This is a genomic window from Paenalcaligenes sp. DL 463, from assembly GCF_057475185.1.
Genome location: NZ_JBYBKX010000001.1, coordinates 630,859 through 1,088,078 on the forward strand (window position 1 = coordinate 630,859; position 457,220 = coordinate 1,088,078).

Below are 457,220 nucleotides of genomic sequence, written 5' to 3' on the forward strand. Positions count from 1 at the left end.
CAGCCAAGCTACAAGCTGATGGTCCTGTCGCGTGCGATATTTTGGTTACTGGAAACAATCCAGAAGCACGGCAAACGGTGATTGGCTTGATTGAAGCCATGGGTTTGTTTGGTGTTGATGCGGGTCCGATCGCTAACTCGGTTGCGGCCGAGGCGCTGACCTCGCTGCTAATTGGCATTAACAAACGCTACAAAGTGGATTGCGCTGGTATCCAGATTACTGGGCTTTCACGAGCGTAGTACGGTATGCAGAAACCACCCGTGCCCCCTCTGTCTTTGCAAGCATTGCATGATTTTCCTATGGTCACGTCCGACGACGATCTGGCGAGTTTATTGATCGCCAGCTTGGAAAAAAATGACATTGTTTTGCAGACAAATGACGTCTTGGTGATGGCGCAGAAGATTGTGTCTAAAGCCGAAGGCCGGCTCGTGCGTTTATGCGACGTCACCCCGTCGCCTCGAGCGCATGAAGTGGCCCAGGTTACGGGCAAAGATCCGCGCATGATCGAGCTGATCTTATCTGAAAGTCAGGATGTGATTGCTCTACGCCCTGATCTGATCATTGTCGAGCATCGGCTGGGCTACATCATGGCCAATGCCGGTGTGGATCAATCAAACATCGAGCATCCTGATGGTGAAGAGTGTGCGTTGCTGTTGCCCTTGGATCCTGATGGCACCTGTGCGCAGCTGAAAGCCGCTTTGGATGCGCACTTTAATGCTGATGTTGCTGTGTTGATCAATGACAGTTTTGGGCGACCTTGGCGTCAGGGGATTACGGGTGTGGCATTGGGGGCGGCGGGTCTACCGAGTCTTGTCAGCTTAATTGATAAGCCTGATTTGTATGGTCGGGCCATGCGGGTCTCAGAAATTGCTTTTGCCGACGAGCTAGCCGCTGCCGCGTCCCTATTAATGGGGCAAACCGATGCCGCCAAGCCGGTGGTGCACGTACGGGGGTTAACGTGGGATGCGGCAAACAATAATCCGGCGCGCACGTTACTCAGACCGAAAAAGCAAGATCTATTCCGTTAGCGATCGAGGTGCAAGATGGACATCACAAAAGAACCCACGCTTTATTGGCCCAAAGGAAGAGTGCTGGCACTGTGTGGTGGTGTAGGTGGCGCCAAGCTAGCCGCTGGCTTAAATGCATTGATAACGCAGCCCGGACAACTGCAAGTTGTCGTGAATACTGGCGATGATTTTAGCCATTTGGGCTTACAAATATGTCCTGATCTCGATTCGGTGCTGTACGCCTTAAGCGGTAAAAATGACACGGTCAGAGGCTGGGGGCGGGCGGACGAAACATGGCATTGCATGCAAGCGTTGGCCGAATTGGGTGCCGCCAACTGGTTTGCATTGGGTGATAAAGATTTAGCCGTGCATATTGAACGCACGAGACGGCTGCACGAGGGCCAAACGCTTAGTGAAATCACGGCTCAGTTTTGTCGGCAGTTTGGCATTGCAGCGCAGGTGTTGCCCATGACTGATGACACGGTCCGCTCCATGGTTCACACCGATGAAGGGGTTTTGGCCTTTCAGGATTATTTTGTTCGACGTGCCACGGAACCTTGTGTGGAAGGGGTGTCTTTTGTTGGTGCTGAAAATGCACGCCCTAATCCTGAGCTGATGAACGCATTAAATGATGATTCGCTTGAGGCGATTATTATTTGCCCGTCTAACCCTCAGTTAAGCATCGACCCTATCTTGTCGTTGCCTGGGGTGCGAGACGCATTGATAAACAGCACGGTGCCCATCGTTGCGGTGTCACCCCTAATTGGTGGTTCGGCGGTCAAGGGGCCGGCGGCAAAAATCATGAAAGAGCTGGGTTTGGCAACGAACTCTCAGGCCATCGCCGAGGTGTATCAGCCCTTCCTTAACGGGTTGGTGATTGATCATGCCGATGATCACGATTTACCGCAGCTACGTCTGCCCGCTTTAGCCACCTCTACGTTAATGCGCAATGCCACTGACGCGTTGCGCTTGGCCAGTGAAACATTGCGCTTCGCGCATGCCTTAGGTCAAAGCGCGCCAGCAACGTTGACGGAGGAATCCTTATGAGCCGTGAAAAAATAGCCGCTGTGGTGCCTGTCAAAGGTTTTGCTGCGGCCAAGCAGCGTTTGTGCTCGGTGCTAAGTCAGCGTGAGCGCGAGCAGTTAGCACGCGTCATGCTTGAAGATGTCGTTACGGTATTACGCCAGAGCGAGTCATTGTCGGCTGTTTATATTGTCACAGACGATGTAACAGTGGCTCGACTAGGACGCTCATTGGGGGCTGGAATTATCATCGATCCCATCGCGCGTGGCTTATCCGAAGCCTTAGCGCATGCGGCACAAACCTTAAGCGTATGGGGTTACGAGGGCATGATGATTGTGCCGGCAGACATTCCTGGGATCGACGTGAATGGGGTGGAGCATTTGCTTAGCGTGCACGCGGCAAGTCCTGCCGTCACGTTGGTGGCAGCCCCTTCGGATGGGGGCACGAACGTATTGCTGTGCTCTCCACCCGATGTCATTCCCAACTGTTTTGGCCTGCAAAGCTTTGCAGCACATTGCAGCGTGGCCGAATCCAAAGGGATTACGCCTAACGCCATCGTGCTACCGGGGGTGCAGTGTGATATTGATCGCCCCTCCGATTTGCTGACCTTTTTGGCAAGCCCCACCCAAACAAAGACCTATCACTATTTACGTGGAAAGCGCATCGCACAACGGTTGAGCTCTCCGCCTGCTGTGGATCGCTTGATGGCACCCGGTTACATGACGGCGTCGGTGCCACTGTCTGCAACCTCAAGTTTACAGAAAGGATGATTGCTCATGCCTAATAACGATAAAACGGTGAATTACGAACGGTTGGATGATAGTCAGGCTTATGCGTTAACCAGCCTTCCTGCGGCTCAATTATTGCCACGAGCGAGTGCGTTGCGCGATGCAGGGCATGGTGAGACGGTGTCCTTTTCTCGTAAAGTGTTTATTCCGCTGACGCAGTTATGTCGTGACGTGTGTCATTACTGTACCTTTGCTCAAGCCCCAAAAAAGGTGTCTTCACCGTATCTTTCTATCGAGCAGGTGCTTGAGATTGCACGGGCTGGTGCCAAGGCGAATTGTCAGGAAGCGCTGTTTACCTTAGGCGATAAGCCAGAGTTGCGCTATCACGCGGCACGAGAAGCCTTAGAAGCCATGGGGTTCGACAGCACCATCAGTTATCTCATTGAAGTGTGCCGCGTGGTTTATGAAGAAACAGGCTTAATGCCCCACGTGAATCCCGGCCTATTAACGCGTGAGGATCTTGAGCAGCTTCGTGCTGTGTCAATATCGCAGGGAATTATGCTGGAAAGCGTTTCTGAACGCCTTTGTGAGCCCGGCGGTGCGCATTATGGTTCTCCCGATAAGGTACCCCAAGCGCGACTTGAGACATTAAGGCTCGCCGGCGAAGCGCAGGTCCCCTTTACCACGGGTATTTTGATCGGTATAGGCGAAACGCGTCATGAGCGTATCGAGTCGTTGTTAGCGATTCGCCAGTTACACGAGCAGTACGGCCATATTCAAGAAATTATCGTTCAGAACTTCCGTCCTAAGCCGGGAACGTTAATGGCGAAAGTCGAAGCGCCATCGCTAGAAGAGCATATTTGGACAGTTGCGGCGGCTCGTCTTATTTTTGGGCCAGAAATGGCCATTCAGGCACCGCCGAACTTACAACCCGACGCCTTACAACAGTTGGTGGATGCGGGCATTAACGACTGGGGCGGTGTGTCACCTGTTACCCCTGATCATGTGAACCCTGAAGCGCCCTGGCCACATTTGGAAGCGTTGGCAAAAGCGACGCAAGCGACCGGTAAGGTGTTGGTCGAGCGCCTAGCTATTTACCCACCTTATGTTCGAGACATGAAACGATGGGTGGATCCTGTCTTCCACACTCGTGTGTTACGCAGTGTTGATGGCATGGGCTTGGTTCAAAACGAAGCGTGGTCAGCCGGTGGTCAACAGCTCCCCCCTGAAAATACTTTGGCATGGATGAATCAAAGCGGCGCAGCGCGACACACTGCTGCCTTTGCGGAAGTCGAGGCCATTATTGAACGAGCTAAGCAAGGTGAGCAACTTGCCGAGCAAGATATCGTGCGACTGTTTCGTGCTCACGGTTCAGAGTTTGAGGCGATTTGTAGAGCCGCCGACCAGCTTCGTCAGAAGGTGAATGGTGACAGCGTTAGCTTCGTTGTGAATCGCAATATTAATTACACGAATATTTGCAGCTACAGTTGTCAGTTTTGTGCCTTTGCGAAAGGGAAAACAACCGAAGATTTGCGGGGTAAGCCTTATGACTTGCCCTTGGATGAGATACAGCGTCGCGTGCGTGAGGCCTGGCAGCGCGGAGCCACCGAAGTGTGCATGCAGGGCGGTATTCACCCCATGTATACCGGTGATACCTACACAGAAATTTGCCAAGCGGTGAAAGCTGCTGCACCCGATATCCATATTCACGCTTTTTCACCGCTTGAGATCTGGCAAGGGGCAGAAACGCTGGGCTTGTCGTTGACCGATTATTTGCAGCAGCTTAAAGATAATGGCCTGTCGTCACTGCCAGGTACCGCCGCCGAAATACTGGATGATGAAATACGGCAAGTTCTTTGTGCGGATAAAGTCACCACAGAGCAATGGTTCGAGGTGATGCGTACGGCTCACAGTATCGGCTTGCGCAGTACAGCGACGATCATGTTCGGCCACGTAGAGGGCTACCAGCATTGGGCAAGACATTTGCTGCGTTTACGTGCTCTACAACAGGAAACGGGTGGGTTCACTGAGTTTGTACCTCTACCTTTTGTGCACATGGAGGCCCCCATCTATCGTAAGGGTCGTTCGAGGCGTGGTCCAACCTTTAGAGAAACCGTATTGATGCATGCTGTGGGTCGCTTGGTGTTGTACCCGTACATTAACAACGTACAAGCGTCCTGGGTCAAGATGGGTATTACCGGCGTAAAGGCCTGTTTGAATGCAGGCGTCAATGACCTAGGTGGCACCTTAATGAATGAGACCATTTCTCGATCGGCGGGGGCGTCGCATGGACAGGAAATCACGGCGCCCAAAATGAGAGATATTTTGGTATCTATGGGCAGAGAGCCGCGTCAGCGTAACACCTTATATGGCACGGTTTCGGACGAGGTTAAAGCACGGGCCGAGCATATCACCACGCCTGCATCACCGGTGCAGCTTTTAATGCGAAAGCACCCTAAACCTGAAGCGCAGGTGGCCTAGGTAGTTTGGTGAATGAATGCTTCATTCTGCTTTTTAAGGAGAGCGATGTGTTGGCAGTTTCGCCTTCAAACGTTAGTGACATAGCGCTGCAGGGGATGGCTGAGCGACGTTCGGTGCGGCGCTATACCTCAGAGCCTGTACCCAAAACGCTGATAGCGCAGCTATTGGAAGTCGCCGTGAGTGCGCCTTCCGCCCATAATCGACAGCCATGGCGGTTTGTTGTGATGCAAGATTACGCGGTTAAGGCCCGACTGGCCAAGCGCATGGGTGATAAGTTACGACGGGATCGCTTGGCAGACCACGATAATGTGGCGGATATTGAGGCCGATGTGCAGCGATCATTTGCTCGCATTACGGGTGCGCCAGCGATTGTCTTGCTGTGCCTCAGTATGGAAGACATGGACGTGTATCGCGACGATATCCGAAACCAACACGAGTACAGCATGGCCATGCAAAGCACCGCGATGGCGGGACAGAACTTGATGGTAGCGGCCCATGTTGTTGGTCTGTCGTCTTGCTGGATGTGCGCGCCGATGTTTTGTCCTGACTTGGTGCGTAATGAGTTGGATCTGCCCGATCACTGGATTGCACAAGGGATGATCACCTTGGGTTATCCGGCCAACGCTGGCAAACCTTTCCAACGTAAGCCCACATCTGAGCTTACGTACTACATCGATGAAGTTTTAGCGCAAGAGCCTAGCGCTGCATGCGCTCAGTAAGTAGCGAAGCTTCGTATCTAAGAACAGAGTTAACGGTATGCATAGGGGAAAATATGTTTGTTAAAAGTCAGTTTGCAACACGCAGCGCTTATCCAGACGAACTACGTCAAATTATGAGTTTGGAGCAGGCCAGAGAGTCTCGAGAGTGGCTGTCGCACTGGAAAGTGTTAAGCCCTACGCCTACGCCGTTAGTGCCTTTGGCAGGTTTTGCTAAAGCGCATAACTTGGCAGAAGTGTCGGTAAAAGACGAGGCCAAGCGTGCATTGTTACGCAGCTTTAAAGCCTTGGGTGCCTCCATCGCGTTGGTACGTTTGGTTCTGCGCAAACACCCTGAGGCAGGATTCACTGCGAAATCACTTTTTTCGGGTAAACATTCCGACGCCTTAAAAGATTTCACAGTGATCAGCGCGACCGCAGGCAATCATGGGACGTCGCTTGCGGCGGCGGCGCGCGATATCGGATGCCGTTGCGTGATTGTGCTCAGTAAGCATGTCAGTATGGAACGTGAAAACACCATAGCCTCGTATGGCGCTGAAATCATACGCGTTGAGGGTGATTATGACGATTCCGTTGAGCACGCCGAAGCCTTATCCCAGTCAAAAGGCTGGTTGGTTGTGTCAGATACTTCTTACGATGGCTACGAAGAAATCCCCCGCGATGTGATGCAAGGCTATGCCACCATTGTGGCAGAGGTCACCGAGCAGACAGGTCAAGAAGACAGCCCCACACTGCCTTATACCCATGTCATTGTGCAAGGTGGCGTGGGTGGTTTTGCGGCAGGGGTAGCGGCTTATTTATGGGAACGTTACGGCGCTCAGCGGCCGGTTTTCATTGTTGCTGAGCCAGAGCAAGCCGATTGTTTATTCCAAAGTGCTTTGGTGGGGCGTGCTGCAAGTGCGACGGGGTCGGTCGATTCGTTGATGGGCGGCTTAGCATGCGGTGAGGCCTCGCCTTTAGCATGGCGATTCTTGCAGCCCACCACCGATTTCTTTATTACCCTAACCGATGATCAAGCCGTTATGGCCATGAAAGAGTTGGCGGCCAGTCAGTACGGTGACCGGCCTATCGTCAGTGGCGGTTCAGGCGCGGCGGGTTTTGCAGCACTACAGAAAATGCTGGATGATCCGAAGCTGCGTGCAGAGGTGGGATTGAACGAACAATCGAAGGTATTGTTATTCAATACGGAAGGGGCGACAGCGCCTTCAGAGTATTTGGCTCAGGTGGGTAGAACAGCCGCTGAAGTCGAGGTTGGCACCGCCTAAGTAAGCGTTAGATTTCGTTTTAAGTTCGCTGTAGCAACTGGCTACAGCGAACTTTTTTTGCTTAGGCTTGAGTTGTCGTGCTGGCGGCAGGTTTTTGTTGCCAACGTACAGGTGAGGGAATGAGCTCGCCACGGTCCACGGCGTCGGTCAATTCGCGTTTTAGAATTTTTCCACTGGAAGTCAGGGGAAGCTGCTCTAAAAACACGACATACTCAGGCATATCGTATTTCGATAAGCCGTTTTCATATAAATAGTCCAACAAGTTTAAAGGGTCCAGAGACTCGTTGGCTTCTAAAGTCATCGCCAGACAGGCCTTTTCTCCAAGCCGGGTGTCAGAAACCGGAAAGACGGCGGCTTGACGTATGTAGGGATGCGCATGGGCTAAATCTTCAATAACGCTAGGATAAATATTGCGTCCACCACGGATAATGATTTCTTTTTTACGACCTACGATACGCAAGTAGCCATTTTCATCAATACTGCCTAAATCGCCGGTTAAAAACCAACCCTGTCGATTAAACGAGTCTTCAGTGGCTTGCTGGTTATCGTAATAGCCCAGCATTAATAAGCCCCCACGTCCGCCTAGCTCTCCGATTTCTCCGGGCTCAGCTTCGGTGTCGGGATCGTCTTGCTTCCAGATACGCGTCTCGTAGCCGTTGCAGCTACGTCCGCAGGTGCTCACAATAAGTGCTTCTGAGTCATTCGGTAAGGTGTAGTGATGTGAGCTGTTTTCGCTCATACCAAAGGCATTCTGTGGCGTGATGCCCATATTAAACAAGGCTTGGGCAAGTGCTGGTGGTATCACGGCGCCAGAAAGGTAGAACACCTCAACGTGTCCCATTTTATGTAGTTGACGTTGCCCCATCTCATTAAGCAGGTCAATGCCATGGGTTGGCACGCCAAGCACATAGGTGGCTTCAGATGTAATAATCCAGTCTAGCCACTGGCTAGGGCTGGAGGAGTCGCTCAACACCAGCTCGGCGCCTGCAATCAAGGCTTGTCCCAAAGCAACCGTGCCGATGTGATGGCTCATCGAGCTTAGGCTCAAAATAATGGACGATGCGTTTAGTCCCCAATCAGCAACTAGACTTCGGGCGTTGGCCAGTAAGGTGTTATCGCTATGCATAACGCCTTTGGGCATGCCTGTCGTGCCGGAAGTAAAAGCTAAGTACAGTACCGTATCCGGATCATCTTCAGGTGGCGGTTGAGTGAAAGCCATGTTCTGATGTGTAGGATAGGGCTTCACACAGACGGGTAGCGTATCGGTAGAAATCAACGGGTCAAAAAGACTATAGACCTGTTCAAGTGTGGGTATGTCACCGTTTACATGGTTAAGAATCGTCTTTCCATGCGGATCAAAGCCATAGCCTAATTGTGTGAACAACACTTTGCAGCGCACGCGGTTTAATAAGGTAACGACGTCTTGCACTGTGTGGTTTTTGTGTAGCGATGGGCAGCAGACATAGCCATTGCGAGAGCAGGCTAAATAAATGATGACACTTTCTACGCAGCTGGGTAGCCAAATGGCAACACGGTCACCTGCGCGCAAACCAATGCTGTGCAGGTGCTCGGCTACAAGGTCTACCTCCTGAATAAGCTCGCCACGGGTTAAACGACGGCGTACGTCACGAACGGCGAAAGCGTCAGCGTCTTGTTCAGTGTGCTGTTTTAGCAGTGAGTAGAACGTATCGTTTGCCCATATACCCTGCGCATAATATTGCTGCGCACGTCGGGGATTATGTAGGCTTAGCAAAGCGCTCATGTAAGGGATATTCCTTCTAACTTATAATGATAGATAGTGACATAAAGTCAGGTATTACTTTGGGTTTCGGAGTTTACTTAAAAAACAACCACTGATAAGATACTATTTATAGGAGGATAGTACGTCCCATTCTACACTTTACTAACAATCTCCTCAAATAAATAAGGGGGACTGATATGCGCATTAGCGATATTCTGAAAAATAAGTCAGGGATTCTGTACACAACAGCGCCGGATACGCCTTTGTCACAATGTATTATTACCATGGCGTATCACAATGCGGGTTCATTATTGGTGATAGAAAATAGCCGATTAGTTGGCTTGCTATCGTTCCGTGAAGTCATTAACACCCTTGCCCAATACCAGGTTCAAAGTCCTAATCAGCCGCTGGTAGGTTGGGAAGCACTTTTAGCCAAAGATGTCATGAAGCCCGACCCCATTGTGATCGGTCCAGAAATGACTTTTGAAGAACTGCGGGAATTGATGGTCGATGTACGTCAGCGATATATGCCTGTCGTCACCGACGGGGTGGTCCATGGCGTGGTGTCGTTCTATGACGTCGCTAAGGCCATACACGAGAGTCAAGAGTTTGAGAATCGATCCCTTAAAGCGTATATCCACGATTATCACGAACCCACGTCCTAATCGTGACGTACTACTAAGAGGGGAATCCTTGTGCTGCCTTAGTTCAAGCGCTTTAACGATACTAGGGCAGCACGGATAGCGAGTTTGATTGTTAAATCTGTCTCGTTACCCAAGCTGTTATTACAAGCCGATTTCAAATTTTTCCGGATTGAACACACTTTCGCTGTCGCGAAACAGTTTATAGGTAAGTTCACGTAGCCAGCGGTTGCCAGCGTCATTGTGATATCGCGCGTGCCAGTACTGGGCGATGGTGTATTCAGGAAAAGCGATGGGTGGCTGCAGTATTTTAATATTGCTTGTCGTAGCATACGATTCAGCCAGCATCGTAGGGATCGTCACGATCAAATCGGTACTTGAAATAATCAAGGGAATGGCCAAGAAATGAGACAGGTGTAGCGCGACTCGGCGCTGATAACCCTTCTTGCTCAATACGCTTTCGATCACGCCATGGCCTGAACCCGTCGCGGTTACCACCGCGTGTGGCATGGTCAAGTACTCGTCTAAACTGATGTGACTGCCAACAGTGGGGTGATCTCGACGAACCAAACAAACATAAGAACGTGAGAATAAATCTTGTTGGTAACTGTCTGCGAAAAGTCCTCGTATAAAACCAAAGGCCAGATCCATTTCACCAGATTCTAAGGCGTCTTTAAGCCCCTTAACCGGAAGCTGAACGGTATTGAGGTTGATGTTTGGGGCCTGCTTACTAAGTTCGATGAGTAACGGGGGCAGAAAGACACGTGAACCAATATCCGTCATCGCAATATTAAAGGTGCGTGTGGATGTTTTAGGGTCGAAGTCTTGTGTGCGGTTTAGGGCCTCCCGAAGCTGGCCTAAAGCCTCCAGAATCGGTGTTTTTAGCTCTAGCGCACGCGGGGTAGGCTCCATTCCTGACGAGGTACGAACAAAAAGCGCATCGTTAAACAGTTCACGTAATCGGCGCAGAGACACGCTCAGAGCAGGCTGGGTTAGTCCAATTGAATCGGCAGCCAATGTCACATTACGGTGTGTCAGTAGGGCTTCAAACGCGAGTAAAAGCTTAATGTTTAGGTCTGTAATATTCATTTTTCAACATAGTAGAGATTAACCGTTTGACATGGACACCTATAGGGCCCCTGACTACATTTAAAACAATACTAACTAGCGTTGATCTGTGTTAACGCCTAGGCGGAGCGAGGTGAGTAGATGATGTCAACTGTAATAATAGGTAGTGGCTTAGCGGGTTACACGGCTGCCCGAGAGATACGTAAACATCATAAAACTGATGACATTACGCTGGTGACACAAGACGACGGGCACTTTTATTCTAAGCCTATATTATCTGAAGCGTTACGCTCAGGCCTGAATGCCTCTGATCTTGTTGTACGTACGTCTGAGAAAATGGCTCAGCAAATTCGGGGTCAGGTTTTAACTCATCAACGCGTTATGGCTATCGACAAGGTGGCGCAGATCGTGTCCTTGCAAGGCCGAACCCTTGCCTACGATAACTTGGTATTGGCCACGGGTGCCGAGCCGGTACCCTTGCCACTTGATTCTGACTCGCTTTCGAATGTTCTGGCTGTGAATAGCTTGTCTGACTACCAACGTTTTCGTAGTGCGTTGGAAGGAAAAAGAACAATTGCCATTATTGGTGCCGGCCTTGTTGGCTGTGAGTTTGCCAATGATTTGGCGGATGCAGGGTATCAGGTCACTCTTATTGACATCGCGGCTCAACCCTTGGCTAGACTGCTTCCCGCACACAATGCCACCTTCACGGTTAGCGCACTGCAAAACATCGGTGTGAACTGTCGTTTGAATACCGGTGTGAATCGCATTGTACGTATGGCGTCTTCTTATGTGCTGAGTTTGTCAGACCAGTCCGTATTGGAGGTGGATGTGGTCTTAGCAGCCACCGGCTTGCGCCCAAACATAGCGTTGGCCCAGCAGGCTGGGCTTGAGGTGGCGCATGGGATTGTTGTCAATGCGCAGTTGCGCACCAGCGCGAGCAATATTTATGCGATAGGGGATTGTGCCGAAGTTGAAGGCCTGTGGTTGCCTTACATTGCGCCCATTGCTCCGGCAGCCCGTATTTTGGCCAAAACCATAGGCGGTGCAGGCGACGATCTGCAATACGCCGCGATGCCCGTCACCATTAAAACCCCTGCTTGCCCAACCGTCGTGTGCCTTCCTCCTGCCCAGTCTGACGGGCAATGGGAGAGTAAGTGCGCTGAGGCGGGCGTGAAATCGTCTTTCTTTGATCCGCAGGGTCAGCTTCTGGGTTTTGCATTAAGCGGTTCGTTCGTGGATGAGGCGAGAGAGTTAGCGACTTCCTTGCCCGCCTTATTGGAAACGCGTGCCGCGATGGATTCATAGATTAATTTTTATACGGTATGAGGAGACAGAATATGAACGATCCACGTCAGTTGGGGCTTACGCCGATGCGGGTTTGGGAACGAGAGGGCTCAGCACGTATGCCTTATTGGCTATACACCGATGAAGACATTTATCAGCGTGAGCTCGAACGCATTTTTAACGGTCCTCATTGGAATTATGTAGGGTTAGCATGCGAAGTTCCCAATGAGGGCGACTTTAAGCGAACCTGGATTGGTGAACGAAATGTGCTGGTGGTGCGTGACGAGAATGGCGACATCAATGTAGTAGAGAACCGATGTGCCCATCGTGGCGTGCAATTTTGCAAAGAAGCCAAAGGTAATCGTAAAGACTTTGTATGTCCGTATCACCAGTGGAATTACGATCTGCAAGGTAATTTGCTTGGTGTGCCGTTCATGAGAGGAATTAAGGGCAAAGGAGGGATGCCCCGCGACTTCAAGCGCGAAGAGCATGGCCTAACAAAACTAAAAGTCGTGAACTATAACGGCGTGATTTTTGCGAGTTTTGATCCCAATGTGCCAGATTTTAAGACCTTTCTTGGCCCGACGATGCTGAAATATTTTGAGCGAGTCTTTGACGGTCGCGAATTAGTCGTGTTGGGTTACAACCGCCAGCGTGTGCCAGGTAACTGGAAGTTGATTCATGAGAATTTAAAAGACTGTTATCACCCAGGTCTTTTACACACGTGGTTTGTTAATTTCGGTTTATGGCGTGCGGATAACGAGTCTGAAAACGTGATGGACGAACAGTTCCGTCACTCGGCGATGGTCACGGTTCGTAATGAAGGGGGTAAAGGGGAAGCCACCGAAGGCATTGCGAGCTTTAGAGAAAACTTAGAACTCAATGATGGCCGCTTCCTTGATATTGCAGAAGAGTCATGGTGGGGAGGGCCCACTGCCGTCATCCATAGCATTTTTCCAAGCCTGATTGTTCAGCAACAAATCAACTCGGTTGCTATGCGTCAAGTGATTCCACGAGGCCCGCGAAATTTTGATTATATCTGGACGCATTTAGGCTTTGCGGACGACACCGAAGAGATGACAGAGCGTCGACTACGTCAGGCCAATCTGTTTGGTCCGGCGGGGTTCGTGTCAGCAGATGACAGCGAAATTATTGGGATGGTAGAGGATGGAATGATGGCCAACCCTGATGGTGAGACCTTATGCGAGTTAGGTGGCCGAGAGGTTGCCGATACGGATACCCACATATCTGAAACCTTGATTCGCGGCATGTATCAGTATTACCGAAAAGTGATGGGGATATAAGAATGGATATGACGCTTTACTTAGCCGTACAGAATTTGTACGCCGATTACGCAGCGTGTGTTGATAACACTCGCTTTGAAGCGTGGCCTGATTTTTTCCTAGACGAGTGTTGTTATCGCATTGTGTCGCGTGAGAACTTCGACTCAGGCTCGCGCATGTCCACCTTAAAGCTGGAGAGCAAGGCCATGCTGTGGGATCGCGTGAATGGTATGAACGACACCATTATGCATGTGCCTTACTTTCAACGTCACATCATCAACCCCCCTCGCATTCATCGCGTGGAAGGAAACGACATTCATGTGGAGGCGAATTATGTGGTGATGCGCACCATGCCCGAGTCGTTTTCATCGGTTTTTAATACGGGCCGCTACCTTGATGTGATTGAAAAGCAGGGCGATCAATTGAGGTTCAAAGAAAAGGTCTGTGTGTTCGACGGTGACTTGGTGCCGAATTCAATTATCTACCCCTTATGAGGTGAGTTATGGCTGAAACGCAAGCAAGTTTAGGGCCCGAATGGGAGCGTGTGGCAGATGCTAACGACTTAAGCGACGGTGATGTGTTGAGCGTGCAAAGCACCGCAGGCGCTGTTGCTTTGTATAAGGTGGATGGCGAGTTTTACGCTACCCATGGGATTTGTAGCCACGAGCACGCCTACCTTGCAGATGGCTATTTGGAAGGCTGTGAGATCGAGTGCCCGTTGCATCAAGCACGTTTTGACATACGCACAGGAGCGGCCCTGTGTAAGCCCGCATCGGATGCGATCGCGGTTTATCAAACAAAAGTCATTGATGATGGAGTTTTCGTAAAGATGTAAGTCATTCTAATAACGGTTGTTGGAGGAGATAGTGGTATGCGTAGACAATTATTAAAAACCATCTGTGTTGTCGCAGCCCTTGGCTTTGGCAGCATTGCAGCAGCTCAGAAACCAGTACCGATTAAGATAGGCATTATTCAACCATTAAGTGGTCCCGTTGCAGCATCGGGCACCTACATATTGAATGGGGCACGAATCGCAGTCGATTACATCAACGACAGTGGGGGCGTACTTGGCAGGCCTCTGCAGTTAGTCGTTGAAGATAATAAAAGTAATCCCACAGAGTCGGCGAATGCGGCTGAAAAACTGATTGTCCGGGATAAGGTCTCGGCGATTATCGGTGCGTGGGGCTCTACCTTTACCTTAGCCGTGCTACCCAAAATGATGGAGTACAAGGTCCCGTTATTAGTCGAGAATGCGGGAGCCGATACGATCACTACCGCCGGTAACCCCTATGTATTCCGTATCTGTCCAACCAACGAGATGGAAGCACGCAGTTTCGCACATAACCTAGCAACGTTGGGGGTTAAAAAGGCCGACTTTCTTGTCGTGAATAATGACTGGGGCTTAGGCACGATGGCATCCATGAAGCGAATCTTTGCAGAACAAGGCATCGAGACGGGTCTGTCGCTAGTCATGGATCAGCATGCTCAAGATATTTCCGCGCAGCTAGCCGAGGTAAGAGCCTCAGGTTCAGATACCTTGTTTGTTGTCACCGCCGTAGAACAACTGACACTGGTGCTGAAACAGGCTCAGGCGCTAGCGTTGGATCGACAGCTTATCTCCATGGGAGGGTCTTCAAGCCCCGATCAATTGATTGCTCACGCTGGAAGCGCGGCCGAAGGAACCATGCACAACGTCATGTTTCCACCGTGGGACTTAACAGCCTCGTCTAACCCAGAGCTGGCCACGCAATTTGTGGACGAATGGAATAAGCGTAAACTCGACAAGGCTGGTCTTACCACTAGTTTCCGTGGTTTTGATGCTGTTCGCACATTGGCGGCTGCCATTGAGAATGCGGGCGAGGCAGAGCCCAGCAAAATCCAAGAGGCCCTATGGAATGTCGAGCTTCTAGGCTTAAGTGGCCAAATTAAATTCAATCAGGCCGGGCCAGAAGGGCGTGCTAGTGGTCAAAGCGTGCCGAATACCTTCTTGGTCAAAGTAAAGGAAGGAGCGGTCAACTTAGTCAGTGTGAATCAGGGGGTTCTACACTAAATCGATTGGATGGCGCTGTACGTTTTATTAAACTCTGTGCTAATAGCGACGTTAAAAAGGCACGCACACGGCTTTGTTCTGGGTGCGTGCCTTTGTTTTTTATGTCCTACTGACGATAAAAATTACCTATGTTTTCGTCCACTCGTTCTAATGGGTGAGACTTTCGACTAACGTAGCACTGATTTTTCGAGCAGAATGTCTTATCATCTGTAGGATAAGTAACCCTTTAACCTAAGTGTCGACATCCTGAGTGCTAACTGTCACTCTTTATGCATCCCTCTTTACCCTAGAGATGCTGCAGATAGCAGTTGACGCCAAAAATAACATGAGAGCCATCTATGCGGAAACGACATGTGGAAAGCCAAAGTGGAAATATCCCTGCATACATTCAAGTAGCGTCAGCACTTAGAAGGCGTATCGAAACCGGAGAATGGCTGCCCGGTGAGAAAATCTCAACGCTCGAAGAGCTCGAGGATGAGTTTAAGCGCGCGCGCGTCACGGTACGTCAGGCTGTTGGCTTACTCGTACGTGAAGGCTTGCTGACCAGCCAACAAGGGCGGGGCACCTTTGTTGCCGAGAAGGTTAACGATACACGTTGGCTAACCTTAGAAACCTCCTGGGATGGCATGATCCGTTCCATTAAAGATAACGTACCGTATTTTATTAGCGTAGACGACCCGCCCGCTTTCCCTCGGTTGGCAGTCGGTGAAGGGAAGATGGCTGAAGAATACGGTTTTTTGCGCAGCTATCAAATGCGTAATGGGGTGCCGTATTCGGTGGTAAGCGTTCATTTAGAGCGTAGCCTGTTTGATCGTTATCGAGAAGAATTCAGCAAGCGCACCTCGTTGTCAGTTATTAACGAGATGAAAGATGAGCTTGTAGGAAATGCCGATCTCACCATGACCATTGGCACAGCAGAACCTGAAATCGCCCAATTGCTTGGGGTTTCGCTCAGTGCGCCAACGGCAGAGTGCCATTTTGTCGTCACCTCCAAAGAGAACGAAGCCATCTATGTGGCTGAAATCGTCTATCGAAGTGACTGCATTCGTTTACACATGGACTTACTCGAGTCCGCCTCCACATCTAAATAAAGTAGGAAATTACCGTTAGGTAGGTTGTTAGGTCATCTTGAGGAGGGTGGAACTGACAATGTTTACTAACGTTTACCCCAATTGTTTGCTTAAGGTACTATTGTCAGAATGACCGTAAGTTGGTAGTGCGTCTAGCAGCGTTCCTTTTACCGTTTTACGCCATAATTTTTTGTGGGAGACGATAATGTCGAGTCAGGGTATTGGGCAACGAGTCCTTCGTAAAGAAGATGACCGTTATTTACGTGGTAAGGGCAAGTTTGTAGCCGATCTTAGGATGGCTGGGATGCGAGATGTCGCATTCGTTCGTAGCCCCTTAGCTCATGCCAAAATACTCGGCATCGAGGTGCCAGACGCGCATCAAAATGATGTGTACACGGTGCAGCACTTAACAGCGGGTGGCGTAAAGCCCATTGTGGCGGACACGGCGCTTAAGGGGTTTAAATCTTCAGCCCAGCCCATTCTTGCTGAAGACAAAGTCAGGCACGTGGGTGAGCTTGTGGCGATGTGTGTTGCCGATACGCGAGCCAAAGCCGAAGACATTGCTGCCGCTGTTCGACTCGATTTAGAAGAGTTAGACGTGGTGTATGACATGTTGCAAGGTCGTGAGCCCGATGCGCCCCGTTTGCACGAAGCCTGGTCTGATAATTTATTTTTGAGCACTGACTATAGCGTCAATCTTGAGGCTGCGCAAAGCGCGCCCATCAAAGTGACGCGCGATATTCGCTTAGCGCGTCAGGTCATGGCTCCCATGGAAGGCAGAGGGGTCGTCGCGTTTTGGGATACACGGTTAGAGCAATTAATCGTGTACACCTCTACGCAAATTCCACACATTGTGCGATCCGGTTTGGCAGAGTGTCTGGGTTTGCCTGAAGGGCAAGTCCGCGTCATCGCACCCGATGTGGGGGGCGGCTTTGGCTACAAGGGCATATTGCTTACCGAAGAAGTGGCCGTTTGTTGGTTGGCTATGCATCGTGGTCACCCAGTGCGTTGGATTGAAGATCGACGCGAGCACTTGACGGCAAGTGCGAACTGCAGAGAGCACCATTATCACATTACGGGTTATGCCTCGAGCGATGGTCAATTGCTGGGTATAGAGTGTGATGCTACCGTTGATTCCGGTGCTTATTCCGCCTATCCGTTTTCCGCTTGTTTAGAGGCAGGGCAGGTGGGCAGTATTCTTCCTGGTCCTTATGATTTTCCTTCCTATCAATGTGCAACCTCGTCTGTTGCCACCAACAAATGTCCGATTCTTCCATACCGTGGCGTAGGTCGAACCGGCGTGTGCTTTGCTTTAGAGCTGGTTTTGGATCAGTTGGCGTATGAAACGGGTATCGAGCCTTACGAGCTTCGCATGAAGACATTGGTGCGCCCAGAGCAAATGCCTTTCGATAACATCACGAATAAACACTTTGATAGCGGCGACTACCCAGAAGCCTTAAGGCAAGCGGTTGAGGCCATTGATATTCCAGCCATTCGCGAGCGACAAGCCCGTGGTGAAGAAGATGGTCGACTGATCGGTGTGGGAGTGGCGGTTTATTGTGAGCAAGCGGCTCATGGCACATCGGTTTACGCTGGCTGGGGAATTCCCATGGTGCCCGGACACGAACAAGCAACACTGCGTATTACACCCGATGGCGGATTAGAAGTCCGTATCGGTGCTCACTCTCATGGACAAAGCCTTGAGACGACCTTAGCCCAAGTTGCCCACACTAAGTTAGGCATTGATATCGAGCAAATTAAAGTGGTGCACGGTGATACCCAGTACACGCCTTACTCGACTGGAACATGGGGTTCGAGATGCATGGTGATGTCCGGTGGTGCCGTGTCCCGAGGTTGCGATGAGCTTGTTCGTCGTTTAACGCAAATTGGTGCCTTTGTTTTAGGTACGACGATAGACAAAGTGTCCGTATCCAACGGGCAGGTTCATGGCCCAGATAGCAGTGTGTCGATTGGTCATGTGGCCAATATTTGGTATCGCAAACCGCAAGAGCTTCCCGCAGAGGCTAACGCCGGTGGGCTAGAAGTCACCGAGGGCTATAAGCCAGAACGCGACTCAGGCACCTTTGGCTATGGCGCCCATGCAGCACTGGTGGCAGTAGACCCTGAAACCGGTGATGTGGAAATTCTGGATTATGTGATCGTTGAGGATGGCGGCAAACTCGTCAATCCGATGGTGGTCGATGGTCAAGTGTACGGTGGTGCAGCGCAAGGTATAGGTACGGCGCTTTATGAAGAAATGGTGTTTGATGCGGCTGGGCAGCCTCAGGCTTCTACCTTTGCGGACTATTTGCTCCCGGGGCCCACAGAAGTGCCTGAAATTCGCTTGTTCCACATGGAGACGCTTTCACCTTACACCGAGTTTGGTGTGAAAGGGATCGGCGAAAGTGGTGCGATTGCACCACCGGCTACGATTGTGAACGCAGTCAATGATGCCTTAAGACCATTGAAGGCCGCACTGTATGTCACTCCCGTTACGCCTCATCGGGTCTTAGAGGCCATTGCTCAAGCGGAAGAGCGTGACTCGAAAGCTGACACAACAACAAATTCGCAGATGGCTATGGAGGATGTATGAAACCTGCACCGTTCGCCTATGAGCGTGTCTCTGACGTGCAGTCAGCAATCAATCTAACGAAGCGTGAAGACATTATGGTGAAAGTGTTGGCGGGAAGCCAATCGCTGGGACCGATGTTGAATCTACGTTTGGTGCAGCCCGACCTGCTTGTGGATATCACCCATATCCCAGAACTAAAGCGTGCCGAAGAAACCGCTGATGGGGTTGTGTTAGGTGCCTGTGTTACCCACGCTGATATTGAAGATGGACGTGTTCCAGATGTGACGCAAGGTGCGCTACCTCGCGTAGCCCGAGGCATTGCTTATCGAGCGGTGCGTAATCGGGGCACCGTCGGGGGCAGCTTGGTACACGCGGACCCAGCAGCAGACTGGGTCAGTACGCTTGCGGGAGCTGGGGCGAAAGTCAATATTGTAGGGCCCTCTGGTAGTCGTACGATTGCCGTCGAAGACTTAATGACCAGTGTTTTTGAGGTGGATTTAGCACCCGGCGACTTGCTTGAGTCTGTGTTTATCCCCACATTTTCGAATTCTGCCCGCTGGGGACATTACAAAATCAATCGTAAAACGGGTGAATTTGCTCACGCGATGGCTATCGTTTTGCATGATCCAGATCGGGATGTGTGCCGTTTGGTCATTGGGGCCACTGAAGCCAAGCCTATTGTCGTGGCCGACGCACGAGCCTACTTTGATGCCCAAGGAGGCTTGCTACTGGATAAGGCAACACAATTATTTGCTGATGCAGGTCTGACAGACCCATTAGCTAACAAGATTCATATGGCCGCATTAAAGCGTGCAGCACAACGAGCACAATTATGAAAGCGATTAATCTATCTGTAAACGGCCAACGCCATAGCGATATTTATATAGAGCCGCGCACTCACTTAGCTGACTTTCTTCGAGATAATTTGAACCTCACCGCAACCCATTTAGGCTGCGAACATGGGGTTTGTGGGGCGTGCACGGTACTGGTTGATGGCGTTCCGGCGCGTTCTTGCATTGCACTGGCTGTCGCTTGTGACAATGCAGAAGTGGTCACCATTGAAGGAATGGATGACAACGAAATCATGCATCAGTTGCGTGAAGCGTTTACGCAAGAGCACGCTTTGCAATGCGGTTTTTGTACGCCGGGCATGTTGGCCTCCGCCTATGACTTGGTGACGCGTACTCCGGATGCATCTGAGCAAGAAATACGCTTTGCCATGAGTGGAAACTTATGTCGCTGTACTGGCTATATGGGTATTACCAAGGCCATTAAGCGGGTCATGGATCAACGCTCGGCAGAAGCGGTTAGTCTACGCACTACGCTGGGGCCAGTGGGTTCCGGCCATGCCTCAACCCAGAATAACGCCGCACTGACGGGTATTGAGATCCCCGCGGCGACACCCACAAAAAAAGCGCCCACTCCCAAGGCGGAAAGGGTGGCTATCAAGCGTGGTGCCGATGACCGTAAGTCCATGACCACCATTAATCAACAGTTCGATGTGGCGTTTCCTCGCGACGAGGTATGGGCTTTCTTTGGGCGTTTAGATCAGGTGACCACGTGCTTACCGGGTGCGACCTTACTTTCAGAACCCACAGAAGATTATGTGGAGCCTAAATTACGCGTCAAAGTTGGCCCCATCGTGGCCGATTTTGAAGGAGCTGCCGACGTGGAGCGCAATGACGCGACGTATACGGGGGTTATCTACGGTAGTGCGCGAGACACCAAATCAAGTTCGGCTACGCGTGGTGAGATTGAGTATATGTTGACCGAATTAAACGAGGCGAATACCCGAGTTGATGTTGAGGTGGCTTTTGCACTGACAGGACCTTTAGCTCAGTTCAGTCGTTCAGGCATCGTGATGGATATTGCGAAACGCATGACAGATGCCTTTGCCCAGAACTTGCATAGCCGAATGGCTAACCAGCACTTGGGTGAGGGGCAAGAGGCGAGTCGTAGTGAAGAAATTACAGAGCTTAATGCGGGAGCGTTAGTGTTTTCTGTGATTCGTGATCGAATTACAGGATTCTTTAAGCGTCTGTTTGGTAGGCGTGGTTAGTAGTGGACGAAGCGTACGGAGTAAACGAGTAAAAGCCTGATTTTCAACCGAGCTGGTTTTTGATGTGTTGCAAAAAAATAGGCTTATTGAGTTCAACGAGCATTACAGAAACATTATTAATACCAAAGGAGCAGGTGTGATGAATAAAGGAAAATTCAGCATAACAAAGGTACTGGCGGCAACGGCAGCGTCTTTTGCTATGTGTTCCTCGCTGGCGGCGGAGACAGTTAAAATTGGTGTGAATCAGCCCTTAACAGGCATGATCGCAGCGTCTGGTAATTACATATTACAAGGAGCCAGAATTGCAGCCGATGAAATTAATGCCAATGGTGGTGTGCTTGGTAAACAAATTGAGTTGGTGGTAGAAGATAACAAAGGCAACCCAACGGAAGCGGCTAACGTTACGGAAAAACTAATTGTTCGTAACAAAGTACCAGTGCTACTTGGTGCATGGGGCTCGACATTAACCTTAGCCAGTATGCCTAAGTTAATGGAGTACAAGGTTCCCATGGTGGTTGAGACATCCAGCTCAGTCAAAATTACGAAATCAGGTAACCCTTATGTGTTTCGTATTGCACCCACCAGTGCAATTGAAGCCGATAACTTTGTTGAGTACATCGAACCACTCAATATTAAGAAAGTAGACCTTTTGGTCGTTAATAACGACTGGGGTCGCGGTGCGGCTGACGAGTTCACACGTGTATTTAAGGCCAATGGCGTTGAGGTTGGTGAAACACTCATTATGGATGCGGCGGCTCAAGATATGACCGCGCAGTTATCCACTGTGCGTAGCAGTGATGCCGATACGCTTATTGTGACCACGGCCGTTGAGCAATTGACGTTGCTATTGAAGCAAGCGCAAGCGCTTGGTTTAAAACGCCAATTTATTACTACGGGTGGTTCGCAAAACCCAGATCAATTGATTGATCAAGCCGGTAGCGCGACCGAAGGTTCGATGCACTTATTGTTCTTCACACCTTGGACGCCTGAAAGCACGGTTAACGTGGAAACTTCCAAGCGTTTCATCGATGAGTGGAATAAGCGCGGTCACGATAAGGCTGGCATGACAGAAAGCTTCCGTGGTTACGATGGCATCTATACGATTGCTGCGGCTATTGAAAAAGCCGGCGAAGCCACGCCAGAGAAAATCCGTGAAGCGCTTTGGGAAACCGAAGTGAAAGGACTAAATGGCAACATCTCTTTTGAAAAAGATGGCGAGGGAGATAAGGCAAGCGGTCAATACCACGCCAATACCTACTTAGTACGTATTGAAAACGGCGAGGTCGTTAGCGTCGATTAAGGCTGATTACGGTCTGAGTGGCTTGCCACTCAGACCATTTTTTACGTCTTTTTTGATAGGTACTGTTTGTCTACTCATTAGCAGACTTATTACATCAAGAGCCATCAAGGATAACGCGTCGTCCTTGTAGCAGTCTCTGTTGACGCGTAAGAGAGGAACATTGTGGATCAATTCCTTCAGCATATCGCAAATGCGCTGATTCTCGGAGGAACCTATGCGTTGCTCGGAATCGGACTAACGCTGATTCTTGGCGTTATGAAAGTCGTGAACTTTACCCATGGAGAGCTTTATGCCTTCGGCGGCTTCATGGCGTATTACTTCGTTTCGGGTTTAGGGTGGAATTTCTTCATGGCATTGGTCGCAGCCATCATGCTGGGCTTGATGCTGGGGGCATTAATTGAACGTGTGGTTTTGCGAAGTATGCGATCGGCCGACATCGACTCAACGATGGTTGCCATGATTGGTTGTTGGATCGCGATGCAAAATATTGCGTTGTTTGTATGGGGTGGTGTAGCGCGTTCTGTACACACACCTTTTCCTACAGAGCCGTTAATGCTCGGCCCTGTCGCCATATCCTGGTTGCGTATTTTTGTGCTTTTCGCAGCCCTTGGATTGATTGTTTTAGCCTATCTGGTTTTACAGAGAACCACTTTGGGTAAGGCGATGCGTGCCACGTTCCAAGATAGAGATACCGCGTCATTGATGGGTATTAATATCAACCTCATTTACACCGCTACCTTTGCGCTGGGTTCTGGCTTGGCCGCTGCTGCAGGCGCCTTGTTGGGGCCGGTTTTCGTGGTGACAACCACCATGGGTAACCTCGCCGCGTTAAAAGCGTTCTCTATTGTCATTTTGGGTGGTTTAGGAAGCGTACAAGGGGCGATGATCGGTGGCTTTATATTGGCCTTCGCTGAAGAGTTAGGTTCGGGATACATATCGTCCGGTTATCGAGATGCGGTCGGTTTCATATTGATCATTCTGGTCTTAATGTTTAGGCCCACCGGATTATTCCATGCTCGTGGGGAGAGAATCGGATGAAGAAGATCAGCACATTTATCATTCTGGCGTTATTGCTAACGCTACCTTATTGGCTACAAGACCCTTATTACCAACATATCGTTATTACGACGGGCTTGTTTATTATTGGTGCAATGGCTCTGAACTTGCTGCTGGGTTACACCGGACAGCTTAATCTAGGTCATATTGCGTTCTTTGGGGTGGGGGCGTATGTCAGTGCGCTCACGTCGTTAGGCTTTGATATACCGGCCTTTTTCGGCGATGGTCGCATTGTGGTTGAACCTAGCTCACCCCTTTTAGGGTTTGTGCTGGCCATTGCGGTTTCCGGTCTGTTCGGCTTTTTGATTGGGAAGCTGTCCTTTAAGATTCGCGGTGCCTATTTCGTTATCGTGACGATTAGTTTTGCCGAAGTGACTCGATTGGTGGCCTTGAACTGGGTGGATCTTACCCAAGGCCCATTGGCCCTAAACAACATTCCGCCAATGGGTTACAACATCCCGTTTCTTGGTTCGGGTGAGTTCTGGTCTAAAACACCTAACTACTACTTAGTGTTGGGGCTGGGCATTGTTTGTTATGTGATCATTCGTCGCATTGTGCAGTCGCGCATTGGTCGTGCCATGATTGCTCTACGCGAAAACGAGCCGCTGGCCGTCTCCACGGGTATTCACGTCACTCGCTATCTGAACTTAGCTGCTGTGACCTCCGCCGCTATGGCTGGGGCAGCAGGTAGCTTGTACGCGCACTACATCCGTATTATTGACCCCGACGTCTTCCTCTTTATCTACACCATCACCATGGTCATTATGGTCATCACGGGTGGTAAAGGTACGTTGATTGGACCGCTTGTGGGTGGGTTGATTTTCGGCATATTGCCTGTGGGTTTACGCGAAGTCGCCGGTCCAGAGATTCAGTGGATTGTGTACGGTATCGCTATGGTGCTGATTGTTCGGTTTTTACCTCAAGGTATTGCCCCAGGGCTGGTTGGTTGGTGGAATCGTAAGTTTGGTATTACCAACGAAGATAAATACCATAAAGATCGTCCCCCTGCGTCCGGTAGTGAGTCTTCTGGGTTGGGAGCGAGTGGTAAATACAAACTAAAAAAGGTGGAGTCATGAGTGCCAATAATTCATTCTTGAGTGTCAATAATGTAGCCGTGCACTTTGGTGGGTTGGTAGCGATCTCTGACATGACGTTTTCACTCGAAAAGGGCGAGCTGCTAAGTTTGATCGGACCGAACGGTGCCGGAAAAACAACGGCCTTTAACGTGGTTACCGGTTTTATGCGTCCAACCAAGGGGTCGGTGCACTTCAACGGTGTGCCGTTGGCGGATCAAAGCCCGCATGAAATTGCGTCAATGGGGTTGGTGCGAACTTTTCAGCGCACCAGTCTGTTTATGACCGAAACGGTGTTTGATAATGTGCTAATTGGCCTGCACCTACAAGGCAAAGCCTCGTTTCTTCAAACTATCTTGAGTCTTCCCAGCTTTCGTAAAGAAGAGCGCAAGTTGCGTGAAGCGGTTTGGGAAGAGCTTGAGTTCGTGGGTTTGGCGCATCGAGCCCACGAGCTAAGTGCATCATTGCCTTATGGTGAGCAGCGCCTGCTGGGCGTGGCAATTGCTTTAGCGGCCAAAGCCAAGCTGCTTTTACTAGATGAGCCAGCGGCGGGTATGAACGAGTCGGAAACCAGCCGTTTTATGGAGATCCTTCAGCGTATCCGTGAGCGTGGTATTTCCATTCTTTTAGTTGAGCACGATATGCCGTTGGTTATGGGAGTCTCTGACCGGATCATCGTTCTCAACTACGGGAAAATCATTGCTAATGGTACGCCTGCTGAAATTCGCAGCAATCCAGAAGTTATTGAGGCATATCTAGGGCAGGAGGTGGCGCAACATGCTTGAGTTAAAAAACGTAGTTTGCCGCTACGGTAACGTTGATGCCGTCACGGATGTGTCCTTGCACGTAGAGCAAGGCGAGTTTGTGACCATTATCGGTGCTAACGGAGCGGGTAAATCAACGACCCTCAAAGCCATTTCGGGGCTGTTAAGCCCAGTTAGCGGAAGCATACGCTTTCTGGGTGAAGACATCTCCAAAGCCTCGGCGCAGAGCATTTTATCGATGGGGGTTTCGCATTGTCCTGAAGGGCGGCGTGTTTTCCCATCGATGACGGTTCACGAGAATTTGGAGATCGGTGCTTACACGCGCAAAGATAAAGCGGGTGTTAACAGCGATATCGAAAAAATGTATGGCTTGTTTCCGCGTTTGAAAGAGCGGTGGCATCAGGCCTCTGGCACCCTTTCGGGTGGAGAGCAGCAGATGCTGGCCATTGCAAGAGCCATGATGTCACGACCTAAGCTGATTATGTTCGACGAGCCCTCTTTAGGGCTTGCGCCTAATATTGTGGCAAAAACCTTTGAAATTATTCAACAGGTCAGAGAGGCAGGAACAACCGTTCTGATGGTAGAGCAGAATGCCTTTGCTGCGTTGGGGATGTGTGACAGAGCCTACTTGTACGAGTCAGGTCGTATGACCTTGACCGGTACAGGTCAGGAAATGATCAGTGATCCGCACGTACGTCAGGCGTATCTAGGAGGGTAGTACCACAGCAAGCTCTATGGATTTAGAGCTTGCATAAATCTTTCTCGCATACTATCATCCTATTATTAGGATGACTATATTACGAGATTAAAGTGTCGGGCGGCAGGCCTCCTTAATGAGGCAGCCCTGTTCAGAAGGCACAATTTGAATTAACGCGTGACGTTCACATGTCGCGTTATAGGAGAGGATGGATATGTCGCCGTATTTGGAATTGCGCGAACGTCTTTCAGCACGAGACCGTAGCCTAAGAGAAAAAGTCATGACCTTAGAGCAGGCTTCTGCTCTCGTTAAAGATGGAAGCAAAGTCGGCATTGGGGGCAGTACCTTGTCTCGCACTCCCATGGCTATGATCTGGCAGCTAATCCGAGATCAAAAAAAGGGCCTGTCAGTTTCTCGAAGTATTGTTTCAAGCGAAGGTGATTGGCTGTTCGCCTCTGGTATTTGCGATGAAATTGAAACCAGTTGGTTCAGTCAGGGCATCGTGTGGGGCATTTCTAAGGTCATGCGCCATTATGTGGAAACCAAACAGACGCGGTTTTTAGAGTGGAGCCACATGGGCATAGGGATGCGGTTTAAGGCCGGTGCCATGGGCGTACCCTTTTTGCCAATGCGATCTATGATCGGATCCGATGTTTTGGCTTTACGACCCGAAGCAAAACTCATCGATTGCCCCTTTACCAACGAGCCTATTTTATTGGTGCCCGCGTTGAATCCAAATGTGGCATTAATCCACGTACAGCGATGTGATGCCTACGGTAATGCCCAGATGGACGGTCTGTCGTTTATGGATATTGATCTGGCGATGGCGGCAGATAGTGTGATCCTTACTACAGAGCGTATTGTGTCTAACGACCAAATTCGTCGGGCACCGGATCAAACCAAAATCCCATTCTTTAATGTTGACGCCGTAGTAGAGGTTCCCTTCGGGTGTGCTCCTCATGAGTGTACCAATGTGTATGAGCCTTTCCTTTCGCACATGGATTATTACACCGGCTTGGTGAATAAAGATCCAGAAAAGGCCATGCAAGACTACATCGAGCGTTATATACACGCCCCCAAATCTTGGAATGAGTATTTGGGATTGATCGGCTTAGAAGAGCTACTTGACGCCGCAAAGCGCGGAAGGAGTCTTTTAAATGACTAACATTACGACTGAAGATGTGACGCTAGACCAAGCGTCTCAAGCAGCAGAGAGAAACTATACCGATGCTGAAATACTCACGGTGATGAGCTCACGCATTCTCTCGGATGGCAAGGTGGTGTTTGCGGGTGTGGGTATTCCGTTACTCGCGGCCACGTTAGCACAAATCTTGCGCTGCCCAGGCCTAACGATTTTGTTTGAAGGCGGTGTGATTGGCCCCTTTATTGAGCCAGGTAAATTACCCCCTTCCACCAACGAACAACGTTGTACTAAACGCGCCAACATGGTGTTGAGTAGTACCGATGTATTGCTGCTTCTGCAGCGAGGCCACGTGGACGTGGGGTTCATGGGTGGGGCGCAGATCGATAAGTACGGCAACCTAAACTCATCCTTCTTGGGTGATGACCCTCATAACCCGAAAGTGCGTTTGCCGGGCACGGGTGGCGGTAATGATATTTCCAGCTTAACTAACATGATTGTGGCCATGCGCCATGAGTCGCGTCGTTTTGTGGAGAAGGTCGACTTCATCACCAGCCCTGGTTTCTTAAGTGGCGGTAACTCCCGCTACGAGAGCGGTTTACGCGCAGGGGGCATGTTCCGCGTCATTACAAACCTTGGCATTTTTGGTTTTGATGAGCAAACGCGAGCCATGAAAGTGCTGGCGCTTCACGACGGCGTCACGCTGGAAGAGGTAAAAGACAACACTGGTTTTGATTTGTTGCACGACGAGCATTTGCAAGTTACTCAGGCGCCGACTGAACAAGAATTGCAGGCGTTGCGAGAGCTCGATCCCGACCGACGTTACATCGCTTAATAAACGTTAAAGCAAATTTTAGACAGATAATAATCAGGAGATAATGATATGACGACTTTACACGGCACTTTCGGTATCGCAGCGCGTAACTTCACGGCTTTCCCAAAAATTCCCGACGTACAAGAATTGGTCGAGTATGGCGTGCGGATGGAAGAGCTAGGCTTTGATTCACTCTGGGTATGGGATCATATCTTGTTGGGTGTAGATCCTCATTTCCCCATCGCCGACTCCTTAACCTTGCTGACTGCCATTGCGGCACGCACGAAAAAAATCAAACTTTCAACCGGTATTCTTGTGCTTCCGTTACGTAATCCGGTGGCCTTGGCTAAGCAGTTATCCACCATGGATCAGTTGTCAGGTGGACGTCTCTTGATGGCGATGGCAGCGGGATGGTATAAGCGCGAGTTTGACGCGATTGGTGTGCCTTTTGAGCAGCGTGGTCGCATTATGGACGATAACCTCGACATCATGCGACGCTTCTTTACCGAAGACTTAGTAGAAGGCGAATGGCCTAATCACAAGATCCCTGCAGGGGTGATGTTCCCTAAACCTGCTCAAGACCCTTTCCCAATCCTGATTGGTGGTTATGCTGACCGTGTTCTTAAGCGTGCTGCCACTAACGGCGACGGCTGGTTGACCTATTTCTACGAGCCTGACGCGTTTGTTGAATCTTGGGCCAAGGTGTGCAATTACGCCGAAGAGGCCGGACGCGATCCAGCGACCTTACTCAACGGTAATCAGCTTCCCATCATGGTGGGTGAGTCACGCGCGGCGATTGAAGACAAAATGCTAGAGTGGCTAAACGTAGACTTCGATATCGCGCAGGGCAGTAAGTCCACGATGTCTAGTGCCATTATGGGTAACGTTGATGAGTGTGTAGAACAACTTAAAGCCCATATTGATGTCGGCGTTCAAAAACTGATCTTCGTGCCCTACAAGTATGAAATGGATCAAATTGAAGTCATCGCTAACGAAATCGTTCCTCGTTTGCGTGAATACGCGGCACAGAAAGCGCCTAAAGCGACAGCGTAATTTCAGCATCTTAGGCTTTTAGCTGTGGTCTTGTGTGGCAGTAAACATAAGAGTTGCTGCCACACACTCTTCTAATATAACGGTAATCCCCTCTTATCGAAGACCGAGTACGGTTCGTGACGGATGCCGTGTGCCTACAGGGTTCTACTCATGATTGTCAGCAATTCTGCTCAGGCTGTGCAGGCCGATAGCTCGTTTATCCAGAGCACGCTCTCAGCCGTAGACGATGTGACTGCACCACGCAGTTTGACAGCGCTTGAGCGAGTCGAATTAGCACTGGATGCGGAGTCTTACGAAGGGTTCGATGGTTCTTCCTCCGGGGAACTGATAGACGGTTTAGTGACGGCTACGGGTCGTATCAGCGGCACGCCCGTGTGCGTGTTTAGCCAAGAGCACAGTGCGGCAAGTGGGGGCTTGAGCAGCGCACACCTACGTCAGATCGTGCAACTACAACAACTTGCCGCCCAACGTAGCGCCGCGTTTTTAGCCGTATTTGATGGCCAAGCCATGGCATTAGCGGGCGGGCTAGAGTCAATGAAACTGATCACCGAGATGGCACGTAATACAAGCCAATCTGCTGCCTTAAGTGTAGCGTTGGTGGTGGGTGAGAACACCGGATTTAATGCCTTGTTGGCTAGCGTATTTGATGTGGTGGTGATGACACGTGCCAATACCTCGCTAACCATGACCGATGCGGCGATCACTGGGCGCTTGACAGGTGCACAGTGGCAAGAGTCAGAGCTAGGGGGGTGGGACATACACGCCCAACGCAGCGGCTTAGCCGACATCGTTTGTGATAACGAGGTTTTGGCAATTCGTGCGATCAGGCAGCTTTTTAGAATGTTTACCAAGGGCAAGCATCGCCTTCAGGACCCCGCTTATTGTCCTGCCTTTGACACACTAATTCCTAAGAGCGAAGCGCAATCTTACGACGTTTCAGAGCTGTTGAGCGAACTTAGCGACGAACGCGCTATGTACGAACTACAGAAGGACTATGCCCCAAATCTGGTGACGGGTATCACCCGCATTCAGAATATTCCGGTGGGTATCGTGGCCTCTCGTAATGCGGAGCTGGCTGGCGTGTTGGATAGCAAGGCTTGTCGTAAAGCGCTGCGTCTATTACGTCTCTGCGAAAAGGCAGGCCTACCTGTGATTACCTTTGTGGATGTGCCAGGGTTTCTGCCCGGCGAGGACCAAGAGCACGGTGGTATTGCGGGTGACGTTGCAGAGCTGATGCGTGCTTATTCGGGCTCTACGGTGCCGACGATCAGGCTCGTAATCGGAAAAGCCTTAGGGGCTGCTGGCGTTGCGTTGGGTTCACGGGGCGTAGGCCCGCACGTAGCGGCCAGTTGGACCGACGCTCAAATGGGTTTGTTGGGAAGCAAGGGTGCCGAGTCATTAGTGACGGCTTCCGATCCGCTTCTCCAACTTCACCAAAGCAGCTTGCAGGCAGAACATGCTTTGCAACACGGTTACGTCGATGAACTGATAGCGCCCGGTCAAACCCGGCAGTGGCTTGCGCAAACCTTGTCTTCATTGAAAAAAACAACAAGATGAGAAAAGTGCAGCCTAGTGTTTGTTTCTTTTTCAAACGGCCACATTTGAATTGCTGAGGAACCATGTTTTCTAAAATACTCATTGCTAACCGGGGCGAGATTGCGTGCAGAATCATGAAAACCGCGCGCCGTATGGGCATTAAAACTGTTGCGGTCTATTCGGATGCTGATAAGCATGCATTGCACGTACAAATGGCCGATGAAGCGGTCTATATTGGCGCCGCACCGGCGACAGAATCTTATTTGGTAATTGACAAAATCATTGCTGCTTGCGTCGAGACGGGTGCCGAAGCCGTGCATCCGGGCTATGGCTTTCTTTCCGAGCAGTTGGCCTTTGTGCAGGCGCTAGAGAAAGCGGGTATTGCTTTTATCGGCCCGAATCCGCGAGCCATTGAGGTGATGGGCGATAAGATCGAGTCCAAAAAATTCGCCAGTCTGGCTAAGGTGTCTACTATTCCTGGTTACATGGGTGAGATCGCTGACATTGAGCAGGCCAAATCGGTTGCCAAGGACATCGGCTTTCCTGTCATGATCAAAGCCTCGGCGGGTGGGGGCGGTAAAGGGATGCGAATTGCCCATGCTCTGGAAGAGGTGGCAGAGAACTTTACGCGTGCTCGATCTGAAGCGAAGGCTTCCTTTGGCGACGATCGAATTTTTATTGAGAAATTTATTGAGAACCCACGCCACATCGAAATTCAGGTTTTGGGTGATAAACACGGCAACATTGTTTATCTGGCTGAGCGAGAGTGTTCCATTCAGCGACGTAATCAGAAAGTGCTGGAAGAAGCCCCTTCTTGCCTGTTGGATGAAGAAACACGGAAACTTATGGGTGAGCAGGCAGTGTCCTTGGCCCGCGCGGTGGGTTACGAGTCGGCGGGTACGGTTGAGTTTGTGTGCGGGCAAGATAAGTCATTCTATTTCTTGGAGATGAATACTCGGTTACAGGTTGAACACCCCATTACCGAGCTCATTACCGGTGTCGATCTGGTTGAGCAGATGATACGGGTGGCGGCGGGGGAGAAGCTAGAGCTACGCCAAGACGACATCAAGATCAATGGTTGGGCGGTAGAAAGTCGTATTTACGCCGAAGACCCTAGCAATAACTTTATGCCGGCAGCGGGTCGCCTGCGCATGTATCGCCCACCCCTTGAGGAAAGCAGGGCTGATGGGGTTACCGTGCGTAATGACACCGGTGTCTTTGAAGGGGGGGAGATTTCTCGCCACTATGACCCGATGATTGCTAAATTGGTGACCCACGCACCGACTCGAGCCCAAGCCATCGAAGCGCAATGCGAGGCGTTGGATGCCTTTGCCATCGAGGGTATCGCCAATAACGTCTTGTTTTTATCCGAGCTGATGCACCATCCCCGTTGGCGCTCAGGAGCACTCGCGACGTCATTCATTGCTGATGAGTACCCGCAGGGCTATAAGCCTGCTGCACCGACTGGCGACTGCGCCCGTCGAATGGCTATCGTCGCGGCGGTTATTGATGATGCTTTGCACCCGTCTAGCCAGCGATGCTCTGAGAACGGAAGCGATGTGATTGTGCGCTTAGGTGAAATCGATTACGCGCTTAATTTGCGTGTGGTGGAAGGCAAACGATTACTTTGCTTCGCCGATCAGCGGTTGGGCTATGTGGTTGAGTCTGACTGGAGTCCTGAGCAGGTCATTTGGACAGGTCAAATCAACGGCGAGCGCGTAACGACGCGTGTGGACATTCGTTCCGAACCGTATTCATTGACGCACGCAGGTACGCAGACCCAAGCGTGGGTGTTGACACCGCAAGAGGCAAATTTATTAGCGCTAATGCCTTCTGTGGTAACGGTAGAAGAAACCTTAAATTTGCTGTCACCGATGCAAGCTTTAGTGGTGTCCTTGGCTGTGAAGGAAGGGGATCGTGTTGCCAAAGGCAGTCCGTTATGCGTGCTAGAGGCCATGAAAATGGAAGTTAGCTTAGATGCGCAGGAAGACGTTGTAATATCGAAAGTTGGAGTCGTGCCAGGTGATCAGCTGACGCCGGGCGATGTCATCATGGAGTTCGTCTGAGGTCATTATGCAAATTGGAGTCGCTCGTGAAACGGTGCAAGGTGAAATGCGCGTTGCCGCTACGCCGGAAACCGTTAAAAAATACGTAAAAGCCGGTCATCACGTTCTGATCGAAAGAGGGGCAGGCATCAATGCCAGTTGTTCCGACGAGGCATATGAAGAAGCTGGGGCTGCGCTGGTTACGGCTAAAGAAGCGTACGAAGCCGATATTATTCTAAAAGTTAGGGCGCCTTCTACCGAAGAGCTGGCACTCATTCCTAGTGGCAAGGTGCTAGTGGGCATGCTGGACCCGTACAACGCTGAATACCTTGCTCAACTGGCTCAGGCCGGCGTGAAAGCCTTTGCGATCGAAGCTGCCCCCCGCATCACACGTGCTCAAAGTCTGGACGTTTTATCGTCGCAGGCCAACTTGGCAGGCTATAAAGCGGTACTTTTGGCTGCCCACCATTATGGGCGTTTATTTCCCATGATGATGACGGCAGCGGGTACGTTGAAAGCCGCCCAAGTTGTGGTCTTGGGGGCGGGTGTTGCGGGTTTACAAGCCATTGCAACGGCGCGACGTTTAGGGGCAGTGGTTTGGGCCTCCGATGTTAGGCCGTCAGCGAAAGAGCAGGTGGAATCTCTCGGAGCGCGGTTTATTGATGTTCCGTTTGAAAGCGACGAAGAGCGCGAGATTGCTGAAGGGGTTGGGGGTTATGCCAGACCGATGCCACCGGCATGGATGGAGCGTCAGGCTACGCTAACGGCCGAGCGATGCGCAAAAGCCAATATCGTGATTACCACGGCATTGATTCCCGGCCGTCCTGCCCCGACGTTAATTAGCGAAGAAACAGTGCGTTCAATGGCTCCCGGCTCTGTGATTGTCGATCTGGCTGTCGAACGAGGCGGGAATTGTGAGCTTTCTGAAGCAGGAGAAGTGGTTCAAAAACACGGTGTGACCTTAGTGGGTTTAACGAATTTGCCCTCGATGGTCGCCAGTGATGCTTCGGCCCTTTATGCGCGTAATCTACAAGATTTTCTAAAGTTAATTACGAATGAGGAAGGTCAACTGGCGATTCAAGAAGACGATGAAATCGTTAAAGCCTGCCTTGTCAGCGCCGGCGGTCAAATTCTGTGGGGGACAAAATAATGGATACGATTAATCCAACAATTATTAATTTAGTTATTTTTGTACTGGCTATTTATGTTGGCTATCACGTGGTTTGGAATGTGACGCCTGCACTGCATACACCCTTAATGGCCGTCACCAACGCGATCTCTGCCATTGTGATTGTGGGTGCCATGTTAGCCAGCGCCTTAACGGTTGATCCTTTAGCAAAGGGGATGGGAGTCTTTGCTGTGGCATTAGCCGCTGTGAATGTTTTTGGTGGTTTCCTCGTCACTCGGCGCATGCTTGAGATGTTTAAAAAGAAAGAGCGTAAGCCTAAGGGAGAGGAGTAATGATTTCAAACGATGTCGTTGTTTTACTGTATTTGATCGCGTCGGTTTGTTTCATTCAGGCGTTAAAAGGGCTTTCTCACCCTACCACTTCTCGTTTAGGGAACACCTTCGGAATGGTGGGTATGGCCATTGCGATGCTCACTACGTGCGCGCTAATTTGGTCTAAATCCCAAGATTTGCAAGGTTTGGCGTGGGTGCTGGTGGGTGTAGCGGTTGGGGGCATCATTGGTGCGATCATGGCCAAGCGTGTGGAAATGACCAAAATGCCCGAGCTTGTTGCCTTTATGCACAGCATGATTGGTTTAGCGGCAGTGGCCATTGCGGTGGCAATTGTGGCCGAACCGATTGCTTTCAACATTGTTGATACGGTGGGGGCCATTCCTGCTGGTAACCGCATAGAGTTGTTTTTAGGTGCCGCCATTGGGGCTATTACTTTTTCTGGCTCTGTTATTGCTTTTGGAAAATTGGCAGGGCGCTACAAGTTCCGTCTGTTCCAAGGTGCCCCGGTTTCCTTTACTGGACAGCACTATTTCAACTTACTAATGGCCCTGATTGTGGTGGGTTGCGGTGTTTGGTTTGTGATGACTGAGGCTTGGACGCCTTTTGTTCTGCTCATCATCTTGTCCTTCATTTTGGGTGTGCTTATTATTATCCCGATTGGTGGCGCAGACATGCCTGTGGTGGTGTCCATGCTAAACAGTTATTCGGGCTGGGCAGCGGCCGGAATTGGGTTTTCGCTAGGCAACTCAATGCTGATTGTGGCCGGCTCACTGGTGGGGTCTTCGGGTGCGATTCTGTCTTACATTATGTGTAAAGCCATGAACCGCTCATTCTTCAACGTGATATTAGGCGGTTTTGGTGCTACAGCCGCTGACACGGGGGCCGATGGGGGTGGGGAGCAGCGTCCCGTTAAGTCTGGAAGTGCAGATGACGCGGCTTTCTTACTCAGTAACGCCGATTCCGTCATTATTGTTCCGGGTTATGGTTTAGCGGTAGCTCGTGCTCAGCACGCGTTAAAAGAGCTATCAGAAAAACTAACGGATAAGGGAATCAGCGTTAAGTATGCTATCCACCCTGTGGCGGGCCGTATGCCTGGGCACATGAACGTCTTACTGGCTGAGGCCGAGGTGTCATACGAGCAAGTGTTTGAGATGGATGACATTAATAGCGAATTTAGCCAAACGGATGTGGTCTTAGTGTTGGGGGCTAATGATGTGGTGAACCCGGCAGCGAATGATCCGAAATCGCCGATTGCAGGTATGCCGATTTTAGAAGCGTATAAAGCGCGAACAGTGATCGTCAATAAGCGCTCGATGGCTTCAGGCTATGCAGGTTTAGATAACGAGCTGTTCTACCTTGATAAAACCATGATGGCTTTTGGTGACGCGAAAAAGGTAATCGAAGATATGCTTAAAGCGGTGTAAACGGTAGGCGCAGTCAAGCGGTAACCCAATTGTTAATAAGGTGATTAACATGGAAAGTGTAGATGGAATTGTTTTACGAAGCCTCGCAAGTTGGCGTAAACAAGGCTTAGCCGCCCTACTGGTTACCGTTGTTCGGACGTGGGGGTCCTCACCACGTCCTGTGGGCTCGACTATGGCGATGTGTGAAGACGGTACGGTGGTCGGGTCTGTGTCGGGCGGGTGTATTGAAGACGATCTTATTTTGCAGCACCAGCCTACCGAAGATAGTGCTTGGCACCAACGTACTGGCACACAGCATTTAACGTACGGGATCAGTGCTGATGAGGCTCACCGCTTTGGGTTACCTTGCGGGGGCACCATCGAGCTCATACTGGAATATAACCCTGCGTATGAGCCTTTAGCCCAACTTTGTGAACAGTTAGCCCAAGGGAAACTTGTGCGTAGAACGGTTACGCTGCGCAATGGCAAGGCAACTTTGACGCCTTGTGAGGCGCCCTCTCAGTTAGTGCTGAACGAAAACAGCCTTAGCGTTACCTTTGGTCCCGGCTACAGAATGCTATTAATTGGGGCAGGGCAACTGGCTGAGTATCTCAGTACAATGGCTATTTTTTCTGGTTTTTCAGTCACGGTATGCGACCCTCGAGACGAATACACCCGTGCTTGGTCCGTGCCCGAAGCCACACTGGTAAAAAGCATGCCCGACGATGCGGTATTAGCGTTTAAGCCGGATTCGCGTTCGTGCATTGTGGCCTTAAGTCATGATCCTAAGTTGGACGACATGGCACTACTCGAAGCGCTATCGTCTGAAGCCTTTTATGTTGGGGCTATTGGTTCTCGTCGTAACCAAGACGCACGTCGCGCACGCATGATTGAATACTTAGAGCAAACAGAAGAAACCATGCAAAAACTGCGTGGCCCTGTTGGCGTGTATATCGGTAGTAAAACACCTTCTGAAATTGCGGTCAGTATTATGGCTGAGATTATTGCGGTAAAAAATAATGTGCCATTGGTACCTGCCTTTGATGTGCGCACGGCGAAGAATAATTTAGTAGGGGCTTAAAGCTTCAGTCTCTGTTAACGCTGAGTGTTTGCTATAGGGCAGACACTCAGCGTATTCGTTGCTCTGCTACCTTAGGCCTTCTCGCGTACAGGCGCCCATGAAAACTTCTCAGGATCAATCGCCTCTACCGCGCCGCTTGCCAATAAGGCTTGGCAGGTTTCAGCATCTAGACCACTGCGCTGTAGTAATTCAAGGGTATGTTCGCCCAGCTCTGGAGGCGGTAGGGTAACGCTGTCGTCTACCGATGAGTCAAAGCGAGGAAACTCTGGAATGTTAAATTCCAAACCACGAAGATTCACTGTGCGCAGTTTACCGGGGTGTTGGGCTTGTTCTGTGTCTAACACGCGTTCGATAGGAAGCACTTCAGTGCAGCCTACGCCTGCTGCATTCAGCAAGGCCACAACCTCATCATAAGAATGGGCGCGAATCGCATCCTTAACGAGGTTGTCCACATGGCCATGGGCTTTTTTGCGGTTTCTAAGCGTTGACAAGGTCTCGTCATTGGCTTCAGGAAGGCTCATGGCTTCGCAAAACTTCTTCCAATGCCCATCGGTTAGCATCAGTAAATAAAGCCATCGATCATCAGCGGTCAAATACGCACCGTAGCCCGGCATGCTGAACTCGCCATTGGGCTCGCGCTCAGGGCGTCCCAGTAATTGCGTTTTAAGTTGAACCCCAACTAAATCTCGTGCGGCAACATGCAGACCGGTTTCATAAAGACCAATCTCTACAGGCGTGGGGGCCTTGTTTTCTTTCTTCTTCAGTAGTTCGGCCAGAATGCCTACAACGCCATATACACCAGCAAATTGATCATGATATGACGGTCCCAAGCGGCTTGGACGGCCGTCTACGATATTGGCTTCCATCACGCCGGTGGCCGCTTCAGCAACAGGGTTAGAGGCGAGATCATCTTCTTGAGGGCCCGCCGCGAAGCCACGGATATGGCAATACACCAAATTAGGATTGATGTGCTTGCAGTCATCGGCGGTTAAACGAAGCTTGCGAGCGGCGCCTGGAGCCAGATTGTGAACGAGAATGTCTGCGGTTTTTAATAATGCACAAAATGCGGCGTAACCCTCTTCGTTTTTTAAGTCGATACAAACACTTTTTTTGCCATGGCTATAGGCAATGAACGTCCCGCTGGGCCCGCCGCGCACCAAACTGCGGGTGGGGTCTCCGCGGGGAGGTTCAACCTTAATAACCTCTGCTCCCATCTGCGACAAAATGTGGGTCGCGAAAGGGGCAGCCAGCATGGTCCCCAATTCGATAACGCGGAACCCGTTCAGAGAGTGATTTAACATGCTTTGCCTCGTTTACCGTGTATTAGTGAATGTACAATGCATTATATATAGTATGAGTGGCTATGTTTATTAGAAAATGAAAGGGAAATCCCTTATATAAGCCTTGTTTTAAGAATATATAATGCATTGTCAGGCGGTAGGAAAAAATAAAATCACCCTAGGAGACAATCGTGGACAGACGTGAATTTTTAGCCGTTAGCTGCGCTGGCGCAGCATCGTTGGCTTTTCCGAAGTTGGTAGGCGCACAGGGACAAGTCGTTCCCGGCATTGATATGGCAAGCAAAACCGTCACTATTGGTGCGTTCACTCCCGTTACGGGCCCGGTTCCGTTTTATGCGATTTTGACGCATGCAGCCGAGTCATGTTTTAGGTACGTTAACGAAAATAATCTACTCGATGGTTGGAAGATTAACTATGTAACGTATGACGATGGCTACGAGCCTGCTCGCAGTGTTGCCGTCACTCGTCGTCTAGTTGAAGAAAATAAAATTTTTGCACTCGCCGCACCTGTAGGTACGGCACAGTCCGTTGCGGTGATCCCGTATGCCAAAGAAGTTGGGCTGCCGGTTATTGGCCCCATTGGCGGCGCGACCGCGTTGTTTTCCGAGCGTTTGGTTTTCCCCTTGTTGCCCGACTACGGGTGGTCCGCCGCGTCCAATCTGGATTATGCCTTTAATGATTTGAAAGCAGAGCGTATCGCGCTACTTTGGGAAAATGACGAGTTAGGTCGTTCTGCCAAGCGAGGTTTTGATTTGCAGATGGAGGTTATGGGTCGTAAGCCTGTCGAGTCCATCCCCTTTGAAGTTCGCAATACTGACTTTACCCCTCACCTTCGTCGTCTGGCGAATGCCAAAACCGAAGTGGTGATCTTATTTGGCTCTAACGCTAACTTAGCAGCCGGATTACGGGCTGCGGACCGTCTCGGCTTTGATGCCGATTGGATGGCACCTTTCTTTACCGCTGATCCGACCACGTACAAATTGGCTGGGCCATTATTAGACGGTGTCTATTTCTCTTCATGGTTGGGTCCAGTTACATCAGATGCGCCCGAAATTAAAGCGTATCGTGACAGTGTCACTAAATACTATCCTAACGATCCTATTGGCGTATTTGGTCTAAACGGTTGGAGTAATGCGTCGCTATTTGTTCAAGGTTTCAAAGGCTTGCTTGAAAGTGGTCTTCCATTAACACGTGAAAACCTTGTGGATGTGATGGAGACCTTGACCAATGTCACCGTGGGTGGGGCTCAAGGGGTGAGCTTTACGGCAGGTGATCACCGTGGTGCACGTCAAGAAGGCATTATTCAAGCGACTGAGGGTGGCGATTTCGCCCTAGTTCGTGATTTCAAACCGTATCCATCTGAAGTTTTTGACGCAAAAATGTCGTAGGAAGGTAAAGCATGAGTGACGCATACGAAAGTTGGGTTGGGCGTGAAGAAGTCGGCACGGAAGTGATTAACGTCTCGTCGGTGCAAGCCATGGCCGCAACATTGGACCTTGATCAGGCCCCTACCGCCGGTGAAGCGCTGCCTCCAGGCTGGCAATGGATGTTTTTTAATCCCGTCGTACCACGCAGTGGTTTGGGTGTGGATGGTCATCCGAAACGGGGTGGCTTTCTGCCCCCCATTGACCTACCTCGACGGATGTGGGCTGGAAGCCGAATTCATTATCATGCCGATTTACCGATAGGAGTAGAAGCCACACGAACTAGTCGTATCACCAGTGTGGTGAACAAGGTCGGTAAGCAAGGACCGTTGTGGTTTGTGACGGTCGAGCACACAACTGGCTATGGTGACACACGCTGCATTGTTGAAGAACAAGACATTGTGTATCGCACGGCGCCTCCTGCTAACGTTGCGGCACCCGCCCCTAAGCCCTACGAAGAACAAGGGCAGTGGGGGCGCGACATTAATCCCGATACCACGTTGCTTTTCAGGTATTCGGCGTTGACGTTCAATGGCCATCGTATTCATTACGATCAGGCCTATGCACAGCAAGAAGAGGGCTATCCCGATTTGGTGGTTCACGGCCCCTTGGTTGCTACCTTTCTACAGCAGTTTGCCCTACAGCAAGGGGGCGGGAAGTCGCTCGCCTATTTCGAATTCCGTGGCATGGCGCCCTTGTTTGTTAGCCGCGGTTTTCGTGTAGAAGGCCGCTTCGACGACGAGGGCGGGTTACGGCTGTGGGCTCGCGGTCCCGATCAAGAGTTAGCGGTGCTTGCTCGCGCTACCTTTAAGTAATGAATAATCGATAACACTAATTTTTAGCTAGATCAGTCATAAAACGCATTGGTTGCAAAGGAGACAAAAGATGGCACAGCATTTAAGTGGACCACCGGATTTGAATGGACAAGTCGCTTTCATTACAGGCGGCGCCGGTGATATCGGCAAGGCGATTGCCAATACGTTTCGCGAAGCGGGCGCTACCGTTATTGTGACCGACGTTGCCGAGCAGGCGGAGGTTGGCCCGAGTGTTCAATATAAGCAATACGACGTGACCTCACGCGAACAAACGGATTCTGTAATTGACGCGGTGCTTGCCGAGCATGGGAAAATTGATGTTTTAGTGTTGTGCGCTGGAAATATTGCCCGGACCCATCTGGCTGACAGCACGGATGAAGAGTGGGATTCACTGATGGCCGTGAACGTGCGAGGCGTGGTCAATCCAACACGCAAGCTCTTTCCAATGATGTGTGATCGTGGTTTCGGAAAAATTCTTGCCTTTGGCTCCATTGCTGCCAAAAACGGTGGTGTTGCATCCGGTCCTGCTTATGTAGCGGCAAAGTCTGCTGTGCACGGCATGATGCGTTGGATGGCTAAAGCCGGCGCTCCACATGGCGTATATGCCAACACGTTGTCCCCTGGGCCAGTTGAAACGGCAATGTGGGCTTCAGTGACACAAGGCAAGCCTCCTGCAGCCAACGGTAGTGTTCCGCTGGGTCGATATGGCAATCCTGACGATATCGCGCAGGCCGCGTTATTTTTATGCTCTCCCGCCTCGAACTGGATGACGGGTACGTCGCTGGATATCTGCGGCGGGATGTGGATGGACTAAAAGGAGTCGCAGCATGAAACAAGACGCCGATGTAGTCATTGGTTTTGTTGGTCTGGGTGTGATGGGTGGGCCCATGTGTCGCAACATGGCGCAGAAACATCCGGGGCCAGTGCTCGCATTTGATATGAACCCAAATGCATTTGAAATACTCGAAGGCACGAAAGCGAGTCGAGTGGACTCACTGCTGGAAATAGCGGCTCAGACCGATGTGGTTTTTCTATCGTTACCGGGTGGCGTGCAGGTGGAGCAAGCCACACTCGGACAAAATGGGCTAACCAGCGGAGAGCGCCGACCTTCGATTCTGGTCGACTTAAGTACCACAACGGTGGCCTTGGCCCGTGATGTACACCAGCGACTTAACGACTTAGGCGTTGAGTTCGCTGATGCTCCAGTTGCCCGCACACGTGAGGCGGCCCAACGGGGTGAGCTTAGCATTATGGTTGGGGCTGACGATGCGTTATTCGAACGTATTGCTCCTTTCCTACACTATATCGGTTCAGACGTTACGCAATGCGGAGAAGTAGGTTGTGGACAGGTCGTAAAGCTGATCAATAACGCATTGGTTTTCGAGCATACCGTTGCCCTTGCAGAAATGATGGTGCTTGGCGAGCGTGCCGGGGTACAACCGGCGCTGTTATTGGATGCGCTTTCAAAGGGTTCCGGCGACAGCTTTGTGCTTCGTAACCACGGGCGTAAGTCGATGGTGCCACGTGATTTTCCTGCTAAATCTTTTCCGCCCGAGTACGTGTTGAAAGACCTCAGTTATGTGCTCGAGTTAGCCTCTGCCGAAGGGGTGTCTGCACACGTTGCTGAGCTGGCGCAACGTTATTACACAGCGTCGGTAAACAGCGACCTTGGAGGCCGCTATTACCCTGCGGTTATCGAGATCGTCGATCGCAATATCGGTCCAGTACCCGATAAATCATAAGGAGTGCTGCCATGACAGACCTTATTGGACTTGTTTGGGCGGGAATGATTAGTGGATGCCTTTACGCCTTGGGGGCGCTGGGTTTGGTGTTGATTTATAAAAGTTCACACGTTGTGAACTTTGCGCACGGAAACTTAGCTGGATTGGCCGCCTTTCTGGTGTTTGGTTTCACCGGAGGGGTCTTCGCCAATATGGCGTGGGGGCCAGCGGTTGTCCTGACGATGATCATTATGATTATTGTGATGGCGATCAGTTATTTCTTTATCGCCCCATTGGTGTTTAAGTCGGACTTGACTAGCACAATCGCCACGCTCGGTGTGGGGCTTATTGCCCAAGGCGTTACGCAACTGATGTTTGGTTCCAACATTGTGTCACTGGATCTGCCGCTACCTGATTGGCGAGCCCAGATTGGATCGCTACATATCCATTCTTACGATCTTACCGTCTTGCTCGTCACCGCTGCGTGTGTGGGTGTGCTGTATCTACTCATTGAGCGCACACGGGTGGGTATCGCTTTTCGTGCCGTATCAGAGAACCCCTTTGCTAGTCGGGTGTGTGGCTTAAACCTTAGACAAATTCACATGTTGTCTTGGGTTGCTGCTGGGATACTCGGTCTGATTGGCGCCTTACTCATCGTACCCACGACGTTCTTATCGTCGACCAGTGTGGCTTCCTTTATGCTTCAAGCGTTTGCCGCGGCTGTGGTGGGTGGATTCAGTAGTTTGCCCGGTGCGATTATCGGCGGAATCTTCATTGGCGTGATGATGAACTTGCTCTCGTTCTACGTGGCGGCTGAGTTTTCAAATACCTATTTACTGCTGACGATCCTGATCGTGCTTAACTTATTCCCTCAGGGCGTATTGGCAATACGAGGAGGCGCACGTGTCTGATCTCACCATGTCGTCGAAAAACCTATCCAAGCAACCTGAGCCATCAGCGGCGCCTAATGCGCCGGCAACAAATTGGCGCAAGCTTGGCCTTAAAGCCATAGGGCTGCTCGGTTTAGCGCTGATTCCTGCCGTAGCAGGCGGCTACTGGACCTTCATATTGGGCTTGTGCTTCGCCAGCGCCATTACCATTGTGTCCGTGAGCTTTTTGCTGCGATACGGCGGGGAAGTGTCCATTGGTCATGGGGTCTTTGTGGCTTCAGGCGCTTACACCGTTGCGTTAGTCGAAAAATACTTTGCCTTATCACTGCTTTTTAGCTTACCTATCGCGGTGCTGGTGGGCGCTGTTTTAGGTTTGATCTTTGCCTTTCCCTCTCGAAATTTAACAGGCATCTATATGGCTGTTGCCACCATGGCGCTCGCACTTGCCTTACCTGAGGTGCTCTTGCATTACTCCACGGTAACAGGTGGCTACGGTGGGCTGTACGTCAATTTAGATGCGGTGCCGGGTGTGTCCAAAGGCATGCAGCGTTATTACTTGCCATTGATTGGGCTGGTGGCAGTGGTGGCACTGTTAGGGCATTTCCGTCGTTCACGTCAGGCTACTGCCTTGTTATTGATTCGTACGTCGAGTCACGCTGCCGAGTCTTTTGGTATTAGTCGAAGTTGGGCGCGTCTTTCATGTATGGCAATGAGTGCTGCCATTGCGGCATTCGGCGGTGCCATGCTGTCGTTTAGCTCGTCAACCGTATCGCCGAACAGCTTCACACTGTGGACCTCCATTTTCATGCTGGTGGGTTCGGTGGTCAGTTTGTATTCCTTATCCGTGCTGGGTAGCTTGATTGGTGGTTTATTTCTTGCCGTGGTGCCTTTGGTTTTAGCGGGTGCTGGCGATTGGGTTCCTATTTTGTACGGTGGTGCGTTGTTGGCAGTGATCCTCGGCGTGAATGCCTTGCCCGAATCAGTACGAACACGACTTGAAGGGGGTAAAGCATGACCTTAGCACTTCAACGGGCGGATGACTTAGTGGTCGAAGATTTGAAGCTCTCCTTTGGGGGTATTCAGGTTCTGCACGACATTAACTTGCGCTTCGCAGCAGGGGAAATCACCGGCTTGATTGGTCCCAACGGTGCGGGCAAAACCAGTTTCTTTAATTGCTTAACGGGTTTGTATCGGCCCCAGCAAGGCAGTGTGCGTTTAGGAGAAAAGCACATTGAGCATTTGGCTCCCACGCAGCGGGCTGCCTTGGGTTTCTCACGTAGTTTCCAGCATGTGGCGCTTTGCCCAGAGCTAAGTGTGGTGGAAAACGTAATGATCGGTTTGCATCGCCAATCTAAAGCTGGGTGGTTGGATGCTTTTCTTCCCTTGGCGGGCGGACGGGCCGAGCGAACCTACAACCGTCAGCGGGCGATGGAAGCGCTTGAGCGTTTAGGTATTGCTGAAGTGGCTGACGAATCGCCCACGCAATTACCCCCAGGGTTGTTACGTTTAGCAGAAATCGCCAGAGCCACCGTCGGGGATCCCAGCGTATTGTTGTTGGATGAACCTGCAGCGGGTCTTAACTCGGTAGAAACTCAAGACTTATCCGCCGCGCTGAAATCGCTTCGCGCACCTAATTTAATGTTGGTTGTGGTCGAGCACGATATGGAACTCATCATGGATATTTGTGATTCCATTCACGTGCTTAACGTAGGGCGTGTGTTGGCATCGGGCAGTCCTGAAGCGGTTCGGGCAAATGCCGATGTGGTGCGCGTATACCTAGGAGATGACGATGACTAAGGCAGACTCTATGTTGCTATCGGTACAGAACTTAAGTGTCAGTTACGGTGCTGGGCCTGTCGTGAATCAGGTGTCCTTAGACGTAGAGCACGGGGCCGTGGTCGCTTTGCTTGGGGCTAATGGCGCTGGTAAATCCAGTACCTTGCGAGCGATTGCGGGATTAGAGGCCCTGCAAGGCAGCCTTTACTTTGACGGGCAAGATATCTCTAAAACCTCGTACCGAGAGCGCTTTAAGCTGGGCATTGCCTATGTTCCAGAAGGGCGAGCCATTGTCAGCGACTTGACCGTGGCTGAGAACTTAATACTGGGTTCATATTTTGTGAGTCGTCAGGTTCGAGCGCAGCGTCAAACGATGGTGTTGGACTTTTTTCCTGAAATTGCGAATCGTTTGAAAGCGCCTGCGGGTTTGCTCAGTGGCGGTGAGCAACAAATGTTAGCGATTGGGCGAGGGCTAATGTCTGGGCCTCGACTGCTGCTTCTGGATGAGCCTTCTTTAGGTTTGGCGCCTAAGCTGGTCGCCCGTGTTTACGAGCGTCTGGCGCTAATTCAGCAAGAGCAAAATCTAACGGCCGTGCTGGTTGAGCAAAGTTTCCACGTGGCGGCTAAGCTTGCCATGCGAGCGCATGTGATGCGTCATGGAGAAATTGTTGGTGATCTGGATAAAGAAACGCTAAACAGTCGTGAAGGGCGTCAGCAAGCCATTGATGCCTATCTGGGTGCGCAGCAAGAGGCGGCGTAAGCAACCACCGTGTTATCTGAAGAGGTAGTACAGCATGAAGAATTTGAAACTCGAAGGTCAGGTGGTGGCGACAGGGCTGGCCTTTCCTGAAGGGCCAATCGCTATGCCGGATGGCAGCGTTCTGGTGGTCGAGATTGCGGCAGGGCGGCTTAGTCGGATCACCCAAGATGGGCAACGCCACACCGTAGCGGAGGTGGGCGGAGGCCCCAATGGTGCCGCCATGGGCCCTGACGGTCACTGCTACGTCTGCAATAACGGCGGGTTTAGCTGGCGTACCGATGATGGCTTTAGCCGTCCCACGGGGCCGGCTGCCGATTATCAGGGGGGCTCTATACAACGAGTCAATATTGAAACTGGCACCGTCGAGACGCTATATACACATTGTGATGGCAAGCCGCTTCACGGTCCTAATGACATTGTCATGGATCAAGCAGGCGGCTTTTGGTTTACCGATTTTGGCAAAACCTTCGAAGACCGCATCATGCGAGGCGGTATTTATTATGCTCGTCTGGATGGAAGTTTTATTCGGCGAGCAGCCTATCCGGTGTTAACACCGAATGGCATTGGTTTATCGCCAGATGGGACGACCTTATACATGTCTGAAACTGAAACTAGCCAATTGTGGTCGTTTCCGATTATTGAACCTGGGCATCTTGCGTTACAGCCTTGGCCATCGCCCAATGGCGGACAGTTGTTACACGGTTCGCCGGGCTACCAGCGCTTTGATTCCTTAGCGGTGGAAGAGAATGGCAACATCTGTGTGGCAACGCTGGTACGAGGGGGGATCAGCGTTTTCTCACCCGCAGGCGAATTATTAGAATTTCATGAAGCGCCAGAACCCTATTGCACCAACATTTGCTTTGGAGGCGAGGATCGGCGCACGGCATTTATTACTTTATCTGGCTATGGTCAGCTATTAGCTGTGCCTTGGGCGAGGGCAGGACTGCCTTTAGAAATGCTTGCTGTTAATGGATAATGCATTATTTGTGGGTTTTGATCATTGTTCTTTTAGTCCTTATATCACCTAGAAACAATCTTTCATTCGATAAGAAAAGAGCATTGCCTAATAGCTACAAGGCTTTTAAACCGAGGATTTAGCTATAAACAGCAGGTTACTTAGGGTTTTAGTACCGGTATTATTTATGTAGCACTATCAGTGCAAATGGGTTTGACTCAAATAGAAATATAATGCATTATGCATTTAAGTAGCGTAGCAGAATTAAAATTTACGGGTTTACACAGGAGATGAAGATGAGTGTTATTGCATCGGAAGTACAAAATGACGTAGGAAATGCACCGGCCGAGGGCCGCATCACGGATGAGGCCGTTGCTGCAGCACGGGCGATGATTGGTTTGCAGCTAAGACCTGAAGGCCCTTATTTGCAAGACGCCACAGCAGACACCTTGCGCAACTGGTGCAATGGTATTGGTGACCTAAACCCCCTTTACCGTGATATTGGTTATGGCGCGGGCACACGTTACGGCACGCTGCTTGGCCACCCGATGTACCCCATGGCTTTTGGTTGGTTGGGACGTACTCGTTGGGGCTTGGCTGGCGTGCATGGTTTTTACGCCGGTAACGACTGGGAAATTTTCCGTCACGTTCGTCCCGGCGACCGCATTACCGCTATTGAGCGCGTGGTGGGTGTGGAAGAGAAAGAAAGTAAGTTCTCTGGCCGCCTCGTACTGCAGTATGTTGAAGCCAGCTATTACAACCAGCGTAGTGAGCTAGTCGCACGAGCGCTTGGAACTTGCACACGTCACGAACGTAAAGCCGCACGGGATACTGGAAAATACAAAGAGATCGTGCAGCACGATTACACCGACGAAGAGCGTGATCGTATTGATGAAATGGTCTTGTCCGAGCCTGACAATATTCGTGGCGCAAACGTACGTTATTGGGAAGAGGTTGAAGTCGGGGAAGAGCTTCCAACCATTGCACGCGGGCCATTGTCTCTGATGGATACCATGGGCTTTTTAGTCGGTTGCGGACGTGGACACACACACGGTGTGATTCTGCAGGCTGCCGTTAAACACCCAGGCCACTTCTTCCGCAACCCTGAAGCAGGTGGCGGTGTTGAGTACACCGGTATTGGTCACCACCGTGAATCGGTTGCCAAAGAAGTCGGCGTACCCGGAACGTATGATTACGGTCCACAACGTTCATCGTGGTTGGCCACACTCGTGACTAACTGGATGGGTGATGCAGGGGTATTAAAACGCGTACGTACTGAAATGCGTCGTTTCAATATCATGGGTGACACCACATTCTGCAAAGGGAAAGTTATCCGTAAGTACGTTAAAGATGGCGTCGGTCTGGTTGATATCGAGTTGGCGGCTGAAAACCAACGTGGTGAAGTAACCACCCCAGGGTTGGCCACCGTGGCATTGCCTTCGCGTGATGTTCAGCGTCCTGCGTTTATTGACGGCTCAGCGGTTGATCTCGAGTTGCCGGTTGTTCGTTAAACGTTGATTATCCCTTACTTGCGAGACAGCTTAAATGCAAACAGTAGAATCGACAAAAGACGTAGCGCTACCTTTGGCAGGATGCCGCGTTCTGGAGCGTTCGAGTACAGTCGCTGCGGCGTATGCAGGACGGCTGCTCGCAGTAATGGGAGCTGAAGTCATCATGCTAGAGCCGGAAGGGGGCTCCACGTTACGCTCAGCGGCACCGCTTATCAACGGAAGTTCTGAAAGCGCGCTTTTTGCTTACCTGTCAGTGGGAAAGCGCAGTCTAGAGTGTGACTTACGTACTTCTTCCGGACAGAACTTGCTCGAGCGTCAGCTTGAGCAAGTTGATATCTTGATTGAAGATGTGCCGGTCCGTGACCGCGCTGCTTTGGGGCTTGAGCCACAAGCCCTTAGCGAGCGCTTTCCGAAATTGGTGCATGTCAGTGTGCTTCCCTTCGGGGCCAGTGGGCCAAAAGCGAATTGGGATGGCGTAGAAGTCAATCTTCTGCATTCCGGTGGCGAAGGTTTTCTTCTGCCAAACGGCTTTTCACAAGAGCTTTTTCCTGATCGAGCGCCTTTAAAAATTTACGGCCATTTTGGAAGTTATCAGGGAGGCGTGTCCGCTGCACTTTGTGCGCTATCTGCTTGGTGGGCAGTGCCCAATGCGGGCGGGCAATATATTGATGTATCGGTACAAGATGCCGTGCTGTCAGTCGGGGCTTTTGCCCTTCAACGTTTAGGCGATGGTTCGTTAGAGCATCGTGCGACGCGAAGCTTCCGATACGGCGGCGTATTCGAAGCACAAGATGGCTTTATCGAGCTACTGACGCTAGAAGACCGCCAATGGCACGCGTTGACGCAACTGTTAGGTAATCCGGCTTGGGCTCAAGATGAGGCCTTATCCGACTCATTAGAGCGTAGTCGTCGGGGCGCAGAAATTAATGATCACATTCGGGTATGGATGAAACAGCACGCGGTAGAAGATATTGTGCAGCGAGCCCAAGAGCTGGGCGTTCCCGCTGCCAAGTATCGAACGCCTGAAGAGGTTATCAACGGCGATCAAGAGCGTGCTCGAGGTTTGTTTGCACCAGCGGTACTGGAGAGTGGAGCAGAAGTCGAGATGATGGTGGCACCGTTTCAGTTTCGGAGCTCACCCTTATCGGGTGGCGGCTTTGTGCCCGCGTTGAATGAAATGGCAGAGGAGCAGTTTCAATGAGCACAGTATCATCCCCTTTTTCGGGTGTGCGCATCGCTGATTTTACAATCCATGCGGCAGGTCCTTACTGTACGCACATGCTGTCTCAGTTAGGGGCAGAGTGCATCAAAATCGAAAGTCAGTCTCGATTGGATGCCTTTCGTAAGCCGCATGCTGTATACGGACGCATGTCGGCTGCCACCTTTGATCAAGTCTCGTCAAATAAGCTTTCAGTGCGCTTGAACTTAAAAAAGCCAGAAGCGGTAGCAATAGCGAAGCGTTTGGTTTCCATTTCAGACATTGCCGCCGAAAGCTTTCGTCCGAGCGTGATGCAACGTCTGGGTTTGGATTTCGACAGTCTTCGTGAAATTAAAGAAGACATTGTGTATTTATCGTTGTCCTCGTGCGGGCAAAGTGGACCGGACTCGCATTTTGCCGGCTATGCGCCATTGTTTGGTGCGTGGGGCGGCTTGGGCTGGATGACCGGCTACAGCGATGGCCCTCCGGTAGAAATGCGACATGTGATGGATCATGCAGCAGGCTTACATGCTGCGTTGGCCACCACGGCCGCCTTGAATCAGCGTCGGCGTACTGGCCAAGCACAGCATGTGGATTTGGCTGCTCGTGAAGTGGCCTCGGCCATGATCGGTGACGCGCTGATCTTAGCCAGTTTGGGTTTAAACCCACCTCGAACGGGAAATGCAGACTTAGGGATGGCGCCGCATGGCATATACCCTACCGCGCAACCGGATCGCTGGTTAACCATTGCGGTACGCAACGATACAGAATGGCACGCCCTGGCGGCGGTGTTGGGTCAAGGCGACGTGCCTGAGCATTATGGCTCCACAGAAGCCAGGCTTGCAGAGAGCGAGCAACTGGATGCCTTGTTGTGTCGTTGGCTTGAAAAATGCAACGCGGATGAAACGGCGCAGCGCCTGCAGCAAGCGGGCGTGTGCGCCCATGTGTCCTGGAACATGCAAGACATCGCCACGGATCCGCATCTTCGTGCTCGTAACGCCATTGTTAATGTAAGCGGGCCAAACATTCCAGAGCGCGCGGCGGTTGGGGCACCGGGACGGTTCTCTAAAACCAGCGACATTGGTGTCAAGCGACCGACTCCGGCCTTAGGTCAGGATGAAGATTACGTGTTTGGCGAATTATTAGGCTTAAGTTCATCTGACCGTGCCCACCTTGAGGCGCGAGAAGTTATTCTTTAAGCAGAGTAATTGACGGGGCGGTGGTGGCATATCTACGCCTTAACCACCGCATTAAAAAGAATTCAGAAGACGGGGATAGCAATGACAACAACGAACTCAATTTATTTGGTACTGGATATGGAAAACGATCTGGTACACGAAGACGGCCCTAATGGTAAAGGCGGTTATCGAGACCAGGTACAAGGGCGACGTATTGTTGAGAAAACGCGTCGCGCTATCGACAACGCCCGTGCGGCAGGGGTGCCTATAGGCTTCGTGCGCGTTGGTTTCTCGCCGGATTATCGCGAATGCCCGCCTAACTCTCCGATTTTTTCAGGGGCACGCAAGAATGGAATCTTTAAGCTAGGCGAGTGGGGCACTGAAACGCATCCCGATCTCGGTCAAGTCGACACGGATTACGATATCGTTAAGCACCGCGTCAGCCCTTTTTACAGTACAAATCTGGAGGCCATCTTACGAGCAAATAACATCAGTCGAATTTACTGCTCAGGCGTGTCGACCAATGCGGTGGTTCAGGCATTGGTGCGCGAAGGTCACGACCGAGACTACGAAATGGTGGTGCTTGAAGATTGTTGTGCAGGGCTAACACAAGAAGAGCACGATTATGCCGTCGCTGGTTTGCAGCGTTTTTGCCGCATGACCACCTCTGAGGAGGTGAGCTTTGAATAAGCAAAGCGTGTCGCCCGTGGATCGTAGTCTTTTATTCGTACCAGGCCATCGTCCAGAACGTTTTGATAAGGCTGCAGCCAGCGGGGCGCATAATGTGGTTCTGGATTTAGAAGACGCCGTTTCGCCTGAAGCAAAAGATGACGCTAGACAAAAAATAGCGGCATGGCTCAGTGCCGGTGGGACGGCGATGGTTCGAATCAATGCGGCGGACACCCCGTGGTATGCCGACGATATACGAATGCTACAGGCCTTCCCCAGCACGGGTGTCATGTTGCCCAAGGCGTGTAAAGAATCTTTAGTCTGCGCGATCAACGAACTATCGAGACGCTCGGTAATCGCTTTGCTTGAAACGGTGCGCGGCTATATGCACTTGCGCGAACTTTGCGCGGTTTCAGGTCTAGAGCGCATCGCCTTTGGTAGCTTAGATTTTAGTGCAGAAAGCGGTATTGCTGATGAGGGCGACACCTTAACCGTCGTTCGCTCTACTATTGTTCTGGAGTCCGTTTACGCAGGTCTTAAAGCTCCTATCGATGGAATAAGTACCGAGTTTACTGACTTGGATCGTATGCATTCCGATGCGCTACGCGCGAAGCAATTGGGGTTTGGCGGTAAGCTCTGCATCCATCCCCGACAAGTTTCAGTGGTGAATGAGGCCTTTGTACCCGCGCCAGCGGAATATGAATGGGCACAGCGCGTGATAACCGCATTTCAGCAAAGTAAAGGAGCAGTAACGACGGTTGATGGTAAAATGATTGATAAGCCTGTTGTGGATCATGCACAACGCATCATCGATGAATTCAAAATGAGGGGTTCTCAAAACTGATAAGGCCTTATACCTCCCCTGTGCCGCGTACTGTAATTTTGGCACCGTCGTAACTCACGTCGAGCTAAAGCATGGAATACCGAACTAAAGAAGAACAAGTGGCAGATTTTTTGCGCGAGGGAATTATATCTGGCGTGTATCCACGTGGCTCTAGGCTCAAACAGGCCGAAATCGCCGAGCAACTTCAGCTAAGTATTACGCCGGTACGCGAAGCCTTAAAAATTCTTGAAGCCGAAGGCTACGTTAGCGCGGGATCGTATCGCGGTGCCCGAGTGGTTCCGTTTGATGCCAGTGCGTCAAACGAGATTTTGCAATTACGGCTGCTGCTTGAGTCTCAACTGGTCCGTGGTGCTATTGATAACATCACGCTTGAAGACATCGCCGAGCTACGTGCGTTGGCCAACGAGTTCGAGCAAGCCTTTGAGCGCGGCGAACGTGCGACCGCACGTGGTATTAACTATCGCTTCCACCGCCGACTTTATGACATTGCGCAAATGCCGCAAACACTGCACTTTGTGCAAATACTTTGGGCGCGCTATCCTTTTGATCTTATTAATTCCGTGGGTGGACGCGGGCAAGACGCTGTAGACGAGCACGAAGAAATTCTCGACGCGTTTGCATCTGGCGATACGTCGGCGGCAATGCTTGCGATGCGTAAGCATATCGAGTCTGGCTGGACTGTGCTTAAAGCCATCAGTGAAGAAGAGGCTGAGTCGTAACGCTGTTCGCTTGACGTAATAAAACGAAAAGGCCTAATCCGCAGATTAGGCCTTTTTTGTTTTTGGTGCCAAAAACAAAAAAAGCCCAATCCAAAGATTGAGCTTTAACTGTTTGAGCTTTTTGGTGGCCTTGGGCGGAATCGAACCACCGACACAAGGATTTTCAATCCTCTGCTCTACCGACTGAGCTACAAGGCCAACGAAAGAAAGAACTATAACACAGAAAAAACGTTTGTGGACGTCCCGCAACAAATAATTTTAACTTTTACCGTTTTGTCCTCTAAGAACTCATGCGGTGGGCGTTGCGATTTCAGTTATTAGCGAGCGGCGATTATAATCACATCTGTCCAAATTATCTATAGGTGGTATTTTTGGGCATAATGCCTAATGTAGTGTGGCGTGTGCTGTTCTTAGCGAACACGAAATTCTACAGTTGTGCTCTTGAGGGGCTAGTCAGCTAATTATGTCAGTCGATGTTTTAACGTTTGGTCTTAATCATCTCTCCGCACCCGTGGCGGTGCGAGAGCGTGTGTCGTTTCCAATGGATGTGGTGCGTCCTGCCTTAGAGGGCTTGCGCTCGGCGTTTGGAAGCAACGTTCGCGAGGCCGCTATTCTTTCTACTTGTAATCGAACTGAGATTTATTGCGCCGCCGAGCCCCACGTTATCGAGCGCTTGCCTGAGTGGTTGGCTGATTTTAATAGTTTGAAATCAGGTGACTTAACACCGCATTTGTACCGTTATCAACAGAACGAAGCCGTGCGTCATGCATTTCGGGTTGCTAGTGGTCTGGACTCAATGGTGTTGGGTGAGCCGCAAATCCTTGGGCAAATGAAGGATGCGATGCGAGCGGCCGAACAAGCGGGCGCCTTAGGCACGTTGCTACACCAGTTATTTCAGCGCACCTTCTCGGTGGCGAAAGAAGTGCGCTCCCACACGGCCATTGGCGCACACTCTGTTTCTATGGCTGCGGCAGCAGTACGTTTAGCAGAGCGTGTGTTTGGTGATTTGTCTGATGCTAACGTGCTGTTTATTGGTGCGGGCGAAATGATAGAGCTCTGTGCCACGCACTTTGCCGCCGTGAACCCCAAACACCTCTGTGTGGCCAATCGCAGTATCGAGCGAGCCGACCTGCTGGCGAATCGTTATTCTGCTCAAACCATGCGTCTTTCCGATTTGCCTGACCGGATCGCCGAGTTTGATGTCATCGTTTCCTGTACGGCCAGCTCCTTGCCCATATTGGGCTTAGGTATGGTCGAGCGTGCGGTGTTGGCGCGTCGTCACCGTCCGGTGGTCATGGTCGATTTAGCCGTGCCCCGCGATATCGAGCCAGAAATTGCGCGCCTCTCGGACGTCTATCTGTATTCGGTCGATGATCTTGGGCGTATGGTCCAGCGTGGTACTGATGCACGCAAAGCCGCGGTGGTGCAAGCAGAAGCCATTATCGATTCGCAAGTTCAAAATTTTATGCACTGGCTGTACACACGCGAGATCGTGCCAGCACTTGTGGATGTTCAGCAAAATGCCGAGCAAGTCAGTCAGGTAGAGCTTGAGCGTGCTAAGCGGTTATTGGCCCGGGGTGAGTCTCCAGATGACGTCCTGCAGTGGTTAGCCAATAGCCTGACACAGAAGTACCTGCACGGCCCCATGACCGAACTGAATCACAGTGAAGGTTCTGAGCGAGAAAACTTGCTCGAATTGCTTCCTCGCTTATTGCCCACAACGTCTCGTCGACGTTAGCGGCTTATCTTGCCTCCGTTTCCTGCGCTGACTACACACGCGCAGCGACCTTTTTATTCTCCGTCCGTTTACCGAACCTTTTATGAAAGACTCTATGCGCAATCGGTTAGAGCGTTTAGCTCACCGACTCATCGAATTGGATGCATTACTCTCCGAGCCGGAAATTGCTACGGACATGGATAGTTTTAGAAAGCTATCGCGTGAACGCGCAGAGCTAGATCCTGTGGTCGAGGTGTTTAACGCTTACACCTCCACAGAAGGCGATCTGGAAACGGCGCAAGAGATGATGAAAGAAGCCGAAATGCGTGAGATGGGTGAAGAAGAGTATCGCCTCGCTAAAGACCGGCTTGTTGAGCTTGAAGATGAACTTCAGCTTTTGTTGTTGCCTAAAGACCCCGACGATGGACGTAGTGTTTATCTGGAAATCAGGGCGGGGGCCGGTGGAGATGAAAGTGCGATCTTCACGGGTGACTTATTGCGTATGTACTCCCGCTACGCTGAGCAACGCGGCTGGCGGGTCGAGCTGATCTCCACCAGCGACTCTGAAATGGGTGGGTATAAAGAGGTCATTGCACGTATTGAAGGCGATGGCGTTTACGGGCAATTAAAGTTTGAGTCAGGCACTCACCGTGTCCAACGCGTTCCAGAAACCGAAGCGCAAGGGCGGGTGCATACCTCAACGTCAACGGTGGCCATCATGCCCGAGGCCGATGAGGCCAGTGAAATCGTTATCAATAGCGCCGACCTACGTATCGATACTTTCCGCGCCAGTGGGGCGGGTGGCCAGCACGTAAACAAAACCGATTCTGCTGTGCGTATTACTCATTTACCCACAGGGTTGGTTGTCGAGTGTCAGGACGATCGCTCGCAGCACCGTAACCGCGACAAGGCGATGCAGGTTTTGGCTGCACGACTCAAAGATCAACAGTTGCGAGCCATGCAAGAACAAGAGGCGGATCAGCGTCGTAGCTTAGTCGGTACGGGGGATCGTTCCGAGCGTATTCGTACGTATAATTATCCTCAAGGACGTATGACTGACCACCGTATTAACTTGACGCTGTATAAGTTGGGTTACATCATGGAAGGTGATCTTGATGAACTGATTAACGCATTGCTCTCCGAGCATCAGGCAGAGCAATTAGCGGCTTTAGCAGAGGGGTAATGGTAAATTTGCAGCAACTGCAGCGCGAGTCGAGATTACCACGGCTTGAGCAGTCTATGCTCTGGGAACATGTGCTGGGTGTTAGCCGAGTTTGGCTTATCACGCACGACACTGATCCATTACCGAGCGAGGCGGTAGCGCAGTATAAGCAGCTAGAGCGTCGTCGTACTATGGGCGAGCCGATGGCTTATCTCATTGGTTGGCGCGAGTTCATGGGCCATCGCTTTACGGTGGAGCCCTCTGTGCTGATACCGCGTCCTGACACAGAAACCCTGGTAGAGCAGGCGTTATTGGCTCTACGTGGCGTAGATAGGCCTCGGGTTTTAGATTTAGGAACCGGTAGCGGGGCCATTGCTATTTCCATTGCCTTGGCCCGTCCAGATGCCGTTGTGATTGCCAGTGACTACAGTGAAAAGGCCATTCAAGTGGCTCAGAAAAACGCCCACGATTTATGTGGGAAAGTCGAGTTTTTGACGGGTAGTTGGTACGATGCACTGAATGGACACAACGCCTTTGATCTTATTGTCTCAAACCCCCCTTATATTTCGTCAGACGATCCCCATCTATTACAAGGTGACATTCGTTTTGAGCCCAGACAGGCCTTAACAGATGGTGCAAGTGGTTTACGCGACTTACAAACTATTATTTGTGGCGGTCGCGATCATTTGCGTCCACAGGGACAGCTTTGGGTTGAGCATGGTTGGGATCAAGCAGAGCAGGTAAGACTAATGCTGCATCACGCTGGGTATTCCTCCGTTAGCAGTAAGCAGGATCTGGCCGGTATCGAACGTGTGTCGGGCGGAACACATTAATTTTTTATATAGTTGGAACAATCATGAGTGATGTACAAAACTTTATCCGTGAGACAGTAACCGAGAACCCTGTCGTATTGTTTATGAAAGGTACAGCGCAAGCGCCACAGTGTGGCTTCTCGGCGCGTTCTATTCAAATTTTACGTGCAGTGGGTTTAACGCAGGTTGTGACGGTTAACGTACTCGACGACGAAGAAGTTCGCCAAGGTATTAAAGAGTTTTCTTCCTGGCCTACGATCCCACAACTTTATATCGGTGGTGAGTTTGTGGGTGGCTCTGACATTGTGTCCGAGATGTTCGAAAACGGAGAGCTCGAAACCATGCTTCGCGAGGTTGGCGCAGTCGAGTGAGTCTAATTCCACAACAACGTATTGTGATCGGCATGACGGGCGCTACAGGCGCCCTGTATGCCGTACGAATGCTGCGAATGCTGCAACAGCATAAAAACGTAGAAACGCATTTGATCGTATCGCCAGCGGCGTTGTTAAACCTTGACCACGAGTTAGGTTTAACGAAGCAAGATCTACTGTCTCTGGCCGCGCAGGTGCATAATTTCCGAGACGTCGGGGCTTGTGTGGCAAGCGGTAGTTTCAAAACAGCAGGCATGGTGATTGTGCCGTGTTCAATGCGCACGTTGGCTGCGGTTGCTCACGGTTTTGCTGACAATCTTATTACTCGTGCCGCAGATGTCACACTTAAAGAGCGACGTCGTTTAGTCATGATGGTGCGAGAAACGCCGTTTAATTTGGCGCATTTACGCAATATGACGTCCGTGACGGAAATGGGTGGCATTATATTTCCACCGCTGCCGGCGTTTTACTTTAAGCCCAATAATATTGAAGAGCTTGTTGATCACTCTGTTGTACGGGTGCTTGAGCTGTTGGGCATAGAGCAAGATGGCCCTACCTGGGAAGGTCTAGATAGTCAGTAGTCCTGTATGAGGGTGGACCGTCTAGTATCTTTTGCTTAGGGTAGAAGTTCGCGCGTAACAACTGTGGGTCGGCGAGTTGATGCGTTCTGGCTTTCACTATCGCTTTCGTCTTCGTCAAAATTACCAAAACCGGTTTGCGCAGGTGCGCTGAAATCATCGCTGTCAAAAGCGGTGTCACCTTCTGCGTCAGGTACACCGCTGGCCGCTAATCCTGCAAAATCAAACAACTCCTTATCCATTAAGTGCGAAGGCACCACTTTGTTTAAGGCGCCAAACACATTCCATGTGCGTCCAGGGAATTTTTTATCCCATTCAACAATCATGCGATTGGCTTCTTGACGCTTAAGATTAATTTGCGACCCACACAGATTACAGGGAATAATTGGAAAGGCTTTGAGTTTGGCGTAAGCAATAAGGTCTTGCTCATTGACGTAGGCCAGGGGGCGTATCACGATGTGTTTGCCGTTATCCGACATCAGTTTCGGAGGCATGGCCTTTAGGCGACCACCGTAAAACAGGTTCAAAAAGAAGGTGGCTAGAATATCGTCGCGATGATGGCCTAGCGCGATTTTTGTGGCGCCCAGTTCTTCCGCTACTCGGTACAAAATACCGCGTCGTAGACGTGAGCACAGTGAGCAAGTGGTTTTGCCCTCGGCAATGACACGCTTGACGATTGAGTACGTGTCTTGCGTTTCGATGTGAAAATCGACGCCAAGTTCACGTAGGTAGTCAGGCAAGACATGGTCTGGAAAGCCCGGCTGCTTTTGATCAAGGTTGACCGCCACAATATCGAATTTGATGGGCGCACGCGCCTGTAGCTTCAACAGGATGTCCAGCAGGGCGTACGAGTCTTTGCCGCCCGATAAGCACACCATCACCTTATCGCCGTTCTCGATCATGTTGAAGTCGCCAATGGCTTTGCCCGCCTCGCGCATCAGCCGCTTTTCTAGCTTATTGTTTTCGTGACGTTGTTTCTGCTCCGCTCGGGTTAGCGGTGCATGGGTTAACGAGGCGTTAGAGAGGGTGGCGTTTGACATGACAGCAAAATAAAAAGGCAGGCTTGATCAATGTCAGGCGAGCCGATAACAAAATTGGCGTAAGGTTGCGTTACGCGGATTGGCGGAACTGCTCAAGCTCAATGCCCACTGCGTCGCAGTCAGAGAAGGCTTGGGGTTTGCTTAGGCGTAAGTGTACGCGAGTAATTGTGGGGAACTCGGTAAAAATCCGAGCTGCAACCTGTTCAATTAGCGTTTCCAGTAAGTTTACGTGTGCCTGCGTACACTCTTCAATCATGGCGTTGCGTAATTGGCGGTAATCCAACACTGTGGCGATGTCGCTGTCATTAACCTGATGGGCGGCGATCGCATCGAATTCAGCGTCGATGTGCAGTGGTTGTGTAGCGCGAAGCTCGTGCTCCAAGATGCCAATTCGCGCACCCAGTTCTAGGTTCTTAAAAAAAATACGACGAGTAGCGGGGGCAAGAGAGGCCGAGGCTGAGGTGGGGGTCATAAAATATCCGAAAGAGGCTTAAAGTAAGCTGAAGTCTCGTTGTAAGCCCATTAAGTGCTGTCCGCTATCAACGATGATGGTGGATCCAGTAAGGCTACGATTTTGCGCGACAAAAAATACGGTGTGTGCAATGTCTTCAGGCGTGCTGGATTTCCCCAAAGGGGCCATGCCGTGTGTACGCTGAAAGTCATCTCGCGTTTGCATATGGCTAGGTAATGTTAGACCCGGAGCTACCCCTACCACACGAATGGTTGGAGCTAAGCCTTGGGCGAGCATGGTGGTTGCGGCCTGAAGCGCTGCCTTGCTTAAGGTGTAAGAAAAGAAATCAGGATTGTAGCCCCATAATTTCTGATCCAGTAGATTGATGACTACGCCTTGTGCGGCAGGTCGCGTGGCAATATGTTCAGCTAAGCCCTGTGCAAGGGCAATGGGTGCGACGAGGTTTGGTCCCATGTGCTGGTGCAGTAAGGCTTCAGAAAACTCTGCTGCGCTGTCGTATTCAAATAGGGCAGCATTGTTAACGACCGCATCCAGTTGACCAAGCTCGGAAATGGCCTTTTGTAAAAGGCGATTACGGTCATCTGCTATGCCCAGATCGCCTTGCAATAAGACGCACTTACGGTTTAAGGCCTGAACTTCCGAGGCTGTGCTAAGCGCCTCTTGCTCAGAGCGATGGTAATGTAAGCCGATATCCCAGCCTTGTTGGGCAAAGTGCAAAACAATAGCCTTGCCTAAGCGTTGAGAGCCGCCTGTGACAAGAACTGCACGGTTGGGTAGGGATGAGCTCATGCTTGACTCGCTGTGGTGCTAAATGAGCAAGTGTCTTTAGGGGGCGAGCTCAGAACGAGGGTGAAACGTCGTAACTCATCCCGTCTAAATACGTGGACGGTAATCGAGTCTTCTGCGCAATACGACAATAAAATCTGATTCAGATCTTGTTGGTTTTGAACCCGTAGGCCATCGATGGCAATTAATAAGTCGCCTGCTGAAAGCCCTGCTTTATGCGCAGCACCCTGTTCTTGCACAGAGGCAATCTCTACGCCCTCGTTACCCCTGGCTTTAAAGCGTACACCCATCGCTGGTAAGGCACTACTGGATTTCCACTGCAAGTGAGTGCCTTGCGTTTGAAGAAGATCGCCCAGCGGAACGTCATCTCGCCCATAAGCGTATTGTTGAATAAATGCGCTGGCGTCTATGCCGGTTGCTTCGCGCACCAATGACGGCATTTCGTCTTCTGCAACACCCTTTGGCGCTTTCTGATAGAAGTCTCGTCCGTAGCGCGCCCACATCAAGCGTAATACATCGTCCAGACTTTTTTGATTTTGGCTTTGTTGGCGGATGTATAGGTCGAGGCCTAAGGCCACGAGTGCGCCTTTACTGTAATAACTAACCAGTGCATTGGGCGAGTTTTCGTCTTGCTTATAGAAACGGGTCCATGTGTCAAAGGAGCTTTCCGCTACCGACTGTTTAAATCGACCTACGCTACGATGTACAGCGTTCACGTTCTTCGCAAGTAAGGTGTAATACGTGTCCTGATCGATAACGCCCGAGCGAAGCAGCATTAAGTCGTCGTAGTACGAGGTGAAGCCCTCGAATACCCATAGCAATTGGGTGTGGTTCTCTTCTAAGTAGCGATAAGGCGCAAACGCTGCAGGTTTAATTCGCTTTACATTCCAGGTGTGGAAATACTCGTGACTCACTAAGCCCAAAAACGTCAGGTAGCCCTCGCTTTTGGGGGCGTCCTTTTGATTAAGGGTGGGAAGGTCACGACGAGAGGCGACAAGCGCTGTCGAGCTACGATGCTCAAGGCCCCCATAGTCATTCCCCGTCACCATAGTCATAAATACATAGCGATCTGAGCTATCTAAGAAAGGAACCGCTTTGGTTTTGGGTTCAAACAGCTCAATTTGAGCTTCACAGATTTTCTGGGTGTCGTTGGCGATTCGTTCAAGGTCTAGATTGGGAATGACCCCAGTGAAGACCATTTCATGCAGTGCGCCATGCGCTTCAAACTGAATGTATTGAGGGGTGCCAAGCTCAAAAGGGTGATCAATTAGCGCATCGTAATTAGGGGCTTCATACATCCCAAACCCATGCCGTTTAGCGGCCTTTGGATGCTGGCGCGCCTCAGGCAGACTGGTGTGCACTTTCCAGTTCGCTGTGTTTTGGGGCTCAACGAGCTCGACATGGCAAGGCAAATGCTCTTGACCAGTCACGCCCAGAAAAACGCTGGTGCCATTGAAGAATGCATGAGTTTCATCCACGTGGGCACTACGTACCGATAAGTCCCATGCATAAACAATGTAGGATACGATGAGCGGGCCAGATGTGGGCTCGCATTGCCAAATATGGTTGCTTTGCTTGGTGACGGCGATTGCTTTGCCATCGCCTTGGGCTTGTATGCTTTCAATTTGCCGTGAAAAATCACGAATTAGGTAGCTGCCGGGTATCCAGGCGGGTAAAAATAATGTCTGACCGTCTGGGTTCGGGTTCGTAATGTGTAGCGACACATGAATACGATGGCCAGCAAGATCATTACAGTTGACGCGGTAAAGTGTGAAGGTAGATTTCATACTTCTAATATAAAGTAAATATTTAGCGGAGGTAACGTGAGTCAGCCACTTATTAAGATCGAAACTCAGGGACGGGTCGGTGTTTTACGCTTGAATCGGCCTGAAGCGTTAAATGCCTTGAATAATGAGTTGATTGCCAAGTTAGCGCAAGCCATGCGCGATTTCGACAGCAACGACGATATTGCATGCATTGTACTAACCGGAAGCGAAAAAGCCTTCGCTGCAGGCGCGGACATTAGTGCCATGAAGGATTGGAGTTTCAGCGATGTCTATGCAGCGGACTATCTAGGCGGCGATTGGGAGTCACTTCGTCGTATTCGCAAGCCTGTGATTGCCGCGGTGGCGGGCTATGCCTTAGGCGGTGGATGCGAATTGGCCATGCAGTGTGACATCATTATTGCTGCGGATACCGCTAAATTTGGGCAGCCAGAAATAAAACTGGGCGTGATGCCCGGCTATGGTGGAACGCAACGCTTGCCTCGTGCTATCGGTAAGGCTAAGGCCATGGACATGATTCTTACGGCAAAAATGATGAATGCTGCGGAGGCAGAGCAAATCGGACTGGTGTCGCGTGTTGTGCCGGCCGAGCAGTTGCTAACCGAAGCGTTAGACGTCGCCCAGCAGATCGCTTCACAATCGCTTTTGTCTCTCATCATGGCTAAAGAAGCCATTAATCGAGCGTACGAATTGCCCTTAGCTGAGGGGTTGTTATTCGAACGCCGAAATTTCCATGCATTATTCGCAACGGAAGACCAAAAGGAAGGGATGAGGGCTTTTGTGGATAAACGACCACCAAATTTCAAACATCGTTAAAAAAATCAGTGTTTACCCTATCAGCAAAGCCTGCTGCGGCTTTGCGTCTTTTTGTGTCCCGCGAAGCACGGTTTTTTCCCGCTTCCTGTTACATAAAAATCATTTGGCATTTGCTTGCAACAAAAAAATAACGCTATACTCTACGGGTTTGGCACCAACGGCTTAGTTTTAGCAATTCGGGTTTAACACAATATATCGGTAACTTATATGCGCGTGTTGACATGAATGGCGACGGATTATTTAAGGAAGACTAAGTTTATGCATCGGGCCAACAACACCAGTGAAGAGCAAGTAAATGTCACTGGGCAACAAGCCTCAGGTAGTGATGACGAAAGGCTAGTATTAACACCAGAGCAGCGGGCCAGATTGGCGCGTAACTCAGGGTTAGGCATTGTGCGAGTTATTTTGGCACAAGCCGCTATGGCTTTTATTGTGGTCGTTGTTTCTTGGGGTGTGGCGGGTGCAAACGCTGCGCTATCAGCCTTAATCGGGGCTGGCGTTTATTTTGTACCTAACACGCTATTTGCATTGCGGCTTTTACTTGGCCTATTCGGTGGAAAGAACGCTACGCCAACATCGTTTTTTATTGGCGAGTTTTTTAAACTGGGCTCGGCGCTTTGTATTTTAGCTTTGGTTGTCTGGAGCGACACAGGGTGGTTAGTTTGGCCAGCCTTGTTATTTGGTCTGCTCGGTGTTTTAAAGGGATATGTATTGCTACTTGCCTTGGGCAAGTTGCCATAAAACGATCAACGGGCCTTGGCTCATAACGTACACGTCACAGGGTAATTCAGATGGCTGCTGCTAGTGGTAATTCGCCTCAGTCTGAGTACATTCAGCATCACCTTGTTCATTTGAACAATTTGGGTGAAAAACAGAGTGCACTCGCCAATTTTGGCGTCATCAACTACGACTCAATCTTTTGGTCGCTGTTGATGGGTTTAATCACCATCTTCTTTCTCTACCGTGCGGCCCGTTCGGCCACTGCCGGGGTTCCAGGTCGCTATCAAGCATTTGTTGAAATGCTTGTTGACTGGGTCGAGGATCAAGCGAAATCCATCATTAATAATGCCGAGTCGCGCCGTTTTGTTGCGCCATTAGCATTAACGGTGTTTTTATGGATTCTCTTGATGAACGTGCTTGACTTGGTACCTGTGGATCTATTGGGTTGGGTATTCATCCAGCTTGGTCTCGCTACCGAGGTAGGCGACCCACTTTATTACCACCGTATCTTGCCAACCGCTGACTTGAACGTACCGATGGGTATGTCGTTAGGTGTGTTGCTACTTACGCTTTACTACGCGATCAAGATTAAGAATCCGGGTGGCTTCGTCAAAGAATTGTTCACAGCACCATTCACGTTTGGTGGTATTGCCGGCATCTTGTTAATGCCGTTCAACATACTTTTGAACCTCATCGAGTACGGCGCAAAAACCGTTTCGCTCGGTATGCGGTTGTTCGGCAATATGTTTGCCGGTGAATTGGTTTTCATGCTGATCGCCTTATTGGGCGGAGCATGGACAGGGTTTAATGGCGCAAGCATAGGCTTGGGTATTGGCCATGTTTTAGCAGGTTCAGTCTGGGCTATTTTCCACGTACTGATCGTGTTACTACAGGCATTTATCTTCATGATGTTGACTCTAGTTTATGTAGGTCAAGCTCACGAAGGCCATTAATCGATTTCCGAGCCCGGTCATCCCCGAGCTCGGGAGGCAGATCAGATTCTCTGCTACGCCGTTTCTTAGTAATTTTGAATATACAAGTTTTTTAACCAAGGAGTTGTCATGACCAACGTTGCTTTCGTTGCCCTTGCTTGCGGTATTATCGTCGGTCTGGGTGCGTTCGGTGCCAGTATCGGTATCGCGCTAATGGGCGGTAAATACCTAGAGGCTTCCGCTCGCCAGCCTGAGTTAATGAACGCTTTGCAAACCAAAATGTTCTTGTTGGCAGGTCTAATCGACGCAGCCTTCTTGATCGGCGTTGGTATCGCGATGTTGTTCGCATTTGCTAACCCATTTGTTGGCTAATAGCGGCGCGAGTCCGCTGACCCTAAGGCGGACAGGCAGTTGAGATTTAGCGGTGCGAGTAATGATTTTGTACCGCTCTCGACTTGAATATATGGTGTCAGGTACTGAAATGCCCGACACAAGTGGTATTTAAGGGATACGACCGTGAATTTAAACGCGACTCTCTTTTTTCAGATGATCGTGTTTTTCGTCTTGGCGTGGTTTACGATGAAATTCGTATGGCCCCCACTGACGAGAGCAATCGATGATCGTCGCCAGAAAATTGCCGATGGGCTAGCTGCTGCCGATAAAGGTAAAGCAGATCTAGCGCAGGCTCAGGCACGAATCAGTCTGATGGAAGCATCCGCCAAGTCTGATAACCATTCGCGCTTGGCCGAGGCTGAGAAACAAGCCGCTGCTCTTATCGAGCAAGCTCGTAGCGAAGCCGAGAAAGAAAAGGCACGTATTATCGCGCAAGCTCAGCAAGACGCTGTACAAGAAGTACAACGTTTACGTGATGGCTTACGTGGTGATGTGGCCGTATTGGCCGTTAAAGGCGCTGAGCAAATTTTGCGACGCGAAGTAGACGCTAATGCACACGCCGAGCTGCTCGAGCAGCTTAAGGCAGAACTTTAATCTGAAGGTAGGCCATGGCTGAACTATCGACTATTGCCAGACCTTATGCTGAGGCTCTGTTCGCGGCGATAAGCAACGAACAAGGCGCTCTAGAGCAGTGGTCGGCCCTGTTGTCCGAAATGGCTCAGGTGGCCGATCTCTCTGATGTTAGCGAAGCATTAACTACACCCGCTCTCACTAATCAACAGCGTCTTGAGCTTTTCTCGGGTCTGATTAAAACGCCAGTCAACACAATGGCGCAAAACTTTCTCGAATTGCTTATTGATAACGAGCGTTTGCTGCTATTGCCGCAAATTGCCGAGCAATTTGAGATTTTGAAGCACAAACATGAAGGTACAGCACTTGCACGTATTACCAGCGCTTTTCCCCTCGAGGATGCGGTGGTCAACGAACTTGTTGCATCCCTTGAAAAGAAATTCGGCTTGAAGCTAAAGCCCGAGGTTACCGTTGACGCTGATCTAATTGGTGGCGTCCGCGTGATGGTTGGTGACCAGGTGCTTGACACTTCCGTGCAGGCCCGGTTGGCCCGCATGCGCGACACACTGGCAGCCTGATGGCGGGCCAGAATACAGGATTCCAGGAGTCTGAACATGCAACTTAACCCGTCTGAGATTAGCGAATTGCTCAAAAGCCGTATTGAAGGCCTGAGCTCGTCGACAGACATTCGCACGCAGGGCACGGTCGTTTCCGTGACCGACGGTATTACACGCATTCACGGTTTGTCCGATGTGATGCAGGGCGAAATGCTCGAGTTCCCCAACAACGTTTACGGTTTAGCGCTTAACTTAGAGCGTGACTCCGTAGGTGCGGTGATTTTGGGTGAATACACCGGTGTTTCTGAAGGTGACCCCGTTAAAACAACAGGTCGCATTTTGGAAGTACCAGTAGGTCCAGAGCTACGCGGTCGCGTAGTGGATACCTTAGGTAATCCTATCGACGGTAAAGGTCCTATCAACGCTAAAGAAACCGACGTTATTGAAAAGGTTGCTCCTGGCGTTATTGCTCGTCAGTCGGTAGATCAGCCTTTGCAAACCGGTATTAAAGCGATTGACTCCATGGTGCCAATTGGCCGTGGTCAACGTGAGCTAATTATTGGTGACCGTCAAACAGGTAAAACGGCTGTTGCTGTTGACACGATCATCAACCAAAAAGGCAAAAACGTAACATGTATTTATGTTGCGGTTGGCCAGAAAGCATCAACGATCAGTAACGTTGTGCGTAAGCTCGAAGAGCACGGTGCTCTTGAGTACACCATTATTGTTGCCGCTGCGGCTTCTGAGTCTGCTGCGATGCAATACTTGGCACCCTACTCGGGTTGCACAATGGGCGAGTACTTCCGTGATCGCGGTGAAGACGCTCTGATCGTATACGATGACTTAACCAAACAAGCGTGGGCTTACCGTCAGGTTTCGCTATTGCTGCGTCGTCCTCCAGGTCGTGAAGCTTACCCAGGTGATGTGTTTTACTTGCACTCGCGTTTGCTCGAGCGTGCTGCTCGCGTTAATGCTGATTACGTCGAGAAATTCACAAACGGTGCAGTGAAAGGTAAAACCGGTTCTTTGACCGCGTTGCCTATCATTGAAACCCAAGCGGGTGACGTTTCAGCTTTCGTACCGACGAACGTAATTTCCATTACCGACGGTCAGATCTTCTTGGAAACTGACTTGTTCCACGCTGGTGTACGTCCTGCTATTAACGCGGGTATTTCCGTATCCCGAGTGGGTGGTTCTGCACAGACTAAAGTGATCAAGAAAATGTCTGGCGGTATTCGTACTGACTTGGCTCAGTACCGTGAATTGGCAGCGTTTGCGCAGTTTGCATCTGATCTTGATGATGCGACTCGTCGTCAGCTAGAGCGTGGACGTCGTGTGGTTGAGCTGTTGAAACAGCCTCAGTACGTTACCTTGCCCGTCTGGGAAATGGCCGTCAGCTTGTTTGCTATTAACAATGGCTACTTTGACGACCTAGACGTTGAGCAGGTGCTTGCGTTTGAAAAAGCGTTGAAAGACGCGCTGCGCAACAAAAATGCTGAACTGGTTAACCGTATCGAAGATACCAAAAACCTCAGCAAAGAAGATGAGGCTGAATTGGTAGCCGCCATTGAAGACTTTAAAAAGCACGGCGCTTTCTAAGTCTGCAAGCTAAGGCATGGGCGCTTGCCTCTGCTTGGGTATCGCCCTAATTAGAGGGGCAGGTTTTTCCTGTCCCGATAACGCCTTTACAGGAAAGTGTGATGGCCGGAATTAAAGAAATTCGTACAAAGATCAAGAGCGTGCAAAACACGAGCAAGATCACTAAAGCCATGGAAATGGTTGCTGCATCCAAAATGCGTAAAGCGCAAGAGCGGATGCGTGCTAACCGTCCTTATGCGACGAAAGTGCGTGAAATTGCAGCGCACCTTATGCAGGCACACCCCGATTACACTCACCCTTACATGGTTGAGCGTGAAGAACTTAAAGCGGTTGGTGTGGTTGTAGTAAGTACTGACAAAGGGCTTTGTGGTGGACTTAATACCAACATTTTAAGATTGGTATTGGCTCGTCTGCGCGAATTTGAACAACAAGGTGTCCGTGTGCAGGCAACTGCGCTGGGCAGTAAGGCTGCTTCAACCTTGGCTCGTATTCGTACCAATCTGGTTTCTCAGGAAGTACAGCTTGGCGACGAACCAAACCTTGAGCGTTTGATTGGTGCTATCAAAGTTCAAATCGATGATTTTGTCGACGGCAAAATCGATGCGGTTTATTTGGCGACAAGTCGTTTCGTCAACACAATGAAGCAAGATCCAACATTCATTCGTTTGTTGCCATTGCCAAGTGGCCTGAATGATCCTTTCCAAACCGGTCTTGACGATGCTGCGTCTGAGGATGCTGGCGTACTGAAGTCCGAATACGGTTGGGATTATATTTACGAACCCGATTCGAAAACAGTGATCGATGAACTGTTGTTGCGCTACGTTGAAGGTCTAGTCTTTCAAGCGGTAGCCGAAAACATGGCATCGGAGCAATCGGCGCGTATGGTTGCAATGAAATCTGCATCAGATAACGCCAAAAAAGTAATTGACGAGCTGCAACTGGTTTACAACAAAACCCGTCAAGCCGTTATTACTAAAGAAATTTCAGAAATCGTGGGGGGTGCTGCTGCTGTGTAATACAGTGAGGCAGCTAACCATATAAGTTATTAAGCAAGGACTAAACATGAGCAACGGTACCATCGTTCAGTGCATCGGCGCCGTGGTGGATATTCAGTTCCCCCGCGACAGCATTCCTAAGGTCTATGACGCGCTTTTGCTTGCAGACGCAAGCTCCAAGTTCGCTGAAGAAGGCCTTACTTTTGAAGTGCAACAGCAATTAGGTGACGGTGTGGTTCGCACCATTGCTATGGGCTCCAGCGACGGTCTACGTCGTGGAATGGAAGTCAGCAACACAGGCGCTGGTATTTCAGTGCCAGTGGGTGAAGCTACTTTAGGTCGCATTATGGACGTTTTAGGACGTCCTATTGATGAGGCTGGCCCCATCCCAACTGAAGAGCGTCGTGAGATTCACCAAGATGCTCCTACATTTGATGAGCTATCCCCTTCGGTAGAGCTACTCGAAACGGGTATTAAAGTGATTGACTTGGTTTGCCCCTTTGCTAAAGGCGGTAAAGTGGGTCTATTCGGTGGTGCCGGGGTTGGTAAAACCGTTAACATGCTTGAGCTCATTAACAACATCGCTAAACAGCACAGTGGTTTGTCGGTGTTTGCTGGTGTGGGTGAGCGTACACGTGAAGGTAATGACTTCTACCACGAGATGGCTGAAGCCGGCGTTATTCAATTGGATAACATCTCCGAGTCTAAAGTGGCGATGGTGTTCGGTCAGATGAACGAACCACCGGGTAACCGTCTTCGTGTTGCGCTTTCAGGCCTGACGATGGCTGAGAAGTTCCGTGACGAAGGTCGTGATATTCTGTTCTTCGTTGATAACATCTACCGCTACACGCTAGCCGGTACAGAGGTTTCAGCGTTGCTAGGCCGTATGCCTTCAGCCGTGGGTTATCAGCCTACACTGGCGGAAGAGATGGGTAAGCTTCAAGAGCGTATTACGTCAACTAAAACAGGTTCTATTACGTCTATTCAGGCCGTTTACGTTCCCGCGGATGACTTAACTGACCCATCACCTGCTACCACGTTCTTGCACTTAGACTCTACCGTTGTATTGTCTCGTGATATTGCCGCGTTGGGTATTTACCCAGCCGTTGATCCACTCGACTCAACCAGTCGTCAGCTCGATCCACAAATTGTGGGTGAAGAGCATTACCAAGTGGCTCGTGGCGTTCAACAAACACTACAGCGTTATAAAGAGTTGCGTGACATTATTGCTATTTTGGGTATGGACGAATTGTCGCCAGAAGATAAGCAAATCGTGGCACGTGCACGTAAGATTCAGCGTTTCTTGTCTCAGCCTTTCCATGTGGCGGAAGTGTTTACCGGCGCTCCTGGTAAGTTCGTTTCATTGGCAGAGACCCTACGCGGCTTTAAGATGATCGTTGAGGGTGAGTGCGATGCGCTACCCGAGCAGGCCTTCTACATGGTCGGCGGAATCGACGAGGCTTTCGAAAAAGCGAAGACTCTTCAGTAAGGAAAACTCATGGCTACTCTTCATATTGACGTGGTCAGTGCCGAAAGATCAATGTTTACCGGTGAAGCTACCTTTGTGGTACTTCCCGGTGAGTCGGGTGAATTAGGTATTTTGCCAGGTCACACTCCTTTGATCTCACGTATTCGCCCCGGCACACTGAAGATCGTGAAGGCTGACGGCAACGAAGAGCATATCTTCGTTGCAGGTGGCATTCTCGAGATTCAGCCGGGTAAGGTTACGGTTTTATCCGATACAGCCATTCGCGCTGACGATTTGGATGAATCCAAGGCCTTAGAGGCTCGTGCTCGTGCAGAGGAAGCACTGCGAAACACGAAAGAGGAAGCCGATATAGCGGTAGTAGAGGCAGAGCTAGCGATGCTAGCTGCGCAAGCTGCTGCAGCTCGTCGCTTTAAGCAGTCGCCACGTCATTAATTATTAACGTAGCGTACTGTTATACCTCTGCAAAAGCAGGTGCCGTGAGGTACCTGCTTTTGTTTTTTCTGCTCCCTTCGTTCTTGGTGTTGCTGTTTTAGTCAATACGTAGTTTCCGAGTTGTATAAGTACGAATTGCGGGAAGTCACCACCTCACCTACATTACGGCTTCAGTGTTTTTTAAACCTATATTTATATGGAAGCCGTAAATCGTGTTAAATGAAAAAATGGATTGTGCGTTATTGGTGTTGGATGGCGAGTCAGAGTGGGCAGAAGGGTACGAGGGTAGTTATGCGCTTGGTAGGCTTAATTTAGAGGTCTTAGATACAGCACATTTGCCATTGCCCTCTATAGACTCCACAGAGGAAACGTTACGTGCGATGGAGATGCATCTGATGCGATTTGATGCCTGCATTCTCCCAGTGTCCCATGATAATCTAGTGTGGGTACGCAAAAGCTTACAGATGGCGCAGTCGTTCTTTCACACGCCGATTTTCTGTTTGCTTACCTCCGATATCAAGGCGGCCGCTTTAGATGATTTGCTGTCCTTAGGCGTGGTGGATTTCTTACGTACGCCTATTTGTATCGAAGAGATCCGTATCCGCATCCAGATGCACAGACGCGATCGTAAGGCAGCCATTGCCCTAGAGGACCCCATTCGTGGGCAGTATCGTCCGTTGAGTCCATTGAAGGTAGGGGCGGGGATCGATCTGGAAGAAGACCGCTTATGTGCGGCTATTTTGTATCAAGGCGGTGCAACGTTAGAGGCGTTCGCAGCGGCGGTTGCTATCCGTTTTGCGACCTCGAAAGAGTCGTTTAAGCAGGTTAAAGAAATTGTTGTATCACGATTCGAGTGCGCGTATATCTCTGCCGCACTAGCGCGCAGTTCAGGTAATATCGCCATGGCCGCTCGATCCGTGCAAAAACACAGACGTGCTTTTTGGGCGTTAATGAAAAAGCACAATATAGACGCTGACGCATTTAAATCTGCGGCAGTATTCAATACACAAACTGATGGTTAAAATCATTAGGCATTTTTCACATAGGGATTGCCGTGTCTTTACCAGAACTTAAAAATGATGTTTTGATTCGTTCTTTATTGCGAGAGCCCGTGCCTTACACGCCGGTTTGGTTGATGCGCCAAGCAGGGCGCTATTTGCCAGAGTATCGTGCCACCCGTGCCGAAGCGGGTTCGTTCATGGGCTTAGCGCAAAATAAAGAATACGCGTGCGAGGTAACCTTGCAGCCATTACGTCGCTTTGACCTTGATGCGGCCATCTTGTTCTCCGATATTTTGACCATCCCACATGCCATGGGCTTGGGGTTGGATTTTGTAGAGGGCGAGGGCCCCCGTTTTGCTCATCCATTACGCGATGAGGCTGACGTAGCAAAATTAGAAATTCCTGATATGGCGAAGCTGCAGTACGTTTTTGATGCAGTTGCCCTTATCCGTAAAGAACTCGATGGCAAAGTACCGCTCATTGGTTTTGCGGGTAGCCCATGGACAATCGGCTGTTATATGGTTGAAGGTCAGGGTTCGCAAGATTACCGATTAATCAAAAGCATGATGTACAGTCGTCCTGACCTTGTACATCGTATGTTGGAAATCAATGCAGATACGACGATCCAGTATTTAAATCATCAAATTCAAGCCGGTGCGCAAGTAGCTATGATTTTTGATAGCTGGGGAGGGGTCTTATCCGATAGTTTGTTCCAAGAGTTCTCGCTGCGTTACACCAAACGGGTGGTAGACGGATTGATTCGCGAGCACGATGGGAAACGTATCCCGGTTATTGTGTTCACGAAAGGCGGCGGTCAATGGCTTGAAGACATCGCTCAGTGTGGCAGTGATGCAGTGGGGGTAGATTGGACAGTCAACCTTACGCAAGCTCGTAAGCGCGTCAACGACTCTGTCGCGTTTCAGGGTAATTTAGATCCTATGACGATGTTTGGCGGAGAAGAGGCGATCCGACGTGAAGTGCGTCGTGTTATCGACGACTTCGGTGTAGTGGGCTCCGGAGGACATGTGTTTAACTTCGGTCACGGTATCTCTCGGTTTACGCCACCAGAAGCCGTTAGCGTGCTGGTAGACGAGGTTCATCAGTACAGCGCTCAAATGCATAAGTAAACAAGTGGTTAGAAAAAGGGGCGTAACGCCCCTTTTTCTATGTCTCAGTGTAGGTTGTGCACACCTTGGTGGATAACTTGTTTAGAGTTGTCAAGCTCAAGTCGATATTTAAGTGTTCGTCATAAGGCATTGAATATAAACGTTATATTCGACTTATACACAAAGACTGTTATTATTTACAGTGAATGAAACGTTATTATCCACTGTTTGTCCCTCGAATTCTCCCCAAAGTTATCCACAGGCTCGGTTAAGCGTATCATTTACGACATTGGCGTTTTAATCTCTTTATCTATGCATCGTACGTATTCATGAATGTATCTGGCATTGTCGACTCAAACTCGCAGATCGAAGGTGGAGGTGGCCGGTATTGGTTAGGAGTGGTACTTGATGTGCCGCTGGATGCTGTCTTTGATTATTTTCATGATCAAGCGGTAGCAATTGGTAGCCGAGTGATTGTCAATTTCGGTCGACGTAAGGTTATCGGTGTCGTGGTTAGCACTCCCTTACACCCTGCGTTTTCAGCAGAGAAAGTGAAGGCGATTGATGCGGTGCTAAGCGATACTCCACCTTTATCCGAGGCTTTTTTGACGATGGCGCGTTTCGCTGCCAGTTATTACCAGCGTCCGCTCGGAGAGGTGATCTTGCCGGTGTTACCAGCAAGTCTTCGAAAGTTGTCTGCCTATACGGGAAAACAGTCTGCTGGTGGGCCGGTTGAGCGCTTGGCTAAGCGTAAAGTACAAGCGCCGGCGAAAGTACCTAGGGATACGCCTCCAGAGCTTAACGACGAGCAAAAAGAGGCCGTGGCATTCATCACGGCGAAGCAGGCAGTCAGTACATTTTTGCTGTTTGGTGTTACCGGTAGTGGCAAGACAGAGGTTTATTTAAATGCGGCACTGCAAGTGCTTAAACAGGGTAAGCAAGTTCTGTTTATGGTGCCCGAAATTAATCTGACGCCGCAGTTTGAGCTGGCGTTAAGGCGGCGCTTACAACACGATGATGGCGAGTACGAGCTTGCGGTATTACACAGCGGCCTTTCAGAAGGACAGCGTTTAAAAGCGTGGTTGGCGTGTACGTCGGCTACGGCAAAAGTATTACTAGGGACACGGCTTTCTATTTTCACGCCGTTACCCGATTTGGGCTTAATCATTGTTGATGAAGAACATGACACCTCGTATAAGCAGCAAGAGGGCTTGCGGTACTCTGCCCGCGACCTCGCCATATGGCGTGCGTATCAACTTGATGTGCCAGTGGTATTAGGGTCGGCGACACCATCCTTAGAAAGTTGGGCGCATGCTAAGGCAGGACGTTATCACTTATGCCATTTACGTCAGCGTGCGCGGGCCGTTGCCATGCCCGATGTAACGCTTGTTGATACGCGTCGGGCGCAGTTAAAAGACGGTTTTGCTCCGCAGTCGTTAAAAGCATTGCAAACCAGTCTTTCGCTAAAGCAGCAAGTTTTGGTGTTCATTAATCGTCGTGGGTATTCACCGGTACTGAACTGCAGCTCATGCGGTTGGATAAGTCAATGCACACGGTGCAGTGCTTACACGGTTTTGCATCGTTTGCCTTCAGGCCGCTCTTGCTTGCAGTGCCATCACTGTGGCTTTCAAACGCCTACTCCTAAATATTGCCCCGATTGTCGTGATCAAGATTTAAAGCCCATGGGGCGCGGGACGCAACGTATCGAAGAAGCGCTTAGCGAGCACTTTCCTCAGGCTCGCGTTCTTCGTATTGATGCAGATAGTACGCGACGTAAGGGTGCGGCAGAGGCGTTATTTGCGCAAGTGCATAATGGCGAAGTCGACATCTTGGTCGGGACGCAAATGGTAGCTAAAGGGCACGACTTTGCGAATTTAGGGTTAGTGCTTGTCTTGAATGCGGACACCATGTTGTTCGCTCAAGATTTTAGAGCCCCTGAGCGTTTGTTTGCTCAGCTTATGCAGGTGGCTGGAAGAGCAGGGCGTCATAGCGGTGGCGCCAACGTTATTATTCAAACGGAATACCCTGAACAAAATGTTTATCAGGCTTTACTCCAGTATGATTATGCGGGGTTTGCGCAGAGTGCGTTAAGCGAGAGGGAGGCCATCGGATTGCCGCCTTACGCTTTTCAAGCCTTATTAACGGCTGAAGCAAAAGAGCTGGCTACGGCCCTACGATTTTTAACAGCCGCTCGTCAATTAGCGGACACGGCTGATAGAAAACTGCCGGGGGTTGAACAGCTTCGGCTTTATGACCCAGTTCCTTTACGTATTGTCCGGGTAGCGAATGTTGAGCGAGCCCAGTTATTGGTTGAAAGTGACCATCGACCCTCATTACAAGCTTTCTTACGTGCCTGGTGCTTTGAGTTGCAAGCCTTAGGACGTAGCCATAAAGTGAAGTGGGTGTTAGAGGTCGACCCTTTAGAAATCTAATGCAGAACCTATATGCTTGAATCCACGCAGCCTGCCACAAATAGTGTCCCTCATGATATGAACGCGATGCAACGCCAAGCGGTGCTGCATTTGGACGGACCTGCATTGGTCTTAGCTGGCGCAGGCAGTGGTAAAACGCGTGTTATAACGCAGAAAATAGCCTATTTACTGCGCGACTGCGGCTATAAGGCGAGAAATGTCGTGGCCTTAACCTTTACGAACAAGGCCGCTCGCGAGATGAACGAGCGCCTCATGCAGCTTGTGGACCCTAAGCTGGCTAGAGGCATTACGGTTAGTACATTTCATTCATTAGGCTTACGATTCTTGCGCGAAGAGTCTACGCACGTAGGCTTAAAAAACACCTTTTCCATCATGGATGCGAATGACAGTTTGGGCATTATCCAAGAGCTATTAGCCACGACCGACAAATCACGGCTGCGCAGTGTGCAGCAAGAAATTTCGTTATGGAAAAATGCGCTGCTTAATCCTGATGAGGCCGAGCGCACAGCCAATACGCCCAGTCAAATCGAGGCCGCTAAAGTCTATCGTAATTACTGTGCAACGCTAGAGGCCTATCAGGCTGTTGATTTCGATGATCTGGTTCGCCTTCCTGCCCAGATACTTGAAAAGCATGACGACGTTCGAGAGCGTTGGCAGAAACGGGTACATTATTTGTTGGTGGATGAGTACCAAGATACAAACTTATGCCAATACCGGTTTTTGATGGGATTGGTCGGCGCTAGAGGTATGTTTACGGCGGTAGGCGATGATGATCAAGCGATATACGCGTGGCGTGGTGCAACGGTCGAGAACTTAGAGCGCTTACAAGATGATTTTGATCAGCTAAAACTGATTAAGCTTGAGCAAAACTATAGATCGGTGCAGCGTATCTTGGCAGCGGCCAATAATGTAATTACCCATAATCCGGTCATTTTTGGCAAGAAGCTGTGGTCTGACTTAGGGATCGGAGAAGCCATACAGGTGAAGGCCGCCGATAATGAACAAGCCGAGGCCGAATGGGTGGGGGTAACGTTGTCTGCCGAGCGCTTTGACCGTAAAGCAATGTGGCGAGATTTTGCCGTGTTGTACCGCAGTAATCATCAAGCACGTATTATCGAGCAAAGCTTACGTGATATGCGCATTCCTTATGTGATTTCTGGTGGGCAAAGCTTTTTCGACAAAGCTGAAATTCGCGATATTTTGGCTTACTTACGCTTGATCGCTAATGATCAAGATGACCCCGCTTTTATTCGAGCGGCGACCACGCCTAAGCGCGGTATCGGTCAAGTCACACTACAAAAACTGGGCGAGTTTGCGTCTCAACGTGGGTGCTCATTATTAGAGGCGGTGCATGAGATTTCACTAAGTGACGACCTACTCGAGCGACAGTTGCAGCCTTTGCAGACGTTTGTGGGTTTTATCACCCGCATCCGTGATAAAGCAGATCAGCCGCAGGCACAGGCCGACGAGTTGCTGGATGAATTACTGAATGCCATTGATTATGAACGCTATCTTTATGACGTTTTTGATGAGCGTCCGGCACAAATCCGCTGGACCAACGTTTTAGAGTTAATTGGTTGGTTAAAACGTAAGGCTTCTGAAGATGGGATGGGGTTACGCGAGCTTGTGCAACACGTCGCTTTAGTGACGATGCTCGAACGAAATGAGGATGAAGAAGAGCCTGATGCCGTCCGTCTTTCTACCTTGCATGCCTCCAAGGGTTTAGAGTATCCCCATGTGCTTTTAGTCGGCGTTGAGGAGGGACTTTTGCCTCATTTAGGACGAGAGGATGAAGATTTTGGCGATGATGAAGACGTGATTATGGCAGGGCGTATACAAGAAGAGCGTCGTCTGATGTATGTGGGGATCACCCGCGCTCAGCGCAGCTTACGCTTAAGTTGGTGTAAACGTCGACGTCGAGCACGTGAATATGTTGTGCGTGAGAAGTCTCGTTTTATTGAAGAAATGGCCTTAGAGGCGATGTCGGTGACGGAAAGTCCCGAAGATCAGGCTCTTAGTCCTAAAGAGCGCTTAGGACGATTAAAAGCCTTGTTGAACACGAAAAGCGCTCAAACTTGATAATGATAAAAAAAGCCTGCAACAACAATGCAGGCTTTTTTGTGAACGTTTTCAATAGTGATTACGTTCGTATTCGATTCGTACTTTCTACCACAATGCAGAGCTAAAGCGTGGATCGCGTACGCGCGCTTCACAGTAGGCTTTGGCTACTTTTGCGCACACATGTTTTACACGTAGTGCAGCACGTTTAGTAGCGTTAGCCGTTGTTTCAGAGGTAGAAGTGGTATCTTCTGATGCCCCGTTGTCTGGGGTTATTTGCACTACATCGCGCTCGGATGAATTGTTCCAACGTATGTACTGCGAATAGGAAGTCATAGTCGACATTTTTGATGCCTTATAAGGTAAATGACTGATAGAACTTCCATTATAGGGTTAACCCTACACCTTAGTCAAGGGTTAACCCTAGTCCGTCTGGAGGGGGCGATGATTCCTTTCGTGATTCCGTTCAAGGTTCTTTAGAAGAGAGAAGAGCTTGAATGGCTTCTAGCGTGTCAGCGTTACGCAAGCGCTGTTTGAAAATCTCGATTTCGTCGTCCACAGCCTTTAGTTGGTTTTCTCGCTGGTGGGTTGCCATTAAACGCTTACTGTCACGCAGGGAGCCTTGCGGTTTCTGTGCCAACGACGTAGCGCGTCGACGGGCCTGTTCTAAGGGTGTAGTAAATGGATCACTGATAGCTGTTATGAGGCCGGCCTCTAGCGCTTGTTCTGCGTTAAAGGGCTCCGCATCTAAGAGCCAGCGAGCCGCTTTCTTATGACCAACAATTTGTGCAAACAACAGGCTTGAAGCCCCTTCGGGGCAGACGCCGAGTTTGGTAAAAGGCAGTGAGAACTGCGTATCAGACTTGGCATAAACAAAATCACAATGTTGCAGCAGGGTGACGCCTACACCGACCACATTGCCTTGTATCGCTGCAATGATGGGTAGGTCTGCCGTAATCAGGCTTTTTAGAAAATCAGCGGCGGCGATGGGGGTATCGGCGGTAGCGTTCACAAGCTCTGAAAGGTCATTTCCCGCACAAAAATGGGGGCCCGCCCCGTGGATAATAAGCGCCGTGACAGACGGATCGTTATGGGCCGCCCGAAGTTGTGCGCTTAAGTCACGGTACATCTCGATGTTAATGGCGTTCATGCATGAGGGGCGGTTTAACTGCAGTTCAACCCAATGAGTATGGCGTTCGATTTCAATCATGACGACCCCTTAGCGGTTAGCAAGGTAATTGGCTTGTAGTTCGAGATAGGCGTTGTGATACTGCAAGATCAATTCCTCACAAATACGTTCTGCCGTTTGTATGTTGTGTATGCTGCTGACCCCTTGTCCTGCTCCCCATATGTCTCGCCACGCTTTAGCGTCTGAGCTTGCTGAACCGAATGCGGTTTCTTGTGCATCGGGTAAATGGTCGGGGTCTAATCCCGCGTCAACAATGCTTTGCCTTAAGTAGTTACCGGGGATGCCCGTAAAGTAGGGGGTGTAAACAATATCGGCCGCTGAGGCGTTAACGAGCGCTTTTTTATACTCGGTGGAAGCATTGGCTTCGATGCTCGCGATGAATCGAGTGCCAATATAGGCAAAATCGGCGCCCATGGCTTGGGCTGCTAAGATGTCCGCTCCTCGGCTAATGGCCCCCGCTAAAACAATAGGCCCATCGAAAATGGCTCGTACTTCGGCGAGAAGTGGGAAGGGGCTTAACACGCCCGCATGCCCTCCTGCACCAGCAGCAACCACAATCAGGCCATCGACCCCTGCTTGAATGGCACGTTGAGCGTGACGTAAGGTGGTCACATCATGGAAAACCTTGCCGCCCCAGTTATGAACTTGGGGCACAATTGTGTCGGGGGCTCTAAGGCTGGTGATAATCAGAGGAACCTTATGTTCCGCACAAACGGCCATGTCGTCGGCCAGCCTGTCGTTTGACTGGTGAATAATATGATTGATGGCATAGGGTGCGGGCGGCGCTTCAGGGTGTGCTTTACCATGGGCGGCTAAGTGCTGATTGATTTGTGTTAACCAGTCGCTGAGCTTGCGTTGAGGCCTAGCATTGAGGGCTGGCATCGAACCGATAATGCCATGTTTGCATTGAGCAATAACGAGTTCTGGCGTGGAAACAATAAACATCGGCGCCGCAAAAGCAGGAAGGCGTAATTGGGCTTTAAGCGTCTGCGTTAATGGTGAAGTCATCGTCTTTAACTCCAGATAAAAGAGGCGTTATCTAACGGCTAGTTGGCTACGCCGTATGGTGCAGTTCCTTTAAACAATAACGTTAAGCTCCTCGTGGCTAACGTAAAGCAGAAACGTCGTTTTGCCTAGTCTTGTTAATCCTTCTATGTAGACGAATAAAACTGTGGGCGTGTGGGCGGTCGATACCTCCTTCTAAATAAAAAAGCTCCTGACACATCAGAGGTGATGTGTCAGGAGCTTTTTAGAAGCTACAGAGTGACTGTGAGTAGAAAAGGTTTCTACGTTATAAGCACACGGTCATTATTGAGCGTCTTGGATCATGTATTCAATGGCAGCACGCAGTTCATCGTCGGATGCCTGTGATCCACCACGAGGAGGCATGGCGCCCGAGCCGTGAATGGCTTTTTGAAGCATGGTGTCCATACCTGTTTCAACAAAAGGGGCCCAAGCGGCTTTGTCACCCGTTTTAGGAGCACCAGCGATGCCTGTTGTGTGGCAAGTAAAGCAAACGGTTTCGTAAAGCTGCTTACCGGCTGGGTCGATGGTAGCGGCTGTTTCGACTGGGGCCTCGGCTTCTTCTTGGGCTGGAGCTGCCTCAGTTGTGTCGGCTTCAGTCGCCGGCTCTTCTGCAGGAGCTGCGGGGGCCGCCGCCTCTGCAGGAGCAGCGGCTTCGCCGTCTTCAGCACCTTCTGGGGCGGCTGGTTCGTCGAATGAGCCACCGCCTTCGTTAGCCATATAGGCAACGGCGCGGGCCACTTCAATATCGCTTAACGAGGCATTGCCGCCTTTAGCTGGCATAGCACCCTTACCTTCGAGCGCGATTTTAAGCATAGCGTCAAAGCCGGTTTGAATGAGAGGGCCCCAAGCCGCGCTATCGCCAAGCTTAGGAGCGCCGGCTACGCCTGCGGCGTGACAGGTTGCACAGGTTTGCTCGTAGACCTCTATACCGGTTTTAAGCGTTTGGTTTCCGTCGCCGGTATCCGTCGCTAAAGCAAAACTGGCAACAGGCTGAAGACGTGTGGCAATCGCTTCGTCGGTTAACGCATCGGAACCAGCGCCGGTTTTCATGCTTGTCGACACTAAGTTCACGAGCATCACAATAATAGCGATGGGCACAATAAAGGCGAGAATGACAGCCAGCAACAATTGTTGTGGCGATTTAATAGCACCTTGTTGACCGTCGCTATTTTGATCTACTTGGTTTTCCGTATTGCTCATAGTCGGATCCTGCAAATTCGTACTGAGAAAGGCTGGTAACCCGGCTAGAGGGCTAAGCCAAAAATAGGTATTGTTGTGTATTATTAACCGCTTACCTTCTGATTGAGGTAACTAAATACAAGTTTCAACGCATAATTATAGCGGACTGTACACGACTTGTAAGACGCATCGTTATTTCTGTCTGCCTTGTTGTTCAAAAACATTTCGGCAAAATATTTTAAAACAGTTAAAATGGCGATCTTCGCGCCCGTAGTTCAATGGATAGAATAAGAGTCTCCGAAGCTCTCGATACAGGTTCGATTCCTGTCGGGCGCGCCAAAAATTCAATGGTTTACCGGTCTGCCCTTATTGGTTAGACCGCTTTACTTCATATATTCAGGGTTCGTCTGCACCTAACTTAGAGGCGCTCCATGCGTCGCCACGTGACGTTTCTCCTTGCATGATGTCATCTTTCACGTGCCCTGTGTACTCGATTCCATCGGCTTCAAAGTTAATGGCGCTGCCTCGTAATTGCGCCTGATTAAGTGCCGTGGTTTGTCCGTCCAGATCAAGGCTACCCTCAAGCATCTGAAAGTGTTGGGTTAGGGCTAGGGTGGCACCACTGTCTAGCTTCCAAGTGCCTTCGGCTTTGGCGGGCACAATCCACTTATAACCGCGACAATAGCTACTACAGTCGGGGTCTTCGATGTATATCGTCTCGTCGGCTTTCCAGTCGTCCATGTCAAAGGTGTTGGACATGACACGTGTGCCGGGTTGCATTTCTAATAAGGTGGGGCGTAGCTTGAGATTGAGGTGAGGAAGCAAGAATAACGAAACCACGGTGGCATCGGAAAAGTCAGACTCAAAAATATCGCCCTCAACAAAAGTAGCTTCATCGGCTAAGCCTTCTGCTTTCGCGGCTTGTTGAGAAATGACCACCATATCGGGGTTGTACTCAATGCCGTGAGCCTTAGCGCCGCGCTTAGCTGCTGCAATAACCGTACGACCATCGCCCGAGCCTAAGTCAACGAGGTAATCCTTTTTGTTAAGCTCTACCATGTCTAGCATGGCATCGACCAGCGATTGCGACGTGGGCACCCACACCACATCTTTACCTGATTGCCCAACCTCTGGCACAAAGTTAAGTGTCGTGGAGGCGTACGACTGGCCACTGACGAGCAGCGCTGTTGCGGCCATTGCGGTAAATAACGTGTTACGTATAGTGCGCATGCAGTGATCTCCCCGTGGTAATAAATTAACGTTGGTTATCGCTAACGCCTAGCCCCTTTGTCTTGAGTTTCCTCAAGTACGTGGGCTGGCGTATTTGTACGGCAAGGTACGACTTAAACTACTATAAAATTGACTCAAAATGCTTCAGAAACGCTTCGAAGCTAGTGTGATCGTTCGCCTCAAGCGCGGCTTGCGCGGCGATAGATTCAGATGCTGCACGACTATAGCGTTCGAATTGGTCTGGGTTAAAAGGAAAGGTCTTGAGTTTTAGCGTATTTTCTTGGCTTTGGCGTAAGCTAAATTCATTGAAGCTTAAACCCGATGACTGTAGATCGTTTAATAAGCGTGCCGAAGGGGTAAGCTCAGGGTCTTTAACCTTGGCAACTTGTGCTGCCAATGCGTCAGAGTGCAGCGAGTGACCATAGTGCTGATCAAAGAGTTCGGCATAGGTTTGCATACAGCCAAGGCTATCCATGGCCCAATCGTGCAAGCTAACCTCGTCTTTATTTGGGTTGCGCAACAGTAAGCCCGGTTTGCGGCCTTCGGTAACGACCTTAGCGAAGTTATGTTTACTGTCTTGGCAAAAGCCGTTATCAGGAAAGAAAGCACTGTGCTCTACGGCGCAAAACAACAGAAAGGTATCGAGAAACCTACAGGTCTCGGCGCTAATGCCTACGGGTGCATAGGGGTCGATATCCATGCAACGCACTTCTACGTACTCGACTCCTCGGTTTTCAAGTGCTGAAGCAGGGCGTTCGCCTTCGATGGTGGTTCGTTTAGGACGAATATTAGAGTAGTACTCGTTCTCGATTTGCAGGATATTGTTGTTGAGTTGTATCCATTCACCATTGCGATGCGTCCCAATTTTCTCGTAATCGGGCCAAGGCGTGGTGGCCGCGTGACGCATGCGCATCAGTAGGGTGTCGAGGTCGTTGTAGCAAAGTTGCAGCTCGGCCTGCGCTTCTTTGTTTTGATAGCCTAGGTCACTCATGCGTAAACTGGTAGCCCATGGCATGGCATAGGTATCTTCAGCGATTTTTTCTAGCGTTAACGTATGGCCGTTTAAAAAGCCGCCTGAAACCGCTGGTGAGGCACCAAATAAATACATCAACAGCCAAGAGTATCGGGTGAAGTTACGGATCAGTGCTAAGTACCCTTCGGACCGTTGTTCTTGAATATCGCGTCCACCGATGGCCAGCAAAGGCCAAATATCATCAGGCAGTGAAAAATTATAATGAACACCTGCAATACATTGCATGCGCTTACCATAACGTTCTGCGAGGCCACGTCGATAAATGTGCTTTAGCATTCCCGTGTTCGATGTGCCGTACCAACCAATTTCGATGTCTGCCTCGTCCGGTAAATGGGCTGGCATGGATTGGTTCCAAATAATTTCGCCATTCATCGCACGCGAGGTAAAACAGTGCAGGTCGCACAATTCGGCCATCAGGTCGTCAACACTGCTATGGGGGTCGGTAATCAGCTCAAGTAGCGCTTCAGCATAATCCGTTGTGATATGACTGTTAGTTAAGGCCGAGCCGAGAGAGATAGGGTGGGCAGTTTTCACGAGGTGCCCTTGGGCGTCGACACGTAGGCCTTCTTTTTCGATTCCACGTTGTAGGGAACCAAGTAGGGCCACATTATCGCGTAGTGCACTAATGCGGTTATGGCTGGATATCATTATCGAGGTTTCACTTTCTTTTTAATGTGGCGAGATCTTGAGATTCGTCTAGTTTAGTGCTCTGATAATCTTAAAGCTAATGAATATAGAACGAGAGTCCACTTAGTTGTTGTATGCAAGAACGAAAACCTGAGGACGAGACATGCGTAGATTGGGAATTGTGATTGGCTTGGCGCTTGTATTAACAGGCTGCTCGCCTGACTATAACTGGCGTACCGTAAGCATGGCTGATGGTGCCATAGAGCAGATTTTTCCAGCCTCACCACAACAAGAGCGTGTCCCGGTGGGGGGAGCTGAAGACTCGCTTGAATACCATGTGGCGACAGCGAAGGTTGATGATGCGTTGTTTATGGCAACGTGGATTCCTGCGCTTTCAGGACAGACGATGCAAGCGTTGTATGAAAAAACGGTAGATGGAATATTGGCGCGGGCGGGAGAGTCAGCGTCGTCGCTACCGACAGAAGGTGAGCAATTTACCGTACAAACTCAAGGTGCTCGTCAGTTTGTGCGCACCGATTTAAGGGTCGTGACTTATGGAACGGGGCTGTTGCAGCTAAGTGTCAGTGCCCCCTCAGGGACTGAATTTCCTGAAGGGGCCGCTAACGAGTTTTTAAGTTACCCGAAATAAGTCACGTTTTCGTCAATGTTTGGTGGGATACTCTAGATGTGCCTTATAGGCGAAAAAAAAGGCCGCCTGACGATTAGTCACCTTGTATTTGCGTGAAACACTCGCAAGGTAATAGTTAACGGTATGGGTGGAAATGTTCAAAATGCTCGCAATCTGCTTAGTGGACTTGCCCGCTCCCACCCAGTAAATGCAATCAAATTCGCGTCGAGTTAGTTTTATCATATAAATGCCTCGTTTTTAATGAAGTGAAACTATAGCCGCGATTTCGGTGGTTTAAGACACATGTAGACATATTTAGTAATATATAGACTGATATGGGTCATCACGATTTAGGCATTGGTAGCACCGCGAAATTACGTTAAATGGAGGCTTCACAATACGAAGCAATAGAAAGCCATGGGTGATGTAGCGTTCGCTTTGAGCTGACAAGGAAGGTGGGGTGTGCAAGGCAGATTCAAATGCTAAACTAGCTTATTCGATTTGCGCCGATTTGCCTGATCCGCTTGCGGGCGCCCCATAAATCCAGCTAAAGAGGTCCCTATGGGTACTAATTCTCTAGACGCCGTTAATTCGGCTGCTTCTTCAGTTAACACCACAATTCCCGAAGATTCGGTTGGGCTGGTTACGCCAGAACTTATCGCTTTCGACGAACCTTTGCATCTGTCCAGCGGGCAAGTTTTACCTCATTACGAACTGTGTGTTGAGACCTACGGAAGCTTAAACCCCGAGCGTACCAACGCCATTCTGGTGTGCCATGCGCTAAATGCTTCGCACCACGTTGCGGGCATCAACGCTAACAATCCCAAAGATATTGGTTGGTGGGACAACATGGTCGGCCCCGGTAAGCCGGTGGATACTGATCGCTTCTTTGTGATTGGCGTGAACAATCTTGGTTCCTGTTTTGGTTCTACAGGGCCAGCAAGCATTAACCGTGAAACAGGAAAGCCGTGGGGCGCCGATTTCCCCATGCTGACTGTTGAAGACTGGGTGAATGCCCAAGCTAGGCTGGCAGATTATTTTGGTATAGCCAAGTTTGCGGCAGTGATGGGCGGTTCGCTTGGGGGGATGCAGGCCTTAAGTTGGGCGATTACGCTGCCTGATCGTGTTGAGAACTGTGTCGTCATTGCCAGTACGCCTAAACTCAGTGCGCAAAATATCGCCTTTAACGAGGTGGCGCGTAGAGCCATCATTAGCGACCCCGAGTTCCATAACGGTGATTACTACGCCTTCAATACGGTGCCTCGTAGTGGTCTGGGTGTGGCGCGTATGGTTGGGCATATTACTTACCTTTCTGATACGGTGATGGCTGAGAAGTTTGGACGGGCACAACGTGCCCCTGAGAACGGGGCCGACTATCGCTACGGTTATGACGTAGAGTTCGAGGTTGAGTCGTATCTGCGCTATCAAGGCGAGAAATTTTCCACGTATTTTGACGCAAACACCTATTTATTGATTACCCGCACGCTCGATTATTTTGATCCGTCCCGCGGTCACGATGGTGATCTGGCTAAAGCGCTTGAGCATGTTACGGCTAAATTTTTAGTGGTTTCTTTCTCCACCGATTGGCGTTTTTCGCCGGCCCAATCCCGTGAAATGGTCAAAGCCATCTTAAAGAATGGGGGGGCGGTAACGTATGCCGAGGTTGATGCCCCACATGGCCATGACGCTTTCTTGCTTGATGACGAGCGTTATCATGCCGTCGTGCAAGGTTATTACGATCAAATTGCCATGTCCAAGGGGCTGGGTGCCCGAGGCCAAGAGAGCGGGGTGCTAGCATGATGAATAAGGCTTTTGAAGCACAAGTGACACTGCGTAATCGTCCCGACTTAGAGCGTATTGCACACTGGATTAGCCCCGAGTCACGAGTGCTCGATTTAGGCTGCGCCGATGGAAAGTTGCTATCGTATCTGCGTGAGACGAAAAAGGTGTCTGGCGTAGGCGTTGAGTTGAATTCAGCGGCTGTGGTAGAGAGCGTCAAGCGAGGGGTGCAAGTCATACAGCAAGACTTGGAAGAAGGGCTTGCCTTGTTCAGTGATCAGCAGTTTGAGACGGTTGTGTTGTCAAAAACCTTGCAGTCTATGTTGAATACCGAGCATATTCTGCGTGAAATGGCGCGTGTAGCGCGTTTTGGTATTGTGTCATTTCCTAACTTTGGACATTGGTCTCATGGTCTGTCTATTTTGGCGGGCCGTATGCCGGTGTCACGGGAAATGCCTTATCAATGGTACGACACACCCAATATCCACTTATGCACGTTTAAAGATTTTGAAGATTTAGCGCGCTCTTTAGGCTTACGCATTACGGATCGAGCCGGTTTCGCCGGTTCAACCGAGGTCAAGATACTCCCCAGTTTACGTAGCACTCTAGCGCTCTACCGCTTCGAGTCGTCTCATTTTTCTTAATTTTTAAGCGGCCCATTCCATCGTGTCATTTGTTTATGCAAGCCCACGAGTGTTTCCTTTGTTGGTATTGGGCTTTGCCAGTGGGCTTCCCTTAGCGTTGACCAGTGGCACGCTTCAAGCTTGGGCAACCGTAGAACAAGTTAGCTTAGAGCAAATTGGTTTTTTAACCTTAGTGGGTTCTGCTTATACCCTTAAGTTTTTATGGGCTCCCTTTCTTGACCGTTATGCCTTCCCCTTTTTAGGGAGGCGGCGTGGGTGGATGTTTGTCTCGCAGGTGTTGCTGGCGATGATGATTGCAGGAATGGGGTTGTTCTCTCCGGGTGGCAACTTAGGCTTAATTGCTGGCTTGGCCGTGTTGGTCGCCTTCATGTCGGCCACACAAGATATTGCGTTTGATGCCTACAGCACGGACGTGTTGCGTAGTGACGAACGCGCTGCGGGGGCGGCCCTCAAGGTGTTGGGCTATCGGCTAGCCATGATCGTATCCGGAGGCTTGTCGTTGGTGATCGCCGATCAGTGGTTAGGTTGGAACAATACCTACATGCTGATGGGGGCTTTTATGGGGGTCTGCGCGTTTGCCACGCTATTAGCCCCAGAACCTGAGGTCGTCAGTGCGGCGCCGCGTAGCCTGAAAGAAGCGGTGGTTGAGCCGCTGCGCGAGTTCTTCCTACGGCCCGAGGCCATCACCATCTTATTATTGATCGTACTGTATAAGTTAGGCGATGCTTTTGCGGGGGCGCTGTCTACTACGTTTCTAATTCGTGGGGCAGGCTTCAGCGTAAGTGAGGTGGGTTCGGTCAATAAAATCTTCGGATTGGCCGCCACCATTGTCGGAGCGCTGGTGGGCGGCTCGTTAATGACGAAGCTGGGCTTATACCGATCCTTAATGCTTTTTGGCATTATGCAGGCCATTTCTAATTTTGGTTATTGGCTCTTAGCGATTAGCGCTTCTAATATTTGGTTAATGACCAGTGTGGTAGCCGTAGAGAATTTATGCGGTGGATTGGGCACGGCTGCATTCGTTGCCTTATTGATGGCGCTGTGTAAACAGCAGTTCTCGGCAACGCAATTCGCCTTACTCTCGGCATTGTCAGCGGTAGGTCGCACCTATTTGGCAGGCCCATTGACGCCATTGCTGGTGAATGCCTACGGATGGCCGACATTTTTTATTCTGACGGTATTGATAGCGATACCAGGTATAGTCTTGCTTTGGTGGCGACGCCGTGATGTTATTGCTTTAGATCAACAATAATAAGGCTTCTTCTATGTTGCTATTGGTTTTGTATCTCATTGCCATTACAGCTGAAGCAATGACGGCGGCGTTAGCCGCAGGTCGTCGAGATATGGACTGGGTCGGGGTCTGTATTATTGCTTGCGTCACTGCCCTAGGTGGGGGTTCAGTGCGCGATGTGCTGTTGGGCCATTATCCCCTGACTTGGGTGAAGCATCCTGAATACCTTTGGATGACCGTAGGCGCCGCCATTATCACCGCCATCGCGGCACCCATGATGCGCAAACTGCATGCCTTATTTCTAACGTTGGACGCGTTAGGGTTGGTGGTGTTTACGGTGATCGGTTGTCAGATCGCGTTAGAAATGGAGTTGCCGCTTACCATCGTCTTATTAAGCGGAATGATTACCGGCTGCGCAGGTGGGGTATTACGCGATATTTTATGTAATGACATCCCACTACTTCTGCGCAAAGAAATGTATGCCAGTGTATCGCTGGCGACCGGTGGCTTATATTTAATTGCAGAGAGTTATCAGCTCAGCCCCATGGTGTCGATGTTGGTGCCCATGGGGCTGGGCTTAACGTTTAGGCTTTTAGCCTTACGCTTTAATTGGCAGATGCCGCGCTTTGTGTACCGCGACGATTGGCACTAGTTTTAGCCTAAGCTCAGGGGGATCACAGTATGTTCATGGCCCGTAATGTGGCCATGGTGATAGGCATGAGAATAGCGGTGGTAACGCCGGTTAAGCCCATTCCCAGTGCGGCGAAGGCCCCGGCCGTTTCATGAATATGTAGCGATCGAGCGGTGCCAATGGCGTGTGCGGATAGGCCCATGGAAAAACCACGAGCAATCGGGTGGTTCACGCCTAGCAGACGTAAAATTGGCCCTGCCATAATGGTTCCTACGATACCTGTGATCGCTACGGAAACAGCAGAAAGTGACGGCTGTCCGCCAAAGTGATCCACCAACGCCATAGCGATAGGCATGGTCGCGGTTTTGGGTATAAGCGAAATAATCATCTCGCTAGAACCCCCAAGCGCCCAGGCGATCAACGCCGTCGAGAACATGGCAACGACGGTACCAATCAGCAACGCAGCAAGTATGGGCTTCCAGTGCTCTTTAAGCTTACGAGTTTGGCTGTATAAGGGAATGGCCAACGCTACCGTCGCAGGCCCCACTAAGAAGTGAATAAACTGTGCCCCTTCGAAGTAGGTTTCGTAGGGCGTATCGGTCGCTAATAAAATCAGGACGATGACGGATACCGCTGTTAACACAGGCAGTAGAAACGGGTTAGAGCCCGCCGCACGGTAAACGTGTAGGGCAAGGGCGTACACGCACAACGTGACACTTAGCCAAAGCAGGGGTGATTCTGACAAAAACACCCAAATTCTGAAGAAGTTCTCGCTCATTCTTGTTCCTCAGAGTCAGCATGGCGTAATAGCCATTTTAGAGCGAGCGCCGTAGCAATTAACGTAATAGCCGTTGCCACCACACTGGTGATCACAAACGCCTCCCATTCGTCGGCAACACGATCAAAATACAGCATCACACCTGCGACGGCAGGGATGAACAATAGCATTAAATGTTGAAGCAAACCGTTAGCGGTACGTTCAAGGTTTTCTGGTACCCCACCGCGCAACAATAAGGCGACGAATAAGAGCAACATGCCGGCAAGAGGCCCAGGTAACGGTACATTAAGAGCTTGAACCGTGATTTCTCCCAGTAGCTGGAAGACAAACAAGGTAGAAATGGCGATGATCATTGTGAATGAGGGGTGTTAAACACGATGAGAGAAACAATAAAAAAACGCTCCGCCACGATGAGTTATCGGGGCGGAGAGTCGATAAGATAACGGGTGTTATGAGGGTTGAGCGTTGATTACAGGCGTGGCGACCCACGTGCGCCAACGTAGTTCTACGCCATCAGGTAAGTACACTACGACCGGCATGCGACTGTTGTAATGCAGTAAAGAGCCTAAACTAATGACGGGTACAAACTGTTTGCGTTTACTGTCGTCGGGGCAAGCCATTAACGTAGAAACTGGGCCGTTGATTTCTGGAAGTAAGTAATAGTTATACCCCCAGCCATCTAGGGTTTTTTCTTCAAGTTGACCGCTAAAATGAGTGCTGTTGCAATCGACATCAATGACTTTCCCTGGTAACAACTCGATGCGCAAATCGTTTTCGAAGTTGCCAATAGGAAGACGAATAACGTGACGTGTGAAACCCGACTCGGCCGCAGGGAAAGCGTCTAAAGGGTCACTAATACTGGAAACGGTTTCTACGGGTGTGGTGGGGGCATTGGGTGTGGCTTCTTCAGATTGGGCCGTTACACTTAAACCAAGCATTAGTAGCGTAAAAGAGCCCAACACAATGCCACGCCTTAGTCCGTTTTTTATACCACCTATTTGGTCGTTGGCACTGGCCGTCCCATGGGGGTAGCGTGAAAAGAGACTAGGCATATGCAATTCCTTGGGTGCTTTAAGAGGTTCGATATGGTTTTTGCTTATGTTCGACATGCAGTCTATTCCATAGCGGCGTAAAAAGTAAGCACTACAATAGGCTCATCAATAACCAAAGCAACGATGGAGACTAAACATGGCATCAGCTTGGCTACGTACTGTTAGTGCTAAACGCGAAGAAGCGCTAGCACAGAATGAGATTCAACTCATCCACACAGAACAAGTTGTCATCATGCAAGGCGACCTACCTTTTGTTGTTCGGTGGTTGGCATCCGAGCAACCTGAGTATAAAGCGTTGTTTTCAGGTACGCCGGCACTTGCTGCGACGAACCCTTTCTTACCGCCATCCTCCGAGTTATTAGTCGGTAAAATAGGCGATTATCATCATTTGGTGCTAAATAAATACCCCGTTTGTGAAAACCATTTGGTGCTGGCGCGTACCGAGGCCGCTCAGCAACTTGAGCCCCTAGAGTATCAAGACTTTTTTGCGCTCGCTGTCATTATTAGTGAAGAGGGTGGACTGGGCTTTTACAATGGCGGTCCGTTGGCTGGGGCAAGCCAAAGTCATAAGCATCTGCAATGGATACCTCAGGCGGAAGGCAATGCGTCATTACTTTATGTGAATCATTGTCTAACACTAGAGTCCGACGAACATAGCTTTCATCGCATCCCTCATTTTACGATGCCACACCTTGCCGTCAGATTATCGCCTAGCGATGATGCAGATGAGTATGCACGTAGCCTATTTGTGGCCTACCAACTGGCGTGTGCAAAGCTGAAACAGCAACTTGATGAAAAAGGCTTAATGCCTGCCGTTAATATTTTGATGGATAAAAATTGGTTGCTGATGGTGCCACGAAGTGTGCAGCATTTTGAAAAAGTGGCGATTAATGCGTTGTCATTTGGTGGGGTTTTGTATGTGAATGATAAGCAGCATGTCGAAACGATTCGTAAGCATGGACCTTTGGCCGTGTTGGCGGCAGTTTGCTTATCAGGAAGTTAAACCACCATCTACGTTTTTGCGGGGGCGGGGTCTTGTTCAGGAGTGGGGTAAAAGCGATAGGCGTTCTTACCCGATTGCTTGGCACAATACATAGCCCTGTCAGAAAGCTGCAGCAGTAGCTCAGGTGAGTCAGCGTGAATGGGATAAAAACTGACACCAATGCTGGCAGAGATGTTGATTACGTGCCCATCGTGGCTAACCATGGGCATGGCGATGCAGTGCAATAAACGCTCAAGCATGGGCTTACATTCGTCAGGCTCGCTTAATTCATTTAATAGTAGAACGAGCTCATCGCCGCCCAATCTGGCGATGGTGTCTGTTTTTCGAAGCTCGTTTATTAACCGAGCGGCAACGCTTTGCAATACCTGATCGCCGACATCGTGGCCGTAAAGGTCGTTAACGGCTTTAAAGCCGTCCAGATCAATGTAGCAGACGGCTAAGGTGTTTAATTTGCGATCAGCATTCGACATGGCTTGACGTAGGCGGTCGGCAAAGAGGTGTCGGTTAGGAAGCTGGGTCAGGGGGTCAAAGTGGGCCAGTTTTTCTAAATGGGCTTCTCGATTTTTAAAATCACTCACATCGGTGCCCACCACAATGTAGCGTAGTGTGACGGCCTTACTGTTTTGTATGGCGATAATGGAAAGCTGCAAGGGATAAAGGGTTTGATTCTGAGCCAGCATATTAACTTCGCCCTGCCACACTCCTTCCGTTTGGATTTTTTGCCACAGCGCCTGTCGCTGTAAAGTGGTAGCGATGTCTTCTGGCACCAACTGTGCAATGGGACGTCCCAGTAACTGCGGACGTTGATATCCGCTTAATCGCATGGCCGCTGGGTTAGCATCAATAATGGTATGGCGCGTGTCGAGAATAAAAATGCTGTCGTAACTGTGCTGGAACACACTTGCTGCCATGCTTAATTCCAGCTCGGTTTGTTTGAGTTGTGTGATGTCAGTTTGTATGCCATCGTAAAGCGTATCGCCATTGGGTAGACGTATCGGGTTGGCGTCAATGCGTATCCATCGCTCTTCATTATTGATGGTTAGCCGCGTGTCCACATGCATCGGTTGTAGCCAGGCACGAGCTACCGCTGCTATCCGTGTAATTTCTGCTCGGTCATCGGGGTGCCATTTATCGCTAAGGCAATTGGCGTCTTGATATACGTGTGATGCGTCCAGATCATAAATTTCACAAAGCCGGGGGCTAACGTACTCATAACTCAGGACGCCTTTTGCGGTATGGCGCAAGGTGAATACCCCTGCAGGGATCCGGCGAACCAAGTCGTCATAGCGCTCTTTAGCACGACGAATTTGGTTCTTGGTGCGAATGCTACGTTGTTGTGTGCCGACAATGAGGGTTGAAACACTCAGGCTTAAAACCAGACAGCTGTACAGGATGCTTTGCTGCGGCGACGAGGGCGACCGGTTAAATAGCCAGACGGCGGTTAATGCACTAAAGCACAGTAATAGTAAGCTAAGGCAGCTGAGCGCTAGGCTGTGCCTAAGCGCAATAAAGCTTAATAATGGAAAAAATATAAATAGTGCGGGATGCACGCCTTGCAGGGGGTAAGCAAAGGCAAAGAATGCACTGATCAGTAATAAACTGGTGCACAGTAAATATTCGCCCCCATATTCGGCAGGCTGGATAGGGTAATGCACTAGGGACAGAATCAATGGGATAAGTAGAAGTTTCTCTACGCTTCCCGTGGTCCATAGGCTTAGCCAAATCACCGGCAAATGAACGAGGCTTTGGGTGTCTATCGCCAGCATCATCAGGGTCTGATAAGTGGCGGATAGGGGCTGGATGATCACAAGCAAGGTGAACAGTAAGGCGGCTAGGTCATGAAGCCGCAACAGTTTTGGGTTAAAGCGTAAGTATTGCAGTATCCAATAGCTTGCCGCGACTTCTAGTACAAGGCCACCGCTAAGCCCGGCGACTAACGCTAAGCTTAAACCTGTAACGGAGGACAGTAGAATTTGTGCAAGCAGGGCGGACATCCATAAAGCAGGACGAAAACCTATCATGCTTGCGATGATTAGCCCCGATGGTAGCGCCAAGGTTAAGCCCGAAAAATAACCGTAACCTTGATTAACCAGTTTCCACCATGCCCAACCCAATATGGCTTGGATAATCGCGAAGCCAACCAGCAGCAGTACGTTGGATAATGCTGACGCTAAGAGACCAGAAGCGTTGTTCCCTTGTGTGTTGGGCAAAGGCATGACGGTACCTTTCAGTGATCAAAGAGTGTTGGTAAGTGCTTCCGTGTAAGTTGAGGGTGAAAGAAGAGGACGTTTGTCTAATTAGGGTTGGTTACGATAGCAACCCCAAAGGACAATCAACCAGAATGCGTAAACCATCGAACCACTATTATGGGTGAAAAACGCTTGCGATAACCCAAAGTCAATGTATGACACCGCTAATAATGTGCCTGCAGTGGCTAACGAGCGCTTGGATAAAGAGCGAGCCGTTAAGCTAGAAGCAAAAAGCCGAATGGGTACTAGGTACAACGCCAACAAGGCCAGTAGGCCAATTGTGCCGTACTTTGCAGCGGAGTTGAGCACTTCATTATGGGGGTGGGTGAACGAGCCCGTGACAGGATGAGCTTTGCCTTGCTCGACCAGTTTTACCATACTGTCTTGATATTGGTGGTGTCCCCAACCGACGATCGGTTTCTCGGCATAGAGTCTGGCGGCACCTTTCCACATTTCAAATCGGGCACCGACGGAAGTGTTGCTGTTGCCGTTGAAGTAATGCTCTACATCACTAAATGCCGCTTTGACGCGTTGTTGTACTCCGGTTTGCGGTAAGTTGAACACGCCTGCTAAGGCTACGCCGATGCAAAGGGCGGCAATGATTTTCGTGCGTAATGAAAGAAAGTCGTGATAGCTTCTGTACAAAACCAAAATCACGAGGGGTAGGCCTACCCAACCACCGCGACTACCCGAAAATACAGAGCCCGCAATGCCGGATAGGGCGCCGATGGCCAATAATAAGACCCATCTTTTACGATTCTTTTGAGCGCATGCCCAGCCGATGCCCGCTAAACATAAGAAGCCCATCAGCATGGAAATGTTACCGAACTGAATCACATGAGTATGACCTTCAGCCCTAGCAACGGATAAGAAGAGCTTTTGGTATCCGGCCCAGGTGCCCGCAAACAAAGACCCCAGCGCTAAACCCGTCCAGAGCCAGCTTAGGCGCGCTGGATAGCGAAGAATAAGCGGTAAAGCAAAACAGGCAAGAATAAAACGAATGGGTTTATCGTAAGCACTGCTGCTGACGCCCCGAAAGAAGGCGTCTGCGATGCCGACAGCACCAAAAAAAACCAAGGTGCCAATAACAAGCCAATCTTGCTTGCTGAGGCATAGGGGGCGTGCAGTGATGACGGTGTAAAGACCACCGATAAGAAGTAGTGCTGCGCCGACCGAATATCCGGAAGTTACGATAAGTGCTATCGAGCCTAGCAAAAACACCGCTATGCTTGTGTAAAGTGAGTGCTCTTGGTTTTCGGAAAAAAGGGAAGGCGGGGTGGTGCGCATGCTCAACCTATAACAATACAAATAAAATAGATGGCTAGACAGTACAACGCGACAAGGTAGACGACAGCGTTTCTGTTAGAAATTGAATGTAATTTTATATGACATTTGGTTTCTAAAGTAGATCCTGTTTTTACGCGTGTTTAAGGGCTTGGCGTTTCTCGAACGACAGTGTGATGTGTTTTAAAAGATACAACTTTGGCTATGCTTTTTATTTAATAACGTTATTTAAAATGAAGTTGTTCCGTTTTATGACGAGCTAACGTGTTTTAACGCTGTTTTTATTATTGATTAATTCAATAAAAACAAGGGCTGTAGCTATTGTTCCTTAATTTCGCTACAATAGCGTTCAGGTTTGAGCAAGGCTTTTGTTTAAACCTGTGCATTTCTCTGTGGTTGTAGGTCGTTTATTAACGATATATACAGCTTGCAGTGCCTTTCGGCTACTGATCAGTAGCCCGACTTTAAGTAGTCGACACACCCATGCCCGTCCTGAAAAGGTTGGGAACAACTTAGCTACCTGTTAGGTAGTCAGCATTTAGGCCTGTTGCGGCCAACTTACGCTAACCGCTTCAGTGCTACAGGCATCATTGTTCATGTCTCTGGCATTGCTCTTTATTGGGCTGGTCTTCGCATATGTTAATTTCGCGGTTATGGGTGTTGCGGCATGCAATGGGGTTACTGCCGCCCATCACTTTTTGTGGAAACGGCCAGATTCAATAGGCTTAACAATGAATAATGCCAGCCTATAGAGTAAACAAGGAATTAACAAAGCATGCAAGAAACAGCGTTTTTTCAGCTTTCTACGTCGTCCGCGATCCTGTTGTTATTAGGGTTTTACGTGGCGACGTTTCTGTTGTCACTTTTGATCAGCAGAAAAAATGAAAACGTAGACGGGTACATGGTGTCTAACAGTGCCGTGGGTTTTGGTTTATCAGCGGCCAGTATGATTGCCACCTGGATTTGGGCGGCCTCCTTTTACGCTAGCGCAACCTCTGGTTATACCTATGGTTTGTCGGGACCCATACATTACGGGTTCTGGGGGGCATTGATGATTTTGTTCATCTATCCTTTCGGGCGTCGTTTTAGAGCTCTGGCACCTGAAGCCCATACGCTTGCCGAAGTCATGCACGCTCGTCACGGCAGTTCAAGTCAAATGATTATGGCGGTATCCAACATTGTGGGTAGCTGCATTAGTTTGATGGTTAACTTTACCGCGGCGGGGGCATTGGTATCGGTATTGAGCCCCTTAACGTTTATTCAAGGGGTTCTCATTGCCGGCCTCGGCGTTCTTTCTTATACGTTATGGTCGGGTTTTAGAGCTTCTGTACTGACTGACTTTGCACAGTTAGTCGCTATGATTTTATCGGCTGTGGTCATTATTCCGCTCATTTTCTTTAATGCAGGCGGGCCAGATTTAATTGCTGATAATATGTGGCGCCTTTCAGATGAGCAGGCGAACTTCTTCTCGACTACCGCGATTCTTCACCAAGGTGCTCCTTATTTTGTAGCGGTACTTGCGTATGCGATTGGTAATCAAACCATCGCTCAGCGTTTGTTTGCCGTACGCGAAGATTTAATTAAATCTACGTTCTTAACGGCGACTATCGGTTATGGCGCCGTCGTGATTGGTTTAGGGATGCTGGGTTTATTAGCACTATTTGCTGGTATACAGCCAGCCGGTGGTGATATGAATAATATCATTCCCCAAATGGCTTCGGCCTATTTACCCCCCTTGGGTATTGCCTTATTCTTTATATTAGTCGTGGGTTCGTTATCTTCTACAGCTGACGCAGACTTATGTGCGTTGTCCGCTATTGTGATGACTGACGTGTATGGTAAGAATATTGCAAAGGGTAGACCTAATCCTAAGCGTATGTTGTGGTGGGGGCGCTGCACGATGATCGTGGCCACAATGATAGGGGTTATTTTTGCCAGCTTGCGCTTAGATATTCTTGTGATGCTCGTTTTTGTAGGGGCACTATGGGGTGCCATCGTGTTCCCTGTGATTGTAAGCTGCTACTGGGACCGAGTATCTAATACGGCATTTACCAGCGCAGTGGTTGCAGCCGTTACGTTGTTTACCATTGTTCGTTTTGAACTAATACCGATGGTTGGTTTGATTGCTAACTTCTTCGAATTGATGTCTGGTATTGGTGGTGGCGTGGTTGCCGGCTTGATGATGTTTGCGTTTTTTGGTCGAAACTTTGCATTACTTGTGGGTACCGCCGTGGCGATCGTGTTGTCGTACTACTTTGTTGGTTTCTTACGCGATTACACCGTATTACTCGGTTCGTTAACCGCTTATGGCACAAGTGCTGTGGTTTGCACATTGTTAACGTTGCGTAGCACAGAGCGTTTTGATTTCAGCCTTATTGCTAAGCGCGTTACTGCATTCCATTACGAGCAAGAAGTGATGTTGCAGGCACAGAGTGAGCCTAAAGCCTAAGCGACTAGGCAACAACACAAAGGAACAACTATGAATTGGTTAGTGTTTTATATATTGGTTTGGCCTGTTATCTCGGCCGGTATTTTAGCGGTGTTAATCGTGGCATTAATACGCGATTTTCGAGCTGCCAAAAAAGGTGGTCATGAAATGATCTAAATCATTTCCGGATAACACCGCCATTATTTTTTGATGGTTAATAGAAAGCCACGCAATATATTATTGCGTGGCTTTTTCGTTTTTTAAGTACGAAAGTTTTTTATTACGTTTCCATGATTGGTGTTAGTGTGATGGCATTGTTTGGTTGCGTCTCTAAGTGGTTGATTTTCAATGCGTATTAGCAATAACCCTTTTGTGGGGAAAACACTGATCTAAATAACGGCCTTCGATGGCTAAACTGAGTGAGCTCTTAATTCGTTCCATCGTAAGCCGCTATTAGGTCTTTCTGTATTTTGAATCGAAGCGTATCGGAGATATCCCTATGATAAAAAGCCTTAAGGGTAAGTTTTTGTTGAGCGCTGTAGCGTTAAGTGTGCTAAGTAGTGTGGGGCTAGTGCAAGCGCAGGATCTCGTGATTGCCTTACGTGCGGAACCGTCAGCGATGGACCCGCAATTTCATTCGTTAACGCCTAATACTCAGATATCAGAGACCATTTTTGATCCTTTGGTACGCACCGATAAAATGGCACAGCCTGTGCCTTCCTTGGCCGAGTCATGGGAAGTGGATGGCGATGTTTGGACGTTCCATTTGCGTAAAGGCATTAGCTTTACAGACGGAAGCCCTTTTACGGCTCATGATGTGGTGTTCACTTACGAGCGCGTGCCGAAGGTACCTAATAGCCCTTCCTCGTATGCGCTGTATCTCAGCACCATTGATAAGTTGGAAGTGGTGGATGATCACACCTTAAAAATACACACGAAGGGGCCATCCCCTGTGTTGCTACCTAACTTGTCCATGGTTCCTATTATGTCGAGCAAAGCCGCGGCCGGTGATGCTCCTGAGGGAAAGACCACCGTTGAGTTAAATCGTGGTGAAGGTCTCATCGGAACGGGGCCCTATAAATTTGTGTCTTGGCGTCGAGGCGCTGAGATCGTGCTCGAACGCAACGACGATTATTGGGGAGAAAAGCCCGCGTGGGAACGTGTGGTGTATCGTCCCATTAGTAATCCTGCCGCACGCGTAGCGGCATTGCTAGCAGGCGATGTGGACGTTATCGAGGACCCACCCACTGACGACTTAGAGCGCTTAAAAGGCGATGACAAGCTGTATGTTCAAGAGACTCCTTCTTTGCGGGTGATTTATATCGCGTTAAATCAGGGGGAAGAGCCGCCTGCTGGGATGACGGGTACGGAGGGAAAAAATCCACTGACGGATATACGCGTGCGAGAGGCGCTGTCGCTGGCTATTGACCGTGAAGCCATTGTTGAGCGGATTATGGGTGGCTCAGCGGCTGCGGCGGCTAACTTACTGGCGTATCCCGGCTTTGGGGCATCAGAAAAACTCAAAGACCCAGCCAAACCTGATCCCGAGCGGGCTAAAGAACTCTTAGCAGAGGCAGGCTACCCTAACGGCTTCTCTTTGACATTGGGATCTCCGGCGGGCCGTTACACCAATGACCAACGTATTGCCCAAACTGTAGCAGCCATGTGGGCGAGAGTGGGGGTGAAGGCTGAAGTGGAAACATCGGCACCACCCGTGTTTTTCAAACAGCGCGACCAGTATGCCTTTAGTTCGTATTTGGCTGGGTGGGCGGTAAGTTCAGGCGAAATGATCAATCCGTTAAAGTCATTGGTCATGAGTAAATCGGCTGCAGATGGCTATGGAACAACGAACTGGAGCCATTACTCAAATAAAGCACTGGATGACATGATCATCGAGGCGTCCTCTACGCTGGATGAGCAGAAGCGCGCACAGATACTCGAGAAAGCCGGTGAAACCGTGATTAACGACTACGGAATTTTGCCGCTGCAGTTCGAGCTTTCGGTCTGGGCAATGAAGAAAGGCATTCATTACGAAGGCCGTGCTGATCAATTTACCTTAGCCCAAGACTTTAAACCTGCTCCTTAAGTAGCGGAGGTGTCCTATTGTGTTAGCCACAATAATTAGACGCCTCATTCAGACCGCCGTTGCTGTGCTGGTGATGTCAGCACTGGTTTTCTGCGGTCTTTATATGATTGGCGACCCCATTTCCATGTTGGCCAGCCCAGAGGCATCTGAGCTTGAGCGTGAGGCCATACGTCGTAATTTAGGGCTAGATTTACCGCTATGGACGCAATATGGCATTTTCCTTAGTAAGGCCATACAGCTGGATTTTGGCAACAGCTTTCTAAATGGTGAGTCGGCCATGCGTTTAATTCTTGAACGCATGCCGGCCACCTTAGAGTTGGCAACGCTTGCCATGTTGATGTCGCTGTTGATAGGCATCCCGCTTGGGATTTACGCAGGTCTTTATCCCAATGGGTGGGGGGCGAAATCGGTTATGGCCGGCTCGGTGTTGGGCTTTTCTTTGCCCAACTTTTGGGTAGGTCTAATGCTGATTATGGTGTTTGCGGTCATGTTGGGTTGGCTGCCAGCAGGAGGTCGTGGCCCAACTATTGATGTCGGACCTATAGAGCTTAGTGTTTTTAGTTGGCAAGGTCTTCAGCATTTATGGCTGCCCGCTGCCACCATCGCGACAGCTAAGTGCGCGTTGATTATTCGAGTCACACGGGCCGCTACACGCGAATGTTTGCCACAAGACTACATTAAGTTTGCTCGTGCAAAGGGACTACGGGAAAAAAGGGTGTTGGGCGTGCACCTACTGAAAAACATCTTGATTCCTATCGTCACGATCGGTGGTCTCGAATATGGGCAGGTTATCGCCTTTGCTGTGGTGACGGAAACCGTTTTTTCATGGCCGGGAATGGGGAAGCTGCTCATTGATTCCATCATTACCTTAGATCGACCGGTGGTTGTGGCTTATCTCATGCTAACGGTGGTGTTTTTAGCGTTGTTGAATCTGGTAGTCGACATTCTGTACACGGTGCTTGATCCGCGTGTGCGTTTAGAGGGGGCCGCATGAGCAAACCTGACTCAACGGTATGGCAACCGGAAGAAAAACACTCGCTTATACAACAACAAAGCTTATGGGGGCAGTTTGTTAGCCAGTTCACGTCAAACAAACTGGCCGTATTTGGATTGTTGCTATTGATCGTTTTTGTCTCAATGGCTGTGCTTGCACCGTGGATTGCGCCACAGAACCCCTTTGATATTGCGACCTTGGATATTTTTGACACCAAACTGCCACCGGGAACACAAAGCAGTGATGGCAGTATCACCTATTGGCTAGGCACTGATGGACAAGCGCGTGATGTGTTTTCTGCCATTTTATATGGCATGCGCATCAGTTTAGTCGTGGGTTTTGTTTCAGTAACAGCGGCTTTTTTAATCGGCACGATGGCGGGCTTGGTGTCGGCTTACTTCGGCGGAAAAATCGATGCGTTGATCATGCGTATCGTTGACATACAGTTGTCGTTCCCCGCTATTCTTGTCGCACTTATTTTGCTGGCTGTGCTGGGTAAGGGGGTGGATAAGGTCATCATTGCCTTGATTGTGGTGCAATGGGCGTACTTTGCTCGAGCCGCGCGAGGGGCTGCCATCGTCGAACGCAATAAGGAATACATTGAGGCGGCGCGTAGTTTGGGCTTGCCTTGGCAGCGTATTTTGCGTCGCCACGTGTTTCCGAACTGTATCCCACCACTTATGGTCATTGCCACCATCGATTTGGCACATGCTATTGCCTTAGAGGCGACCCTTTCGTTTCTTGGTGTGGGGGTTCCTGTCACTGAACCGTCGCTGGGCATGTTGATTTCAAACGGTTTTGAGTTCTTATTATCGGGCTACTACTGGATCTCATTCTTTCCAGGTTTGGCCTTAGCCATCATTGTGATTGCCATTAATTTGGTGGGCGATCACTTGCGCGATATTTTAAATCCTCGAAACGAGATTTAGGAGCCTTCATGTCAATAGCTGAACCCTTATTGAAGGTGGAAGAATTAAAAACATGGTTTCACACGCGCGCTGGTGTCGTTAAGGCGGTCAATGATGTGTCACTACAGCTGCACGCTGGCGAAGTGTTGGGGTTGGTGGGTGAGTCAGGTTCAGGGAAAAGCATTACCGGCTTTTCGTTAATGAGGCTGATTGATCATCCCGGTAAGATTCAAGCCTCGGCGATCACCTTTGATGGACATGACTTGCTGACACTCGATAACGAGTCTTATCGACAATTGCGTGGCAACGAGATAGCGATGATCTTTCAAGATCCGATGATGACGCTTAATCCCGCGCTGCGTATCGACACACAAATGATCGAAACCATTCAAGCGCATCAATCTTGTACTGTGGAGCAAGCCCGGACTCGGTCTTTGGAGGTGCTTAATCAGGTGGGTATTCCAGCCCCCGCCGAGCGTTTGCGTTCTTATCCACATCAGCTTTCAGGGGGAATGCGGCAACGAGTGGCCATTGCCATCGCTTTATTGAATCGGCCCAAGCTGATTATTGCCGATGAACCCACCACGGCCTTGGATGTCACGATACAAGGGCAAATACTCTACGAGGTGCAACGACTGTGTAGTGAGACGGGCACGGCATTAATTTGGATCACGCATGATTTAGCTGTGGTGTCAGGTTTGGCACATCGATTGGCGGTGATGTATGCAGGGCGTATCGTAGAAAGTGGCCCTACGGCAGAGCTGATTAGTGCTTCCTTACATCCTTACACTCAAGGCTTGATGGCGTCTATTCCGTCTGCATCAACGCGTGGTCGTGAGCTTTTTCAAATACCGGGTGCTACCCCTTCCTTGTTGAATCTTGCGCAAGGGTGTGCCTTTCGTTTTCGCTGTGCTCGTGCAACGTCGCAATGTGAAAGTGATCCACCAGAAGAAAGGGTCAGTGCCACGCACACTGTGCGTTGCTGGCATAAGGGGGTAGCCGCGTGAGCCATATACTTGAAATCAGTAATTTGCGCCGTGAGTTCACGCCACCCACTGACGCGATTAGCCGTTTTAGCGATTGGGTACAACGACGTCCTACCTTGGGTTCAGTGCAGGCCGTGGCGGGAATCAATTTGCAAGTTAAAGCCGGTGAAGTCGTAGGGATTGTTGGCGAGTCTGGATGCGGGAAATCGACCTTAGGCCGCATGCTGGCAGGCATCTTATCGCCCAGTTCAGGGGAAATCCGTTTTAAAGGACAATCGGTACAGCAGCTTAGCGCTCAAGCAAGACGAGAGTACGAGCTGGCAGTGCAAATGATCTTTCAAGATCCGTTCTCGTCGCTGAATCCGCGCATGCGTGTGATTGATATTATTGGCGAGGCCCCCGTCGTACATGGCCTGATTCGTCGTGCAGAGCAAGAAAGTTACGTAGTGGGGTTGATGGAGCGCGTTGGTTTGGATACGTCTACACGCTTTCGTTACCCGCATCAGTTCTCTGGCGGGCAACGTCAACGCATCGGTGTCGCACGCGCTCTTGCCCTGAATCCGACGATACTGGTGTGCGATGAAGCGGTAGCTGCACTGGATGTGTCCATACAAGCTCAAGTGCTTAATTTGTTCATCCGCTTACAGAAAGAGCTGGGCTTAACCTATTTATTTATCAGTCATAATTTGGGGGTAGTGAGCCATCTCGCTGATCGAGTGATGATCATGTATTTGGGTAAAATGGTGGAAATCGGTGATACCACCACCATCTTTGAGCGCGCGTCACACCCCTACACCCAGGCGCTTATCCAAGAGCTGCCTGAGTTACGCCTGAGCCAGCGAGATTTTGTTCCCATCAAGGGCGAGCTTCCTTCACCATTAAACCCGCCCTCTGGGTGTGCCTTTCACCCGCGCTGTCCACATGCCTTTGAGCGATGCGTACATGAAGAACCCTTGTTAAAAGAGTTAGGTCGCACTCAAGATGGTATTGCGCATGCGAGTGCATGCCATTTGAATGATAGGTCTGTAACGCGTTGATTTAACCGAGTCTACGCTCTTCGATTTACATCGTATTCCTTTTCAGGAGGTCTCATGCAGTTTGTAGATCACGATTTTCCGCCTTATGTTTTACGTCACCCTGCGGGTGAAGTGTTACCGCTGTTATGTGACTCCCCGCACAGTGGCGTGATGTACCCTAGCGATTTTGATAGTTGCTTACCGGCCTCGGTATTACGGTCTGGGGAAGATACTCATGTTGATGAGTTGTGGTCAACGTTACCCAGTGTCGGGGCCACATTGTTGACGGCTAATTTCCCGCGTACATACATTGATCCAAATCGTGACGAGAGTGATATTGACCCTGATATTTTGTTAGAGCCCTGGCCGACACGACTAGCGCCTACCGAGAAATCGGCATTAGGGCATGGCTTGATTTGGCGTCAAACTCGCGGCCAAGACATTTATGACCGAAAAATGTTTGTGGCTGAGATAGAAAGCCGTATTCGAAAATTTCACCGTCCTTACCATGCGGCGTTGGCCGAACAAGCGGAGGCGCTTTACGAGCGGTTTGGCTCGTTATGGCACTTAAACTTGCATTCCATGCCTTCTGACGCTTACGAAGCCTTGGGCTTAAGCAACGATAACGTGCTTGCGGACTTTGTGTTGGGGGACCGCGATGGTACAACGTGTGAGCCTGAGTTTATTGAAGTCATGCAAGAGTTTTTGCTTGGGCGCGGTTATAGCGTGGCGTGTAATGACCCCTACAAAGGGGTGGCGTTAATTGCGCGGATGGGTCAGCCTAGTGCTGGGAAGCACAGTTTGCAGGTTGAAATTAATAGGGCGATTTACATGGATGAGTTGAGCTATGAAAAGACGTCAAACTTTAAGGTCTTGCAAAAAGATCTGGTCGACTTAAGTCAACACATGGCCTCCTACGTCAGAGATAGCCTATGAAGCACAGCAAGCCGCCCCAATGGCAGGGCGGCTTGCTGCTTAGGACATTTAGCGATGGCCCTCGTCGTCACTATGGACCTCTAAAGCCTCGAGAAAACGAGACACCATATTGTAAGTCGCGATGGTGGCGGTGATTTCCACCACTTCTTGCTGAGAAAACTGCTGTTTTACCTGCTCAAAAACGGGGTCTGGCACCTGCACGTTAATGCTCATCTCATCGGTGTAGGCCAATACGGCCTGTTCGCGCTCGTTAAACAAGTCTGATTCTGACCAGTCCGCTAAGGCATCAAGCTGAGCTTGGCTAAGACCTTCTTTGAGGGCAATAGGGGCATGCTGATCGGCCTCATACGGAGCGCGATTCAAGATGGCTACACGCATAATAATAAGTTCGCGTATATCGCCTGAGATACTGCTGTGTAAACGTATTCCACTGAGGTGATTCAACCAACCCGACGCGATAGGTGGGCTATTCAATAGCATTTGATATAACAGCAAAACACTGCCACGTTCTTGCGTAATTTTTTCAACTAAGGGACTAACGTCGGGTGAGTGTAAATCGGCATAAGGAATACGTGCCATGAAAACTCCATCGTTTAGGCTGCAATAGCGGTGGTGGAAACAGGTAGCACCTCGTGAATGGTGGCGCTTAACAACTCAACAATACGACTGATATCCGCAGCGGTGCAAATAAAGGGCGGCGCTAACAGTATATGATCACCCATGACACCGTCCACGGTACCCCCTCCTGGGTAGATCAGTAGGCCATGCTCTTTCGCCACGGCTTTGATTTTTACATGGGTTTTGAGTGCTGGGTCTAAGGGCATTTTTGTGTTTCGATCGGCGACGAGTTCTATGCCTACAAATAAACCACGGCCTCGAATATCGCCAACGTTGGGGTGGGCGCCGAGTTGGGTATGCAGCGCTGAGCGCAATTGCTCACCCCGTTCGCGTACGTTTTCAAGCAGATTGTCCCGTTCAATAATGCGTTGTACTTCGAGGGCAGCCGCGCAGGCAGTGGCGTGACCCATGTAGGTGTGCCCATGCTGGAAAAAGCCTGAGCCGTTAACAATGCGCTGATAAATACGATCGCTGGCAAGCATGGCTCCGATGGGCTGATAACCAGCACCTAAGCCTTTGGCAATCGTTAGAATATCAGGGGTGACGCCGTCTTCTGCGCATGCAAATAAATGTCCAGTGCGGCCCATGCCAGCCATGACTTCATCAAAAATCAACAACACACCGTAGCGGTCGCAGACCTCTCGAATTTTCTGTAGGTAACCCTCTACCGGAGGTAATACACCGGCAGTTGCTCCCACGACGGGCTCGGCCACAAAGGCGGCGACCTTTTCAGGACCGATCTCGAGTATCTTGTTTTCGAGTTCATCGGCGAGACGCTGCGCGTAGTCGAGCTCGCTTTCGTCGGCGGCTTGATCTCGGTATGCATAGCAAGCCGAGACATGGTGAGTTTCAGTGAGTAGGGGTAAAAAAGGCTCACGGCGCCATGCATTACCGCCAATCGCTAAGGCGCCCAGCGTATTGCCGTGATAGCTTTGGCGTCTGGCGATGTAAACACTGCGACTGGTTTCGTTGTTTTCAACAAAATATTGTCGAGCCAGTTTTAACGCGGCTTCGACGGCTTCTGAGCCCCCCGAGACGAAGTAAACGTGATTCAAATCGCCAGGTGCTCGCTCGGCCAGAAAGTCAGCAAGGTCTTCAGCGGCTTGCGTCGTGAAAAATGACGTGTGCGCATAGGCAATGGCATCAACCTGACGCTTAATGGCCGCAATGACTTCAGCGTGTCCATGGCCTAAGCAGGACACCGCAGCGCCACCGGAAGCATCAATGTAGCGTTTGCCGGTTTGATCAATAAGTTCAATTCCCATGGCGCTAACCGCTTTGGGCAATTCAACGTTAGGGTTGCGATGAAAGACATGTGACATAAGAAAGCTCGCTGATGAAATGAATGTAGTAGTGCAGCGCATAAATGAAACGTTTGTTGAATTTATAGTATCGCATGAAACAGATAAATCAAAACTCAAGGCCGGCAGCGTTGTTATTTATCGTGTTTATGTGGTCTATTCGCGTCATTCCTACGCGTTATACTCACACCATGACTACGGAAAATACTTCAGCTCCCACGACGGTCGACGCCTTAACGCAGCGATTGCAAAATGAGTTCGCCAGCATGTCGCCTCAATTTCAGGTGGGGGCGCGCTATGTCTTACGTCATCCCGAAGACATTCCTTTGTTATCAATGCGCGAGATCGCAACACGGGCTGAAGTTCAGCCAGCAACGCTTGTGCGTTTAGCGCAATCCTTAGGGTATGAAGGGTGGGCTGGCGTTAAGGCCGTTTTTACACGAGCGTTACAGCAAGGGCCCAAGCGGTACGCCGAACAAGCTAAGGCCGTGGTGAAAAGTCGTAATCCCAAAGGCATGGCTGAAAAAACACTGGCGGCGCAGTCGCTGAATATTCAGTCGCTTATGGATTTAAATGCCGAGCGGTTTGTGCCCGCCATCGAGTTAATCGTTAAGGCAAAACGAGTGTACGTGGCGGGTTTTAGGGCTTCTTATGCGGCAGCCTTTAGTTTTCATTATCTGTATCGCTTATTTCGGCCGTCAGTAACAATGCTACGAAGCGACGCAGGGACTTTAGAGGTCGAGCTGCGTACGTTAAGGCCTGATGATGTGGTGGTGCTAATTGCTTTTGCCCCGTATTCGCACGAGGTAGTGCGTGTCTACGAGGCCGCGTTGGCTTCAAAAAGTAAGGTCTTAGCCATTTGCGACAGTTTGGTTGCACCCATCGCTTTAGAGGCCGAGCACACGTTGTTGTTTAACACCGATGTGCCCTCGTTTTTCCCTTCGTCCAGTGCGTCGGTAGCCTTGGTCGAGCTCTTGGTTGAGCAGTTGTTAGCGAAAACAGGGAAGCGAGCCGTAAGTGGTATTGAGCAGGCCGAAGATCAATTGCATCGTAGTGGGGCTTACTGGGTTCAGAAGTAAAGCTCAAACTCCTCAGCATTGTGACGACAGCCTTAGCTGCTGCGTGTTCGATCCCACAACACATCGGGTTGACCCGCTTCTTTATTGAGGACGCGGGCTAAGACAAAGCAAAGGTCGGATAGGCGATTCAGATACTGCTGTACGGGGGCTTCTATTTCTTCGTCTTGCATCAACGCAACGACCGCGCGTTCGGTTCGTCGGGCGACGGTACGCGCTAAATGTGCGAGTCCTGCTGCGTTACACCCTCCAGGTAAAATGAACTCCTCGAGCTTTCCAAGGTCTTTATTGTGGTGCGACACAGCCTCTTCTAGATTTTTTACATGGTGTTCGGTCATTACCACGTGACCCGGAATGCACAGTTCGGCACCCATCTCAAAAAGGTCATGTTGTATGGTTGAAAGTAAGGCATCAACGGCGGTGGGCAGCGGTGCGCTGCGCCATAAACCGATAATACTGTTCAGCTCGTCCACCTCACCAAGAGCGTGAATGCGTTTGCTACTTTTGCTCAGTCGCGACCCATCGCCTAAGCAGGTTTGACCGTCGTCCCCGGTGCGAGTGGTGATAATTGATAAGCGTGTGGTCATAGTAATGAATGATGAAGAGGTGGGCGGTGCGATATTTGTGTGAGAAAAATCGTGTTATGTTTGTTCACGGTTTTTCCAGAGAATCGCGTTATGCTGTGTGTAGTCATCTGGTTTTTTTGGAGTGTAGTGTATGACATTTAATACAAGCCGCTTAGCTTCTGCCGCCTTATTAGGCGCAGCGCTTAGCACATCTGCTTATATCAGTGTAGCTCAAGCCCAAGAGGCAACAGCCAGTGGGGAAGTGCGTCGTGTTGACGCTGCGGCAGGAAAAATCACGCTTAAACACGGTAGTATCGATGCGCTACAGCTTCCAGGGATGACACTGGTTTATATCATTAATCCTGCGTTGCTTGAGGGGATCCAGCCCGGCGATAAGGTGCGATTCACGGCTAAACGTGAGAACGAGCAGTACGTGGTTATTAAAATTCAAAAGTAACGAGAACACCTACGCTGGATCACAACAAAAATCCCGTCCGCATGAATGGATCACGCGGACGGGATTTTTATCAGTCTAGCAATGCAACGATTGCCTATAGCACGTAACGGGCAAGATCTTGGCTTGCAGCGGTTTCTTGCAGTTGTTCATTGACGTAATCGGCATCAATTACCACCGTTTCGGCGGATTTACTACTCGCATCGTAAGATAAGTCTTCGAGCAGTTTCTCCATCACGGTGTATAGGCGGCGAGCACCGATATTTTCAGTACGCTCGTTAACCTCGAAAGCCAGTTCGGCTAGACGACGGATGCCTTCAGGGCGGAAGTCTAACGTCACATCTTCAGTGCCTAGCAATGCCGTGTATTGCTTCGTAAGCGATGAGTCTGTGTCAGATAAGATCTGAACAAAATCGTCAGCAGTTAATGAGTCAAGCTCAACACGAATTGGAAAACGACCTTGGAGTTCAGGAATTAAGTCCGAAGGACGTGATAGATGGAAAGCACCTGAAGCGATAAATAAAATGTGGTCAGTGCGTACGACACCGTATTTGGTGTTAACGGTTGTGCCTTCTACTAAAGGCAGAAGGTCGCGCTGTACACCTTGTCGTGAGACCTCACCGCTGGTGTTGCCTTCACGGGCTGTAATCTTATCGATTTCATCTAAGAACACAATGCCGTTTTGTTCGGCGTTATGTACGGCGGCAGCACGTAGCTCTTCTTCGTTGACACGCTTAGCGGCTTCCTCTTCGGTCAACAATTTAAAGGCTTCTTTAACCTTAAGCTTACGCTTCTTGGTTTTATCACGGCCTAGGCCTGCAAACATACCACGCAACTGTTCGGTCATTTCCTCCATACCGGGAGGGGCCATGATTTCCATTTGTGGCATGGTTTGGGCGATATCGATTTCAATTTCAGTGTCATCGATTTTGCCTTCACGTAAACGCTTGCGGAAAACTTGGCGTGTGGTGTTTTCTTCGCGCTCTGGCTGGCCGTAGCTATCACGAGCAGGTGGGACAAGGGCGTCCAAAATACGATCTTCAGCGGCCTCTTCGGCATGACTGCGTACGCGACGCATCTCTAGTTCGCGAGTTTGTTTCACCGACGCATCCACAAGGTCACGAATGATCGTTTCGACGTCGCGACCCACATAGCCGACTTCTGTAAACTTTGTGGCTTCAATTTTAATGAAAGGTGCATTGGCCAGTTTGGCCAGACGGCGAGCAATTTCGGTCTTACCGACACCGGTAGGGCCAATCATTAAGATGTTTTTGGGTACGATTTCGTGACGCAGCGGCTCGTCAACTTGTTGTCGACGCCAGCGGTTACGCAGGGCCACAGCAACCGAGCGCTTAGCCCGGTTTTGGCCAATGATGTTTTTATCAAGTTCGGAGACGATTTCTCCGGGAGTCATAGACGATGCAGACATAAAGTGGGAAACCTTTACAGTAGTCAAAGCGTTTCAACAACGTGATTATTATTAGTATAAATACAAAGATCACCAGCAATTTCTAGTGACTTTTTCACAATATCGGCCGGTGCAAGATCGGTATTATGCAAAAGGGCCAAACCCGCTGATTGTGCGTAGGAGCCGCCTGAACCGATAGCCGCTAAGCCATGTTCAGGTTCCAGCACATCGCCATTACCGGTCAGGACTAAGGTGTGCTCTTTGTCGGCAACAATGAGCATGGCTTCTAATCGGCGTAAGGCGCGGTCTGTACGCCAGTCGCGTGTTAATTCGACAGCAGCGCGTAGCAAGTGACCTTGATGCTTTTCCAGTTTGGCTTCAAAAAGCTCGAGCAGCGTAAAGGCATCGGCTGTAGCACCTGCGAAGCCTGCCAATACGGAATCTTTATAAAGACGGCGAATTTTCCGAGCAGTGGCTTTCACCACGACATTGCCCAGCGTAACTTGCCCATCGCCACCAATGGCGACATCTTCGCCGCGACGAACGGCAATAATAGTTGTGGCGTGAAATTGTTCCATGTAATCCTTCCTTAGTTGATTAGCAGATGGGGCTAGGTCAGTAAAACTTCAAGGGCGATTGATCAAACCAGACGTATAAAAGAGCAAAAAGCCACGATACTGGCACAGTACGTGGCTTTTAAATGGCGTGCAATGGTTAGCGTGGCGGCATACTGTGCCGCTACGTTAACGGACTACGACGAGTGATGGTTAGTCACCATACATCTTCTGACGTTTTTCGCGTCGTTCTTGCGCTTCGAGAGATAAGTTCGCTGTAGGGCGGGCGAGTAAGCGTTTTAAGCCTATGGGCTCGCCTGTCTCTTCGCACCAACCGTATTCGCCTGAGTCAATGATATGTATGGACTGCTGAACTTTTTTCAACAGTTTGCGCTCACGGTCGCGGGTGCGAAGTTCAAGAGCGTGCTCTTCTTCGATTGTGGCACGGTCAGCTGGATCAGGAACAAACTGTGTTTCGCGCAGGTTCTCGGTGGTTGCACCGGCGTTAGCGAGAATTTCCTGTTCGAGTTCGCGTAGGCGATTTTTAAAGAATGCCAATTGAGCGGCATTCATGTAGCTGCTCTCTGGCATGGCTAGTAGCTCTTCGACTGTTAATAGCGGAGCTTGCGTATCGTTTTCATTTATATTGCTTGCCATGATGTTTCCTTTTTTATCGTAATAGAACGTGATGGATGTTTGGTCTGCAACGGGTTAAACCAAACAGTGCTCAAGTCCTTGCGTAAAAATCTCCTGAGGTAGTTCGCGGCCTATAAATACCATTTTGGTCTCAGGCTTTTCATTGGCTAACCACGGTTTTCCGGGTTCAGCCCCCATCATCATGTGCACGCCCTGAAAGAGCATGCGGCGATTCACGCCTTTTATGTAGAGAATACCTTTGTAGCGTAGCAGGTCGGGACCAAAAACTTGCGTTACACCACCAAGGAAGTCCTCAAGTCGTTCGGGATCGAATGCGCGCTTAGAGCGAAATACAAACGCCCCGATTTCATCATTGTGAGCAGCGTGATGATGGTGATCGTGGTGTGTGCACCCGGTACCACACGATTCATCATGCTCATGCTCGTGGTCACTGTGGTCGTGTTTCTGCTCGGGGGTTTCGTTTAGAAACTCGGGATCAATATCTAATACGGCGTTGAGATTGAAACCACTGATATCCAGTAATTCGCTGATGTCAGCCTCGCCGAAGTGTACAGGACTTATTGTGACACGAGGATTAATACGCATTATACGAGCGCGAAGAGCCTCATAATCAGCCTCGTTGACGAGGTCTTTCTTAGAAATCAGTATTTTGTCGGCAAAGCCAATTTGGCGCTGTGACTCTTCCTGCTTATCCAGCGTGACCATCCCGTGCTTAGCATCGACCACGGTAATCACAGCGTCAAGGCGGTAGTACTCGGCGATGTCGTCATCCATGAAGAAGGTTTGACATACTGGGCCGGGGTTTGCCATGCCGGTGGTTTCGATGATGACGCGTTCGAACTGTAGTTCACCTGCTTCGCGGCGGGTACGCAAGTCGTTTAAGGTGCGCATTAAATCGCCCCGAACGGTACAGCATACACAGCCGTTACTGAGTTCGATAATCTCTTCATCGCTGTCTTGAATAAGCAGCTCGTTATCGATGTTTTCAGGCCCGAACTCGTTTTCGATCACGGCAATACGTCGGCCGTGGAACTCAGAGAGTATACGTTTTAGCAGGGTGGTTTTTCCTGCCCCAAGAAAGCCGGTCAAAATGGTGACAGGCATCATATTCTTTTTGGTAGCAGTATTCATAGTGGCCTCGTGGTACCTGTGCTCGGATTACGTCTGTATAAAAGGTAATTCAACGGTTTAATGTGCAAATTTCAACGTGCGATTACATCACAGCCTTGGATTACGGGCAAATGCTTAACCCAAATCGTTTGCTACTGTAGCGGTAAGCAAAGAAGAAATATATACGGTTTGGCCCTTAGTCGCTATGTTTTCGAGTGCAGGCTTGGGTCGGAACTGTATCTGAAATACAGTTTTTGCATAAGGCCTGCAGTTCGGTCTCTACGTTAGAAAGTGTAAAGCCAGCTTGTTCAACGCAGGCCGCAAGTTGCGCGCTAAGGCTGGGTGCACTTAATTCAGCGACGGCTCCGCAATGCGTGCAAACGATCAGTAAATCGTGTGGGTGTCCGTCGGCATCGTGGCAGGCGGTCCAGGCATTCACGGCATCAAGCCGATGTATCAGGCCTTCTTCGGTCAAAAACTCTAACGCACGGTAGACCGTAGGGGGCGCCGCGCCAGGCTGGTCTTGCCTGAATAACTCCAATAACTCGTAGGCCTTGAGGCTACGTTGCTCTCTGAGTAATAGCTCTAGTACTTCACGTCGGATGGGCGTGAGACGCTTGCCACGCTTTTGGCACAACTGCTCTGCAGTATGAAGTTGTGCCTCAATGGCTTGTGGAGTCAGTACGTGTACAGGCATAGTCGGAACAAGACAAAATAGATAGTTATGTTATAACATAACGAGTTGTAGCCAGTGAATTAATCGATCTTAACAGTAAGCCATGCACAAAAGCATAAATGTACCGCCTTCACAGCAACACGTTTTTCGCCGTCCCTATAAAGGAACCGTTTTGCTCGCCTCCGCGCCAGTGCGCGTGTTGAGGGTGCTTGGGGTGGTGGTATTCCTGTGGTGTTTAAGCGCCTTGGCTCTAGGATGGATTTAACACCTTCCATGCATTCAGCAGCCATACAGTTAGATCAGCTCTCCTTAGGTTGGCGCGATAAGGTCGCCGTTCGCGATGTGTCGGGCGAGTTCACACGTGCCGGCTTGTATGCCATTGTGGGCCCGAACGGTGCAGGGAAATCAACCTTACTTAAAGGCATCACTGGGCAACTGAATCCGTTGCGGGGAAAAATACGTCTCGCCGGAAAAGGGCTGCAAGACATCGCTTTTCTTCCACAATTAGGCGAATTAGATCGCAGCTTTCCCATTTCCACCTACGATTTAGTGGCCATGGGTGCTTGGCGACGAGTGGGCATTTGGAAAGGTTTTGCTCGTGAAGAAAGGCAACGGGTTGAGCAAGCTCTGATGCAAGTGGGATTAAGCGATTTTGCGGCTCGGCCTATTGCCACGTTGTCGGGTGGGCAGTTGCAGCGTGCGCTGTTTGCACGGCTGATGATGCGGGACTCTCCTATTATTCTGCTCGACGAGCCTTTTGCCGCTGTCGATAAAGCCACGACGGATGACCTGATGAAGCTGTTGCTTCAGTGGAACCAGCAAGGGCGTACGGTGATTGCCGTTCTACATGACTTAGACATGGTGCGCGAGTTTTTTCCACAAACGCTATTGCTGGCAGGGCAAGCGGTGGCTTGGTGTGATACGGCGGCGGCGTTAAGCGCAGAGAATTTACATATGGCGCGACATCTTTGCGCAGGGGACTATCTGTGATGTGGCTCTACGAGTTATTGCTAGGCCCGTTTGTCGAGTACGGATTTATGCGACGAGCCTTGGCAGGGTCTTTTGCGTTGGCGGCGGCGGCGGGGCCTTTGGGTGTGTTTTTGGTCTTACGGCGCATGAGCTTAATGGGCGATGCGATGGCGCACGCTATTTTGCCTGGCGTGGCGGTAGGGTTTTTAACCGCTGGCTTATCGCTGGGGGCTATGGCCATCGGAGGCATGATTACAGGGCTAGTCGTGGCCCTACTCGCTGGATTTGTGGCGCGGGTGACCCCTTTGCGTGAGGACGCAAGTTTTGCCGCCTTTTATTTGGTTTCGTTGGGGATGGGGGTCTTACTTGTCTCATTACGGGGCTCGAATATGGACCTCATACACGTGTTGTTCGGCACGGTATTAGGTTTGGATGATGCCTCTCTGATTTTGGTCACTAGCACGTCTAGCATTGCCCTGATTGTTTTAGCGATTATTTATCGCCCTTTGGTTTTAGAGTGTTTAGATCCCATTTTCTTGCGCAGTGAAGGCCGAGTCGGGCCATGGGTGCATATGGTCTTCTTGATCTTGCTGGTCATGACTTTGGTGGCAGGCTTTCAGGTGTTAGGTACGTTGATGGTCGTGGGCATTATGATGCTTCCTGCTACAGCCGCGCGTTTTTGGGTGCATTCGGCAAGCTCACAAATGACGCTAGCGGCGGTGATTGGTATGAGTACCTCGTACGCGGGCCTTTTGGCGTCTTATCACTACAACGTGCCTGCTTCACCCGCCATTATCTTGGCTGCAGGAGCGGTTTACTTCTTTTCGATCTGTGTGGGCCCCTACGGCGGGTTAGTGCGTACCGCATGGAAAGCACGAACCCGTCGTCAACGTGTATCTCAATTAGGCGAGTAAATTATGGTGAATCTCTTTTTAACGGGGCAGGCTCGGCGTGCGCTTAGCGTTCAACGTGTGGTCGCGGCGATACTGGCGTTAATGTGTTCTTGCATGAATGTAGCGTGGGCGAAGGCAGACGAGCCTCTGCAAGTGGTCGCTAGCTTTTCTATTTTGGGGGATATGGTTGAGCGAGTCGGGGGGGAAGGCGTTAACGTGAGCGTTATTGTTGACGCTGAAAGTGATGCGCATACTTTTGAGCCCCGTCCCAGCGACACCAAAGCCCTAGCGGCGGCGCAGTTATTGTTTATGAATGGTTTGGACTTTGAGGCTTGGATTCCTCGTTTGGTGCAGTCTGCCGGCTATGCTGGACCACAGGTCGTAGTCTCGAAAGGCATTCAAGCCATACGGTATCAAGACGACGCGCACGGCCATGGCGACTCTGATGGGCATGATCACGATCATCACCATAGCCACGATCACGATCACGATCACGGTCACGATCAAGAGCACACTGGGCATGCGGAGCACCATCATCATGGCGAGTACGATCCACATGCGTGGCAAAGCCTAAGCCATGCGGCGGTGTATGTAAAAAATATTCGAGACGCATTAATACAGCATCGCCCTGCGTCTGCGGAGCTATTTAATAGTAATGCCGCTGCTTATTTGCATGAGTTGGATCAGCTAGACATTGAATTAAAAGCAGGGTTCTCAGCCCTGCCTGCGAAGCAGCGCAAAGTGATCTCATCGCACGATGCCTTTGCTTATTTGGGGGCGCAGTACGGCATCGAATTTATCTCGTTGCTGGGCGTGTCGAACCAAGCCGAGCCTTCAGCGCATGACATTGCCAAGGTCATTAATCAAGCCAAGGCTGAGTCGATTACGGCTATTTTTGTAGAGAACGTGGTTAGCCCCAAATTGGTGGAGCAGGTTGCGCGAGAAACCGGAGCTAAAGTCGGGGGTGTGCTGTATTCGGATGCGCTAGCCAAGGCGCCGCATGAGGCCGATAGTTATCTTGGAATGATGCGCTGGAACGGCACTAAAATTCTCAACGCGGTTAGCCCCTAATGCGCTGTTCAAACTGGTTTTATTTTTCTTTGCGTTTAGCGCGTGGGTGCGCTTGATCATACACTTGCGCTAAATGTTGAAAATCGAGCCGAGTGTAGATTTGTGTGGTGCTGATATTGGCATGACCAAGCAGTTCTTGAACCGCTCTGAGGTCTTGGCTGGACTGCAGTAAATGACTGGCCACGCTATGGCGCAAGGCATGTGGGCTTACGCCTTGAGCCAATCCGGCAGCCATCGCCCGTTGCTGTAATTGCTGTTGTATTACTCGGGGGCTAATACGTTTTCCTCGTACCCCCAGAAATAAGGCGGCGTGGTTGGCAGGGTCGCTTTCAGGACTACGCAAAAGCGTTGAGCGTACCGCTAACCACGACCGAATCGCCGTGATGGCTTTAGAACCGATAGGGACTTGGCGACGTTTTTGCCCCTTACCCAAAACAAAGGCTTCGGCGTCGTCAAGCTGTAGCCAGCTTTGCGATCGGTATTGACCCTGTTCGGTATAACGTACATCTAAGCTGACTAATTCGGCTAAGCGTAAGCCGCTGGAGTAAAAAAGCTCGAACATGGCTTGATTACGACGGCATTCAGCACTGCTTAGGCTAAGACTTGTGTTGGGCTGGTGGTCCAGCAATTGCTGAGTTTGGTCCACAGAAAGCGATTGCGGCAGAGGGCGCGGGCTTTTGGGGGCTTTTAGCCCTATGCAAGGATCATTGCGCTGCTCGTCAAAGGCACACCACCAACTAAAAAAATTACGCCAAGCAGACAGGGTACGTTGCAGGCTACGAGGGTGCGCACCGTTTTGGTGCAATTGGGCTAAGGTTTGACGCAGTAGATGACTGTTGATGGACGCAATAGATTCGACTGGCAGGGCACGAATAGCCGCGATGTCTCGCGTATAGGCGGCGATGCTGTGTGTGGATAATCGCCGTTCGTGTTGCAAGTAGGCGAGCCACTTGTCGAGAGTTTTCCCAACGTTGGACGACACCTTAAGCCTGTAAATGAGGGGTTAAAGGAAGACGGCTTAGCGCAGCAGCACAAAGCTCCCCGATCATAATCAGAAAATCCCGCTCCATGTCATCGGTAAAACGTGTTTTTTCTTGTGCACCCAGTACCACGGCTCCGACACATTCAGAAGCGGGCTGAAGGTACAAGGGAATGATCGCAACCGAGTTTACGGTTTCGCTTAACCAGCTTAGTACGGGTTGTGAGGATGCTTCCCCACAATAGGGTTGCTCAAGTGCGGTGGTAAATTGAATATCGGCTTCGGTGATGTCATCGTGCCCGCTTTCCATGGGGCCCCATGTACGAAGGGCAATGCTATCGAGATCGAACACTTCGGTTAACGAACGAATAATATGACCGGGCAGTTGCTCTGCATGCGGTTCGGCCAGCATGCGACACGACCACTGGTGAAGTTGCTCACCGATGTGCTGATTGCTTTTGGCATTCCCGACGAGCAGCCTCAGTTGGCGTTCAAGCTCTTTATTTCGAGCCCGCAGGTTAAGGATTTGCCTTTCACCTAACGATATGGCTCGCTTCTCGTTAGGGTGTGGAACGCGAAGCTCGGAAAAAATATCGGCATGTTGCTGAAAAAAATCGGTGTTTTCAGCAAGAAAATCCGCAATATCCTTGGCATTAAAATGGCGCGATGTCATCGTGAAATCCTTAGTGGCAATCAGGCCAAAGTTAGGTTATGTGCACGTAAACGGGTACAAAAGCAGAGGTAAATCAAGGCGAGTTGAGGTGCTCAGGAATAGGAGGCGCTTCGGGTGGAATTTTGTAGCGATTGTAGCTCCACAAGTATTGCTCGGGGAAACGCATGATTAAACGCTCCATCCCTTCATTGATCAGCTCGACCATCTCGTCGATGCTCTCAGGAAATGGCTCTTCTAAGCGTACATAATGAATTTTCCAACCTTTTCCGCGAGCAAGGCGCTCACCCGCAGTGAGAACCACGGGCACTTTGGTTTGTAGCGCCAGTTTTGCGGCAAGCGTCATGGTGTAAGCGGGCCTGCCAAAAAAGGGCTGCCACACGCCGTCTCCGCTACTGGGGACTTGGTCGGGCAGCATGCCCACGGCTTCTCCGCGGCGTAAGGCGCGAACGAATTCGCGTATCCCTTTAAGATTGGCAGGTACGGCATTCATTCCGGGTTGGCTTCTGGATTCCTGCATGGCGGGCTCTAGAAACGTTTGTCGAGGAGGCCGGAACATAACGGTAATCGGCCCGTACTGAACCAAGCGCTTGGCAGTGATTTCGAAGCAGCCCAGATGGGGAGTTAAATAAAGAATGCCTCGGTTCTCGGCCAGCGTTTCTTCGACGATATGGGCATCGGGGTTGAGACATTTTGCGAGGCACTCGTCCGTACGAAGCCACACTTTAGGGGTTTCGAAGATCATGGCTCCGATTTCACCCGCACTTTTACGCGCGAAACCTTTGCTGTGGTAACCGGCTTGGGCCGCGTTTTCTTGAAGACGCTCGCGGTACCGACCAGGCAGGCTGTATACCACTTTGCCTGCGAACCGACCGCATCCGTGCAACACGCGCAGGGGCAAGTAAGAGAGGACCCGCAACAAAAACAAAAGCATAAACCGAGAGTAATAAACCTTTATAAATAGCTTGATAGATGCAAAGATGCGCTATTTTCGCTTAAAATAGAAATTATCGCTGAGTTAACCGACAACTTGCGGAGCGATAAGCCAATTACTGGCTAAAAATCCCGCTAAAGCGTCGCGCCCGATACGCATTGCTTCTGTGCTCTAGCATCCGTGGTGCAACGCAGTTCGTTCACCTATTTACATGCTTTTTTAGCATCACAACAGGACGCATGCGCCGTGGCCAATAACGATTTTTTATTCACTTCCGAATCCGTATCCGAAGGTCATCCTGATAAAGTTGCCGATCAAATCTCTGATGCGGTATTGGATGCCATTTTTACGCAAGACCCGCAAGCCCGTGTCGCAGCCGAAACGCTTTGCAATACCGGCTTAGTGGTCATGGCAGGCGAGGTTACCACCACCGCCAACGTTGATTATATTCAAGTTGCACGTGATACGTTGCAGCGCATCGGTTATGACAACTCTGATTACGGCATCGACTATAAGGGTTGTGCTGTTTTAGTCGCCTACGACAAGCAGTCCCCTGATATCGCGCAGGGTGTTGACCGTAGTCCAGAAGAGCTGTTGAATCAAGGCGCTGGAGACCAAGGCCTGATGTTTGGCTATGCGTGCGACGAAACGCCTGACTTAATGCCAGCTCCGATTTGGTACGCTCATCGTTTAATGCAGCGACAAAGTGAGTTGCGCAAAGATGGCCGCCTACCTTGGTTGCGCCCCGATGCGAAGTCTCAGGTGACGTTCCGCTATCTTGATGGCAAACCAAGCGAAGTGGATACCGTTGTGTTGTCTACACAGCATGCTCCCGATATCTCGCAAGACGATATTCATGAGGCCGTGATCGAACACATTATTCGTCCTTGCTTCCCTGAAGAGCTTATCACGTCTAACACTCGCTTTTTGGTTAACCCCACCGGTAAGTTTGTGATTGGTGGACCTCAGGGTGATTGCGGTTTAACCGGACGTAAGATCATTGTTGATACCTACGGTGGTGCATGCGCTCATGGGGGCGGGGCCTTCTCAGGTAAAGACCCTTCAAAGGTCGATCGTTCAGCCGCTTATGCAGCCCGCTATGTTGCAAAAAATATTGTCGCGGCTGGTTTGGCTCGCCAGTGCGAGGTGCAGTTAAGCTACGCTATTGGTGTGGCCGAACCCATTAACATCACGGTTTACACTGAAGGCACGGGTGTGATTTCGGATGATGCTATCGCCAAACTGGTGCGAGAGCATTTCGATCTACGTCCTAAAGGCATTATTACGATGCTTGATTTGTTGCGTCCTATCTACAGTAAAACGGCAGCGTATGGTCACTTTGGTCGTAGCGAACCCGAATTCACATGGGAAGCAACCGATAAGGCAGCCGCCTTGCGTGCCAGCGTAGGCGCCTAGTTACGCCGATTGTGAATACGACGATATCAAGGCGCTTTTAGCGCCTTGATTACTTTGATTAAATGCTGAACTGGGCTAAGGGCATTAGGCAAAACCGCAAGGGCTTAATGCTAAAGTACCGCTATGTCTACTTATACTCCTTCTCCATCCGCTGAAGACGAAAGCTCCAGCTTGCGTCCTACCGACTCCCCATGTGTTGCCGTATGCTCTACGCTCTATGATGACATTTGTCGTGGGTGTGGTCGTACCGCCATGGAAGTGGCCAACTGGGTGTTCTTTTCTGATGGCGAAAAACGAGCGATCTGGGAGCGAATCAGCTCACAAGGCTATCCCCGACGCAACAACCCTTTCCGTTAAGTTTTTCTGTCCCGCTGGCGAAAAACAATTAAACGGGTACAATTCTGCTATTAAATTCTTAGATCCCTAAGGAGCGTTGCGACAAACTGTTTACAGTTTTGCCAGGCTTAGGGGTTTTTACGTTGAACTACGTTTACGTTTCTCAACGACGCTCACCATATTCCTGTGCAAGGGCCGTGGTGACTGCTAATTGTGTGTCCCGGCTTATGCCCAGTTAACCGGAGCACTTTATGAACGCAGTGACTGACACCGCTTTTTCTGATTACGTTATCGCCGATATTGGCTTGGCTAGTTGGGGGCGTCGCGAGATCGCGATTGCCGAAACCGAAATGCCAGGCTTGATGGCTACCCGCGAAGAGTTCGCAGCAGCGCAACCCCTAAAAGGGGCGCGTATTGCAGGTAGTCTGCACATGACCATCCAAACCGCTGTACTGATCGAAACCCTCGTGGCGTTGGGTGCCGAGGTGCGTTGGGCGTCGTGCAATATTTTCTCGACCCAAGACCATGCTGCCGCCGCGATTGCTGCCGGTGGTACGCCCGTGTTTGCTGTTAAGGGCGAGACGCTTGAAGAGTATTGGCAGTATGCGCACGATATTTTTGATTGGCCCGGCGAGCAACAAGCCAACATGATTTTGGATGACGGCGGCGATGCAACGGTATTGTTGCATCTAGGCGCCCGTGCTGAAAAAGACCTCTCTGTTCTTGACAACCCCGGCAGCGAAGAAGAACGCGTGCTGTTTGCTTCCATTCGCGCACGTTTACAAACGGATGCGACATGGTATTCAACCCGTTTAGCGCAGATTAAAGGGGTAACTGAAGAAACTACCACAGGTGTGCACCGCTTGTATCAAATGGCTCAAAAAGGCGAGTTAGCCTTTCCTGCTATTAACGTGAACGACTCCGTGACCAAATCCAAGTTCGATAACTTGTACGGGTGCCGTGAGTCATTGGTCGATGGCATTAAGCGTGCAACCGACGTCATGGTCGCTGGTAAAACAGCGGTGGTGGTGGGCTTTGGTGATGTGGGTAAAGGTTGTGCTCAGGCATTGGCGGCATTGCGTGCTCAAGTTTGGGTGACTGAGGTTGATCCCATTTGTGCGTTACAAGCATCAATGGAGGGCTACCGTGTTGTCACCATGGAAGAGGCCGCCGACAAAGCAGATATCTTCGTAACGGCTACAGGTAACTATCATGTGATCACGCGTGATCACATGGAGCGCATGAAAGATCAGGCCATCGTTTGCAATATCGGTCACTTTGATAACGAGATCGATGTGGCCTCTATTGAAGACTTGCAGTGGGAAGAAATTAAGCCCCAGGTTGATCACGTTATTTTCCCAGATGGTAAGCGCATCATTTTGCTGGCCAAAGGGCGTTTAGTGAATTTGGGTTGTGCGACAGGGCACCCTTCGTTTGTGATGTCTGCTTCGTTTACGAATCAAACCATTGCTCAAATCGAGTTGTTCACTCGTGGCGACAATTACGAAACCGGTAAGGTGTATGTCCTACCTAAACACCTAGATGAAAAAGTGGCACGTTTGCATTTGGCCAGATTAGGGGTTCAGTTAAGCACCCTTAGCCAAAAGCAGGCCGATTATATTAATGTGTCGGTAGATGGCCCTTATAAAGCAGATCATTACCGTTACTAAACGACTGGGCGTCTTTTGGCGCCCCACAGGAGCCTCATCATGACCTTGTTATTAGTATGGATCTTGAATGCTGTTGCATTGCTAGTGGTTGCTTATATTTTGCCGGGCATTTCAGTAGCGTCATTCGGTTCGGCCTTAATTGCGGCCTTAGTTTTAGGCTTGTTGAACGCAATCGTTAAGCCGATTCTGACGATTTTGACGCTTCCTATCACCATCGTGACCTTAGGTTTGTTTCTACTGGTCTTAAACGCTTTGGTGTTTTGGTTTGCGGGTTCGGTGCTTAAGGGTTTTAGCGTAAATGGCTTCTGGTGGGCCATGATCGGGGCAATTATTTACAGCCTAGTCTCTGGGCTATTGTCGAGGTTATTGGTTTCATGACTCAACCGCAGTCTTTTAGCTTAGAGTTTTTCCCGCCCCGTGATATTGCTGCCCAAGAAAAGCTAGTTCGTTCTGCTAAAACCTTGCAGGGCCTTAACCCTGCTTATGTTAGCGTTACCTTTGGTGCAGGCGGTACCACCCGTGCGGGAACAGTAGGCGCGGTCGCGCTACTTCAAAAATTAGGTTTTGATGTGGCGCCCCATCTGTCGTGCATCGGAGCAAGTCGCGAACAGTTAGCAAAGGTGCTTGACGATTATCAAGCGCAAGGCATTCGTCGCATTGTGGCGTTGCGGGGCGATTTACCTTCGGGGATGGGGGGCGACGCTGGCGAACTGCGTTATGCCAGCGATCTGGTTAGTTTTATTCGCGAGCACAGTGGGGACGCTTTTACGGTTGAGGTCGCAGCCTACCCAGAAATGCATCCACAGGCCACCACCTTTGCTTCAGACATGACGCATTTTGTGAACAAGGTGAATCAAGGTGCGAATGGAGCGATCACGCAGTATTTCTTTAACCCTCATGCGTACTTTGACTTTGTTGAGCGCGTGCAGGCTAAAGGAGTAAACATTCCTATTGTTCCGGGCATTATGCCCATCACGAATTCATCGCAATTACTGCGCTTCTCTGAGATGTGTGGTGCGGAGATCCCTCGCTGGATACGCCTACGCTTGGCAGATTTTGGTGATGACCGTGCTTCGATTCGTGCTTTTGGGGTTGATGTGGTGCGCGAGCTTTGTCAGGACTTACTCGACGGGGGTGCTCCGGGCTTGCACTTCTATACCTTAAACGGTTCAGAGGCAGCGATGGCTGTGATTCCTACCTTACAGTTTCAGTCTTAAGCAAGTTCAGTTGCCCCTTGGGTGCGATAACGCGTTTTAATGACAATGGCTACCTTTTTAGGTAGCCATTGTCATTAGCGGGACGCATTCCTAGGGTACCGTTATAGCGTAACGGGTTTTGCCCAACCCTTATCAGTCAATATGCCGTCTAGCTGCACGTCGTGTGCCTGTGGAGTGTAATTTTCAGCACTGAGATCGCCCACGGCCCATGCGATACCGATAGCGGTAAAAGGGTGATTTTTCTCTTTAAGCGCAGCTAAAGTGCGATCATAATACCCTTTACCGTAGCCCAGTCTGTCACCTTGTCGTGTGTAACCCAATGTCGGAACCAACACGATGTCGGGATGATCGGCAATCTCGTCCGTATCAGGTTCTTGGATATGGTAGCGGCCTACACGCATGGGTGAATCTGGATGCCAGGGTTTAAAGACAAGTGGGCCTTCAGGGTCTTGAATGCAAGGAAGTGAAATTTCAATGCCTTCTTCGTCCACGAGTTGGTAAAGTAGGGGGTGTAATTCGGGTTCACCGTCTAAAGGCCAGAAGGCAGCGATTCGTTTAGGTATGGGTTTACCTTCTTCTTTCAGGCGGGTACGTGTAGTGGCTAGCCACGTAAAGAGACGACCACGAATCAGCAGACCGCCTCGGTTGGTATCCATACGATCTTGCTGCTTTCGTTTTTCTAGCAGTCGTGCGCGTAGGGTGGCTGCGTTATGCTCTACGTTTGAATTCATGGTTTTGTAATAATTTAAAGGCAATTGAAGATGACGTTGAAGTCGCTACGGTACCAGAAAAGTACCCCCCGTTCTAAAACCTTGTTCAACCTGCCACAGATAACGGCTTTAGCCTTAACGACGGTAGCGATGGCAGGATGTGTGGGGGCAGAGTCTCCCCCAAAGCTTAGCGAGAAAACGGATAAAGTCCAAGCTTCGACTACCGACAACGACATTCAGCGTCTGGCTGCAGCCAATCCAGCGCCGTCGGCTACACGGTGGAACACCAAGCCCAATGTCGAGCCGCAAGCGCGCAAAGCGGTGGTCAGTGCTCGAGAGGCATTGCAGGCTAAACGCTGGAATGCCCTACCTTCTTTGTCCGAGCAAGCAACGGGCGATCCCATTTTAGGGGCCTACCCGCGTTATTGGAATTTGCGTCATCAATTGCAAAACACCACCGCTGTGCCACCGGCCGATTCGTTGCAGCATTTTTTGAAGCATCATTCTGATCACTATTTAGCGCAACGCTTAAAAGGCGACTGGGCTATCGCGGCGGCCCGACGTGGTGATTATGCGCTTATTAACGATTTGAACCCTGCTGATCTCGGTAACTCGCAGACCCGTTGCGCGCAGCACTATGCAAAGCACATGACGGGGCAAGCGGTTGATCTTTCGGCGGCCTTAGGCCACTTTCGGCCCGGAGCGGTTTGCTGGACGATGCTTGATCAGTTTTATACCGATCAGGTGGCGGGGTGGGGCGATATCCGTGACTTGATGCGAGCGGCGCTTGAAAGCGCAAAGCCCGTGGAAGCCCGTCGCTTAGCTGCCATTATTTTTGATGGCAGTGAGATGAAAGATTATTCCGACTTGATGAAGTCTCCTAAAGCCTGGTTGAATCGTCAGTCTCACGCTAACGGTGTGGCTAAACAAGAGTTGGTGGCTTTAGCCCTTTCTCGCTTAGGACGTGAGAATAATCGTCAGGCGCAGGCAAACTATATCCAAACCACATGGGCCTCGACGTTACCGGCCGAAAACTTGGAGTGGGTGTGGGGGCAGTTTGGCTTGGTCGCTGCCTTACGCGTTGAGGATGATGCGGCACAGTGGTACCGCTTATCGGGCCTTACCCCGATGACGGATTACAACCATGCATGGCAAGTACGGGCCGAGCTACGTGAACCGACTATCCAATGGCAACGGGTGCAAGCCAGTATAGAAAAAATGTCAAAGCGACAGGCTTCCGAGCCCGTATGGGTGTATTGGCACGCTCGTGCACTGCAAGCACAGGGAAATCTGGCTCAAGCCAAAGCCGAGTTTGAATCGATCACCGATGACTTGAATTTTTACGGTCAATTGGCGAACGAGGAATTGGGCAATTTGCCATCACTGCCGCCCACCCCCACCGCTATTACGCAAGCTGAAATCGCCGAGATACGCTCTCGCCCGGGTATCGTGCGCGCCATTGAGCTGTTTGATTTAGGTTGGCGACCTGAGGCCGTGTCTGAGTGGGCTTTTGCTATTCGTGGTATGAACGATAGGCAGCTACGTGCCGCAGCTGAAGTAGCTCGCAGCGAGCACATTTATGACCGAGTGGTAAACACCTCGCTATTAACACGTAACGAAATTGATTTTAGTCAGCGCTTTGTTGCCCCTTTTGAAGGCCGAGTTGCCGAAAAAGCCAATCAGATTAATCTGGACCCTGCTTGGGTATACGGCTTGATTCGACAAGAGTCTCGCTTTATTACGGATGCGCGATCTGGGGTGGGGGCTTCAGGTTTGATGCAGCTAATGCCGGGCACCGCGAAATGGGTCGCTAATCGTATTGGTATGCAAGACTTCACGCCATCCAGTGTGAATGACTTTGATACGAACACCATTTTGGGGACCCAATACCTGAACATGGTATTGCAGCAACTTGATCGCTCTGAGGTCTTGGCGTCAGCGGGTTATAACGCAGGGCCTAAACGTCCCATACGTTGGCGCTCACGCTTAGCGGCTCCGGTGGAAGGCGCTATTTTTGCTGAAACCATCCCTTTCACTGAAACCCGTTTGTATGTCAAAAATGTGTTGTCCAACGCGACGTATTATTCGATGGTGTTTACGGGGCAGCCGCAATCACTGAAAGCGCGTTTAGGGGTGATTTCTCCTCGTGTTGAAGCCTCAGTCGCACTTCCTTAATGGTGAATACAGAACTACACCTTAGCCAGCAGCGCCGTTTACACGAATTGACACCAACCCCTGATAAGTACCTGCAAGGTTTGCAGGCTTATGTGGTTGGTGGGGCGGTACGAGACGCCTTGCTGGGTCAGCCTGCAGGCGACCGAGACTGGGTGGTCGTAGGGACCACGCCAGAAGAGTTAGCCCGTAGAGGGTTCATTCCTGTGGGCGGTGACTTCCCTGTTTTCCTGCATCCTGAAACGAAGGAAGAGTTCGCGCTAGCACGCACTGAGCGTAAGTCGGGTCGAGGCTATCGTGGGTTCACCTTCTACACCGGAACCGACGTGAGTCTGGCCGACGATTTAAAGCGCCGAGACCTCAGCGTCAATGCTATGGCCTTAGGAGTGGATGGTGTCTTGGTTGATCCCTTGAAGGGGTTGCAAGACCTGCAAACTCAAACCTTGCGTCATGTGGGCGATGCATTTGTTGAAGACCCAGTACGCTTGTTAAGGTTAGCCCGTTTCGCGGCACGATTTTCCGGGTTTGAGATCGCGGAAGAAACCTGGGTCTTAGCCAAGAAGCTTGTTGAGGCCGGTGAGGTGGATGCCCTTGTTCCAGAACGAGTTTGGCAAGAGCTGCACAAGGCTTTGGGCTACGAGGCCCCATGGCGTTTTTTTGAGGTCATGGCTGGCGTTGGGGCATTAGAGAAGGTGCTGCCGCAGATCACGCTAAACGATGAGGTGAAAGCCGCGTTGCAGCAGGCCATTCATGATGAGTTGGGCGTTATGGGGCGCTATGCGGTGCTGCTAGGGCATACCGACCAAGCCGTCGAGCTTTCCGAGTATATTCGTGCACCGTCTGATTATCGTGACGTAGCCCGACTGACGGTTAATAGCTTGAATCATGTGGCTTTAGCGAACTCTGCCACAGCCACTGATCGTTTAGATTGGTTAGGGTATTGCGATGCGTTTCGACGCCCTGTACGGTTTGCGCAATTATTACGGTGTATAGCCTGCTATCGCCCTATTGATCAGAAGCAGTGGCTACAGTGGTGCCATGATGCCAAGCAGGTTGATGCTGCGGCGATTGCCAAAGCGCACTCTGGTGATGGGGCAGCCATTAAAGCTGCCGTACAGCAGGCACGCCTTCAGGTGCTGTCTTAAAGCCTATCGCGTCTATCCCCGCTGTAAAAGCCCAGTAATGGTTGCTCTAGTGCTTTGCCCACAGCAAGCACCTTGAACAGCTCGCCCATTTCGGCTTCTGATAGCAGTTTTTGGATGGCGCCGATGGTTTGTGCCCATTTTGCACTGTCATCGTTATGGGTTGATGTGGGGGCTAACCGTTCAAGTTGCTGTGGCAATCCGCAATTCATTAAGAAGCGTGCCTGCGAGGTATAGCCCATAACATCTAGTTCGGCTTCAAGCGCGGCATCGGCCATTGCGGTGAAATCCACATGGGCGGTCACATCTTGTAAGCCCGGTAATAGCAGGGCTTCGCTGTGAGCATGGTGACGAAAGTGACACATGATGGTGCCCTCGTTACGTTGCTCGTGATAATACTCGCGCTGAGGAAAGCCGTAATCAAAGATCAGAACGGCTCCTTTTTCAAGCCATGAACCAATGGCTTTTATCCACGCTTCGCCCTGTAGGTTGAGCTCGCTTCGGTAGCCATTCACCTTTGGAAAGCGGCGTGTGGCAATGTCTTGTAGTGCCTGTGAAGCGGGCTTTGCAGCCCAGCAAAATGGACTGGTTTGCGGCGAGGCGGCGAGGCTGACTCCTAATTCGATAAAGGCGCCATTCTCGTCTTGCTCAACGAGATGTACGGGCATGGCGTCAAGCACCTCGTTAGCGATCACACAGCCGGTGAAAGCGTTTGGCAAACTATCTAACCATTGCACCCTGTCCAGATGTTCGCTAAGGGCTATCTTTTGCCGATGCTGAAGACTGGGTGACACCTCTAAGATCGAATACTTAACCTCGACTCCCATGTCGATTAAGGCGGGGATGAGCACTTTAGCTAAGGCACCACTTCCGGCACCAAACTCTAATACTTCCACGCTCTGGCTTAGCTGCAAAACCTGATGAATTTGGTGCGCTACACTTTGCCCGAATAAAGGGCTTAGCTCTGGGGCGGTGGTAAAGTCGCCCACAGGAAGGCCGCTACCAAACTTTGTACTTCCGCCGCTGTAATAGCCAATGTCAGGCGCATAAAGCACGTGATGCATCCACTGGTCAAAGGGCAGGAATTGATCTTCTTGCTGTGCGACGGTGTCGTATAGGTATTGATGATTACGATCAAGCTGTTGCAATAAATCGTGCTCAAGCTGAGGAAGACCGGAAGGAAGAACCGGAGAGTGCAAAAGTTTCATGGGAAATCGAGCAATACGTTAAGAGCGGGGAGGGCGAGAATCAGCCGATTTTTTTTGCTGCTGAATGCGAAAAATTTCCAGTAGCATGCCAATTAAAAAACTCAGCAAAATAGCGGAAATGGCGGCAAGCAAAAAGTTGCTAAATATAATCCATAGCGGAATACAAAGAATAAAAGCACGCCAAATGGGGCGCGAAAGCAAACTTTTCATACTCGTTAGTCAATGAAGGCCCCGACGCCACGGAGCGAAGCCTTCATTTTACGCATCCTTTTACGATATTGCGCCCACATCTGTTTTTGAAACGGCGTTAGCCTGAGTTTCGTAACCCCGCAGCGATGCCGTTAATAGTGATATGCATGGCCTCTTGCGAGTAGCCGTCCGGGCGTTCAGCTTCGTTTTTACGTTGGCGTCGCAGCAATTCAACTTGTAAATGATTTAAGGGGTCGATGTAGGCGAACCGTTCGGTTAGGGCCGCGCGTAAGGCCGGATCATGATCCAGTAGTTCATAACCATTGAGTTGCTTAAACAACGAGCAGCATAAGTGGAACTCGTCTTTGATACGTTTAAAGATGGCTTGGGCACTGACTTGATCATCCACAAGTTGCGCATAACGAGCACCAATATCTAAATCGGTTTTTGCGAGAACCTGTTCCATATTGGATAACAAGGTGTTGAAGAAAGGCCATTCTTTAGCCATGTGTTGCAGTTGTTTTAAGCGTTCTTCCTTTGTAGCAGGGCCGTTGGCAATCCCTTCGTCTAAATAGTGCTGGATACCGCTACCTACCCCGTACCATCCCGGTAAAGGAAGACGGCACTGAGCCCACGAGAAGCTCCAAGGAATGGCTCGTAAATCTTCAATGCGTTGCATTGCCTTACGAGAAGCAGGACGTGATCCAATATTCAAGCCGGCAATTTCGCGCACCGGTGTGGCATTGAAGAAGTAATTAGCAAAGTCAGGTGTGTCATAAATTAATGAGCGGTAATGGGACTGCGCGGCATCTGACATGCAACGCATGGCGTCCCCAAACTGCTCGATATACGTGTCCTCACTGCGCGCGTGCGCACTTAGGCTAGCTTCAAGGGTAGCGGCGACAAACATTTCAAGATGCCAACGCCCTACATCGGCATTTTTATACCGTCCCTGAATGATTTCGCCTTGCTCGGTAAGCCGGATTTGACCATTGACGGTACCCGGAGGTTGGGCTTGGATGGCATCAAAGCTTGAACCGCCACCTCGACCCACCGAGCCTCCGCGACCGTGAAAGAGGCGCAGGCGTATATTTCGCTGATTAAAAACAGAGACTAGCTCGCGCTCGGCTTGATAGAGCGACCAGTTTGAGCAGAGGTAGCCGCCGTCTTTATTACTGTCAGAGTAGCCTAGCATGACCTCTTGGACGCCGTTTTGTGCATGCTTTACGCGGGCATTGACCTCGGGTAAGTCGAGGTAAGCCGCCATAATTTCTGCACCACGCTGTAAGTCAGGAATGGTCTCGAAAAGTGGAACGACCATGACGCCGGCGTTGTCATCGTGTACACCAGGAACGATAAGCCCCGTTTCTTGCTGTAAAACCAAGACCTCAAGTAAGTCACTTAGGCTTTCAGTATGAGAAACAATGCTTTGTTCTATTGTGCGAGGGCCAAACCGTTTACGAGCTTCTGCAGCATAACGAAGTATGGCGAGCTCTTTGGTGGTCTCTTCCGAGTAATTTAACCAAGGCGATACGAGTGGGCGGGTTTGTGCCAACTCGGCACGTAATACGGCAATTCTGTCGTCTTCGGCTAAGGTGGCGTATTGAATAAGTTGGCCGTTGTGCTCTACACCCGCTGCTTCAAAGAGCTCAGCAATCACCCGCTCGTGTACATCCGAGCTTTGTCGTAGGTCAATAGTGGCCAGATGGAAGCCAAATACGGCGACGGTTTGCAATAGGTCGCGTAATCGTAAGTCGGCAATCAGTGTTGCCTTGCTAGCGGCTAATGAGTCCGCGATGATTTGTAGGTCTTGTTGAAATTCAGCAGCTGTCGCATAAGGCGCGGCTGCGTAAGATGCGCGCTGAGCAAGGTTGCGTCCCGTCAATTCTAGACTGGTCGCGGCCAGACGAGCATAAATGTGGATGCAAGCGCGACGGTAGTGTTCGTCAATACGATGCGGAGAGGTATCGTGGCTGTCAGCCGAAAGTTTTGCGAGGGCTGGGCTAGCCGGTGCCAACACGCTAGATAGCGAAAGTTCTGTGCCTAGCGATCTGAGCTCTTCTAGGTAGTGCGTCATCGCCGTGCTGCATTGTCTCAATACGGCTTGCTGCAAGGTAGAGGAGTCAACGTTAGGGTTGCCGTCGCGATCCCCACCAATCCAACTGCCCATGCGTAAAAACGTCGGTAACGGTTTTAGTGGTGCGACGTGATCTGAGGTATTGGGTTCATGCAATAACTGTCCTAGATCATGATAAAGCTGGGGAATGGCCTTAAGAAACGTGTGCGGATAATAAGCCAAGGCGTTATCAATTTCATCCCCTACTGTTAGGGTGTGTTTACGCAGTATTCTGGTTTTCCACAGTGTGGTGATCAGCGCGGCTAAGCGAAGTTCTTGAGACCGTTTTTTGGATTCGTGTTGCTGATGCTCAAGAGTGGGTAGCAGCGCGGCGATGTCACGGTGTAGGGCCAGTGTGCTTTGACGCTGTACCTCAGTCGGGTGGGCTGTCAGTACGGGGACGACGTTAGCGTTGGCAAAAAACGCTAACAGTTCTTCTCGGCTATGTTGAGGTGACAGCACTGCTAGGGCACGCTCTAAAGAGCCGGCTTGTGTTGCTGGGTCGGAGGCATTGTGCTGCCGATTTTGCTCTCGGTCTTCTGCAATATTGGACAAATGCAGGAAATAAGCGAAGGCTCTGGCTACCGTAAGCGCTTGTTCTTTACTGAGTTTTGGAATGTTCAGTTCTAGTGCAACAAGTTCGTTCTGCTCACCTTCACGTCGGTAACGAACGGCATAGCGCCTTAGGCTCTCGATGATACTGAACATCTCTTGCCCATCGGCTTCATGAATGACATCACCAAGCGTTTTACCAAGCAAACGTATGTCTTGGCGTAGTAATGACGCCGGATTGGTGCTGCTGCATTGCATGGTTTCTTCTCCTAATTTGTGTTTTTCTACATAGAGCATATATGGTGCGATGCAGCAAACGCAAGAAATGACGTTATTTTTTTACGGTTTATTCGCTTTAAGTTGCTGGCGCGTATATCATAAACTTCTTTATCACGCTTTTTTAGCTAGAGATTCCATGCCGCAATATCGTTCTCGTACTTCTACGCATGGTCGCAATATGGCTGGTGCGCGCGCATTGTGGCGCGCGACAGGCATGAAAGATGGCGACTTTAACAAACCCATTATCGCTGTGGTGAACTCGTTCACGCAGTTTGTACCGGGTCACGTTCATTTAAAAGACTTAGGTCAACTTGTAGCACGCCAAATCGAGGCGGCAGGTGGTGTGGCTAAAGAGTTCAACACCATCGCTGTCGACGATGGTATTGCCATGGGGCACGATGGCATGTTGTATTCGTTGCCATCACGCGAACTGATTGCTGACTCTGTCGAGTATATGGTGAATGCCCACTGTGCAGATGCCATGGTTTGTATTTCAAACTGCGACAAAATCACGCCCGGAATGTTGATGGCCGCCATGCGCGTTAATGTGCCCACCATCTTTGTGTCGGGTGGCCCAATGGAGGCCGGAAAAGTTACGTCCAAAGACGGCAAAACCGTCATTCGTAAGTTGGACCTCGTTGATGCCATGATTCAGGCAGCCGATGACAGCGTTTCCGATGCGGATCTCGCCGAAATCGAGAGCAACGCCTGTCCTACCTGCGGCTCATGTTCCGGCATGTTTACGGCTAACTCTATGAACTGTTTGACCGAAGCGCTAGGCTTGGCGTTACCGGGCAACGGCACCATTATGGCTACGCATGCTCGCCGTAAGGGCCTGTTCGAAATGGCAGGTGGCCTTATCGTCGAGTTGTGTAAACGTTATTACGAACAGAACGATGAATCGGTCTTGCCTCGTAATGTAGCGACCTTCGAAGCCTTCGAAAATGCGATGACACTGGATGTCGCGATGGGTGGTTCGACGAACACCGTTTTGCACTTACTGGCAGCAGCCCAAGAGGCGGGTGTTGAATTCACCATGGCTGATATCGATCGCATTTCGCGTCGTGTGCCTTGCTTGTGTAAGGTGGCTCCTGCTACCGAGCTTTATCACATGGAAGACGTGCACCGTGCCGGCGGTATTTTAGGTATTCTTGCTGAATTGGCTCGTGGCGATTTACTGCATCTTGATGTTCCAAACGTACACAGCGGCACCTTGGGTGAAGCCATTAAGCGTTGGGACGTGCGTGGCGACAACCTAAAGGCGGTAGAGAAGTTCTACCTCGCGTCACCCGGTGGTATTCCGACTCAAACCGCTTTCAGCCAAGACCGTTACTACCAAAGCTTAGACACTGACCGTGAAAGCGGTTGTATACGTGATGTCGAACATGCTTACTCTGCCGATGGCGGTTTAGCTGTACTGTATGGAAACCTTGCGGTGAATGGCTGTATTGTGAAAACAGCGGGCGTAGATGAAAGTATTCTAACGTTTACCGGCAAAGCACGTGTTTTCGAGAGCCAAGAAACGTCAGTGGAAGGCATTCTTAATGGCAGTGTGACCGAAGGCGATGTGGTTATTATTCGCTACGAAGGTCCTAAAGGTGGTCCGGGCATGCAAGAAATGCTTTATCCCACTTCTTACTTGAAATCCAAAGGGCTAGGAGCCAAAGCGGCGTTGTTAACCGACGGTCGTTTTTCAGGTGGCTCATCGGGCTTAGTTATTGGTCACGCGTCTCCTGAAGCGGCTGAGGGCGGCGCTATTGCACTTGTGGAAGAGGGCGATACGATCGAAATTGATATTCCGAATCGCCGTATTCATTTGGCCATTAGCGATGAAGAGCTAGCGCAACGAAGTGCTCAGATGGAAGCTCGCGGAGCACAAGCTTGGAAGCCTCAGGAAGATCGCCCTCGGGTGGTGTCCCAGGCCTTACGTGCTTACGCGGCGTTAGCTACATCAGCTGATCGCGGTGCAGTTCGTGACGTAGATCAGTTGTATCGTAAGTAGGTTAAGCGTTCGTTAGTTGTTGGTAAGAAGGCTGTCGTGATGGCAGCCTTTTTTACATTGAGGCAGTAAACTATCTCATACCTTAAGATATCAATGACACGAGACCGCTCGTCGGTCTATCCCTTAGAGACAACCACATGCTTAATTCTGAACAGCAACGCCAGCAGCAGTGCATTATTAACGAATTACAGGTTCAGCCTGCGATCGATGTCCAGTACGAAGTACAGCGTCGAACGCGCTATTTGGTTGACTATGTAAAACGTAGTGGTATGAAAGCAATGGTGTTGGGCATTAGCGGCGGTGTTGATTCTTTGGTGGTTGGCGCTTTAGCGCAGCGTGCTGCAGAACAGTTACGAGCCGAATCGTACGAGGCACGCTTTATCGCTATGCGCCTGCCCTACGGAGAGCAAGCGGATGCTGCCGATGCTGATGCGGTCTTGCGGTATATTGCTCCCGATGAGCAACTAACGGTGGACATTCAACCCGCCACCGACGCGTTACTTCAACAGCTGTTGAACGCTGGGCAGCGCTTTGATAACGAATCACAGCAAGATTTTATTGTGGGAAACATAAAGGCACGTCAACGTATGATTGCGCAGTATGCCTCTGCTGCAGCGGCTCGGGGTATTGTCTTAGGGAGTGATCATGCGGCTGAAGCCCTGATGGGGTTCTTTACAAAGTTCGGTGACGGTGCTGCTGATGTGATGCCCTTAGTGGGCTTGAATAAGCGGCAAGTTCGAGCGCTGGGCGTAGCCATGAACGCGCCCGATCATTTAGTGAATAAAATCCCAACCGCTGATTTAGAAAGCTTGACTCCCATGCGCGCAGATGAAGTAGCCTTTGGGGTTAGCTATGAACAAATTGATGACTTTCTTGAGGGCAAAGATGTCGATGCGACAGCATTCGAGATCATCATTAGGCATTTTAAGGCCTCAAGTCATAAGCGTCAGTTGCCGGCTCATCCATCGAATCCGGCCTAATAAACTCGAATGAACTTTCTGTCTTTTTTAGCGCTTTTTAGTAACTAAATGCTGTTACAAAGTGGCTTTATGTTATTGTCGTCTAAAACCTTTTAACGTGCTTATTAAAGGTCACGACAGAAACTTTTTATGCATCCAGTAATTCCTGCCTTTCTTATCGCGCGCTGGCTGCTTTTGTTGGTAGTGTTAGCGGGTTTATATTTTCTAAAAGATTTCTTAGTCCCAGTGTTGGGGGCTTTGATCATCGGTTTAGCAAGTTGGCCCCTTTACCAAAGGTTGCTGGTGAGATGTCATTACCGGCGTACCCTTGCTGCCACGTTGGCGTTGCTCGTTGTTATTCTTGTGCTAATTGTTCCGCTATCCATGGCGTTGTCTTTCGCTATCCAAGAGGCGAGTAGCTTCATTGGTTGGGCGTTGGCCGCAAACCGCTACGGTATGCCTGTGCCCGAATGGATCAGCGCTTTGCCTTTAGTGGGACAACGTTTGTCGGAAGTCTGGGAAACCTATTTAGGTGAACCTCACGCGCTGGGCACGTTTGTAGAGCTCGTCAGCGGCGAGCATTTGGGCAATATCTACAGAATGGTGCTGTCTGCCACCGGTAACGTATTTCATTTATTGTTATCCCTGCTTTTTCTATTGATTACTTTATTCTTTGTTTATAAAGATGGTGATCGTATTCTTGCGCAGTTAGATATCGTGGGTGAGCGAATCCTTCCACAACGATGGAGACGTTTTTCTCGGGTTGTGCCGGCTACGGTTAACTCTACCGTTACGGGGATGAGCCTGATCGCTTTAGGCGAAGGTGTGGTGCTGGGTATTGCCTATTGGGTGGTTGGCGTTCCATCCCCAGTCTTGTTGGGGGTAATCACCGGTTTTATGGCACTTATACCTGGCGGGGCCCCTTTATCTTTTACGTTGGTTTCGCTGTATTTGGTGGGTTCTGGCGAAATGGTTGCTGGTATCGGACTGTTTCTTTGGGGTTCGATCGAGCTGTTTATTGTTGATAAAACCTTACGTCCGCGCTTAGTGGGTGGGCCCGTTAAATTACCGTTTTTACCGACGTTTTTTGGTTTGGTAGGGGGCGTTAAAACCATGGGGTTTGTTGGGCTGTTTATTGGCCCTGTGTTGATGGCGCTATTAGTAGCGATTTGGCGAGAATGGATTTACGAAGCCCCTAGCCATACGGGATTGTTGGAAACCGACGTGACAAAACTGAAGGGCCCAGCTACACCAGAAGCCGAACCCTAGTCGTTGTCTTGTTCATAACGTCGTTGCTGAATGCGACGGCGTTAATCGAAGCCTTTGGCGAAACCTAAGGCTTGTTCTACTTTTGAAGCAATAATAAATAATAATTCGTCTTTGCCGGGTAATACGTCAATTTCCATACCGATCGCTAAATTATCACTGCCGATAGCAACCGGTAAGCTGATACCAGCCAAGCCGACACAGCTTCCGGGGTTAACATTGGCAGCCAGTCGGCTGAAGTGTTCCGCGTTGCTGCTTTCTTGACTGGCCTCGGGGGCCAACACGCCGACAGTTGGGAAAATGAAGCCATGTAATTCATGTTGTGCACTCACGGTTTGGTACTCGTGCAACATGGCTGGAACCCATTGTGTAATGGCTTGTTGGTAGATGGGGTAGAGCTCATCCAGTTCGCCTGCAGCATTCGGAAACACCTGCGGAGCAATGAGTTTGCTGAGTAGTTTCTTGATATCCGGGCTTGCCACTTTCTCTTGTATGTCGGCGTACGATAAATTGATGTCGTAGGCTCGTAAATACTGACTTAGTGCGGTGAGCTGTTCGTGCAACACGATTGGGGTGCCGCATTTGGGCGCAAGTTGTGCGACTTGTTCGAGTGAGACATCCACGAGCTGTATGCCCGCTTTCTCTATACGCACCAGTGCAGCTTGGCAAGCCGCCATGACCTCTGAAGAGCTAGAAGCCCAAAACTCATTGACCACGCCTAGCCGTATTGGGCCCTTAAAACTCGTCGGCGTGTCGTTATGAGGCCTAAGTAAGCTGTCGACCTTAACGATATCCACCACATTTGAAGCCAGAGGGCCGACGGTATCGCGAGAAGGGGATGCCGGAGTGATGCCTTCGGTGGTATAGCGTCCGACAGAGGGGCGGTAGCCTACGCAACCATTTAGCGCCGCAGGTAGGCGAATAGAGCCCGCTGTGTCTGTTCCTAAAGCCATTGGTACCATCATGCTGGCAACGGCGACAGCGCTCCCCGACGACGAGCCTCCTGCAATATGCAGCACATTGCGAGCATTTCGAGTACCTGTTAACTCGCCGGAGTTTAACGCGCTGTTGTAGCCGGACACCCCTAACGCTAACTCATGCATATGAGTCTTACCGACAATAATGGCCCCAGCTTCGCGTAAAGCAGCAATGCACGGCGCATCGTATTGTGGAATAAAGTGTTTCAGGGCGGGTGTGCCCGCGGTATTCGGTAGACCTGCTACATGAATATTATCTTTAACCGCAATGGGGATTCCGCCCAAAGGAAGTGCGCTTTTTTGCTCTGCACTTTTTGAATCATAAAGCTGGGCCTGCTTTAGAGCGCCCGCTTCGTCGACGTGAATGAACACGTTCGACGACGCACTTTTACGAATGCGCTCAATGCTAAGGGCACAGAGTTCGGCAGCGGAAATATCACCTACTAGTAAAGCGGTGGAAGCATTACGCAGGTTAAGAAGATAGTCGTAGCGATCCATAATGCAGGTCCAAGTCATATAGGGGTAATGTCCATTATGTATGTATAGGACACCCCGCCTTAAAACAAGTGGGAAATTGATGTGTATATGACACACCACGCAACCTAATGGGTTTTAACTAGTCTATAAGACCTTTGCTAATCATAGTGCTACATTGCTAACGGTTTTAGTTTGTCTATTTTATAGGAAGTAATAATGTTGTCTTCTACGTTGAACGCGCCAATTACGGCCCAACGATACGATGGGGTGGCCCGGACCTTGCATTGGGCGATGGCGGTGGGTCTATTCTGCATGATGATTACGGCCCTTGTGCGTTTCTTTGCCGATGACACCCCACTGGCAGATGCCGTATGGCCTTGGCATCGCCCCGTAGGTTTTAGCTTATTTTTGTTGCTGTGGGTGCGTATGGGGTGGGCTTGGAAGCAGCGTAATGCTCACGCTCCATTAAGTTCAGCGGCAAAATGGGGGCATCGTTTTCTCTACCTGTTAATGTTGGCTGTACCCAGTATTGCTTTGTTAAGACAGTACGGTTCAGGCCGAGCTTTTGAGTATTTGGGTGTGACCGTGATGCAAGCCACGGACACCAAAATCGAATGGATGACCGCGCTGGGCGGGTTATTGCACGGCGAACTGGGTTGGCTGTTATTTGCCACGATTATCGGGCACATCGCCATGGTTATTTGGCACAAGCGAGATCCCAATACCAATGTTTTACCCAGAATGTGGGGGAAGTAGACGGTAGCGGCTAGGGGGCGTTAAAGCTTCAGTATCAACTTACGAACGTAAATTAATATTGTTCTAACAAATGCAGTTTGTCTTTGGTGTTTGCCCATGTTTCGTGATCACTAAGAGGCTCTTTGGTGGACGTGATTCGCGTCCACCTTGGGTCACGTGAAAGCTGACGATTAAGTTCTACGAAATGAGCTTGATCCGGCGCAATATCACTGGCCTCTACGATCGCGTTCACTGGGCACTCTCCGACGCAAATCGAACAGTCAATGCATTCATCTGGATCAATGACTAAAAAATTTGGGCCTTCGTAAAAACATTCCATCGGACACACGCTGACGCAGTCTGTGTACTTACAGGCAATACAACTCTCAGTGACGACAAAAGCCATGGTTCTCGTTTTCCATCTCTATTAGTAAGACAAATTAGGTGCTGGGGTTGGACGGTCAGTCGCCGCTTTAGTTCATATCGGTAAATGCATAGGACGCGGCAAGGGGCTGTGCACCATGAGCTTAAGCAATAAGGAAAACAGCAATGCTTGCGTTGAGCAAGGTGTGGCAGCCAAGAGGCTTAAGGTGAAGGGCAGACGACATAAGCGTTGACTGTAACGCTATTTTCTTGACTCAAATAGGGCTGAATTAGCGCATCACTGTTTTGATAAATGCAACAATGTGCTGAGCAACGGGTTTTGAGTCGTTGCAAGCTGCTGTATTACACCTAAAAGCATCTATAATGCGAATCTTTATCATTAACAATAAATAGAGGCTCTTGTGAAACACCACACCCGTTTAGTTAGTCTATGCGCCGCTCTGATGCTGGCATTGCCAGCAACGGCGCTTGAGCTTGTTCACAGTGAAGGGGTGGTTGACCTCCAGACTGTGCCGAATACCATCGCTACCTTTGATCTGGGCGTGCTGGACACGTTGCACAGCCTTGAGGTTGATGTAATAGGGGTGCCTAGATCAAACTATAAAGGGCGCTTGGCTGAGTTTAAAGACTCAACAGTGGTTGGAACATTGTTCGAGCCGGACTATGACGTACTTAATGAACTACAGCCAGAGCTAATTATTGCAGGGAGACGGTCTCAGCCCGCCATACCTCAGTTGCAAGATATTGCTCCTACCGTTGTATTTTTGACCGAACCTTTCGATTTTTTTGAAGGCTTTAAACGGGATAACTTAGCATTGGCTCGTGTTTTTTCGAAAGAAGAGCAAGCGGAACAGGCACTTAACGATATTGAAGATGATTTGCAAACGCTGCACGAGCAAAATCAGGACAAATCAGGGGCTTTCTTATTTGTCGTCAAAGACAACGTTATTGCGCATGTCCCAGGTGATCGTTTTGGTTACGCCTATGAATTAGCGGGCCTACGTTCTGTATTGCCCGCCCGGGATCTGAGTATTCCAGAGGCTCCTCGCCCTGAGGCGGGAACACCTGAAGCGCAAGTCGCAGCGCAAGCACGAGCAGCTGCGATTACGAGCGTCGCTCAAGCAGAACCTGATTGGTTTATTGTTCTCGATCGAGGTGCAGTGAATGGTGCTGAAAAAACAGCAGAGGCGACGTTAGCCGCACACCCTGAGCTTAGCCAAACTCAAGCATTTAAAGAAGGGCGGGTGGTGTATGTGGATCCCGACGCTTGGTACATTGTAGGAAGTGGGCTTCGAAATATGAAAGATATTACTGAGGCGTTGCTAGCGCAGATGTAAGTCCACCTGCACCAACATACACTTAAAAGTGTTAAAGCCTGTCATTTAACGTTAATACGTTACAAAATGACAGGCTTTTTTGTTTTATAAAAAATAGTTATATAACAACCATTTAAGATTTAAATCAAAATCAGAAACGTCTTGTTTGAGACATAATTGTATCTAGCTGGCTTGATAACGCGTTAGAAGGCGATGGTTTGCGCTCATTTGCTGACGTCTACGGAGAAGACAGGCCATGAGAATCGCTCATTTTGCGTTTCGGGCTCTAACGTTGATGTGGTGCGTTGCGGCGCCATCCAGCTCCGGCCCTGATTCCCATACGGTTGTGACGCGTCAAACAGCGGCTTGTGGCGTGGCCGACCCTGAATTGCAAGAGGCTTACCACGGGGGGTGTTTAGCCGGCTTGGCGCATGGGCAGGGTATAGCGCGAGGTAGGGATGGGGCCTTTTATCAAGGCAATTTTGTTAAGGGTACGAAGTCGGGGTATGGCGTCAAGCTTTACGCAAACGGCGATGCCTATGCCGGACATTGGCAAGCGGATTACCGTCACGGCCATGGTGTGTACGAGTTCGGTGAGCGCTCGGCGTGGCGTGGTGATAAATACATAGGTTTGTGGGAACGAGATCAGCGTCATGGCCGTGGAGCTTATTTGTTTTATCCCACAGGTGAATCCTTTATGGCCGACTGGGTAGAAGGGCAAACCGAGGCCTTTGCTTCGCCTATGTTGATCCGGCGCAAACGTACCTATGAGGCATTGCTACCTGTATTGGGGCAGGTTGGTCTACAGGTGTGTTCGACCCTAACTGATGGGGCGTCTGCTCAGCGCGTGGCTCATGGCCGAGTCGTAGCAGTAGAAGGAGAGCGAATCCACGTGCATGTTGAAACTCAAGCCGTTCTAGAAAATAGCAAAAAACTGGTTTTGAATCCGCGTTGGGACTTAATGACTGAATGGATGAGGTGTGCGCCATGACGATACAAACAACGAATATAGAACCTCTTTTGATGGTGGTTTGCACGGGGAACATTTGTCGTAGCCCTATGGCAGAGGCTGTACTACGACATCAGCTCGCCGAGCGAGACGTGGAAGCAGAAGTGGCGTCATGTGGGTTAGCGGCACCGATTGGCCGGACCCCCCACCCTTTTGCACTTCAAGTTAACGAGAGCCAAGGTATTCCTATTGCTTCTGATAAACGATCGATAGCGAGTGCATCGGCCGATTTGAAACGAGCCACCTTATTGTTGGTGATGGATCACCAGCACCGTTACGAAATCATGCAGCGCTACTCCTTTGCCAGTGGCAAAACGTTTCTGCTGGGGCACTGGGAAAACGAAGAAATTCCCGACCCTTTACACAGTCCTTTACACGCTTTTGAGCAGGTCTACAGACATTGCAGGCAGGGATGCTGTCTGCTTCATCTAACAGTCTTGTTAACTAGAGCTACGTAACTATGGCAGTGAATGTAAATACGATAATGGGGCGCTTAACGCTACTACTCGCCGCTCTGGCTATGTCAGGTTGTACGGGTATGTATTTAGGTGCGGTGGTCGATGACAATAAAAAGTTGCCCGAGCTAAGCGAAGCCGATGTGCAGGCGCGAGCTGACATCCACGCTATTACTCCAGAGACCGTGCATCAGTTGTACAGTGCCCAGCAAGCGCAGGCCGATATCAATCAGGCAAGGTTAGATGCTGCGCACCTCGCATCGGATCAAGAGCCTTATGTCTACAAGGTCGCCCCTCGAGATGTGTTGCTGGTTACGGTTTGGAACCATCCCGAACTTAACAATCCGTCAGGCCAACTCAGCACCGACTTAGCAGGGCGCACGGTAAGCGGTGACGGCTATTTCTTTTTTCCTTACGTCGGGCGGGTATTGGCGGCAGGGCGTACTACCACTGAGATACGCGCCGAGTTAGCGTCTGGCTTGTCGGTGTATTTAACCGAACCACAAGTGGACGTGTCAGTGTTGCAGTATCGGGGTAATAAGGCGTTTGTTGTGGGCAAGGTCGACAGCCCTGGGCCGGTCGCCATTACCGACGAACCTCTGTATGTCACCACGTTGATCACTAACGTAGGGGGACTAAAAACAGATGCTGATTTGTCAGGGGCCGTATTAAATCGTCAAGGGGTGCTACGTAACATTGACTTATATGCATTGTATTACAAAGGGGATCTTAGTCAGAATGTATTGCTGCAAGATGGCGATATTTTGAATATTCCCGAACGCAATCAAGACAAAGTCTTTGTGTTGGGCGAGGTGTTGCGACCTCATTCACGCCTGTTGCCTTGGGGGCGTTATACCTTGGCTGATGCCTTGGGTGATGCAGGGGGCTTAAATCAAGTTACCTCTCGGGCCAATCAAGTGTATGTGCTGCGCGAGGTCGATGTGGGCAGGCCGCAAATTTGGCACCTGAATGCCAGCAGCCCTGACTCGCTGATGCTAGCCGATAACTTCGTGCTTCAAGCGCGCGACGTGGTGTTTGTGGATGCAGCCGCGGTTACACGCTGGTCACGAGTCATTAATCAAATCTTGCCGACGGCGACCTCGTTATTGCAGGGCGCAAGTGTAAGCCACGACCTACGTAACTAACCAAGCTTTCGGCTTTTAGAACGAGTCGCCTTCGTGCGGCTCGACATCACGAACTACTGATAGTGAAAACGCTATGACGTCTGTCGATAAGACTATGCCTGCAAACGATGAACACGAAATTAGTTTGTCGGATTTGTTCAATACCCTGCTGCAAAATGTAGGAATTATTGCTACGACTTTTGTGGTGATCCTAACGCTTGGGCTAGCTTACGCTGTGTTGACACCTCCGGTTTACCAAACCGATGCTTTGATTCAGGTTGAGGACCAAGGAGGAGGTGTAGGCCTTGCGGGGCTTTCGCAGCTTTCTGAAGCCTTTGGTATGCAGCAGAGTTCAATAGCGGGCGAGATTGAAATCTTACGTTCCCGAGAAGTATTGCTAAAGGCGATAGAAAAAACGCGTGCAACCGAACATCTTGCCGTTGATAACCATTTCCCGCTAATTGGTGAGTGGGTAGCGCGTCGTTACGAGTCGAAGAATGTCGATCTGGCGAAACCGTTTTGGGGCTTAAGTGGTTTTGCGTGGGGCGGTGAACGGCTTGAACTGGGCGAGTTAAACGTACCGCGTGGGACATACTATCTTGAGCTTAAGGATCAGGGTTTCGTCTTTAAAAATGATGATGGAAAAACGTTAATTGAAAGCGATCAAATTGGACAGCGACTACGATTCAACGTGTTGGGTCAAGAGGCATCATTAGCCATTCAGTCGGTGGTGGGGCGGCAAGGAACACGTTTTAAAATAGAACGGCGTTCGATGATTGAAACCTTTGAAAGCTTAAGGCAAAACTTACAGGTGGCCGAGGCGGGTGCACAAAGTCGCGTTATACGATTGAAGCTAGATAGCCAAGACAGACAGTTTGCAGTCGAGTTTGTGAATGCTGTGGCCAGCGCCTATCTACAGCAGAACGTTGAACGTCGCAGTGCCGAGGCGCGTAGTAGTCTCGCCTTCCTTGAAGAGCAACTGCCTCAGTTGCGAGACAACGTAGAGCAAAAAGAGGAAGAGCTAAGTCAGTTTCGGTCTTCTAGCGGTACGATTAGCATTCCCGAAGAAACTCAGGGGCTGTTACGGCAATCGGTTGAGTTAGAGAATAAGCGCTTAGAACTGCAATTAAAGCGTGACGAACTTCGCCAACGCTATAAGCCAGAGCACCCGACATTACGGGCCCTTAGCCAGCAATTATCGGCAATTAGCAATGCAAGCACTCAACTGGGAGGCGACATTGATAAGTTACCTCAAGCGCAGCGCGATTTGTTACGTCTAGAGCGTGATACGCAAGTCAATACGCAGCTTTATATCTCCTTGTTAAATAGTGCGCAAGAGTTGCGTGTGGCAGAGGCCGGCACCATCGGTACGGTGCGCATCATTGACTTTGCTGTGCTTCCTGAAAGGCCAATCAAACCGAAGCGCTCATTAATTGTGGCGGTGGCAGCTTTACTTGGCCTGATGCTGGGTGTAATGGCGGCGCTATTGCGTAGCTTCTTGCGGCCAGCTGTACAACGTGCAGAGCAAATTGAACAGCAAACGGGGTTAAGCACGTATGTCAGCGTACCCGAGTCCGAAGTACAAAAAAGTTTTCGTATTGCACAGCTGGGGCGTAAGCGTAAAGATATTCGTCAGTTATTGGCGTTTGAAAACTCGGATGATCCGTCTATCGAAAGCTTGCGTTCGTTACGTACGGGCTTGAAGTTTGCCATGATGGGCACCGAAGGAAAAACACTAGCGATAACGGGGGCGACATCCGGCGTTGGGAAAAGCTTCATTTCCTCAAATTTAGCGGCGGTTTTAGCCTCAAACGAGCAGAAAGTGGTTCTGATCGATACGGATTTACGCCGTAGTCGTCTAAATGAATATTTTGGCTACGATCGCAAACGTGCAGGGTTGTCCGATGTGCTGTTAGGACAAAAAGCCTTATCTGAGGTGCTGGTTGCGATTAACGAACACTTATACGTGCTGCCAGCAGGGACAACGTCGCCGAACCCGGGTGAATTGATGTTAAGCCCGGCATTGGCGCAAACGCTTGAGCAGTTAAAAGCCGATTTTGATTTGGTGATTGCGGATACCGCTCCGCTGTTGCCTGTTGCGGATACGCTGGCTTTGATGCAGCACATGTCTGTCAGCTTGATGGTGGCGAGGGCAGAGCACAGTACCGTTGCGGAAGTACGTGATTCCTTAGCCAAGCTTCGTACCGCTGGGGTCGATGGTGCTATGAAAGGGGTGATCTTTAATGGTGTACGTCGTTACCGCTTAGGTCATGGCTCGTCGTATCGTTATTATTACTCATATAAGTGATGACACGACGTATAACGATTGTTAACGGTTAACGCGAATGCATACCTACACCCCTAAATAGGGTGTAGGTATGTTTGCACTTACAGTTGTACTGACTGCATGTATTGGTCAAAACGAGCTTCGGCAAAGCGGAACCACAATACGGAGTCTTTTTGGAAGGCGCGATAATCGCTAAAGATTTTGCGCCATGTGGGGTTGCTCTCATTTAGTTCAGCATACAGCTCTTGGCTGGCTTTAAACGAAGCATCCAACACTTCTTTAGAGAATGGCAGTATTTTGGCCCCATGCCCCACTAACTCTTTTAGGGCGGCAGGGTTACCGGCATCGTACTTGGCTTGCATGTCTAAATGTGCATAGGTACTGGCGGCAGAAACAATGTCTTTGTAATGCTGCGAGAGCGAGTCGTAGGCTTTCTTGTTTACCAACAAATCTAAGCCTACAGAACCTTCCCACCAGCCTGGGTAGTAGTAGTACGGGGCGACCTTGTAAAAACCTAAACGTAGGTCGTCGTAAGGTCCGACCCACTCGGCGGCGTCAATGACGCCGCGCTCAAGGGCTTGGTACACCTCGCCACCGGCAATGTTTTGTGGAATACCGCCTAGTTTTTCAACCACGCGACCTGGCAGGCCGCCGATACGGATTTTTAGGCCGCGAATGTCGTCAACGGTATTGATTTCTTTACGGAACCAACCACCCATTTGCACACCGCTGTTTCCACAGGGGAAGTTAACGATGTTGTGTCCGGCGTAGAACTCGCGGGTTAGCTCCAGGCCATTACCGTGGTACATCCAAGCGGTAAGTTGGCGAGAGTTCATGCCAAAGGGGATGGCACAGCTTAATGCAAAGGTGGGATCTTTACCATAAAAGTAATAGGGAGCGGTGTGTGCGGCTTCCACTGAGTTTTGTTCTAGGGCATCGACTACGCCCATAGCAGGCATTAGCTCACCTCCGGCGTGAACGGAAATATTGAATTTTCCATCACTGAGCTCGCGGACCTTCTCGGCAAAAACTTCACCGCCACCATAGATAGTGTCTAAGTTGCGGGGGAAGCTCGAAGCCAAGCGCCAACGTATATTTTCTTGGGCATTGACAATAGCGGGGGCTGCCCCAGCAGCCAAAATGCCAGCAAGTCCTGTTAGTTTTAATACTGAACGACGTTCCACGGTGATGTCTCCTGTTTTTTTACTATTTCATAATAATTCAGCGATCTGGAGTCGTATAAAACCAGATCGCTTCACTACCTACCGAGGTTAATCAAACATATCAGGCTGGGTTTTTACTAGGTTTTCCCAAATAGCCTGGAAATGCAACCAACCGATGTATTCGCTCCCTACGTGTTCACGGCTGTAGCGGGCGCGTTCAGGCGTGACGAGCGTAGGTGTAATGCCCGTTGCCGAAATCATAAGTTGTTGCTGACAGCAGCGCTCAAGCGCAATAAACCAGAATGCAGCGGCTTCAATGCTGTGGCGACTTGCGGTTAATAAACCATGGTTCTGATGAATCGCCGCTTTAACACCAGCGAAAGCATCGGCGACTTTATGGCCTGCTTTGGCTTCTACCGCGACTTGACCGGCTTCTTCACGAATGACGACGTGGTCTTCGAAGAATGCAGCCGCATCTTGCGTAATGGGCAGAATTTCTTGGCCTAATGAGGCAAATGCTGTGCCATACACGGTATGAGCGTGACACATCGCAACGATGTCTGGATGGGCTTCGTGCACGGCGGCGTGTAGCACAAAACCAGCGCGGTTAATGGCGTAGTCGCCTTCTACTACCGTACCTTCGTGGTCGGCAAGAATCAGGTTTGATACTTTGACATCCGCAAAGTGGACGGCCATTGGGTTTGTCCAATATAGACCGGGGTGCTCTGGGTCACGAATTGTTAGGTGACCTGCAAAACCATAATCTAAACCATGTAGAGCAAACGCACGGCAAGCTGCAACTAGGCGCTCTTTAAGATGCTGGCGTTCTGCCTCAACCGAGTCAAAAGTGGGTTCTTGGGGGTAAATCAAGCCTTCTTGTTCAGGCTGATATATTGATTTGCGGCCAGTTAAGGCAAGCATTTCGTTGATATCGATGTTGGCATTCATGGGACATTTCCTATGAGTATGAGTAATATGGGCTGTACTGCTTAGCTAGGTTGTACAGAGGACAATGACGAGCTTAAGTGGCAGGTACACAAAATAATGGTAGGCAAGTTAAATGGTGAATGACAAACGATTGTTTTTCATCTATAAGTTAAAAATATTCATCTATGTGTAAAAGTCATGCGATCACTACCCAACTTCGCCTGGTTAAAAGCCTTTGAGGCCGCGGCAAGATTAGAGAGTTTTAGCCTTGCTGCTGACGAGCTTCATCTCACGCCGTCTGCCATTAGCCATCAAGTTAAAAATCTCGAACAGCATTTCGGGAAGGTCTTATTCGAGCGTCATAATCGTCGAGTGAGTTTGAATACGACAGGTCAGGCTTTTTATCGTGAGTTGTTGCCCATGCTAGAAGGCTTAGCGCAACTGTGTAGCGAAACACAGGGCGCACCGGTACAAACGAATTCACTCACCTTGCAGTGTGCGCCAAGCCTTGCTGTCAAATGGCTGGGTCCACGTTTAAGCCAATTTATGCACGCCAACCCTTCATTGGCGATCCATTTACGCACTGATGCCGTAGCGCCTGATCTACGGCAAGCCACGGATGTGGACTGTGTGATTAGTTATGGCTACGCACCGACCGACGATCCTTATGTGGTCGTCGAGGCCTTAGAATCCGAACCTTTGGTGCCGTTGTGCTCCCCCCAACTCTATTCGCGTCTGGCATTGAATCAGGCCTGGTATATGCATTTACCGCTGATCGACTCCACAGTTAGTCCGGTTACATGGGCGCATTGGTTTGGTAGCAAAGGTATGGCGGCACCATTAGGGCCTCGTTTATCGTTTGACCGCGGAGCAATGGCGGTTGCCGCGGCCGTTGATGAGTTGGGCGTTGCGTTAGAGACGGTGCGCTTTGCTGAGAAAGAAATTGAGTCTCAGCGGCTGATTGTGCTTCCTGCACCGGATCAACAGGTGATGAGACGAGAAATGCATTTCTTCTATTATCGTAATAATCTCGATACGATCCGACGCATAGAAAAGCTTCGCGCTTGGCTGCTGCGCGAGGCAAAATTCTCGTTGTCGGTCTAACCATTTCCTTGTCCTTTTTTGCATTCTAGGGGTTTCCCCGAAATCTGGGATTTCTCCTTGACTTTGCCTTTACACAAGCCTGATACTGAACTCTGTATACAGAACACGGAATTCTATTTGGGAGTGGTCGATGCAAGTTTTTTATGACAAAGATGGTGACGCGGGGTTAATCAAGCAACGTAAAGTCGCCATTATTGGTTATGGCTCTCAGGGGCATGCTCATGCGCTTAACCTGCGAGATTCAGGCGTAGATGTGGTGGTGGGTTTGCGTGCGCAGAGTGCATCGCGTCAAAAAGCAGCCGCTGCCGGTCTACGTGTACAGGACATTGAAACAGCGGTAGCGCAGGCTGACATCATCATGCTTTTACTGCCGGATGAGGACATAGCCGCTGTGTACAACGAATACGTGGAAACGCATGCTCGCCAAGGTGCAACGCTTGGTTTTGCGCATGGCTTCAATATTCATTACGGACAAATTGTGCCTCGCGCTGACTTAGACGTCGTGATGGTGGCGCCAAAGGCTCCTGGTCATACCGTTCGCTCTACGTACGCTGAAGGCGGTGGTGTCCCCCATTTGATCGCGATCCACGCTGATCACTCGGGTCAGGCTCGCGACATTGCTTTGTCTTACGCTATTGCAAATGGCGGTGGACGCTCGGGCATTATTGAGACTGACTTCCGCGAAGAAACCGAAACGGACTTGTTCGGTGAGCAAGCGGTGTTATGCGGCGGCATGGTTGAGTTAGTGAAATGTGGCTTCGACACCCTTGTTGAAAACGGCTATTCAGAAGAGATGGCTTATTTCGAATGCCTGCACGAGCTCAAGCTGATTGTGGACCTCATGTATGAGGGCGGTATTTCGAATTTGAACTACAGCATTTCCAATAATGCTGAGTTTGGTGAATACGTTGCGGGCCCACGCATCGTTACGAAGGAAACACGCAAAGTGATGCAAGACATCTTGCAGGATATTCAAGATGGCACCTACGCAAAGCAATTCATTCTGGAGAGTCAGGCCAAGCAGCCAGCTTTGCAGGCGAATCGCCGTTTAACAGCACGACACGGCATTGAAACGGTGGGCGAGAAGTTACGGGCAATGATGCCTTGGATTAACGAAAAAGCACTGGTTGATCGCAAAGTGGCTTAAGCCCACGGCGACGCTTGAACTTACTATCTGAGAAGAGAGGATATGATGGTTGGAATCGAAAAGAAAATGAAGCCTTACGGCGGTTATCACAGCAACAACGTACCGTCGCACGACGCCGAGTTAACGGAAGTGGGGCCAGGTACCCCATTGGGTGAGTACATGCGCCGTTTCTGGCATCCTGTGTGCATGTCGTTAGAGTTAACTGACACCCCCCGTTTTCTAAAGATTTTGGGTGAAGAGCTCGTTGCTTTCCGCGATAAAAGCGGTCGAGTTGGTGTGCTACATGCGCATTGTGTGCACCGCGGCGCTTCTCTGGAATACGGTGCCATTCAAGAGCGCGGCATTATGTGTTGCTATCACGGCATGGTGTTTGATGTAGACGGTACCTGTCTACACGTGCCTTATCCTAAAGGTGAAGAGGCGGAAGGTGAGAAGTATGCAGCGTCCATTCAACAGGGTGCTTACAAAGCGTTCGAGCGCCATGGTTTGATATTTGCCTACATGGGCCCCCCCGAGGACGAGCCGCCGTTTCCTGAGTGGGAAGAAAACTTTACTGTGCTTCCTACCGACGAGCTGGTGCCCTTCAGTAACTTCCAGCATTGCAACTGGTTGCAAGTACAAGATAACGCTGCCGATAACTTCCACCCTACAGCGCTGCATGCAGCAAAGAACGTTGTCGATGGTAACTATCAGGGTACAACCTTCGATGAAGTGGGTGCTGCCTCGATGGAAGTGGCTCCTGATATGCAGTTTATTCCTGTTCATGGTGGCCGAAGCTTGGCGTGTGCGGGCGCACGTCGTGCAAGTAAAGATAATTTGTTTATCCGTGTGCAGCATCAGGTATTACCAAACCTGAGTTTGCATGCGTACACCTCTGAAGATGGTTCTAACGCTAAGCACTTTAGCCGTTTCCATATTATTCGCTGGACTGTACCGGTGGATGATGTGAACAGCAAAATGATTGGCTGGAGAGTGATGGGCCCCGGTATTGATACACGAGGTGTGGGCAACAAAGAAATGGTGGGCTACGAAACGATCGACTTCTTGGAAGGCCAAGTTGCAATGCGTCGTCCAGAGCGTTTCGGTGATTACAAACTTGAAGACTTGCCACCGATTCCTGACGATCACCGTGCACGCCACAACTACAAAGAGTGTCAGTACGCACCGGGTGATTACGAAGCTATTATTAGCCAGCGTCCGATCGCCGTTCATGCCTTAGAGAACCCCACAAAGTTTGATGCGGGTGTTTACATGTTCCGTAAATTGCTGCGTGACGCCGTACGCGGTACGAATAAAGCGGCAACACCTGAAGGCTTTGCTGAGTGGTTAAAAGAGCATGGTGGTGCACCCAATAGTTACTGCTCCGGTAACGTGCTTTCCATACCAGTGGCTGATGATGTCGAGCTAGAAGTTAGCCGTCGACGCCACGCAACACGTGAAATTGTGCGAATTCTTACGGCCGCCGATGCGTTGCGGGGTAAAGAGCGTGAAGATTTCGTGAAGGAAAGTATGCAAGAGCTGCAGCAGTCCTTAAGTGAAGTGGTAGCAGCGTCCTGATAAAGACAGGGAAGGGAGCGGATCGGCCTTCGGGCGATTCGCTTCCATATATAGCTAGACAGGAGAGCAGTAAATGAATGCGATTGCAGAGCAGGTTCGCCCTACGGAAGTAATTGACAATACTTCTGGCTTATTACACCTTGTGTTGCGCCAGATTCGATATGAGGCAAAGGGCATTAACTCGTACGAGTTTGTGAGCCCCGATGGACGTGATTTACCGGCTTTTACTGCAGGTGCGCATATTGATGTACATATTGAGCCTGGCTTAATACGTCAATACTCGTTATGCAATGACCCACGTGAACGTCATCGTTACGTGATTGCGGTATTGAATGACCCACAGGGCCGTGGTGGCTCGAAGCGCTTACATGAGCTTTTCAGAGTCCAAGAAACCATTACGCTAAGCGTGCCTCGTAATCACTTTGAGCTGGGCGCCGATGCCAAGCGCGCCATCCTCATCGCAGGCGGTATTGGTATCACGCCATTAAAGGCAATGGCTCATACCTTAGAGCAAGCAGGCACTTCTTTTGAATTGCATTACTGTACCCGTACGCCCGAAACGGCAGCATTTCAGGAGGATATGCAGGCGTGGCGCGACAGTGGAAAGCTTAGACTGCATTTGGACCACGGAAATCCAGAGAATGGTTTGTGCTTAAAAACATTGCTCGCCGAGGTGGGTGAGCAAACACACGTGTATTACTGCGGACCGCAAGGCTTCATGCAAGCCTGTGGGCAGGCGGCCGAGCATTGGCCTGATGGCACTGTGCGATGTGAGCACTTTAAAGCTCCGGTTCCTGCGGATTCTGCCGAGACAGGGTTAGAAAATGGTGCCTTTGTGGCTCAAATTGCCAGCACGGGTCAAAAGGTACGTGTTGAAGCCCATCAGGCTCTAACCGATGCATTGGCCGAGGCCGGCGTCGTGATACCCACATCATGTGTCTCCGGTTTATGTGGAACTTGCCAAGTTGGCTATCTTTCAGGTGAGGTGGATCACCAAGACTATATTTTAAGTCCTGATGAGCAAAGCCGATGCCTGACCGCGTGCGTATCTAGAGCAAAAAGCGAATTACTTGTTTTGGATTTGTAATGTAAAAAAGATAGGCTGATCAGTGCAGTCCATACCCACAATAATAGAGATGGAGACAAAAAATGATTGCCCTAAAACTTATGGTGGGAGGGGTTGATCGCCTGAACCGCTACATTGGGTTTGTGATCAAGTGGCTGCTGTTGGTGGCCACGTTGCTAAGCGCAGGAAACGCAATAACGCGTAAAGCCTTTGATATCAGTTCAAATGGCATGTTAGAAGCACAGTGGTATTTGTATTCGGCTGTGTTTCTACTCGGTGGAGCCTACTGCTTCCAAAAAAACGGTCACGTTCGTATTGACTTCATCTCGAGTCGGCTAGGCCCTAAAGGTCGTAATATCGTCGACCTTTTTGGCATTGGCTTTATCTTAATTCCCTTCTGTATTTTCATGATCTCGCTGAGCTGGGGCTTTTTTGCCAGCGCGTGGGCGACCAATGAAATGTCCAGCAATGCTGGCGGCTTAATCCGCTGGCCCGCCTATTTTCTGATACCTGCCGGCTTCTTCTTGTTGTTAATACAAGGAACCGCTGAATTGATTAAAAGAATGTTGTTTTTAGCCGGGAAGTTAGAGGATTCGATTTCGGATGAGGACGAAGGGGGGACGCCGATTCAGGTACCTCAGTTAGCCGAGCAGCTACTGACCGCCCACCACCATGGGAGAGATAAATAATGCTGACGGGTCTACTTGTGGACAACTTTGTCCCAATTATGTTTTGCTGTCTTATTGTCATTCTGTTGACAGGGTTCCCTGTCGCTTTTGGCCTTGCAGCAACGGGTTTGATTTTCGGTGTATTAGGAATTTCCTTAGACCTATTCCCCACTAACCTATTCCAAATTCTGCCCCTTAGAATTTTCGGAATCATGCAGAATGAAACCTTACTGGCCATTCCATTCTTTACCCTGATGGGTATTGTTCTGGAACGTTCTGGTATGGCTGAGGACCTGCTCGACACCATGGGGCAGTTGTTTGGCACCTTGAACGGTGGTTTGGCGATTTCTGTGATTTTGGTAGGGGCGTTGCTTGCCGCATCGACGGGGGTTACCTCAGCCGTTGTGATTTCGATGGGTCTCATCTCATTGCCCGTCATGTTGCGTTACGGCTATAGCCGAGAAGTGGCTTCGGGTGTAATTACCGCTTCGGGTGCGATGGTGCAGGCTTTGCCGCCGTCATTGGTGTTAATTATCATGGCGGATCAGTTAGGGCGTTCGGTAGGCGATATGTATGCAGCGGCAATCCGTCCGGGCTTACTGCTTATTTTGATCTATGTCGTGTTTATCGTGATTTTGGCGATTGTAAGCCCGTCTAAGGTACCTGCGCTGCCAGAGCATGCACGTATTAAAAGCACCCCCCAAGGAAATAGTGGACGTCGTTCGCTCGGCATGTTGGTGCTTTTGTGCACAATGATTGGCTTGTTATGGGCAGGGTTGCATAACGAAGTTATGGCTCAAATGTTTAGCAAGCCGTCCAGTGCACCGACAGACCAAATCGCTATCACATCGTTGGTGGTGGCATCGCTAAGTGCCTTAAGTTTTGCCTGTATTAATCGCATAACGGGGTGGGGGCTTTTGTCCCAGCTGGCTGAGCGTTTTGTTTTTGCGCTGATTCCGCCGGTGATTCTCATTTTCTTGGTGTTAGGAACCATTTTCATGGGGATCGCGACGCCTACAGAAGGGGGGGCGATGGGCGCGGTAGGGGCATTGGTGCTCGCGATGATACGACGACGCTTATCGTGGTCGTTGTTGAGTCAAGCCTTAGAGAACACTGCAAAACTTGCTATTTTTGTGATGTTTATCTTGATAGGGTCCACCGTATTTAGCTTCACATTCAGTGCGGCCGATGGGCATATTTGGGTAGAAAGCTTGTTTGATGCCATCCCAGGTGGTGAGTTGGGCTTTATAATTGTGGTGTGTCTAATCATCTTCGTGTTAGGCATGTTCCTCGATTTCTTTGAAATTGCCTTTATTGTCATACCGCTGCTAATACCGGTAGCGAACAGTTTGGGTATTGATCTGATCTGGTTTGGAATAGTCATTGCACTTGTACTGCAGACGTCATTCCTAACACCGCCCTTTGGTTTTGCGCTGCTGTATCTACGTAGTGTCGCGCCAAGGAATGATTACGTTGATCCTGTTAGCAAAGAAACCATATCAGGGGTTAAGACGAAACAAATCTGGAAGGGTTCAGCCTACTTTGTGGCTTTGCAGTTAATTGTCGTCGCCATTGTTGTGGCTTATCCTCAGCTTGTTACAGGAGGATTAACCAAAGGTACTGTACTCAGCGACGAAGAGATTATGATGCAGTTAGAAGGTCTTGGTGGATCAAGCCCATCGTTTGATGACGGCTTACAGAATCCTTTTGAACAAGAGGCCGCTAATGCTAACGATCCCATGGCCGCGTTAATGAACAGTTTTTAATGTTGTGTTTTTGTTAAGTTGTCTCGGGCCTGCAAGCCATGCGGTTTGCAGGCCATAGAGCTTTTTTGTTGTGGAGTATGTTGCTCATGCGTCCCAAACTTGCGGGTAAATTGCAAGCTCGTCCCAATTATGTGGATGAGGTTTATCGTATTTTATTAGATGCGATCAGTGATGGCTCGTTAGCCCCCGGTAGTCGAGTAACTCAAGAAGACATCGCGGAACAATTGAATGTGTCGCGCTCTCCTGTGCTTCAAGCGATACAGCTACTAAAAAAAGATGGTCTATTACAAGACGCCGAGGGTAGGGGGGTGATGGTCGCGGCTTTAGACATCGCTCAAATTGGGCATTTGTACGAAGTGCGCGGAGCGCTTGAGGCCTTAGCGACGCGTCTTGCCGCCGAGCGTCAAGCGGTTATTGATCCCATGCTAATTAGTATGGGCCGTAAAGTCGCCCGCTCAAGCGATGTTCGTGCCATGATTGAAGCGGACGAAGCCTTTCATAAAGCGATTTACGAGGCCTCGGGCAACCCCTTAATCACGGTGTCATCGGAAGTGCACTGGGCGCACCTCCGGCGTGTGATGGGGGCTGTGCTGCAATCAGCAGAGCAGCGCTTATTTATCTGGGACGAGCATGAAAGGCTGGCGGCGGCGATTGCGTCGGGAGACGTACGGGCGGCAGTGGATATTTCCGATGAGCACATGCGTAACGCACGCCAAAAGCTTTTGGCTCGGTTGGAAGAAATTTTAGAATGTTAAGTTCGATTTAGTGTTGAGCCGCTAACGTTAAAGACCTCGTTCGAGGTCTTTTTTCATTATGCGGTAGTATGTGGAGAAGCGTAATACCGCACTCACACTTATTTCCCGTAAATCTAAAGCATGGTTCCCAGCCCTATCGACTACAGTAACTTAGATGCGGCTCGATGGATGGCTGCTTTAGCTGTGGTGGTGCTGCATTGCGCCGCTGTGCCAATAACTGGTGGTATTGATTATGGTTCGGGCGATTGGCAATGGGCCAATTTATACGATGCGGCTACCCGTTGGTGCGTACCCGTATTTGTCATGATCAGTGGCGCATTACTACTCGACCCAGATAAAACGCAACGTCTTAGTCATTTCTACCGACGACGTGCGGGACGTATTGTGCCTGCCACGTTGTTTTGGTCGTTGTTCTATTTGTTGTGGAGTGCGCTCACGGCCTATTTTCAAGGCGTGCCCTTAGCTTCGATCGATTGGGTTGCTAACGCCATCAGTGGCGAGCCTTATTACCATTTATGGTACTTGTACATGTTAATAGGGCTTTATGTAATCACCCCTTTTTTACGCTGGATTTACCGTAAAATCACACCCCGGCAACGAGTTATTACGCTATGCGTGCTGTTTGCCTTGGCCATGCTGCAAAGCGTGTACCGCGAGTATCAGGGCAATGGTTACGGTTTTTTCTTATTGTGGTGCTTGCCTTATATCAGCTATTTTTGGGCGGGACGTATGTTGGTAGAGCGACAATTTCGATTGCCGCAAGCGGGTTTACTTCTGGGTATCAGCATTTTTGGAACGGCACTGGGCACGCAGGTATTATCCAGCTCTACAACGTTGAATCTTTACTTTTATGACAATTTCAGCGTTACTGTGCCGTTTATGTCTTTAGCCGTGTTTCAGCTTATTCTAAGTACTCGTTGGCTGCCTCGGTTTGAAAATGTAGCTCCCTACACTTTTGGTATTTATTTGCTGCATCCTTTCTTTTTAGATTTGGTGACCTACAGTGGTTTATACGGTTCAGGGGCGATGGTTTGGCAAATACCGACGTTTGCGCTGGGCATTTTCTCTCTCTCGTTGGGAGCGAGCTGGTTGCTTCGTCGCATGCCGGGCGGTACAACCTTAAGTTAATGCGCTAACAACGGGTACGGTTATGACAATCCCTTCGCCATCCTCTTCGACGGTCAAACCAGCCAAAATAAAAGCGGTGCGGATGTTATGGCTGTTGGTGGCCGTGTTGAGCATGGTTTTAGCCTTTATTGGCGCGATTTTGCCAGGCTTACCGACCACCGTATTTGTGTTGATTTCAGCCTGGGCAGCGTCACGCAGTTCCCCTCGTTTTCATCAATGGTTATATCGCCACCCATGGTTTGGGCCGTCGTTGCAGCGCTGGGAGCAAGGGCGACTGGTTAGCCGTCGAGGTAAATGGGCTGCTTTATTTAGCATGAGTCTAAGCGCCGCCTTACTGCTTTGGCTGGATACGCCGCGTTGGCTAGCGGCGTTTGCAATCATCTGTATGTTGTGTGTGCTGCTTTGGCTATGGTCGCGCCCTGAGCCGACCGACTAACGGTTTCTGTCCCTTACTAACGCTTTCTTTCTAGCATGATTTTTCTCGTTGAGAAAAGGTAGCATGACTCTTGAAGCTTAGGCGCTTCATTGGCTATTTGGTTTTTCTGAGCCATTACGTTTGATGTTTTAACCTCAACGCGAAAAGGAACCCATCATGGCAACACGAAAGAGTCAGCAGGAGTCAACGCCAAAACAGACCGCTGTGGATACGGCTTATTTCAATAGTGATAGCGGCCCAGCGACGCCGCCCGATAGTCATGCCACCCACCCCGCATTAAAGAAAGCTCGCGCGGTAGCGGACATGGTGACGAGTTTGCCTGAAAATACGAATAAGCCGGCCGAGTACGGACCTTCATCAGCAAGCCCACCGGCTGGTTTGAGTGCGGCGCCCAGCGACGAAGCCGCTACAGGAAGCACCTTGTCTGAGCAGAATGCGACACCGAAGACGGGAGCGAAGGCGACGACGGGAGTGAACGCTGTGGGCGGAGAGCTTGACCGTGTGCGAGCAGACAGTGCAGATCAGCAAATGACGACGAATCAGGGCGTACCTGTCGCCGATAATCAGAATTCGTTGAAAGCGGGTCTACGCGGACCCGCGTTATTAAAAGATTTTATTCTGCGAGAAAAGCTGACGCATTTTGATCATGAGCGTATTCCAGAGCGAGTTGTTCATGCTCGGGGTTCTGCCGCTCATGGCTATTTTGAGAGTTACGAGGCGTTGCCAGATTTGACCTGTGCAACCTTATTTGCAGAAGCGGGTAAACGCACCCCTGTTTTTGTACGTTTTTCTACCGTTGCGGGTGAACGAGGCTCTAAAGACACCGCTCGGGATGTACGTGGCTTCGCCGTGAAATTCTATACTGATCAAGGTAACTGGGATCTGGTTGGTAACAACATCCCTGTTTTCTTTATTCAGGATGCCATGAAGTTTCCTGATCTTGTGCATGCTGTTAAGCCAGAACCCCACCATGGTATGCCACAGGCCGCATCGGCTCATGACACTTTTTGGGACTTCATCTCGTTAATGCCCGAATCCATCCATACGGTGATGTGGCAGATGTCTGGGCGAGCCATACCTCGAAGTTATCGCATGATGCAAGGTTTTGGTGTGCATACTTTTAGATTCGTGAACGCCGAAGGGGCATCCAAGTTTGTTAAATTTCATTGGACGCCTAAATTGGGTACGCACGCACACGTTTGGGATGAGGCAGTAAAAATTTCAGGTGCTGACCCCGACTACCATCGCAGGGACTTATGGGAAGCCATTGATGCTGGGGAATACCCAGAGTGGGAACTGGGCGTACAAATCTTTGATGAAACGCAGGCTGAAGGTTTCAGCTTTGATATTTTAGACTCCACAAAAATCATCCCTGAAGAGTTGGTGCCAGTAACACCAATAGGGCGTATGGTGCTGAATCGTAATCCGGACAACTTTTTTGCCGAAACCGAGCAAGTGGCGTTTTGTACGGCGCATGTGGTGCCAGGTATCGACTTCACGAACGATCCTTTACTGGCTGGACGTATACATTCGTATGTGGATACGCAGCTTTCTCGATTGGGTGGTCCTAACTTTCATGAGATCCCCATTAATGCCCCCTTGGCCGCTGTGCACAATAATCAGCGTGATGGGATGCATCGACAAACGATTCATCGTGGGGGCGTGTCGTACGAGCCTAACTCCTTAGCCGGAGGGTGTCCTTTTCAAGCGGGGGGTAGCGGTTATCTTCCTTTCCCTGAACCCGTATCAGACGTTGAGTTACGAGGAAAACCTGAGAAATTTGCTGAACATTACAATCAAGCTACGCTTTTTTTTGAAAGTCAGGCCGAGCACGAAAAGCGCCATATTACTGACGCGTTCTCGTTTGAGCTGAGTAAAGTAACAGTGGCAGCCATCCGGCAACGTATGGTCGCGATGTTACGTAACGTATCGGAAGACTTAGCCCAAGATGTTGCCAAGAATCTGGGAATGCCCTCCTTGCCCGAGCCCTTGGCTAAAGCGAACCCTAGCGACGTTAAGCCTGAGCTGACTCAATCTAAGTTTTTGTCGTTGTTAGCCCATCCGAGTGAGGAAGGTATACGCACGCGTAAGGTTGCTGTGCTGGTTGAAGAAGGGGTGAATGCGGAAACGGTGAGCGCTGTGGCGAAGGCATTGATGACACAAGGGGCAGTGGTAAGGCTTGTGGGCCCACGTGTGGGTTTGTTTTCGACAGCAGCTGGCGAAGCGCTTGATGCGGATGCATCGTTTGAGAACAGTCCTTCGGTCTTGTTTGATGCCGTGGTCGTGCCCGATGGCGACACCGCTGTGGACGCGTTTTGCGGTAATGGATTGGCCTTGGAGTACGTGCGCGATGCCTTTCGCCACAGCAAACCGTTACTGACGATCGGCGCAGGTGTTCGCTTAATTCAGCAAGCAGACATACCAGAGAACGCAGACGATAAAGGCTTGTTATTAGCGAAACAAGCAGGCGATGGCGACATGGCAGCCTTTATTAAGGCGATAGCCCAACATCGTCATTTTGAGCGCGAGACAAAACCGCCTGTGGTTTGATCCTGAAAAGCGGAACGAAGAGGGCGGTATTTAGAAGCCTAAACTAAAGCAGCCCAGTCGCTTGTGTAGACTGGGCTGGTTTGTGTGTTCAGGTTAACGGTTAAACCCTAGACCCCGACGATTGAGACTGATTTTGTGTTCAGGTAATTTTCCAAAGCCTCCGGGCCGCCTTCTGAGCCATAACCAGAGTCTTTCACGCCGCCAAAGGGCAGCTCGGCAGAAGGGGTTGCGGGCTGATTGACCCATAGCATTCCCACCTCAAGACGGCGTGATAACTCGTGTACCGTTTTGATAGAGCTGGTGAAGGCGTAAGCAGACAGGCCAAAGGGTAAGCGATTGGATTCTTGAATGGCTTCATCAAGGTTCTCAAAGCTGCGAATCGCCGCAACAGGGCCAAAAGGTTCGTCATTAAACACGTTGGCTTCAAGTGGTACGTCGGTGAAAACCGTGGGTGAAAAGAAATTACCCTCAGAGCCGACTCGTTCACCACCGATGACTAAGCGTGCTCCTTTTGCTTTGGCATCGTTGACGATGCTTTCCATGGCCGTTATGCGCCTATCGTTAGCCATAGGGCCCAATGTGGTGCCGTCTGCCAAACCATCACCCAGTTTCAGGCTCTCAGCGTGGGCAACAAAAGCCTGTTCAAAGGCGCTTTTAACGTCTTTATGAACTAAGAAACGTGTGGGCGATATACACACTTGTCCGGCATTACGGAATTTAGCGCCAGCAGAGGCTTTGACGGCAAGCTCGACGTCGGCATCGTGCGCAACGATGACGGGTGCATGGCCACCAAGTTCCATGGTGACTCGCTTCATGTGACGTCCTGCTAAAGACGCTAGTTCTTTACCCACAGGGGTAGAGCCCGTAAAGGTGATTTTGCGGATAATAGGGTGTGGAATAAGGTAGTTGGAAATGTCGGCCGGCACTCCAAACACAAGCCCAATAACGCCCTTGGGTACACCAGCATCCACAAAGCAGTTTAGTAAGGCGGCGGGTGAAGCCGGTGTTTCTTCAGGGGCTTTAAGCAGAAAAGAGCAGCCTGTGGCTAAAGCGGCACCCAGTTTACGCACCACCTGATTGACGGGGAAGTTCCACGGTGTGAAGGCTGCCACTGGGCCTACGGGCTCTTTCAATACGAGCTGTTGCGCCGCAGGGTTACGGGAAGGCACGATGCGCCCGTAAACCCGTAGGGCTTCATTAGCAAACCAGTCTAAGGTGTCAGCGCCGCCGCGTACTTCAATCAGGGCTTCGGGCAACGGTTTCCCTTGCTCCTGGGTCATCACCCGTGCAATCGAGTCGGCACGCTCGCGCACCAGAGCGGCAGCTTTACGTATAAGGGCGCAGCGTTCGTGAGCAGACGTCTCTCGCCACAACTCAAACCCCCGTTGGGCTGCGGCTAACGCTGCGTCAAGGTCTGTCGTGCTAGCGCTAGCGACTCGACCAATAGGACTGCCTGTCGCCGGGTTCAACACATCAATGTACTGGCGCGTGCTCGCTTCACGCCATTCGTTATCGATTAGTAGAAGGGTGTCTGGGTAATTGCTCATGCGCACTCCGTAATAGGAAAGGGTTTGAGCTATTCTAACGATTCGCACCCAATGCGGATACGGGTGCGGCAGTGGTAGAGTGGTTAAATTGATTAATGCAATGTAATGAAATGAATGCGATGTCAGAAAATAAAACGGAACACGTCAGACTTTCAGAGGCTGAGATAGCTAAGCTCGTCACCGAGTTTCTTTTAGCACAACAGCTTAGTCGGGCGCAGGCCGAATCGTTGGCAACCCTGTTAACGGCAGCTCAGCGCGATGGTAGCTTATCGCACGGGCTTCAACGATTGCCCGGCACACTAGACACCATGGCTCACTCTCGCTTTAATAAGCAGGCAGATCCTGTGGTGCAAAAGCTAACGCCAGTGGTCACTCAGGTTGACGCACAGTATGGTTTCTCGTGCTTAGCGGCCGAGCGAGGCTTGCCCGATCTGATCTCAGCAGCGCGTGATTTTGGCGTGAGTGCATTGAGGGTCAATCATGGCTTTCATTCCACTGCGCTTTGGCCGTTGGTCGAGCGGGCCGCGACTTCCGGTGTTGTCGCCATGTCGATGAACCCAAGCTACGGTTGGGTGGTGCCCAGCGGCGGAACAAAACCGCTGTTAGGCACGAACCCGATGGCCTTTGCGTGGCCTCGCCCGGATAAGCGTCCTTATGTGTTTGATTTTGCGACGTCGGCGGCAGCGCGAGCGGATATCGCGATGTGCAGAAATGAGGGGCGGGCCATACCTCTGGGCTGGGGCGTCGATAGCGATGGGCAGGCAACAACGGACCCTGCTGCAGTATTGGCTGGAGCCATGCTGCCTTTTGGGGGACACAAGGGCTCGGCCATCGCCACCATGATTGAGTTGTTGGCCGGGCCGATGATAGGCGACCAAAGTAGTCGTCAGTCGCAAGCGTTTGATGCAAACGCTGATGCTGCCCCTTGCCATGGCGAGTTATTTATAGCCTTTTCACCCGAGCTAATGGGTGGGGCAGACGCCTTGCAGAAAGCAGAAGCGATCTTTGACGGTTTTGACGAACAAGAGGCTCGTTTGCCCGGCAATCGCCGTTATGCGATTCGGGATGAGAACGACGGCTTAGGAATTCCCGTTTCGGCGGCATTGTTGGAGCGTATCCATACATTAATGCCTGGAAACCGGGGCTAGGGCTTAGGGTAGGTTTTCATTTAATACTACGCTAATAGGCATCGATTCCACGCCGGTCATCGCCTCTCGTCCATCGCGTAGGTTCGCGAAAATTCGCACGCTATTCATGATGGTGGAGTGTAGGTTCTGGTTAATTAAGGCATCCATCGAACCATCCACTAAAAGTGAACGAGTGTCAGGCGTAAGGCCGTGACCAATGAACACCGTTTTTTCAGCACGGTCAGCTTCTTTTAGCGCTTGTGCCACGCCATCCGACGCACCGCCGATGTTGTAGATGCCGACCAAATCGGGGTGTTGTTTCAGTAATTGCTTGGATTGCTGATAGTTAATTTGTGCCTCGTCATGGCCTTCGCGCAAACCCACTAATTCCAGATAAGGAAACTTTTCTTCCAGAATATGTTTAAAGCCCATTTCTCGCTCTTCGTGGCCACGATAGTGACGACTGCCAGCAATCATGGCGACTTTACCGACTCGGGGGCCAATGAAGCGCCCTAATAAAAGACCTGCTGTGCGGCCGGCCGCGCGGTTGTCTAAGCCGACGTAGGCCGCCCTAGGCGAATTCGAGAGATCTGAAATTAAGGTCAGAGTGGGTATCTTTTTCTCGGCTAGGATGTGTACAGCTTCACGTACTAGGGGATGCTCTAGGGCCATAAACGCGATACCGTCTGCGCGACGACTCTCGCGTAGCAAGCTTTTGACGAGCACATGAGGGTTGAAGCCCTCAATGAAGCGACACCGACATTGCACATTGAAAGGTTCGAACTGTTCGTGCGCAATGCTGACGATATCCCCCAGCATATTTAAAAACCGGTTACTGCCTGCAGGCAGCACAAAAACCAGCCGCATGGGCTGTGGGCGCAGGGCTCTGTACAGATCGTCTTGAGGTAAATAACCCAGATCAGCCGCCGCTTTTAATACGGCTTGAACGGTAGCAGGCCTTACACCGGGACGGTGGTTTAGCACGCGGTCCACGGTTGCGGTCGAGACGCCAGCATGGCTAGCGACTTCGGCGATCCCAATTCGATTGTGGGCTTTACGTTTTGAAGTAGTGGGACGGATGGTCACGGCGCCTTCAAGCTGAGTCAGAATGAGGTTTTTATATTATTACATCATATCTAATCATTACAATAAGGTCATCTTACGTAGGAATCCATTTTTTATCAGTAATAACAATATGATGTCTTATGTAAAGACATCAAAAGCCATCATTATTTGATGTGGACACTGACAAGAAGCTGCGTATACCATTCGTACTGACAAGCCGTTAATAACGTTGCGCTACACCAGCAATAAGAATCACATTATTCATTCGTGTGTAGGCAATCAAAACAGAGACACAATCTGCCCTAAGTATGAGTTACGAATTCGACTTTTCAAGTGTGTTGGCCGCATGGCCTCAGTTTTTAGATGGCGCATGGCTAACGGTTCAGTTGTCGGTGCCCGCGACGATACTGGGGCTGATGCTGGGTATTCTTTGCGCCATTGGTCGCCGTAGTCCCCGTCGTCTACTGTCGCGAATTTGTGGCTTCTATGTCGAGATTGTTCGCAATACCCCTTTTCTGGTGCAAATCTTCTTGGTCTTTTTCGGCCTTGCCAGTTTGGGCTGGAAAGTGACGGCTTTTGCGGCAGCCTTAGTGGCATTAATTATTAATGTTGCGGCCTACTCGTGTGAAATCATGCGCGCGGGCATGGACTCCATACACGAAGGGCAAATTGAAGCGGCTGAGTGCCTGGGCCTAAGCAAAAGACAGGTGTATTGGCATGTGATTTTATTGCCAGCGATGGAAAACGTTTATGCAGCGCTAACAAGTCAGTTCGTGTTGTTAATGCTCGCAACGTCGATTACGTCACAAATTTCGGTGGAAGAACTCACGGCCGCAGCCAGTCGAGTGCAGTCCGAGACGTTTAGGCCGTTTGAGGCGTATATCTTGGTCGCCGTAGCTTACTTGGCGCTATCGCTGTTGATGCGTATAGGCTTGTGGGCATTTGGACAGCTTGTTTTTGCGCGTCGTCGCATGAAGGTTACAGGGTAAGCATCATGGTTTCAGGCGGTTTTACGATTGATCATTTGCAGTTTCTGCTAAATGGAGCACTTTGGACCATTTGTCTTTCGCTGATTGCTTTTGTGGGCGGTGGCGTGGCAGGTGGTGTGGTGGCATTGTTGCGCGTCAGTACGAACAGACCCGTAAGGTGGTTGGCCTATCTTTATGTGCAAGTGGTGCAGGGCACACCGTTGTTGGTGCTGTTGTTCGTGTCTTATTTTGGCTTAAGTATTGCAGGGCTGACCTTAACAGGCTTAGCGGCAGCAAGCATTTCCATGATTATTTACGTCAGTGCCTACATGGGTGAAATATGGCGTGGCTGTATTGAGTCCGTAGCAAAAACGCAGTGGGAGGCGGCAGAGTGCTTGGCGCTAACACGAGCACAGCGTCTACGTTTGGTTATTTTGCCGCAGGCCGTACGTATCGCTACGCCACCCACTGTTGGTTTCATGGTTCAGGTTGTTAAGAATACCTCGCTGGCTTCGATTGTTGGTTTTGTTGAGCTGGTACGTGCAGGTCAGTTGATTAACAACTCTATTTTTCAACCGTTTTTAGTCTATTGCTTGATCGCACTGTTCTATTTGGCCATGTGCTACCCGCTGTCTGCGTGGAGTCGAAAACTTGAGCGCAAGCTTCAATATGGATCGCGTCCCACACTAAGCGCATAAAGGAAAATAATGTCGATTGTTGTTGAATTGAAAGATGTCCATAAAAGCTTTGGTGCCAATGCGGTGCTGAAAGGGGTGTCATTTGCGGTTTCAAAAGGGCAAGTGGTGGCAATTATTGGTCAAAGCGGATCTGGCAAAAGTACAGCGTTGCGCTGCATTGATCGCCTAGAAACGATTGATCAGGGGCAAATCGAAGTCTACGGACACCACGTTCATGACGCGAGCATCAATTTGCGTAATTTGCGTACGGATGTGGGCATTGTTTTTCAAAGCTATAACTTGTTCCCGCACCTTACGGTTGAGCAAAACATCATGCTCGCACCTCGCGCTGTGAAAAAGAAAAGCAAAGCCGAAGCGTTTGAGTTAAGCAATCGTACCTTGCGCCAAGTGGGTCTGCTGGATAAAGCGGGGGCCTTTCCCGAGCAACTTTCAGGTGGACAGCAGCAGCGCGTTGCAATCGCCCGCTCGTTGGCGATGGAGCCTAAAGTCATGCTGTTTGATGAGGTGACCTCCGCTCTTGATCCGCAGCTAACCGGTGAAGTGTTGCGTGTTATCGAACAGTTGGCCGCCGACGGCATGACGATGATTCTTGTGACACATGAAATGGAATTCGCCGCACGAGTGGCTGACACCATCATATTTATGCATCAAGGCAAAGTTTGGGAAACGGGAAGCGGTGACATTTTACGCAACCCTCAAACGCTTGAGCTACAGGAGTTTCTGGCGCACGGTTTGTAATAGCCAGACATCACGTTAATAAAAACCATGATTATTTGCTATCCATTTTGGAGACAGACATGACATTACGAAAAATACTACGTTTCACCTCTTTCGCAGCGTGTTTAGCTGTGTTTTCCGGAGCCGCAAGCGCCGATGCGTTGGCTGATATCAAGGCAGCAAATAAAATTCGAGTGGGCATTGATCTGGGCGCCCCTTTTTATGGCTACATTGATGAAAAAATGCAGGCCGTGGGCTCAGACGTCGAGGCCGCACAACTTTTAGCGCAAGACCTTGGTGTTGAGCTTGAGATTGTTCAGACCACGAATTCTGGACGTATACCGAATCTACTTTCCAACAAAGCCGATCTTATTATCTCGTCGTTATCCATTACGCCTGAGCGAGCAAAAGCGGTTGATTTCTCCGTTCCCTACGGTGCGATTCAAGCAGCAGTCGGCGCCGCTAGCAGTTTGGATATCAAGAACATGGATGACTTGGCTGGCAAGTCAGTCGCTGTAACCCGAGGCGGACCACAGGACAAACTCGTTTCAGAGGGTGCACCATTAGCCAAAGTCATTCGCTTTGATGATGAGGCGGCGTCCATTACGGCAGCGGCTACCGGTCAGGCTGAAATTGTCGCGATCACCCCCCCCATTATTCATGCCATTGGCAAACGTAATCCTTCACTTGATTTCGAGACGAAATTCATCATTCAGTCTTACGAGCTAGGAATTGCGATGCGTAAGAATGAGCCGGAATTGAAAGAATGGGTCAATAACTGGATTGGCACCAATTTGAAGAACGGCAAACTGAATGAGATCCATATGAAGTATGCCGGTGTGCCGATTCCCGATGAAATCGTAATGGCTCAGTAATCTATAGGAACAGGAATGAGTAAGTTTTTTGGTGAAATTCGTCAGTTGGGTTATGTCGTTAACGATATTGAGGCCGCGATGGAGTATTGGAGCCGCACGCTAGGCGTGGGGCCTTGGTACTACAACCCCAAAGTTCCTATTGAAAACTATCGCTATAACGGTGAGGTTTACGAGCCGCATAACTCCGTAGCCTTGGCGAACTCTGGCTTTGTTCAGGTTGAGCTTATCCAGTGTCGTAACGATGTGCCCTCGATGTACAGGGACTTTCTTCAGGCAGGGCGCACAGGGTTGCAACACGTCGCTTACTGGACAGAGAACTATGACGAAGATTTGGCTCGGTTGACTCAACAGGGCTTTAAAGCGGTCATGAGTGGCGAAGTCGGCGAGCGCGGTCGTTTTGTTTATTTTGACACCGAGTATCACCCAGGCTCTGTGATTGAGCTGTCTGAGGTGGCGGGGCCTAAAGGAAAACTATTCGACTTGATACGCACTGAGTCCGAGAACTGGGATGGCCGCGATCCTGTGCGAAGCTTTCCAGACCTAAGCGCGCTTTAAGTTGTTGCCACCTTCTTCAGTCAACCTTTCTTTATTATTGTTTGTATTGCTATGAACTCAGAACGCTTTCACGCAACGTACACCATCGAAACGCCTTTGGACCCTAACAAGGTCGCAGAGATCATGGCAGGAGAACAGTCCTGCGGAACGTTTACCCGAGTACAAGGGGAGACCGATGAGTTGCGTGAGCGGGCTCGAGCAATCGTAGAGCAGGTTGAAGTGGTGGAGCAGGCAGCTCAACCTTCATTGCCGAATGCGTGGTTAGAACGTCGCGGGGCGAAAGGGCCCTGGTCTCGTGCGAAAGTACGCCTTTCGTTTCCGGTTGGCAACATCGGTGCTAACCTGCCAACCTTAGCGGCGACAGTGGCCGGAAACTTATACGATTTGGGTGAAACCACGGCGTTACGCTTGGAAACCCTGCGCTTGCCAACAGCCTACCGAGAGCGCTTTGACCGTCCTCAGCATGGCGTGGTTGGTACACGTCGTTTATCGGGGGTAGAGCAAGGCCCTTTGCTGGGAACGATTATCAAACCGAATGTGGGGTTATCTCCGGCACAAACCGCTGAACTAGTGGATCAGTTATGCCGTGCTGGAGTGGATTTCATTAAAGATGACGAGGTGTGCGCAAACCCCGAGCACGCGCCTCTTGAAGAACGCGTTAAAGCGGTGATGGCGGTGGTGCGCGAGCATCAACAACGCACTGGGAAACGAGTGATGGTGGCATTTAACATTAGTGACGAAACCGATGCCATGCGTCAACACGCCGACTTGATTGAACAAGAAGGTGGAAACTGCGCCATGGTTAGCCTTAACTATTGTGGGTATTCGGCGATTCAAACCTTGCGTCGTAGTACGTCGATCGTCCTGCATGGGCATCGTAACGGTTATGGGGCAATGTCTCGTCACCCGTTATTAGGGATTTCGTTTCAAGCCTATCAAGTGCTTTGGCGCTTAGCCGGCGTTGATCATATGCATGTACATGGTCTGCAAGGAAAATTTGCACAAAGTGATGAAGAGGTGGTGACGTCAGCACTGGATTGTCTCGCGCCGTTGTCCAACGAGTTTGATGATCGCGTAATGCCCGCCTTCTCGTCAGGGCAGTGGGCAGGGACGGTTCCCGCCACGTTTGAGGCAGTGGGCAGTGATGATTTGTTATTCATGTCAGGCGGTGGCATCTTGGCCCACCCCAATGGCCCAGAAGCGGGTGTTATCAGTTTGCGCCAAGCGTGGAATGCGGCACAAAGCGGGGTGAGCTTAGCAGAACACGCCAAGCAAGCACCCGAGCTGCGTCAGGCGTTGGAATTTTTTGGCCGTAGTTGATCTCACGATGTCCGAACAAACCAAATTCGCTTTTTATGGCGATGACTTCACTGGCGCCACCGATACCTTATCGACCATGGCGTGTGCGGGTTATCGCGCCATCCTTTTTCTGCGTCTTCCCACGCCACAGCAATTGGCTGATGTGGGCCCGTTGGATTGTCTGGGTATCGCCGGCGCTGCACGCTCTATGTCTGCAGCACAGCAAAAAACGGAGCTACTTGCCGTAGGGCATTTTCTTAAGCAGGTGGGCGCTGTGGTGACTCACTATAAGTCCTGCTCTACCTTTGATAGCTCTCCCACGACGGGCAGTATCGGAAATGCGGTTAAATTACTCAGCGAACAGTTGGGTGCGTTGTCATTTGTGCCCATTGTTGGCGGGCAACCGAATCTGGGGCGTTATTGCGTATTTGGTAACCTTTTCGCGGCCTTTAGTACGGGTGGCGCGGCGTACCGTCTTGATCGACACCCCACAATGAGTCAACACCCCGTAACACCGATGTTTGAGGCCGACTTGCGACGGCATTTAGCCGAGCAGGGGCTGACACAGCTAGGTTTAGTCGAATACCCCCGCTACACGATGGCCGACGCTGAATTCGATGACATGCTTGATCAAACCATCGTTGAGCATGCTGATGGGGTGTTGTTTGATGTCAGCCGCTCTGAAGATTTGGCGGTGGTAGGTAGGGCGATTTGGCAACGGGCGTGCCAGCAGCCTTTGCTGGCGGTGGGGCCTAGCAGTGTGGCTCAAGCATTGATTGCACATTGGCAAGCCTCGGGCACGGAAGTGTCGCAACTTAAGCCCCCCGTGTTAGGTCCAGCCGAAGGGCCTGTTCTGGTGCTGTCAGGCAGTCGCTCTCCTGTGACCGCACGACAGATTGAAATGGCTACGTCCTATCACGCGATTCCACTGGATGCGGCGGTGTTGTGCGACGAGGGCTCAGTCGAACGTCATGCCTTATTGTCGCAGGTATCTGAAGGTTTGGCGCAGGGTAGGAATGTACTTGCCTACGTTTGCAGTGGCTCAAGCCAGCGCCCCGTAGCAGCCTCTGCGCTGGCCGAGGCATGTGGTCGATTCTTGTCGCAGGTACTTAAGCACAGCAGCCCTAGGCGGATCGGCGTTGCTGGCGGAGACACCTCAAGCCTTGCCCTGAAAGCACTGGACGTGTGGGGGCTGTCTTACCTTGGGCAGATAGACTCTGGCGCAGCGCTATGTCGCATGCATTCTGATGTGGCGCATTTATCGGGCGTAGAGATCATGCTTAAGGGCGGACAAATGGGTTCTGAGACCCTGTTCGAGAAGCTCATAGCTCCCATTTAAGGCTGGTGGTTAGCGCTGTCCATCAGAGGCTTAAGAATTAACGGCCGTGATGCCAAGGCAAGCCCAGCACCTCGCAAGCCGTTAAACACGATGAATGATAGCCACAGCCCGTGATTACCGAAGGCGGGCAGCAGCACCGCCGAAAGCGCTAAAAAGCTTAACGAGCTACCCAACATAATGAACATCAGCGGTTGGGTACGTGTGGCTCCGATGAAGACACCATCGTATAAATAGGCGGGCATGGACACGAGCGAGGCCAGTACAACCCACATCAAGTAGTGATCAGCCAGCTCGGCGATAGCTACCTGATCGGTAAGAAGGCGAATCAGACTGCTTCCGGTCAAGGCAAATACCGCCATATAGAGCAATGAGCCAACAAGACCCCAGATCAGACAAATGCGAATAACGCGAGCGAGTTGCTTGGGTTTGCGTCGTCCAACGGCAGCCCCACTTAGGGTTTCGGCCACGTGTGCAAAGCCATCCAAGCCGTAAGAAGTAAAACTAAGCAAGTTCAGCAGAATAGCGTTGGTCGCCAGTAATACATCGCCTTGTTTGGCGCCAAGGTGCGTGAACCAGGTCATGGTGGTGAGCAAGCACGCCGTGCGAATAAAAATATGACTGTTAATCTGCACCAGACGACGCAAGGCCTTAGTTTCAAACAGCTCGATCCAATGTAAGTTTAGGATCTGTGTTCGGTAACTGCGCCATAGCAGAAATGCACCCGCTACAGTGCCGCTAAAGTCAGCAACCGCCGTGGCCCTACCAATGCCGCTTACGCCCCAGTCTAAGCCGTAAACAAAGCCCATCACCGCAATAAAGTTGACCGCGTTAATCAGCAGTTGAATCAGTAGCGCAACACGTACCCGCTGGCAACCCAGTAGCCAGCCTAAAATAACGTAATTGATCAATGCCAGAGGGGCCGCCCAGACGCGTCCATGCGCATACAACTGAGCTTGCGTCGCCGCCTCGTTTGAGGCCCCTAATAACGAGAGCCCGGCGTTAATCAACGGCCCTTGCATCAACAAAATAAGGGTGCCAATCAAGACGGCAAGCAGCACGCCTCTGCCGACGGTTAACACTACAGAGCTAGGTTGGTTTGCTCCGAAGTGTTGCGCGACGACGCCGGTGGTACCCATGCGTAAAAAGCCGAAAACCCAAAAAATAAGGTTAAACAGCAAACTGCCTAACGCCACACCGGCTAGATGATGGGCGCCCGGCAGATGACCAGCCACAGCCGTGTCCACCGCAGACATCAGCGGTTGTGTTAAGTTGGCTAAAATGATTGGAATCGCTAGATAAAGAACTCGTCTATAGCTAAGGGGCGGGGGATTCATGTGGACTTACTTCTCTGAGCCTTTATCGCATAAGGTTAATCGTTGGTTATGTTATCAGCACCATGACAGTCAAAAAAAACGCAACGCGCCCTCGTTGTGATCATTGCCTTCGCCCATTGTCGCATTGTCTGTGCGACGTTATTAGCGTTGCACCTAACCGCACGCGGGTATTAATACTGCAACACCCTGATGAGGAAAAACACCCGTTAAACACAGGGCGATTAGCCGTATTGGGTCTGACGCATGCGCAGCTATGGGTAGGTGAACATTTCTCGTCATTGCAAGCGTTCATTTCCACATTTGAATCCGCTTTCTTGTTGTTCCCCGCTCAGGAACAACACCTAACGCAACCTTTGGCTGCAACTCCCGAAGACGTGTCCTCACTTTTGATTGTGCCAGACGGAACGTGGCGTAAAGCGCGAAAGATCATCGCCGCTAACCCAGTATTAACGACGCTGCCTCACCTAAGCTTGCCCGTCGGAGAACCGTCGCAATATCGGGTGCGCAAGGCAAGCGAAGCCGCCGCCGTGTCGACCATCGAGGCCATTGTACGCACCTTGACAGTGCTTGAGCCAGAGCATCGCTTTGAGTCAGTGCTAAAACCCTTTGACAGGCTTATTGAACAACAGATTCAAGCCATGGGGGTGGAGGTGTATGAGCGGAACTATGGGCGTAAAAGACAGCCATAAAAAACCCGCAAAGCCTGTTAGGGTGATGATCTGCGGCTTGGGTGCTTTGCTGGTCAATATATTGATGCTCAGAGCGGCCTCGTAGGCTCGATACGACTATTCGGATTCATGAAAACTCTTGCCTTGGGCTGGCAAAGGTTCGGGGGAGGTCACTATAAATCCAATAAATTAGTGTTTAACTCAATTATATTGGCTTAAATCCTATATTTCGTGGATTAGAAGATTTGGTATAAATTTAATCTAACTCTATAATATTGGGTATTAGGACGAGAGATTTAGATAAATGCCCAATATGCTGGATTTAAGCTTTAGTAAGCCCGATGAAATCGTCAAGCGTCTGTGTGAACGCTTGCGTACGGAACGCTTGGCCTTGCAGATGACGCAAGCCGACGTAGCGGGTCGCGCCGGTATCGGTACGAATACCGTGTCCAATCTGGAAGCGGGGCGTAATGTCGGGTTTGAGAATGTGGTTCGAGTGGCCATGGTGCTGGGCCGAACTAAAGAGCTCGAAGGTCTTTTTCTGCCTAGAATTGATAGCCTTGATGACATTCGGCAGTACGAACGCATCGCTAAACGTCAGCGAGCCCCAAGGAAGTCCGGCAATGGTTGAGCAAGTGAAGGTGTACTACGAGGGCTGGGGCGAGCGGTGGTTATGGGGCACACTGAGGTCAACGACTGCGCTGACAGGTCGCCCCAAGATCGTACTTGAATATAGTAATGAAGCTAAGCAGAAAGGTCTGGAGCTATCTGCCTATATGCTGCCGCTAAAAGGTCCTCAACTGCGCCAAGATTTTCCGTCTCATCAGTTGGGGTTGCCGGGGCCGGTCTATGACTCATTGCCCGATGGATGGGGCATGTTGTTGATGGATCGCTTATTCAGAAGTCGTGGGCTGACTACTGCGCGAATTGGCCCTTTAGAAAGATTAGCCTTCATCGGTAACAATGCTATGGGGGCGATGTCGTTCGAGCCTGTGGCACCAGAAGGGGCTACATCGCAAGGGCATATTTCACTCGACCAGCTTGCCGCTGACGTGCAAGAAGTGCTCGAGGGTAACGATGGGGCATTCCTGCAAAGATTGTTGCAGGTGGGGGGCTCGCCTCAAGGGGCCAGACCGAAAGCGCTGGTTTATCGTGACCTTCAAACCGGCACCTTTACAACCGCAGTCACACCGGGTTTTGAAGCCTGGTTGCTTAAATTTCCAGCCAAGGATGAACACGCTGAGGTATGCGCCATTGAAATGGTTTATGCCGCGTGTTTGCGTCGCTGCGGCATTCAGACGCCAGATACACAGTATTTCAGCCTGCCCAACGGGCTGGCGGCGTTCGCAAGCAAACGTTTTGATCGTAAAGGCGGCCAGCGCATACCCATGCAAAGCCTTGCTGCTTTTACCGGTGCCGACTACAGGGTTCCCGGAGCGTTGGATTACGTTAATTTTTTGCGCGCGACTCAACTGTGCACCAACGATATGCGAGAAAAATCAGTCGCCTTTGAGCGTGCTGTCTTTAATGTTGCGTTCAATAACCGGGATGATCACCCTAAGAACTTCGCCTACTTGATGACACCATCGGGTGAGTGGAACCTGGCACCCGCTTACGATGTGACTTTCTGCGAGGGGCCGAGCGGATACCATCAAATGGATGTCATGGGCGAAGCGTTGACGATTGATCGCGTAGCAATACTACGACTGGCTGAAGAGGCCGAGGTTTCAGCAGAGATCGCCGGTCGCATTATTGACAGTATTTGCGATGTGGCCAGCCAGTTTGCAGCTATTGCTGAGGAGTTGCATCCGCAGCGTATCACTCGCGACACCTTACACTTGATTCAAGGCCGCATCGATCAAAATATTGAACTGCTGCGCTAGGAAGGTATGGGTGGTAGGGAAGCAAGGGGTTAGGAAGCGTGAATTGGCAGGAAGGGAAATCTATGCCGCCGCAAAGAATCTGGTGAAAGAAAGTCACCTGCTCTCTAAGGAGGCGAGTCGAGCGAGACAGCCGATACACTCGAGATACAAGAGGCTCAACAAGAATTTTATTCATCAGACAATATCGACGATGAACTTTCACAGAAAATTGCTATTGCTCGTGAAGACGGAGAAAAGAGCTTGCTCGCTTTTTTGCACCGGAAAGACATCCATCGCTAGCCAATCAGTTCACTAGGGCTATTCAGATTGGCGTCTATTACTATTGTTCAAAGGCGACTGCATTTTTAATTAATATGAATGACTTGGATGAACTTTACGCCGGTATCCACAGCGTACTGATAGACGTGCTGGACGGCCTCGCGGACACGCTGCGCCGTTTCTAGGTTGCCGCGATCCTTGTTGGCACTTTCGAGCCAGGCGCGCGCCATCAGCTCGAAAGTATTGATCTTGGCGATTTTGGCTTGCTCTTGCTGCTCCCGTCAAGCGTCCTGCGGGTCAATGCCTTGAGCGCGCAGTGTGTTCGCCTCTCTGGTGAGTTCACGTGCCATTGCAAGGGTGATCGCTGGGTAGGCGCCTAAGCCGATCTTGATTTGCTTCGTACCGGATTTGTACCGATAGAGTCAACTTTTTCTGGATGCGCGCACGCGCAGGTAGAGGCCATCGCCGTCATTCAGCGTCTGTTCTTTGGTACTGGGCGAGAGGGTGCGGATCTTAAACCTGTCTGGAACAAGCTGTTGGTGCGGGGCCGGAATCGAACAAAGCCCGCAACGCTAATGTTTATAAGAGTGTCAGAGTTTTCTTATTCTCCGGGGTACACCTTGGGGGACTCTAGGTGTAAATGTCGCATAAAGGCGACGCTTTGGAATGTCTTCAACATAGTGAGGGCATTACAGATAACTCATGTGTCCGCGCGTGGATGAGGTTGGCTTCGCTGTTCCTTCCGGTGTGCAGAAACCTCTTTCAAGGGTAGTTTATCTCATGCCTTACAAGCCACTCACATGGCGCGCGTATTCAAGCGGTACTCCAGGTCAGCGACAACTTTTAGTACCTCATCGATAGCAGGATACGGTCCGAAGATCATGCCGCTCATCGCTTCGTAATCTCGAGTCAGTGCGTCGTGCATGGCATCCGATGGCGACAGGGTAAAGGAGCCATGTACTGCCATGTCCAGTCGAAGGTCCGCGCTGCCAAAGAACAGCCGGGCGTGTTGCGCGCAGTCCTGTGCCAAGAGGCGATCTGCCTTCCATGTGTCGGCATCGGGGTGCTGAAGGAGTCGGTGTATATCGTAATAGTGTCGAGATACTCGTTGGCCGCCTTGGCGTAATAGGCCTCTGCGATCATGCCATTGGCGCAGACCATGCAGGATGATGATCTTGTCCCAGAAGGTGCGTTCGGGCTTGACGGTCGTCACGTTGTGTACGGCGATGTCCAGATCGGGCAGATCGTCGGCAACGTAGGGAGTCACCACAACCGTTTCATGTGGGTCCAAGGCCGACTTGGCCCCGGCCTCGATCTTCACGGCCGCCCGAATGTAATCACCAGGCGTGGCTGTTACGGTGGGATACCAGAACAGCAGCGTCTGCTGGTCGGGATCGTCCGAATCCAGTTCCAGGCGGAAGCGGTCAGTAGGGATGGCTTCAGCCGCGATTGCATGGAGCTGCGCCATCATGTCTTTAGCAATGTAGTGCTGGCAGGCGTTGCGGATGCGTTCCAGACGGATGCGCCGTTGCTTACCGCTCAAGGCTTCCAATTCCGTAGTCTCAGCAGGCTCGCCAATGTCTGCGCGGAATACGGTGATGTCGATATCTTCGGAAAACCGGGAGATCAAGCCATAGGCTTTGGACAATGATGTACCGCCTTTGAACAGTAGGCGAGGGCCGTCTGATGGCATGCCGTTGAATAGAGCGTCCAGCGTCCAGCATACCCAGAAGTCCTTTTCGACGTTCTGGACAGCAGTGCCCAGACGGGGGGCAGCGGTCAGGAACAGGCCGCGCCGGTCATCGTCAGCGGCCTGGATGATGGTATTGAAATTCAGGTTCATGCAAAAGTCTCGGTATGCGCTCGGTAGTCGGTACCGGGTCGTGACATAGCTGCTTCGGCGGTTGGTGCAGCGCAGCCCGGTAGTTCGCGCACGATTGCCTGCATCCATGCAGGCAATGTGTGGAAACCTGCCAGTAAGTCCTGGCGCATGGCTTCGCCTTGCACGGAGTCGTTCAGCAGCTTGGACAGCCGCTTGACGATGCGGGGCTTGTCTGCGGGCAGAGTGTCCTTGAGCCAGTACAGTGCCTGGACAACCCGCATGGCGGGCCGTCCGGCCCAATACAGGCGGCTGGGTGCCGTGAGCTTGAACGTGATGGTCAGGTTGTCGAGCTGAATGGCGCGTCGGCGTGCATCGGTATGGATGATTACGTTCGCTGGCACGGCATCCGTCAGGCCCAGATCATTGGCGGCGGTCATGCCATCTACGAGTAGGCGCAGTTGGTCGCGTCGTGCAATGGCATCCACGACGGCGCGGTAATCGGGCGGTGTTGCCTGTTTGGTCAGGCTGTTTATTTTGGGTCGGTCATACAGCCCACGGTGGATACGGCGCAACTGGCTGGCTGTGACCAAGCGTTGAAGCGCCTTGTCCACGGCGTCTCTGCTGCCAAGTTGAGAAAAATCAGATGGCACCCATACTTGGCCAGGCGCTGCTGCATCGATGTGAGCTGTGATCTGAGTCTTGAGATCGTTCATGGTTTTACCTCTGTCCGATATTTGTAGTCTTATTTCGGACAAAAGGCAAGTTCGTCCGAAATTTGTGGTTGTTTTTCGGACGAGGTAATTAAAATTAAGGCAAACAATAGCGCCTTGGCCTAACTGGCAAATGCTTTGTTTCGCTCAATGAGCGCATGTAGACTGGCTGCGGTGATGCCGCTGGACCTCTTGCCTATCTTGATGAGTACCAGTTCGCCTTCGTTGACCAACCGATAGATGGTTGATCGGGACACCCCAAGTTTCGCCTCTGCTGTGTGTATGCGATACAGAAGTGCCTGGTCAGATTGCTGCAGGGTATGGTGTCCAGTTGACGGGTAGCCAAAGATGTTTGGCAGGGTCTGTTCCTTCATGGTTTCCTCCATAAAACCTTGGGAAGCACCCTGGGGCAGTATGCCGCAAGATGCTTTCCAAAGCAGGCGCGGTCAGCGCCTTCGTGGCTGGTTCGTCAAGATGCCGCGATGGGAACCAGTTGCTTTGATCATTTCCAGTAGAGCCCGCCGCTGGTCCACTGTCGTGGGTCGTCGAGGTGCTGAAAACTGCGGTCTTTCCCGCTGTCATCGATGAATTACGCGCCATCTATCGAATGTGGTCTGCCTTTGGCAGCACCGGCGTCCGTGGTTACGGATCGTCATCTACTTCCCCCGGTTTATGCCAGTCGCTACCAGCCCAAGAGAGAAATGATTTTTCACCTGCTTTACTCCTACCCAGGTGCGTGTCGCCCCGCATGATGCTGGCGACACGGGTAGCCGCGCACTCGCACCGCCCTTTGCAGGGCAGGGCGCGGTATTTATCGGTGTTGTGTTGTTAAAGAGCGGGGTTGCTGTAATCATTACGTAACTACCAATTGGAGTCAACACATAAGTACTAAGAAATCGTGATATAGAAGAGTAAAGCACTTAGAAATACAAAAAATACGCCTTGGACTGACACAAAATGAAGCGCCCTGGTTCGCAGAGGAACGCAGGGCGCTTCGGATATTTTTTTATTGTTTGTTTTTGTATCTTGGGTGATGGCTGAGGACTTAATCCAACAGATTGGCTGGTTGATGCTTAATCGTGATCTTTGGCGTGTTTGGCTTGTTGGCCGATCTTCATCTTTATGTAGTCACCGATATCTTCCAAAACTGGGGCAGGCAGTTCCTCCAATGTATACCTAGCAGTTTCCGGCCATGGCCATTCCATCTCAAACATCTCGCCCTTACCCGTGACAAGCCATTCAGCGCGGATGTGAAGGGCTGCAGCAATCCAAACGATGTGACGCGAGGACTCATTGCGACCGTTTTCGATATGGGCGATAGCGCTTTGGCTTATAGGGGGGTCGAGGAGGTTGGCCAATGCTTCTTGCGATAGGCCGCGCTTTTTACGTGCGGCAAGTAAGCGCTCGCCAATGCTGCTTACAGGATTCGGATTCATGGGATTCTTCAATTGGTGGGTTCATTGTTGAGGAGTTGTAAGTATATATGTAATTTAAAAACATGGCTTGTCTAATGAGTATTGAGCAGTGAACTATTAGGCAAGTAATCAATTTGGGCTATTGTGGCATTTAATGATACGGCGTGAGAGGAAAGAATTGTCAAGAGTATGACCGTTCAATTGCCAGGGGTGTATCTTTTAGTAGGGGACGCAATTTTATAGCCTGAAACAGCTCAGGTATACACATGGCGCAGGTCTGAAGGACCCCCTGGAATGCTTCTTGGTCGCGTTTTGCGTTCTTGCGCCGCGTGTCTCTTTCAAGGCAATCATGGCCCTCAACAAAAGATTGCAGCCACTCTCTTGACAGTCGACAGCATCAGCACTAATACAAACACAGAGATTCGTGATGCAACGTAGGAGATTATCGGAACTTTCTTCTACGATTCTTTTACGTCAACGTCGGAACAGCATCGTCATAGCAATGCTCTTCTAGAATGCATCAAGCATGTGGGCGACAACTGCATACGCAGACATGTCGGTAGAGCGTCTGTTTGAGGAGCATTTGGCTGCGCCAACTTGGGCAAATCCAAAATTTGATTAGCCGCCGTTGTTCAGAACGCAAATAAGAATTGAGCCGACTGAAAGCACGTAAGCTGAAGTTTTCGTTCTTATCTCACAGAACAACGTGATGAAGATAAGGGAATCTATATTAGTTAGGTAAGCTATATCGTATGGCCCCAGTTGCCTATCGGAATACGTAACGGGCGCTTAGAGCGCAGCCTTTACTTGAAAAATGGGAATCAACTTTTGGATTAAGCACACCAGAAGCTGCGGCTGCGCAGGATAGGACATGGCTGGCTGTGATGGGGAGGTGATCGGTAGTTACTTTAAGCTGTCGAGCCAGGAATTGTTCACTGAAGATGGTTTGCATCTGAAAACCATTAATAGTGTTTATTTGTTTCTGAATTTCCGACTGTGAAAGTACGTCCTAAAAGAATCATAATTTTATATAACGTCGGTGATTTTGCCTCAACTGGTTATGATTCTTGCTTTTGCTCAGATCGAGTCATCTCCTTATGCGGCAATATGTGTCTGGAAACACATATTTACGAGTGTTAATAAAACAAAACTTTGACACACATAGGCTATTCAGCCTAGTACACAGTGCCTATACTCCGGAGGCAATTGACAACCATTGAAGCGTTGAGAAACGATTGGTGTTATTGCAGTGGTTGGTCGAAATATCTAAAAATAGTGAGTATATAGTCGGTCTTAGAAGCAGATGGCTGCAGGATACTGAAAAGTATCTGGCTTAAGCTGCAGCGACCTGCGTGATATCGCCGGTCAAGAACGGCTTTTGATGAATCTAAAGGGGAGAGGAAACATGCGGGAGAACACCGACGTTAACGCTGGATTTGGCTTTAAATCGCTAAGCAAATCGAAGACAAACTGGCATGATGCCTTGCTTGGCTCGCGCATATTGCGCGGCGGTCGCATGACTAAGTGGAAAGGTATTGTCGTCAGTTGCGCCCCGCATGTGGCTGGCGTTGTACCTCTTGTTACACGCGCGCTGGGCAGTCGAATACTGGCGCGTGTGCTTCTGCTGGGATTGGTGGCAGGGCCAGCGGCGGCTGCGGATGTGTACTGGGATGTGAATGGCGGCAATCCCGGGCAAGGTGGTAGCGGAGCCTGGGACCTGAGTGGCGTTACCTGGAATCAAAGCAGCGACGGTGTGGCCGGACCCTTCCGGGAATGGGATAACGTTGCGCTAGATACTGCCGTCTTTGGTGGCACTGCGGGAACGGTAACGGTGGGCAGCGCCATCAACGCGGGCGGGCTCTCCTTCACAACCGCCAACTATACGCTGAATGGTGGCACGGTCACGCTGGGCGGGGCTTCGCCTACGATTAGCGTCGGCGGAAACACCACAATCAACTCAACCCTTGCGGGAAGCGCCCCGATAGCCAAGTCGGGCGCGGGTGTGCTGACCCTGAATGGTGCGAATACCTTTACAGGTGGTTTGCGTGTCGAGGCCGGTGGCCTAGCGGTTAATTCGGATGCAGCGCTTGGCAGTGGCGGTGTGTCAATGGCTGGAGGAACTACTCTCAACAGTTCGGGAGTGCTGAATGCAAGCCGTGCCGTTACGCTTGAAAACGGGGCGGTCACGGTTAGTGGGGCCGGTGTCGGTTCTGCGAAGTTTACGGGGGCGGGCGGGTTAATCGCGGGTGACGGCGTTACGCTGAGCAATGACACCAGTGACTTTACGGGGGGCATGACTTTCAACCTCGACGGCACCGCTTCTTTTACCTCCGTCCGCAATACGGGCGAAGCGAGCTCGCTCGGTGCAGCGGGAACCATCACCTTCACGGCCATGTACCAGTATTCCGACAAGCTGCATTATATCGGTGACGGGGATACCTCCAATCGCGATTGGGTGATGAACACTAGTGGGGGAACATCGGGCGCCGTATTCCTGAACAGTGGTACGGGTGGGCTGACGTTGAGCGGTAACATCGCGGTCGACATGGCTTCCACCAGAAACATGGTTTTTTCTGCCCAAAATGCCGATCTGGCACTTTTAGGTGTGTTAAGTCACACCAGCGACGGTGCGATGGATTTTCGCGGCGGCGGCGCGCAACACACCATCACCCTGGGCGACGCCAATACCTATGGCGGAGCAACCGTGATCGGTATAGCCAACGCTGGCGTTTCAACACCTACAGGTACCGTGACGGTCAAGGCTTCCTCGCTTTCGGACACTGGTGCTGTCAGTTCGTTTGGCACTGGCACCGCGGGAGGTATCTCGCTTACGAATGACAGCGTGGTCAGCTATGTCGGCGCGGGAGCCAGCAGCAATCGCGCATGGACCATAGGCCTAGCGGGGAATGGGGCGGGCGGAAAAATTCTGAACGACGGCACGGGAACGTTGTCGCTAAGTGGCGATGTAGTTCTGAGCGACGTGGCGAATAACAAATTGACACTTGGAGGTGGCTTCGCGGGCACCAACGCGCTTTCGGGCACCATTTCCGGCCCTGGCGATCTTATCCTGGATGGGGCAGCGGGCAACGTCTGGGCACTGAGCGGCGTTAATACGCGCAGCGGCGCCGTTACTGTGCAAGGCGGAACCTTGCGCGCAGACAATGCGGCGGCCTTTGGCACTACGACCAACGTGACGGTCAATGGTGGCACGCTGGATCTGAACAACTTTAACCTTAATGCGCAAGCTCTGGCTGGTGCAGGTGGCTCGGTGGCGCTTGGTAGCGGGAACCTTTCCGTTAATCAGGCTTCGGGTGTGAACACCGCCTATGCTGGCGCCATACACGGCACAGGTTCCTTTACCAAGCAAGGGGCGGGTACGCTGACGCTGACGGGCAGCAATACCTACACCGGGGATACCACGGTGGGTGGCGGCACGCTTGGTTTGGATTTTTCGGCGGCGGGTGCGCCGACCAGCGACATCATTTCAAGCTCCTCGACACTGAATATGGCAGGCGGCTCACTGGCCGTGACGGGCGCGGATGGCGCGACCAGCACGCAGACCTTCGACGGCATGAATGTGACTGCGGGGAATAACTCAGTTGGGTTCACTGCGGGCTCGGGCGGCACGGTGAATGTGAATCTGGGTGCGATAACCCATAGTGGCGGTTTGATCGACTTTGCCGAGTCCGGCAACGGCAATATCATGACCAGCAACGCCACGTTAGGTGGATGGGCCACGGTCAACGGCACGGACTATGCCAAGGTCGAAGGAGGCAACATCGTCGCTTTCACCGAAGCAGACTATACGGATAAGGACGACGCGGGCAACTGGCTGGACGGCGAGTACATCACCGACATTGACGGCTTTCACGGCACCTTAGGCACCACGACGCAGCTCGCAGGCCTTCGGTACACCGAAGCCACAGAAACGACGGTGACGATTGGGACCGGCCAAACGCTCGGTGTGGATGGCACCATCATCGTCGCGCCCTCGGTCGTGGCCAACGATCAGACAATTACGGGCGGCTCCTTGACGGGTACGGCAGGTGGCGGCGAGCTGGGCATACAGCAGAACAGCACCGGTGATTTCACGATAGCCTCTCAGATCGTTGATAACGGTGGCAGCATCGGTTTCACCAAGGCAGGTACCGGGCTGGTTACTTTGTCCAATGCCGGCAATAGCTACACGGGCGCCACGACGGTGGGCGAGGGTACGCTGTCTGTTGCCAACATCGGTGCTAGTGGTGCGGCGAGCGGCATCGGTGCCTCAACGGCGGATGCCTCCAACCTGGTGATTCAGGGCGCGACGTTGCAATACACGGGCAGCACGGCCATAACAGATCGCGGCTTTACAGTCGGGCGGGCTGGAGCGGTTGAAAGTGGCATCATCGCCGTCACCCAGGCCGCGACCAACTTGACGTTCGGTGGCGAAGTGGTCAGCTCCGACGATGCAGGTCTTACCAAATCCGGGGCCGGCACACTGACACTGACCAACGCCAATAATAGCTACACCGGTGTCACGACGGTCAATGGCGGTACGCTGGCCGTGGCCGCGCTGGCCGATGGCGGCGTTAACAGTTCGATCGGCGCATCAAACAGCGACTCGGCCAATCTGATCTTGTCCAATGGCGGCACGCTGGCATATACGGGTGGTGCCACGGCTACTGATCGCGGGTTGCAACTGGGCGTGGGTGGCGGTGCCCTAGGTGTGAGCAATGTTGCCTCGGTTTTGACTGTTAGTGGCGTTGTTGAAGACCAGGGTGCGACCAGGGGAATCCTGACTAAGAAGGGCGATGGAACGCTTGTATTGTCGGGCACCAATACATACTCGGGCGGCACTGTCGTAGCTGAGGGAACGCTGCAGGCAGGTTCGATACAAGCCTTTGGGAGCCCAACTGCGATTGCGACGGTCGCCAGTGGCGCAACACTGGATCTGAATGGCTTCAACAATACGGTGGGTGCGCTGGCCGGTGCCGGAGACGTGGACCTCGGTTCCGCCACCTTGACCTCGAGCAGTAACTCCGGCACCTTCTCGGGTGCGATTAGTGGTACAGGAGGGGTTACGCGAGCAGGGGGAGGGCTTCAGACGTTCACCGGTGCCAATAATACCTATACCGGGGCCACCATCATTGATGGTGCCACGCTGGGCGTAGATAGCTTGGCCGACGGTGGACAGGCCAGCGGCATTGGGGCTTCGAGCGCAGATGCCGCCAACCTTGTCCTTAAAGGCGGCAGACTGAGTTACACCGGTAGCGATGTCGCGATCGATCGAGGTTTCACGTTGGAGAGTGGACAAGGACGGGTTAGCGTGACCAACGCCGCCGTCACCTTGGCGTTTAGTGGTGATGTTGGGGGCGCTGGTTCGCTGAGAAAAGAAGGACCGGGCACCTTGGTATTGTCAGGCGCGAGTACCTACACTGGTGGCACGTTGGTGGATGGTGGGAACTTGCGCGCGGGGGCGGAAAATGCTTTCGGTACCGCAACCACTGCGGGTGGAATGACTTTTACTAATGTGGTCGGAGCATCGCTGGATCTGGACGGTTTCGACACCACGGTCGCTTACCTGAATGGGGGCGGCGCCAATGGCGGCGACATTACGCTCGGCGACGCGACGCTGACGATCCGCACTGGTAGCAACACGTCCGGCGCCATCTATTTGGGTGCCATCAGCGGCACCGGTAGCTTGGTCAAGAACGGCGCTGCAGTTCAGCGTCTTCACGGCTGCGACAGCAGCTATTCGGGCGGCACCACTATTAACGGTGGTTCAGTCGAAACGTCGTGCCTGGACGATGGCGGCGTTAATAGTTCGATTGGGGCATCGACCGCCGACGCCTCCAATCTCGTGCTCAATGGCGGTACGCTGCGTTATGTCGGCTCAGGCGACAGCACCAATCGCGAATTCACGTTGGGCACAACAGGCGGCGGGCTCGATGCCTCAGGCACGGGAGCGGTGAACTTCACCAGCACGGCCGCGATCACGCTGGCCGGCGCAAATGCCGCGCGGACGTTTACCTTGTCCGGTACTAATGCTGACGACAATACACTGGCCGCCCTTATCGAAAACAATGGGACAGGCGTAACGTCGCTGACCAAGGCGGGTACAGGCACGTGGCGCCTGACCAATCCGGCTAGTACCTATACAGGCGTGACGACGATCGACGGCGGGGTGCTTTCCGTGGACAAGCTGTCTGATGGTGGCCAGGCGAGCAGCATTGGCGCCTCAACCAGCGATGCCGCGAATCTGGTCATCGGCAACAACTCAACACTACGCTATACCGGCACGGGCGACACGACCGATCGCCTGTTTACGCTCGCCACCGGGGTGACTTTCATCGAGTCCTCGGGCACGGGTGCCGTCGTCTTCGAGAACACAGCCCCGGTGACCTACTCGGGTAGTGGTCCTCGCACCGTGGGTCTTGGCGGTACTAATACTGATCTTAATACCTTGGGCGGCACCATCAGTGATGGTGCAGGAGGCACCACGACGCTAGCCAAAAACGGCCCCGGTACCTGGGTGCTGACTGGTGATAACACTTATACGGGTAGCACCATTATCAACGACGGCAACCTGATCGTTGGTAATGGTGGCACCACCGGTAATGTGGGTACGGGCAATGTGATCGTGGATGCGGCGACATCGACGCTTTCCCTGAATCGCAGCGATACCTTTACTCTTGATGGCACGTTGAGCGGGCCGGGCACGCTCGCCCAGGTCGGTAGTGGCACTAGCATTCTGACTTCTACCACCAATCAAATTGGTGCTATGACCATCAGCGCAGGCACTTTGCGGGTCGAGGGCGGTTTGACCACGCCGACCATTGAGATGACGGGCACTTCAACGCTGGATGTGAACGGCACCCTACAGGCCGCAGGCGCGACGCCAGTTGCTTTCACGGGGGATGCGGGTGCAAGCACGATCAATGTGAATACTGACGGCATACTGCGTGCCAACGGCGACCTAGGCGCAGGTGTGGATGTGCTGGCGCTGACAGGCACACTTGATACGGGCGTCGGCGCACTGGCACTGGGCGATGGCAATGATACGCTGGTCCTGAATGATGGAGCCCAGATTACAGGCAGTGTCCTGGCAGGCGCTGGTACGGACCTGCTGCAGGTGAACAATGGTTCAGCTTACAACCTGGACGGTGCAAGCGTTGGTGGCTTTGAAAGTCTGGAGAAGCTGAGCACCGGCACCCTCACGCTGACGGGCGATCATACCTATACCGATGGCACGACCATTGCGGCCGGCACCGTACAGGTGGGCAACGGCGGAACGTCGGGTTCGCTTGATAGCGATGTGCTCAACAATGGCACACTCGCCTTCAACCGTTCCGATGCCTATACGTTCGTCGGCTTGATTACGGGCACTGGCGGTCTGGACCAGATTGGCGCTGGAACAATCACCTTGACGGGTGACAATAGTTATGCCGGATCGACTGAAGTGCTGGCTGGCACGCTGCTGGTCAATGGCGATCAGTCCGCAGCAACGGGGGAGACCACAGTAGCCAGCGGTGCGACACTGGGCGGCACGGGCACCCTTGGTGGCGATGTCAGCGTGGAAGGTGGTGCGACGCTTAGCCCAGGCACGGCCGACGGCATGGCGGGCACGCTCAGCATAAACGGCGACCTCGCGTTGAACGACACCTCGAACCTGGCCTTCAACTTTGGGGAACCCAATGTGGTTGGCGGCGCGCTCAACGACCTGGTCAATGTTGGTGGCGATCTTGTCCTGGATGGCAACCTGAACGTGACGCAGACAACTGGCGGAACTTTCGGGGCGGGCATCTATCGTGTCATCAGTTACCAGGGCGGGCTGACCAACAATGGCGTGAACCTGGCGTCAACGGACTTTGTGCTGCAAACGTCGGTGGCCAACCAGGTGAACCTGGTGAACACCGCCGGCGAGAACCTGAACTTCTGGGATGGTGGCGCAGGGCCGCAGAACGACAATGTCGTGAATGGCGGTGACGGCACATGGAGCCGCTCGGCCGATGCGTTATGGACCACCGATACAGGCGAGATCAACGCGCCGTACTCGAATGGAACTTTCGCGATCTTTACTGGAGCACCCGGCGCGGTAAGCATCGACAATACAGATGGCCAGGTCGAAGCTTCGGGCATGCAGTTTGCGGTCGACGGTTACTCACTGACTGGCGACGCATTGACCCTGGTCGGCGGCTTGGACGACCCCGCGGTCTCTACGATCCGCGTGGGCGACGGCACCACCGAGGGCGCGGGCATGACCGCTACGATCGGTGTGGATCTTACCGGGGCGACGAAGCTGGTCAAGACCGACCTCGGCACACTGGTCCTGTCGGGCACCAACACCTACGCGGGTGGCACACGCATCGAGGATGGCACGGTATCCGTATCCAGCGATGGCAACCTGGGTGATGCGGCCGGTGCGATCGAGATTGATGGCGGCACGCTGCAGAACACAGCGGCCTTCGCTTCGATGCGCGGCGTGACGTTGGAAGCTCGCGGCGGTACGTTCCTGACCGATGCGGATCTTGCGCTGTCGGGCACCATCGACGGTACCGGTGCGCTGAGCAAGGAAGGAACAGGCGCGCTCACATTGTCAGGTGTCAACAGCTACGCAGGCGGCACTCACATTAACGAAGGCACGTTGTCGGTATCGAGCGACAGCAACCTCGGAGCAGCGGCGAGCGCTATGACCCTCGACGGCGGCACGCTGCAGAACACGGCGGCGTTCGCCTCTGCGCGTGGGGTCACACTAGAAACAGGTGGCGGTACATTCCAGACCGATGCAGAGTTGACACTGTCGAACGTGATAGATGGTACGGGTGCGCTCACCAAGACGGGAGCCGACACATTGGCGCTCTCGGGCGCGAACACCTATGCTGGCGGTACAACAATATCCAGCGGCACCTTGCAGCTGGGTGCTGGTGGTGCATCCGGATCCATTGACGGCGATGTCGCAAACGAGGGCACGTTGGCCTTCAACCGGTCCGACGTCTATAACTTCGACGGTCAGGTCTCTGGCAGTGGTGCGGTGGAGCAGGTAGGCAGCGGTATAACGGTCCTGACTAGCGACAACACGTATACCGGTCAGACGACTGTGCAATCGGGCGCTTTGCTGATCAATGGCGATCAGTCCGGCGCAACCGGCCTTACTTCGGTTGCGAGCGGCGGTGCGCTCGGTGGCACAGGTGTTGTTGGCGGTGACGTCGATGTGGCCGATGGCGGCGCACTTCGCCCTGGTGGCATAGGCGCTACGCCTGATACGCTCGCCATCAATGGCAGCCTGACGCTGGCCGATACGTCGGCCCTGGACTACAACTTTGGCGAGGCGGGCGTCGTCGGTGGCGCGTTCAACGACCTGGTCACTGTTGGTGGCGATCTCACGCTTGATGGCGTCCTGAACGTTACGGAATCGGCGGGTGGCGAGTTCGGCCCCGGTCTGTATCGTGTCATCAGCTACGACAGGGCGTTGACGGACAACGGCCTAGCGCTTGGTGCCATGCCGGCTGGCGACTTCCACGTCCAGACATCGATAGCTCAACAGGTCAACCTGGTCAATGCTACCGGGCTGACCCTCAACTTCTGGGATGGCCCGGCGGGTGGCCTGAACGACAGCAACATCCACGGTGGCGATGGCGAGTGGAACCGTTCCAGCAGTGAGTACTGGACCACGGATACGGGTGCGATCAACGCGCCCTACGCGAATGGCGCGTTCGCGGTCTTCGCAGGCGAGCCTGGCACGGTTACCGTCAGCAACGATGATGGTGCAGTAGAAGCGCTCGGCATGCAGTTCGCAACGGACGGCTATACCATCACGGGGGAGGAGTTGACGCTGGTGGGTAACGCCAGCGACGTCTCGACAATCCGGGTGGGCGACGGCACGCTCGCGGGCGTAGACATGATCGCGACGATCGAGGCTACGCTGGGTGGCAGCTCAACGCTTGAGAAGACAGACCTGGGTACGCTGGTGCTAAGTGGCGTCAATACCTACACGGGTGGTACGTCGATCAAGGGTGGCACCTTGCAGGTCTCCGAGGATGCGAATCTTGGCGATGCCGCTGGCGTGTTGGCGATCGACAACAGCACCCTGCATACGACGGCCTCGTTCGAGAGCGGGCGTGATGTTGATCTAACTGGCACAGGCACGTTCCGGACTGATGATGCGACCGAGTTGGCGTTCAACGGTGCGTTTTCAGGGGCCGGCGGTTTGACGAAAGCAGGTACAGGTACGCTCGTTATGGGAGGAGCCTCCTCGTATACCGGCGCCACGACAGTTGCCGAGGGCACATTGCGGGCGGGTGCTACCGACGCGTTCAGCGCTACTACCGACATGTCGGTTCTGACCGCAAGTGAACTCGATTTGGCCGGTTACAGTCAATCCATAGCTTCACTATCGAATGCTGGCACAGTGCGTCTGTCGGGTGCGCCAGGCACACGTCTGAATGTAGACGGCAACTACATTGGCAATGACGGTTTGCTGGTGTTAAATACTGTGCTGGGTGACGATAGCTCATCGACGGATCGGCTCGTTGTAGCTGGCGATACATCAGGCAACTCGGCTCTGCGGGTAAATAACATAGGCGGTGGCGGCGCTCCCACTGCGGAAGGTATCAAGCTGGTGGATGTCGGTGGCGCCTCGAACGGTAGCTTTGCGTTGCAAGGCGACTACGTGTTCGAAGGCGATCAAGCGGTCGTTGCGGGCGCCTACGCATATCGGCTGTACCAGGGCGGTACCAGTACACCGACTGACGGTGATTGGTATCTGCGATCGAGCCTGACCGACCCTGTTGGTCCCACCGATCCTACGAACCCAACCAACCCGACTAATCCAAACACTCCAAGTGAGCCGTTGTATCAGCCGGGCGTACCTGTCTACGAGGCGTATGCAGGGGCGCTGCAGGCCTTTAACCAACTGGGTACTTTGCAACAGCGGGTCGGTTCCCGCTCATGGAAAGACCAGGGCAGCGTGCGCGCCACGCCTGAAGGGTCTGTTGACGCTAACGGTATCTGGGCGCGTGTACAGGCCAGCGATGCCAGCTTTGACCCTGACGTCACGACTAGCGGCACCGACTATGATGCAAAAACCTGGAAGTTCCAGGTAGGCATTGATGGCACCGTCAGCGAAAATGAGACAGGGCGCTCGGTCGTGGGCATGTACGCTCAGTACGGCACCATGGACTCTGACCTGCACTCGATCCACGGCAAGGGCGCGATTGACACGAAGGGCTACAGCTTGGGTGGTACGTTTACGTGGTACGGAAACTCCGGCGCCTATGTTGACAGTCAGGTGCAGGTGACCCGGTATGACAGTGATCTGCGCTCGAAGACTGCCGGACGGCGTCTCGTTGACGGCAACGATGGCATGGGTTACGCATTGAGTGTCGAGGGCGGCAAGCGCTTTACACTAGGCGGACCCTGGTCGTTGACACCGCAAGCGCAACTGTCGTATTCGTCCGTCAAGTTCGATGACTTCACCGATCCTTTTGGTGCCGACGTTTCGCTTGACAAGAGCGAGAGCCTTGTCGGTCGTTTGGGACTGGCTATCGACCATGAGACCGAGTGGACGGGGGCAGGCGGGCAAACTGGCCGTTCGCGTATCTACGGCATCGCCAACGTCTACTATGATTTCGCAGATGGTTCACGTGTGAACGTGGGCGCAACGCCGTTCAAGAGTAAGAACGACGCGCTACGTGGCGGTGTTGGTGTGGGCTGGTCGCTGAACTCCTCCGACGACAAGTATTCGGTCTATGCCGAAGCACTTGCCAACACGAGCCTGAAGAACTTCGGTGATAGCAACGAGGTCAAGGGTACAGTGGGTGTACGCATGCGCTGGTAATACAGCATTGCAGCATCGAAGGGCAGCGCCTTTGCGCTGCCCTTTTTTCTTGGTGCGTCCGCATTCGGCATTAATGGAACGCAAGTTTTTAGCTCAACTTACCACCGGACTCGCAGCCCGACCATGGCCGCAACAGCATAGCTATCACCGAAGTTGGCCATGCTGCTTTTCACTGAGGTTTCGCCATACAGCGAGTACTTGTCGCGAGCCCAGTTATAAGAGCCGCCAACGCCGACGCCAGCCCACAGCGGCTCATTCTTGCTGATGAACTTGGTACCCGCCACGTTGGTTCTCGCCCCATCCATAAAGTCGTAATACACGTTGGCGATCCCGTATACGTTGGATCGGTCGATCACCCCACTCGCATCAGTCGTTTCGTTCTGATAGTTCAGGGCAACGCCAAGACGACCTGTCAGGTTGTTGCTTCGATCAAGCGAAACCTGCGCGCCGAACGGATCAGTGAAGCGGTCAAAGTCTACCGAGGAGTAAGAAAGCTGGGACAGGTCAGTCCGCAAGCTTGGGCATTTTTCCCGCCTCCAGCTCATCCAGAAAATCCGCCCACTGCTGCACCATCACTTTGCGCTGAGCCAAGAAGGTGGCGCGGTCGTAGCTGGCGCCCAGTTCTTCTTTCGACACGTGTGCCAGGTGGCGTTCGATGACGTCCGGCTCCCAGCCAAGATACTCGCGGATCATTGTGCGCGCGGTGGCACGAAATCCATGACCTGTGATCTGTTCTTTGGTGTCATACTCCAGTGTGCGCAGAGCCGAGTTGATCGTGTTTTCGCTGATATAGCGTGACTTGTCAGAGCGCCGGGCCATGTTGGGGAACACAGGGCCGGACGGGCCGGTAATTGGCAGAAGGTCCTCCAGAATCTGTCGAGCCTGGCGTGACAGGGGTACGATATGCGCAGGGGTGCGGCTATCGCGCTTCTGCCACTCGCGCATCTTCATGTTCTCTGGCGGGCAGCGCCACAGTCCCTTTTTGAGATCGACATCTTCCCAATGTGCCAGGCGCAGCTGGCCGGGCCGCTGGAAGATCAGGGGAGCCAAGCGCAAGGCGGCAACGGAAATGAAGTTGCCGGAGTAGGCGCGCATGTCCCTTAAAAGCTGGCCCAGTAGCTGCGGGTCAGTGATGGCGGCGTAGTGGCGGCCGCGCGGTGTCGGCAAGCCACCCGTACGGTTGTTGACGAAATTCTGGGCCGGTTCCAGTACGCCGGTATCCACAGCGTACTGATAGACGTGCTGGACGGCCTCGCGGACACGCTGAGCCGTTTCCAGGTTGCCGCGATCCTTGATGCGATGCAGGCACCGAACGATTTCCGGGGGCCTGATAGTCTCCATCGCTTTGTCACCTACCCACGGGAATACGTGAATCTCCAGGTGACGAGTGACCTTGCTTTTGTAGCCGGCAGACCAGACGCGATCCTTGCTGGCACTTTCGAGCCAGGCGCGCGCCATCAGCTCGAAAGTATTCATCTTGGCGATCCTGGCTTGCTCTTGCTGCTCTCGTCGAGCGTCTTGCGGGTCGATGCCTTGAGCGCGCAGCGCGTTCGCCTCTCTGGTGAGTTCACGTGCCATCGCGAGGGTGATCGTCGGGTAGGCGCCCAGGCCGATCTTGACTTGCTTTTCGTTGGACTTGTAGCGATAGAGCCAGCTCTTGCTGGTTGCGCGAACGCGCAGATAAAGTCCGTCACCGTCGGCCAGCAGGTACTCTTTGGCACTGGGTGAAGCAGTGCGGATCTTCAGATCAGTCAGGAATCCCATTGGAGTCCCCCTTAAGAAAAAACCGGGCTGAAACCAGTCTAGGGGACTCCCTGGGGGACGCGCAAGCTTGGGATTTGTTGAAACTTGATGGAACTTCATGGGTTAAGTTTCTATCCTAACCGCATGATTTCCTTGAGAATTTGGTGCAACTTGAACCTGTTTGGAACAAGCCGTTGGTGCCCGGGGCCGGAATCGAACCGGCACACCTTTCGGTATCGGATTTTGAGTCCGACGCGTCTACCAATTCCACCACCCGGGCTATTCTCTACGGTGTGGATGCAATGTTTGAAACATGCGCGTAGTAGGAAAGAAGAAGATTATACACAGAAAAGCACCGCCGTAAAGATTTTTTGTGATTTATCTGTTCATGTGTTTACGACGGGTAGAGAGGCACGGCGTCGTAGCCTGTTGGCAAACGAGCTAGGCCCCTTTTACACACACGACCTGCTTTAAGGTGTGTAGCACTTCTACCAGATCTTTCTGGTTCGCCATGACGACGTCGATGTCTTTATAGGCGGCGGGCAGTTCATCCAGAACGGCTTCATCTTTACGGCATTCCACGCCCTCGGTTTGTTGCACCAAATCATCCACGCTGAACTGTTGGCGAGCCGCTGTACGGCTGAATTGCCGGCCGGCTCCGTGCGCACACGAGCAGTACGAATCCAGATTGCCTTTGCCACGCACGATATAACTGCGTTGCCCCATGCTGCCGGGTATCACCCCGAGATCGCCCTCGCGTGCGCGAATGGCGCCTTTACGTGTGACCCATAAATTACGGCCGAAGTGGTTTTCTTGTTCTACGTAGTTGTGATGACAGTTTATGGCTTCTTGGGTAATGCTGAAGGGCGTTTTAATATGGCGTTTTAAGGCGGCGATCGTGCGTGCCATCATCACGCGCCGGTTCTCATACGCGTAATCTTGCGCCCACTGTACGGCCTCTACGTAGTCGTTAAAATCTTGCGTGGCGTCCGGTAGGTAGGCCAGATTCGTGTCGGGTAAGTGGATATGGTATTGCTCCATATGGCGCTTTGCTTTTTCGATGAAGTAGCGTCCTATTAGGTTGCCCACACCCCTCGAGCCCGAGTGCAGCATCACCCACACCGTATCGCGCTCATCCAAGCACACTTCAATAAAGTGATTGCCAGACCCTAGCGTGCCGATTTGACGCTGTGCCTGATTACGCTCGAGTTTGGGGTGCTTATCGGTAATGCGTTTCAGCCCTTGTTGTAGCTCGGAATCGAAATCCGGCATGCTTTTGTGTTTGTGCGATCCGCCAGGGCCCAGCGGTATATCTCGTTCGATTTGATGACGTAAGGCACGTAAATTGTCGGGCAAATCATTGGCCGTTAATGACAACTGCACGGCATTAATGCCGCACCCAATGTCTACGCCCACCGCCGCGGGGATAATGGCGTTATCGGTAGCGATAACACTGCCGACGGTTGCCCCAATACCCACATGCACATCGGGCATTGCGACCACGCCATGCTTATCGATAAAGGGCATGCTGGCGATATTACGCAGTTGTTGTAACGCCGCGTCATCAATATCATCAGTCCAAATTTTGATCGGACGAGAGTCAGGATCACGAATAACGTTTTTCATAGTGTGATACTAAAAATAAGGTTGTGTTGTGTCTGGTGGATGGAAAATGTGTACGTGTTTGTCCTAGGTCTTGTAATTTTTCTAAGCATCCCAATCTATTTGAATAACAACGTACGTTGGCTTCGGCCAACTCCTGTTTATTTAACTAGCATACCGTATTGACAATGAGCCAAACTGAAACAAACGTTCCCGCTGCCGAAACCCTAGGCTTTCAAACCGAAGTAAAGCAGTTGCTGCAGTTAATGATTCACTCGCTCTACAGCAATAAAGAAATCTTTTTGCGAGAGCTGGTGTCTAACGCTTCGGATGCGTGCGATAAGTTGCGCTTTGAGGCCATTGACCGTCCTGAGTTATTGGAAGGCGATGGCGACATGCGTATTCGTGTTGAGTACGACAAAGACCAAGGCACCATCACGATTTCTGACAACGGCATCGGCATGAACCGAGACGAAGCGATCGCTAACTTAGGCACCATCGCACGTTCGGGTACCAAAGAGTTTTTCTCACAACTGACTGGCGACAAACAAAAAGACGCCCAGCTAATCGGGCAGTTCGGTGTGGGTTTTTACTCTTCCTTCATTGTGGCAAATAAAGTGTCAGTGTTGTCTCGCCGTGCAGGCGACCCTGAGACCGAAGGTGTGATGTGGGAGTCCGAAGGTGCGGGCGAGTTTTCCATTAGCCCTGCTGAAAAAGCAGACCGTGGCACATCGGTAACCCTGTATCTACGTGATGATGCTGAAGACTTCCTTGATGGCTGGCGTTTGCGTTCCATATTGCGCCGTTATTCGGATCACATTTCATTGCCTGTGCAAATGCTTAAGGAAGAATGGGATGAAGAAAAGTCCGTACAAATTAAGCAAAGTGATTGGGAGAATGTAAACCAAGCCAATGCGCTGTGGACGCGTTCGCGCAACGAGATCAGCGATGAGCAATACAACGAGTTTTACAAGCATATTGCCCACGACTTTGATGATCCTTTGGCATGGACGCACAACCGTGTAGAAGGCCGCAGCGAGTACACACAGCTACTCTATATTCCTAAGCGCCCACCTTTTGATCTATGGGATCGCGACGCAAAGCATGGTGTAAAACTGTATGTGAAGCGTGTCTTTATTATGGATGATGCCGAACAACTGTTGCCGTCGTACCTGCGCTTTGTTCGAGGTGTTATTGATTCTGCTGATCTTCCATTAAACGTATCGCGTGAGATTCTTCAAGAAAGTCGCGACGTGCGTTCGATTCGTGAAGGTAGCGCTCGCCGTATTCTGGGCTTGTTGGATGATTTGGCCGAAAATAAAACCGAATCGTACGCTGAGTTCTGGCAGAATTTTGGTCAAGTGCTAAAAGAAGGTACCGGCGAAGACCCCAGCAACAAAGAGCGAGTCGCCGCCTTGCTACGTTTTGCTTCTACGCATAACGACAGCGCCGTTCAAGACGTATCGTTTGCCGACTACGTTGGACGCATGAAAGAAGGCCAAGACAAAATTTACTACGTCACGGCGGATTCTCACTCGGCAGCAGCCAATAGCCCCCATCTGGAAGTGTTCCGCAAGAAAGGCATTGAAGTCTTGTTGATGTCCGATCGCGTGGACGAATGGATGCTGTCTTATCTGACCGAGTTCGACGGTAAAACCTTGGTGTCGGTCGCTAAAGGCGGCTTAGACTTAGCCGAGCTGGAGGACGAGGACGAGAAAAAGCATCAGGCGGAAGTGGCAGAAAACTTCAAGCCTTTAGTCGAGCGCTTACAAACAAGCTTAGGTGATAAGGTCAAAGAGGTACGCGTTACGGCGCGATTGGTAGACTCGCCGGCTTGCGTAGTGGTTGATGAGAATGAAATTAGTCCGCACTTATTACGTATGCTTCAAGCCGCAGGCCAAGAAGCGCCAGAAGTGAAACCTATTTTAGAACTTAACCCTGAGCACGCGTTTGTGACGCGTTTGGCTGAGGCTGACGAGGCTGAGTTCGACGACTGGGCATTAATCTTGTTGGATCAAGCCATGTTGGCAGAGGGGGCGTCACTAAACGACCCCGCCGCGTTTGTGAAACGCCTTAATAAGTTATTGCTTAAAGGCTAAGGCTGATTATCGTTTCAGTTTGCAGGTAATAGAAAGGCAGCTCGTTGAGCTGCCTTTTTTGTTTTTACGTGAAGTATTCACAACAGTTTTAATCTTTAACGCAAGCACGTTTGCAATTCGTAATAAGAATGATTACTATTCGTGAACTATAAGTTTTTAACATTTCTGCCTAGTGGTGTGACAAACAACTATATCGCCTTATTCAGGGAATGAAGAGCGCTGTAAAAGAATAAGTTGTCACCTCAAGGTTGTTGCTTTCTTGGAGAAGATTGATGTCCCGTTACCGTCGTCCGGTATCCCAGTCGTTTAGCCAGAGCATGCTGTATGCAGCCATTGGCGGAGCACTGACCTTACCTGCTGTTGCTACTGCACAAGAAAACTCTGTACGCGAGTTACCTTCTATTTCCGTTCAAGGTAGTGCACCCATTGACGGTTATCAAGCGAATAAAGCGTCTTCCGAGAAATTTACGGCGCCGTTGTTAGATACACCTCGCACGGTTAACGTGATCCCTGAGGAGCTTATTAAAGACCGTGGTGCGACATCACTGCAAGATGTATTGCGTACTACGCCCGGTATTACCTTGGGTTCTGGTGAGGGTGGTACCCCCACAGGCGATCGCCCTTTCATTCGTGGTTATGAAGCCAGTACCGATATTTTTATTGATGGCATACGTGATTACGCTCGCGGTTCACACGAGACCTTTAACTTAGAGTCCGTTGAAGTCATCAAAGGACCTAGCTCGGCCTACACAGGTCGTGGGGGCACCGGCGGTAGCATCAACTTGGTAACAAAGGCGCCGCGTCTGCAAAACTTCTTTGAAGGTTCGGCAGGCTATGGCACCGACTCCCAATACCGGATTACAGGGGATGGAAACTTTGCTTTCACCGACTCAGCAGCCTTGCGTTTGAACATCATGAGAATGGGCGGTGATATGCCCGGACGCGATGCCGTTGAAATTGATCGATGGGGTATTGCGCCTTCCTTAGCATTTGGTTTGGGAACGCCTACGCGTGTCACCTTAAGCTATTCGCATATTGTGAATAAAGACACACCGGATTGGGGGATTCCTTTTAGTAACCCTGCAAACCCTGATCGTACTCGTCCTATAGATGTTGATAGAGAGAACTACTATGGTCGTAAGAACGTTGATTATTTAAAGAACGTTTTCGACACAGCTACCTTGGATTTCGAACATGATCTTAGTGATTCGCTAACTGTAAGTAATACAACGCGCTACGGTAAAAGTCTGAACGAGTATTTATTTACTCGCGCAACATTTGATAATTGTGGTGCATCAGGACCTCGAAACTCTGTTTCTAACATCACTCCATCGTGCTACACAGAGGATGGGGATTTAGAGTTTGTGCGCCAAAATCGTTCCCGCTATCGTCAGGCTGAGTCTTTAGTTAATCAAACAGAACTGTTTGGGAATTTCGCCACCGGCTCACTTCAGCACTCGTTTGTTGCTGGTGTGGAAATTAGTAAAGAAGACATTTATTCCCGTGATGCCTTAAGCGGGATGGGAGGACCTGCTCCTGATTATGATTCATTTTGGAATCCAAACCCAAACCGTAACTATGGTGGACGTAACCTAGCATTCGGAAGTAAATATAAGAACGGTGACATTAAAACTCGCTCGGTCTATTTCTTCGATACCGTAGAAATTAACGAGCAGTGGTCTGTAAACGCCGGATTACGTTACGATAAGTTTAAGGTTCAGGACGCTCAAAGCAATGAGAGCCGTGAGGATAACCTCCTAAACTATCAGGCCGGATTGGTTTATAAGCCTGCACACAACGGCGCCATTTATTTATCTTATGGCACGTCCTCTAACCCAGCAGGTGAAAACTTTGGACAAGCAGGTGGTGCAGATGGCCCCGCAGGTGGAGCTCAATTGCATGATTTGAAACCCGAGAAAAGCCGTTCGTGGGAGTTAGGAACCAAATGGGATGTGATGAATGAGCGCCTATCGTTAACCGCGGCCTTGTTTGAAACGAAAAAGACCGATGCACGCTCCACAGACCCAGTAACAGGCGATGTTGGTTTATCCGGTAGTAACCGTGTTCGTGGTATTGAGTTAGGTGCGACGGGTGCTATCACACCAAAATGGGATGTCTGGGCAGGTTATACCCACTTAGATCCTAAGATCACTAAGTATCGTAGTGGCGATAACGACTACAGCGGTAAGCAAATTAAGTTCATCGCTAAAAACAGCGCTTCACTCTGGACAACCTACAAAGTTCATCCTCAGTGGACCATTGGTGGCGGTGCTACCTACGTAGGTAAGCGTTTTGTGGATGACGGAAACACCTTAGAGCTTCCATCCCACACCGTTTACGATGCCATGATTCGTTATGATGTGAACAAAAATCTGGCGTTACAGTTAAATGGTAATAACCTCGGTGATACACGCGTTTACGACGCGTCACACGTAGGATTGTTTGCTAACGTAGGACCGGGTCGTTCGGTGATGTTGACCGCAACCTATCGCTACGACTAAAAGTAGTACCCTCGATCTTCGTGGATCAGCCGCCCCTTTGTGGGCGGCTTTATTATTTGTTTTGCATCAACTGTGTTTTGGCGTTTTATAGTACGGTGTAGCTTTCATTGCGATATCTCTGGCAACTAAGCGTAGCGCGTGTGTAGCGTACCGTTTCGCTTCTACCTTTTAAGATGGTTTTTATTTATGCTGATTACGATCCCCGACGTGTTAACGGCTCAGCAAGTGGCCGACTTCCAGCAACACCTGCAGCAGGCCAATTGGGAAGATGGCAAGAACACCGCCGGATACGTGGCAAGTCAGGTTAAAACGAATCTGCAGTTGCCCGTTGATGATCCTGTTGCTAAACAATTGGGTGAGTTCATTGTTGGTGTACTGGCTAATCATCCGGCTTTTATTGCGGCGGTTTTACCCGCTAAGATTTTACCGCCTCGTTTTAACCGCTATCAGGGCGGAGGGGCCTATGGTAACCACATCGATAACGCGCTTTTTGCTGTGCCGAGTTCCGCCGAGCGTGTCCGCACTGACGTGTCGAGCACCCTATTTTTAAATGATCCCTCAGAGTACGAGGGGGGTGAATTAATTATTGAAGATACCTACGGTTCGCAAAGCATTAAGTTGCCGGCAGGGCATTTGGTGGTGTATCCAGGAACCAGCCTGCATCGTGTGAACCCGGTTATCAAGGGCGAGCGATTGGCCTCGTTTTTTTGGAGCCAAAGTATGGTGCGTCATGCGCACAAACGTGCGATGCTGTGGGAGCTTGATCAATCCATACAAGAGGTTGCCTCTACCGACCCTTCCAGTCCGGCCTTAGCTAACTTGTCGGGCGTGTATCACAACTTAGTTCGTGAGTGGGCTGACATTTAACGCATATTGTATGACTGCGATGAACGAACCATTAACGCAAATCCCTGCAGACATTGTTTGTGTGGATGACTATATCCCCTATGCGAAAGCGCGCCTTAGTGCGCAGGCGTGGGCATACTTTCAGGGTGGGGCAGCCGATGGTTACGCGATGCAGCGTAATCAACGTGCCTTTGATCAGTATCGGGTCGTGCCGTCGGTGCTTAAGGATTTACGCGGGGGTCATACGCGCACGCAGCTATTCGGTAACGAGCTGGCTTTCCCGATTTTGTTGGCGCCCGTTGCGTATCAGCGTATGGCCCATCGTGATGGCGAACTTGCGACTGTTTTAGCGGCTTCGGCGATGCAGGCCACGATGGTGTTAAGCATGCAGTCTAGCGTCGCTGTCTCTGAGGTCGCGCAACAGGCACATGGTCCGCTTTGGTTTCAGTGGTATAAGCAAGCAGACATCGAGGCGTCGACGCGGCTGCTGCGCGAGGTTGAAGCTGCGGGGTATGAGGCCATTGTGCTGACGGTGGATGCACCGGTAAATGGTATGCGTAACCAGGAGCAGCGGGCACAATTCAGGGTGCCGCAAGGCGTGTCCGCTGTGAATTTAAACGGGTTTAGCAGCATGCCAGTGGCCCCAGGTCATGCGGGCACCAGTCCGGTGTTTGGTTCTGGTCTCGTTGAGCACGCGGCTACGTGGGATGATGTGGCCGCCTTGGTTAAGACAACGTCGTTACCTGTGTTGTTAAAAGGCGTACTGAATAAAACCGATGCGCAACGCGCCTTGGGGTTGGGGGTGCAAGGCATTATCGTGTCGAACCACGGAGGACGAACCTTGGATACGGTCATCAGCCCGTTGGAGGTGTTGCCTGAGATTGCAGAGGTGGTGCAGGGGGCCGTACCGGTATTGATCGATGGGGGTATACGGCGCGGTACCGATATATTCACGGCGCTGGCCTTAGGGGCTTCGGCTGTATTGGTTGGCAGGCCCTACGTATATGCCTTGGCTGCAGCCGGTGCGCCGGGGGTGGCGCATGTTCTGCATATTTTGCGTACCGAGTTAGAAGTGGCCATGGCGTTAAGCGGTTGTGCTACCCTTGCGGATATCCAGCCTCAGCTGTTGCGCCGAGTTGAATAACAGGGCATAGGCGGCAAACCATGGTTGATAGGGTAAAAACTAAGTCTGGGGAAAGAACTCGGGTGGCCAAGCCATTTCGCTAGCATAGCGATCCCAGTCAAAAAAAGGGCCGGGGTCGGTTTTACGTTGGGGTGCAATGTGTTCATGGCCACGAACGGCGGCCAAAGGGTGACGCTGGGTCAACGCCTGACTTAATTGCTGAAGGCTTTGGTACTGAGCCTCGTCAAAAGGCACATAATCAGAGCCTTCAAGCTCGATACCTATCGAAAAGTCATTGCAGTTGGCGCAGCCACCAAAATCGGACTCTCCGGCGTGCCATGCGCGGTCTAGCGTCGAGACGAACTGTACGATGTGACCGTCGCGTCGAATCAAAAAATGGGCTGACACGCAAACCCCCTTGATGTTTTGGTACCAAGGGTGGCTATTGATATCGAGTTTGTTCTGAAAAAAATCAATTATCGCCGTGCCCGTAAAAACATTGGGGGGCAGGCTGATGTTGTGAATCACCAGCAGCGTGACTTCACAGCCTTCAGGGCGCATATTGAAGTTGGGTGAAGGGGCGTGGCTGACCAGCGCCGTTTGCGTCAACCAACCATCGCTACTTAGCGCTAAGGCCGCGTTACTTTCGTGGTCCATGCTTAGCGTGCTCTAAACTGCACCAAGTATGGTGATTGCTCATAAGGGCTTGCGAGCGAGGTAAATAAATACCGCAATGCGCACAACGCACCATTTGTTCGGGTGCGTTTTTTTGGAAACGATTGTTCTGTGGGCGAGGGTCGGCGGCGACATTACGTTTGGCTTTGGCAAACGATAAAACCCGAGCCACGATGAGCACCGCCAAAATAATGACGATCCAGATGAATAACTTAGCCAATTGTGCCTCGCTGTAAAATAACATCTAATACAAAACGGGTGCCTGAGTACGACAATACAAGGAAGGCGAACCCCAGTAGTGTCCAACGTAGGGCAACTTTACCGCGCCATCCGCGCTTGACGCGTCCTATTAATAGCGCACCGAAGGTAAGCCAAGACAGGATCGTAAAGACGGTTTTGTGATCCATTGGCAAGAATTTGCCAGAGATATGTAAAGAGACGGCAATGCCTGAAAGAACGGTTAAGCTTAAAACAACAAAGCCGATACGTATGATTCTAAATAAAAGTTCCTCTTGAATAAGTAAGGGTGGCATTGTGTCGAGAGCACGATGCAGTACACTTGATCGGTGTTGTTGCTGAGAAGGGTCATGTAGTTGACGGTCAAGGGCTGTCATTAGCACAGCGTGTAGTGCTGCTACGGTCATCAGGCCATACGAAGCCAGCGCAATCAATAAATGTAAGCGTAGCCATTCGCTGTCACCATGATCCACAAGGCCACCTTGTGGAAAAAGGCCAGCCGCTAGGCTTACTAAAGTTGATGCGGGTAGTAGAATAAGTAGCAAGCTGTCTAAACGTAAAAACAGGCTTTCAAACCAAAATACCACCATCCCTAACCAAATAGCAGCAGATAACGCCGATGCCCAACCGATGTGCAACCCTTGTGGCAATATAATGGCAAGTAACAGCCCAGCACCATGCACCACAATGGCTGCCAATAAGGCAATGCGGCTGGAACCACTTAGCACGGCTTGTTGTGTGCCCTGTGTGATAGGACGCCATAACAAAATTGCCAACACGATATACGCCAGTGCGGCGAGCAAGTGAAATACAATGCTTGCAGACATAATTTCCGACAGTTGTAAAACCTGACAGGGATAAAACCCTGATTCCGGGTATTTTATTCTTATTCTGTCATCCCGACGATTTACTAGTTTAAGCGAAACCAGCGTTATGTTCGAAAATCTTACTCAACGTATGACCCGTGTTGTAAAAACAATGCGTGGACAAGCTCGCCTAACCGAGGCAAACACGCAAGATATGCTGCGTGAAGTGCGTATGGCTCTTCTTGAGGCCGACGTTTCCTTGCCGGTTGTGCGCGATTTTATTTCTAAAGTTAAAGAGCAAGCGCTGGGTAGTGAGGTTGCTGATTCACTGAATCCAGGGCAAGCGTTAGTGGGCGTTGTCCACACTGAGCTTACCGCGCTCATGGGTGCGGACTTAGGGGCTGAGGTCTCTGAGCTTTCTTTGGCTACGCAACCGCCTGCTGTTATTTTGATGGCGGGTTTGCAGGGTGCAGGTAAAACCACCACCACAGCGAAATTAGCCAAGTGGCTGCACGATGGTCAACATGTGCAAAATGCAAAGAAAACCGGTAAGAAGAAAGTGTTGGTGGTTAGTGCTGACGTCTATCGTCCGGCGGCGATCGAACAGTTAAAAACCGTAGCAGCGCAGGTGGGTGTGGATTTTCTGCCTACCGACACCTCGGAGAAGCCCACTGATATCGCCGTGCGCGCCCTCGAACATGCCAAACGTCAGCATTACGATGTATTGATCGTTGATACGGCGGGTCGTTTGGGCGTAGACGAGGCCATGATGCAAGAAATTCAGCTCTTGCATAAAGCCTTAAACCCCATCGAAACCTTATTTGTGGTTGACGCCATGCAGGGTCAAGACGCGGTCAACGTCGCTAAAGCCTTTGGCGAGGCGTTGCCGCTAACAGGGGTGGTACTGACGAAGTTGGATGGTGATGCACGAGGCGGGGCGGCATTATCGGTTCGCCACATCACGGGTAAGCCACTTAAATTTGTTGGGGTGTCAGAGAAACTGGATGGCCTAGAGCCGTTTCACCCTGAACGTATGGCTCAGCGTATCTTGGGCATGGGTGATATTGTTTCCTTGGTTGAACAAGCCCAACGCAATATTGATGTAGCCGAAGCCGAGAAAATGGCCAAGAAAATCAAAGCAGGCGATCGCTTTGATTTGAATGATTTTCGTGAGCAGTTGCAGCAGGTGAAGAAAATGGGCGATATGGGCTCATTGCTAAAGAAACTGCCAGCGCAGTTTGCTCAAGCAGCAGAGCAAATCCAAGGCGGCGAGGCCGAGAAGCAATTACGGCGCACCGAGGGGATTCTTAGTTCCATGACACCCCTTGAACGCGCTAAACCCGAACTACTCAAAGCGTCTCGTAAACGTCGTATTGCAGCAGGTTCTGGCGTGTCGGTGCAAGAAGTGAATCGTCTGCTAACTCAGTACGATCAAATGCAAGGCATGATGAAAAAAATGAAAGGCGGCGGCATGGCCAAAATGATGCGCTCCATGTCGGGCATGGGCGGAGGTATGGGAGCCCTTGGCGGAATGGGGGGCGGCGGTATGGGTGGTATGGGCGGAATGATTGGCCGTAAAGGCAAAGGATCGCGTAAACGTCGTTAAGAATAACCGTATGGGGAACAAGCCCCATACGGTTATTTTTTATCTACCACTATTTTTTTAGTGTGTTGTGATATTAACGTGCTTGTCCCACGATGCTTTTTAATATTGAAGCGCCTAATGTGTATTTAGGATCAACCATATTACCCAAACGTACTCGTCCCGCCTGGGTAAGTAGCATATAGGCATCTTCTTCAGTGAAATCGAAATCGGCCGCTAACCAACGTACTAAGTCACGGTAAGCGCGTCGGGCAGCATCTTCCATTGGGCGTGCAGAGCCCATACTCATATAAAAGCTCTCGTTTTCCAGACGTGGATTGCTAAGCGGCATGTTTTTGATCAGATCCACCTGAATCGTGGTGGTGGTCGGGTGTTCAATGGCGACACCGCATAGCTCGCCGTCGCCTTGTGCGGCGTGACAATCGCCTAGGTATAAATAAGCCCCTTTGGTTAAGACTGGGAAGTAGATGATGGCGCCTGGCGCCACATCGGGCACATCAAGGTTGCCACCATAATAGTCAGGTACCAGCGCGCTAATGGCTTCAATCTCAGGGGATACGCCTATAGAGCCGATGAATGGCTCGTAAGGCAGGGTGATTTTGTCGCTCCACTCAACACCCTTAACTGGGTCGACGGCGACTTTTTTTACACGTTGTGGCAAGGGGGCATTAAGGATGGCGGTATCCGCCGTTCCGACAAGACCACCAAACTCTGTGAGTAAGGCAGTGGTGCCGCATGGCTGTGGCCCTCTGGGTACGATTTCTTTGATATAAACCGCTAAACAATCTCCTTTTTCGGCACCCTCTACATAAATAGGGCCGTTCTGGGGGTTTAGGTAGGGAAAATTCAGTTTTTCACTGGGGACGCACTGTTCTGTTTCTAAAGCGCCTTCAAATGCATCGTGTGTGTCTACCTCTAAGACAGCGCCGGGTTCTACGCGGATAATAGGATCAACATAAGGGCCGTATACGTAGTGATACTTTCCCTGTAGTTCCTCATCAATACGGTGCTTAGATAGTGCTTTTCCGCGTGCTACGCCTTTGCGTGCCATTAATGATGTTTCAAACCAAGACATATGTATTCCTTAATAGCTGTTTTTGTTTGCCGTCAAATTGACAGACACCGTTTCACCACTTCTGGATCATGTAATTCGGAAGGATCCAATTCTTCCGTAAACTGACCTTTATCCATGACATAGCAGCGCTGGGCCATGGATTGAATCATTTCTAAATTTTGTTCGACGAACACGACGGTTAGGTTTTGAGACTTGTTTAACTCCACCATTAAGCGTGCTATATCTTTAACGATTGACGGCTGAATGCCTTCAGATGGTTCGTCGAGCAAGATGAGAGACGGGGAGCCGATAAGTACGCGCCCAATCGCAAGCTGTTGCTGCTGTCCGCCCGAGAGCGTGCCGGCCGCTTGTTTACGACGTTCAGCCAGAATCGGGAAATAGCTATAGATCTCGTCGTACTTGCTTGCGGGTACTGAGCGACCCAGTGCCTCGCCGACCTGTAGGTTTTCCTCAACGCTCATGCGGGGGAAAACGTCGCGGCCTTGAGGGACATAACCAATACCTAGCCGAGCACGTTTAAAAGAGGGGAGGTGGGAAATACTGTTTCCCTCGAAGCGAATATCAGCTTTACCCGCGGGTAATAAGCCGATTAGGCTTTTCATCAGTGTTGACTTACCCACTCCGTTTCGACCAATGACAGCGAGAATTTCCCCTTTTTGAACGTGTAAATTCACGCCTTGAAGTACAGGTTTGGTTCCATAACCTGACCGCAGGTTGTTGGTTTCTAATAGCAGGGACTTAGACATGGGCTTTTCCTAAGTAAATCTCAATGACGCGCTCATCATTTTCTATCTCTGTAATAGAGCCGCTTGCGAATACTTCCCCGTAGTTCAGTACGGTGACTCGATCAGCAATTTGTCGGACAAACGCCATATCGTGCTCCACAGCGAGAACAGTCATTCCTTGTTTATTCAGATCAAGAATCATTTGTCCTGTCTGCAATGTTTCGTCGGGTGTCATGCCCGCAGTGGGCTCATCAAGCATGAGTAGTTTTGGCTGTAAGCTCACGGCCATACCAATTTCTAGCCATTGCTTCTGCCCATGGCTTAGGTTTTTTGCTAACTGCTCAGCGTCCTCGGCTAAGTTGATGAAAGGCAAAAGCTGATTGACTTTCTTTTCAACCTCAGCACGTTCCGAGTGTTTTTGTTGTAAAGCCACGGTCAGGTTTTGCGCGACGGACATATCTGGGAAGACACCGGGCACTTGAAACTTAACGCTGATACCGCGGCGTATGCGTTGGTAGGAAGGTTCGCGTGTGATGTCGACGCCATCGAAAAGTATCGTGCCGCTATTTGGCGCTATTTCACCTAGAATGAGTTTGAAGAAAGTGCTTTTTCCAGCGCCGTTCGGGCCCACTAAGCAGTGCACTTGGCCACGCTTAAGCTCAAAGTCCACGTTGCCTGTCACATGCAAACCGCCGAACCATTTATTTAGTTGTCGAGTCTCTAGTAAATTCATAACGTTCGTCACCGTATCTATGGTTTGATGCTGGCCGTGTTAACCCGCTTACGGCGGCTAAGACGTTGACCCAGTGTTAGAAAGATGCCATTAGGGGCGAGCAAGACTGTCAATGTAAGTAACGCACCCATTACAACAAGGGCGTACTGGCTTCCATAAATGGTGAGCGCTTGAAAGCCTGCTAGGACGAGTAAGGTGCCAATCAGTGTGGCGGTTAAATCGCTTCGTCCACTTACAGCCACCCACACTACAGGCAATGCCGCTGCGGTCATGTTCATGTTGGATGGCGTAATGTATTGGCCCCAAGACACATAAAGAACGCCACTAAGTCCGGCAAGCACACTACCGATGACGAATGCACCCAACTGGTATTTTCGTATGTCATAGCCCAGCATTTCAGCACGCAAAGGGTTGTCTCGCGAGGCCACAAGAACGTTCCCAAAACGAGAGTTCACTAACATGCGCAGGCCCAGATACACGAGGATGAGTAGCGTAAGCGTGATGTAGTACAGCGTGACATCAGCGTAAAGAACAATGTCTTCACCAAACCATGGAATGGTTAACGGGGGCATGCCACTCATTCCGTTGAAGCCGTTTAAGCGTGCTTTTCCGATCGCCCATTCAGGGCCCGCTGTTTGCGCCATGAAACGTTCTAGTACCAAGGTCACCGACAAGGTAACGATGCCTAGAAACACACCTGCGATACGTCCAAAAAACAGGAAATAACCTAAAATGGCTGCAAAAATGGCGGTTACGCCAAGGCCGATAAGTAAAGCGAGCCATGTGAAGCCATATTCGGCACCAATGTTGATCGTCAGTACCGCATAAACATAACCGCTAATACCGAAGAATGCGGTTTGCCCAAAGCTTAAAATGCCGCCGTAGCCCCAGATTAAGCTTAGGCCTAGAGCCATAAACACCCAGTTGAAGAAGTAAACGTTATTACCTACGTCGTACCCATCAGCGAAGAGGGGGTAAATGAACGCGAGAAGAGCGATCAAACCGGCGCTTGACCAAAATCGTTTCCCTTTTCCTAGCGTTTGAGGTCCTTCGAGTAGGCCTAGAAAATTAGTTAATTTCATGATTATTTTCTCGCCTTTAGTAACCATCCCGAAATACCATTTGGCAATACGCGGATCACAATAATGACGGTTATTAACATGCCGATATGACCGAACATTTGTCCTTTCCAAGAGGTCAACCCAGCTTTCATAACACCTAAAATGGCTGCAGCGGGCGCAGTGCCCAAGAATATATCGGCTCCACCAATGACGACCGTAACGAAGGCATCCACAACAAAAGAGCTGCCCATTGTTGGAACCAGAGTCATTGTTGGTGCATAGAGCGCTCCAGCGAGACCAGCTAGTGCGGCGCCAATGCCGAAAGTGAACGAATAAATCAGACTTGTGTTCACGCCTAAGGAGTCAGCCATAGATGGGACTTGAATAGTGGCGCGTGCTAATACGCCGAATCGCGTGAAGCGGAACACAAGATAAAGCAGACCGAGCAAGGCAATGGCCGTTAACATTAATGCCACGCGATACTCTGAATATGAATAAGAACCGATGCTAAAACTGCCTAAAGGCGTACCCGTTCCTTGCATCGTAGAACCCAAGATAATGAGGGTTCCTTGGGTAACCATTAAGCTAATTCCCCACGTGGCAACGATGGTATCTAAGGGGCGTTGATACAAGTGCCTGACGACCAGTCGCTCAACAACCATTCCGGCCATGCCTGCTGCGAGTGCGCCAGCAATAACGGCGGCGATAAACGGCATGCCCGACTTAATCGCAAAGGTTGATACGTACGCGCCACAAAGAATAAATTCTCCGTGCGCTAAGTTAATGACGCCCATCATTCCAAAAATGATGGCTAGACCACACGAGGCCAGCACTAAAAAGGCAAAAGCGTCGCCGGCCTGATAGAGGAAAGCAAAGAAAGTACTGAAAAATTCCATATCTGATTCCAAGTCAGTGCATCCAGTTTGAGAAAAACGGGCGCAGTGCTCCTCATGCCTTACTCAAATTGAGTAAGGCATAGGAGGCTTTTGAAACAGGTGAGACTGAGTATGGGTTAAGTGAAAGAGGCTTACTTAACCGATGGGTTTTCCGATGGTGTGTACTGGGCGTAAGGATCGTTTTGCGTTAAATCGCAGCCCACTTCACCTAACCAGTAAGGTTGGATGTCTTCCCAAACTTTAGGGAACGTAATGGAGTGATCGGCGCCCACACGTGCTAAGTAAATGGTGTGCGAAACGTGCTGGCTTTTCGGGTCAATACATACGCGGCCTTCAGGGGCATCTACGCACACATCGCCTTCCGCAATCACCTTTCGTAGATCCGCTTTTTTGGTGGAGCCTTCTGCCCGCTCTACCATCTGTTTATACAAATACACAGCATGGTAGGAGTTTTCGGCTTCTTGGTTAATGTAGGGCTCGTCGGGGTATTTTTCATGCCATTTAGCGACGAATGCTTTGGCCTCAGGCGTTTCGACTTCTTCGATGAAGTTAGTCGTGACGTACATACCTTCTAGGCTAGGGGCTTTAAAGCGTTTGTGCTCGTAGCCTTGACCCACGTTAACGGACGAGGCCATTGGCAGTTTGAGGTTTGCCGCTAAGGCTTGCTCGTAATAAGACGCTTGTGCCGTACCCACTAGTAATGTCACAACGAAGTCAGGCTTGGTCCGTTGAATGTTTTGTATGTTGGCTGAAAACTGTGAAACGCCGATAGGAATAAAGTCCTCGCCAACCACAGTTCCGCCGTTGTCGTTCACAAAGTTACGTACCCATTCCGCGGATATTTGGCCGAAATTAAAGTCAGCGGCAAGCACGTATACGTTTTTGCCATACTTTTCCATCATCCATGGAATTAAGGTTGAAATTTGCTGTTCAGGCACTGCACCGGTGACCACCATGTTGGCATCGCACACGCCGCCTTCGTATTGGTTGTTATAGAAGGCAAAGCCATCAAACTGCTTGATGATTGGGCGATACGCTTCTCGGGATGCGCTACTGAACCCCGAGAACACAACATCCACTTTGTCGCGCTGCAACACACGACGCATCATTTCTTGATGACGCGTGTTGTCTGACTGTGTGTCGTAGACAACGAGATCTAGTTTGCGACCGGCAATACCACCCTCAGCATTGATTTCATCGGCCGCCATCTGAATGGCACGTACTTTTGGGATGCTAGGGACGACAAACTCGCCAGACTGATCCTCTAGTACCCCCAGTTTTATAGGCTTGTCATTAGCAATGGCTTGCCCAGAGAAAGCCGTTGCGGCAACTAAGGCTGAAGCGATCCATGTTTTTCTCATGTTGTTCTCCTCGAAATAAACTTAAGGTTCATTTTTAAAATAGTTGAAGCTTAAAATAATGGGTGCGTAGTGCGACCCATCCCATTCATTAATAGGAATTTTTGGCTAGTTAAATGGCCAACCCTATTAAGCTAGAAGTGAATCGACCGACTGACTTTGTCGTTCGATCACCTTTCTCGAAAACATCTCAATAGTGGTTTGTTCATGCATACTTTGGCGACGTAGCATGTCGTACGCCTTTTCATCATCAACAGAAAAATGTTGCATGAGTATGGCTACGGCTTTAATCACGTAGCGCCTTTCTTTTCTACGTTCTTCAAGTTCTGCTATTTTTTCTGCCAGCGCTATCCTGTCGTTATGCGTGTTTATGGCCAAAAATAGGGTGGAAAAAACGGTATCAACGTGAATCGGTTTTTTAATAAATGAGGTGACCCCATTGCTCATCAAACGGCCTAAGCGGCTCGGTGCCTCGCTTCCCACCATGCCGATAATTGGCACCACGGGAAATCCTGTATGCGGATGCAGGGGGACATTTAACGTGCCGCTCAGATCGCCATCAAGAAAAATCACGTCTTCGTTCGCCACCAGGGGATAATCTTGAAAGCAGGGTGTGTCGACCGTGTCTTCGACTCGACGCAATTGCACGCCGATTTTTATCAACGTGTTCTGCAGACGGTCAATACACTCTTTGCTTGTTGAGATGATCGTTGCCTTACGGCGAGCAAAGCTTTGGATGCGAGGTTGAAGAATCATGGCTCGTGATCTCCAATAGCATGATCAGACAACATGGTTTCGGCAGAGGAGTTGACCAAGTAAGGGTCTGGTCGGACAGGGGCGTTCGCCTGTGCCACGATCTGAAACTCGCCATTGCTTTTGGATAAGCCGATGCGCGGGGTTAGGTAGCTATGGAAGTTTACGGGGTCTAAATAGACGAGCCCTTGAGGGGCTTGGAAACGTAGTTGGCATACCGCCTCTCGTACCGCTGGGAGATCATCCGCATCAGCTTTCTCTAACGCAGCGGCCAGTAAATGCGTTGCAATGTAGGCTGCTTCGACCTCTACTGGTGGTAAGGGGGCCTCGGGAAACTTACGGTGATAGGCCTCAACAAAGCGCTTGTTTTCCACACTATCGACACTTGAGAAATAGACACTAGAGCTATAGTGGCCATCCATTGCTTGCGTTCCTATCCCGTCGAGGTCGGCCTCTGACAAGTTGCAGCTTGCAATGGGGTATTTTTGTGTTTGCTCTATGCCGCGAGCAATACAGCGAGCACGAAACTCTCTGAAGAAGTGGTAACTGGATTTTCCAATCAATGTGTTCAGAATAAATGTAGGCTCAAGCGCGAAAATTTCATCAATGACAGCGCTCATGGATGTGCCACCCACCGGTTGGTATCGTTCGCCCAACACCGTGCCACCCATCCGCGTAAACTCATCTTTGAAAACGCGGTTGCTTTCCCATGCCCAGATATAGTCCGACCCAATGCAGTAAGCACTATGACCAAAGTTTGATGTCATGAACTCAATCATCGGATAAATATGATGATTTGGTGCTGTGCCGGTATATATCGCATGATCTGTTGATTCGAAACCTTCGTAGTGGGCTGGATACCAGAGCAAAGCTTCGTATTTTTCGAATAAAGGCAGAATGATTTTGCGACTCGATGAGGTATAGCAGCCAATAACATGTCGAATACCCGACTGCAGCATGTTGCGAGTTTGTTGAAAATATTGATCGTTATCGCCTTGAGGGTCACAGCAAGTGATGTCGAATTCGATGTTTGTATTGCGAGAGCGTAGCTCGTCAATTGCTAGCATGACTCCATACCACGTTGTTATGCCTACGGCAGCATAAGGTCCAGTGGTAGATGCGAGAACTCCAATACGTACTGTTTTTTTTGCCATGACGACTCTATTAGTGCAAACGAAAAAAGGCCAACAACGCTGTTGCGCTGTTGGCCTTTTTGCCGATGTCTCTGTATATGTTTTATTGCTTTGTATGTATTTACTTGCTTTTACAGCATGGGCGCCGTTGCCCTAAACACATTAGTCGCTATAGTAGCTGAAATTTATATTTTGGCAATTGATATGGCGAGGATATAGGGAAAGTCCTAAGCTAACTAACCCCCACCCACCGCGACCACAATTTCTATATTGTCGCCGTCTTGGATTTGATGTGCTTCGTGCTGGCTTTTAGGGACGATGTCACCATTAAGTTCCACCGCAATACGCTTGCCCACGTAGCCAAGTTCGCTGAGTAAATTGAAGATGGTATAAGATGAGCTAGGTAGTTTTCGGCTCTCGCCATTTAGCATGATATTCATAATGTATTCCGAAAATAACGTTATCCAATGCGCTAAAAGAAGGGTTACACGCGTTTGAAAATGACGTCCCACACGCCGTGGCCGAGTCGTAAGCCACGTGCTTCAAATTTGGTAAGAGGGCGATAATCAGGGCGCTCAGCAAAGCCATCAAATGTATTTTCTAGCAAAGGTTGGGCTGACAGCACGTCAAGCATTTGATGAGCATAATGCTCCCAGTCGGTGGCGCAATGAATATAGCCACCAACGCGTAGACGACTACTAAGGAGCTCGATAAAAGGGGCTTGCACTAGGCGACGCTTGTGATGACGTTTTTTTGGCCACGGGTCAGGAAAATAGATGTGCACGCCAGCTAGGCTGTTGGGGGCAATCATGTCGCGCACCACTTCTACCGCATCATGTTGAATGATTCGTATGTTGTGAACATCGTTTTCATCGATACGCTTCAGTAACGCGCCGACGCCTGAATTAAACACTTCAACGCCTAGAAAGTTATCGTCAGGGCGATTTTGCGCAATCTTAAGCGTGGTTTCCCCCATACCAAAGCCGATTTCAAGTACCAGTGGGGCGTCGCGTCCAAACGCTTTGGCGGGGTCTAAGCGCTGAGCTTGGTAATCGATGGCCCAAAGCGGCAGTAAACGTTCTAGAGCTTCTTGCTGTCCTGGTGTGATGTGTGACCGGCGATGTACGAAGCTTTTGATGTGGCCGGTGGTCACAGGTGGCGTGGTAGGAGTGTTCTCGGTGCTCATAAGTATTGACGCGTAAATGCCCCGCTTGCGAAGAGAGCAGGGGTAAAGAAGAGATTCGGCTAAAAATGTCGTGGCGGTTACGCCATGCTGCTGACGTTGACGCTTTAAAAGAAAAATAAAGGTCTTTTCGACTACGTTATTGCAACGTTATACTGCATTATCGCAATAAACGCGTCGTTGTGCGCGTTATTTATACGCTGTGCGGTGGCGGTGCGGGTGTAGTTCAATGGTAGAACCTCTGCTTCCCAAGCAGACGGCGTGGGTTCGATTCCCATCACCCGCTCCATTTTTCTAGCGTACTGCCGAATTGACGCTAGCTTGTGATTCGTAGGGGCAGACTACGTACCCGTTTACCTGTCGCAGCAAAAATGGCATTACATAATGCAGGGGCAACAGGAGGAACCGGTGGTTCGCCTACCCCTCCTGGTGGCACGTCAAAATTGTTGTTCACTAAATGTGTGCGTATCGTGCGAGGGGCCTGATGGTGTCGCATGATTTCGTAATCGTGAAAGTTACTTTGTTTAACGCGCCCATTTTCGAAGCTGATCTCGCTGCTTAGTGCAAGGCTTAGGCCCATGATAGCGCCGCCTTCCATTTGAGCTCGGATGCGCTCGGGGTTAATTTGTGGCCCGCAGTCGATGGCCATATCGACGGCAATAATTTCGACCGCTCCCTTTTCGTTTACCGCTACCTCAATAACGGTGGCCGTGTAACTCATAAAGCTATAGCAGAAAGCCAGCCCCAGTCCGTGGCCTTCGGGTAGTTCGCGTCCCCAGTTAGCACCACGTGTTGCCGCTTCAATCACATCCCGTAAACGGCCAGTGTCGTAGGGGTAGCGTTCAGGCGACTCGCTGTAGTTCCACGTATCCGCCATGGTGCGGGGGTCAATTTGGCGGGCAGGGCCGATCAGTTCCAGCGCAAACGCTTTATGATCTTTTCCAGCTTGATGTGCAAGCTCGGCAATAAAACATTGTGCGGCAAAAGCATGGGGGATGTTAGAGACAGAACGGAACCAACCAATGCGAGTATGGGCAGCAACCTCTGCCGCTTCTACGCGTACGTTAGGAATACGGTAGGGCATATTGATCGCTGACATAGCAGATTCGAACAGTTGCTGCCCTTTAGCTCCTTCGGAAAACAGCGAAGCGATGGTGGGTGCAGCACTGCGATGCAGCCATGATTGCACTTGCCCTTGATCATCTAAGGTGGCTTCTATTCGTTCTACCGATACGGTATGAAGGTAGTCGTGATGAATATCGTCCTCGCGCGTCCACAGCAATTGAACTGGGGTGCCGCTGGGCATCGCTTGAGCAACGATTGCTGCCTCGTCGACAAAATCAGGCTTGGATTTACGTCCGAAGCCGCCACCCAACAACAATACATTGACCTTAACGTCTTCGGGCTCTAATTGAAGGCGGCTGGCAACGGCGCGTTGTGCGGCGGCGGGGTCTTGCACTGAGGTCCAGACTTCGGCCTTGTTCTCAAGAATTTTCACCGTGGCAACGGGCGTTTCCATTGTTGCGTGGGCAAGGTGCGGAACATAATATTCGGCGCTTAGACGTTGGTTTTCAGGTGCTGTTGACCAAGTGTGTGCAACGTCGCCTTCGTCACGCATGACGATGCCGGTTTCGCGAGCAGCCGCTTCGAGTGTCTGGCGATAAGCCGTCGAGTCATACGAACCGTTTGGGCCGTCGTCCCACTCAATCTCTAAGGCTTCCCGGCCTTGTATCGCTGCCCACGTGTTGCTGGCAACCACTGCAACCCCACCTAAGGGTTGAAAGGCGGGGGCGCCTTGAAAAGCAGGGAGTTCAACAATTTTTAAAACGCCAGGCAGCGCTGCCGCTTTACGACTATCTACGCGACGTAGTTGGCCACCCACAACAGGCGGGCGCGCTACGACTGCATAAACCATATCGGGTAAACGGATATCGGTGCCGTAGGTGGCAGTGCCTTGTCCTATGTTTTCTAAATCGACTAGGCGTACGACATCGTTACCTATATAGCGGAAGTCTGCGGGATCTTTTAGCGTTAGTGTGTCTGTGTCGGGTATGGCTAAGGTTGCGGCACGAGCCGCGAGTTCGCCATAAGCTAAGCGGCGATCGGTTGGGAGGTGCACGACCTCGTGTTGTACGGCTTTGACTTCAGCGCGGGGTACGGACCAGTGCAGTGCAGCCGCTTCTTCGAGCATAGCGCGGGCTGCAGCGCCGACGCGTCGCATCGGCGTCAGAAAATGACGCATGCTACGGGAGCCATCAACGTTTTGATTGCCATAGCGAGCCTCATTGGCTTCTGCTTGAATGACATTTACTTTTTCCCAACGGGCTTCCATTTCATCGGCGATCACCATCGGGAGGCTAGTACGCACGCCGGTTCCCATCTCTGCACGATGCGCGATAAGCGTAACGGTACCGTCTGTAGCGATGGAAACGAAGACAAGAGGGTTATCAACAGTGCCACCCGGCATTGAGTCTGCGCCATATTTGGTGGTGCTCGATTCGGATGCCCACGCCTTCGTTATTAAGCCTTTGGTGCTAATGGCCAGTGTAAAAACGCCGAGGCTGCCTTGTAGGAAACGACGTCTTGAGCGTTGAAAAGTCGATGGCATGTTTAACCCTCTTGCTGTAATTGTGTCGAGGCTTGCTGAATGGCAGCTCGAATACGAGGATAGGTGCCGCAGCGACAAATATTGCCACTCATGGCTTCGTCGATCTCTTGTACCGTGGGAGTGGGCGTGTTTTCCAGCAAGTTAACGGCTGACATAATTTGTCCAGCCTGACAGTAACCGCATTGCGCTACATTATTTTCAATCCACGCTTGCTGCACGATGCGACCAATGGGGTGGTTATGCATGTTTTCAATGGTAGTAATGGCTTGGCCGTCTGCCGCAGAGATAGGCGTAACACAGGAGCGGACTGGCACGCCGTCCATGTGTACTGTACAGGCGCCACAGAGCGCTCTACCACATCCGAACTTAGTGCCGGTCATGCCCAGTTCATCGCGTAACACCCATAGCAGAGGCATTTCTGCGGGGGCGCTAATCTCAGCGGTTTGCCCGTTCACTTTTATTTGCGTCATGATGTCGTCCTGAGTTATATCCACAGGGTCTACTGTAACCGCATCGACGCAGTGAGTGGTGACAAGCGAATGACGCCCCTTTTTCTGGCGTGCCGTGATTACTTAGCGAACTTTCTCGCCCCTACAATACAAATTACGGCGCCAGCTGTGGTGAGTAGCATGGCGGCGCTAATGGTTTCGCGTAGAAATAAAGCGGCTAGCCCAAAGGCCATGAAGGGTTGTATAAGTTGTAGTTGTCCGACGGCAGCAATCCCTCCTTGGGCCAAGCCTCGATACCAGAACAAAAAGCCGATCAACATACTAAAGAACGAAACGTAGGCAAGGCTAATCCATGCAGGGACACCCACGTGATCGAATGATGTTGGCATGGAAAATAAAAGCAGCGGGATCATAACGGGTAAGGCAAGCACTAAGGCCCAGCTGATCACCTGCCATCCTCCCAAGGTACGTGAAAGGCTTGCGCCTTCAGCGTAGCCCAGACCGCAAACAACAATGGCGGCAAGCATTAATAGGTTTCCCTGTGTAGAGCCGCCGTTGCTCGTCATGATGGCATAGCTCATCACGCAGGCACTTCCTAACAACGCGAATAACCAAAACACGGGACGCGGGCGCTCACCGCCCCGAATCACGCCAAAAAAAGCGGTGCTTAATGGCAATAGTCCCAAAAAGACCACTGAATGAGCCGAGGATATATGCTGCAGGGCCATGGCAGTGAGCAGAGGAAACCCAATCACAACGCCTAAAGAAACAATGGTAAGCGGCAGTAGGTTGGTGAGGGTGGGCCGACGTTCTCGGAAAGCCATCAAGAGGGCGATGGCCAGCCCTGTAGCCAGCACGGCCCTTGCGCACGTTAGAAACAACGGATCAAAGTCCATGACCGCTATTCGCGTTGCAGGTAGCGAGCCAGAGAAGATAGTGACTCCGATGAAGCCGTTAAGCCACCCACTTGCGGTTTTCACGATACTGCTCCCCTGATTTGTTTTGAGTAGTACATCACATAGCGCTCAACTCAGCCAAGCACAATTGTCATGCCTACTCTCTAGATCGTGTTTTCTAATCAGATAAGGGGGAGCAAGTGCCTTGTACGATGGGTAAGCGATCAAGATTCGCTTTCCGTGCAGCGCTGTACTCCATAATCCGCGCTACCTCATGGCTCGTTTCTTCGCCTATAAAACGCTCAATCAGGTAGAGCGTTAAGTCGATGCATAAACTAACGCCTCCACCCGTGATGATGTCTCCCTCATCCACAGCTAATGCGGTTTGGACGTGGCAAGTAGGCTCTATTGATGCCAAGGTATCTAAAGGCGGATGTTCGGGGGCTGCGTAAACGGCTTTGGTAGTGGCGTTACGATTTTTCAGTAGCCCCGCTGCGGCAAGTAGTAGGGCACCGGTGCAGACGCTAACAAGGGTGTCTCCTTGATCAGAGCGTTGTTGCAAAAAATCCAGTAGCTGCTGGTTCTTGATTTGAGTTTGCCAACCGGGGCCGCCGGTAATAAGAGTGATGTCTGCCTCGGGTGCATTAGCAAAGCTGAAGTCAGTCTCGATGGTTAAGCCATTTCGAAGCACAACGGTTTTTCCGTGTTCGGAAATGGTGTGGAAACTGATTTCGGGTGCTACACGGCGCGCCATGGATAGCGTGCCTAAGATGCCGACCTCAATGGGTTCAACGTCATCATAAAAAATAATACCGATACGCATAGGAAACTCCTTATTGTTGGTTTCCTAATGGTGCTTAATTGTTTCCTTTGTGTCAACTTTATTTGATGCTTTAGATGGTCTTTACTCTTCAGTTTCGGTAATTACCACGATGGCTTGTGCTTCGCCTTCTAACGCGCGGCCTCGGTGGGGGGTGCTGGATTCGAAGTAAACGCTATCGCCTGCTTCCAATATAAAGCGTGTTAACTGCCCATGGACTTTAAATTCAAATTCGACTTTGCCCGTTAATAAGTAGATAAACTCTTCGCCTGTGTGCTCGAAAAATTCGTGCGTTTCTGTCGTTTGCGGGTAGGTGAAGATGAACGGGTCCATGCTGCGATTGGATTTTTTGTGAGCCAGGCTGACGTAATCGTAACCGTACTCTGTGCCCCCACGGCTTACAGGCTTGCGTTCCCAACTATGCACTACCGAAATAGGGGAGTCGGCATCAAGAAAAAGGGGATTGCCTGGGGTGTTTTCATCAACGAAAAAAACACTTAAATCAACGCCCATTGAGCGTGCAATACGAGCCAAGGTCCCGATGGGAGGGGCTTTCGTGCCATTCTCGATTTTTGATAAATAGCCTTTCGTAAAACCAGAGCGTTCGGCTAATACATCTAGCGTTAAGCGACGTTCTTTTCGTAACTCACGCAATCGTTGGCAAACCGCTGCTTCTTCTTCCTCGGGGGATTCGTTAATGTCAATAAAATCGTTGATTTGAGTCACTTGCTGATGTCCTCTTTCATGCGCAGTCTAGGTCGTGGTGTGCAGCGCTACTTTCGCTTTTAAGCACGTTGTGGGGACAAGAAAGCCCCTGAAGAGATAATAGGCCACTACTGAGGCGCCTCAGAGCGGGAGACCTAGTCTTAAATTATAACGCATGGAATAAGGTGGAAAGTTGCTAAGCCTTGAGTTGATGGGCAGGGTCAAGGCTGAATAAGTGCATGCTTATTGTTTTGTGTGGCCCAGTAATCCGCATCAGGTAGCGCAGAACCGTTGATTGGCGCCACAGGCCATCTGGCAGATAACACTTCGTTTAGGCGGATATAGCCATGCTCGTCTGGGCCCAGTTCGTAGTCACTGACAATGGCTTGAGCAGGGCATGCAATGATGCATAAGGTGCAGTTGATACACGTATGCGGATTAATCACCATGAAATTTGGACCGCGATGAAAGGCGTCAGCCGGACAGATGTTCTGGCATTCGCTGTAGACGCAATTTATGCACGGTTCAGTGACAACGCAAGTCATAGTTGCTCCTGAATGGGCAGGGCGCGTGCCCTGCCGAGGTAGGTTACGATGCGGCTCTAAAGCCAGCAGTGCCAAAGAACACGTTGGGTTTGCGATAAACCGCTAAGAGTAGGCAGCCTTCATCACTGTGTGTTTCATGTAAAGAGCCCGGTTTACGCCACACATATTGGCCTGCGCGGCAGATGCCGTCGTGGTCATAGAATGAGCCTTCTAATACAAAGCTTTGTTCAAGCTCTGGATGACGGTGAAACGGTAAAACAGCACCTGGCTCCCACTTCAGTAATACCGTCATTTCACCTTCCGCATCATTGCGGTATAAGACTTTCATCCAAATTTTTTCAAACTGCGAGGGCTCCCATTCCAAGGACTCGGGGTCGACATAGGTCGAGCCGCCCTCTGTGGGCTCAAGCTTGCCTTGCAAGCGTTCGGAAAAGTGTTTGTTTTGGCCTACTGTTTCGTTAATTTGGGTGCTCATAACGTCTCCTTGAGTTGGGCCGCTTGAAATAGATGCAGCGGATGGAAAGAATCTAACTAAATATTTCCTATCAGTCAACTATTTCTAAGTAATTCTAATAAAGTTTACTAGTAAACCCTTATTTCAGGAAAAAAAGTTTCCTTATAGTATTTCCTTACCGTGAGCGGTTTATGCGGTTAAGCCAAGGGGCGTTAGTCCCGAACGAGGAGGTAGAGATGAGCGTTATCAATGAGGTGGCCATACCCGCGACGCCAGCAGTAGACAACGACAAGTCTATGCGTCGTGTGGTTATGGCCAGTGTGATTGGGACAACGGTAGAGTGGTACGACTTCTTGCTCTATGGAACGGCAGCTGCTCTGATATTTAACCGGCTTTTTTTCCCCGCCTTTGACCCGTTGATGGGGACCTTAGCGGCATTAGCATCATTCGCGGTGGGTTTTATTGCCCGGCCTTTAGGAGGCGTTATTTTTGGGCACTTCGGAGATCGCATAGGCCGAAAGTCTATGCTGATGCTAACGATGTTTTTAATGGGAGGGGGAACCTTCGCCATTGGTTTGTTACCCACCTACGAGCAAATTGGTATCTGGGCCCCCATTGCTTTGGTTTTGCTTCGTGTGATTCAGGGTATAGGAATTGGCGGCGAGTGGGGTGGTGCAGCGTTGATGGTGATTGAGCATGCTCCTGTAAAACGTCGTGGCTATTTTGGTAGCTTAGTGCAAGTGGGCTTTCCGTTAGGGATGCTAGCGTCTACAGGAATGATTGCCTGGCTTAGCCTAATGCCTGACGAGCAGTTCTTAAGTTGGGGCTGGCGGGTGCCCTTTCTACTCAGTATCGTCTTAGTGGCTATCGGCTTTTACATACGAATGAAGGTGGTGGAGTCCCCTGTTTTTGCCGCCAGTCAGCAAAAAAATGAACCCAAGGAAGAAAAAGCGCCTCTTTTTCAGATTCTGGCAACGCATAAGAAAAATCTGGCGCTAAGTATCGGTCTTAAAGTATGTGAGGTGGCTTGGGTCTATATCCTGACCGTGTTCGTCATTGTTTATGGGGTTAATACATTAGGGTTGTCTCGGGATGTGATTTTGAATGGTGTGTTATTAGGTGCGGCATTAGAGATTGCATTCATTCCTTTCTTCGGTTGGCTGTCTGATAAATGGGGTCGTCGCACCCTATACTATTTGGGCACCTTCTTTGTAATGGCCGCGGTCTATCCCTTGTTTCTAGCGCTAGAAACGTTAAACCCCACTGTCATTATGATCGCCATTGCTGCGTGCATGGTATTCGGTCATGGTCCTATGTATGGTCCGCAGGCCGCTTACTTGCCTGAGTTATTCGGTACGCGAGTACGCTATAGCGGGGCGTCTTTAGGGTGTCAAATTGCAGCGGGGATAGGCGGAGGGATTGCACCGATGCTAGCAACGTGGTTGTTAGCACTATATGGTCACTATTGGGGCATTATTGCAATGGTCATAGGGTTGTGCTTTGTTACCCTGTGGGCGACCTACGCTAGCCCAGAAACCAACAGAGACGATCTAAACGCATCGGCTCAATAACAGCGTGGTTACCGTTTAATCGTAATAAGGACTGGGATAGCTTGCCTTAATCCCAGTCCGTTTTTTTGTTGTCGTTGAGTCTTGAATAAGCATGCCCTAAGTCGTTTAGAATGACGGTTTGTGCATGAGCCATAGCGTTTTGTCATTTGGTAGCGCACGATAAATAATAATAACGACGCAGCCCATACCTATAGGTTGAGATCTTCAATACACAGTTATAAGGTGCCCCATGTCTAGAGATGGACTTGATCGACAATTACGTTATTTTTTGCGTATAGCAGAGTGTGGTTCATTGACAAGTGCCGCCGACGAGCTAGACCAATCTCAATCGGGTTTAAGTAAGCAGTTGACGTTGCTTGAGCGTAGTATCGGGCAGCCTCTTTTTAATCGAACGGGACGCGGGTTGACCTTAACGTATTCTGGGCAGAAGCTTTATGAGGCATTACGGCCTGCATTTTGGAGCATTGATCAAGCGGTAGACGAGGTTCGGCAATTGGGCGTGAAGCAGGGAACCGTCACGTTGGCTACAGTTCATACCTTAAGTTATTACTTCATGGGCGATGTGGTTGCGAGCTTTATTAGTGCATACCCACAGGTGAACTTGTCGCTATTAGGTCGTAGTTCGCCCGAAGTCGTAGCCTTGGTTGAAAGTGGAAAAGCCGACTTAGGTTTGGTGTACGACTCGGCGGTGGATGTAGGAAATTTAACGACGTGTAAGCTGTTTGATGATGATATGGCATTGGTGGTACAAGACAACACCCCGCGTGAAGGTGAGCAAGACCTAAGCAGCACTGAACTGCGCATTGTCGGTTTTCCTTCCCATTACGCACTGCGCCGTATGATTCATAGCGCGGGGTTAAATCCAAAGGTTGTGGCAGAGGCCGAAACTATTGATGCTATGCTGAAATTGGTATCCGCCGGCATGGGTGATTGCATATTGCCTTCCCGCATTCCTGATAAGTTGTTAGCCGATTACGGATTACGTAAGCTACCCATTTCTAAACCCATGCTGCGTCGCAGTATAGTGGTTGTTACCCATGCAGAGAAACCTCTTGCACCATTAATGGAAGAGCTACTTTCGTGCATTAACCAAGTGGCTGTCGAGCTTAGTTAGCGGGCGAAGTGAAGAATAGCAGCTATCACTTTTAGGCCATAGCTGTCTCTGATGTAAATCAACAATAATTCATGTACAGGGCATTAGTACCTCTGCCCACAGCTTACATAATTGGAGACAGCAAATGACAACTCAACTTAGAGACAAGTCTTATTTTGATGAGCGCGCCAGCCAGGATATGCAAAAGCACTTGCATGGCGTTAAGCGTTCGATGCAGGAAACCATGGCATATTCTTGCCGAATTCTCGCCATGACCGAGCAAGAAGCCGGTTTGGCTGGACAAATTAGCGTGCGCTCAGAACGTCCCGGAGCCTACTGGACCCTACGTTTTGGTTTGGGTTTTGACGAGGCGACACCTGATGATTTTATTGAAGTGGATCGAGACCTTAACACCTTAACGGGTGAGGGAATGGCCAACCCAGCTACGCGCTTCCATTTATGGGTCTATGACGCTCGACCTGATGTGAATTCAATTATTCATACCCACTCGCCTTGGGCCTCTGCTTTGGCCGCTGCACGCCAGCCGTTAGTGATCTCGCAGATGGACATGACACCGCTACATAACGATTGTGCTTTTTTAAGTGAGTGGCCTGGTGTGCCGATTGCAGACCATGAGGGTGTAATTATTTCTGAAGCCATTGGCCAAAAGCGAGCCATTATTCTTGCACACCATGGTTATTTGACGGCGGGAGCCACGTGCGAAGAGGCGACCTATTTATCGGTGTATTTAGAGCGCGCGGCTCGTATGCAGATTCGTGCTCAAGCGTATGGCCCTTTAACTCCTGTAGATGACACGCTTGCTGCCGAGGCGCATGATTATTTGTTGAAGCCCTCGATTGTTAATGCGACGTTCGACTACTGGTGTCGTCAGACGCATGGCATTCCTGCGTTATCCGTGAAGTAATTCGTTGACTTTTTTTCTTAAAGGCAGGGAATAGTAATGACGGATACCGTACATAAAGAAGGCGAACGATCGCGTCGCCAATACGTAACAGCAGGTTTAGCCAGCATGATGGGTACCACAATCGAGTGGTACGATTTCTTCTTGTATGGCACCGCTGCTGCGCTGATATTTAACAAGATTTTCTTTCCAGAGTTTGACCCCATAACGGGTACATTGGCTGCTTTTGCAACCTATTCAGTAGGTTTCTTTGCAAGACCTTTAGGTGGCCTAATCTTTGGCCATTTTGGCGATAAGGTAGGGCGAAAGTCCATGCTAATTATCACCTTGTTTTTGATGGGTATACCTACCATTTTGATTGGTTTGATACCTTCCTACGAGTCCATCGGTTACTGGGCTGCAGTACTGCTTGTGTTGATGCGTTTCTTGCAAGGCGTAGCGGTTGGTGGCGAGTGGGGAGGCGCCGTGTTGATGGCGGTCGAGCACGCACCTGAAGGTAAGAAAGGCTTTTTTGGTAGCTTGCCGCAAACGGGTGTGGCGCCGGGTCTGATTTTATCGTCTCTAGCCATGGGGGCCGTCGCGACCTTGCCTGAAGAAGACATGCTTTCTTGGGGCTGGCGTATACCGTTTATAGCTAGCGTTGTCTTGTTGCTGGTGGGCTGGTTTATACGTGTCAAAGTGGCCGAATCACCTGATTTTGAAAAAATTCAGAAAAAAGGTGAAGAGGTGAAAGTCCCAGCGCTAGAAGTGCTAAGAAAGTACCCTCGAGAAGTATTAACCGTAGTCGGTGGCCGTTTGGCTGAAGTGACGTGGTTTTATACCGTCGTAACCTTTGCGTTAGCGTATTCAACCAGTACGCTGGGAGTACCACGTACGGTCATGCTTGATGCTACGGTTTGGGGCGCTGTTGTTGCGATGTTTACCATGCCATTGTTTGGGATTCTTGGTGACCGTATTGGTTTCAAGTGGATGTTTACGCTGGGGGCAATCGGAATTCTGGTGTTCTCAACTTACTTCTTCTCGATGTTAGAGACCACAAACCCCGGTACGATTACGGTCGCGCTAATGATTGCCGTAGGCGTAGTGTATGCGGCCTTGTATGGTCCGCAAGGGGGATTGTTTTCGGCTCAGTTCCCAGCAGAAGTGCGTTATAGCGGTATTTCAATTGCTGTTCAGGTATCTGGGGCAATTGGTGGAGGCATGGCACCGTTAGTCGCTACGTGGCTGTTAGGGCTTGGTGATGGTGATCCTAAGTATATTGTTTGGTATTTAAGTGGCTTGGGTGTGATTGCTATCGCAAGCGCATTGTGCATGCATAGTCCCTCCCGTTTTGCTATCCCAGAGGTCACTATTAAGGAGGCTCGTGCATGACCCAGCATATCGATTATTATTTCTGGATGAATTCCGATTGGGCTTATTTGGGTGCTGATCGTTTGCGTGACATTGCGCAAGCACAGAATGTAGAGATACGTTTTAAACCTGTGGATTTGCCGGATGTGTATTCACGGACTGGTGGGGTGCTGTTAAGTCAGCGCTCGCCAGAGCGACAAGCTTATCGCATCATTGAGTTAGAAAGGTGGTGTAAAAAGTTAGGCATTAGCGTGAATCCTACGCCTGCATACATGTGTCCAAATGCCGATCTTGCTTCTTGCATCGTTATCGCTGCTGACCGTGAGGGGCTAGATGTGCATGAGTTGTATAAAGCCATCTTGCGGGCAGAGTGGTGCGAAGAGCAAGATATCTCTGAGCCTCAAACCTTGAGAGAAATTGTCCAAGCACAAGGGTTGGATGCGTCATTCTTAATGGAAAAGGCCAAGCAGGATGATGTCGTCGCTGCGTATCGGACTTATACCGATGAGGCTGTGTCGGCAGGCGTGTTTGGTTCTCCGTCTTACGTATTCAATGGCGAGCTATTCTGGGGGCAAGATCGTTTAGAGATGCTTGAGGAAGCCATTGCTGAAGCCAAACTTACCGTTAGCTAACGGCGCTTAAGCGTTCATACCCTAAGCTTGTTCGAGCCGGCCCAGAAACGTATTTACCACGTTTCTGGGCCGGCTCGGATAAGCGTATATCTTCAACACGTCGTAAAAATTACGTAGTGTGTTCTTCAGGAGCCGCAGCGCCGTTATCACGATAATCATCGACGGGGTCAAGATGAATCATGACGTCCAGCACGGGCAGGGCGTTCATGACGCGCTGTTTGGCTTGCACCCCGATCTCGTGGCCTTCTTCAATGGTCAGTGACCCATCAAGCTCGATGTCAACTTCTACCCAGATCATATCGCCGAGCTTACGAGTTTTTAAGTCGTGTAAGCCGTGCACCTTAGGTGTGCTGATAATAAGCTCTCGAATTTTCTGCTCGGTTTCATCGTCAACGGCTCGGTCCGTTAAGTCGTGAAAGGCGCCGATGGTAAATTTCCAACCCATTCTTAAAATCATTAATGCGACGATCATGGCGGCCAAGGGGTCAGCCAGAGGCAAGCCAAGTAGGTTGGCAATAATACCCACAGACACGACTAAGGATGAGGCGGCATCAGAGCGAGCATGCCACGCGTTCGCGGCAAGCATCGTCGAGCGCACCCGCTTGGCCACTCGTAGCAGGTAGCGGAATAGAAATTCTTTGCTAAGAAGGGCGGTTAACGCAACGACTAGGGCAATGGGGTGAACTGTCTCGATGGCCGCAGGGTTTTGTAATTTGGTGATGCTGTTCCACAGCAAACCAGCAGCTACCGTCAGTAGCAGTACGCCGATCCCTAAGGTAGCGGCGGTTTCGAAACGGTGGTGTCCATAAGGGTGGTCGGCATCAGGTGCTTTATGGCTGTGCTGATTAGCGATTAAAACGATGCCGTCAGAAATTAGATCAGAAAGAGAGTGTATGGCGTCCGCAATCAGGGCTTGAGATTTAGCGAAAATACCAATTATTAGCTGTAATACCGTAAGCAGAATGTTGACTAAAACGCTGACCAAGGTCGAGGTTTTACTGGCTGAGTGGCGTTCTAAGTCGGCAGCAGTGATCTTTTTCATGTCTGTGATTATAGCGAAACAAAAAAAAGGCCGGCACTGGGCCGACCTTCTTGTGATTGCGCGATGTATGCGGCCTTAGCTGATTCGCATACCTGGCGTTGCGCCGGGCCATGGCTCAAGAATATAAAGACCTGAATCGACGCTTTCGTCAGCGTGGCTAGCGGCGAGCACCATGCCTTCGGATACACCGAAGCGCATTTTTCTTGGGGCAAGGTTGGCAACCAAAACGGTAAGTTTGCCGACCAAGTCTTCAGGGTTATAGGCAGATTTAATGCCAGAAAACACATTGCGTAACCGCCCTTCGCCTGCATCAAGTTCTAAGCGCAGCAGTTTGTCTGAGCCTTCAACGTGGTGACACGCTACGATTTTTGCAATACGCAAATCCAGCTTAGCGAAATCTTTGATATCGATGGTTTCGGCAATGGCTTCGCCACCAGGGGTCACGACAGGCTCTGCGGGTGGCTCGAATAACGCGTCTAATTGTTTGGGGTCTACGCGTTGTAGTAAGTGCTTGAAGGTGGCAACTTGTTGCGGAAGAACCGATGCGTCAGACCATAAAAAGGTGCGATCCAAACCAAATAGTTCGGTGGCCACTCGATGACTGAGTGTGGGCGTGATGGGTGTCAACATCACGGACAAGGCTTTAAAGCCGGCGAGAGCTCGTGAGCAGATGTCTTGCAGTTGGTCTTTTTGACTTTGTTCTACGTTCGCCCAGTCTTTAGCCAGTAACCAGGGTTTGGCTTGGTCGAACTGCTGGTTGATGATGTCGGCGAGCGCCATCACTTGTCTTACGGCACGACCGTATTCTCGTAATTCTAGGTTTTGGCTAACGGTATCGGCCACGGTTTGAAACTGCTGGCTCATGGCAGCGGTGTCGCCGACGTAGCCTAGTTTGCCATCAAAGTATTTAGCAATAAAATTGGCCGCTCGACTGGCAATATTGACGTATTTACCCACAAGGTCACTATTGACTCTGGCGACGAAGTCATCAGGGTTGAAGTCTACGTCTTCCACGTGCGAGTTGAGCTTAGCCGCGATGTAGTAACGCATCCATTCGGCGTCCATATCGAGGTCTAAATATCGAAGTGGCGAAATGCCAGTCCCACGACTTTTTGACATCTTTTCACCACTTAAGGTGATGAAACCGTGTACGGCTAACGAGTCAGGTGTCTTACGCCCTGAGAATTTTAGCGTAGCAGGCCAAAAGAGCGCGTGGAAATACACGATATCTTTGCCGATAAAGTGGATTTGTTCAGTGTCGCCTTCGGGGTCCAGCAAAGCATCGAAATCGATGTTTTGCTTTTTACAATAGGCACTTAATGACGCTAAATAGCCGACAGGGGCATCCAGCCATACGTAGAAGAACTTGCCGGGGGCATCGGGAATAGGAATCCCGAAATACGGTGCATCCCGTGAAATATCCCAATCGTTCAGTGAGGCGGTTGCTCCCGCTTCGGTTCCCAGCCACTCTCGTGTTTTTGCCAGTACCTCTGGTTGTAAGCGAGGACGGCCCATACGATCGTTAGACGAGGTCCATTCTTGCAGAAACTGTACGCAACGCGGGTCGGATAGCTTGAAGAAAAAATGTTCTGAGCTTTTCAGTACCGGAGTGGCCTTACTGAGGGTTGAATAAGGCTCAATCAGTTCGGTAGGGGAGTACACAGCACTACACGCTTCGCACGAGTCGCCGTATTGGTCTTTAGCGTGACAAGTAGGGCATTCGCCTTTGATGTAGCGGTCAGGCAAAAACATGCCTTTTACCGGATCGTAAAACTGCTCAATAGTACGGCTTTCAATAAAGCCCGCATCGCGTAGCTGGCGGTAAATTTCTTGGGAGAGCTCAATGTTCTCTGGCGAGTTGGTGCGATGCCAATGATCGAACTCGATATGGAAACCATTCAAATACTTCGGACGCTCTGCCGCAATTCGGCTGACTAACTCATCGGGGCTAATCCCTTCAGCCTCGGCCTTCAGCATAATGGGTGCGCCGTGCGCATCGTCCGCCCCTACGAAGTGTACGGTATGTCCTGACATTCGCATCGACCGAACCCAAATATCAGCCTGAATGTATTCCATGATGTGGCCGATGTGAAAAGAGCCGTTGGCGTAAGGGAGTGCGGTAGTGACGAAAATCGTGCGCGACATATGCTTCTTGGAAATAGGGGGAAGTAGTAAAGGCTTTTGCTGCATTGGGGTAGCAAAAGAGCGTAAAGCCAGAAAATAAGTAAATTTTAGGCGCCAGTTGGTAAGTAAATGTAGTGCCAGAGGTTTATACACAACAACTCGGCCGCACTAAACCCTCAAAGAGTGGAGGGGGGACGACCGAGCATAGCAGATGCTGTGGTAAAAACTGAGTTTAGTTAATTTCTCGCATCTCTATGTCACTGACATTTTGACGTTTGGCCGAAGGTTTTGGGCGGTTCGTCTCAGCACGCTGCTGAAAAACCTGAGCGGGGTTTGGACGCCGACGCTGTTCCCAGTATGACTTTATGCCGAAAGGCCTGCCGCTGATACGGGCCACGACGTAAAGGATTGCAATAGCGAGCGCTGTTGATGCCATGAATATAACGGCCATAATCATGCCAATGATAGTCAGTAGCGCAAACAACGCGGCTCGGATAATCTGGTTAAATGTATTCATAATGTTCAGTATGACAGTTTTAGAAGAAAAAAATTCCCTTAATCCGCTATTCTTATTGTTAAGGGTCATTGTAGTTACTATTTTGAGCAGGGCCTATTAATGAACGTAAATTCTGTAATGGTGCTGAATGCACTACGTGATATCACAGACCCGTTTACACGGAAAAAACTGGATGTCAGTCCCGAACGCTGTGCGGTGACGATTGAGGGGAAAGAGGTAAGTGTTGTGTTAACACTCGCCTACCCCACCCTTGATGAACAGGGCCAACTACGCGAACGTGTGCAAGCGGCTATTACTTCAGTTGGGGGCACTTTAGTTGATTTAAAGTTAAATCTAAAAGTAATTACCCATGCTGTGCAGCCCGGTTTGCGCCCAATGCCTAACATTCGCAATATTATTGCCGTGGCTTCCGGCAAGGGTGGGGTAGGTAAAAGTACTACATCGGTGAATCTAGCCTTGGCCTTACATATGCAGGGTGCGCGGGTTGGGTTGCTGGACGCCGATATTTACGGTCCTAGTGTGCCCATTATGTTGGGGATCAGCGGCAAGCCGAAAACCACTGACAATAAAACCATGCAGCCCTTGATTGGCCATGGTTTACAAGCGAACTCTATTGGTTTTTTGCTTAACGAAGATGCGCCGCTTATTTGGCGTGGCCCGATGGTGACACAGGCCTTAACGCAACTTATTGCACAAACCGCTTGGGACGACCTTGATTATTTGATTATTGATATGCCCCCAGGTACGGGCGATATCGCATTGACTCTGTCGCAGAAAGTGCCATTGACGGCAGCGGTTGTGGTGACCACTCCTCAAGATCTTGCCTTAGCGGACGCTCGCAAAGGTTTAACAATGTTTCAAAAAGTGGATGTACCGGTACTGGGTATCGTGGAAAATATGTCGGTACATATTTGTCGTAACTGTGGCCACGAAGAGGCCATTTTCGGGCAGCACGGTGGTCGTGGTATGGCTGAACAATACAATGTGCCCTGGCTGGGAGCATTACCGCTGGCGATGGATATTCGGGCTCAAACCGATTCGGGTGTACCCACTGTAATCGCGGCACCGAATAGTAAAGAAGCGAAAATTTACCATGAAATTGCTAGCCGGGTTGCCGCGAATGTGGCCATACTTCCCGTAGATACGTCGGCCCACCGCCCTAAAGTGGTCCCACGTCCCCTATAAACAAACTCAGAGATATCTTAGGCACCTACTCACTATGTTTGCCCGCAGAGCTTGGCTTGTTTTTAGCCTTTTGGCCGGTCACGCTGTGACCGCGGCCACAGTTCCTGAGGTTATTATTGACCCGGGCGGAGTAGGGCCTCAATCTCTGCAGTCCATTTATAGAGCTGTTGACGCGATTACGCGCCTCGCCGAGGACCAAGATCTCGGCGAGGTCTCCCGGCTGCGTAGGCGCGCTCACGACGCCACGGTGTCGGCTTTGCAGACGCAAGGCTATTACGATGCTGTGGTGACGCTTGAGGTGGGGCAAATCGGCGAACAAGAAAGTTGGGACATTATCATCGAGCCAGGTGAACGTACCGTGGTGAATGAGGTAAGTCTGAACTTTAGCGGGCAAATCACGAATCCTGAATTCCAAACGCGACTTGAGGGGCTACGTGCTGATTGGCCCTTAGAACAGGGTGATATTTTCTTGAACGACGATTGGGGTAATGCGAAGCAAGACCTCATTAATAACGTCAAAAGTAAAGATTTTTACTTCGCTCGGTACGAACGCACCCGAGCCGTCGTTCATGCCGACGAGGCCAAAGCCGATCTGCAGCTGGATGTACGTAGCGGTCCACGTGTGCGTATGGGCAAGCTTTATACGACCGGCTTAAAACGAGTGCCCTCATCATTGATCGATCGCTATGTACGGTACTCGCCGGGTGATCCTTACGATCAAGAAAAATTGGATGAATGGCAGCAAGCGCTGCAAAGCACAAATTTTTTCAGAGGGGCTTTTGTAACGCTGGATACCGAGTCGGCAGATCAACAAGTGCGCTCGGACGGCGAGGTCGAAATTCCCGTCAGTGTACGAGTCACTGAAGCGCCGGCTCGACGTTTTACCAGCTCTCTTGGGGTAGACAGCGATCACGGTGTGCGCGTTGAAGGGCTTTATCGTCAAAATATCGTTCTGGGTCAGCCTGTGTGGACAGAGACGGGGATAGGGCTGGATAAAAATCGGCAGCGGTTCTTCTCGGATGTGTACTTGCCTCCTTCCATCAAGGGGTATCAAAGCAGCCTCGGTGTACTGTATCAACATGAAGACATACAAGGTCTTGATACGACCCGCGCTGCGCTGGGCTGGAAGATTCGTCAAGAGCGACAAAACCGTGACGGTGTTGATTATCAAACCCAGTGGAATTTTATAACGGCGTGGGATGAGACCAGAATTGAAGGTGGCCCCCGCTACGAAGTTCCCTCTTTTATTGCGACGTGGCAGTGGCTAAGGCGCGACGTAAATAGTGTGTATGACCCACGAGAAGGTAACCTTATCGACTTGGGTTTGGGCGCTGGTCTAACGCTTGATAAGCAAGAGCCTTTTTATCGAGCTGGCTTAAGGGCACAACAATGGTGGACCGTGAACGGCGATGATGTACTGACTATCCGCGGTGAAGTGGGTAAGGTCTGGACGAATACCGACCGTGTTCCACCTGATTTTGGGTACCGAACGGGTGGCGCGCGCACCATTCGAGGCTACGGTTATCAAAGCATTGGTGTTCATCGTGGTCGCGCTGTGATTGGTGCCCCTGCGTTGGCTGTGGCCAGTATTGAATACACGCATTACATTACCAGTATGTATGGCATCACCGGTTTTATTGACGTGGGTGATGCGGCGGCTTCATTCGGCGACTGGAAGCCGCATTTCGGATACGGTGTGGGTGCCGCCGTTCGGACACCCGCCGGACCTTTTTTTGTTAGTGTGGCGCACGGACAAAGAGAGAAGCGAATTCGATTACACTTTTCCTTAGGAATCGCGTTTTGAGTCGAACCCCCAAAAAAAGTTTGCGTCGACGTTTATTGTTATGGCTCGGGCCATTGCTGGTGCTATTCGTGTTAACGCTCAGCGCATTTACGTATTGGTTATTAGCAACTCAGGCGGGGGCGCAATGGTTAATACGTACTGCGGCGCATCAGTTAGATGGCGAGAGCCGAGGCGTGCGCGGAGACATCTGGAGTGGGCTACAAGTCGACAGCTTCGAGGCCAATCTGCCCGATACGCAAGTTGCTTTAAGCGGCTTAAGCTTACAGGTTGACTGGTCTGCCTTGTGGAAACGACAACTGCATGTACATGAGCTTTCTCTCGATCACTTGTCGCTTCGCCTAGAGGGCGAGCCAACACCAGACGATGACAGTCAGGCTTTTGAGATGCCTGAGCTCCCCGTTGATATTTACGTGGATCGGCTTGCTTTAGGCGAGCTTAAGGTTGTTCAGCAAGGCGAGCCGTTACCCGTATCGGTGTCGGATTTGGTGGCTGACTTTCGTGTGGCTGATGGACGTGGCTTAGCACGAGTCCATCACATCGAAGTGGGTTATCAAGAGGTGGTTGCGCAAGCCAACGCGACGGTCGTGCTCGATGACTTACAGGCCCCATGGCCGCTGTCTGCAGAGCTTAATGTGAATGCGTATGCGGATAACGCTGACTCGATGCTGTGTGCCGATCGTTATTTGCCGGGCATGCAAGGTGACGAGCAAGACGGGCAGTTTTGTGCCCTTCAGTTGCAAACCACTGTAGAAGGTTCGTTAGACCAGCTTCAGCTTGTGCTGGCTGGTGAAGGGCAAGGCTTGGCTGCCCATGCTGTGGTGAATGCGGCGCCCACCGCTTCTTTCCCATTGCGCGATACACAAATCGATCTTCGCCTCGCCAACGACGCGGTCTTGAAGGCGGATTTGGCGTGGTCGCAAGAGACGATCGATAACGCTCCTTTTGATCGCCTTCAAGGCGCTGTACACAGTCGAAATATTGATGTTGGCGCGTTACTTGGCGACACCAACTTGCCTGCTGTGATTAGTGTTGATGGAACATACGACGCCTTGTTAGCAACGGGTTTTCAGCCGCGTCGCTTAACCGTTGATCTACATGTCGCAGAGCCTACGTCTTGGAACGCTCAGAACCTAGCCGGTCATGTCAACGTGGATGTAGACGTGCGTGAGCTGGATGCGGATGTGCCGTTTTGGCATGGTTACGTGATTAACGACAGCGATGTGGATTTGCGGCTTGGCAGCAATCATATCTCGCTAGTAGGAAAGCTGGGCTTAGAGAGCGATCAGCTTAAGTTAAGTGTGAATGCGCCCGAGCTAGGCCAAATTAGCGAAGCACTATCAAACATAGGAGCCCTAAGCGCTGAGGGTACCGTCGGTGGGTCTGTGCTGGCGCACACGGCTGATTTGCAAGTGAAGTATGCACTCAGTGCGGATGATGCCTCTGATCAGTTTGCTCACGGGCCGCTGGAAGCCAAACTGGCCTTAAGCGGTAAGTTAACCGATGCCTCAGCGACCGAGCTGGCGCGTTGGCAAGGAAATATCGCTAATGTAGCGGTTGACCATGCCGGTGTTGCCATACAAAGCTTATCGTCCTTTCCGTTGGACCTTACCTTAGCGACTGATGATCAGCCCTTGGCATTACGCTTAGGGGCCTTCAGTTTGCAGACGGTTCTTGATGGAAAAAACTGGTTTGTATTGAATCATGATGGATCTCGTGTTCAGGGAAGTCGCTGGGAAACTAAAGGCAACATTGACCCGATTGCACTTGAGCCACAGCGTATTGTGTTACTTCGCCAGAAGCTTGGTCTGGCGGATAATCAAGAGCAAAAAGGTGGGGTTAAGGTTCGTACGGCACGAGTCGCCCCATTAGCGGATTTAGTAGTGGGCGCAGAGTGGGATGTGTCTTTTGATGGCGCCTTAGCGGGCCGCGTTGCTTTACAGCGGTTGTCAGGAGACGTTCTAGTTCCCATGGAACCGTCGTTTCCGTTGGGTCTTGAAGACTTATCGCTAATTGTGAACATCACGCCCAGTCGCGGTGCCAATAGTCGCATACAGGCAGACTTACTCGTTTCCACCGAACAGATGGGGGCCATTCAGGGCGAGGTCGAAAGTATTTTGCGCTATAACGCAGAGCAAGGCTTCCATGTGCTCGACACGGATCCCATACAGGCCACATTAAATGCGGACATCGATGATTTGGGTTGGACGAGCTTGATTCTGGGTGATGCCATGGAATTAGGGGGCTCGCTGGATGCTGAGCTTAACGCCGAAATTCACACAACTGGCGAGTTCACAAGCCAAGGCTACATACGCGGGGAAAACTTGCGTGTCACCCGACTTGATGATGGCGTACGTCTTTTAGATGGCACCTTAGAAGCCCGCATTGATGATGACGTTTTTGTGCTTGAGCGATTGCACTTTCCTGCAGTGCTGCGCGTCGAGCCCAAAGAGTGGCGTACGGCAACCTGGGTGAGTGAAGACCCTGACGCGCAGGGTGGCAGTCTAAATTTAAGTGGCGAGTGGCGATTGAACGATTCCACGGGCCAGTTTGTTGCTGATCTACACCGCTACCCCATTCTTCAACGCGCCGACCGCTATGCCATGGTAACCGGCCAGCTCAACGCAAGTATCGCGTTGCCTCAGGTCACACTGACTGGAAAGATCGTTGCGGATGCAGGCTGGTTCAATTTGGATATGCTAGGGGGAATCCCCACGATTGATGGTGACATTGTTGTGCTTCGCGCAGGTGAAACCATTAATGACGACGAGATCGACCCGCCCACTGATATCAGTATGGATCTGGACATTGACCTAGGGCCTCGCTTTTATTTGACGGGCTATGGCGTGAACTCGGGCTTGGTGGGCCAGTTGCGTATCTCGATGATCGACGGCTCGCTAACGGGTATTGGTGCTCTGCGTACACGGGGTGGCGCGATCGAGCAATATGGGCAACGGCTGCAATTACGTCGGGGCACCATCACCTTTCAGGGTGACATTGCGAATCCTATTCTTGATATCGAGGCCTTACGAACCGGTTTAGCTGTGCAAGCGGGTGTTAAAGTGGTGGGCACGGCGCGTAAGCCGAAAATTGATTTGGTTTCCTACCCCGATGTGGATCACGTAGAAAAACTCTCGTGGCTGCTTTTTGGTCATGCTTCGGATGACTCGTCAGGTGATATCGCGTTACTATTTTCGGTTGGCACGTCTTTCTTGGGTGGCGATGAGCCGTTTTACCGTAAATTTGGAATCGACGAAGTTGCTATGCGATCGGGCGAGCTGGGTAGTGCAGGAAGTATCTTGCCGGTAGAAAGCAGCGTCAGTGGCTTAGATGGTGGCACCAGCGATGTCGAGCGTCAGTTTTTGCAAATTACGAAGCAGATTAGTTCTGACATCACGCTTAGCGCTCAGCAGGCGCTATCGGATACGGGCACCGTGGGTAGAGCCAGTTATCGCTTAGCACGAGGTCTAACAGCCGAAATTAGTGCTGGCACGGTAAGTGGTATCGCCTTAATTTATCGTTGGTTTTCGCGCGATTAATACACCGATGGCCCTTATTTGCATGGTATCGTCCCAACCCGAGATTAAGTGAATAAAATAGCGCCTTATGCGTAAGAGGTATTCATGAGTATTAAAAGTGATCGCTGGATACGCCAGCATTCCGAGCAAGGGATGATCGAGCCCTACGAGCCAGGTCAAGTCCGCTCCGTTGACGGTCGTAAAATTGTTAGCTATGGCACCAGTAGTTATGGCTACGATGTGCGCTGCGCTAACGAATTTAAAATTTTTACTAACATTAATTCGACAATCGTGGACCCTAAAAACTTTGATGAGGGGTCGTTTGTCGATTTTGTAGGCGATGTGTGTATCATTCCGCCTAATTCTTTCGCTTTGGCGCGCACGGTAGAGTACTTCCGTATTCCCCGTGATGTGTTAACCATTTGTTTGGGTAAAAGCACCTACGCTCGTTGCGGCATTATCGTAAACGTAACGCCGCTAGAGCCCGAGTGGGAAGGGCACGTCACCCTCGAGTTTTCTAATACCACGCCGTTACCTGCAAAAATTTATGCAGGAGAAGGGTGTGCACAGATGCTGTTTATTGGGGGTGACGAGGTCTGTGAAGTCTCGTATCGCGATCGTGGTGGTAAGTACCAAGGTCAGCGTGGTGTAACCCTGCCTCGCACTTAGGAGTCGCGGCATGAAATTTCGTTTTCCGATTGTCATCATTGATGAAGATTACCGTTCTGAAAACGCCTCTGGGTTTGGCATCAGAGCCTTAGCTGATGCCATAGAAGCCGAGGGCGTCGAGGTTTTAGGGGTCACCAGTTACGGTGACCTTAGCTCGTTTGCACAGCAGCAAAGTCGAGCCAGTGCATTTATATTGTCAATCGACGATGAAGAGTTCCACGTGGACTCTCCGGAAGACGTAGCGGCTATTATTAAAAGCTTGCGTGACTTTATTGGCGAATTACGTTTTCGTAACGAAGACATTCCCATTTATTTGTATGGTGAAACGCGTACGTCTCAGCATATTCCTAACGATATCTTGCGTGAACTTCATGGGTTTATCCACATGTTCGAAGATACGCCAGAGTTCGTTGCACGCCATATTATTCGCGAGGCAAGGTCGTATTTAGAAGGCTTGGCGCCTCCCTTCTTTCGCGAATTGGTCGATTATGCTTCAGACGGTTCTTACTCCTGGCATTGTCCCGGTCATTCGGGGGGCGTTGCCTTTTTAAAGAGCCCTGTAGGCCAGATGTTTCACCAGTTCTTTGGTGAGAACATGTTGCGCGCCGACGTTTGTAACGCAGTCGATGAACTCGGGCAGTTGCTCGACCACACCGGACCAGTGGCCGAGGCCGAACGCAATGCGGCGCGCATTTTCCATGCAGATCATTGTTTCTTCGTCACCAACGGCACCTCGACGTCCAACAAGATTGTTTGGCATGCCAATGTGGCGAATAACGATATTGTGGTGGTTGATCGCAATTGCCATAAGTCCATTCTGCATGCCATCACCATGACAGGTGCAATCCCTGTGTTCTTGCGTCCTACACGTAATCACTTAGGTATTATTGGACCGATCCCGCGCGAAGAGTTTTCGCCTGAAAATATCAAGAAAAAAATCGAGGCCAATCCGTTTGCTAGTTTGGTACCGAATAAAAAACCACGCATCCTTACTCTGACTCAAAGTACTTACGACGGGGTGATCTATAACGTCGAACAAATTAAAGAGACCTTAGACGACACCTTAGAAACCTTGCACTTTGACGAAGCCTGGTTGCCTCATGCGGCATTCCATAGTTTTTACAAAGACATGCACTCGATTGGGCCCGGCCGTCCGCGTAGCAAAAACACCATGGTGTACGCGACCCACTCAACGCATAAGATGTTGGCGGGTTTGTCTCAAGCGTCTCAAATTACGGTTCAAGATGCTGAAGAACGTCAGCTTGATCGCAACGTGTTTAATGAAGCCTACTTGATGCACACTTCAACCTCGCCCCAGTACGCCATTATTGCGTCATGCGATGTTGCTGCAGCCATGATGGAGCCACCCGGTGGCACCGCTTTGGTCGAAGAAAGCATTAAAGAAGCCCTGAATTTCCGACGCGCGATGCGTAAGGTCGACTCCGAGTTCGGTGACGACGATTGGTGGTTCAAAGTATGGGGCCCCGATGACTTGGTCTCCGACGGCATAGGTCACCGCGAAGATTGGCTGCTCGAGTCCGGCGATGAGTGGCATGGTTTTGGTGAGCTAGCAGATGGCTTCAACATGCTTGATCCGGTCAAAGCCACGGTGGTCACGCCAGGGTTGGATATTTCTGGCACCTTTGCGGATACCGGCATACCCGCCGCCCTCGTGTCGAAATATTTGGCTGAACACGGTGTGGTGGTTGAAAAAACCGGTTTGTATTCCTTCTTTATCTTGTTCACCATCGGCATCACTAAAGGTCGCTGGAACACCTTGTTGACGGCCTTGCAGCAATTTAAAGATGACTACGACCGTAACCAACCACTATGGCGCATTCTTCCTGATTTCTGCAAAAGCCAACCGGGGTACGAGCATTTAGGGTTAGCCGACCTTTGTCAGCGTATTCACGAGGTCTATCGTAAGTACGACTTAGCGCGTCTGACGACCGAAGTCTATCTAAGTGATATGGTGCCAGCCATGAAGCCGTCGGATGCATACGCGAAGATGGCGCATCGCGAGATCGAGCGGGTCAATATTGACGATTTAGAAGGTCGCGTAACCGGTGTGCTGTTGACGCCGTACCCTCCTGGCATCCCACTGCTGATTCCAGGCGAGCGCTTCAATTCCATGATCGTTGATTATTTACAGTTTGCCCGCGAATTCAATGCACAGTTCCCAGGTTTTGAAACCTATGTGCACGGCTTGGCGCAAGACATTGATGAAACCGGTCACATTCGCTACTACGTAGACTGTATTCGCGAATAATGAAGGCAAGTCGTCAGTTTGATGTCGCCGTCATTGGGGCCGGTGCGGCTGGGATGATGGCGGCAAGTGTTGCAGGGCAGCGCGGTCTACGTGTTGTGCTCATTGACCATGCAACCAAGCTTGCCGAAAAAATACGGATCTCAGGCGGTGGGCGTTGTAACTTCACTAACGTGGGGACAACGCCTGCTAATTTTGTATCGCAGAACCCTAATTTCTGTCGTTCTGCTTTATCTGCCTATCGGCCTAATGATTTTCTACAGCTGGTCAATGCCCATCGTATTCCTTGGCATGAAAAGCATAAAGGTCAGTTGTTTTGTGATGATTCGTCCGAGTCTATTATCGAATTATTACGCAATGAGTGTGCCAAAGGGGGCGTGTCGTGGCGCATGCCTTGCAGCGTAGAGTCGGTATCCGCTTACGAACAAGGGTTTGAGTTACAAACCAATCAAGGCCTCCTGCGGGCCACTGAGGTGGTCATCGCAACAGGTGGAATGGCCCTGCCGCAAGTCGGTGCTACTGACTTCTCGTTGCAGCTGGCGCGCCAGTTCGGTTTGAAGATTATAGAGCCGCGCCCGGCGCTGGTTCCATTGACTTTCGACAGTCAGTTGTGGCGTTCGTTTTCTGTGTTAAGCGGGGTGGCCACCGAGGTCTTATTATCCAATCAAGATGCTCCGAAAAAACGCATTCGCTTCAGTGAAGATTTACTGTTTACGCACAGGGGATTATCTGGGCCGGGTATTCTACAAATTTCCAGCTATTGGCAGCCTGGTGAAAGCATCACCATTGACTTGGCCCCCGAGCTTAATATTGCCGATGCCTTAGTGAATGCAAAGCAGGGTAGCCGACAGCAGGTGGGAACGGTATTAACTGCTTTTTGGCCTAAACGCCTGGTTGAACAATGGTTAGACGCTAACCCGCATGTACCACAAGGGCTGGCCCAGCAACGTCTTGCCGATGTACCCGATAAAACCTTAAAGCAACTGGGCGAGCAAATTCATCATTGGGAGCTTTTTCCTGTGGGCACGGCGGGATACAAAAAGGCTGAGGTGATGCGGGGCGGTGTGGATACAAAAATGCTGAACCAAAAAACGATGCAAGCTCAACATGTAAAGGGTTTGTATTTCATTGGTGAAGCGGTGGATGTAACGGGCTGGTTAGGTGGTTATAATTTTCAGTGGGCATGGGCGTCGGGGGTGGCGTGTGGAAGGGCAGTGGGTGCACAATAGCTTGCTTGTCACGGCCTCGCCTGTTTATGTTGTTTGTCGTTGTTGTTTGACCTATTTTAAGTAGAGGTGGGGATGAGTCTTCCTAACGATCGTAGCTACGCTAAAACCCATGAGTGGGTGTTAATTGAGGGCGATGTTTTGTTGGTGGGTATTACCGAATACGCTCAAGAGCAACTGGGTGATTTGGTTTATGTGGGTGATTTTACGGTAGGACAACATCTCGCGTCGGGTGAAACCGCTGGCGTGGTCGAGTCGGTAAAAGCCGCATCAGATATTTATGCGCCTATTGCGGGTGAGATCGTCGCTTTTAATGAGGCCCTGGCAGAGCAGCCCGAGCTGTTAAATACTGAGCCCTACGACGCGTGGATTTTTAAATTACGTCCTACGGCAATCAGCGATGTGGATAGTATGCTGAATGCAGAGCAATACGACGAGCAAAAAGAAGATAACTAGCACCCCGCGGTTTGATTACCTGTTAGTGGTAGCCGCGGTGTTAGGGTGAAGCGAAAAAAGCGATGACACGGATGCCATCGCTTTTTATTTGGTGGATAGCGGTTAGCACCCTGCTTGGAGTGATTTAATCGTTATTGTTAAGATCGCTTTCTTGGCCAAACAGTATAATTCTGGCTTTTTGGGCTTCGCGTATATGTTCGTCGGCGGCATTGCCCGCGGCAAGAGCGTCTCTGGCGATGATCGCATCAAGAATCTTGCGGTGCTCACGGCGCACTTGTTCCGCTCGACCCGGCAGTTCAAAGGTGGTTTTGCCCAATAAAATCATAGAATCGCGAATGGAGTTCAGCGATTTCAATAAATAACGATTATGGGCCGCATAGTACAGGGCGCTATGAAATAAGCGGTTATGTTTAGCGTATTCAGGCGCTGAACTGGCGGCCTCATAGCGTTTCATGATCTCGTTTAACGAGTAAATCTCGGCCTCACTTGCGTGCTTTGCCGCTAAGCCCGCTGCGGTTCGTTCTAAAACAGCCCGCATGTCGTAAAGCTCCATGATTTCTTGATAATCAAGGCGGGCGATACGCATTCCGCTGTACGGCGCGGTGGTCAATAGACCTGCCGTCTCTAAACGCCTAAGGGCTTCGCGCACCGGCGTGCGGCTCATGCCTAACCAGGTAGCAATTTCAGCTTCAGTAATTCGGTTACCTGGTTTGAGTGAGCCATCACGTATGCCTTCTAAAATTTTGGCATAGGCGAGTTCGGCACGAGAGGTTTTTTCTTCCATAGAAATAGAGTGAATGACGCTTGTGAAGCCTGATGGGTTGTTAACTAGGAACGGCTGATTTTTTGCGCTGATAAATAACGAAGTCGTAACGTAGGCCATTTTCTTCTGGCTGCGGTTGACGATCTGTCTCTACCCATTGATCTGTGGGTAGCGCGGGGAAAAAAGTGTCGCCCTCAATGACGGACTGAATCTCAGTGGCATAAATTTCGTCAGCAATCGTTAAACCCAAGGTGAAAATCTGCTGGCCACCAATAATGCAGCAAACGTCGGTGTTGTTGCTGGTTCCTGCCTGCAAGGCGGCGCCGAATGAGCCGTATACGGTAGCGCCATCAGCTTGATAGCTGTCATCGCGGCTTACCACGATGTTGGCTCGACTCGGTAAAGGTCTACCCAATGACTCCCACGTTTTACGGCCCATAATAATAGGGTGCCCTAGGGTAACCCTTTTGAAATGGGCTAAGTCGGAAGGCAGACGCCAGGGCATGTCGTTATCTTTACCAATACAACGATTCGAGGCATAAGCCACTACCATGCGAATAATGGGTTTCTTGGTCTTCATACGGCAACAGGCGCTTTAATATGGGGGTGTGGATCGTAATCGGTGATTTCGAAATCCTCGTATTGATAATCGAATAACGAGTCAGGCTTACGCTTAATGGTAAGCGTAGGGTATGGACGAGGAGTACGCGCCAGTTGCAGCTCGACTTGTTCGAAGTGGTTGCTGTAGAGGTGGCAGTCACCACCGGTCCAGATAAAGTCACCGACCTCGAGTTCGCACTGCTGTGCCACCATATGGGTTAATAAGGCGTAGCTGGCAATATTAAAAGGCACGCCTAAAAAGATATCAGCGCTACGCTGATAAAGCTGACAAGACAGTTTGCCTTCGGCCACATAGAATTGAAATAGGGCGTGGCACGGCGGTAGTGCCATATTATTGACCTCTGCCACGTTCCAGGCTGAGACCAGCAGTCGCCGTGAGTCTGGATTGCGCTTGATTTGATCAATCACTTGAGAAATTTGATCAATATGTTCGCCTGAGGGGGTTGGCCACGAGCGCCATTGCACACCATACACGGGCCCTAAGTCGCCATTGGCGTCAGCCCATTCGTCCCAAATACTTACGTTGTGCTCTTTCAGCCAGCGAATGTTGGAGTCTCCCCGTAAAAACCACAGTAACTCGATGAAGATACTACGAGTATGCAATTTTTTTGTGGTGATCATTGGAAAGCCTTGGCTGAGATCAAAGCGCATCTGATGACCAAAGAGTGATCGAGTGCCTGTACCGGTGCGGTCAGTTTTGCTTACACCGTGCTCGTACACAAGGCGCATCAGTTTTTCGTATTCGTTGTACATAAGAATAGGGCGTGGGCGAGACGCTTTTAGGTTTCGCGAATTTCAATGGATTTGCTAATTTCAGCCGTTTTACCGAGCATGGCGGTGGCTGAGCAATACTTTTCGTGTGACAGAGCAACCGCACGCTCTACGGCTTTTTCGGGTAAATCTTTGCCTGACACAATGAACGTGAAGTGTAGCTTTTCAAATACTTTGGGGTCCGTCGTTGCTCGTTCGCCAGCCACCTTCACTTGACAGCCCTCAATGGCATGACGGCCACGTTTCAAGATTAACACCACATCATAAGCCGCGCAGCCACCAGCGCCAACTAACATCATTTCCATGGGGCGGGGGGCTAGGTTGTTGCCACCACCTTCAGGCGCGCCATCCATGGCGGTGACATGGCCACTGCCTGTAGTGGCTACAAAGAGCATCCCTTCCGGGCCGCCCCAATTTATCGTGCATTCCATTTGACAGCCTCCTGCTGAGTTGGAGCGTGGAATAGGTTATTCCAATGGCTTATTGTAGCCAGTTTTTCTCAAGAGTTGAGGGGCAGAGACGGGGGCATAGGGCCTTTGCCATCGTTCTTCTTGGGTGATAGGCATTATCAGATTATTGACATATTAGTATTGTTATTCATCAATAAATCCTTATTTCTGAAAGGGTCATCGTGGGGCTTGTTGTTTAAATGTTCTAACATTTCGATGCCGTCGGTGATTTGACCGTGGCCTATTTGTAGTGCTTTTTCTTGCGACTTCGCCACCCGTAGTTTGTGCTTAATAAGGCTTTGTCGTGTTATTTGTTTCACATTCACCCGATCTGGACCATTGTGAATACCGTATCCGTATTGCTTTTAGCATTTATTTTGTCCGTTACTGGGCTCTTCGTTTTTATTTGGTCGTTGCGCTGGAGACTGTTTGACCCCAATCCACATGCCGCCAAGGAAATTTTCTCCGAAGGTGAGATTGGCCAAGTAGATGAGCCATCCGCCACCCCCGAGCAGCGTCAAGCGTTGCAAGATGAGATGGGGCAGAAACCTCCTCTTGAGCCGCAGGCCCAAAACACCCTAAGTCAAGAATTAGCCGAACGCATTGACGCCGACCGCTCTTCAGCGTTGGTGGCGTTTTTGTTTATTGCCTGTGCGGTGGTGTGGCTAGTCGTGGGCTCGGTCGCGGGCTTAATTAGTTCGATTAAGCTGCATTCGCCCGACTTCTTGGTCAGTGAGGCATGGACCACCTTTGGTCGTATGCGTACGCTGCATCTGAATATCATTGCCTATGGATGGGCGCCGATGGCGGCCTTTGGCGTGGCCGTCTGGATGTTGCCTCGCTTGCTAAAAACCCGCCTCATCGGTGCTCGGTTTGCCTTGCTAGGGGGCATGCTTTGGAATGCTGGCCTTATTGCAGGGCTAGGGTCAATTGCCGTCGGTATTAATGATGGAATGGAATGGCTAGAGATGCCATGGCAAGTGGATATCTTACTTGTCATCGGTGGTGCATTGGCTGCTTTGCCCTTAGTGTTCACGCTGCAAAACCGTCGTGTCGAGCATTTGTATGTCTCGATTTGGTATATGGGTGCGGCCCTGTTTTGGTTCCCAGTCTTGTTCTTGGTGGGCAATATGCCAGCCATTCATATCGGGGTAGAGCAAGCCACGATGAACTGGTGGTTTGGTCATAACGTGCTGGGTTTGTTTTACACGCCGATGGCGCTGGCTGCGGTTTACTATTTTCTGCCTAAAATTATTGGTAAACCCATCGTTTCCTACAACCTGTCGTTACTCGGTTTTTGGGGTTTGGCGTTTTTCTATGGCCAAGTCGGCGGACACCACTTAATTGGGGGGCCGGTACCTGGTTGGATGGTCACGCTTTCTATCGTGCAAAGCATGATGATGATTATTCCGGTGTTAGCGTTCTCGATTAACCAACATTTAACCTTGTCAGGCCATTTCCGTACGTTGTTGCATTCACCGACGCTACGTTTCATTGTGCTGGGTGGCATGATGTACACCGTGAGCTCTGTGCAGGGGTCCTTCCAAGCGCTTCGCAGCATTAATACGGTTGCTCACTTTACACACTTCACCGTCGCGCACGCTCACATTGGCTTGTATGGTTTCTTTACTCTGGTGATGTTTGGCGCGATTTATTACGTGATGCCACGTGTGTTGGCATGGGAGTGGCCTTACCCCAAACTGATCTCGTGGCACTTCTGGCTGGTGCTGCTCGGCTTCGCTGTGTATGCCATTGGTTTAAGTATCGGGGGTTGGTTGCAAGGCTTGTACATGTTGGATGCCGCTCGTCCGTTTATGGATTCAGTCAATGTCACAATTCCCTACTTACAGTCTAGAACCGTGGGTGGTGGGTTGATGACTATAGGGCATTTGGTTTTCGCTTTTCACTTTGTAGCGATGGCATTACGTTACGGTCGTCGCCGTGTGGGTCCTGCGTTGTTCCATCAAGATAAAGTTAGCGGCCACGTAGCAGGAGCACAGTAAAGATGCATAGCGAATATAAGTTACTTATTGGGGCCATGGTGACCTTGGCCTTGGCGACGTCAGCGCTGGTAGTGGTGCCGCACTTACAAATATCTAAGGTAGAGCCGCCAGAAGGGTTAGAGCCTTACTCGTCAGCAGAGCTTAGAGGGCGTCAAGAGTATATTTCTCAAGGCTGTGTGTACTGTCACTCGCAGCAGCCGCGCAGTCAGGCTCAAGCTCCTGATTTCCAGCGGGGCTGGGGTAGAGCGTCGGTGGCAGGTGATTATTATTACGACAAGCCCCATTTGTTAGGCACAATGCGTACGGGGCCTGACTTGCTCAATATCGGCGCTCGTCAGCCTAGCGTAGATTGGCAGTTGGGGCACTTGTATCAGCCTCGTGCTTATACACCGGGCAGTAATATGCCTTCTTATCCGTATTTGTTCGACGTAAAAGACGAGGCGGAAGAGGGGGATAAAGTGGTTAACTTGCCTCCAGGGTTTGCGCCTGAAGGCAAGGTTGTGGTGGCAAAGCCTGAAGCCCTAGATCTTGTGGCTTACTTGCTCGCCCTTGACCGCACTTATCCTATTACCCCCTCGTACGGCGTGGTACGTGATTAATTACAGGATGCCTACGTGGCACCCTGTTGTCAGGGCCACCGGAGATGACGAATGACAGATAAAAACGATATTCAACCGCAGTTGCGCGAAAAAAGTGATCCCCAAGAGCAGGGGATGCCGGTTCCGATGGTAGTGTTGCTAGTGATCGGTGCGTTGTTTATGTGGGGCATGTATTACATATTCTCGGCTGACTTACGTAATCCGGCCGCTGTTGGCGATAACCGTATTGCTGCTGATTTTCGTATTGATGAAAGTGGAGAAGTAGACGGAGCCCAACTCTATACGGCGCACTGTGTGGCCTGTCACCAAGCGACGGGGGCAGGGGTGCCGGGAGTGTTCCCGCCCATCGCTGGGTCAGAGTGGGTGGTAGGTAAGCCAGAGGTGCTGGCGCAAATTTTGCTGCATGGGATTACCGGTGAGTTAACCGTGATGGGTAATACCTACAATGGCGCTATGCCCCATTTTCATGACAAGTTAAACGACGCCGAGCTGGCTGGGTTAATGAATCACTTGCGTACAAACTTTGAGAACAGTGCTGATACCGTGGATGCTGCTTTCGTTCAAGCGCAGCGTGCTGAAACGGCTGACCGCACTACACCCTGGAACGGTGATGCTGACTTAGAGGCGCTCAAGTAAGGTATACGTCATGCGTTTGCTGCTTTCGGTTTTGTTGGTGTGTGTTACGGCCTATGCTGCCCTACATCAGCTAACCGAAGGTTTTACAGCATTGACAGCAGAAACGGCCAGACGCAATAGCATTGCGAGTTCGCCTCGTGCCTTGCCAGAAACGCAGGTGTTAACGCGTGATGCTAGCGTACAAGATTTAAATGCGTTATTTCGTGACGATGGGCGTATGCTCATCGTCAATTTTATTTATACGCGTTGCGTCACGCTTTGTCTGGCCATGGGAACAGAGTTACAGCAGTTGCAAGCCAGCATGATAGAGCGTGGCCTGACAGAGCAGGTGCGTATTGTCAGTATTAGCTTTGATCCCAGCGATACGGCGGACCGGCTTCAGCGCTATAGCCACCTTATGCGCGCCCAGTCGGGTGTGTGGGATTTCTACACGCTGCAAAATACGGCACAGCGTGATGCCCTGCTGGACGCCTTTGGGATCGTGGTGATTCCTGCCCCTTACGGCGAATACGAGCATAACGCGGCCTACCACGTGGTGTCTTCAGATGCCCTATTATCACGTATCGTTGATTATGGTGAGGCAGAATATGCCTTGGCGTATGCGTTGCAACTAGCACAAAAGCGTGCGTTCTAAGTCTTGCGTTTTACCTAGCGACTAAGAACGACAGCACACAAACGATAGGGCGTTCAACACCATTAAGTACTGTTCTATCGTCTTACGAGGTTTAACGATGTTGCGCTTATCAGACCTTCATCCTTGGCGAGCCACTCTTTATGGTTTGCTTTCAGCATTGCTGTTTTTTGTTGCCGCCTGGGGCAATGCATACCTAACCCAATATATGTCTGTGCACATGCTAGTGCACATCCCCTTAATTATGGTCGCCGGGGCTTTTGCAGCCCTATCGTTGTCCGCTGCCCGTGCCACACGGCGCGGTGTCATTCAGGTTATATACCGCCTTTATCGTTATTTGAATAAATACGGCATTCCAGGGCTTTTGTTTGCTTCACTGGCTGCAGGGTATTGGATGGTGCCTAAGGCATTAGATGATGTGTTGGTCTCACATCCCATGCAGCTACTCAAGTTCGTCGTGTTATTCATTGCTGGCATGGTGTTGGTAGAATCATGGCAGCGGGCTCATCTTGTGCTTAAGTTGTTCTTCTTAGGCAATTTTTGTTGGATGGCCGCTATTGTTGGCGTAATGTATCAAGAAGAACCCGTCAGGCTCTGCAACTTCTATTTGCAAAGCGATCAAGAAATTGCGGGTATTGGGCTGGTTGTTATGGCGATAACCTTGCCATTGCTTTGGTTATTGTCCGAGATCAGAGCAGTATTACATTATTTAAAACAATAATATGGGCATGTTCACGTTTGTTTAAGGATTTGTATGTCTGAATCATCTCGTACAGCTGCGATGTCGCAGGAAAAACCCCAAGCTATTTCACACCCTGTTTTTGAGCGACGAGCAAGTCTGATGGACAATATGGTGACAGAATTAGGGCGAGCAATGCATGTGCTTAGCCGTTCGGCGTTAGCTACGCGGCCAAATCCTGCAGGACGAAATACCACAGAGGCTGCGGAAACCTTATCCACAGAGGAAATGCGACATATTAGCGGTTTGATGCGTGTGAATCACGTGGGCGAAGTGTGCGCGCAAGCTCTTTATCGTGGTCAAGCTATGCTTTGCAAAGATGAGCAAGTTAGAAACGTTTTTTACGACGCCGCCACAGAAGAGGTTGATCATTTGGTGTGGTGCGATGACCGGTTGAAAGAGTTGGGTAGTCGCCCTAGTATTTTTAATCCATTTTGGTACGCGGCGTCTTTCGGCCTAGGCGTGGTTGCCAGCCGAGTAAGTACGCCATACAACTTAGGTTTTATGGCTGAAACCGAACGGCAAGTCGAGCAGCATCTTGACGAGCATTTAAAAGTGCTTCCTCAGCAAGACTTACGTTCACGAAAAATCATCTCTCAAATGCGCGAAGATGAGATTGCGCATCGCACGACAGCCGAAGATCATGGGGCCAGTTCGCTGCCTATGCCGGTGAAGTTAGCGATGCGTCTCATGTCTAAGGTAATGACCACCACCGCCTACCGACTTTAAAAAGTGTCCACGCTATAACGCATTTATTTTGCTGGTATGGCAGCAATCTTCTGAATAGGGTATATTGAAACTAATGTTTGAATCTGACCACGTTGTGGATGACAGATTTAGGCCGTAGTTTGAGTAAGATGCTGTTTATAGGCTACATTTTTCGTTTTCTTACATTGTAGTCTTGCATTGCACAAAATTACGGTATACACTTTAGTTATTGGATGTTGAAAAGAAGCAAGAGTAATAACCCTAACGCTTCAAGGCTCAGGAAAACCCTTAGCAGCCCGACATGCCCCGGTTGTCTCCTCCACCCTCCTCCTTTGGTGGATTTACCCGAGATCTTATGATCTCGGGTTTTTTTTGCCTTGTAGAAAGCGAAACTTCTAAAAGCATCACGCCATCTTTTCATCACGAAAAATGTACAAAAAAAAGCCAAACCGTTTGTTAACGGCTTGGCATAAGGTGTTCTCAGCTTTTTATCGTAGCTTTAACTTAGGCTGGGATCGTGGCCACATGCAGTAGGTTAGTGCTACCACTGTGCCCAAAAGGTAGACCCGCGATAATCACAACGGTGTCGCCTTTCTTGGCAAATTGATGGCGCTCAGCAATATTTGTAGCGTGCAATACCATTTCTGATACGTCAGAGACGTGCTCGAAAGGTACAGCGTGTACACCCCAAGCAAGCGTTAGGCGCCGCGCCGTATCTAAGCTGGGGGTAAGAGCCATAATAGGCGCCGCTGGACGCTCACGGCTGGCTCGTAAAGCGCTAAAGCCACTCGTCGTGTAGGCAATGGTCGTGGCAGGCTCTAAGATGTCAGTAACGCGGCGTAAGGCGCAGCAAATGGCATCAGGTGTATTGGCTTCCGAAGGGATATGGCTTTGTAGTAAGCCTTTGGCCCATTCTGGGTCAGCTTCGATTTCACGAATAATACTATCCATGATGCCGACGGCTTCGAGCGGGAATTGTCCAGAAGCGGATTCTGCCGAAAGCATCACGGCATCAGCGCCCGAGTAGATGGCAGTCGCCACGTCAGAAGCTTCTGCGCGTGTAGGCACAGGCGAGGTGATCATGGATTCAAGCATCTGCGTCGCGACCACTACCGGACGACCATAGGTACGTGCCGATGTGATGATTTTACGTTGCAGCACTGGAACCGATTGAGGGGGTACCTCGACACCCAGATCACCACGAGCGACCATTACGCCATCACAGAGTCTGACGATTTCGTCTAGGTGTTCCATGGCAGATGGCTTTTCGAGTTTGGCCATAATCCAGGCTTTGTTCCCGATAAGCTCGCGAGCCTCGACAATGTCTGAAGGGCGCTGTACGAATGACAGCGCCACCCAGTCTACGCCCAGTGAAAGACCAAACTTTAAGTCGTCTAGGTCTTTAGGGGTCAAAGGTGAGATCGGCAGTACGACTCCCGGCACGTTAACGCCCTTACGATCAGAAAGCGGCCCACCCACGATTACGGTGGTTTCGGCATGATCAGCCCCAAAGCTATCAACGCGCAAACGTAGTTTACCGTCGTCTAATAGCAGGTCGGTGCCGACTTCAAGGGCAGCAAAAATTTCTGGGTGAGGAAGGTTAACGCGCTGGTTGTTACCCATGGCAGCGTCCAGATCAAGACGGAATGGCTGTCCGACCTCAAGTTGAACTTTACCGCCTTCAATTTGGCCTACTCGCAGCTTAGGACCTTGTAGATCCATTAACACCCCAATGCTTCGTCCGCTTTCTTTTTCCAGTGCACGAATCGTTTTTAAACGCTCGGCATGATCAGCCTGTGTGCCATGGCTGAAGTTAAGACGGAACACATCGGCTCCGGCTTCGAAAAGTTCACGGATGCGCTCGGGGGTAGAGCTGGTGGGCCCTAGTGTAGCCAAAATGCGGGCACGTCGCTGTCGTCTCATGTTTATCCTTTGTTAGTCTTCCGTCTCAAGCAAAGCCTTAATGCCAGCTTGAGCAATTTGAGCATCTTCAGGTGCCTTAACACCTGAAACACCTACTGCGCCAATAACGACGCCGTCTATGAGAATAGGTTCGCCGCCTTCGAGCGTGGAAATCGGCATAGCCAGCCCTGCGGTGCGACCGTTATTCACCATATCTTCAAATACTTTGCTTGGTTTGCCACTTAACGCACTGGTACGTGCTTTGTCGGGGGCAACCATGGCGCTCATTGTTGGAGCGCCATCTAAACGCTGTAGCCATAGAAGGTGGCCACCAGCATCACTAATAGCGATAGACACTGCCCAGTTGTTCTTCAGCGCTTCGGCTTCTGCTGCATTGGCAATGCGTTTTACATCCGCTAGCGTGAGTTGTTTGATTGTGTTCATGAGTGTTCCTTGTGCATTTTTAGTAGCTAGATAGCGGTAGCTAGAGAATTAAAATGGCTCGGAAATCATTGACGTTCGTTAAGGTGGGCCCTGTCATTACAGAGTCACCTAATGCCTCGAAGAAGCTATGTCCGTCGTTGTTATCCAAGCTATCGCGTGGGTGTATTTTCTTTTCCCAGGCGCGACGAATGGTGTCGGGGGTGCAGATGGCGCCAGCAATTTCTTCCTGACCATCTACGCCATCGGTATCACCTGCTATGCCGTACACATTATCGGCACCATTGAGTGATACTGCAACGGACAATAGGAACTCTACGTTTCTGCCACCACGCCCATCCCCTCGGATGGTTACGGTGGTTTCACCACCTGAAAGCAAGACGCAGGGCGCTTCTACGGGCTGGCCGTGTGCGCGAACACTGAGCGCGATGCCCGCCATGACTTTCGCGACGTCTTTGGATTCGCCTTCGATGCTGTCGCCCAGCAAGACAGGGTTCACGCCCGCTTTTTTTGCCACCTCGGCGGCGGCGAGTAAGGCTAATTGCGGCGTGGCAATTAAATGAGTGCTGACATTAGCGAGGCGCTTGTCGTCAGGCTTGATGGTTTCACCGTTTCCTGATTCAAGCAGTTCTCGTACTCCCGCAGGGATATCAATACTGTAGCGTCGGATAATGTCGAGGGCATCCGCGCAAGAAGTTGGGTCGCCCGCGGTTGGCCCTGAGGCGATATCCATTGGGTTATCGCCGGGAACATCTGAAATGAGCAGATTCACGACCTTTGCTGGATAGCAAGCCGCTGCTAATCGGCCGCCTTTGATGGCGGACAAGTGCCTGCGTACGCAGTTCATTTCGTTGATGTTTGCACCGGATTTTAATAAGGCGCGACTGATATTTTGTTTGTCTTCGAGCGTCACGCCTTCACCGGGTAGGGGAAGTAGCGATGAACCGCCGCCTGAAATCAAGCAAATGACTAAGTCATCGGCTGTTAAGTTGGCAACGGTGTTAAGTAACTCTTTGGATCCTTGAAGGCCTGCTTCATCGGGTACAGGGTGAGCGGCCTCAAGAATTTTTATTTGCTTGCAAGGTACGGCATGCCCGTATCGCGTGACGATAGTGCCCTCAAGGGGGCCATCCCAATTTGCTTCAAGCACTCTGGCCATTTCAGCAGAAGCCTTTCCTGCGCCGATAACGATTGTTCGTCCTTTGGGTTTTTCAGGAAGGAATGGGGGAATACAAGATTCAGGTTGTGCGGCTTGAATTGCTGCCTTGAACATGTTCTCGAGTAATTCACGTGGTGCGATATCCATCTAACAGGCTCCTTTACGGTCGACTAATGCTTAGGGTTAAAACTTGATACGAGTTGATCTGGCGGTATTGATAGAATTCAAAACACGCAGATTTCTTATTATTGGCGTGTTGCCCACGTAAGGGAAGCGAGCCTTAACTTATTAGGGAAAAAAAGCGGGCTAAGGCCCGCTTTTTCTGTGACTGAAGCTTATTGGCCGATTTCGTAATTAGCCATAATCTCTAGTGCACGCACCATAGCGGAGTGATCCCATGCTGCCCCACCATTGGCGGCGCATGAGTTGAATAACTCTTGTGCGGTAGCCGTGTTAGGTAAGGAAACACCGACCTGACGCGCTGTAGTCAGAGCGAGGTTCAAGTCTTTCTGGTGTAACTCGATACGGAAGCCTGGATCAAAGGTACGTTTAACCATACGCTCGCCATGAACTTCGAGTACGCGTGAGTTAGCAAAGCCGCCCATTAGCGCATCGCGTACTTTAGCGGGGTTTGCTCCGGCCTTAGCAGCGAGCAACAGCGCTTCGCCAACGGCTTCAATGTTAAGCGCTACGATGATTTGGTTAGCCACTTTAGTGATCTGACCGTCGCCGTAACCGCCAACCAAAGTGATGTTCTTGCCCATGAGCTCGAACAAAGGCTTCACGGTTTCGAAAACCTCGTCTTTACCACCAACCATGATGGTTAACGAAGCGGCTTTAGCGCCGACTTCGCCGCCGGAAACCGGAGCATCGAGGTATTCGGCACCAAGGTCAGTGATTTTTTTCGCGAACTCTTTAGTTGCAACAGGCGAGATCGAGCTCATGTCGACGACGATTTTGCCTTTGCTAAGACCAGCAGCCACGCCTGTATCACTGAACAACACGTCTTCCACGTGAGGGGTGTCAGGTACCATTGTGATGATGATGTCGGCTTGCTTAGCCACTTCGGTTGAGTTTTCGCAAACCGTTACACCGGCTTCGATAACACTTTTAGGTGTATCGCCTTGTGTGTAGGTGTAGAGCTCGTGACCGCCTTTAACAAGGTTGACTGCCATGGGCGCACCCATGATACCTAAACCAATAAATCCAACTTTTGCCATGATTAATTCTCCAGTACTGAATGACGAAAATAGAAGTACGTTTTTTAGTTAGCTAGGGCTTTAATCCAACCTAGACCATCTTTTGTTGCACCTGCAGGCTTGTATTCGCAGCCGATCCAGCCATCGTAAGAAGTGCTGTCGATGTATTTGAACAGCCACTCGTAGTTGATCTCACCTGTGCCAGGTTCGTTACGGCCCGGGTTGTCGGCAAGTTGAATGTGCGCAATGCGCGGCAGGTGTTTTTTGATCGTGTTAGCCAATTCGCCTTCCATGCGTTGTGCATGGTAGATGTCGTATTGGATAAAGAGGTTGTCTGAACCGACTTCGTCAAGCAATGAAGCCGCTTGTTCGGTGCGATTGAGGTAAAAGCCTGGAATATCAAAAGTGTTGATGGGCTCTACAAGTAAACGTAGACCCGCGTCTTTAAGTTTGTCGGCGGCGAAACGTAAGTTATCGACGAAAACTTGTTTCACTTTATCTGCATCAACACCGGTTGGTGTGATGCCTGCCAAGCAGTTAACTTGTTTGCAATTAAGTGCTGTCGCGTATTCGATAGCGCGGCCCACACCTTCTTGGAATTCATCCACACGATCTGGTAGGCAGGCGATGCCTCGCTCGCCGCCCGCCCAATCGCCGGCGGGCAGGTTGTGTAGTACCTGCGTAAGACCGTGCTTTTGCAGCAATTCTGCCAATGTGTTTTTATCGAAATCGTAAGGGAAGAGGTATTCAACACCTTTAAAGCCTGCATCGGCAGCGGCTTGAAAACGCTCTAAAAAATCGACTTCGTTAAACAGCATAGTCAGATTGGCGGCGAATTTTGGCATAGTAAAGCTCCTAGATAAAACGCAAATTATTCGGTGGGCAGTGGCAGGGTTGCGGTAGGCGCATCCGTAGCGGAAATGGCTAGCTCTTCGAATTCGTTCACGTTAAACAACTCTGTACCCATCGAGATGTTGGTTACGCGCTCGAGGATTAGCTCGACCACAACTGGCACTTGGAATTCTTTAATCCACTGACGAGCTTGCTCGAAAGCGGGTTGAATTTGATCAGGGGAATGCACACGGATGGCTTTTACGCCCAAACCTTCAGCAACGGTGATGTGATCCACGCCGTAGCCTTCAGTTTCAGGTGCATTGATGTTATCAAACGCTAACTGTACGCAATAATCCATGTCAAAGCCACGTTGTGCTTGACGAATTAGACCTAGGTAGGCGTTGTTAACAAGAACTTGAATGTAAGGTAGCTTGAACTGTGCGCCGACGGCGAGCTCTTCGACCATGAACTGGAAGTCGTAGTCGCCTGAGATAGCAACAACTTCTGCTGTAGGATCGGCAGCAACCACACCCAGTGCTGCAGGAATTGTCCAGCCCAATGGGCCAGCCTGGCCGCAGTTGATCCAGTTGCGTGGCTCGTACACGTGCAGGAACTGTGCTGCAGCAATTTGCGACAAGCCAATGGTGCTGACGTAGCGCGTGTTGCGACCGAACACTTTATTCATTTCTTGATAGACGCGCTGTGGTTTCATCGGCACGTTATCGTAGTGTGTTTTACGCTGCATGGTGCGTTTGCGCTCTTGGCATTCTTCAGCCCATGCCGAACGTTCTTTTAGCTTACCAGCGGCTTTAAGTTCTTTGGCAACATCAATGAGCAGATCCAGTGCAACGCCAGCATCGGATACGATACCGAAGTCAGGACCAAACACGCGGCCAATCTGGGTGGGCTCGATATCGATGTGCACAAATTTACGGCCTTTGGTGTACTCTTCGATAGAACCTGTGTGGCGGTTTGCCCAGCGGTTACCAATACCGATAACAAAGTCGGAAGCGAGTACCGTGGCATTGCCGTAACGATGCGCGGTTTGTAGACCCGCCATACCCGCCATGAGTGGGTGGTCGTCGGGTATTGTGCCCCAGCCCATTAGGGTAGGAATAACCGGCACACCGGTAAGCTCGGCGAACTCTTGTAGTTTTTCGCTGGCATTAGCGTTAATAACGCCACCACCGGAAACAATCAGGGGGCGCTCGGCAGCATTTAGCATTTCGATCGCTTTAGCGGCCTGCTCGCGAGTGGCGCTTGGACGGTATACTTCGAGTGGTACGTAGGTGTCGATATCGAATTCGATTTCGGCTAACTGTACATCAAGGGGTAAGTCGATTAGCACAGGACCTGGACGGCCTGAGCGCATTACGTGAAACGCTTGTTGAAACACGTAAGGTACTAAAGCAGGTTCGCGTACGGTTACGGCCCATTTGGTGACAGGCTTTGCGATGGATTCGATATCAACCGCTTGGAAGTCTTCTTTGTATAAACGAGCGCGTGGTGCTTGGCCCGTGATACAGAGCATTGGGATAGAGTCCGCAGATGCCGAGTACAAGCCGGTGATCATGTCGGTGCCGGCTGGGCCTGACGTACCGATACAAACACCGATGTTTCCTGGCGTGGCGCGGGTATAGCCTTCAGCCATGTGTGAAGCACCCTCGACGTGGCGCGCCAGAATGTGATTGAAGCCACCATCTTTTTTCATGGCAGAGTACAGTGGGTTAATGGCAGCACCGGGCACACCAAAAACGGTAGATACGCCTTCAGCGCGTAGTACAGCAGCCGCGGCGTCAATAGCTCTCATTCGGGCCATTCAAGTCTCCTAGGGTATCGAATCTAACTGAAAGTAGTTGTATTCATGATAAAGAGTGAAAGCCTAGCTAGAAATAGTGATAGCATTGCTTCTATCGATACTTGGAGTATTGAATGAGCCGATATACAGAAATTAGAAGTTTTGCCTTGGTTGCCGAAAAAGGCAGTTTTGCCGCCGCATCCGTTGTTGAGGGGGTAACCCCCGTTGTCATGGGGCGCCGCTTAGATGCGCTTGAGAAACGCTTGGGTGTACGTCTGATGCACCGGTCAACACGAGGATTAACCTTAACGGATCTTGGTGAGCAGTTTTTAGAACAGTGTCGCCAGATACTTAAGGATTTTGATGAGGCTGAGGCCGGAATTAGCGCACAGCGTAGAGTGGTTCGTGGGCATTTAGTGGTGTCAGCGCCCGCCGCCTTTGGGCGCCAACATGTGGCACCCCATGCTTTGCAATTTAAAGAGCGTTATCCCGAGCTAAAAGTCTCATTTAACTTTACGGATAGCGTGGTAGATCTCGTGCGCGAGGGCTACGACATGGCGATTCGCATTGGTGAAGTTACCGATCCTAACTATGTGGCAGTTAGGCTGTTTCAGAATCATCGGGTGGTGTGTGGAACCCCCGCTTATTTTGATCGTTACGGGATACCGCGTGTCCCCGAAGACTTATCACGACATAACTGCTTGGCCTTTAATTTGCAGGGTGGGCAACAGCGAGGTTGGACCTTTATGCGGGACGGTAAGCCTTTCGCAGTGCGCGTAGATGGTGATCTTGATTGTAATGATGGCGAGTTGTTGTATGGCTGGGTCAAGCAAGGTTGGGGCATCGGTTGGCGTTCTACGTGGGAGATTCAGGCCGAGCTAAAACGAGGTGAGTTAGTGACTGTTTTAGATGATTATGCGCTTCCTAGTTATGACATCCAGGCGGTCTATCAGCAACAGCGTTATTTGCCCGCGAAGGTTCGACGCTTTATTGATTACCTACGTAATATTTACAATAAGCCGGGCTATTGGGAAGGGGAGGCCAAACTGTAGGCTTTGCCTAAATCGCTCTCGAGCAGGGTGGTGTAGTCGACAGAATAAGTATCGACTGAGTCAGAACGCAAAAAGCCGCAAATCAAATTGCGGCTTTTTTTCGTATATAGCGTGTATAGGTGTTTATTAGTGCTGATTCGTAGCGAGGTTCTGCTCTGCGTCGCTATGGTTTAGCGTGGATGCTGCTGGTTTCTTTTTAGCCGTGTAGCTCATACCATTGAAAAACAAGTTCAGAGTAATGGCCGAGACTGCAGCTAACAGAATTCCGCTATGTAGCAAGGGCTCTAGTGCGGGTGGCAACTGATGAAACAGTTGTTCTGCGACCAAAGGAATCATGCCAAAGCCCAGACTGATGGCGATAATGTATGGGTTGTGTCGATTTTGATTTAGGTCGGCTGACAATAGAATCTTGATTCCGGTGGACGCCACCATGCCAAACATCACAATCCCTGCACCCCCTAAGACGTAAAGGGGAATGGATGCGACCACAAAAGCCATTTTTGGAAAAAGGCCCAAAGCGATTAAAAAGAACCCGCCCATCACGCAGACCCAGCGGCTACGTACGCCTGTGACGCTAACCAAACCCACGTTTTGTGAGAAAGAGCTATGTGGGAAGGTGTTCAGAATTCCGCCTACTAAGGTGCCCAAGCCATCGGTGCGTAGCCCACGAACTAAGTCTTTACGGGTAGGTGGTCTTTCGCAAATTTCGCCTAGCGCAATAAACATACCCAGTGATTCGACCATGATGACAATCATGATTAATGAAATTACAGCGGCAGCCCCAAAATTGAACGTAGGTAGACCAAAGTGAAAAGGAGTCACCACGGCTACCCATGATGCTTCGTTAATTCCTTCAAAGCTGATGCGGCCTAATGCTAGAGAAATGAGAAAGCCGGCAGCCAAGCCAATCAGTACGGCCACATTGGATAAGAAGCCTTTGGCGTACTTAGTGATAAGCAGAATAATCACGAGCACGGTGAAAGCGATGGCTAGGTTTTCTAACGTTCCGTATTCAGGGTTCGCTACCATTTGTCCCGCTTCGTTAGGGATCATGGGTCTACCACCACCTACCCAGTCTAAACCCACACGCATCAATGTGACGCCAATCACGGTGATGATGGTACCGGTGACTACAGGGGGAAACAGACCCATAAGCCTGCTAAATACGGGTGAAATAAGAATGCTAAACAAACCAGCCAGAATACAAGCACCAAAAATACCGGTCAGACCGAGTTCGGGGTTGGTACCAATAGCAATCATGGGGGTGACAGCGGCAAACGATACACCCATCATCACAGGTAAACGTATTCCAAAAATACCCACGCCCCACGCCTGTATCAAGGTGATGAGTCCGCAGCACAGTAGGTCAGCGTTAATCAGTATCGTGATTTGTTCTTTTGTTAGGCCAAGTGCGTCACCAATAATGAGGGGCACGGCAACGGCACCTGCATACATCACCATGACATGCTGCAGGCCTAAGGTGGACAAACGGCCCATTGGCAAGACTTCATCAACGCTGCTGCCTGGCAGGGTCGACGTTGCCGTCGTAGTTTCTGACATTTTTTAGTCTCCTAGTTAATACGGTATCGATTCCATGACAATCTACGCAACGAAAGACGGGATAGAACCCAGTCGGGGGAATCGGCCATGTGCGTGAGAGTAAAAGCTGGATGGGCCATCTTGGGAAGGTGGACATGCATCCAAGAGAGTGCTTCACGACAGCATTTGGCAGCGTACGGCTATAACGTTATCGGATGAGCATTATTACTGGAAGCATCTTTAGGTGCATAAGGGACATAATGAAATACGTATATTGTAAAAGCATGAAAATTGAGTTTGCGTGAAGTCGCATCAGATGGTGGCTTGCTTAATACGCTTTGCGGTGCAGAACGGTGAAGATGACCGCGTAGTACATCTCTGAGGTAATAACCTAATAGTAGATATCAGCTATTTATGATATGAGCTCGATAAGTGGTGTGTGAAAAAGGTGTTTCTGCTCGTGGATAGTAGGATGGGCGCGGCTTAGAGAAGATGACAAAAGAAAACCCCCTCGTTGATTGAACAACGAGGGGGTTTTGCAGTGCAGTTAGGCTGGGTTGCAGCCTTATGCGTTACTGATCAGACCACAACACGCCAGCGGTTGCCCAGTCTTCGCGTTTGACGTCTACAAAGACGATATCGACGGCTTCGGGCGAGCAGCCCAAAACGCGGCAAGATTCAGCGGTTAGCACTTGTGCCAGTTCACGTTTTTTTTCAACCGTGCGGCCTTCAAAAAGCTTAACTGTAATGGATGGCATAACGATTTCCTTATGGTTAAATTAATTAGGTAGCAAAGTCAGGCTCTTCGCGCAGCAGTTTGCGCAGTAGCGCAGCCCACTCAAGTTCACCACTCGGTTTGGGGCCTAATGAGAGACGGGCTTGCGTCACTTCGAGTACCTCGGGGGCGGGTAACACGATGTTTGTAGAGGCGGCCATGGCGGCTAATTGCGTTTTACATGACTTGTCTAGGTCGAACATTAACGTGTATGCCTCGGCTACGGTGCGTCCACAGGTAAGAGACCCATGGTTACGCAGCAACATCGCGTGGTTGCTACCTAAAGCGGAAAGTAGTCGCTCTTGCTCGGCGGCGCTTAAGGCAAGACCTTCATAGTTGTGGTACGAAATGTGCTTCCAAAATCGCATGGCGTGTTGCGACATGGGCAGCAAGCCTTCTTCCAGTGCTGAGACAGAAATGACCGCGTCGTTATGCAAATGCATCACGCAATGGGCATCGGCACGTGCCCCGTGTACGGCTCCGTGTATAGCGAACCCAGTGGGATTGCCTCGGCGTCCGGTGCCATCAATGACCTCTCCACTGGTGTTAACCAATAGCAGGTTCGAGGCAGTGATTTCTTCAAATCGAAGGCCATAGGGGTTCATTAAATAGGCATCGTCGCGATCCGGCACACGCAGAGAAATATGCGTGTAAACCTGATCATCCCAGCCGTGCTGCACAGCTAAGCGATAACAGGCTGCGAGATCAACCCGCGCTTGCCATTCTTCTTGACTCACTGTCGACGGGCGGGCGGCGTATAGCGTGCTGCTTGGGTCTAAGCGTGGATCAGAAGGGAACATCATACGGCAGCTTGCTCCAGTTCAGCGATGATAGCGCTTTGATCAAGATCGATAACATCACAGTTATCTCCAGGGCCTTTGCGGTCGATGACAATGAAATCCACCACTTGCTCTAAACCCAATAAGGGATGGTGCCACACGCCCGTTGCGTAGTTGACCCCTTGGTCGCCGCGCGCCAAGAAGAGACGTAGTTCGTCTGCTTTAGGAGCGTCACCTGCTGGAGCAACGACCACAAGGTAAGGCTGCCCAGAGGTGGGGATAAAGGCCTGACTGGCCTTGGGGTGGCGCTCCATCATTGTGACTTCAAAAGGTAGCGTACGGGGCTTGCCACGGAAAATGGAGACAATTGCTTGGCCATCCTCACCAGGATCGATGTTAGCTAGATCATGATAACGCTCGGTGTTGCCGTCGTTAATGGTGAAATGCTGAACGTCATCTGACGCTTCGATAACATCCCCGAACTGAGCAAAAGCCTCTCGGGTTAATGTTTCTAGTTTTAGAGTGATGGTCATGTACTCATCCTTTGTAATGGTAAATCATGAGCTGGTTAACAGCTCAGAGCTTAACGAGTTATGGGCGCGCACAATTTGCGGCAAGTCGCTTTGTGTAAGCTGCCCCTCTTGAATTAATATTTTGCCGTTTACAATACTATATGAAACGGAGGCACTGGCACAGAATACGGCTGCGGCAATGGGGTCGTGCAGTGCACCGGTAAAACTAAGTTGGTCGAGATCGAACGCGATTAAGTCAGCAGCATAGTTAGGACTGAGCTGCCCGATATCGTCGCGATTTAAGACATCGGCCCCACCACGGGTAGCAACCCATAAGGCTTCACGCGCTGAAAAATGTCGTGGGTCTTGTTGCGCGACGCGTTGCAGTAGCATGGCTTGTCTGGCCTCATTAATCATGTTGCTACCATCGTTCGATGCGCTTCCGTCTACGCCAAGCCCTATCGGTACGTTGTGGTCAATCATCTTTCGGATAGGAGCGATCCCTGAACCCAAACGCATATTGGAACAAGGGCAATGGGCGATACCCGTTTTGGTGCGACCGAAAAGCTGAATGCCAGCGTCATCTAAGTGTACACAGTGCGCGTGCCAAACATCCGGACCGATCCAACCGAGCTCTTCGACGTATTCGGCCGGTGTACGATTGAATTTTTCTCGAGAATAAGCAATGTCGTTTTGGTTCTCGGCCAAGTGTGTGTGCAGAGATACTTTTAGCTCGCGTGCCAGCTTGGCGGTTTCTCGCATTAAGTCTTGCGACACCGAGAAAGGCGAGCAGGGGGCTAAGACGATACGTAGCATAGAGGCGTGGCTAGCGTCGTGGTAGCGTTCGACGAGACGCTGCATGTCACGCAAAATGTGGTCTTCATCTTCGACGACGGAGTCTGGTGGTAAACCGCCGTCGCTTTCCCCTAGGCTCATGGCGCCGCGACTTGCGTGAAATCGCATGCCCATCTCGTTAGCGGCTTCGATGGTGTGATCGAGTGTGCTGCCGTTAGGGAAGAGGTACAAGTGGTCAGAAGTTGTGGTGCAACCACTGAGTAAAAGTTCGGCCATTGCTGTACGCGTGGACGCGTAAAGCATGTTTGGGGTGATGCGTTCCCAGATAGGGTATAGCGTTTTTAACCAACCAAATAACTCGGCATCTTGGGCCTTGGGCACAGCTCGAGTTAAGGTTTGATACATGTGGTGGTGGGTGTTGACTAACCCCGGTAAGACCACATGATTGCTGAGATCAATGGTGTGATCGACATCAATGTGCTCAGCCCCTTGAGTACTACCCACGTATTCAATGATGTTGTTATTAATAACAACAGCCGCGTCGTTGAGTTCGTCGCGGGTATCATTCATGGTGGCTAGGGTATGGATGTTTTTTAATAACGTTTTCGCCATGGCAAGACCTCGTGCAGAATAAGCCGATGCCTGAGCAAAAAGAGTTTTCAGTCATCGGTTACAGTGTGTGAAGAACCAATGGACTGATACGCGTACCGGCGTGTAATCAAGGACGACATCGTTGTCGCCCTTGAGGGGCAATGAATAGACAGCTACTATGCCTACAACATTACTAAAAACTAGGCGTCAAACTGAGCGTCCAGTCTAAAACGGGCAATTTTACCGATTTCTTGAAGACAAGTGCGGAATTCGTCTTCGGTGCTGTTGTTCAGGCGAGCGTCTACCTTGTCCATGATTTCATGGCGTGTGAGGCCTTTAACAGCAATCACGAAAGGGAAGCCGAACTTTTCGCGGTAGCTGGCGTTAAGCTGTCGTAAGCGCTCAAGCTCATCAGGAGTGCACTGGTCAAGACCGGCCCCTTTTTGTTCGCCTGTGGATTCTTTGGTTAAAGTGCCTGCTTCAGCCTCTTTGCCTGCTAACTCGGGGTGAGCACAAATTAGATCAAGCTGTTCTTGGTGACTGGCTTGCTCAACGGTTTGAAACATGGCGTTGAACAACGCATCAACCGAAGCAAAAGGGCGTTTGGTCCATGCGCGTTCGGCAACCCAGGGGGAATGTTCGAATATGCCGTCTAAGGTACTAACGAATTGCTCTTGGGACTGTTCTGATAACTGAGCAACAGTCGTCTCCGGGTTAAGTGTTTGTGTCATTATGAAGATAGTCCGGTGTAGTTTGTAAAGAGTGTTAATCCATGGCTAGGCTGCATTGGCTCAGTCTCTATACAAAATAAGCGTGTTATTAAGTATAAAGCCGGTGCAGTCTTTTAGTTGGTATGTTTTATCTGTATCCAGTTTAAGTATTCTGCCCATAAATAAAATAGAATTACGCGTATAACTGATATATGTCATTACGTATTCCATAAACGGAATGATTTTAGAGTGACAATCGCGCTTTTTGGAGGATGTCGATGGCGGCAAGACGAGGAGATAACCCGCTAGATACTTATTTATTAAGAGTATTTTGCTTATTAGTGACAGAACGAAGTGTTTCTCGCACTGCTTTTAAAATGAATCAGTCGCAGCCTGCCATTAGCGCTGCATTACGCCGCTTGCGCGATATCATTGGCGATCCGTTATTGGTGCGTGAAAAGGGTGGCATGGTGCCTACTGAGCGTGCGATTGCGCTGTTGGCACATGCTAAAGGGGCGTTGGCTGAAATTGATTGCATGGTTAATACTGAGGATAGCTTTGACCCCTTGGTTAGCCGTAGCGAGTTCCATATCGGTTCTCCTGATTATCTGGCTCCTGTCTTCGTGGGTAACGTTATTGAACGATTGCGACGAGACGCGCCTGAGGCCACACTGAACCTGCATTCATTAGATTCGAACTTCGACTTCGAGCGCTCACTGGCCGAAGGTGAGCTGGATTTGGTGATCGGAAACTGGCCAGAGCCACCAGATCGTATGCATTTGTCTATTTTGCTTGAGGATCAGATTGTCTGTTTGGTGTCAGCCAATCATCCGCTTGTACGAAAGGGGCAGATCACACTTGATGATTACACGAAAGCGCGTCATGTCGTGCCGATGCCTTACTCGATTAATCAACGAGGTGTTATTGACACCGCATTATCGGGTTTACGTATACGTCGAGAAGAGCGTGTCTTGGTGCAGTCGTTTGCCATGGCGCCGTATTTGTTACAGAACACAGATTTGGTTTTCACCACAACGCGTCATTTCGCCGAGTATTACGTTAAGCTTTTGCCCTTGGCTATTATTGAGGCCCCGATCGAGTTTCCCGCTATGCGGTTTTATCAGTTGTGGCACGAACGAAACCGACACTCACCTAGCCATAGGTGGTTAAGACGCCTGCTTAGCGAGTGTGGCATGGCATTAACATCCACCTCTGTTGAAGCCTAGCTTTTGCCGTTCTCGGCGTACTCAGGATATCATTGCCGCTCTTCTTTTTACCTAGCTGCTTTTACGGGGGCATGGCGTACAAAAAAAAGAAGGGCGGTGTTTTTTTGTTGCATGTGTATCGAGAGCAATGCTCCGGTTGTTACATGTTCGTCCGATAATAACGATTGCTTTACTGTTAACTGAGTATTTAGTGTATTCGCCTCAAATGTGGGACCCTCTCACTCTTCTTTCTATTTGCGCTGTTGCCTTCTTTGTTGGTGGCTTAATTGTGGTTTCTGAGCGCTGGCATGGAAAGCTTACGGGTGACAGCGACATGTCTAAGCCCCAAGCGACTCATTTGCGTCCTGCACCTCGAGTGGGGGGCTTGGCTATTCTTGCGGGCTCCCTCGCTGGTTTGTTAGTTTTGGGACCTAGCAATATGACCTTGACGTGGCTGTGGCCCGTCTTGTTCGTGGCTGCTCTTCCTGTGTTTGTGGCAGGCTTAGTTGAAGACATTACGAAAGATGTGGGCTCGATGAAGCGATTGCTTGCCGCTTTTTTGTCGGCTGCAATTGCTTGGTGGCTGTTGGGAGGAGTGTCCAGAGTCGGCGTGTCGTGGGCTGATTGGATACTGGCGTATTGGCCTGTATCGTTATTGTTTACCATGATTGCGGTTGGGGGCTGTACGCATGCCCTGAACATTATCGACGGCATTAATGGTCTAGCGGGAATGATTGCTACGCTGATGGCAATTTCATTGGCGTTAGTAGCGTGGCAGGTACAAGATTATCCAATTTTTCTTATTGCTTCGGCATTGGCTTCGGCGACATTGGGTTTCTTGGCGTGGAACTTCCCTTTTGGACGCGTCTTTCTGGGGGATGGGGGCGCATATTTTTTAGGGTTCATGTTGGCCGAGCTGGCGGTGCAGCTGGTGGTACGTAATCCAAGCGTATCGCCGTTTTATGCGTTAGCCGTATTGTTTTATCCGGTGTTTGAAACCTTGTTTTCAATTTGGCGGCGTAAATTTAAGCGAGGGGTCCCAGTGGACCAGCCTGATGCGTTGCATTTACATCAACTGATTTTCAGACGAATGGTTAGAGTCAGCGTGGTGGCGTCGAATAAGCGCTATGTACCGCCCATGTCGAATGCGATGGCATCCCCTTACTTATGGGGCTTAGCACTCGTTGGTTTGATTCCGGCGACGATTTGGTGGAATAACGCGTGGATACTCTGTGCAAGCATAGTGGTGTTTTCTTTTAGTTATGTCTGGTTATACACGCGTTTAGTGCGTTGGCGTAGGCCGGCTTGGTTGCTGCTGCCGTCAGTGCGGCGCGCCCGTCGTAAACGGTAGTTTTTTTGCATTGTTATCGATGCTTGGGAGAGTTACGTTGCAAGTGAAAGATATTAAGCTCGCTGTTATTGGTTTGGGCTATGTGGGTCTACCTTTGGCCGTAGAGTTTGGAAAAAAGCGATCTGTCATTGGCTTTGATATTAATAGCCGACGCATCAACGAACTGAAGCAAGGCGAGGACCACACACTTGAGGTCGAGCCAGAAGAGTTAAAACAAGCGACGCATCTGCGCTACACCCATGATTCCGCTGAGTTGGCCGAGGCGAACGTGTTTATTGTCACCGTTCCCACGCCAATCGATGAGTATAAGCAGCCTGACTTAACCCCCCTGATCCGCGCCAGTGAAACCATTGCTAAGGTTTTGAAGCGTGGTGATGTGGTGATTTATGAATCCACCGTTTACCCTGGTGCCACCGAAGAAGAGTGTGTGCCGGTGCTCGAACAGGTGTCAGGCTTGCGTTTTAATGAGGACTTTTTTGCTGGGTACAGCCCCGAACGTATTAACCCTGGCGATAAAACGCATCGATTACCAAATATTCGTAAAGTGACCTCCGGCTCGACGCCTGAAATCGCTGATCTTATTAACGCGCTTTATCAGGAAATTATCACGGCGGGTACGCATAAGGCCGCATCAATACGCGTAGCAGAAGCAGCTAAAGTAATTGAAAACACGCAACGTGACGTCAACATTGCTCTGATCAATGAGCTGGCACTGATCTTTAATAAGCTGGACATCGATACTCTGGATGTCTTGGAAGCAGCGGGAACCAAGTGGAATTTTCTCCCTTTCCGCCCAGGTCTTGTCGGTGGGCATTGCATTGGTGTGGATCCGTATTACCTCACGCATAAAGCGCAGTCCATTGGTTATCACCCAGAAATTATTCTGGCCGGTCGCCGTTTGAATGACTCGATGGGCGGTTACGTGGCATCCCAGTTAGTGAAGGCGATGACGAAGAAGCGTATTCAGGTTCAAGGCGCTAAGGTGCTGGTGATGGGCTTGACGTTTAAAGAGAACTGCCCCGATTTACGTAACACACGAGTGGTCGATATTATTCACGAGCTTGCTGATTACGATGTGAATGTGGATGTGTACGACCCGTGGGTTGATGCTGACGAGGCCAAGCGTGAATATGGTATTGACGTTATTTCAGAGTTGAAGCCCGATGCCTATGATGCGATGGTGCTGGCGGTGGCTCATGAGCAGTTTGCTGAAATGGGCGCTGAAGCTATTCGTAAGTTGGGTCGAGCGCAACACGTGCTCTACGACTTGAAGTATGTGTTTGCAAACGGCGAGTCTGATCTCAGACTGTAAGGAAAAGGTAAGGTATGAGCAGTGCATTGAATCAGGCCTTCGCGCAACTTCGTCAACAACCTAAAACATGGTTGGTGACGGGGTGTGCTGGTTTTATTGGCTCTAATTTGCTTGAGGCATTACTTGAGAATGACCAGAACGTGGTGGGGTTGGATAACTTTGCCACTGGACATCAGCACAATTTAGACGAGGTGGCCGCATCGGTGGGGCCTGATAAATGGGCAAATTTCCGTTTTATCGAGGGTGATATTCGCAAGGCCGATGATTGCCAAAAAGCGTGCTCAGGGGTGGATTATGTGTTGCATCAGGCGGCACTCGGGTCTGTCCCTCGCTCGCTAAACGACCCCTTAACGACCAATGACGTGAACATTAGTGGTGCGCTAAACATGATGGTGGCCGCACGCGACGCGAAGGTTAGCGGTTATGTCTACGCGGCCTCTAGCTCTACTTATGGCGATCACCCAGGGCTGCCTAAAGTTGAAGACGTGATCGGCAAGCCCCTGTCGCCGTACGCCGTGACTAAGTACGTGAATGAGTTGTATGCCGATGTTTTTAAACGTGCCTATGACTTTAATAGCGTGGGCTTACGTTACTTCAACGTGTTTGGCCGACGCCAAGATCCGAACGGTGCTTATGCTGCTGTGATCCCTAAGTGGATCTCGACGATGGTGGCGGGTGAGCAAATCACAATTAACGGTGATGGCGAGACCAGCCGTGACTTTTGTTATATCGATAACGTGATTCAAGCCAATATTTTGGCGGCACTGGCGCAAGGCGAAGCGACCGCGCAGGTCTATAACGTTGCGGTCAATGCAAGAACCAGCCTGAATCAGCTTTTTGATTATTTGAAGGCCGAGCTCGCGCGTAATGGCGTCACGTATCAGTTAGACCCGATTCATGGCGAGTTTAGAGCGGGTGATGTGCGGCACTCGCAGGCTGATGTCAAAAAAGCCAATCAGCTACTGGGTTACGATGCCACCTATACGATTGAACAGGGCTTAGCGCAAGCCATGCCTTGGTATTTACGGTTCTTAGCTTGAGCGTCAAAAAAATAAAACAACGCTTGAAATCGGTGCATTCCGATCACCAGCGCATCGCCCGAGGGGCGATGCGCGTAGCATTTTTTTTACTCTTAGGTAAAGCTGCTGGGGCTTTCAAAGAAATGGCCGTGGCCTATCGCTATGGAATTAGCGATGTGGTTGATGCCTACCAGTTCACCATGGTGATGGCGAATTGGCTGCCGGTAACACTGGTGGGGGTGTTGTCAGTGGTACTCATCCCCGTCTTAGTGCAAGCGCGTTACCAAGATACGGCAATACGTCATCGTTTTCTTAACGAGCTGGTGGCCGCAGCCCTAATGCTAGGGGCGTTATTGGTTGCGCTGATTTGGTTCAGTTGGCCTTGGGTGGTTAGCGTCATGGGCTCTGGGCTAAGTCCTGCGGCCCAACAAATGAGTACCCAGTTGATCTCGGCTTTTGCGCCTGCGGCATTACTGACGTTAGTAACGGGAATTAGCGCGGCGCGATTACGTGCGCACGAGCGCCATATTAATACCTTACTCGACAGTGTTCCTGCTTTTTCGATATTAATATGGGTGTTGCTGGCAGCGCCTGACGCTCAAGTGGGCCCTTTGCTGTGGGGGACGCTTGTTGGCTATGTGGTGCAGTGTGTTTGGTTGTATGGTTTGGCGCAACGCGCGGATCAAGTCGTTGTGCTACCTAAGCCCGGCTTTCAGTCCGAACAGTGGCCAGCGCTGCTAACGGCAGCCAGCATCATGTTGATTGGGCAAGTGGCTATGAGCTTTGTCGGCCCTATCGATCAATATTCAGCGGCAAATTTAGGCGATAACGCGAACGCCACCTTAGGCTATGCCAGCCGTTTCATTTCCTTGATGTTGGGGGTGGGTGCGGCGTCGGTAGGGCGTGCGGCCTTGCCCGTGCTTGCTGATGTCAATAGCCGTGGAGATCGTCACCGAGCCCGAAGCATCGCACTGCGTTGGTCATTGATCATGGTTGGTGTCGGGATGGCGGTTTCGCTTTTGGCCCTATGGTTAGCCCCTTGGGGTGTTGCCATACTGTACGAGCGAGGCGCTTTTACAGCCGAGGACACGGCTCGGGTAGCCAGTGTATTACGGTGGGGTCTGTTTCAGCTTCCCTTTTATTTTGGCGTGCTTATTTTAGTGCAGTTGCTGGCAAGCCAAGGTCGCTATACCTTAATGGCCTCAATCGCTGTGTTGAACTTTGCGGTGAAAGCAGCGATGAATATCTGGTTAGCACCTAAAATGGGTGTACAAGGTATTATGCTCGCGACGAGCCTGATGTATACCACCTCGTTTATTTGTTATTTTTTGGCTGCATTGTCTAAGACTCCACTACGGAGTGACGCGGCCAGTAGCACCAACACACAGAAGTCGTAGACATAAACCATGCATATTATGATTGTTATTCACTCTTTGGCTGGGGGTGGAGCAGAACGAGTTGCGGTTGACTTGGCCGCCTATTGGCTAAAGTTGGGCCACGCGGTGTCATTGGTCACTCAAGACACAAAAGATACCGATGCCTATCTCGTGGCAGAGGGGGTGACCCGCTATGAGCTTGGTACCGCAGGTGATTCGGGCGGTGGGTGGCGTGGCGTCTTGGCGAACTGGCATAGGGTGCGTAAATTACGCGGGTTATTTAAGCGTCATCGGCCTGATTGCGTTCTAGGCATGATGACAACCTCTTCTGTATTAAGTGTGACCGCAGCTAAAAATTTAGCGTGCAAAGTGATTGCAACGGAGCACACTCATCCGCCCGTTCAAAAGCTTCCAGAAGTCTGGCAGAAATTGCGTCGTTGGGCGTACCCGCGGGCACATGCGGTGGTGGCTTTGACCTCCGGTACAGCAGAGTGGTTAAACGAACACACTCCCGGCGCTAAGGTAACAGTGATCCCTAATTCGGTAAGGTGGCCCCTGGTTTCAACCGAGCCAGAGGTACTGCCGCCCGAGCGCAAAGGTCGCTTTCGTTTACTGGCGGTGGGGCGTCTGCATCCGGTTAAGGGCTTTGATGTGCTGATTAACGCGTTTTCCTTATTATCCACCTATTTTCCGGCGTGGGATTTAGTGATAGTGGGCGAAGGCGCCGAGCGTGAAAAACTGCAGGCTCAAATCGATGAGCTTTCATTAACGGATCGCATCTCCTTAGTTGGCCGAGTAGGGAACATGAGCGATTGGTACGAGCAGTCTGACCTTTATGTTTTAAGTTCACGTACGGAAGGCTTATCGAACACCTTACTTGAGGCCATGGCATGTGGTTTGGCGGTAGTGGCTTTTGATTGCGAGACCGGCCCACGTGAGATTATCCGTTCCGGACTCGATGGGGTGTTGGTTTCTCCTGCTGAAGATCACGAGGCTTTGGCGGCTCACCTTTCTGACTTAATGGCTCATCCGTTAAAACGAGTGGCGCTGGGTCGCCGAGCGATTGATGTCAGAGACCGCTTTTCGGCGACACGCATTATGGCGCAATGGGAGCAACTGCTTCGTCAACCCGTATCGCCAATAAAACGTTGACCTTAAGGCTTACTCTGAGGGCGTAGCAGATGAAGATCGTACTTTTCGTAGGCTCTATGAATGCAGGCGGCGCTGAGCGTGTTGCGGCCACATTGGTGAATGCCTGGGCCGAGCGCGGGGAAGAGGTGGTACTTGTACCGACGCACTTAGCGTCAAAAACGAGCTTTTACCCCTTGAGTGATCGCGTTAAGCAACGCTGGTTGAATGCGGAGTTTGCCCGCTGGCCGTTGCCAAAGCCTCTGCGAAAATGGTTAGCCATTCGACGTGTACTAAAAACCGAGCAGCCTGATGTGGCGGTTTCCTTTTTAACGAATGTGAACGTGATGGTTTTGTTGGGTAGTCGCGGTATTAATGTGCCCATCGTGGTGTGTGAGCGAACCAATCCTGCGTTTAGTCAAAGTGCGGGCCGTATTTTACGTTGGCTACGCCGTAAAACCTATGGATGGGCGGCAAAGGTGGCGGTGCAAACTGAGGCGAGTGTCAGCGACTTTAAAAGGCTTGAGCCTTCCTTGGGCGATTTGGCTGTGGTGCCGAACCCTTTGCCGGACGAGCTACTGCATGTTCAGCGAGTTGTGTCGGTAGAGCAAGAGTCCGCTGCGCGCATCGTGGCGATGGGCAGGTTGGTGCCTGCAAAAGGCTTCAGTGAATTGATTTCCGCTTTCGCCGAGCTTGCACCCTCTCGGCCGAACTGGCAGTTGTACATCTACGGTGAAGGGCCTTTGCGTCCAGAGCTAGAGCGCAAGGCTGAACTCGTGGGTTTCAAAGATCGCATCCACTTGGCAGGGCGAACCGAGCACCCGTGGCACGAGCTGAATAAAGCACAGATTTTTGTATTGAGCTCTCATTACGAAGGTTTTCCGAATGCTTTGTTGGAAGCGATGGCCTTAGGTTTAGCATGTGTAAGCGTGGATTGCCCTAGTGGCCCTGCGGAAATGACGCGCCAGGGTCAAGATGCGAAGCTGGTTCCGCTTGCTGATCCTGCTGCGTTACAGGAAGCTTTGGGCGAATTAATGGATGATGCGCGTTTACGCGGGGTAATGGGTCAACGAGCCTCACAGTCTGTACGCTCGCGTTACGCCATTTCCACTGTGCTTGCAAAGTGGGATGACATTTTTAACGAAGTGGGTGCCCTAACTCAAGCCCCACATCAGGAGCCATGATGTCCGATTCTGACGTAGCGCCTCTGACCGTTGTTCATATTATTTCCGGATTGGGTCAAGGTGGTGCCGAGACTGTCTTGTACCGCCTTGTCACGGCCCCAACTCAGCGTCATCACAATGTGGTGATTTCGCTTGGCGATGCGGATGTGTTCGGACCTAAGCTAACGGATGCTGGCGTTCCAGTGCATTGCTTAGGCATGAAAGGACCGTTGGCTTTTATTCGTGGCGTGTTGGCCTTGCGTCGCTTACTTAAGTCGTTACAGCCTGGTGTGGTGCAAACATGGATGTATCACTCGGATTTGGTGGGTGGAATTATTGCCCGCTCTGTGGGCATCAAGAATGTGGTGTGGTGCATACGAAACTCGGGAGAACACTTGCACCGCAGTAGCCTGAAGTCTCGTGTTGTGGCGTGGGTCTGTGCGCGGCTATCGAAGCGGGTGCCGAGCAGCATTGTGTCTTGCGCAGAGAACGCCGCTCGTCGACATAAACAGTGGGGGTACGATGCCTCCAAGTTTCAGGTGATTCCCAATGGCTATGAGTTCGATCAATGGAAAGCTGACCCAGCGCTAAGGGCGGACATTCGTCATGAGCTTGGCGTCTCGGATGCTACGGTGCTGATCGGCGCGGTGGCTCGGTGGAACCCGTTAAAAGATCACGCTAATTTGTTGGGGGCTTTTGCTAAGGTGGTAAAGCGCTATCCTGAGGCACAGTGTGTGCTGATTGGGCATGGTCTCGATACCAGCAACGCAGCCTTAATGGATTTAATCAAACAGTTCAAGCTCGAGAGCAATGTGATGCTGTTGGGGCGCCGTGATGATGTGCCTAGGTTGATGACAGCCTTGGATGTGCACGTGCTATCGAGTAATGCCGAAGGCTTTCCAAATGTGGTTTGCGAGGCCATGGCGACGGAGGTCGCTTGCGTGGTCACTGATGTAGGCGATGCCGCATTGATTGTGGGCGAGCAAGGCGTTGTGGTGCCTCCTCGAAATGCGGCGGCCCTAGCGCAAGGCATCATTTCGGTGCTTGATAAGCTGCACAGCGTGGAAGACAGCGAGCGGCGGCGTAAAGGGCGTGAACGCGTTACTCGTTTATTTGGCTTATCAACGATGGTCGATAATTATGATCAGCTTTGGCAGGCTACCCATTCGTCCGAATCCCATGTGTCCGTCGCACGAGCGCAAGGGGCTAAGCGCTTATTGATGGTGGTGAATAATCCCGCTTTCTTTTTGTCTCACCGAGTGGAGATTGCGCTAGAAGCTAAGCGGCAGGGGTATGAGGTGCATGTCGCCACGATGGCGGGCGCAGCGGTAAGCACCATTGTCGAGTTAGGGCTGGCGCATCATGTTATTCCGATGACACGTAGCGGTAAAAATCCGCTGCAAGAACTTAACACGCTTTGGTCGTTGTATCGTTTGTTTAAACGTATACGGCCCAATGTTGTGCATGCCGTTACGATTAAGCCGGTACTGTATGGTGGCATCGCTGCTCGCATGGCGAGGGTGCCGGCTTATCTTGCTGCGGTGTCGGGCCTTGGTTATATCTTTACCCAACAAGATGCGGGCATGACAAGGCGTATGGCCATACAGATGTATCGTCTTGCATTAGGCCATCGGCGTAGCAGAGTGATCTTTCAAAATGAAAGTGATCGTGATGTTTTGATTGAAGCTAAGGTGGTTCAACCCGAGCAAGCCGTTCTTATACGGGGTTCAGGGGTGGATCTCAGTCGGTTTTCCACTGCGGCTAACGAGCCAGTGCCACCCGTCGTGGTACTGATGGTGTCTAGGTTATTAATAGACAAAGGCGTTCGAGAGTTTGTGCAAGCAGCGCGATTAAGCGCCAAACACCCGAGCCGCATGGTTTGGCGTTTAGCAGGCAGCCCTGATCCCGGTAACCCCGCCAGTATTACGCAGGAGGAAGTGCAAGGTTGGCACGATAACGGCTTTATTCAGTGGTTAGGGGAAAGTGATGATGTGGCGGGGCTTTATGCGCAGTCGCATATCGCGGTCTTGCCGTCGTACCGAGAGGGGCTGCCTAAATCATTGGTTGAGGCGGCGGCAGCTGGGGTTGCTGTGGTGACAACCGATGTGCCTGGGTGCCGAGATGCCATTGAGGCTGATCAGACGGGGCTATTGGTTCCGGCTCGAGACGCCACAGCCTTAGCACAAGCCGTGCAACGGCTTGCCGAAGACCAAGCGCTTAGAACTCAGATGGGTGCCGCAGGGCGTAGATTGGCTGAGCAAGCCTTTGATATTAAGAAAATTGTTCAGCAACACATTGCGCTGTACGACTTTCTAAGCGGTGGGCGGCCTTAAAATAAAGTGCCGTATCGCTACGTGCAACAGCCCTGATACCAGAGTGGTGTTCAGGGCTGTTTGCATGGCGCCGACTGGTTTTGATAGGAACGTTAGAAGGGCAGGACCAAATCGGGCCTCAGGCTATGGATGGCATCGCGAAACTCGCGTTGAATGCGTTGCAGTGCTTCATCGCTTTGAGCCTCAAAGCGTAGCACTACAACTGGCGTGGTGTTTGAAGCACGAGCCAACCCAAACCCGTCTTCATATTCCGCGCGGATTCCGTCAATGGTAATGCGATGAGCCGCTGTTGCAAACGTGCCTTGCTGTTGAAGCTGCGCGACAAATGCGTGAGGCTCGCCTTCGTTCATTTCTAATTTTAGTTCAGGTGTAGAGAGGTCTTCAGGAAGCGCCTCAAGCACGGCGCTAGGGTTGGCATGCTTAGACAAGATTTCCAGTAAGCGCACGCCGGTATAAAGCCCGTCATCAAAACCGTACCATCGCTCTTTAAAGAAAATATGGCCACTCATTTCACCCGCTAGGGGGGCGCCCGTTTCTGCTAGCTTCGCTTTGATTAATGAGTGTCCGGTTTGCCACATGAGGGGTACGCCACCGGCCTTCTCAACTTCTATGCCCACATGTCGACTACATTTGACATCGTAAATAATGGTGGCGCCGGGATCGCGCTCAAGCACGTCTTGGGCATAGAGCACCAATTGACGGTCGGGCCAAATGATCGTGCCGCTGCGGGTAACGACGCCAAGGCGGTCGGCATCACCATCAAACGCCAAGCCCAGTTCGCAGTCGGTAGCTTGAACGTGTGCGATAAGGTCAGCTAGATTGGCGGGAACCGCGGGGTCTGGGTGGTGGTTGGGGAAATTGCCATCAACCTCGCCAAATAACATGTCGACCTCGCAGCCCAGTTGGGTGTACAGGGCCTCGGCCAGCACAGCACCCGCGCCATTGCCGCAATCAATGGCTACTTTCATTGGACGAGCCAGTTTGATCGTTGTGCAGATCTCGTTGATGTACTGAGGCACCAACTGCTGCTGTAGGCAGTTGCCTGTTGTGAACTTATCTGTAGCGTGGGGACCCAACAGCATGGTTTTCTTAATGTTTTGAATGTCATCACCGTGAAGGGTTTTGCCATTAATCATCATTTTGAAACCGTTGTACTCGGGTGGGTTATGGCTTCCTGTAATGGCCACACCTGTACCTGTTTTTAGGACATGAGCCGCATAGTAAACCAAAGGCGTAGGCACAAGCCCAAGGTCAACACTATGAACACCGACGCTATTGATGCCTTGATGTAGAGTCTTGGCAAGCTCGGGGCTACTATGTCTGCCGTCATAGCCCACCACCACCGTATCCACATCTAGTCGCATTGACTCTACACCGATAGCTTGGCCTAAAGCGAAAGCAAAATTGGGGTTCAGTTGTTCAGGCACAATACCGCGAATGTCATACGCTTTAAAGACGGCCTCAGGCAAAGCTGGGGTAGGCATAGCAGAAAATCCCTTATATGGTGGAGTGTTAAGATCTCTATTATCACTCATAGGCGTATGCTTAAGGTAGGGTCCGCGTGTCAGCGGACTGGCAATATTGTTTATAAAGGTTTTTATGACGCAGCTTACTGACTTGGTTGGGCTTATTGGCACAGAAAATGTATTAACGGGTCAGGCGATGGAGCCCTACCTGAGTGATTGGCGCGGACGTTATGAAGGCACGGCGTTAGCGGTGGTTCGCCCTGCAGACACGCAAGAGGTCGTTAAGGTGGTGCAATGGTGCAGAGCGAATCGTGTGCCCATTGTTGCTCAGGGCGGTAATACAGGGTTATGTGGCGGAGCGACACCCGATCAAACAGGAAAAAGCCTTGTCGTATCTTTGGCGCGTTTAAACGCTATTCGTAGCATTGATACCGATAACGACACGATGGTGGTCGAGGCGGGGTGCATACTGCAATCGGTACAAGAAGCGGCTGACTCGGTGGATCGTCTGTTTCCCTTAAGTTTAGCGGCAGAAGGAAGTTGCACCATCGGTGGAAATCTAGCCACGAATGCTGGGGGCACTCAGGTATTGCGTTATGGCAATGTTCGTGAGCTTTGCTTGGGCTTAGAGGTAGTGTGTGCCGATGGCCAAGTTTGGAATGGGTTACGAGGTCTTCGTAAAGACAACACTGGGTACGATTTACGAAATTTGTTTATTGGTAGCGAAGGTACATTAGGCATTATTACGGCCGCGACCCTCAGGCTTTATCCCAAACCCGTGGCGCAATGTACGGCTTTGCTTGCACTTGATTCGTTAGACGATGCTGTTGCGGTGTTGGCGTCGGCGCGTAAAGGTTTTGGGGCCGCCTTAACGGGCTTTGAGGTGATCGCCCGTAATTGTTTAGAAGGGGTGGTTACGTGCTATCCCGAGCAGCGTTTGCCTTTCACGGGAGACAGCGCTGAGCAGCCTTGGTATGCCTTACTTGAGTTATCCGATAGCGAAAGTGAAGCCCATGCGCGCGAGCGATTTGAAGAAGTGCTGGGTGAGACCATCGAACAAGGTTTGGTCTCTGATGCCGTCATTGCAGAAAGCGTGGCCCAAAGTCAGGCGTTATGGCACTTGCGTGAAAGCATTCCACTGGCGGAAAAAGCGTTTGGAAAAAGTATTAAACATGATGTCTCGATACCGGTATCGTTAATTCCCGATTTTGTAGCAAATACGAATCAGGCGTTGCAATCCAAGTTTTCTGGCATCGAACACGTCATTTTTGGGCACTTAGGTGATGGTAATCTGCATTACAACGTGGCACGAGGCAGTGCTTTTAGCGAAGACGAATTGCTAGCTAAGCAAGACGACATTTATCGTGTGGTCCATGACAGGGTGCACCGTTATCAGGGGTCGATTAGCGCCGAGCATGGGGTAGGCCAATTAAAGCGAGATTTACTTGTTGATTATAAAGATCCTGTAGAGCTGGCCTTAATGCATAGTATTAAACGCGCACTTGACCCAGAAAACCTATTCAATCCTGGGAAAGTATTAAACGTTTAAGGCCGACGTGATGCGTTGCTTTTGCGCTTTGCATCACGGTTCCGCTGATGCTATCGGCGTTGGCAGGCCGAGCAGAAATACGTGGCGCGCTGGTTTTGTACGATACGTTTAATAGGGCGCTCGCATTTAGGACAAGGAAGTCCCACTTTGTCGTAAACGCGAGCATGAAGCTCAAAATAAGCACCCGGCTCGCCCGTAGTAGTGACATAATCTCGTAACGTCGAGCCGCCGGACTCTAGCGCGTCGTGTAAGGTGTCCACAATGGATTGGTGTAGCCGTTTGATTCGCGTTAATGACAGTGTGTTGGCCGTGGCCATTGGATGAATCCCCGCTCTAAATAGGGCTTCAGAGGCGTAGATATTTCCAACACCAACCACGATCGAGCCACTTAATAGCGCCGGTTTAACGGCCATACTTCGTTTTTGCAAGCCGTCAAACAGCAGCTTAGCTGTGAAATCGGTGCTAAAGGGTTCCACGCCCAGTCGCTTTAGTAATGGATGCTCGGATAAGTCGCCCTCTTCAGTAGGGTGCCAAAGCACCGAACCAAAGCGACGCGGATCATGCAGCAGAAAGCGAGCGTCTTCCAGTATCCATTCGGCATGGTCGTGCTTTAAGCGTGGAGCATCAAGCGCTACACGACGCAGCGATCCCGACATTCCTAAATGTATTAATTGGGTACCATGTGCAAAGCGCAATAGTAAATACTTTCCTCGGCGCTCGCAGGCCAGTATGGTTTGGTTGTTGATAAGGCGAGGTAACTCGGCGGGAATAGGCCAACGCATCCGAGACTCGTGTACGATAAATTGTTTTAACGTTTGGCCATTCATGATCGTCGCAATTCCGCGACGCGTGGTTTCAACTTCTGGTAGTTCTGGCATAGGGGGGTGATAACATCAATGAATCATGCGGTCTTATGTTGCCATCTGACGCTTAATTTTATGCGCCGTTGCGCTGGTTTTATTGGATGAATTTTTACTCCTTACTGTTTAGCACGTTATTACTCGGGCCGCTTTCTTTTGGGTTATCTGTGGCGCTAGCAAATGAAAGGTTGCCTGCTGAGCAGTCAGTAGAGCGTATTCATTTGCGTAGTGGTGAATTACCCGAAGTTAGCCTCAGTGCGGACATACTTTATCGTATTCTGGTTGCAGAAGTGGCTGTGCAACAGGGCGATTTTGAAGCCGCCAGTCAAACGTTCTTGAGTTTAGCGCGCGACACCTTAGACCCTCGCTTTGCGCAACGAGCCTTCCAGTTTTCGATGGCCGATCGTAACTTAGCACGCGCGTTGCGAGCAGCAAAAGATTGGAGCCTGCTGGCGCCTAATGACCCAGAAGCCAAAGCGACTGCCTTGGCTTTGGAAGCATCCACGGGTAATACCACTGGATTGGCTCAGGCGCTGTATCAACGAATTGAAAGCGCTCGAAATAAAGAGCAAGCGGTGATTCAAGCGCTGGGTATTGTCAGTAAAATGGTTGATCCCCGCTTGGCGTTTGACGTGCTAGAACAGGCGCTACCCAGCGATGTGCGAAACTTGGCCATCGCTCATTTGGCGTTAGCGGATACCGCTTGGGGGGCTCAACGCAAAGAGCGTGCTTTGCACGAGGCTAAACAAGCCTTAGTGCAAGCCCCCGGTTCTGAGGCGGCCGCTCAGCGAGTGCTTGAGTACGGGTTAGAGCTTGATCCCGATCAGGCGCTGGCCGATGCCCAACAGTTCGCATTGCAATATCCCGAGTCACGCAAATTGCACTTGTTGCTCATTAATCGCTTGGTTGATTATCAACGCTACGATGAAGCGCTAGCGGTTGTGCAGACAATGCAAAGCCGTAACCCTGAAGATTTTGATTTGCTCTACACCGAGGCCGAAATTAATGCGCGAGCCGAACGATTTGGCGAAGCCAGAACATTATTGAATGAATTTATCAGTGTGCAAAGCCAGCGACGTCGTTCTGTGCACGACCAGGCCAGTAATGCGCTAGCCAATATATCGGATGCGCGTTTAGCGTTGGTGCAAATAGCTGAGCAACAGGGAAATTACTCCGAAGCCATTAAACAGTTAGAGTTAATTGAAGAGCCCGCCTTACGCTTTCAGGCGGTGGTGCATAAGGCGGTATTAGAAGCGCGCTCAGGAGACATGCGGCGCGCTCAGCGTACGCTCGACATGAGCGGTGCGCAAGGCACTCAAGAACAAGCGGTAGTGGCCTTAACGCGCGCCTCGATTTATCGGCAGGCAAGCCGTACGGATGAAGCTGTTGAGGTGCTAGAGCGAGCCGATCGCGAGTTGCCTGATACCGCTGAAATTAAGTATGACTTAGCGATGCTTTACGAGCGTCAGTCTCGTTATGATGAATTCGAGCGTTTAATGAAGCAGGTCATCGACTTACAGCCGACCGATGCAAACGCTTATAACGCCTTAGGTTATACCTATGCGGATCAAAACCGCAAGCTCAACGAAGCGCAAGATCTACTCGAACAAGCGCTAGAGCTAGACCCCAATAATCCCTACATATTAGATAGTGTGGGTTGGTATTTGTATCGAATTGGTGATAACCAAGGGGCCTTGGAGTATTTGCGTCGTTCGTACGAGCAATTGCCAGAAGCTGAGGTTGCTGCGCATTTGGGCGAGGTCTACTGGGCAAAAGGCTTTCAAGATGATGCAAAACAAGTCTGGACTGAGGGTTTCGGTTTAGATCCCCAGAACCCTATTTTGCTTGAAACGCTTAAGCGTTTCGGTGTGCAGCTACCATGAATAAAATACGTTTTTGCTCAGACACTGCGATATCGTGGTTGCTACGCGTTAGTGTCATTTTTGCCCTGATCTTAGTAACGGCGTGTACAACAGTGCCCACCGTTTCTGACCACGTAGCGCAAAGCAGTGACTTTACGCGTAATGGACGTTTCGCTATTAACGTGCAATACCACAATGGGCAGCGCGATGCGGTCCAAGGGGGCTTCTCTTGGGTTGAGGTAAATCAGCAACTACAGCTTGATTTACATAACCCGATGGGCAGTATTTTAGCCAGAGTGATGGTTAGCGATAATGAAGCCGTCTTATATCGTACCGACGGTAGTACCGAGCAAGCGGCTGATCCGGATGCTCTGGTCGAGCAGGTCTTAGGCAGTCCTATCCCCGTTTCTAAATTACGCAGTTGGTTGCGTGGCGAGGTTGCTAATACGGCGCATAACGTAACGCACTCCGACTCCAGCCCCGTCTCATTTTCCGATGACGGGTGGCGCGTTCGCCTACAACGTTATGATGCGTATGGCCCTCGTTTGTTAGTGTTGAATCGTAATGACAGCCAGAGCAACATAAGTGTGCGCTTGGTTATTGATCAGTAAGGCTTAATTGATGTCGTTGCGACTTTATGATGTTCCGGCTCCCGCCAAGCTCAATTTGTTTTTGCATGTGGTGGGCAGACGGCCCGATGGTTATCACCTTCTGCAGACGGTGTTTCATTTTATCGATCTGCAAGATGTGTTGAGCTTTGAACGTCGTTCGGATGGAAAAATTGTCAGAGAGAACGAAAGCCTGGTGGGTTTAGCGCCTGCGGATGACCTGATCGTAAAAGCAGCCACCTTATTGCAACAAGCAACGGGAACATCCTATGGAGTGCAGTTGGATTGCGTGAAGCGTATCCCAGCGGGTGGGGGCTTAGGGGGCGGTTCAAGTGATGCGGCGACTACACTGATTGCTTTGAACCGGTTATGGGGCACAGGATTGTCACGGCCACAGCTCATGGCGTTGGGCCTACAGCTTGGTGCCGATGTTCCGGTTTTTATCTATGGTGTTAACGCTTTTGCGGATGGCATTGGTGAGCAATTGCAAGGCGTCGATTTGCCTACATGTCATTACAACATCGTGCGCCCAGCAGCTTTCGTTTCTACCGCTGATGTTTTCTCTGATGCGGGCTTGACAAGAGATACTCCTACGATCATAATGACGGACTTTGCTCGATGGCAAACAGAACAGGTTTCTGGGGCTTGTGAGCAAAAAAATAACGTGCTAGAATCACTGCCGTTGTTCGGCAAGAATGATTTAGAGTCTATTGTTTGCAAGAAACATAAGCCGGTGGCAGATGTTTTAAATAGCTTGCAAGGTTTAGATTTAAATGCTAGAATGACGGGCTCGGGTTCTTGTGTTTTTGTAGGGCACAGTAACTACGAAGTCGCTGTTAGACAGCATGATCGTATTAGCAGTAATATGCTAGATCTGACTAATAACGGGCGGAAGTTGGTTGAAGGGCATTGGTTGGTATCAAGCCTAAGCGATCACCCGCTACGTTCTTGGTTAAATTGAATTTTGGGGAATAGCCAAGCTGGTTAAGGCACCGGATTTTGATTCCGGCATGCGAAGGTTCGAATCCTTCTTCCCCAGCCACTTTCCAGACCTAACCCGTCTGCGGTATTGTAAAGCTGTTGAGTCGTATCCTGTCGGGCTGCGGCCAACAGCTTTGCTTTTTCACTGCACTCTCAATACATCCGCACACCTCATGGCACACGACCGCTTCATGATTTTCACCGGCACAGCTAACCCACGTTTAGCTGTTGATGTGGTTAATCACCTAGATATGTCCTTGGGTAAAATGACGGTAGGCCGCTTCTCCGACGGCGAAGCAATGGTCGAAATCAACGAGAACGTTCGCGGTCGCGATGTTTTTGTGCTTCAGCCCACCTGCGCACCCACCAACGATAACCTAATGGAAATTATGGTCATGGTTGATGCTCTGCGTCGCGCGTCGGCGGGTCGCATCACTGCTGCCATTCCCTATTTCGGTTACGCTCGCCAAGATCGTCGTCCTCGCTCAGCCCGTGTTTCTATCTCAGCCAAAGTGGTTGCTAACATGTTGCAAGTGGCCGGGGTTGATCGTGTGATGACAATGGATTTACACGCCGATCAAATCCAGGGGTTCTTCGATATCCCTGTTGATAACATTTATGCTTCGCCTATTTTGCTGGGCGACATTTGGCGTTGTAATTACGAAAACCTCGTTGTGGTATCGCCTGATATTGGCGGTGTAGTACGTGCACGAGCACTTGCGAAGCAACTTGAGGTGGACTTGGCCATTATTGATAAACGCCGCCCCCGTGCAAACGTCTCCGAAGTCATGAATATTATCGGTGATGTAAACGGACGCACGTGTATTTTGATGGACGACATGGTTGATACAGCAGGTACCTTGTGTAAGGCCGCTGAAGCGTTAAAAGAACGCGGTGCTGGCGCAGTTTACGCGTATTGCACTCACCCTGTTTTGTCCGGTGAGGCGGTAGAACGCATCAGCAATTCGCAACTCAACGAGCTAGTGGTCACAGATACCATTCCCTTATCAGCCGAAGCACGCGAATGCAGTAAAATTCGTCAGTTGTCATGTGCCGCGCTGTTAGGTGAGACAATGCTGCGGATTTCCAATGCCGAGTCCGTCAGTTCGTTATTCGTAGATTAAGTTTTTAGGCTTACTGGTCGCGGTAAGCCTTAGTTGTATGCGGGTGTTAATGCCTAGCATATGTAAACCGGCCTTAAGGCCAATTTGGAGTTAATCCCATGAAATTCTCAGCCTCCACGCGTAGCGTACAGGGTTCGGGTGCGAGCCGCCGCCTGCGTCGCGCTGGTCAGGTTCCTGCCATTGTTTATGGCGGTGCAGCCGAACCACAACGTATCGCTTTAGATCATAACCAGATCTATCACGATTTACGTAAAGATGTATTCCACGCTTCCATCCTTACGATGGAATTAGATGGTAAGCCTGTACAGGTTCTACTGCGTTCAGTGCAGTGGCACCCTTATAAACAGCAGGTTTTACACGTCGATTTTCAGCGTGTGTCAGCCAAAGAAGCGATTACTACTCGTGTACCATTGGCTTTCATTAATGGTGACGAGTCACCAGCTGTTAAATTGCACAACCAAGTAATCAGTCAGGTTCTTACTGACCTCGAAATTACATGTTTGCCTGGTGATTTACCACCTTCTATTGAAGTGGACTTGGGTCAAATGGAAGCCAGTGCTACATTGACCTTAGCATCGGTTACTTTGCCTGCTGGCGTTGAATACGCTGGTGCAAGCACTGATCCTGATCCCGTACTTGCTGCTGCGTTAGCAACAGGCGGTGGTCAAGCTGCAAGTGATGACGAAGGTGAAGCCGACGCTGAAGGCGAAGGCAGCGCTAGCGAAGAGTAACTTCCAATCGCGTTACGGCTTAGCGTATACCGATTTGGTTTGCTTTGCTTCCAAACCCCTGCCGGCTTATGCTGGCAGGGGTTTGTTTTTGTATAGTAACAATCGCTATAAAGGTGTTTTGGGTTTATGAGTGATCCTATACGCTTAATTATTGGCCTCGGTAATCCGGGCCCCGAGTATCAGCTAACTCGGCATAATGCCGGCTTTTGGTTAGCGGATCAGTTCGCCGAACAATTACATGCGCGTTTTACCTTAGAAAAGAATTTTTCAGCGTGGGTGGCTAAAGGGCGTTTCAACGGAGAGGCGGTGATTATTGCCAAACCCACTACCTTTATGAATCGTTCGGGCTTAGCGGCTGGCGCCTTGGCTCGTTTTTATAAGCTTGAAAGTCATCAAGTGCTCGTGCTGCATGACGAGCTTGACCTAATGCCGGGTCAGGTAAAGATTAAGTTCGGAGGCGGCCACGCGGGGCATAACGGATTGCGTGACATACACCGCGTGTATGGTAGCCCGAATTATTGGCGTTTGCGTTTGGGTATAGGTCATCCCCGCACCTTAGGTTTAGCGCAACAGGTTGCTGCCTTTGTTTTGAATGCGCCTCGCAAACAAGAGCTCGACGATATTCACGATATGCTCACGCGCTGTGATCGTGCGCTGCCTGATTTGTTGAGTGGCGATATGGAGGCAGTAGCGCGCGAGTTACATGCCAGCAATCGTGCGTAAGGATGGTATGAAAAAATCCCCGTTTCGCGCCGAGCTACATGATTTTTTTGGATTTTTACGATCGCCAACCTTAAGTCGTCGCCCAATTAAGCGTGCGGCGAGCCATGCTGTATCGACAGATTGGTTTGGCGGGCTGGATTTCTCCAGAATACTGCTTTGGGCGTTGTGTCTATGGGCGATCAATCTTTTGGTATTTGGTCCCTTAGCAGCCATGGCAGCCGGAGCAGCAGGGGCCCAACACCGTTTGAATTTGCATAGTATTCCGTGGTTGCAGGCATTAATTTGGGCGCCCATTGTCGAGGAGCTGGTCTTTAGATATGGCTTACGACGTCCTGCGCTGATGCTGTGGGTGGTGCCGATTGCGGCCGTGTGCATGGTGACTGGGCCTGTTTGGTATAGTGCTGCGCTGGTGGCACTGATCTTGCTTTTATTGATGCAGCCGATTTTTTTTCCTCATCAGCGCTTCGCGTATCGGCCTAAGCGTAGTGCTGGTGCTGTTAGTACAGGTGTTAATCGTCTATTACAGGTTACGTTAGCGAAACGGGCGCTGGATTATGCCGTCTTAACGCATTATCGACAGCATTTTATTTGGATCGTTTACGGCTCGACCTTGGCTTTTGCGGCCTTACATTTATATAATTTTATTTTTACAACAATACCCCTTTGGTTGTTGCCACTCATGGTGCTGCCCCAGTTTGTAACGGGTCTGGTTTTGGCATGGATGCGCGTACGGCGGGGTATTGGTGCCGCCATTGTTTTGCACGCGGTGTTTAATGGTGGTCCACTTTTGTTAGTGTGGCTTATTGTCCGTTTTATGCCAGAACTGGCAGCGTAGTGCTTTATTAGCAACGAGATTCGTTATCGCTGGTTCGCTAAGGCTACAATAACGCTTTTTTAATCCCCTTGTTTTCAGGAACGTCATGTCACTTCAATGCGGCATTGTTGGCCTGCCCAACGTTGGTAAATCCACTCTGTTTAACGCGCTAACCAAGGCCGAGATCGCCGCGGAAAATTATCCTTTCTGCACCATCGAGCCCAACGTCGGCGTTGTTGAGGTACCCGATGCGCGTCTCGCTCCTTTGTCCGACATCGTCAACCCCGAGCGTGTTTTACCCGCCGTGGTCGAGTTCGTGGATATCGCAGGTCTTGTTGCTGGGGCATCCGAGGGCGAGGGTCTAGGCAACCAGTTCTTGGCCAATATTCGTGAAACCGATGCCATCGTGCACGTGGTGCGATGTTTTGAAGATGACAACGTGGTGCACGTAGCAGGGAAGGTTGATCCTATTGCTGACATCGAAGTCATTCATACTGAATTGGCTCTCGCTGATATGGCGAGCGCTGAACGCGCCTTACAGCGCAATGCACGCAGTGCTCGTTCGGGTGATAAAGACTCCATTCGTTTGTGTAAGGCGCTAGAACGTATTATTGCGGCGTTGGATCAAGGTACGCCTGTGCGCGCACTGGATTTTGACGAAGGCGATCAACTCGCTATTCAACAGTTTCATTTCATCACCGCCAAGCCGACGATGTACGTGGCCAATGTCAAAGAGGGTGGGTTTGAGAACAATCCTCTGCTTGATTTGGTTGTGGGTTACGCCACCAAAGAAGGCTCGCCAGTGGTGGCCGTTTGCGCCGCCATCGAAGCTGAAGTCGCACAGCTTGATGACGAAGATAAAAGCGTTTTCCTTGAAGACATGGGCATGACTGAGCCCGGATTAAACCGCGTCATTCGTGCCGGTTACTCCTTACTCGGTTTGCAAACCTACTTTACGGCAGGTGTAAAAGAAGTCAGAGCCTGGACGGTGCCTATTGGTGCCACAGCGCCTCAAGCAGCAGGCGTGATTCATACGGATTTCGAGCGCGGGTTTATCCGAGCTCAAACCATTGCCTACGATGACTTTATCCAGTTCAAAGGCGAGCAGGGCGCTAAAGAAGCCGGAAAAATGCGTGCGGAAGGAAAAGATTACGTAGTAAAAGACGGTGACGTACTGAATTTCTTATTTAATGTCTAATCGCGTGCGTCGTGATGTGATCGTGCTGCCGAAAGGCCGTGATACACAAACGGGTGGTTTTAGCCGCATTCGCTCTTAAGGATACCGAGATTATGTTTGATCATATTGAAGCTTTTGGGGGAGATCCCATCTTCAAAATTGGCGAGGCATTTCATGCCGACCCTCGTCAGAAAAAAGTGAATTTAACGGTAGGTTTGTACTATAACGATGCGGGTGAAATTCCCCTGCTGAGTTGCGTTGAAAAATCTGAGCAGCGTTGGGCTGCACAGCGCCAGCCTCGTCCTTACCTTCCTATAGAAGGTTTAGAAAGCTACCGTAAGGCTGTACAAGGTCTTGTGTTTGGTGCTGATTCGGCCGCGCTAGCAGAGGGACGTATTGCTACAATTCAAACCCTGGGTGGGACAGGTGCGCTAAAAGTCGGTGGGGATTTCCTCCATGCGGCATATCCCGATGCTGAAATGTGGATTAGCGACCCCGCTTGGGATAACCACCACGCTATTTTTCAGGGCGCTGGAATTCCTACCCATTCTTATCGTTATTACGACAAGCAAACCCAAGGCTTGGATTTCGAAGGAATGCTCGAGGACATCCGTCAATTGAAGCCTCATAGCATTGTGTTATTACATCCTTGCTGCCATAACCCAACTGGGGTCGATCTCAGTGCCGAACAATGGCTGGCCCTCATTCCGGTCTTACGCGATAAACAGTTAATTGCGTTTGTGGATATGGCCTATCAGGGTTTTGGTAAAGGGTTGGACGAGGATGCTTTTGCCATCCGCGAGATGGAGAAAGCAGGGTTAACCTTCTTTGTTGCTAACTCGTTCTCTAAGAATTTCTCGTATTATGGCGAGCGCTGTGGTGGGCTTTCGGTGGTTTGTGCGACGGCGGATGAAGCCAGTCGTGTATTAGGTCAGCTTAAAGCCGCGGTACGCCGTATCTACTCAAACCCACCTGTTCATGGTGGTCAGGCGGTAGCAGGGGTTTTGAATGACCCTGCGCTTGTTGCCGAATGGAAGGCCGAGGTAACCGCCATGCGAGAGCGTATTGCCGGAATGCGGCAAGCGGCTCACGATAAGCTAAAACATAAAGCCCCAGAGTACGATTCTAGCTACTTCGTCAAACAGCAAGGTATGTTTTGTTATACCGGCTTAAGTACCGCACAACTACAGCGTTTACGTGACGAGTTTGCCGTTTATATTATTGATTCGGGTCGTATCAGTGTGCCTGGTCTTAATATGGATAACATCGATTACTTTGTTGAGGCAGTAGCGGCGGTGGTTAGCACTGCGGTTACAGAGTCTGTATAAACGATATTCGGTTTGACCGATTGACTCGAATGTATGGGTGTTGCGACACGGATCGCGACACCCATACATGATGAAATGGTTGGTAGTCAGTCTAAAAATTAAAATAATGCGCGTAGCGCAAGGAGTTGACACATGCGTGGTTTAGCATCAATGGTAGTGGCGATGTGCCTACTGCCGGCTGCAGTCGTAGCGAAACCCATCAAGGTCGGTATTGCTAATGATATCTCGGGGCCTTTCTCGGCGATTGGCGCAGAAACCCGTGATGGTTTTAATCTGGCAATTAAGCAGCTTGACGGTAAGTTAGGTGGCTTTCCTGCCGAGTTTTTGCAAAATGATATGGGCGGCAACCCAGATCAGGCTCGGCAACTTGTGAACCGCTATGTGCAACGAGAAAATATTGATTTCTTTACGGGGCCGGTGGGCTCAAACGTTGCGTTAGCGGTAGGCCCTACACTGTTTAACGCTAAGGTGCCTTTTGTCTCAAGCAATCCGGGCCCCAGCCAGTTTGCGGGTAAGCAGTGCAATGCTTATTGGTTTGGCGCAGCCTATCAAAATGATGCTTTCCATGAGGCAGCAGGAAAAGTCGCTGCGACTCGCGGCTACAAAAACATGGTGATCTTAGCGCCCGATTATCCCGGCGGCAGAGACGGGCTAACGGGTTTTAAACGCGGCTATGATCAACCCGTAAACCAGGAAATTTATACGCGTTTAGGTCAGATTGACTACGGCGCAGAGCTTGCACAAGTTCGCGCAGCAAAGCCTGATGCCGTGTATATCTTCATGCCCAGCACAATGGGTATTAATTTCATTAAGCAATACGTGGCTGCAGGGCTGTCTATTGATACCCCGCTAATTGGTCCTGGGTTTTCCGGTGACGAGGATATTATTCAAGCAGTGGGCGACGCGATGCTGGGTATGTATAACACAGCGCAGTGGGCTCAAGACCTTGATAATGACGCTAACCGTGCTTTTGTGAAAGCCTTTAGGGCCGAGTACGATGGCCGTTACCCATCCGTGTATGCAGCGCAAGCTTATGACGTGTTGTTAGCCTTAGATGCTGCCGTGCGCCAAGTTGATGGCAATGTGGATGATAAAGAAGCCGTACTAAAAGCCTTGAAAGCCGCTGACTACGATTCGGTGCGTGGCGATTACGTGTATGGCAGCAATAATTATCCCATTCAATCGTATTACTTGCGTGTTGTAGATAAAGACGAAAATGGTCAACTGATTAACCGGTTGGTAGAGCAGGTCTTTGATCAATACCAAGACGTGTATGTTGACGAGTGTAAGCTGTAACGCGGCGTTTAGACGCTGGTAGATGTTATGACCCCCATCTTAGTTTTCGAGCAATTGTTAAACGGCCTTCAGTTCGGTTTAATGCTGTTTTTAATTGCCGCTGGGCTCACCTTGGTGTTCGGCATTATGGACATCATGAATCTGGCGCATGGATCGTTCTACATGGTGGGGGCCTATGTGGCAGCCGACACCATGCAGCGCACGGGCTCGTTCGTGTTGGCGGTGTTGGTGGCTGTGTTGGCCACGGGGGTTGTGGCTATTATCGTCGAGCTACTGATTATGCGACGCTTGGTCGTACGCGATCATTTGGCTCAAGTATTAGGCAGTTACGCCATCATTTTAATCGCCAACGATGCGGTGAAAATGATATGGGGTCCGGCTCCACAACTTCTTAATATGCCCTCGTTGCTCTCTGGTCCCGTACGCCTGTTGCCCGACCTCTTGTATTCATCGTATCGACTGATGATGATTGCTTTAGGGGTGATGCTGGCATTGGGGCTTTATTATTTTGTGACCCGCACGCGAGCGGGTACCTTGGTACGGGCCGGCGCGTCAAATCGACAAATGGCGACGCTAATGGGTGTGCGAGTCCCCCTTTTATTTCTTAGTGTATTTACCCTAGGTGCCATGTTGGCGGCAGCGGCAGGCGCCTTGATGGGGCCGATCAGCGCGGTGCAAATCGGTATGGGCGAAGATATTCTGATTTTGGTACTGGTATGCATCGTGATAGGGGGTATAGGTTCGGTGCGCGGTGCGCTAGTCGGTGCGCTGATTGTGGGCATGGTCGATACCGCTGGTAGAGCCTTCCTACCGTTACTGCTGCGAGAGGTTTTGCCTGGAAACATTGCAACCAGTGTAGGCCCCATGTTGGCCGCAATTTCGATTTACGTGTTGATGGCTGTGGTGTTGGTGTTTAAGCCTTCCGGCTTGTTTCCGGCAAGAGGATAATTGTGCAGCGCTACATCCCTTCATTGTGTTTATTGCTGTTGCTTTGCGTCTTCCCCTTTGTGGCAGAGGCGCTTGATCTGGGTTTTTATATTTCTTTTGTCCGTCGCATTTTGATTTTCGCTTTGGCGGCCACCAGCTTAAGTTTAATTGTGGGGTTTGGGGGCATGGTGGCTTTGGGCCACGCTGCCTTTCTAGGGTTGGGTGCCTACGCTGTAGTGATGATGGCCGAACAGGGCTATACCCACGCTTTTATCGTCTGGCCGGTTGCAATGCTCGTCGCGGCATTGTTTGCGCTGATCACGGGCGCTATCTCATTGCGAACCCGAGGAGTCTATTTCATTATGATCACCTTGGCGTTTGCACAAATGGCGTACTACGTATTTATCTCGTTGCGACAGTTCGGAGGCGAAGACGGCATCAGCTTGTACCAGCTTTCCACGTTGCCGGGTTTGAGCCTGTATAGCGAGTTTGGGTTTTATTATCTGGTGCTGGCCATTGCTGTGGCTTTTTTCATTGTTTTTAATGTGGTGGTGTCTTCGCGATTTGGCAGGGCACTTGAAGGAATTAAAGAGAATGAAACACGAATGGCGGCCTTGGGCTATCCGGTGTATTGGCTAAAGCTGATTGCCTATGTGTTAAGTGGTACAGCGCTTGGCTTAGCTGGAGCGTTATTGGCGAATCACAACCAGTTTGTTTCCCCGTCGATGATGCATTGGACGCAGTCAGCCAACCTGCTCATCATGGTGTTGGTGGGGGGGCTAGGAATGCGGTGGGCTGGCGTATTTGGTGCGGTGTTGCTATTGGCGCTCGAAGAATTCTTAAGAATGTGGACGGATTACTGGCATATGCCGTTGGGCATATTGTTGTTATGTGTGGTCTTTTTCGCGCCTAAAGGCTTGGCGGCGATACGTTGGCCGAGTGTTGTAAAGGCCTCAGGCGCGGGGCACAAAAATGCCTGATTCCGTATTGACCATTCAGCGATTGCATAAGCGTTTCGGGGCATTGCATGCAACGAATAACGTGTCATTAACGCTTAAGAAAGGCGAAATTCACGCACTCATCGGGCCCAATGGCGCCGGTAAGTCTACGTTAATACAGCTAATGTCAGGGGCCCTAAAGCCGGATGAAGGGCACATTGATCTGCGCGGTAAAAATATAACGGCGTTAGGCGTACACCAGCGGGTGCATGCAGGCTTGACGCGTTCTTTTCAAATCACCACCATTTTTAATCAGTTAAGCGTCAGAGAAAACTTGCTCTTAGCCGTACAAGGGGCAGAAACTCGATTTTTCTCTTTTTTTGCGAAGCGTGATAGTAGTGTGCATTTAAACCAGTGGGCGTTGGCACTTGCCACACGCTGCAATGTGGATCACGGGCTTTTAGATTTGCAGGCGGCTCATTTGCCGCATGGTGAGCAACGTAAGCTTGAGTTCGCGTTAGCGCTTGCAGCGTCGCCCAGCGTGCTTTTACTTGATGAGCCCATGGCAGGTATGGGGCCAGACGAAAGTCAGAGCTTAGCGACGCTTATTGCCGGCTTGCGAGGTCAGCTTACTGTGCTGCTGGTCGAACATGACATGCAAGCGGTGTTTAGCTTGGCTGACCGCATCACGGTGCTGGTGGCAGGACAGGTTTTGGCCAGTGGTACGCCAGCAGAAATACGGCATAACGTACACGTGCAACAGGCTTACTTAGGGACTGAGCTTGATGAAGAGCATGCTTGATATCAAAAATTTACACGCCGGATACGGGGCTAGCGCCGTGTTATTTGGCGCAACATTGCAGCTGCAGGCAGGGCAAGTATTAAGCTTGTTAGGGCGCAATGGAATGGGTAAAAGCACGTTAATACGCTGCATATTGGGTTTGTTGCACCCTACACAAGGCGAAATCCGTTTTGATGATAAGGCGATTGCGGGCTGGAGGCCCGACAAAATAGCACGAGCCGGAGTGGCGATCGTGCCAGAAGGTCGGCAGTGCTTTCCTAACCTAACGGTGCACGAGCATTTAAGTGCTTTCTTGGCGCATCGCAATGCTGATTCAAGCGGGCAATGGGATGATGATCGCGTGTACGCCATGTTTCCACGACTTGCCGAGCGCAAGAAAAATATGGGCAATCAACTTTCGGGGGGCGAACAACAAATGTTGGCCATTGGCCGAGCGTTGGTGACCAACCCGAAACTGCTGATTCTCGACGAGGCGACTGAAGGCTTAGCCCCAAAAATTCGAGATGAAATTTGGGCCTGTCTGACCCGTCTTAAAGGGGAAGGCCAAACCGTGCTTATCGTCGATAAGTACGTGCACCGTTTAATGGAAATTGCTGATCACCATGTGGTGATGGAAAAAGGGCAGTGCGTGTGGGAAGGGGACTCTTCAAGCCTAGCCAAAGCGACCGGTGTGTGGGAACGCTACTTGGGAGTGTAAAGTAGCCCTCTAATAAATGTAGCATTTATGCTACAAACGGTACGGAATGTTACTTCAAGTTTGAATGGCTTGAGTTAGCTCAATCAAGGGTTAACAAAAGCTCGTTAGAGTAAACATGACACCTAAGGTGCGGTTGCAGCATAGCTTATGCAACGGTGCTGGCCTGTGTCGTTGTGTTTACCTTATTTGAAGGAAGTCATTATGTCCCCGATTAAAGCTTCATTATTTGCCGTTGCGATCAGTCTGGGCTTTTCGGGCGTTGCGCATGCGCAGAGAACTGAGCCCGTTCAGCCCATACCTTATGCCACCATTACTGATCCTGCGAAGGTAGAACTGGGAAAGAAGCTGTTTTTCGAACCCCGCTTATCGAAGTCTGGGTTTATTTCCTGTAACTCGTGTCACAACATGAGTCGCGGCGGCTCGGATAACTTATCGACCTCGATTGGTGATCGTTGGCAAGAAGGCCCGATCAACTCGCCTACGGTATTGAACTCTAGTCTGAACTTGACCCAGTTTTGGGATGGCAGAGCAAAAACGCTGCAAGAGCAAGCGGGCGGGCCAATTGCGAATCCTCTCGAGATGGGGTTCACGCACGAGTTAGCGTTAGACGTGCTGGAATCCATTCCGCAGTATGTGGACGAATTTGAAAACGTTTACGGTACACGAGACCTATCGATCGACGATGTGACAGATGCCATTGCCGCTTTTGAGGAAACGCTCGTAACACCGGATTCACCCTTTGACCTTTGGTTAAAAGGCGATGACAACGCGCTGAGTGATCAAGCTTTAGCGGGTTACCAGCTGTTTAAAGGTAGTGGCTGTGTTGCTTGCCATAATGGCCCTAACTTAGGAGGCAGCTCATTCCAGAAAATGGGCGTCATTGAGCCTTACCAAACGGCGAACCCCGCCGAAGGGCGTGTGGCAGTAACGGGTGTTGATGCTGACCGCTTTAGTTTTAAAGTGCCAACATTACGCAACGTAGAAATGACGTATCCTTATTTCCATGATGGAGCGGTTGATACCCTGACCGAAGCCGTGGATATTATGGGACGATTGCAGTTAGGGCGTCATTTTACGGATGAAGAGAACGCCAATATCGTCGAGTTTTTGAAGGCCTTGACCGGTAAGCAACCTGAAATCGTGTTGCCGATACTGCCTCCATCACATGACAGCACGCCTAGACCCATACCGTTCGATTCCTAATATGGCATGGACTGATCAAGCATGACGTGCACAATGGGCCCTGCGGGGCCCATTTTTGTTTTTGCTATTGCGGCATCAGTGGCTAGGGTTTACCATGAAATAGTACCGTTTAGATACTATTTGAATTTGGAATCCACATGACTCGTATTGTCCTATTTGAAAATATCCATCCCAGTGCCCGCGAAGTCTTTGAGGCGGCGGGTTTTAGCGATATTGTCACGCATAAAGTCGCACTCACCGGAGAGGCTCTGATTGAGGCCTTACAGGGTGCTAGCGCCGTGGGTATACGCTCCCGATCACAGTTAGACCAGCGCGTGTTATCGGCTGTACCGTCATTGCGAGCGGTGGGATGTTTTTGCATAGGCACAAATCAAGTTGATCTGGATTACGCGACTGAAACCGGTTTACCTGTTTTTAATGCTCCGTTTTCCAACACGCGTTCTGTTGCTGAGCTGGTGCTGGGCGAAGCGATTTTATTGCTTCGTCGAATCCCTGAGAAAAATGCGCGTGTGCATCAAGGGTTTTGGGACAAGTCAGCAGAAGGCGCGTTTGAAATACGCGGAAAAACCTTAGGCATTGTGGGTTACGGAAATATTGGTTCCCAAGTCGGTACGCTAGCTGAAGCTTTGGGTATGCGCGTGTTGTTCCACGACATTGAGTCTAAGCTTCCTCTTAGTAATGCGAAATCGTGCCCATCGTTAAAGCGTTTGCTTGAGCAATCTGATGTGGTGACGTTGCATGTACCGGGTGGGGCTACCACTGAAGATATTATGAACAGCATTACCTTGGCGCAAATGAAGAAAGGTGCGGTCTTGATTAACGCTTCTCGTGGCTCGGTAGTGGACATTGATGCCTTACACGAATTGCTGAAAAGTGGGCATTTGGCGGGTGCGGCGCTGGATGTGTTTCCCAGTGAGCCCAAAGGCGTTAACGAACCGTTAGCAAGCCCATTGATTGGCATGATGAACGTCATTCTGACACCACACATTGGTGGAAGCACACAAGAGTCGCAAGAGAATATCGGCCGCGAGGTGGCCGAGAAGTTGGTGCTGTTCTTACGCAGTGGTGCGACGAAAGGAGCAGTAAACTTTCCAGAGGTCCCTTATTTACCCATCACTGGTGAAACACGTATTTTGCATGTCCATAAGAACGTGCCCGGTACAATGGGGGCGTTAAGCAATATTTTCGCAGAAAGCGGGTTGAACATTGTGGGTCAACAGTTACAAACCTTGGGGCAGTTTGGTTATGCCATCACTGACGTTGATGGTGAAGTCACTGAAGACTTACTGAATCGCTTACGTGCACACCCGGGTACGGTTCGTTGCGAACGGATCTAAAATAAAAAAGGGCGTTAAGCCCTTTTTTTATTGGACAGCAGCAGAAGGCCGGTAGAACAGCACAGCGGTGCTGGCTGGGGTGATTAATTGATCTAAGGTGTATTGCTGCAAATGGCTCATAAACGCTTGCATGGCACCATTAAGGATGCCATTAAGCTTACACGATCCGTCGAGTACACATTGGCTGGTGTCACTCATGCATTCCACCAGTTGAAAGTCAGATTCGCAATCGAGAATGACGGCACCGATGCGAATTTCTGTGGCAGGGCGAGCCAGCTGCATGCCACCATTTTTACCACGTACCGTCGTAATCCAACCATTCTGAGCCAAACCATGAGTGACTTTCATTAAATGAGAGCGGGAAATAGCATAGTGATTGGCTATTTCAGTAATGGTGCACAGTCGCTCGGTGTGAGTCGCCAAATACATGAGCAAACGTAATGCATAATCGCTGCTTAGGTTTAGTCGCATTACTAACTCGCTTATTGAGAAACCGTAGGCCTAGGGCTTAATAGCCTGAATACGAAGAAGTTGATATAAAGCCCTAAGCTTAGTACCCAAAATAAGGTGGAGAGGTGCAAGGCTTGAATCGCAAAGGCAGATGGCCACAGCGCGATTAATCTAAAAACAGCACAAAGTAACATGCCATAAAAAGCCATGCGTAGCGAGGGCGTCGTACTTAGCGCCAAGCCTAAATGTCCTTGAGATGTGCGCACCAACATACCAATGATTAAGGTGGCGAAGCCTGCAACACCTACCACGTGTATGGGAACGGCCAGACGTACTTGTAACCCCAACGTACTTTGAGCGAAATAGGCACCCGCGACAAGCAGGCCAGCACCGATGCAGGCATAACCCACGAATAAAATCCACAGTAAGCTTTCTTGCCAAATCTCACGTTGATGCCAGCGAGCAATTTGGTAGAAAACGATGATGCCAGCAACGACAAGTAGCGCACCAGCTACGGCATTTAGGGCCGCCATCAAAGCCGCGATGGTCATCACACCAAGCGCAAGAATAACCGGCTGAAGCGATGCTAAAAGAGGAATCGAGGGGTTAGCCAAGCGGCGCTGGGTAAAAAAAGGTATGACTCGACTGCTAATCAGCAAGCTAATCACTGCCATGACTACCCAAGCGATATTGAAGCTTTGCCACATTAGGGCCGTATTGAATTGCGCGGCACTGAGTACGAAAACGAATTGCGTAGCGGCTAAGAAGCAGAGTAGCAAAGGCATCATTAAATTGCGCCAGTTTTTGCTAAGCACAACACTGCGAGCGATGGCGACGGCAGCAAGTAAAAAGAAAAGGCTATCGAGCGCTCCGGCGATGGTTAGCGTTGCGGGTGTTCCCCATAAGAACAGGGCGCGGCTACTGATCCAAAGCAAGCAAAGCAAGGCGAGGGGTCGACCAAAAAGTGGGTTAATTCCTGTCCAGGTTGCACTGGCCGTCAGTAAGAAGCCAACGGCAATGGTGCCCACGAAACCCCACAGCATTTCATGTGCGTGCCAGTACATGACAAAAAGCGAGGGTGAGAGGTAAGCCGGAGCATAAACCCATAGGCTGACACTCAATATCGCCCACAAAACAGCGAGCAGATAGAGCGGCCTAAACCCCATCGACAACGAGGCTTCAAGCTCTACCGTTCTGAAAGAAAATTTAGCGTTCGCCATGCTTTAGCTCAAGTGGAGTGGCTTCAGGGTTGTGCGTTATTTGGTAGCCCATCCAAAGGCTACGGGCAATGCGCTGGGCGTAGGCTCTGGCTTGAGTGGCAAGTGCCTGATTAGGATGTTTTGCGGTGGTTTGGCTAAAGAGTGCTAACCAACTTTCAAAGAGCTCTGCACTGAGCTCAGGTAAGTTGCCGTGTTTAACCATGGGTGATCCCGAGTATCGTGCTGTTCTTAGCAGCAAAGAAGACCAGAAGTCGACCATGGTGGCTAAGTGAGTGTCCCAGTCTTTGATATGCGCATTAAAAACTGGGCCGAGGGTTTCATGCTCACGCACTTCGTCGTAGAAGTCGTGTACTAATCGATGAATATCAGCCTCGCTGTGCTCGGAAACAATCATGAAAAATCCTTAACTGATGAAATGACTCGCGTTTTCTCAAACATATATTTAATATGTATCTTATTGTCCGGCATTGTGAGTAAACAAGCAATGTCTTTTAGAAACCCGCGTTATTGATAGTGAACGCGGGGGCGATACTACCCACAGAGCCATAGCCGACTATCTGTTCGTTAATTATTGCTACCAGCCAAGGCAGAGCCTGTGATGTAATAAGCGTGTAGCGTTGTTGCATTTCTTGTACGGAAGGAGCTCGCTCTTCAAATGAGACCGTACGATTCAGCACGTGAAAAACATAAATTTCTTGGATAGCGTTGAGGTCGTCTAGTTCTGCCTTTCTAACGGTAAGCTTGTCGTCGTTGAGGGTAGGCATCGTAGGTGCTGATATTATCTGAGGTTTCATATAATGACTCTTAGCGTAGTGCTAAGTATATTAAGTCGGAGCAATCCATGACATTGGAATATCACAATTTAAACGATAATTTTGCCGTAGCCCCACAGCTGCAACCCGAAGACATGCAGGTGTTGGCAAATACTGGGTTTAAAAGTGTCATCATTAATCGACCAGATTTTGAAGGAGGCACCGAGCAACCAACGTCAGCGGCAGTGACCGCGGCAGCGCAAGCCGCCGGATTAACCGTTGAGTACTTACCTGTCATTAGTGGGCAAATCAGCCCCACTGACGTTCAGCAGTTTGCCGCCCTTATTGATCGTTTGCCAACGCCTATACTGGCTTATTGTCGCAGCGGCAGCCGGTCAGCTCAGCTTTATCAGGCGGCTACTGAGAGTTGATATAACTCAAGTGAGTGCGAATGAAGGCTTGCTTGCGGTGAAAGTCTCGCGCTACTCTTAATTGAACGGCTTAACTAAGGGAGAACATCATGTTTAAAAAAATACTTATCCCAACTGATGGTTCAGCGCTATCAGCTCAAGCAGCAAATAAGGGAGTGTGCTTCGCTAAGAAAACGGGGGCTGAAATTGTAGCGTTGCACGTGACTCAGCCCTTTGCCGCAACGGTTGGCTTTGATGGTATGGCGGCAGCTTACGCCATTACGGATGAAGACTACGAGAAGACAGCAGCCGAGCAATCTAATAAATACTTAAAAGCGGTACTGGATCGTGCTGAAACCGCGGGTGTTGCCGCGACTTCACGTTCAGTTTCGAATTTTAATGTGGCTGACGGTATCGTTAGTGCCGTGGAAGAAGAGGGCTGCGATTTAATCTTTATTGGTTCGCACGGTCGCAGTGGTTTGTCTCGTCTGTTACTGGGTAGCGTAACGATTAAAGTATTAAATATCGCGCGTTGCGCGGTGTTGGTCTATCGAGTCAAAGACAGCGACTAAGTACACTGAGTCTACGCTCTATATAACAAGCGTTAGACAAAAAAAGGGGATCGTTACGAAGCATAACGATCCCTTTTTTTATTTTCGGTCATGCCGCCCTAGTTAGCCTTAGCGGGCTGTAATAACTCACGATGTTGGGTGACAGCTTCAAGCACAATAGCGGAAAGCGCGCCGTCTGAGCTTTGGCCGTCGGGGTGTTGATCAAGAAACTCGTATAACGAACGACGCATACGCGGGTCCCAGAACTGTCGTATATGGTTAGCGATTCCCATCGTGCGTTGATCTTGCTTGGGTTGGGACTCAAAAAACTGGCCAATACGATTGACCATGGGGATTAGGCTTTTAATATTCATAGTCAGAAACGCTTTACAAATTAGAGGGGCTGCAGACGGTGAGGGTGGCTGTAAACACTAAACTGGTGAGAACGACCGAAACCGATCAGCAATAAGTTAAGTTCCGAGGCTAAATCAATAGCGAACGACGTGGGAGCTGACACGGCAATTAAGGTGGGAATATTGGCAGCAGCCGTTTTTTGTACCATTTCGAAGCTCGCGCGACTGGACACCACCACCATTTTTTGTTGCGCTTGGCTAAGTTCATCTGACCGCAGTAGATGTCCTATTAGTTTATCTAGCGCATTGTGTCGGCCTACGTCTTCGCGAACCACCTCGATGTCGCCATTGGCTAAAGCAAGCCCAGCGGCATGGGTGGCTCCGCTTTGTTGATGTAGGGGTTGTCGCGCACGTAGCTGGTCTAAAGCATTAAAGACGGCGTTGCTTGTGACGCGTTCTGGGGGTGTTGCAACCGGATCCAGTTCACGTCGTACTTCGTTTAAGCTTTCTAAACCGCACAGCCCACAACCGGTACGCCCCGCTAATTGACGCCGCCGTTGCTTCAACCTGTGAAGGCAAGCACTGGCGATTTCAATGTCGACGATATGGCCTTGTGGGCCACTGTGTATCTGCACGTCGTATACCTCGCTAGCGCTGCTGATAATGCCTTCTGTAAAAGCAAAGCCTACAGCCAGATCTTCAAGGTCAAGAGGCGTGGCGAGCAGTGCCGCGTGACTAATGCCATTGAACTGTAAGGCAATAGGGACTTCAACGGCGATAAGGTCGGGCTCGGAACCCCCCGTTTTAGAGGGGCTTTGGCGCCAAACGTCATACGTTGTAAGCCCCCCTTGTGCAACGGTTGCAGTGGGGGGTGTGGTTTGTGTTGTCATGATGCTTAGTATGTAGCTGTGCTCGTTTAGCTCCGATTCTTACTGTTGCATGACGGGTGTTTCAGCCGTTGTGTCGCTGAGTTCTGCTGACTCTGAATCAGCTCCGCTGAGCAAGCGTTGTTGTAAGTCGTTGAAATCCGTCCATTTAGATTGCCACTCGGAGGATTGAGCTTGGGTGACTTTATTTACCTGTACGGCAGTCACTTTGTACTCAGGGCAGTTCGTCGCCCAGTCAGAGCTGTCAGTGGTGACCACGTTAGCGCCTGACTCAGGAAAGTGGAACGTAGTGTACACCACGCCTGGCTGCATGGCGGTGGTGACCGTGGCACGCAGAACCGTTTCCCCCGCACGACTTTTAATCGATACAAAGTCACCCGTACGTATGCCGCGATCCTCGGCGTCTTGTGGGTGCAGCTCGAGCAGATCTTCTTGGTGCCATGCGACGTTATGGGTTCGGCGGGTTTGCGCTCCTACGTTATATTGCGACAAGATGCGGCCCGTGGTCAGAAGCAGTGGGAAGCGTCGTGTACTACGTTCTTCGCTTGGAATGTATTGCGTCACAATAAAGTTGCCCTTGCCACGCACAAACTCATCAATGTGCATGGTTTCGGTACCTGCAGGCGCGGCCTCGTTACACGGCCACTGCACGCTGCCTAACTCGTCAATCAAGTCAAAAGATACGCCAGTAAAGGTAGGCGTTAAGCTGGCAATCTCATCCATAATTTCTTTAGGATGGTTATAGTTCATGGGGTAGCCCAACGCGTTAGAAAGAGCGCAAGTGATCTCCCAATCGGCCATACCATTTTTCGGTTCCATCACTTTACGCACGCGAGAAATACGTCGCTCGGCGTTCGTAAAGGTGCCGTCTTTTTCAAGGAATGACGACCCGGGTAAGAAAACGTGGGCGTATTTGGCTGTTTCGTTCAAGAATAAATCTTGAACAATGATGCATTCCATTGCAGATAGCGCAGCGGCTACATGCTGGGTGTCTGGGTCAGATTGCACGATGTCTTCGCCTTGGCAATATAAGCCCATGAATGAACCACTGACGGCGGCATCGAACATGTTGGGAATACGTAACCCAGGTTCTGACTGCAGCGTTACGCCCCATGCGGCTTCGAACTCGGCGCGCACCACATCATCAGAAATATGACGATAGCCCGGAAGTTCGTGAGGGAACGAGCCCATGTCGCAGGAACCTTGAACGTTGTTCTGTCCGCGAAGGGGGTTCACACCGACGCCTTCGCGACCAATGTTTCCTGTGGCCATGGCCAGATTGGCGATCGCCATGACTGTCGTCGAGCCTTGGCTGTGTTCGGTAACGCCTAAACCATAATAAATTGAACCGTTACCGGCCTTAGCATACAGACGGGCTGCGCCACGTACGTCAGCAGCTGATACGCCCGTTGTTGCTTCGGTGGCTTCTGGAGAGTGCTCTGGTTGGCTGACAAACTCTCTCCAGTCAGTAAACGCATCCAGATCACAGCGTTCTTGTACGTAGTTTTCGTCTACCAAACCTTCGGTGACAATAACGTGAGCTAAGGCGGTCAGTAAGGCCGTGTTCGTGCCGGGTAGTAACGGCAGATGGAAATCAGCCTTAATGTGGGGCGAGCTAACCAGATCCGTCGCGCGGGGATCCACAACGATGAGTTTAGCGCCTTCACGTAAACGACGCTTTAAGCGGGAAGCAAACACAGGGTGCGCATCACTTGGGTTCGCGCCTATGACAATGGCTACATCGGTGTGCATCACCGAGTCAAAGGTTTGGGTTCCTGCGGACTCGCCTAGCGTTTGTTTCAGACCGTAGCCAGTAGGAGAGTGGCAGACGCGAGCACACGTATCCACGTTATTGGTACCAAAAGCAGCACGTACCAGTTTCTGAACAAGGTAGGTTTCTTCGTTCGTACAACGTGACGAGGTAATCCCACCAATCGAATCATGACCGTACTTGGCTTGGATGCGTTTCATCTCAGAGGCGGCATAGCTAAGCGCCTCTTCCCACGATACTTCTTTCCATGGGTCATGAATGCTGGAGCGAATCATGGGGTTGAGAATACGATCTTCGTGAGTGGTGTAGCCAAAGGCGAAACGGCCCTTAACGCAGGAATGCCCTCGGTTAGCTTTGCCGTCTTTCCAAGGGGTCATGCGTACAACTTGCTCGCCTTTCATTTCGGCTTTAAAGCCACAGCCCACGCCACAGTAGGCACAGGTGGTCAGGACGGCATGTTCAGGTTGACCCATGTCGATCACTGATTTTTCCATTAACGACGAGGTTGGGCAAGCTTGAACGCAGGCGCCACACGAGACGCAATCGCTTTCCAGAAACCCATCGTTTTGGCCGGCCACAATGCGTGAGTCAAAGCCACGGCCTTCTACGGTTAATGCAAAGGTACCTTGGACTTCTTCACAAGCACGCACACAGCGGCTACAGACGATACAAAGCGAGGGATCGTAAGTAAAGTACGGGTTGCTTTCATCTTGCTCGCTGTGAAAATGGTTAGCTCCTTCGAAGCCATAGCGCACGTTACGTAAGCCAACCACACCGACGGTATCTTGAAGCTCGCAGTTTCCGTTGGCTGGGCAGGTTAAACAGTCTAAGGGGTGATCAGAGATATAAAGCTCAACCACATTCTTACGTAGCGTATTAAGACGCTCGTTTTCGGTGGTGACAACCATGCCGGCCTCAACCGGCGTGGTGCACGAAGCGGGCTGACCACGACGACCCTCGATTTCAACTAAGCACACACGGCAAGAGCCGAAGGCTTCGAGGGTGTCGGAAGCACAGAGCTTGGGAATATTAATCCCTGCAATGGCTGCAGCACGCATGACGGAGGTGCCTTCGGGCACACTGATCTGATGCCCATCAATGGTTAGCGCTACCATTTGGGTGCTGAGTGAAGCAGGGGTACCGAAATCTCGGTCACGAATGGCGACAGTCTCTAGCATGACGGACTCCTTTAAGCGGTTTGCTGGTCTGTAGATGAAACATCAGTGGCGGTGGCTTCAAGGCCAAAGTCGCTAGCAAAATGTTCCATTGCAGAGAGCACAGGATAGGGGGCCATGCCGCCTAGAGCGCAGAGCGATCCAGCCATCATGGTGTCACACAGTTCGCGCAGCAATATCGTATTGGCTTCGCGCTCGGTGTTTTGACGAATTTTTTGTATCACTTCGACTCCGCGTACGGAGCCCACTCGACAGGGCGTACACTTACCACAGGATTCGATAGCACAGAACTCCATCGCGTATTGGGCCATGTGTCCCATATCGACCGTTTCGTCAAAGGCGACGATTCCACCATGGCCGACCATCGCGGATGTGGCCATGTAGGCTTCGTAATCGAGCGGTACATCCCATTGGTGTTCGGGTAAGTAAGCACCCAGAGGTCCGCCCACCTGCACAGCACGTAAGGGGCGTCCCGATGCTGAGCCGCCTCCAAAATCAAACAGAAGTTCACGTAAGGTGATGCCAAATGCTTTTTCGACTAAACCGCCGTGCTTCACGTTACCGGTGATCTGGAAGGCTAAGGTGCCGCGTGAGCGTCCCATGCCGTAATCTCGATAATAATCGCTGCCTTTGGCTAAGATAATGGGTACAGACCCCAGCGAAATCACGTTATTCACAACGGTAGGTTTACCCATGAAGCCTTCAAGGGCGGGGAGGGGAGGTTTAAAGCGTACGACGCCGCGCTTGCCTTCTAAGCTTTCAAGTAAAGAGGTCTCTTCACCGCAAATATAGGCACCAGCCGCTTTACGTACCTCAAGGTGGAACGCTTTGCCTGAGCCAGCGATGTTGTCGCCTAACCATCCAGCGGTCTGAGCGCGGTCGATGGCTGCGGACAACACGTTGATCGCTAAGGGATACTCAGAGCGCACATAGATATAACCTTCTGTTGCACCAACGGCTAGGCCGGCAATGATCATCCCTTCGATTAAGGTGTAGGGATCGCCTTCCATCAGCAAACGATCAGAAAAGGTGCCTGAGTCGCCTTCATCGGCATTACAGACGATGAATTTTTGATCAGCGTGGGCTTGTAATACGGTGTTCCACTTAATCCCAGTAGGGAAAGCGGCGCCTCCGCGTCCGCGTAAGCCAGAGTCAGTCACGGTTTTTACGATATCGGCTGCTGACATGGCGAGCGCGTTGTTTAAGCCTTCGAAACCACCATGAGCCTGATAGGCCGCTAAATCCAAGGGGTCGGTAATGCCCACCCTGGCAAAGGTAAGACGCTCTTGGTTTTTTAAGTAGGGAATGTCTTCCGTTAAGCCGTGGCACAGCGGATGAGGTTGGCACGCTAGCCAGTTCGCCTCAAACAGCGAATCAAGGTCGTCAAGGGTGACGGGGCCATAAGCAACGCGACCTTCAGGGCCTTCGATTTCAACGAGCGTTTCTAGCCACAACATGCCACGCGATCCGTTACGGATCAGTTCGATGTTGAGTTGTTGCTCGGCTGCACGTGCTTGAATGGCAGTTGCAATGTCGTTAGCCCCCACAGCAACGGCTGCGGTATCGGCAGGTACAAAAACACGAATGGAATGATTCATTATTTCGCTCCTTCGGATGCAAGCAAATGATCAAGCCGCTCGGGACTCATTTTTGCGTAAGGTTTTCCATCCAGCATAACGGCTGGAGATTGAGCACAGAGACCAAGGCAGTAAACCGGTTCTAAGCTGACCGAACCATCTGGCGAGGTTTCATGAAAGTCACAGGAGAGCTTGTTACGAGCATGCTGCGCAAGCTCTTGGCTACGCATCGACTGACAGGCCTCGGCCATACAGACTTCAAGCACATGTTTGCCTGTGGGCTTTTGTCTGAAGTGGGCATAGAAGCTAATCACGCCGTATATTTCGGCACGAGACAAATTCAATGCCCGCGCAAGCAAAGGGAGTACGGCGTCGGGAATATGACCTATTTCATCTTGAATACAGTGCAAAATAGGTAATAGATTTCCACGCTTGTCTATGTGTTGTTCTAGCGCCGCATTGACGACTTGCTGATAATCAACACCCGCTGGCTCGAACTGATCAGCGTTTGAGGGTATGTGCATAAATTTGTCCTTAACCACCAGGGTTGGCGACGAATCGCCGTTGCTTATATGTATGGCTTTGCATATTATTGTTGTAGCTGCACCTATAATCTACAAAGGTATGAGCCATATATCAATAGGTTAATTTGTGCATATATGCCTTTTTCATATGTTTTGATAAACATATTAAGGCGCATCGCATTGTGATCATTGTGGGGTAAGCATTGAAAGCCAGAATCCAATCTGAATGGGTACTAGAAAGCACGGGTGGGGACGTTCTGTACTTAGGTGACGTCTTGCGTTTGCTTGCTGCCATCGAATCGTTAGGCAATATCACGGCTGCCGCGAAAGCTAGCTCGCTGTCTTATCGTCATGCATGGGGTTTGATTCGCTCTGCTGAAGCGCAACTCAAAGCCTCGCTTATCGAAACCTCAAGGGGGCAAGGCTCTACCTTGACCGAGTTTGCGAAACGGCTACTGTGGGCCAATCGACGCGTCCATGCTCGACTTACCCCAACACTTGAAAGCATGGCTTTTGAGTTACAAGAAGAGCTTTTGCGACTGTATAGCGAGCAGCCTCAACATTTACGTATTCATGCGAGCCACGGCTTTGCGGTAGAGGGTTTGATCCGTTTAGCAACGGATAAAGATTATTTACCACTTGAACTTCGCTACCGAACAGCGATCGAAGCCTTAGGGTCCTTGGTTCGACGCGAATGTGATTTGGCCGGTTTTCAGGTGCCTTTAGGTAAGTATCAAGACAATGCAGTGCGTCGTTACCGAGAATGGTTGAATCCAGAACAGCATCGGCTGATTTATCTCAGTAATCGAAACACGGGTTTGTTTGTACAGCAGGGAAACCCACGTGGCGTACATTCAGTCGCTGATTTAGTCAGGCCTGAAGTGCGTTTTGTGAATCGGCAGATCGGTTCAAGCACCCGTTATTTATTGGACTTAATCCTTCATGACCTTAAACTGAACGAGTCGAATATTCACGGTTTTGATAGTACCGAGCTCACCCACATGGCGGTCGCAGCACTGGTGGCGAGCAACATGGCTGATGTGGGCTTTGGGGTAGAAACTGCCGCATGGCGGTGCGGGCTTGACTACATACCCTTAGCGCAAGAACGATATTTTTTTGCGGTTCATAAAGACTTGATTGATTCGGCCCCCGTGCAGCGGTTTTTAGAGTTAATCACGGGCGATGATTATCAAGCGTATATGGGTCAGTTGGTTGGCTATTCCGCCGAAGGCAATGGCGCAATCCTGACGCTTGAAGAGGCTTTTGGCGAAATTGCCGCCTATTCGAGTATATGATTAATGCACAAGTCAATTATTATATCCTGTCTACTACAGGGCCATTATGAACAGTGCCACTCACAATGTTGTCACGCAAGCAGAGACTACGGAGCAAAACAGTTTGAAAGAGAAACGTCCTAGAGTCATTCCTGTCGCTTCGCAAGGGGTGGGCGATTTATTGCATCGCCCTCTACGCGATTTACGCATTTCAGTTACCGATAAATGCAACTTTCGGTGTACGTACTGTATGCCACGAGAGGTCTTTGGTGCTGATTATGAGTTTCTCGCGCAGCAGCAATTACTAAGTTTCGAAGAAATTACGCGTATCGCGAAACTGGGTGTGAATCTGGGCGTGCAGAAAATTCGGCTTACCGGTGGCGAGCCCCTGTTGCGCCGTCATATCGAAGATTTAATCGCCATGCTGGCCGAGCTGCGCACGCCTGAAGGCAAGCCAATTGAGTTGGCCATGACCACGAACGGCACCTTGTTGGCGAAAAAAGCTAAAGCATTGAAAGCGGCAGGCTTGCATCGTGTCACGGTAAGTTTGGATGCGTTGGAAGATGTACGCTTCGCCAACCTTAGTGACAGCAAAGTGTCAGTGGATACGGTATTACACGGCATTGAGGTGGCGCATGCAGAGGGTTTAAGCCCCGTTAAGGTCAACATGGTGGTACGTAAGGGGCTTAACGATGATCAAATCGTCCCTATGGCCCGCTATTTCCGTGAAACCTCTCATATTCTGCGTTTTATTGAGTACATGGATGTGGGCAATAGTAATGGCTGGAACCTACGTGAGGTCATTACAGGCGAAGAAATCTGTGCTGCTATTCATGAGCATTTTCCACTCGAGCCCGTGAAGGCGAATTACGTGGGCGAGGTCGCTGGGCGTTATCGCTATATTGACGGTTGTGGTGAAGTGGGTGTTATCACCAGTGTTTCCAAGCCGTTCTGTGGCGACTGTACGCGCATGAGACTGTCGCCCGAGGGCCAGCTGTTTTTGTGTTTATTTGGCTCTAAAGGTTATGACGTGCGTGAGTTGCTGCGTTCCGGCGCAAGCGACGATGAGATCGCAGGCTTTGTGTCGAGCACATGGCGTCGACGGGGCGATCGATATTCAGAAATTCGAGGTGATCAGACGGTGGCACGACAGAAAGTCGAAATGAGCCATATCGGCGGATGATTGATCAACGTAGCCTCAGTGCCTTGGTATTGGCCGGTGGCCAATCCCGTCGACTGCAAGCTTTAGGGGCGGTCGATAAGGGCTTACTGCAATTGGCTAGCCAGCCGCTTATTAGTCATGCCGTCGCCAAATTAAAGCCGTACGCCTCTACCGTATTGATTAGTGCGAATCAGCACACAGCGCTTTATGCCCGCTATGGCGAGGTCGTCAATGATGATCCCAGCTTTAGTCGTTGGCAGGGGCCGCTGGTTGGCCTCTTGACGGCGCTTGAGCACATTCAAACCCCATGGCTCGTCTGCCTTCCCGTTGATAGCCCTTTCTTGCCACAGCAAGTCATTACGCGACTTCTTAACGCTCAGGCATCGAACGTGGAGGCACAGGCTTTTTTTGCAACTGCTGAACGAGCGCATCCACTTTGCTTGCTGGTGCATCAAGAGCTTCGAGCAAGCTTACGTTCGTTTCTTGAAAGTGGAGAGCGGCGTGTGCAGCGCTGGTTAGAAGAGGTTGGGGCTCAGTCTGTGTCCTTTGGGGTCGAGGCCGAGCCACTGTTTGCCAATATTAATACCGTAGAGCAGTGGCTCGAAGCGCAGCGCCTATCGGATGAGTAGGGCGCCACGTAAGACGTTCGCGTTAATAGCCCCAGATATCGAAGTCGTAATACGCAACGTTGGCGCCGTCTGAGCAGGTGCTATCTGCGGGGACACGTGCTAAGCCGGAGGCCCACGCCAGAGAGCTCAATATATTTGAACCTTGTAGCGCATGGGGAGTGATTTGGATGACACCGTTGTTGGCGTCGCCAGCTTGAACCCGCAGAAACTCGTCGCGATCTCCGCGGTAGCTTTGTTCACTGTTTAGGCGGCCTTGTAGGATGCGCGGCAGTACGTTGCTTCGGCCTTGCATGTTGCGAATTAACGGGCTGACCATCAGTGTGAATACGGTATAGGCGGAAACAGGGTTTCCAGGTAAACCTACAATAGGCGTGTTATTGACGCGTGCCAATGCGACCGGTTTGCCTGGTTTCATGCGTACACGCCACATCTGCATTTCACCACCTAGCGATTCGATGGCTGGCTTCACCAGATCTTTGTCGCCCACGGATACACCACCTACCGTTAGTACCACATCGCAAGACTCACTCAGGGAGCGAATGGCGTCTTGTATGGCTTCTAAGGTGTCTTTTGCATGGATGATGTGAGTGACATCAACCTTCAATTGCTCAGCGAGAGCCGCTAGCATTGCGGCATTAGAATTATAGATTTGGCCGGGTTGCAAGGTGGAGCCTGGTTGTATCAGTTCGTCGCCCGTGGTCAGAATACCTACCTTTAACGTAGGGTAGACATTGACGTCGGTAATACCTTGCGAGGCCAAAATGGCAATTTGAGCACTGCCTATCACGGTGCCTTGTTCGATCACCACGTTGCCTACTGCCATGTCTTCACCGGCGATACGAACATGCTGGCCTTGTCGGGGGGCGACATTAACCAGCAATTGCTCGTCGGTTTCGGTGCCGTGCTCCTGCATGACGATAGTGTCTGCACCCTCAGGAAGTAGGCTGCCAGTGAACAGTCGAATGGCATTTCCCGGTTGCAGTGCTTGAGGAACGTCGCCTGCGTACACGCGTTGTTGTATAGGAAAGCGAACACCTTCAGCAAAATCGGCAAAACGTATGGCGTAGCCATCCATTGCGCTGTTATCGGCTGGCGGGATATTAATGGTGGCGTTGACGTTTTCAGCCAGAACGCGCCCACGAGACTGTTGAACGGTTACTCGCTCAGACGATTGAGGCCGAGTGCCGGCTTGAATAAGTTGGTCTTGGGCAATATCAAAATCGAGTAAGGTCATAAGCTTCAAGTGTAAATCGTGAAAATAAAAAGGCTACGCACAACTCTCAGCCACATTACAGGGCTTGTGGCGGCTATCTAACTGGGAATCAAGAATTTTTTCCCACGCGAGCTTGCACGCCCCAGTCGAGCCGGGTAAACAAAAAATATAATGCGCATTCGCGATGCCAGCTAAGGCATCGGATTGCAGACTAGAGCTGCCAATGTCGGCGTAGGATAAGGCTCTGAAGAGCTCGCCAAAGCCGGTGATTTCCATGTCCAGTAATGGTCGCACGGCGGCAATAGTGGATTTCTTTTTGTCAGCGAAACCGGTTCCGCCATTACAAAGAATGACATGAATATCAGGGTCGGCGATCCATTGGCTTAGCTGGGCCCGTAAGCGATACACATCGTTAGGCAAAATGTTTGAGGCTATGCAACGGTGGCCCGCTTCGTCAAGGCGTTCGCGTAGATACAGCCCTGATGTGTCGGTATCGATATTGCGGCTATTCGAGACGGTCAATACAGCGCAGTTCAGAACTTTCTTATCGGGGGTGCTCATGTGTTTTCCGCGTCGGGGTTGTCCCATTGGGCTGTTTTCAAGGCGTCGTTTTCGTGTTGTTGAACCCAGAACTGTTTTCCATCGGCTAAGATTTCCCGCTTCCAGAAGGGGGCGCGAGTTTTTAGCGCATCGATGATGTACTCACCCGCCTTGAAGGCTTCGCCGCGATGGGCACTACTCACGCCAACAAACACAATTTGTTCGTTGCGATTGAGTGAACCTACCCGATGCACTACGCGAACGTTTTGAATGTCCCAGCGTTTTAGGGCTTGATCACAGATGGCTTGTATTTCTCGTTCACACATACCTGGGTAGTGTTCGAGCTCTAAGGTTTGGGTGACAGAGTTTGTATCGTAATCGCGCACGTAGCCTACAAAACTGAGCAACGCGCCAGTTTGCCCCTCGTTGGTAGCGTAAAGCTCAGACACCAGCTCCCCAACGTCGAAGTCGTGTTCTTGTACGGTGATCATGGTTAGCCTCCGGTCACAGGTTCAAAAACGGCAACCTCATCGTCTGGGTTAATGGTGGACTCGTGATTGACATAGTATTGATTGATCGCCACTTTCAAACGCTGTTGTAAGGGAGCGATATCGGGGTATTTCTTGACCACATCATTGAGCCAATCACGAACTAACATGGGCTGGCCGATTTCCCAGCGCTCGCTGCGCGTTCCGGTAATTTCTGCTACCTGTGCAAAATATAAAACATTGATATGCGTTGGCATGGTTATCTCCTAAAGCGTGGCGGGGTCAGCATGCCATTCACCGCTTTTCCCGCCCGCCTTGTATTCGAGTTGTATCCGTTCGATGATGATGCCCTTATCGGCAGCCTTACACATGTCGTAGATGGTTAGTGCTGCGACGCTACAAGCCGTCATGGCTTCCATTTCAACGCCCGTGCTATGGGTGGTTTTGCAGGTGGCTCGAACCGTAATGCGGCGAGTGCTGGCATCACTTTCGAAGTCGATGCCCACAAAATCCAGCGGTAAGCTGTGGCAAAGTGGAATAAGGTCGGCGCAACGCTTCGCGGCTAAAACGCCAGCAATACGTGCTGTATTCAACACCTCACCCTTTGCATTGTCTTGAGCAGAAAGCAGTTTGAAGGCTTCTGTGCCTAAGCGGATATGGCCGACGGCAATGGCTGTGCGCGGGTTAAGCTGTTTATGGCTAACGTCTACCATTCGCACTTGTCCGTGCTCGTCGAGGTGACTTAAGTGGGCGGTACTATCGGCCACGGTATATCCAGTGGGTTTATGATTCGAATTCACAATCTCTCTCTCGTGTTTTGATGCGGTCTGCGTGTTGTTGCTAAGGAGCCTACACACAGACTGATGAATTAGTATAGACGTAGTCGTTGCTATCGTAGGTCGCTAACCCTTCAAGTAATCATGGTTGTGCATGACATTCAAGCTTGGGGAGCATCGGTAGACAGTAAATCTTCATTCCGAAGTAGGTGCGCTAATTCTAATAAATTTTTTGCCCCTGTTTTCTCAAGCGCTCGAGCTCGGTGCACCTCTACAGTGCGCATTGTAATGTCCAACTCATCGGCGATTTGCTTGTTCAGCATGCCTTTTAGCGCAAGTTCCAATACTTGTTTTTCGCGATTAGAGAGCGACGATATTTTAGTGGCCCATTCTAGGTGTTGTTCGCGCTGCTCTTTGTCATGCTCGTATTGCTGCAGTACGTTTAGCACGCGGTCTACGAGGTCATTATCGTTAAAGGGCTTTTCGATAAAATCGGCCGCACCTTGCTTAAGCGACGCCACGGCCATTGGCAAGTCACCGTGACCACTGAGAAATATCACGGGCTGTGTGGCTCCCCTCTTTAGCAAGGCATCAAATAGTTCTAACCCCGACATGCCATCCATGCGTATGTCGAGTAGTAAGCATCCTGTTAACTCAGGCGTCCAGTGCGCCAAAAATGACTCGCCGGACTCCCAGCACTGAGTTGGCACATTTCTGGTTTTAAAAAGCCACGAAAGTGAGTCACGTATTGCGGGCTCGTCATCGATAATGTGAACCAGGGCTTCTGAAGTTAAGGTTTTCATCATGTGGTTAACGGTAAGGTAAAAACGAAAACAGCACCGGGCGTGCTTGTTGCCTCGTACCATAAGGTGCCATGGTGTAGCTCGATAATTGAGCGACAAATATTAAGGCCAATGCCCATCCCTTGTTTTTTTGTAGTGGCGAAAGGCTGGAATAGCAATGGAACCATGGCGTCTTCGACTCCTGCGCCATTATCACTAACAATAATGAGTGCGTGTTGATCGTGGCATTCGACGCTGACTTCAATGATGCGGTGGCGAGTGGTTATGCTACGCACGGAATCAAGCGCATTACGCAGTAAGTTTAGAATAACTTGCTCGACCATGATTTGATCTGCCATCACGGTAACGGACGTTGCGGGAAGTTTGGTGTTTAGCGTGACCTGATGTTTGCGAAGTTCGGCATGCATAACAGAGAGGCTACTTTGTATCATAGTCCGCAGATTCTCTTCCAGTAATAGCGGCTCGCGTTTGCGCACAAAGTCATGAGTGCGACGGATGATTTCTCCCGCACGTCGGTTTTGCTCAGCGATGTGTTCTAAGCCTTTCAGTACCTCATGCTCGATGGGGTCGTGTTGCTTTAAGAGATTCATGCATCCTGCCGTATAACTCGCAACAGCAGAAAGTGGTTGATTCAACTCGTGTGCCAGTGTGGTGGTCATTTCACCCATGGTCATCAGGTGCGCGGTGTGTTGCAGTTGTTCTGCCTGTTGACTGGCATATTCTTCCTGCGCTTTACGACCCGTGATATCGATAATCGATCCCATCCATCCCATGTGTTTGCCTTGGCTATTGACCAAGGGGGCTTCGTGTACCTGAACATCAAGCAACGTACCATCGGGCTGCATAAAACGAGTTTCGAAACTTTGTGCCTTAGGGGTTTGGTTTTGTTGGTAATGCCGCTCTAAGGTTTCACTTAGCATTTCGGGTGGCCACCACGGCATCGGGGGCGTTAAGCCGATTACATCGGCTTCGTTTCGTCCTACTAGATGGCAAAATGCTGGGTTGACGTACAGAATGCGTCCATGTAGATCGCGAGCACGTAAACCCGTGGTAATGGAATTTTCCATGGCTCGCCTGAAGGCTTGCTCATCCAGCAATGCCTGTTCGGCTTGGCGACGTTTGCGGGCGTAATAGTGTTGGACCAATAGATTAATAATAGCCAGTATGGCTAAGCCAACGATAACCGTGATAAGAAGCGTAAGCGTGGGGGTGGAGGGGCTTAGGTAGGGTGTGAGTCGTAAACGCACACCGTGTAGCGGCGGGTCCACCGACATGCTGTGATCCAGTGCATTGGTGGTAGAGGCGGTTTTAACTCGTCGAGCGATGACCTGATCGCTGTTATTAATGAGTACCACCTCGTAGTTTTCGGCCACCCACCAAGGAACGTGGTTAGTCAGTAATTGGCTTAATGAGATCGAGGCTTGCAGCGCTCCGCTTATTTCGTTTTTTTCATTGAAAATCGGAAAAACAATATCGACCAGCGTGTCGTTATGCTGCGCCGAATAATAGGCCGGACGCCACGCTTTCATTTGGGGCACGGGTAACAACGGAGGCTGATCAGGGCTGTAGCCTTGTGGCAGGGTAAGCAACGCCTCCCCTTGGGTGTTAATCCACGTGATGCTCATCAACTCAGAGTGAATGGTTTTCATGTGCGCCAAGCGTGCATAAAGCTCGGATTGCTGTGTTGATGTGCTTAAGTCAGCGGCAATACGTTCTAAATTAGATTCATAAATACGCAGGTGAAACACCAGATTTTGTTCTACCCATAACGCATCTTCGATCAGCTTGTTACGTTGCTCTTCAGCACGATCATTTTTGACCACTGCAATGAATAACCCGATCAGAATCACAATAATGGCAATTGCCAAAATAGGCATGTAGCTCATTACTGTCGAGCTAAGCGTTGATTCGACGTGATTGCGACGATCAGTCTTTCTAAGGGTAATCATGAACGGCCGTTTCGGATTTCCACAATGGTTAAAAGGTTGGATGCTTCGTAATCTACGTACTAGCTAGTTCTTAATAATTACATCGGGCCTAAACCCTGAGTTCGGGCACGGAGGAAACAATGAAAAAAATTCTTGCTGCTACCCTTGTTGCATCGGCTTTTTTTGCGTCTAACGCCATGGCAAATGCGCCTTTGGTGATTAAGTTTAGCCATGTTGTGTCTCCTGATACACCAAAAGGTAAAGGAGCAGACCGCTTTAAAGAGCTTGCCGAGAAGTACACCGAAGGCAAGGTCGTTGTGGAAGTCTACCCAAACTCACAGCTCTATAAAGATAAAGAAGAGCTAGAGGCTTTGCAATTAGGGGCAGTACATATGTTGGCGCCTTCACTTGCTAAGTTTGGCCCGCTGGGTGCGCGCGAGTTTGAAGTGTTCGACTTGCCTTTTATCTTTCAAGACAAAGATCAACTTCGTAAGGTTACGAATGGGGACGTGGGTAAGCAGCTACTGGCTAAGTTAGAGCCTAAGGGAATTAAAGGTCTAGCGTATTGGGATAACGGTTTCAAGGTCATGAGTGCCAATTCACCGTTGCATAGCGTTGATGACTTTTTGGGTCTGAAGATGCGGATTCAATCATCCAAGGTGCTCGAGTCGCAAATGCAGGCTCTGGATGCAGTACCGCAGGTGATGGCGTTCTCTGAGGTGTATCAGGCGTTGCAAACGGGGGTTGTGGACGGTACGGAGAACCCACCATCCAATATGTACACTCAGAAAATGCACGAGGTACAAAAGCATGCGACCCTTTCGAACCACGGTTATTTAGGCTATGCCGTGATCGTCAATAAAAAGTTCTGGGATGAGCTAGACGAAGCCATTCGTAATCCATTAGAAAAAGCACTGGATGAGGCCACTGAGTACGCCAATAACATTTCAGAGCAAGAAAATGACGACTCGATGAAAGCCATGAGAGAGTCCGGGCGCACGACTTTTCACGAACTAACACCCGAGCAGCGTCAAGAGTGGATTGAGCAATTACGCCCTGTACACAAAGCCATGGAATCACGCATTGGTGCTGAAACCATTGAAGCGGTTTATCAGGCCGTTGGGTCATAGGTAATGAACGCTCCCGATGTGCGCAACGGGCACATCGGGAAGTTCCGGTTCAGGGCCACCTCAGCGCCCAACTCATTGTAGGCTCGGCAACGATATCGACGGCTCATGCAGCCTGATCGATTCAGGCCACGGAGAAGCCATGTTTTTACGTTACTTAAATAAGTTCGAAGAGATCTTTGTCTCTGTGCTCATGATCGCGGCTGTACTCATCATTTTTGTTGCAGTCTGTCAGCGGTATTCCATGACCCTGATAGCGGATATTGTCGCTTGGGCCAGAGCCAATGATTATCCACAGCTCTTAGCGCAAAGCCGCTCCGTGTATCGCACGGTAGTGGGGCTGAATATGTTATGGGCCCAAGAGCTCTGTATTTATCTGTTTGTGTGGATGGCGAAGTTTGGTGCGGCCTATGGCGTACGCATTGGTATCCACGTGGGTGTGGACGTCTTAGTAAATATGGTGTCACCCGCAAAACAAAAAATTTTAGTGGTGATCTCATTGTTAGCGGGCGCGATTTTTACCGCTCTGGTCGCATGGATTGGCGGCAGCTTCGTTTATGACATTAGCCAAACGGCACAGGTTTCAGCCGACTTAGAGGTGCCAGTCTGGCTCGTTTATCTGGCCGTACCAGCGGGTTCAGTGTTGATGTGCTTTCGCTTCCTTGAAGCGCTGTATCACTACCTAAAAACAGGAGAGCAAGCGCACTATACCCCGGGCGGAAGTTTGCTTGAAGAATCCACCGCCAACGGAGACGCCGCATGATTAGTTTTATTATTTTCGCGCTGCTTGGCGTGTTGTTGTTGACGGGAATGCCGGTGTCGATTGCACTCGGTCTGACCGTGATGACCTTCTTATTCACCATGACCAGTGTGCCGATGGACAGTATCGCTTTGAAACTGTTCACCGGAATTGAGAAGTTTGAAATCATGGCGATTCCATTCTTTATTCTGGCAGGGGGCTTTTTGACCCACGGCGGCGTGGCGCAACGAATGATACGTTTTGCTGCTGCCATGGTAGGGCATTTGCCAGGAGGTATGGGCTTGGCCGCGGTACTGGCGTGTGCGCTATTTGCTTCCATCAGTGGGTCTTCACCTGCAACGGTGGCGGCGATTGGCTCAATCATGATTCCGGCCATGGTGAAGCAAGGCTTTCCAGCACAATTTGGGACAGGGATTGTCGCAACATCTGGCGGTCTGGGCATCTTGTTGCCGCCGTCTATCGTGATGGTGATGTATGCGGTAGCAACCAGCGGCATGATGGTGGAAGGTCCGGACGGTGCGCGGGTGGGAACAGCGTCTATCGGACAGCTATTTATTGCTGGTGTGGTGCCCGGTCTTATCCTTGCTTTTATGCTGGGTATGACGACGATGTATCGTGCATGGAAGCTCGATTATCCACGCATGCCCAAAGCCTCTGGACGAGAGCGCTGGTTGGCTTTTAAGGATTCCATCTGGGGGTTGATGCTGATCGTTATTGTGATGGGTGGAATTTACTCTGGCGTGTTCACACCGACCGAAGCCGCTGCCATTAGTGCCGTTTATGCCTTCTTTATCGCGGTCTGGGTTTATAAGGATATCAAGATACGTCAGGTTGGCCGTATTGTGCTGGAAGCCTCAGCAATGAGTGCCATGTTGCTCTACATCATTACGAACGCGGTGATGTTTGCGTTTATTCTGACGTCAGAGCAAATTCCACAAAGCATCGCGGCATGGATTGTGGATCAAGGAATGGGCCTGATCGCGTTTTTACTGTTTGTTAACTTATTAGTGCTAATTATTGGCATGGTGATGGAGCCTTCAGGCTTAATTCTTATCATGGCCCCCATTTTGTTCCCCGTCGCCATGAAGCTAGGCATGGACCCTGTGCATTTTGGCATTATGTTGATTGTTAATATGGAGATTGGGTTAGCCACGCCTCCTGTGGGGCTTAACCTTTATGTGGCCTCAAGTATATCGAGGCTGGGATTAACCGAAGTCACAAAATCAACCATTCCGTGGTTATTAACTGGGCTGGTCTTCTTGATGTTGATTACCTTTGTTCCTGAAATCACCTTGTGGTTGCCGCGAATTAGTGGATGGATGTAACGCTCAGCCAGCCCCCTTTTAGGGGGCTTTTTTTATAACTTATAGAATGATGAGGGGGTTTAATCCTGCCGGTTTCCGATCAGACCTACGTGGATTGCAGGTGCCGCTATTGCTGTTAGTTGGTGATCAGGACGAGGCTTTTATAGCGCCACATTTTGAACCCGTGATTCGACCTTTGGTGCCTCACGCGGTGATTGAGCAACTTGAGAGCGTAGGGCATTTGGATCTGGTTACGAGCCCTGTCGCCTCGAGTAAAATGATAGCTTGGCTGCAAACCATTTAGGCCTGTATCGGGTCATAAAATCGTCGTTAATTATTTTTTACAGTTAGCCCCTTTTGGTATGCGCTATACGTACTTTGAGGCTGGCTTTTAGCTTAGTATCATATTCATACAGCGTTGCGATGCAGATGTCGCAACCTTCTATTAATGTGGAGAGATTATGTCGATTAAAATAGGCGATAAAGTACCAAACGCAACCTTGGCTCAGTACATCGAAACGGCGACTGATACGTGTGCCGTTGGCCCAAATACCTTTGAGGTCAATGATCTGGTCGCGGGTAAAAAAATTGCTGTGTTTGCCGTCCCAGGCGCCTTTACACCTACGTGCTCTGAACAGCACCTTCCTGGCTTTATTGGCAAGGCCGACGAGTTCAAGGCCAAAGGGGTGGATGAAATTTGGTGCATCTCGGTTAATGATCCTTTCGTTATGGGAGCATGGGGCAAAGATCAACAGGTTGGCGATAAAGTGCGCTTGTTAGCCGATGGAAGCGGCGACTGGACACGTAAATTGGGCTTAGAGTTTGATCTAAGTGCTAAAGGGCTGGGCGTACGCTCACAGCGTTTCTCTGCGCTATTGGATGACGGTGTTGTTAAGCAACTTAACGTTGATGCCGGTGGCGGGCTAGAGAAAAGCGATGCCGATACGCTATTGAAGCAACTTTAAGTTGTTATGATTTAGTGTCTAGCTACCTTATGGCGTAGCCTAGTTCACTTGTGCCGGCCTGAGGGTCGGCATCGTTTCTTTTTTGTCTTGAGTCATCCATGATCGGTGCAGTAGGCCCCTTTTTCTCGCTCTATTTAGCCACCTTGATGTTATTGATGGGCTCGGGCCTATTCAATACCTATATAGGCTTGCGGTTAACCGATGCCGCTGTGTCCGAAATTTGGGTCGGTGGCTTAATTGCCGCCTATTATTTGGGCTTGGTGTTTGGGGCCCGAGTTGGGCATCGCCTTATTATGGGCGTTGGGCACATCCGAGCTTACGCTGCCAGCGCCGCTGTGGTAACGGTCTGTGTGCTTGTTCAAATCATGGTAGACAGCATGTGGGTGTGGTTGGCCTTGCGTTTCGTCGCGGGGGCGGGCATGGTCGCACAGTTTATGGGTATAGAAAGCTGGCTTAACCAGCAAACAGAAAATAACAAACGCGGAACTGTCTTTGCTTTCTATATGTTGGTATCCAGTTTGGGTACCGTTTTAGGGCAGTTAACCCTGACATTATTTCCCACCATGAATTACCAACCCTTGGTGTTTGTGGCAATTTGTTCAGTGGCTAGCTTAATTCCTATTGCAATAACGCGGCGAATGCACCCCGCGTTGCAAGTGCCTGCCCCAATTAATCCACGCTACTACATTGAGCGGGTACCGTTGTCCATGACCGTATTGTTTGTGGCGGGTATGATCACTGGTGCTTTTTATGGTTTGGCCCCAGTGTATGGGGTGCGCGTTAATTTAAGCAGTGAACAAGTGGCGCTATTTGTTGCCGCATCCGTGGCGGCCGGGGTCATGGCGCAGTGGCCAGTAGGGTGGTTAGCCGATCGTTTCGATCGCGTCAAAATGATGCGCATAAACGCTGTCTTTATTCTCGCGCTGGCCATTCCGTTATGGGGATGGTTTGACGTCTCTTTTGCCCTGTTATTGGTTTTTTCTGCCGCCTTTGGTGTGCTGCAATTTACCTTATACCCATTGGGGGCGGCTTTTGCGAATGACAACGTTGATCCAGAAAGGCGTGTGGGTTTAAGTGCCATTTTATATATGGTGTACGGCTTAGGCGCCTGTATTGGGCCCCTTACGGCAGGTGCCTTAATGAACCATTTTGGCAGTTCGCTTTATTATGTGTTTGTGGCAGCGTGTGGGGCTTCGCTTGTGTTGTTGATACGTCCACAAAAAGTCTCAGGAGACCATTTAAGCGTCGATGCGCCGACCGAGTTTGTGCCAATGCCAGATACCTTGCCCAGCTCTACAGCAACAGCAGCGCTTGATCCACGTGTTGATATCGCTAGCGATATTTCGCACGATCCGGTGATGGAAGACGAGTACCTGAACCCCGACCCCGAGGCCGAACTGCCCCGCGAGCTAGACCCAGACCCAGAACCCATGATGCCGCTGCCTCCAGAGTCCACCGAGATCGTAGACTCGTTATTAACGAGGGATCAGGGCGACGATAGCACTAATCGCTAAAGCAATACCCAGTAGGTTAGCACGGCTAAGTTTCTCTTTAAAGAAGCCAGCGCCCACTAACGTCCCCATCGTGATGACGCCGATGTTCATGGCTGAAAACACCAGGGTCGGGTTTTCTGGAAAGTGTTGGTGAGCTTTGATGTAAAAATAAATATTGCCGAAGTTCAGCAAGCCCAAGACGATTCCTGATACTAAGCTTTTACGTTGCCATAGCGTGCGGCTAAACAGTAGGAACCCAAACATGACGACCGCCGCCATCACAAAGGTAACGACCAAACTTCCCGCAAACTGTGCTCCCCCCTTAGATAACTGTTTGAACAGAATATCAATAAGGCCATAGCCTAGCCACACCAGTACTAAGTACAGTGCCGCCTGATGCTGCTGCGATCCTGATGTGCCTTTAGTGGGCTTAATGACTAAGCAAACCAGAGCAGCAATCGCCAGTGCGACACCCAGTAGCTTTGTTCCCGCGATGGTTTCGCCAAAAATAAAAGCAGCGGCTAATAATGGCAAGACGAGCGATAAACGTTGTGCGGCATCACTTAATACAATGCCAGCCTTGTCAACGGCACGTGCCATCACGATAAATACGGTTGGTAATAGAAAGCCCAGTAAAAGCAGAATCCATAAGGGAGTGTTGGATTCGATGACACTGATGGGGGCAGGCCGAAGAAGCACAATGCAAAGTGCGATGGCGGTAAGGTAGTTAACCCCAATGGCCTGTGCTACATCAATTTGATGTTTACGAGCTAATTTCAAAAAAATTGAAACGGCAACGCTGCAGAAAATACTGGCGATGAGTAGATGCATGTTACGTGAGAGACTCAAGTGTGGCTAACGAGCGCTTAGCGGGCACGAGGGCGTCTATTGTAGACGGCGTCTCGTGAGTTTTATGACTTTGTAAACCGATGCGCTCAAACAATTGCTGATCGGCGATGAACTGCGGGTTGCCGGTGGTCAAGAGCTGATCGCCATAGAAAATCGAATTTGCTCCGGCGAGAAAGCAAAGGGCTTGCATGGTGTCGCTCATGCTAGAGCGACCGGCAGAGAGTCTGACGGCAGCCTTAGGCATGGTGATGCGCGCAACAGCGATGGTTCGCACGAACTCGAATTCGTCGATGTCCTCATTGTTCATTAAAGGGGTGCCCGGAACGCGAACTAATTGATTGATGGGAACCGAGTTAGGGTAAGGGTGGCGATTGGCCAGTTGGGCAATGAATGTTGCGCGTTGCTCTCGAGACTCGCCCAAGCCTACGATGCCGCCGCTGCAGGTGTTAAGGCCTGCAGCATGAACACGATCTAAGGTGTCTAGACGATCTTGATAGGTACGCGTCGTAATGATTTCGCTGTAATAGTCTTCAGAGGTATCAAGGTTGTGATTGTAATAGTCGAGTCCGGCTTCTTTTAGGCGTTCGGCCTGACCTTCTTTCAACATGCCTAAGGTCACACAGGTTTCCATGCCTAAGGCTTTAACGCCTTCAACCATCGCAATCACGTCATCCAGTTGCGCCTCGGTGGGTGAACGCCAAGCGGCACCCATACAGAACCGTGTGGCTCCGCCAGCTTGCGCCGTCTTAGCAGCTTGCACCACACGGTCGAGTTCAAGCACACGCTCTTTCTCTAAGCCCGTATCGTATTTTGAAGATTGTGGACAATAGCTGCAGTCTTCTGGACATCCCCCCGTCTTAATTGAAAGTAAGCTGGAAAGTTGAACCTCGTTCGCAACGTGATGTTCACGATGGACGCGTTGAGCTTGCCAAAGTAAATCCATTAGAGGCTGTTGGTATAGCGCAATAACATCGGCTACAGGCCAACGGGGTGTGGTGGTTGTCATGGGGCTATCCGTATGGGTAAAACGTCAATATAGATAAAAGCCGTGAACAAAACTTTCTGTGCGCATTGTTGAAAAAGCGCCCTTTTTTCTGCTTGTTGTTGAAAATGCGAGAATTTGAGCAAATTGGCGACTAACTTTACTTATTTGTTGTTATTTTTAGTTACATTTAAGATTGAAAGTAAATGTTACGTTGCCGTTATGCTTTATGATGTACCTACTAATTTCTTTTGGTTATAAGGGTATGGGCGATAAGTATTTGTAATAGGTATGCAGCATGCGTAAGAATGCAGTAATTGAATAGTTAAGGCATCCATGGACATTCGTCAACTTCAAGCCTTTGCAGCAGTTATGTCAACGGGCAGCATTACCGCTGCCGGACAGTCGTTAGGCAAATCGCAACCCACCATCACGCGCCTCATCCAAGAGTTAGAGACAAGGCTGGGGTACGCCCTGTTTATCAGGCAGGGGCCTAAGGTCTTACCCACAGAGCAAAGCATGCTGATTTACGATGATGTGATCAGCGCATTAAACGGGGTGACTCGTGTCGCACAGAAAGCCGTAGCCATTGCAGGCCGTTCGGCAGAGCCTATGCGTATCAGCGCAACCAGTGCTTTGCTGTGTGGGATCGTGCCGCAAGGTTTAGCTAGGCTTAGCGATTGGAACGAGCACACGGTGTTACGCAGTGCGGCACCTGAGCAGGTTGTCCACGATGTCCTCAGTGGGGCCGCCCATTTAGGGGTGAGTAGCTTACCGTTAGAGCACAGCGGCATTAAACTGCATTGGATCGCCAGCGCGCCGTGCGTGGTAGCGGTCCCGAGTCATTCGCCCTTAGCAGCCAAAACCGTTTTAAGTGAATCGGACTTAATCGGCTATACCCCTATTACAATGGCAAATCCTTTCCGTTTGCGACAGCGGTTGAAGTTAGCGTTGCCTTCTTTTCTCAATCAACCCAATCTTATTGAAACTAACTCGTCGGTGAATGCACTGTGTGCAGTAAAAGCTGGATTGGGGGTGGCGGTTTTAGAGCCGCTTAGTTGTACCGGATTGCCGTTAGAAGGCGTCAGTGTGCGGTGCTTGAGCGTGGCGATTCCTTTTCATTTTGGTGTGATTACCTTGCAAGGTAAACCGTTAACACCCGCCATCGATTGTGTTATCGAATCCCTCAAATCAGAGGCATCGCAACTAAAAGGTTTTCAATTACACAAGGTTTCTCAATATCGAGAAATTTTGCATGTGCGGCAGAACGAGGCCAGCGCGATTAAGGTGTCAGAGTAATGAGTACAGATACAAGCAAATCAACAGCGGGTTTAGTGCAGCTTGAAGCCAGATTGCGCGAAGAGTTACGCTATTTGGATTTACCCGCAAAAACGTGGATGCCTGCCCATGGCTTAGGTGATAACCACCATGATGTGGTCATTATTGGTGGCGGCATGGCGGGTTTGACCTTGCATGCCGCGTTGGGTTTTATGGGTGTTAGCGCCTGCATTTTTGATGCCTCGCCTGCCGATCTGGAAGGGCCGTGGGGTACGACGGCGCGAATGGAAACCTTGCGATCTCCTAAACAACTAACGGGCCCTGCATTGGGAATCCCGTCTTTAACGTTTCAAGCTTGGTATGTGGCGCAATTCGGCGAGTCATCGTGGGAGCAATTAAATAAAATACCTCGCTTGCAATGGTTGGAGTATTTAAATTGGTATAAGCGTGTACTGGCGATTAAGGTTAATAATCAGCACACACTGCTTTCCATCGATGCCTCCAAGGCGGATTGGGTTGCGCTACAAATTAGAACACCACATGGCGATACTGAAACGCATTATGCTCGGCGTCTTGTGTTGGCAACAGGTAGAGATGGCCTAGGTGGGCCCAGTGTTCCCGCCGTTGCGCATTCTCTGCCTAAAACTCACTGGGCACACTCTTCCGATACGAACGACTACGCGTTGCTAAAAGATAAGCGTGTGGGGGTCATAGGGGGTGGGGCATCCGCAATGGACTCCGCCGCCACAGCTTTAGAAGCGGGTGCTGAGCAAGTCAGTGTGCTGGTGCGTCGGCCTGATTTCCCGCGAGTGAATAAAGGCAAAGGCGCGGGCAGCCCCGGTATGGTCTATGGTTTTTCGTCATTGGACGATAGCTGGCGTTGGCAAATACGCCAATACATTAATAGTCAGCAGGTGCCCCCGCCTCGCGACAGTGTGCTTCGGGTTTCTAAGCATGCCAATGCTAAATTTTATTTAGATTGTCCTTTTACGGATATTCGTTTGCAGGGCGACGAGCTGGTGGTGTCCACCCCTAAGGGCGACTTTAGTTTTGATTTTGTTATTTTTTCCACAGGCTTTACCGTGGATTGGCAAGCGAGACCCGAGTTTGCCAACATTGCTCCGTATATTCGTGTCTGGGGGGATCGCTATCAGCCACCGGCACATCAAATGGATGCTGAACTTAAGGGCTTACCTGATCTGTCTGAGCATTTTGAGTTCACTGAAAATAAGCCTGGGCAACTTCCGGGGCTCTCAAACATACATTGTTTTGCTTACCCAGCCGTTTTATCCCATGGCACCATTACCGGTGACATCCCCGCCATTAGCGACGGCGCCCGTAAATTAGCCCAAAGCATAGTAAGTCGCCTGTTTGTTAACGACATCGAGTCGCATTTTGAAGCGCTGCTTGCGTATGACGAACCCGAGGTATTCGGCGATGAATGGGTTGACGCTGGTGCGCACAAGGAAGCACCGTGACAGTTTGGTTAATACGTCGCCTGACTCAGGCGCTGGTCGTCGTGCTAATGATGAGCCTGATTGTGTTCATCGGCTTACACGCGATTGGTAACCCTATTGATACCTTAATTGGTCCTGATGTCGATCAGGTTCAACGGGCTCGTATTATCGAGCAGTTAGGGTTAGATCAGCCGCTGTGGAAGCAGTATTTCTCGTTCTTAAACGGCGCCATTCATGGCAATTTGGGCAACAGCTTCGTTTATAACGTTCCGGCTGTCACCCTAATTATTCAACGCCTTCCCGCCACCCTTGAGCTGGCTTTCGCAGCCTTAGGTATTGCGGTTGTTCTGGGTGTGCCATTGGGGTTGTGGGCCGGATTAAAACCCAACCACATTAGTTCCCGCCTCATTATGACGGGAAGTATTCTAGGTTTTTCTCTGCCCACTTTCTGGGTAGGGCTGATGCTAATCATGGCTTTTAGCGTAAGTCTGGGGTGGTTGCCTGCCAGTGGGCGAGGTGAAACGGTCACCGTGTTTGGCTTAGAGTGGTCTTGGTTAACCTTAGATGGCTGGCGTCATTTGCTGCTGCCTGCACTTAACTTGGCCTTGTTTAAAATTTCGTTGGTCATTCGGCTGACTCGCGCTGGAGTACGCGAGATACTACCGCAAGACTTTATTAAGTTTGCACGAGCCAAGGGGTTATCGCCATGGCGTGTCATTGGTGTGCATGTGTTGCGGAATATTCTGATTCCGCTGGTCACGGTGTTGGGTTTAGAGCTTGGTTCTACCATTGCCTTTGCGGTGGTTACCGAGAGCATTTTTTCATGGCCAGGTGCTGGAAAACTTATTTTAGATAGCATTAATACCCTTGATCGACCGGTCATTGTTGCCTACTTAATTGTGGTCGTCTGTATGTTCGTGTTGTTGAATTTGTTAGTGGACATTGCGTACAGGCTATTAGACCCTCGGGTCCGCTTGCAAGGAGACCAATGATGACAACGCAACCTCGTTACGAGTTGGCCTCTAGCCGTTCGCCGTGGGCCGTTGCTGCAAAACAGTTTTTACGGTCTTACAGCGCGATTTTTGGTCTGGGTCTGAGCTTAATTCTGGTTTGTGTCGCTATTTTTGCCCCTTGGATCACGCCACAGAATCCATACGATTTAATGCAGTTGGACGTGATGGATGCCCGTTTGCCACCAGGCAGTGAAAATGGTCTGGGCACTTATCATTATTTATTGGGTACTGATGGGCAAGGGCGTGATATCTATTCAGGTATCTTTTATGGCTTACGTATTAGCCTGATGGTGGGTCTCGGCTCTGCGGTGATCGCGGCATTGTTGGGCACGGGTCTGGGGCTACTCGCCGCGTATGCCGGAGGGCGTACCGATGCCTTAATTATGCGTGTGGTTGACCTCATGCTGTCTTTTCCCTCCATCCTCGTAGCGATGATGATTTTGGCCTACTTGGGCAAGGGGGTGTCCAATGTCATTCTTACTTTGGTCATTCTCGAGTGGGCTTACTATGCGCGCACGGTGAGAGGGCAGGCTTTAGTTGAAACGCAGCGAGAATACGTTGAGGCCGCGCGTTGTTTGGGCATACCGCATTGGCGCATTATGCTAAGCGAGATTTTGCCCAATTGCATGCCACCGCTTATTGTCATTGCGACGCTTCAAGTGGCACGGGCCATTACCCTCGAAGCCACGTTAAGCTTTTTGGGCTTAGGTGTACCGATCACAGAGCCTTCTTTAGGTTTACTGATTGCTAATGGCTACCAATATATGTTGTCGGGCGAGTACTGGATTAGCGTCTACCCAGGCCTAGCGTTGTTATTGACGATTGTTGCTTTGAATTTAGTGGGTGATCGCTTACGAGATGTATTAAACCCTCGGGGGCAGACATAATGCAGACACCTGTACTTGAATTAAAGCACCTGCGTACCAGCTTTAAAAGCGATGATGGCACGTTCTATCCTGCTGTAAACGACGTCTCGCTGCGATTAGAGCGTGGCCGTATTTTGGGTTTGGTGGGCGAGTCGGGCTCGGGGAAATCGGTAACGGGCTTCTCGGTGATGGGGCTCATTGATCCGCCCGGGCGAGTGGAAAACGGCGAGATTTTCTTTATGGGCGAAGACTTACGTCTTTTTACACCTCGGCAAATGCGCGCGCTACAAGGCAATCGCCTGGCGATGATTTTCCAAGACCCCATGATGACCTTAAATCCTGTATTACGTATAGACGTACAAATGATTGAAGCCATCCGCGCCCACGAACGTATTAGTAAGAAGGCGGCTCGAGAGCGTGCGATTAGCACTTTAGCGTTGATGGGTATCCCCAGCCCGGACGAACGCATTAAGCAGTATCCGCATCAAATGTCGGGTGGAATGCGTCAGCGGGTGGCGATTGCCATCGCGATGTTGCATCAACCCGACCTGATTATTGCTGACGAGCCTACAACTGCATTGGATGTGACAATTCAAGCGCAAATACTGTCTGAAGTACAAAAGCGGGTGCGAGAGCAGGGCACCAGTCTAATTTGGATTACTCATGACCTGTCAGTGGTCGCAGGGCTGGCCGATGAGATTGCGGTAATGTATGCCGGTCGAATCGTAGAGCAAGGTCCAGTGGATACTGTGCTAGATCATCCGGCACATCCTTATACAGAAGGGCTGATTGCCAGTTTGCCAGCGAATAATCAGCGTGGTGAACGTCTTTATCAAATTCCGGGCATGACACCCAGTATCAAAAATATACCTGAAGGCTGTGCTTTTAAGTTGCGTTGTCCTTTCGCGCAAGCCTTATGTGATACGGATCCGCCTATGTTGAAGTGGCGTAATGGAGTGCAGGTGCGGTGTCATTTTCCAAGAAATGCTGAGGTGAGCGATGACTAAAGCGAGCACTCCTCCTTTGCTTGAACTAAAAAACGTATCGAAGCGCTTTGGACAAGAACAAGATGGTGCGCTTCATCAACGCTTGGTTCGTACTGGGCTGGTGAAAACGAAGCCGGTGGTGCGGGCTGTGGATAACGTAAGTGTCGCCGTGGGCCACGGCGAGGTAGTGGGGCTCGTGGGCGAATCAGGCTGTGGTAAGTCCACCTTAGGAAGAATGGCGGCCTTTTTGCTAGAGCCCAATGAGGGAGAGGTGTTCTTTGAGGGCGATGCTATCGCTCAAATGGATGCCCAAACCCGATACCGAACGCGCCTCGCCGTACAAATGATTTTTCAGAGCCCGCATGCTAGCTTAAATCCGCGGTTGCGCGTCGATCGCATTGTTGGCGATGCTTTGCGTATACATAAGTTGGTGCCCGCCAAGCAATGGGATGACAAAGTCTGTGAGCTGTTGCTTACCGCGGGTTTAGACCCCTCGTTGCGTAAACGATATCCACACGAATTTAGCGGTGGCCAGCGCCAGCGCATTGGTATTGCACGTGCGTTGGCCGTGAACCCTCGGCTTATTGTGTGTGACGAAGCGGTGGCGGCCTTGGATGTGTCGATACAGGCACAGATTTTGAATTTATTTACCGACTTACGAGCCCAGCTCGACCTGAGTTATTTGTTTATTAGTCATGACTTAAGTGTGGTCGAGCACATCTCTGATCGAGTCGTTATTATGTATTTAGGGCGAGTTGTCGAGTCGGCTCCAGTGCAGGAGATTTTTGAGCGTCCGCAGCATCCTTACACACAAGCGTTGTTGGCGGAAATTCCGAGTTTACGCATTCGCAAACGTAGCTACTCGGTGATCAAAGGAGAAATGCCCAGCCCTTTAAATCCGCCATCGGGTTGCCATTTTCACCCGCGCTGTCCTTTTGCTATGCCCAAGTGTAGTCAAGAGTCTCCCGCACTCACCCAAGTTGCGCCACAGCACCAAAGCGCGTGTTTCTTAAACACAAGTGATTCCGATAATTAAATCGATACCTTAAGGTGTCCTTCAGGAGAGAATGATGAAAAAGTTTGTTTTGACCTCGGTCGCTGCGCTGATGGCGTCAGTGGCCGTGGCAGCCAGCGCACAAACCTTAACCATTGGTTTTGCTGATCCGCTGTCATCCTTAGATCCACAGCTTAATAACCATGCCGGCGATCGCTCCACCTCCTTACATTTTTGGAGTTTACTCATTGAGAATCGCCACAATGGATTAGAGCCAAGCTTGGCGACCAGTTGGAAGCCGCTGGATGATCACACATGGGAGTTTACGCTGCGCGACGACGTGAAATGGCAAGATGGCGAGCCTTTTACGGCTGAGGATTTGATTTTCTCGTACGAGCGCGCCACGAACGTGCCGGGCAGTGTGGCAACGTTTGCGGGATACTTGCGCACCATCGAAAGCATGAGTGCACCCGATGCGCACACGTTGATCGTGAACACGAACGTGCCTAACCCCGACTTGCCCTTGGATTTGGCCTCGGTGCACGTGGTCAGCAAACACATCGGTGAGAAATCGACCACAGAGGATTACAACGCGGGTGTGGCTGTGGTCGGAACAGGGCCGTATAAGCTCGTTTCCTACACGCCGGGCGATCGCGTCATTATGGAACGAAATGAAAACTACTGGGACGAGCCCCAGCCTTGGGAGCGTGTGAATTACCGCTACATTAATAACGCTGCGGCCCGCACAGCAGCGCTGTTAGCGGGTGATGTTGACGTTATTGATAAGGTTTCGGTTTCCGATCTTGAACGTTTGAAGCAAGCACCCGATGTTAACGTGTTTCCTTTTGATGGCTTGCGTGTGATGTTGTTGCAGCCTAGTTTTAATCCAGCGTCGAATGCTTACATCACTGATAACGACGGAAATGCGCTAGACACGAATCCCTTGCTTGATCAACGAGTACGTGAAGCCTTAACGCTGGCAATCAACCGCGAAGCCATCGTGGATCGCATGCTACAAGGCGCGGCGACCGTGGCAAATCAATGGATGCCTAAGGATACTTTTGGGTATAACGACCAACTATCTGATATCCCTTACGATGTAAACCGCGCTAAGGCGTTATTAGCTGAAGCCGGCTATCCCGAAGGGTTTAAGTTAACCATTCATGCACCAAACGACCGCTACCCTCAAGGGCCTGAAGTGGCCCAAGCGGTGGCTCAGTTTTGGACGCGAGCCGGTGTGCAAACAACGGTAGAGGTTGTGCCATGGGCGGTCTATGCAAGCCAAGCCCGCAAGAATGAGTACGCCGTTACGATGTTGGCTTGGGGTAATGGCACCGGTGAGGCCCGTTATGCATTGGTGAACGTGCTTGCCACGACTAACCCTTCGGAAGGCTTAGGGGCATCAAACTGGGGCCGCTATAGCAATGCGGAAGTGGATCAAGCCCTAGAGCAAGCCACCACCGAGTTCGATAATGACAAGCGTAAACAGATACTTAGCGATTCGGCGGCGATTGTGATGGAAGATGCCGGTGTGTTCCCGCTTTTTCACTATCAAAACATTTGGGCGGCCAAGAAAGGTCTAAAAGTGGCCCCGTGGACAAGCGATCGCACGATTGCTCAAATGGTGAAGCCTGAGTAAGCGTTAAGCGCTGAACAACATCCTCTTAAGATGGCGAGTGCTTTCATGTAAAGACTCGCCATTTTTATGATTTGTGTAGGGTGTTTAGTGGGATGTGCTGTAGGGTTAAATCCACCTGTTCTTAATAATCAGGCGATCACACGAGTGTTCGAGGATTTAACTTATTGGCATTATTGTATTGTGATGTAGTCATCTTATTAGCCTTAGTGTCAACGTCGACTACGAAACAGAGGAACTGAAATGTTAACGCTTAAAATAGAGCCGGCCGATGCTTTAATTGATGTAGAGCGAGAATTCACCGTGTTTGGCGCCCAACCTGGAGCCCAAGTTGAAATTAGTGCAACAACGGTACGTTATGGTGTGCGTTGGGCAAGTTACGCGATTTATATTGCTGACGATAAGGGTGAGGTGCATGTAGGCCAGCAGGTTCCTCTGGAGGGCAGCACCTATGAGTGCGCCGATGCGATGGGGTTGATTTGGTCACAGGTTCCGCAGGTGGATGGAGCCCGTCACTTATTCAATCTTTCTGTTTTTGATGCCATCGTAACCAGCGTATCGGTCAGCTCTTTGGGGCAAGGCTCAACCACAACCCTAACCCAGCGTTTAGCTGCTGATGGGGTGAAGCGCGTAGAAGTGGACGAGAACGGCTTGGTCGGCGTGCTGTATTTGCCTGCTACTGAGGGACCGCACCCTGCGATTATGGTGTTAAATGGTTCGGGAGGCGGAATGAATGAAGAGCGGGCCGCCTTGTACGCATCTCGGGGATACGCGGCGTTGGCACTGGGTTATTTTAAAACGCCCGGCCGTTCAGATTATATCTCTAACACCGAGCTTGAGTATTTTTTGCAAGGAATGCAATGGCTACGCGAGCATGTGCCGGTTAAAAATGATTTTGTCGCGGTCAGTGGTCAATCGCGAGGCGGAGAGCTCGCCCTATTGCTTGGCAGTTTGTTTCCGCAAGAAGTATCAGCGGTGATTGCCTACGTGCCAAGTGCATTCGTTCACAGTGCTCAAAACGCCGCCGACCCAGCCGTGGGCAGAGAAGGGCCCACTTGGCTTTATAACGGAAAGCCACTTCCACATATTTGGGAGAACAACCGCTATGCTTCGTGGGCGCCTTTTGATGAAGGCGAGCCCCCGTATCGACACGAATTAGCCATGCTAACGGCCTTAGAAGACAAAGAAGCCATTGAGCCCGCGCGTATTCGTGTTGAAAAAATTAACGGGCCTGTCATGCTATTGTCGGCCACTGACGATGGGTCGTGGCCATCTAGCCTTTATTGTCAGATGATTGTAGATCGATTACAGGCACGACATTTCAAGCACGATGTGGATTGGCTGGATGTAAAGGATGCAGGGCACGCCATTTTGTTTCCTTATGTGCCCACAACACAAAGCATTTACAGCCACCCTGTATCTAAAAAGATAAGTACAGGTGGTGGCGAGCCCGCAGCGAATGCCAAGGCAGATCTATGGTCTTGGCAACGCGTACTTGCTTTTCTTGAGAAGGCTGTTTGATGTGACGAGAGGTTGATTGAACGTTGTTAACGCGACAGCAATTTTTTTGTAGCTGTCGCGTTTATCGTAATAGGAAGCGCTTGTGTAGACTGCTAGTCGTTAACAGGCAATAGAAAAGCAAAAAGCCTGATAATTTTTCAATTATCAGGCTTTTTTAAATCTTGGCGGAGTGGACGGGACTCGCAGCCAATTACCAAAAATCCAGCATACATAGGCATAATAAGGATTAGTAATTGTATCTGGGTAGAATTCTTGGGTAGAAACGTGAGAAAAAATCAAAAAAGAAATTTCTTAGAGCTGCGTAGTTCCATATGGCACGTTAGGTGGGATGTTCCGGAAGATGTCAGCTGGGCGTTTGGCAACAAAAGCGTTATCAAAAGAAGTCTAAGTGCAGATAAAAATCAGGCTTCCATCATGGCTGCTACGCTGGTAGCGGAATGGAAGAGGAAAGCATATAACGCTAGAAATGAACAGGAAAATGCAGTTCAAGATTTGAGGGAAGCTGTGGATAGCTTCAATATAGGATTGGCTAATAATAATGAAAAAATAATACTCCAGAATGATGAAAGAGTTAATGAGTTAGTGAAAATATTTTCTGACCCTCATAAAGCTGATGAGCTGCTTTTGAGCTGGATGGGTGTTTATGATAATCACTATGAAATTGTTTTTGGTGATTATAGAGAAGACGTTATAAAATCTATAGTAGCTATTATTTTATATATAAAAAAGAATATAGGAAAAGAGTTCACACGGGGTAAAGCATTTGATCTTGTTGATTTGGAGATAAAATACGATCGTACAATGCAATTGGCATGTATTAGTGACCATAAGGGATATAAAAAAAGTTACTCTATTGCTAATGATTTATACGATAAATTTGACATAACTAAGCAGGTTGGGTATCAGCATGGGTTATCAGACTCATCTATAAATGATTGGAAAAAAGCTAAGAAAAATAGTTATAAAACTAGTAAGACTTTAAATGACTATTATGGGCAGTTAAAGAGATTTCAAAAGTTCTTAAACGATGGTAATAGAAAACTTGATAGATTTTCAGTTTCGGACTTTATAAATCAAGTAAGCAATAAAAATAAAACTAAGCAAAGATACCTAACTACTATAAGAGGCTACTGGAAATGGGCTATGAAGGAACAGCCTTCTTTCTATAAAATACATAAAGGACAAGAAGACCCAACAGTTGATCATGAGCTTGATCGATATGGTGAAGGGGTAAAGGAAAGCTATAAAGGCTTTGAAAAGGAAGAGATTAAGCTGCTATTTGAAGCATGTTTGAATGGTGTTAAGCCTGATCTGGATTTGGCCTGTCTAATTGCATATGGATTATATACTGGGGCTAGGCTTGAAGAGATTGGGAAAATAAACAAAAGAAACAAAATAGAAGAAAACGGTAAGATAATAGGTTTTCGTATAGAAGACTCTAAGACAGTTGCAGGATTAAGAGAGGTTCCAATACATCCATGTTTAAAAGACCTGCATGACTACCTCCTTCTGTCTGATTATAGTGATGAAAGTATATTCATTATAAAAACAAACTCAGCAGGGAAGAGGCTGGATTATTTATCTAAAAGATTTGGAAGGTTGAAAACTAAGCTTGGGTTTGATAAAAGTAGAGCGTTTCATTCATTTAGATCAAACTTCGTAAATGAATTGTATAATAACAAGGTTCAGCATGAACTAGCTCAGATTATGGTAGGTCATAAATTTTCTGATGTTACTAGAGGAACATATTTAGATGGCCTTAATATGGAAAATAAAATAGAAGCTATATCTAAGATTAGCTTTCCTTTGGATATTTCCAGATTATTAGCTTTACTCAAAGTTAGAGACGGTAAGGGCTAAGCCCTTCATTTAGCTAGCATGCTTACCGTCTTATTATAAGAAAACGCCGTCTTATTATTATTTGGTTCATGATCTAATACGTGTTGTTTTATATGTAGATTGTTGATTTTAAATGTTTTTTGGTCTATTTCCGTAGGGGGTTGAGTGCCAGTAGTAGAGAGTATTGATAGGGGGTTAAGCGTAGAGTACTCAAGGATGTAAAAGAGTTGATTTAAAGTTAGAATAACAGGAATATATAACAGATAAAATAACAGAGATGGTAATAGTATGAGTGAGACACCAAAAGAAAGGGCTTCTAGAAGAATAGCGGGATATTTAAGGAAATATTGCTTTAATTATCAAGCCACTGTGTTCCTCGCTAACCTAAATGAAGAAGATAATATAAAACAAATAAATATTATAAAAAGAATGATTCAGAAAGATAATCCTGAAACCTTTATTATGTGTTTTGTTAGTCAATCTATTAATAAAGAAACGGGAGAAATAGAGCCTTATATTTGCTTCTATTCGTATGATCGTTTGGTGGGTGTATCTGTTCTAGAGAAGCAAGAAGAGTATCAGTATAGAGTGGTTGGTGAAAGGCCAAATGTTAGAAGAAAGTTAATAAGTAGAAGGCTTGGGTCAAAACGTATATTAGGTGCAGCAGAAAAAATAAGACAAGAAGGAGTTTTTGATCTTACTATTCATTTCGGTGAAAAGAAGTTCAAAAGATACTCCTTCCTAAATTCTGCTCATAAGCCTAATGAAAAGGCTCTTAAGAGCCTGCAGGAAGAGATTCTAGATTAATGATCCATTATAAATATTTAGAGTAGATTCCTGTTCGTTATTTAGAAATACTGAAGAACTCTACAGTTTTTTGATATGGGCCTTGTGGCTATGTCACCATTACCAGTGCATACTAAAGTTATTTTGCTACCTTTTTTAACTACTAATAAATCTTCTGTTTTTTCTCTATCAAAATTAAACTGAGGATTAAGGAAGCGGTTTACTCCACCATCTAGTATTAGATACGGCCTGTCTAAAGCATCATTGCGAATATCTTCGACAATACCTGAAACTCTAAATTGTACATTTTTAAACTTGGCATCTGCAGCAATCGCATTCTCATCGTAAGCTGTAGCAAGCTCCTCGGCAGTTACTCTAGGCATGTTAGCTAGAGCCCTCTGCTCAGCTATCCGTTCTTGTAAGAGCTGCTCTTCTATCTCTTCTTCCGTATAAGTTATCTTTGTGTCATAGCCTAGGAGCCCAAAGAAGAAACTTAATAGAAGCCAGCCACCTAAGACGAACCACAGCCATTTAAATCTTTCCATTACCTTATGTGCCCTTAATATAAAAGGTAGTGCTTTTCTAAAATAAGCACGATATCAACCAAATATAAAAAGTGGTTAAGAGATGCCTTAATGAAGTTCTAGTTTGGTTTGCATACAATTGCAAATTTTTTACTTAACGAAAATCGTTAGTAGCGCTGCTCCTGAATTTGGCGAGATCATTACGTGCTGAACTGGGTCGCTTCGTTTAAAGTCAAAGGCCATTAACGACCGTTCGCCAATTTCCCAGCATTTACCGCTTCTTAGAAGACTCATTAAAGAAGCAACATCTTGGTATCTAATGGAATTTTCAAGTTTTCTGGCATCGCTGAATTTTGTGCATACGATTGCATCGTGTGTAGTTCTAATTGTTGTTGCGTTTTGAGAGTATGAAGAAAAGGAAAGCCCCGTTAATAGGAAGGCTAATGCTATATGTTTATACATTCTAGAAATCGCCATGTTTAAATGTTTTGGAATAACCATCTTCATCAATAGTTATAGCGTCGTTGCTGATACGATACGTAATTGTTGGGTCTAGTCGTCCGTCTCTCCATCTGCCCCAGCCATGATCGAATTTTCCAGCCCACGCCACTTTGTTATTAGACTCGTCGATACGGCATCTGTTGATAAATTTTTGTCGATCACTTGGACGGATGTAACTAACAACAATTGTGTTGCTTTCTTGATGGGCTGTCATGATGGAAGGCTTCTGTACCATTAGTAAAGCAATGGTAGCTTTGCAAATATCTTCCTGATTGAAGCTATGGTTTTGAGCAGAAGCACTATTAAATAAGGTGCAGGAGAGTGTCAGGCTGGACAGTAATAAGTATTTAAGTTTCATGATTTGTAGTTCTTGGTAATGGGCTGTTTATTTGTGTTTACGACGCTCAGCTTCTTGTATTGCTTCAACCATCAGTCTTTTCTGCTTCTTGCTTCTTTGTCCTTCAAGCATATGAAAAACTGCGACTATCAGTAAGATGGGAGCCGCAATAGGTAGAAAAGCTAAGCACAAAAAACCCAGTATTAAGTAAACAATTAGCTTCATGTTCTGATTCGCTTGAAATCTAAAGTTATATAAGAAAAGAAATGATACATAGATTGTAGACAGTTGTCCGTAGACCATAGTCTGCATTGTAATGCATTGTCCCACGCATGGGAACTGCACCAAAGGGACATCTAGAAAGCGTGTTTGGTAACGTATTACGTTCACTTAGGGTGAAGCGTGGGTTATCGCAGGAAGCGCTCGCCTTTGAGTCAGGTCTAGATAGGACATTTATTTCTATGCTTGAGCGGGGCCTACGCTTGCCGTCTCTGGCTACTCTGCTTGTGGTTGCAAAGCCACTGGGCTTGTCTGCTTCTGAATTATTAAAAATTGTAGAAGAGCAGCTGCTAAATTAAATTCTCTTGCTGTTAATGGCTGAGTCGTTGCTGTATTTATTGAGGTATACCTTAGTGGGTACAGTGGGGGCGGTACATATTTGTACCTTAAGTGTACCGATACAAGTGTATTCATTTAGAAATTCTGATATTATTTAAACATCTAAGACTTCAATCGGTACAGGTTATGGCTAATGTTGGATATATACGTGTTTCTACAGTCGATCAAAATACTGAGCGTCAGCTTGCTGACTTAACGTTAGATAAGATTTTTGAGGATAAGTGTTCAGGTAAGGATACGAATCGCCCCCAGCTTAAAATGATGCTGGAGTATGTAAGGCAGGGAGACTGCATACATATACACGACATAAGTCGTCTAGCACGTAATTTGAGTGATCTACTGAGTTTGGTTACAGGGTTAACCGATAAGGGGGTATCGATTAAGTTTCATAAAGAGAATTTGCATTTCACTGGCGAGGCTAATCCAATGCAAGACCTAATGCTCTCTATGCTAGGCGCTGTATACGAATTCGAGCGTTCAATGGCTTTAGAGAGGCAAAGGGAGGGGATAGCCTTAGCGAAGGCTCAGGGGCGCTATAAAGGCTCTAGGAAGCGTGTAAATGACGTTGCTATAGTGGAGGAACTAAGCAGGGGTACATCAATTAGAGCTACTGCCAAACTCTTCAATATTGCACCTTCTACCGTGCAAAGAGCTAAGCAAGCGGTTAAACTAAATAGTGCCTAAAGTTTGGGTAGAAATGCTGGGTAGAAACCCAAAAGAAAAACCCCTGTAACTCATTGAATTACAAGGGTTTCGGTATTTTGGCGGAGTGGACGGGACTCGAACCCGCGACCCCCGGCGTGACAGGCCGGTATTCTAACCAACTGAACTACCACTCCAGCAGTAGCTGCTTAAATCTTGCCAAGGAAAACCTTGGCGTCCCCACGGGGATTCGAACCCCGGTTGCCGCCGTGAAAGGGCAGTGTCCTAGGCCTCTAGACGATGGGGACAGGACTTAAACCGTTAAGCTAATAATTATAACAACTTAAAAATTTGTTGTCAACTAATTTTTAGCAATCTTTGTTTGGTGGAGGTAAGCGGGATCGAACCGCTGACCTCTTGCATGCCATGCAAGCGCTCTCCCAGCTGAGCTATACCCCCGTTCAATGAGTTGCTTGAAGCTGCTCATCAACAAAGAAAAGAGATTATGCACTGTATTTTGGAATAGTGCAAGTCTTTTTGCATAAATAGTGAAATAAAGCGTTTTTTACGAAGAGGCTGGAAAATTAAACCCTTCACGGAGTTGATAGGAAGGCACATGGCATCGTCCAGGGATAGGTTCAAGAGGGCGAGACATTTTCCATACTTTAGAGTTGTCGTTAAATTTGGTTATTCCTGTTTAATATATCTAACCGTTGTTTACGGTATCGTATTGTTATACAAGCGGACGGTTTAAGAGGAAACTGCGGCTTTCAGTGATATGATTTGCTTTGTTACATATTGGTTCTGTTTGTGTCTTCAGGTTTAAAGCATTTAAACGTTTGAACTTCAACCGTAAGACGCAATTTCTTGCATGCGCTGTGGGTCATCAAGGCGAATTAATAGTGCCATAGCGTAGGGTTAGTTCGTTAACGTTAAAACAATACCCCGATGCTGCGGGTGCATCACTATCGGTTTTTGAATAACCAACCAGCTAGACTGAGTTACATCGTTTCTATGTTCAGACGCTTAGTAGATAATATTTCAATCGGGATGAGTGTCATCCAAGATGACAAGTTTTGTTATGCAAATCAGCGTTTTTTGCAATTAACTGGCTATCGTCTTGACGAGCTGCAAAATACGTTGACCCTTCAAGATCTGTTAGGGTCTAGCGCTTTAGTAAAAGAGACTAAGCCTAATTGCCATGGCGTGCCTCGTGTTGCCGAATTAACCACGAAGTCAGGGCAAACCATAGCGGTTGATTTCCATTGTGTCAGCCTAGAGGTAAAGGGGCAGTTAAAAAGTTTTGTTGTCATCGATCCTGTGGGCTCAGGAAAAGCAGATGATGCCGCGGCCCAGTTGGCCCATCTCGTGTACGAAAATACGTCTGAAGCCATCGTCGTGACCGATAAGGACGGGATCGTGGTCGATGCAAACCCGGCCTTTAGTAGTATTACGGGATACAGCGTTGACGAGGTAAAAGGCCAGAGAATGAGCTTGCTCTCGTCTAAGCGACAAAGCCCAGAGTTTTATCAGCGGATGTGGGCAGAACTGCATGAAACTGGACGTTGGCAGGGCGATATCTGGAACCTGCGGAAAAATGGCGAAGAATACGCCGAACGTTTGCATATCACTACGATTTGGAATGCTGACGGCACGGTTTATCGTCACATTGGTTTGTTTTCCGATATTACCCAACATAAAAAGCGTGAAGCCATTATGTTGCATCAAGCCCATTACGATCACCTGACGGGCTTACTTAACCGGCAAGTGTTTCAGCAGCGTTTGCAGGAGGCCATTGATGACTCTGGCACCACGGGTGCGCCTTTCGCCTTGCTTTTTATCGATCTCGATTTATTTAAAGAGGTCAATGACACCTTGGGGCACAGTGCGGGCGACAGACTTTTAAAAGAGGTCGGACAACGTTTATTAACCTGCGTACGAGAGTCCGACACGGTAGCGCGGGTGGGAGGAGATGAGTTCACCATCATCATTTCTCAAGTTTCAGACACGAAGGTGCTCGAACGCATTTGCAGGCAAGTACTACGTAAAATCGCTAAGCCCTATATTCTGGGTGATGAGGTCGCGATGGTTTCTGCCAGTGTAGGGGTCACACTGTATCCAGAAGACGGCCTTGATGCTGGCGAGCTGATGAAGAATGCCGATATGGCCATGTATGCCGCGAAAGCGTGTGGCCGTAATCAGTTTTGCTTCTTTTTACCGGCGATGCGAGAGGCGGTACATGCGCGGCTGCAGTTCTCTCGCGAGTTGCAAACCGCAATCACAGAAAAACAGTTCTCACTTTATTTTCAGCCAGTTATCGATGCCAAAACCGGTGAGGTCATGCAGGTTGAAGCCTTATTAAGATGGAACCATCCTGCAATGGGTGTGGTGCCCCCTTCAGAGTTTCTACCCTTTGCCGAAGAAACGGGCATGATCGTCGAGATTGGTAACTGGGTGTTTAGCGCCGCATTAGAGCAAGCCGCTAGGTGGAAAGCCGAGGGGCGGCCTTGCAAGATGAGCATCAACGTTTCCCCGGTGCAGTTTCTTGCGGCGGGCATCAATGCTGAAGAGTGGTTAGAACAAATTGCACAGGCCGATCTTGATACTTCTACCTTGGTTATTGAAATTACCGAACGGGTGTTGATTGAGGCGAACCCGGGTATACGTAGAAGTTTAGATACTTTAAAAGAAGCAGGGCTTGAAATCGCATTAGACGATTTTGGCACGGGCTTTTCTTCATTGATGAGCTTACAGCGGCACCCTATTGATTACATTAAAATTGATCAGGCCTTCATGCGTGGAGTGGTGCCAGAAAGCGATAATCTTGCCCTGTGTGAAGCCATTATTGTGATGGCGCATAAGTTAGGCTTACGAGTCGTCGCCGAGGGTGTCGGAACCCACGTGCAATTGGATATCGTACAAGGCTTTAAATGCGACTATGTGCAGGGGTATTTATTTACCCAGCCCGTGCCGGCAGATGAGTTTGCTGTGTGGCACCAGAGCTGGGTTAATAATGGCTTTATGAGTAAAGAAAACGTTAATTAACGGTTTAGGCGCTTCGGCGTCTAAAGCGAAGCGCTGCCCAGAGGCAAAAGAGTAAAGACAACACAAGAATCGGGGCATTGCCCCAGCGTACGTACGCAGTTAGCCCTGTGGTGCCTTGCACTTCGACATCCAGTACGCCGCGCTGTTGGGCCGGTAGTAAAGCTTGAATGTCGCCACGGTGGGTAATGGCGGCTGTCATGCCGGTATTCGTGGCACGCAGCATAGGCCTTGCTGTTTCAATAGCCCGTAGACGTGAAATCTGTAAATGCTGGCGTAACGCCCACGAGTCGCCAAACCAGGCTAAGTTACTAACATTGACGAGCATGGTGGCGCCGGGGCCTGCGGCTTCGTCGGGCTTTACTGCGCGTATGATCTCTTCACCAAACACGTCTTCATAGCAAATATTAGGTGCAATGTATTGACCGTGTAAGTTGAAGTTTTGTTGACGCGGCTCACCACGATGGAAGTCGCCCAGAGGAATCTCCATCAGGTTGACGAACCACCTAAATCCATAAGGAATAAATTCGCCGAATGGCACTAAATGCGATTTGTCGTAACGGTGAGACAACTGGAGACTAACGATATCGTCAGGAGTCGAATCGGCATCAATGGCAATCACACTGTTGGTGTAACGTGCATCGTCATCAGCGCTTATTAAGGGCGCGCCAAGCAGTATCTGTGCCTGTTGAGATTTGGCAATGTCTATCCACTGTTGCCATGCATCAGGAGCCAGACGGTCTTGAAAGAGGGGGATAACGGTTTCGGGTAGAACAATAATGCGTGGTGCTGCCCCTTCTTCTTTGGCGGGGAGGGCGCTTAACTCTTGGTAGTTACGGATGCCAGCTTGTAAGTGAACCGGGTCGAACTTTTGGGTTTGGCTGACATTGCCTTGCACTAAGCGAATGATCATGGCTTCGCCATGCGCATCTACCCATTTGATGTGGCTAAAAGCAATGCCGGCTGTGCCCAGTAAGATGGCAACCGCCATGGCCATCGCGCTGCGTCCGTTTTCTCGTTGTTCGGCATTAATCGCAAATAGGCTGATTGCCGCCGCGCTAAACGCCGCGCACCACGCGAGGGCATAAGCACCCCCGATGGGAGCCCATCCAGCAAACATGCCGTCGACGTGGGCGTAAGCGATATTCAGCCAAGGGAAGCCTGTGAATAAAGTGCCCCGCAACCATTCGCTAAGCGTCCATACTGAAGCGATGGTCGCTGCACCTAGCACTTGTGCTTTCCATTCTAGCTCTCGTGCTTTAGGTATTAAATACCGTATGAGCAGCAGAGCGGCGATAATGAAAACGGACAGTGCTACAGCCATCAGAGCAACAACAATGGCCGCTAGCGGGGCCGGCATATTGCCGTACCAGTGCATACTAATGTAGAGCCAGTACACACCGGTGGCGAAATGGCCAAAGCCGAAGCAAAGCGCACTAACAGCCGCTTGCTTCTGAGAGGAAGCATTAAGGCCGCTACTTAAAAAGATAGCTAAGGTGGCAAGCTGCAGAAATGGCAACGCAAAACCGGGTACGGGGCCCGGAGCGAAACTTAAGGCATGTGCCGCGCCAACAAAAATAAGTAAAAAGTTAAGTTTGTTGCGGGGCAGTGTGGCGTTCACCGAAGGGGTAGAGGTCATTGTTGCGCGTAATCAGAAGCTTGGGCGCGTTGTACATGCAGCCATAATGCACGTTTAGCATCGGCTTTTACGACAGTAACTACCATGCCCTGACGCGTGAGTGTGTCGCCACGACGAGGGATATGACCCAGTTCGTAAGCTACCCATCCACCAATGGTGTCGTACTCGTTATCGCTAAGCTCGGTGCCGAATGCGGTATTGAAATCAGCAATTTCGGTGATAGCCATCACACGCCAGCCGTTGTTGCCTGCTTGGAAAATGGTTTGTTCGCTATCGTCATCGTATTCGTCTTCGATATCGCCCACGATTTGCTCAAGCACATCTTCCATGGTGATTAAGCCGGCGGTGCTGCCGTGTTCGTCGATAACGATGGCAATGTGATTTCGGCTACTGCGAAACTCGTGTAGCAATACGTTTAAACGTTTGGTTTCGGGGATGAAGACGGCTGGGCGTACAAGAGGGCGTAAATCGATGGCGGGGTTGGCGATAGACAGTAGTAAGTCTTTGGCTAACAAAATTCCAACGATATTGTCGCGGTCTTCTTCGTAGACTGGAAAGCGAGAGCGTCCAGTTTCTACAATAGAAGGGAGTAGTTCGGTTAGGGGTTTGGTGATGTCCAGAATATCAATTCTTGAGCGAGGCACCATGATATCCGCTACCGTTTTGCTGGCGACATCAAGAGCGCCGGCGATCATTGTATAGGCTTCGCTATCAATGACACCACGTTCGTGGGCCCCTTCTAAAATGACTTTGATATCTTCGCGATCTTCAGGCTCGGGTTGGCGCTTAAAGAGTTTGCTAAGGCGTGAGTAACGTCTCTTTCGAGGCTCGGGGTCTAGTGAGTTAGATTCTGACATGTCCAATGGACGAAGAGTGAAAACATTTAGCATAACCGAAAAGTCGGCCGCCATATGCTCTATTTCGTGATGTAAGGGTTAGGGATATTCATTAGTTGAAGAATTTCAGCTTCCAGGGCTTCCATGTCTTCAGCATCGTCGGGATCAATGTGGTCGTAGCCTAGGGCATGCAATACCCCGTGTACTGTGAGGTGGGCAGCGTGATGCAGAAACGGCTTTTGCTGTTCTTGTGCTTCGCGCTCGAGTACGGCACAACAAATGATGACGTCGCCAGTAAGTGTGGCGTTGTCATCAATTCCATACTCAAAGCTAAGTACATTGGTAGGGGCATCTTTTTGCCGGTACTGCTTGTTAAGCGCCTGCACCTCGGATGCTTCGGCGAAACGAACGGTAATTTCAAGTTGCTGGTAAGGCACGGCTTGATCGGCTTCGACGTAAACTTGATTAACGCTATCGACCGCATGTTGAACCCATTGTTGTACCTGCGCTTCAGGTACTGGCGTGGCACCAGCGGCGGCGTATTGAATACTTAGGTTGAGCTTAGGATTCATGATCGTGTTTCTCGTAGGCGTCAATAATACGGCCTACTAAGGGGTGTCGTACCACATCTTTGCTGTTTAGGCGGCTAATGGCAATGCCTGACACGTCAGCTAAAACATGTATGGAGTGTTCTAGGCCGCTACGTTGACCACGTGGTAAATCAACCTGCGTAGGATCACCCGTAATAACCGCTTTGCTTCCAAAACCAATACGGGTTAAGAACATTTTCATTTGTTCCACCGTTGTGTTTTGTGCCTCGTCGAGAATGACAAAGCTGTGGTTCAAGGTGCGTCCGCGCATATAAGCGAGGGGTGCAATTTCAATGATTTGTTTTTCGAACAACCGTTGCACCTTTTCGTAGCCCATTAAGTCATAGAGGGCATCGTATAAAGGGCGTAGATAGGGATCGATTTTTTGGGCTAAGTCACCGGGTAAGAAGCCTAAGCGCTCGCCGGCCTCTACGGCGGGCCGCGTTAATACAATACGCTGCACACTTTCGCGTTCCAGTGCGTCGATGGCACACGCCACCGCTAAAAAGGTTTTACCCGTACCGGCAGGGCCCACGCCAAAACTGATGTCGTGCTGCAGTATGTGGCTCATGTAGGCACGTTGACGTTCTGTTCGCGGCCGTAAATCGCGGCGTCGAGTGCGTAGCGTTAGCTCGCTTTCGGTAAGAATGGGTGCCTGCGTGGATGCACTGGCCTCGTCCGATGCAGACTGAGCTGGGCGTCGTGATGGGGTGGACGACTTTTTAGTGTGTTTACGTTGTAAAGCTTCGTGTCGCGCTTTGAGTTCGACTAAGCCGAGTTGCACATCATCAATGCTTAACGCCACGTGTACAGCTCGATCATAGAACCACTGTACGGCATCGGCAGCTACGTCTGCCTCGTGTCCTTCGATGGTAATGTGATTGCCTCTGCGTTTTAGATCTACGTCAAAGGCGCTAGCGATTTGACGTAGGTTTTCATCGAGTGGCCCACAAAAATTGGCGAGATTCGTATTGTCGCCGTCTAAGTGTACGGTACGGACTTGGCTCGACTGGGTCTTGATCATGAGGCTGTGGTGATCGTGGATTCAGACGTTACGATTTCACCGCGTAAGGTATTGGTGAGCGCTTCGGTGATACGAACCTTCACCATCTGCCCAATAAGGCGAGGGTTGGCAGGGAAGTTGACGATACGATTGCTTTCCGTACGCCCCATTAACTCGTTGTCGTCCCGACGTGATAAACGTTCAACCAACACCATTTGCTCGGTGCCAATCATGGATTCACTGATCGCGTTAGCTTGTTCGTTGATCAATGCCTGTAGGCGATGCAAGCGTTCGAATTTTTCTTCTTTCGTCGTGTTGTCGTGTAGGTCCGCTGCGGGGGTGCCTGGGCGACGCGAATAGACAAAAGAGAAGGAGGTATCGAAGCCCACGTCACGAATAAGCTGTAGGGTTTTTTCGAAGTCGGCCTCGGTTTCGCCCGGAAAGCCCACAATAAAGTCCGATGAAAGTGTCATTCCTGGACGGGCAGCTCGTAGGCGTCTAACAATTGACTTGAACTCTAGCGAGGTATAGCCGCGTTTCATGGCGTTCAACGTTGCATCGCTACCTGCTTGCACGGGTAAGTGTAGGAAGGGAACGAGTTTTGGTAGCTTGCCATGCGCCTCGATAAGGCGAGAGGTCATTTCTTTAGGGTGCGAGGTGGTGTAACGAATACGCTCGATGCCCGGAATGTCGTGCACGTATTCGAGCAACATGGCGAAATCGGCGATCTCGGCGCTGTCGTTCATGGGACCACGGTAGGCATTAACGTTTTGCCCTAGCAGGGTTACCTCTTTTACCCCTTGATCTGCTAAATCAGCCACTTCAATTAGCACATCTTCAAAGGGACGAGAGATTTCTACACCGCGGGTATAGGGCACCACACAGAAACTACAGTATTTACTACAGCCTTCCATGATGGAGACAAAGGCCGTGGGGCCATCAACACGGGCAGGTGGCAAGTTATCGAATTTTTCGATTTCTGGAAAACTAATATCTACTTGAGATTTCCCACTGTTATTGCGTTTGGCAATCAGCTCGGGTAAGCGGTGTAGGGTTTGAGGGCCAAACACCACATCCACAAAAGGGGCACGAGCCACAATAGCTTTGCCTTCTTGGCTGGCAACACAACCGCCCACACCAATGACGAGATTGGGATTTTTTTGTTTTAGATGGCGGACGCGGCCTAAATCTGAGAACACCTTTTCTTGTGCTTTTTCTCGCACCGAACAGGTATTAAATAAGATGATATCGGCATCGTCTGGTGTGGTGGTTACCTCGATAGGGCCACTGTCGTTAAGCACATCAGCCATTTTTTCGGAATCGTATTCATTCATTTGGCAACCAAAGGTGCGAATAAACAGTTTACGAACCGGACGAGTTTCATCGTTATCGCTAGGGGATATAGTGTTCTCTTGCATAGTACCGCCGTTACGGGTGTAGACCCCGCGGGCAAAAAAGTTAAAAGTCGTTAATTATAACGCGTCTGGCTGGGCTTACTCTTTATATGTTGTACAGTGAGAGACATAAGCGCTATATATTAGGGTTATGTCTTCTGGTTATAAGGGGTTAGCTTCGGTATCGTTGACATTGGGTAATAAATAGTAAATAGAAAAAAGGAGATCGTAAATGGAACAGGTAAATTTATCGCGTAGAACCTGGCTGCAAAGCACAGGTGGTGTAGCCGGTGTGGTTGGTATTGGTGCGTTAAGCCCGTTAAGTGCTGCACTTGCTTCAACAGATAAGTCGAGTAATGCGGCTACGCTTCCAGATTATTTAAGTTGGAAACACGCTGATAGTCTTATTGTGCACAGCGCGAATACGGTTGAAACCAAACGCTCGGCTTTTGGGACGGGGGTTATTACACCTTTAGATCGTCTTTTTATCCGTAACAACTTAAACCCGCCTAATGCTTCCATTACTGAAGACCCCGATGCATGGGAACTTAAGCTGGAAGGCGTAAAAAATCCACGTACCTTTACGCTGGCTGAACTGAAAGCCATTGGTGTGCAGGCCGTGCCGGTGGTGTTGCAGTGTTCGGGTAATGGGCGTGGCTACTTTCCTGAAAAACCCAGCGGTACACAATGGACCGTAGGTGCTGCTGGTTGTGTGGTGTTCACAGGCGTACCCGTCAAAGATCTTATCGAAGCGGCGGGTGGTTTAGCTGACGATGTGGATTACATGACAAGTAGCGGTGGCGAAGAGATACCTGAGGGCATTGATGCGAATACCGTCAAAGTTGAACGTTCGGTACCTATCGAGGCGATTGAAGATGCCATTTTAGCTTGGGAGGTTAACGGTGTGCCCCTACCATTGGCGCACGGTGGTCCTCTACGCACTATTATTCCGGGCTACACCGGTGTGAATAACGTTAAATATATTCGTCAGGTGGCTTTTACTAAAGATCAGTCTCCTGCCAATATTCAACAGAACAGTTATCGCTTGTCGCCAGTGGGTGAATCCGGCTCTCCAAACAGGCCATCCGTATGGGAAATGCCCGTCAAGTCTTGGATTAACTACCCAGGTGATGAGCATGATCAATTGAAAGCGGGTCGCGTTCAAATTACGGGTGTGGCTTTTGGTGGTATGTCGGCCGCAGACGAGGTCGAGGTGTCAATTGATGGTGGTAAGAACTGGGAAGAGGCGTCGTTTATTGGCCCAGATTTAGGCCCTTATGCATGGCGTCAGTTTGTCTTGTCAGTCGATTTGGAAGCTGGTGAGTATGAATTAGCCAGTCGCGCCACCAATGAAAAAGGCGATACCCAGCCCGAGGAACGCGATTCCAATAACCGTGGCTATTTGAATAATAGCTGGCGTGATCACATGTTGAAAGTGACCGTTGCTTAATACCATTCGCTGCACAATAAACAGGCTGGCATCGGTTCAGCCTGTTTATTATTGAGGAGTAAAGATGTTTGTGAAAAAGTGGCTAGGAATAACGGCTGCAACGTTAACGCTGGCTTTGACGCCCACTGTTTACGCGGCCGATGATGAGGTATTAGAACAAGGTAAAGCGCTTTTCACTAGCGATGCTAAGCCCATGGCTTGTGCGCTTTGTCATGCGTTAAAAGATGCGGGTGCAGCGGGTAGCATTGGCCCCAATCTGGACGATATCCAACCAACGCGTGAACAAATGAAGAAGGTAATGATTGAAGGGATGGGAGCGATGCCGTCCTTTGAGGCCACCTTGTCTGAACAAGAACGAGACGCCATTGTGGAATACGTACACAGCGCATTGAACTAGGCGTTTTTACGTTAAGGCGCTAAATGCTGGATTAATGGCGTCTACGTAGAATAATAAAACGGACTATCTTCTGTTTCGATAGAAGGTAGTCCGTTTTTTATGTTTTGATCTATCCCGTGGTTATGACGCCTTGGGATGGCTTAAAACGCGTTTATTTATCAATGAGTGTTATGTGTTATTCAACAAACTCGGCGGTGCCGTCTTCATCTTTTTTAATGGGTTTGATCAAGTCTTCACGCTTAACCCCTAACCACATGGATATGGCAGCTGCCACAAAGACCGACGAGTAAATACCGAACCAAATACCGATGGTTAATGCTAGCGAGAAGTACTCGAGCGTAGGACCACCAAAAAAGTACATGGACAACACCATCATTTGCGTAGAGCCGTGGGTGATCACGGTACGAGAAATGATTTGAGTGATGGATAAGTTAATAATTTCATCGGTGGGCATGCGACGTTGCTTACGGAAATTCTCGCGAATACGATCCATGACCACCACGGATTCGTTCACCGAATAACCCAATACCGCTAAGACCCCTGCCAGTACAGAGAGAGAGAACTCCCACTGAAACAAGGCGAAGAACCCCAAAATAATGACCACGTCATGCAAGTTTGCCAATGCGCACGATACGGCCAATTTCCATTCGAAGCGAAAAGCCAAATACACCATGATGCCGACTACCACAAACAGCAGCGCCATTAAGCCGTTGTGAACTAACTCTTCACCCACTTGAGGGCCAACAAATTCGACGCGGCGTAGTTCTACCTCGCCGGCATGAGAGGCCTGTAATGCGCTAAGTACCGCTTGGCTTTGGGCCGTGCTTTCCGTACCTTCATCGGTAGGTAGACGGATCATTACGTCACGTGACGTACCAAAGTTCTGGACCTGAAAGTCAGAGTAGCCTAGACCGTTGACCGCTTCTCGGACGGTTTCAAGGGGGGCGGGTACGTCGTAGTTGACCTCAATAACCGTGCCGCCTGTAAATTCAATCGAAAGGTTAAAACCTTTAGATACGATGAAAAATACAGCGAGTAAAAAGAAAAGCGCACTAATCAGGTTTAGCACCAATGCATGGCGCATAAAGGGAATGGTGCGAGTGATTCTAAAAAATTCCATGTTGCTATGCCTGTAAGGGAGAGGAGAGGCGACAAGCGCCTCTGCAAAGGCTTACTTCTTATTATCGGGTTTCCATACTTGACCAATGGCAATGTGTTGCAGGCGACGCTTACGCCCATACCAAAGGTTAACCAATGCTCGTACGCCCACAACGGACGAGAACATCGAGGTAAGAATCCCAATACAATGCACGACGGCGAAACCACGCACTGGCCCGCTACCAAAGGCTAACAAGGCAACACCCACAATTAAACTGGTTAAGTTTGAATCGAAAATGGTGGCCCATGCGCGTTCGAAGCCTAAATGTATGGCCTGTTGAGGCGATGCACCATTTCGTATTTCTTCTCGTATACGTTCGTTAATCAGTACGTTGGCGTCAATGGCCATACCCAGCGTTAAGGCAATCGCAGCGATTCCGGGTAAGGTCAGTGTGGCTTGCAACATCGACAGGGCTGCCAATAATAACAAGACGTTAAAGCTTAAGCCGATGGTTGAGAACAAACCGAACAACTGATAATAGAAAATGATGAAAATCGCGATGGCAATAAAACCGTATAAGGTGGAGTTAAAGCCTTGTTGAATATTTGCAGCCCCTAAGCTTGGCCCAATGGTACGTTCTTCGATGATGCTCATGGGGGCAGCCAACGAGCCAGCTCGAAGCAACAGAGCAATATCAGCGGCTTCGCGGGGGTCCATGCTCCCGGTGATTTGCACCTGACCACTTGGAATTTCACTGCGAATGACTGGGGCGGTAACCACTTCGCCTTTGCCTTTTTCGAACAATACAATCGCCATGCGCTTATTGATATTGTTCCGTGTGACGTCTCGGAAAATGCGCGAACCTTTGCTATCAAGCGTTAGGTTTACCGAAGCTTGTTGGGTCTGGGAGTCACGACCGGGTTGTGCGTCTTGTAAGTTCTCACCTGTTAACACCACTTGGCGACGCAAGAGTAAGTCGCGGCCATCCCTATCGGTATAGCGCTCTAGGCCAAAGGGGACCGTGCCGGCATTCAGTGCAGCGATGGCAGTAGGCGAGTCATCGACTAAACGAATTTCCAGCGTGGCAGTACGCCCAAGAATTTCTTTGGCTTTGGCCACATCTTGTACGCCTGGAAGTTGCACGATAATGCGATCAGTTCCTTGCTGCTGAATGATCGGTTCTGCAACACCGAGTTCATTAATTCGGTTGTAAAGCGTGCTGATATTTTGGCGCAAAGCGTTGCTTTGAGCCTGAGTGATAGCCGCTTCCGCTAATGAGCCGTGTAATTCAACGCTATCGCCAGACGCACGTTCGAAGTTCAGGTCAGGAATTAGCCGGCGTAATTGGTTAAAGGCGCTGTCTCGTTCGTCCGCCGTATCAAAGCGGACAATAACGCTTTGGTTTTGACGCTCTACGCCTTGATTAGCAAGACGTTCATCACGCAATACGGTACGCACTTCTGTTGCTAAGGACTCGTAGCGGCTTGTGAGAGCCCCTTCCATGTCAACTTGAAGCAAAAAGTGAACCCCACCACGTAAGTCCAGCCCTAAGTGCATTGGGTTGGCACCGATGGCGGTAAGCCACGATGGCGAAGCTGGCATTAGGTTTAAAGCAACGGTGTAGTCGGGGTCTTCGGGGTCAGTAATGAGCTCGTGCTCGATTACATCTTTAGCACGTAGCTGCACGTCGGTAGAGTCGAAACGGACTCTAACGGAGCCAACGGGACCGTTTTGTTCGAAGGATGAGCCGGTGGATTCGATATTATGACGTTGAAGAATACTTTCAACGCGCGACATCATGTCGACATCGACCTTAACCGTAGACTTCGCACCGGCGACTTGTACCGCTGGTGACTCACCAAAGAAGTTGGGTAGGGTATAAACAATGCCTATGACTAAAGCAGCTAAGACAGTGAGATATTTCCAAATGGGATAACGATTCATGGGCGCTTCACGGCAAGAGCGGTACAAATAAACCCGAACGATTGTTCGGGTTGAGAGATAGCTTACAGTGTTTTGATTGTGCCTTTAGGCAGAACCGAACTGACAGCTTGGCGTTGAAGAATGAGCTCTACAGGCTTGTCTTCTAGCGCTGAAACTTCAATAGTGATGTAGTTGTCATTCACTTTGGTGATACGGCCTAAAAAGCCACCGCTAGTGATGACTTCGTCGCCCTTGGCTAAGTTTGATACTAAGTTACGGTGCGCTTTTTGACGTTTCATTTGGGGACGAATCATCAAGAAGTACAAAATAACGAACATCAAAATGATAGGCAGCATGCCTACCAAGGCGTTTTCGCCGCCTGCCGCTTGGGCTGGTACTAAAGTTAGAATGTCAGCAACGGACATGAGGTGCTCCTGTGTGGTGTAAGGTAATTTTTAAATTTTGAAAAAACTCAACGTGCTATTGTAGCGGTATATAAAAGACATGAGCGAGGCATAGCTTATTCGATACCTTGCGAACGGTCACGCGCAAATGTTGTTTTCCACTCGTTAAAGCGATTTTCCTCAATGGCTTCGCGCATTTCTTTCATAATTTGTAAATAAAAATGCAAGTTATGAAGGGTGTTCAGCCGTGCTCCTGTCATTTCATTTGAGCGGTGTAGGTGGTGCAGGTACGAGCGTGAAAAATTCGTGCAAGTGTGACAACTACAGCTAGGGTCTAGCGGGCGCGTGTCATTTCGATGTCGTGCATTCCGTAATTTTAAATCACCGAAACGGGTGAATAACCATCCGTTTCGGGCGTTACGGGTGGGCATAACGCAATCGAACATATCCACGCCTTGGCTTACCCCTTCGACCAAGTCTTCAGGGGTTCCCACACCCATTAAATAGCGTGGGGCATTCGTGGGAAGTTTGGGTGCAGTATGGGCCAGCACTCTAAACATATCTTCTTTAGGCTCACCCACTGAAAGCCCGCCAATGGCGTAGCCTTCAAAGCCGATGTCCACCAGACCTGCTAATGACTCGTCGCGTAAATCTTCAAACATACCACCTTGTACGATACCAAAAAGAGCATTGGGATTGTTTAAGGCTTTAAATTCGTCACGAGAACGTTTCGCCCATCGCAGTGACATGCGCATGGATGTCGCCGCCTCGCTATGAGTGGCAGCGCGGCCATCAATAAGGTAGGGCGTACACTCGTCGAAAACCATCGCAATGTCCGAGTTTAACGAGCGCTGTATGCGCATGGACTCTTCTGGCGTTAGAAATTTACGGTCACCATTGATCGGCGAGGCAAAGGTAACACCTTCTTCGGTGATTTTTCGCATTCCTTCAAGACTGAATACTTGAAACCCACCTGAATCGGTTAGGATCGGACCTTTCCATTGCATAAACTCATGTAAACCACCATGCGTATCCATGACCTCTGTTCCGGGTCTAAGCCATAGGTGGAACGTGTTGCCAAGAATAATTTGTGCCTCGATGTCTTCTAGTTCGTGCGGCAACATGCCTTTGACACTGCCATAAGTACCCACCGGCATAAAAATGGGGGTTTGCACTTTACCGTGATTGAGCGTGATTTCACCACGACGAGCGCCGCCGTCGGTGTTAAGCAATTTAAACTGTAATCCATTCATTATTTTTTTGTTGCTTCAATAAACATGGCATCGCCATAACTAAAAAAGCGATAGCGTTGGGTGATGGCATGCGAGTAGGCACGCTGGATGTTTGTTATAGAAGAGAGAGCCGAAACCAACATCAGTAAGGTGGACTGCGGCAAATGAAAGTTGGTAAGTAATGCATCAATCCAGGTGAATTGATAGCCCGGAGTGATAAATAGCGTGGTGTCCCCCTCGATACTGCCATCGGCATGGCGTTGGCCGTTGCTTTTCTCGGGTTGAGCGGCCGACTCAAGAGCACGGACGCTTGTGGTGCCCACGGCAATCACTCGTTTACCTGCAGCGCGCGTAGCCGAGATTTTTTGTAGCGTTTCGGCAGGGACATGATAGCGCTCTGCGTGCATTTCGTGTTCACTGATTTTTTCTACGCGCACCGGCTGAAAGGTACCTGCGCCAACGTGTAAGGTGACGAACGCGGTTTGTATGCCCATGTCCGCCAATAATGACAGATAGTCTTCGTCAAAATGTAGCCCTGCTGTGGGTGCCGCGACGGCACCTGGCTCTGTCGCGTAGACGGTCTGATAACGAATATCATCGTCTTCAGTAGGCGTGACATCAATGTAAGGCGGTAAGGGTGTTGCGCCGTACGCTTCCAATGACGCCAACACAGGTTGGCTGAAAACTAATTCGAACAATGATTCATGTCGTCCTACGACATCAACCTCGACCTGTTCGTCGGAGAGCAGTAACCGCGTGCCTGCCTTAGGCGATTTGCTGGCCCGAATATGCGCTAGCGCGGTGTGTGATCCGGTGACCCGTTCGATCAGGACTTCCACTTTTCCGCCCGTGCTTTTATGACCAACTAGCCTCGCTTTAATCACCTTGGTGTTATTAAAGACCAGCAAATCCCCTGCGCTCAAGAGTGAGCTCAGTTGTTTAAAGGTGAGATCTTGAAGCTCGCCGTGTTCGTCTACATGCAATAGACGGCTAGCGTTTCGGGTTGCGGCTGGAGCTTGGGCAATAAGCTCTGGGGGTAAATCGTAATGAAATTGACGAATGTCTAAGGTGGGGTCTACAGGCATAAATGATAAAAACAAAAAAGGGGCTGGCCCCATGATAAGCGATCATTTTACGCGCTTGTGCGTTTTAGGCCTAGATTTCCCGTGTTTTGTCGTAAATTTCGGTATGCTCATGGTTTTACGATGTCTAATTTTGCTCAAAGGGAACGTATGTTCGGCATGATTGCAACGCGGTGGGCTCGGTATGCCGGAAGCTTGGTGATATCGGGTTTCGTGGGGTGGGGCGGCGTAAGTCAGGCACAAATCGTCGGCTTGCCAAGCGAGTTGGCGGCGTCTTGGAAAGCCACAGGGCTTTCTGATTCGTCCTTATCCTTAGTGATTCAAGATGTGGATGGCAGGACGTTGGTTAACCATAATGGTTTGGTGCCACGTAACCCAGCCTCGGTGATGAAGTTAGTCAGTACGTGGGCTGGGCTTTCTGCCTTAGGCCCCGATTATACGTGGCGTACCAGCTTGATGGCCCAGAGGGGCGGGAGGGTCGATGCGCAAGGCTCTTTGCAAGGGCCGTTATACGTGAAAGCCAGTGGTGACCCGTTGATGACAGTACCTGATCTGTGGTCACTATTACGAAATTTACGTATGCGCGGGGTTAAAAACCTGGGCGAAGTGATTATTGATCGTTCGGTTTTTGGGAATGTGAGCATTGATCCTCATGCCTTTGATGGTGCGGGTGACCGTCCCTACAATGCCAGTCCGGACGCCGCTGTGGTGGCTTTTGGTGCTTCACGCATTGTGCTTCAGCCGGATGCGCAGAATCGTAAGTGGATGGCTTTTGTTGATCCGCCCGCGTCAGGCTTACGAGTAGAGGGTGAGATCGAATGGACCAACGCTGTCTGTTCCGGCTCACCCAACATTGCTACCAGTGTGCGTACCGTTGGTCACGAGGTCGTGGTAGGCCTTAGTGGTAAGGCAGCTGGCTCGTGTGGCGAGTTCAGCGTTTACCGGTTGACACAAAGTCAAAACGAATTCTTTCGCAGTGTGTTTAAGTCTTTATGGAAAGAGCTAGGTGGAACCTTGGCGCATGACGTTTCAGCTGGTGTGGCGCCGCGAAATGCAAGCGCCATTGTCTGGCACGATTCCCGTCCGCTTGCTGAGTACATTCGCACCATTAACAAGCAAAGTAATAACTTAATGGCCACTTTGCTGTTGTTAGCAGTGGGGGTGGAGTCTAACGGTGAGGGGGCAACAGTTGCCTCAGCCGAACAGGCCGCAATGCGAGTGTTAAGCCAACAGGGTATTAATACACAAGGGTGGCGTATCGACAATGGCTCCGGTTTGTCCCGAGTCGGACGATTAACAGCCGAAGGGTTAGCCTCGATGCTTCAGGTGGTTTGGCGTTCCAACTACATGCCTGAGTTCATCTCTTCTCTGGCGATTTCAGGAGTGGATGGTACGGTGCGACGTCGCCTGCGAGATGATGAAGTCATGGGTAGAGCGCATCTAAAAACAGGAACACTTCGAGATGCGCGCGCTTTGGCGGGTTACGTTTTAGGGGCATCCGGTAAACGCTATGTTTTGATTAGTATGGTGAATGACGATCGCTCTTCTGCTGTTCGCCCTTTCGATGATGCTGTGGTTAAGTGGCTCGCTAATCAGTAATCGCGCTGGCTTTGGTTTAAAATCGATGCATGCTCAGCGACATGCCGTTTAGGCATGGCTGTATATTGGTCTCAAGGATGTTTCATGCCTATACACGAAATTCGTCACCCTCTTATTCGCCATAAGCTTGGTTTAATGCGTCGCGCAGATTTAAGCACCAAGAATTTTCGCGAAATGTCACAAGAAATTGCTGCCTTATTAACCTATGAGGCGTCTAAGGATTTGCCGTTAGAGGCGGTGGAAATCGAAGGATGGTGCGGCACGGTACCTGTGGAAAAGCTCGCGGGTAAAAAGGTAACGGTTGTGCCAATCTTGCGTGCGGGCATTGGTATGCTCGATGGGGTGCTTAGTTTAATACCGGGAGCAAAGGTTTCGGTGATTGGTATCGCCAGAAACGAAGAAACGCTTGAGGCGCAAACGTATTTAGAGCGTTTGGTTGGCGAGCTCGACCAGCGTCTAGCACTTATTATTGACCCAATGCTGGCCACGGGTGGGTCAATGGTTGCCACGATCGATCTACTTAAAAAAGCAGGATGTAAAAACATACGGGCTTTGGTGTTAGTGGCAGCGCCAGAAGGAATAAAAACGGTGCACGATGCGCATCCCGATGTTCAGATTTATACGGCGTCTATCGATAGTCATTTAGATGAGAATGGATATATTGTGCCTGGCTTAGGCGATGCCGGAGATCGTATTTTTGGCACGCGTCAAAAAGTCGAATAGTAAAAGGTAATATGTAGTGAAATTAAAAGTCGGTTTTTTACCGGCTTTTTTATTCCTGCTATTTTTTTTTACAATCCTTTTGCTCCAAAGGCTAGAGTGTTCGGCAAAATCATGTAAGCTGAATGTTGAATTAAATGTAATTAGGCTGATTCATGCGAACACTTAAGTCCCAATTGATTGGTGTGCTGTTAACCGTTTTTGGTACGGTAGCAAATGCGGGGGTTTGTGAGGCGCCGTTTATGCACGATGACGGTTATTTGAAGCTGAACGGAAGTGGTTTACTTAGGGTTCAGGCTGAGATGGCGCTGTCACAAGTCCAAGTCAAGAACGCTAATGAATGCGAGGCCTTCGTTACTGGAAACGCGTCTTTTGGTTTGGCAGGCTTGCCGGCGGGAAATACGACGCTAAACTATTGGATGACTGTTAAAGATGGCTTCGCACGCTTTGAGCGTGACATCGGCGAGGGCGGGCGTGAGCCGGTTAAAGGCGGGTTCGATTTGAATCTTTTGGGTCTTTTTAATTATGACCAAGCTATTCACGAGCCAGGGCAGCAATTGTCTGAACAACGCTTTAGCGTTCAGTTCGATAAGCGCTCTGAAGAGCCCGTCGCGGTACATACCTCATCGAAAACGGTGGGGAACCCCAAACAGATGTCTACCGCTGCGGGTCAACATCAGTGCTTCCCGGTCCAATACCAGCGTACCATCGCGGCGACTCAAGCGTCATTTAGTGGTTTGGTTATGCCCATTCCTGAAATGACGTCACAGGTAACCGATTGGTATTGTCCCTCGGTGCAAATGGTCATGCGACAAGATAGTATTCAGAACGGAGTACCCTCATATATAGAAGTTCAAGAGCTACGTTAGCGGTTGTTGTAGGCTTCACTAATCGGTAAGTTTTACTTTTGCTTTAAGGAGCGACTAATGGTCACAAAGAAAAAAGTTGAAGAGCTTGAAGATGATGTTATTTCCACCATCAGGACGCGCTTGGATGAGGCAGAAAAACTGTTAGTAGAAGCTGCCTCAGCATCCGGTGATAAAGCCACTGAGCTACGTGAAACAGCGCTGCGTTCGTTGCGCAATACGCGTGAAACGCTGCATGACACACAAGAGGCAGTGGTCGAACGTGGACGCCAAGCAGCAAAAGCTACTGATCATTATGTGCACGATAACCCTTGGCAGGCGATAGGGGTGGCGGGCGTTGTTGGTCTGTTATTTGGCCTTTTGGTTGGCCGTCGATAAGCTCACGTTTTATTAAGAATACAGGTCATTTCATTTCCGAAATGACCTGTATTGATAATGACAAAAAAGGGGTGATATGTCTTTACGGCAATCTGTGGGCGACATTTCTTGTACCTTGCTTTCCATTGTTAAGACGCGTTTAGAGCTCTTTTCCCTAGAGGCTAGTCAGCAAAAAGCCAGTTTGCTTACATTGCTAGGGCTGTTGTTCGGCGCTTTGTTATTTTCTACCTTAACCTTATTGGTTTTGTCGTTATGGGTGGCGCTATTGTTTTGGCCCACCGAGTATCGTTATTGGGCGATCGGTGCTTTGGGTATTATTTATGCCGTCTTGGGCATGGCGATGTTTTGGGCTCTGATTAATCGTCTTAATAAAGGGCCCTATCCGTTCGCCGCGACGATTGCCGAGTTGCAACGAGATATTGATGTGGTGGATCGCTTACGAGCCCCTTCGTCGAATCGCTCTGGAGACGCCTGATGCGCACACGTGAAAAGAGTTTGGACCGAGAGATTCGTATCGAGTTACTTCGGGCTCAAGCTGCGCTAGAGCGCGGCGAGTTATGTCGTCACATGCGCCACTTACGAGACGATATTCGCCCAGGGAACTTGTTTCAGTCACTTTCGGGTGCAAGGCAAGGCTCGACATTCAGCCGCTTAAGTGGGTTGCTTCTTTCCTCTACACAGCGCTATCCAATGCTAATCTCTGTGTTATCGGCCGTTGTAGGGGGCGTAGGAGGGAAGGGAATGAAAGCTGGGGCGTTAGGCCTAATTGGATGGCGTTTGGCAAAGTTGTTTTTGCTACGCTCGGCCCGCAAAACCAATGCGACATCTCGTAGTGGTCGAGTCATTGAGCCGTATCAGTAAACGCTAATTAACCTGAAATGGTTAAACCCATCATGAAAAAAGCCAGCGGCTATCACCGCTGGCTTTTTTTATACGATAAGGTGGCGTCTTACAAACCTAAGGTATCCCACATAGCGTCAACCTTATGTTTGACCTCGTCATCCATTTCGATGACGCGGCCCCATTCTCGAGTGGTTTCTCCTGGCCACTTATTCGTAGCGTCCATGCCCAGCTTTCCACCTAAGCCCGAAACAGGTGAGGCGAAATCTAGGTAGTCGATGGGGGTGTTTTCAACTAACACACTGTCACGCACCGGATCCATTCGCGTGGTCATGGCCCAGATGACTTCTTTCCAGTCTCGGGTATTGACGTCTTCGTCTACGACCACAATAAATTTGGTGTACATGAATTGTCGCAATATGCTCCAAACCCCAAACATCACCCGCTTAGCATGCCCCGCATATTGCTTGCGTATGGAGACGACCGCTAAACGATAACTGCAGCCTTCGGGTGGTAGATAGAAATCGACGATCTCTGGTAATTGGCGCTTTAAGAGTGGCACGAAAACCTCGTTTAATGCAACGCCGAGTACCGCAGGCTCATCAGGCGGTTTGCCGGTGTAGGTGCTGTGATAGATGGGGTTGCGACGCATGGTGATGCGCTCAACCGTAAAGACAGGAAACCAGTCTTGCTCGTTGTAATAACCGGTGTGGTCGCCGTAAGGCCCTTCTAATGCTTGTTCGTAAGCACTAGCCGAAGGTTGCGGAGCCCCGTCAGGCACATGGGGGGGTAAGGCATCAGGGTGATCGGCAGGCAGAATATGCCCTTCGAGTACGATCTCAGCGTACGCTGGTACTGAAAGATCGCTACCTATGGCTTTAGAAAGCTCGGTACGAGACCCACGCAGCAAGCCAGCAAATTGATATTCTGACAAGCTATCCGGAACCGGAGTGACAGCGCCAAGTATGGTTGCAGGATCACAGCCTAACGCCACAGCAATTGGGAAGGGCTGGCCTGGGTTAGCCAAAGCATGATCACGAAAATCAAGTGCCCCACCGCGATGTGATAACCAACGCATGATTAACTTGTTACGCGAGATTTGCTGCTGCCGATAAATACCTAAGTTTTGTCGCTTCGCATTTGGTCCTTTGGTGATGACTAGACCCCACGTCAGTAGGGGGGCGACGTCACCTGGCCAGCAAAGTTGTAAGGGAATGTTGTTGAGGTCAACATCATCTCCTTCAAGTACGATCTCTTGGCATGGCGGGCTTTTTATATTTTTAGGGGCCATGTCCCACAGTGCCGACTTCAGCATCGACACTTTGGAAAACGCATCACGTAAATTGCGAGGTGCTTCGGGTTCGCGTAAGGTAGCCAATAACTCACCGACCTCGCTCAGTGCCGACACGTCGTCGGCTCCCATTCCCCAAGCCACGCGTTTTGGCGTGCCAAATAAGTTGGTTAGCACAGGCATAGAGGCAGGTTTGTTTTGGTGTACAGCGTGCTCAAAAAGTAGGGCAGGCCCTTCGGCTTTTAGGACTCGATCACCAATTTCAGTCAGTTCTAAATGCGTTGAAACTGGGGTTTGGATACGTTTGAGTTCACCGGCTTTTTCAAGCTGTGCGATAAAGTCTCTTAAGTCACGGTATTTCACAACGACTGGATGCTCCGGTTTTTAGTTCTGGGCGTTGGGGGGTAAGATGCCCCTAGTCTAGTTTACAAGGATAACGATATGAACCTAAGTCGGTTCAATCCCATAGTTAGTCGAGGCGTACAGTTTTTACGCTATCGCCTTGAAGAATTCATGCATGTTGCCGCTATTTATTTAGGTATTGCCGTGCTGGTAACCATTGCTGCTGGCTTGGTGGTGCCCTCAATGCGACAGCAAGCGACACAACTTTACACGATTGTAGTGGAAGCGTTGCGACCAGCGGCATTGCAAAATGATAGCTTTTCGCAAATCGGGTGGTTATCGACGACGGTGGACCCCGCCGTTCGCGATCAAGCTAATAATGCAGGCCAGCAAGAAGACGATACCAATGTGCTTGCCTACCAAAGTTTTGCCGATGCGTTGCAAGTTAGCGCTGGCGGCGCGAATATTGCCGGAGTATCACGTGCTCAACAACAAGCCTTACGCAGTTACATTGCACGTAAGTATAAAGTAGCGCATAACGTGACCGGAGCGTTAATTCATACGGCGTTTAAGGTAGGGCGCGAAAAAAACATCGATCCGCAGCTCATTCTAGCAGTGATTGCCATCGAGTCGAGTTACAACCCCTTTGCTGAGAGTCACGCTGGGGCCCAAGGCTTGATGCAAGTGATGACGAGGGTCCACCAAGACAAGCTAGAGCACTATATCGAAGGGGATCTTGCTGTGTTTAGTCCCGAAGCAAATATTCGTGCGGGCACACAAATTTTGTATGACTGTCGACGCAGACGGGGCTCAATTACCGGAGCGCTACGTTGCTATGTGGGAGCAACAGGCCCCGGTGATGGAGGATACGGGGCCCGCGTGTTGGCAGAACGTAGACGTATAGCGCTGGCTTCCGGCATACCGATACGTGATGAGTAAGCGCGCGTACCGTGTCAGGCGGCTAGGCCAGCAGTTTTTTCATTCGCTCTACGGCTTCGTGCAGACGTTCTAGCGACGTCGAATACGAGAAACGAAGCATCTTGTGGGCAAAAGCGGGCCCGAAGTCTAAGCCGGGTACCGCCGCAACGTGGGTTTCGTGTAGTAAGCGCTGCGAGAACGCATCGCTATCTGAGCTATGTTGACTGACATCGGCATAAATATAGAAGGCGCCGTCCGGCTTCACGGGAACGTGCAAACCTAAGTGATCTAAAGCGGGCAGTAAAAAATCACGTCTCGCTTTAAAGGCTAAGCGCCGCTCTTCGTAAATCGCCATCGACTCTGGTTCAAAGCAGGCAAGGGCAGCATGCTGAGCCAACGATGGGGCACAAATTGCTAAGCTTGAGGCTAGACGCTCTATCATCGGCACGATCGATTCTGGTGCGATCATCCAGCCCAAACGCCAACCTGTCATGTGAAAATATTTAGAGAAACTATTAATAACGATAATGTCGTCGTCAATTACTAGCGCACTTTCAGGGCGTGCCTCATAGTAAAGACCGAGGTAGATTTCATCCATAATAATGAATCCACCGCGAGCTTTTACGGCTTCAATTAACGCCTGTAGCTCTGCCTTGGCGATTGTGGTTCCAGTGGGGTTACTCGGTGATGCAATCAGTACCCCGCGAGTGCTAGGTCCCCAGTTTGCTTCGATGTCTTGCGCACTGAGTTGAAAGCGGTGTTCGGCGCTTGTTGGGATAAGTTTGGTGATACCCCCCGCTGACAAAATAAAATTTTGATTAGCAGGGTATGAGGGGTCAGGCATGAGGACTTCGTCGCCTGGATTAATCAGAGTCAAACAAGCTAAGCTTAAGGCTCCCGATGCGCCGGCTGTTACCACGATGCGTTCGGGGGATACCGTCGCCCCAAAATGCTCTGCGTAATAGCGGCTAATGGCTTCTCGTAATGGGGCAATGCCTACGGGCGGCGTATATTGACTATTGCCGGCAGCACTGGCTTGGTTAAGCGCTTCGACAACAGCAGGGGGCGCAGTGAAGTCTGGCTCGCCAATTCCCAAGCTGATAATATCGTTGCCTTGCGCGATAAGCGCACCGGCCTGTTTAAAAAGTTCTACGGCATGAAAGGGCACAGCTAATTCTGTACGTTGCGCAAGGCGAAGCATATAAAACCAAGTTGTTGAATAAAAGTGTCAGAACGTTAGAAACGGCGGTATGACCATACATATAATGCTAATAAGTTTAAGCATATAGTAGGAAAAAACAATGCACTCTGTCTCTCGCCGTGCTTTTTTTGGCGGTCGTCGCCCTACAACCAGTGTGTGGGAAACGTTTTGCTTGCAGCTTGAGCGTAAAACGGGTGTGTCCTTACATCGTATTTCGGATGAGGCGCAAACTCAACAAGCACGTTTCATCCCTAACACCACAGCGGATCTTCATCACGCTCGCGCGCTATGTGCTGAGTACGGTGTGTGCATGGCGATAGAGGGTCTAGCGCAGTCAAATACTGAGCTTGATCAGCCTGTTTTATGGGTGAATCCGCTCGCTCATTTAAACGCTTTTCAACGGCTTTCACCTGAATCAACCCAATGGTTTGTACAGCCAGGATGTCTAGTGGGTGAACTCGAAGCCGCCGGTCTATCGGCGTTTTCCCAAGTACCTGCTAATCTAAGTGTGGGGGCATGGTTAGCCGATAGGCGTCACCATGATTGGCCTACGGGGCAAACTCATGGTTGTGGCGTGGTACATGCTTCGCTATTGATGGCGGATGGAAGTAGCGCCAGTCTGGGGCCCTTTGGTACGGCGAATACGAAACCGTTGAATTGTGCTTCACTGCGTAAACTCGTTCCACAGCTTTTTATGCTGGTAGGGTCGGCTCCCGCGTTATTATGTTTGAATTCACAACGTTGGCTGGGGCGCTATCGCTTAGACGCATTGCAACCAGCTGGCGGTCAGGAATTAAACTTAGCGCATCTGCTCGTCGGTAGTGGTGGCGACTTGGGGTGGGTAGAGTGGGTGGTTATTGACGAAACACGCCTTAGCCAACGCTTACCTCCTCTACAACAGGCGCCGCTTTTAAGCGACGATCCGAATTTAACAGTGCCAGCGTCAGAGCTTGATGCGGCCGTAAAAAATTATTTTGATCCTCAAGGTGTGTTTCCGCACCCAGGTCAAGCTTTTTAATGTCGTGCTTTATGCTTGGCCGAGACGATGCTGCTGTGCAGCATGTTTTATTTTGGCTGCAACGGCTAGAATGTTTGTCTTTAAAGCACGATTTCTACTCGGTATTTCTACTCTAGGCGGTTGAAGATCATGGATGAAAACCTTCGCAAGGCGGCACTTGAATATCACGAACAAGGTCGACCCGGCAAATTAGCAGTTACACCAACGAAGCAGCTTTCTAACCAGCGCGATTTGGCGTTGGCTTATTCGCCCGGCGTTGCCGCCGCTTGCGAGGCGATTGTGGACGACCCTCAGAACGCGTTTCGTTATACCGGACGAGGTAACTTGGTTGGCGTAATCACTAACGGTACAGCGGTGTTAGGGCTAGGAAATATCGGTCCGCTCGCGTCGAAACCGGTGATGGAAGGTAAGGCTGTACTCTTTAAGAATTTTGCAGGTATTGACGTTTTCGATATTGAAATCAACGAAAACGACCCTGATAAGTTGGTTGATATCATTGCAGGGCTAGAGCCAACCTTTGGTGGTATTAACCTTGAAGACATCAAGTCACCCGAGTGTTTTGTCGTAGAGAAAAAACTACGCGAACGCATGAATATTCCCGTTTTTCACGACGATCAGCACGGAACGGCCATTTGCGTTGCCGCTGCTTTTCTTAACGGGCTAGCGGTTGTTGAAAAAGACCTAAAAGAAGTGAAGGTGGTGGTTTCTGGCGCAGGGGCTGCCGCGCTAGCATGTTTGAACCTATTGGTTGACCTTGGCTTGCCCGTTCAAAACGTGTGGCTTACCGACATTGAAGGTTTGGTTTATAACGGTCGCACTGCGTTGATGGACGACACCAAACAACTTTACGCACAAGATACCGATTTGCGTAAGCTTGGCGATGTTATTAACGACGCCGACGTGTTTTTAGGTTTGTCAGCAGGTGGGGTATTGAAGGCTGATATGGTGGCACGTATGGCACCTCGTCCTTTGATTTTGGCATTGGCGAACCCCACACCTGAGATTCTTCCCGAAGAGGCTCATGCTGTGCGAGACGACGTGGTCATGGCCACGGGCCGATCCGATTACCCAAACCAAGTGAATAACGTACTGTGTTTTCCCTATATCTTCCGTGGCGCGCTTGATATCGGTGCGACGGCGATTACGCGAAACATGGAAATTGCAGCTGTACACGCCATTTGTCAGCTTGCCCGTGAAGAGCAAGATGAAGTGGTGGCGGCGGCCTACAACTTAGAAGATGTAGAGTTTGGTCCCAAATACTTGATTCCCATGCCCTTCGACTCTCGCCTGATTGTGCGTATCGCACCGGCTGTAGCAAAGGCGGGTATGGAAGATGGCGTAGCAACGCGTCCCATTACTGATTTCGACAGCTATACCGACCAATTGCGCCAGTTCGTGTACCGTTCAGGTGCTTTCATGAAGCCCATCTATAGTCTGGCTAAAGGCTTGGTTAAAGACGGTGCTAAAGCTCGTATCGTGTTTGCTGAAGGCGAAGACGAGCGCGTGTTGCGTGCAGTACAAGTTGTGATTGATGAAAAGCTCGCGCGCCCCATTCTTATTGGCCGTCCTGCGGTATTGCAGCAACGAATCGAGCGATACGGCTTACGTATTCGTCTGGGTGAAGATGTGGATGTCACCAACCCTGAGCAAGATGATCGCTTCCACAAGTACTGGACGAAGTACTGGGAAATGATGTGTCGTGGTGGCATTACTAAAGAAATGGCTCGTGTTGAAATGCGTCGTCGTTTAACGCTGATCGGGGCGATGATGATCCATTTCGGTGATGCCGATGGCATGATTTGCGGAACCGTAGGGACCTACGCTAACCACTTGCGCTTCATTGACGAGGTCATTGGTAAACAAGCCGGTGCGAAGACCTATAGTGCCATGAACATCTTGCTACTGGGCGAGCGCACCGTGGCGTTGGCTGATACACACGTCAATGACAACCCGAATGCAGAGCAAATTGCGGAAATTACCGTAGCAGCGGCTAAGCGCATGAAGTCGTTGAACATTGAGCCTAAAGCGGCTTTGTTGTCTCGCTCTAACTTCGGTACAGGCAGCTCGTCCTCGGGTGAGAAAATGCGAGAAGCCCTAGCATTGGTTCGCGAACTCGATCCTAACCTAGAGATCGATGGTGAAATGCACGGTGATTGCGCACTGGATGAGAAACTTCGCCAGCGTATTTTGCCAAACACCACCTTAACGGGTTCGGCCAACTTGTTAATTTGTCCGAACGTTGATGCTGGCAATATTGCGTATAACTTGATGAAAACAGATAGCGGCGGCAGTGTGGCTATCGGGCCGTTTTTATTGGGTGTGAATGCGCCGGTTAGCATCATGACATCAAGCTCTTCAGTGCGACGCATTATCAATATGACCGCGCTGACGGTTGTCGATGCGAATACCCACCGAGACTAAGACGTCTGTGCAAGACTCCTCCCCAGTAGGCGTAGTCCTAACTGGGGGTGGAGCACGGGGTGCCTATCAGGTCGGGGTACTGTCTGCAATTAACGACATACTCGATCCTGATCGTGACCCAAACTTTAAAAATCCTTACTCAATTATTTGCGGCAGTTCAGCAGGCTCGTTGAATGCTGCGGGCTTGGCGTGCCATGCCGATAAGCCTCACGAAGGCGTAGACCGCTTGTGTTCGTTCTGGGGAGGGCTGCGTACCAGTATGGTGTTCCATGCCGATACACCCTCGTTGTTACGCACCGGACTACGCTGGTTTGGGACACTGGGTTTTGGCTGGATGATGCCGTCGTTGCGGCGAAATGTACCACATTCACTACTGGATAACTCGCCGCTGCGCGAGTTGCTCACAAATGCACTTGATTTTGAGCGATTAAGTGTTAATCTTCGCGACAAGCATATTAAAGCGTTAGCGGTAACTGCAACAGCTTACACCTCGGGTGAGCACTTAACGTTTTACCAATCTGATACCCAAATTGTGCCCTGGAGGCGTTCTTTACGTAGGGCTATACCTTGTCGTATTGGTGTAGACCATTTGCTCGCTTCCAGTTCTATCCCTTTTGTGTTTCCCGCGCAGGCAATGCTTGTAGGTGGGGGAACCACGTGGTGTGGAGACGGCACAATGCGACAATTGGCGCCGATTAGTCCAGCTATTCATTTGGGCGCAAAAAAAATCGTGATTATAGGTACAGGGTATAACGATGAAACCTATCCTGAAGACCATGAATTTGATCCACCCTATCCATCATTAGCTCAAATGGGAGGTCATGCTTTGTCAAACATATTTTTAGACAGTGTGGCCGTCGATATTGAGCGAATGGAGCGAATTAATAGTTTGCTTGCAGAGTTACCGCCAAATGTATTAAAAAGCCAGTCGCTACGTCCAGTTAGTACATTTTCCATTTCACCTAGCCAGTCTTTAGGTGCGATTGCTGTAAAACATTATCACAGCATTCCTAAGGCGGCGCGTACCTTGTTTCGAGTGTTGGGAGTGTCGGCAAAGTCCGGTCCCACTACTGGCGGAGCATTAATCTCTTATTTATTGTTCGAATCAGGCTTTACACAAGAGCTGATCGAGTTGGGTAGAACAGACACCATGAATCGACTTGAGGAAGTCAAAGCGTTTTTTAAGGAGACGCCGCAATGAGCCAATCCCTGACCTTGCAGGAGCTGTTGCAACGGGGCGGGCAAATCGACGCAACGCCAGCACAGCAACACGATCTTTTTACGGTGGCCGAGGCGGCTGACATCACCGTAGGCGTTGCCGAGTGCGATCGGGCGCGTAATTGTTCGGCCGTACTACGAGCCATTGTGAAGGCCGTTGATTACCCGGATTTTTTCGGTAGTGACCTTGATGCACTGTACGATTGCTTATCCGATACCGTGCTTGACCAAAAAACCGGCTTGTACTTGTGGTTTAACAAGTTACACACAGGCGATCCGGCGTTGACCGATCATGCCGATGCCATCCTTAGTGTGTGTAATGACGTGGCCGATTTTGCCAGCACCAAAGAGCGTATCTTTGCCTATTCGGTGATACACGCAGGTAAACATCCTGACCCTGAGCCCGGCGTGTCGCCCACCCCTTATTCAGGGCACGATAGTAGCGAGTGAGATTAAAGCCAGCCTAATCGTGCGCTGGCAGCAGAGACCAATGCAATGGCTGCGGTTTCTGTGCGTAGAATACGTGAACCGAAACGCATGGCATAAGCCCCAGCTTGCATAGCTTGGGCTTTTTCTTTTTCCGACCATCCCCCTTCAGGACCGATGAGAAAGAGTAAATGCACGTTTTGTGCGTCGCTTAAGTTCGCCAGTGCCGAGTCTAAATCGTGTTCGGCGTCAGGATCACAAAAAATAAGCCGTGTAGTGGGCGTTTGCTCAGCTTCAAGACTTTGTAAAAAATCGGCTAAATTTTGTGGGGGTAGTATGTGGTTAACGCGATTTCTACCGCATTGTTCACACGCTGAATGCGCAACCTTTTGCCAGTGTGCATGACGTTTTTGCAAACGCGATCCAGAAAGTTGAAGCACACTATGACGTGCCGAAATAGGGGCGACAGTGCTTACACCAATTTCTGTGCATTTTTCGACAATCCAGTCCATTTTGTCGCCAGAGGCTAGGCCTTGAACAACGGTGACCTTGCCCTTAAGCTCACGCTCGATATCGTGAAACTCGGTAATCGTTGCCGATACTTTTTTGGCCTGTTGTTGTAAAGATGCTAAAAATTGCCCGCCTTGACCGTTAAATAGCCATACTTTCGCGCCTTCTTTTAAGCGCAAAACGCGCGTCATGTAATGGGCGAGATCGTCGTCAAGCTCAATGGTCGCGCCTGTTTGAAGCGGGGCGTTACAGTAAAAACGTGGCAGATTCATAAACTTAGCGTGGGATGGTGTCAGCAAGAATTACAGCATACTCGACTCTGGGCGGACAGTGCTTTCGGCGCATTGTGCGCTGCGGTGTTAAAATGAGCCGCTTTATAACTTCTGATTGACGATTGGGGGTCCAGCCCCCCTGCGGCTGGCTTTTGCACCCTTCGAGAGCTTCTAATGGATCTTCCTCCTTCCACCGTCTCCCCTATGGCTAACGCAATACGCGCATTAGCCATGGATGCCGTTCAACGTGCTAATTCTGGACATCCAGGTGCCCCAATGGGCATGGCAGAAATTGCCGAAGTGCTTTGGACTAAACACCTTAAACATAACCCTGCTGATCCCACATGGTTGGATCGCGACCGTTTCGTGTTATCGAATGGGCACGGGTCAATGTTAATTTATGCGCTACTGCATTTAACCGGTTACGACTTGCCGATGGAAGAGCTTAAAAACTTCCGTCAGTTGCATTCGCGTACACCCGGCCACCCTGAAGTGGGCTATACCGCAGGTATTGAAACCACGACGGGGCCGTTGGGGCAGGGCTTGGCTAACGCGGTGGGTATGGCGTTATCAGAAGCCATGCTAGCCAAAGAATTTAACCGGCCAGAACAGACTATTGTTGATCATCACACCTATGCTTTTGTGGGTGATGGTTGCTTGATGGAAGGGATATCGCACGAGGCTTGCTCGCTTGCGGGTACCTTAGCGCTCTCTAAGCTTATTGTGTTTTATGACGATAACGGCATCTCTATTGATGGCAAGGTCGATTCGTGGTTTGGTGATAACACGCCTGAGCGCTTCCGCAGCTATGGCTGGAATGTGATTGCCGACGTGGACGGACACAATGTGCAGGCGTTGGATGCGGCGGTGAACCAAGCCAAAGCTAACGCGTTAGCAAATACGGGGCCTACCTTAATTTGTTGTAAAACCGTTATCGGTAAAGGCTCGCCTAAACTGGCAGGTTCAGAGAAGTCACACGGTGCGCCGTTGGGCGCCGATGAAATTCAGGCCACGCGAGAAGCGATAGGCTGGGATCATCCCCCCTTCGAGATTCCCAATAACGTCTACGAATACTGGGATGCGCGTCCCGCAGGGGCTCAGCAGCAAGCGAACTGGCAAGCAACCTTCGATTCGTACCAAGAAGCAGAGCCAGAATTGGCTGCCGAACTCTTGCGTCGCATGCAGGGTGAGTTACCCGACGATTTTGCCGAGCAAGCTCGACAATTTGTTGCCCAAACGAATACGCAAGCTCAAACAGTCGCTACTCGAAAAGCGTCGCAACTGGCGATTGAGGCGTTGGTACACGTGCTACCTGAAATGGTGGGCGGCTCTGCTGACTTAACAGGCTCTAATTTAACCAATTGGCCCGGTGTGGACGCATTGCGAAGCACGGATAAGGGTCTGGCTTTTGGTCGTCATATTAATTACGGCGTGCGCGAGTTCGGAATGGCTGCGGTCATGAACGGTATGGCCTTGCACGGCGGCTATTTGCCATTTGGCGGTACGTTCCTTACGTTCTCAGACTACTCACGTAATGCGATACGCATGGCCGCGCTGATGAAGCAACGCGTTGTGCATGTCTTTACGCATGACTCTATCGGTCTAGGCGAAGATGGTCCTACACACCAATCCATTGAACATGCTTCAAGTTTACGTTTGATTCCTAATCTGCATGTTTGGCGTCCATGCGATACCACAGAAACAGCGGTGGCTTGGGTGCATGCGTTAAGCCGTCCCACCAGCGTGGGAATGAACGTACGTGACGGCGGTCCTAGTGCGCTATTGCTATCTCGTCAAAATCTGCCCTTTGTGCAGCGCGATGAGGAAAGCATCAAGGCTATCGCCCGTGGTGGTTATGTGCTGGCAGATGCAGCGGATGCGAAAGCGATTATTATCGCTACCGGCTCTGAAGTGGCGCTTGCCTTGCAGGCGCAGCAGCTTTTAGCCGATAAAGGGATTGCAGTGCGTGTGGTGTCGATGCCGTGTACCAATGTGTTTGATGAACAAGATGCCGCTTGGCGAGATCAGGTTCTACCAGCACACCTCCCGCGTGTTGCGGTCGAGGCAGGCTCTACAGGCTTATGGCATAAGTATGTGGGTCTGAATGGTGCCGTAATCGGTATTGATACCTACGGCGAATCTGCGCCAGCCGGTGCGCTGTTTGAGCACTTTGGCCTGACTGCCCCCTTGGTCGCCCAAGCCGTTGAACAAGTTTTGTAATTAGGAGATTTACTATGACGATTCGCGTCGCGATTAATGGCTACGGCCGAATTGGGCGGATGACCCTACGAGCTCATTACGAGTACGGGAAAAAGCACAATATTGAAATTGTGGCGATTAATGCTCCGGGTCAGGACGAAGTTGCGCGTCATCTCACACGTTTTGATACCGTACACGGTCGTTTTAATGCGGATGTTGAGCTCGAAGGCACCGATTATTTGATTATTAACGGTGATCGTATTCGTTTGTTGTCAGAACGTGATCCCACTAAATTACCGTGGGCTGACTTAAACGTGGACGTGGTGCTTGATTGCACAGGCCGATTCACCACAAAAGAAGCCGCCAATGCACACCTGCAAGCGGGAGCTAAAAAAGTATTAATTTCTGCTCCTGGTGGTAAAGATGTGGATGCGACGATCGTTTACGGTGTGAACCATGACATTTTGAAATCCACAGATACCGTGGTGTCCAATGCGTCGTGTACAACCAATGGTTTGGCGCCATTAGTGCAGCCATTACATCAAGCGTTTGAAATTGTGAACGGCTTGATGACTACCATTCACGCTTACACAAACGATCAAGTCTTAACTGACGTTGCTCATAAAGACTTGCGCCGTGCTCGCTCAGCCACCATGAGTATGATTCCAACCAAAACAGGGGCTGCTGCCGCTGTGGGTTTGGTGTTGCCCGAATTAAATGGCAAGCTGGATGGTTTCGCCGTGCGTGTGCCCACCATCAACGTTTCAATGGTTGACCTGACGTTTGTAGCAGGCCGACCCACTACCGTTGATGAAGTAAATGGTGTGTTGAAAGCCGCGGCCGAAGGCCCTCTGAAAGGCATTTTGGCGTATAGCGATGAACCTTTGGTTTCCATCGATTACAACCACACAACGGCCTCAAGCACCGTCGATTCATTATTGACGAAGGTTTCTGGAAGTTTGGTTAAAGTTTCAGCATGGTACGACAACGAATGGGCATTCTCTATTCGTATGTTAGACACGGCTGAGGCCATGATGACAGCTAAATAATCCACATCATGACCTTAACCGTAAAAACATTAACCCAGCTTGCCCAAGAGGGTAAGCTCAAAGGTAAGCGTGTGCTGATACGTTCAGACATGAACGTTCCCTTTGCAGCAGGTTTAATTGCTGAGGATACGCGCATTAAAGCATCGTTGCCAGCAATGCGCATCGCTTTAGACGCCGGTGCAGCCGTGATGGTAATGAGCCATTTAGGTCGCCCTAAAGAGGGCGAGATAATGCCTCGCGATACCCTTACACCTGTTGCCGAGCGCCTCAGCGAAATGCTAAACATGCCGGTCCCTCTACAACGCAACTGGGTAGATGGCGGGGTGGAAATTGAGCCCGGTCAGCTGATATTGCTTGAAAACTGCCGTTGTAATGTGGGCGAGAAGGCAAACGACGAGGCGCTGTCTAGAAAGATGGCGGCGCTTTGTGACGTTTACGTCAATGACGCTTTCGGTGCCGCACACCGCGCACAAGCCAGCACCGAAGGCGTTGCTCGTTACGCGCCTGTGGTCTGTGCAGGCCCTTTGCTTGAAGCCGAGCTGAAAGCGTTGGCTCGTACATTAACCGACCCTGCTCGCCCATTAGTGGCGATTGTGGGGGGCTCTAAGGTTTCCACGAAGCTATCGATCTTACGAGCGCTGGCGGGTCGTGTCGATCAACTGATTGTTGGCGGTGGTATTGCTAACACCTTTATGCTTGCCAAGGACTTGCCCATCGGGCAGTCGCTGGCCGAGCCTACACAGATCGACGAAGCGAAAGCAGTGATCAACATCATGAAAGAGCGAGGGGCAGAAGTGCCTATTCCCTCTGATGTGGTCTGTGCCAAAAGCTTTTCCACGGATGCGCAAGCCACCATCAAATCGGTTAATGATGTTGAAGACGATGATCTAATTTTAGATATCGGGCCAGACAGTGCGCACGAACTAGCTGCCATTCTTCGTGAGGCAGGTACGATTGTTTGGAATGGTCCTGTTGGCGTTTTTGAGTTTCCTGCTTTCTCAGAGGGCACTCGTATCGTTGCCAATGCCATTGCAGATTCATCCGCCTTCTCTATCGCGGGTGGCGGTGACACCTTAGCGGCTATCTCTACGTTTAAGATTGCCGATAAAATCGGCTATATCTCGACGGGAGGTGGCGCCTTCTTAGAGTATTTAGAAGGCAAAAGCTTACCTGCGGTTGCTATTTTAGAGCAGCGAGCCGCCGAGTAAGCCGTGCGGTCGTTGTTGGGGTTGTCTGTTTTACAACACATTAGCACCCGTAGAAATAATGGCTCGATAGCCTTCAAGGGTATCGGGCCATTTTAATGACCAACCACTTTGCTTTAGCGCTTCATTTGAAAAATGCTTTCCCGACGCTGGGGCGTCAGGATTAGTGATGGGGGCCGGCGCTCCGATTAACGTGGCAATCTGTTCGTACAAGGTTGCAATTTCCATTGGGGTGTCATCAGTACCGATATATACCGGCTGAGGGTTGGCGAGCTGTAATAGGTGTGCGCAAGCTGCCACGGCGTCATCAATATGAATGCGATTGGCCCAGTTTCCTGGGGCGGCAGCGACCGTGACCGTGTCTTTCATGAGGCGATGTAAAAACGCGACGCGGGTAGGCCCGTATATGCCGGTTAAGCGCAGAATGACGGCTTTTTTTCCTAAGGCGGTTTGCACGCGATTCTCTGCATCCAATAAAGCTTGGCCATTAAAGTTGGGTGCGAAGGTGGGGCTGGATTCGTTAAGTCGTTCTAAACTGTGGTCATAAACGGCAGTTGACGACACAAATACGAAGCGTTCAAGTGTCTCAAGATCAAGTGCAGCCAGTAAATTGTTCAAACCGGTGTTATAAACCGCATCGTATGCTTCAGGGGATCGCTCGCCGGGGGTTGCGGTGTACAGCACATGAGTGATCGATTTGGGTAAACGAGCCAGACTACGGGGTAAGGTTAAATCGGCTTGCAAGCATTGTAGGGAAGAGTCGGCGGTTTCTGGTGTGCTGCGTCGAAGTGCCCATTGTTGTTTCGCACGATCTTGTAATAGGTTTGCGCACTGAGTCGCTATCTCGCCAGCGCCAGCATAAAGAATGTGCATTGGTTTAGACATGGCTAATCTCCTGTTTGGTAGTAGCTTAGCAAATTTTGTGCTGAAACAGCGGTAGGGCTTTGTCACGCCTTATACTTGAAGAAACGGTAATTTATAAATGGAATCGGTATAGTTATGCTTAGTAATAAACGGTTAACTCGACAACATCCAGACGAGCTATTGGTGGGTTTGATTTCAATCTCGGATCGTGCATCTAAAGGTGAGTACGTAGACGAAGGTATTCCCGAACTAACGAATTGGCTAACCCAAGCGTTAGAGGGGCCTGCACAGTTTGAAACCCGTTTAATCGCTGACGAAGCCGAGTCCATTGCCAAGGCAATTGTTGAGTTGGTTGATGAGTACGGCTGCGACTTGGTATTCACCACAGGGGGGACCGGTCCTGCCAGACGCGATGTCACACCAGAGGCAACATTAAGCGTTGCAACAAAGGAAATGCCTGGGTTTGGCGAGCAAATGCGGCAAATTAGTCTAAAATTCGTACCAACGGCGATTTTGTCCAGACAGGTAGCTGTGATTCGTGAAACGAAGGATCACGCCGCGTTGATTGTTAACTTGCCGGGCCAGCCTAAGGCCATTCGCGAGACGCTTGAAGGTTTACGTGATAAAGACGGCACGGTAGTGGTGGCCGGAGTGTTTGCGGCGATCCCCTATTGCATAGACCTTATTGGTGGCCCTTATATCGAGACACACGAGTCTGTTGTTTCGGCGTTTAGGCCTAAATCCGCGCGTCGCCCTAAAGCCTCTTAAGGTAGACAAGCAAGAATTCGCAATCACCCTTAAAATTAAGGGTGATACAGTTATTTATTTTAGTATTCAGGAGATCTCCCATGGCCCTGGTTTCCATGCGTCAGTTGCTCGATCATGCAGCTGAAAATGGCTACGGCATTCCCGCTTTTAATGTGAATAATCTTGAACAAGTTCAAGCGATTATGGAAGCGGCTGACGAAACCAATAGCCCAGTTATTATGCAGGCTTCGGCGGGCGCCCGAAAATACGCTGGAGAAAGCTTTTTAAAGTTACTCATCCAAGCAGCGGTAGAAACCTATCCCCATATTCCGGTGGTGATGCACCAAGACCACGGTCAGTCTCCTGCGATTTGTCAGGGTGCGATTGATTTGGGCTTTAGCAGCGTCATGATGGACGGCTCGCTTGAGGCCGATGGTAAAACGGTAGCCGATTACGAATACAACGTTGAAGTCACGCGTAGTGTCGTCGAAATGGCCCATAAAGTGGGTGTCACCGTAGAGGGCGAGTTAGGCTGTTTAGGTTCGCTAGAAACCATGCAAGGCGATAAAGAAGACGGCCACGGTTTTGATGGTACGTTAACCATCGACGAGTTACTGACCAGCCCCGAGCAAGCGGTCGATTTTGTACGACGCACTCAGTTGGATGCCTTAGCGATTGCTATTGGTACCAGTCATGGCGCCTATAAATTCACACGCGAACCCACAGGCGATATCTTGTCTATTGAACGCGTGAAAGAAATCCATGCACACCTACCCGATACGCATTTGGTGATGCACGGTAGTTCTAGCGTGCCCCAAGAGCTATTAGCTGAAATTCGCGAGTTCGGTGGCGACATGAAAGAAACCTACGGTGTTCCCGTTTCTGAAATACAAGAAGCCATTAAGTATGGTGTGCGCAAGGTGAATATCGATACCGATATTCGCTTAGCGATGACGGCGGCCATTCGTCGCTTCTTATACACCCATCCCGATAAGTTCGATCCCCGCGACTACCTAAAGCCTGCCCGTGCGGCGGCGAAGGCGATTTGTAAGGCGCGCTACGAACAGTTCGGTACAGCCGGAAACGCGTCTAAAATCAAACCGATAGCGTTAGATGAAATGGCACGACGCTATGCTGCGGGTCAGCTCGCTCAGCGCGTACAGTAGTTTTAGGTTGCAGGCCATCTTCTCAGATGGCCTGTTTAGTTCTAGGCCGAGTTATGGCTTTTTAGTGTGATCCCGTTACTTGACTGCTTAGCGGGATGTTTTTTGCGTTAAGGAATACATCGTGCAGAACGCGCTTTATGAATCCACCCTATCTTCGTTACCACTTTTGGCACGGGGCAAAGTTCGGGATATGTATGCGGTGGGTGATGACAAGCTATTGATCATTGCGTCAGACCGAATTTCGGCTTTCGATGTTATTTTTGATGATCCCATTCCGAGTAAAGGTGCGGTATTGACCGGAATGACAGATTTCTGGTTAAAAAAACTCTCGCATATTATTCCTAACCACTCAACCACCGTTAATCCTATTGATGTTGTAGCGGCTAACGAGCGTCATCTGGTTGAGGGTAGGGCAGTGGTCGTTAAGCGTCTGAAACCCATTATGGTCGAAGCTGTGGCACGAGGCTATTTGATCGGTTCGGGTTGGAAAGACTATCAGCGCACGGGTGCAGTGTGTGGCATACGGTTGCCTGACGGCCTAGAGCAGGCTGGTAAGTTAGACGAGCCTATCTTTACCCCTGCTGCTAAGGCAGAAGTGGGCTTGCATGACGAGAACGTTGATTTCTCTCACGTTATTGCCGAAGTTGGTGAAGGCATGGCTGCTGAGATCCGCGACATCACGTTGCGTCTGTATCGCGAGGCTTCTGATTTTGCGGCGTCGCGAGGCATTATTATCGCTGACACTAAGTTTGAGTTCGGTTTAGATGACGATGGCGTTCTGCACTTAATGGATGAAGTGCTCACGCCCGACTCTTCTCGTTTCTGGGACGCCAATACCTACAAGCCGGGAAGCAGTCCTGCCTCGTTTGATAAGCAATATCTACGTGATTGGTTGGAGACTCAGGGGTGGAATAAAACGCCTCCAGCACCGCGCCTTCCCGACGATGTTATTCAGCATACTGCAGCAAAATACCGAGAAGCGCTTGAGCGTCTAGCTCGCTAATCATGCTGTTCGTTTTTATTGGGTAGGGCTAGCGTAATAGCGCTTAGGCTTTAGGCTAAAATAGTTTTTTGAGTTGTTTATTAAGGTTGAGTCATGAACCAGACAGCAGGCGAGGGACAAGCGTCACACCCAGAAGTGGGAGTGGTAATGGGCTCCTCAAGTGATTGGCCCGTTATGCAGCACGTTATCGCCATTCTTGATGAGTTTGGCATTTCTTACGAAACCTTAGTGGTCTCAGCGCATCGTATGCCGCTGGATATGGTCGAATACGGCAAGAAAGCCTCCACCGACGGTATGAAAGCCATCATCGCAGGCGCAGGCGGTGCGGCCCATTTGCCTGGCATGTTAGCAGCGCTAACAGAGGTTCCTGTATATGGCGTACCCGTTCCGTCGCGTTATTTGCGCGGGGAAGACTCACTTTTGTCTATTGTGCAAATGCCCAAAGGGGTGCCTGTAGCAACGTTTGCAATCGGCGAGGCCGGAGCGGCAAACGCCGCGTTGCATGTGGTGGCAGGTTTAGCGATGCATCGTCCTAATTTGCGTGAAAAATTGATCGAGTTTCGTCAACGGCAAACTCAAATTGCGCGCAATATGGTGGTCCCACCCGTTGAATCTTAATTTTATTTCCAAACTTATTTTTATATTATGAGCAAGGCTTCTAAGACTGCACCGGTGCAACCCGGCGAGTGGTTGGGCATGATAGGTGGTGGGCAATTAGGACGCATGTTCTGCCACTCAGCACAGCAACTAGGCTATAAAGTGGCCGTGTTGGATCCTGATAAGCAAAGTCCCGCTGGAGCCGTTGCTGAGCGTCATCTTTGTGCAGCTTACGACGATGAGCAGGCTTTGGACGAGTTAGCTGCACTCTGTCAGGCGATTACCACTGAATTTGAGAATGTACCGGCAAGCAGTTTGCTACGTTTAGGCGCTCAGCGTCGTGTCGCGCCTTCGGGGGATGCGGTTGCCGTGGTGCAAGATCGCATTACTGAAAAAGCCTTTATTGTGTCTGCTGGCGTTCCGGTCGCGCCGTATGTGGCTATTTTATCCACTACCGATTTGCAGGCGGCACCTGATGCCTTGTTTCCCGGTATTTTGAAAGCTGCTCGTTTCGGTTATGACGGTAAAGGTCAGGCAAGAGTCGCCAATCGTGACGAGGCCTTGCGTGCTTTCTCTGAATTTAAAGGCGTGGCCTGTGTGCTTGAGGCCTTACAACCGCTAAAAGACGAAATTTCGGTGGTTGCTGCCAGAGCCCTAGACGGCGAGATTAACGCTTATGTGCCGTCGCACAACGAGCACCGTGATGGCATCTTGGCGGTGTCGACGGCCGCTACAGATACGAATAATCCCGTTTATCATCAAGCGATCAAGGCAACGGAAATGATCGCTACCGCATTGGCATATCATGGCGTGTTATGCGTTGAGTTTTTTATCTTGCAAGACGGCACACTTATTGCCAATGAAATTGCTCCGCGCCCACATAACAGTGGCCACTTTACGATGGACGCGTGTGTGAGCAGTCAGTTTGAACAGCAAGTTCGTGTGATGACGGCACTGCCCTTAGGCGATACTACGGCTCACACCCCGTCAGTGATGTTAAATCTGTTAGGTGATATTTGGTTTGACGCGCAGGGCGACTACGTAGAGCCCGACTGGAGTGCGGTGCTGTCTGTTTCCGGAGTATGTTTGCATTTATACGGCAAAGCAGAAGCCCGACGTGGTCGAAAAATGGGCCACATCAATATTCTTGATTCAGATCCGGCGCAGCTTCAGCACAAAGTAGCCAAGGTTGCTGCTGTTCTAGGAATCGCTTATGAGCCCCTCAGTGCAGCCCAGTAATTTCACTCTTATTCAGGCTGCTGCCCAAAAGTTGCTTGACGGAGAACTCGTCGCTTTTCCCACCGAGACGGTCTATGGCTTAGGGGCCGATGCTGAGAATGTATCGGCAATCGCTAAGATTTACGCTGCCAAAGGTAGGCCGGCTAACCACCCCGTTATTGTGCACGTGGCGCCGGGCGCTGATCTTTACTATTGGGCTCGTACGGTGCCGGCCGAAGCGTGGCGTTTAATCGAGTGCTTCTGGCCGGGGCCCTTAACCTTAATTTTGCCTAGAGCAAATCATATTCCTGCTGAGGTTGCGGGCGGGCAAGACAGTATAGGCTTGCGCGCGCCTTCGCATCCCGTAGCTCAAGCACTGCTTAGCGAGTTCGCCAAACTAAAAGGCGGAAACGGTGGCGTTGCGGCGCCCTCAGCGAATCGTTTTGGTCGCATTTCCCCTACTCAAGCTGCCCATGTGCATGCCGAGTTTGAAGCCTTAACCAACGATACGTTGACCGTGCTTGACGGCGGACCGGCCGAAGTGGGTATTGAATCAACGATCGTGGATCTGTCGCGTAGCACCGATGCGGGTGAAACGCTGGTGTCGGTGTTGCGGCCAGGACATATTAGCGTGGCGCAATTGGAAAGTGCGCTGGGGCGCTCATTGAACGTGGTGGCAGCAAAGACGGGGCATACCGCAGCACCCCGTGTGTCCGGTTCGTTAAAAGCGCACTACGCGCCAACCACGCCGTTGCATTTACTAGGTCGTGAACAACTATTACAAATAGCGTGCGCAAACACCTCAAAGCGTATCGCGGTGTTGGGGTTTGGCTCTCAACCCGAGGCCATTAGCCTCAATGTGCATTGGGTGCGTTTAAATGATGACCCCGTGCGCTTTGCCCACAGTTTGTATGCCTTATTGCGCGAGCTGGATCAGCAATCGTTTGACGCGCTATACCTACAGCAGCCCCCTGAGGATGAGCTGTGGGCGGCCGTTAGCGATCGCATACGACGTGCAGCAGCGGCGTTTGAGTCACCCTAGTCGGTGACGGTGGGGGCGCCGATGGCGTCTCGCAAAAAGTTCTCGCAGTGCGATATAAGCTGATCAGGTCGCTCAAGATGAGGGGTGTGCCTGACCTTAGGCATTACGCGCAACTCAGCCTGAGTTAGCACGCGTTTGATGCCATAAACTTGCTCTAGCGAGGCGTACTCATCTTCGTCCCCTTGCACGAGAAGTAGGGGGCACTGAATGGAAGCTAGCTCAGATTCGATATTCCAGCCTCTGAAAGCATCGCTTGACCACGCATTGCACCATTTCCAAAAGGTAGAGTCCACGTCGTCGTGATAGCGCATTAAGCGCTCTCTTAGCCCGCGTTTAAGGTACCAGTCTGCACTGGCCGCCACACCAAGCTGAGTGCGCTTTTCGACATTAATGTGCGGGGCTACGGCGATAGCGGCTTTAACGGGGCTGTTCGGCATGGCCGCAAAAAGCAGGGCAATGGTGGCACCATCACTGTGGCCAAATAATAAAGGCCTTTCATGCTCTAGTTGTAAAGCGCGTAAAAAGGCAGGAAGACGCTCTTGGGCTTCGACATGAAGGTAATCGAGTGCAAGTGTTTCGTCTTGCGCTCTTGGCGTGCTTCGACCATAGCCTACGCGTGAATACACCAGTCCCCTACATTGCAATGCAGAAGCCAGCATTTCTGGCCAAGGTCCCCAATGTTGAACTGAACCCAAACCTTCGTGTAAAAAAACAAGCAAGGGGGCGGTTGGGTTGGTACTTCCTACCCATTGATATTCAATACGTAATGATCGCTCTTTTTCGAAAATTTGCGTAAATTGAGAGTTTGCAGGTTTGAGCATGGTGTTCATTGAGATGGAATAATGATTCAATGGTTCTCAGTGTAACGCTTCACATAGCGTCGTAACGGACGAACGTGGCGATAAAAAATAATCTTCAGAGGCTTTTATGAAATTCAATGAGTTTGTGCCGGGTGCAGTGATGAAAGCTGGTCCTGTGCAAATTACCCTTGATGAAATGCTTGAGTTTGCTAAGCGCTATGACCCGCAGGGTTTCCATATTGACGAGAAGGCTGCTCAGGGCACTCACTGGGGAGGTGTGATTGCAAGCGGTTGGTTTACCTGCGCGGTAACCATGCGTATGGCATGTGATGCTGTGTTACACGACTCCGAGTCATTCGGTTCTCCGGGAGTAGAGAAGCTGCGTTGGCTAGCACCGGTTAGAGCAGGAGATAGTCTGCGCCTAGAGGCTACCGTTGATAGCGTACGCACATCAAACTCAAGACCTGATTTAGGTATTGTGCGTTGGACGTGGCGAGTATTTAATCAAAAAGAAACACAAGTCATGGAGCTTGAGGTGGCTAGTCTTTTTGCCTTGTAGTGGATAAGAAGCGGTTCTGCCTGTAACCCTATGTTTATTAAGGAATACCACCCATGAAGTTTGCTTTTTCTCGTGTCATGAGCTTGTTGTCGGTGCTAGTGGTCATGGGGTGCGCCTCAATCAACACGCCCGAGGGCCATCAGCACTTGAATCCAGAGGCGGCGACAGGATATCAACATCGCGATAAAGTCCTTGCCGAGCAAGCCATGGTTGCCAGCGCTAACCCCTTAGCAACGCAGGCGGGTTATGACATCTTAAGGAAAGGGGGAAGTGCGGTTGATGCGGCGATTGCCATGCAGTTGGTGCTGGGCTTAGTCGAGCCACAGTCGTCCGGCATTGGTGGTGGTGGTTTTATTCTGGCTTTTAATCCAGAGCAAGGTTTAGCGACGATTGATGGCCGTGAAACGGCACCAGCAGGGGTGGATGCTGAACTATTTTTGAACGACGCTAAGCAGCCTATGGCATTTTTTGATGCGGTAAACAGCGGTCGCTCAGTCGGGGTTCCCGGCTTAGTGGCGGCGATGGCTGAAGCGCATCAACGACAAGGAAAATTGGCGTGGTCCGAGTTGTTTGCTCCTGCCATTGCGCTTGCCACAGATGGCTTTGAGGTTTCCCCACGCTTACATCAATTGTTAAGCGCTGATGAGCACTTGATACAGCAAGAGGCGGCCCGAAGGTATTTTTACGACGCCTCAGGAGAGGCATGGCCCGTCGGGCACCGTCTACGCAACCCTCAACTAGCACGGGTGTATCAGTCGATCGCATCAGAGGGGCCGTCCGCCTTTTACGAAGGCCCCATTGCATCCGAGATCGTGGCCGCTGTGCAATCGCATCGACTCTCTGGTCAGTTGTCGTTGTCCGATCTAAAAAACTATCAAGCCATTGTGCGCGAACCCGTTTGTAGTGATTATCGTGATTACATGATGTGTGGCATGGTGCCACCCAGTGCGGGTTCTATTGCGGTGATGCAAATTTTGGGTTTGCTGACGAATACACCCATTGCCCAATACGAGCCCACGTCGGCTCCGGCGATCCATTACTTTTCTGAAGCCAGTCGTTTGGCCTTTGCCGATCGAGATGCCTACATAGCGGACCCTTCCGCCATGACCATCGATCCCAGTTGGTTGTTAGAGCCGCGTTATTTACAGCAACGCGCTGGGTTAATTGACGCCCATCAAAGCATGGGTAAAGCGCAACCAGGTCAGCCTGCTGCCGTGCTTACGCAACACTACGCCGAGCCTGCGCACGAAATTCCTTCAACCACACACCTTGTTGCAGCGGATGAGTACGGTGGCGTGGTGTCCATGACCACATCCATTGAGTTTGTGTTTGGCAGCAAGATATTCACACAGGGTTTTTTATTGAATAATCAGTTGACCGATTTTTCGTTTACCAGTGAATCGCCCGAAGGTGAACCGATACTGAATCAAGTGGCTGCCAATAAGCGCCCCCGCAGTTCGATGGCCCCCATGATGGTGTTCAAGGAAGAGAAGCCCGTTATTGCAGTGGGCTCACCCGGGGGTAGCGCTATTATTCTGTACGTGGCGAAAACGTTAATGGGCGTGATGGAATGGGGCTTAGATATTCAAGAGGCCATTAATTTGCCCAATTACGGAAGCCGTAATCAGGCGACCGAAATTGAGGAAAATCAAGGATTGGATCGACAGGCAGACGCGCTGCGATCCATCGGTCACGAGCTGAATGTGGTGTCGTTCCCCAGCGGTATTCACGGCATAGAGCGCCGAGGTGGGATGTGGGTAGGCGGTGCAGACCCACGTCGAGAAGGTAGCGTGATGGGGTATTAACGGAAGACGACGGTACGTTGGCCATTAAGTAAAATTCGATGCTGTACATGGGCCGTTACGGCGCGAGACAGCACTAAGGATTCTACGTCGCTTCCGACTTGTGTGAGCTCGGTCGGGCTCATGGCATGAGTGACTCGCTCTACGTCTTGTTCGATGATGGGGCCTTCATCCAAGTCCTCGGTTACGTAATGCGCTGTAGCGCCTATAATTTTCACACCACGTTTATGCGCTTGATGGTAAGGGCGTGCCCCTTTAAAGCTGGGTAAGAAACTGTGATGAATGTTAATGGCGCGACCTGATAAGGCACGGCATAGTTTGGGAGACAAAATTTGCATGTATCGGGCTAGTACAACCAGATCAATGTCTAAATCGTTCACAAACTGAATAATTTGATGTTCTTGCTCAGGCTTAGATTCGGGTGTGACCGGTAAGTGATGAAAAGGAACGTTGTACGAAGCCGATAGTGCGGCGTGATCGGTATGATTGGAAATAACGCCTACAATTTCTACGGGTAATTGCCCCGTGTGTGTGCGAAATAACAGATCGTTTAAGCAGTGTCCTTGACGGCTTACCAGTATTAATAGTCTTGCTTTACGTGTGGCGTCATAAATATGGGCGTCCATATCGAATTGCGATGCCACCGATTCAAAACGCTGGTTGAGCGTTTCAACATTGCTACCGTTTGGAACCGTAAAGTGGATACGTAAGAAGAAGTGGTGGGTTTCAGCATCACCGAACTGTTGAGCTTCAACGATATTACCTTCTTGTTTCACAAGCCAGCCACTTACGGCGTGCACAATGCCGGTTCTGTCAGGACAAGAAAGGGTCAAGATGTAGTCAGTCATTTTTTATTAACTAAAGAAGCGGACGTTGGGTAGGACGTTTAAGCGTCTGCAGCATCCCAAGGCTGATTAACCGGTGTGAGCTCAAAGTCACCAGCATGATAAATTAAGGGCTGTTCGAAATTACGCGAGCAGTTTTCAACTTGGCCTACAAAGATGTAATGATCGCCTGCTTCATGCTGCGTAACATTTTTACACTCGAACCACGCTGAAATTTGCGGGTCATCAATCATGAGCGTGCCATGAGGCGCTCGGCCAAGCGGCACATTCATAAAGCGATCAGCTTGTGGACCCCAAGCAAAGCGTTTAGCCATATCAAGTTGCTTCGCACTTAACACATGGATCACGTAGCGTTGGGCGGCCCGATAATGCGGCAGCGACGATGCTTTCTTGGCCAATGACCACAAAATGAGGGGCGGCTCAAGCGAGACCGAGTTAAATGAGCTGACCGTAAGACCAAGAGGCCGAGGGTTGGGCTCTGCGCTTTCAGTGGTGATGAGGGTAACGCCCGTGGCAAAGCGCCCTAGGGCAGACCTAAAGTACGCGGTATCGAAGTTGGAATCGGGGTTTGTATCAAACATAGAGGCAGATACACTACCACATCAAGGCGCTAAGCGCGATATGGCCCAGTCTTTTTGTGGGGTTAGTGTAAAGGCAAAACGGTCATGCAGCCGACATGTACGCCCCTGCCAGAATTCAATATAAGCGGGTTCTAGCCGGTAGCCCCCCCAGAAATCAGGTCGAGAAGGGGTGTCACCCAATTGTTGATGTAGCGCAACAGAACGGGCTTCGAGCTCTTCACGAGTGATCACTGCACTTTGTGGTGAGGCAATGGCATTGATGCGAGATTCGAGCGGGCGGCTTGAGAAGTACTGGTCGGATTGCTCGGCACTTAGCTTATGAACTCGGCCTTCAAAACGGACTTGCCGTTGCATGGTAGGCCAAAAAAACTGCAAGCAAGCCTGCGAGTTCTGGGCGAGATCACGCCCTTTACGGGATTCGTAATTGGTATAAAACTGCAGGCCTTCGGCATCGTAGCCTTTAAGCAGAACAATACGCGATGTAGGCTGGCCTTCTGCGTTAACCGTGGATAAGGTCATGGCAGTGGGCTCTGGGGCCCCTTCTTCCATGGCTTGATCTAGCCAGCTTAAAAACTGTAGTCGTGGATCGGCATTGAGGGCTGCTTCGCCCAAAGCGAATTTAGCGTATTCGTTGCGGTAGTCGGAAAGGCTCATGAACGTGATTACACAGCACAAAGAGATAATGCTTCTATAGTACGACGTTCTAAGGCATCCATCACATTTTGCAGACGCTTGTCTTGAATTTTTGACTGTTTTAGCGCTTGGGCTGTTTCAGTGACATATTCAATACATGGGCCATTTATGCCATGAGCATGGTGGATGACATCGACAAGCTGCTCAAGTGGCATACGGGGTACGTAGGCGTCGGTGTTGCGGTTCATAACAAAGGCTAAAGCTTGAATGGATCCAGACTTTGTTTTGCACGGTAGCCAGCGAGGCGTATAGGCGCCACTGGACATTTCTCGACGCCATAACGCCTCAAAAACCTCAGGTACGTTCTCGCCAGCAATCTTAAAGGCGACGCCTCGGCACGAACCGCCAGCGTCAAGACCAAAGACCAAGCCGGGCTTTTCAGGGGTACCGCGGTTAATACGAGACCATAAGCACAGTGAGCGATGGTAGCCATGCAGCAGGGCTTGTTGACGATCAAGAAAGGAAAACTCGGGGCGCCAAATCAGGGAGCCGTAGCCGTAAACCCAAACATCCTGCCCCGGTGTCCATTGCAGTAAACACTCGTGCATGGACTGCTCACGTTCAATATCGCTAAGCACGCGAAAACGAGTGGGTTCTGGGACGAATTGGAGGGGGGCGGATAGGGAAGCGTTCACAGTATGATCGACAGTAAGAGGTTTTCCGTTAACAAAAGATACCTGTGTATTGTAAACAAAGCAGGCGTAGTAAGCGATAAAACGGCGCCCTAAAGCCAGAGTTTATTCTTATAAGCTTATATTCTATTTAGATATAAAGGAATGATAAGCGGATTTTTTAGTTATAAGTGGGCGTAGTAAGAAGCGCCGTCGTTTTACAATGACATTCGCGCAGCATTCCTCTTTTAAGGTTGATATGGATTCAGAACAACGCATCGCTAGCACCCAACGCCGATTTGGCGGCTTAGAGCGCCTTTACGGACCCAGTAGTGTGACGCTTTTTGGTGCTAAGCACGTGATGGTGGCGGGCATCGGTGGTGTGGGCAGTTGGTGTGTCGAGGCCTTGGCACGTACCGGCATAGGGCGTATTACGCTGATTGATATGGATCACGTGGCCGAGTCCAACATCAACCGCCAATTGCCCGCGTTAAGTAGCACATTGGGCAAAGCCAAATGCTTGGCAATGGCTGAACGCATCGTCGACATTAACCCAGCCTGTCAGGTCGACATCATTGATGATTTTATCGGGCCGGATAATGCAGAGGCGTGCTTGGAAAGTAAGCCTGATGTACTGATTGACTGCACCGATCAGGTATCAGCAAAAATAGCGATGCTGATTCATGCTCGACGTTTGGGCATTAAGGTCATTGTTTGCGGTGCGGCGGGCGGTAAAACAGATGCTCTCGCGTTGCGTAGCGGTGATTTATCGCTAAGCTCTCACGACGCCTTATTAGCTCGTTTACGAAATCAACTTCGCAAGCAGCACGGCTATGCACGTCCTAAGGTGGGACAGAAGAAGCCGCGTATACCCAAAATGGGCGTGAGTTGTTTGTGGGTTGAACAAGCCGCTTTATTGCCCGCAGAGTGGGGGCAGAACGATGACGGGGCTTCTGCTCTTCAGGGGTTATCGTGTGCGGGTTACGGTTCGGCGGTTACGGTTACGGCTCCGATGGGTTTTGCAGCGGCTCAACTGGCCATTCGCTATTTGCTAAGCGCTTAAGGTGCGATGGGTACGACAGTGGCATCCAGCCAGCCTCGTAAAGCATTCGAGACACGTAGCTGATCGGCGGCTAAGAATTCCGTTTTTGTTATCACAGCCGTCTGTACGGCTTGGGTGCGAAGCAGATGAGTACGTTGAACACCTGCAAGCAAACCGCAGTCAGTGGGTGGGGTGAACCAGACACCATTACGTTTGACATAAATATTGCTACGACTGCCTTCACATAATTGTCCCTGCTCATTGAAAAATACGATGTCGAACAGTTGAGGTTGCTGCTGTAATAGGCCCGCGGCTTGCTCATACCATGCTCGGTTTGTTGTTTTGTGATGTAGCCAAGGACTTTGTTTCAAGGGCGTGTCGCTGATGCCTACTAAAACGGGCTCAACCGTGGGCTTAAGCTCACTGTGTTCAAGCACGAGCTCACCAAGGTGGGATAAGGTCAGGCGAAGCCTAAAAACACCTTCAGTTACGTTGTCGCAATGCGCCTGAATGGCGGTGCGAATAACATCGATATGGCAGGGATAGCCTAGATGCAGAGCCGAACGCTCTAAGCGCTCTAAGTGAAGGTCAAGCAGGTGGATACGCTCACCCTTATCTACTCGCATGGTTTCAATTAACAGAGGCATAGTATTCGGCTTCATATTGAGCTTTGTGTGATGGGCACACCCAGTATTCTTGCCTTCCAAAGGCATTCTTGCCACTCTTGCTCGGCATCCGAGTCGTAAACGATACCGCCGCCCACACCAAAACGGGCCTGATTCGCTTCGTGAAACTCTAGGGTGCGAATGGCGACATTCAGGTTCATGTCTCCGTTTGGAGCAAGCCAGCCGATGCTGCCACAGTAAATGCCGCGTTCACGTTGCTCTAGCTGTTTAATCGCTTGCATGGCAGCAATTTTTGGAGCCCCGGTAATCGAGCCGCATGGGAATAAGGCGGTCAAAAGATCGCAAAGGGACGCATTGGGACGCTGCTGTGCCGTAACGGTGGATGTCATGGTCCACACCGAAGGGTATTTCTCAAGCTCAAGCAACGACTGAACGTTTACACTACCGGGCGTGGCAATTTGGCCTAGATCATTGCGTAGCAGGTCAACGATCATGATGTTTTCTGCACAGTCTTTGCTGCTGTGTTTCAACGCATTGCCCGAAGCCTCGTCTTTAGCGGGGTCTGTAAAACGGGGGCGAGTGCCTTTCATGGGACGTACGGTCAACAAAGCTCCTTCGCGTTTGATAAAAAGCTCGGGAGAAAACGAGGCAATACTGCGTTCGGCATCGATAATAAAGGCCGCATGACTGCTTGGGTGCTGATGCGCAATATGCCGGTAGACGAGCTCGGGGGACGCATCGCTTGTGACATCTACGCTAACCGTGTAATTGATCTGGTAGTACTCGCCCTCGTGTATGTGAGCGCGAATGTTTTCGATGGCGGCCATATACTCTGCGAGACTTTGCTTAACATGGCATTGCAACGTGACAGGCTGCGTCGGCGCCTGCCAAACGTCGCAGTGTATCGCTTGTTCAAAGAACAACGCCGTGATTAACGGCGAGGTTGAGCGGGCGGGCTGTTTAGAGCCTGATAGCAACGCCTCGCCCAATTCGTAGTCCAGTAAAAGAGCGACCCAATGGCCTTTCTTTTGTGCAGCATTAATTGCCGCAAAAACGGTGTTCAGTTCGCTTGCACAATAGGCCGCTGATCGACCAACAGGGTGTTGCAGTTCAAGAGCGTGGTTGGCCACGCGATTTTCAAAACGACAATACATTAGAGCGGGTGTAAAAAATCTTTCAAGGCCTGTCCAGTGTGCGAAGCAGCCATATTTTGCACATCGTCAGGGTTACCTTCGATAACAAGGCGTCCACCTCCGGAGCCGCCTTCGGGGCCTAAGTCTACGATCCAGTCGGCTTCGGCAATCACGTCCAGATTATGCTCAATCACAACAACTGTGTTGCCCGCATCGGTTAGGCGGTGGATCACGCGTAGTAGCTTTTCTACATCAGCAATAGCCAAACCAACGGTAGGTTCGTCAAGCACATATAAGGTATGGGGCGTGCGACTGGCCCTTCCGGTGCGTATCACGCCTTCATCAAGACGGGCTTTGCTTAGTTCAGTGACCAGCTTCACGCGCTGCGCTTCACCGCCGGATAAAGTGGGCGAGGGTTGACCTAGGGTTAAATAACCTAAGCCCACATCTTGCATTAATTTTAGCGGACGCAGGATTTTAGAGTTAGAAGCAAAGTACTCGACGGCTTCATCGACCTCCATATTGAGTACATCACCTGCATTTTTCCCTTGCCAGCGTACGCTCAAGGTATCGTCATTAAAACGCTGACCATTACACGCCTCGCATGGCACCTTCACATCCGGCAGGAAACTCATTTCTAGGGTTAGCATGCCTTGGCCACCGCACTCTGCGCACCGACCATCGCCCGTGTTAAAGGAAAAACGAGAGGCATTCCACCCTCGCATACGCGCGTCTCGGGTTTCGGCAAACAGTTTTCTGACGTCGTTCCAAAAGCCGATGTACGTCGCCGGACACGAGCGTGGTGTTTTACCAATCGGGGTTTGATCAACTTCTAATACTCTATCCAACGCGTCCCAACCGTTAATGGTGACGCACCCAGTCCAAGGGCCATCGCTACGCGCACTGAGGTTGCGGTGCAAATTATCCAATAGCACTTCTCGGGCAAAGGTGGATTTTCCCGAACCTGACACGCCGGTAATCACACTGAGACGGCCCACAGGAATGCGTGCGCTTACATTCTGCAGATTATGTAGATGCGCACTCACCACCTCAAGCATGGGGGCATCGGCTTCGATAGGGCGGCGTTCTTGAATGGGGTGGGCAATGGGTTCGCGTAAATAGCGACCCGTTAATGAGTTAGGGTCATCCATCAACTCATCGACGGTACCTTGCGCAACCACCGTGCCACCGCGTGTACCGGCGCCCGGTCCCATATCAATGACGTGCTTTGCTTGACGGATGGTGTCTTCGTCGTGCTCGACCACGACCAGCGTATTGCCGTTGGCCTCTAGGCGCTTAATCGCGTTCAATAGGATGCGATTGTCGCGGGGGTGTAGACCAATGGTGGGTTCGTCCAGCACATAACACACGCCTTGTAAGTTCGAGCCTAATTGCGCAGCCAGTCGAATGCGTTGAGCTTCTCCGCCGGATAATGACGGCGCTGAGCGATCTAAAGCAAGGTAGCCTAAGCCCACTTCTTCCATGAAATTCAATCGGTTACGTACTTCAGAAAGAATGTCTCTAGCGATTTCCGCCTCGCGTCCTTGGCTGCTTAGGCCAGTAAAGAAAACACTGGCTTGCGTCACCGGCATGCTGGCAAGGGTGGCAATCGATAAATCGCGCCAGTTGAAGGCTAAGGAGACAGGGTTTAAACGCTGTCCGTTGCAGGCGCTGCAAACCTGCTCTTCGCCCTCGTATCCCGTCGTCCAGTTGTTCTCTTCGCCGGTTTGCTCGCTATCAAATCCCTTTAGGCTTAAACCGGTGCCGTAACACTGGGTGCACCAGCCGTGCTTAGAGTTGTAAGAGAACATGCGAGGGTCAGGTTCAGGAAAGCTGGTCTCGCAGCAGGGGCAAGCGCGTTTGGTCGATAACTGTGAACTGATGGGTTGAGCGTGCAGTCCGCTACGTCTACGTTCATCAAGTGAGCCTTGGGCTGCATTACTAAGCTGAGAAAGAATAATCAACGTGCCTTGCCCGTGCTCAAGGGCATCAGCCACGGCTTGACGCAGTAGGCTTTCATGGCGCGGATCGACTACCAAGTCGGCAACGGGTAACTCGATGGTGTGTTCTTGGTAGCGATCAAGACGTGGCCATGGGCTGACAGGAATGAACGCGTTATCGACGCGTAAGTGGGTATAGCCTTTAGCACCTGCCCACGTGGCCAGATCGGTGTAATAACCCTTACGAGCGCTAACCAAGGGGGCGAGAAGCCCAATGTGTTGTCCACGATACTGGCTCATGATTTGGGCCACAATTTGTTCGGCAGACTGTGGTTCGACCGGCACCTGACAAGTGGGACACATTTGCGTGGCAAGTTTTACATACAGCAAGCGTAAAAAATGGTGGATTTCAGTCATGGTGGCGACGGTGGATTTTCGACCACCACGACTGGTCCGCTGTTCAATCGCTACCGTTGGAGGAATGCCATAAATGGCATCCACATCCGGTTGACCCGCTGGTTGGACGATAGAGCGTGCGTACGCATTTAAGGATTCTAAATAGCGTCGTTGTCCCTCGTTAAATAAAATATCGAACGCTAAGGTGGATTTTCCTGATCCGGACACACCGGTAATCACCGTGAAAGTGTTGCGGGGAATGCTGACGGTGATCCCTTTTAAATTGTGCTCTTTGGCATTCACAATCGTGATGTTGTCGTCAGTGCGATATTGATGTTGGGGCTCGGCAACCTGTGTGAGCTTGGTATGGGCCACATCGCCCACAATAGAGTAGGTGTATTCCTTAAGCGCTTTAGCGGTGTACGAGTCACTGTGCTCCATGAGCTCAGTGGGCGTTCCGGTCGCGACGATTTCACCTCCTGCATGTCCACCTTCTGGGCCTAAATCGATGACCCAGTCCGACGCCAGTATCATGTCTAGATTGTGCTCGATGACCAGCAGCGAGTGACCGGCCGCTAACAATTTACGGAAAGCGAGCATGAGTGTCGCGATATCGTCAAAATGCAGCCCTGTGGTGGGTTCATCGAATAAAAACAAGCTTCCCTTTTTCGCCACCTTGGCCTTAGAGAGACGGCTTTTAGCCGCTTCGGCTAAGTGGCCAGCCAGTTTTAGGCGTTGTGCTTCGCCCCCCGATAAGGTGGGAACAGGTTGTCCAAGCTTGAGGTAGTCGAGCCCCACATCGAGTAAGGGGGCGAGACCTAGCTGTACGTCCCGCAGCCCTGCAAAAAAGTCGAGGGCTTCGCGCACAGTCATTTCTAAGACATCGGCGATCGACGCACTAACCCCTAAGTGCTCTATTTTGACCTCTAGTATCTCTGGTCTGAAACGAGCGCCATCACAGTCGGGGCAGCGTAAGTACACATCTGATAGAAACTGCATTTCGATGTGTTCAAACCCCGTGCCCCCGCAGGTGGGGCATCGTCCTTCTCCTGTATTAAAACTGAAGGTACCGGGCTTGTAACCACGTTCGACCGCCATTGGCGTGCGAGCGAAGAGCTTGCGTATGGCATCAAAAGCGCCCACGTAGCTGGCAGGATTTGAGCGGGCGGTTTTACCGATCGGGCTTTGATCCACCATGACGACGTCAGTGATTTGCTCAACGCCAAAGAGGGCTTCATGCGGGCCGGGGGCCTCGGTGGCTAGGCCTTGAAGTTTACGTATGGCGGGATAGAGCACGTCTTGCATGAGCGTTGACTTTCCAGAGCCCGATACACCGGTCAAGCAGACTAAGCGCCCCAATGGGATGGCAACAGAAATGTTTTTTAAATTGTGTGCGCTAACCTTTTCGAGTAGTAGCTTGGGCGTGTTATTAAGCACAGGCATGGGGCGAGGGGCGCTGATGTGTTTGCGCCCGCTGAGGTAATCCCCCGTTAAGGTGGTGCTGTTTCGTAACTGTGAAGGATCACCATCGAAAAGGATTTCTCCGCCTCGCTCGCCGGGCCCAGGCCCGATGTCCAGAATTCGGTCAGCAGCAATCATGACCTGTGGGTCGTGCTCAACCACCACTAAGGTGTTACCGTGGCGACGTAAGCGGTGCATGACTTCCACAATGCGGTGCATGTCGCGGGGGTGAAGGCCGATAGAGGGTTCGTCTAATACGAACAAGGTATTGACTAACGATGTCCCTAGCGCTGTGGTGAGGTTGATGCGTTGGACTTCTCCGCCCGATAAGGTGCGACTTTGTCGGTCTAGCGACAAATAGCCCAGCCCGACGTCAGATAAAAAACGAAGTCGAGACAACACTTCCGCTCGAAGCAAGCTCGAGGCCGTGTCAAATTGTTGGCTAAGCGCTAGGGTTTCAAAGAAATGATGGACTTCATCGATCGACATGCGCATCAAATCGTGCACATGCAAACCGGGCAAGGCATTTAATTGTGCAGGCGTCCATGCGGCATGCACAGGCATAAAGCGCTGATAGTTGCCGTCGCTGTTTTCGTCGGCATGCGTCTGTGAGCCCACTCGCCACAGTAAGGCATCGGGCTTAAGGCGTGAGCTTTGACATGTGGGGCAAGGGGTATAACTGCGGTACTTAGAGAGCATGACTCGCACATGCATGCGGTAGCTGCGGCTTTCTAGCCAATCAAAGAAACGAGAAATGCCATACCACTGTGTATTCCATGCATTGCGGCCGCCTTTCCAGTCCTCAGCCCCATTGATCACCCATGTTTTCTCAGCGTCACTGAGATCTTTCCATGGGACGGATAAACGTACTCCTGCTGCCGGAGCGTACTTTTGCAGATCCGTTTGATTTTCTTTGTAGCTGGCTGTTTGCCAAGGGCGTATTGCGCCTTCAAGCAAGCTTTTGTTTTCATCAGGAATAACCAAGCCGTAATCGATACCCATCACACGGCCAAAGCCACGGCAGTCATTGCAAGCCCCTAAGGGTGAGTTAAACGAAAATGTGCTGGGTAATGGACGGTTGTAATCAATATCGCAGTGTGCGCAATGCAGCCTATTGTTGTAATGCCACTGTTGTTCAGGGGCATTAGCGTCAGCCGAGGCAAACACGATAATTTGGCCATTACCCTGATTTAGAGCGGCGTCCAGCGCTTCCATTACGCGCTCGGTCTCGGCATTCTTCAGGCGAAAGCGGTCTTGCACCACATGCAAAACGCGTTGTTGTAGTCGCTTGGTTTTTTTCCCTTCCCGTTGCTCAATGGTTTTAGCGCTTTCGTGATGAATGCGCGTATAGCCTTGTTGGTTTAAAAAACCTTCGACTTCGTCCTGACTAAAGTTAAGCGGAATGGCGACGGCAAAGGTGATGACCAGTCGTGGGTCTTCGGTTGCGCATCGTTTCTTTAAGTCGCTAAGAATGCTTTGTGCGCTGTCTGGCTTCACTTCCTGTGCGCAGCCTCGGCAGTAGAGCGTACCCATGCGTGCATAGAGCAGCTTCAGATAATCGTTAAGCTCTGTCATGGTGCCGACCGAGCTGCGAGAGTTACGCACGGGGTTAACTTGGTCGATCGCAATGGCGGGTAATATCCCTTCAATGCGATCTACCTGTGGTTTGTCCATTCTGTCGAGAAACTGTCTGGCATAAGGCGAGAAGGTTTCCACGTAGCGCCGCTGGCCTTCTGCGTATAACGTATCGAACGCTAAAGAGCTTTTACCCGAGCCGGAGACACCCGTTAGCACCGTTAATTCGCCCGTTTTAAACTCAACATCAATATTCTTTAAATTGTTTTGGCGGGCGCCGAAAATTCGAATGTGACGACTCATAGTGCAAGGAAAGCGACAGTAAAGAGGGGTAAAAGCACAATAATGTACTGACTTTTTGTATCTTAGCTCGGTTTACGGTAGAATTTTAGATTGTCTTTTATGGTAGCCTCAATTACGTGGGCTGCCAGCCCAAATGTAGAATTCGGAGAACACCATGGCAGAAATCAAACGCACAAGCCGCAATACGCTAGAGCGTCGTTGCTTAGGCAAAGCATTTAAACGTCTTTACGTGCGTTCGCCTAAAAGCGTTTTCAAAATGCTTGAGAAAGTAAAACGCGCTTAAGCGTATACGAGCGTTGCCTATAGTGAAGCAGTTCTTTCACTAAAGCGCGTTACGTAGCGTTAGCTAACGTAAAAAACCACAGCAAATTATGCTGTGGTTTTTTTTGCGTGTAAGGTAGAGGGGTAGAAGTTGATGGTAGTCAGAAGGCGTAGAATTAAAGCGTAGGTTGTGCAGCTTACTGTGTCAGCGTGAGGTAAATAGCGATGATGAAACCAGTCGACTTCCCGTACTCGTGGCAATACCAGTTTACGGTTCTGACGCCCTCGTATAACCGAGCTACTACGTTAGAACGCACGTACCGCTCGCTTTGCGCGCAAAGCTTCCAAGATTTTGAATGGATTGTGATTGACGATGGGTCTACCGATCACACGCGTGAGTTAATTAGCCGTTGGCAGCAAGAAGCCAGTTTTCCCATCGTTTATCAATGGCAAGAAAATCAACATAAAAAGACAGCGTTTAATCATGGGGTACGACTCGCGCAAGGTGAGCTTGTGGTCGCCTTAGATAGTGATGATACGTTAGAGCCGAATGCGCTTGAGCAAATGGCAGGGGCTTGGCGAGATATTCCCCAAATAAATCGGCATAACTATGTTGCTGTCACGGGTTTATGCCAACGACCGAATGGCAAGGTCGTGGGCGATCTCTACCCTTATGAGCAGTTTGATGCAAGTTCCTTAGACCTGAACTTTAAGTATTCAGTAAAAGGAGAGAAATTCGGTTGTCTTAGTACCGCCGTGCTAAGACAGTTTCCATTTCCTGAGCAAATTGATGGTTTTGTGCCTGAAAGCATCGTGTGGCGGGCCATCGCGCGAGCGGGATACTTAACGCGCTTTGTGAATCAAGTGTATCGGGTTTATTACGAAAGCCCCGACTCCTTATCTGTGCAAGGGCGCGACAACAGCCAACAGCATGTTTTGGGGTTATGGCTGTTGGCCCATGACACTGTCATGAATTGTTTACCGTGGTTCAAGTACCGACCTAAGGCTTTCTTTATGGCCGCTGCTCGGTATACGCGTTTTATGCTGCATATGCGTCATAGCAAGCTTTTACCGCCTTCGGGTTACGAGTTACATGGCTGGGGGCCCACATTATTAGTGGTAGCCATGTGGCCCTTAGGCATCGTGCTATATCTACGTGACCGGATGCGCACACACGTCAACGCTTAATGTAGGGTGTCCGGTTTAGGGTTGGGTTGTAGCTGTATGGGGTCTACAGACGAATCTGTTTCCTCGTCGTCACCGTATACGTCGCCGTCAATCTGGAAGGGCAAAATGTCGCTTAGCTCGTTGCTCCAAGCGACGTCATCGCCTTGATCATCCAACTTGATATACCGTATATTTTCAGTATCAGAAAGTTGGACTGCCCACAGAAGCTGGCACGAATAGGTTTCATTTTCGGCGATATGTAGGCCGCCTTGGCTGCCAAGCAGTCTGGCCTTTGCGCCACCGACTTGCACAACGGTGATTTCATCATCATCGTCATCAACGGCTAAAGGGATAGCGAAAATCACCCATTCAAAGCCGGTCTCGCTGGCGTCCACCACTTCAGCTAACACGGGTTTGCCTAAGTAGGCACTAAGGGCATCGGCGGTGCGAGCGAGCAGTTCAAGTTCGTCGCTGGTAAATACTAAAGGCTGAGGCATGATCTGTTTTCAAGGCAGGAAGTCGTTAATATGCTGCTATTTTAACGAGTGTTGTACATCTGAGGGCATCCTTTGACAGATAACGGCAAATTTGATGTATTAACACTTGGATAGTTCGTTATCAGGCAGGCGCTGGCCTACAATCAGTGCATTGCAATTACGCGTTTTTTTCTTGTTCAGGTATATATGGCTCAATACGTTTACACAATGAATAGAGTTGGCAAAATTGTTCCGCCGAAGCGGCAAATTTTGCGTGACATTTCGCTGTCGTTTTTTCCGGGTGCAAAAATTGGTGTGCTTGGTTTGAACGGTTCAGGAAAATCAACGCTTCTGAAGATCATGGCAGGCGTTGATAAGGAAATCGAAGGCGAAGCCATTCCGATGCCTGGCTTGAATATTGGCTACTTGCCACAAGAGCCACAGTTGAATCCTGAAAATACGGTGCGCCAAGAAGTCGAGGCTGGCTTAGGCGATGTGTTTGCGGCAAAGCAACGCTTAGATCAGGTGTACATGGAGTACGCTGAGCCCGACGCCGATTTCGATGCGCTGGCGGCTGAACAAGCTGAACTCGAGGCCGTGATTGCTGCAGCCGCTACAAGCGGTGCGGATGACATCGGAACCCAGATGGAAATTGCAGCGGACGCTTTACGGTTGCCGCCCTGGGATGCCGTTATTGGAAATCTATCGGGTGGTGAGAAGCGTCGAGTCGCGCTATGCCAGTTGTTGTTGGCTAAACCCGATATGCTTTTGCTTGACGAGCCCACTAACCACTTGGATGCAGAAAGCGTACATTGGCTAGAGCAGTTCTTAAGCAAGTTTCCCGGTACGGTCGTGGCGGTGACGCACGATCGCTATTTCTTGGATAACGCTGCCGAATGGATACTTGAGCTAGATCGTGGGCACGGTATACCGTGGAAAGGTAACTACAGTTCATGGTTAGAGCAAAAAGATAATCGTCTCCAGCAAGAAGAGTCGTCTGAGTCCGCTCGCCAACGCACGATTAAAAAAGAGCTTGAGTGGGTACGCCAAAACCCTAAGGGCAGACAGGCCAAGTCCAAAGCGCGTTTAAATCGCTTTGAAGAGCTCTCTTCACATGAGTACCAAAAACGTAATGAAACACAGGAGATTTTTATTCCCGTGTCCGAGCGCTTGGGTAACGAAGTTATTGAGTTTAAAAACGTGAGCAAGGCTTTTGGTGATCGCTTGCTTATTGATGACCTAAGCTTCAAGATCCCGCCTGGTGCGATCGTCGGTATCATCGGTCCTAACGGTGCGGGTAAATCCACACTGTTCCGTATGATTGCTGGCGAGGAGCAACCCGATTCGGGTTCTGTCGAGATTGGTCAAACCGTTAACGTAGCGTATGTTGATCAGTCACGCGATTCGTTGCCCAACGATAAAAGCGTGTTCGAAAGCATTGCGGACGGGGCCGACGTGTTAACGGTGGGGCGCTTTGAGATGCCTTCACGTGCTTATATCGGGCGGTTTAACTTCCGCGGTTCAGATCAGAATAAGATCGTGGGCGAGTTATCCGGCGGTGAGCGGGGGCGTTTGCATTTAGCAAAGACGCTGATCTCCGGCGGTAATATGCTGCTGCTTGACGAACCTTCTAATGACCTTGACGTAGAAACCTTAAGAGCGCTTGAAGATGCCTTGCTTGAGTTCGCAGGATCGGTGATGGTGATCAGTCATGATCGCTGGTTTTTAGACCGTATCGCGACGCATATCTTAGCCTTTGAAGGCGATTCGCACGTTGAATTTTTCGATGGAAACTACCAAGAGTACGAAGAGGATAAGCGCCGTCGTTTAGGTGAAGAGGCAGCAAAACCTCGTCGTATACGTTATAAGGCACTTAAGTAAAGGATATAAGGTTATGGCGTTGTTAACAGCACATCAAAGTTTAGTGTTGGCGATCGACTTACAAACGAAACTACTGCCTGCTATTAGCGATCACGAGGCTCTGGTACAACGTGTACAACGCTTTTTAGCCGGTGCGAATGCGTGCTCGGTGCCGATTGTGGCGACCGAGCATTGGCCTGAAAAAATAGGTAGTACCCACCCTGATTTACGAGATTTGATGGGCACGGTCATTGCTAAACAGCACTTTGACGCTACGCGAGAAGCGGCCGTGTTAGAAAGTTTGCCCGCAAAGCGGCATCAAGTGTTGTTAATTGGTGCCGAGGCCCATATCTGCGTGTTACAGACCGGTCTTAGCTTAGCTCAGGCGGGCTATAGCCCTGTGCTGGTGGTGGATGGTATTGCTTCAAGGCTAGAGTCCAGTAAGCAGGCAGCCCTTGAACGGTGGCGTCATCACGGCTTAGAGGCAGTCACCATCGAGATGGCATTTTTTGAATGGTTAGAAACGCCCGCTAACCCGAACTTTAAAAGCATACTTCCTTTGATTAAATAGCCTTCAGCTTACAAATGTTTCGTTGACTCACACCTTGCAAGAAGTGGTTCGGTGTCTAGGGCTCTTTCGTCCGTTAAGCTATAGATATTCATTGCGTCATTAAGGAGCATTTCATGAAAATTAAAAGTATTGCCAAGCTAGGCGTTACGAGTGCATTGGTTATCGTAATGGCTGGGTGTTCATCCTGGGATTCCATGAGTCATCGCCAAAAAAGTACGGTTACGGGCGCTGGTCTAGGCGGTGTAGCTGGGGCTGTAGTCACAGGTGGCGGCGTACTGGGTACAGTCGGTGGCGCAGCGATCGGTGGTGTGATTGGGGATCAAGTTGGGAAAAATCGATAATCCGCTTACAGGCTTTGATTAGCGATGTGATCGTCATTAAGCCTCTTCAATCGAAGAGGTTTTTTGATGAGAGAAGCGATAAGGATATTAAAAAAGCGCTCGGTGAACGAGCGCTTTTTGCATTGTGTTATCGCCCTAAGGGAATAACAGTTTGAACGGTACTACTTACTTGCTGGTGTCACCGTCGGGCTGAGGCATTTCAATTTTTACCTCTAGCACTTCTAACGAGTCCTGACGTTCTAAATTCACCCGAATGTCATCAGGATTGATGGCGACATAGCGTGAAATTACTTCAATCAGTTCTTTTTGCAAACGGGGCAGGTAGTCGGGTGTAACGCCACCATGACCCCGTTCGTTAATCAAAATGAGCTGCAAGCGATCTTTAGCAACGGTTGCAGAGGTTTTTTTATTTCCCAGAAGGAATGATAGGAAAGACATATTACTTTCCTCCGAAAATGCGCTTGAACAGACCCGGTTTGGCGTAATCAACGAAGCGTAAGGGTTTTTCTTCACCTAGATAGCGGTCAACGACGTCTTGGTAGGCGGCGGAAACATCAGTGTCGCGGATGTGAATAACAGGTAAGCCTTGATTAGACGCTTGGAGCACAACATCAGACTCAGGAATCACCCCGATGAGCTTAATACGCAAAATGTCTTCTACGTCTTGCAGCGACAGCATCTCGCCATCGGCAACACGTTTTGCGCTGTAACGTGTTAGCAGTAAGTATTCTTTGATGGGCGTGTCGCTTTTTTCAGCGCGTTGTGACTTCGCTGAAAGAATGCCGAGAATACGATCCGAATCGCGTACGGAGGATACCTCGGGGTTGGTTACCACCAAAGCGTCATCAGCAAAGTATGAAGCCATGAGTGCACCAGTCTCGATTCCAGCGGGGGAATCGCAGACGATGTACTCAAAGTCCATGGCTTTAAGGTCTTCAATGACTTTACCCACTTCTTCGCGAGTGAGGGCATCTTTGTCACGCGTTTGTGAGGCAGGCAAAATATACAGGTTTTCAAGCTGTTTATCGCGTATTAAGGCTTGATTTAAACTGGCTTCGCCTTGAATGACGTTCACAAAGTCGTACACAACTCGACGTTCACAACCCATGATTAAATCAAGATTACGTAAGCCTACATCAAAGTCGATTACTACTGTTTTATGGCCCCGCATGGCAAGCCCAGCTGCAAAGCTGGCGCTAGTGGTTGTTTTACCTACGCCACCTTTGCCTGATGTCACCACTACAATTCGCGTCATGACAAATTTTTTCCTTAAGTTTTATCGGTCTGTTTATATGGCACGCTTAGCCCATGGTACGTGATGGTGACTTTGAAAGTCATTGCATATAGCCGTTTATTTTAACGAAGATATTACACATTACTGTACCAAACTACGCCTATTTACGTTTTTTATACAGAGAGCAGTGTACCTACCTCGGTCACTGCGCTTGTTAAAAAACGTTAAGAAAGCGCACGAATGTTCAAATTGTCATCGTCAAGCTGAATCACCGTCGTTTTTTTGTGTAATGAATCGTCTAGCGTATCTTCAATAACGCGGTACACGCCTGCAATGGCAATGAGTTCGGGGTCAAGCTCGGTGGTGAAAATTCGAGCGCTGGTGTCACCTCGGGCTCCTGCCATGGCTTTACCCCGAAGCGGGCCATAGACGTGAATGTTCCCGTCGGCGATCACTTCGGCCCCTTGGCCTACGACGCCGATAATGACTAAGTCGGTATCGCGGGCGTAAATACGTTGGCCAGAACGTAATTGCCGGTTAACGACCATTGCGGCGGGTGCCACTGTGGTTGTCACTCGAGGGGTGTTTTCAATGGGTGTTGGCTTGCTTTGAACGTCGGCAGAGGAGGCCAGGGTGGGCATGTCTGCCTCGGCCACCGTGGGGCTTGCTGGTCGAGAGGGCGCACTGGACACATCCACTTCGAGCAGACCAGCCTCTAAGGCGCTGTCGAGTATCGCGTTTTCAGCAACAACACCAACAGGATTTAGTTTGTGTGTTGTTAAGGCTTCTAACAGCACAGCCCAATCGATAGGGGATTCGATGTGGCTGGCATCAATCACCACGGGTTCGTTCTCAAAGAACGAGCCTGCATCTTTCATACGTTGTGCAAGGGCGTCGACGAGTTCAGCGGTATCACTACTATGTAAGACCAAGCGTACGGTGTAGAGCGTGGCGCTTTTAAAGTCTAAGGCCTGTGGGCCTTTACGCGGGCTAGATTGGTTCACAATATGGCTTTGTATAAAAGGGTGAGGCGTATGCCCCACGAGTTATTAGATCCAAGTGTCGCGAAGTGTCGTACTGCGGTTGAGTACGGGTTTTTCAGGGGTGGACTCGATACGATCGGCCACGAAATACCCTAAACGCTCAAATTGCCAGTGAGCACCAGGCTCGGCCTTTAATCCGGGCTCTACCCATGCCTGCACAACACTGAGTGAATTAGGGTTGATTAAGCTGAGGAAGTCTTTATCACCGACGTCAGGGTGCGCGTCACTAAATAAACGATCGTAAAGACGGACTTCTGCTGCGACAGCGTGCGGAACGCTTATCCACGTGATGTTGCCTTTTACTTTGACCGAATCAGCACCGGGGGTGCCGCTTTTGGTGTCAGGAAGGTATTCGGCATGTACCTCGGTGACATTGCCATCGGCGTCTTTAACGAAACCGGTGCATTTCACCACATAGCCGTACTTCAGGCGAACCAAATTGTCGGGGAAGAGACGGAAGTAGCGCTTTTCGGGTACTTCGCGGAAATCGTCACGCTCGATCCAGAGTTCGCGGCTGAACGGAAATTCGCGGCGACCGGCTTCTGGGTTATGCGGATTGATGGGTGCAGAGCACGCCTCGCTTTGTCCTTCAGGGTAATTGGTAATGATCAGTTTGATGGGATCAAGTACTGCCACGCTTCGTGGTGCCTTAGGGTCAAGGTCATCACGTAAGGCTTGTTCTAGTATGCTGTAGTCGATACGAGAGTCGGCTTTCGACACGCCGATTCGATCACAAAATAAACGGATGGATTCGGGCGTGTAGCCACGGCGACGTAGGCCTGCTAAGGTGGGTAAGCGAGGGTCGTCCCAGCCATCAACGTGATTTTCAACCACCAGTTGACGTAGTTTGCGCTTACTCGTTACGACATAACTTAAGTACAAACGCGCAAACTCGTATTGTTGGGGTAAGGGGTCGTTAAGAAAGCCTAGGTCTCGTAAGTGTTCGAGAATCCAGTTGTAAAATGGGCGTTGGTCTTCAAACTCTAGCGTACAAATACTGTGAGTAATGCCTTCTAGGGCATCTTCAACCGGGTGCGCCCAGCTGTACATAGGATAAATGCACCAAGCATCTCCGGTACGATGATGTGTTGCATGACGAATGCGATATAAGACGGGGTCGCGCATATTAATATTAGGCGAGCCCATGTCAATTTTTGCGCGTAAGGCCATGCTGCCGTCGGGGTGAAGGCCATCTCGCATTTCGGCGAGAAGGCGCGACGACTCTTCAACGGGGCGATTACGCCATGGTGAGTTCACACCCGCTGAGGTTAAGGTGCCCCGGTTTTCACGCATTTGTTCAGCGTTTTGCTCGTCGACGTAGGCCAAGTCGGCGGAAATTAAGGCCTGCGCAAACTCGTACATAAAGCCGAAGTAATCACTGGCAAAGTACAAGTTGTCTTCGTTTTGGTATTTCCAGTCGAAGCCTAGCCACTGCACCATGTCAATAATGGCATCGACGTACTCTTGTTCTTCTTTTTCGGGGTTAGTATCGTCGAAGCGTAAATGGCACGCACCGTTGTAATCGCGCGCTAGGCCAAAGTTTAAACAGATGCTTTTAGCATGACCGATATGAAGGTAGCCGTTGGGCTCGGGTGGAAAACGTGTTCTGACTTGGGCGGTATCGAACTCGCCTTTATTCTGTATGTTGGCTGGGCCGGGAGTACCCGCCCACCGCTTGGACGCATGACGTTGAGCCTTTAGATCTTGGTCGATGATGGTGCGTAAAAAATTCGAAACAGGAGCCGTGGTAGATTCAGTGGTCATACGTAATATTACAAATAAAAGAAATGGTGCGAATAGCTCATTTTGCCATGTTCTGATTTTATAAGCAGAAATAACAAACAAGCTCTAAACTAGCGATCATTATGACGTATTCTGCCCTTTGGTTATCACAGCTACAATTTTTCGGTAGCTTAAGTTTCATGTTGATTTTCTTCTCCATGCAGCTTGGTCTATCGTGGTTGTTGTTGCTGTATCGCATCCGTGCAATGTCAGGACCGCATTCGGTATGGGTCTCAGCCTACCGTTTTTGGGTGCGGGTGTTTGCATTGGCCTTTATCCTCAGCTTTGCCTCTAGCCTACCCGTACTGATTCAGTTGGGCAGTACATGGCCTGATTTAATCGCGAAAATCGGCGAGGTATCTGGCCCTATCCTCACGGTGGGGATGCTAAGTGTATTCGTTTTTAAATCGTGTTTTCTAGGGGCGATGCTATTTGGCTACCGAAGTATGCCTTCGTGGCTACATACTTTGGTGGTCTTGCTGGTGGCTGTGGGCAATATCTTTACGGCAATGTGCTTTGTTGCGTTGGTGTCATGGATGCACGTGCCGCATGGGGCCGAGCTGGTAGACGGTGCATACGTGGTGCAAAGCTGGTCTGCTGTTTTGCTCAACCCCGCCTTTGGGTGGTATTTAGCTCAGTTTTTATTGTTGAGTATGGTCGTGGCGTCGTGCTTTGTAGCAGGCGTGACGGCCGCCAAGGCATTGCGTCGCCCTTCGGATGAAAGTGAGCGACGTGTTTTTAGATTAGCCCTCTGGGTGCTAATTGTCAGCCTGCTGCTGCTAGGTGGTGCGGTGATCGGAAATGGCTTAATGGTTGCGCAGTATCAGCCGATTAAGGCCGCTGCCGCCGCTGGTTACTGGATTTCGGGCGAGGTGTCTCGCTTCGTTTGGTTTGCGGTGCCGTTTAGTGCCGACTTACGTAATCTTTTCGAAATTAGCTGGAGTCAGGCGGGGGCCATGTGGTTATCTCGCGACGTTGATGGACAGCTCATCGGCTTAGATCAGGCCGCTGGCATGTTGCCACCCGTGTTTCTGACCTTCTTTGCTTTTCGGTTGGCAGTCATCCTTGGCATCGTCATATTGATCAGCGCTTCGTTGAGTTTGTGGAAGGTGTCTACCCAGCACTATGATGCTGCGGCCTTGTCTTTGCGCTGGCGTCATTATCTTGCGTTTCAGTCATGTGCCGGATGGTTGTTGTTGGTAGCGGGCTTGGCCTTTCAGCTGTTTGGCTCGCTTCCCTATGTGGTGCAAGGCACCGTGACGATTAGCGAGGTGTTTGCCAACCATTCGGTGAATCAGGTCATTGCCGGCATCATCGCGTACTCTATTGTGTATACCTTTTGCTTGGCCGGTTTTTTTATGTTGGTAAGGTACGTGGCTCGTTATGGCGTTGTTCCGGTAGCTCGTAGAAGGGGGCGCGCATGATTAATGCATTGGCAAACGCAGTGGGTTTGGGGGCTTACGATCCCGAGTTTTGGATGCCGCTATTGTTTTTGGCCTGCTTCTTTTTAGTGATTGCAGCAGGCACTGTTTTAGACGGTTTCGATATTGGCGTAGGGTGCTTGTCTTTAGTCGCCCCTGAATCTTTGCGTCCTCGTATGTTGTCATTGCTTAGTCCATGGCGTGATGCGAACGAGTATTGGCTTTTTTTAGGAATGGGGCTGTTTGTAACGGCGTTTCCTAAAGCTTGGGGGCCTGTCATGGGAAGCCTATACCTTCCTTTGTGTGGTCTTGCTTTAGGGGTCATGCTGCGATCCGTTAGTTTTGAAATGCGATTGCGAGCCCCCTCTGAGCTACAAGTGAAATGGCAGATCGCGTTTGGCATCGGTTCCCTGATCACCGCGTTTGTACACGGGTTGTTATTAGCCAAAGTAGTGGTAAGTTTTAGCCAAGGTGCGGGTTACTCGTGGTTTGGCGTGTTTATGGGATTCTGTTCGGTAGCGGCCTATGTGCTGTTAGGGGCGAGCTGGCTCATCATGCGCGAAGCCGGCGAGCTTCGAGCACGGGCAGTCCGTTGGGGTAGCTTGGCGGTACGTTGGTTTGCTGCCGGGGCTATTGGGGCTGCAGTGGTGTTGGCCTTAGCCAATGCAGGGGTGCTACTGAAGTGGAGCGAAGGGCTCAACAGGGTGTTCGTGCTCCTGCTGTGGGGCATGTTACTGCTTTGCTTTGTCTCGATAGAGATGTGTCTGCAACGCATGATCAACAGTAGCTATCGCACGACGGCATTACCATTTTTACTGACCCTTGTTGTGTTTTTAGCCGTGCTGGCAGGTTTGGCGTTTAGTTTTTTCCCCTTTTTGGTGCTTGATGAAATCACGATTTGGGATGCCGCGGCCTCGGTTACTGTGTTGCGCATCATTCTTGCCGCCGCTGTAGTGGCGATTCCTATACTGTTTATTTTCAACATTTGGGTATATTGGGGAATGTTTGGTCTATCGCGACCACCGCTGCCGCCTGACTATAAAAGGTAGGTAAACAAACATGCTGAAACGCTCAATTAGGTCTTTCCGACGTCGCTTAAAAGGGGTGGAGTGGCTCTCCGACACTCCGGCGATGTTGTGTTGGGCGGCATTGATGGGCGTGTTAGGTGCAGCGGTAGTGATCCTTTTCCATGAAGGGATCTACCTTATTCAGAAAATTGTTGTGGGGCACTCTGGGGAGATTTCCGAGGTAACCCGCGATTTACCTTGGTACGGACGATTACTGTTTCCCACAGTGGGCGGGCTCATTGCGGGCTTGTTGCTTTGGTTAGCGAGTCGAAAGAAAACCCAAGCTGCCTCTGATTACATGGAAGCAGTCGCCATTGGTGATGGACGTATGTCATTCAGGCAAGGCTTGTTGCGTTCCTTGTCATCATTATTTACGGTGACCTCAGGTGGCTCGATTGGGCGTGAAGGGGCGATGGTGCATTTGTCCTCACTTGCCGCGTCGCTGGTGGGGCGCTTCATCTATATTGGTACAGCGCACTTACGCGTGCTTGTGGCTTGTGGCGGGGCGGCAGGGGTTGCGGCGGCGTACGGCACGCCTTTGGCGGCAGCCATTTTCATTGCCGAAATCGTGCTTGGGACCTTAAGCATTCAAAGTTTGGGGCCACTATTAATTGCAGCCGTCTCCGCCAATATTACGATGCGCATGGTGGGTGACTATCACGTTTTTTATGAAATGGTGGATGTCCAACGTATTGCAGGGCCTGAGATTTGGGCCTTCATTCTGTTGGGCGGCATCATTGGTATTGCTGCCCCGGGTTTTCTTAAGTTAATGAGTTTGGCTAAAGAACAGTTTGCTAAAACGGGCTTCCCCTTGTGGGGGCGTTTGGCATTGGGTGGCTTTATTCTCGGCATTCTTTTGATCATGGTGCCTGACGTCGCCGGTAATGGTTATAACGTGGTGTGGTCTTTGCTACACGATCAGTGGGCGGCTCATGCCATCGTGTCGATGCTGTTTGCTAAGGTGTTAGCCACGGCGCTTACCGTAGGGTCTGGTGCGATCGGAGGGGTCTTTACCCCAGCTCTTTTTGTAGGCGCCGCTTTCGGTGCCTTATATGGGCATTTACTGTTGTTTTTATTTCCTGATCTTGGCATTGCGGGCTATTTATTCACCTTGGTGGGTATGGGGGCTTTTCTAGGGGCGGCAACCAGTGCGCCCTTTATGGCGATTCTGATGATTTTTGAAATGACCTTAAGTTATCAGTTGGTGCTACCTCTTATTGTCGCTAGCGTTATCGCTCACTTTGTGGCCAGAATGCTGGCTGAAGTCTCGATGTACGATGTTATTTTGGTGCGCGAGCGTGATGAACGTCTGCGGCACACTCTACGTAATATGCGTATTAATCAGTTAGTAAGGCCCGCTGATACCGTTATCCCTACAACGGCTAAAGTCAGCGAGGCGTTACAAATGTTTTTGGAATACCCCGTCAAATACCTGTATGTTGTAGATGAAGAGAACGTGTATCAAGGCGTGATTGCGCAACAAGACCTGACTCGTTTACTGCTTCATCATGCTGATGCTCAAGAGCAACTCGTGGGTGAGGTGATACGTCTGGATTTTGTTAAGACCTTAACCGCCTCCATGAGCCTCGATGAGGCACAAAGCTACTTTGTTAGTTTTCAGGGCGAACGCCTACCTGTGCTCAGCACCGACGAGAGTCCGCGCCTTATTGGGGTGGTATATAAGTCGGCCGTGCTAGAGAAATATTCCGCCATTAAGCGTTCGCTTGATGCGACCGGTGAAGCCATGTTTGATACGCGTGCATCGTGATGACAAAAAAGTAATGGTTAGGGGTCTTTTCGATGTGTGCCTTTGATAGTCTGACGAAGGTGGTTAGCGGCATCGCTATGGCATTATGGATGCCTTTTTTTATGGTGGCTCATGCTCAAGGGATCGAGCGCTTAGCCCCTGCCCAAAGCTTCAGTGTTGACCTCGTTAGTACCTCCAAAGGCGTGCGTTTACCACCCGCTCCGGGCATGTTCGACGATTTGTTGTACAGCCACACCTTTGAGTCCCTACCCGTTGGCACTAAACGCGGCTCGTTAAATACCAGTCTTTTAGGGGCCGGGCAGTCGTTGCGCCCCTTTAGTGTGAATCATAAGCAAATGGCATCGTTACGTTTAACGGCTAGTCCTGAGCTTGAAAGCGGTGGTGGCGCATTGTCAGAGTGGGCGCTAGGCAGTAATGCGTGGCGCTATCAAGGGCTGGCAAACACTGACTTACTGATCGGAAATGCTAGCATGGGCTCGCCCGAATGGATGAATTCGCCCAAAGTTGGGGGCATACAGCTTTCGCAGCGTTTTAGTGATAATGGCGAACGCTTCCCGTGGCGATATAACCTGTCGGTGGGGGCGTTGGATCATGGTGGCAGCGTAGCCGAAGGCGACCTAAAATACGGGCCTACCGCTGGCGGCTTATGGGTCGATGTCGACCTTTCGCAGCAGATGCAGGTTGAGGCCTTGGTTGAAGCGGCTCCTTCCATGCAACTCAGCGGCGTTGGTGCGCGCTATGAAACGCAAGACTGGGGCGCTTGGGCAAGCAGTGTGGCGCGTGCATCGCATGCCTACGGAAGCGGCTGGCGCTACCAAATGCGTTATGACACCGATGTTCTCCCTTCTCTAAACGTGGCGCTGTTAAGTGAGCGCTATCAGGGGGACTTTGTGGATCTCAGTCGTTACGGCCAAAGTTCACTGGGCACGGGCGCGAAAAGAGCCATTGATGCGAATGTGGGCCTAGGCCGGTGGGGTACCTTGCAAGGTCGTTTTAGCAGCCAGCGTAGTCAGTTTGGGGCACCAACGCAGCAGTTGGGGCTTAGTCAGCAGTTCTGGTACAGTCCTAATCTGCGTGTTGGTTTACAAGCGCAGCGCGAGCTACATAATGGTGACTACAATATGATCTTGCGTCTTGCGGTTCCTCTACCTTAATTATTTATGTCTACTTCTTCACTCGATATGTTGCAACAGGTGTTTGGCTACGAATCCTTTAGGGGAAGCCAGCACGAGGTGATTGAGCATGTTGTTCAAGGTGGGGATGCGTTAGTCTTGATGCCCACGGGTGGCGGTAAATCGTTGTGTTATCAAATTCCGGCGCTTGTTCGTAAAGGAACGGGCGTGGTGATTTCACCGTTAATTGCGCTGATGCAAGATCAAGTGGATGCTCTAACCGAGTTAGGGGTCAAGGCGGCGTACTTAAATTCTACGCAAGATTGGCAGGAATCTCGCCGTGTTGAAAAGGAATTGCTAGCTGGCGAGCTTGATTTGTTGTACGTGGCACCCGAGCGGTTACTTACCGATCGTTGTTTAGACTTACTGTCACGTGCCGACATTGCCTTGTTTGCCATTGATGAAGCGCACTGCGTATCGCAATGGGGACACGATTTTAGGCCCGAATATTTAGGGCTCTCGTATCTAAGCGAACGCTGGCCTGATGTTCCTCGAATTGCGCTAACGGCAACGGCCACAGCCGAGACACAACGCGAGATTGCCGAACGGCTGTCGTTGCAAGACGCGCCGCATTTTGTGGCCAGCTTTGATCGCCCCAATATTTGTTATCGAATTGTCGAAAAGAAAGAGCTAAGACGGCAACTACTTAGCCTTATCCAAGATGAACACCCCAACGACAGCGGCATTGTGTACTGCCTTTCTCGTGCTCGTGTGGAAGACACCGCAGCGTATTTGGTGCGTGAGGGTATCAACGCGTTGCCGTATCACGCAGGTCTAAGCACCGAGCTACGCGCGCAAAACCAAGCCCGATTTTTGCGCGAAGAAGGCGTTGTAATGGTGGCGACGATTGCGTTTGGGATGGGGGTTAATAAGCCAGATGTGCGTTTCGTAGCACACATTGATCTTCCGAAATCGGTTGAAGGTTATTACCAAGAAACCGGAAGGGCCGGACGTGATGGCGAGCCAGCTACCGCTTGGTTGGCTTATGGGTTACAAGATGTGATGCAACTGCACCGTATGATTAACGATTCGATGGCCGAAGAGTTTCATCGTCGTAATCAAGGCCAACAGTTAGATGCCATGTTGGGACTCTGCGAAACGGTAAGTTGTCGCCGTAAGGGGCTACTGGCCTATTTTGGCCAAGAAATGACGGCTTGTGGTAATTGCGATACCTGTTTAGAGCCTCCAGAGTCGTGGGATGGCACGGTAGCAGCGCAAAAGCTGATGTCTGCCGTCTATCGATTATGGCGAGAACGAGGCCAACGTTTTGGCGCAGGGCATTTAATTGATATTTTGCGTGGCAAATTAAGCGATAGGGTCAAAGAATACGGCCACGACACGTTATCTGTGTTTGGGGTAGGGGCTGATATTACCGAACAAGGTTGGCGTGGTGTGTTACGCCAATTACTGGCGCAAAATTTGCTACGCATCGATACCCAAGGTTATGGCACGATTAGTCTAACCGAGGCCTCCAGAGAGGTATTAAAGGGCGAACGTAGTTTGATGTTCAGGCGCGAGGCCACCGTTGCGAGTAAGCCGAAACGCAAAGCGGTCGTACACCCCGAGCTTTCTTCTGATGCCCGTGCGCGTTTTCAACTGTTACGCCAATGGAGAGCAACGGTTGCGAAAGAGCATGGGGTACCTGCTTTCATCATTTTCAACGATGCTACCCTAAGACAGGTCGCGATTGATGTGCCGCAGACTACCGATGATTTGCGTTGTATCTCGGGTATTGGTGTGCGCAAGCTTGAAGCTTACGGTGAAGCCCTACTTGAGTGCGTGGCGAATACGGAAGCAACAACTGGCTTGTAACGCACAGTCGGTTTTTAATCGAATAGTGGCCCGTTGCGTGGCGTAATAGGTTCTAAGCCTAGGTGCAGCCACGTAGTACGTGTGGCGATGCGGCCCCGTGGGGTGCGCTGTAAAAAGCCATGCTGAATTAAGTAGGGCTCGATGACATCTTCAATGGTGTCTCGCTCTTCACCGATGGCGGCGGCAAGACTATCCACCCCAACAGGCCCACCATCGAAGCGGTGAACAATGGCTTCCAGTAGCTTTCTGTCCATTAAGTCTAAACCTTGTGGGTCGACCTCTAGCATGGCAAGTGCATCGCTGGCGATAGCGGTGCTGATGATGCCTTGCGCTTTGACATCGGCGTAGTCGCGAACTCGGCGCAACAAGCGATTGGCAATACGAGGCGTACCACGGGCACGACGGGCAATTTCTACGGCACCGTCGTCGACGCACTGCACGTTAAGTAGGCTTGCGCTACGTTCAACAATATGTTGAAGGTCGGCGGTGTTGTAGAACTCGAGCCTAGACACAATACCAAAGCGATCACGTAAGGGGTTGGTCAGCATTCCGGCGCGGGTAGTGGCCCCCACCAGTGTGAAAGGCTGTAAATCAATTTTTACGCTACGTGCAGCGGGGCCTTCGCCAATCATGATGTCGATTTGGAAGTCTTCCAGCGCTGGGTAAAGAATTTCTTCAACGACTGGGGACAGGCGATGTATTTCGTCGATAAAGAGCACATCATTCTTTTCCAAATTCGTCAGAATGGCGGCCAAGTCGCCAGGACGTTCAAGCACTGGGCCTGAGGTCTGTCGTAAGTTCACCCCCATTTCGTGCGCCACGATATGGGCAAGCGTGGTTTTTCCAAGACCAGGTGGCCCAAATAACAACACGTGGTCTAGTGCTTCGCTGCGGCCCTTTGCGGCTTGGATAAAAATTTCCAGTTGCTCTCGGACGCGATGTTGCCCTACGTAATCGTGAAGTGTTTTAGGGCGCAGAGCGCGCTCGATGGACTCTTCGTTAGACGATAACGGAGACGCCGTGACGACACGGGTCGTGGGGTCTAAGCTGCTGAGGGTGTCTGAAAGTATGGCCATAGCGATGTCACTGATTGAATACACAGTATGGTACACCAAGCGGGCTAAGTACGCAGTGTTGGTCAGCCTATAGCTAGTGCATAATACAGCCATTCCTCGTTCTTCTTTGGAGCTGTCAAAGCATGCCTACACAATGCCATTTGGGTTATGACGCCGTTGAGGCGGCGGCGCGACGTTTAGCATCCGTTGCCCATCGCACGCCCGTTTTAACGTCGACCACGTTAAATCGGCTGTTGGGTGCCGAGTTTTACTTTAAGTGTGAGAACTTTCAACGGGCGGGTGCATTTAAATTTAGAGGAGCGTTTAATGCCATCGCTTCTTTGACGCCCGAACAACGTCAGCGTGGTGTAGTGGCTTTTTCCTCAGGAAACCATGCGCAGGCGGTGGCGTTAGCAGCATCGTTGCACCAGATTCCGGCAACGGTAGTCATGCCCACCGATGCACCCAGTGCTAAGAAAGAAGCCGCGTTGGGATATGGGGCAACCGTGGTCAATTACGATAGGCATTCAGAGAATCGTGAAGACATTGCGGCTGCTTTGGTGCAAAACCACGGCTTGCAGCTTATTGCTCCTTTCGCCGACGAACGTGTTATTGCGGGTCAAGGTACAGCCACCAAAGAGCTTTTTGAAGAGGTAGGTGGCTTAGACCTACTTTTTGTTCCTCTGGGTGGGGGCGGCTTGCTGTCAGGTGCGTTGATCGCAGCGCAAGCCTTTTCACCGGCTTGCCAAGTGTATGGTGTTGAACCAGAGGCGGGAAATGATGCTCAACAGTCGTTGAAACACAATAAGCTGATGTCGGTGCATGCGCCGCAGTCTATTGCCGATGGGGCCTTAACCCCCTCGTTATCACCGCTGACCTTTAGCCTGATTCAGCAGTATGCCGCCGGTGTGTTAACCATAGACGATGCATCCTTAATGGATATGATGCGTTTTTTTGCAGAACGCATGAAAATGGTCGTTGAGCCTACGGGTTGTCTTGGTGCCGCGGCGGCGGTCAATCAGCGAGTGCCGGTTAAAGGCCTACGTGTAGGCGTGTTGTTAAGCGGGGGCAATGTGGATGCCACCGCTTACGGACGTTATTTAGCGCTTGGAAAGGCTTTGCAGGGCTAAACGTATACCGTCTGACACGCTCACGTCTTCAGCAAGTTGCTTCAACGCTTTAGAGGCTTCGTTATTGTTGTAACCCAAAGCCAGCAAGGCATTTAAGATGTCGCTTCGGTTGTTGGGAGCGGCACTGCTGGAGCTTGGGCCCGATGCGTCAGTAGGTGTACCTAGCTTTCCGCGTAATTCCAGTAATAACCGTTCGGCTGTTTTTTTCCCGATGCCCGGTACGCTGGTTAGCAGAGCCGTTTCTTGCTGATCGATGGCAGCGGTTAAGTCATTGACGCTTAGACCCGATAAAATCGACAGTGCCGTGCGGGCTCCGATACCACTGACTTTGATTAGTGTTCTAAAGGTGCTGCGTTCTGAAGGCGTTGCAAAACCGTAAAGTACATGGGCATCTTCGCGCACGCTAAGGTGCGTATAGAGCGTTACCTTGCTATGCAAATCGCCCAAATCGTAAAAGGTGCTCATGGGGACATCGATGTCGTACCCCACTCCATTAACGTCGATGCACACAGACGGTGGCAGCTTCTCAATAAGCGTGCCGGTAATGCGTCCAATCATAACTTCCTCGTTAGCGTAGTAGGCGTCCGCTACGTATGCGTAGGCCTGTAGATGTTACATGGCCATTGTCGGCCAATTGCGCCGTTAGCGGCAGGTGGTGTGCGTGGCAGATTGCGCAGGCTAAAGCGTCGGCCGCATCGGCAGCGGGTACCCCGTTAAGCCGTAGTAAATGCTGCACCATTAATTGAACTTGCTCTTTAGAAGCATGGCCTCGTCCGACGACGGTTTTTTTGATTTGCAGTGCTGTGTACTCGTGCACTGGTAGTTGGCTGTCGGCTAAGGCGCAGATAGAGGCGCCACGAGCCTGTCCTAATAGCAGGGTAGAGTGCGGATTGGCATTGACGAAGACTTGCTCGATGGCGGCTTGATCAGGAGCGTGCTGTGTCGCTACGTCCCTGACGTTGTCCAAAATAACCTTCAAGCGTTCACCCAAACTTAAATCGGTAGGGACAACAATGGTGCCGCTAGCGACGTAGCTTAGGGTCGAACCCGAGACGGTAATGATACCAAAACCGGTTCGACGTAAGCCTGGGTCAATGCCTAATATGCGCATTAGTGATTAAAGTGACGGGTGCCGGTAAAAATCATCACGATATCGCGCTCGTTGGCGGCGGCAATGACTTCGTCATCACGGATGCTGCCGCCGGGTTGGATCACGCATGTTGCGCCGGCATCGGCAACCACGTCTAACCCATCTCTAAATGGGAAGAAAGCATCGGAGGCGACTGCAGAGCCTTGCAAGCTTAAACCTGCATTGTCAGCTTTAATGGCGGCGATGCGGGCAGAGTCGACTCGGCTCATTTGGCCTGCACCGACGCCTAGAGTCATGCTGTTAGCGCAAAAAACGATAGCGTTTGATTTCACAAACTTAGCCACGGTCCAGGCGAAGTGCAAGTCAAGGCGTTGTTGGGCTGTGGGTTGCTTGGCACTGACGACTTTAAAAGAGTCGATATCGTCACGTAATGAGTCAGGGGTTTGGGCTAACCAACCGCCGCCGACGCGTTTAAGTGTGTATTGGTTTTGTGCATCGCCCTCGGGAATTAATAAAACACGTACGTTTTTCTTTGCCGCCAAAATTTCCAGTGCTTCCGGTGTGTAAGCGGGCGCGAGAAGCACTTCAAGGAACTGGGCGCTAATGGTTTTAGCGGCCGCGGCGTCCACCGTTTGATTGAGGGCAATAATGCCTCCAAAGGCAGAAGTGGGGTCCGTTTTTAGTGCTTTTAAGTACGCGGCTTCGGCGGATTCTCCTAGCGCCACACCACATGGGTTTGCATGCTTTACGATCACGCAAGCACCCGTGTCGAAACTACGCACACATTCCCAAGCGGCGTCCGCATCGGCAATGTTGTTGTAAGACAGCTCTTTGCCTTGCAGTTGTTGGTAGTTAGCTAATAAGCCGGCGCCGAACTCGTTATCTTTATAGAAGGCGGCTAACTGATGTGGGTTTTCACCATAACGCAGTGACTGAGCTTGTTGTAGTTGTAACGTTAAGACTGAAGGCCACTGGTTTTTCTCAGGAGCTTGTGCTTGCACAGGTTCCGCTTGGCTTAGGCTGCTAAGGTAGTTGGCAATCGCACCATCGTAAGAGGCTGTGTGAGCATAAACTTTAGTGGCAAGCTCTAGGCGCAAAGCGTATGAAGTCGCGCCGGTAGGGCCATCTATTTCGGCTAAAACGCGTGGGTAATCCGCAGGGTCAATGACGACGGTGACACCACCTTGTTCAGTGCCGTGGTTTTTTGCTGCGGCACGCAACATGGCTGGTCCACCGATATCAATGTTTTCTACCGCGTCTGCGAAACTGCATCCCTCACGCGCGATGGTTTCACGGAATGGATACAAGTTCACGACAAGTAGATCAATGCGATCGATGTTGTGTTCGCTAATCGTCTCTAAGTGTTTGGGGTCGTCTCGGCGCGCCAATAACCCACCGTGAATTTTTGGGTGTAATGTTTTAACGCGACCATCTAGGATCTCTGGTGAACCAGTGTGCTCAGCTACCTCTGTGACGGCAAGGCCCGCTTGTTGTAAAAGTTTGGCAGTGCCGCCTGTAGAGAGAAGCTTGACCCCACGTTGCGCGAGGGCGTTGGCAAATTCGATGATACCGGTTTTGTCAGAAACCGAAAGCAGAGCTGTCTGGATCGTCATGGATGAATGATGGTGCATTAAAAAATTAAGGTTGAATATTGTGTGATTGCAGTTTCTTACGCAAGGTGCTGCGAGTAATGCCTAGCATTTCCGCTGCTTTGGATTGATTGCCTTGGGTACGCTCTAGCGCGACCTCCAGAACGGGGCGTTCGACGCAACTGATCACCATTGCCAGCATGTCGCGTGGCTCTGATTCCCCGAGGTCTGAGAAATAGCGTTCAAGGCGATCTCTAACCGATTGCTCTAATGGATTGATATTGGACATTTTTTTCTAATCGAACGGCTAACCTAGCAATAGCGTAGGTTAAGCCGCTACAGGTTCGTGAATAAAAGGGGCGTGGGCGTCTTGCAGATCAAACCATTGAGTAACGGCTTGAAGCTGCTCTTGAGTGCTTTCAATACGGTTGACTGATGCTAACCACGCTTTGGCATCAGGTAGGTGTGCAAAATACCAGCCTATGTGTTTTCGTGCTGTGCGCACACCGGTAAACTCACCGTAAAATGAGTAATGATCTTCTAAGTGCTCGAGTAATAAGTCTCGTAGCTCACCGCAGGTAGGTGGTGCAAGATGTGTACCATGTTGCAAATAATGGTTGATCTCGCGAAATATCCAAGGACGCCCTTGGGCGGCACGACCCACCATTATCGCATCGGCCTTTGTGTACTCTAGTACGAATTTTGCTTTTTCGGGACTATCGATATCCCCATTAGCGATGATGGGAATTGTTGAGTTCGCTTTAACGGCTTTGATTGTGTGGTATTCGGCTTCGCCTTTATAAAAATCACACCGCGTTCTGCCGTGTAAGGTGAGGGCGGCGATGCCGGACTCTTGAGCCAAGTGGGCAATACGTAGGGCATTGATCGAATCGCGATCCCAACCGGTGCGCGTTTTAAGGGTGACCGGAATGCCCAAAGGAAGGCAGGCTTCGACTACCCGCTCAAGTATGGCAGCGATGCGCGCTTCGTCGCGAAGTAAGGCTGAGCCGGACACGACATTACACACTTTCTTAGCAGGGCAACCCATATTGATATCGATAATTTTGGCGCCTTTTTCGATATTGAAAATAGCGGCCTCGGCCATCATATCAGGGTCAGAACCGGCGATTTGGACGGTAACAGGAGCCGTTTCGCCTTCGTGATTAATACGTCTTGATGTTTTAACACTATGCCAAAGTTTGGGGTTGCTTGCGGCCATTTCCGATACCGCATGCCCAGCGCCTAAGGCTTTACAAAGCTGGCGGTACGGTCGATCGGTTACCCCCGCCATAGGGGCAACAAAGACAGCATTAGGAAATGACCAGGAACCGATATACATGGGCTAACTTAATCCCAACCAAGGGCAATATAAAAACGAACGGCGTTTAGGTACGGGTACCTTGAAGTAAATGCCTAACCAGCGGCAACCGAACCGACTCAACAACATCCATTGCTAAGAGGGCAAGCCCGCCACCATGTTGTACTAACGGATTATTAACAGCAAATAACCTGGGCAAAAGGTCTGTGACGGATGTGGTTAATAACCGATCAAGGTGGCGTTTGTTTGCATACGGTTCAAGCACCGACGCAGCGTCTACATGCGGCGTTATCAACCAAGGTCTAAGGGTCTGGCTAAGTTGTGCGGCATCACGAAGGCCCAAGTTTAACCCCTGACCTGCTACTGGATGCAAGGTTTGTGCTGCATTCCCGATAGCAACCGTGTGGCGAGCGGGCAACGACGGCCCTGCGTACATACTTAAGGGAAACACAAAACGTTCACCTGCAAGCTCTAGCTTACCTAAGCGGGCTCCAAAAGTATGTAATAACTGAGCTTCGAAGTCAGCTTTGCTGAGTGAGCTTAGTGTAGCGGTCTTTTCAGGAGGATTGCACCAGACCAAGGCGTAGAGCTCGGGCGAGGCGGGGTGGGGAAGTAAAGCAAAGGGCCCGTGTTGGGTAAAGCGTTCGTAAGCCCAACCCAATTGTGGACGATGGCTACGCACCGTAGCCACTAAGCCTTGTTGGTTGTAATGTCGCTGTATACCCATGGGTTTGGCGCCATCCGAAATAACCTTGATGCCATAGCTAACAGAATCGCTGTCAGTTTGTACAACGTTGGTGTGCGCACGATTATCGCGGCCATCGTGAGCCGCCGAGAGCAACGTGACACCACTGTTTTTGAGGGCGTCATGCAGTGTGCTAATGACATCGGGGTAGGCGACTACCGCACCAAGCATTGAGACGTCCAGCTCGTTAGCGCAAATTAAGGTGCGGCCCAAACGGCCTTGTTGTGAAACATGAACCGTATGAATAGGGGCAGATCGACTTGACCAGGCGTTGATACTTTTGAGTAATTGGATGCTGCCATGGTTAAGTGCCAAAGCACGCGGATCTGGCGTATTTGTTGTGTCTGATGCGACAGGTGGTTTTCCGATAAGGGCGATACGCTCAGGCGATGGGGCGTGTTGAGCAAGCAGCAGAGCAAGGGCCGAGCCCACAGGGCCAGCACCAAAAATGGCGATATCGAAATCGGGTTGAGGCATAACTAAAATAATCACACAGAGAGTATGGCGTTTAGGGATTGTAATGCATGCGGTTCGTTGGCATATTGGTAGTTCTGCACAGGAGACAGGGCATGTCCCAACAACAAGTACGTTTTAAATCGAAGTTTATGGCGGCGTTACTGGCCTTGGCAGGGGGGCTTCTGGGAATACAGCATTGGTATTTACGGCGTCGCTACGCTTGGCTGCTAAGCGCGATGGCCCTCGCTCTGCTATTCACAACGTGGCGTGCCGAGGTGTGGTGGGACAGTGCTGCGTTTTGGCTTTTAGGTTTATTTTTCTTTGCCGGTGCGGTAGAGGCTGTGTGTCTTTGTTTGATTAGCGACAAGCGATTTGATGCGGTCTACAACGCGACGACAACCCGAACGAATCGATCGGATCTTAAAACGATATTGCTGGCTATTTTTGCTGTGTTGTCCGGCGCTATTATCTCGCTCATGTGGTTGGCGCACGTGGTATTCAGGGTGTATCACCACATGGGATGGCTTGATGGGCTGAGTTATTAGTTTTAATTCTAGCTCGTTGTGTTTTACCAACTTAACCAAGGGCAAGGCTGGCGCTGGTTTGGGTTCTAAGGTTGTGTAATGGACCTAGGCTGGTTAAAATATGCCCACTTCAACTTTAAAAGGACTGTGTGGTGAATTCAGACCCCGGTGAAAGTTTGAGCCAGCATTGGCTGGCAAACTCCTAACCAGGTGCGTTTTGGCGCAGGCTAATTAGCCTACACACAGCCCTCACGCCCTGGTCCTAAAAACTCCAGGGCGTGGTTATTAGTTTCACGTTCAGTGCAAACTAGTCTCCCCGTCGTACTCCTAACGTATTTATTGCCCAAAGCAGTAAAGGTTTGTGCTTGTGCGCAGCCTTATTAAGGGGATAGCGATGAAAATCTTTAATTTATTCCTACGCCGTGCTGGCGTAACGCCCACCATGGTGCGTCCATCTGATGTTTCAGTATCACGTTTATCAGTCACGTGTCCGCGCAATGACTTAGCCGCTGTTCGTAAACGTATTTACACAGGTTTTGAGGCTGCGGGTTTACGAGTCACTAACTTAAGTATTGATCACGCTGATACTCACGAAACCGCTAGGGCCTGCGTAACCATCAGTTGTCCTCCTGAAATGCGGTCTGTGCTGATGACTCAAGCCAAGCAAATACAAGCCTATCCTGAAGTATTGAATGTGCAGTGGAAGCGTCGTCAGCGTAATGCTTTAAACTAAGGGCTTGTTGCCTTTTTCCGTTTCCTTATGACTTTGCTTAATTGGTTAATACCCTGGGAGTTTTCACCCACGCTGATTCTGATGTTCGTCATCGGTTGCGTTTTATTTTGGCGGGGTACACGTAGTCATAAGGTCAATCGTAGACGTCAGTTTTTGTTTTGGTTCGGCGTAGTCATGTTGTATGCATCGCTACATACACGTGTGGATTACTACGCCGAACGTATGTTTTTTATCCATCGTTTGCAGCATTTGGTTCTGCATCATTTGGGGCCCTTGTTAGTCATGGGGGCCTATCCAGGTCAAGTCATGCGGGCTGGGCTCCCCATGTCTTGGCGTATCAAATTGCGCGATTTTAGGCGTGGCACCTTAGGTAGGCTAATCGAAAAGACACTCACTAACCGAATTTTGATTCCGTTTTTGTTTGTGTTTTTTGTATTGATTTGGCTATTACCCACCCCGCAGTTCTATTCCATGATCGACTGGCGTTTGTACCGCTTTATGAATTGGTCGGTGGTCATCAGTGGATTTTTATACTGGAACTTAATTCTCGATAGAAGGCCTTACCCTCCAGCGGCGCTATCACCGGGCGGTCGAATCTTTTCGCCTATTATTACGATGGTGCCTCAAATTGTTGCGGGCGCCATCATCACTTTTGCTGAGTTTGATCTTTACCCGATTTTCGATTTATGCGGACGCGCTATCACGTCGATGTCAGCAATTGAAGATCAGGCAATGGGTGGGTTGATCATGTGGGTGCTCGCCGGTTTGGTTGAGGCTTTCGGAGTGCTCTATGCCTTGGGTACATTCATGAGGCTTTCAGCGAAGAACCGTTTGGCCCCGCCCAAAAAACGCGCTAAACATAAGGTGAAGCCACAGTCGAGTGTGGCATCGTCTTAGTGATACGGAGTCCTCATGGCTATATCGGTACCCAGATTTATACGGCTTACAGTGTTGTCGTTGTCGCTTGGCGCAACCGTGACACCGGTGGCGGTGGCTCAACCTGTGGGCATCCCGTCAATGGGGGCGGCGTCGGGGGCTGAGTTATCACCCGCCTTAGAGCGTACATTGGGTAATGCCATCATGGAGCAAGGTAGGCGAGATCCTACCTATATTTCTGATCCTTCTATTTTGCAATACTTAAGCGATGTGGGGCATCGTCTGGCACGTCATGCACCCGATTCGCTACAGCAAGAGATCAATGTGTTTGCTGTGCGCGACCCCAGCATCAACGCTTTTGCACTTCCAGGGGGCTACATAGGTATACACAGTGGTCTTATCGTGAACGCTCAAACCGAGGCCGAGCTGGCCTCGGTTATTGCACACGAGATCGGCCACGTTTCGCAACGTCACGTGGCCAGAGGCATGACTCAAAGCGCACAAACGGGCCACATTATGATGGCAGCGCTTGCCGGCGCTCTACTGGCGGCGCTTTCGGGTAGCGGCGATTTAGCCATGGGGGTAGCGACGTTTGGTCAGGCAGCCGCGGTGGATCGACAGTTGGGCTTTTCTCGCCAAGCAGAACATGAGGCGGATAGAGCCGGGCTGCAAATGCTGCAAAAAGCGGGCTATGACCCAGCGGGTATGGCGGCCATGTTTAAGCGCTTAATGGATGCATCACGCTTAAATGAAGGGCCAAGTAATGTTTACGCTAGCACCCACCCTTTGTCAGTGCAGCGCATGTCTGATATTGAAAACCGTCTGGGCAGTGTGTCGGTGGCCGAGCCGCGACAAGACCCTGAGTTTTGGTATGTACGCGCCGCATTGCGTGTGATTCAAGCACGAGGTGGAATGGCATTGCAGACGGCTGTGCAAACGCTAACCAGCGAGACCTCAACTAAACAAGGGGTAGAGCAGTCGGCCGCGTGGTATGGGCTTGCGTATGCGGCTTGGCAGCGCAAAGACTATCACACCGCTCAAGAAGCATTGGAAAATGCGCGTGCGCAGGGTGCTTACAAAAATGCCACGCTTGATGCACTGGCGATCAGCGTGGCGCAAGCACAAGGGCAATTCACTGAAGCGGCGTCGTTGGCGCAGCGCGCATGGCAGGCATGGCCGAATCATCAAGGTATTGCATTAGCTTACGTACAAGTGATGATTCAGCAAGGTCAGGACCAACAAGCAATAGGCTTTCTTCGTGAGCGTATTACGCAGTGGCCCAATGTGCCACGTTTTCAGCAGTTGCTCGCACAAAGCTTAGAACGTATGGGCAGCCCCATCGAGTCGCGCAAGGCGATGGCTGATTATTATGTATTGGTTGGTGCCTTACCCACGGCCGTTGAGCAATTACAACAAGCGCGTAGCCGTAGCACAGACTTTTACGAACAATCACAGCTTGATGTGCAAATACGTACCTTACGAGAGCGCTTAGAGTCAGAACGTTTGTTACTTGAGCGTTTTAGGTCTTAGGGTATCTTCTAGCGCAGAAGCCTATTTTTTTGTCTCAAAGAAATGAGCAAGACGCGAGGGTAACCAGTTGATGTTTCCGGGGAAAGCGCCCGTACTAAAGCCCACATGTCCCCCTTGAGAGGGTTGATGTAATAACACCTGTGAAGAAGCGTCTTGAACGGTAGGAAGCGATTCGACGGGAATAAAAGGGTCGTTCTTGGCGTTAAGAACTAAGGTGGGTACCGTTATCTGATGAAGAAACTGCTTGCTGGACGACTTGCTCCAGTAATCAAGCGCATGCTTAAAACCATGCATGGGCGCCGTGTAGACATCGTCGAAATCACGCAAGGTGCGAGCCTGACCAAGGCGAAGCACATCGATCATTCCGGGGAAACGACGAGATTTATCGAAGATTTTAATCTTCATGCTGCGTAAAAAGTGTGGGCAGTAGACCCATCGCCCTAAGCGTGTTGTAGAGAGGTGTTCTCCGCAGGCGACTAGATCAGTGGGTACAGAAACAGCGGCGCTGGCCGTAAGCCAATCACAATCACTGCCGCCTTCACCTAGGTGTTTCAACATGGCGTTTCCACCTAAGGAAACCCCCGCACAATACCAGCGCGCCTGCGGTAATCGACTACGCACCGTATTGAGGCAAAAGCCGATCTCTTCACTGTCGCCCGAATAATAGGCACGCGCCATGCGATTCGGAAAACCCGAGCATCCACGAAAGTGAACCACTACGACCACCCAGCCCCTTGCTCTAAAGTACTGTGCAATCGCTTGGGCATAATGACTGCGGCTACCCCCCTCCAGACCATGGAAAAGTACCAAGGCTTGGGTATCAGCGCTTTGTGGCAGACTAGCCCAATCGTCATCTTGTAACCATCGGCGAGCGGCGCTTTGATTTAAATGCGCGTCTCGAATGGCGTTGGAGCCATTGGCTAGCCTATCGGCAAAAAGCCCCGGGCCAGTCCAGTCTAGGTCAATAAAGTCGCCATCGGGCGTCTCCACTCGCTCGCGTACGAAAGCAATACGATGGTGCCGAGCAAAATAGGCTGCATAGATGGTCTGTAAATGACCACCTGGCAACCACACTGGAACAGGGCAAGGAGATAAATCGATTTTAGCGGTCACGAATCGATTGAGGCATAGATAGGTAATTAAGTGGGCGAGAAGACGTACACGAGGGGTAGTGAATTCTCGACCTAGTCGTTAGCTGTGGAGGCGGACACCACTTTGTAGGTGGCACTGCAATAAGGACAGCTTGCTGTGCCTGTTTTGCTTGTGTCGATGTACACACGTGGATGCATGCTCCAGACCGGTGATTGGGGGCCGGGGCAATAGACGGGGAGGTTTTCCTCGCGGACTTCGATGATGTCGAATTGGGGAGTATGAGTTTCGCTGGTACTGCTCATTGGATGTCCTGTAACAAACAAGAGGGTTCTTATAGTTGAAGCTCGATTGTAGCAAGCCCATCACAGGAAATGCTTAATAATGCACATTCGTATTCTGTTTTTGTCGCTGTGCAGCAAAGCTGCCATTGTTAGGCGCCCAAGAGTGATTAACTGGGCTACCATTTCAAGCTTGTATTAATCGATAGCGTGAGGTGGGAGCAGTGAAGGGGGGACGCTTTAAGATTGGAGGGTTGGATAGATTACCTACAGCCGAACAACGTCAACACTTTGCGGATGGTGTTAGGGATTTAGCACCCACGCTTGTTGCGACCACTGTTTGGGGGTTTGTTACGGGTATTGCGATGTTGAAGTCGGGCTTAACCGAGTCAATGGCTACCCTAATGACCGTATTGGTGTATGCCGGTTCAGCGCAATTAACGGCCCTTCCTCTTATCGAGTCAGGTGCTCCCTTATGGCTGGTTTTTGCGGCTGGCTTCATTGTGAACATTCGTTTCATTATTTTTAGCGCTGCGCTACAGCCTTTTTTTAGACACCTGTCCTGGCAGAAACGCGTTGCTTTGGGCTACATCACCAGTGATATGGTGTTTGTCTTGTTTATGAGTCGGTATGCGGAAACCACCAAGCGAGAGTCCTCAGAGCATGTTTGGTACTTTCTTGGTGTGGTCGTTACGGGTTGGGTAACATGGCAAATCTCTTCATTGTTGGGGATTTTCTTCGGTTCTTTTATTCCTGACTCTTGGTCGCTTGAATACGCCGCCGTATTAGCGTTGATTGCGATTTTAGTGCCCTTAGTGGCAACGCGTTCTTTACTGACTTGTTTGGTGGTTGCTGGGACGATTGCTTGGGTCGGGCAGTTATTACCCCTGCGTTTAGGGCTGGTGGCTGCGGTGGTCGGCGGAGTCGTGGCTGGCGTGGTAGCTGAACAACTGCAAAGCAAAAGGACCACACCATGATGACGTATTGGCAGTATGATTGGTACCTATTAGGGGCTATTGGGCTGTTAATCGTATGTAGTTTCTTAACACGGGTTAGTTATCTGTTGTTTGGAGATCACTTACCGTTGCCCGATTCAGTGCGTCGAGCACTTCGTTATGCCCCTGTTGCAGCGTTAATTGCTATCATTGTGCCAGAGCTACTGCCTTGGGAAGAGGGTGCACCCCCTGTTTTCGACATGCAAATTGTTGCCGCAGTGGTTGCCGTGCTGGTGTATATGCGTACTCGAAGCACGGTATTGGTCATTGTCTCCGGAATGCTTATGTTTTGGTTGCTTAAGGCGCTTATTGGCTAGCTACGTTATGCAACCTCATCGGTTTTAATTGCAAGGCCGAGTCTGTAAGGCTGCATACCAGCCATCTCGAAAACGCTCGGTAATTGCAAGTATCGAGCTTAAAGCTTTTTCAATGAAAGATAAAAATATCTCTGAAATAACACATAGTTTCGCCGATTTTGGGTTACATCCTGACATCTTGGCGTCGGTGCTAGCGGCTGGTTACAGCTCTCCCACCCCTATTCAAGCTCAAGCATTGCCGCCCGTTATGGATGGGCGCGATGTCATGGGGGCGGCTCAAACAGGCACGGGTAAAACCGCTGCTTTTTCGCTACCTATTTTGCATCGGTTAATGCCGTTGGCCAATAGCAGCGCATCGCCTGCTCGCCACCCAGTCAGGGCCTTGGTGTTGACGCCAACCCGTGAGTTGGCCGTGCAAGTAGCTGACAGTATCGAGTTATACGCTAAAAAAACGCCATTGCGTTCCACGGTGGTTTACGGTGGCGTCGATATTGCACCGCAACGTGACCTTTTACGACGTGGGTGCGAAGTGTTGATCGCTACGCCGGGGCGTTTGCTTGATCATATCGAGCAGCGTAATGTGAATCTGTCGCAAGTCGGAATACTCGTGCTTGACGAAGCGGATCGTATGCTCGATATGGGCTTTATGCCTGACCTCGATCGTATTGTGCGTCTGCTTCCTAAGCAGCGCCAAAGTTTGCTTTTTTCGGCAACGTTTAGCCCTGAAATTCGCAAGTTAGCCTCTAACTTTTTACAGAGCCCCATTAGCTTAGAGGTGGCCGCGCGTAATGCGACCGCCGAGAATGTCAGTCAGATTGCCTATGAGGCAAAAGGTGATGCAAAGCGCGCTGCTGTGCTGCACATCATGAAAACCAAAAAGCTAAGTCAGGTTATTGCCTTTACCAACACCAAAGCTGGGGCTGCCCGTTTGGCACGAGACCTTGAACGTCAAGGCTTAAAAGCGGAATCCATACACGGTAATAAAAGTCAGCTCGAACGCATGAAGGTGCTTGATGCCTTTAAGGCGGATGCCCTTGAAATTCTCGTGGCTACCGATGTGGCTGCGCGTGGTTTGGACGTAGCAGGTGTGCCATGCGTAATTAACGTTGATCTACCTTTTAACCCCGAAGACTATGTGCACCGTATTGGTCGCACCGGACGAGCAGGGGCAAGTGGTGAGGCTATTGCATTGTATGCACCTGAAGAGCTGCACTTACTTGAGGCTGTCGAGAAGTTAATCGGCGCGAAAATCCCGCGGGGCGAGTTACGGGTTCCAACGGCAGGGCGTAATAAACCCGAGCGGCGTCAATCGTCTTACTCGGGTAACCGACAGCAACCCGTCGACGAGTTCTTTCTAAAGCCCTACGAGCCTTCTACTACTGCGGCGCCTACCAAAGGCAACACACGTAACGGCACCCATAAAAAACGTTCGGTTGGCGTATTATTGGGCGGCGGCAGCTACTAACGCTTTAAATTCGCCGGGGCCAACACTGGACTGAACCGGCATTTCGTCTACGTGATCTAACAGGCGTTGCAGATGTTCGATATGCGGTAGCAGGGGACCAAAAAATAGGGTCCCTTTTTTATTTTGTATTAAGAGTGTAGGAAAGTTTTCCACATCCTCATCGCCCAATAACGCTTCGTTTTCTTCTACATCGACCCACACAAAGTGGTGGTGGGGGTATTGGGCTGCAAGTTCGTTAAACGATGCTTGATAGGCGCCACACGTGTTGCACCAAGCCGCACAATAACAAGCTACGATCACGGCTTCGCTTTCTTGCAGTGCGGTATTGAGTTGAGTTAAAGACTCTGGCAGAGTAAATGTCGTCATGTCAGTAAATTAAAACGTAATTGCCTTTATCATAGCGCTGTCTAGTATAAATAAAGCATGTATCACTATGAATGTTTATGGTTTTGCTCAAACTGAAAACAGTATTCAACGCGTAGGCATCGCGTTAAAACGCGCGGTTGTATCGCAGCTACACCCTAAGATGCTTGCGGCGTTGTTATTGCCGCTGCTTGTGGCGTTAGTCGGTGCTTTCGTCTTAGTCTGGTTCTTTTGGACGCCGTTAAGTAATTGGCTGCTTTTGGTGCTAGGGGACGTAGGGCTAATAGAGGCCGTCGATCAGTGGATGGTAGAGGTGGGGTTGTTCTCACTGAAAGCTTACATCGTGCCTATTGTGGTGGCCTTGATCGTCTTACCATCCTCTGGCATTTTAGGTTTGATTGTGGCGGCGGTGTTCGTTATGCCGCTGGCCTTGCAGCATATTCAAAAACGATATCACCCACAACTAAAGCGTTCGGGCGAGTTCTCCACCGTATTAAGCGCAAGCAACGCGTGCTGGGTCGGGCTTTGCTTCGTAATTGGGTGGCTGATTACTCTCCCTTTTTGGTTACTTCCCTTCTTAGGTGTGTTGTTACCGGTGTTTTGGTGGGCCTATGCCTTCACTAAAATCTTGCGTGTGGATTCCATGATCGAACACGCCACCAAAACGGAACGCGTGATTTTGCGTAAGCGCTACAGACGAGATTATTGGATATTGGGTACCATTATGGCCTTATTCAATTTGATTCCTCCAGCGTGGTTAATCATGCCCGTATTTTCAGCACTGGTTTTTGCCCATTTTTCGTTAAGGCAGTTAGCGATGCTTCGTTCAGAGATTCCGGCGACTGATGATACAAACCCCGAGCTTCTTGAAAGGAACTAGCTTGTATGTCTAATTTCGTAGCCGCTGTGCCCGCTATTCGGTTGATTATTATTGGTGATGAGATTTTGTCGGGCCGACGCCAAGACAAGCACTTAACAAGTCTGATCGACATGCTCGCGAAACGAGGTTTGCGCTTGACCTCAGCCGAGATTATTTCTGATGATCCTATTGATATTGTGTCAACATTGAAACGCAGCTTTTCATCCGATGATATCGTGTTCTGCTGTGGTGGAATTGGTGCCACACCCGACGATCAAACCCGTCAATCGGCAGCTAAAGCCTTAGGACTGCCGCTAGTGCTGCACCCCGAGGCCGAGGCGTTAATTACCGAGCGCTGTGCGGATAATGAACGTGCAGGTCAGGGAAGTGCTGATATGAGCCTTCCTGAAAATCAACAGCGTTTACAGATGGGCGTGTTTCCCGAAGGCGCGGAAATCGTTCCCAACAGTTTTAATAAAATCCCGGGTTTCTATATTAAGAATCACACTTTTACGCCCGGATTCCCCGTCATGGCGTGGCCGATGATGGAGTGGACCTTGGACACCCGTTATGCGCAATGGCACGATCGCGAGCCCAGTGTTGAGCAGTCTTTTTTAGTCTTTTCTATGCCCGAGTCTCGTATTACTCCTGCTCTGGAAGAGCTCGAGCTTCGTTGGCCCGGTGTTAAAGCTTTTAGTTTGCCCAGTGTGGGCGAATCAGGCGATCGACCGCATATCGAGCTTGGTGTGAAAGGAGAGGCTCAGCGCTGTGCTCAGGCTCTGGATTTTTTACGTACTGAAGTCATACGTCTTGGTGGTGAGTTGAGTGCCATATAAAACACTTGCTCGAAACGCATATTTTTCATATTATGGAATTGTTGCGCTGCGTCACTTTAACCTATGTCCACTTTAAATACTTCCTCTTCTGCACCCGTCTCACCTTTTGGTCAAGGTCTTATTACCATTCAGGTTTTAGAACGAGCCATGATACTGCTTGACGAGTTGGCTCGGCAGTCTGAACCGGTAGCGCTTAAAGATTTAGCTAAATCCACGGGTTTACACACCTCTACGGCTCATCGCATCCTTAACGATTTGGTGATTGGACGTTACGTAGAGCGAGTCGATAGCGGCTTGTATCGTCTGGGTATGCGCTTGCTTGAGCTAGGTTCTTTGGTGAAAGGCCGATTAAACGTGCGGGCGGTTGCTTTAGAACCCATGCGCGAGCTTCATCGGCTTACGGGTCAAACCGTTAACCTATCGCTACAACAGGCCGATGAGATCGTCTACGTCGAGCGCTCGTGGAGTGAAAACTCGGGTATGCAGGTGGTTCGAGCGATTGGTGGTCATGCCCCTTTGCATTTAACCTCCACCGGTAAGCTGTTTTTATCAGAATGGGAGCCGCGTCAAGTTAGGGCTTATGTGATGCGCACCGGTTTAGCGGGCACCACTCGAAACAGTATTACGCAAGTTGCTGACCTAGAGCGAGAGCTCGCGCTCGTGCGGCGTCATGGCTACGCGCGCGATAACGAAGAGCTAGAGCTGGGCGTACGTTGTATTGCTGCAGGCGTGCATGACGATACGGGTAAGCTGTTGGCGGGGTTATCGCTTTCGGCTCCTGCGGCACGATTGCGTGATGATTGGATCCCTCTGCTGCAGAAAACAGCCCAAGAAATTTCCGAGGCGCTTGGGTACGGAAGCTAGAGCGCAAGGGTGTGGATACGAAAGAAAAGGCGAACTTCACTGAAGTTCGCCTTTTCTTTCGCCTGTCATATTGTTTGATTACTCTAAGGGTGGTGTTAGCGCGTTTTGGCGAAATAACACCGATCCGCAAATACGGGTTCTCGCTGTGCGATGCCCTGGCGTGGTTTTTCTTAAGTTACTGATTATATTGATCTACTTACCAGGTGTTTATCTGTAGGGTTCGGGTCACGGTGACCTTGACCTCTGCTGTTAATACAGTAAAATGGAATTATGTTGCATTGCAGCATTAGGGGTTTGCTCGTAGTGTAGCGTTATCGTTCAGCCTTTATAACCGCTGCTTTAATCCTTGTTTATATTCTTATTAAGAGGTATTTCATGAGCTCACTACAACAACCTTTTCTCGCCAATAATAAGGCGACCTTAGACAATTTATTCGCTGCGCAAAATCGTTTGTTTGCGGGTTTTGAGCAGTTGCTTGACGTTAACATGCAGGTGCTTAAGGCATCGTTAAACGAAATTAACGAAAAAACACAAACGGCAGCCGACGTAAAAGACGCGCAGCAAGTAAATCAATTTGCCATGGGTTTAGTGAAACCCGCGCAAGAGCAGGCAGCTAATTACAGCAAAGACGTGTTTGATATCGTGTCCAGCGTTCAGCGCGATTTAGGTCAGCTGTCCGAAGCACAAATTACTCAAAATCAGCAGCAGCTTAATCAATTTATTGAGCAAGCAGAGAAAAACGCACCGGCGGGTAGCGAGAGCTTTTTCGCACTGTTCAAAGCGGGTTTATTGAACATGACCCACGCTGCAGACAGTATGGTGCGAACATCGCGTCAGTTTGCTGATGTGGCCGAGTCAAACGTGGTGGCCGCAAGTACTGCGGCAGCCAATGCTAGCCAGCAAGCGGCGGGCGCGGTTGAGAAAACCATGGCGCAAACAACAAAAGCAGCAAAAATCTAATTTTTGTATTCAGCTGCACGGATGTCAGATGTCAGTGCAGGTGTAGTAGGTAGTATGAAAAAGCCCCTTAAGTGATGACTTAAGGGGCTTTTTTTAGGAATGCCGGTCTAGTGCATGAATGCAGTCATGTACTAATTGCGGGCCTTGGTAGATCAGGCCGGTATAGAGCTGCACCGTGTTGGCTCCTGCCTCGATTTTTTCTATGGCGTCTTGGGCTGAATTGATGCCGCCCACTCCGATAATAGGGAAGTCTTTGCCCAGTTGTTTGCGTAAGCTACGTATGACCTCTAGGGATAGCGCATGCACGGGCGGACCGGAAAGACCACCTTGCTCTTGCGCATGAGGCAAGCCTTCGACGGAGGCTCGACTTAGCGTGGTGTTCGTAGCAATAACGCCATCGATATCTGTTTGAATGAGCACCTCGGCAATGGTTTTAACTTGCTCTTGGTTCAGATCAGGCGCAATTTTCACGGCAATTGGAACATAGCGCTGATGCTGATCGCTAAGCGCTTTGCGCTTCTCGTTTAGGGTGGCTAATAGGCCCCCAAGCTGGTCTTCACCCTGCAGTTCGCGTAAATTTTGGGTATTAGGCGATGAGATATTGATCGTAATGTAATCGGCATGTTCATACACGCCGGTAAGGCCAATGAGGTAATCGTCCACGGCCGATTCCATCGGGGTTACGGCATTCTTACCGATGTTTAGCCCCAGAATGCCGCCTTGTTGACGCCAATGGTTGTTTTTTACGTTATCGAGAAATTGATTTAGTCCCTGATTATTAAAACCAAAACGATTAATTAGCGATTTGCGCTCGGCTAATCTAAACAGCCGAGGCTGTGGGTTACCGGACTGGGCCAGCGGCGTAACGGTACCCACCTCAATAAACCCAAAGCCCAGCGAGCCTAAGGCATCGATGTAGGCGCCGTTTTTGTCTAAACCTGCGGCCAAACCGACGCGGTTGGCACAAGTCAGGCCCATCAGGCGGTAGGGAGCGGCCGTAGGCGCCTTGGGCATTAACCGTTTAGCAAGCTGGCTTTGGTGCAAGGTATTGAGCCGTTGGAGCGTAAAATCGTGCGCTCGCTCGGCATCCATAGCAAAGAGTAAAGGGCGCACAGCAGCATAGCTTTTAAACAAAAGGGACATAGAGGTAGGTAAGTCAGGGTGCGGGATGGAACCACTTTCCATCTTGCAGCAGTTGGTAAGGGCTAAAACGGGTTTTGTAGGCCATTTTACGACTTTCTTCGATCCAATAGCCCAGATAGAGCCACTCCAGATTCAGGTCCACACACATTTCTATTTGTTTTAGGATGCTATAGGTACCTAGGCTGAGTTTTGAGTCTGGATCGAAAAAAGTGTAGACCGCCGAGATGCCATCTTCAAGTCGATCGATGATTGCGACGATTTTTAGGGTGTTTTTCTCATCTCGAAATTCAATTAGCTTAGAGTCTACATGACTTGAGAGCAAAAACTGAACGTACTGCGACGACGAGTCATCATTCATGCTTGAGCTAGGGTGGCGTTGTCGTTGATATTGCTGATACAGCGCGTAATGCTCGTCATTCCAGTGTAGTGGTGACACCGTAGTGGTTAAGCCCGAAAGACGTTTTAGGGTACGACGATGGCTTTTGTCCGGGCTGAACCGCTTCACATCAATACGAATAGGAACACAGGCCTGACAATGATCGCAATAGGGCTTGTAGGTAAACGCGCCACTGCGTCTAAAACCCTGATTAACAAGTCTTGAGTACGTTTTTGTATCGACCAGATGTGATGGTGCTGCCACCATTGATCGGGCTTGTTTGTGTTCCAGGTAACTGCAGGCGTAACTTGCCGTCGAGTAAAACTGTATCGCTTGAGGCTTGATATCGGTGGGATGGCTCATGCATTCTCCATTACGCCAATACGGGACTGCGTTTGTATATTGATTATGAGAGTGCTAGGCAAAAGGGGCAAGGTGTCCGTCAGCAAGCAACTGGCCTGCATGCCATAAGGGCGATGTCAGTGCATGGCGTTCGGCTAATAATTGGTTAAATTCGCTTCTGGCCATGGGTTTGGCACCCATGCTCGCAAGATGTGGGGTTTCCTGCTGGCAATCAATGTGAGTAATGCGTTGTTTTTTTAAAAACTGAACAAGGTAGTACAGTGCAATCTTGCTGGTATCGCTTTGTGTGGAAAACATGGATTCGCCAAAGAAAAACTGCCCCATGCACACGCCGTATAACCCGCCGACTAATTGTTGATCATTCCAAACCTCCACGCTGTGGGCGTAGCCCTGCTGGTGTAAGTTGAAATAGGCTCGAATAATTTCAGGACTAATCCATGTGCCTTCGTTCTGCATGCGTGTCGCGGCGCACAGCGCTATAACCTGTAAGAAGCGATGATTGGTCAGTACCTTCCAGTTGCCGGTGGGAAGCGTTTCTTGTCGTGCGAGTTGACGACAGCGCTTTGCTAACGAGCGGGATACGTAGAGTTCGTCACAGGCGAGAACCATACGTGGGTCAGGGCTCCACCATAAGATGGGGTCGCCTGGGCTGTACCAGGGAAAGATCCCTTGGCGGTACGCCGTGATCATACGATTGAGGCTGAGATCGCCCCCTATGGCCAGCAACCCGTCTTCTGTGGCGTTCTCAGGATCAGGAAATGGGCTGCTGTTGTCTAAAAAGGCAATGCTGCTTTTCATGCTGTGGCGTTAGTAAAGTCACCTTTAGACAGCGAGTAATGGTGAAGCCCAAAATGACCGCTTTTTAGGTCTGCACAATAGTGTTCTAGGGTGGTTGCGACGGTGTGAAAAGCCAGTTGATCCCAAGGAATATCATCAGGACTAACAAATAAGGTTTCCGAGGTTTCCACGCCCGGGTTGAGTTCGGCGTTGCGCAAATAGCCAAGATAATAAAAATGGATTTGGTTCACGTAGGGTACATTAATGACGGTATAGAGCGGGCCTAAATCTAATTGTGCGCCGGCTTCCTCATCGGTTTCTCGTAACGCGCCTTCGGACGTGGTTTCATTTAACTCCATAAAACCAGCAGGTAAGGTCCATAGGCCATGTCTGGGCTGTATGGCACGCCGACACAGTAATATTTTGCCTTCCCATATGGGTAATACGCCGACCACGTTTCTTGGGTTTTGATAATGCACTGCGCCGCAGTTTTCGCAGACATCGCGGACTCGATTATCGTCGGGCGGAATGATCTGGCTAAGTGGATGGGCGCACTGGCTGCAAAAAGCTTGTGTTCGTGGGACAGGGAAATAGAAGTCGGGTGCAGGCAAAGTCATGAGGAAATGATTAGATCGTTACACGGTAGGAGAGGGTTGTCGGATAAAACCCAGACGTAATGGAAGTTTACTATCTAGAGTAAAACAAAACGGCGCACTCGGGGATGAATCTGACGGGCGAGTCTTCCAGACAAGAGTGGTTGAAGCGAGCACACCGCCATCGTCTTCGGGCAACAAGTCGAGAATATTCGCGCCGCTTGGATTGTGCAAGTATGCGCACACTCGTTCTACATCAGAGCTAGCAATCAAGGCGGGGCCATGTTCGCACTGTACATACAGCTCGCCCAAATCGTTTAACCACCACGATTCAAATGTTGTAATGTGAAGGTCGGTGTGGGTGTATAGCTGCCCCGATGCACTTAAATAGGCAATATAGGGAGCTTTGGCAAGTTGTACGTAGACCCGCTGCGGGCCGTTCTGAAAATACCAGCAGCCGCGTTCGTCTACCGCATAGTTACGCTGTATAAATGCAGTAAGCTTCTCTGAGAGCACGAGGGTTGCCGCTGAGGGTTTGGCATGATCCACGTCGAACAGATGCCATTGGCCACGGGCGGAGAGATAAAGTCGATAGTATATGGCCGGTACGTTTGGCCATTTTTTCATGGCGGCGTTAACGAGTTTATCCACGAGGCAGAATCCTATGTATAGAACACAGTATGCCAATAGTGTAGCGGACAGAAGGGGAGATAACGCGTTCTAGCTAGACTAGACGCAAAAAAGCCGTTTAATTAAAAACGGCTTTTTATAATTTGGAGGCGCAAGCCGGAATCGAACCGACCTACACGGATTTGCAATCCGGTGCATAACCACTCTGCCATTGCGCCTTACTGGTTCGCAGCAACTATTATCTAGGCGCACAACCAAAGAGCAAAACTATAGCTTTAATATGCGATTTTAGCAAGAAGTTTATTCCCTAACCCTTCGTTAATTCGCTATGGACGCTAACGAAGCGCTGAGCGCTCTTGTCGCACGGCTTGAGACAACTACAATATGTTGCATCCCCACGATGCTGTGCTATGTGTCGATAAATCAAGGTCTTAATGGTTTCGGTTTTAACAGCCTTATCTGTGTGGCGATCACTAAGCCTTGGCAAGGCCGAGCAGATGTGTTCAATTATCACTATCTTAGTGCGTGCTGGCCGCTTGCCTTAATGCCTTTTACTTACTGCTTTCATGTTTACGCTACCTTCACTACCGTCTTTGTTTCGTTATCTTGCCCTGTTTTGTCTGGTTGCTGTGTTGGCAGCGTGTTCTAGCACAAAATCGGGTTCGGACGGACAGTACCGCGTGCAACGTGGTGACACCTTAACCAAAATTGCCAGACAACACGGTCAAACGGTGGCCGAGTTAATGCGGGTTAACAATATCAGTAACCCCAACCGTATCCGGGTCGGGCAAATGTTACGCGTGAAAGGGGGTAAAGCGGCTTCAGGTGGTGCGGTAGCAGCGGGTGGGGCAGGTAGTACGACGGCCTTACCGGCGGCACAAGCGTCTACGGCTTCTGTGGCGGCCCCGCGCTCTATTAATTTAGTATGGCCTGCCACCGGGGCTTCTAGACGAGGTGTGTCCGCTTCGCACTCGCAAGGGGTATACATCAGTGGTTCGGCAGGTAGCCCAGTTAAAGCGGCTGCTGCAGGTAAAGTCATTTACTCGGGAAACAGCTTGCGGGGTTATGGCAACATGCTTATCGTCAATCACGATGCGAATTTTTTAAGTGTGTATGCCCACAATCGTAAGCTCTTGGTTTCTGAAGGCCAAAGCGTGAGGCAAGGGCAGAATATTGCCGAAATGGGCGATACCGATAGTAGTGCGGTGCAGCTTTATTTCGAGCTTCGCTATAACGGTAAACCGGTGGATGCTTTACGTTATCTGCCCAAAAAATAGGGTGTGCTAACGATAATCGTTAATGAAAATGGCCTATTAGTGTTTGCTAATAGGCCGTTTTGAAATACACCGCTGATGTGAGTTGCTGCTATACGCGTTCTATAGCGAGGGCGATACCTTGTCCCACCCCAATGCACATCGTACATAGGGCATAGCGCCCTTGTGTGCGTTCGAGTTGATGCAGTGCTGTTGTGACTAAACGCGCGCCGCTGGCCCCCAAGGGGTGGCCTAAAGCAATGGCACCGCCGTTAGGGTTGACGCGGGGATCGTCGTCGGCAATACCCAGTAGTCGTAATACGGCCAGCCCCTGACTTGCAAAAGCCTCGTTTAACTCGATGACATCGAACTGATTTAACGTCATATTAAGTTGGGCGAGCAACTTTTGTGTTGCCGGTGCAGGGCCTATACCCATAATGCGCGGCTCGACGCCAACGCTGGCCATTCCTAATACGCGAGCTCGTTTTTTTAAGCCATACTTCTCGGCGCTGCTTGCATCGGCCAGTAAGAGGGCGACCGCTCCATCATTGATACCCGAAGCATTACCCGCGGTAACCGTCCCGTCAGCCGTCACTACGCCACGTAATTTGGCCAGTGCTTCGAGGCTGGTGCCGCGCAAGTGTTCGTCGTGGGCCACTTCAATGGGGTCGGCGCGACGCTGGGGTACCCATACCGAGGTGATCTCTTCGGCAAATAAACCCGCTTGCTGGGCCTTAGCGGCTTTTTCTTGGCTTCGTAATGCAAAAGCATCTTGGTCGTCACGACTGATGTTGTATTCGGATGCCACCGTCTCGGCGGTTTGGGGCATCGTGTCTACCCCATAAAGGGCTTTTAGCGCAGGGTTAACAAAACGCCAGCCCATGGTGGTGTCTTCCATTTGTTGTGCTCTGGAAAACGCACCGCTAGCTTTGCCCATCACAAAGGGGGCCCGGCTCATGCTTTCTACGCCACCAGCGATAAGTAGCCCAGCCTCGCCAGCACGAATTGCGCGGGCGGCGGTGCCAATTGCATCAAGACCTGAGCCACATAAGCGATTAATGGTGGTACCCGACACGTTTGTTGGCAACCCCGCTAATAACGAGGACATTCTTGAAACGTTACGGTTATCTTCACCGGCTTGATTCGCGCAGCCGTACAACACATCGTCCAGCTTGTCCCACTCGACGTTTGGGTTGCGTTCGATCAGTGCTTTAATGGGTACGGCGCCTAAATCGTCGGCGCGTACCGGTGCTAGTGCACCGCCATATTTACCAAAGGGGGTACGTGTGGCGTCGCAAAGGTAAGCATCAGCCATTAGAGCACTCCTTCACTCACTAGCGGCTCGTAACGCATGGGCACACCACTGAGTTGTTGCAGTTCGTCGAAGTCGATATCAGAGTGTATAGAGCGCACCACCAAACCCGAGTCGGTGACATCAATAACAGCTAAGTCGGTATAGATACGACTGACGCAGCCAATGCCAGTTACGGGATAAGTGCAAGCCTCAACAATCTTGCTCTCGCCTTGCTTAGTCAGGTGCTCGGTCATAACAAAAACCTTTTTAGCGCCCATGGCTAAGTCCATCGCACCACCCACAGCGGGGATGGCATCCGGAGCACCCGTACTCCAGTTCGCTAGATCACCGGCTACCGAAACCTGAAAAGCACCCAGTACGCAGAAGTCGATGTGGCCACCGCGCATCATGGCAAACGAGTCAGCATGATGGAAATACGATCCTCCATCTAATAAGGTGACGTATTGTTTGCCCGCATTGATCAGGTCTTCGTCTTCTTCGCCTTCTGCGGGCTCAGGCCCCATGCCCAGCACGCCATTTTCACTGTGTAGCAGAATTTCACGAGCGGGATCCAAATGGTTGCCCACCATAGTGGGCATCCCGATTCCTAGGTTGACCACAGAGCCTTCTGGAATATCGGCCGCCACCAAAGCAGCCATTTCATTACGACTAAGCTTTTTCATGAGTTTCTCCTGTAGAGCCAATGGCGACCACCCGGTTTACGAACACGCTTGGGGTGATGATATGTTCGGGGTTCATGGCGCCAAGTTCCACGACGTCATTGACTTGTACGATCGTGGTTTTTGCGGCGGTTGCCATAATAGGACCAAAATTACGCGCTGTTTTACGGTAGGTTAAATTTCCCCAGCGATCGGCTTGTTGAGCTTTGATTAATGCAAAATCCGCGTGCAGAGGGCCTTCTAATACATAATGACGACCGTTAATTTCGCGCGTCTCTTTGCCTTCTGCCAATAGCGTGCCATAAGCGGTAGGGGTGAAGAATCCGCCTATACCCGCGCCTGCAGCGCGTATACGTTCGGCTAGGGTTCCTTGTGGTACCAATTCCAGCTCAATTTCCCCTGCGTGGTAGAGCTCGTCAAACACATACGAGTCGCGTTGACGAGGGAAAGAGCAAATGATTTTGTTAACACGTTTCGCTTTGAGAAGCGCTGCCAGCCCCGTATCGCCATTACCCGCGTTATTATTAATAATGGTGAGATCGCGGGCTCCATTATCAATCAGCGCATCAATTAGGTGGGCTGGCATGCCCGCCAATCCAAAGCCACCAATCATAACGGTGGCGCCGTCGTGTACCGGTGCAACAGCTTCGGCTGCTGACTGGTAGATTTTGTTGATCATGTTCGTTCCTCACTAATGGGCTAAATCTGCGATAGTTGTGACAAGGAAATAAAGAATCGCAGTGTTACAGAGCTATATTGGGCAGATTTCACGCCTCAAGCCATGAAAATATAGTAAAGATGGGTCTTATTACTGTCAAAATAAACGTCCACTATATGATATTTATGTTTTAGTCTGTCCGTATAGTGGACGATTTTGGGGTGGTGGGTTCGTGGTTTTTGGGGCTTGCACGTACGGCGGCCAACGGGGTCTTAAGCCGGTACACTGCTCAAGATAGCTATGTTTTTTGGTGAAATTTATGTCTGCAGCGTCTGAGAGAAACCGTGTTCGTCGTTCAGGACAAACACATCGTACGAGAATGCGAACCCCTGCGTTAAGGGCTAAAGGCGTTCAACCATCGGAGTCTGCCAAGCCTTCTGTGTTGATTGTCTTGAATAAGCCTTACGGCGTACTGACACAGTTTAGTGATGAATTGGGTCGAACGACGTTAAAAGACTATGTAAAAGTGCCAGAGGTGTACCCCGCCGGTCGTCTTGATAGTAATAGCGAAGGGTTATTACTTTTAACGAATGATGGACGTCTTCAAGCCCGTATTGCCGAGCCTAAGTATCAAATGCCAAAAACCTATTGGGTGCAGGTGGAGGGCACGCCTAGCCCAGAGCAAGTGGCTCATCTTGAAAAAGGGGTGATGTTGAAAGACGGTCTTACCTTACCCGCCAAAGTGCAAAGGCTTGCGGAACCAACCCTATGGCCACGGACCCCGCCAGTACGTTATCGGGCCGATATCCCCACCTCATGGCTTGCATTGACCATTACCGAGGGAAGAAACCGACAAGTTCGGCGTATGACAGCGGCGGTAGGCCTGCCGACTCTACGACTGGTGCGAGTGAAAATCGGTCCTTGGGACTTGGCTGAGTTGGAACCAGGCGAATGGCGTGAAGATAAACAGCGGCCGTAATGAAAAAGGCCTGTGTCACCACAGGCCTTTTACGTAGATTGCAAACTAACGTTTACTTAGAAATCAACGGTTAGTCCAGCCATGATTTTTCGGCCGTCAAGCACGACACCATAAGTATCGTTGGTGATTTTCTTGTTGGTTACGTTGTAAATACCGGCTTTGAGTTTGGCGTGTTTGTTGACCTGATAAACCATACCGAGATCATATAAAGCATAGCCTGGCGTACCGGATGACATGCTGGTTCGGCCCATATAGTCTGAGGTTTTTCCACGCACTGAGCCTTGTGCCCACAGGTTTAGATTATGGGTGGCGTCCCAATCTAACTGTACGTTCAACATGTGCTTCGGTATTTTATTCAGAGGGCGACCTTTGAACTCTCCCGATTGCTGTTCAGAGCGTGTGAACGTGTAGCTCGTATTAAGGCCCACAGTCGGTAACAGGCGGTAGTCGAACGATGCCTCTACACCTTGCATCATGGCTTTGCTGATGTTGCGGTATGTGCCGACGAATAAATACGTGTTTTCACCAAATGGGCACGACCATGTGGAAGGGTCTTGGCGGTCTGCATTGGGGCTTTCGCAATAGCGGTCTTCGGCGATCTTGTCTTTATATTGGGTATGGAACAGCATGACACTGCTGTTTAGCCCCATGTCTGGATCATTGAAGGCGAAACCCAACTCGTAGCTGGTGCTGGTTTCAGGTTCGAGACTCGGGTTGCCGATATTGATGGCGCGTGAGTGTGGGGCCGGAGATCCACCGCCTCCTGTTGTGGCACCAAAGCCTTCAGTGGCCTGAGTTAGCGAAGGCTGCTTGTAGCCGGTCGAGACCCCCCCTTTGAATGAAAGACGAGGAGAGTGGTGGTAGACACCGTAAAGGCGAGGGGAGAGGTGGCCTCCGAATAATTCGTCTTGGTTGTAACGCAAACCGGTTGTTAGGGTGAAGTCATCACGCAATGCCCACTCGGCCTCGGCAAAAACGGCGCCAATCCAGCGGTTTACATTGGTAACGGCACCTGGCACATTTGCCGATAGTAAGCCGTTAGTTTCATTAGTGAAGTCTTCGTATTTGTATTGTGCGCCGAAGGTGAGCATGTGGCCGGCACCCAGCAGGTAGTTGCCTTGAGTATTTAAGACCGTGATTTTTTCTTTTTTTCTCAAGTCCTGTATTTTTTCTGAAATATCATGCTGTAAGTAGCTGTTAGTCCAGAGGTCGCCGTACTGGCCTTCATGGGTTAGGGTGTAAACGTTCTTTTTGTAATCGTAACTACCCCCCGTATTTGGCTGACCGTTAGAGGCAACCAATGGAACACTCTTGCCGGGCGTGGTCACGGTTTCTTGTTTGGATGCCTGTGCGCCCAGCGTGAACGTATTGGCTTTATTAGGCGTAAAAACTAATTCGGCCCCCCCAGAGCGGCGTTTGGTTTCTGGCCAGCTGGCAGCGCTATCGCCACCCCCTTGGAAATCACTTTCGTCATTACCGCTGTAGGCACCGTTGATTTTTAGACCCAATCGGTCTTGAATCAAAGGCCCGCCCACAAAAAAGTTAGCATTTTGGCCGTCATTGCTAATATCGTTGGCCGATTTGTTGTACTCAACGCTGGCGGTGCCTCCCCAAGCATCCGTTACTTTTCGAGTAATGATGTTAATAACACCGCCCATGGCTTCAGAACCGTAAAGCGAAGACATGGGCCCTCGGATGACTTCAATGCGTTCAATCATCGATAAAGGGGGGAGACCAATTTGCTTACCGCTGTCTTGTCCGTTGGTATTGACCGAGCGACCCGCCGATACGGGGCGACCATCTACCAAATACAAGGTGTAAGACGACGACATACCGCGAATGCTTATGTCTTGTGTGCCCGCTCCGCCCGTTACATACACACCGGGTATGTCTTTGACGGCATCAATGACATCACGGTACGACTTTTTCTCTAGTTCTTCACGCGTCACGACCGAAATACTGGCTGGCGCGTCAATAATTTCTTGCTCATGACCTGCTGCGGTAACCACGACAGACTGTAGCTTCTGAACCGACTGATCAACGTCTTGCGCCAACACGGTGGGTGACGCGCTTAGCATCAATGCGCTGGCTACGGCGAGTGTCAATCGATGCACGTTAAAGTGCACTGCTGCTTCAATCATTCTCTCTTCCCTGATGAGTTATTGATACAGATGTAAAAGGCTCGTTATGAATACGGCTTCGGCTTCAAATTAGTTCGTTATACTACCTGATAACGATAATGATAATGAATCGCAATTAAGTATTGTTACAAGCTAAAGTGAGTTTGCGTCGTATTTTTGTGAAAAAGGGGATGCGCGGTTGCGATGGCGGTGGGTTGCCCAGCATGCGATTTAAGCCTAAAGGAACCGCAGGGGAGATTCGAGGGAAGGTGAGCCCATAAGCGACCATAGAAAAAGCCTGCCTTTGAAGCAAGTCAAAGGCAGGCCTTATACTTTTTTCTCTTAGCGCTCAACGTCTTGAGGCTACAGAGAACTTAAGCTTTTTTCATTGCCTTTTTCAAGGACTTGATTTTGCTTTCGTGTTTCTCGATCTTGGCTTGACGAGCTTTGATTTTTTGCTTGATGGATTTAACGTTTTTGGACATGTTAAGTTCCTTTAAGTGATAGGCTTATTCCGTGGCCTTATGCTTCTTGATGAACGCACGAATGAATTGCCTGATTTCACGAGCGGCAGTGGTATCCAGTTCTTCACAGACCTGAATGAACTGCTCACGCTCTGCGGTGCTGATGCGAATCAGCAATTGACTATCTTTTTTATTGAGCTTTGATTTACTGGGTTTATCAGACATAGGACACACTCAAAAAATAAAACTCAAACCAAAAGATATATACATTGTATATGCGTTTTTAATATGATGAAAATGTTAACGTTGTTGGTCTTACAGCTAGCAGTAGTTCGGCACTAAATCCTTTAGCGGAAGATAAGTGGATCATAAAGCCTTCATCAGTGGTGATTAAATTAGCACCCTATGTAGATGAAGGGTGTGTTGCTGAGTTTACCGCGTGAAGTACAGCGACCAAAAAATAAAGCATGTTATATCTACGCATGGCGTTATTTTTTTGATGGATTAACGTAAATCACTGTTATGGCGTTACGTTAACCAAGCCTTTCAGTTATTTACTGCATGTTGAGGTCATGTGGATTACGCTGGTTTTGACCTAATCACGCTAAGGAGCCGTTATGAAAGTTGGAGTTATTGGAGCTGGGGCGGTAGGCAGTGCTTGTTTGATGTCTTTGGTGACTGGAAACGTTGCTCGTGAGATCGTATTGGTGAATCGTACGCGTAAACGTGCTGAAGGCATGATTACCGATTTGCAATACGGCGCGACATTAGGGCCAGCGGTCAGTCTTTCTGCTGGGGACTATGCCGATTTAGCCGGTGCCGGAGTGGTGATGATTACCGCTGGCGTGAATGAAAAAACGGGTGGGGCTACGGATCGCGATGACGATGCAGGACGCTTGCGCCTATTAGAAGATAACGTCAAAATCTATCAAGATATCATCCCTCAGATTGTTAAAGCAGCGCCAGAAGCGGTGCTGTTGGTCGTCACCGACCCGCCAGACCCGCTTGCCGAGTTGGCACGAAACTTGGCTGGGCACGACAAGGTGGTCAGTAGCGGAACCTTCTTGGATTCACAGCGTTTGCGGTTTCACATCGCTCGGCGCTTAGGTGTGCATGCGAGTGCGGTAGAAGGGCTGGTATTGGGCGAGCACGGGACTTCTCAAGTTGTCATCTGGTCAAGCGTGCGCGTGTGTGGGGTGCCCCTAATGGAGGTGTTGGATTGCAATCAACGACAATGCGAAAACTTTCAAGCAGAGATTGAGGAAGAGGTTCGCCATGCGAACATCACCATTATCGAGGGTACCGGCGCTAGCCAGCTTGGTATCGGGGTGGTCGCAGCACGTTTAGCACGCGCTATCTTGCATGACGAACAATTGGTACTGCCCGTCGGTTCGCATGTGCCCGAGTACGGCACAACGCTTTCTGTTCCAAGTGTAGTGGGTAAGCAAGGGGTGATACGACGTCTGACGCCGCACTTAAGCTCGGATGAAGCGGATCAACTTAAGGAAAGTGCTCGCATTATTTCGCAAGCCTATCAAGACAGTGTTAGCTAATACGCATCCGTTTAACGCCGCGTATCATCAGGTTGTTCAGCCAGAGCGATTAACGCTGGGCATTATGACTCCCTTCAGTAATGTGACGTCCCACATGGCGGACGTCGATGAGTCATTAGCCTTAGCGTCTCTGGCCGATCAATACGGCTTTGCAGCCTTGTGGGCCCGCGATGTACCGTTAATGGTGCCCCAAGGCGCGGACAATGTCGCGAATGCGCTAGATGATCCTTTTTTATGGCTGATGGCCCTGGCCGGCGTGACCCAACATATTGCCTTAGGTGTGGCGGCGATTGTGTCGCCATTAAGGCATCCTTTGCATGTGGCAAAATCTGCATTGACCCTCAATCGCTTAAGTGCAGGACGTTTTATATTGGGCTTAGGGTCCGGGGATAGGCCTGAAGAGTTCGCGGCTTTTGATGCTGATTTGGAAACGCGTAAAGCACAGTTTCGACAACGATGGATGCTAATACGTGCAGCGCTAAGTCCAGATAAGGATCAATACGAATTCTTATTGAAGAATACCGGAGGGTACCCGTTAATGCAGCCGCCTAGTCAGCACGTGCCCATGCTGGTGGTGGGCTCGTCACGTCAATCGGTACAGTGGATTGCGCAGCATGCCGACGCCTGGGCAACTTATCATCGAGAAGAAGACCGCCAACAAAATCGTATTCGGATGTGGCAGCAGGCGCTTGAGCAACGCGCTCAGGGTGAAGCGAAACCGTTCATCCAGTCGTTACAGCTCGATTTGGTGGACGACCCCAAAGCCGACGCTGAGCCTATTAATTTAGGCATGCGTTGTGGGCGTGAGGCACTGATTGCTTACTTACATCGTATCCAACGGCTAGGCGTAGCGCATGTGCTGCTTAATTTGGTAAACAGCCAACGTACGGCGCGTGATGTGGTTGCGGAAATAGGAACCGAAGTATTACCGCTGCTTTAACGAGCGAGATCCGACTTGTGCACACCCTGCCAAAACACACAGAAAATATTCTCGATGGCGTCGTGACGGGCTAAACGACCAGAGCGGATTAGCGTGGCAGCACTGCGAAGTAGCGCTGACATGGACTCAACTAACCATAGCGCGGGCGAATCAATTCGTATTTGGCCCGCATTTTGCCACTGTTGAAACAGAGCGATCATGGACTCACGCAAGGGCTCAGCTCGGGCTTGTACCACTTGATCCGTTTCGTCGTGGTAGGCGTAGGTATATAACTCGGCAATCGGTAATAGCTCGCCAAGCAAGCGTTTAATGGCTTGTTCTGCCACACCTTCATGGGGGCGGGCACGTTCGAATGCCTGCTCGGCACGAATGATGGCGGCTTCAGATATGGCCTGAATCATGACTTCGCGCGTTGAGAAGTGACGGGTCAATGTGGCTCGGCTTATGCCTACAGTTTTTGCTAATTGTTCCATTGATGCGCGAGGGTAATCAGCGAGGGCCGATGCCAAGCTTAATAGCAACTGCTCACGATGGCGAGATCGTGTTCTTACCATGTTGTGCTGCTCCTTAGGGATGACGGTAAAAGTAACGGCTTGGTGACAATAAGAACCGTAATTAAGCTGATGTTACCTTGAGTAACTAAATGACGTAAGAGGGCCGAATTGTCGCATAAGAAACGAATGCGAGGTGGGAAGTGTCCATTATTCGTTGAAAAGCAGAGGCCTTATGTTTTGTCGTTACTAATCAGCCTCTACTTATGCTTAATTCTTCGTACAGTGTGTGATTACAGCCCTAATTCACTTAGGCTAGGGTGAGCGTCAGGGCGTCGACCTTGCGGCCAGTGAAACTTTCCTCTCCTTTGGTTGGTCATTGAGACAAGCCATCACACTACCATAAGATGTAGGGCCGTTAGCGCCGCCAAAATCGTGGAGCAAACAAGATAAGCACGCTAAACAGCTCAAGACGCCCCAGCAGCATCCCCAAACATAAAAGCCATTTTGCTCCATTAGGCAGCAGCGAAAAGTTGCCGGCTGGGCCAATGGTGTCTCCTAGGCCCGAACCCACATTAGACAGCGCTGTGGCCGCCCCCGAAGCACTGGTAAGAAAGTCCAGCCCTAAGGCCATTAGCGCGATGGTGAAGAAGGCGTAGCAGAGAAAGAAGACCGAAAGAAAAGCGATCACCGACCAGATAATGTCATCATCCAGCACTTTTCCACCGTAAGCACGCGGAAAAACACCATTTGGATACAACAACCGCAAGAAATGGGCTTTGAGCATGATGGCCATGACTTCAAAGCGAAATATCTTTATTCCACCTGTTGTAGAGCCTGTACAGCCGCCTACAAAGGTCAAAATGAAAAAGAGACCAACGATCGCGTTGCCCCATAAGGTGTAATCGGTGGTCGTAAAGCCTGTGGTCGTTAATACCGAGACGACATTAAACGTAGCATGTCGTAGGGCGGCTTCAAGGGGGTATTGGCCAGTAAGAAGCAACCACAAGGCGAGCAACAAGGTAATCAACAGGATGAACGCCAGCATGGTTTTGACTTGTCTGTCCCAAAGGGTCTTACTGTCGCCGACGATAAAACGCACATACAGCACGAACGGTATGCTTCCAGACAGCATAAAGAGTGCTGCGAACCATTGAATGCCATTTGCGTCCCACGCGCCTAAGGACTGATCTGAGGTTGAAAACCCGCCCGTTGATATTGAGCTAAGCGCATGAGCAATCGCATCAAAAAGCGGCATACCCGCTAGCCAATACACCAGTGTTGCAACCACGGAGAGTGCTAAATACACCGCACCGAGAAGTATCGCAAACTGACGAATACGTGGTGTGGCTTTTTCTGAGCGATCGGATGACTCGGTGCGAAATAACTGCATCCCTCCAATACCTAGCATGGGTAGCACGGCAATGGCAGTGGCAATAATGCCGATTCCCCCCATCCATTGTAAAAGTGCGCGCCATAATAGGATGCCTGGCGGGGCGCGCTCTAAGTCCGAAAGCACGGTAGAGCCGGTGGTGGTAATACCTGAAACGGATTCAAAAACGGCGTTGGTGAGATGGGCGTTGATGCTGCCGTAGTCCGAAAAGTAAAAAGGCAGCGCGCTAACCGCCGCTACACTAAACCAGCTTAATGGCGTCAGTAAAAAAATCTGCCGGATGGAAAGTGCTTTGCTTAGCGCTCGTCGATGTCCGCGCAGTAAGAACACACCAAGCGTAACGGTAATCGCAAACGAGGTGGCAAAAGCTTGCCAATCGTTATTGTCGTCGTAAAGGTCGACGAATAGGGGGAGCAGCATTAATGCGGCGGCGCTCAGCAAGATTAGCCCCACGATCGGCATTAATGGTTTAAGCCCGGGGGTGGAATTGATCGTGTGCTTGGCTGGGTGACGAGGAGCCAGATTGTTCAAGGCTTATCTCCGTGCACCCAATAGGGATTCAAAATAATGCAGATGCTTATACGTAACCAGCGCCACAATGTGATCGCCAGTTTGTAGTTGTGTTTGGGGGGTGGGAATGATGACCTCACCGTCACGCACGACCACGCCGATCTTAATGCCGGCGCTTAGACGCAATTCACCCAAAGTGCGGCGACAAAGTGTTGAGTTATCCGTTACTTCAGCTTCTACAATTTCGCCAAAATCTTCACGTAAGGTGTGTAGCGCGGCGATGGTGCCTCGACGAACGTGTCGTAATACTGTGGAAATGGTGGCGGCACTGGGGCTAACAACGGCATCAATGCCTAAGAGGGGAGTGAAAGCCTCGTAGTTACGTTTGTTGATTAATGTGATTGCGCGTTTGCAGCCTGCTTGTTTAGCAAGAACGGATGCGAAAATATTGGTTTCATCATCGTTGGTGACTGCAACAATGGTTTCGGCTGTGCTTGCTTGTGCTTCCTCTAACAGCTCGGGATCTAAAACATCCCCTTGCAGTACGATCACTCGTGATCCTAAGGTGTTCGAGATATACCTCGCACGTCCTTGGTTTTGTTCAATGATTTTGATATCGACGCGTGGGGAGTCGTGCAGAATTTTCTGTGCAAGGTGTAAACCAATATTGCCTGCACCCACAATAATAAGCTTTTTGGCTTCGCGCTCTCGATGCCCAAAGGCCTGCATCAAACCCTTCACTTTCTCGGTTTTGGCGATGACATAGACATCGTCACCGGCTTCGATGCGATCTTGCTCGTTTGGGATGAAGCAGCGGCCTTTACGGGCCAATGCAACGATGGCGACGTCGTCAAAGCTTTGGTCTTGTACGACATCGCTAATTCGCTCACCGATGATGGGGCCATCCACCCCTTCGGTGTGTATGCCTAATAATTCGACCCTACCTTTAGCCATGGGGACCATATCGAAAGCACCGGGCGCACGTAGACGCCAAGCGATACCATCGGCGATTTCGATCTCGGGCGAGATAATAATATCAATGGGGAGGTGTTTACTGACGTAGAGTTCGGCGCTTTCGTGATCAAAATAGCCTGAGTGTCGCAGCCTAGCGATGCGCCGTTTCACACCAAAAAGGGCATAGGCAACTTGGCAGGCAACCATGTTGACTTCATCTGAGCGAGTAACAGCGATCAGCATGTCAGCATCTTGAGCGTCGGCTTTGCGTAACACGGCCGGATGAGAGGCATGCCCTGTCACACCGCGTACGTCGTAGCTTTCATCCACACGACGTACTTGCTCTTCATCGATGTCGATGACCGTGACGCTGATGCCTTCAGAGGCCAAATGGCGGGCAATAGTCGTGCCAACTTGGCCTGCCCCACACACCACGACTTTCATAAAAAAGACTCTTTGAGCTAAGGGATAATCAGTCGGTTAGATGGTATTGATTATAGGGCCAAGCAATTTGATCCGCCATGAGCAAGAAAGCGGTAAAGGAGGCGTTTGGCGGGCAAGAAGCCTCGCCTGCAGCACAAAATCGCCTAATCGAGCGCTTTTTCGTGTAACCAGCGTAGGTAAGCCCTGCGGGTTTCGTCACTAACCGACTCCAAAACTTTCCCGTGGTTCACTTGATGGCGTACAACCAAACGCGCATCCGCTACGGCGCGTGATTTACAGAACCAGTGACAGCTGTGCTGAAACAAGTAGAGCTCGGCTGATAAATGAAAGGCACGGTCTTTGGGACTAAGGTTACGAGCGTTATCGACCACGCGGCGAAAACCCGCCGCATGAATACGTAGCAGCTCGCTAAAATCACGGGTTAGAGTAGGTAAGAAGCGTTCTGCATAAGGAACACAAAAAGGTAAGGCGACAAGACGGGCTGCTTGTTGGTTTTCTGCTCGCATCGCGTCGGCCAGTGTTTGAGCCTGTGCGGCTACAGCCTGTTCGGTTTGCGTGAAAGTGTCCAGCACTTGAAGCTGGCGACTTTCAGAGTCTTCGTTAATGGCACGCGCATAACCTTGGGTGAGCGTTTCCATATGCCGCTCAAGTTGCAAGTTATTTAAGTGCTTGCCTAATAGAGAGATGTGTTCCCGCTGGTAACGCTGGCGCAATAGGTGCCAACCAACCAGAACAACAATAAGAAGTAAAGCTATATCCATAATACGTGTTGCCTTAAGCTCCGAGCGACAGACGCCACTTTACCGTAAATTGAGGTCACACTGGTGATAAGCCGATCTTCTACGTGAAAGGCTAATGAATATTTTTTGTTTCTGTATGCAGCGCCAGAGGATGGTAACGCACGTTTGCTTAATCGGTGCCGGTATTATTGGGGCATTGCATGGTTGTTGCTTCGTTATGTAGCTATTCTCGAAGGTGCGATTGCCTTGATTTTGAGCAGGGTGGCCGGCAAGCTAACGTCTTCAGTCTGTCCCGCCTGATCGCTGTGGATTTCGCTAGAACGAAAAAAGGGACCTAGAAGGTCCCTTTCTTGAGGATTCACAGATTTCAGAGAATATCTATAAATCAAAATTTGGAGCGGGAAACGAGGCTCGAACTCGCGACCTCAACCTTGGCAAGGTTGCGCTCTACCAACTGAGCTATTCCCGCATGTGTCTTTTTAAGACGTTTAATAAGCGTTGGTGTTTAGTGCTTATTAAGAAAGAATAGAATTATAAGCTAAGCTTTTTTATTTTGCAAGCGATTTTTTAAATCATTGCGAAAAATTCTAATCTTTATTTGTTTTGCCGTTTTAGGGTTCGTACCCTTAAAAACGTCTAAACAAAATTTACTTAGCACATTAAATAAAAAGTGCGCCTTTGGCGTTGCGCTTTTCATTTGCTGCTGAAGTAAAGACGTAACTATAGCACCCAATTTTTAATTGTGTCAAGCATGTTTCTGTTTATTTTGACTGCACAGAGTGTTTTGGCTGCGTTATGCTTAGGCTTTACCGGCTTTTACGTGTCTCAACCATTCCGTGACTACACAGCATCATTTTAACTTAACGCCCTTTAACAGTTTTGGTTTAGCGTCGTCAGCGGCGGCCCTGTTTTCTTTTCAGGACCGTCAACAACTTACCGAGCTCAATCATTTACGCAAAGCGTACGACCGTCATTGGGTGCTGGGGGGCGGCAGTAACGTGGTGTTGGCCCCGCAAGTGTCTGGTCTAACCATCAAAACGGATACTAAGGGCATACGTTTGGTGGCACAAACGGCGGATCATTGGGTGATCGAAGCGGAAGCAGGCGAGAACTGGCATGATTTTGTTCGCTACACCTTAAGCCAAGGTTGGGTAGGGCTGGAAAATCTGGCGCTTATCCCTGGAACGGTAGGGGCAGCACCCGTACAAAACATCGGTGCTTACGGGGTTGAGTTAGATCAGCGTTTACACAGTGTGCTGGCATGGAATTTTAAGCACGAAACCTTGTGCGAATTGTCCGCCGATCAGTGTGGCTTCGCGTACCGAGACAGTGTGTTTAAACAATCGTCACCCGGCACGTGGTTGATCGTGGCGGTTCGGTTTTTGTTGGCCAAGCAGTGGGAGCCAGTCACCCATTATCCCGATTTACAGGCCCATGCGCTTTTAGCTCAATCGCCCACTGCACAGCAGGTTTTCGATGCTGTGGTGGAGATTCGTCAGCGCAAGTTGCCTGATCCTACCAAAATTGGCAATGCGGGAAGCTTCTTTAAAAATCCGGTGGTTAACCGTGATAAGTGGTTAAGTCTTCGCGCCCAATACCCAGAAATTAAAGGCTACGAGCAGGTTGATGGCACGTATAAGCTTGCAGCTGCCTGGCTAATTGATACGGCGGGTTGGAAAGCAAAGGCCTTAGGGTCGGTAGCAATGCATACCCAACAGGCATTGGTGATGACGAACCTTGGGGGGGCGAACGCCGAAGATGTAAAGCGCTTAGCGGAGGCAATTCAGGCGGATATTGACCACCGTTTTGGGGTCATGCTTGAACAAGAGCCCGTTAACGTAAACTAAGTTGGATAGCGAGGGCCACAGTGCTTTAGGGCGAATCGCCCAGCGTTAACGGCAGTACAGCCGCTAACGCTAGGCCGCGTTTAGCTTTTATTTTATGCCTAAAACGTCGTGCATAGAATACAAACCTGACTTTTTATCGGTCAAGAACTGTACCGCGCGCAAACTGCCTTGAGCATAAGTGGTGCGGCTACTAGAGCGGTGTGAAATTTCGATGCGTTCACCTTCACCGCAAAAATACACCGTGTGATCACCAATAATATCCCCGCCTCGTACGACTGAAAAACCGATATTACCGGTCTCGCGAGCACCGGTTTCCCCGTGTCGTGCCCAGTCAGCAATATCATTTAGGTTTTTGCCCCACGCATTGGCTACCGTTTCGCCCATGATTAGTGCTGTACCGGATGGCGCATCCACTTTATTTCGGTGATGCGCTTCAAATACTTCCACATCAAAGCCGGAATTTAAAAGCTTGGCCGCGACCTCGAGCAAACGAAGCGTAGCGTTCACGCCTACGCTCATGTTGGGTGCGAAAACAATGGCGATATCTGTAGAAGCTTGTTGAATGCGTGCTTTCTGCTCTTCGCTAAAGCCGGTTGTTCCGATAACACACTTGGTTTGGTGCTGGATGCAAGCTTCAAGGTGAGTAAGGGTGCCTTCGGGACGAGTAAAGTCAATTAAACAATCGGCTTGGGCTAATGAGTTCAGGTCGTCGCTAATGATGACGCCGGTGTCTCGACCTAAGAACGCACCGGCATCGTTTCCGATGGCAGGTGAGCCAGAATGATCGAGAGCCACGCTAAGTTGAAGCTCAGGGTGATTCAATACCGCCTCGATCAGCATGCGGCCCATGCGTCCATTGGCGCCGCTAATTGCAATACGCATTTTTAATCCTATTTAACGTAGCGGCTCGGGGTGGTGTGAGCCGTCATGAATGGCACCCGCAGGCTGAGGCTGATTAATGGGCAGAGTATGTGCCGCATTGTCATCCTCGGTGTCAGAGGTGGTTGGTTGAGTGCGATTGGTGCTGGCTTCCTGGAAAGGTTGGTGCTGTGGCTGAGCGCTACCTTCCCAGCGTACTAAGGTGTCACCTTCAAACCAAACAGTGAACAAACGCAGTTCTTCTTCACCGTAACCGGGCTTGCTGTAAAAAGGGTATTCCCAACGATCGGTGTGGAAAATATCCCGTAATGTGGGTGTGCCTAATACGTAGCGAACCTGCTCGCGTGTCATTCCGGGCTGCAGTTGGCTAACTTCTTCAGCGGTAATCCAGTTTCCTTGCTGCACATCGGCTTTATAGGGAAATCCCCATTTACCACCGCCACACGCACTTAATACTGCAGCGCTAAGGCAGATGGCTAAACTCGTGCGTAGGGCAGGAATAAGTTTTTTCGCTTTCATCTGAGTGCAATGCCCCTGTTAGAATAAAATCGTTATCATATAAGGGATTCGACTTCGGCGCATAATACGCCGTGAAATCCGTCTCGGAATCCGTCGGTATTTTTCTGATGGGCCACGAGCCTTACCCCCTCAGATATATAATTTTAGCTATGAAAGATCAGAATGAACTGAAAAACATGGGGCTTAAGGCGACTTTTCCACGCCTCAAGATTCTCGACGTCTTCCGTCGTAACGATGATACAGATGAAATGCGTCATCTAAGCGCCGAAGATGTATATCGCCTTCTTATTGCCGAAGACGTAGACATCGGACTGGCCACGGTTTATCGCGTTCTTACTCAGTTTGAGCAAGCCGGTATTTTGATGCGCAGTCAGTTTGATGGTGGAAAAGCTGTTTTTGAGCTAAATGATGGTGATCATCACGACCACTTCATTTGCACCAACTGCACCAAGGTAGTTGAGTTCTCCGATCCGGAAATTGAGCAACGACAGTATAAAATTGCTGAAGACCTAGGCTTCGAGCTCGAAAGCCATACCTTGGTGTTGTACGGTATTTGCGAAGAGTGTATTAGTGCCAGCCGTGTGAATACGGGTGGACGTCTTTCTGCAAAAACGCCCACACGCTAACGTGCAACATTGAAATGAAGTGATAGGGGCCTATGGCATATGCCTTAGGTTCTTATCCTTCGCGCACCATTATTATTGCTGTAGCATTTCTTTGGCGTGTTGACGGGTGGTTTCGGTAATCGCTATACCACCCAGCATGCGTGATATCTCTTCCACGCGACCCGCAGCATTCAAAACATCAATGCTTGAGCTGGTACCACTGTCGTGGCTGGTTTTGCTTACCTGAAAGTGGTGTTGGCCTTGGGCCGCCACTTGCGGTAGGTGTGTGACGCACAATACTTGATGCCGATTTCCTAGCTTGCGCAGTAAAGTGCCCACCACTTCGGCGACGGCGCCTCCGATGCCGGTGTCCACTTCATCAAAAATCAGCGTCGGAACCCGAGCTGCTTGGCTTGCAATGACGGCCAAGGCCAATGAAATTCTTGCTAATTCACCGCCAGAAGCCACTCGACTTAAGGGGGCAGGGCTGACGCCAGCGTGTCCAGAGACTAAAAACTCTACACTTTCATTACCGTGGGCGCTGGCCTTGGATGGCGCTAATGACACCACGAACTGACCGCCTTGCATGGAGAGTTCTTGCATGGCCGCAGTGACTTGATTACTTAGTGTTTTGCTCGTGTTGGCACGAGCTTGACTAAGCTCGCCAGCCAGCTTTTGGTAGTGTTGCTCGGCACGTTGCAGTCGCTCTTGAAGGTTCTCGAGGTTACTGCTTTCATTGAGTTCGTCCATGCGAACTTGAAGTTCGGCTTGAACCTGCAACAGTTCTTCGGGTTGGCACTTATGTTTGCGTGATAAGGCAAAGATTTCTGCCATTCGTGCTTCGACCACGGCCAATCGATCGGGGTCGAGTTCCATGTTGTACACGTAGCTGTTTAAATCGGAAATTGCTTCAGCGCAGGCAATACGTGCCGACTCTACGGTGTCAAAAATTTGTTGTAAGTGCTGTGCGTCGTGATCAAGCAAATGTTGAAGCTCATGGGCCGCAGCATTTAGGTTTTTTTGTGCCGAGCTTTCTTCAGCATCCAGTAATTGTAGGGCTTTAGAAGTGCCCGCAATGAGGGCTTGCGAGTGAGACAAGCGTTGATGCTCGTCACTAACGGTTTCCCATTCGTTTTCTTGCAATTGCAAGGCCTGCAGTTCATCCAGTTGCCATTGCAGTTGTTCGCGCGTGGCAGCAAGCTGGTCCGCCTGTTCTGCAGCCTGTTGGTACTGTCGGCGAAGCTCTTGCCAGACAGTCCAAGCCTGTTGCACGCCTTTAGCCACGGCGCTATGCCCACCTTGCGAGTCGAGTAGCTCGTACTGTTTTGCTGCTTTCAATAAACTTTGGTGGGCGTGCTGGCCGTGGATGTCCACGAGAAACTCACCCACATCACGCAATTGCGTCAAGGTGGCGGGAGAGCCGTTGATAAAGGCTCGGCTTCGACCTTGACTGTCGATGATGCGGCGCAACAGTAAGTCGCCATCGGCTTCAAGTTCGTGCGCGATCAACCAGTTCGTCACCGCTTCTGAGCAGTCAAACTGAGCACTGATGTCGGCCTTGTCGCAGTGTTCGCGAATGACTTTGGTGTCGCCGCGAGCACCCAGCACTAACGATAAGGCATCAATTAAGATGGATTTTCCGGCGCCGGTTTCGCCCGAGAAAACGGTGAAGCCAGCCTCGAATTCGATGTGCGCATGGCTAACAATAACGAAGTCACGGATGTTCAGAGAACGCAGCATAAAGTTGAGTATTAATCGTTTTCGTCTGAGGGTAGGGGCATGCGATTCCAGTCAAGCTTCTGGCGTAACGTGGAAAAGAAGCTGTAGCCTGTGGGGTGAATAAAGCGTACGGTTTCTTTGGCGGTACGCACATCAATACGATCACCCGGTTGGCAGTCTGACCAGGTTTGCATATCAAAGTGTACGCTGGCCCCGGATTCTACGCGCCCCAATGTGGTGATCGTTAAACTGAGTGTACTGCTATCGGGAACCACCACGGGACGGTTCGATAAGGTTTGTGGTGCCACAGGAACGAGTAAGATCGCATTCAAGGCAGGGTGTAGAATAGGGCCGTTAGCGGCTAAGGCGTAGGCGGTAGAGCCGGTAGGGGTGGAAATAATGACCCCATCAGCGCGTTGGCGGTGCATAAAAACGCCATCCAATTCGACACGCAGTTCGATCATTCCGCCTCGACCCGCTCGGTTGATGACGATGTCGTTCAGGGCAATACTTGATATCAGTGTTTCGTTACCACGTACAATCCTGCCTTCGAGCATGCTTCGTTCTTCGGCCTCGTAATTGCCGTTAATGACACTAATAATGGCATCGTGAGCGTCGGCCAGTGGGATGTCAGTAATGAAGCCTAAGCGCCCGTGATTAATCCCAATAAGCGGGATGCCGCTACAGGCAAGTTTACGTGCGGCGCCAATCATGGTGCCATCGCCGCCGACGATAATGGCTAAGTCGGCATAGCGACCCATGTCGTCGTACGAGATAGCGTCAATGTCGTGGATGCCTGTGTTGCGTGCGGTCTCCACCTCCATTAACACTGTGCAGCCAGCGGTTTTTAGTGTCTGGATCAGTGCGCGCAATGGAGCATCAAGGCCGGTGTCTTGATATCGTCCAATGATGGCGACCGTTTTAAAGTGCATGAGGAAAATGCCTTATGATCGGATTAAGTAAGTAGAAATACGTGAATTATAGAGTTGCACAACAATTTAGGGCGTTCTATTGATCGAATTTATACGTAAGCGTACCAACAACAACTATGTAAAGAGCTATGGACGATAGAGCGAATGCATTGCTAAAAGTATTAATCGAGCGATATATCGCCGATGGGCAACCTGTGGGTTCTCGAACCTTATCAAAAATGTTCGATTTGTCGCCTGCCACCATTCGAAATGTGATGGCCGACCTTGAAGACATGGGGCTGATTCAAAGCCCACACACCTCGGCAGGGCGGGTACCCACCCCCCAAGGCTACCGCATTTTTGTTGATCGTTTGTTGGCAGTGCAGCGTTTTGATCAACCGATGGTCGAGCCCGCGGGGTTGCACCTTCCTAGCGACGAGCCCGGACGAGCAGTCACTTCAGCGGCTGCTTTGCTGTCAAATTTATCGCAGTTCGCGGGTGTGGTTATGGCGCCAAAACGGGCGCAAACCTTCAGTCAAATCGAGTTTATTCGTTTATCGGGTAAGCGTGTTTTGCTTATTATTGTCACGCCTGATGGCGATGTGCAAAACCGGATTTTATCGATGCCCCGAGAGTTTTTGTCTCAAGAGCTACTTGAGGCAAGCAATTTCTTTAACCAGCATTTCTCAGGTAAGTCGTTCTCTGAGGTGCGTGAATCCTTAGCTGGCGAGCTGTCATCGTTGCAGGAAGACATTTCTAAGCTGATGCAGGCCGCCGTGGTGGCGGGCACGACCGAACCCGATACCGACGAGGCCGTGGTTATTTCTGGCGAGAATAAGCTCTTGAACATTAGTGAAATGACCGAAGATATGGACAGGCTACGGCGTCTGTTTCAGTTGTTTGAGAAGAAGACCGACCTTTTACATCTGTTGGATGTTTCTAGCCATGCGCAGGGCGTACAGATCTACATTGGTGGTGATTCCAATTTGATGCCGCTGAACGAGGTTTCAGTGATCACTGCGCCGTATGGCGTGGGTGGTGAAGTGGTGGGAACCTTAGGCGTGATTGGGCCTACCCGAATGGCTTACGAGAAAGTGATTCCTATCGTGGACATTACGGCGCGTTTGTTATCCAATGCGCTAAGCCAGAAGTGAAGAGCAATGCCCGAGGATGCACAGTAAATCAAGGTTGCAAACGTAGCCTATCCACCTGATGTCATGGATTTTATGTTGTTGACTAAATACCTTCCTGAAGCGACTGACCCCACATTACTCGATAGCGAGGTCAGCGCGTCTCCAGATGCGGCTATCGGCGTATTGTTGATTAATCTGGGTACGCCGGACGCACCTACTGCGCCAGCCATTCGACGCTATTTGCGCGAGTTTTTATCGGATCCTCGTGTTATTGAGATTCCGCAAGTGCTATGGCAGGTGATTTTGAATGTGGCTGTCTTGCCGCTGCGTCCCAAAAAGCTGGTGCCCAAATATGAACTGGTATGGCTTGAAGAGGGGGCCCCTTTACTGGTTTACAGCCAACGTCAGGCTGTCGGGCTAGAGCAAATGCTGCGAAAGGCCAAGGCGAATATCCATGTTGAGTTGGCCATGCGCTATGGTAACCCCAGCATTCCTGATGCGATCGATGCGCTGCGAGCGAAAGGCTGCGAGAAGATCCTCGTGTTGCAGCTGTATCCACAATACGCAGCGTCCACCACGGCCACCGCCGTGGATGCCGTAAACCGTCATTTGGCGAAAGTGCGCAATCAGCCAGAGATGCGTTTCGTTAAACATTACTTTGATGATCCCGCGTACATTCAGCCCCTTGCGCAGTCGGTGCGTCGTTATTGGAAACAGCACGGCACGCCCGAGCGTTTATTGTTAAGTTTTCATGGATTGCCTCGGCGTTGCGCGGAACAAGGTGACCCCTATTATCGCGAGTGCATGCTGACGGCGTCGGCATTACGTAAAGCCTTGTCTGACACTCAAGTGCCCGTCTATGCGTCGTTTCAAAGTCGCTTCGGAGCCGAGCGTTGGCTAGAGCCCTATACCGAGCCTTTGTTAAGGCAGTGGGCGAAAGACGGGGTGAAATCCGTGCATGCGATGTGTCCTGGGTTTATTGCCGATTGTTTGGAAACATTGGAAGAAATCCAAGTCGAGTGTCGGGATGCGTTCTTAGAAGACGGAGGCCAACACTTTGCTTACATTCCATGTTTGAACGATGATCCGGCGTGGATCGAAGGCTTGCATCAGATAGCACGTCAGCATTTACAAGGGTGGTTGTCGGCGCCGGCTACGTTGGAAGAAAATTCATAAAAAAGTAGAACAACGCACTTGAAAGCGAGGGGCTTGGCCCCATGTTCGATATATTGATGTTTTTTAGCCGTGGAGAACCTTATGTCTGCATCGACAGATCAGCATGAAAATAATACCCCAAATGACGCGTCCGACCCGAATGCAAAGGTCGAGACCGTTGAATCTGCCGAATCGATTGAAAACGTGAATGAGCCAACTGCTGACGAGCGCATCGACAGCGCGCAGCTTGAAGAAGAGCTCGTCGAGGCTCAGGCTAAAGTTGCCCAATACTATGATCAGTTATTGCGTGCTAAAGCAGAGGTTGAAAATATCCGCCGCCGTGCCGAAGACGAAGTGTCCAAGGCCAGAAAATTCGGTACTGAATCGTTTGCAGAAAGCCTGTTGCCTGTTCGTGACAGCCTCGAAGCGGCGTTGGCGCAAGGCGAGCAAACGGTAGAAACGTTTCGCGAGGGGGTAGAAACCACCCTACGCCAAATTGATAACGCCTTTGCACGTAATCAGCTTAAAGAAATCGCCCCTCAGCCGGGTGACAAGTTTGACCCTCACCTCCATCAGGCAATGTCGTCGGTACCTTCCGAGCATCCACAAGGCGCGATCGAGCAAACCTTGCAAAAAGGATATTCGCTTGCAGACCGCGTGCTACGACCGGCTTTAGTGATGGTGTCAGCAGGCTAATTTAGTGGGTTTAGCGCCGTTTGCGGTTCGACTCTTGAAATAAGCAAAGCGGGCCCCACTTACTCTTTATCAAACAATTATTGCTTAACTAAGCAAGCATTCTATTTTTTACAAGGTAAAAAACATGAGCAAAATCATCGGTATTGACCTTGGTACTACCAACAGCTGTGTTGCTGTGCTAGATGGTGATCAGGTCAAAATTATTGAAAACGCCGAGGGTACTCGCACTACGCCTTCCATCGTTGCCTATATGCCCGATGGTGAAATCCTCGTTGGCGCACCCGCAAAGCGTCAGGCAGTAACCAACCCTACAAATACACTGTATGCGGTCAAGCGTTTAATCGGTCGTAAGTTCACTGAAAAAGCAGTGCAAACCGATATTGAACAAATGCCTTACAAAATTGTTAAGGCGGATAACGGCGACGCTTGGGTAGAAGCCCAAGGTAAAGCCCTTGCACCACAACAGGTGTCGGCTGATATTCTTCGTAAAATGAAGAAAACAGCGGAAGACTACTTGGGTGAGCCGGTTACTGAAGCTGTTATTACCGTACCAGCGTACTTTAACGACAGCCAGCGCCAAGCCACCAAAGACGCCGGTCGTATTGCAGGTTTAGATGTTAAACGCATCATTAACGAACCTACCGCTGCGGCTTTAGCTTTTGGTATGGATAAAGCGGCCGAAGGCGATCGCAAAATTGCGGTTTATGACTTGGGTGGTGGTACCTTCGATATCTCCATTATTGAAATTGCTGACGTTGATGGCGAGAAGCAGTTTGAAGTGCTGTCCACAAACGGCGACACCTTCTTAGGGGGTGAAGACTTCGACCAACGCATCATCGATTACATCATCGACGAGTTCAAAAAAGAAAGCGGTGCCGATCTTTCTAAAGACGTCTTGGCATTGCAGCGTTTGAAAGAGTCTGCAGAGAAAGCAAAAATTGAGCTTTCCTCTACACAGCAAACTGAAATCAACCTGCCTTACATCACCGCTGATGCGTCAGGTCCTAAGCACTTGAACTTAAAAATCACTCGCGCCAAGCTTGAAGCGCTAGTTGAAGATTTAATTCAACGCTCTATCGATCCTTGCCGTATTGCGATTAAAGACGCCGGTGTTAAAGTTTCAGAAATTGATGACGTGATCTTGGTCGGCGGCATGACTCGTATGCCTAAAGTTCAAGAGTTGGTGAAAGATTTCTTTGGTCGTGATCCTCGTCGTGATGTGAACCCTGATGAAGCCGTTGCCGCAGGTGCCGCGATTCAAGGTTCGGTTTTGTCTGGTGATCGCACTGACGTCTTGCTGCTAGACGTAACCCCCTTGTCTTTAGGTATCGAGACCTTGGGCGGTGTGATGACGAAGATGATTCAGAAGAACACCACGATTCCAACGCGTCATGCACAGGTGTTTTCAACCGCTGATGACAATCAGCCTGCCGTGACCATTAAAGTGTTCCAAGGCGAGCGTGAAATTGCAGCGGGTAACAAAGCCTTGGGTGAGTTCAACCTCGAAGGTATCCCACCAGCAACTCGTGGCACACCACAGATTGAAGTCACGTTTGATATTGACGCTAACGGTATCCTGCATGTGTCGGCTAAAGACAAAGGCACAGGTAAGGAAAACAAAGTTACGATTAAAGCCAACTCCGGTCTAACCGACGAAGAAGTTCAGCGTATGGTTCAAGACGCCGAAGTGAATGCGGCCGAAGATCATCGCATCGCAGAGTTAGCCATGGCTCGTAACCAAGGTGAAGCGCTCGTTCACGCGACACGTAAGTCCTTAGCTGACTATGGTGATAAGCTGGAAGATGGCGAGAAAGAAGCAATCGAAACAGCGATCACTGAACTGGAAGAAAGTCTGAAAGACGGTGATAAAGAAACCATCGATGCTAAAGTTGAAGCACTCAGCACAGCTTCGCAGAAGTTAGGCGAAAAAATGTACGCTGATATGCAAGCACAAGCTGCTGCGTCTGAAGGTGATGCGAATGATGCGTCACAGCCTACAGACGAGAACGTGGTTGATGCTGACTTCAAGGAAGTTAAGCGCGATCAGTAAGCGGTGACTGTTTAGTATCGGGCCCGGTATCTCACGAAATTTTGTGGGCACCGGGCATTATTATTCTATAAAAGAGCTTTAAGCTCCTACAGTCAAGATGGCAAAACGCGACTTATACGAAGTACTCGGGCTTGCGAAGAACGCTAGCAAAGATGAGATCCGGAAGGCTTATCGCAAGATGGCCATGAAATACCATCCCGATCGAAATCCGGATAGCCAAGAAGCCGAGACAAAATTTAAAGAAGCTAAAGAAGCTTACGAGATTCTTTATGACGAGCAAAAGCGTCAAGCTTACGACCAATACGGTCATGCCGGTGTTGATCCCAATGCAGGCATGGGTGGTATGGGGGGCGGCTTCGGCGGTGGCTTTGGCGACTTAGGCGATATTTTTGGCGAAATCTTCGGGGGCGGTCGCCGCGGTGGTGGCGGGCCTCAGGTGTACCGAGGGTCTGACTTAAAATACTCTTTAGACATCAGTTTAGAGCAAGCCGCACAAGGTTTTGATACCGAAATTCGTGTTCCCAGTTGGGAGAACTGTGACGTCTGCGATGGCTCGGGAGCAAAAGCGGGTACTCAACCCACTACATGTAGCACATGTAATGGCGCGGGTGCTGTTCGAATGCAGCAGGGCTTTTTCAGCGTACAGCAAACTTGCCCAACCTGTCACGGTACCGGTAAAGAGATCAAAGATCCTTGCGCCTCGTGCCATGGGGTGGGGCGTAAGCGCATCGATAAAACCTTAGAGGTGAAAATTCCCGCTGGTATTGACGACGGTATGCGTATCCGTTTATCCGGCAATGGTGAGCCGGGTGTTAACGGTGGCCCTCCGGGGGATTTGTATGTGGAAATTCACCTCAAGCAGCACGGTATTTTCGAGCGCGATGGTGATGATTTGCACTGCAGCTTAACGATTCCGTTCACAACGGCAGCGTTGGGTGGTGATATTGAAGTGCCTACGTTAACGGGTCGCGGTGAGATTACCATCCCTGAGGGCACGCAAGCGGGTAAAACCTTTAGGTTACGCGGCAAGGGAATTCGCGGCGTTCGTTCTAGCTATCCGGGCGACTTGTACTGTCATATTCAGGTTGAAACGCCCGTGCGCTTATCTGAAGATCAGAAGCAAATTCTTAGGCAGTTCGAAGACGCATTAAAAACCGGTGGCGATAAGCACTCCCCTAAAAGCGAATCATGGACCGATAAGGTGAAAAACTTTTTCTCCTAAAACTCGCTTATAAACGCTTCGCTTAAGCTACATAAAAAAAGCCCAACCTATTTCAGGTTGGGCTTTTTTTACGAAAGAAAACGTAGTGCTTTATTCTGACGCTTGTGTTGCAGCCGTTTCCTGTTTGCTTTGATCGGCAGCAATGGCAATGCTAAAGGCATCGGCGTCTAGGTATTGGCGCACAACGCGATTTACCGTGGCGGCATCTAAGGCTTTTAAGGCGTCGTCAATTTGTTGGGACCACGCAAAACTGCGGTCTAAATCTAGGTACCTTGCCCACGTTGTTGCTAAGACATCGTCTCGGCTACGTGCTAACTGACGGTATTTTAAAATCGCCTCGACTGCCTCGCGCACTTCGTCCTCACTGAAACCGTCGCTTAACACCTTATCGACTTCTTCTCGGATGGTGTTGTTAACTCGCTCTGAGTTTTCAGGGGCATGAATGGCGTAGAGTGTCCACGTCGAGCTTGGCTCGTAGGACGACACGTTTAACACGCTTCGTACATCGTAGGATAAGCCTTCTTGCACACGCACCCGATTCCATAAGCGCGAGGTTTCAGATTGGCTCAACATGTAGTTAGCTAAATAGAGCGCAGCAAAGTCATCGGCGCTGTCTTGTAGCTTAATGTTTTGTTTGGCCAGATAGAAAGCATTCGCTTTATCAGGCGTGTCGATCATGAAATTTTCAGGTGCTAATTCATGATAAGGATGGGCCGCACGTTCGTAATGAGGTGCTTGTTTCCACTGTCCTAAACCGTTAAGTAAAGCCTGTTTAATGGCCTCGGTGTCGACGCTGCCGGCCGCACTAAAACGGATATTGCCGGTGCCGTAAAAGCGATCATGGAAGGCGATGACGTCGGGTCGCGTTAAGGCTTCGGTTTCGGCAATGGCTTCTTCAAAGCTAGGCGTGTAGCGAATGTCGTCTTTGCCCCATGGGTTGTCGTGACGCGCAAGGGCTAAAGCGGCCAGCTCGGTGGGTTCGTTTTTGGCATTGGCATACGAGGTCAGAACACGGGCTTTATATTTTTCAAGTTCCGCTTCGGGGAAGTTGGCGTTGCGCAGTACTTCCAGAGCAAGTTCAAGTGCAGGGGCGAGGTTATCGCGCAATGTCGAAATGCCGACGTTGACGCCGCTGCTGCTTCCACTAAAACTGACATTGGCTTGAAGTTTGGTAAAGGCATCAGCAATGTCTTGTCGCGCTAACTGGTCAGTGCCGTAATTCAGTAAGCTGGCGGTAGCCGAACCGATAGCGCGGCTACCCTTTAGGCTTTCAGGGTCGCCGAAGCGTATATTCAACACAGCTTCCACGCGATCTCCGCGGGTGGCTTTGGGTAGCAGAGCCAGTTTGACATCACCCAGATTGTTCGGCAATTCTAAGGACTCGCGCTGTGTGTGCTCGTCGATGTTTTCAGGTGTGGGGGTGAAGCTTTCCGCAGCGATAGCAGAGGCTTTGCCTTCGTAACCTTCAAGTCGAGCTGATAAATCGGTGGGTTCGTAGGCCGGGGCGCGCAAAGGGGTTTCGGTAGGAATATAAAGGCCGTTGGTGCGGTTATCCGCCACGAGCCAGCGCGTGGTGGCCTCTTGAACCTCTTGCACCGTAATGGCCTCTACCTGATCACGTGCCAAGAAAAACAGTCTCCAGTCGCCGCTGGACACGCTTTCGGATAAGGCTGCCGCCAACTGAGAAGGGTCAGCGTATGCGCGTGACCAACTGTTTAGCCACTTACTGCGTATGCGATTCACCTCTTCTTCGGTGAAGGGGTGGTCTGCTAGGGTTTCCAGAGCTTGATTTAAGGCGTCAAGGGCCTGTTGTTGGTCCATGCTGTTTTCAAGTTCAGCACCAAAAAACGCATAGCTAGGATCATGTTGACCTGCTGCAAAACCGAAGACACTCGTGGCAAGTTTGTTTTCTACTAGGGATTGATACAGGCGTCCTGATGGTGTGTCACCCAGTATGCTTGCCCCAATGCTGACGGCAGTGTAATCGGGGTGCGCTTCGGCCGGAATATGGTACTGCGCCGCCACAATGGGCGAACCACCTTGGCGACGTAGGGCGACGGTGCGTGTACCGTCTTGTACAGGCTCTTGGGTGTATTCGGGGCGAAGCGTGCGAGACGGTTTCGTTAACGGATTAAAACTTGCGGCGATTTGTTCTAGGGTGGCATCGACATCAAACTGCCCACTAATAATCAGTACCGCGTTATCCGGTTGGTAGTACTCCCGATAAAAGGCCTGAAGTTGAGAGATGTCGACATTCTCTACATCCGAACGTGCACCAATTGTGCTTTTGCCATAGTTATGCCACTGATAGGCTGAGGCTTGCATTTTTTGCATCAACACACGAAAAGGGCTGTTTTCGCCGCGTTCCATTTCGTTACGAACCACCGTCATTTCGGCGTCGAGATCGTCTTTAGAAATGGTGGCATTAACCATCGCGTCAGCTTGCCACGCTATATACCAATTCAGGGTTTCGGGGTTAGCCGCGAAGCTAGCGTAGTAATTGGTTCGGTCAGCTGAGGTGGTGCCATTGGCAGCCAGCCCACGTTTCGAAAACTCGCCAAGGGCGTTGGGCAACGAGGGGGTGCCTCGAAATAGCATATGCTCTAACAAGTGAGCCATGCCCGTTTCACCGTAGTTCTCGTGCCTTGCACCCACTAAATAGGTCATGTTGACAGTGGTGTTGGGTCGAGAGGGGTCAGCAGCGAGTAAAACACGTAAGCCGTTATCAAGTGTATATTCAGTGACGCCTTCTACTGTCGCTCCTTCGCTAATGCCCTCGGGTAAGGCGTAGGCCAGATTTGGCGTGAAAGCAAAGGCTGCGAAAATCATGCTTAAGCCAAAGGTAATACGTGAGAGACGAGCAGTTGGCATGGATGTGGGCTCCTATGGTTGATTGCACCTATCATAAACTAAGGGCTGTGGCTGTGTCCCTCTTATCATGAAACAAGAAAGCGATGATCCTAACGGTTCTTTATGGCGCACTAATAGCGCTGTTACTAACGGCAGGAGGCTGGGCGGGCTTGCGTTATGCGCACGCCTATGCGCAGGCAATCAACGATGGGGAGCTTCCGAATTGGGCGACGGCGATGGCCTGCTTGCGCTTAAGCGGTGGCGTTGAGATAACGAGCCCGAGATCGTTCGCTTCTGTGTTTGTGTCGCTCTATGTGGGTCTATTGTTGGCGCTGGCTGTGTTGTGGCAGTCTTCGCTCGTGTCGGTAGTGCTTTTGGTGTTACTGATGCCACTTTTGTTGGCACTGTGTCGTATCGATCAACAAACGTTGCTATTACCTGATGCCTTGCTCATGGGCGTTTTGCTGTTAGGGCTGGTGTATGCCGTCGATGCCGAAGCGCTGGGCACAAGGGGTTCTTTGGCTATCGCTGTGTACTTGGCCCTGCGTTTGCTGTGTTGGGTTTACGAGCGTGTTAGCCAAAAACTGGCCATGGGGGCAGGTGACAGTAAGTTAATCGCCGTTCTGCAGTTGTGGTTTGACGTTGATTATTTTTTGCCGTTTATCGGCATCGCGGCGTTGTTAGCGCTGCTTTTTGCGGCGTTTTCTGGCACGCGACATGGGGCAGTTCCCTTTGGTCCGCCGTTAATCATGGCAGGCGTGTTGATGGTAGCCATCGGTGTCGTGCGGGTAGTTTAATCGGCCTGTATCCACAACTTTGTGTCTTTTTTGATTTGACTCGTCGCCTCAAGTAGAAAATCATGCATGGCAAGAATGCGGTTGGGGCTTTGTTGAGCGGCAAGTTCTAGGGCTCTTAGTATGTCATCTTGAGGGGAGGAAATCAGCTTTTCACACTTTTCCAGCACAGGCATGATGGCGACAATGCGTCGATCAGAAGGGTGCCTATCTCGTTTGATGAAGCCGCGTTGCTCTAAGCGTTTGATTAACGCGCTGACGCCGCTTGCACTTAAGTTCAACAGTTGCGCTAGCTCGCCCGTGGCGAGTTTTTCAAACTCTACGATGTATTCCAAGGCTTTGTAATCGTTTAATGCTAGGCCAGCCTGTTCGGCCTTTTGGGCTTTATGCGCCTCAATATAAAGGGCAAGCTGTCTGACGAGCATGACAGCAACATCGTCGACTAACTGATGCGAAAGCACGGGTTATGGTCTCCTGCAATGGGGTGCGGACATGGCGTTGGCTTACTACGATGGTGTGGAGGTCAAGCCAGTCCGCTTGGCGCTAACGATAAGACGGTGTTAGCGCCACAGTGGGTTAATGCTTAACGCCCGCCACCAAGCAAGCCTCCAACCAGTCCGGTAACCGGCGCTAATAGGCCGCTTTGGTTGCCAGTAGAGCCTGTGCCAGATTCTGCTGGGGCTCCACCACCTAGACCGCCAGTTAAGCCACCGACGAGGTTAGTCACGGGTGCAAGTAAACCGCCTTGTGCGGCATCACCGCCACCTAGGCCACCGGTTAGACCACCAACGAGATTAGTCACAGGTGCGAGTAGACCACCTTGTGCGGCATCACCGCCACCTAATCCACCGGTTAAGCCACCGACGAGGTTAGTCACAGGTGCAAGTAGACCGCCTTGTGCGGCATCACCACCACCCAGGCCGCCGGTTAGACCACCAACGAGGTTAGTGACGGGGGCAAGTAAACCACCTTGTGCGGCATCACCACCACCTAATCCACCGGTTAAGCCACCGACGAGGTTAGTCACAGGTGCAAGTAGACCACCTTGCGCTGCATCACCGCCACCCAAGCCACCGGTTAAGCCGCCCAATAGGGCGCCTTCGCCGCCGGTGATACCGAGGCCGTCGGTGAGGCTAGCCACTGCTAAGGTGGCGTTATCCAGCACAGCACCTACAGGGTTTGCTGCATTACCGTTCACAAGTCCACCGGCGCTCGTGACCGCTTGACCCAAGTGAGCCACCGTACCGCCCAGGCCTAGAGGTGTGGCACCAGAAACTTGTGTACCGGCTTGTTGTATTGCTGAGCCCAAACCACCCAGTAACGCATTAATGGGTTCACCCACACCCAGACCATCGCCCACTTGTTGGGTGACATT

General features: G+C 50.4%; 420 protein-coding genes, 10 tRNA genes, 1 pseudogene and 1 riboswitch (2 of these 432 only partly in view). Of the genes and pseudogenes, 256 read left to right on the forward strand and 175 right to left on the reverse strand.

Annotated elements, in window-relative coordinates:
• The 7 genes in view from npdG to AC2UZI_RS02935 are tightly spaced (at most 53 nt apart) and all read left to right on the forward strand, a layout consistent with a single transcriptional unit that may run on beyond the window.
• Window positions 1–239 carry the end of an NADPH-dependent F420 reductase gene (npdG, locus tag AC2UZI_RS02905; protein ID WP_486942326.1) on the forward strand. 427 nt of this gene lie to the left of the window's left edge, so 239 of the gene's 666 nt are visible here — the last part of the coding sequence; its start codon lies beyond the left edge, outside the window; the stop codon is at window positions 237–239.
• Between the two features lie 6 nt (window positions 240–245).
• Window positions 246–1,028, forward strand: a complete 783-nt coding sequence (cofE, locus tag AC2UZI_RS02910) for a coenzyme F420-0:L-glutamate ligase (protein ID WP_486942327.1) — start codon at window positions 246–248, stop codon at window positions 1,026–1,028.
• A gap of 15 nt (window positions 1,029–1,043) precedes the next feature.
• Window positions 1,044–2,054 carry a 2-phospho-L-lactate transferase gene (cofD, locus tag AC2UZI_RS02915; protein WP_486942328.1) on the forward strand — a complete coding sequence of 337 codons (1,011 nt, stop codon included), beginning with the start codon at window positions 1,044–1,046 and terminating at the stop codon, window positions 2,052–2,054.
• Window positions 2,051–2,800 (forward strand): 2-phospho-L-lactate guanylyltransferase, encoded by a 750-nt coding sequence (gene cofC / locus AC2UZI_RS02920; RefSeq protein WP_486942329.1) that lies wholly within the window; start codon window positions 2,051–2,053, stop codon window positions 2,798–2,800. Before cofD ends, cofC begins: the two co-directional genes overlap by 4 nt.
• Before the next feature lie 6 nt (window positions 2,801–2,806).
• Window positions 2,807–5,239 (forward strand): 5-amino-6-(D-ribitylamino)uracil--L-tyrosine 4-hydroxyphenyl transferase CofH, encoded by a 2,433-nt coding sequence (gene cofH, locus AC2UZI_RS02925; RefSeq protein WP_486942330.1) that lies wholly within the window; start codon window positions 2,807–2,809, stop codon window positions 5,237–5,239.
• A gap of 47 nt (window positions 5,240–5,286) precedes the next feature.
• A complete protein-coding gene (locus AC2UZI_RS02930) occupies window positions 5,287–5,958 on the forward strand; it encodes a nitroreductase family protein (RefSeq protein ID WP_486942331.1) in 672 nt (223 codons plus the stop codon).
• Window positions 5,959–6,011: 53 nt separating this feature from the next.
• Window positions 6,012–7,220, forward strand: a complete 1,209-nt coding sequence (locus AC2UZI_RS02935) for a diaminopropionate ammonia-lyase (RefSeq protein ID WP_486942332.1) — start codon at window positions 6,012–6,014, stop codon at window positions 7,218–7,220.
• A gap of 61 nt (window positions 7,221–7,281) precedes the next feature.
• Here the strand turns inward: AC2UZI_RS02935 and AC2UZI_RS02940 are convergent, their stop codons facing one another.
• Entirely contained in the window at window positions 7,282–8,982 is a 1,701-nt protein-coding gene (locus AC2UZI_RS02940) for a class I adenylate-forming enzyme family protein (protein ID WP_486942333.1), read from the reverse strand.
• A 176-nt stretch (window positions 8,983–9,158) separates the two neighbouring features.
• On the opposite strand from AC2UZI_RS02940, the gene AC2UZI_RS02945 reads away from it, so the two are divergent.
• On the forward strand, window positions 9,159–9,626 hold the full coding sequence (locus AC2UZI_RS02945; protein ID WP_486942334.1) for a CBS domain-containing protein: 468 nt from the start codon (window positions 9,159–9,161) through the stop codon (window positions 9,624–9,626).
• A gap of 120 nt (window positions 9,627–9,746) precedes the next feature.
• Here the strand turns inward: AC2UZI_RS02945 and AC2UZI_RS02950 are convergent, their stop codons facing one another.
• Complete coding sequence (locus tag AC2UZI_RS02950) at window positions 9,747–10,691, reverse strand: LysR family transcriptional regulator (RefSeq protein WP_486942335.1); 945 nt, start codon at window positions 10,689–10,691, stop codon at window positions 9,747–9,749.
• A gap of 120 nt (window positions 10,692–10,811) precedes the next feature.
• Here AC2UZI_RS02950 and AC2UZI_RS02955 point away from each other — a divergent pair, with 120 nt between their 5' ends.
• The 23 genes from AC2UZI_RS02955 (at window position 10,812) to AC2UZI_RS03065 (ending at window position 36,415) form a co-directional block, all read left to right on the forward strand.
• Window positions 10,812–11,978, forward strand: coding sequence for an NAD(P)/FAD-dependent oxidoreductase (locus AC2UZI_RS02955; RefSeq protein WP_486942336.1), 1,167 nt, complete (start codon window positions 10,812–10,814; stop codon window positions 11,976–11,978).
• A gap of 32 nt (window positions 11,979–12,010) precedes the next feature.
• Window positions 12,011–13,261: an aromatic ring-hydroxylating dioxygenase subunit alpha gene (locus tag AC2UZI_RS02960; protein ID WP_486942337.1), complete on the forward strand. Its 1,251-nt coding sequence runs from the start codon at window positions 12,011–12,013 to the stop codon at window positions 13,259–13,261.
• Between the two features lie 2 nt (window positions 13,262–13,263).
• Window positions 13,264–13,734, forward strand: coding sequence for an aromatic-ring-hydroxylating dioxygenase subunit beta (locus AC2UZI_RS02965; protein WP_486942338.1), 471 nt, complete (start codon window positions 13,264–13,266; stop codon window positions 13,732–13,734).
• Between the two features lie 8 nt (window positions 13,735–13,742).
• Complete coding sequence (locus AC2UZI_RS02970) at window positions 13,743–14,075, forward strand: non-heme iron oxygenase ferredoxin subunit (protein WP_486942339.1); 333 nt, start codon at window positions 13,743–13,745, stop codon at window positions 14,073–14,075.
• Window positions 14,076–14,111: 36 nt separating this feature from the next.
• Window positions 14,112–15,290 (forward strand): ABC transporter substrate-binding protein, encoded by a 1,179-nt coding sequence (locus AC2UZI_RS02975; RefSeq protein WP_486942340.1) that lies wholly within the window; start codon window positions 14,112–14,114, stop codon window positions 15,288–15,290.
• Window positions 15,291–15,628: 338 nt separating this feature from the next.
• Window positions 15,629–16,381: a GntR family transcriptional regulator gene (locus AC2UZI_RS02980; RefSeq protein ID WP_486942341.1), complete on the forward strand. Its 753-nt coding sequence runs from the start codon at window positions 15,629–15,631 to the stop codon at window positions 16,379–16,381.
• A 184-nt stretch (window positions 16,382–16,565) separates the two neighbouring features.
• Window positions 16,566–18,953 carry a xanthine dehydrogenase family protein molybdopterin-binding subunit gene (locus AC2UZI_RS02985; protein ID WP_486942342.1) on the forward strand — a complete coding sequence of 796 codons (2,388 nt, stop codon included), beginning with the start codon at window positions 16,566–16,568 and terminating at the stop codon, window positions 18,951–18,953.
• Window positions 18,950–19,768 carry an FAD binding domain-containing protein gene (locus tag AC2UZI_RS02990; protein WP_486942343.1) on the forward strand — a complete coding sequence of 273 codons (819 nt, stop codon included), beginning with the start codon at window positions 18,950–18,952 and terminating at the stop codon, window positions 19,766–19,768. The genes AC2UZI_RS02985 and AC2UZI_RS02990 overlap by 4 nt, the downstream gene beginning before the upstream one ends.
• The gene (locus AC2UZI_RS02995; RefSeq protein ID WP_486942344.1) at window positions 19,765–20,991 is read left to right on the forward strand and encodes a xanthine dehydrogenase family Fe-S subunit; all 1,227 of its coding nucleotides are present in this window, start codon (window positions 19,765–19,767) and stop codon (window positions 20,989–20,991) included. Before AC2UZI_RS02990 ends, AC2UZI_RS02995 begins: the two co-directional genes overlap by 4 nt.
• A 139-nt stretch (window positions 20,992–21,130) precedes the next feature.
• Window positions 21,131–22,291 (forward strand): ABC transporter substrate-binding protein, encoded by a 1,161-nt coding sequence (locus tag AC2UZI_RS03000; protein WP_486942345.1) that lies wholly within the window; start codon window positions 21,131–21,133, stop codon window positions 22,289–22,291.
• A 162-nt stretch (window positions 22,292–22,453) separates the two neighbouring features.
• On the forward strand, window positions 22,454–23,329 hold the full coding sequence (locus AC2UZI_RS03005; protein ID WP_486942346.1) for a branched-chain amino acid ABC transporter permease: 876 nt from the start codon (window positions 22,454–22,456) through the stop codon (window positions 23,327–23,329).
• On the forward strand, window positions 23,326–24,423 hold the full coding sequence (locus AC2UZI_RS03010; protein ID WP_486942347.1) for a branched-chain amino acid ABC transporter permease: 1,098 nt from the start codon (window positions 23,326–23,328) through the stop codon (window positions 24,421–24,423). The genes AC2UZI_RS03005 and AC2UZI_RS03010 overlap by 4 nt, the downstream gene beginning before the upstream one ends.
• Entirely contained in the window at window positions 24,420–25,205 is a 786-nt protein-coding gene (locus AC2UZI_RS03015; protein WP_486942348.1) for an ABC transporter ATP-binding protein, read from the forward strand. Before AC2UZI_RS03010 ends, AC2UZI_RS03015 begins: the two co-directional genes overlap by 4 nt.
• Window positions 25,198–25,902, forward strand: a complete 705-nt coding sequence (locus tag AC2UZI_RS03020) for an ABC transporter ATP-binding protein (RefSeq protein WP_486942349.1) — start codon at window positions 25,198–25,200, stop codon at window positions 25,900–25,902. The genes AC2UZI_RS03015 and AC2UZI_RS03020 overlap by 8 nt, the downstream gene beginning before the upstream one ends.
• Before the next feature lie 193 nt (window positions 25,903–26,095).
• Window positions 26,096–27,046, forward strand: coding sequence for a CoA transferase subunit A (locus tag AC2UZI_RS03025; RefSeq protein ID WP_486942350.1), 951 nt, complete (start codon window positions 26,096–26,098; stop codon window positions 27,044–27,046).
• On the forward strand, window positions 27,039–27,857 hold the full coding sequence (locus AC2UZI_RS03030) for a CoA-transferase subunit beta (RefSeq protein ID WP_486942351.1): 819 nt from the start codon (window positions 27,039–27,041) through the stop codon (window positions 27,855–27,857). The genes AC2UZI_RS03025 and AC2UZI_RS03030 overlap by 8 nt, the downstream gene beginning before the upstream one ends.
• Window positions 27,858–27,905: 48 nt before the next feature.
• Complete coding sequence (locus AC2UZI_RS03035; protein WP_486942352.1) at window positions 27,906–28,889, forward strand: LLM class flavin-dependent oxidoreductase; 984 nt, start codon at window positions 27,906–27,908, stop codon at window positions 28,887–28,889.
• Window positions 28,890–29,039: 150 nt separating this feature from the next.
• Window positions 29,040–30,446 carry a carboxyl transferase domain-containing protein gene (locus AC2UZI_RS03040; protein ID WP_486942353.1) on the forward strand — a complete coding sequence of 469 codons (1,407 nt, stop codon included), beginning with the start codon at window positions 29,040–29,042 and terminating at the stop codon, window positions 30,444–30,446.
• Window positions 30,447–30,508: 62 nt separating this feature from the next.
• Entirely contained in the window at window positions 30,509–32,491 is a 1,983-nt protein-coding gene (locus tag AC2UZI_RS03045; protein ID WP_486942354.1) for an acetyl-CoA carboxylase biotin carboxylase subunit, read from the forward strand.
• Between the two features lie 7 nt (window positions 32,492–32,498).
• The gene (locus AC2UZI_RS03050) at window positions 32,499–33,620 is read left to right on the forward strand and encodes a Re/Si-specific NAD(P)(+) transhydrogenase subunit alpha (protein ID WP_486943700.1); all 1,122 of its coding nucleotides are present in this window, start codon (window positions 32,499–32,501) and stop codon (window positions 33,618–33,620) included.
• Window positions 33,620–33,931 (forward strand): NAD(P) transhydrogenase subunit alpha part 2, encoded by a 312-nt coding sequence (locus AC2UZI_RS03055; RefSeq protein WP_486942355.1) that lies wholly within the window; start codon window positions 33,620–33,622, stop codon window positions 33,929–33,931. Before AC2UZI_RS03050 ends, AC2UZI_RS03055 begins: the two co-directional genes overlap by 1 nt.
• Complete coding sequence (locus AC2UZI_RS03060) at window positions 33,931–35,355, forward strand: NAD(P)(+) transhydrogenase (Re/Si-specific) subunit beta (RefSeq protein ID WP_486942356.1); 1,425 nt, start codon at window positions 33,931–33,933, stop codon at window positions 35,353–35,355. The genes AC2UZI_RS03055 and AC2UZI_RS03060 overlap by 1 nt, the downstream gene beginning before the upstream one ends.
• 49 nt (window positions 35,356–35,404) lie before the next feature.
• Window positions 35,405–36,415 carry an XdhC family protein gene (locus AC2UZI_RS03065; RefSeq protein ID WP_486942357.1) on the forward strand — a complete coding sequence of 337 codons (1,011 nt, stop codon included), beginning with the start codon at window positions 35,405–35,407 and terminating at the stop codon, window positions 36,413–36,415.
• A gap of 71 nt (window positions 36,416–36,486) precedes the next feature.
• Here the strand turns inward: AC2UZI_RS03065 and AC2UZI_RS03070 are convergent, their stop codons facing one another.
• Window positions 36,487–37,716, reverse strand: a complete 1,230-nt coding sequence (locus AC2UZI_RS03070) for a CaiB/BaiF CoA transferase family protein (protein ID WP_486942358.1) — start codon at window positions 37,714–37,716, stop codon at window positions 36,487–36,489.
• A 170-nt stretch (window positions 37,717–37,886) separates the two neighbouring features.
• Here AC2UZI_RS03070 and AC2UZI_RS03075 point away from each other — a divergent pair, with 170 nt between their 5' ends.
• From AC2UZI_RS03075 to AC2UZI_RS03145, 15 genes are all read left to right on the forward strand, one after another.
• Window positions 37,887–39,104 (forward strand): ABC transporter substrate-binding protein, encoded by a 1,218-nt coding sequence (locus AC2UZI_RS03075; RefSeq protein ID WP_486942359.1) that lies wholly within the window; start codon window positions 37,887–37,889, stop codon window positions 39,102–39,104.
• A gap of 11 nt (window positions 39,105–39,115) precedes the next feature.
• Entirely contained in the window at window positions 39,116–39,955 is an 840-nt protein-coding gene (locus AC2UZI_RS03080) for an HTD2 family dehydratase (protein WP_486942360.1), read from the forward strand.
• Window positions 39,956–40,025: 70 nt separating this feature from the next.
• On the forward strand, window positions 40,026–40,769 hold the full coding sequence (locus AC2UZI_RS03085) for an SDR family NAD(P)-dependent oxidoreductase (protein ID WP_486942361.1): 744 nt from the start codon (window positions 40,026–40,028) through the stop codon (window positions 40,767–40,769).
• Between the two features lie 13 nt (window positions 40,770–40,782).
• Window positions 40,783–41,697, forward strand: coding sequence for an NAD(P)-dependent oxidoreductase (locus AC2UZI_RS03090; RefSeq protein ID WP_486942362.1), 915 nt, complete (start codon window positions 40,783–40,785; stop codon window positions 41,695–41,697).
• 11 nt (window positions 41,698–41,708) lie between these two features.
• A complete protein-coding gene (locus tag AC2UZI_RS03095) occupies window positions 41,709–42,587 on the forward strand; it encodes a branched-chain amino acid ABC transporter permease (protein ID WP_486942363.1) in 879 nt (292 codons plus the stop codon).
• Window positions 42,580–43,581, forward strand: coding sequence for a branched-chain amino acid ABC transporter permease (locus AC2UZI_RS03100; protein WP_486942364.1), 1,002 nt, complete (start codon window positions 42,580–42,582; stop codon window positions 43,579–43,581). Before AC2UZI_RS03095 ends, AC2UZI_RS03100 begins: the two co-directional genes overlap by 8 nt.
• Complete coding sequence (locus AC2UZI_RS03105) at window positions 43,578–44,363, forward strand: ABC transporter ATP-binding protein (RefSeq protein ID WP_486942365.1); 786 nt, start codon at window positions 43,578–43,580, stop codon at window positions 44,361–44,363. Before AC2UZI_RS03100 ends, AC2UZI_RS03105 begins: the two co-directional genes overlap by 4 nt.
• On the forward strand, window positions 44,356–45,102 hold the full coding sequence (locus AC2UZI_RS03110) for an ABC transporter ATP-binding protein (RefSeq protein WP_486942366.1): 747 nt from the start codon (window positions 44,356–44,358) through the stop codon (window positions 45,100–45,102). The genes AC2UZI_RS03105 and AC2UZI_RS03110 overlap by 8 nt, the downstream gene beginning before the upstream one ends.
• Before the next feature lie 34 nt (window positions 45,103–45,136).
• Complete coding sequence (locus AC2UZI_RS03115) at window positions 45,137–46,078, forward strand: SMP-30/gluconolactonase/LRE family protein (RefSeq protein ID WP_486942367.1); 942 nt, start codon at window positions 45,137–45,139, stop codon at window positions 46,076–46,078.
• A gap of 275 nt (window positions 46,079–46,353) precedes the next feature.
• Window positions 46,354–47,568 carry an FAS1-like dehydratase domain-containing protein gene (locus AC2UZI_RS03120; RefSeq protein ID WP_486942368.1) on the forward strand — a complete coding sequence of 405 codons (1,215 nt, stop codon included), beginning with the start codon at window positions 46,354–46,356 and terminating at the stop codon, window positions 47,566–47,568.
• A 34-nt stretch (window positions 47,569–47,602) separates the two neighbouring features.
• Entirely contained in the window at window positions 47,603–48,769 is a 1,167-nt protein-coding gene (locus AC2UZI_RS03125; RefSeq protein ID WP_486942369.1) for a CaiB/BaiF CoA transferase family protein, read from the forward strand.
• The gene (locus tag AC2UZI_RS03130) at window positions 48,766–49,965 is read left to right on the forward strand and encodes a CaiB/BaiF CoA transferase family protein (protein ID WP_486942370.1); all 1,200 of its coding nucleotides are present in this window, start codon (window positions 48,766–48,768) and stop codon (window positions 49,963–49,965) included. Before AC2UZI_RS03125 ends, AC2UZI_RS03130 begins: the two co-directional genes overlap by 4 nt.
• Window positions 49,966–50,046: 81 nt before the next feature.
• Entirely contained in the window at window positions 50,047–50,634 is a 588-nt protein-coding gene (locus AC2UZI_RS03135) for a cysteine hydrolase family protein (RefSeq protein WP_486942371.1), read from the forward strand.
• Entirely contained in the window at window positions 50,627–51,457 is an 831-nt protein-coding gene (locus AC2UZI_RS03140) for an HpcH/HpaI aldolase/citrate lyase family protein (RefSeq protein WP_486942372.1), read from the forward strand. Before AC2UZI_RS03135 ends, AC2UZI_RS03140 begins: the two co-directional genes overlap by 8 nt.
• Before the next feature lie 71 nt (window positions 51,458–51,528).
• On the forward strand, window positions 51,529–52,176 hold the full coding sequence (locus tag AC2UZI_RS03145) for a GntR family transcriptional regulator (RefSeq protein ID WP_486942373.1): 648 nt from the start codon (window positions 51,529–51,531) through the stop codon (window positions 52,174–52,176).
• Window positions 52,177–52,298: 122 nt separating this feature from the next.
• Here the strand turns inward: AC2UZI_RS03145 and AC2UZI_RS03150 are convergent.
• Window positions 52,299–52,374, reverse strand: a tRNA-Phe gene (locus AC2UZI_RS03150).
• Between the two features lie 265 nt (window positions 52,375–52,639).
• Here AC2UZI_RS03150 and hemA point away from each other — a divergent pair.
• From hemA to AC2UZI_RS03175, 5 genes are all read left to right on the forward strand, one after another.
• A complete protein-coding gene (hemA, locus tag AC2UZI_RS03155; protein ID WP_486942374.1) occupies window positions 52,640–53,914 on the forward strand; it encodes a glutamyl-tRNA reductase in 1,275 nt (424 codons plus the stop codon).
• Between the two features lie 82 nt (window positions 53,915–53,996).
• Entirely contained in the window at window positions 53,997–55,076 is a 1,080-nt protein-coding gene (gene prfA, locus AC2UZI_RS03160; RefSeq protein ID WP_486942375.1) for a peptide chain release factor 1, read from the forward strand.
• Window positions 55,076–55,888 carry a peptide chain release factor N(5)-glutamine methyltransferase gene (prmC, locus tag AC2UZI_RS03165; protein WP_486942376.1) on the forward strand — a complete coding sequence of 271 codons (813 nt, stop codon included), beginning with the start codon at window positions 55,076–55,078 and terminating at the stop codon, window positions 55,886–55,888. The genes prfA and prmC overlap by 1 nt, the downstream gene beginning before the upstream one ends.
• Window positions 55,889–55,911: 23 nt before the next feature.
• Entirely contained in the window at window positions 55,912–56,238 is a 327-nt protein-coding gene (gene grxD, locus AC2UZI_RS03170) for a Grx4 family monothiol glutaredoxin (protein ID WP_486942377.1), read from the forward strand.
• Between the two features lie 5 nt (window positions 56,239–56,243).
• Window positions 56,244–56,819, forward strand: a complete 576-nt coding sequence (locus AC2UZI_RS03175) for a UbiX family flavin prenyltransferase (protein WP_486943701.1) — start codon at window positions 56,244–56,246, stop codon at window positions 56,817–56,819.
• Window positions 56,820–56,854: 35 nt separating this feature from the next.
• Here the strand turns inward: AC2UZI_RS03175 and ttcA are convergent, their stop codons facing one another.
• From ttcA to AC2UZI_RS03195, 4 genes are all read right to left on the reverse strand, one after another.
• Window positions 56,855–57,856, reverse strand: coding sequence for a tRNA 2-thiocytidine(32) synthetase TtcA (ttcA, locus tag AC2UZI_RS03180; protein WP_486942378.1), 1,002 nt, complete (start codon window positions 57,854–57,856; stop codon window positions 56,855–56,857).
• 70 nt (window positions 57,857–57,926) lie between these two features.
• The gene (locus AC2UZI_RS03185) at window positions 57,927–58,328 is read right to left on the reverse strand and encodes a dihydroneopterin aldolase (protein WP_486942379.1); all 402 of its coding nucleotides are present in this window, start codon (window positions 58,326–58,328) and stop codon (window positions 57,927–57,929) included.
• Between the two features lie 18 nt (window positions 58,329–58,346).
• Window positions 58,347–59,117: an SDR family oxidoreductase gene (locus AC2UZI_RS03190; protein WP_486942380.1), complete on the reverse strand. Its 771-nt coding sequence runs from the start codon at window positions 59,115–59,117 to the stop codon at window positions 58,347–58,349.
• On the reverse strand, window positions 59,114–60,901 hold the full coding sequence (locus tag AC2UZI_RS03195; protein WP_486942381.1) for a M61 family metallopeptidase: 1,788 nt from the start codon (window positions 60,899–60,901) through the stop codon (window positions 59,114–59,116). The genes AC2UZI_RS03190 and AC2UZI_RS03195 overlap by 4 nt, the downstream gene beginning before the upstream one ends.
• A gap of 36 nt (window positions 60,902–60,937) precedes the next feature.
• Here AC2UZI_RS03195 and AC2UZI_RS03200 point away from each other — a divergent pair, with 36 nt between their 5' ends.
• The 14 genes from AC2UZI_RS03200 to AC2UZI_RS03265 all read left to right on the forward strand — a co-directional run bounded on the left by AC2UZI_RS03200 (window position 60,938) and on the right by AC2UZI_RS03265 (window position 76,019).
• Complete coding sequence (locus AC2UZI_RS03200; RefSeq protein ID WP_486942382.1) at window positions 60,938–61,714, forward strand: enoyl-CoA hydratase; 777 nt, start codon at window positions 60,938–60,940, stop codon at window positions 61,712–61,714.
• Window positions 61,715–61,972: 258 nt separating this feature from the next.
• On the forward strand, window positions 61,973–62,455 hold the full coding sequence (locus tag AC2UZI_RS03205; protein ID WP_486942383.1) for an ATP synthase subunit I: 483 nt from the start codon (window positions 61,973–61,975) through the stop codon (window positions 62,453–62,455).
• A gap of 50 nt (window positions 62,456–62,505) precedes the next feature.
• On the forward strand, window positions 62,506–63,387 hold the full coding sequence (gene atpB, locus AC2UZI_RS03210) for a F0F1 ATP synthase subunit A (RefSeq protein ID WP_486942384.1): 882 nt from the start codon (window positions 62,506–62,508) through the stop codon (window positions 63,385–63,387).
• Between the two features lie 108 nt (window positions 63,388–63,495).
• The gene (gene atpE / locus AC2UZI_RS03215) at window positions 63,496–63,738 is read left to right on the forward strand and encodes a F0F1 ATP synthase subunit C (protein WP_077734422.1); all 243 of its coding nucleotides are present in this window, start codon (window positions 63,496–63,498) and stop codon (window positions 63,736–63,738) included.
• Between the two features lie 144 nt (window positions 63,739–63,882).
• Entirely contained in the window at window positions 63,883–64,353 is a 471-nt protein-coding gene (locus tag AC2UZI_RS03220; RefSeq protein WP_486942385.1) for a F0F1 ATP synthase subunit B, read from the forward strand.
• Between the two features lie 14 nt (window positions 64,354–64,367).
• The gene (locus tag AC2UZI_RS03225) at window positions 64,368–64,907 is read left to right on the forward strand and encodes a F0F1 ATP synthase subunit delta (RefSeq protein ID WP_486942386.1); all 540 of its coding nucleotides are present in this window, start codon (window positions 64,368–64,370) and stop codon (window positions 64,905–64,907) included.
• Between the two features lie 36 nt (window positions 64,908–64,943).
• Window positions 64,944–66,485, forward strand: coding sequence for a F0F1 ATP synthase subunit alpha (atpA, locus tag AC2UZI_RS03230; RefSeq protein ID WP_486942387.1), 1,542 nt, complete (start codon window positions 64,944–64,946; stop codon window positions 66,483–66,485).
• A 101-nt stretch (window positions 66,486–66,586) separates the two neighbouring features.
• Window positions 66,587–67,501, forward strand: a complete 915-nt coding sequence (gene atpG / locus AC2UZI_RS03235) for a F0F1 ATP synthase subunit gamma (RefSeq protein ID WP_486942388.1) — start codon at window positions 66,587–66,589, stop codon at window positions 67,499–67,501.
• Window positions 67,502–67,547: 46 nt separating this feature from the next.
• Entirely contained in the window at window positions 67,548–68,969 is a 1,422-nt protein-coding gene (gene atpD, locus AC2UZI_RS03240) for a F0F1 ATP synthase subunit beta (protein ID WP_486942389.1), read from the forward strand.
• 9 nt (window positions 68,970–68,978) lie between these two features.
• On the forward strand, window positions 68,979–69,401 hold the full coding sequence (locus AC2UZI_RS03245; RefSeq protein ID WP_486942390.1) for a F0F1 ATP synthase subunit epsilon: 423 nt from the start codon (window positions 68,979–68,981) through the stop codon (window positions 69,399–69,401).
• Between the two features lie 212 nt (window positions 69,402–69,613).
• Window positions 69,614–70,423, forward strand: a complete 810-nt coding sequence (locus AC2UZI_RS03250; RefSeq protein ID WP_486942391.1) for a hypothetical protein — start codon at window positions 69,614–69,616, stop codon at window positions 70,421–70,423.
• A gap of 32 nt (window positions 70,424–70,455) precedes the next feature.
• A complete protein-coding gene (gene hemE, locus AC2UZI_RS03255) occupies window positions 70,456–71,529 on the forward strand; it encodes a uroporphyrinogen decarboxylase (RefSeq protein WP_486942392.1) in 1,074 nt (357 codons plus the stop codon).
• A gap of 308 nt (window positions 71,530–71,837) precedes the next feature.
• Window positions 71,838–73,940 (forward strand): primosomal protein N', encoded by a 2,103-nt coding sequence (locus AC2UZI_RS03260; protein ID WP_486942393.1) that lies wholly within the window; start codon window positions 71,838–71,840, stop codon window positions 73,938–73,940.
• A gap of 12 nt (window positions 73,941–73,952) precedes the next feature.
• Window positions 73,953–76,019, forward strand: coding sequence for a UvrD-helicase domain-containing protein (locus AC2UZI_RS03265; protein ID WP_486942394.1), 2,067 nt, complete (start codon window positions 73,953–73,955; stop codon window positions 76,017–76,019).
• An 87-nt stretch (window positions 76,020–76,106) separates the two neighbouring features.
• Here the strand turns inward: AC2UZI_RS03265 and AC2UZI_RS03270 are convergent, their stop codons facing one another.
• The 4 genes from AC2UZI_RS03270 to AC2UZI_RS03285 all read right to left on the reverse strand — a co-directional run bounded on the left by AC2UZI_RS03270 (window position 76,107) and on the right by AC2UZI_RS03285 (window position 79,413).
• Window positions 76,107–76,343 carry a hypothetical protein gene (locus AC2UZI_RS03270; RefSeq protein WP_486942395.1) on the reverse strand — a complete coding sequence of 79 codons (237 nt, stop codon included), beginning with the start codon at window positions 76,341–76,343 and terminating at the stop codon, window positions 76,107–76,109.
• 121 nt (window positions 76,344–76,464) lie between these two features.
• Window positions 76,465–77,208, reverse strand: a complete 744-nt coding sequence (locus tag AC2UZI_RS03275) for an enoyl-CoA hydratase/isomerase family protein (protein ID WP_486942396.1) — start codon at window positions 77,206–77,208, stop codon at window positions 76,465–76,467.
• A 9-nt stretch (window positions 77,209–77,217) separates the two neighbouring features.
• On the reverse strand, window positions 77,218–78,195 hold the full coding sequence (locus tag AC2UZI_RS03280; RefSeq protein ID WP_486942397.1) for an NAD(P)H-dependent flavin oxidoreductase: 978 nt from the start codon (window positions 78,193–78,195) through the stop codon (window positions 77,218–77,220).
• Window positions 78,196–78,495: 300 nt separating this feature from the next.
• On the reverse strand, window positions 78,496–79,413 hold the full coding sequence (locus AC2UZI_RS03285; RefSeq protein ID WP_486942398.1) for a c-type cytochrome: 918 nt from the start codon (window positions 79,411–79,413) through the stop codon (window positions 78,496–78,498).
• A 243-nt stretch (window positions 79,414–79,656) separates the two neighbouring features.
• Here AC2UZI_RS03285 and AC2UZI_RS03290 point away from each other — a divergent pair.
• Window positions 79,657–79,731 (forward strand) — tRNA-Arg (locus AC2UZI_RS03290).
• 57 nt (window positions 79,732–79,788) lie between these two features.
• Here AC2UZI_RS03290 and AC2UZI_RS03295 read toward each other — a convergent pair.
• Both AC2UZI_RS03295 and gshA read right to left on the reverse strand, forming a co-directional pair.
• Window positions 79,789–80,622, reverse strand: a complete 834-nt coding sequence (locus AC2UZI_RS03295; protein WP_486942399.1) for a class I SAM-dependent methyltransferase — start codon at window positions 80,620–80,622, stop codon at window positions 79,789–79,791.
• A 121-nt stretch (window positions 80,623–80,743) separates the two neighbouring features.
• Window positions 80,744–82,303, reverse strand: coding sequence for a glutamate--cysteine ligase (gene gshA, locus AC2UZI_RS03300; protein ID WP_486942400.1), 1,560 nt, complete (start codon window positions 82,301–82,303; stop codon window positions 80,744–80,746).
• A 142-nt stretch (window positions 82,304–82,445) separates the two neighbouring features.
• Here gshA and AC2UZI_RS03305 point away from each other — a divergent pair, with 142 nt between their 5' ends.
• Window positions 82,446–82,931: a hypothetical protein gene (locus tag AC2UZI_RS03305; protein WP_486942401.1), complete on the forward strand. Its 486-nt coding sequence runs from the start codon at window positions 82,446–82,448 to the stop codon at window positions 82,929–82,931.
• 12 nt (window positions 82,932–82,943) lie between these two features.
• Here the strand turns inward: AC2UZI_RS03305 and AC2UZI_RS03310 are convergent, their stop codons facing one another.
• Window positions 82,944–83,153, reverse strand: a complete 210-nt coding sequence (locus AC2UZI_RS03310) for a helix-turn-helix transcriptional regulator (protein WP_486942402.1) — start codon at window positions 83,151–83,153, stop codon at window positions 82,944–82,946.
• A 318-nt stretch (window positions 83,154–83,471) separates the two neighbouring features.
• On the opposite strand from AC2UZI_RS03310, the gene metX reads away from it, so the two are divergent.
• Genes metX through AC2UZI_RS03330 form a run of 4 tightly spaced genes read left to right on the forward strand, consistent with a single transcriptional unit; the run spans window position 83,472 to window position 87,216 of the window.
• Window positions 83,472–84,710, forward strand: a complete 1,239-nt coding sequence (gene metX / locus AC2UZI_RS03315) for a homoserine O-succinyltransferase MetX (protein WP_486942403.1) — start codon at window positions 83,472–83,474, stop codon at window positions 84,708–84,710.
• The gene (metW, locus tag AC2UZI_RS03320; RefSeq protein WP_486943702.1) at window positions 84,710–85,333 is read left to right on the forward strand and encodes a methionine biosynthesis protein MetW; all 624 of its coding nucleotides are present in this window, start codon (window positions 84,710–84,712) and stop codon (window positions 85,331–85,333) included. The genes metX and metW overlap by 1 nt, the downstream gene beginning before the upstream one ends.
• A 22-nt stretch (window positions 85,334–85,355) precedes the next feature.
• Window positions 85,356–86,585 carry a muropeptide transporter gene (locus AC2UZI_RS03325; RefSeq protein WP_486942404.1) on the forward strand — a complete coding sequence of 410 codons (1,230 nt, stop codon included), beginning with the start codon at window positions 85,356–85,358 and terminating at the stop codon, window positions 86,583–86,585.
• A gap of 13 nt (window positions 86,586–86,598) precedes the next feature.
• On the forward strand, window positions 86,599–87,216 hold the full coding sequence (locus AC2UZI_RS03330; RefSeq protein ID WP_486942405.1) for a trimeric intracellular cation channel family protein: 618 nt from the start codon (window positions 86,599–86,601) through the stop codon (window positions 87,214–87,216).
• Window positions 87,217–87,238: 22 nt separating this feature from the next.
• On the opposite strand, the gene AC2UZI_RS03335 is transcribed toward AC2UZI_RS03330, so the two are convergent.
• The 3 genes from AC2UZI_RS03335 to eco all read right to left on the reverse strand — a co-directional run bounded on the left by AC2UZI_RS03335 (window position 87,239) and on the right by eco (window position 89,025).
• Window positions 87,239–87,973 (reverse strand): LrgB family protein, encoded by a 735-nt coding sequence (locus tag AC2UZI_RS03335; protein WP_486942406.1) that lies wholly within the window; start codon window positions 87,971–87,973, stop codon window positions 87,239–87,241.
• Window positions 87,970–88,326, reverse strand: coding sequence for a CidA/LrgA family protein (locus AC2UZI_RS03340; RefSeq protein ID WP_486942407.1), 357 nt, complete (start codon window positions 88,324–88,326; stop codon window positions 87,970–87,972). The genes AC2UZI_RS03335 and AC2UZI_RS03340 overlap by 4 nt, the downstream gene beginning before the upstream one ends.
• Window positions 88,327–88,422: 96 nt before the next feature.
• Entirely contained in the window at window positions 88,423–89,025 is a 603-nt protein-coding gene (gene eco, locus AC2UZI_RS03345) for a serine protease inhibitor ecotin (protein ID WP_486942408.1), read from the reverse strand.
• A 136-nt stretch (window positions 89,026–89,161) separates the two neighbouring features.
• Here eco and AC2UZI_RS03350 point away from each other — a divergent pair, with 136 nt between their 5' ends.
• Window positions 89,162–90,028: a DUF4922 domain-containing protein gene (locus AC2UZI_RS03350; RefSeq protein ID WP_486942409.1), complete on the forward strand. Its 867-nt coding sequence runs from the start codon at window positions 89,162–89,164 to the stop codon at window positions 90,026–90,028.
• Window positions 90,029–90,036: 8 nt separating this feature from the next.
• Here AC2UZI_RS03350 and AC2UZI_RS03355 read toward each other — a convergent pair whose 3' ends face one another.
• Window positions 90,037–92,244 (reverse strand): diguanylate cyclase domain-containing protein, encoded by a 2,208-nt coding sequence (locus tag AC2UZI_RS03355; RefSeq protein WP_486942410.1) that lies wholly within the window; start codon window positions 92,242–92,244, stop codon window positions 90,037–90,039.
• 81 nt (window positions 92,245–92,325) lie between these two features.
• Window positions 92,326–93,564, reverse strand: a complete 1,239-nt coding sequence (locus tag AC2UZI_RS03360; RefSeq protein ID WP_486942411.1) for an O-antigen ligase family protein — start codon at window positions 93,562–93,564, stop codon at window positions 92,326–92,328.
• Between the two features lie 772 nt (window positions 93,565–94,336).
• On the opposite strand from AC2UZI_RS03360, the gene AC2UZI_RS03365 reads away from it, so the two are divergent.
• The 8 genes from AC2UZI_RS03365 (at window position 94,337) to AC2UZI_RS03400 (ending at window position 102,915) form a co-directional block, all read left to right on the forward strand.
• On the forward strand, window positions 94,337–96,010 hold the full coding sequence (locus AC2UZI_RS03365) for a sodium:solute symporter family protein (protein WP_486942412.1): 1,674 nt from the start codon (window positions 94,337–94,339) through the stop codon (window positions 96,008–96,010).
• Between the two features lie 30 nt (window positions 96,011–96,040).
• The gene (locus tag AC2UZI_RS03370) at window positions 96,041–96,166 is read left to right on the forward strand and encodes a putative transporter small subunit (protein ID WP_486942413.1); all 126 of its coding nucleotides are present in this window, start codon (window positions 96,041–96,043) and stop codon (window positions 96,164–96,166) included.
• Window positions 96,167–96,488: 322 nt separating this feature from the next.
• Window positions 96,489–98,075 (forward strand): ABC transporter substrate-binding protein, encoded by a 1,587-nt coding sequence (locus AC2UZI_RS03375; protein ID WP_486942414.1) that lies wholly within the window; start codon window positions 96,489–96,491, stop codon window positions 98,073–98,075.
• 19 nt (window positions 98,076–98,094) lie between these two features.
• Entirely contained in the window at window positions 98,095–99,069 is a 975-nt protein-coding gene (locus AC2UZI_RS03380) for an ABC transporter permease (RefSeq protein ID WP_486942415.1), read from the forward strand.
• Window positions 99,066–99,998 carry an ABC transporter permease gene (locus tag AC2UZI_RS03385; RefSeq protein WP_486942416.1) on the forward strand — a complete coding sequence of 311 codons (933 nt, stop codon included), beginning with the start codon at window positions 99,066–99,068 and terminating at the stop codon, window positions 99,996–99,998. Before AC2UZI_RS03380 ends, AC2UZI_RS03385 begins: the two co-directional genes overlap by 4 nt.
• 8 nt (window positions 99,999–100,006) lie before the next feature.
• Window positions 100,007–100,984: an ABC transporter ATP-binding protein gene (locus tag AC2UZI_RS03390; protein WP_486942417.1), complete on the forward strand. Its 978-nt coding sequence runs from the start codon at window positions 100,007–100,009 to the stop codon at window positions 100,982–100,984.
• Complete coding sequence (locus AC2UZI_RS03395) at window positions 100,981–102,000, forward strand: ABC transporter ATP-binding protein (protein WP_486942418.1); 1,020 nt, start codon at window positions 100,981–100,983, stop codon at window positions 101,998–102,000. Before AC2UZI_RS03390 ends, AC2UZI_RS03395 begins: the two co-directional genes overlap by 4 nt.
• 54 nt (window positions 102,001–102,054) lie before the next feature.
• A complete protein-coding gene (locus AC2UZI_RS03400) occupies window positions 102,055–102,915 on the forward strand; it encodes an N-formylglutamate amidohydrolase (protein ID WP_486942419.1) in 861 nt (286 codons plus the stop codon).
• Between the two features lie 48 nt (window positions 102,916–102,963).
• On the opposite strand, the gene AC2UZI_RS03405 is transcribed toward AC2UZI_RS03400, so the two are convergent.
• On the reverse strand, window positions 102,964–103,494 hold the full coding sequence (locus tag AC2UZI_RS03405) for a carboxymuconolactone decarboxylase family protein (RefSeq protein ID WP_486942420.1): 531 nt from the start codon (window positions 103,492–103,494) through the stop codon (window positions 102,964–102,966).
• A gap of 14 nt (window positions 103,495–103,508) precedes the next feature.
• Window positions 103,509–104,855 carry an aspartate aminotransferase family protein gene (locus tag AC2UZI_RS03410; RefSeq protein WP_486942421.1) on the reverse strand — a complete coding sequence of 449 codons (1,347 nt, stop codon included), beginning with the start codon at window positions 104,853–104,855 and terminating at the stop codon, window positions 103,509–103,511.
• Between the two features lie 74 nt (window positions 104,856–104,929).
• Here AC2UZI_RS03410 and AC2UZI_RS03415 point away from each other — a divergent pair, with 74 nt between their 5' ends.
• Window positions 104,930–105,913, forward strand: a complete 984-nt coding sequence (locus AC2UZI_RS03415) for a MurR/RpiR family transcriptional regulator (protein WP_486942422.1) — start codon at window positions 104,930–104,932, stop codon at window positions 105,911–105,913.
• A gap of 32 nt (window positions 105,914–105,945) precedes the next feature.
• On the opposite strand, the gene AC2UZI_RS03420 is transcribed toward AC2UZI_RS03415, so the two are convergent.
• Window positions 105,946–106,497 carry a cob(I)yrinic acid a,c-diamide adenosyltransferase gene (locus AC2UZI_RS03420; protein ID WP_486942423.1) on the reverse strand — a complete coding sequence of 184 codons (552 nt, stop codon included), beginning with the start codon at window positions 106,495–106,497 and terminating at the stop codon, window positions 105,946–105,948.
• Window positions 106,498–106,627: 130 nt separating this feature from the next.
• Between AC2UZI_RS03420 and AC2UZI_RS03425 the strand changes: the two genes are divergently transcribed.
• On the forward strand, window positions 106,628–106,933 hold the full coding sequence (locus AC2UZI_RS03425) for a copper-binding protein (RefSeq protein WP_486942424.1): 306 nt from the start codon (window positions 106,628–106,630) through the stop codon (window positions 106,931–106,933).
• Between the two features lie 94 nt (window positions 106,934–107,027).
• Here the strand turns inward: AC2UZI_RS03425 and hslU are convergent, their stop codons facing one another.
• The 5 genes from hslU to AC2UZI_RS03450 form a co-directional block, all read right to left on the reverse strand.
• A complete protein-coding gene (hslU, locus tag AC2UZI_RS03430; protein ID WP_486942425.1) occupies window positions 107,028–108,359 on the reverse strand; it encodes an ATP-dependent protease ATPase subunit HslU in 1,332 nt (443 codons plus the stop codon).
• 23 nt (window positions 108,360–108,382) lie between these two features.
• On the reverse strand, window positions 108,383–108,916 hold the full coding sequence (gene hslV, locus AC2UZI_RS03435; RefSeq protein ID WP_486942426.1) for an ATP-dependent protease subunit HslV: 534 nt from the start codon (window positions 108,914–108,916) through the stop codon (window positions 108,383–108,385).
• Window positions 108,917–109,105: 189 nt separating this feature from the next.
• On the reverse strand, window positions 109,106–109,549 hold the full coding sequence (gene dksA / locus AC2UZI_RS03440) for an RNA polymerase-binding protein DksA (protein ID WP_486942427.1): 444 nt from the start codon (window positions 109,547–109,549) through the stop codon (window positions 109,106–109,108).
• 54 nt (window positions 109,550–109,603) lie between these two features.
• Window positions 109,604–110,680: a CobW family GTP-binding protein gene (locus tag AC2UZI_RS03445; RefSeq protein WP_486942428.1), complete on the reverse strand. Its 1,077-nt coding sequence runs from the start codon at window positions 110,678–110,680 to the stop codon at window positions 109,604–109,606.
• A gap of 175 nt (window positions 110,681–110,855) precedes the next feature.
• Window positions 110,856–111,356 (reverse strand): Fur family transcriptional regulator, encoded by a 501-nt coding sequence (locus AC2UZI_RS03450; protein WP_486942429.1) that lies wholly within the window; start codon window positions 111,354–111,356, stop codon window positions 110,856–110,858.
• Window positions 111,357–111,590: 234 nt separating this feature from the next.
• Between AC2UZI_RS03450 and AC2UZI_RS03455 the strand changes: the two genes are divergently transcribed.
• The 3 genes from AC2UZI_RS03455 to AC2UZI_RS03465 are packed head-to-tail and all read left to right on the forward strand — an operon-like array spanning window position 111,591 to window position 114,268.
• Window positions 111,591–112,325, forward strand: coding sequence for a metal ABC transporter ATP-binding protein (locus AC2UZI_RS03455; RefSeq protein WP_486942430.1), 735 nt, complete (start codon window positions 111,591–111,593; stop codon window positions 112,323–112,325).
• Window positions 112,325–113,218: a metal ABC transporter permease gene (locus AC2UZI_RS03460; protein WP_486943703.1), complete on the forward strand. Its 894-nt coding sequence runs from the start codon at window positions 112,325–112,327 to the stop codon at window positions 113,216–113,218. Before AC2UZI_RS03455 ends, AC2UZI_RS03460 begins: the two co-directional genes overlap by 1 nt.
• 3 nt (window positions 113,219–113,221) lie before the next feature.
• The gene (locus tag AC2UZI_RS03465; protein ID WP_486942431.1) at window positions 113,222–114,268 is read left to right on the forward strand and encodes a metal ABC transporter solute-binding protein, Zn/Mn family; all 1,047 of its coding nucleotides are present in this window, start codon (window positions 113,222–113,224) and stop codon (window positions 114,266–114,268) included.
• Between the two features lie 19 nt (window positions 114,269–114,287).
• On the opposite strand, the gene AC2UZI_RS03470 is transcribed toward AC2UZI_RS03465, so the two are convergent.
• From AC2UZI_RS03470 to AC2UZI_RS03480, 3 genes are all read right to left on the reverse strand, one after another.
• Window positions 114,288–115,265 carry a tyrosine recombinase XerC gene (locus AC2UZI_RS03470; RefSeq protein ID WP_486943704.1) on the reverse strand — a complete coding sequence of 326 codons (978 nt, stop codon included), beginning with the start codon at window positions 115,263–115,265 and terminating at the stop codon, window positions 114,288–114,290.
• The gene (locus AC2UZI_RS03475; protein WP_486942432.1) at window positions 115,252–115,920 is read right to left on the reverse strand and encodes a DUF484 family protein; all 669 of its coding nucleotides are present in this window, start codon (window positions 115,918–115,920) and stop codon (window positions 115,252–115,254) included. Before AC2UZI_RS03475 ends, AC2UZI_RS03470 begins: the two co-directional genes overlap by 14 nt.
• A 73-nt stretch (window positions 115,921–115,993) precedes the next feature.
• Window positions 115,994–116,875 carry a lysophospholipid acyltransferase family protein gene (locus tag AC2UZI_RS03480; protein ID WP_486943705.1) on the reverse strand — a complete coding sequence of 294 codons (882 nt, stop codon included), beginning with the start codon at window positions 116,873–116,875 and terminating at the stop codon, window positions 115,994–115,996.
• Window positions 116,876–117,097: 222 nt separating this feature from the next.
• Here AC2UZI_RS03480 and metK point away from each other — a divergent pair, with 222 nt between their 5' ends.
• The 5 genes from metK to metF all read left to right on the forward strand — a co-directional run bounded on the left by metK (window position 117,098) and on the right by metF (window position 121,490).
• The gene (gene metK, locus AC2UZI_RS03485; protein ID WP_486942433.1) at window positions 117,098–118,267 is read left to right on the forward strand and encodes a methionine adenosyltransferase; all 1,170 of its coding nucleotides are present in this window, start codon (window positions 117,098–117,100) and stop codon (window positions 118,265–118,267) included.
• Between the two features lie 123 nt (window positions 118,268–118,390).
• Window positions 118,391–118,624, forward strand: coding sequence for a DUF1289 domain-containing protein (locus AC2UZI_RS03490; protein WP_486942434.1), 234 nt, complete (start codon window positions 118,391–118,393; stop codon window positions 118,622–118,624).
• A gap of 62 nt (window positions 118,625–118,686) precedes the next feature.
• A riboswitch (S-adenosyl-L-homocysteine riboswitch) is annotated at window positions 118,687–118,785 on the forward strand.
• A gap of 69 nt (window positions 118,786–118,854) precedes the next feature.
• Window positions 118,855–120,273 (forward strand): adenosylhomocysteinase, encoded by a 1,419-nt coding sequence (gene ahcY / locus AC2UZI_RS03495; RefSeq protein WP_486942435.1) that lies wholly within the window; start codon window positions 118,855–118,857, stop codon window positions 120,271–120,273.
• Window positions 120,274–120,312: 39 nt separating this feature from the next.
• Window positions 120,313–120,651 (forward strand): phage holin family protein, encoded by a 339-nt coding sequence (locus tag AC2UZI_RS03500; RefSeq protein ID WP_486942436.1) that lies wholly within the window; start codon window positions 120,313–120,315, stop codon window positions 120,649–120,651.
• Entirely contained in the window at window positions 120,648–121,490 is an 843-nt protein-coding gene (gene metF / locus AC2UZI_RS03505; protein WP_486942437.1) for a methylenetetrahydrofolate reductase [NAD(P)H], read from the forward strand. The genes AC2UZI_RS03500 and metF overlap by 4 nt, the downstream gene beginning before the upstream one ends.
• Before the next feature lie 101 nt (window positions 121,491–121,591).
• Here the strand turns inward: metF and AC2UZI_RS03510 are convergent, their stop codons facing one another.
• Entirely contained in the window at window positions 121,592–122,221 is a 630-nt protein-coding gene (locus AC2UZI_RS03510) for a 5-formyltetrahydrofolate cyclo-ligase (protein ID WP_486942438.1), read from the reverse strand.
• A 30-nt stretch (window positions 122,222–122,251) separates the two neighbouring features.
• Here AC2UZI_RS03510 and AC2UZI_RS03515 point away from each other — a divergent pair, with 30 nt between their 5' ends.
• Both AC2UZI_RS03515 and AC2UZI_RS03520 read left to right on the forward strand, forming a co-directional pair.
• Entirely contained in the window at window positions 122,252–124,375 is a 2,124-nt protein-coding gene (locus tag AC2UZI_RS03515) for a lytic transglycosylase domain-containing protein (protein ID WP_486942439.1), read from the forward strand.
• Between the two features lie 47 nt (window positions 124,376–124,422).
• On the forward strand, window positions 124,423–125,517 hold the full coding sequence (locus AC2UZI_RS03520; protein WP_486943706.1) for a tRNA nucleotidyltransferase/poly(A) polymerase-related protein: 1,095 nt from the start codon (window positions 124,423–124,425) through the stop codon (window positions 125,515–125,517).
• On the opposite strand, the gene AC2UZI_RS03525 is transcribed toward AC2UZI_RS03520, so the two are convergent.
• The 3 genes from AC2UZI_RS03525 to ppc form a co-directional block, all read right to left on the reverse strand.
• Entirely contained in the window at window positions 125,514–126,722 is a 1,209-nt protein-coding gene (locus AC2UZI_RS03525; RefSeq protein WP_486942440.1) for a class I SAM-dependent methyltransferase, read from the reverse strand. The two genes, AC2UZI_RS03520 and AC2UZI_RS03525, sit on opposite strands and share 4 nt — an antisense overlap.
• A gap of 18 nt (window positions 126,723–126,740) precedes the next feature.
• Window positions 126,741–126,932, reverse strand: coding sequence for a hypothetical protein (locus tag AC2UZI_RS03530; protein WP_486942441.1), 192 nt, complete (start codon window positions 126,930–126,932; stop codon window positions 126,741–126,743).
• A 97-nt stretch (window positions 126,933–127,029) separates the two neighbouring features.
• Window positions 127,030–129,837 carry a phosphoenolpyruvate carboxylase gene (gene ppc / locus AC2UZI_RS03535; RefSeq protein WP_486942442.1) on the reverse strand — a complete coding sequence of 936 codons (2,808 nt, stop codon included), beginning with the start codon at window positions 129,835–129,837 and terminating at the stop codon, window positions 127,030–127,032.
• A gap of 157 nt (window positions 129,838–129,994) precedes the next feature.
• On the opposite strand from ppc, the gene ilvD reads away from it, so the two are divergent.
• The 3 genes from ilvD (at window position 129,995) to AC2UZI_RS03550 (ending at window position 134,088) form a co-directional block, all read left to right on the forward strand.
• Window positions 129,995–131,860, forward strand: coding sequence for a dihydroxy-acid dehydratase (ilvD, locus tag AC2UZI_RS03540; protein WP_486942443.1), 1,866 nt, complete (start codon window positions 129,995–129,997; stop codon window positions 131,858–131,860).
• A gap of 137 nt (window positions 131,861–131,997) precedes the next feature.
• Window positions 131,998–132,840: an NAD(+) synthase gene (nadE, locus tag AC2UZI_RS03545; RefSeq protein ID WP_486942444.1), complete on the forward strand. Its 843-nt coding sequence runs from the start codon at window positions 131,998–132,000 to the stop codon at window positions 132,838–132,840.
• Window positions 132,841–132,969: 129 nt separating this feature from the next.
• Window positions 132,970–134,088 carry an AI-2E family transporter gene (locus AC2UZI_RS03550; protein WP_486942445.1) on the forward strand — a complete coding sequence of 373 codons (1,119 nt, stop codon included), beginning with the start codon at window positions 132,970–132,972 and terminating at the stop codon, window positions 134,086–134,088.
• 41 nt (window positions 134,089–134,129) lie between these two features.
• Here the strand turns inward: AC2UZI_RS03550 and AC2UZI_RS03555 are convergent, their stop codons facing one another.
• On the reverse strand, window positions 134,130–135,560 hold the full coding sequence (locus tag AC2UZI_RS03555; protein WP_486942446.1) for an amidase family protein: 1,431 nt from the start codon (window positions 135,558–135,560) through the stop codon (window positions 134,130–134,132).
• A gap of 195 nt (window positions 135,561–135,755) precedes the next feature.
• Here AC2UZI_RS03555 and AC2UZI_RS03560 point away from each other — a divergent pair, with 195 nt between their 5' ends.
• On the forward strand, window positions 135,756–136,295 hold the full coding sequence (locus AC2UZI_RS03560) for a cytochrome b (protein ID WP_486942447.1): 540 nt from the start codon (window positions 135,756–135,758) through the stop codon (window positions 136,293–136,295).
• Window positions 136,296–136,347: 52 nt separating this feature from the next.
• Here AC2UZI_RS03560 and fdxA read toward each other — a convergent pair whose 3' ends face one another.
• Window positions 136,348–136,680: a ferredoxin FdxA gene (gene fdxA / locus AC2UZI_RS03565; RefSeq protein ID WP_486942448.1), complete on the reverse strand. Its 333-nt coding sequence runs from the start codon at window positions 136,678–136,680 to the stop codon at window positions 136,348–136,350.
• A gap of 379 nt (window positions 136,681–137,059) precedes the next feature.
• Between fdxA and AC2UZI_RS03570 the strand changes: the two genes are divergently transcribed.
• From AC2UZI_RS03570 to AC2UZI_RS03590, 5 genes are all read left to right on the forward strand, one after another.
• Complete coding sequence (locus tag AC2UZI_RS03570; protein ID WP_486942449.1) at window positions 137,060–137,995, forward strand: ABC transporter substrate-binding protein; 936 nt, start codon at window positions 137,060–137,062, stop codon at window positions 137,993–137,995.
• 235 nt (window positions 137,996–138,230) lie between these two features.
• On the forward strand, window positions 138,231–138,965 hold the full coding sequence (locus AC2UZI_RS03575) for an MORN repeat-containing protein (RefSeq protein ID WP_486942450.1): 735 nt from the start codon (window positions 138,231–138,233) through the stop codon (window positions 138,963–138,965).
• Window positions 138,962–139,441 (forward strand): low molecular weight protein-tyrosine-phosphatase, encoded by a 480-nt coding sequence (locus AC2UZI_RS03580; RefSeq protein ID WP_486942451.1) that lies wholly within the window; start codon window positions 138,962–138,964, stop codon window positions 139,439–139,441. Before AC2UZI_RS03575 ends, AC2UZI_RS03580 begins: the two co-directional genes overlap by 4 nt.
• Before the next feature lie 2 nt (window positions 139,442–139,443).
• Window positions 139,444–140,583 (forward strand): polysaccharide biosynthesis/export family protein, encoded by a 1,140-nt coding sequence (locus AC2UZI_RS03585; RefSeq protein ID WP_486942452.1) that lies wholly within the window; start codon window positions 139,444–139,446, stop codon window positions 140,581–140,583.
• A gap of 73 nt (window positions 140,584–140,656) precedes the next feature.
• A complete protein-coding gene (locus AC2UZI_RS03590; RefSeq protein ID WP_486942453.1) occupies window positions 140,657–142,870 on the forward strand; it encodes a polysaccharide biosynthesis tyrosine autokinase in 2,214 nt (737 codons plus the stop codon).
• An 80-nt stretch (window positions 142,871–142,950) separates the two neighbouring features.
• Here AC2UZI_RS03590 and AC2UZI_RS03595 read toward each other — a convergent pair whose 3' ends face one another.
• Both AC2UZI_RS03595 and AC2UZI_RS03600 read right to left on the reverse strand, forming a co-directional pair.
• The gene (locus tag AC2UZI_RS03595) at window positions 142,951–144,033 is read right to left on the reverse strand and encodes a TRAP transporter substrate-binding protein (protein ID WP_486942454.1); all 1,083 of its coding nucleotides are present in this window, start codon (window positions 144,031–144,033) and stop codon (window positions 142,951–142,953) included.
• Window positions 144,034–144,120: 87 nt separating this feature from the next.
• Window positions 144,121–144,960, reverse strand: coding sequence for a class II aldolase/adducin family protein (locus tag AC2UZI_RS03600; protein WP_486942455.1), 840 nt, complete (start codon window positions 144,958–144,960; stop codon window positions 144,121–144,123).
• 177 nt (window positions 144,961–145,137) lie between these two features.
• Here AC2UZI_RS03600 and AC2UZI_RS03605 point away from each other — a divergent pair, with 177 nt between their 5' ends.
• The 10 genes from AC2UZI_RS03605 (at window position 145,138) to AC2UZI_RS03650 (ending at window position 157,116) form a co-directional block, all read left to right on the forward strand.
• Complete coding sequence (locus AC2UZI_RS03605) at window positions 145,138–146,043, forward strand: LysR substrate-binding domain-containing protein (RefSeq protein WP_486942456.1); 906 nt, start codon at window positions 145,138–145,140, stop codon at window positions 146,041–146,043.
• A 130-nt stretch (window positions 146,044–146,173) separates the two neighbouring features.
• Window positions 146,174–147,190: a ketol-acid reductoisomerase gene (gene ilvC, locus AC2UZI_RS03610; RefSeq protein ID WP_486942457.1), complete on the forward strand. Its 1,017-nt coding sequence runs from the start codon at window positions 146,174–146,176 to the stop codon at window positions 147,188–147,190.
• A gap of 42 nt (window positions 147,191–147,232) precedes the next feature.
• Window positions 147,233–148,747 (forward strand): Rieske 2Fe-2S domain-containing protein, encoded by a 1,515-nt coding sequence (locus tag AC2UZI_RS03615; RefSeq protein WP_486942458.1) that lies wholly within the window; start codon window positions 147,233–147,235, stop codon window positions 148,745–148,747.
• 73 nt (window positions 148,748–148,820) lie between these two features.
• The gene (locus AC2UZI_RS03620) at window positions 148,821–149,834 is read left to right on the forward strand and encodes a PDR/VanB family oxidoreductase (RefSeq protein WP_486942459.1); all 1,014 of its coding nucleotides are present in this window, start codon (window positions 148,821–148,823) and stop codon (window positions 149,832–149,834) included.
• A gap of 62 nt (window positions 149,835–149,896) precedes the next feature.
• Window positions 149,897–150,502 (forward strand): TRAP transporter small permease subunit, encoded by a 606-nt coding sequence (locus tag AC2UZI_RS03625; RefSeq protein ID WP_486942460.1) that lies wholly within the window; start codon window positions 149,897–149,899, stop codon window positions 150,500–150,502.
• A complete protein-coding gene (locus AC2UZI_RS03630; protein WP_486942461.1) occupies window positions 150,502–152,247 on the forward strand; it encodes a TRAP transporter large permease in 1,746 nt (581 codons plus the stop codon). Before AC2UZI_RS03625 ends, AC2UZI_RS03630 begins: the two co-directional genes overlap by 1 nt.
• An 86-nt stretch (window positions 152,248–152,333) precedes the next feature.
• A complete protein-coding gene (locus AC2UZI_RS03635; protein ID WP_486942462.1) occupies window positions 152,334–153,002 on the forward strand; it encodes a GntR family transcriptional regulator in 669 nt (222 codons plus the stop codon).
• Between the two features lie 120 nt (window positions 153,003–153,122).
• Window positions 153,123–154,130 carry an acyltransferase gene (locus tag AC2UZI_RS03640; protein WP_486942463.1) on the forward strand — a complete coding sequence of 336 codons (1,008 nt, stop codon included), beginning with the start codon at window positions 153,123–153,125 and terminating at the stop codon, window positions 154,128–154,130.
• 22 nt (window positions 154,131–154,152) lie between these two features.
• Complete coding sequence (locus AC2UZI_RS03645; protein WP_486942464.1) at window positions 154,153–154,566, forward strand: YbaN family protein; 414 nt, start codon at window positions 154,153–154,155, stop codon at window positions 154,564–154,566.
• 156 nt (window positions 154,567–154,722) lie between these two features.
• Window positions 154,723–157,116, forward strand: coding sequence for a catalase (locus AC2UZI_RS03650; protein ID WP_486942465.1), 2,394 nt, complete (start codon window positions 154,723–154,725; stop codon window positions 157,114–157,116).
• A gap of 107 nt (window positions 157,117–157,223) precedes the next feature.
• Here AC2UZI_RS03650 and AC2UZI_RS03655 read toward each other — a convergent pair whose 3' ends face one another.
• A complete protein-coding gene (locus AC2UZI_RS03655) occupies window positions 157,224–158,663 on the reverse strand; it encodes an NAD-dependent succinate-semialdehyde dehydrogenase (protein ID WP_486942466.1) in 1,440 nt (479 codons plus the stop codon).
• 119 nt (window positions 158,664–158,782) lie between these two features.
• On the opposite strand from AC2UZI_RS03655, the gene AC2UZI_RS03660 reads away from it, so the two are divergent.
• The gene (locus AC2UZI_RS03660) at window positions 158,783–159,811 is read left to right on the forward strand and encodes an Ldh family oxidoreductase (RefSeq protein WP_486942467.1); all 1,029 of its coding nucleotides are present in this window, start codon (window positions 158,783–158,785) and stop codon (window positions 159,809–159,811) included.
• A gap of 3 nt (window positions 159,812–159,814) precedes the next feature.
• Here the strand turns inward: AC2UZI_RS03660 and AC2UZI_RS03665 are convergent, their stop codons facing one another.
• Entirely contained in the window at window positions 159,815–160,876 is a 1,062-nt protein-coding gene (locus AC2UZI_RS03665; protein WP_486942468.1) for a LacI family DNA-binding transcriptional regulator, read from the reverse strand.
• 287 nt (window positions 160,877–161,163) lie between these two features.
• On the opposite strand from AC2UZI_RS03665, the gene AC2UZI_RS03670 reads away from it, so the two are divergent.
• The 7 genes from AC2UZI_RS03670 to AC2UZI_RS03700 are packed head-to-tail and all read left to right on the forward strand — an operon-like array spanning window position 161,164 to window position 167,306.
• The gene (locus AC2UZI_RS03670) at window positions 161,164–161,844 is read left to right on the forward strand and encodes an amino acid ABC transporter permease (RefSeq protein WP_486942469.1); all 681 of its coding nucleotides are present in this window, start codon (window positions 161,164–161,166) and stop codon (window positions 161,842–161,844) included.
• 5 nt (window positions 161,845–161,849) lie between these two features.
• The gene (locus AC2UZI_RS03675) at window positions 161,850–162,521 is read left to right on the forward strand and encodes an amino acid ABC transporter permease (protein ID WP_486942470.1); all 672 of its coding nucleotides are present in this window, start codon (window positions 161,850–161,852) and stop codon (window positions 162,519–162,521) included.
• 9 nt (window positions 162,522–162,530) lie between these two features.
• Window positions 162,531–163,259, forward strand: a complete 729-nt coding sequence (locus AC2UZI_RS03680) for an amino acid ABC transporter ATP-binding protein (protein WP_486942471.1) — start codon at window positions 162,531–162,533, stop codon at window positions 163,257–163,259.
• 59 nt (window positions 163,260–163,318) lie between these two features.
• On the forward strand, window positions 163,319–164,113 hold the full coding sequence (locus AC2UZI_RS03685; protein WP_486942472.1) for a transporter substrate-binding domain-containing protein: 795 nt from the start codon (window positions 163,319–163,321) through the stop codon (window positions 164,111–164,113).
• 15 nt (window positions 164,114–164,128) lie between these two features.
• Window positions 164,129–164,668 (forward strand): VOC family protein, encoded by a 540-nt coding sequence (locus tag AC2UZI_RS03690; protein ID WP_486942473.1) that lies wholly within the window; start codon window positions 164,129–164,131, stop codon window positions 164,666–164,668.
• Window positions 164,669–164,719: 51 nt separating this feature from the next.
• The gene (locus AC2UZI_RS03695) at window positions 164,720–165,988 is read left to right on the forward strand and encodes a ribulose-bisphosphate carboxylase large subunit family protein (RefSeq protein ID WP_486942474.1); all 1,269 of its coding nucleotides are present in this window, start codon (window positions 164,720–164,722) and stop codon (window positions 165,986–165,988) included.
• 7 nt (window positions 165,989–165,995) lie between these two features.
• Entirely contained in the window at window positions 165,996–167,306 is a 1,311-nt protein-coding gene (locus tag AC2UZI_RS03700) for a four-carbon acid sugar kinase family protein (RefSeq protein ID WP_486942475.1), read from the forward strand.
• Here the strand turns inward: AC2UZI_RS03700 and AC2UZI_RS03705 are convergent.
• On the reverse strand, window positions 167,303–168,640 hold the full coding sequence (locus tag AC2UZI_RS03705) for an MATE family efflux transporter (protein ID WP_486942476.1): 1,338 nt from the start codon (window positions 168,638–168,640) through the stop codon (window positions 167,303–167,305). The two genes, AC2UZI_RS03700 and AC2UZI_RS03705, sit on opposite strands and share 4 nt — an antisense overlap.
• Before the next feature lie 62 nt (window positions 168,641–168,702).
• Here AC2UZI_RS03705 and AC2UZI_RS03710 point away from each other — a divergent pair, with 62 nt between their 5' ends.
• The 3 genes from AC2UZI_RS03710 to AC2UZI_RS03720 all read left to right on the forward strand — a co-directional run bounded on the left by AC2UZI_RS03710 (window position 168,703) and on the right by AC2UZI_RS03720 (window position 171,191).
• Window positions 168,703–169,329 carry a tRNA-uridine aminocarboxypropyltransferase gene (locus AC2UZI_RS03710; RefSeq protein WP_486942477.1) on the forward strand — a complete coding sequence of 209 codons (627 nt, stop codon included), beginning with the start codon at window positions 168,703–168,705 and terminating at the stop codon, window positions 169,327–169,329.
• 292 nt (window positions 169,330–169,621) lie between these two features.
• The gene (locus AC2UZI_RS03715; protein WP_486943707.1) at window positions 169,622–169,939 is read left to right on the forward strand and encodes a helix-turn-helix domain-containing protein; all 318 of its coding nucleotides are present in this window, start codon (window positions 169,622–169,624) and stop codon (window positions 169,937–169,939) included.
• On the forward strand, window positions 169,932–171,191 hold the full coding sequence (locus tag AC2UZI_RS03720) for a type II toxin-antitoxin system HipA family toxin (RefSeq protein WP_486942478.1): 1,260 nt from the start codon (window positions 169,932–169,934) through the stop codon (window positions 171,189–171,191). The genes AC2UZI_RS03715 and AC2UZI_RS03720 overlap by 8 nt, the downstream gene beginning before the upstream one ends.
• Window positions 171,192–171,730: 539 nt before the next feature.
• On the opposite strand, the pseudogene AC2UZI_RS03725 reads toward AC2UZI_RS03720, so the two are convergent.
• From AC2UZI_RS03725 to AC2UZI_RS03745, 5 genes and pseudogenes are all read right to left on the reverse strand, one after another.
• Window positions 171,731–171,856 (reverse strand): annotated as a pseudogene (locus AC2UZI_RS03725) (Arm DNA-binding domain-containing protein); the annotation flags it as partial.
• 389 nt (window positions 171,857–172,245) lie between these two features.
• Entirely contained in the window at window positions 172,246–173,292 is a 1,047-nt protein-coding gene (locus AC2UZI_RS03730) for a nucleotidyl transferase AbiEii/AbiGii toxin family protein (protein ID WP_486942479.1), read from the reverse strand.
• Complete coding sequence (locus AC2UZI_RS03735; RefSeq protein WP_486942480.1) at window positions 173,289–173,984, reverse strand: DUF6088 family protein; 696 nt, start codon at window positions 173,982–173,984, stop codon at window positions 173,289–173,291. The genes AC2UZI_RS03730 and AC2UZI_RS03735 overlap by 4 nt, the downstream gene beginning before the upstream one ends.
• 119 nt (window positions 173,985–174,103) lie before the next feature.
• Window positions 174,104–174,355, reverse strand: a complete 252-nt coding sequence (locus AC2UZI_RS03740; protein WP_486942481.1) for a helix-turn-helix transcriptional regulator — start codon at window positions 174,353–174,355, stop codon at window positions 174,104–174,106.
• 699 nt (window positions 174,356–175,054) lie between these two features.
• Window positions 175,055–175,417: a helix-turn-helix domain-containing protein gene (locus tag AC2UZI_RS03745; RefSeq protein WP_429645501.1), complete on the reverse strand. Its 363-nt coding sequence runs from the start codon at window positions 175,415–175,417 to the stop codon at window positions 175,055–175,057.
• Window positions 175,418–176,801: 1,384 nt separating this feature from the next.
• Here AC2UZI_RS03745 and AC2UZI_RS03750 point away from each other — a divergent pair.
• Window positions 176,802–187,214 (forward strand): autotransporter-associated beta strand repeat-containing protein, encoded by a 10,413-nt coding sequence (locus tag AC2UZI_RS03750; protein WP_486942482.1) that lies wholly within the window; start codon window positions 176,802–176,804, stop codon window positions 187,212–187,214.
• A gap of 98 nt (window positions 187,215–187,312) precedes the next feature.
• On the opposite strand, the gene AC2UZI_RS03755 is transcribed toward AC2UZI_RS03750, so the two are convergent.
• From AC2UZI_RS03755 to AC2UZI_RS03770, 4 genes are all read right to left on the reverse strand, one after another.
• A complete protein-coding gene (locus AC2UZI_RS03755; protein ID WP_486942483.1) occupies window positions 187,313–187,729 on the reverse strand; it encodes an autotransporter outer membrane beta-barrel domain-containing protein in 417 nt (138 codons plus the stop codon).
• Window positions 187,719–188,978 carry a tyrosine-type recombinase/integrase gene (locus AC2UZI_RS03760; protein ID WP_486942484.1) on the reverse strand — a complete coding sequence of 420 codons (1,260 nt, stop codon included), beginning with the start codon at window positions 188,976–188,978 and terminating at the stop codon, window positions 187,719–187,721. Before AC2UZI_RS03760 ends, AC2UZI_RS03755 begins: the two co-directional genes overlap by 11 nt.
• Before the next feature lie 174 nt (window positions 188,979–189,152).
• Window positions 189,153–189,237, reverse strand: a tRNA-Leu gene (locus tag AC2UZI_RS03765).
• 161 nt (window positions 189,238–189,398) lie between these two features.
• Window positions 189,399–190,583: an RtcB family protein gene (locus AC2UZI_RS03770; protein ID WP_486942485.1), complete on the reverse strand. Its 1,185-nt coding sequence runs from the start codon at window positions 190,581–190,583 to the stop codon at window positions 189,399–189,401.
• Between the two features lie 164 nt (window positions 190,584–190,747).
• Between AC2UZI_RS03770 and htpG the strand changes: the two genes are divergently transcribed.
• The 4 genes from htpG to AC2UZI_RS03790 all read left to right on the forward strand — a co-directional run bounded on the left by htpG (window position 190,748) and on the right by AC2UZI_RS03790 (window position 197,149).
• The gene (gene htpG, locus AC2UZI_RS03775) at window positions 190,748–192,658 is read left to right on the forward strand and encodes a molecular chaperone HtpG (RefSeq protein ID WP_486942486.1); all 1,911 of its coding nucleotides are present in this window, start codon (window positions 190,748–190,750) and stop codon (window positions 192,656–192,658) included.
• 272 nt (window positions 192,659–192,930) lie between these two features.
• Window positions 192,931–195,159, forward strand: a complete 2,229-nt coding sequence (locus tag AC2UZI_RS03780) for a TonB-dependent receptor (RefSeq protein ID WP_486942487.1) — start codon at window positions 192,931–192,933, stop codon at window positions 195,157–195,159.
• A 186-nt stretch (window positions 195,160–195,345) separates the two neighbouring features.
• Window positions 195,346–196,026: a Fe2+-dependent dioxygenase gene (locus tag AC2UZI_RS03785; RefSeq protein ID WP_486942488.1), complete on the forward strand. Its 681-nt coding sequence runs from the start codon at window positions 195,346–195,348 to the stop codon at window positions 196,024–196,026.
• Between the two features lie 10 nt (window positions 196,027–196,036).
• Window positions 196,037–197,149, forward strand: coding sequence for an alpha-hydroxy acid oxidase (locus tag AC2UZI_RS03790; protein ID WP_486942489.1), 1,113 nt, complete (start codon window positions 196,037–196,039; stop codon window positions 197,147–197,149).
• Window positions 197,150–197,188: 39 nt separating this feature from the next.
• Here the strand turns inward: AC2UZI_RS03790 and ampD are convergent, their stop codons facing one another.
• Genes ampD through AC2UZI_RS03805 form a run of 3 tightly spaced genes read right to left on the reverse strand, consistent with a single transcriptional unit; the run spans window position 197,189 to window position 198,867 of the window.
• Window positions 197,189–197,785, reverse strand: coding sequence for a 1,6-anhydro-N-acetylmuramyl-L-alanine amidase AmpD (gene ampD / locus AC2UZI_RS03795; protein ID WP_486942490.1), 597 nt, complete (start codon window positions 197,783–197,785; stop codon window positions 197,189–197,191).
• Window positions 197,769–198,023, reverse strand: coding sequence for a PP0621 family protein (locus AC2UZI_RS03800; protein WP_486942491.1), 255 nt, complete (start codon window positions 198,021–198,023; stop codon window positions 197,769–197,771). The genes ampD and AC2UZI_RS03800 overlap by 17 nt, the downstream gene beginning before the upstream one ends.
• Window positions 198,016–198,867 carry a cytochrome C assembly family protein gene (locus AC2UZI_RS03805; RefSeq protein ID WP_486942492.1) on the reverse strand — a complete coding sequence of 284 codons (852 nt, stop codon included), beginning with the start codon at window positions 198,865–198,867 and terminating at the stop codon, window positions 198,016–198,018. The genes AC2UZI_RS03800 and AC2UZI_RS03805 overlap by 8 nt, the downstream gene beginning before the upstream one ends.
• 106 nt (window positions 198,868–198,973) lie before the next feature.
• Between AC2UZI_RS03805 and ffh the strand changes: the two genes are divergently transcribed.
• The gene (ffh, locus tag AC2UZI_RS03810) at window positions 198,974–200,452 is read left to right on the forward strand and encodes a signal recognition particle protein (RefSeq protein ID WP_486942493.1); all 1,479 of its coding nucleotides are present in this window, start codon (window positions 198,974–198,976) and stop codon (window positions 200,450–200,452) included.
• A gap of 73 nt (window positions 200,453–200,525) precedes the next feature.
• On the opposite strand, the gene AC2UZI_RS03815 is transcribed toward ffh, so the two are convergent.
• The 10 genes from AC2UZI_RS03815 to trmB form a co-directional block, all read right to left on the reverse strand.
• Window positions 200,526–201,524, reverse strand: a complete 999-nt coding sequence (locus AC2UZI_RS03815; protein WP_486942494.1) for an acetamidase/formamidase family protein — start codon at window positions 201,522–201,524, stop codon at window positions 200,526–200,528.
• Window positions 201,525–201,556: 32 nt separating this feature from the next.
• Complete coding sequence (locus AC2UZI_RS03820; RefSeq protein WP_486942495.1) at window positions 201,557–202,270, reverse strand: ABC transporter ATP-binding protein; 714 nt, start codon at window positions 202,268–202,270, stop codon at window positions 201,557–201,559.
• Window positions 202,263–202,982 (reverse strand): ABC transporter ATP-binding protein, encoded by a 720-nt coding sequence (locus AC2UZI_RS03825; protein ID WP_486942496.1) that lies wholly within the window; start codon window positions 202,980–202,982, stop codon window positions 202,263–202,265. Before AC2UZI_RS03825 ends, AC2UZI_RS03820 begins: the two co-directional genes overlap by 8 nt.
• 17 nt (window positions 202,983–202,999) lie before the next feature.
• Window positions 203,000–204,064: an ABC transporter permease subunit gene (locus AC2UZI_RS03830; protein ID WP_486942497.1), complete on the reverse strand. Its 1,065-nt coding sequence runs from the start codon at window positions 204,062–204,064 to the stop codon at window positions 203,000–203,002.
• Between the two features lie 2 nt (window positions 204,065–204,066).
• Window positions 204,067–204,939 carry an ABC transporter permease subunit gene (locus AC2UZI_RS03835; RefSeq protein ID WP_486942498.1) on the reverse strand — a complete coding sequence of 291 codons (873 nt, stop codon included), beginning with the start codon at window positions 204,937–204,939 and terminating at the stop codon, window positions 204,067–204,069.
• Window positions 204,940–205,070: 131 nt separating this feature from the next.
• A complete protein-coding gene (locus AC2UZI_RS03840; RefSeq protein ID WP_486942499.1) occupies window positions 205,071–206,300 on the reverse strand; it encodes an urea ABC transporter substrate-binding protein in 1,230 nt (409 codons plus the stop codon).
• 126 nt (window positions 206,301–206,426) lie between these two features.
• Window positions 206,427–207,053, reverse strand: coding sequence for an ANTAR domain-containing response regulator (locus AC2UZI_RS03845; protein WP_486942500.1), 627 nt, complete (start codon window positions 207,051–207,053; stop codon window positions 206,427–206,429).
• A complete protein-coding gene (locus AC2UZI_RS03850; RefSeq protein ID WP_486942501.1) occupies window positions 207,050–208,204 on the reverse strand; it encodes a transporter substrate-binding protein in 1,155 nt (384 codons plus the stop codon). Before AC2UZI_RS03850 ends, AC2UZI_RS03845 begins: the two co-directional genes overlap by 4 nt.
• Window positions 208,205–208,419: 215 nt before the next feature.
• Window positions 208,420–208,623, reverse strand: coding sequence for a sulfur carrier protein ThiS (gene thiS / locus AC2UZI_RS03855; RefSeq protein WP_486942502.1), 204 nt, complete (start codon window positions 208,621–208,623; stop codon window positions 208,420–208,422).
• 44 nt (window positions 208,624–208,667) lie between these two features.
• Window positions 208,668–209,369 (reverse strand): tRNA (guanosine(46)-N7)-methyltransferase TrmB, encoded by a 702-nt coding sequence (trmB, locus tag AC2UZI_RS03860; protein WP_486942503.1) that lies wholly within the window; start codon window positions 209,367–209,369, stop codon window positions 208,668–208,670.
• A gap of 212 nt (window positions 209,370–209,581) precedes the next feature.
• Between trmB and AC2UZI_RS03865 the strand changes: the two genes are divergently transcribed.
• Window positions 209,582–209,655, forward strand: a tRNA-Gly gene (locus AC2UZI_RS03865).
• A gap of 27 nt (window positions 209,656–209,682) precedes the next feature.
• On the opposite strand, the gene AC2UZI_RS03870 is transcribed toward AC2UZI_RS03865, so the two are convergent.
• The 7 genes from AC2UZI_RS03870 to AC2UZI_RS03900 form a co-directional block, all read right to left on the reverse strand.
• Complete coding sequence (locus AC2UZI_RS03870; RefSeq protein ID WP_486942504.1) at window positions 209,683–211,974, reverse strand: xanthine dehydrogenase family protein molybdopterin-binding subunit; 2,292 nt, start codon at window positions 211,972–211,974, stop codon at window positions 209,683–209,685.
• 2 nt (window positions 211,975–211,976) lie between these two features.
• Window positions 211,977–212,444 (reverse strand): (2Fe-2S)-binding protein, encoded by a 468-nt coding sequence (locus AC2UZI_RS03875; RefSeq protein WP_486942505.1) that lies wholly within the window; start codon window positions 212,442–212,444, stop codon window positions 211,977–211,979.
• 98 nt (window positions 212,445–212,542) lie between these two features.
• Complete coding sequence (locus AC2UZI_RS03880) at window positions 212,543–213,406, reverse strand: DMT family transporter (protein WP_486943708.1); 864 nt, start codon at window positions 213,404–213,406, stop codon at window positions 212,543–212,545.
• A 91-nt stretch (window positions 213,407–213,497) separates the two neighbouring features.
• A complete protein-coding gene (locus AC2UZI_RS03885) occupies window positions 213,498–214,142 on the reverse strand; it encodes a DJ-1/PfpI family protein (protein WP_486942506.1) in 645 nt (214 codons plus the stop codon).
• A gap of 81 nt (window positions 214,143–214,223) precedes the next feature.
• Window positions 214,224–214,865: a helix-turn-helix domain-containing protein gene (locus AC2UZI_RS03890; RefSeq protein ID WP_486942507.1), complete on the reverse strand. Its 642-nt coding sequence runs from the start codon at window positions 214,863–214,865 to the stop codon at window positions 214,224–214,226.
• Window positions 214,866–215,065: 200 nt separating this feature from the next.
• A complete protein-coding gene (locus AC2UZI_RS03895; RefSeq protein WP_486942508.1) occupies window positions 215,066–215,389 on the reverse strand; it encodes a ferredoxin family protein in 324 nt (107 codons plus the stop codon).
• A 43-nt stretch (window positions 215,390–215,432) separates the two neighbouring features.
• Entirely contained in the window at window positions 215,433–215,864 is a 432-nt protein-coding gene (locus tag AC2UZI_RS03900; RefSeq protein WP_486942509.1) for a cupin domain-containing protein, read from the reverse strand.
• Window positions 215,865–216,079: 215 nt separating this feature from the next.
• Between AC2UZI_RS03900 and AC2UZI_RS03905 the strand changes: the two genes are divergently transcribed.
• The 5 genes from AC2UZI_RS03905 to AC2UZI_RS03925 all read left to right on the forward strand — a co-directional run bounded on the left by AC2UZI_RS03905 (window position 216,080) and on the right by AC2UZI_RS03925 (window position 221,411).
• Complete coding sequence (locus AC2UZI_RS03905) at window positions 216,080–217,414, forward strand: MFS transporter (RefSeq protein WP_486942510.1); 1,335 nt, start codon at window positions 216,080–216,082, stop codon at window positions 217,412–217,414.
• A 229-nt stretch (window positions 217,415–217,643) separates the two neighbouring features.
• The gene (locus tag AC2UZI_RS03910) at window positions 217,644–218,528 is read left to right on the forward strand and encodes a LysR family transcriptional regulator (protein WP_486942511.1); all 885 of its coding nucleotides are present in this window, start codon (window positions 217,644–217,646) and stop codon (window positions 218,526–218,528) included.
• Between the two features lie 124 nt (window positions 218,529–218,652).
• Window positions 218,653–219,432, forward strand: coding sequence for an aldolase (locus AC2UZI_RS03915; protein WP_486942512.1), 780 nt, complete (start codon window positions 218,653–218,655; stop codon window positions 219,430–219,432).
• A 36-nt stretch (window positions 219,433–219,468) separates the two neighbouring features.
• Window positions 219,469–220,800, forward strand: coding sequence for an MFS transporter (locus tag AC2UZI_RS03920; RefSeq protein WP_486942513.1), 1,332 nt, complete (start codon window positions 219,469–219,471; stop codon window positions 220,798–220,800).
• Entirely contained in the window at window positions 220,797–221,411 is a 615-nt protein-coding gene (locus AC2UZI_RS03925) for a 2-hydroxychromene-2-carboxylate isomerase (RefSeq protein WP_486942514.1), read from the forward strand. The genes AC2UZI_RS03920 and AC2UZI_RS03925 overlap by 4 nt, the downstream gene beginning before the upstream one ends.
• Before the next feature lie 109 nt (window positions 221,412–221,520).
• Here AC2UZI_RS03925 and AC2UZI_RS03930 read toward each other — a convergent pair whose 3' ends face one another.
• The 3 genes from AC2UZI_RS03930 to AC2UZI_RS03940 form a co-directional block, all read right to left on the reverse strand.
• Window positions 221,521–222,453 carry a cation diffusion facilitator family transporter gene (locus AC2UZI_RS03930; RefSeq protein ID WP_486942515.1) on the reverse strand — a complete coding sequence of 311 codons (933 nt, stop codon included), beginning with the start codon at window positions 222,451–222,453 and terminating at the stop codon, window positions 221,521–221,523.
• 75 nt (window positions 222,454–222,528) lie between these two features.
• Window positions 222,529–224,598 carry a methionine--tRNA ligase gene (gene metG / locus AC2UZI_RS03935; protein WP_486942516.1) on the reverse strand — a complete coding sequence of 690 codons (2,070 nt, stop codon included), beginning with the start codon at window positions 224,596–224,598 and terminating at the stop codon, window positions 222,529–222,531.
• 211 nt (window positions 224,599–224,809) lie between these two features.
• Window positions 224,810–225,094, reverse strand: a complete 285-nt coding sequence (locus AC2UZI_RS03940; protein ID WP_486942517.1) for a hypothetical protein — start codon at window positions 225,092–225,094, stop codon at window positions 224,810–224,812.
• Between the two features lie 99 nt (window positions 225,095–225,193).
• Here AC2UZI_RS03940 and apbC point away from each other — a divergent pair, with 99 nt between their 5' ends.
• The 7 genes from apbC (at window position 225,194) to gcvH (ending at window position 236,215) form a co-directional block, all read left to right on the forward strand.
• Window positions 225,194–226,279 carry an iron-sulfur cluster carrier protein ApbC gene (apbC, locus tag AC2UZI_RS03945; protein WP_486942518.1) on the forward strand — a complete coding sequence of 362 codons (1,086 nt, stop codon included), beginning with the start codon at window positions 225,194–225,196 and terminating at the stop codon, window positions 226,277–226,279.
• A gap of 34 nt (window positions 226,280–226,313) precedes the next feature.
• Window positions 226,314–228,083, forward strand: coding sequence for an autotransporter assembly complex protein TamA (locus AC2UZI_RS03950; RefSeq protein ID WP_486942519.1), 1,770 nt, complete (start codon window positions 226,314–226,316; stop codon window positions 228,081–228,083).
• A complete protein-coding gene (locus AC2UZI_RS03955) occupies window positions 228,080–231,619 on the forward strand; it encodes a translocation/assembly module TamB domain-containing protein (protein ID WP_486942520.1) in 3,540 nt (1,179 codons plus the stop codon). The genes AC2UZI_RS03950 and AC2UZI_RS03955 overlap by 4 nt, the downstream gene beginning before the upstream one ends.
• Window positions 231,620–231,703: 84 nt before the next feature.
• Window positions 231,704–232,267 (forward strand): dCTP deaminase, encoded by a 564-nt coding sequence (dcd, locus tag AC2UZI_RS03960; RefSeq protein WP_486942521.1) that lies wholly within the window; start codon window positions 231,704–231,706, stop codon window positions 232,265–232,267.
• 10 nt (window positions 232,268–232,277) lie between these two features.
• Window positions 232,278–234,536 carry an Orn/Lys/Arg family decarboxylase gene (locus AC2UZI_RS03965; protein WP_486942522.1) on the forward strand — a complete coding sequence of 753 codons (2,259 nt, stop codon included), beginning with the start codon at window positions 232,278–232,280 and terminating at the stop codon, window positions 234,534–234,536.
• Entirely contained in the window at window positions 234,536–235,762 is a 1,227-nt protein-coding gene (locus AC2UZI_RS03970; RefSeq protein ID WP_486942523.1) for a BaiN/RdsA family NAD(P)/FAD-dependent oxidoreductase, read from the forward strand. The genes AC2UZI_RS03965 and AC2UZI_RS03970 overlap by 1 nt, the downstream gene beginning before the upstream one ends.
• 72 nt (window positions 235,763–235,834) lie before the next feature.
• The gene (gene gcvH, locus AC2UZI_RS03975; RefSeq protein WP_486942524.1) at window positions 235,835–236,215 is read left to right on the forward strand and encodes a glycine cleavage system protein GcvH; all 381 of its coding nucleotides are present in this window, start codon (window positions 235,835–235,837) and stop codon (window positions 236,213–236,215) included.
• 124 nt (window positions 236,216–236,339) lie between these two features.
• Here gcvH and AC2UZI_RS03980 read toward each other — a convergent pair whose 3' ends face one another.
• From AC2UZI_RS03980 to AC2UZI_RS03995, 4 genes are read right to left on the reverse strand one after another with little or no spacing between them, the layout of a single operon-like run.
• On the reverse strand, window positions 236,340–236,999 hold the full coding sequence (locus tag AC2UZI_RS03980) for a GntR family transcriptional regulator (protein WP_486942525.1): 660 nt from the start codon (window positions 236,997–236,999) through the stop codon (window positions 236,340–236,342).
• A gap of 40 nt (window positions 237,000–237,039) precedes the next feature.
• Entirely contained in the window at window positions 237,040–237,558 is a 519-nt protein-coding gene (locus AC2UZI_RS03985; RefSeq protein WP_486942526.1) for a dihydrofolate reductase, read from the reverse strand.
• Window positions 237,555–238,352: a thymidylate synthase gene (locus AC2UZI_RS03990; protein ID WP_486942527.1), complete on the reverse strand. Its 798-nt coding sequence runs from the start codon at window positions 238,350–238,352 to the stop codon at window positions 237,555–237,557. Before AC2UZI_RS03990 ends, AC2UZI_RS03985 begins: the two co-directional genes overlap by 4 nt.
• Window positions 238,353–238,378: 26 nt before the next feature.
• The gene (locus AC2UZI_RS03995) at window positions 238,379–238,801 is read right to left on the reverse strand and encodes an OsmC family protein (RefSeq protein ID WP_486942528.1); all 423 of its coding nucleotides are present in this window, start codon (window positions 238,799–238,801) and stop codon (window positions 238,379–238,381) included.
• 359 nt (window positions 238,802–239,160) lie between these two features.
• Between AC2UZI_RS03995 and AC2UZI_RS04000 the strand changes: the two genes are divergently transcribed.
• From AC2UZI_RS04000 to coq7, 6 genes are all read left to right on the forward strand, one after another.
• Window positions 239,161–240,822 (forward strand): cbb3-type cytochrome c oxidase subunit I, encoded by a 1,662-nt coding sequence (locus tag AC2UZI_RS04000; protein ID WP_486942529.1) that lies wholly within the window; start codon window positions 239,161–239,163, stop codon window positions 240,820–240,822.
• Between the two features lie 2 nt (window positions 240,823–240,824).
• A complete protein-coding gene (locus AC2UZI_RS04005) occupies window positions 240,825–241,421 on the forward strand; it encodes a cbb3-type cytochrome c oxidase subunit II (protein ID WP_486942530.1) in 597 nt (198 codons plus the stop codon).
• 51 nt (window positions 241,422–241,472) lie between these two features.
• On the forward strand, window positions 241,473–242,057 hold the full coding sequence (locus AC2UZI_RS04010) for a c-type cytochrome (protein ID WP_486942531.1): 585 nt from the start codon (window positions 241,473–241,475) through the stop codon (window positions 242,055–242,057).
• 10 nt (window positions 242,058–242,067) lie between these two features.
• Window positions 242,068–242,691 (forward strand): SCO family protein, encoded by a 624-nt coding sequence (locus tag AC2UZI_RS04015; protein ID WP_486942532.1) that lies wholly within the window; start codon window positions 242,068–242,070, stop codon window positions 242,689–242,691.
• Window positions 242,692–242,788: 97 nt separating this feature from the next.
• A complete protein-coding gene (locus AC2UZI_RS04020) occupies window positions 242,789–243,409 on the forward strand; it encodes a hypothetical protein (RefSeq protein WP_486942533.1) in 621 nt (206 codons plus the stop codon).
• A gap of 60 nt (window positions 243,410–243,469) precedes the next feature.
• On the forward strand, window positions 243,470–244,156 hold the full coding sequence (gene coq7, locus AC2UZI_RS04025; RefSeq protein ID WP_486943709.1) for a 2-polyprenyl-3-methyl-6-methoxy-1,4-benzoquinone monooxygenase: 687 nt from the start codon (window positions 243,470–243,472) through the stop codon (window positions 244,154–244,156).
• A gap of 483 nt (window positions 244,157–244,639) precedes the next feature.
• Here the strand turns inward: coq7 and pyk are convergent, their stop codons facing one another.
• From pyk to gcl, 6 genes are all read right to left on the reverse strand, one after another.
• The gene (pyk, locus tag AC2UZI_RS04030) at window positions 244,640–246,058 is read right to left on the reverse strand and encodes a pyruvate kinase (protein ID WP_486942534.1); all 1,419 of its coding nucleotides are present in this window, start codon (window positions 246,056–246,058) and stop codon (window positions 244,640–244,642) included.
• A gap of 12 nt (window positions 246,059–246,070) precedes the next feature.
• Window positions 246,071–246,481 carry a GlcG/HbpS family heme-binding protein gene (locus AC2UZI_RS04035; RefSeq protein ID WP_486942535.1) on the reverse strand — a complete coding sequence of 137 codons (411 nt, stop codon included), beginning with the start codon at window positions 246,479–246,481 and terminating at the stop codon, window positions 246,071–246,073.
• 40 nt (window positions 246,482–246,521) lie between these two features.
• Complete coding sequence (locus tag AC2UZI_RS04040) at window positions 246,522–247,784, reverse strand: glycerate kinase type-2 family protein (RefSeq protein WP_486942536.1); 1,263 nt, start codon at window positions 247,782–247,784, stop codon at window positions 246,522–246,524.
• Window positions 247,785–247,972: 188 nt separating this feature from the next.
• A complete protein-coding gene (locus tag AC2UZI_RS04045; RefSeq protein ID WP_486942537.1) occupies window positions 247,973–248,857 on the reverse strand; it encodes a 2-hydroxy-3-oxopropionate reductase in 885 nt (294 codons plus the stop codon).
• Window positions 248,858–248,901: 44 nt separating this feature from the next.
• On the reverse strand, window positions 248,902–249,681 hold the full coding sequence (gene hyi, locus AC2UZI_RS04050) for a hydroxypyruvate isomerase (protein ID WP_486942538.1): 780 nt from the start codon (window positions 249,679–249,681) through the stop codon (window positions 248,902–248,904).
• A gap of 26 nt (window positions 249,682–249,707) precedes the next feature.
• Complete coding sequence (gcl, locus tag AC2UZI_RS04055) at window positions 249,708–251,489, reverse strand: glyoxylate carboligase (RefSeq protein ID WP_486942539.1); 1,782 nt, start codon at window positions 251,487–251,489, stop codon at window positions 249,708–249,710.
• A 113-nt stretch (window positions 251,490–251,602) separates the two neighbouring features.
• Here gcl and AC2UZI_RS04060 point away from each other — a divergent pair, with 113 nt between their 5' ends.
• Window positions 251,603–252,520 (forward strand): LysR family transcriptional regulator, encoded by a 918-nt coding sequence (locus tag AC2UZI_RS04060; protein ID WP_486942540.1) that lies wholly within the window; start codon window positions 251,603–251,605, stop codon window positions 252,518–252,520.
• A gap of 126 nt (window positions 252,521–252,646) precedes the next feature.
• Here AC2UZI_RS04060 and AC2UZI_RS04065 read toward each other — a convergent pair whose 3' ends face one another.
• From AC2UZI_RS04065 to uraD, 6 genes are all read right to left on the reverse strand, one after another.
• On the reverse strand, window positions 252,647–254,080 hold the full coding sequence (locus AC2UZI_RS04065) for a nucleobase:cation symporter-2 family protein (RefSeq protein ID WP_486942541.1): 1,434 nt from the start codon (window positions 254,078–254,080) through the stop codon (window positions 252,647–252,649).
• 551 nt (window positions 254,081–254,631) lie between these two features.
• Window positions 254,632–254,817 (reverse strand): 4-oxalocrotonate tautomerase, encoded by a 186-nt coding sequence (locus tag AC2UZI_RS04070; protein ID WP_486942542.1) that lies wholly within the window; start codon window positions 254,815–254,817, stop codon window positions 254,632–254,634.
• 25 nt (window positions 254,818–254,842) lie between these two features.
• Window positions 254,843–255,637, reverse strand: a complete 795-nt coding sequence (locus AC2UZI_RS04075) for a class II aldolase/adducin family protein (RefSeq protein ID WP_486942543.1) — start codon at window positions 255,635–255,637, stop codon at window positions 254,843–254,845.
• Window positions 255,634–256,146: an ureidoglycolate lyase gene (locus AC2UZI_RS04080; RefSeq protein ID WP_486942544.1), complete on the reverse strand. Its 513-nt coding sequence runs from the start codon at window positions 256,144–256,146 to the stop codon at window positions 255,634–255,636. Before AC2UZI_RS04080 ends, AC2UZI_RS04075 begins: the two co-directional genes overlap by 4 nt.
• 24 nt (window positions 256,147–256,170) lie before the next feature.
• Window positions 256,171–257,532: an 8-oxoguanine deaminase gene (locus AC2UZI_RS04085; protein ID WP_486942545.1), complete on the reverse strand. Its 1,362-nt coding sequence runs from the start codon at window positions 257,530–257,532 to the stop codon at window positions 256,171–256,173.
• 179 nt (window positions 257,533–257,711) lie between these two features.
• Complete coding sequence (uraD, locus tag AC2UZI_RS04090; protein WP_486942546.1) at window positions 257,712–258,242, reverse strand: 2-oxo-4-hydroxy-4-carboxy-5-ureidoimidazoline decarboxylase; 531 nt, start codon at window positions 258,240–258,242, stop codon at window positions 257,712–257,714.
• 257 nt (window positions 258,243–258,499) lie between these two features.
• On the opposite strand from uraD, the gene AC2UZI_RS04095 reads away from it, so the two are divergent.
• The 8 genes from AC2UZI_RS04095 (at window position 258,500) to AC2UZI_RS04130 (ending at window position 269,108) form a co-directional block, all read left to right on the forward strand.
• Entirely contained in the window at window positions 258,500–259,447 is a 948-nt protein-coding gene (locus tag AC2UZI_RS04095; protein WP_486942547.1) for a LysR substrate-binding domain-containing protein, read from the forward strand.
• A 205-nt stretch (window positions 259,448–259,652) separates the two neighbouring features.
• Window positions 259,653–260,777: an MraY family glycosyltransferase gene (locus tag AC2UZI_RS04100; RefSeq protein WP_486943710.1), complete on the forward strand. Its 1,125-nt coding sequence runs from the start codon at window positions 259,653–259,655 to the stop codon at window positions 260,775–260,777.
• 19 nt (window positions 260,778–260,796) lie between these two features.
• Window positions 260,797–262,089: a Vi polysaccharide biosynthesis UDP-N-acetylglucosamine C-6 dehydrogenase TviB gene (gene tviB, locus AC2UZI_RS04105; protein ID WP_486942548.1), complete on the forward strand. Its 1,293-nt coding sequence runs from the start codon at window positions 260,797–260,799 to the stop codon at window positions 262,087–262,089.
• Between the two features lie 14 nt (window positions 262,090–262,103).
• On the forward strand, window positions 262,104–263,129 hold the full coding sequence (locus AC2UZI_RS04110) for an SDR family oxidoreductase (protein WP_486942549.1): 1,026 nt from the start codon (window positions 262,104–262,106) through the stop codon (window positions 263,127–263,129).
• Complete coding sequence (gene murJ, locus AC2UZI_RS04115; RefSeq protein WP_486942550.1) at window positions 263,126–264,505, forward strand: murein biosynthesis integral membrane protein MurJ; 1,380 nt, start codon at window positions 263,126–263,128, stop codon at window positions 264,503–264,505. Before AC2UZI_RS04110 ends, murJ begins: the two co-directional genes overlap by 4 nt.
• A 9-nt stretch (window positions 264,506–264,514) precedes the next feature.
• On the forward strand, window positions 264,515–265,636 hold the full coding sequence (locus AC2UZI_RS04120) for a glycosyltransferase family 4 protein (RefSeq protein ID WP_486942551.1): 1,122 nt from the start codon (window positions 264,515–264,517) through the stop codon (window positions 265,634–265,636).
• Between the two features lie 29 nt (window positions 265,637–265,665).
• Window positions 265,666–266,796: a glycosyltransferase family 4 protein gene (locus AC2UZI_RS04125; RefSeq protein ID WP_486942552.1), complete on the forward strand. Its 1,131-nt coding sequence runs from the start codon at window positions 265,666–265,668 to the stop codon at window positions 266,794–266,796.
• Entirely contained in the window at window positions 266,793–269,108 is a 2,316-nt protein-coding gene (locus AC2UZI_RS04130; protein WP_486942553.1) for a glycosyltransferase, read from the forward strand. The genes AC2UZI_RS04125 and AC2UZI_RS04130 overlap by 4 nt, the downstream gene beginning before the upstream one ends.
• 92 nt (window positions 269,109–269,200) lie before the next feature.
• Here AC2UZI_RS04130 and AC2UZI_RS04135 read toward each other — a convergent pair whose 3' ends face one another.
• The gene (locus tag AC2UZI_RS04135) at window positions 269,201–270,592 is read right to left on the reverse strand and encodes a phosphomannomutase/phosphoglucomutase (RefSeq protein WP_486942554.1); all 1,392 of its coding nucleotides are present in this window, start codon (window positions 270,590–270,592) and stop codon (window positions 269,201–269,203) included.
• Between the two features lie 115 nt (window positions 270,593–270,707).
• On the opposite strand from AC2UZI_RS04135, the gene AC2UZI_RS04140 reads away from it, so the two are divergent.
• Window positions 270,708–272,123 carry an FAD-binding oxidoreductase gene (locus AC2UZI_RS04140; RefSeq protein WP_486942555.1) on the forward strand — a complete coding sequence of 472 codons (1,416 nt, stop codon included), beginning with the start codon at window positions 270,708–270,710 and terminating at the stop codon, window positions 272,121–272,123.
• A 50-nt stretch (window positions 272,124–272,173) separates the two neighbouring features.
• Here AC2UZI_RS04140 and mutM read toward each other — a convergent pair whose 3' ends face one another.
• Window positions 272,174–273,001, reverse strand: a complete 828-nt coding sequence (gene mutM, locus AC2UZI_RS04145) for a bifunctional DNA-formamidopyrimidine glycosylase/DNA-(apurinic or apyrimidinic site) lyase (RefSeq protein WP_486942556.1) — start codon at window positions 272,999–273,001, stop codon at window positions 272,174–272,176.
• Between the two features lie 86 nt (window positions 273,002–273,087).
• Here mutM and AC2UZI_RS04150 point away from each other — a divergent pair, with 86 nt between their 5' ends.
• The 17 genes from AC2UZI_RS04150 to serA all read left to right on the forward strand — a co-directional run bounded on the left by AC2UZI_RS04150 (window position 273,088) and on the right by serA (window position 289,531).
• Window positions 273,088–274,866, forward strand: coding sequence for a tetratricopeptide repeat protein (locus AC2UZI_RS04150; RefSeq protein ID WP_486942557.1), 1,779 nt, complete (start codon window positions 273,088–273,090; stop codon window positions 274,864–274,866).
• On the forward strand, window positions 274,863–275,456 hold the full coding sequence (locus AC2UZI_RS04155) for an outer membrane lipoprotein LolB (RefSeq protein WP_486942558.1): 594 nt from the start codon (window positions 274,863–274,865) through the stop codon (window positions 275,454–275,456). Before AC2UZI_RS04150 ends, AC2UZI_RS04155 begins: the two co-directional genes overlap by 4 nt.
• Window positions 275,457–275,472: 16 nt before the next feature.
• Entirely contained in the window at window positions 275,473–276,414 is a 942-nt protein-coding gene (gene ispE, locus AC2UZI_RS04160) for a 4-(cytidine 5'-diphospho)-2-C-methyl-D-erythritol kinase (RefSeq protein ID WP_486943711.1), read from the forward strand.
• Window positions 276,415–276,418: 4 nt separating this feature from the next.
• Window positions 276,419–276,495, forward strand: a tRNA-Gln gene (locus tag AC2UZI_RS04165).
• Between the two features lie 112 nt (window positions 276,496–276,607).
• Entirely contained in the window at window positions 276,608–277,558 is a 951-nt protein-coding gene (locus AC2UZI_RS04170) for a ribose-phosphate pyrophosphokinase (protein WP_486942559.1), read from the forward strand.
• A 98-nt stretch (window positions 277,559–277,656) separates the two neighbouring features.
• Window positions 277,657–278,289 carry a 50S ribosomal protein L25/general stress protein Ctc gene (locus AC2UZI_RS04175; protein WP_486942560.1) on the forward strand — a complete coding sequence of 211 codons (633 nt, stop codon included), beginning with the start codon at window positions 277,657–277,659 and terminating at the stop codon, window positions 278,287–278,289.
• A 126-nt stretch (window positions 278,290–278,415) separates the two neighbouring features.
• Window positions 278,416–279,012, forward strand: coding sequence for an aminoacyl-tRNA hydrolase (gene pth, locus AC2UZI_RS04180; protein WP_486942561.1), 597 nt, complete (start codon window positions 278,416–278,418; stop codon window positions 279,010–279,012).
• A 7-nt stretch (window positions 279,013–279,019) separates the two neighbouring features.
• The gene (locus AC2UZI_RS04185; protein WP_486942562.1) at window positions 279,020–279,847 is read left to right on the forward strand and encodes a CPBP family glutamic-type intramembrane protease; all 828 of its coding nucleotides are present in this window, start codon (window positions 279,020–279,022) and stop codon (window positions 279,845–279,847) included.
• Window positions 279,848–279,932: 85 nt separating this feature from the next.
• Window positions 279,933–281,024, forward strand: coding sequence for a redox-regulated ATPase YchF (gene ychF, locus AC2UZI_RS04190; RefSeq protein ID WP_486942563.1), 1,092 nt, complete (start codon window positions 279,933–279,935; stop codon window positions 281,022–281,024).
• Window positions 281,025–281,116: 92 nt separating this feature from the next.
• Window positions 281,117–282,331 carry an amino acid aminotransferase gene (locus AC2UZI_RS04195; RefSeq protein WP_486942564.1) on the forward strand — a complete coding sequence of 405 codons (1,215 nt, stop codon included), beginning with the start codon at window positions 281,117–281,119 and terminating at the stop codon, window positions 282,329–282,331.
• A gap of 132 nt (window positions 282,332–282,463) precedes the next feature.
• Window positions 282,464–283,627: an ABC transporter substrate-binding protein gene (locus AC2UZI_RS04200; protein ID WP_486942565.1), complete on the forward strand. Its 1,164-nt coding sequence runs from the start codon at window positions 282,464–282,466 to the stop codon at window positions 283,625–283,627.
• 27 nt (window positions 283,628–283,654) lie between these two features.
• A complete protein-coding gene (locus AC2UZI_RS04205) occupies window positions 283,655–284,575 on the forward strand; it encodes a branched-chain amino acid ABC transporter permease (RefSeq protein WP_486942566.1) in 921 nt (306 codons plus the stop codon).
• A 2-nt stretch (window positions 284,576–284,577) separates the two neighbouring features.
• Window positions 284,578–285,534, forward strand: a complete 957-nt coding sequence (locus AC2UZI_RS04210) for a branched-chain amino acid ABC transporter permease (RefSeq protein WP_486942567.1) — start codon at window positions 284,578–284,580, stop codon at window positions 285,532–285,534.
• Complete coding sequence (locus AC2UZI_RS04215) at window positions 285,527–286,294, forward strand: ABC transporter ATP-binding protein (protein WP_486942568.1); 768 nt, start codon at window positions 285,527–285,529, stop codon at window positions 286,292–286,294. The genes AC2UZI_RS04210 and AC2UZI_RS04215 overlap by 8 nt, the downstream gene beginning before the upstream one ends.
• Window positions 286,287–286,991 carry an ABC transporter ATP-binding protein gene (locus AC2UZI_RS04220; RefSeq protein WP_486942569.1) on the forward strand — a complete coding sequence of 235 codons (705 nt, stop codon included), beginning with the start codon at window positions 286,287–286,289 and terminating at the stop codon, window positions 286,989–286,991. Before AC2UZI_RS04215 ends, AC2UZI_RS04220 begins: the two co-directional genes overlap by 8 nt.
• Window positions 286,992–287,192: 201 nt before the next feature.
• A complete protein-coding gene (locus tag AC2UZI_RS04225) occupies window positions 287,193–288,194 on the forward strand; it encodes a cytochrome-c peroxidase (protein WP_486942570.1) in 1,002 nt (333 codons plus the stop codon).
• Between the two features lie 137 nt (window positions 288,195–288,331).
• Window positions 288,332–289,531 (forward strand): phosphoglycerate dehydrogenase, encoded by a 1,200-nt coding sequence (gene serA / locus AC2UZI_RS04230; RefSeq protein ID WP_486942571.1) that lies wholly within the window; start codon window positions 288,332–288,334, stop codon window positions 289,529–289,531.
• A gap of 27 nt (window positions 289,532–289,558) precedes the next feature.
• Here serA and AC2UZI_RS04235 read toward each other — a convergent pair whose 3' ends face one another.
• From AC2UZI_RS04235 to AC2UZI_RS04250, 4 genes are all read right to left on the reverse strand, one after another.
• Window positions 289,559–290,002, reverse strand: a complete 444-nt coding sequence (locus tag AC2UZI_RS04235) for an RrF2 family transcriptional regulator (protein ID WP_486942572.1) — start codon at window positions 290,000–290,002, stop codon at window positions 289,559–289,561.
• 11 nt (window positions 290,003–290,013) lie between these two features.
• Entirely contained in the window at window positions 290,014–291,201 is a 1,188-nt protein-coding gene (locus AC2UZI_RS04240) for an NnrS family protein (RefSeq protein WP_486942573.1), read from the reverse strand.
• Window positions 291,188–291,595, reverse strand: coding sequence for a group III truncated hemoglobin (locus tag AC2UZI_RS04245; protein WP_486942574.1), 408 nt, complete (start codon window positions 291,593–291,595; stop codon window positions 291,188–291,190). The genes AC2UZI_RS04240 and AC2UZI_RS04245 overlap by 14 nt, the downstream gene beginning before the upstream one ends.
• Before the next feature lie 97 nt (window positions 291,596–291,692).
• Window positions 291,693–291,995 carry a GNAT family N-acetyltransferase gene (locus AC2UZI_RS04250; RefSeq protein WP_486942575.1) on the reverse strand — a complete coding sequence of 101 codons (303 nt, stop codon included), beginning with the start codon at window positions 291,993–291,995 and terminating at the stop codon, window positions 291,693–291,695.
• 47 nt (window positions 291,996–292,042) lie between these two features.
• Between AC2UZI_RS04250 and AC2UZI_RS04255 the strand changes: the two genes are divergently transcribed.
• Together AC2UZI_RS04255 and AC2UZI_RS04260 are read left to right on the forward strand one after the other, a co-directional pair.
• Window positions 292,043–292,384 (forward strand): protein tyrosine phosphatase family protein, encoded by a 342-nt coding sequence (locus AC2UZI_RS04255; protein ID WP_486942576.1) that lies wholly within the window; start codon window positions 292,043–292,045, stop codon window positions 292,382–292,384.
• An 89-nt stretch (window positions 292,385–292,473) separates the two neighbouring features.
• A complete protein-coding gene (locus AC2UZI_RS04260; protein ID WP_486942577.1) occupies window positions 292,474–292,935 on the forward strand; it encodes a universal stress protein in 462 nt (153 codons plus the stop codon).
• 98 nt (window positions 292,936–293,033) lie between these two features.
• On the opposite strand, the gene AC2UZI_RS04265 is transcribed toward AC2UZI_RS04260, so the two are convergent.
• Genes AC2UZI_RS04265 through AC2UZI_RS04285 form a run of 5 tightly spaced genes read right to left on the reverse strand, consistent with a single transcriptional unit; the run spans window position 293,034 to window position 299,201 of the window.
• Window positions 293,034–293,288 (reverse strand): formate dehydrogenase subunit delta, encoded by a 255-nt coding sequence (locus AC2UZI_RS04265; protein WP_486942578.1) that lies wholly within the window; start codon window positions 293,286–293,288, stop codon window positions 293,034–293,036.
• Between the two features lie 20 nt (window positions 293,289–293,308).
• Window positions 293,309–294,157: a formate dehydrogenase accessory sulfurtransferase FdhD gene (fdhD, locus tag AC2UZI_RS04270; protein ID WP_486942579.1), complete on the reverse strand. Its 849-nt coding sequence runs from the start codon at window positions 294,155–294,157 to the stop codon at window positions 293,309–293,311.
• Window positions 294,158–294,196: 39 nt separating this feature from the next.
• Window positions 294,197–297,103, reverse strand: a complete 2,907-nt coding sequence (gene fdhF, locus AC2UZI_RS04275) for a formate dehydrogenase subunit alpha (RefSeq protein ID WP_486942580.1) — start codon at window positions 297,101–297,103, stop codon at window positions 294,197–294,199.
• A gap of 11 nt (window positions 297,104–297,114) precedes the next feature.
• The gene (locus AC2UZI_RS04280) at window positions 297,115–298,698 is read right to left on the reverse strand and encodes a formate dehydrogenase beta subunit (RefSeq protein WP_486942581.1); all 1,584 of its coding nucleotides are present in this window, start codon (window positions 298,696–298,698) and stop codon (window positions 297,115–297,117) included.
• Window positions 298,698–299,201 carry a formate dehydrogenase subunit gamma gene (locus AC2UZI_RS04285; protein WP_486942582.1) on the reverse strand — a complete coding sequence of 168 codons (504 nt, stop codon included), beginning with the start codon at window positions 299,199–299,201 and terminating at the stop codon, window positions 298,698–298,700. Before AC2UZI_RS04285 ends, AC2UZI_RS04280 begins: the two co-directional genes overlap by 1 nt.
• A gap of 203 nt (window positions 299,202–299,404) precedes the next feature.
• Between AC2UZI_RS04285 and AC2UZI_RS04290 the strand changes: the two genes are divergently transcribed.
• From AC2UZI_RS04290 to mobA, 3 genes are read left to right on the forward strand one after another with little or no spacing between them, the layout of a single operon-like run.
• Window positions 299,405–300,496 (forward strand): substrate-binding domain-containing protein, encoded by a 1,092-nt coding sequence (locus AC2UZI_RS04290; RefSeq protein ID WP_486942583.1) that lies wholly within the window; start codon window positions 299,405–299,407, stop codon window positions 300,494–300,496.
• A 46-nt stretch (window positions 300,497–300,542) separates the two neighbouring features.
• Complete coding sequence (gene moaA / locus AC2UZI_RS04295; protein ID WP_486942584.1) at window positions 300,543–301,658, forward strand: GTP 3',8-cyclase MoaA; 1,116 nt, start codon at window positions 300,543–300,545, stop codon at window positions 301,656–301,658.
• Window positions 301,655–302,266, forward strand: coding sequence for a molybdenum cofactor guanylyltransferase MobA (mobA, locus tag AC2UZI_RS04300; protein WP_486942585.1), 612 nt, complete (start codon window positions 301,655–301,657; stop codon window positions 302,264–302,266). The genes moaA and mobA overlap by 4 nt, the downstream gene beginning before the upstream one ends.
• 22 nt (window positions 302,267–302,288) lie before the next feature.
• Here mobA and AC2UZI_RS04305 read toward each other — a convergent pair whose 3' ends face one another.
• The 7 genes from AC2UZI_RS04305 to AC2UZI_RS04335 form a co-directional block, all read right to left on the reverse strand.
• Window positions 302,289–303,500: a molybdopterin molybdotransferase MoeA gene (locus AC2UZI_RS04305; protein WP_486942586.1), complete on the reverse strand. Its 1,212-nt coding sequence runs from the start codon at window positions 303,498–303,500 to the stop codon at window positions 302,289–302,291.
• 33 nt (window positions 303,501–303,533) lie between these two features.
• Window positions 303,534–304,040 carry a molybdenum cofactor biosynthesis protein B gene (gene moaB / locus AC2UZI_RS04310; protein WP_486942587.1) on the reverse strand — a complete coding sequence of 169 codons (507 nt, stop codon included), beginning with the start codon at window positions 304,038–304,040 and terminating at the stop codon, window positions 303,534–303,536.
• Window positions 304,037–304,510: a molybdenum cofactor biosynthesis protein MoaE gene (locus AC2UZI_RS04315; RefSeq protein ID WP_486942588.1), complete on the reverse strand. Its 474-nt coding sequence runs from the start codon at window positions 304,508–304,510 to the stop codon at window positions 304,037–304,039. The genes moaB and AC2UZI_RS04315 overlap by 4 nt, the downstream gene beginning before the upstream one ends.
• Before the next feature lie 2 nt (window positions 304,511–304,512).
• Window positions 304,513–304,764, reverse strand: a complete 252-nt coding sequence (locus AC2UZI_RS04320; protein ID WP_486942589.1) for a MoaD/ThiS family protein — start codon at window positions 304,762–304,764, stop codon at window positions 304,513–304,515.
• A gap of 9 nt (window positions 304,765–304,773) precedes the next feature.
• The gene (gene moaC, locus AC2UZI_RS04325; protein WP_486943712.1) at window positions 304,774–305,274 is read right to left on the reverse strand and encodes a cyclic pyranopterin monophosphate synthase MoaC; all 501 of its coding nucleotides are present in this window, start codon (window positions 305,272–305,274) and stop codon (window positions 304,774–304,776) included.
• A 170-nt stretch (window positions 305,275–305,444) separates the two neighbouring features.
• Entirely contained in the window at window positions 305,445–306,089 is a 645-nt protein-coding gene (locus AC2UZI_RS04330; protein ID WP_486942590.1) for a response regulator transcription factor, read from the reverse strand.
• Window positions 306,086–308,035 (reverse strand): ATP-binding protein, encoded by a 1,950-nt coding sequence (locus AC2UZI_RS04335; protein WP_486942591.1) that lies wholly within the window; start codon window positions 308,033–308,035, stop codon window positions 306,086–306,088. Before AC2UZI_RS04335 ends, AC2UZI_RS04330 begins: the two co-directional genes overlap by 4 nt.
• Before the next feature lie 119 nt (window positions 308,036–308,154).
• On the opposite strand from AC2UZI_RS04335, the gene AC2UZI_RS04340 reads away from it, so the two are divergent.
• From AC2UZI_RS04340 to AC2UZI_RS04360, 5 genes are all read left to right on the forward strand, one after another.
• On the forward strand, window positions 308,155–309,144 hold the full coding sequence (locus AC2UZI_RS04340) for a TRAP transporter substrate-binding protein (RefSeq protein ID WP_486942592.1): 990 nt from the start codon (window positions 308,155–308,157) through the stop codon (window positions 309,142–309,144).
• A 139-nt stretch (window positions 309,145–309,283) separates the two neighbouring features.
• Window positions 309,284–309,904 carry a TRAP transporter small permease gene (locus tag AC2UZI_RS04345; protein ID WP_486942593.1) on the forward strand — a complete coding sequence of 207 codons (621 nt, stop codon included), beginning with the start codon at window positions 309,284–309,286 and terminating at the stop codon, window positions 309,902–309,904.
• On the forward strand, window positions 309,901–311,226 hold the full coding sequence (locus tag AC2UZI_RS04350; protein WP_486942594.1) for a TRAP transporter large permease: 1,326 nt from the start codon (window positions 309,901–309,903) through the stop codon (window positions 311,224–311,226). The genes AC2UZI_RS04345 and AC2UZI_RS04350 overlap by 4 nt, the downstream gene beginning before the upstream one ends.
• A gap of 440 nt (window positions 311,227–311,666) precedes the next feature.
• Window positions 311,667–312,170 carry a peroxiredoxin gene (locus AC2UZI_RS04355; protein WP_486942595.1) on the forward strand — a complete coding sequence of 168 codons (504 nt, stop codon included), beginning with the start codon at window positions 311,667–311,669 and terminating at the stop codon, window positions 312,168–312,170.
• 98 nt (window positions 312,171–312,268) lie between these two features.
• Window positions 312,269–313,684 carry an MFS transporter gene (locus tag AC2UZI_RS04360; protein WP_486942596.1) on the forward strand — a complete coding sequence of 472 codons (1,416 nt, stop codon included), beginning with the start codon at window positions 312,269–312,271 and terminating at the stop codon, window positions 313,682–313,684.
• Here the strand turns inward: AC2UZI_RS04360 and AC2UZI_RS04365 are convergent.
• Window positions 313,646–314,494, reverse strand: a complete 849-nt coding sequence (locus tag AC2UZI_RS04365; RefSeq protein ID WP_486942597.1) for a DMT family transporter — start codon at window positions 314,492–314,494, stop codon at window positions 313,646–313,648. The two genes, AC2UZI_RS04360 and AC2UZI_RS04365, sit on opposite strands and share 39 nt — an antisense overlap.
• A gap of 1 nt (window position 314,495) precedes the next feature.
• Window positions 314,496–315,518 carry a biotin synthase BioB gene (gene bioB, locus AC2UZI_RS04370; RefSeq protein ID WP_486942598.1) on the reverse strand — a complete coding sequence of 341 codons (1,023 nt, stop codon included), beginning with the start codon at window positions 315,516–315,518 and terminating at the stop codon, window positions 314,496–314,498.
• A 312-nt stretch (window positions 315,519–315,830) separates the two neighbouring features.
• Here bioB and AC2UZI_RS04375 point away from each other — a divergent pair, with 312 nt between their 5' ends.
• The 10 genes from AC2UZI_RS04375 (at window position 315,831) to AC2UZI_RS04420 (ending at window position 327,891) form a co-directional block, all read left to right on the forward strand.
• The gene (locus tag AC2UZI_RS04375; RefSeq protein WP_486942599.1) at window positions 315,831–316,793 is read left to right on the forward strand and encodes a LysR family transcriptional regulator; all 963 of its coding nucleotides are present in this window, start codon (window positions 315,831–315,833) and stop codon (window positions 316,791–316,793) included.
• On the forward strand, window positions 316,793–318,250 hold the full coding sequence (locus tag AC2UZI_RS04380) for a SidA/IucD/PvdA family monooxygenase (protein WP_486942600.1): 1,458 nt from the start codon (window positions 316,793–316,795) through the stop codon (window positions 318,248–318,250). The genes AC2UZI_RS04375 and AC2UZI_RS04380 overlap by 1 nt, the downstream gene beginning before the upstream one ends.
• Window positions 318,247–319,221, forward strand: a complete 975-nt coding sequence (locus tag AC2UZI_RS04385) for an ABC transporter permease (protein WP_486942601.1) — start codon at window positions 318,247–318,249, stop codon at window positions 319,219–319,221. Before AC2UZI_RS04380 ends, AC2UZI_RS04385 begins: the two co-directional genes overlap by 4 nt.
• Window positions 319,218–320,129: an ABC transporter permease gene (locus AC2UZI_RS04390; RefSeq protein WP_486942602.1), complete on the forward strand. Its 912-nt coding sequence runs from the start codon at window positions 319,218–319,220 to the stop codon at window positions 320,127–320,129. Before AC2UZI_RS04385 ends, AC2UZI_RS04390 begins: the two co-directional genes overlap by 4 nt.
• Complete coding sequence (locus AC2UZI_RS04395; RefSeq protein WP_486942603.1) at window positions 320,129–321,115, forward strand: ABC transporter ATP-binding protein; 987 nt, start codon at window positions 320,129–320,131, stop codon at window positions 321,113–321,115. Before AC2UZI_RS04390 ends, AC2UZI_RS04395 begins: the two co-directional genes overlap by 1 nt.
• A complete protein-coding gene (locus AC2UZI_RS04400; protein WP_486942604.1) occupies window positions 321,108–322,130 on the forward strand; it encodes an ABC transporter ATP-binding protein in 1,023 nt (340 codons plus the stop codon). Before AC2UZI_RS04395 ends, AC2UZI_RS04400 begins: the two co-directional genes overlap by 8 nt.
• 34 nt (window positions 322,131–322,164) lie before the next feature.
• A complete protein-coding gene (locus AC2UZI_RS04405; protein ID WP_486942605.1) occupies window positions 322,165–323,727 on the forward strand; it encodes an ABC transporter substrate-binding protein in 1,563 nt (520 codons plus the stop codon).
• A gap of 240 nt (window positions 323,728–323,967) precedes the next feature.
• Complete coding sequence (locus AC2UZI_RS04410) at window positions 323,968–325,245, forward strand: acyl-CoA thioester hydrolase/BAAT C-terminal domain-containing protein (RefSeq protein WP_486942606.1); 1,278 nt, start codon at window positions 323,968–323,970, stop codon at window positions 325,243–325,245.
• A gap of 264 nt (window positions 325,246–325,509) precedes the next feature.
• Window positions 325,510–327,105: a tyrosine-type recombinase/integrase gene (locus AC2UZI_RS04415; RefSeq protein ID WP_486942607.1), complete on the forward strand. Its 1,596-nt coding sequence runs from the start codon at window positions 325,510–325,512 to the stop codon at window positions 327,103–327,105.
• 267 nt (window positions 327,106–327,372) lie between these two features.
• On the forward strand, window positions 327,373–327,891 hold the full coding sequence (locus AC2UZI_RS04420; protein WP_486942608.1) for a hypothetical protein: 519 nt from the start codon (window positions 327,373–327,375) through the stop codon (window positions 327,889–327,891).
• Between the two features lie 41 nt (window positions 327,892–327,932).
• On the opposite strand, the gene AC2UZI_RS04425 is transcribed toward AC2UZI_RS04420, so the two are convergent.
• Complete coding sequence (locus AC2UZI_RS04425) at window positions 327,933–328,415, reverse strand: OB-fold protein (RefSeq protein WP_486942609.1); 483 nt, start codon at window positions 328,413–328,415, stop codon at window positions 327,933–327,935.
• A 442-nt stretch (window positions 328,416–328,857) separates the two neighbouring features.
• Window positions 328,858–329,253 (reverse strand): hypothetical protein, encoded by a 396-nt coding sequence (locus AC2UZI_RS04430; RefSeq protein WP_486942610.1) that lies wholly within the window; start codon window positions 329,251–329,253, stop codon window positions 328,858–328,860.
• A 311-nt stretch (window positions 329,254–329,564) separates the two neighbouring features.
• Between AC2UZI_RS04430 and AC2UZI_RS04435 the strand changes: the two genes are divergently transcribed.
• Both AC2UZI_RS04435 and AC2UZI_RS04440 read left to right on the forward strand, forming a co-directional pair.
• A complete protein-coding gene (locus AC2UZI_RS04435; protein ID WP_486942611.1) occupies window positions 329,565–329,810 on the forward strand; it encodes a helix-turn-helix domain-containing protein in 246 nt (81 codons plus the stop codon).
• 166 nt (window positions 329,811–329,976) lie between these two features.
• Window positions 329,977–330,534 carry a recombinase family protein gene (locus AC2UZI_RS04440; protein WP_486942612.1) on the forward strand — a complete coding sequence of 186 codons (558 nt, stop codon included), beginning with the start codon at window positions 329,977–329,979 and terminating at the stop codon, window positions 330,532–330,534.
• A gap of 78 nt (window positions 330,535–330,612) precedes the next feature.
• On the opposite strand, the gene AC2UZI_RS04445 is transcribed toward AC2UZI_RS04440, so the two are convergent.
• The 3 genes from AC2UZI_RS04445 to AC2UZI_RS04455 form a co-directional block, all read right to left on the reverse strand.
• Window positions 330,613–330,689 (reverse strand) — tRNA-Asp (locus AC2UZI_RS04445).
• A 35-nt stretch (window positions 330,690–330,724) separates the two neighbouring features.
• A tRNA-Glu gene (locus AC2UZI_RS04450) sits at window positions 330,725–330,800 on the reverse strand.
• 75 nt (window positions 330,801–330,875) lie between these two features.
• Window positions 330,876–330,951 (reverse strand) — tRNA-Ala (locus AC2UZI_RS04455).
• A gap of 555 nt (window positions 330,952–331,506) precedes the next feature.
• On the opposite strand from AC2UZI_RS04455, the gene AC2UZI_RS04460 reads away from it, so the two are divergent.
• On the forward strand, window positions 331,507–333,537 hold the full coding sequence (locus tag AC2UZI_RS04460; protein ID WP_486942613.1) for an EAL domain-containing protein: 2,031 nt from the start codon (window positions 331,507–331,509) through the stop codon (window positions 333,535–333,537).
• 4 nt (window positions 333,538–333,541) lie between these two features.
• On the opposite strand, the gene lnt is transcribed toward AC2UZI_RS04460, so the two are convergent.
• Genes lnt through miaB form a run of 5 tightly spaced genes read right to left on the reverse strand, consistent with a single transcriptional unit; the run spans window position 333,542 to window position 339,020 of the window.
• Window positions 333,542–335,173 (reverse strand): apolipoprotein N-acyltransferase, encoded by a 1,632-nt coding sequence (lnt, locus tag AC2UZI_RS04465; protein WP_486942614.1) that lies wholly within the window; start codon window positions 335,171–335,173, stop codon window positions 333,542–333,544.
• Window positions 335,170–336,030, reverse strand: coding sequence for a CorC family transporter (locus tag AC2UZI_RS04470; protein ID WP_486942615.1), 861 nt, complete (start codon window positions 336,028–336,030; stop codon window positions 335,170–335,172). The genes lnt and AC2UZI_RS04470 overlap by 4 nt, the downstream gene beginning before the upstream one ends.
• A gap of 59 nt (window positions 336,031–336,089) precedes the next feature.
• The gene (ybeY, locus tag AC2UZI_RS04475) at window positions 336,090–336,581 is read right to left on the reverse strand and encodes an rRNA maturation RNase YbeY (RefSeq protein WP_486942616.1); all 492 of its coding nucleotides are present in this window, start codon (window positions 336,579–336,581) and stop codon (window positions 336,090–336,092) included.
• Window positions 336,571–337,623 carry a PhoH family protein gene (locus AC2UZI_RS04480; protein WP_486942617.1) on the reverse strand — a complete coding sequence of 351 codons (1,053 nt, stop codon included), beginning with the start codon at window positions 337,621–337,623 and terminating at the stop codon, window positions 336,571–336,573. Before AC2UZI_RS04480 ends, ybeY begins: the two co-directional genes overlap by 11 nt.
• The gene (gene miaB, locus AC2UZI_RS04485; protein WP_486942618.1) at window positions 337,620–339,020 is read right to left on the reverse strand and encodes a tRNA (N6-isopentenyl adenosine(37)-C2)-methylthiotransferase MiaB; all 1,401 of its coding nucleotides are present in this window, start codon (window positions 339,018–339,020) and stop codon (window positions 337,620–337,622) included. Before miaB ends, AC2UZI_RS04480 begins: the two co-directional genes overlap by 4 nt.
• Before the next feature lie 208 nt (window positions 339,021–339,228).
• On the opposite strand from miaB, the gene sorT reads away from it, so the two are divergent.
• Both sorT and sorU read left to right on the forward strand, forming a co-directional pair.
• Window positions 339,229–340,446 carry a SorT family sulfite dehydrogenase catalytic subunit gene (sorT, locus tag AC2UZI_RS04490; RefSeq protein ID WP_486942619.1) on the forward strand — a complete coding sequence of 406 codons (1,218 nt, stop codon included), beginning with the start codon at window positions 339,229–339,231 and terminating at the stop codon, window positions 340,444–340,446.
• A gap of 64 nt (window positions 340,447–340,510) precedes the next feature.
• Complete coding sequence (gene sorU, locus AC2UZI_RS04495) at window positions 340,511–340,843, forward strand: SorU family sulfite dehydrogenase c-type cytochrome subunit (protein WP_486942620.1); 333 nt, start codon at window positions 340,511–340,513, stop codon at window positions 340,841–340,843.
• A 175-nt stretch (window positions 340,844–341,018) separates the two neighbouring features.
• Here sorU and secF read toward each other — a convergent pair whose 3' ends face one another.
• The 5 genes from secF to queA form a co-directional block, all read right to left on the reverse strand.
• Window positions 341,019–341,963: a protein translocase subunit SecF gene (secF, locus tag AC2UZI_RS04500; protein ID WP_486942621.1), complete on the reverse strand. Its 945-nt coding sequence runs from the start codon at window positions 341,961–341,963 to the stop codon at window positions 341,019–341,021.
• A gap of 51 nt (window positions 341,964–342,014) precedes the next feature.
• Complete coding sequence (secD, locus tag AC2UZI_RS04505) at window positions 342,015–343,886, reverse strand: protein translocase subunit SecD (protein WP_486942622.1); 1,872 nt, start codon at window positions 343,884–343,886, stop codon at window positions 342,015–342,017.
• Between the two features lie 62 nt (window positions 343,887–343,948).
• Complete coding sequence (gene yajC / locus AC2UZI_RS04510; RefSeq protein ID WP_486942623.1) at window positions 343,949–344,290, reverse strand: preprotein translocase subunit YajC; 342 nt, start codon at window positions 344,288–344,290, stop codon at window positions 343,949–343,951.
• A 95-nt stretch (window positions 344,291–344,385) separates the two neighbouring features.
• On the reverse strand, window positions 344,386–345,522 hold the full coding sequence (tgt, locus tag AC2UZI_RS04515) for a tRNA guanosine(34) transglycosylase Tgt (RefSeq protein WP_486942624.1): 1,137 nt from the start codon (window positions 345,520–345,522) through the stop codon (window positions 344,386–344,388).
• Window positions 345,522–346,619 (reverse strand): tRNA preQ1(34) S-adenosylmethionine ribosyltransferase-isomerase QueA, encoded by a 1,098-nt coding sequence (gene queA, locus AC2UZI_RS04520; RefSeq protein WP_486942625.1) that lies wholly within the window; start codon window positions 346,617–346,619, stop codon window positions 345,522–345,524. Before queA ends, tgt begins: the two co-directional genes overlap by 1 nt.
• An 87-nt stretch (window positions 346,620–346,706) precedes the next feature.
• Here queA and dacB point away from each other — a divergent pair, with 87 nt between their 5' ends.
• The 6 genes from dacB to AC2UZI_RS04550 all read left to right on the forward strand — a co-directional run bounded on the left by dacB (window position 346,707) and on the right by AC2UZI_RS04550 (window position 351,007).
• A complete protein-coding gene (gene dacB, locus AC2UZI_RS04525; protein ID WP_486942626.1) occupies window positions 346,707–348,182 on the forward strand; it encodes a D-alanyl-D-alanine carboxypeptidase/D-alanyl-D-alanine endopeptidase in 1,476 nt (491 codons plus the stop codon).
• Window positions 348,183–348,266: 84 nt separating this feature from the next.
• Window positions 348,267–348,905 carry a uracil phosphoribosyltransferase gene (gene upp, locus AC2UZI_RS04530; protein WP_486942627.1) on the forward strand — a complete coding sequence of 213 codons (639 nt, stop codon included), beginning with the start codon at window positions 348,267–348,269 and terminating at the stop codon, window positions 348,903–348,905.
• A gap of 152 nt (window positions 348,906–349,057) precedes the next feature.
• Window positions 349,058–349,771: a hypothetical protein gene (locus AC2UZI_RS04535; protein WP_486942628.1), complete on the forward strand. Its 714-nt coding sequence runs from the start codon at window positions 349,058–349,060 to the stop codon at window positions 349,769–349,771.
• A 57-nt stretch (window positions 349,772–349,828) separates the two neighbouring features.
• Entirely contained in the window at window positions 349,829–350,146 is a 318-nt protein-coding gene (locus AC2UZI_RS04540; RefSeq protein WP_486942629.1) for an ElaB/YgaM/YqjD family protein, read from the forward strand.
• A 76-nt stretch (window positions 350,147–350,222) separates the two neighbouring features.
• Entirely contained in the window at window positions 350,223–350,621 is a 399-nt protein-coding gene (locus AC2UZI_RS04545) for a phage holin family protein (RefSeq protein WP_486942630.1), read from the forward strand.
• Window positions 350,621–351,007, forward strand: a complete 387-nt coding sequence (locus tag AC2UZI_RS04550) for a hypothetical protein (RefSeq protein ID WP_486942631.1) — start codon at window positions 350,621–350,623, stop codon at window positions 351,005–351,007. Before AC2UZI_RS04545 ends, AC2UZI_RS04550 begins: the two co-directional genes overlap by 1 nt.
• An 88-nt stretch (window positions 351,008–351,095) precedes the next feature.
• Here the strand turns inward: AC2UZI_RS04550 and AC2UZI_RS04555 are convergent, their stop codons facing one another.
• Window positions 351,096–352,640: a UbiD family decarboxylase gene (locus AC2UZI_RS04555; protein WP_486942632.1), complete on the reverse strand. Its 1,545-nt coding sequence runs from the start codon at window positions 352,638–352,640 to the stop codon at window positions 351,096–351,098.
• Window positions 352,641–352,718: 78 nt separating this feature from the next.
• Between AC2UZI_RS04555 and AC2UZI_RS04560 the strand changes: the two genes are divergently transcribed.
• On the forward strand, window positions 352,719–353,558 hold the full coding sequence (locus tag AC2UZI_RS04560; RefSeq protein WP_486942633.1) for a transglycosylase SLT domain-containing protein: 840 nt from the start codon (window positions 352,719–352,721) through the stop codon (window positions 353,556–353,558).
• Between the two features lie 22 nt (window positions 353,559–353,580).
• Here AC2UZI_RS04560 and AC2UZI_RS04565 read toward each other — a convergent pair whose 3' ends face one another.
• On the reverse strand, window positions 353,581–354,738 hold the full coding sequence (locus AC2UZI_RS04565; RefSeq protein WP_486942634.1) for a pyridoxal phosphate-dependent aminotransferase: 1,158 nt from the start codon (window positions 354,736–354,738) through the stop codon (window positions 353,581–353,583).
• Window positions 354,739–354,838: 100 nt separating this feature from the next.
• On the opposite strand from AC2UZI_RS04565, the gene AC2UZI_RS04570 reads away from it, so the two are divergent.
• From AC2UZI_RS04570 to AC2UZI_RS04585, 4 genes are all read left to right on the forward strand, one after another.
• Window positions 354,839–355,756: a hypothetical protein gene (locus AC2UZI_RS04570; RefSeq protein WP_486942635.1), complete on the forward strand. Its 918-nt coding sequence runs from the start codon at window positions 354,839–354,841 to the stop codon at window positions 355,754–355,756.
• 129 nt (window positions 355,757–355,885) lie between these two features.
• Complete coding sequence (locus AC2UZI_RS04575; protein WP_486942636.1) at window positions 355,886–358,177, forward strand: NADP-dependent malic enzyme; 2,292 nt, start codon at window positions 355,886–355,888, stop codon at window positions 358,175–358,177.
• Window positions 358,155–359,378, forward strand: coding sequence for a patatin-like phospholipase family protein (locus tag AC2UZI_RS04580; protein WP_486942637.1), 1,224 nt, complete (start codon window positions 358,155–358,157; stop codon window positions 359,376–359,378). The genes AC2UZI_RS04575 and AC2UZI_RS04580 overlap by 23 nt, the downstream gene beginning before the upstream one ends.
• Window positions 359,375–359,845, forward strand: coding sequence for a barstar family protein (locus AC2UZI_RS04585; RefSeq protein ID WP_486942638.1), 471 nt, complete (start codon window positions 359,375–359,377; stop codon window positions 359,843–359,845). Before AC2UZI_RS04580 ends, AC2UZI_RS04585 begins: the two co-directional genes overlap by 4 nt.
• A 2-nt stretch (window positions 359,846–359,847) precedes the next feature.
• Here the strand turns inward: AC2UZI_RS04585 and AC2UZI_RS04590 are convergent, their stop codons facing one another.
• Window positions 359,848–360,603 (reverse strand): 16S rRNA (uracil(1498)-N(3))-methyltransferase, encoded by a 756-nt coding sequence (locus tag AC2UZI_RS04590; RefSeq protein WP_486942639.1) that lies wholly within the window; start codon window positions 360,601–360,603, stop codon window positions 359,848–359,850.
• Window positions 360,604–360,777: 174 nt separating this feature from the next.
• Between AC2UZI_RS04590 and tkt the strand changes: the two genes are divergently transcribed.
• Genes tkt through AC2UZI_RS04605 form a run of 3 tightly spaced genes read left to right on the forward strand, consistent with a single transcriptional unit; the run spans window position 360,778 to window position 365,059 of the window.
• On the forward strand, window positions 360,778–362,823 hold the full coding sequence (gene tkt / locus AC2UZI_RS04595; protein ID WP_486942640.1) for a transketolase: 2,046 nt from the start codon (window positions 360,778–360,780) through the stop codon (window positions 362,821–362,823).
• Window positions 362,824–362,837: 14 nt separating this feature from the next.
• Window positions 362,838–363,851, forward strand: coding sequence for a type I glyceraldehyde-3-phosphate dehydrogenase (gene gap / locus AC2UZI_RS04600; RefSeq protein ID WP_486942641.1), 1,014 nt, complete (start codon window positions 362,838–362,840; stop codon window positions 363,849–363,851).
• Between the two features lie 8 nt (window positions 363,852–363,859).
• Complete coding sequence (locus tag AC2UZI_RS04605) at window positions 363,860–365,059, forward strand: phosphoglycerate kinase (RefSeq protein ID WP_486942642.1); 1,200 nt, start codon at window positions 363,860–363,862, stop codon at window positions 365,057–365,059.
• Between the two features lie 30 nt (window positions 365,060–365,089).
• On the opposite strand, the gene AC2UZI_RS04610 is transcribed toward AC2UZI_RS04605, so the two are convergent.
• The gene (locus tag AC2UZI_RS04610; protein WP_486942643.1) at window positions 365,090–365,941 is read right to left on the reverse strand and encodes an NAD-dependent epimerase/dehydratase family protein; all 852 of its coding nucleotides are present in this window, start codon (window positions 365,939–365,941) and stop codon (window positions 365,090–365,092) included.
• Window positions 365,942–366,055: 114 nt separating this feature from the next.
• Here AC2UZI_RS04610 and mog point away from each other — a divergent pair, with 114 nt between their 5' ends.
• The 6 genes from mog to AC2UZI_RS04640 all read left to right on the forward strand — a co-directional run bounded on the left by mog (window position 366,056) and on the right by AC2UZI_RS04640 (window position 371,693).
• On the forward strand, window positions 366,056–366,688 hold the full coding sequence (mog, locus tag AC2UZI_RS04615) for a molybdopterin adenylyltransferase (RefSeq protein ID WP_486942644.1): 633 nt from the start codon (window positions 366,056–366,058) through the stop codon (window positions 366,686–366,688).
• 80 nt (window positions 366,689–366,768) lie between these two features.
• Window positions 366,769–367,833, forward strand: coding sequence for a class II fructose-bisphosphate aldolase (gene fba / locus AC2UZI_RS04620; protein ID WP_486942645.1), 1,065 nt, complete (start codon window positions 366,769–366,771; stop codon window positions 367,831–367,833).
• 121 nt (window positions 367,834–367,954) lie between these two features.
• Window positions 367,955–368,836, forward strand: a complete 882-nt coding sequence (locus tag AC2UZI_RS04625) for a phosphoribosylaminoimidazolesuccinocarboxamide synthase (RefSeq protein WP_486942646.1) — start codon at window positions 367,955–367,957, stop codon at window positions 368,834–368,836.
• Between the two features lie 93 nt (window positions 368,837–368,929).
• Window positions 368,930–369,454, forward strand: coding sequence for a 5-(carboxyamino)imidazole ribonucleotide mutase (gene purE / locus AC2UZI_RS04630; RefSeq protein ID WP_486942647.1), 525 nt, complete (start codon window positions 368,930–368,932; stop codon window positions 369,452–369,454).
• A 27-nt stretch (window positions 369,455–369,481) separates the two neighbouring features.
• Window positions 369,482–370,672, forward strand: coding sequence for a 5-(carboxyamino)imidazole ribonucleotide synthase (locus AC2UZI_RS04635; protein WP_486942648.1), 1,191 nt, complete (start codon window positions 369,482–369,484; stop codon window positions 370,670–370,672).
• Window positions 370,647–371,693, forward strand: coding sequence for an L-threonylcarbamoyladenylate synthase (locus tag AC2UZI_RS04640; RefSeq protein ID WP_486942649.1), 1,047 nt, complete (start codon window positions 370,647–370,649; stop codon window positions 371,691–371,693). Before AC2UZI_RS04635 ends, AC2UZI_RS04640 begins: the two co-directional genes overlap by 26 nt.
• Here AC2UZI_RS04640 and AC2UZI_RS04645 read toward each other — a convergent pair.
• Window positions 371,690–372,514: an alpha/beta fold hydrolase gene (locus AC2UZI_RS04645; RefSeq protein WP_486942650.1), complete on the reverse strand. Its 825-nt coding sequence runs from the start codon at window positions 372,512–372,514 to the stop codon at window positions 371,690–371,692. The two genes, AC2UZI_RS04640 and AC2UZI_RS04645, sit on opposite strands and share 4 nt — an antisense overlap.
• 106 nt (window positions 372,515–372,620) lie before the next feature.
• Between AC2UZI_RS04645 and AC2UZI_RS04650 the strand changes: the two genes are divergently transcribed.
• Window positions 372,621–373,052: a MaoC family dehydratase gene (locus AC2UZI_RS04650; protein ID WP_486942651.1), complete on the forward strand. Its 432-nt coding sequence runs from the start codon at window positions 372,621–372,623 to the stop codon at window positions 373,050–373,052.
• 53 nt (window positions 373,053–373,105) lie between these two features.
• On the forward strand, window positions 373,106–374,857 hold the full coding sequence (gene ggt / locus AC2UZI_RS04655) for a gamma-glutamyltransferase (RefSeq protein ID WP_486942652.1): 1,752 nt from the start codon (window positions 373,106–373,108) through the stop codon (window positions 374,855–374,857).
• On the opposite strand, the gene purU is transcribed toward ggt, so the two are convergent.
• The 4 genes from purU to AC2UZI_RS04675 are packed head-to-tail and all read right to left on the reverse strand — an operon-like array spanning window position 374,854 to window position 377,521.
• The gene (purU, locus tag AC2UZI_RS04660; protein WP_486942653.1) at window positions 374,854–375,702 is read right to left on the reverse strand and encodes a formyltetrahydrofolate deformylase; all 849 of its coding nucleotides are present in this window, start codon (window positions 375,700–375,702) and stop codon (window positions 374,854–374,856) included. The two genes, ggt and purU, sit on opposite strands and share 4 nt — an antisense overlap.
• A gap of 38 nt (window positions 375,703–375,740) precedes the next feature.
• Entirely contained in the window at window positions 375,741–376,280 is a 540-nt protein-coding gene (locus AC2UZI_RS04665) for a flavin reductase family protein (protein ID WP_486942654.1), read from the reverse strand.
• 21 nt (window positions 376,281–376,301) lie between these two features.
• Window positions 376,302–376,934 carry a pyridoxamine 5'-phosphate oxidase gene (pdxH, locus tag AC2UZI_RS04670; RefSeq protein WP_486942655.1) on the reverse strand — a complete coding sequence of 211 codons (633 nt, stop codon included), beginning with the start codon at window positions 376,932–376,934 and terminating at the stop codon, window positions 376,302–376,304.
• An 8-nt stretch (window positions 376,935–376,942) separates the two neighbouring features.
• On the reverse strand, window positions 376,943–377,521 hold the full coding sequence (locus AC2UZI_RS04675; protein WP_486943713.1) for a gamma-glutamylcyclotransferase: 579 nt from the start codon (window positions 377,519–377,521) through the stop codon (window positions 376,943–376,945).
• 322 nt (window positions 377,522–377,843) lie between these two features.
• On the opposite strand from AC2UZI_RS04675, the gene AC2UZI_RS04680 reads away from it, so the two are divergent.
• Window positions 377,844–378,647 (forward strand): tRNA threonylcarbamoyladenosine dehydratase, encoded by an 804-nt coding sequence (locus AC2UZI_RS04680; protein ID WP_486942656.1) that lies wholly within the window; start codon window positions 377,844–377,846, stop codon window positions 378,645–378,647.
• Here AC2UZI_RS04680 and AC2UZI_RS04685 read toward each other — a convergent pair.
• The 3 genes from AC2UZI_RS04685 to uvrA are packed head-to-tail and all read right to left on the reverse strand — an operon-like array spanning window position 378,644 to window position 386,060.
• On the reverse strand, window positions 378,644–379,273 hold the full coding sequence (locus AC2UZI_RS04685; protein ID WP_486942657.1) for an aminotransferase class IV: 630 nt from the start codon (window positions 379,271–379,273) through the stop codon (window positions 378,644–378,646). The two genes, AC2UZI_RS04680 and AC2UZI_RS04685, sit on opposite strands and share 4 nt — an antisense overlap.
• 11 nt (window positions 379,274–379,284) lie before the next feature.
• Entirely contained in the window at window positions 379,285–380,406 is a 1,122-nt protein-coding gene (gene pabB / locus AC2UZI_RS04690; protein ID WP_486942658.1) for an aminodeoxychorismate synthase component I, read from the reverse strand.
• Window positions 380,406–386,060, reverse strand: coding sequence for an excinuclease ABC subunit UvrA (gene uvrA, locus AC2UZI_RS04695; RefSeq protein WP_486942659.1), 5,655 nt, complete (start codon window positions 386,058–386,060; stop codon window positions 380,406–380,408). Before uvrA ends, pabB begins: the two co-directional genes overlap by 1 nt.
• 154 nt (window positions 386,061–386,214) lie before the next feature.
• Here uvrA and AC2UZI_RS04700 point away from each other — a divergent pair, with 154 nt between their 5' ends.
• Together AC2UZI_RS04700 and AC2UZI_RS04705 are read left to right on the forward strand one after the other, a co-directional pair.
• Window positions 386,215–386,343 carry a hypothetical protein gene (locus tag AC2UZI_RS04700; protein ID WP_486942660.1) on the forward strand — a complete coding sequence of 43 codons (129 nt, stop codon included), beginning with the start codon at window positions 386,215–386,217 and terminating at the stop codon, window positions 386,341–386,343.
• A gap of 203 nt (window positions 386,344–386,546) precedes the next feature.
• Window positions 386,547–387,509: a glycosyltransferase family 2 protein gene (locus tag AC2UZI_RS04705; RefSeq protein ID WP_486942661.1), complete on the forward strand. Its 963-nt coding sequence runs from the start codon at window positions 386,547–386,549 to the stop codon at window positions 387,507–387,509.
• On the opposite strand, the gene AC2UZI_RS04710 is transcribed toward AC2UZI_RS04705, so the two are convergent.
• Window positions 387,506–387,985, reverse strand: a complete 480-nt coding sequence (locus AC2UZI_RS04710; RefSeq protein WP_486942662.1) for a hypothetical protein — start codon at window positions 387,983–387,985, stop codon at window positions 387,506–387,508. The genes AC2UZI_RS04705 and AC2UZI_RS04710 overlap by 4 nt on opposite strands.
• A 186-nt stretch (window positions 387,986–388,171) precedes the next feature.
• Between AC2UZI_RS04710 and ettA the strand changes: the two genes are divergently transcribed.
• The 3 genes from ettA (at window position 388,172) to AC2UZI_RS04725 (ending at window position 390,736) form a co-directional block, all read left to right on the forward strand.
• On the forward strand, window positions 388,172–389,845 hold the full coding sequence (gene ettA / locus AC2UZI_RS04715; RefSeq protein ID WP_486942663.1) for an energy-dependent translational throttle protein EttA: 1,674 nt from the start codon (window positions 388,172–388,174) through the stop codon (window positions 389,843–389,845).
• Window positions 389,846–389,858: 13 nt separating this feature from the next.
• Window positions 389,859–390,395, forward strand: a complete 537-nt coding sequence (locus AC2UZI_RS04720; protein ID WP_486942664.1) for an isochorismatase family protein — start codon at window positions 389,859–389,861, stop codon at window positions 390,393–390,395.
• A gap of 113 nt (window positions 390,396–390,508) precedes the next feature.
• A complete protein-coding gene (locus AC2UZI_RS04725; RefSeq protein ID WP_486942665.1) occupies window positions 390,509–390,736 on the forward strand; it encodes a YMGG-like glycine zipper-containing protein in 228 nt (75 codons plus the stop codon).
• A 165-nt stretch (window positions 390,737–390,901) separates the two neighbouring features.
• Here AC2UZI_RS04725 and minE read toward each other — a convergent pair whose 3' ends face one another.
• From minE to AC2UZI_RS04745, 4 genes are all read right to left on the reverse strand, one after another.
• Entirely contained in the window at window positions 390,902–391,174 is a 273-nt protein-coding gene (gene minE / locus AC2UZI_RS04730; protein WP_486942666.1) for a cell division topological specificity factor MinE, read from the reverse strand.
• A gap of 1 nt (window position 391,175) precedes the next feature.
• On the reverse strand, window positions 391,176–391,991 hold the full coding sequence (minD, locus tag AC2UZI_RS04735; protein ID WP_486942667.1) for a septum site-determining protein MinD: 816 nt from the start codon (window positions 391,989–391,991) through the stop codon (window positions 391,176–391,178).
• Window positions 391,992–392,194: 203 nt separating this feature from the next.
• Complete coding sequence (minC, locus tag AC2UZI_RS04740) at window positions 392,195–392,974, reverse strand: septum site-determining protein MinC (RefSeq protein WP_486942668.1); 780 nt, start codon at window positions 392,972–392,974, stop codon at window positions 392,195–392,197.
• A 45-nt stretch (window positions 392,975–393,019) separates the two neighbouring features.
• Window positions 393,020–394,777 carry a glutamine--tRNA ligase/YqeY domain fusion protein gene (locus AC2UZI_RS04745; protein WP_486942669.1) on the reverse strand — a complete coding sequence of 586 codons (1,758 nt, stop codon included), beginning with the start codon at window positions 394,775–394,777 and terminating at the stop codon, window positions 393,020–393,022.
• Window positions 394,778–394,878: 101 nt separating this feature from the next.
• Here AC2UZI_RS04745 and AC2UZI_RS04750 point away from each other — a divergent pair, with 101 nt between their 5' ends.
• The 5 genes from AC2UZI_RS04750 to recQ are packed head-to-tail and all read left to right on the forward strand — an operon-like array spanning window position 394,879 to window position 402,035.
• Window positions 394,879–396,219: a cytochrome ubiquinol oxidase subunit I gene (locus tag AC2UZI_RS04750; protein WP_486942670.1), complete on the forward strand. Its 1,341-nt coding sequence runs from the start codon at window positions 394,879–394,881 to the stop codon at window positions 396,217–396,219.
• On the forward strand, window positions 396,216–397,265 hold the full coding sequence (locus AC2UZI_RS04755) for a cytochrome d ubiquinol oxidase subunit II (protein ID WP_486942671.1): 1,050 nt from the start codon (window positions 396,216–396,218) through the stop codon (window positions 397,263–397,265). The genes AC2UZI_RS04750 and AC2UZI_RS04755 overlap by 4 nt, the downstream gene beginning before the upstream one ends.
• A 10-nt stretch (window positions 397,266–397,275) precedes the next feature.
• A complete protein-coding gene (locus tag AC2UZI_RS04760) occupies window positions 397,276–399,051 on the forward strand; it encodes a ClcB-like voltage-gated chloride channel protein (RefSeq protein ID WP_486942672.1) in 1,776 nt (591 codons plus the stop codon).
• 32 nt (window positions 399,052–399,083) lie between these two features.
• Window positions 399,084–400,205 carry a fimbria/pilus outer membrane usher protein gene (locus AC2UZI_RS04765; protein ID WP_486942673.1) on the forward strand — a complete coding sequence of 374 codons (1,122 nt, stop codon included), beginning with the start codon at window positions 399,084–399,086 and terminating at the stop codon, window positions 400,203–400,205.
• A 6-nt stretch (window positions 400,206–400,211) separates the two neighbouring features.
• Window positions 400,212–402,035: a DNA helicase RecQ gene (gene recQ, locus AC2UZI_RS04770; RefSeq protein ID WP_486942674.1), complete on the forward strand. Its 1,824-nt coding sequence runs from the start codon at window positions 400,212–400,214 to the stop codon at window positions 402,033–402,035.
• Between the two features lie 14 nt (window positions 402,036–402,049).
• Here the strand turns inward: recQ and ruvB are convergent, their stop codons facing one another.
• Window positions 402,050–403,111 carry a Holliday junction branch migration DNA helicase RuvB gene (gene ruvB, locus AC2UZI_RS04775; protein WP_486943714.1) on the reverse strand — a complete coding sequence of 354 codons (1,062 nt, stop codon included), beginning with the start codon at window positions 403,109–403,111 and terminating at the stop codon, window positions 402,050–402,052.
• A gap of 122 nt (window positions 403,112–403,233) precedes the next feature.
• Here ruvB and AC2UZI_RS04780 point away from each other — a divergent pair, with 122 nt between their 5' ends.
• Entirely contained in the window at window positions 403,234–404,220 is a 987-nt protein-coding gene (locus AC2UZI_RS04780; RefSeq protein WP_486942675.1) for a threo-3-hydroxy-L-aspartate ammonia-lyase, read from the forward strand.
• Here the strand turns inward: AC2UZI_RS04780 and ruvA are convergent.
• Genes ruvA through AC2UZI_RS04810 form a run of 6 tightly spaced genes read right to left on the reverse strand, consistent with a single transcriptional unit; the run spans window position 404,191 to window position 409,439 of the window.
• Window positions 404,191–404,778 (reverse strand): Holliday junction branch migration protein RuvA, encoded by a 588-nt coding sequence (gene ruvA / locus AC2UZI_RS04785; RefSeq protein ID WP_486942676.1) that lies wholly within the window; start codon window positions 404,776–404,778, stop codon window positions 404,191–404,193. The genes AC2UZI_RS04780 and ruvA overlap by 30 nt on opposite strands.
• 10 nt (window positions 404,779–404,788) lie before the next feature.
• Window positions 404,789–405,331, reverse strand: coding sequence for a crossover junction endodeoxyribonuclease RuvC (ruvC, locus tag AC2UZI_RS04790; protein WP_486942677.1), 543 nt, complete (start codon window positions 405,329–405,331; stop codon window positions 404,789–404,791).
• Window positions 405,331–406,923, reverse strand: a complete 1,593-nt coding sequence (gene purH / locus AC2UZI_RS04795) for a bifunctional phosphoribosylaminoimidazolecarboxamide formyltransferase/IMP cyclohydrolase (RefSeq protein ID WP_486942678.1) — start codon at window positions 406,921–406,923, stop codon at window positions 405,331–405,333. The genes ruvC and purH overlap by 1 nt, the downstream gene beginning before the upstream one ends.
• 25 nt (window positions 406,924–406,948) lie before the next feature.
• Window positions 406,949–407,188, reverse strand: coding sequence for a helix-turn-helix domain-containing protein (locus AC2UZI_RS04800; RefSeq protein ID WP_486942679.1), 240 nt, complete (start codon window positions 407,186–407,188; stop codon window positions 406,949–406,951).
• Between the two features lie 39 nt (window positions 407,189–407,227).
• Window positions 407,228–408,238: a tRNA dihydrouridine synthase DusB gene (dusB, locus tag AC2UZI_RS04805; protein WP_486942680.1), complete on the reverse strand. Its 1,011-nt coding sequence runs from the start codon at window positions 408,236–408,238 to the stop codon at window positions 407,228–407,230.
• Between the two features lie 46 nt (window positions 408,239–408,284).
• The gene (locus AC2UZI_RS04810; protein ID WP_486942681.1) at window positions 408,285–409,439 is read right to left on the reverse strand and encodes a Rossmann-fold NAD(P)-binding domain-containing protein; all 1,155 of its coding nucleotides are present in this window, start codon (window positions 409,437–409,439) and stop codon (window positions 408,285–408,287) included.
• Between the two features lie 92 nt (window positions 409,440–409,531).
• Here AC2UZI_RS04810 and AC2UZI_RS04815 point away from each other — a divergent pair, with 92 nt between their 5' ends.
• The 4 genes from AC2UZI_RS04815 (at window position 409,532) to AC2UZI_RS04830 (ending at window position 413,081) form a co-directional block, all read left to right on the forward strand.
• A complete protein-coding gene (locus AC2UZI_RS04815; RefSeq protein ID WP_486942682.1) occupies window positions 409,532–409,963 on the forward strand; it encodes a hypothetical protein in 432 nt (143 codons plus the stop codon).
• 373 nt (window positions 409,964–410,336) lie between these two features.
• On the forward strand, window positions 410,337–410,675 hold the full coding sequence (locus AC2UZI_RS04820) for a hypothetical protein (protein ID WP_486942683.1): 339 nt from the start codon (window positions 410,337–410,339) through the stop codon (window positions 410,673–410,675).
• Between the two features lie 27 nt (window positions 410,676–410,702).
• On the forward strand, window positions 410,703–411,572 hold the full coding sequence (locus tag AC2UZI_RS04825; RefSeq protein ID WP_486942684.1) for a cytochrome c oxidase assembly protein: 870 nt from the start codon (window positions 410,703–410,705) through the stop codon (window positions 411,570–411,572).
• 15 nt (window positions 411,573–411,587) lie between these two features.
• Window positions 411,588–413,081 (forward strand): beta-barrel assembly-enhancing protease, encoded by a 1,494-nt coding sequence (locus AC2UZI_RS04830; protein ID WP_486942685.1) that lies wholly within the window; start codon window positions 411,588–411,590, stop codon window positions 413,079–413,081.
• Between the two features lie 21 nt (window positions 413,082–413,102).
• Here the strand turns inward: AC2UZI_RS04830 and AC2UZI_RS04835 are convergent, their stop codons facing one another.
• Window positions 413,103–414,194, reverse strand: a complete 1,092-nt coding sequence (locus tag AC2UZI_RS04835) for a YheT family hydrolase (protein WP_486942686.1) — start codon at window positions 414,192–414,194, stop codon at window positions 413,103–413,105.
• 71 nt (window positions 414,195–414,265) lie between these two features.
• Window positions 414,266–414,475, reverse strand: a complete 210-nt coding sequence (locus AC2UZI_RS04840) for a zinc-finger domain-containing protein (RefSeq protein ID WP_486942687.1) — start codon at window positions 414,473–414,475, stop codon at window positions 414,266–414,268.
• A 230-nt stretch (window positions 414,476–414,705) separates the two neighbouring features.
• Between AC2UZI_RS04840 and AC2UZI_RS04845 the strand changes: the two genes are divergently transcribed.
• From AC2UZI_RS04845 to AC2UZI_RS04855, 3 genes are all read left to right on the forward strand, one after another.
• Complete coding sequence (locus AC2UZI_RS04845; RefSeq protein ID WP_486942688.1) at window positions 414,706–415,428, forward strand: AzlC family ABC transporter permease; 723 nt, start codon at window positions 414,706–414,708, stop codon at window positions 415,426–415,428.
• Window positions 415,428–415,763, forward strand: a complete 336-nt coding sequence (locus tag AC2UZI_RS04850; RefSeq protein ID WP_486943715.1) for an AzlD domain-containing protein — start codon at window positions 415,428–415,430, stop codon at window positions 415,761–415,763. Before AC2UZI_RS04845 ends, AC2UZI_RS04850 begins: the two co-directional genes overlap by 1 nt.
• A gap of 112 nt (window positions 415,764–415,875) precedes the next feature.
• A complete protein-coding gene (locus AC2UZI_RS04855) occupies window positions 415,876–417,228 on the forward strand; it encodes a DEAD/DEAH box helicase (protein WP_486942689.1) in 1,353 nt (450 codons plus the stop codon).
• Here AC2UZI_RS04855 and AC2UZI_RS04860 read toward each other — a convergent pair.
• Entirely contained in the window at window positions 417,205–417,594 is a 390-nt protein-coding gene (locus AC2UZI_RS04860; RefSeq protein ID WP_486942690.1) for a thioredoxin family protein, read from the reverse strand. The two genes, AC2UZI_RS04855 and AC2UZI_RS04860, sit on opposite strands and share 24 nt — an antisense overlap.
• A gap of 67 nt (window positions 417,595–417,661) precedes the next feature.
• Here AC2UZI_RS04860 and AC2UZI_RS04865 point away from each other — a divergent pair, with 67 nt between their 5' ends.
• The 4 genes from AC2UZI_RS04865 to AC2UZI_RS04880 all read left to right on the forward strand — a co-directional run bounded on the left by AC2UZI_RS04865 (window position 417,662) and on the right by AC2UZI_RS04880 (window position 421,110).
• On the forward strand, window positions 417,662–418,471 hold the full coding sequence (locus AC2UZI_RS04865; protein WP_486942691.1) for an EI24 domain-containing protein: 810 nt from the start codon (window positions 417,662–417,664) through the stop codon (window positions 418,469–418,471).
• Between the two features lie 5 nt (window positions 418,472–418,476).
• Window positions 418,477–419,286, forward strand: a complete 810-nt coding sequence (locus tag AC2UZI_RS04870; protein WP_486942692.1) for a competence/damage-inducible protein A — start codon at window positions 418,477–418,479, stop codon at window positions 419,284–419,286.
• Between the two features lie 63 nt (window positions 419,287–419,349).
• Window positions 419,350–420,150, forward strand: coding sequence for an IclR family transcriptional regulator (locus AC2UZI_RS04875; protein ID WP_486942693.1), 801 nt, complete (start codon window positions 419,350–419,352; stop codon window positions 420,148–420,150).
• Window positions 420,151–420,525: 375 nt separating this feature from the next.
• Window positions 420,526–421,110 carry a phasin family protein gene (locus AC2UZI_RS04880; protein ID WP_486942694.1) on the forward strand — a complete coding sequence of 195 codons (585 nt, stop codon included), beginning with the start codon at window positions 420,526–420,528 and terminating at the stop codon, window positions 421,108–421,110.
• A 93-nt stretch (window positions 421,111–421,203) separates the two neighbouring features.
• On the opposite strand, the gene AC2UZI_RS04885 is transcribed toward AC2UZI_RS04880, so the two are convergent.
• The 6 genes from AC2UZI_RS04885 to AC2UZI_RS04910 all read right to left on the reverse strand — a co-directional run bounded on the left by AC2UZI_RS04885 (window position 421,204) and on the right by AC2UZI_RS04910 (window position 425,210).
• Window positions 421,204–422,253, reverse strand: a complete 1,050-nt coding sequence (locus AC2UZI_RS04885) for a quinone-dependent dihydroorotate dehydrogenase (protein WP_486943716.1) — start codon at window positions 422,251–422,253, stop codon at window positions 421,204–421,206.
• A 13-nt stretch (window positions 422,254–422,266) separates the two neighbouring features.
• Window positions 422,267–422,992 (reverse strand): arginyltransferase, encoded by a 726-nt coding sequence (locus tag AC2UZI_RS04890; protein WP_486942695.1) that lies wholly within the window; start codon window positions 422,990–422,992, stop codon window positions 422,267–422,269.
• A 54-nt stretch (window positions 422,993–423,046) separates the two neighbouring features.
• Entirely contained in the window at window positions 423,047–423,790 is a 744-nt protein-coding gene (gene aat / locus AC2UZI_RS04895; RefSeq protein ID WP_486942696.1) for a leucyl/phenylalanyl-tRNA--protein transferase, read from the reverse strand.
• Window positions 423,787–424,386 carry an NUDIX hydrolase gene (locus AC2UZI_RS04900; RefSeq protein ID WP_486942697.1) on the reverse strand — a complete coding sequence of 200 codons (600 nt, stop codon included), beginning with the start codon at window positions 424,384–424,386 and terminating at the stop codon, window positions 423,787–423,789. Before AC2UZI_RS04900 ends, aat begins: the two co-directional genes overlap by 4 nt.
• A gap of 18 nt (window positions 424,387–424,404) precedes the next feature.
• Window positions 424,405–425,013, reverse strand: a complete 609-nt coding sequence (locus tag AC2UZI_RS04905) for a DUF2946 family protein (protein WP_486942698.1) — start codon at window positions 425,011–425,013, stop codon at window positions 424,405–424,407.
• Window positions 425,014–425,136: 123 nt separating this feature from the next.
• Window positions 425,137–425,210 (reverse strand) — tRNA-Cys (locus AC2UZI_RS04910).
• 348 nt (window positions 425,211–425,558) lie between these two features.
• Here AC2UZI_RS04910 and AC2UZI_RS04915 point away from each other — a divergent pair.
• Window positions 425,559–426,269: a peptidoglycan DD-metalloendopeptidase family protein gene (locus AC2UZI_RS04915; protein ID WP_486942699.1), complete on the forward strand. Its 711-nt coding sequence runs from the start codon at window positions 425,559–425,561 to the stop codon at window positions 426,267–426,269.
• Window positions 426,270–426,357: 88 nt separating this feature from the next.
• On the opposite strand, the gene pcaF is transcribed toward AC2UZI_RS04915, so the two are convergent.
• From pcaF to AC2UZI_RS04930, 3 genes are read right to left on the reverse strand one after another with little or no spacing between them, the layout of a single operon-like run.
• Window positions 426,358–427,560: a 3-oxoadipyl-CoA thiolase gene (gene pcaF / locus AC2UZI_RS04920; RefSeq protein WP_486942700.1), complete on the reverse strand. Its 1,203-nt coding sequence runs from the start codon at window positions 427,558–427,560 to the stop codon at window positions 426,358–426,360.
• Entirely contained in the window at window positions 427,560–428,222 is a 663-nt protein-coding gene (locus tag AC2UZI_RS04925) for a 3-oxoacid CoA-transferase subunit B (protein WP_486942701.1), read from the reverse strand. The genes pcaF and AC2UZI_RS04925 overlap by 1 nt, the downstream gene beginning before the upstream one ends.
• Window positions 428,209–428,898 (reverse strand): 3-oxoacid CoA-transferase subunit A, encoded by a 690-nt coding sequence (locus tag AC2UZI_RS04930; RefSeq protein WP_486942702.1) that lies wholly within the window; start codon window positions 428,896–428,898, stop codon window positions 428,209–428,211. The genes AC2UZI_RS04925 and AC2UZI_RS04930 overlap by 14 nt, the downstream gene beginning before the upstream one ends.
• 358 nt (window positions 428,899–429,256) lie before the next feature.
• Between AC2UZI_RS04930 and AC2UZI_RS04935 the strand changes: the two genes are divergently transcribed.
• Window positions 429,257–429,856: a pseudouridine synthase gene (locus tag AC2UZI_RS04935; protein ID WP_486943717.1), complete on the forward strand. Its 600-nt coding sequence runs from the start codon at window positions 429,257–429,259 to the stop codon at window positions 429,854–429,856.
• Between the two features lie 56 nt (window positions 429,857–429,912).
• Here AC2UZI_RS04935 and AC2UZI_RS04940 read toward each other — a convergent pair whose 3' ends face one another.
• Both AC2UZI_RS04940 and AC2UZI_RS04945 read right to left on the reverse strand, forming a co-directional pair.
• Window positions 429,913–431,997 (reverse strand): TonB-dependent receptor domain-containing protein, encoded by a 2,085-nt coding sequence (locus AC2UZI_RS04940; protein WP_486942703.1) that lies wholly within the window; start codon window positions 431,995–431,997, stop codon window positions 429,913–429,915.
• Between the two features lie 488 nt (window positions 431,998–432,485).
• Entirely contained in the window at window positions 432,486–432,665 is a 180-nt protein-coding gene (locus AC2UZI_RS04945; protein ID WP_486942704.1) for a hypothetical protein, read from the reverse strand.
• Between the two features lie 392 nt (window positions 432,666–433,057).
• On the opposite strand from AC2UZI_RS04945, the gene AC2UZI_RS04950 reads away from it, so the two are divergent.
• Both AC2UZI_RS04950 and AC2UZI_RS04955 read left to right on the forward strand, forming a co-directional pair.
• Window positions 433,058–433,993 (forward strand): lactate/malate family dehydrogenase, encoded by a 936-nt coding sequence (locus AC2UZI_RS04950; protein ID WP_486942705.1) that lies wholly within the window; start codon window positions 433,058–433,060, stop codon window positions 433,991–433,993.
• On the forward strand, window positions 433,950–434,933 hold the full coding sequence (locus tag AC2UZI_RS04955; protein ID WP_486942706.1) for a TIGR03571 family LLM class oxidoreductase: 984 nt from the start codon (window positions 433,950–433,952) through the stop codon (window positions 434,931–434,933). The genes AC2UZI_RS04950 and AC2UZI_RS04955 overlap by 44 nt, the downstream gene beginning before the upstream one ends.
• On the opposite strand, the gene AC2UZI_RS04960 is transcribed toward AC2UZI_RS04955, so the two are convergent.
• From AC2UZI_RS04960 to AC2UZI_RS04980, 5 genes are all read right to left on the reverse strand, one after another.
• Window positions 434,930–435,487, reverse strand: a complete 558-nt coding sequence (locus tag AC2UZI_RS04960; RefSeq protein ID WP_486942707.1) for a TetR/AcrR family transcriptional regulator — start codon at window positions 435,485–435,487, stop codon at window positions 434,930–434,932. The two genes, AC2UZI_RS04955 and AC2UZI_RS04960, sit on opposite strands and share 4 nt — an antisense overlap.
• Before the next feature lie 355 nt (window positions 435,488–435,842).
• Window positions 435,843–437,348, reverse strand: coding sequence for a TrkH family potassium uptake protein (locus tag AC2UZI_RS04965; protein ID WP_486942708.1), 1,506 nt, complete (start codon window positions 437,346–437,348; stop codon window positions 435,843–435,845).
• Between the two features lie 3 nt (window positions 437,349–437,351).
• Window positions 437,352–438,725, reverse strand: coding sequence for a Trk system potassium transporter TrkA (trkA, locus tag AC2UZI_RS04970; RefSeq protein WP_486942709.1), 1,374 nt, complete (start codon window positions 438,723–438,725; stop codon window positions 437,352–437,354).
• Window positions 438,726–438,868: 143 nt separating this feature from the next.
• A complete protein-coding gene (locus AC2UZI_RS04975) occupies window positions 438,869–439,486 on the reverse strand; it encodes a hypothetical protein (RefSeq protein WP_486942710.1) in 618 nt (205 codons plus the stop codon).
• A 372-nt stretch (window positions 439,487–439,858) separates the two neighbouring features.
• A tRNA-Gly gene (locus tag AC2UZI_RS04980) sits at window positions 439,859–439,934 on the reverse strand.
• Window positions 439,935–440,301: 367 nt separating this feature from the next.
• On the opposite strand from AC2UZI_RS04980, the gene murB reads away from it, so the two are divergent.
• Window positions 440,302–441,312 (forward strand): UDP-N-acetylmuramate dehydrogenase, encoded by a 1,011-nt coding sequence (murB, locus tag AC2UZI_RS04985; RefSeq protein WP_486942711.1) that lies wholly within the window; start codon window positions 440,302–440,304, stop codon window positions 441,310–441,312.
• Between the two features lie 87 nt (window positions 441,313–441,399).
• Here murB and dapB read toward each other — a convergent pair whose 3' ends face one another.
• A complete protein-coding gene (dapB, locus tag AC2UZI_RS04990; RefSeq protein ID WP_486942712.1) occupies window positions 441,400–442,194 on the reverse strand; it encodes a 4-hydroxy-tetrahydrodipicolinate reductase in 795 nt (264 codons plus the stop codon).
• Window positions 442,195–442,206: 12 nt separating this feature from the next.
• Window positions 442,207–442,710 (reverse strand): outer membrane protein assembly factor BamE, encoded by a 504-nt coding sequence (locus AC2UZI_RS04995; protein ID WP_486942713.1) that lies wholly within the window; start codon window positions 442,708–442,710, stop codon window positions 442,207–442,209.
• A 149-nt stretch (window positions 442,711–442,859) separates the two neighbouring features.
• Between AC2UZI_RS04995 and fur the strand changes: the two genes are divergently transcribed.
• On the forward strand, window positions 442,860–443,336 hold the full coding sequence (fur, locus tag AC2UZI_RS05000; RefSeq protein WP_486942714.1) for a ferric iron uptake transcriptional regulator: 477 nt from the start codon (window positions 442,860–442,862) through the stop codon (window positions 443,334–443,336).
• 72 nt (window positions 443,337–443,408) lie between these two features.
• Here the strand turns inward: fur and recN are convergent, their stop codons facing one another.
• Together recN and AC2UZI_RS05010 are read right to left on the reverse strand one after the other, a co-directional pair.
• Window positions 443,409–445,055: a DNA repair protein RecN gene (gene recN / locus AC2UZI_RS05005; protein WP_486942715.1), complete on the reverse strand. Its 1,647-nt coding sequence runs from the start codon at window positions 445,053–445,055 to the stop codon at window positions 443,409–443,411.
• An 11-nt stretch (window positions 445,056–445,066) separates the two neighbouring features.
• Window positions 445,067–445,966: an NAD kinase gene (locus AC2UZI_RS05010; protein ID WP_486942716.1), complete on the reverse strand. Its 900-nt coding sequence runs from the start codon at window positions 445,964–445,966 to the stop codon at window positions 445,067–445,069.
• A 128-nt stretch (window positions 445,967–446,094) separates the two neighbouring features.
• Between AC2UZI_RS05010 and hrcA the strand changes: the two genes are divergently transcribed.
• The 5 genes from hrcA (at window position 446,095) to dnaJ (ending at window position 452,201) form a co-directional block, all read left to right on the forward strand.
• Entirely contained in the window at window positions 446,095–447,099 is a 1,005-nt protein-coding gene (gene hrcA, locus AC2UZI_RS05015) for a heat-inducible transcriptional repressor HrcA (protein ID WP_486942717.1), read from the forward strand.
• 63 nt (window positions 447,100–447,162) lie between these two features.
• The gene (hemH, locus tag AC2UZI_RS05020) at window positions 447,163–448,254 is read left to right on the forward strand and encodes a ferrochelatase (RefSeq protein ID WP_486942718.1); all 1,092 of its coding nucleotides are present in this window, start codon (window positions 447,163–447,165) and stop codon (window positions 448,252–448,254) included.
• A gap of 81 nt (window positions 448,255–448,335) precedes the next feature.
• The gene (gene grpE / locus AC2UZI_RS05025; protein ID WP_486942719.1) at window positions 448,336–448,929 is read left to right on the forward strand and encodes a nucleotide exchange factor GrpE; all 594 of its coding nucleotides are present in this window, start codon (window positions 448,336–448,338) and stop codon (window positions 448,927–448,929) included.
• 124 nt (window positions 448,930–449,053) lie between these two features.
• On the forward strand, window positions 449,054–450,979 hold the full coding sequence (gene dnaK / locus AC2UZI_RS05030) for a molecular chaperone DnaK (protein ID WP_486942720.1): 1,926 nt from the start codon (window positions 449,054–449,056) through the stop codon (window positions 450,977–450,979).
• A 97-nt stretch (window positions 450,980–451,076) separates the two neighbouring features.
• Window positions 451,077–452,201, forward strand: coding sequence for a molecular chaperone DnaJ (gene dnaJ, locus AC2UZI_RS05035; protein ID WP_486942721.1), 1,125 nt, complete (start codon window positions 451,077–451,079; stop codon window positions 452,199–452,201).
• Window positions 452,202–452,291: 90 nt separating this feature from the next.
• Here dnaJ and AC2UZI_RS05040 read toward each other — a convergent pair whose 3' ends face one another.
• Window positions 452,292–455,072, reverse strand: a complete 2,781-nt coding sequence (locus tag AC2UZI_RS05040; protein WP_486942722.1) for a M16 family metallopeptidase — start codon at window positions 455,070–455,072, stop codon at window positions 452,292–452,294.
• Window positions 455,073–455,155: 83 nt separating this feature from the next.
• Between AC2UZI_RS05040 and AC2UZI_RS05045 the strand changes: the two genes are divergently transcribed.
• Window positions 455,156–455,848: a prepilin peptidase gene (locus tag AC2UZI_RS05045; RefSeq protein WP_486942723.1), complete on the forward strand. Its 693-nt coding sequence runs from the start codon at window positions 455,156–455,158 to the stop codon at window positions 455,846–455,848.
• Here AC2UZI_RS05045 and AC2UZI_RS05050 read toward each other — a convergent pair.
• Window positions 455,845–456,306, reverse strand: coding sequence for a MarR family winged helix-turn-helix transcriptional regulator (locus AC2UZI_RS05050; RefSeq protein ID WP_486942724.1), 462 nt, complete (start codon window positions 456,304–456,306; stop codon window positions 455,845–455,847). The two genes, AC2UZI_RS05045 and AC2UZI_RS05050, sit on opposite strands and share 4 nt — an antisense overlap.
• Window positions 456,307–456,428: 122 nt before the next feature.
• Window positions 456,429–457,220, reverse strand: partial view of a collagen-like triple helix repeat-containing protein gene (locus AC2UZI_RS05055; protein ID WP_486942725.1) — the 3' end only. It continues 867 nt past the right edge of the window; 792 of the gene's 1,659 nt are visible here — the last part of the coding sequence; the start codon falls outside the window, past its right edge; its stop codon occupies window positions 456,429–456,431.

What these genes read in the sequence shown, in the direction of transcription:
- cofE (WP_486942327.1), top strand. Translation starts at nt 246, where the DNA reads ATGCAGAAACCACCCGTGCCCCCTCTGTCTTTGCAAGCATTGCATGAT.
- cofD (WP_486942328.1), top strand. Translation starts at nt 1,044, where the DNA reads ATGGACATCACAAAAGAACCCACGCTTTATTGGCCCAAAGGAAGAGTG.
- cofC (WP_486942329.1), top strand. Translation starts at nt 2,051, where the DNA reads ATGAGCCGTGAAAAAATAGCCGCTGTGGTGCCTGTCAAAGGTTTTGCT.
- cofH (WP_486942330.1), top strand. Translation starts at nt 2,807, where the DNA reads ATGCCTAATAACGATAAAACGGTGAATTACGAACGGTTGGATGATAGT.
- AC2UZI_RS02935 (WP_486942332.1), top strand. Translation starts at nt 6,012, where the DNA reads ATGTTTGTTAAAAGTCAGTTTGCAACACGCAGCGCTTATCCAGACGAA.
- AC2UZI_RS02940 (WP_486942333.1), bottom strand. Translation starts at nt 8,982, where the DNA reads ATGAGCGCTTTGCTAAGCCTACATAATCCCCGACGTGCGCAGCAATAT.
- AC2UZI_RS02945 (WP_486942334.1), top strand. Translation starts at nt 9,159, where the DNA reads ATGCGCATTAGCGATATTCTGAAAAATAAGTCAGGGATTCTGTACACA.
- AC2UZI_RS02950 (WP_486942335.1), bottom strand. Translation starts at nt 10,691, where the DNA reads ATGAATATTACAGACCTAAACATTAAGCTTTTACTCGCGTTTGAAGCC.
- AC2UZI_RS02955 (WP_486942336.1), top strand. Translation starts at nt 10,812, where the DNA reads ATGATGTCAACTGTAATAATAGGTAGTGGCTTAGCGGGTTACACGGCT.
- AC2UZI_RS02960 (WP_486942337.1), top strand. Translation starts at nt 12,011, where the DNA reads ATGAACGATCCACGTCAGTTGGGGCTTACGCCGATGCGGGTTTGGGAA.
- AC2UZI_RS02965 (WP_486942338.1), top strand. Translation starts at nt 13,264, where the DNA reads ATGGATATGACGCTTTACTTAGCCGTACAGAATTTGTACGCCGATTAC.
- AC2UZI_RS02970 (WP_486942339.1), top strand. Translation starts at nt 13,743, where the DNA reads ATGGCTGAAACGCAAGCAAGTTTAGGGCCCGAATGGGAGCGTGTGGCA.
- AC2UZI_RS02975 (WP_486942340.1), top strand. Translation starts at nt 14,112, where the DNA reads ATGCGTAGACAATTATTAAAAACCATCTGTGTTGTCGCAGCCCTTGGC.
- AC2UZI_RS02980 (WP_486942341.1), top strand. Translation starts at nt 15,629, where the DNA reads ATGCGGAAACGACATGTGGAAAGCCAAAGTGGAAATATCCCTGCATAC.
- AC2UZI_RS02985 (WP_486942342.1), top strand. Translation starts at nt 16,566, where the DNA reads ATGTCGAGTCAGGGTATTGGGCAACGAGTCCTTCGTAAAGAAGATGAC.
- AC2UZI_RS02990 (WP_486942343.1), top strand. Translation starts at nt 18,950, where the DNA reads ATGAAACCTGCACCGTTCGCCTATGAGCGTGTCTCTGACGTGCAGTCA.
- AC2UZI_RS02995 (WP_486942344.1), top strand. Translation starts at nt 19,765, where the DNA reads ATGAAAGCGATTAATCTATCTGTAAACGGCCAACGCCATAGCGATATT.
- AC2UZI_RS03000 (WP_486942345.1), top strand. Translation starts at nt 21,131, where the DNA reads ATGAATAAAGGAAAATTCAGCATAACAAAGGTACTGGCGGCAACGGCA.
- AC2UZI_RS03010 (WP_486942347.1), top strand. Translation starts at nt 23,326, where the DNA reads ATGAAGAAGATCAGCACATTTATCATTCTGGCGTTATTGCTAACGCTA.
- AC2UZI_RS03015 (WP_486942348.1), top strand. Translation starts at nt 24,420, where the DNA reads ATGAGTGCCAATAATTCATTCTTGAGTGTCAATAATGTAGCCGTGCAC.
- AC2UZI_RS03020 (WP_486942349.1), top strand. Translation starts at nt 25,198, where the DNA reads ATGCTTGAGTTAAAAAACGTAGTTTGCCGCTACGGTAACGTTGATGCC.
- AC2UZI_RS03025 (WP_486942350.1), top strand. Translation starts at nt 26,096, where the DNA reads ATGTCGCCGTATTTGGAATTGCGCGAACGTCTTTCAGCACGAGACCGT.
- AC2UZI_RS03030 (WP_486942351.1), top strand. Translation starts at nt 27,039, where the DNA reads ATGACTAACATTACGACTGAAGATGTGACGCTAGACCAAGCGTCTCAA.
- AC2UZI_RS03035 (WP_486942352.1), top strand. Translation starts at nt 27,906, where the DNA reads ATGACGACTTTACACGGCACTTTCGGTATCGCAGCGCGTAACTTCACG.
- AC2UZI_RS03040 (WP_486942353.1), top strand. Translation starts at nt 29,040, where the DNA reads ATGATTGTCAGCAATTCTGCTCAGGCTGTGCAGGCCGATAGCTCGTTT.
- AC2UZI_RS03045 (WP_486942354.1), top strand. Translation starts at nt 30,509, where the DNA reads ATGTTTTCTAAAATACTCATTGCTAACCGGGGCGAGATTGCGTGCAGA.
- AC2UZI_RS03050 (WP_486943700.1), top strand. Translation starts at nt 32,499, where the DNA reads ATGCAAATTGGAGTCGCTCGTGAAACGGTGCAAGGTGAAATGCGCGTT.
- AC2UZI_RS03055 (WP_486942355.1), top strand. Translation starts at nt 33,620, where the DNA reads ATGGATACGATTAATCCAACAATTATTAATTTAGTTATTTTTGTACTG.
- AC2UZI_RS03060 (WP_486942356.1), top strand. Translation starts at nt 33,931, where the DNA reads ATGATTTCAAACGATGTCGTTGTTTTACTGTATTTGATCGCGTCGGTT.
- AC2UZI_RS03065 (WP_486942357.1), top strand. Translation starts at nt 35,405, where the DNA reads ATGGAAAGTGTAGATGGAATTGTTTTACGAAGCCTCGCAAGTTGGCGT.
- AC2UZI_RS03070 (WP_486942358.1), bottom strand. Translation starts at nt 37,716, where the DNA reads ATGTTAAATCACTCTCTGAACGGGTTCCGCGTTATCGAATTGGGGACC.
- AC2UZI_RS03080 (WP_486942360.1), top strand. Translation starts at nt 39,116, where the DNA reads ATGAGTGACGCATACGAAAGTTGGGTTGGGCGTGAAGAAGTCGGCACG.
- AC2UZI_RS03085 (WP_486942361.1), top strand. Translation starts at nt 40,026, where the DNA reads ATGGCACAGCATTTAAGTGGACCACCGGATTTGAATGGACAAGTCGCT.
- AC2UZI_RS03090 (WP_486942362.1), top strand. Translation starts at nt 40,783, where the DNA reads ATGAAACAAGACGCCGATGTAGTCATTGGTTTTGTTGGTCTGGGTGTG.
- AC2UZI_RS03095 (WP_486942363.1), top strand. Translation starts at nt 41,709, where the DNA reads ATGACAGACCTTATTGGACTTGTTTGGGCGGGAATGATTAGTGGATGC.
- AC2UZI_RS03105 (WP_486942365.1), top strand. Translation starts at nt 43,578, where the DNA reads ATGACCTTAGCACTTCAACGGGCGGATGACTTAGTGGTCGAAGATTTG.
- AC2UZI_RS03110 (WP_486942366.1), top strand. Translation starts at nt 44,356, where the DNA reads ATGACTAAGGCAGACTCTATGTTGCTATCGGTACAGAACTTAAGTGTC.
- AC2UZI_RS03115 (WP_486942367.1), top strand. Translation starts at nt 45,137, where the DNA reads ATGAAGAATTTGAAACTCGAAGGTCAGGTGGTGGCGACAGGGCTGGCC.
- AC2UZI_RS03120 (WP_486942368.1), top strand. Translation starts at nt 46,354, where the DNA reads ATGAGTGTTATTGCATCGGAAGTACAAAATGACGTAGGAAATGCACCG.
- AC2UZI_RS03125 (WP_486942369.1), top strand. Translation starts at nt 47,603, where the DNA reads ATGCAAACAGTAGAATCGACAAAAGACGTAGCGCTACCTTTGGCAGGA.
- AC2UZI_RS03130 (WP_486942370.1), top strand. Translation starts at nt 48,766, where the DNA reads ATGAGCACAGTATCATCCCCTTTTTCGGGTGTGCGCATCGCTGATTTT.
- AC2UZI_RS03135 (WP_486942371.1), top strand. Translation starts at nt 50,047, where the DNA reads ATGACAACAACGAACTCAATTTATTTGGTACTGGATATGGAAAACGAT.
- AC2UZI_RS03145 (WP_486942373.1), top strand. Translation starts at nt 51,529, where the DNA reads ATGGAATACCGAACTAAAGAAGAACAAGTGGCAGATTTTTTGCGCGAG.
- hemA (WP_486942374.1), top strand. Translation starts at nt 52,640, where the DNA reads ATGTCAGTCGATGTTTTAACGTTTGGTCTTAATCATCTCTCCGCACCC.
- prfA (WP_486942375.1), top strand. Translation starts at nt 53,997, where the DNA reads ATGAAAGACTCTATGCGCAATCGGTTAGAGCGTTTAGCTCACCGACTC.
- prmC (WP_486942376.1), top strand. Translation starts at nt 55,076, where the DNA reads ATGGTAAATTTGCAGCAACTGCAGCGCGAGTCGAGATTACCACGGCTT.
- grxD (WP_486942377.1), top strand. Translation starts at nt 55,912, where the DNA reads ATGAGTGATGTACAAAACTTTATCCGTGAGACAGTAACCGAGAACCCT.
- ttcA (WP_486942378.1), bottom strand. Translation starts at nt 57,856, where the DNA reads ATGTCAAACGCCACCCTCTCTAACGCCTCGTTAACCCATGCACCGCTA.
- AC2UZI_RS03185 (WP_486942379.1), bottom strand. Translation starts at nt 58,328, where the DNA reads ATGACCCCCACCTCAGCCTCGGCCTCTCTTGCCCCCGCTACTCGTCGT.
- AC2UZI_RS03190 (WP_486942380.1), bottom strand. Translation starts at nt 59,117, where the DNA reads ATGAGCTCATCCCTACCCAACCGTGCAGTTCTTGTCACAGGCGGCTCT.
- AC2UZI_RS03195 (WP_486942381.1), bottom strand. Translation starts at nt 60,901, where the DNA reads ATGAAATCTACCTTCACACTTTACCGCGTCAACTGTAATGATCTTGCT.
- AC2UZI_RS03205 (WP_486942383.1), top strand. Translation starts at nt 61,973, where the DNA reads ATGCATCGGGCCAACAACACCAGTGAAGAGCAAGTAAATGTCACTGGG.
- atpB (WP_486942384.1), top strand. Translation starts at nt 62,506, where the DNA reads ATGGCTGCTGCTAGTGGTAATTCGCCTCAGTCTGAGTACATTCAGCAT.
- atpE (WP_077734422.1), top strand. Translation starts at nt 63,496, where the DNA reads ATGACCAACGTTGCTTTCGTTGCCCTTGCTTGCGGTATTATCGTCGGT.
- AC2UZI_RS03225 (WP_486942386.1), top strand. Translation starts at nt 64,368, where the DNA reads ATGGCTGAACTATCGACTATTGCCAGACCTTATGCTGAGGCTCTGTTC.
- atpA (WP_486942387.1), top strand. Translation starts at nt 64,944, where the DNA reads ATGCAACTTAACCCGTCTGAGATTAGCGAATTGCTCAAAAGCCGTATT.
- atpG (WP_486942388.1), top strand. Translation starts at nt 66,587, where the DNA reads ATGGCCGGAATTAAAGAAATTCGTACAAAGATCAAGAGCGTGCAAAAC.
- atpD (WP_486942389.1), top strand. Translation starts at nt 67,548, where the DNA reads ATGAGCAACGGTACCATCGTTCAGTGCATCGGCGCCGTGGTGGATATT.
- AC2UZI_RS03245 (WP_486942390.1), top strand. Translation starts at nt 68,979, where the DNA reads ATGGCTACTCTTCATATTGACGTGGTCAGTGCCGAAAGATCAATGTTT.
- AC2UZI_RS03260 (WP_486942393.1), top strand. Translation starts at nt 71,838, where the DNA reads ATGAATGTATCTGGCATTGTCGACTCAAACTCGCAGATCGAAGGTGGA.
- AC2UZI_RS03265 (WP_486942394.1), top strand. Translation starts at nt 73,953, where the DNA reads ATGCTTGAATCCACGCAGCCTGCCACAAATAGTGTCCCTCATGATATG.
- AC2UZI_RS03270 (WP_486942395.1), bottom strand. Translation starts at nt 76,343, where the DNA reads ATGTCGACTATGACTTCCTATTCGCAGTACATACGTTGGAACAATTCA.
- AC2UZI_RS03275 (WP_486942396.1), bottom strand. Translation starts at nt 77,208, where the DNA reads ATGATTGAAATCGAACGCCATACTCATTGGGTTGAACTGCAGTTAAAC.
- AC2UZI_RS03280 (WP_486942397.1), bottom strand. Translation starts at nt 78,195, where the DNA reads ATGACTTCACCATTAACGCAGACGCTTAAAGCCCAATTACGCCTTCCT.
- AC2UZI_RS03285 (WP_486942398.1), bottom strand. Translation starts at nt 79,413, where the DNA reads ATGAGCAATACGGAAAACCAAGTAGATCAAAATAGCGACGGTCAACAA.
- AC2UZI_RS03295 (WP_486942399.1), bottom strand. Translation starts at nt 80,622, where the DNA reads ATGCGCACTATACGTAACACGTTATTTACCGCAATGGCCGCAACAGCG.
- gshA (WP_486942400.1), bottom strand. Translation starts at nt 82,303, where the DNA reads ATGATATCCAGCCATAACCGCATTAGTGCACTACGCGATAATGTGGCC.
- AC2UZI_RS03305 (WP_486942401.1), top strand. Translation starts at nt 82,446, where the DNA reads ATGCGTAGATTGGGAATTGTGATTGGCTTGGCGCTTGTATTAACAGGC.
- AC2UZI_RS03310 (WP_486942402.1), bottom strand. Translation starts at nt 83,153, where the DNA reads ATGATAAAACTAACTCGACGCGAATTTGATTGCATTTACTGGGTGGGA.
- metX (WP_486942403.1), top strand. Translation starts at nt 83,472, where the DNA reads ATGGGTACTAATTCTCTAGACGCCGTTAATTCGGCTGCTTCTTCAGTT.
- metW (WP_486943702.1), top strand. Translation starts at nt 84,710, where the DNA reads ATGAATAAGGCTTTTGAAGCACAAGTGACACTGCGTAATCGTCCCGAC.
- AC2UZI_RS03330 (WP_486942405.1), top strand. Translation starts at nt 86,599, where the DNA reads ATGTTGCTATTGGTTTTGTATCTCATTGCCATTACAGCTGAAGCAATG.
- AC2UZI_RS03335 (WP_486942406.1), bottom strand. Translation starts at nt 87,973, where the DNA reads ATGAGCGAGAACTTCTTCAGAATTTGGGTGTTTTTGTCAGAATCACCC.
- AC2UZI_RS03340 (WP_486942407.1), bottom strand. Translation starts at nt 88,326, where the DNA reads ATGATCATCGCCATTTCTACCTTGTTTGTCTTCCAGCTACTGGGAGAA.
- eco (WP_486942408.1), bottom strand. Translation starts at nt 89,025, where the DNA reads ATGCCTAGTCTCTTTTCACGCTACCCCCATGGGACGGCCAGTGCCAAC.
- AC2UZI_RS03350 (WP_486942409.1), top strand. Translation starts at nt 89,162, where the DNA reads ATGGCATCAGCTTGGCTACGTACTGTTAGTGCTAAACGCGAAGAAGCG.
- AC2UZI_RS03355 (WP_486942410.1), bottom strand. Translation starts at nt 92,244, where the DNA reads ATGCCTTTGCCCAACACACAAGGGAACAACGCTTCTGGTCTCTTAGCG.
- AC2UZI_RS03360 (WP_486942411.1), bottom strand. Translation starts at nt 93,564, where the DNA reads ATGCGCACCACCCCGCCTTCCCTTTTTTCCGAAAACCAAGAGCACTCA.
- AC2UZI_RS03365 (WP_486942412.1), top strand. Translation starts at nt 94,337, where the DNA reads ATGCAAGAAACAGCGTTTTTTCAGCTTTCTACGTCGTCCGCGATCCTG.
- AC2UZI_RS03370 (WP_486942413.1), top strand. Translation starts at nt 96,041, where the DNA reads ATGAATTGGTTAGTGTTTTATATATTGGTTTGGCCTGTTATCTCGGCC.
- AC2UZI_RS03375 (WP_486942414.1), top strand. Translation starts at nt 96,489, where the DNA reads ATGATAAAAAGCCTTAAGGGTAAGTTTTTGTTGAGCGCTGTAGCGTTA.
- AC2UZI_RS03385 (WP_486942416.1), top strand. Translation starts at nt 99,066, where the DNA reads ATGAGCAAACCTGACTCAACGGTATGGCAACCGGAAGAAAAACACTCG.
- AC2UZI_RS03390 (WP_486942417.1), top strand. Translation starts at nt 100,007, where the DNA reads ATGTCAATAGCTGAACCCTTATTGAAGGTGGAAGAATTAAAAACATGG.
- AC2UZI_RS03400 (WP_486942419.1), top strand. Translation starts at nt 102,055, where the DNA reads ATGCAGTTTGTAGATCACGATTTTCCGCCTTATGTTTTACGTCACCCT.
- AC2UZI_RS03405 (WP_486942420.1), bottom strand. Translation starts at nt 103,494, where the DNA reads ATGGCACGTATTCCTTATGCCGATTTACACTCACCCGACGTTAGTCCC.
- AC2UZI_RS03410 (WP_486942421.1), bottom strand. Translation starts at nt 104,855, where the DNA reads ATGTCACATGTCTTTCATCGCAACCCTAACGTTGAATTGCCCAAAGCG.
- AC2UZI_RS03415 (WP_486942422.1), top strand. Translation starts at nt 104,930, where the DNA reads ATGAAACAGATAAATCAAAACTCAAGGCCGGCAGCGTTGTTATTTATC.
- AC2UZI_RS03420 (WP_486942423.1), bottom strand. Translation starts at nt 106,497, where the DNA reads ATGACCACACGCTTATCAATTATCACCACTCGCACCGGGGACGACGGT.
- AC2UZI_RS03425 (WP_486942424.1), top strand. Translation starts at nt 106,628, where the DNA reads ATGACATTTAATACAAGCCGCTTAGCTTCTGCCGCCTTATTAGGCGCA.
- hslU (WP_486942425.1), bottom strand. Translation starts at nt 108,359, where the DNA reads ATGTCTGCATCGTCTATGACTCCCGGAGAAATCGTCTCCGAACTTGAT.
- hslV (WP_486942426.1), bottom strand. Translation starts at nt 108,916, where the DNA reads ATGGAACAATTTCACGCCACAACTATTATTGCCGTTCGTCGCGGCGAA.
- dksA (WP_486942427.1), bottom strand. Translation starts at nt 109,549, where the DNA reads ATGGCAAGCAATATAAATGAAAACGATACGCAAGCTCCGCTATTAACA.
- AC2UZI_RS03445 (WP_486942428.1), bottom strand. Translation starts at nt 110,680, where the DNA reads ATGAATACTGCTACCAAAAAGAATATGATGCCTGTCACCATTTTGACC.
- AC2UZI_RS03450 (WP_486942429.1), bottom strand. Translation starts at nt 111,356, where the DNA reads ATGCCTGTACACGTACTGACTCCACAAGCCATTGAGGCACAACTTCAT.
- AC2UZI_RS03455 (WP_486942430.1), top strand. Translation starts at nt 111,591, where the DNA reads ATGGATTTAACACCTTCCATGCATTCAGCAGCCATACAGTTAGATCAG.
- AC2UZI_RS03460 (WP_486943703.1), top strand. Translation starts at nt 112,325, where the DNA reads ATGTGGCTCTACGAGTTATTGCTAGGCCCGTTTGTCGAGTACGGATTT.
- AC2UZI_RS03465 (WP_486942431.1), top strand. Translation starts at nt 113,222, where the DNA reads ATGGTGAATCTCTTTTTAACGGGGCAGGCTCGGCGTGCGCTTAGCGTT.
- AC2UZI_RS03475 (WP_486942432.1), bottom strand. Translation starts at nt 115,920, where the DNA reads ATGACATCGCGCCATTTTAATGCCAAGGATATTGCGGATTTTCTTGCT.
- AC2UZI_RS03490 (WP_486942434.1), top strand. Translation starts at nt 118,391, where the DNA reads ATGTCTACTTATACTCCTTCTCCATCCGCTGAAGACGAAAGCTCCAGC.
- ahcY (WP_486942435.1), top strand. Translation starts at nt 118,855, where the DNA reads ATGAACGCAGTGACTGACACCGCTTTTTCTGATTACGTTATCGCCGAT.
- AC2UZI_RS03500 (WP_486942436.1), top strand. Translation starts at nt 120,313, where the DNA reads ATGACCTTGTTATTAGTATGGATCTTGAATGCTGTTGCATTGCTAGTG.
- metF (WP_486942437.1), top strand. Translation starts at nt 120,648, where the DNA reads ATGACTCAACCGCAGTCTTTTAGCTTAGAGTTTTTCCCGCCCCGTGAT.
- AC2UZI_RS03510 (WP_486942438.1), bottom strand. Translation starts at nt 122,221, where the DNA reads ATGAATTCAAACGTAGAGCATAACGCAGCCACCCTACGCGCACGACTG.
- AC2UZI_RS03515 (WP_486942439.1), top strand. Translation starts at nt 122,252, where the DNA reads ATGACGTTGAAGTCGCTACGGTACCAGAAAAGTACCCCCCGTTCTAAA.
- AC2UZI_RS03525 (WP_486942440.1), bottom strand. Translation starts at nt 126,722, where the DNA reads ATGAAACTTTTGCACTCTCCGGTTCTTCCTTCCGGTCTTCCTCAGCTT.
- AC2UZI_RS03530 (WP_486942441.1), bottom strand. Translation starts at nt 126,932, where the DNA reads ATGAAAAGTTTGCTTTCGCGCCCCATTTGGCGTGCTTTTATTCTTTGT.
- ppc (WP_486942442.1), bottom strand. Translation starts at nt 129,837, where the DNA reads ATGCAATGCAGCAGCACCAATCCGGCGTCATTACTACGCCAAGACATA.
- ilvD (WP_486942443.1), top strand. Translation starts at nt 129,995, where the DNA reads ATGCCGCAATATCGTTCTCGTACTTCTACGCATGGTCGCAATATGGCT.
- nadE (WP_486942444.1), top strand. Translation starts at nt 131,998, where the DNA reads ATGCTTAATTCTGAACAGCAACGCCAGCAGCAGTGCATTATTAACGAA.
- AC2UZI_RS03550 (WP_486942445.1), top strand. Translation starts at nt 132,970, where the DNA reads ATGCATCCAGTAATTCCTGCCTTTCTTATCGCGCGCTGGCTGCTTTTG.
- AC2UZI_RS03555 (WP_486942446.1), bottom strand. Translation starts at nt 135,560, where the DNA reads ATGGATCGCTACGACTATCTTCTTAACCTGCGTAATGCTTCCACCGCT.
- AC2UZI_RS03560 (WP_486942447.1), top strand. Translation starts at nt 135,756, where the DNA reads ATGTTGTCTTCTACGTTGAACGCGCCAATTACGGCCCAACGATACGAT.
- fdxA (WP_486942448.1), bottom strand. Translation starts at nt 136,680, where the DNA reads ATGGCTTTTGTCGTCACTGAGAGTTGTATTGCCTGTAAGTACACAGAC.
- AC2UZI_RS03575 (WP_486942450.1), top strand. Translation starts at nt 138,231, where the DNA reads ATGAGAATCGCTCATTTTGCGTTTCGGGCTCTAACGTTGATGTGGTGC.
- AC2UZI_RS03580 (WP_486942451.1), top strand. Translation starts at nt 138,962, where the DNA reads ATGACGATACAAACAACGAATATAGAACCTCTTTTGATGGTGGTTTGC.
- AC2UZI_RS03585 (WP_486942452.1), top strand. Translation starts at nt 139,444, where the DNA reads ATGGCAGTGAATGTAAATACGATAATGGGGCGCTTAACGCTACTACTC.
- AC2UZI_RS03590 (WP_486942453.1), top strand. Translation starts at nt 140,657, where the DNA reads ATGACGTCTGTCGATAAGACTATGCCTGCAAACGATGAACACGAAATT.
- AC2UZI_RS03600 (WP_486942455.1), bottom strand. Translation starts at nt 144,960, where the DNA reads ATGAATGCCAACATCGATATCAACGAAATGCTTGCCTTAACTGGCCGC.
- AC2UZI_RS03605 (WP_486942456.1), top strand. Translation starts at nt 145,138, where the DNA reads ATGCGATCACTACCCAACTTCGCCTGGTTAAAAGCCTTTGAGGCCGCG.
- ilvC (WP_486942457.1), top strand. Translation starts at nt 146,174, where the DNA reads ATGCAAGTTTTTTATGACAAAGATGGTGACGCGGGGTTAATCAAGCAA.
- AC2UZI_RS03615 (WP_486942458.1), top strand. Translation starts at nt 147,233, where the DNA reads ATGATGGTTGGAATCGAAAAGAAAATGAAGCCTTACGGCGGTTATCAC.
- AC2UZI_RS03620 (WP_486942459.1), top strand. Translation starts at nt 148,821, where the DNA reads ATGAATGCGATTGCAGAGCAGGTTCGCCCTACGGAAGTAATTGACAAT.
- AC2UZI_RS03625 (WP_486942460.1), top strand. Translation starts at nt 149,897, where the DNA reads ATGATTGCCCTAAAACTTATGGTGGGAGGGGTTGATCGCCTGAACCGC.
- AC2UZI_RS03630 (WP_486942461.1), top strand. Translation starts at nt 150,502, where the DNA reads ATGCTGACGGGTCTACTTGTGGACAACTTTGTCCCAATTATGTTTTGC.
- AC2UZI_RS03635 (WP_486942462.1), top strand. Translation starts at nt 152,334, where the DNA reads ATGCGTCCCAAACTTGCGGGTAAATTGCAAGCTCGTCCCAATTATGTG.
- AC2UZI_RS03640 (WP_486942463.1), top strand. Translation starts at nt 153,123, where the DNA reads ATGGTTCCCAGCCCTATCGACTACAGTAACTTAGATGCGGCTCGATGG.
- AC2UZI_RS03645 (WP_486942464.1), top strand. Translation starts at nt 154,153, where the DNA reads ATGACAATCCCTTCGCCATCCTCTTCGACGGTCAAACCAGCCAAAATA.
- AC2UZI_RS03650 (WP_486942465.1), top strand. Translation starts at nt 154,723, where the DNA reads ATGGCAACACGAAAGAGTCAGCAGGAGTCAACGCCAAAACAGACCGCT.
- AC2UZI_RS03655 (WP_486942466.1), bottom strand. Translation starts at nt 158,663, where the DNA reads ATGAGCAATTACCCAGACACCCTTCTACTAATCGATAACGAATGGCGT.
- AC2UZI_RS03660 (WP_486942467.1), top strand. Translation starts at nt 158,783, where the DNA reads ATGTCAGAAAATAAAACGGAACACGTCAGACTTTCAGAGGCTGAGATA.
- AC2UZI_RS03670 (WP_486942469.1), top strand. Translation starts at nt 161,164, where the DNA reads ATGAGTTACGAATTCGACTTTTCAAGTGTGTTGGCCGCATGGCCTCAG.
- AC2UZI_RS03675 (WP_486942470.1), top strand. Translation starts at nt 161,850, where the DNA reads ATGGTTTCAGGCGGTTTTACGATTGATCATTTGCAGTTTCTGCTAAAT.
- AC2UZI_RS03680 (WP_486942471.1), top strand. Translation starts at nt 162,531, where the DNA reads ATGTCGATTGTTGTTGAATTGAAAGATGTCCATAAAAGCTTTGGTGCC.
- AC2UZI_RS03685 (WP_486942472.1), top strand. Translation starts at nt 163,319, where the DNA reads ATGACATTACGAAAAATACTACGTTTCACCTCTTTCGCAGCGTGTTTA.
- AC2UZI_RS03690 (WP_486942473.1), top strand. Translation starts at nt 164,129, where the DNA reads ATGAGTAAGTTTTTTGGTGAAATTCGTCAGTTGGGTTATGTCGTTAAC.
- AC2UZI_RS03695 (WP_486942474.1), top strand. Translation starts at nt 164,720, where the DNA reads ATGAACTCAGAACGCTTTCACGCAACGTACACCATCGAAACGCCTTTG.
- AC2UZI_RS03700 (WP_486942475.1), top strand. Translation starts at nt 165,996, where the DNA reads ATGTCCGAACAAACCAAATTCGCTTTTTATGGCGATGACTTCACTGGC.
- AC2UZI_RS03705 (WP_486942476.1), bottom strand. Translation starts at nt 168,640, where the DNA reads ATGAATCCCCCGCCCCTTAGCTATAGACGAGTTCTTTATCTAGCGATT.
- AC2UZI_RS03710 (WP_486942477.1), top strand. Translation starts at nt 168,703, where the DNA reads ATGACAGTCAAAAAAAACGCAACGCGCCCTCGTTGTGATCATTGCCTT.
- AC2UZI_RS03715 (WP_486943707.1), top strand. Translation starts at nt 169,622, where the DNA reads ATGCTGGATTTAAGCTTTAGTAAGCCCGATGAAATCGTCAAGCGTCTG.
- AC2UZI_RS03720 (WP_486942478.1), top strand. Translation starts at nt 169,932, where the DNA reads ATGGTTGAGCAAGTGAAGGTGTACTACGAGGGCTGGGGCGAGCGGTGG.
- AC2UZI_RS03730 (WP_486942479.1), bottom strand. Translation starts at nt 173,292, where the DNA reads ATGAACCTGAATTTCAATACCATCATCCAGGCCGCTGACGATGACCGG.
- AC2UZI_RS03735 (WP_486942480.1), bottom strand. Translation starts at nt 173,984, where the DNA reads ATGAACGATCTCAAGACTCAGATCACAGCTCACATCGATGCAGCAGCG.
- AC2UZI_RS03740 (WP_486942481.1), bottom strand. Translation starts at nt 174,355, where the DNA reads ATGAAGGAACAGACCCTGCCAAACATCTTTGGCTACCCGTCAACTGGA.
- AC2UZI_RS03745 (WP_429645501.1), bottom strand. Translation starts at nt 175,417, where the DNA reads ATGAATCCGAATCCTGTAAGCAGCATTGGCGAGCGCTTACTTGCCGCA.
- AC2UZI_RS03750 (WP_486942482.1), top strand. Translation starts at nt 176,802, where the DNA reads ATGCGGGAGAACACCGACGTTAACGCTGGATTTGGCTTTAAATCGCTA.
- AC2UZI_RS03760 (WP_486942484.1), bottom strand. Translation starts at nt 188,978, where the DNA reads ATGGGATTCCTGACTGATCTGAAGATCCGCACTGCTTCACCCAGTGCC.
- AC2UZI_RS03770 (WP_486942485.1), bottom strand. Translation starts at nt 190,583, where the DNA reads ATGAAAAACGTTATTCGTGATCCTGACTCTCGTCCGATCAAAATTTGG.
- htpG (WP_486942486.1), top strand. Translation starts at nt 190,748, where the DNA reads ATGAGCCAAACTGAAACAAACGTTCCCGCTGCCGAAACCCTAGGCTTT.
- AC2UZI_RS03780 (WP_486942487.1), top strand. Translation starts at nt 192,931, where the DNA reads ATGTCCCGTTACCGTCGTCCGGTATCCCAGTCGTTTAGCCAGAGCATG.
- AC2UZI_RS03785 (WP_486942488.1), top strand. Translation starts at nt 195,346, where the DNA reads ATGCTGATTACGATCCCCGACGTGTTAACGGCTCAGCAAGTGGCCGAC.
- AC2UZI_RS03790 (WP_486942489.1), top strand. Translation starts at nt 196,037, where the DNA reads ATGACTGCGATGAACGAACCATTAACGCAAATCCCTGCAGACATTGTT.
- ampD (WP_486942490.1), bottom strand. Translation starts at nt 197,785, where the DNA reads ATGGACCACGAAAGTAACGCGGCCTTAGCGCTAAGTAGCGATGGTTGG.
- AC2UZI_RS03805 (WP_486942492.1), bottom strand. Translation starts at nt 198,867, where the DNA reads ATGTCTGCAAGCATTGTATTTCACTTGCTCGCCGCACTGGCGTATATC.
- ffh (WP_486942493.1), top strand. Translation starts at nt 198,974, where the DNA reads ATGTTCGAAAATCTTACTCAACGTATGACCCGTGTTGTAAAAACAATG.
- AC2UZI_RS03815 (WP_486942494.1), bottom strand. Translation starts at nt 201,524, where the DNA reads ATGTCTTGGTTTGAAACATCATTAATGGCACGCAAAGGCGTAGCACGC.
- AC2UZI_RS03820 (WP_486942495.1), bottom strand. Translation starts at nt 202,270, where the DNA reads ATGTCTAAGTCCCTGCTATTAGAAACCAACAACCTGCGGTCAGGTTAT.
- AC2UZI_RS03825 (WP_486942496.1), bottom strand. Translation starts at nt 202,982, where the DNA reads ATGAATTTACTAGAGACTCGACAACTAAATAAATGGTTCGGCGGTTTG.
- AC2UZI_RS03830 (WP_486942497.1), bottom strand. Translation starts at nt 204,064, where the DNA reads ATGAAATTAACTAATTTTCTAGGCCTACTCGAAGGACCTCAAACGCTA.
- AC2UZI_RS03835 (WP_486942498.1), bottom strand. Translation starts at nt 204,939, where the DNA reads ATGGAATTTTTCAGTACTTTCTTTGCTTTCCTCTATCAGGCCGGCGAC.
- AC2UZI_RS03840 (WP_486942499.1), bottom strand. Translation starts at nt 206,300, where the DNA reads ATGAGAAAAACATGGATCGCTTCAGCCTTAGTTGCCGCAACGGCTTTC.
- AC2UZI_RS03845 (WP_486942500.1), bottom strand. Translation starts at nt 207,053, where the DNA reads ATGATTCTTCAACCTCGCATCCAAAGCTTTGCTCGCCGTAAGGCAACG.
- AC2UZI_RS03850 (WP_486942501.1), bottom strand. Translation starts at nt 208,204, where the DNA reads ATGGCAAAAAAAACAGTACGTATTGGAGTTCTCGCATCTACCACTGGA.
- thiS (WP_486942502.1), bottom strand. Translation starts at nt 208,623, where the DNA reads ATGAATATCATGCTAAATGGCGAGAGCCGAAAACTACCTAGCTCATCT.
- trmB (WP_486942503.1), bottom strand. Translation starts at nt 209,369, where the DNA reads ATGAGCACCGAGAACACTCCTACCACGCCACCTGTGACCACCGGCCAC.
- AC2UZI_RS03870 (WP_486942504.1), bottom strand. Translation starts at nt 211,974, where the DNA reads ATGCCATCGACTTTTCAACGCTCAAGACGTCGTTTCCTACAAGGCAGC.
- AC2UZI_RS03875 (WP_486942505.1), bottom strand. Translation starts at nt 212,444, where the DNA reads ATGACGCAAATAAAAGTGAACGGGCAAACCGCTGAGATTAGCGCCCCC.
- AC2UZI_RS03885 (WP_486942506.1), bottom strand. Translation starts at nt 214,142, where the DNA reads ATGCGTATCGGTATTATTTTTTATGATGACGTTGAACCCATTGAGGTC.
- AC2UZI_RS03895 (WP_486942508.1), bottom strand. Translation starts at nt 215,389, where the DNA reads ATGACTTGCGTTGTCACTGAACCGTGCATAAATTGCGTCTACAGCGAA.
- AC2UZI_RS03900 (WP_486942509.1), bottom strand. Translation starts at nt 215,864, where the DNA reads ATGAGCACCCAAATTAACGAAACAGTAGGCCAAAACAAACACTTTTCC.
- AC2UZI_RS03905 (WP_486942510.1), top strand. Translation starts at nt 216,080, where the DNA reads ATGAGCGTTATCAATGAGGTGGCCATACCCGCGACGCCAGCAGTAGAC.
- AC2UZI_RS03910 (WP_486942511.1), top strand. Translation starts at nt 217,644, where the DNA reads ATGTCTAGAGATGGACTTGATCGACAATTACGTTATTTTTTGCGTATA.
- AC2UZI_RS03915 (WP_486942512.1), top strand. Translation starts at nt 218,653, where the DNA reads ATGACAACTCAACTTAGAGACAAGTCTTATTTTGATGAGCGCGCCAGC.
- AC2UZI_RS03920 (WP_486942513.1), top strand. Translation starts at nt 219,469, where the DNA reads ATGACGGATACCGTACATAAAGAAGGCGAACGATCGCGTCGCCAATAC.
- AC2UZI_RS03925 (WP_486942514.1), top strand. Translation starts at nt 220,797, where the DNA reads ATGACCCAGCATATCGATTATTATTTCTGGATGAATTCCGATTGGGCT.
- AC2UZI_RS03930 (WP_486942515.1), bottom strand. Translation starts at nt 222,453, where the DNA reads ATGAAAAAGATCACTGCTGCCGACTTAGAACGCCACTCAGCCAGTAAA.
- metG (WP_486942516.1), bottom strand. Translation starts at nt 224,598, where the DNA reads ATGTCGCGCACGATTTTCGTCACTACCGCACTCCCTTACGCCAACGGC.
- AC2UZI_RS03940 (WP_486942517.1), bottom strand. Translation starts at nt 225,094, where the DNA reads ATGAATACATTTAACCAGATTATCCGAGCCGCGTTGTTTGCGCTACTG.
- apbC (WP_486942518.1), top strand. Translation starts at nt 225,194, where the DNA reads ATGAACGTAAATTCTGTAATGGTGCTGAATGCACTACGTGATATCACA.
- AC2UZI_RS03950 (WP_486942519.1), top strand. Translation starts at nt 226,314, where the DNA reads ATGTTTGCCCGCAGAGCTTGGCTTGTTTTTAGCCTTTTGGCCGGTCAC.
- dcd (WP_486942521.1), top strand. Translation starts at nt 231,704, where the DNA reads ATGAGTATTAAAAGTGATCGCTGGATACGCCAGCATTCCGAGCAAGGG.
- AC2UZI_RS03965 (WP_486942522.1), top strand. Translation starts at nt 232,278, where the DNA reads ATGAAATTTCGTTTTCCGATTGTCATCATTGATGAAGATTACCGTTCT.
- AC2UZI_RS03970 (WP_486942523.1), top strand. Translation starts at nt 234,536, where the DNA reads ATGAAGGCAAGTCGTCAGTTTGATGTCGCCGTCATTGGGGCCGGTGCG.
- gcvH (WP_486942524.1), top strand. Translation starts at nt 235,835, where the DNA reads ATGAGTCTTCCTAACGATCGTAGCTACGCTAAAACCCATGAGTGGGTG.
- AC2UZI_RS03980 (WP_486942525.1), bottom strand. Translation starts at nt 236,999, where the DNA reads ATGGAAGAAAAAACCTCTCGTGCCGAACTCGCCTATGCCAAAATTTTA.
- AC2UZI_RS03985 (WP_486942526.1), bottom strand. Translation starts at nt 237,558, where the DNA reads ATGAAGACCAAGAAACCCATTATTCGCATGGTAGTGGCTTATGCCTCG.
- AC2UZI_RS03990 (WP_486942527.1), bottom strand. Translation starts at nt 238,352, where the DNA reads ATGTACAACGAATACGAAAAACTGATGCGCCTTGTGTACGAGCACGGT.
- AC2UZI_RS03995 (WP_486942528.1), bottom strand. Translation starts at nt 238,801, where the DNA reads ATGGAATGCACGATAAATTGGGGCGGCCCGGAAGGGATGCTCTTTGTA.
- AC2UZI_RS04005 (WP_486942530.1), top strand. Translation starts at nt 240,825, where the DNA reads ATGCATAGCGAATATAAGTTACTTATTGGGGCCATGGTGACCTTGGCC.
- AC2UZI_RS04010 (WP_486942531.1), top strand. Translation starts at nt 241,473, where the DNA reads ATGACAGATAAAAACGATATTCAACCGCAGTTGCGCGAAAAAAGTGAT.
- AC2UZI_RS04015 (WP_486942532.1), top strand. Translation starts at nt 242,068, where the DNA reads ATGCGTTTGCTGCTTTCGGTTTTGTTGGTGTGTGTTACGGCCTATGCT.
- AC2UZI_RS04020 (WP_486942533.1), top strand. Translation starts at nt 242,789, where the DNA reads ATGTTGCGCTTATCAGACCTTCATCCTTGGCGAGCCACTCTTTATGGT.
- coq7 (WP_486943709.1), top strand. Translation starts at nt 243,470, where the DNA reads ATGTCGCAGGAAAAACCCCAAGCTATTTCACACCCTGTTTTTGAGCGA.
- pyk (WP_486942534.1), bottom strand. Translation starts at nt 246,058, where the DNA reads ATGAGACGACAGCGACGTGCCCGCATTTTGGCTACACTAGGGCCCACC.
- AC2UZI_RS04035 (WP_486942535.1), bottom strand. Translation starts at nt 246,481, where the DNA reads ATGAACACAATCAAACAACTCACGCTAGCGGATGTAAAACGCATTGCC.
- AC2UZI_RS04040 (WP_486942536.1), bottom strand. Translation starts at nt 247,784, where the DNA reads ATGGATATCGCACCACGTGAATTACTCGAGAACATGTTCAAGGCAGCA.
- AC2UZI_RS04045 (WP_486942537.1), bottom strand. Translation starts at nt 248,857, where the DNA reads ATGGCAAAAGTTGGATTTATTGGTTTAGGTATCATGGGTGCGCCCATG.
- hyi (WP_486942538.1), bottom strand. Translation starts at nt 249,681, where the DNA reads ATGCCAAAATTCGCCGCCAATCTGACTATGCTGTTTAACGAAGTCGAT.
- gcl (WP_486942539.1), bottom strand. Translation starts at nt 251,489, where the DNA reads ATGGCCCGAATGAGAGCTATTGACGCCGCGGCTGCTGTACTACGCGCT.
- AC2UZI_RS04060 (WP_486942540.1), top strand. Translation starts at nt 251,603, where the DNA reads ATGAGCCGATATACAGAAATTAGAAGTTTTGCCTTGGTTGCCGAAAAA.
- AC2UZI_RS04065 (WP_486942541.1), bottom strand. Translation starts at nt 254,080, where the DNA reads ATGTCAGAAACTACGACGGCAACGTCGACCCTGCCAGGCAGCAGCGTT.
- AC2UZI_RS04070 (WP_486942542.1), bottom strand. Translation starts at nt 254,817, where the DNA reads ATGCCATCCATTACAGTTAAGCTTTTTGAAGGCCGCACGGTTGAAAAA.
- AC2UZI_RS04075 (WP_486942543.1), bottom strand. Translation starts at nt 255,637, where the DNA reads ATGATGTTCCCTTCTGATCCACGCTTAGACCCAAGCAGCACGCTATAC.
- AC2UZI_RS04080 (WP_486942544.1), bottom strand. Translation starts at nt 256,146, where the DNA reads ATGACCATCACTCTAAAACTAGAAACATTAACCCGAGAGGCTTTTGCT.
- AC2UZI_RS04085 (WP_486942545.1), bottom strand. Translation starts at nt 257,532, where the DNA reads ATGGCGAAAACGTTATTAAAAAACATCCATACCCTAGCCACCATGAAT.
- uraD (WP_486942546.1), bottom strand. Translation starts at nt 258,242, where the DNA reads ATGACACAAACACTTAACCCGGAGACGACTGTTGCTCAGTTATCAGAA.
- AC2UZI_RS04095 (WP_486942547.1), top strand. Translation starts at nt 258,500, where the DNA reads ATGGCGGCAAGACGAGGAGATAACCCGCTAGATACTTATTTATTAAGA.
- AC2UZI_RS04100 (WP_486943710.1), top strand. Translation starts at nt 259,653, where the DNA reads ATGTGGGACCCTCTCACTCTTCTTTCTATTTGCGCTGTTGCCTTCTTT.
- tviB (WP_486942548.1), top strand. Translation starts at nt 260,797, where the DNA reads ATGCTTGGGAGAGTTACGTTGCAAGTGAAAGATATTAAGCTCGCTGTT.
- AC2UZI_RS04110 (WP_486942549.1), top strand. Translation starts at nt 262,104, where the DNA reads ATGAGCAGTGCATTGAATCAGGCCTTCGCGCAACTTCGTCAACAACCT.
- AC2UZI_RS04120 (WP_486942551.1), top strand. Translation starts at nt 264,515, where the DNA reads ATGCATATTATGATTGTTATTCACTCTTTGGCTGGGGGTGGAGCAGAA.
- AC2UZI_RS04125 (WP_486942552.1), top strand. Translation starts at nt 265,666, where the DNA reads ATGAAGATCGTACTTTTCGTAGGCTCTATGAATGCAGGCGGCGCTGAG.
- AC2UZI_RS04130 (WP_486942553.1), top strand. Translation starts at nt 266,793, where the DNA reads ATGATGTCCGATTCTGACGTAGCGCCTCTGACCGTTGTTCATATTATT.
- AC2UZI_RS04135 (WP_486942554.1), bottom strand. Translation starts at nt 270,592, where the DNA reads ATGCCTACCCCAGCTTTGCCTGAGGCCGTCTTTAAAGCGTATGACATT.
- AC2UZI_RS04140 (WP_486942555.1), top strand. Translation starts at nt 270,708, where the DNA reads ATGACGCAGCTTACTGACTTGGTTGGGCTTATTGGCACAGAAAATGTA.
- mutM (WP_486942556.1), bottom strand. Translation starts at nt 273,001, where the DNA reads ATGCCAGAACTACCAGAAGTTGAAACCACGCGTCGCGGAATTGCGACG.
- AC2UZI_RS04150 (WP_486942557.1), top strand. Translation starts at nt 273,088, where the DNA reads ATGAATTTTTACTCCTTACTGTTTAGCACGTTATTACTCGGGCCGCTT.
- AC2UZI_RS04155 (WP_486942558.1), top strand. Translation starts at nt 274,863, where the DNA reads ATGAATAAAATACGTTTTTGCTCAGACACTGCGATATCGTGGTTGCTA.
- AC2UZI_RS04170 (WP_486942559.1), top strand. Translation starts at nt 276,608, where the DNA reads ATGGCACACGACCGCTTCATGATTTTCACCGGCACAGCTAACCCACGT.
- AC2UZI_RS04175 (WP_486942560.1), top strand. Translation starts at nt 277,657, where the DNA reads ATGAAATTCTCAGCCTCCACGCGTAGCGTACAGGGTTCGGGTGCGAGC.
- pth (WP_486942561.1), top strand. Translation starts at nt 278,416, where the DNA reads ATGAGTGATCCTATACGCTTAATTATTGGCCTCGGTAATCCGGGCCCC.
- AC2UZI_RS04185 (WP_486942562.1), top strand. Translation starts at nt 279,020, where the DNA reads ATGAAAAAATCCCCGTTTCGCGCCGAGCTACATGATTTTTTTGGATTT.
- ychF (WP_486942563.1), top strand. Translation starts at nt 279,933, where the DNA reads ATGTCACTTCAATGCGGCATTGTTGGCCTGCCCAACGTTGGTAAATCC.
- AC2UZI_RS04195 (WP_486942564.1), top strand. Translation starts at nt 281,117, where the DNA reads ATGTTTGATCATATTGAAGCTTTTGGGGGAGATCCCATCTTCAAAATT.
- AC2UZI_RS04200 (WP_486942565.1), top strand. Translation starts at nt 282,464, where the DNA reads ATGCGTGGTTTAGCATCAATGGTAGTGGCGATGTGCCTACTGCCGGCT.
- AC2UZI_RS04205 (WP_486942566.1), top strand. Translation starts at nt 283,655, where the DNA reads ATGACCCCCATCTTAGTTTTCGAGCAATTGTTAAACGGCCTTCAGTTC.
- AC2UZI_RS04215 (WP_486942568.1), top strand. Translation starts at nt 285,527, where the DNA reads ATGCCTGATTCCGTATTGACCATTCAGCGATTGCATAAGCGTTTCGGG.
- AC2UZI_RS04220 (WP_486942569.1), top strand. Translation starts at nt 286,287, where the DNA reads ATGCTTGATATCAAAAATTTACACGCCGGATACGGGGCTAGCGCCGTG.
- AC2UZI_RS04225 (WP_486942570.1), top strand. Translation starts at nt 287,193, where the DNA reads ATGTCCCCGATTAAAGCTTCATTATTTGCCGTTGCGATCAGTCTGGGC.
- serA (WP_486942571.1), top strand. Translation starts at nt 288,332, where the DNA reads ATGACTCGTATTGTCCTATTTGAAAATATCCATCCCAGTGCCCGCGAA.
- AC2UZI_RS04235 (WP_486942572.1), bottom strand. Translation starts at nt 290,002, where the DNA reads ATGCGACTAAACCTAAGCAGCGATTATGCATTACGTTTGCTCATGTAT.
- AC2UZI_RS04240 (WP_486942573.1), bottom strand. Translation starts at nt 291,201, where the DNA reads ATGGCGAACGCTAAATTTTCTTTCAGAACGGTAGAGCTTGAAGCCTCG.
- AC2UZI_RS04245 (WP_486942574.1), bottom strand. Translation starts at nt 291,595, where the DNA reads ATGATTGTTTCCGAGCACAGCGAGGCTGATATTCATCGATTAGTACAC.
- AC2UZI_RS04250 (WP_486942575.1), bottom strand. Translation starts at nt 291,995, where the DNA reads ATGAAACCTCAGATAATATCAGCACCTACGATGCCTACCCTCAACGAC.
- AC2UZI_RS04255 (WP_486942576.1), top strand. Translation starts at nt 292,043, where the DNA reads ATGACATTGGAATATCACAATTTAAACGATAATTTTGCCGTAGCCCCA.
- AC2UZI_RS04260 (WP_486942577.1), top strand. Translation starts at nt 292,474, where the DNA reads ATGTTTAAAAAAATACTTATCCCAACTGATGGTTCAGCGCTATCAGCT.
- AC2UZI_RS04265 (WP_486942578.1), bottom strand. Translation starts at nt 293,288, where the DNA reads ATGAATATTAAAAGCCTAATCCCCATGGTCAATCGTATTGGCCAGTTT.
- fdhD (WP_486942579.1), bottom strand. Translation starts at nt 294,157, where the DNA reads ATGACAACACAAACCACACCCCCCACTGCAACCGTTGCACAAGGGGGG.
- fdhF (WP_486942580.1), bottom strand. Translation starts at nt 297,103, where the DNA reads ATGCTAGAGACTGTCGCCATTCGTGACCGAGATTTCGGTACCCCTGCT.
- AC2UZI_RS04280 (WP_486942581.1), bottom strand. Translation starts at nt 298,698, where the DNA reads ATGAATCATTCCATTCGTGTTTTTGTACCTGCCGATACCGCAGCCGTT.
- AC2UZI_RS04285 (WP_486942582.1), bottom strand. Translation starts at nt 299,201, where the DNA reads ATGCACATACCCTCAAACGCTGATCAGTTCGAGCCAGCGGGTGTTGAT.
- moaA (WP_486942584.1), top strand. Translation starts at nt 300,543, where the DNA reads ATGAACAGTGCCACTCACAATGTTGTCACGCAAGCAGAGACTACGGAG.
- mobA (WP_486942585.1), top strand. Translation starts at nt 301,655, where the DNA reads ATGATTGATCAACGTAGCCTCAGTGCCTTGGTATTGGCCGGTGGCCAA.
- AC2UZI_RS04305 (WP_486942586.1), bottom strand. Translation starts at nt 303,500, where the DNA reads ATGACCTTACTCGATTTTGATATTGCCCAAGACCAACTTATTCAAGCC.
- moaB (WP_486942587.1), bottom strand. Translation starts at nt 304,040, where the DNA reads ATGAGCACCCCCGATAAGAAAGTTCTGAACTGCGCTGTATTGACCGTC.
- AC2UZI_RS04315 (WP_486942588.1), bottom strand. Translation starts at nt 304,510, where the DNA reads ATGATCACCGTACAAGAACACGACTTCGACGTTGGGGAGCTGGTGTCT.
- AC2UZI_RS04320 (WP_486942589.1), bottom strand. Translation starts at nt 304,764, where the DNA reads ATGCCAACGCATATCAATGTTTTATATTTTGCACAGGTAGCAGAAATT.
- AC2UZI_RS04330 (WP_486942590.1), bottom strand. Translation starts at nt 306,089, where the DNA reads ATGATGAAAACCTTAACTTCAGAAGCCCTGGTTCACATTATCGATGAC.
- AC2UZI_RS04335 (WP_486942591.1), bottom strand. Translation starts at nt 308,035, where the DNA reads ATGATTACCCTTAGAAAGACTGATCGTCGCAATCACGTCGAATCAACG.
- AC2UZI_RS04340 (WP_486942592.1), top strand. Translation starts at nt 308,155, where the DNA reads ATGAAAAAAATTCTTGCTGCTACCCTTGTTGCATCGGCTTTTTTTGCG.
- AC2UZI_RS04345 (WP_486942593.1), top strand. Translation starts at nt 309,284, where the DNA reads ATGTTTTTACGTTACTTAAATAAGTTCGAAGAGATCTTTGTCTCTGTG.
- AC2UZI_RS04350 (WP_486942594.1), top strand. Translation starts at nt 309,901, where the DNA reads ATGATTAGTTTTATTATTTTCGCGCTGCTTGGCGTGTTGTTGTTGACG.
- AC2UZI_RS04355 (WP_486942595.1), top strand. Translation starts at nt 311,667, where the DNA reads ATGTCGATTAAAATAGGCGATAAAGTACCAAACGCAACCTTGGCTCAG.
- AC2UZI_RS04360 (WP_486942596.1), top strand. Translation starts at nt 312,269, where the DNA reads ATGATCGGTGCAGTAGGCCCCTTTTTCTCGCTCTATTTAGCCACCTTG.
- AC2UZI_RS04365 (WP_486942597.1), bottom strand. Translation starts at nt 314,494, where the DNA reads ATGCATCTACTCATCGCCAGTATTTTCTGCAGCGTTGCCGTTTCAATT.
- bioB (WP_486942598.1), bottom strand. Translation starts at nt 315,518, where the DNA reads ATGACAACCACCACACCCCGTTGGCCTGTAGCCGATGTTATTGCGCTA.
- AC2UZI_RS04375 (WP_486942599.1), top strand. Translation starts at nt 315,831, where the DNA reads ATGGACATTCGTCAACTTCAAGCCTTTGCAGCAGTTATGTCAACGGGC.
- AC2UZI_RS04380 (WP_486942600.1), top strand. Translation starts at nt 316,793, where the DNA reads ATGAGTACAGATACAAGCAAATCAACAGCGGGTTTAGTGCAGCTTGAA.
- AC2UZI_RS04390 (WP_486942602.1), top strand. Translation starts at nt 319,218, where the DNA reads ATGATGACAACGCAACCTCGTTACGAGTTGGCCTCTAGCCGTTCGCCG.
- AC2UZI_RS04395 (WP_486942603.1), top strand. Translation starts at nt 320,129, where the DNA reads ATGCAGACACCTGTACTTGAATTAAAGCACCTGCGTACCAGCTTTAAA.
- AC2UZI_RS04400 (WP_486942604.1), top strand. Translation starts at nt 321,108, where the DNA reads ATGACTAAAGCGAGCACTCCTCCTTTGCTTGAACTAAAAAACGTATCG.
- AC2UZI_RS04405 (WP_486942605.1), top strand. Translation starts at nt 322,165, where the DNA reads ATGAAAAAGTTTGTTTTGACCTCGGTCGCTGCGCTGATGGCGTCAGTG.
- AC2UZI_RS04410 (WP_486942606.1), top strand. Translation starts at nt 323,968, where the DNA reads ATGTTAACGCTTAAAATAGAGCCGGCCGATGCTTTAATTGATGTAGAG.
- AC2UZI_RS04420 (WP_486942608.1), top strand. Translation starts at nt 327,373, where the DNA reads ATGAGTGAGACACCAAAAGAAAGGGCTTCTAGAAGAATAGCGGGATAT.
- AC2UZI_RS04425 (WP_486942609.1), bottom strand. Translation starts at nt 328,415, where the DNA reads ATGGAAAGATTTAAATGGCTGTGGTTCGTCTTAGGTGGCTGGCTTCTA.
- AC2UZI_RS04430 (WP_486942610.1), bottom strand. Translation starts at nt 329,253, where the DNA reads ATGAAACTTAAATACTTATTACTGTCCAGCCTGACACTCTCCTGCACC.
- AC2UZI_RS04435 (WP_486942611.1), top strand. Translation starts at nt 329,565, where the DNA reads ATGGGAACTGCACCAAAGGGACATCTAGAAAGCGTGTTTGGTAACGTA.
- AC2UZI_RS04440 (WP_486942612.1), top strand. Translation starts at nt 329,977, where the DNA reads ATGGCTAATGTTGGATATATACGTGTTTCTACAGTCGATCAAAATACT.
- AC2UZI_RS04460 (WP_486942613.1), top strand. Translation starts at nt 331,507, where the DNA reads ATGTTCAGACGCTTAGTAGATAATATTTCAATCGGGATGAGTGTCATC.
- lnt (WP_486942614.1), bottom strand. Translation starts at nt 335,173, where the DNA reads ATGACCTCTACCCCTTCGGTGAACGCCACACTGCCCCGCAACAAACTT.
- AC2UZI_RS04470 (WP_486942615.1), bottom strand. Translation starts at nt 336,030, where the DNA reads ATGTCAGAATCTAACTCACTAGACCCCGAGCCTCGAAAGAGACGTTAC.
- ybeY (WP_486942616.1), bottom strand. Translation starts at nt 336,581, where the DNA reads ATGAATCCTAAGCTCAACCTAAGTATTCAATACGCCGCCGCTGGTGCC.
- AC2UZI_RS04480 (WP_486942617.1), bottom strand. Translation starts at nt 337,623, where the DNA reads ATGATCAAGACCCAGTCGAGCCAAGTCCGTACCGTACACTTAGACGGC.
- miaB (WP_486942618.1), bottom strand. Translation starts at nt 339,020, where the DNA reads ATGCAAGAGAACACTATATCCCCTAGCGATAACGATGAAACTCGTCCG.
- sorT (WP_486942619.1), top strand. Translation starts at nt 339,229, where the DNA reads ATGGAACAGGTAAATTTATCGCGTAGAACCTGGCTGCAAAGCACAGGT.
- sorU (WP_486942620.1), top strand. Translation starts at nt 340,511, where the DNA reads ATGTTTGTGAAAAAGTGGCTAGGAATAACGGCTGCAACGTTAACGCTG.
- secF (WP_486942621.1), bottom strand. Translation starts at nt 341,963, where the DNA reads ATGGAATTTTTTAGAATCACTCGCACCATTCCCTTTATGCGCCATGCA.
- secD (WP_486942622.1), bottom strand. Translation starts at nt 343,886, where the DNA reads ATGAATCGTTATCCCATTTGGAAATATCTCACTGTCTTAGCTGCTTTA.
- yajC (WP_486942623.1), bottom strand. Translation starts at nt 344,290, where the DNA reads ATGTCCGTTGCTGACATTCTAACTTTAGTACCAGCCCAAGCGGCAGGC.
- tgt (WP_486942624.1), bottom strand. Translation starts at nt 345,522, where the DNA reads ATGAATGGATTACAGTTTAAATTGCTTAACACCGACGGCGGCGCTCGT.
- queA (WP_486942625.1), bottom strand. Translation starts at nt 346,619, where the DNA reads ATGGGGCCAGCCCCTTTTTTGTTTTTATCATTTATGCCTGTAGACCCC.
- dacB (WP_486942626.1), top strand. Translation starts at nt 346,707, where the DNA reads ATGTCTAATTTTGCTCAAAGGGAACGTATGTTCGGCATGATTGCAACG.
- upp (WP_486942627.1), top strand. Translation starts at nt 348,267, where the DNA reads ATGCCTATACACGAAATTCGTCACCCTCTTATTCGCCATAAGCTTGGT.
- AC2UZI_RS04535 (WP_486942628.1), top strand. Translation starts at nt 349,058, where the DNA reads ATGCGAACACTTAAGTCCCAATTGATTGGTGTGCTGTTAACCGTTTTT.
- AC2UZI_RS04540 (WP_486942629.1), top strand. Translation starts at nt 349,829, where the DNA reads ATGGTCACAAAGAAAAAAGTTGAAGAGCTTGAAGATGATGTTATTTCC.
- AC2UZI_RS04545 (WP_486942630.1), top strand. Translation starts at nt 350,223, where the DNA reads ATGTCTTTACGGCAATCTGTGGGCGACATTTCTTGTACCTTGCTTTCC.
- AC2UZI_RS04550 (WP_486942631.1), top strand. Translation starts at nt 350,621, where the DNA reads ATGCGCACACGTGAAAAGAGTTTGGACCGAGAGATTCGTATCGAGTTA.
- AC2UZI_RS04560 (WP_486942633.1), top strand. Translation starts at nt 352,719, where the DNA reads ATGAACCTAAGTCGGTTCAATCCCATAGTTAGTCGAGGCGTACAGTTT.
- AC2UZI_RS04565 (WP_486942634.1), bottom strand. Translation starts at nt 354,738, where the DNA reads ATGCTTCGCCTTGCGCAACGTACAGAATTAGCTGTGCCCTTTCATGCC.
- AC2UZI_RS04570 (WP_486942635.1), top strand. Translation starts at nt 354,839, where the DNA reads ATGCACTCTGTCTCTCGCCGTGCTTTTTTTGGCGGTCGTCGCCCTACA.
- AC2UZI_RS04575 (WP_486942636.1), top strand. Translation starts at nt 355,886, where the DNA reads ATGGATGAAAACCTTCGCAAGGCGGCACTTGAATATCACGAACAAGGT.
- AC2UZI_RS04580 (WP_486942637.1), top strand. Translation starts at nt 358,155, where the DNA reads ATGCGAATACCCACCGAGACTAAGACGTCTGTGCAAGACTCCTCCCCA.
- AC2UZI_RS04585 (WP_486942638.1), top strand. Translation starts at nt 359,375, where the DNA reads ATGAGCCAATCCCTGACCTTGCAGGAGCTGTTGCAACGGGGCGGGCAA.
- AC2UZI_RS04590 (WP_486942639.1), bottom strand. Translation starts at nt 360,603, where the DNA reads ATGAATCTGCCACGTTTTTACTGTAACGCCCCGCTTCAAACAGGCGCG.
- tkt (WP_486942640.1), top strand. Translation starts at nt 360,778, where the DNA reads ATGGATCTTCCTCCTTCCACCGTCTCCCCTATGGCTAACGCAATACGC.
- gap (WP_486942641.1), top strand. Translation starts at nt 362,838, where the DNA reads ATGACGATTCGCGTCGCGATTAATGGCTACGGCCGAATTGGGCGGATG.
- AC2UZI_RS04605 (WP_486942642.1), top strand. Translation starts at nt 363,860, where the DNA reads ATGACCTTAACCGTAAAAACATTAACCCAGCTTGCCCAAGAGGGTAAG.
- AC2UZI_RS04610 (WP_486942643.1), bottom strand. Translation starts at nt 365,941, where the DNA reads ATGTCTAAACCAATGCACATTCTTTATGCTGGCGCTGGCGAGATAGCG.
- mog (WP_486942644.1), top strand. Translation starts at nt 366,056, where the DNA reads ATGCTTAGTAATAAACGGTTAACTCGACAACATCCAGACGAGCTATTG.
- fba (WP_486942645.1), top strand. Translation starts at nt 366,769, where the DNA reads ATGGCCCTGGTTTCCATGCGTCAGTTGCTCGATCATGCAGCTGAAAAT.
- purE (WP_486942647.1), top strand. Translation starts at nt 368,930, where the DNA reads ATGAACCAGACAGCAGGCGAGGGACAAGCGTCACACCCAGAAGTGGGA.
- AC2UZI_RS04635 (WP_486942648.1), top strand. Translation starts at nt 369,482, where the DNA reads ATGAGCAAGGCTTCTAAGACTGCACCGGTGCAACCCGGCGAGTGGTTG.
- AC2UZI_RS04640 (WP_486942649.1), top strand. Translation starts at nt 370,647, where the DNA reads ATGAGCCCCTCAGTGCAGCCCAGTAATTTCACTCTTATTCAGGCTGCT.
- AC2UZI_RS04645 (WP_486942650.1), bottom strand. Translation starts at nt 372,514, where the DNA reads ATGCTCAAACCTGCAAACTCTCAATTTACGCAAATTTTCGAAAAAGAG.
- AC2UZI_RS04650 (WP_486942651.1), top strand. Translation starts at nt 372,621, where the DNA reads ATGAAATTCAATGAGTTTGTGCCGGGTGCAGTGATGAAAGCTGGTCCT.
- ggt (WP_486942652.1), top strand. Translation starts at nt 373,106, where the DNA reads ATGAAGTTTGCTTTTTCTCGTGTCATGAGCTTGTTGTCGGTGCTAGTG.
- purU (WP_486942653.1), bottom strand. Translation starts at nt 375,702, where the DNA reads ATGACTGACTACATCTTGACCCTTTCTTGTCCTGACAGAACCGGCATT.
- AC2UZI_RS04665 (WP_486942654.1), bottom strand. Translation starts at nt 376,280, where the DNA reads ATGTTTGATACAAACCCCGATTCCAACTTCGATACCGCGTACTTTAGG.
- pdxH (WP_486942655.1), bottom strand. Translation starts at nt 376,934, where the DNA reads ATGAGCCTTTCCGACTACCGCAACGAATACGCTAAATTCGCTTTGGGC.
- AC2UZI_RS04675 (WP_486943713.1), bottom strand. Translation starts at nt 377,521, where the DNA reads ATGCACGAGTGTTTACTGCAATGGACACCGGGGCAGGATGTTTGGGTT.
- AC2UZI_RS04680 (WP_486942656.1), top strand. Translation starts at nt 377,844, where the DNA reads ATGGATTCAGAACAACGCATCGCTAGCACCCAACGCCGATTTGGCGGC.
- AC2UZI_RS04685 (WP_486942657.1), bottom strand. Translation starts at nt 379,273, where the DNA reads ATGCCTCTGTTAATTGAAACCATGCGAGTAGATAAGGGTGAGCGTATC.
- pabB (WP_486942658.1), bottom strand. Translation starts at nt 380,406, where the DNA reads ATGTATTGTCGTTTTGAAAATCGCGTGGCCAACCACGCTCTTGAACTG.
- uvrA (WP_486942659.1), bottom strand. Translation starts at nt 386,060, where the DNA reads ATGAGTCGTCACATTCGAATTTTCGGCGCCCGCCAAAACAATTTAAAG.
- AC2UZI_RS04700 (WP_486942660.1), top strand. Translation starts at nt 386,215, where the DNA reads ATGGCAGAAATCAAACGCACAAGCCGCAATACGCTAGAGCGTCGTTGC.
- AC2UZI_RS04705 (WP_486942661.1), top strand. Translation starts at nt 386,547, where the DNA reads ATGATGAAACCAGTCGACTTCCCGTACTCGTGGCAATACCAGTTTACG.
- AC2UZI_RS04710 (WP_486942662.1), bottom strand. Translation starts at nt 387,985, where the DNA reads ATGCCTCAGCCTTTAGTATTTACCAGCGACGAACTTGAACTGCTCGCT.
- ettA (WP_486942663.1), top strand. Translation starts at nt 388,172, where the DNA reads ATGGCTCAATACGTTTACACAATGAATAGAGTTGGCAAAATTGTTCCG.
- AC2UZI_RS04720 (WP_486942664.1), top strand. Translation starts at nt 389,859, where the DNA reads ATGGCGTTGTTAACAGCACATCAAAGTTTAGTGTTGGCGATCGACTTA.
- AC2UZI_RS04725 (WP_486942665.1), top strand. Translation starts at nt 390,509, where the DNA reads ATGAAAATTAAAAGTATTGCCAAGCTAGGCGTTACGAGTGCATTGGTT.
- minE (WP_486942666.1), bottom strand. Translation starts at nt 391,174, where the DNA reads ATGTCTTTCCTATCATTCCTTCTGGGAAATAAAAAAACCTCTGCAACC.
- minD (WP_486942667.1), bottom strand. Translation starts at nt 391,991, where the DNA reads ATGACGCGAATTGTAGTGGTGACATCAGGCAAAGGTGGCGTAGGTAAA.
- AC2UZI_RS04745 (WP_486942669.1), bottom strand. Translation starts at nt 394,777, where the DNA reads ATGACCACTGAATCTACCACGGCTCCTGTTTCGAATTTTTTACGCACC.
- AC2UZI_RS04750 (WP_486942670.1), top strand. Translation starts at nt 394,879, where the DNA reads ATGACGTATTCTGCCCTTTGGTTATCACAGCTACAATTTTTCGGTAGC.
- AC2UZI_RS04755 (WP_486942671.1), top strand. Translation starts at nt 396,216, where the DNA reads ATGATTAATGCATTGGCAAACGCAGTGGGTTTGGGGGCTTACGATCCC.
- AC2UZI_RS04760 (WP_486942672.1), top strand. Translation starts at nt 397,276, where the DNA reads ATGCTGAAACGCTCAATTAGGTCTTTCCGACGTCGCTTAAAAGGGGTG.
- AC2UZI_RS04765 (WP_486942673.1), top strand. Translation starts at nt 399,084, where the DNA reads ATGTGTGCCTTTGATAGTCTGACGAAGGTGGTTAGCGGCATCGCTATG.
- recQ (WP_486942674.1), top strand. Translation starts at nt 400,212, where the DNA reads ATGTCTACTTCTTCACTCGATATGTTGCAACAGGTGTTTGGCTACGAA.
- ruvB (WP_486943714.1), bottom strand. Translation starts at nt 403,111, where the DNA reads ATGGCCATACTTTCAGACACCCTCAGCAGCTTAGACCCCACGACCCGT.
- AC2UZI_RS04780 (WP_486942675.1), top strand. Translation starts at nt 403,234, where the DNA reads ATGCCTACACAATGCCATTTGGGTTATGACGCCGTTGAGGCGGCGGCG.
- ruvA (WP_486942676.1), bottom strand. Translation starts at nt 404,778, where the DNA reads ATGATTGGACGCATTACCGGCACGCTTATTGAGAAGCTGCCACCGTCT.
- ruvC (WP_486942677.1), bottom strand. Translation starts at nt 405,331, where the DNA reads ATGCGCATATTAGGCATTGACCCAGGCTTACGTCGAACCGGTTTTGGT.
- purH (WP_486942678.1), bottom strand. Translation starts at nt 406,923, where the DNA reads ATGACGATCCAGACAGCTCTGCTTTCGGTTTCTGACAAAACCGGTATC.
- AC2UZI_RS04800 (WP_486942679.1), bottom strand. Translation starts at nt 407,188, where the DNA reads ATGTCCAATATCAATCCATTAGAGCAATCGGTTAGAGATCGCCTTGAA.
- dusB (WP_486942680.1), bottom strand. Translation starts at nt 408,238, where the DNA reads ATGTATATCGGTTCCTGGTCATTTCCTAATGCTGTCTTTGTTGCCCCT.
- AC2UZI_RS04810 (WP_486942681.1), bottom strand. Translation starts at nt 409,439, where the DNA reads ATGCCTCAACCCGATTTCGATATCGCCATTTTTGGTGCTGGCCCTGTG.
- AC2UZI_RS04815 (WP_486942682.1), top strand. Translation starts at nt 409,532, where the DNA reads ATGTCCCAACAACAAGTACGTTTTAAATCGAAGTTTATGGCGGCGTTA.
- AC2UZI_RS04820 (WP_486942683.1), top strand. Translation starts at nt 410,337, where the DNA reads ATGAAAATCTTTAATTTATTCCTACGCCGTGCTGGCGTAACGCCCACC.
- AC2UZI_RS04825 (WP_486942684.1), top strand. Translation starts at nt 410,703, where the DNA reads ATGACTTTGCTTAATTGGTTAATACCCTGGGAGTTTTCACCCACGCTG.
- AC2UZI_RS04830 (WP_486942685.1), top strand. Translation starts at nt 411,588, where the DNA reads ATGGCTATATCGGTACCCAGATTTATACGGCTTACAGTGTTGTCGTTG.
- AC2UZI_RS04840 (WP_486942687.1), bottom strand. Translation starts at nt 414,475, where the DNA reads ATGAGCAGTACCAGCGAAACTCATACTCCCCAATTCGACATCATCGAA.
- AC2UZI_RS04850 (WP_486943715.1), top strand. Translation starts at nt 415,428, where the DNA reads ATGACGTATTGGCAGTATGATTGGTACCTATTAGGGGCTATTGGGCTG.
- AC2UZI_RS04855 (WP_486942689.1), top strand. Translation starts at nt 415,876, where the DNA reads ATGAAAGATAAAAATATCTCTGAAATAACACATAGTTTCGCCGATTTT.
- AC2UZI_RS04860 (WP_486942690.1), bottom strand. Translation starts at nt 417,594, where the DNA reads ATGACGACATTTACTCTGCCAGAGTCTTTAACTCAACTCAATACCGCA.
- AC2UZI_RS04865 (WP_486942691.1), top strand. Translation starts at nt 417,662, where the DNA reads ATGAATGTTTATGGTTTTGCTCAAACTGAAAACAGTATTCAACGCGTA.
- AC2UZI_RS04870 (WP_486942692.1), top strand. Translation starts at nt 418,477, where the DNA reads ATGTCTAATTTCGTAGCCGCTGTGCCCGCTATTCGGTTGATTATTATT.
- AC2UZI_RS04875 (WP_486942693.1), top strand. Translation starts at nt 419,350, where the DNA reads ATGTCCACTTTAAATACTTCCTCTTCTGCACCCGTCTCACCTTTTGGT.
- AC2UZI_RS04880 (WP_486942694.1), top strand. Translation starts at nt 420,526, where the DNA reads ATGAGCTCACTACAACAACCTTTTCTCGCCAATAATAAGGCGACCTTA.
- AC2UZI_RS04885 (WP_486943716.1), bottom strand. Translation starts at nt 422,253, where the DNA reads ATGTCCCTTTTGTTTAAAAGCTATGCTGCTGTGCGCCCTTTACTCTTT.
- AC2UZI_RS04890 (WP_486942695.1), bottom strand. Translation starts at nt 422,992, where the DNA reads ATGAGCCATCCCACCGATATCAAGCCTCAAGCGATACAGTTTTACTCG.
- aat (WP_486942696.1), bottom strand. Translation starts at nt 423,790, where the DNA reads ATGAAAAGCAGCATTGCCTTTTTAGACAACAGCAGCCCATTTCCTGAT.
- AC2UZI_RS04900 (WP_486942697.1), bottom strand. Translation starts at nt 424,386, where the DNA reads ATGACTTTGCCTGCACCCGACTTCTATTTCCCTGTCCCACGAACACAA.
- AC2UZI_RS04915 (WP_486942699.1), top strand. Translation starts at nt 425,559, where the DNA reads ATGTTTACGCTACCTTCACTACCGTCTTTGTTTCGTTATCTTGCCCTG.
- pcaF (WP_486942700.1), bottom strand. Translation starts at nt 427,560, where the DNA reads ATGGCTGATGCTTACCTTTGCGACGCCACACGTACCCCCTTTGGTAAA.
- AC2UZI_RS04925 (WP_486942701.1), bottom strand. Translation starts at nt 428,222, where the DNA reads ATGAAAAAGCTTAGTCGTAATGAAATGGCTGCTTTGGTGGCGGCCGAT.
- AC2UZI_RS04930 (WP_486942702.1), bottom strand. Translation starts at nt 428,898, where the DNA reads ATGATCAACAAAATCTACCAGTCAGCAGCCGAAGCTGTTGCACCGGTA.
- AC2UZI_RS04935 (WP_486943717.1), top strand. Translation starts at nt 429,257, where the DNA reads ATGCGAACCCCTGCGTTAAGGGCTAAAGGCGTTCAACCATCGGAGTCT.
- AC2UZI_RS04940 (WP_486942703.1), bottom strand. Translation starts at nt 431,997, where the DNA reads ATGATTGAAGCAGCAGTGCACTTTAACGTGCATCGATTGACACTCGCC.
- AC2UZI_RS04945 (WP_486942704.1), bottom strand. Translation starts at nt 432,665, where the DNA reads ATGTCTGATAAACCCAGTAAATCAAAGCTCAATAAAAAAGATAGTCAA.
- AC2UZI_RS04950 (WP_486942705.1), top strand. Translation starts at nt 433,058, where the DNA reads ATGAAAGTTGGAGTTATTGGAGCTGGGGCGGTAGGCAGTGCTTGTTTG.
- AC2UZI_RS04960 (WP_486942707.1), bottom strand. Translation starts at nt 435,487, where the DNA reads ATGGTAAGAACACGATCTCGCCATCGTGAGCAGTTGCTATTAAGCTTG.
- trkA (WP_486942709.1), bottom strand. Translation starts at nt 438,725, where the DNA reads ATGAAAGTCGTGGTGTGTGGGGCAGGCCAAGTTGGCACGACTATTGCC.
- AC2UZI_RS04975 (WP_486942710.1), bottom strand. Translation starts at nt 439,486, where the DNA reads ATGGATATAGCTTTACTTCTTATTGTTGTTCTGGTTGGTTGGCACCTA.
- dapB (WP_486942712.1), bottom strand. Translation starts at nt 442,194, where the DNA reads ATGCGTATTGCAATTAGCGGCGCCAATGGACGCATGGGCCGCATGCTG.
- AC2UZI_RS04995 (WP_486942713.1), bottom strand. Translation starts at nt 442,710, where the DNA reads ATGAAAGCGAAAAAACTTATTCCTGCCCTACGCACGAGTTTAGCCATC.
- fur (WP_486942714.1), top strand. Translation starts at nt 442,860, where the DNA reads ATGAAAGATCAGAATGAACTGAAAAACATGGGGCTTAAGGCGACTTTT.
- recN (WP_486942715.1), bottom strand. Translation starts at nt 445,055, where the DNA reads ATGCTGCGTTCTCTGAACATCCGTGACTTCGTTATTGTTAGCCATGCG.
- AC2UZI_RS05010 (WP_486942716.1), bottom strand. Translation starts at nt 445,966, where the DNA reads ATGCACTTTAAAACGGTCGCCATCATTGGACGATATCAAGACACCGGC.
- hrcA (WP_486942717.1), top strand. Translation starts at nt 446,095, where the DNA reads ATGGACGATAGAGCGAATGCATTGCTAAAAGTATTAATCGAGCGATAT.
- hemH (WP_486942718.1), top strand. Translation starts at nt 447,163, where the DNA reads ATGGATTTTATGTTGTTGACTAAATACCTTCCTGAAGCGACTGACCCC.
- grpE (WP_486942719.1), top strand. Translation starts at nt 448,336, where the DNA reads ATGTCTGCATCGACAGATCAGCATGAAAATAATACCCCAAATGACGCG.
- dnaK (WP_486942720.1), top strand. Translation starts at nt 449,054, where the DNA reads ATGAGCAAAATCATCGGTATTGACCTTGGTACTACCAACAGCTGTGTT.
- dnaJ (WP_486942721.1), top strand. Translation starts at nt 451,077, where the DNA reads ATGGCAAAACGCGACTTATACGAAGTACTCGGGCTTGCGAAGAACGCT.
- AC2UZI_RS05040 (WP_486942722.1), bottom strand. Translation starts at nt 455,072, where the DNA reads ATGCCAACTGCTCGTCTCTCACGTATTACCTTTGGCTTAAGCATGATT.
- AC2UZI_RS05045 (WP_486942723.1), top strand. Translation starts at nt 455,156, where the DNA reads ATGATCCTAACGGTTCTTTATGGCGCACTAATAGCGCTGTTACTAACG.